This window comes from Bradyrhizobium sp. 40, from assembly GCF_023100925.1.
Lineage (GTDB): Bacteria > Pseudomonadota > Alphaproteobacteria > Rhizobiales > Xanthobacteraceae > Bradyrhizobium.
Window position 1 is genome coordinate 7,134,547 of sequence record NZ_CP064688.1, and the last position, 336,514, is coordinate 7,471,060.

311 protein-coding genes, 3 tRNA genes and 1 pseudogene (1 of these 315 cut by a window edge) are annotated in these 336,514 nt (G+C 64.2%); 178 read left to right on the forward strand and 137 right to left on the reverse strand.

Going from position 1 to position 336,514, the window contains the following annotated elements:
* From IVB40_RS34130 to IVB40_RS34150, 5 genes are all read left to right on the forward strand, one after another.
* Positions 1 to 159: the final stretch of an acyl-CoA acyltransferase gene (locus tag IVB40_RS34130; RefSeq protein WP_247817633.1), read on the forward strand. It extends 717 nt beyond the left edge of the window; the window shows 159 of its 876 coding nt (coding positions 718-876); its start codon lies off the left edge, out of view; the stop codon is at positions 157 to 159.
* A gap of 223 nt (positions 160 to 382) precedes the next feature.
* Positions 383 to 3,250, forward strand: coding sequence for a PAS-domain containing protein (locus IVB40_RS34135; RefSeq protein WP_247817634.1), 2,868 nt, complete (start codon positions 383 to 385; stop codon positions 3,248 to 3,250).
* Positions 3,251 to 3,443: 193 nt separating this feature from the next.
* The gene (locus IVB40_RS34140) at positions 3,444 to 4,421 is read left to right on the forward strand and encodes a tripartite tricarboxylate transporter substrate binding protein (protein ID WP_027566012.1); all 978 of its coding nucleotides are present in this window, start codon (positions 3,444 to 3,446) and stop codon (positions 4,419 to 4,421) included.
* Between the two features lie 82 nt (positions 4,422 to 4,503).
* A complete protein-coding gene (locus IVB40_RS34145) occupies positions 4,504 to 4,989 on the forward strand; it encodes a tripartite tricarboxylate transporter TctB family protein (RefSeq protein WP_247817635.1) in 486 nt (161 codons plus the stop codon).
* 4 nt (positions 4,990 to 4,993) lie between these two features.
* Positions 4,994 to 6,502, forward strand: coding sequence for a tripartite tricarboxylate transporter permease (locus IVB40_RS34150; protein WP_027566014.1), 1,509 nt, complete (start codon positions 4,994 to 4,996; stop codon positions 6,500 to 6,502).
* A gap of 17 nt (positions 6,503 to 6,519) precedes the next feature.
* Here the strand turns inward: IVB40_RS34150 and IVB40_RS34155 are convergent, their stop codons facing one another.
* Positions 6,520 to 8,214: a bifunctional diguanylate cyclase/phosphodiesterase gene (locus IVB40_RS34155; protein ID WP_247426578.1), complete on the reverse strand. Its 1,695-nt coding sequence runs from the start codon at positions 8,212 to 8,214 to the stop codon at positions 6,520 to 6,522.
* 221 nt (positions 8,215 to 8,435) lie between these two features.
* On the opposite strand from IVB40_RS34155, the gene IVB40_RS34160 reads away from it, so the two are divergent.
* Positions 8,436 to 8,696 (forward strand): hypothetical protein, encoded by a 261-nt coding sequence (locus IVB40_RS34160; protein ID WP_247285467.1) that lies wholly within the window; start codon positions 8,436 to 8,438, stop codon positions 8,694 to 8,696.
* Between the two features lies 1 nt (position 8,697).
* On the opposite strand, the gene IVB40_RS34165 is transcribed toward IVB40_RS34160, so the two are convergent.
* The 3 genes from IVB40_RS34165 to mtgA form a co-directional block, all read right to left on the reverse strand.
* Entirely contained in the window at positions 8,698 to 9,330 is a 633-nt protein-coding gene (locus IVB40_RS34165; RefSeq protein ID WP_247817636.1) for a hypothetical protein, read from the reverse strand.
* A gap of 142 nt (positions 9,331 to 9,472) precedes the next feature.
* A complete protein-coding gene (rpmF, locus tag IVB40_RS34170) occupies positions 9,473 to 9,655 on the reverse strand; it encodes a 50S ribosomal protein L32 (protein ID WP_007598106.1) in 183 nt (60 codons plus the stop codon).
* A 169-nt stretch (positions 9,656 to 9,824) separates the two neighbouring features.
* A complete protein-coding gene (gene mtgA / locus IVB40_RS34175; protein WP_247817637.1) occupies positions 9,825 to 10,499 on the reverse strand; it encodes a monofunctional biosynthetic peptidoglycan transglycosylase in 675 nt (224 codons plus the stop codon).
* Positions 10,500 to 10,659: 160 nt separating this feature from the next.
* Here mtgA and IVB40_RS34180 point away from each other — a divergent pair, with 160 nt between their 5' ends.
* Together IVB40_RS34180 and IVB40_RS34185 are read left to right on the forward strand one after the other, a co-directional pair.
* Entirely contained in the window at positions 10,660 to 11,583 is a 924-nt protein-coding gene (locus IVB40_RS34180; RefSeq protein ID WP_247817638.1) for a polyprenyl synthetase family protein, read from the forward strand.
* Between the two features lie 7 nt (positions 11,584 to 11,590).
* Positions 11,591 to 12,283, forward strand: coding sequence for a DUF1345 domain-containing protein (locus tag IVB40_RS34185; protein WP_027566020.1), 693 nt, complete (start codon positions 11,591 to 11,593; stop codon positions 12,281 to 12,283).
* Positions 12,284 to 12,299: 16 nt separating this feature from the next.
* Here IVB40_RS34185 and IVB40_RS34190 read toward each other — a convergent pair whose 3' ends face one another.
* Both IVB40_RS34190 and IVB40_RS34195 read right to left on the reverse strand, forming a co-directional pair.
* Complete coding sequence (locus IVB40_RS34190) at positions 12,300 to 14,126, reverse strand: caspase family protein (RefSeq protein ID WP_247817639.1); 1,827 nt, start codon at positions 14,124 to 14,126, stop codon at positions 12,300 to 12,302.
* A 180-nt stretch (positions 14,127 to 14,306) separates the two neighbouring features.
* The gene (locus IVB40_RS34195; RefSeq protein ID WP_247285209.1) at positions 14,307 to 14,735 is read right to left on the reverse strand and encodes a GFA family protein; all 429 of its coding nucleotides are present in this window, start codon (positions 14,733 to 14,735) and stop codon (positions 14,307 to 14,309) included.
* A gap of 92 nt (positions 14,736 to 14,827) precedes the next feature.
* Here IVB40_RS34195 and IVB40_RS34200 point away from each other — a divergent pair, with 92 nt between their 5' ends.
* From IVB40_RS34200 to IVB40_RS34210, 3 genes are all read left to right on the forward strand, one after another.
* Entirely contained in the window at positions 14,828 to 15,202 is a 375-nt protein-coding gene (locus IVB40_RS34200) for a nuclear transport factor 2 family protein (RefSeq protein ID WP_007598116.1), read from the forward strand.
* Positions 15,203 to 15,395: 193 nt separating this feature from the next.
* A complete protein-coding gene (bla, locus tag IVB40_RS34205) occupies positions 15,396 to 16,265 on the forward strand; it encodes a class A beta-lactamase (RefSeq protein WP_247817640.1) in 870 nt (289 codons plus the stop codon).
* Positions 16,266 to 16,313: 48 nt separating this feature from the next.
* Positions 16,314 to 17,921 (forward strand): Na+/H+ antiporter, encoded by a 1,608-nt coding sequence (locus IVB40_RS34210; protein ID WP_247817641.1) that lies wholly within the window; start codon positions 16,314 to 16,316, stop codon positions 17,919 to 17,921.
* A 107-nt stretch (positions 17,922 to 18,028) separates the two neighbouring features.
* Here IVB40_RS34210 and IVB40_RS34215 read toward each other — a convergent pair whose 3' ends face one another.
* The 7 genes from IVB40_RS34215 to IVB40_RS34245 all read right to left on the reverse strand — a co-directional run bounded on the left by IVB40_RS34215 (position 18,029) and on the right by IVB40_RS34245 (position 24,477).
* Entirely contained in the window at positions 18,029 to 18,850 is an 822-nt protein-coding gene (locus tag IVB40_RS34215; protein WP_247285206.1) for an N-acetylmuramoyl-L-alanine amidase, read from the reverse strand.
* A gap of 3 nt (positions 18,851 to 18,853) precedes the next feature.
* Positions 18,854 to 20,191 carry a Rieske 2Fe-2S domain-containing protein gene (locus tag IVB40_RS34220; protein WP_247285205.1) on the reverse strand — a complete coding sequence of 446 codons (1,338 nt, stop codon included), beginning with the start codon at positions 20,189 to 20,191 and terminating at the stop codon, positions 18,854 to 18,856.
* Between the two features lie 63 nt (positions 20,192 to 20,254).
* Positions 20,255 to 20,548, reverse strand: a complete 294-nt coding sequence (locus tag IVB40_RS34225; RefSeq protein WP_247285204.1) for an NTF2 fold immunity protein — start codon at positions 20,546 to 20,548, stop codon at positions 20,255 to 20,257.
* An 11-nt stretch (positions 20,549 to 20,559) separates the two neighbouring features.
* Positions 20,560 to 21,456, reverse strand: coding sequence for a TauD/TfdA family dioxygenase (locus IVB40_RS34230; protein WP_247285203.1), 897 nt, complete (start codon positions 21,454 to 21,456; stop codon positions 20,560 to 20,562).
* Between the two features lie 240 nt (positions 21,457 to 21,696).
* Positions 21,697 to 22,980 carry a flavodoxin-dependent (E)-4-hydroxy-3-methylbut-2-enyl-diphosphate synthase gene (gene ispG / locus IVB40_RS34235; RefSeq protein WP_027566030.1) on the reverse strand — a complete coding sequence of 428 codons (1,284 nt, stop codon included), beginning with the start codon at positions 22,978 to 22,980 and terminating at the stop codon, positions 21,697 to 21,699.
* 12 nt (positions 22,981 to 22,992) lie between these two features.
* Positions 22,993 to 23,946, reverse strand: coding sequence for a DMT family transporter (locus IVB40_RS34240; protein ID WP_247285202.1), 954 nt, complete (start codon positions 23,944 to 23,946; stop codon positions 22,993 to 22,995).
* A gap of 36 nt (positions 23,947 to 23,982) precedes the next feature.
* The gene (locus IVB40_RS34245; RefSeq protein ID WP_027566032.1) at positions 23,983 to 24,477 is read right to left on the reverse strand and encodes a transcriptional repressor; all 495 of its coding nucleotides are present in this window, start codon (positions 24,475 to 24,477) and stop codon (positions 23,983 to 23,985) included.
* Between the two features lie 157 nt (positions 24,478 to 24,634).
* Between IVB40_RS34245 and IVB40_RS34250 the strand changes: the two genes are divergently transcribed.
* From IVB40_RS34250 to IVB40_RS34260, 3 genes are read left to right on the forward strand one after another with little or no spacing between them, the layout of a single operon-like run.
* Positions 24,635 to 25,117 (forward strand): MarR family transcriptional regulator, encoded by a 483-nt coding sequence (locus tag IVB40_RS34250; RefSeq protein ID WP_007598134.1) that lies wholly within the window; start codon positions 24,635 to 24,637, stop codon positions 25,115 to 25,117.
* On the forward strand, positions 25,110 to 26,285 hold the full coding sequence (locus tag IVB40_RS34255) for an HlyD family secretion protein (RefSeq protein ID WP_247285201.1): 1,176 nt from the start codon (positions 25,110 to 25,112) through the stop codon (positions 26,283 to 26,285). Before IVB40_RS34250 ends, IVB40_RS34255 begins: the two co-directional genes overlap by 8 nt.
* A gap of 4 nt (positions 26,286 to 26,289) precedes the next feature.
* The gene (locus IVB40_RS34260) at positions 26,290 to 27,846 is read left to right on the forward strand and encodes an MDR family MFS transporter (RefSeq protein WP_247285200.1); all 1,557 of its coding nucleotides are present in this window, start codon (positions 26,290 to 26,292) and stop codon (positions 27,844 to 27,846) included.
* 11 nt (positions 27,847 to 27,857) lie between these two features.
* Here IVB40_RS34260 and IVB40_RS34265 read toward each other — a convergent pair whose 3' ends face one another.
* The 6 genes from IVB40_RS34265 to pcaF form a co-directional block, all read right to left on the reverse strand.
* A complete protein-coding gene (locus IVB40_RS34265; protein ID WP_247817642.1) occupies positions 27,858 to 28,922 on the reverse strand; it encodes an ecdysteroid 22-kinase family protein in 1,065 nt (354 codons plus the stop codon).
* Positions 28,923 to 28,998: 76 nt separating this feature from the next.
* Positions 28,999 to 30,690 (reverse strand): methyl-accepting chemotaxis protein, encoded by a 1,692-nt coding sequence (locus IVB40_RS34270; RefSeq protein WP_247817643.1) that lies wholly within the window; start codon positions 30,688 to 30,690, stop codon positions 28,999 to 29,001.
* 206 nt (positions 30,691 to 30,896) lie between these two features.
* Positions 30,897 to 31,487: a protocatechuate 3,4-dioxygenase subunit alpha gene (pcaG, locus tag IVB40_RS34275; RefSeq protein WP_247817644.1), complete on the reverse strand. Its 591-nt coding sequence runs from the start codon at positions 31,485 to 31,487 to the stop codon at positions 30,897 to 30,899.
* Positions 31,488 to 32,189: a protocatechuate 3,4-dioxygenase subunit beta gene (pcaH, locus tag IVB40_RS34280; protein WP_247817645.1), complete on the reverse strand. Its 702-nt coding sequence runs from the start codon at positions 32,187 to 32,189 to the stop codon at positions 31,488 to 31,490. It lies immediately after the preceding gene.
* A 92-nt stretch (positions 32,190 to 32,281) separates the two neighbouring features.
* Positions 32,282 to 33,175: a dioxygenase gene (locus IVB40_RS34285; RefSeq protein WP_247817646.1), complete on the reverse strand. Its 894-nt coding sequence runs from the start codon at positions 33,173 to 33,175 to the stop codon at positions 32,282 to 32,284.
* Between the two features lie 154 nt (positions 33,176 to 33,329).
* Positions 33,330 to 34,538, reverse strand: coding sequence for a 3-oxoadipyl-CoA thiolase (gene pcaF / locus IVB40_RS34290; protein ID WP_027566040.1), 1,209 nt, complete (start codon positions 34,536 to 34,538; stop codon positions 33,330 to 33,332).
* Positions 34,539 to 34,753: 215 nt separating this feature from the next.
* Here pcaF and mutS point away from each other — a divergent pair, with 215 nt between their 5' ends.
* Positions 34,754 to 37,489 (forward strand): DNA mismatch repair protein MutS, encoded by a 2,736-nt coding sequence (gene mutS / locus IVB40_RS34295; RefSeq protein WP_247817647.1) that lies wholly within the window; start codon positions 34,754 to 34,756, stop codon positions 37,487 to 37,489.
* A gap of 105 nt (positions 37,490 to 37,594) precedes the next feature.
* Here mutS and IVB40_RS34300 read toward each other — a convergent pair whose 3' ends face one another.
* From IVB40_RS34300 to IVB40_RS34320, 5 genes are all read right to left on the reverse strand, one after another.
* On the reverse strand, positions 37,595 to 38,392 hold the full coding sequence (locus tag IVB40_RS34300; protein WP_247285194.1) for a hypothetical protein: 798 nt from the start codon (positions 38,390 to 38,392) through the stop codon (positions 37,595 to 37,597).
* Between the two features lie 71 nt (positions 38,393 to 38,463).
* Positions 38,464 to 38,973, reverse strand: a complete 510-nt coding sequence (locus IVB40_RS34305; protein ID WP_247817648.1) for an OsmC family protein — start codon at positions 38,971 to 38,973, stop codon at positions 38,464 to 38,466.
* Between the two features lie 69 nt (positions 38,974 to 39,042).
* A complete protein-coding gene (locus IVB40_RS34310; protein WP_247817649.1) occupies positions 39,043 to 39,828 on the reverse strand; it encodes an ABC transporter ATP-binding protein in 786 nt (261 codons plus the stop codon).
* 4 nt (positions 39,829 to 39,832) lie between these two features.
* Entirely contained in the window at positions 39,833 to 40,678 is an 846-nt protein-coding gene (locus IVB40_RS34315; protein WP_247404779.1) for an ABC transporter permease, read from the reverse strand.
* A 264-nt stretch (positions 40,679 to 40,942) separates the two neighbouring features.
* Positions 40,943 to 41,914, reverse strand: a complete 972-nt coding sequence (locus IVB40_RS34320; RefSeq protein ID WP_247285191.1) for an aliphatic sulfonate ABC transporter substrate-binding protein — start codon at positions 41,912 to 41,914, stop codon at positions 40,943 to 40,945.
* Positions 41,915 to 42,100: 186 nt separating this feature from the next.
* Between IVB40_RS34320 and IVB40_RS34325 the strand changes: the two genes are divergently transcribed.
* On the forward strand, positions 42,101 to 44,890 hold the full coding sequence (locus IVB40_RS34325) for a [protein-PII] uridylyltransferase (RefSeq protein WP_247285190.1): 2,790 nt from the start codon (positions 42,101 to 42,103) through the stop codon (positions 44,888 to 44,890).
* 109 nt (positions 44,891 to 44,999) lie between these two features.
* On the opposite strand, the gene IVB40_RS34330 is transcribed toward IVB40_RS34325, so the two are convergent.
* Positions 45,000 to 45,548 carry a methylated-DNA--[protein]-cysteine S-methyltransferase gene (locus IVB40_RS34330; RefSeq protein ID WP_247285189.1) on the reverse strand — a complete coding sequence of 183 codons (549 nt, stop codon included), beginning with the start codon at positions 45,546 to 45,548 and terminating at the stop codon, positions 45,000 to 45,002.
* A 9-nt stretch (positions 45,549 to 45,557) separates the two neighbouring features.
* Between IVB40_RS34330 and IVB40_RS34335 the strand changes: the two genes are divergently transcribed.
* The 3 genes from IVB40_RS34335 (at position 45,558) to IVB40_RS34345 (ending at position 48,822) form a co-directional block, all read left to right on the forward strand.
* Positions 45,558 to 46,001 carry a DUF1304 domain-containing protein gene (locus IVB40_RS34335; protein ID WP_247817650.1) on the forward strand — a complete coding sequence of 148 codons (444 nt, stop codon included), beginning with the start codon at positions 45,558 to 45,560 and terminating at the stop codon, positions 45,999 to 46,001.
* A gap of 135 nt (positions 46,002 to 46,136) precedes the next feature.
* On the forward strand, positions 46,137 to 47,363 hold the full coding sequence (locus IVB40_RS34340) for an ABC transporter substrate-binding protein (RefSeq protein ID WP_247817651.1): 1,227 nt from the start codon (positions 46,137 to 46,139) through the stop codon (positions 47,361 to 47,363).
* 232 nt (positions 47,364 to 47,595) lie between these two features.
* Positions 47,596 to 48,822, forward strand: coding sequence for an ABC transporter substrate-binding protein (locus tag IVB40_RS34345; RefSeq protein ID WP_007615994.1), 1,227 nt, complete (start codon positions 47,596 to 47,598; stop codon positions 48,820 to 48,822).
* Positions 48,823 to 48,938: 116 nt separating this feature from the next.
* Here the strand turns inward: IVB40_RS34345 and IVB40_RS34350 are convergent, their stop codons facing one another.
* On the reverse strand, positions 48,939 to 49,364 hold the full coding sequence (locus IVB40_RS34350) for a DUF1330 domain-containing protein (RefSeq protein ID WP_219679800.1): 426 nt from the start codon (positions 49,362 to 49,364) through the stop codon (positions 48,939 to 48,941).
* A gap of 167 nt (positions 49,365 to 49,531) precedes the next feature.
* On the opposite strand from IVB40_RS34350, the gene IVB40_RS34355 reads away from it, so the two are divergent.
* On the forward strand, positions 49,532 to 51,745 hold the full coding sequence (locus IVB40_RS34355; protein WP_247817652.1) for a penicillin-binding protein 1A: 2,214 nt from the start codon (positions 49,532 to 49,534) through the stop codon (positions 51,743 to 51,745).
* A 254-nt stretch (positions 51,746 to 51,999) separates the two neighbouring features.
* On the opposite strand, the gene IVB40_RS34360 is transcribed toward IVB40_RS34355, so the two are convergent.
* The 4 genes from IVB40_RS34360 to IVB40_RS34375 form a co-directional block, all read right to left on the reverse strand.
* Positions 52,000 to 52,839, reverse strand: a complete 840-nt coding sequence (locus IVB40_RS34360; RefSeq protein ID WP_027514588.1) for a SprT family zinc-dependent metalloprotease — start codon at positions 52,837 to 52,839, stop codon at positions 52,000 to 52,002.
* A gap of 217 nt (positions 52,840 to 53,056) precedes the next feature.
* On the reverse strand, positions 53,057 to 54,385 hold the full coding sequence (gene phaZ, locus IVB40_RS34365; protein WP_247817653.1) for a polyhydroxyalkanoate depolymerase: 1,329 nt from the start codon (positions 54,383 to 54,385) through the stop codon (positions 53,057 to 53,059).
* A 121-nt stretch (positions 54,386 to 54,506) separates the two neighbouring features.
* Positions 54,507 to 55,325 carry an ABC transporter permease gene (locus tag IVB40_RS34370; protein ID WP_007616001.1) on the reverse strand — a complete coding sequence of 273 codons (819 nt, stop codon included), beginning with the start codon at positions 55,323 to 55,325 and terminating at the stop codon, positions 54,507 to 54,509.
* On the reverse strand, positions 55,322 to 56,125 hold the full coding sequence (locus IVB40_RS34375; RefSeq protein ID WP_007616003.1) for an ABC transporter ATP-binding protein: 804 nt from the start codon (positions 56,123 to 56,125) through the stop codon (positions 55,322 to 55,324). Before IVB40_RS34375 ends, IVB40_RS34370 begins: the two co-directional genes overlap by 4 nt.
* Positions 56,126 to 56,230: 105 nt before the next feature.
* Between IVB40_RS34375 and IVB40_RS34380 the strand changes: the two genes are divergently transcribed.
* Positions 56,231 to 57,541 carry an ActS/PrrB/RegB family redox-sensitive histidine kinase gene (locus IVB40_RS34380; protein WP_247285183.1) on the forward strand — a complete coding sequence of 437 codons (1,311 nt, stop codon included), beginning with the start codon at positions 56,231 to 56,233 and terminating at the stop codon, positions 57,539 to 57,541.
* A 103-nt stretch (positions 57,542 to 57,644) separates the two neighbouring features.
* Positions 57,645 to 58,199: an ActR/PrrA/RegA family redox response regulator transcription factor gene (locus IVB40_RS34385; RefSeq protein ID WP_007598178.1), complete on the forward strand. Its 555-nt coding sequence runs from the start codon at positions 57,645 to 57,647 to the stop codon at positions 58,197 to 58,199.
* A gap of 687 nt (positions 58,200 to 58,886) precedes the next feature.
* Here IVB40_RS34385 and IVB40_RS34390 read toward each other — a convergent pair.
* Positions 58,887 to 59,375, reverse strand: a complete 489-nt coding sequence (locus IVB40_RS34390) for an MmcB family DNA repair protein (RefSeq protein WP_247357492.1) — start codon at positions 59,373 to 59,375, stop codon at positions 58,887 to 58,889.
* 256 nt (positions 59,376 to 59,631) lie between these two features.
* On the opposite strand from IVB40_RS34390, the gene IVB40_RS34395 reads away from it, so the two are divergent.
* Positions 59,632 to 61,329 (forward strand): alpha-amylase family protein, encoded by a 1,698-nt coding sequence (locus IVB40_RS34395; RefSeq protein WP_247817654.1) that lies wholly within the window; start codon positions 59,632 to 59,634, stop codon positions 61,327 to 61,329.
* 26 nt (positions 61,330 to 61,355) lie between these two features.
* On the opposite strand, the gene IVB40_RS34400 is transcribed toward IVB40_RS34395, so the two are convergent.
* Entirely contained in the window at positions 61,356 to 62,957 is a 1,602-nt protein-coding gene (locus IVB40_RS34400) for an alpha-amylase family glycosyl hydrolase (RefSeq protein WP_247817655.1), read from the reverse strand.
* A gap of 171 nt (positions 62,958 to 63,128) precedes the next feature.
* Here IVB40_RS34400 and IVB40_RS34405 point away from each other — a divergent pair, with 171 nt between their 5' ends.
* On the forward strand, positions 63,129 to 63,809 hold the full coding sequence (locus IVB40_RS34405) for an MBL fold metallo-hydrolase (protein ID WP_247357489.1): 681 nt from the start codon (positions 63,129 to 63,131) through the stop codon (positions 63,807 to 63,809).
* A 4-nt stretch (positions 63,810 to 63,813) separates the two neighbouring features.
* On the opposite strand, the gene IVB40_RS34410 is transcribed toward IVB40_RS34405, so the two are convergent.
* Complete coding sequence (locus IVB40_RS34410) at positions 63,814 to 64,194, reverse strand: helix-turn-helix domain-containing protein (protein WP_247285180.1); 381 nt, start codon at positions 64,192 to 64,194, stop codon at positions 63,814 to 63,816.
* Positions 64,195 to 64,389: 195 nt separating this feature from the next.
* On the opposite strand from IVB40_RS34410, the gene IVB40_RS34415 reads away from it, so the two are divergent.
* Positions 64,390 to 64,692, forward strand: coding sequence for a hypothetical protein (locus tag IVB40_RS34415; RefSeq protein ID WP_245286135.1), 303 nt, complete (start codon positions 64,390 to 64,392; stop codon positions 64,690 to 64,692).
* A 1-nt stretch (position 64,693) separates the two neighbouring features.
* Here the strand turns inward: IVB40_RS34415 and IVB40_RS34420 are convergent, their stop codons facing one another.
* Both IVB40_RS34420 and IVB40_RS34425 read right to left on the reverse strand, forming a co-directional pair.
* Positions 64,694 to 65,854: a PHB depolymerase family esterase gene (locus tag IVB40_RS34420; RefSeq protein ID WP_247817656.1), complete on the reverse strand. Its 1,161-nt coding sequence runs from the start codon at positions 65,852 to 65,854 to the stop codon at positions 64,694 to 64,696.
* Positions 65,855 to 65,995: 141 nt separating this feature from the next.
* Positions 65,996 to 67,408, reverse strand: coding sequence for an MFS transporter (locus IVB40_RS34425; RefSeq protein ID WP_247817657.1), 1,413 nt, complete (start codon positions 67,406 to 67,408; stop codon positions 65,996 to 65,998).
* Between the two features lie 234 nt (positions 67,409 to 67,642).
* Between IVB40_RS34425 and IVB40_RS34430 the strand changes: the two genes are divergently transcribed.
* Positions 67,643 to 68,878 carry an LLM class flavin-dependent oxidoreductase gene (locus IVB40_RS34430; protein ID WP_027566064.1) on the forward strand — a complete coding sequence of 412 codons (1,236 nt, stop codon included), beginning with the start codon at positions 67,643 to 67,645 and terminating at the stop codon, positions 68,876 to 68,878.
* A gap of 62 nt (positions 68,879 to 68,940) precedes the next feature.
* Complete coding sequence (locus IVB40_RS34435; RefSeq protein WP_247817658.1) at positions 68,941 to 70,317, forward strand: cytochrome P450; 1,377 nt, start codon at positions 68,941 to 68,943, stop codon at positions 70,315 to 70,317.
* 99 nt (positions 70,318 to 70,416) lie between these two features.
* On the opposite strand, the gene IVB40_RS34440 is transcribed toward IVB40_RS34435, so the two are convergent.
* Positions 70,417 to 71,259: a glucose 1-dehydrogenase gene (locus tag IVB40_RS34440; RefSeq protein ID WP_247404828.1), complete on the reverse strand. Its 843-nt coding sequence runs from the start codon at positions 71,257 to 71,259 to the stop codon at positions 70,417 to 70,419.
* Positions 71,260 to 71,454: 195 nt separating this feature from the next.
* Between IVB40_RS34440 and IVB40_RS34445 the strand changes: the two genes are divergently transcribed.
* From IVB40_RS34445 to IVB40_RS34490, 10 genes are all read left to right on the forward strand, one after another.
* Positions 71,455 to 72,420, forward strand: a complete 966-nt coding sequence (locus IVB40_RS34445; protein ID WP_247817659.1) for a sensor histidine kinase — start codon at positions 71,455 to 71,457, stop codon at positions 72,418 to 72,420.
* 208 nt (positions 72,421 to 72,628) lie between these two features.
* Complete coding sequence (locus IVB40_RS34450) at positions 72,629 to 74,365, forward strand: EAL domain-containing protein (protein WP_247817660.1); 1,737 nt, start codon at positions 72,629 to 72,631, stop codon at positions 74,363 to 74,365.
* Positions 74,366 to 74,583: 218 nt separating this feature from the next.
* A complete protein-coding gene (locus IVB40_RS34455) occupies positions 74,584 to 75,768 on the forward strand; it encodes a substrate-binding domain-containing protein (RefSeq protein WP_247404831.1) in 1,185 nt (394 codons plus the stop codon).
* Between the two features lie 215 nt (positions 75,769 to 75,983).
* Complete coding sequence (locus IVB40_RS34460) at positions 75,984 to 76,775, forward strand: ABC transporter ATP-binding protein (RefSeq protein WP_247285173.1); 792 nt, start codon at positions 75,984 to 75,986, stop codon at positions 76,773 to 76,775.
* Entirely contained in the window at positions 76,772 to 77,494 is a 723-nt protein-coding gene (locus IVB40_RS34465) for an ABC transporter ATP-binding protein (protein WP_247817661.1), read from the forward strand. The genes IVB40_RS34460 and IVB40_RS34465 overlap by 4 nt, the downstream gene beginning before the upstream one ends.
* On the forward strand, positions 77,491 to 78,501 hold the full coding sequence (locus IVB40_RS34470) for a branched-chain amino acid ABC transporter permease (RefSeq protein ID WP_027566072.1): 1,011 nt from the start codon (positions 77,491 to 77,493) through the stop codon (positions 78,499 to 78,501). Before IVB40_RS34465 ends, IVB40_RS34470 begins: the two co-directional genes overlap by 4 nt.
* On the forward strand, positions 78,498 to 79,583 hold the full coding sequence (locus IVB40_RS34475) for a branched-chain amino acid ABC transporter permease (protein WP_027566073.1): 1,086 nt from the start codon (positions 78,498 to 78,500) through the stop codon (positions 79,581 to 79,583). The genes IVB40_RS34470 and IVB40_RS34475 overlap by 4 nt, the downstream gene beginning before the upstream one ends.
* 136 nt (positions 79,584 to 79,719) lie before the next feature.
* Positions 79,720 to 82,830 carry an EAL domain-containing protein gene (locus IVB40_RS34480; protein ID WP_247817662.1) on the forward strand — a complete coding sequence of 1,037 codons (3,111 nt, stop codon included), beginning with the start codon at positions 79,720 to 79,722 and terminating at the stop codon, positions 82,828 to 82,830.
* 1 nt (position 82,831) lies between these two features.
* Positions 82,832 to 83,887 carry a diguanylate cyclase gene (locus tag IVB40_RS34485; RefSeq protein WP_247817663.1) on the forward strand — a complete coding sequence of 352 codons (1,056 nt, stop codon included), beginning with the start codon at positions 82,832 to 82,834 and terminating at the stop codon, positions 83,885 to 83,887.
* A 74-nt stretch (positions 83,888 to 83,961) separates the two neighbouring features.
* Positions 83,962 to 84,038 (forward strand) — tRNA-Arg (locus IVB40_RS34490).
* 92 nt (positions 84,039 to 84,130) lie between these two features.
* On the opposite strand, the gene IVB40_RS34495 is transcribed toward IVB40_RS34490, so the two are convergent.
* Positions 84,131 to 84,340, reverse strand: coding sequence for a hypothetical protein (locus IVB40_RS34495; protein ID WP_007616043.1), 210 nt, complete (start codon positions 84,338 to 84,340; stop codon positions 84,131 to 84,133).
* 122 nt (positions 84,341 to 84,462) lie between these two features.
* On the opposite strand from IVB40_RS34495, the gene dinB reads away from it, so the two are divergent.
* Positions 84,463 to 85,566, forward strand: a complete 1,104-nt coding sequence (gene dinB / locus IVB40_RS34500) for a DNA polymerase IV (protein WP_247817664.1) — start codon at positions 84,463 to 84,465, stop codon at positions 85,564 to 85,566.
* A gap of 116 nt (positions 85,567 to 85,682) precedes the next feature.
* On the opposite strand, the gene IVB40_RS34505 is transcribed toward dinB, so the two are convergent.
* Together IVB40_RS34505 and IVB40_RS34510 are read right to left on the reverse strand one after the other, a co-directional pair.
* Positions 85,683 to 85,976 carry a hypothetical protein gene (locus IVB40_RS34505; RefSeq protein WP_007598221.1) on the reverse strand — a complete coding sequence of 98 codons (294 nt, stop codon included), beginning with the start codon at positions 85,974 to 85,976 and terminating at the stop codon, positions 85,683 to 85,685.
* A gap of 228 nt (positions 85,977 to 86,204) precedes the next feature.
* Positions 86,205 to 86,891: a DNA-3-methyladenine glycosylase I gene (locus tag IVB40_RS34510; RefSeq protein ID WP_027566079.1), complete on the reverse strand. Its 687-nt coding sequence runs from the start codon at positions 86,889 to 86,891 to the stop codon at positions 86,205 to 86,207.
* A gap of 219 nt (positions 86,892 to 87,110) precedes the next feature.
* On the opposite strand from IVB40_RS34510, the gene IVB40_RS34515 reads away from it, so the two are divergent.
* Entirely contained in the window at positions 87,111 to 87,938 is an 828-nt protein-coding gene (locus IVB40_RS34515; RefSeq protein WP_247817665.1) for a metallophosphoesterase family protein, read from the forward strand.
* Here IVB40_RS34515 and IVB40_RS34520 read toward each other — a convergent pair.
* The 5 genes from IVB40_RS34520 to IVB40_RS34540 form a co-directional block, all read right to left on the reverse strand.
* Positions 87,877 to 88,362 (reverse strand): cyclic nucleotide-binding domain-containing protein, encoded by a 486-nt coding sequence (locus IVB40_RS34520; RefSeq protein WP_027566081.1) that lies wholly within the window; start codon positions 88,360 to 88,362, stop codon positions 87,877 to 87,879. The genes IVB40_RS34515 and IVB40_RS34520 overlap by 62 nt on opposite strands.
* A gap of 57 nt (positions 88,363 to 88,419) precedes the next feature.
* Positions 88,420 to 88,968, reverse strand: a complete 549-nt coding sequence (locus tag IVB40_RS34525; protein WP_247817666.1) for a GNAT family N-acetyltransferase — start codon at positions 88,966 to 88,968, stop codon at positions 88,420 to 88,422.
* A gap of 122 nt (positions 88,969 to 89,090) precedes the next feature.
* Positions 89,091 to 89,834: a di-trans,poly-cis-decaprenylcistransferase gene (locus tag IVB40_RS34530; RefSeq protein WP_247817667.1), complete on the reverse strand. Its 744-nt coding sequence runs from the start codon at positions 89,832 to 89,834 to the stop codon at positions 89,091 to 89,093.
* A 30-nt stretch (positions 89,835 to 89,864) separates the two neighbouring features.
* On the reverse strand, positions 89,865 to 90,239 hold the full coding sequence (locus IVB40_RS34535) for a transcriptional regulator (RefSeq protein WP_007616058.1): 375 nt from the start codon (positions 90,237 to 90,239) through the stop codon (positions 89,865 to 89,867).
* Positions 90,226 to 90,843: a hypothetical protein gene (locus tag IVB40_RS34540; RefSeq protein WP_027566084.1), complete on the reverse strand. Its 618-nt coding sequence runs from the start codon at positions 90,841 to 90,843 to the stop codon at positions 90,226 to 90,228. Before IVB40_RS34540 ends, IVB40_RS34535 begins: the two co-directional genes overlap by 14 nt.
* A 202-nt stretch (positions 90,844 to 91,045) precedes the next feature.
* Between IVB40_RS34540 and IVB40_RS34545 the strand changes: the two genes are divergently transcribed.
* A complete protein-coding gene (locus IVB40_RS34545; protein WP_247817668.1) occupies positions 91,046 to 92,290 on the forward strand; it encodes a serine protease in 1,245 nt (414 codons plus the stop codon).
* 76 nt (positions 92,291 to 92,366) lie between these two features.
* On the opposite strand, the gene IVB40_RS34550 is transcribed toward IVB40_RS34545, so the two are convergent.
* Positions 92,367 to 92,645, reverse strand: coding sequence for a DUF3551 domain-containing protein (locus tag IVB40_RS34550; RefSeq protein ID WP_247817669.1), 279 nt, complete (start codon positions 92,643 to 92,645; stop codon positions 92,367 to 92,369).
* Positions 92,646 to 92,811: 166 nt separating this feature from the next.
* On the reverse strand, positions 92,812 to 93,786 hold the full coding sequence (locus IVB40_RS34555; protein WP_027566087.1) for a tripartite tricarboxylate transporter substrate binding protein: 975 nt from the start codon (positions 93,784 to 93,786) through the stop codon (positions 92,812 to 92,814).
* A gap of 125 nt (positions 93,787 to 93,911) precedes the next feature.
* Here IVB40_RS34555 and IVB40_RS34560 point away from each other — a divergent pair, with 125 nt between their 5' ends.
* Both IVB40_RS34560 and IVB40_RS34565 read left to right on the forward strand, forming a co-directional pair.
* Positions 93,912 to 94,331: a VOC family protein gene (locus IVB40_RS34560; protein WP_247817670.1), complete on the forward strand. Its 420-nt coding sequence runs from the start codon at positions 93,912 to 93,914 to the stop codon at positions 94,329 to 94,331.
* Between the two features lie 182 nt (positions 94,332 to 94,513).
* Entirely contained in the window at positions 94,514 to 96,094 is a 1,581-nt protein-coding gene (locus IVB40_RS34565; protein ID WP_247817671.1) for an AMP-binding protein, read from the forward strand.
* Positions 96,095 to 96,271: 177 nt separating this feature from the next.
* Here IVB40_RS34565 and IVB40_RS34570 read toward each other — a convergent pair whose 3' ends face one another.
* The 3 genes from IVB40_RS34570 to IVB40_RS34580 all read right to left on the reverse strand — a co-directional run bounded on the left by IVB40_RS34570 (position 96,272) and on the right by IVB40_RS34580 (position 100,400).
* Positions 96,272 to 97,366, reverse strand: coding sequence for an HD domain-containing phosphohydrolase (locus IVB40_RS34570; protein WP_027566090.1), 1,095 nt, complete (start codon positions 97,364 to 97,366; stop codon positions 96,272 to 96,274).
* 263 nt (positions 97,367 to 97,629) lie between these two features.
* Positions 97,630 to 99,912: a molybdopterin cofactor-binding domain-containing protein gene (locus IVB40_RS34575; RefSeq protein ID WP_247817672.1), complete on the reverse strand. Its 2,283-nt coding sequence runs from the start codon at positions 99,910 to 99,912 to the stop codon at positions 97,630 to 97,632.
* Complete coding sequence (locus IVB40_RS34580; protein WP_007616069.1) at positions 99,909 to 100,400, reverse strand: (2Fe-2S)-binding protein; 492 nt, start codon at positions 100,398 to 100,400, stop codon at positions 99,909 to 99,911. The genes IVB40_RS34575 and IVB40_RS34580 overlap by 4 nt, the downstream gene beginning before the upstream one ends.
* Before the next feature lie 306 nt (positions 100,401 to 100,706).
* Here IVB40_RS34580 and IVB40_RS34585 point away from each other — a divergent pair, with 306 nt between their 5' ends.
* The 4 genes from IVB40_RS34585 (at position 100,707) to IVB40_RS34600 (ending at position 103,287) form a co-directional block, all read left to right on the forward strand.
* Positions 100,707 to 101,471, forward strand: a complete 765-nt coding sequence (locus IVB40_RS34585; RefSeq protein ID WP_247817673.1) for an alpha/beta fold hydrolase — start codon at positions 100,707 to 100,709, stop codon at positions 101,469 to 101,471.
* 23 nt (positions 101,472 to 101,494) lie between these two features.
* The gene (locus IVB40_RS34590) at positions 101,495 to 101,830 is read left to right on the forward strand and encodes a hypothetical protein (protein WP_247817674.1); all 336 of its coding nucleotides are present in this window, start codon (positions 101,495 to 101,497) and stop codon (positions 101,828 to 101,830) included.
* 159 nt (positions 101,831 to 101,989) lie between these two features.
* Positions 101,990 to 102,664 (forward strand): dienelactone hydrolase family protein, encoded by a 675-nt coding sequence (locus IVB40_RS34595; RefSeq protein WP_247817675.1) that lies wholly within the window; start codon positions 101,990 to 101,992, stop codon positions 102,662 to 102,664.
* Positions 102,665 to 102,804: 140 nt separating this feature from the next.
* On the forward strand, positions 102,805 to 103,287 hold the full coding sequence (locus IVB40_RS34600) for a hypothetical protein (RefSeq protein ID WP_247817676.1): 483 nt from the start codon (positions 102,805 to 102,807) through the stop codon (positions 103,285 to 103,287).
* A 24-nt stretch (positions 103,288 to 103,311) separates the two neighbouring features.
* Here the strand turns inward: IVB40_RS34600 and IVB40_RS34605 are convergent, their stop codons facing one another.
* The 3 genes from IVB40_RS34605 to IVB40_RS34615 all read right to left on the reverse strand — a co-directional run bounded on the left by IVB40_RS34605 (position 103,312) and on the right by IVB40_RS34615 (position 105,469).
* Positions 103,312 to 104,055, reverse strand: a complete 744-nt coding sequence (locus IVB40_RS34605) for a polysaccharide biosynthesis/export family protein (RefSeq protein WP_027566096.1) — start codon at positions 104,053 to 104,055, stop codon at positions 103,312 to 103,314.
* 276 nt (positions 104,056 to 104,331) lie between these two features.
* A complete protein-coding gene (gene msrA / locus IVB40_RS34610) occupies positions 104,332 to 104,988 on the reverse strand; it encodes a peptide-methionine (S)-S-oxide reductase MsrA (protein ID WP_247285154.1) in 657 nt (218 codons plus the stop codon).
* A 163-nt stretch (positions 104,989 to 105,151) separates the two neighbouring features.
* Positions 105,152 to 105,469: a hypothetical protein gene (locus IVB40_RS34615; RefSeq protein ID WP_007616084.1), complete on the reverse strand. Its 318-nt coding sequence runs from the start codon at positions 105,467 to 105,469 to the stop codon at positions 105,152 to 105,154.
* Positions 105,470 to 105,908: 439 nt separating this feature from the next.
* On the opposite strand from IVB40_RS34615, the gene rpsT reads away from it, so the two are divergent.
* From rpsT to IVB40_RS34670, 11 genes are all read left to right on the forward strand, one after another.
* Positions 105,909 to 106,175: a 30S ribosomal protein S20 gene (rpsT, locus tag IVB40_RS34620; protein ID WP_007598259.1), complete on the forward strand. Its 267-nt coding sequence runs from the start codon at positions 105,909 to 105,911 to the stop codon at positions 106,173 to 106,175.
* A gap of 1,277 nt (positions 106,176 to 107,452) precedes the next feature.
* Entirely contained in the window at positions 107,453 to 108,865 is a 1,413-nt protein-coding gene (dnaA, locus tag IVB40_RS34625; RefSeq protein WP_026233035.1) for a chromosomal replication initiator protein DnaA, read from the forward strand.
* Between the two features lie 281 nt (positions 108,866 to 109,146).
* Positions 109,147 to 110,265, forward strand: a complete 1,119-nt coding sequence (dnaN, locus tag IVB40_RS34630) for a DNA polymerase III subunit beta (protein WP_007598262.1) — start codon at positions 109,147 to 109,149, stop codon at positions 110,263 to 110,265.
* A gap of 109 nt (positions 110,266 to 110,374) precedes the next feature.
* Positions 110,375 to 111,511, forward strand: a complete 1,137-nt coding sequence (gene recF, locus IVB40_RS34635; protein ID WP_247817677.1) for a DNA replication/repair protein RecF — start codon at positions 110,375 to 110,377, stop codon at positions 111,509 to 111,511.
* Between the two features lie 118 nt (positions 111,512 to 111,629).
* Positions 111,630 to 112,367: a hypothetical protein gene (locus IVB40_RS34640; protein WP_247817678.1), complete on the forward strand. Its 738-nt coding sequence runs from the start codon at positions 111,630 to 111,632 to the stop codon at positions 112,365 to 112,367.
* A 125-nt stretch (positions 112,368 to 112,492) separates the two neighbouring features.
* Complete coding sequence (locus IVB40_RS34645; protein ID WP_247817679.1) at positions 112,493 to 114,661, forward strand: hypothetical protein; 2,169 nt, start codon at positions 112,493 to 112,495, stop codon at positions 114,659 to 114,661.
* Positions 114,662 to 114,942: 281 nt separating this feature from the next.
* Complete coding sequence (gene gyrB, locus IVB40_RS34650) at positions 114,943 to 117,378, forward strand: DNA topoisomerase (ATP-hydrolyzing) subunit B (RefSeq protein WP_247817680.1); 2,436 nt, start codon at positions 114,943 to 114,945, stop codon at positions 117,376 to 117,378.
* A gap of 269 nt (positions 117,379 to 117,647) precedes the next feature.
* Positions 117,648 to 118,943 carry a UDP-N-acetylglucosamine 1-carboxyvinyltransferase gene (gene murA / locus IVB40_RS34655; protein ID WP_247285149.1) on the forward strand — a complete coding sequence of 432 codons (1,296 nt, stop codon included), beginning with the start codon at positions 117,648 to 117,650 and terminating at the stop codon, positions 118,941 to 118,943.
* Between the two features lie 258 nt (positions 118,944 to 119,201).
* A complete protein-coding gene (locus IVB40_RS34660) occupies positions 119,202 to 120,596 on the forward strand; it encodes an MATE family efflux transporter (protein WP_247285148.1) in 1,395 nt (464 codons plus the stop codon).
* On the forward strand, positions 120,593 to 121,081 hold the full coding sequence (locus tag IVB40_RS34665; RefSeq protein WP_247285147.1) for a DUF2867 domain-containing protein: 489 nt from the start codon (positions 120,593 to 120,595) through the stop codon (positions 121,079 to 121,081). The genes IVB40_RS34660 and IVB40_RS34665 overlap by 4 nt, the downstream gene beginning before the upstream one ends.
* Positions 121,078 to 121,728 (forward strand): 2-hydroxychromene-2-carboxylate isomerase, encoded by a 651-nt coding sequence (locus tag IVB40_RS34670; RefSeq protein ID WP_247285146.1) that lies wholly within the window; start codon positions 121,078 to 121,080, stop codon positions 121,726 to 121,728. The genes IVB40_RS34665 and IVB40_RS34670 overlap by 4 nt, the downstream gene beginning before the upstream one ends.
* A 1-nt stretch (position 121,729) precedes the next feature.
* Here the strand turns inward: IVB40_RS34670 and IVB40_RS34675 are convergent, their stop codons facing one another.
* Positions 121,730 to 122,845, reverse strand: a complete 1,116-nt coding sequence (locus IVB40_RS34675; protein ID WP_027566106.1) for an FUSC family protein — start codon at positions 122,843 to 122,845, stop codon at positions 121,730 to 121,732.
* 124 nt (positions 122,846 to 122,969) lie between these two features.
* On the opposite strand from IVB40_RS34675, the gene IVB40_RS34680 reads away from it, so the two are divergent.
* Positions 122,970 to 124,337 (forward strand): MmgE/PrpD family protein, encoded by a 1,368-nt coding sequence (locus tag IVB40_RS34680; RefSeq protein WP_247285145.1) that lies wholly within the window; start codon positions 122,970 to 122,972, stop codon positions 124,335 to 124,337.
* A gap of 5 nt (positions 124,338 to 124,342) precedes the next feature.
* Here IVB40_RS34680 and IVB40_RS34685 read toward each other — a convergent pair whose 3' ends face one another.
* Positions 124,343 to 125,770: a serine hydrolase gene (locus tag IVB40_RS34685; RefSeq protein WP_247817681.1), complete on the reverse strand. Its 1,428-nt coding sequence runs from the start codon at positions 125,768 to 125,770 to the stop codon at positions 124,343 to 124,345.
* Between the two features lie 144 nt (positions 125,771 to 125,914).
* Positions 125,915 to 126,976, reverse strand: a complete 1,062-nt coding sequence (locus IVB40_RS34690) for a helix-turn-helix domain-containing protein (RefSeq protein WP_247285143.1) — start codon at positions 126,974 to 126,976, stop codon at positions 125,915 to 125,917.
* Positions 126,977 to 127,251: 275 nt separating this feature from the next.
* Between IVB40_RS34690 and IVB40_RS34695 the strand changes: the two genes are divergently transcribed.
* The 3 genes from IVB40_RS34695 to IVB40_RS34705 all read left to right on the forward strand — a co-directional run bounded on the left by IVB40_RS34695 (position 127,252) and on the right by IVB40_RS34705 (position 131,714).
* Positions 127,252 to 128,169: a pirin family protein gene (locus IVB40_RS34695; RefSeq protein WP_247817682.1), complete on the forward strand. Its 918-nt coding sequence runs from the start codon at positions 127,252 to 127,254 to the stop codon at positions 128,167 to 128,169.
* 77 nt (positions 128,170 to 128,246) lie between these two features.
* Positions 128,247 to 129,161: a phosphoribosylaminoimidazolesuccinocarboxamide synthase gene (locus IVB40_RS34700; RefSeq protein WP_018455824.1), complete on the forward strand. Its 915-nt coding sequence runs from the start codon at positions 128,247 to 128,249 to the stop codon at positions 129,159 to 129,161.
* A gap of 336 nt (positions 129,162 to 129,497) precedes the next feature.
* Entirely contained in the window at positions 129,498 to 131,714 is a 2,217-nt protein-coding gene (locus IVB40_RS34705; RefSeq protein WP_247817683.1) for a SulP family inorganic anion transporter, read from the forward strand.
* A gap of 119 nt (positions 131,715 to 131,833) precedes the next feature.
* Here IVB40_RS34705 and IVB40_RS34710 read toward each other — a convergent pair whose 3' ends face one another.
* Positions 131,834 to 133,327, reverse strand: a complete 1,494-nt coding sequence (locus IVB40_RS34710) for an NAD-dependent succinate-semialdehyde dehydrogenase (RefSeq protein ID WP_247817684.1) — start codon at positions 133,325 to 133,327, stop codon at positions 131,834 to 131,836.
* A gap of 122 nt (positions 133,328 to 133,449) precedes the next feature.
* Positions 133,450 to 133,770 carry a hypothetical protein gene (locus IVB40_RS34715; protein WP_027566114.1) on the reverse strand — a complete coding sequence of 107 codons (321 nt, stop codon included), beginning with the start codon at positions 133,768 to 133,770 and terminating at the stop codon, positions 133,450 to 133,452.
* Positions 133,771 to 134,117: 347 nt separating this feature from the next.
* On the opposite strand from IVB40_RS34715, the gene IVB40_RS34720 reads away from it, so the two are divergent.
* Both IVB40_RS34720 and IVB40_RS34725 read left to right on the forward strand, forming a co-directional pair.
* Positions 134,118 to 135,311, forward strand: coding sequence for a serine hydrolase domain-containing protein (locus tag IVB40_RS34720; protein WP_247817685.1), 1,194 nt, complete (start codon positions 134,118 to 134,120; stop codon positions 135,309 to 135,311).
* A gap of 78 nt (positions 135,312 to 135,389) precedes the next feature.
* The gene (locus IVB40_RS34725; protein WP_247817686.1) at positions 135,390 to 137,084 is read left to right on the forward strand and encodes an AMP-binding protein; all 1,695 of its coding nucleotides are present in this window, start codon (positions 135,390 to 135,392) and stop codon (positions 137,082 to 137,084) included.
* A 148-nt stretch (positions 137,085 to 137,232) separates the two neighbouring features.
* Here the strand turns inward: IVB40_RS34725 and IVB40_RS34730 are convergent, their stop codons facing one another.
* A complete protein-coding gene (locus IVB40_RS34730) occupies positions 137,233 to 138,234 on the reverse strand; it encodes an adenosine kinase (protein ID WP_247817687.1) in 1,002 nt (333 codons plus the stop codon).
* Positions 138,235 to 138,359: 125 nt separating this feature from the next.
* Here IVB40_RS34730 and murJ point away from each other — a divergent pair, with 125 nt between their 5' ends.
* The 4 genes from murJ to IVB40_RS34750 all read left to right on the forward strand — a co-directional run bounded on the left by murJ (position 138,360) and on the right by IVB40_RS34750 (position 142,381).
* Positions 138,360 to 139,910 carry a murein biosynthesis integral membrane protein MurJ gene (gene murJ, locus IVB40_RS34735; protein WP_247817688.1) on the forward strand — a complete coding sequence of 517 codons (1,551 nt, stop codon included), beginning with the start codon at positions 138,360 to 138,362 and terminating at the stop codon, positions 139,908 to 139,910.
* 73 nt (positions 139,911 to 139,983) lie between these two features.
* Positions 139,984 to 141,036 (forward strand): tryptophan--tRNA ligase, encoded by a 1,053-nt coding sequence (gene trpS, locus IVB40_RS34740; protein ID WP_247285135.1) that lies wholly within the window; start codon positions 139,984 to 139,986, stop codon positions 141,034 to 141,036.
* Between the two features lie 107 nt (positions 141,037 to 141,143).
* Complete coding sequence (locus IVB40_RS34745; protein ID WP_247285134.1) at positions 141,144 to 141,638, forward strand: universal stress protein; 495 nt, start codon at positions 141,144 to 141,146, stop codon at positions 141,636 to 141,638.
* Between the two features lie 173 nt (positions 141,639 to 141,811).
* Complete coding sequence (locus IVB40_RS34750; RefSeq protein ID WP_247357442.1) at positions 141,812 to 142,381, forward strand: NifU family protein; 570 nt, start codon at positions 141,812 to 141,814, stop codon at positions 142,379 to 142,381.
* Positions 142,382 to 142,485: 104 nt separating this feature from the next.
* Here IVB40_RS34750 and IVB40_RS34755 read toward each other — a convergent pair whose 3' ends face one another.
* Complete coding sequence (locus IVB40_RS34755; RefSeq protein ID WP_247817689.1) at positions 142,486 to 144,171, reverse strand: PAS domain-containing protein; 1,686 nt, start codon at positions 144,169 to 144,171, stop codon at positions 142,486 to 142,488.
* A 307-nt stretch (positions 144,172 to 144,478) separates the two neighbouring features.
* Between IVB40_RS34755 and tsaB the strand changes: the two genes are divergently transcribed.
* From tsaB to IVB40_RS34815, 12 genes are all read left to right on the forward strand, one after another.
* Complete coding sequence (gene tsaB, locus IVB40_RS34760; RefSeq protein WP_247817690.1) at positions 144,479 to 145,174, forward strand: tRNA (adenosine(37)-N6)-threonylcarbamoyltransferase complex dimerization subunit type 1 TsaB; 696 nt, start codon at positions 144,479 to 144,481, stop codon at positions 145,172 to 145,174.
* Entirely contained in the window at positions 145,171 to 145,656 is a 486-nt protein-coding gene (gene rimI / locus IVB40_RS34765; RefSeq protein WP_247817691.1) for a ribosomal protein S18-alanine N-acetyltransferase, read from the forward strand. Before tsaB ends, rimI begins: the two co-directional genes overlap by 4 nt.
* Positions 145,657 to 145,694: 38 nt before the next feature.
* A complete protein-coding gene (locus tag IVB40_RS34770) occupies positions 145,695 to 146,150 on the forward strand; it encodes a Fur family transcriptional regulator (RefSeq protein WP_007598312.1) in 456 nt (151 codons plus the stop codon).
* Entirely contained in the window at positions 146,150 to 146,830 is a 681-nt protein-coding gene (locus IVB40_RS34775; protein WP_247817692.1) for an HAD family hydrolase, read from the forward strand. The genes IVB40_RS34770 and IVB40_RS34775 overlap by 1 nt, the downstream gene beginning before the upstream one ends.
* 190 nt (positions 146,831 to 147,020) lie before the next feature.
* On the forward strand, positions 147,021 to 148,409 hold the full coding sequence (gene miaB / locus IVB40_RS34780) for a tRNA (N6-isopentenyl adenosine(37)-C2)-methylthiotransferase MiaB (RefSeq protein ID WP_247817693.1): 1,389 nt from the start codon (positions 147,021 to 147,023) through the stop codon (positions 148,407 to 148,409).
* A gap of 4 nt (positions 148,410 to 148,413) precedes the next feature.
* Entirely contained in the window at positions 148,414 to 149,472 is a 1,059-nt protein-coding gene (locus tag IVB40_RS34785; protein ID WP_081747794.1) for a PhoH family protein, read from the forward strand.
* Between the two features lie 61 nt (positions 149,473 to 149,533).
* The gene (gene ybeY, locus IVB40_RS34790) at positions 149,534 to 150,043 is read left to right on the forward strand and encodes an rRNA maturation RNase YbeY (protein ID WP_018455806.1); all 510 of its coding nucleotides are present in this window, start codon (positions 149,534 to 149,536) and stop codon (positions 150,041 to 150,043) included.
* Between the two features lies 1 nt (position 150,044).
* Positions 150,045 to 151,163 carry a hemolysin family protein gene (locus IVB40_RS34795; RefSeq protein ID WP_027514682.1) on the forward strand — a complete coding sequence of 373 codons (1,119 nt, stop codon included), beginning with the start codon at positions 150,045 to 150,047 and terminating at the stop codon, positions 151,161 to 151,163.
* Entirely contained in the window at positions 151,160 to 152,773 is a 1,614-nt protein-coding gene (lnt, locus tag IVB40_RS34800) for an apolipoprotein N-acyltransferase (protein ID WP_247817694.1), read from the forward strand. Before IVB40_RS34795 ends, lnt begins: the two co-directional genes overlap by 4 nt.
* A gap of 213 nt (positions 152,774 to 152,986) precedes the next feature.
* Positions 152,987 to 153,400: a helix-turn-helix transcriptional regulator gene (locus IVB40_RS34805; RefSeq protein WP_007598327.1), complete on the forward strand. Its 414-nt coding sequence runs from the start codon at positions 152,987 to 152,989 to the stop codon at positions 153,398 to 153,400.
* Between the two features lie 85 nt (positions 153,401 to 153,485).
* On the forward strand, positions 153,486 to 154,643 hold the full coding sequence (locus IVB40_RS34810; RefSeq protein WP_247817695.1) for a M20 family metallopeptidase: 1,158 nt from the start codon (positions 153,486 to 153,488) through the stop codon (positions 154,641 to 154,643).
* Entirely contained in the window at positions 154,640 to 155,350 is a 711-nt protein-coding gene (locus IVB40_RS34815; RefSeq protein ID WP_027566127.1) for a tRNA (guanine(46)-N(7))-methyltransferase TrmB, read from the forward strand. The genes IVB40_RS34810 and IVB40_RS34815 overlap by 4 nt, the downstream gene beginning before the upstream one ends.
* Here the strand turns inward: IVB40_RS34815 and IVB40_RS34820 are convergent.
* Positions 155,347 to 156,429 (reverse strand): DUF2336 domain-containing protein, encoded by a 1,083-nt coding sequence (locus tag IVB40_RS34820; protein WP_247357434.1) that lies wholly within the window; start codon positions 156,427 to 156,429, stop codon positions 155,347 to 155,349. The two genes, IVB40_RS34815 and IVB40_RS34820, sit on opposite strands and share 4 nt — an antisense overlap.
* A 363-nt stretch (positions 156,430 to 156,792) precedes the next feature.
* Here IVB40_RS34820 and rimP point away from each other — a divergent pair, with 363 nt between their 5' ends.
* The 8 genes from rimP to pnp all read left to right on the forward strand — a co-directional run bounded on the left by rimP (position 156,793) and on the right by pnp (position 167,171).
* Complete coding sequence (gene rimP, locus IVB40_RS34825) at positions 156,793 to 157,572, forward strand: ribosome maturation factor RimP (protein ID WP_247819631.1); 780 nt, start codon at positions 156,793 to 156,795, stop codon at positions 157,570 to 157,572.
* A gap of 2 nt (positions 157,573 to 157,574) precedes the next feature.
* A complete protein-coding gene (gene nusA / locus IVB40_RS34830) occupies positions 157,575 to 159,185 on the forward strand; it encodes a transcription termination factor NusA (protein ID WP_007603900.1) in 1,611 nt (536 codons plus the stop codon).
* A gap of 22 nt (positions 159,186 to 159,207) precedes the next feature.
* Positions 159,208 to 159,891 (forward strand): RNA-binding protein, encoded by a 684-nt coding sequence (locus IVB40_RS34835; protein WP_247357433.1) that lies wholly within the window; start codon positions 159,208 to 159,210, stop codon positions 159,889 to 159,891.
* A gap of 70 nt (positions 159,892 to 159,961) precedes the next feature.
* Positions 159,962 to 162,664: a translation initiation factor IF-2 gene (infB, locus tag IVB40_RS34840; RefSeq protein ID WP_247285121.1), complete on the forward strand. Its 2,703-nt coding sequence runs from the start codon at positions 159,962 to 159,964 to the stop codon at positions 162,662 to 162,664.
* A 156-nt stretch (positions 162,665 to 162,820) separates the two neighbouring features.
* On the forward strand, positions 162,821 to 163,252 hold the full coding sequence (gene rbfA / locus IVB40_RS34845) for a 30S ribosome-binding factor RbfA (protein ID WP_247285120.1): 432 nt from the start codon (positions 162,821 to 162,823) through the stop codon (positions 163,250 to 163,252).
* On the forward strand, positions 163,249 to 164,367 hold the full coding sequence (gene truB / locus IVB40_RS34850; protein WP_247817696.1) for a tRNA pseudouridine(55) synthase TruB: 1,119 nt from the start codon (positions 163,249 to 163,251) through the stop codon (positions 164,365 to 164,367). The genes rbfA and truB overlap by 4 nt, the downstream gene beginning before the upstream one ends.
* A gap of 3 nt (positions 164,368 to 164,370) precedes the next feature.
* Positions 164,371 to 164,640: a 30S ribosomal protein S15 gene (gene rpsO / locus IVB40_RS34855; protein WP_007598346.1), complete on the forward strand. Its 270-nt coding sequence runs from the start codon at positions 164,371 to 164,373 to the stop codon at positions 164,638 to 164,640.
* 377 nt (positions 164,641 to 165,017) lie between these two features.
* Entirely contained in the window at positions 165,018 to 167,171 is a 2,154-nt protein-coding gene (gene pnp, locus IVB40_RS34860; protein WP_007598347.1) for a polyribonucleotide nucleotidyltransferase, read from the forward strand.
* A 76-nt stretch (positions 167,172 to 167,247) separates the two neighbouring features.
* Here pnp and katG read toward each other — a convergent pair whose 3' ends face one another.
* On the reverse strand, positions 167,248 to 169,416 hold the full coding sequence (katG, locus tag IVB40_RS34865; protein WP_247817697.1) for a catalase/peroxidase HPI: 2,169 nt from the start codon (positions 169,414 to 169,416) through the stop codon (positions 167,248 to 167,250).
* A 114-nt stretch (positions 169,417 to 169,530) separates the two neighbouring features.
* Between katG and IVB40_RS34870 the strand changes: the two genes are divergently transcribed.
* The 4 genes from IVB40_RS34870 (at position 169,531) to IVB40_RS34885 (ending at position 172,790) form a co-directional block, all read left to right on the forward strand.
* Entirely contained in the window at positions 169,531 to 170,457 is a 927-nt protein-coding gene (locus IVB40_RS34870) for a hydrogen peroxide-inducible genes activator (protein ID WP_018455793.1), read from the forward strand.
* A gap of 7 nt (positions 170,458 to 170,464) precedes the next feature.
* Positions 170,465 to 170,929, forward strand: a complete 465-nt coding sequence (locus IVB40_RS34875; RefSeq protein WP_247817698.1) for a GNAT family N-acetyltransferase — start codon at positions 170,465 to 170,467, stop codon at positions 170,927 to 170,929.
* Between the two features lie 322 nt (positions 170,930 to 171,251).
* Entirely contained in the window at positions 171,252 to 171,839 is a 588-nt protein-coding gene (locus IVB40_RS34880) for a hypothetical protein (RefSeq protein ID WP_247817699.1), read from the forward strand.
* Positions 171,840 to 171,911: 72 nt separating this feature from the next.
* Complete coding sequence (locus IVB40_RS34885; protein ID WP_247817700.1) at positions 171,912 to 172,790, forward strand: hypothetical protein; 879 nt, start codon at positions 171,912 to 171,914, stop codon at positions 172,788 to 172,790.
* An 87-nt stretch (positions 172,791 to 172,877) separates the two neighbouring features.
* Here the strand turns inward: IVB40_RS34885 and fabI are convergent, their stop codons facing one another.
* The 3 genes from fabI to fabA form a co-directional block, all read right to left on the reverse strand.
* Positions 172,878 to 173,678: an enoyl-ACP reductase FabI gene (gene fabI / locus IVB40_RS34890; protein ID WP_247817701.1), complete on the reverse strand. Its 801-nt coding sequence runs from the start codon at positions 173,676 to 173,678 to the stop codon at positions 172,878 to 172,880.
* A gap of 150 nt (positions 173,679 to 173,828) precedes the next feature.
* A complete protein-coding gene (gene fabB, locus IVB40_RS34895; protein ID WP_026233025.1) occupies positions 173,829 to 175,052 on the reverse strand; it encodes a beta-ketoacyl-ACP synthase I in 1,224 nt (407 codons plus the stop codon).
* A 39-nt stretch (positions 175,053 to 175,091) separates the two neighbouring features.
* Positions 175,092 to 175,613, reverse strand: a complete 522-nt coding sequence (gene fabA / locus IVB40_RS34900; protein WP_007603915.1) for a bifunctional 3-hydroxydecanoyl-ACP dehydratase/trans-2-decenoyl-ACP isomerase — start codon at positions 175,611 to 175,613, stop codon at positions 175,092 to 175,094.
* Between the two features lie 354 nt (positions 175,614 to 175,967).
* Here fabA and irrA point away from each other — a divergent pair, with 354 nt between their 5' ends.
* Complete coding sequence (gene irrA / locus IVB40_RS34905) at positions 175,968 to 176,459, forward strand: iron response transcriptional regulator IrrA (protein WP_007598357.1); 492 nt, start codon at positions 175,968 to 175,970, stop codon at positions 176,457 to 176,459.
* A gap of 173 nt (positions 176,460 to 176,632) precedes the next feature.
* Here irrA and IVB40_RS34910 read toward each other — a convergent pair whose 3' ends face one another.
* Positions 176,633 to 177,163, reverse strand: a complete 531-nt coding sequence (locus IVB40_RS34910) for an SH3 domain-containing protein (RefSeq protein ID WP_007603917.1) — start codon at positions 177,161 to 177,163, stop codon at positions 176,633 to 176,635.
* A 326-nt stretch (positions 177,164 to 177,489) separates the two neighbouring features.
* Between IVB40_RS34910 and IVB40_RS34915 the strand changes: the two genes are divergently transcribed.
* Positions 177,490 to 178,491 (forward strand): D-glycerate dehydrogenase, encoded by a 1,002-nt coding sequence (locus IVB40_RS34915; RefSeq protein ID WP_027514698.1) that lies wholly within the window; start codon positions 177,490 to 177,492, stop codon positions 178,489 to 178,491.
* A 140-nt stretch (positions 178,492 to 178,631) separates the two neighbouring features.
* On the opposite strand, the gene IVB40_RS34920 is transcribed toward IVB40_RS34915, so the two are convergent.
* Entirely contained in the window at positions 178,632 to 179,540 is a 909-nt protein-coding gene (locus tag IVB40_RS34920; RefSeq protein WP_247817702.1) for a LysR family transcriptional regulator, read from the reverse strand.
* A gap of 117 nt (positions 179,541 to 179,657) precedes the next feature.
* Between IVB40_RS34920 and IVB40_RS34925 the strand changes: the two genes are divergently transcribed.
* A complete protein-coding gene (locus tag IVB40_RS34925; RefSeq protein WP_247817703.1) occupies positions 179,658 to 180,677 on the forward strand; it encodes an aldo/keto reductase in 1,020 nt (339 codons plus the stop codon).
* A gap of 9 nt (positions 180,678 to 180,686) precedes the next feature.
* On the opposite strand, the gene moeB is transcribed toward IVB40_RS34925, so the two are convergent.
* A complete protein-coding gene (gene moeB, locus IVB40_RS34930) occupies positions 180,687 to 181,490 on the reverse strand; it encodes a molybdopterin-synthase adenylyltransferase MoeB (protein ID WP_247817704.1) in 804 nt (267 codons plus the stop codon).
* A gap of 233 nt (positions 181,491 to 181,723) precedes the next feature.
* On the opposite strand from moeB, the gene IVB40_RS34935 reads away from it, so the two are divergent.
* Positions 181,724 to 183,082 carry a serine protease gene (locus tag IVB40_RS34935; protein WP_247817705.1) on the forward strand — a complete coding sequence of 453 codons (1,359 nt, stop codon included), beginning with the start codon at positions 181,724 to 181,726 and terminating at the stop codon, positions 183,080 to 183,082.
* A gap of 67 nt (positions 183,083 to 183,149) precedes the next feature.
* Here IVB40_RS34935 and ggt read toward each other — a convergent pair whose 3' ends face one another.
* On the reverse strand, positions 183,150 to 184,829 hold the full coding sequence (gene ggt, locus IVB40_RS34940; RefSeq protein WP_247817706.1) for a gamma-glutamyltransferase: 1,680 nt from the start codon (positions 184,827 to 184,829) through the stop codon (positions 183,150 to 183,152).
* Positions 184,830 to 185,068: 239 nt separating this feature from the next.
* Between ggt and IVB40_RS34945 the strand changes: the two genes are divergently transcribed.
* Positions 185,069 to 185,812, forward strand: coding sequence for a ParA family protein (locus IVB40_RS34945; protein WP_247817707.1), 744 nt, complete (start codon positions 185,069 to 185,071; stop codon positions 185,810 to 185,812).
* Positions 185,813 to 186,085: 273 nt separating this feature from the next.
* Here IVB40_RS34945 and mutM read toward each other — a convergent pair whose 3' ends face one another.
* Entirely contained in the window at positions 186,086 to 186,967 is an 882-nt protein-coding gene (gene mutM / locus IVB40_RS34950) for a bifunctional DNA-formamidopyrimidine glycosylase/DNA-(apurinic or apyrimidinic site) lyase (protein ID WP_247817708.1), read from the reverse strand.
* 81 nt (positions 186,968 to 187,048) lie between these two features.
* On the opposite strand from mutM, the gene ubiE reads away from it, so the two are divergent.
* The 12 genes from ubiE (at position 187,049) to IVB40_RS35010 (ending at position 205,259) form a co-directional block, all read left to right on the forward strand.
* Positions 187,049 to 187,810 carry a bifunctional demethylmenaquinone methyltransferase/2-methoxy-6-polyprenyl-1,4-benzoquinol methylase UbiE gene (gene ubiE, locus IVB40_RS34955; protein WP_027566148.1) on the forward strand — a complete coding sequence of 254 codons (762 nt, stop codon included), beginning with the start codon at positions 187,049 to 187,051 and terminating at the stop codon, positions 187,808 to 187,810.
* Entirely contained in the window at positions 187,807 to 189,381 is a 1,575-nt protein-coding gene (ubiB, locus tag IVB40_RS34960) for a 2-polyprenylphenol 6-hydroxylase (protein WP_247817709.1), read from the forward strand. Before ubiE ends, ubiB begins: the two co-directional genes overlap by 4 nt.
* Before the next feature lie 56 nt (positions 189,382 to 189,437).
* Positions 189,438 to 190,901, forward strand: a complete 1,464-nt coding sequence (coaBC, locus tag IVB40_RS34965; protein ID WP_247817710.1) for a bifunctional phosphopantothenoylcysteine decarboxylase/phosphopantothenate--cysteine ligase CoaBC — start codon at positions 189,438 to 189,440, stop codon at positions 190,899 to 190,901.
* The gene (gene dut, locus IVB40_RS34970) at positions 190,898 to 191,356 is read left to right on the forward strand and encodes a dUTP diphosphatase (RefSeq protein ID WP_247817711.1); all 459 of its coding nucleotides are present in this window, start codon (positions 190,898 to 190,900) and stop codon (positions 191,354 to 191,356) included. Before coaBC ends, dut begins: the two co-directional genes overlap by 4 nt.
* A gap of 188 nt (positions 191,357 to 191,544) precedes the next feature.
* Positions 191,545 to 194,049 carry a PAS domain-containing sensor histidine kinase gene (locus IVB40_RS34975; protein WP_027566152.1) on the forward strand — a complete coding sequence of 835 codons (2,505 nt, stop codon included), beginning with the start codon at positions 191,545 to 191,547 and terminating at the stop codon, positions 194,047 to 194,049.
* Complete coding sequence (gene tsaE / locus IVB40_RS34980) at positions 194,046 to 195,578, forward strand: tRNA (adenosine(37)-N6)-threonylcarbamoyltransferase complex ATPase subunit type 1 TsaE (RefSeq protein ID WP_247817712.1); 1,533 nt, start codon at positions 194,046 to 194,048, stop codon at positions 195,576 to 195,578. Before IVB40_RS34975 ends, tsaE begins: the two co-directional genes overlap by 4 nt.
* 115 nt (positions 195,579 to 195,693) lie before the next feature.
* Positions 195,694 to 196,011 carry a PilZ domain-containing protein gene (locus tag IVB40_RS34985; protein ID WP_247285101.1) on the forward strand — a complete coding sequence of 106 codons (318 nt, stop codon included), beginning with the start codon at positions 195,694 to 195,696 and terminating at the stop codon, positions 196,009 to 196,011.
* A 124-nt stretch (positions 196,012 to 196,135) separates the two neighbouring features.
* Positions 196,136 to 196,858, forward strand: coding sequence for a nucleotidyltransferase family protein (locus IVB40_RS34990; RefSeq protein WP_027566154.1), 723 nt, complete (start codon positions 196,136 to 196,138; stop codon positions 196,856 to 196,858).
* A gap of 211 nt (positions 196,859 to 197,069) precedes the next feature.
* Positions 197,070 to 200,216, forward strand: coding sequence for a double-strand break repair protein AddB (gene addB / locus IVB40_RS34995; RefSeq protein WP_247817713.1), 3,147 nt, complete (start codon positions 197,070 to 197,072; stop codon positions 200,214 to 200,216).
* Positions 200,210 to 203,719 (forward strand): double-strand break repair helicase AddA, encoded by a 3,510-nt coding sequence (addA, locus tag IVB40_RS35000; RefSeq protein WP_247817714.1) that lies wholly within the window; start codon positions 200,210 to 200,212, stop codon positions 203,717 to 203,719. Before addB ends, addA begins: the two co-directional genes overlap by 7 nt.
* Positions 203,720 to 203,782: 63 nt before the next feature.
* Positions 203,783 to 204,103, forward strand: coding sequence for a thioredoxin (trxA, locus tag IVB40_RS35005; protein ID WP_007598398.1), 321 nt, complete (start codon positions 203,783 to 203,785; stop codon positions 204,101 to 204,103).
* Positions 204,104 to 204,245: 142 nt separating this feature from the next.
* Positions 204,246 to 205,259 (forward strand): ATP-dependent DNA ligase, encoded by a 1,014-nt coding sequence (locus tag IVB40_RS35010; protein WP_247819632.1) that lies wholly within the window; start codon positions 204,246 to 204,248, stop codon positions 205,257 to 205,259.
* A gap of 24 nt (positions 205,260 to 205,283) precedes the next feature.
* On the opposite strand, the gene IVB40_RS35015 is transcribed toward IVB40_RS35010, so the two are convergent.
* From IVB40_RS35015 to aroA, 12 genes are all read right to left on the reverse strand, one after another.
* Positions 205,284 to 206,024 carry a metallophosphoesterase family protein gene (locus tag IVB40_RS35015; RefSeq protein ID WP_247817715.1) on the reverse strand — a complete coding sequence of 247 codons (741 nt, stop codon included), beginning with the start codon at positions 206,022 to 206,024 and terminating at the stop codon, positions 205,284 to 205,286.
* Positions 206,025 to 206,055: 31 nt separating this feature from the next.
* The gene (locus tag IVB40_RS35020; RefSeq protein WP_247817716.1) at positions 206,056 to 207,399 is read right to left on the reverse strand and encodes a folylpolyglutamate synthase/dihydrofolate synthase family protein; all 1,344 of its coding nucleotides are present in this window, start codon (positions 207,397 to 207,399) and stop codon (positions 206,056 to 206,058) included.
* On the reverse strand, positions 207,396 to 208,337 hold the full coding sequence (gene accD / locus IVB40_RS35025; RefSeq protein WP_247817717.1) for an acetyl-CoA carboxylase, carboxyltransferase subunit beta: 942 nt from the start codon (positions 208,335 to 208,337) through the stop codon (positions 207,396 to 207,398). The genes IVB40_RS35020 and accD overlap by 4 nt, the downstream gene beginning before the upstream one ends.
* 137 nt (positions 208,338 to 208,474) lie before the next feature.
* Positions 208,475 to 209,311 (reverse strand): tryptophan synthase subunit alpha, encoded by an 837-nt coding sequence (gene trpA / locus IVB40_RS35030; protein WP_247817718.1) that lies wholly within the window; start codon positions 209,309 to 209,311, stop codon positions 208,475 to 208,477.
* Complete coding sequence (trpB, locus tag IVB40_RS35035) at positions 209,308 to 210,525, reverse strand: tryptophan synthase subunit beta (RefSeq protein ID WP_247817719.1); 1,218 nt, start codon at positions 210,523 to 210,525, stop codon at positions 209,308 to 209,310. The genes trpA and trpB overlap by 4 nt, the downstream gene beginning before the upstream one ends.
* Positions 210,522 to 211,193: a phosphoribosylanthranilate isomerase gene (locus IVB40_RS35040; protein ID WP_027566164.1), complete on the reverse strand. Its 672-nt coding sequence runs from the start codon at positions 211,191 to 211,193 to the stop codon at positions 210,522 to 210,524. The genes trpB and IVB40_RS35040 overlap by 4 nt, the downstream gene beginning before the upstream one ends.
* An 81-nt stretch (positions 211,194 to 211,274) precedes the next feature.
* Complete coding sequence (locus IVB40_RS35045; RefSeq protein ID WP_247285093.1) at positions 211,275 to 211,667, reverse strand: lipopolysaccharide assembly protein LapA domain-containing protein; 393 nt, start codon at positions 211,665 to 211,667, stop codon at positions 211,275 to 211,277.
* 71 nt (positions 211,668 to 211,738) lie between these two features.
* Positions 211,739 to 212,044, reverse strand: a complete 306-nt coding sequence (locus IVB40_RS35050) for an integration host factor subunit beta (RefSeq protein ID WP_007598410.1) — start codon at positions 212,042 to 212,044, stop codon at positions 211,739 to 211,741.
* Positions 212,045 to 212,216: 172 nt separating this feature from the next.
* On the reverse strand, positions 212,217 to 213,197 hold the full coding sequence (sppA, locus tag IVB40_RS35055; RefSeq protein WP_247405051.1) for a signal peptide peptidase SppA: 981 nt from the start codon (positions 213,195 to 213,197) through the stop codon (positions 212,217 to 212,219).
* A gap of 281 nt (positions 213,198 to 213,478) precedes the next feature.
* Positions 213,479 to 215,185: a 30S ribosomal protein S1 gene (rpsA, locus tag IVB40_RS35060; protein WP_027566167.1), complete on the reverse strand. Its 1,707-nt coding sequence runs from the start codon at positions 215,183 to 215,185 to the stop codon at positions 213,479 to 213,481.
* A gap of 267 nt (positions 215,186 to 215,452) precedes the next feature.
* A complete protein-coding gene (gene cmk / locus IVB40_RS35065; RefSeq protein ID WP_027514724.1) occupies positions 215,453 to 216,091 on the reverse strand; it encodes a (d)CMP kinase in 639 nt (212 codons plus the stop codon).
* On the reverse strand, positions 216,088 to 217,425 hold the full coding sequence (gene aroA / locus IVB40_RS35070) for a 3-phosphoshikimate 1-carboxyvinyltransferase (RefSeq protein WP_247817720.1): 1,338 nt from the start codon (positions 217,423 to 217,425) through the stop codon (positions 216,088 to 216,090). Before aroA ends, cmk begins: the two co-directional genes overlap by 4 nt.
* 172 nt (positions 217,426 to 217,597) lie before the next feature.
* Here aroA and IVB40_RS35075 point away from each other — a divergent pair, with 172 nt between their 5' ends.
* The 3 genes from IVB40_RS35075 (at position 217,598) to IVB40_RS35085 (ending at position 218,562) form a co-directional block, all read left to right on the forward strand.
* Complete coding sequence (locus tag IVB40_RS35075) at positions 217,598 to 218,008, forward strand: TIGR02300 family protein (RefSeq protein ID WP_007598417.1); 411 nt, start codon at positions 217,598 to 217,600, stop codon at positions 218,006 to 218,008.
* A 66-nt stretch (positions 218,009 to 218,074) separates the two neighbouring features.
* A tRNA-Ala gene (locus tag IVB40_RS35080) sits at positions 218,075 to 218,150 on the forward strand.
* 169 nt (positions 218,151 to 218,319) lie between these two features.
* Positions 218,320 to 218,562, forward strand: a complete 243-nt coding sequence (locus IVB40_RS35085) for a GIY-YIG nuclease family protein (protein ID WP_247817721.1) — start codon at positions 218,320 to 218,322, stop codon at positions 218,560 to 218,562.
* Positions 218,563 to 218,579: 17 nt separating this feature from the next.
* Here the strand turns inward: IVB40_RS35085 and IVB40_RS35090 are convergent, their stop codons facing one another.
* Positions 218,580 to 219,041, reverse strand: coding sequence for a MarR family transcriptional regulator (locus tag IVB40_RS35090; RefSeq protein WP_247817722.1), 462 nt, complete (start codon positions 219,039 to 219,041; stop codon positions 218,580 to 218,582).
* A gap of 154 nt (positions 219,042 to 219,195) precedes the next feature.
* On the opposite strand from IVB40_RS35090, the gene IVB40_RS35095 reads away from it, so the two are divergent.
* The 8 genes from IVB40_RS35095 (at position 219,196) to IVB40_RS35130 (ending at position 226,459) form a co-directional block, all read left to right on the forward strand.
* Complete coding sequence (locus IVB40_RS35095; RefSeq protein WP_007598424.1) at positions 219,196 to 219,621, forward strand: organic hydroperoxide resistance protein; 426 nt, start codon at positions 219,196 to 219,198, stop codon at positions 219,619 to 219,621.
* A gap of 175 nt (positions 219,622 to 219,796) precedes the next feature.
* Positions 219,797 to 221,014 (forward strand): CaiB/BaiF CoA-transferase family protein, encoded by a 1,218-nt coding sequence (locus IVB40_RS35100; protein WP_247817723.1) that lies wholly within the window; start codon positions 219,797 to 219,799, stop codon positions 221,012 to 221,014.
* 219 nt (positions 221,015 to 221,233) lie between these two features.
* A complete protein-coding gene (ugpB, locus tag IVB40_RS35105) occupies positions 221,234 to 222,550 on the forward strand; it encodes a sn-glycerol-3-phosphate ABC transporter substrate-binding protein UgpB (RefSeq protein ID WP_027566173.1) in 1,317 nt (438 codons plus the stop codon).
* A 47-nt stretch (positions 222,551 to 222,597) separates the two neighbouring features.
* The gene (gene ugpA / locus IVB40_RS35110; RefSeq protein ID WP_027566174.1) at positions 222,598 to 223,479 is read left to right on the forward strand and encodes a sn-glycerol-3-phosphate ABC transporter permease UgpA; all 882 of its coding nucleotides are present in this window, start codon (positions 222,598 to 222,600) and stop codon (positions 223,477 to 223,479) included.
* Positions 223,479 to 224,327: a sn-glycerol-3-phosphate ABC transporter permease UgpE gene (gene ugpE / locus IVB40_RS35115; protein ID WP_211395093.1), complete on the forward strand. Its 849-nt coding sequence runs from the start codon at positions 223,479 to 223,481 to the stop codon at positions 224,325 to 224,327. Before ugpA ends, ugpE begins: the two co-directional genes overlap by 1 nt.
* Positions 224,328 to 224,332: 5 nt before the next feature.
* Positions 224,333 to 225,412, forward strand: coding sequence for a sn-glycerol-3-phosphate import ATP-binding protein UgpC (locus IVB40_RS35120; RefSeq protein WP_247817724.1), 1,080 nt, complete (start codon positions 224,333 to 224,335; stop codon positions 225,410 to 225,412).
* Between the two features lie 297 nt (positions 225,413 to 225,709).
* On the forward strand, positions 225,710 to 226,135 hold the full coding sequence (locus tag IVB40_RS35125) for an Hsp20 family protein (protein WP_007598583.1): 426 nt from the start codon (positions 225,710 to 225,712) through the stop codon (positions 226,133 to 226,135).
* Between the two features lie 51 nt (positions 226,136 to 226,186).
* Positions 226,187 to 226,459 (forward strand): DUF1150 domain-containing protein, encoded by a 273-nt coding sequence (locus tag IVB40_RS35130; protein WP_007598581.1) that lies wholly within the window; start codon positions 226,187 to 226,189, stop codon positions 226,457 to 226,459.
* A 203-nt stretch (positions 226,460 to 226,662) separates the two neighbouring features.
* Here IVB40_RS35130 and IVB40_RS35135 read toward each other — a convergent pair whose 3' ends face one another.
* The 10 genes from IVB40_RS35135 to IVB40_RS35180 form a co-directional block, all read right to left on the reverse strand.
* Positions 226,663 to 227,775, reverse strand: a complete 1,113-nt coding sequence (locus tag IVB40_RS35135; protein ID WP_247817725.1) for a tetratricopeptide repeat protein — start codon at positions 227,773 to 227,775, stop codon at positions 226,663 to 226,665.
* Positions 227,776 to 227,877: 102 nt separating this feature from the next.
* On the reverse strand, positions 227,878 to 228,339 hold the full coding sequence (ptsN, locus tag IVB40_RS35140) for a PTS IIA-like nitrogen regulatory protein PtsN (protein ID WP_027514736.1): 462 nt from the start codon (positions 228,337 to 228,339) through the stop codon (positions 227,878 to 227,880).
* 237 nt (positions 228,340 to 228,576) lie between these two features.
* Positions 228,577 to 229,182, reverse strand: a complete 606-nt coding sequence (gene raiA, locus IVB40_RS35145; protein WP_027566178.1) for a ribosome-associated translation inhibitor RaiA — start codon at positions 229,180 to 229,182, stop codon at positions 228,577 to 228,579.
* 80 nt (positions 229,183 to 229,262) lie between these two features.
* On the reverse strand, positions 229,263 to 230,876 hold the full coding sequence (gene rpoN / locus IVB40_RS35150; RefSeq protein ID WP_247817726.1) for an RNA polymerase factor sigma-54: 1,614 nt from the start codon (positions 230,874 to 230,876) through the stop codon (positions 229,263 to 229,265).
* Positions 230,877 to 230,967: 91 nt separating this feature from the next.
* A complete protein-coding gene (lptB, locus tag IVB40_RS35155; protein WP_027514739.1) occupies positions 230,968 to 231,966 on the reverse strand; it encodes an LPS export ABC transporter ATP-binding protein in 999 nt (332 codons plus the stop codon).
* Between the two features lie 266 nt (positions 231,967 to 232,232).
* On the reverse strand, positions 232,233 to 232,940 hold the full coding sequence (locus IVB40_RS35160) for an LptA/OstA family protein (protein ID WP_027566181.1): 708 nt from the start codon (positions 232,938 to 232,940) through the stop codon (positions 232,233 to 232,235).
* 5 nt (positions 232,941 to 232,945) lie between these two features.
* A complete protein-coding gene (gene lptC / locus IVB40_RS35165) occupies positions 232,946 to 233,674 on the reverse strand; it encodes an LPS export ABC transporter periplasmic protein LptC (RefSeq protein WP_027566182.1) in 729 nt (242 codons plus the stop codon).
* A gap of 144 nt (positions 233,675 to 233,818) precedes the next feature.
* Complete coding sequence (locus tag IVB40_RS35170) at positions 233,819 to 234,433, reverse strand: ribonuclease D (protein ID WP_007598566.1); 615 nt, start codon at positions 234,431 to 234,433, stop codon at positions 233,819 to 233,821.
* Positions 234,434 to 234,552: 119 nt separating this feature from the next.
* Positions 234,553 to 236,067 (reverse strand): 4-amino-4-deoxy-L-arabinose transferase, encoded by a 1,515-nt coding sequence (locus IVB40_RS35175; RefSeq protein ID WP_247817727.1) that lies wholly within the window; start codon positions 236,065 to 236,067, stop codon positions 234,553 to 234,555.
* A complete protein-coding gene (locus tag IVB40_RS35180; protein WP_247817728.1) occupies positions 236,064 to 237,587 on the reverse strand; it encodes a hypothetical protein in 1,524 nt (507 codons plus the stop codon). The genes IVB40_RS35175 and IVB40_RS35180 overlap by 4 nt, the downstream gene beginning before the upstream one ends.
* A 539-nt stretch (positions 237,588 to 238,126) precedes the next feature.
* Here IVB40_RS35180 and IVB40_RS35185 point away from each other — a divergent pair.
* The 5 genes from IVB40_RS35185 (at position 238,127) to IVB40_RS35205 (ending at position 241,904) form a co-directional block, all read left to right on the forward strand.
* A complete protein-coding gene (locus IVB40_RS35185) occupies positions 238,127 to 238,612 on the forward strand; it encodes a lysozyme inhibitor LprI family protein (RefSeq protein ID WP_247817729.1) in 486 nt (161 codons plus the stop codon).
* 473 nt (positions 238,613 to 239,085) lie between these two features.
* Positions 239,086 to 239,712: a DUF5343 domain-containing protein gene (locus IVB40_RS35190; RefSeq protein WP_247817730.1), complete on the forward strand. Its 627-nt coding sequence runs from the start codon at positions 239,086 to 239,088 to the stop codon at positions 239,710 to 239,712.
* Entirely contained in the window at positions 239,709 to 240,284 is a 576-nt protein-coding gene (locus tag IVB40_RS35195) for a Swt1 family HEPN domain-containing protein (protein ID WP_247817731.1), read from the forward strand. The genes IVB40_RS35190 and IVB40_RS35195 overlap by 4 nt, the downstream gene beginning before the upstream one ends.
* Positions 240,285 to 240,362: 78 nt before the next feature.
* On the forward strand, positions 240,363 to 241,238 hold the full coding sequence (locus tag IVB40_RS35200) for a hypothetical protein (protein ID WP_247817732.1): 876 nt from the start codon (positions 240,363 to 240,365) through the stop codon (positions 241,236 to 241,238).
* Between the two features lie 78 nt (positions 241,239 to 241,316).
* Complete coding sequence (locus tag IVB40_RS35205; protein WP_247817733.1) at positions 241,317 to 241,904, forward strand: hypothetical protein; 588 nt, start codon at positions 241,317 to 241,319, stop codon at positions 241,902 to 241,904.
* A 113-nt stretch (positions 241,905 to 242,017) separates the two neighbouring features.
* Here IVB40_RS35205 and IVB40_RS35210 read toward each other — a convergent pair whose 3' ends face one another.
* Positions 242,018 to 242,245 (reverse strand): hypothetical protein, encoded by a 228-nt coding sequence (locus IVB40_RS35210; protein WP_247817734.1) that lies wholly within the window; start codon positions 242,243 to 242,245, stop codon positions 242,018 to 242,020.
* 610 nt (positions 242,246 to 242,855) lie between these two features.
* On the opposite strand from IVB40_RS35210, the gene IVB40_RS35215 reads away from it, so the two are divergent.
* The 5 genes from IVB40_RS35215 (at position 242,856) to IVB40_RS35235 (ending at position 248,964) form a co-directional block, all read left to right on the forward strand.
* On the forward strand, positions 242,856 to 244,940 hold the full coding sequence (locus IVB40_RS35215; protein WP_247817735.1) for a hypothetical protein: 2,085 nt from the start codon (positions 242,856 to 242,858) through the stop codon (positions 244,938 to 244,940).
* 601 nt (positions 244,941 to 245,541) lie between these two features.
* Entirely contained in the window at positions 245,542 to 246,252 is a 711-nt protein-coding gene (locus IVB40_RS35220; RefSeq protein ID WP_247817736.1) for a recombinase family protein, read from the forward strand.
* Positions 246,253 to 246,425: 173 nt separating this feature from the next.
* Positions 246,426 to 246,803, forward strand: a complete 378-nt coding sequence (locus IVB40_RS35225; RefSeq protein WP_247817737.1) for a hypothetical protein — start codon at positions 246,426 to 246,428, stop codon at positions 246,801 to 246,803.
* Positions 246,804 to 246,913: 110 nt separating this feature from the next.
* Complete coding sequence (locus IVB40_RS35230; RefSeq protein ID WP_247817738.1) at positions 246,914 to 247,552, forward strand: hypothetical protein; 639 nt, start codon at positions 246,914 to 246,916, stop codon at positions 247,550 to 247,552.
* Positions 247,553 to 247,692: 140 nt separating this feature from the next.
* The gene (locus tag IVB40_RS35235; protein ID WP_247817739.1) at positions 247,693 to 248,964 is read left to right on the forward strand and encodes a hypothetical protein; all 1,272 of its coding nucleotides are present in this window, start codon (positions 247,693 to 247,695) and stop codon (positions 248,962 to 248,964) included.
* A gap of 303 nt (positions 248,965 to 249,267) precedes the next feature.
* Here IVB40_RS35235 and IVB40_RS35240 read toward each other — a convergent pair whose 3' ends face one another.
* Positions 249,268 to 249,432: a hypothetical protein gene (locus tag IVB40_RS35240; protein WP_247817740.1), complete on the reverse strand. Its 165-nt coding sequence runs from the start codon at positions 249,430 to 249,432 to the stop codon at positions 249,268 to 249,270.
* A 78-nt stretch (positions 249,433 to 249,510) separates the two neighbouring features.
* Positions 249,511 to 249,753 (reverse strand): helix-turn-helix transcriptional regulator, encoded by a 243-nt coding sequence (locus IVB40_RS35245; protein ID WP_247817741.1) that lies wholly within the window; start codon positions 249,751 to 249,753, stop codon positions 249,511 to 249,513.
* A 117-nt stretch (positions 249,754 to 249,870) separates the two neighbouring features.
* Between IVB40_RS35245 and IVB40_RS35250 the strand changes: the two genes are divergently transcribed.
* Together IVB40_RS35250 and IVB40_RS35255 are read left to right on the forward strand one after the other, a co-directional pair.
* Positions 249,871 to 250,299 carry a hypothetical protein gene (locus IVB40_RS35250; RefSeq protein WP_247817742.1) on the forward strand — a complete coding sequence of 143 codons (429 nt, stop codon included), beginning with the start codon at positions 249,871 to 249,873 and terminating at the stop codon, positions 250,297 to 250,299.
* Positions 250,300 to 250,531: 232 nt separating this feature from the next.
* Positions 250,532 to 250,735, forward strand: a complete 204-nt coding sequence (locus IVB40_RS35255; RefSeq protein WP_247817743.1) for a hypothetical protein — start codon at positions 250,532 to 250,534, stop codon at positions 250,733 to 250,735.
* A gap of 638 nt (positions 250,736 to 251,373) precedes the next feature.
* On the opposite strand, the gene IVB40_RS35260 is transcribed toward IVB40_RS35255, so the two are convergent.
* Together IVB40_RS35260 and IVB40_RS35265 are read right to left on the reverse strand one after the other, a co-directional pair.
* Positions 251,374 to 252,945 (reverse strand): tyrosine-type recombinase/integrase, encoded by a 1,572-nt coding sequence (locus tag IVB40_RS35260; protein ID WP_247817744.1) that lies wholly within the window; start codon positions 252,943 to 252,945, stop codon positions 251,374 to 251,376.
* A gap of 175 nt (positions 252,946 to 253,120) precedes the next feature.
* Positions 253,121 to 253,207, reverse strand: a tRNA-Leu gene (locus tag IVB40_RS35265).
* A gap of 160 nt (positions 253,208 to 253,367) precedes the next feature.
* Between IVB40_RS35265 and IVB40_RS35270 the strand changes: the two genes are divergently transcribed.
* Positions 253,368 to 254,333 (forward strand): complex I NDUFA9 subunit family protein, encoded by a 966-nt coding sequence (locus tag IVB40_RS35270; RefSeq protein WP_247817745.1) that lies wholly within the window; start codon positions 253,368 to 253,370, stop codon positions 254,331 to 254,333.
* Positions 254,334 to 254,399: 66 nt separating this feature from the next.
* On the opposite strand, the gene IVB40_RS35275 is transcribed toward IVB40_RS35270, so the two are convergent.
* Entirely contained in the window at positions 254,400 to 255,206 is an 807-nt protein-coding gene (locus IVB40_RS35275) for an undecaprenyl-diphosphate phosphatase (protein ID WP_027566187.1), read from the reverse strand.
* Between the two features lie 169 nt (positions 255,207 to 255,375).
* On the opposite strand from IVB40_RS35275, the gene IVB40_RS35280 reads away from it, so the two are divergent.
* The 3 genes from IVB40_RS35280 to IVB40_RS35290 all read left to right on the forward strand — a co-directional run bounded on the left by IVB40_RS35280 (position 255,376) and on the right by IVB40_RS35290 (position 258,188).
* Complete coding sequence (locus IVB40_RS35280) at positions 255,376 to 256,068, forward strand: glutathione S-transferase family protein (protein ID WP_007598553.1); 693 nt, start codon at positions 255,376 to 255,378, stop codon at positions 256,066 to 256,068.
* Positions 256,017 to 257,207, forward strand: a complete 1,191-nt coding sequence (queG, locus tag IVB40_RS35285; RefSeq protein ID WP_247817746.1) for a tRNA epoxyqueuosine(34) reductase QueG — start codon at positions 256,017 to 256,019, stop codon at positions 257,205 to 257,207. The genes IVB40_RS35280 and queG overlap by 52 nt, the downstream gene beginning before the upstream one ends.
* A 183-nt stretch (positions 257,208 to 257,390) precedes the next feature.
* Positions 257,391 to 258,188 (forward strand): acyl-CoA thioesterase domain-containing protein, encoded by a 798-nt coding sequence (locus IVB40_RS35290; protein WP_247285078.1) that lies wholly within the window; start codon positions 257,391 to 257,393, stop codon positions 258,186 to 258,188.
* Positions 258,189 to 258,205: 17 nt separating this feature from the next.
* Here IVB40_RS35290 and IVB40_RS35295 read toward each other — a convergent pair whose 3' ends face one another.
* Both IVB40_RS35295 and IVB40_RS35300 read right to left on the reverse strand, forming a co-directional pair.
* Entirely contained in the window at positions 258,206 to 258,673 is a 468-nt protein-coding gene (locus IVB40_RS35295; RefSeq protein ID WP_247285077.1) for a nuclear transport factor 2 family protein, read from the reverse strand.
* A gap of 149 nt (positions 258,674 to 258,822) precedes the next feature.
* A complete protein-coding gene (locus IVB40_RS35300) occupies positions 258,823 to 259,671 on the reverse strand; it encodes an alpha/beta hydrolase (protein WP_247817747.1) in 849 nt (282 codons plus the stop codon).
* Between the two features lie 249 nt (positions 259,672 to 259,920).
* On the opposite strand from IVB40_RS35300, the gene infC reads away from it, so the two are divergent.
* On the forward strand, positions 259,921 to 260,460 hold the full coding sequence (infC, locus tag IVB40_RS35305) for a translation initiation factor IF-3 (RefSeq protein ID WP_155809540.1): 540 nt from the start codon (positions 259,921 to 259,923) through the stop codon (positions 260,458 to 260,460).
* 154 nt (positions 260,461 to 260,614) lie between these two features.
* On the opposite strand, the gene IVB40_RS35310 is transcribed toward infC, so the two are convergent.
* Positions 260,615 to 261,019, reverse strand: coding sequence for a hypothetical protein (locus IVB40_RS35310; RefSeq protein WP_027566193.1), 405 nt, complete (start codon positions 261,017 to 261,019; stop codon positions 260,615 to 260,617).
* A 270-nt stretch (positions 261,020 to 261,289) separates the two neighbouring features.
* Here IVB40_RS35310 and rpmI point away from each other — a divergent pair, with 270 nt between their 5' ends.
* Positions 261,290 to 261,490 (forward strand): 50S ribosomal protein L35, encoded by a 201-nt coding sequence (gene rpmI / locus IVB40_RS35315; RefSeq protein WP_007598540.1) that lies wholly within the window; start codon positions 261,290 to 261,292, stop codon positions 261,488 to 261,490.
* A gap of 80 nt (positions 261,491 to 261,570) precedes the next feature.
* Positions 261,571 to 261,930 (forward strand): 50S ribosomal protein L20, encoded by a 360-nt coding sequence (rplT, locus tag IVB40_RS35320; protein ID WP_007598538.1) that lies wholly within the window; start codon positions 261,571 to 261,573, stop codon positions 261,928 to 261,930.
* A gap of 11 nt (positions 261,931 to 261,941) precedes the next feature.
* Here rplT and IVB40_RS35325 read toward each other — a convergent pair whose 3' ends face one another.
* Positions 261,942 to 262,352: a hypothetical protein gene (locus IVB40_RS35325; protein WP_247817748.1), complete on the reverse strand. Its 411-nt coding sequence runs from the start codon at positions 262,350 to 262,352 to the stop codon at positions 261,942 to 261,944.
* Positions 262,353 to 262,502: 150 nt separating this feature from the next.
* Between IVB40_RS35325 and pheS the strand changes: the two genes are divergently transcribed.
* Genes pheS through IVB40_RS35340 form a run of 3 tightly spaced genes read left to right on the forward strand, consistent with a single transcriptional unit; the run spans position 262,503 to position 266,784 of the window.
* A complete protein-coding gene (gene pheS, locus IVB40_RS35330; protein ID WP_106944075.1) occupies positions 262,503 to 263,585 on the forward strand; it encodes a phenylalanine--tRNA ligase subunit alpha in 1,083 nt (360 codons plus the stop codon).
* A complete protein-coding gene (gene pheT, locus IVB40_RS35335) occupies positions 263,582 to 265,990 on the forward strand; it encodes a phenylalanine--tRNA ligase subunit beta (protein WP_247817749.1) in 2,409 nt (802 codons plus the stop codon). The genes pheS and pheT overlap by 4 nt, the downstream gene beginning before the upstream one ends.
* A 23-nt stretch (positions 265,991 to 266,013) precedes the next feature.
* Positions 266,014 to 266,784, forward strand: coding sequence for a sulfite exporter TauE/SafE family protein (locus tag IVB40_RS35340; protein ID WP_247817750.1), 771 nt, complete (start codon positions 266,014 to 266,016; stop codon positions 266,782 to 266,784).
* A 143-nt stretch (positions 266,785 to 266,927) separates the two neighbouring features.
* Here IVB40_RS35340 and IVB40_RS35345 read toward each other — a convergent pair whose 3' ends face one another.
* Positions 266,928 to 268,316, reverse strand: coding sequence for an FAD-dependent oxidoreductase (locus tag IVB40_RS35345; RefSeq protein WP_247817751.1), 1,389 nt, complete (start codon positions 268,314 to 268,316; stop codon positions 266,928 to 266,930).
* A 192-nt stretch (positions 268,317 to 268,508) separates the two neighbouring features.
* Between IVB40_RS35345 and IVB40_RS35350 the strand changes: the two genes are divergently transcribed.
* On the forward strand, positions 268,509 to 269,477 hold the full coding sequence (locus IVB40_RS35350; protein ID WP_247357389.1) for a YiiX/YebB-like N1pC/P60 family cysteine hydrolase: 969 nt from the start codon (positions 268,509 to 268,511) through the stop codon (positions 269,475 to 269,477).
* A 59-nt stretch (positions 269,478 to 269,536) separates the two neighbouring features.
* Here IVB40_RS35350 and IVB40_RS35355 read toward each other — a convergent pair whose 3' ends face one another.
* On the reverse strand, positions 269,537 to 269,812 hold the full coding sequence (locus tag IVB40_RS35355) for a metal-sensitive transcriptional regulator (protein ID WP_007598521.1): 276 nt from the start codon (positions 269,810 to 269,812) through the stop codon (positions 269,537 to 269,539).
* Between the two features lie 50 nt (positions 269,813 to 269,862).
* Here IVB40_RS35355 and IVB40_RS35360 point away from each other — a divergent pair, with 50 nt between their 5' ends.
* Positions 269,863 to 272,298: a heavy metal translocating P-type ATPase gene (locus IVB40_RS35360; RefSeq protein WP_247817752.1), complete on the forward strand. Its 2,436-nt coding sequence runs from the start codon at positions 269,863 to 269,865 to the stop codon at positions 272,296 to 272,298.
* A 52-nt stretch (positions 272,299 to 272,350) separates the two neighbouring features.
* The gene (nikR, locus tag IVB40_RS35365; RefSeq protein ID WP_247285069.1) at positions 272,351 to 272,797 is read left to right on the forward strand and encodes a nickel-responsive transcriptional regulator NikR; all 447 of its coding nucleotides are present in this window, start codon (positions 272,351 to 272,353) and stop codon (positions 272,795 to 272,797) included.
* 71 nt (positions 272,798 to 272,868) lie between these two features.
* On the opposite strand, the gene IVB40_RS35370 is transcribed toward nikR, so the two are convergent.
* Positions 272,869 to 273,813: a hydroxymethylglutaryl-CoA lyase gene (locus IVB40_RS35370; RefSeq protein ID WP_247817753.1), complete on the reverse strand. Its 945-nt coding sequence runs from the start codon at positions 273,811 to 273,813 to the stop codon at positions 272,869 to 272,871.
* Positions 273,810 to 275,003 (reverse strand): CoA transferase, encoded by a 1,194-nt coding sequence (locus IVB40_RS35375; RefSeq protein WP_247817754.1) that lies wholly within the window; start codon positions 275,001 to 275,003, stop codon positions 273,810 to 273,812. The genes IVB40_RS35370 and IVB40_RS35375 overlap by 4 nt, the downstream gene beginning before the upstream one ends.
* A 181-nt stretch (positions 275,004 to 275,184) precedes the next feature.
* Here IVB40_RS35375 and IVB40_RS35380 point away from each other — a divergent pair, with 181 nt between their 5' ends.
* Together IVB40_RS35380 and IVB40_RS35385 are read left to right on the forward strand one after the other, a co-directional pair.
* Positions 275,185 to 275,925 carry a sulfate transporter family protein gene (locus tag IVB40_RS35380; RefSeq protein WP_027566204.1) on the forward strand — a complete coding sequence of 247 codons (741 nt, stop codon included), beginning with the start codon at positions 275,185 to 275,187 and terminating at the stop codon, positions 275,923 to 275,925.
* Between the two features lie 229 nt (positions 275,926 to 276,154).
* Positions 276,155 to 276,949 (forward strand): phytanoyl-CoA dioxygenase family protein, encoded by a 795-nt coding sequence (locus tag IVB40_RS35385; RefSeq protein ID WP_247817755.1) that lies wholly within the window; start codon positions 276,155 to 276,157, stop codon positions 276,947 to 276,949.
* Between the two features lie 49 nt (positions 276,950 to 276,998).
* Here the strand turns inward: IVB40_RS35385 and IVB40_RS35390 are convergent, their stop codons facing one another.
* The 3 genes from IVB40_RS35390 to nth are packed head-to-tail and all read right to left on the reverse strand — an operon-like array spanning position 276,999 to position 280,535.
* On the reverse strand, positions 276,999 to 278,627 hold the full coding sequence (locus IVB40_RS35390; protein ID WP_247817756.1) for an MFS transporter: 1,629 nt from the start codon (positions 278,625 to 278,627) through the stop codon (positions 276,999 to 277,001).
* A complete protein-coding gene (locus tag IVB40_RS35395; protein WP_027566206.1) occupies positions 278,614 to 279,750 on the reverse strand; it encodes an HlyD family secretion protein in 1,137 nt (378 codons plus the stop codon). The genes IVB40_RS35390 and IVB40_RS35395 overlap by 14 nt, the downstream gene beginning before the upstream one ends.
* 32 nt (positions 279,751 to 279,782) lie before the next feature.
* Positions 279,783 to 280,535 carry an endonuclease III gene (gene nth, locus IVB40_RS35400; RefSeq protein WP_247357383.1) on the reverse strand — a complete coding sequence of 251 codons (753 nt, stop codon included), beginning with the start codon at positions 280,533 to 280,535 and terminating at the stop codon, positions 279,783 to 279,785.
* A gap of 22 nt (positions 280,536 to 280,557) precedes the next feature.
* On the opposite strand from nth, the gene IVB40_RS35405 reads away from it, so the two are divergent.
* Positions 280,558 to 281,091 carry a DUF2244 domain-containing protein gene (locus IVB40_RS35405; RefSeq protein ID WP_247429366.1) on the forward strand — a complete coding sequence of 178 codons (534 nt, stop codon included), beginning with the start codon at positions 280,558 to 280,560 and terminating at the stop codon, positions 281,089 to 281,091.
* Between the two features lie 56 nt (positions 281,092 to 281,147).
* A complete protein-coding gene (locus tag IVB40_RS35410) occupies positions 281,148 to 282,044 on the forward strand; it encodes a bifunctional helix-turn-helix domain-containing protein/methylated-DNA--[protein]-cysteine S-methyltransferase (protein ID WP_027566209.1) in 897 nt (298 codons plus the stop codon).
* A gap of 93 nt (positions 282,045 to 282,137) precedes the next feature.
* Here IVB40_RS35410 and IVB40_RS35415 read toward each other — a convergent pair whose 3' ends face one another.
* From IVB40_RS35415 to dnaK, 8 genes are all read right to left on the reverse strand, one after another.
* A complete protein-coding gene (locus IVB40_RS35415; protein ID WP_007598504.1) occupies positions 282,138 to 282,761 on the reverse strand; it encodes a 2,3-bisphosphoglycerate-dependent phosphoglycerate mutase in 624 nt (207 codons plus the stop codon).
* Between the two features lie 76 nt (positions 282,762 to 282,837).
* On the reverse strand, positions 282,838 to 283,653 hold the full coding sequence (gene dapB / locus IVB40_RS35420; protein WP_027566210.1) for a 4-hydroxy-tetrahydrodipicolinate reductase: 816 nt from the start codon (positions 283,651 to 283,653) through the stop codon (positions 282,838 to 282,840).
* Positions 283,654 to 283,824: 171 nt separating this feature from the next.
* A complete protein-coding gene (locus IVB40_RS35425; protein ID WP_247817757.1) occupies positions 283,825 to 284,136 on the reverse strand; it encodes a DUF1330 domain-containing protein in 312 nt (103 codons plus the stop codon).
* A gap of 23 nt (positions 284,137 to 284,159) precedes the next feature.
* Complete coding sequence (gene pyrF, locus IVB40_RS35430) at positions 284,160 to 284,870, reverse strand: orotidine-5'-phosphate decarboxylase (protein WP_247817758.1); 711 nt, start codon at positions 284,868 to 284,870, stop codon at positions 284,160 to 284,162.
* Between the two features lie 6 nt (positions 284,871 to 284,876).
* On the reverse strand, positions 284,877 to 285,455 hold the full coding sequence (locus IVB40_RS35435; RefSeq protein WP_007604013.1) for an NAD(P)H-dependent oxidoreductase: 579 nt from the start codon (positions 285,453 to 285,455) through the stop codon (positions 284,877 to 284,879).
* 57 nt (positions 285,456 to 285,512) lie between these two features.
* Complete coding sequence (locus IVB40_RS35440; RefSeq protein WP_007598495.1) at positions 285,513 to 286,112, reverse strand: rRNA adenine N-6-methyltransferase family protein; 600 nt, start codon at positions 286,110 to 286,112, stop codon at positions 285,513 to 285,515.
* A gap of 88 nt (positions 286,113 to 286,200) precedes the next feature.
* Positions 286,201 to 287,337: a molecular chaperone DnaJ gene (gene dnaJ / locus IVB40_RS35445; protein WP_027566214.1), complete on the reverse strand. Its 1,137-nt coding sequence runs from the start codon at positions 287,335 to 287,337 to the stop codon at positions 286,201 to 286,203.
* Positions 287,338 to 287,597: 260 nt separating this feature from the next.
* Positions 287,598 to 289,499 carry a molecular chaperone DnaK gene (gene dnaK, locus IVB40_RS35450; RefSeq protein ID WP_247285056.1) on the reverse strand — a complete coding sequence of 634 codons (1,902 nt, stop codon included), beginning with the start codon at positions 289,497 to 289,499 and terminating at the stop codon, positions 287,598 to 287,600.
* Positions 289,500 to 289,895: 396 nt separating this feature from the next.
* Here dnaK and IVB40_RS35455 point away from each other — a divergent pair, with 396 nt between their 5' ends.
* Together IVB40_RS35455 and pncA are read left to right on the forward strand one after the other, a co-directional pair.
* Positions 289,896 to 290,837: a hypothetical protein gene (locus IVB40_RS35455; protein WP_027566216.1), complete on the forward strand. Its 942-nt coding sequence runs from the start codon at positions 289,896 to 289,898 to the stop codon at positions 290,835 to 290,837.
* A gap of 144 nt (positions 290,838 to 290,981) precedes the next feature.
* Positions 290,982 to 291,704 carry a bifunctional nicotinamidase/pyrazinamidase gene (gene pncA, locus IVB40_RS35460; RefSeq protein WP_247819633.1) on the forward strand — a complete coding sequence of 241 codons (723 nt, stop codon included), beginning with the start codon at positions 290,982 to 290,984 and terminating at the stop codon, positions 291,702 to 291,704.
* Positions 291,705 to 291,779: 75 nt separating this feature from the next.
* Here pncA and grpE read toward each other — a convergent pair whose 3' ends face one another.
* Together grpE and hrcA are read right to left on the reverse strand one after the other, a co-directional pair.
* On the reverse strand, positions 291,780 to 292,394 hold the full coding sequence (gene grpE, locus IVB40_RS35465) for a nucleotide exchange factor GrpE (RefSeq protein WP_007598484.1): 615 nt from the start codon (positions 292,392 to 292,394) through the stop codon (positions 291,780 to 291,782).
* A 96-nt stretch (positions 292,395 to 292,490) separates the two neighbouring features.
* Entirely contained in the window at positions 292,491 to 293,579 is a 1,089-nt protein-coding gene (gene hrcA, locus IVB40_RS35470; protein WP_007598483.1) for a heat-inducible transcriptional repressor HrcA, read from the reverse strand.
* Between the two features lie 180 nt (positions 293,580 to 293,759).
* Here hrcA and rph point away from each other — a divergent pair, with 180 nt between their 5' ends.
* The 3 genes from rph to hemW are packed head-to-tail and all read left to right on the forward strand — an operon-like array spanning position 293,760 to position 296,321.
* Positions 293,760 to 294,473 (forward strand): ribonuclease PH, encoded by a 714-nt coding sequence (rph, locus tag IVB40_RS35475; protein WP_027514789.1) that lies wholly within the window; start codon positions 293,760 to 293,762, stop codon positions 294,471 to 294,473.
* 11 nt (positions 294,474 to 294,484) lie between these two features.
* Positions 294,485 to 295,120 (forward strand): RdgB/HAM1 family non-canonical purine NTP pyrophosphatase, encoded by a 636-nt coding sequence (gene rdgB, locus IVB40_RS35480; protein ID WP_247817759.1) that lies wholly within the window; start codon positions 294,485 to 294,487, stop codon positions 295,118 to 295,120.
* A gap of 16 nt (positions 295,121 to 295,136) precedes the next feature.
* Entirely contained in the window at positions 295,137 to 296,321 is a 1,185-nt protein-coding gene (hemW, locus tag IVB40_RS35485; protein WP_247819634.1) for a radical SAM family heme chaperone HemW, read from the forward strand.
* 51 nt (positions 296,322 to 296,372) lie between these two features.
* On the opposite strand, the gene IVB40_RS35490 is transcribed toward hemW, so the two are convergent.
* The gene (locus IVB40_RS35490; protein ID WP_247817760.1) at positions 296,373 to 297,626 is read right to left on the reverse strand and encodes a penicillin-binding protein activator; all 1,254 of its coding nucleotides are present in this window, start codon (positions 297,624 to 297,626) and stop codon (positions 296,373 to 296,375) included.
* 342 nt (positions 297,627 to 297,968) lie between these two features.
* On the opposite strand from IVB40_RS35490, the gene rsmI reads away from it, so the two are divergent.
* From rsmI to IVB40_RS35525, 7 genes are all read left to right on the forward strand, one after another.
* Complete coding sequence (gene rsmI / locus IVB40_RS35495; RefSeq protein WP_247817761.1) at positions 297,969 to 298,919, forward strand: 16S rRNA (cytidine(1402)-2'-O)-methyltransferase; 951 nt, start codon at positions 297,969 to 297,971, stop codon at positions 298,917 to 298,919.
* Complete coding sequence (locus IVB40_RS35500; RefSeq protein WP_247817762.1) at positions 298,906 to 299,307, forward strand: YraN family protein; 402 nt, start codon at positions 298,906 to 298,908, stop codon at positions 299,305 to 299,307. The genes rsmI and IVB40_RS35500 overlap by 14 nt, the downstream gene beginning before the upstream one ends.
* A gap of 10 nt (positions 299,308 to 299,317) precedes the next feature.
* Positions 299,318 to 300,262 carry a glutathione synthase gene (gene gshB / locus IVB40_RS35505; RefSeq protein WP_247817763.1) on the forward strand — a complete coding sequence of 315 codons (945 nt, stop codon included), beginning with the start codon at positions 299,318 to 299,320 and terminating at the stop codon, positions 300,260 to 300,262.
* A 448-nt stretch (positions 300,263 to 300,710) separates the two neighbouring features.
* The gene (cpaB, locus tag IVB40_RS35510) at positions 300,711 to 301,514 is read left to right on the forward strand and encodes a Flp pilus assembly protein CpaB (protein WP_247817764.1); all 804 of its coding nucleotides are present in this window, start codon (positions 300,711 to 300,713) and stop codon (positions 301,512 to 301,514) included.
* A 10-nt stretch (positions 301,515 to 301,524) separates the two neighbouring features.
* Positions 301,525 to 303,042 (forward strand): type II and III secretion system protein family protein, encoded by a 1,518-nt coding sequence (locus IVB40_RS35515; protein WP_247285462.1) that lies wholly within the window; start codon positions 301,525 to 301,527, stop codon positions 303,040 to 303,042.
* Between the two features lie 86 nt (positions 303,043 to 303,128).
* Entirely contained in the window at positions 303,129 to 303,863 is a 735-nt protein-coding gene (locus IVB40_RS35520) for a CpaD family pilus assembly protein (protein WP_027566224.1), read from the forward strand.
* Positions 303,860 to 305,149 carry an AAA family ATPase gene (locus tag IVB40_RS35525; protein ID WP_106943964.1) on the forward strand — a complete coding sequence of 430 codons (1,290 nt, stop codon included), beginning with the start codon at positions 303,860 to 303,862 and terminating at the stop codon, positions 305,147 to 305,149. The genes IVB40_RS35520 and IVB40_RS35525 overlap by 4 nt, the downstream gene beginning before the upstream one ends.
* A 28-nt stretch (positions 305,150 to 305,177) precedes the next feature.
* On the opposite strand, the gene IVB40_RS35530 is transcribed toward IVB40_RS35525, so the two are convergent.
* Positions 305,178 to 305,963, reverse strand: a complete 786-nt coding sequence (locus tag IVB40_RS35530) for a tetratricopeptide repeat protein (protein ID WP_247817765.1) — start codon at positions 305,961 to 305,963, stop codon at positions 305,178 to 305,180.
* A 79-nt stretch (positions 305,964 to 306,042) separates the two neighbouring features.
* Positions 306,043 to 306,288 (reverse strand): PilZ domain-containing protein, encoded by a 246-nt coding sequence (locus IVB40_RS35535; RefSeq protein ID WP_007598461.1) that lies wholly within the window; start codon positions 306,286 to 306,288, stop codon positions 306,043 to 306,045.
* 226 nt (positions 306,289 to 306,514) lie between these two features.
* Between IVB40_RS35535 and IVB40_RS35540 the strand changes: the two genes are divergently transcribed.
* The 6 genes from IVB40_RS35540 to IVB40_RS35565 all read left to right on the forward strand — a co-directional run bounded on the left by IVB40_RS35540 (position 306,515) and on the right by IVB40_RS35565 (position 313,243).
* A complete protein-coding gene (locus IVB40_RS35540) occupies positions 306,515 to 308,053 on the forward strand; it encodes a YifB family Mg chelatase-like AAA ATPase (RefSeq protein ID WP_247817766.1) in 1,539 nt (512 codons plus the stop codon).
* A 52-nt stretch (positions 308,054 to 308,105) separates the two neighbouring features.
* Positions 308,106 to 308,447 carry a hypothetical protein gene (locus IVB40_RS35545; RefSeq protein ID WP_027566228.1) on the forward strand — a complete coding sequence of 114 codons (342 nt, stop codon included), beginning with the start codon at positions 308,106 to 308,108 and terminating at the stop codon, positions 308,445 to 308,447.
* A 118-nt stretch (positions 308,448 to 308,565) separates the two neighbouring features.
* Positions 308,566 to 309,033, forward strand: a complete 468-nt coding sequence (locus tag IVB40_RS35550; RefSeq protein WP_247817767.1) for a hypothetical protein — start codon at positions 308,566 to 308,568, stop codon at positions 309,031 to 309,033.
* A gap of 140 nt (positions 309,034 to 309,173) precedes the next feature.
* Complete coding sequence (locus tag IVB40_RS35555; protein WP_247819635.1) at positions 309,174 to 311,399, forward strand: ATP-binding protein; 2,226 nt, start codon at positions 309,174 to 309,176, stop codon at positions 311,397 to 311,399.
* A 101-nt stretch (positions 311,400 to 311,500) separates the two neighbouring features.
* On the forward strand, positions 311,501 to 312,130 hold the full coding sequence (locus tag IVB40_RS35560) for a histidine phosphatase family protein (protein WP_247817768.1): 630 nt from the start codon (positions 311,501 to 311,503) through the stop codon (positions 312,128 to 312,130).
* 54 nt (positions 312,131 to 312,184) lie between these two features.
* A complete protein-coding gene (locus IVB40_RS35565; protein WP_247285045.1) occupies positions 312,185 to 313,243 on the forward strand; it encodes an AI-2E family transporter in 1,059 nt (352 codons plus the stop codon).
* A 61-nt stretch (positions 313,244 to 313,304) separates the two neighbouring features.
* On the opposite strand, the gene IVB40_RS35570 is transcribed toward IVB40_RS35565, so the two are convergent.
* The 8 genes from IVB40_RS35570 to hisB all read right to left on the reverse strand — a co-directional run bounded on the left by IVB40_RS35570 (position 313,305) and on the right by hisB (position 318,408).
* Positions 313,305 to 313,544, reverse strand: coding sequence for a hypothetical protein (locus IVB40_RS35570; protein ID WP_247405168.1), 240 nt, complete (start codon positions 313,542 to 313,544; stop codon positions 313,305 to 313,307).
* A 100-nt stretch (positions 313,545 to 313,644) separates the two neighbouring features.
* A complete protein-coding gene (gene coaA, locus IVB40_RS35575) occupies positions 313,645 to 314,601 on the reverse strand; it encodes a type I pantothenate kinase (RefSeq protein ID WP_007598451.1) in 957 nt (318 codons plus the stop codon).
* Between the two features lie 20 nt (positions 314,602 to 314,621).
* Positions 314,622 to 314,948 carry a phosphoribosyl-ATP diphosphatase gene (locus IVB40_RS35580; protein ID WP_007598445.1) on the reverse strand — a complete coding sequence of 109 codons (327 nt, stop codon included), beginning with the start codon at positions 314,946 to 314,948 and terminating at the stop codon, positions 314,622 to 314,624.
* A 101-nt stretch (positions 314,949 to 315,049) separates the two neighbouring features.
* Positions 315,050 to 315,826, reverse strand: coding sequence for an imidazole glycerol phosphate synthase subunit HisF (hisF, locus tag IVB40_RS35585; RefSeq protein WP_007604055.1), 777 nt, complete (start codon positions 315,824 to 315,826; stop codon positions 315,050 to 315,052).
* 10 nt (positions 315,827 to 315,836) lie between these two features.
* Positions 315,837 to 316,583 carry a 1-(5-phosphoribosyl)-5-[(5-phosphoribosylamino)methylideneamino]imidazole-4-carboxamide isomerase gene (gene hisA / locus IVB40_RS35590; RefSeq protein ID WP_027566235.1) on the reverse strand — a complete coding sequence of 249 codons (747 nt, stop codon included), beginning with the start codon at positions 316,581 to 316,583 and terminating at the stop codon, positions 315,837 to 315,839.
* Positions 316,571 to 317,221 carry an imidazole glycerol phosphate synthase subunit HisH gene (gene hisH / locus IVB40_RS35595; protein ID WP_027566236.1) on the reverse strand — a complete coding sequence of 217 codons (651 nt, stop codon included), beginning with the start codon at positions 317,219 to 317,221 and terminating at the stop codon, positions 316,571 to 316,573. Before hisH ends, hisA begins: the two co-directional genes overlap by 13 nt.
* On the reverse strand, positions 317,218 to 317,748 hold the full coding sequence (locus IVB40_RS35600) for a DUF2628 domain-containing protein (protein ID WP_027514810.1): 531 nt from the start codon (positions 317,746 to 317,748) through the stop codon (positions 317,218 to 317,220). Before IVB40_RS35600 ends, hisH begins: the two co-directional genes overlap by 4 nt.
* Before the next feature lie 66 nt (positions 317,749 to 317,814).
* On the reverse strand, positions 317,815 to 318,408 hold the full coding sequence (gene hisB / locus IVB40_RS35605; RefSeq protein WP_247817769.1) for an imidazoleglycerol-phosphate dehydratase HisB: 594 nt from the start codon (positions 318,406 to 318,408) through the stop codon (positions 317,815 to 317,817).
* A 202-nt stretch (positions 318,409 to 318,610) separates the two neighbouring features.
* On the opposite strand from hisB, the gene hslV reads away from it, so the two are divergent.
* The 5 genes and pseudogenes from hslV to IVB40_RS35630 all read left to right on the forward strand — a co-directional run bounded on the left by hslV (position 318,611) and on the right by IVB40_RS35630 (position 322,781).
* Positions 318,611 to 319,171 (forward strand): ATP-dependent protease subunit HslV, encoded by a 561-nt coding sequence (hslV, locus tag IVB40_RS35610; protein WP_027566238.1) that lies wholly within the window; start codon positions 318,611 to 318,613, stop codon positions 319,169 to 319,171.
* A gap of 3 nt (positions 319,172 to 319,174) precedes the next feature.
* Positions 319,175 to 319,659 (forward strand): annotated as a pseudogene (locus IVB40_RS35615) (GNAT family N-acetyltransferase).
* Positions 319,656 to 320,273 (forward strand): DUF2585 domain-containing protein, encoded by a 618-nt coding sequence (locus IVB40_RS35620; protein WP_247405171.1) that lies wholly within the window; start codon positions 319,656 to 319,658, stop codon positions 320,271 to 320,273. The pseudogene IVB40_RS35615 and the gene IVB40_RS35620 overlap by 4 nt, the downstream one beginning before the upstream one ends.
* Before the next feature lie 50 nt (positions 320,274 to 320,323).
* Positions 320,324 to 321,628 (forward strand): ATP-dependent protease ATPase subunit HslU, encoded by a 1,305-nt coding sequence (gene hslU / locus IVB40_RS35625; protein WP_027566241.1) that lies wholly within the window; start codon positions 320,324 to 320,326, stop codon positions 321,626 to 321,628.
* Between the two features lie 28 nt (positions 321,629 to 321,656).
* Entirely contained in the window at positions 321,657 to 322,781 is a 1,125-nt protein-coding gene (locus IVB40_RS35630; protein WP_247817770.1) for a hypothetical protein, read from the forward strand.
* Here IVB40_RS35630 and IVB40_RS35635 read toward each other — a convergent pair.
* From IVB40_RS35635 to IVB40_RS35645, 3 genes are read right to left on the reverse strand one after another with little or no spacing between them, the layout of a single operon-like run.
* The gene (locus tag IVB40_RS35635) at positions 322,778 to 323,377 is read right to left on the reverse strand and encodes a Smr/MutS family protein (protein ID WP_247817771.1); all 600 of its coding nucleotides are present in this window, start codon (positions 323,375 to 323,377) and stop codon (positions 322,778 to 322,780) included. The genes IVB40_RS35630 and IVB40_RS35635 overlap by 4 nt on opposite strands.
* A complete protein-coding gene (locus IVB40_RS35640; protein ID WP_247817772.1) occupies positions 323,374 to 324,900 on the reverse strand; it encodes an MltA domain-containing protein in 1,527 nt (508 codons plus the stop codon). Before IVB40_RS35640 ends, IVB40_RS35635 begins: the two co-directional genes overlap by 4 nt.
* Positions 324,878 to 325,573, reverse strand: coding sequence for a Tim44/TimA family putative adaptor protein (locus tag IVB40_RS35645; protein ID WP_247817773.1), 696 nt, complete (start codon positions 325,571 to 325,573; stop codon positions 324,878 to 324,880). The genes IVB40_RS35640 and IVB40_RS35645 overlap by 23 nt, the downstream gene beginning before the upstream one ends.
* Before the next feature lie 414 nt (positions 325,574 to 325,987).
* On the opposite strand from IVB40_RS35645, the gene secB reads away from it, so the two are divergent.
* A complete protein-coding gene (gene secB / locus IVB40_RS35650; RefSeq protein ID WP_007598595.1) occupies positions 325,988 to 326,470 on the forward strand; it encodes a protein-export chaperone SecB in 483 nt (160 codons plus the stop codon).
* Here the strand turns inward: secB and dnaQ are convergent.
* From dnaQ to IVB40_RS35670, 4 genes are read right to left on the reverse strand one after another with little or no spacing between them, the layout of a single operon-like run.
* Positions 326,467 to 327,183, reverse strand: a complete 717-nt coding sequence (gene dnaQ, locus IVB40_RS35655) for a DNA polymerase III subunit epsilon (protein WP_018459637.1) — start codon at positions 327,181 to 327,183, stop codon at positions 326,467 to 326,469. The genes secB and dnaQ overlap by 4 nt on opposite strands.
* A 28-nt stretch (positions 327,184 to 327,211) precedes the next feature.
* The gene (gene coaE, locus IVB40_RS35660) at positions 327,212 to 327,811 is read right to left on the reverse strand and encodes a dephospho-CoA kinase (protein WP_027566246.1); all 600 of its coding nucleotides are present in this window, start codon (positions 327,809 to 327,811) and stop codon (positions 327,212 to 327,214) included.
* A gap of 23 nt (positions 327,812 to 327,834) precedes the next feature.
* Positions 327,835 to 328,443, reverse strand: a complete 609-nt coding sequence (locus IVB40_RS35665) for a Maf family nucleotide pyrophosphatase (protein ID WP_027566247.1) — start codon at positions 328,441 to 328,443, stop codon at positions 327,835 to 327,837.
* Positions 328,444 to 328,461: 18 nt separating this feature from the next.
* Positions 328,462 to 329,301 carry a pyruvate, water dikinase regulatory protein gene (locus IVB40_RS35670; RefSeq protein WP_027514822.1) on the reverse strand — a complete coding sequence of 280 codons (840 nt, stop codon included), beginning with the start codon at positions 329,299 to 329,301 and terminating at the stop codon, positions 328,462 to 328,464.
* Between the two features lie 66 nt (positions 329,302 to 329,367).
* Between IVB40_RS35670 and IVB40_RS35675 the strand changes: the two genes are divergently transcribed.
* The 6 genes from IVB40_RS35675 to rsmG all read left to right on the forward strand — a co-directional run bounded on the left by IVB40_RS35675 (position 329,368) and on the right by rsmG (position 336,485).
* Positions 329,368 to 329,583, forward strand: coding sequence for a hypothetical protein (locus IVB40_RS35675; protein WP_247817774.1), 216 nt, complete (start codon positions 329,368 to 329,370; stop codon positions 329,581 to 329,583).
* Positions 329,584 to 329,759: 176 nt separating this feature from the next.
* Positions 329,760 to 330,194, forward strand: a complete 435-nt coding sequence (hemJ, locus tag IVB40_RS35680; protein ID WP_007604072.1) for a protoporphyrinogen oxidase HemJ — start codon at positions 329,760 to 329,762, stop codon at positions 330,192 to 330,194.
* Positions 330,195 to 330,441: 247 nt separating this feature from the next.
* Positions 330,442 to 331,707, forward strand: coding sequence for a transcription termination factor Rho (gene rho, locus IVB40_RS35685; RefSeq protein ID WP_007598612.1), 1,266 nt, complete (start codon positions 330,442 to 330,444; stop codon positions 331,705 to 331,707).
* Between the two features lie 310 nt (positions 331,708 to 332,017).
* Positions 332,018 to 333,376: a tRNA uridine-5-carboxymethylaminomethyl(34) synthesis GTPase MnmE gene (gene mnmE / locus IVB40_RS35690; protein ID WP_247817775.1), complete on the forward strand. Its 1,359-nt coding sequence runs from the start codon at positions 332,018 to 332,020 to the stop codon at positions 333,374 to 333,376.
* A 447-nt stretch (positions 333,377 to 333,823) separates the two neighbouring features.
* Positions 333,824 to 335,704 (forward strand): tRNA uridine-5-carboxymethylaminomethyl(34) synthesis enzyme MnmG, encoded by a 1,881-nt coding sequence (mnmG, locus tag IVB40_RS35695; RefSeq protein WP_247817776.1) that lies wholly within the window; start codon positions 333,824 to 333,826, stop codon positions 335,702 to 335,704.
* A 139-nt stretch (positions 335,705 to 335,843) separates the two neighbouring features.
* Positions 335,844 to 336,485, forward strand: coding sequence for a 16S rRNA (guanine(527)-N(7))-methyltransferase RsmG (gene rsmG, locus IVB40_RS35700; protein WP_247819636.1), 642 nt, complete (start codon positions 335,844 to 335,846; stop codon positions 336,483 to 336,485).
* Positions 336,486 to 336,514 lie beyond the last annotated feature (29 nt).

A 336,514-nucleotide genomic window follows, 5' to 3' on the forward strand; every position in this document is an offset into this window, starting at 1 on the left:
CGGCTCGGCAAGATCGCGGTCGCCGTCGATTCCAACGGCCCGGTTTCCGGCCTCGTCGGCATCTACACCGAGCGTCGCGGCCGCAAATATTTCAAGGGACCACACCGGCCGCAGCTCGCCGATCTCACGGATACGGAACTCGTGCTGTACGGGCCGTAGGCCCCATTTGGGCCGGACATTCGATGTCATCCGGGCCTAACGCGCCATTGCGCAGGTCGACCGGCGCGACGGTACCTTGCCCCCTTCACATTGGCAGCATCCCTGCATCGCCGGTCACCCTCCGTAAACTAAGGCGCTTAAGGGAATTTTCCCGCCTCTTCGCTAGCCTCGGCGGCTGAATTACATCGCGTTAAGTCTATTGCCCGCCGAGACCCGCCGCCCCATGACGTCGATCCGCGACAACGAGCTTGATGCACGCCGCGAGCAGGGCCCGAAGGCCTTGGTCGGGCTGAGCCAGCTTGCGCTCGACCACATGGAGCAAGGCGTCTGCGTCTACGATGCCGGCAACCGGATCGTGCTGGTCAATCAGCGCTACCTCAGCCTGTTCAACATGTCGGCCGAAATCGTGCGGGTCGGCACGAGCTACCGTGACGTGCTCGCCCACAGCGTGGCCCTCGGCAACATCCCTGCGGGGGAAGTCGACGCACTCTATGCCGCCCGCATGACGCGGATCGCAGCCGGCCAGCCGTTCCGGACTCAGCAGACGCTCGCGAGCGGCCTGGTCATGGCGCTCGAGCTAAAACCGCTTCCCGGCGGCGGCTGGATGACGATCTGCGACGACGTCAGCCGACTCGCCCGGGTCGAGGCGGAGCTGCGCGTGCAGACCGAGCGCAGCCAGCACGCGCTCGCCAACATGGCGCACGGATTGATCATGTACGACGCCGACAGCCGCGTCGTCGTCTGCAACGAACGTTTCCTGAAGCTCTACAACCTCGACCCGGAAATCGTGAAGCCGGGCGTCTCGCATTGTACGGTCATCGAGCATTGGATGTCGCGCGGCAACCTGCCGGGGATGTCGGCCGACGAATTCCACGACACCAGGCTGGAGGACGTGCGCACCGGGAAGGCGAAAAACCTGCTGGTGATGCGCTATGACGGACGGATGGTGCAGGTGGCTTCCCGTTTTCTGCCCGACGGCGGCTGGGTGACCGTGCACGAAGACGTCACCGAGCGGCTGCAATACGAGGAGATGCTGAGGCAGCAGAACTTCATGCTCGATGCGGCGCTGGAGAACATGGCGCACGGACTCGCCTTCTACGACAGCGAGATGCGCCTGCGCGTCTGCAACACCACCTACCGGAAGATCTATCGGCTCTCGCCGGAGGAAGCCAAGCCAGGGACGCATCTCGGCGAACTGATCGAACGCTCGATGGCAAACGGCGCGTTCTCTTCCGAGTATAGTCCGCAACAACTCCTGGAAGCCGCCAGCGCAAGGATCGCCGACCGCAACTCCTCGCCGATACGCCGGCGGATGTCGAACGACACTACGATCTCGGTGCGCTATTGCGCCTTGGCCGAGGGTGGTTTTGTGGCCACCTACGAGGACATCACCGAGCGCGAGCACGCAGTCGAGGAGCTGAGCGAGCAGTATCGGCGCTTCGACGCGGCCCTGAACAACATGAGCCAGGGCCTGTGTATGCTCGATTCGAGCTTGCGCGTCATTGTCTGCAATCGGCGCTACATCGAGATGTACGGATTGTCACCCGAATTGGTGAAGCCGGGTGTGTCGATGCGCGAGATCATGGAGCACAGCTGCGAGCTCGGCATCCATCCAAACACCACCGCCGCGCGGCTCTATGCCGACTATGTCGAGAGGCTGCGCGAGGGCGAGCACACACTGCACCGCTATTTGGGCGACGGCCGCATCATCAAGCTCAATCACAAGCGAATGGAGCATGGCGGTTGGGTCGTCACCTATGAGGATGTCACCGAACGCCACAAGGCCCAGGCCCGCGTGGCGCACATGGCGCGGCACGATTCACTCACCGACCTGCCCAACCGCACGCTGTTCCGCGAGAAGATGGGCGAGGGACTGAACCAGGTCGCGATCGCCGGCGGCGCGATGGCCGTGCTGTGCTTCGACCTCGACAATTTCAAGACCGTCAACGATCGCCTCGGCCACGCGGCCGGCGACCGGCTGTTGCGCTGGGTCGCGGCGCAACTGAAGGAGAATGTCGGCGAGCACGACACCGTCGCGCGGCTCGGTGGCGACGAGTTCGCGGTTCTCCAGCGCGGGCCGCAGCCGCAATCGGCGGAAAGGCTCGCGCGCCGCCTGGTCGAGATCATCGGTCACCCGCCGCCGCTGGAGCACCAGTCGATGCATGTTGGCGTCTCCGTCGGCATCGCAATCGCGCCCGATCATGGGCTCGACGCCGACGAGCTGATGAAATGCGCCGACCTCGCGCTGTACCAGGCCAAGGCCAAGGGGCGCGGCGCCTATCAGCTGTTCGAGCCCGAAATGGAGAAAGAGGCTCGCAGCCGGCACGCGCTCGAGCACGATCTGCGCGGCGCGCTGGAGGCCCGTGAATTCCACCTGGCATTCCAGCCGCAGGTGCGGCTCGACACCACCGAACTTACCGGCTTCGAGGCGCTGCTGCGCTGGAAACATCCCTCGCGCGGCCTCGTCTCACCGGCGGAATTCATTCCGATTGCGGAAGAGAACGGCCTGATCGTTCCGATCGGCGAGTGGGTGCTGCGCACGGCCTGCACGACCGCCGCGACATGGCCCGATCTCACCGTCGCCGTGAACCTGTCGCCGGTGCAATTCCGCTCGCGCGGGCTGGTGACGATGGTGACGAGCGCGCTTGCGGAGGCCGGCCTGCCACCGCATCGGCTCGAGCTCGAGCTCACCGAGACGGCGCTGCTCGACGACAGTGAATCGACGATCGAGATCCTGCACCAACTCCGCGCGTTGGGGGTGCGCGTCAGCCTCGACGATTTCGGCGTCGGCTATTCTTCGCTGAGCTATTTGCGCAGATTTCCGTTCGACCGCATCAAGATCGACCGCTCCTTCGTCGGCACGATCAGTGAAAGCCCGGAGAGTGTGGCGATCGTCCGCACCATCGCCAGCCTCGGCTCGGTGCTCGGCGTCGAGACCACGGCGGAGGGTGTGGAGACGATTGAACAACTCGACTTCGTCCGCGAATGCGGCTGCACCGCCGTGCAGGGATATTATTTCGGCAAGCCCTCCCCGGCCGCGGAGGTCGGACGCGTGATCGAGACGCTGAGCGCAGTACGCCGCGTGGCGTAAGGGCCCCACCGAAGGCAAATTCCGTATCTCGGCACGCCTTCAAACGACCAATTGTCGCACGTGCGCTTTTCGGCGGGATCACCGTATCGCGCCCGCGCAATGCGCTTTTCTTCTCCCATGAATTCGGGGACAATCCCGTCATAACAATGAGAAACGGCGGCCCGAACCAGGCCACCGCGAGGGAGGAGTTTCGATGTCGCGATACGGGCTGAAGACAATCGCCTTTGCCGCCATGCATGCCGCTGTGAGCGCGCTGCTCGCAACCGCCGCCGGTGCGCAGGATTATCCCACCAAACCGGTGACGCTGATCGTGCCATGGCCCGCCGGCGGATCGACCGACATCTCGATGCGCGCGATCGCCGACAGTGCGTCTAAGGTCCTGGGGCAGCCGATCGTGATCGACAACAAGGCCGGCGGCGGCGGCACTGTTGGACCTGCCACCATGGCCGCAGCTGCGAAGCCGGACGGCTACACCATCTCACAGCTTCCGATCACCGTCTTCCGCCTGCCCCTGATGCAGGAGGTGTCCTGGGATCCGGCGAAGGACTTCACCTATATCGTTCACCTCACCGGCTACACCTTCGGCGTAACCACCAGCGCCGAGTCGCAATTCAAGTCCTGGAAAGACGTGGTCGAGTTCGCGAAGGCAAATCCGGGCAAGGTGACCTACGCGACGCCGGGCACAGGCACCTCGCTTCATATTGGCATGGAGCAAATCGCCGCGATGTCCGGCATCAAGCTCACGCAGGTGCCGTTCAAGGGCGGGGCGGAGACCAACGCCGCGGTACTCGGCCAACACACCATGCTGCAGGCCGACTCCACCGGTTGGCGGCCCTTGGTTGACGCCGGTAAGCTGAAGCTTCTCATGGTGTGGACCGGCGCGCGATCGCCGAATTATCCTGACGTGCCAACGCTGAAGGAACTCGGCTATCCCATGGTCTATGATTCCCCGTTCGGCATCGCCGGCCCCAAGGGCATGGATCCCAAGATCGTCGCCAAGCTGCACGACGCCTTCAAGAAGGCGGTCGAGGACCCCGCGGTGATCGCCACGCTCGCCAAATACGACATGGTGCCGAGCTACAAGAATACCGAGGACTACAAAAAGTTCGTCGTCGAGGTCACGGAGTCAGAGCGCAAGGTGATCGACACGCTCGGGCTTGCGAAGAAGTAGGATTGAGCCACTTTCGTGTCCCGGATCTGCAGCACACCGCGTCGCGCTGCGTAGCGTCCGGGGCACGACCGAGAGGGTATCGATGAACGACCAAACCACCGTCAAACTCCGTTTCAACAACTCCGAACTCTGGGGCGGCTTGATCGGGCTCGCGCTGGGCGGCTTCGTGATCTGGCAGGGCGTTAGGCTCAAGCTCGGCACCATCAACGATCCCGGTTCCGGCTACGTACTGTTCTACACGGGCATCCTGATGTGCGTGTTCGCGGCCAGCATTATCATCTCGGCCATCACCGAGGGCGGGCCAACGCTGGCTTCGCGCTGGGACAATGTGGGCTGGAGCAAGCCGCTTCTCGTCATCGCCTGCCTCACTGCGTTCTCCTTTGCCCTCGAGCCGCTGGGATTCCTGCTGTCATCGATTCCGCTCATGTTGCTTTTGCTGCGCTTGATCGATCCCGTGCGTTGGACGCTGGCGATCCCGATCGCCGCGCTGGTGCCGCTCGGAATGTGGTGGGTACTCAAGCGGCTGCTGCTGATCCAGCTACCCTCGGGCCTGTTCGGGATCGGTTGATCGCATGGATACGCTCGTCAACGTCGCGCACGGGTTTGGCGTCGCGCTCCTGCCGATCAACCTGCTCTACTGTTTCATCGGCGTCTTCATCGGTACGCTGGTCGGTGTACTGCCAGGCATCGGGCCGATCTCGGCGATGTCTCTGTTGCTTCCGGTGACACTGTCAGGAACGCCGGAATCCGGCATCATCATGATGGCGGGGATCTATTACGGCTCGATGTATGGTGGCTCGACCACTTCGATCCTGGTCAATATCCCGGGCGAGGCGGCTTCAGTCGTGACCTGTATTGACGGCCACCAGATGGCGAAGCAGGGCCGTGCCGGCCCTGCGCTGGGCATCTCCGCCTTCGGCTCCTTCATCGCCGGCACATTTTCGCTCGTTGCGCTGATGCTGGTGGCACCTCGGCTCGCCAACATCGCCATCGCGTTTGGCCCTGCCGAATATTTTAGCCTGATGGTGCTCGGCCTCATCGTGCTCACGTTCCTCACTCAGGGATCAATGCCGAAGGCGCTCCTGATGGCATGTATCGGCGTCGTGCTCGGACTGATCGGCCTCGACAGCATCACGGCGCAGCCGCGGCTGACGTTCGGCCGCATGGAGCTGATCGACGGCATCGGACTCGTGCCCGTCGTGATGGGCCTGTTCGGCGTCGCCGAGGTGCTGCTCAATACCGAGCAGGCGATCAAGCGCGATATCATCAACGCCAGGATCACGCAGTTGCTGCCCAGCAAGGCCGATTGGCAGGCGAGCGCCGGCCCGGTGGCTCGCGGCACGTTCCTCGGCTTCCTGCTCGGCATTCTCCCGGGCGGCGGCGCCGTGGTCGCCTCGTTCGCGTCCTATGCCTTGGAGAAGCGGCTGTCGAAAACGCCGGAGCGTTTCGGCCATGGCGCGATCGAGGGCGTAGCGGGTCCCGAATCCGCCAACAACGCGGCGGCCGGAGGCGCTTTCATTCCGCTGATGACCTTGGGCATCCCCCCGAACGTGGTAATGGCGCTACTGCTCGGCGCCTTCGTCATCCATGGCCTGCAACCGGGGCCGCTGCTGATCACGCAGAACCCCGGCCTGTTCTGGGGCATCGTCGCCAGCATGTATATCGGCAACGTCATGCTGCTGATCCTCAATTTGCCGCTGATCGGCATGTGGGTGCAGCTGCTCAAGCTGCCCTACAATATCCTGTTCCCGCTGATCATCCTGTTCACTATCCTGGGCGTCTATTGCTCGAGCAACAACGTGTTCGACGTCTATGTGATGATCGCGTTCGGCATCATCGGTTATTTCATGCGCAAGCTCGGCTTCGAGCCCGCGCCGCTGGTGCTGGCGTTCGTGCTGGGACCGATGATGGAGAACAATCTGCGCAAGTCGCTGATCCTGTCGCAGGGCGACCTCTGGACCTTCGTGCAGCGCCCGATCTCGGCAGCGTGTCTGGCGCTCGCGCTGGTGCTGCTGATAGCGCCGTTATTGCCCGCGTTGCGCAAGAAGCGCGAGCTCGTGGCGCTGGATGAGGGCGCGTGAGGGTTTGGCAGGGTGTCTCAGCTTGCCGCGGGCAGCACGCTATCCGGCGGCGCGCCCCAGGGGCGGTCGGCTGAGGCGAGCCCGATCAGGCGGCCCTGGATGTAGTCGCAGCCCCAGTCGCGCAGCATGTTCGCAGCTTCTTCGTCCTGCACCCATTCGGCCACCGTCTTGATGTCGAGGCGGCGAGCGAGGTCGATCAAGGTCTGCACGAAGGCGCGGTCGTCGGCGGAGCGAGTGATGTTCTGCACGAACGCGCCGTCGATCTTCACGATGTCCACGCCGAGCTTGCGCAGATTACGGAACGAGGTGTAGCCGGCACCGAAATCGTCGATGGCGATGCGACTGCCGAAATTCTTCAGCCGGGTGACGAAGCCGCGCACGTCGTCGATGTCCTGGATCGCGACGGTTTCGGTGATCTCGACGATCAGCCGCTCGGCGACGCCGGGATGGGCGCGCATGAGCGATTCGATTCCGGCCCACCAATCCGGATCCATGGTGGTGTCCGGCGAGATGTTGAGGCTGAGGCAGATGTCGGGCGCGGCGGCGAGTTCGGCGACCACGAGCTCGAGCACGCGGTGATCGACCAGGCGGATCAGGCCGAGCCGTTCCGCGACCGGCACGATGTCGGGCGCGAGCAGCACCTGGCCGTCGCCCTGGTCCATCCGCACCAGGCATTCGTGAAAAGCGCACTCGCGCGAGAGGGCGGCAACCACCGGCTCATAGGCGAGCTTGATGCGGCGCTCATTCAATGCGGTGACGATCTCGTCGGTGACGCGGATGTTGACGCGGCGCTGGGCGTCGCGCGCGGCATCCGGGCGCCAGGCTGCGAACGAGCCGACTCGGCGTTGTTTCGCGGTGTCCAGGGTCTCGTGGGCGCGATTGACGGCTTCATCGGTGTTGCGGGCATAGCGCGGCACGCTGACCGCGCCGATCGAGGCGGTGACCGACACCGGGCCGGATTTGGTCGGCACCACCTCGTCGCGGATGCCGGCGAGGAAGCGCTCGGCGGCGACGTTCATGTCGTCGACGGTGCAGTTCTTCAGGATCAGGCCGAACTTGTTGCCGGAGAAGCGGCCGAGCACGTCGCCCCCGCGCAAGCGCGCGCGAATGCGCGTGGCGACGTCGAGGATCACGGCGTCGGCAACGTCGAAGCCGAAGGCTTCGTTGACACGCGCGAGATGATCGATGCCGACCAGCATGAAGGCCGCGGTCGAGCGGAAACGGGTCGTCTCCTCGATGGCCTCGGCCAGCGCGGCGATCAGATGCGAGCGATTGAGCTCGCCGGTCAGCGGATCAAGCCGGGCGAGCTTCGTCAGTTCCTCGTCGCGGGCATGACGTTCATTGTTGATGCGGACGGAGCCGATCGCACGCACGGGGCGGCCGTCGGGGCCGGCGAACCACCGGCCGGTCTCCTCGATCCAGACCATGGGATCGGCGGCGCTCATGCGCACGCCGTACTCGACCCGATAGGGCGTGCCGTCGGCGCCATGCACGGCTGAGGTCTGCGCCAGCGCGGCGGTCCGCAGCGATTGCGCGGGCTCGATCAGCTTTGCGAATTCGGCGCCGGTGGCCAGCCGTTCGGTGGGAATCCCGGGGAAGATGGCGCCGACCTGCTCACCCCAGACGATGGCATCGCTGGCGATGTCCCAGGCGAACACGGCTTGGCCGAGGGCAGCCAGGATGTCGGAGGCTTGCGGCAATGCGGGGGTCAAAATCGCCTCGTTTCGGGACAGCGGGGAGTCCTGAGTCGGCACAGGATAAAGCCAGATTCGCCATTGACCCTAGGCAAAGTTGATAAACAATTTGGAAACCACGTTTGTTCTCGTGCAGGAACCAAACCGGCCCGTCCGGCATAGGCCTTGCGAGTACATCACACGCACCGGCGCCAGCGTCTCGAAACGCGACAATCCAGGCCGGGTCAACGGTGATCGCGATGTTGAGTACTGATCAAGTGGACGTGGCGGACAACGGCACAGGCTCGGCTGTGGTGCCGCTGATGCCGGTTTTGCAGTGGGTCCACAAGGCACCGCTGCCGCGCCCCGATCCGAGCTTCGTCGCCCAGCTCATCGCCAATGCCGAGCACCTGCCCCAGGCGAGCCGACTTCGCCGCGTGTCTTCCGAGGATGCGCAGGTCGCCTATGGCAGCAAGCGCCCGCTTCCGAGCGTGACCGCGCGCACGCGCCAGGTGGCTTGAATCAGCGCGGCGCGTCGGGAGACGGCTGGGTGCCGTTGCCCGGCTGCAAATGCGGCGAGGGAATTTCCGGCGAGGGCGTACTCACAGGCTTCGGCGCGGGATGATCCATCAGTACGGATTCGGCGACCGATTGCGCGGAAGGCGCGGATGCGGGCGGCGCAACGACCGGCTCGAACTTGGGCTCGAACGTCCCTTCATCCGCCGGCGTCTCGGCCTGGCGCCTGGCCTTGCGAGGCGCCGGCACTGTCGTTTCGGCGACATAAGCGACGCGGCGGCGGGTGCGCTGGGCGATGCCGCCGAGGAAATCGGCCATCGCCAGCAGCACCAGAAGGAAATAGGTGGAGTTGCCGAATTTGGGCCACATCACGAATTCGGCCGCAGCCGCGCCGAACACAATCAGCGACAGCAAATGATCCATCAGGAATTTCGACCCGGGCCGCGCGCCCTTGACCACCTCGAGCAGCAGCAGCACGACACCTAGCGCGAGCATCACGTCGGCAAGCGTGACCGGCCAGGCTTCGCCCGTGATCATCGGCACCCTGAACAGCACGTCCGTAAAGGACACGCTGGGCATCAGGAAGGCGATGATGTTGTAGACCGCAAGCGGGATCAGGAGCAGCGGGAAACCGACCATCGGCGAAATGCCTTCTCGATCAAGAAATCCAGACAGGACAATGCGGCGGCGAAGCATTCGCTCCGCCGCCGTCACTGTCATATCTCATGGATTGGCCGAAATCAGGCAGGCGAAATCATCCTGCCTGGGAAAGGTCCTGAATTCAGGACTCTTTCTTCTTCAGGACCTGACGGCCCTTGTACATGCCGGTCTTGAGGTCGAGATGATGCGGACGACGGAGCTCGCCGGAGTCCTTGTCTTCCACATAGGTCGGCTTCTTGATGGCGTCAGCCGAGCGGCGCATGCCGCGGCGCGACGGCGAGGTTTTTCTTCTCGGAACGGCCATTTCAGTATCCTCTAGGGATTGGTGTCATCAGGGCATCGTCCGCGAGGGGACGGCTCAGCACCCGCAAACCGAGGCGAGCTGAATGCCGGTCAAGGCCGGGCTTATAGAGGAAGGCCTGCCTTAAATCTAGGGCTCTGGGCCGGAAAATGCGCCCGAAAAGGACCGGAAATCAGCGGTTCTCCCGCCAGCAGGTCGAAAGCGAGCTGGCCTGCGCCCTCGCCACATAGGTCCCGGCCAGCCGCCGGACGCCCGGTCCCGGCGTCCTGGCGCTGCGTTTGACCGGATTCGGCAGGATCGAGGCCAGAAGCGCCGCCTCCCGGGGGGAGAGGTTCGCCGCCGATTTGCCGAAGGCATAGGCGCTGCCCGCCTCGGCCCCAAACTGGCCCTGTGGTCCCAGCTCAGCGATGTTGAGGTAAATCTCCAGGATCCGTGCCTTGGGCAGCACGAGATCGATCCACAGCGCCAGCGGGAATTCCAGCGCCTTGCGGACGAAGTCCCGCCCCTGCCAGAGGAACAGGTTTTTCGCCACCTGCTGGGTGATGGTGGAAGCGCCCCGGAACGGGGTCCCGTCCTCCCGGGCATCGTCGACCGCCTCACGCAGCGCCCCCCAGTCGATACCGTGATGCTTGCAGAAATGGGCGTCCTCGGCCGCCACCGCCGAGCGTGGCAGCGAGGGCGACATCGCCGCCAGATCGATCCATTCCCGCTGCATCGGCGCACCCCGAAGCGAGCGCCACATCATCAGCGTCGAAACGGGATGGCCGGCGCGGTAGAACGGCGCGACGACATAGGGCGCGAGAACCGCGACCGCGAGCACCAGGAGAAGGATTTTGACGACGCGCAAATCAACCTTTCCGGCGCAGAACGAAACGCGGCCACGGGCCCGGCATTAAGTCTGTGATAATTCGGGCCTTTTCCAGCACTTTTTAGGCCTTCCAAACGATTGACTGAGGCGGGCGCATAAAGGATTGTCCCGCCGAATTTTAGTTCTGGAGCCCTTCTTGATGACCGGCACGTCCCCGTCCGATTTCGCCAAACGTCTGGACAAGACCGCTGATGACACCGAGGCGCTGCTCGGGCGCCTGCTGTCGGACGACATCCTGCCCGATGAGATCGCCCGGCCCAAGCGACTGATGGACGCAATGCGCTATTCGAGCCTCAACGGCGGCAAGCGCCTGCGGCCCTTCCTGGTGGTCGAGAGCGCGGCCGTGTTCGGCGTGCCGCGCGAAGCCGCGCTGCTCGTCGGTGCGGCGCTCGAATGCATCCACTGCTATTCCCTGATCCACGACGATCTGCCGGCGATGGACAATTCGGACCTGCGCCGCGGCCGCCCAACCCTGCACAAGAAGACCGACGACGCGACCGCGATCCTCGCCGGTGACGGCCTCCTGACGCTCGCCTTCGACATCATCACCCGCGACGAGATCCATCGCGACGCCAATGTGAGGCTTTTGCTGACCCGCGCACTGGCGCGCTGCGCCGGCATCGGCGGCATGGTCGGCGGCCAGATTCTCGACCTTGCCGGCGAAGGCCGCTTTGGCGGCAATGAGCCGATCGACGTCGCCCGCATTCAGCAGATGAAGACCGGCGCGCTGCTGCGCTACGGCTGCATCGCCGGCGCGATCCTCGGCCAGGCCTCGCAAAAGGAATATCAGGCGCTCGACGATTACGGCCGCGCGCTCGGTGAAGCCTTCCAGATCGCCGACGATCTGCTCGACGTCGAAGGCGATGCCGCCGCGCTCGGCAAGCCTGCCGGCGCCGATGCAGCTCTCGGCAAGACCACCTTTGTCACCCAGCTCGGCATCGAAGGCGCCAAGCAGCGCGTGCGCGACCTGCTCGCGCGCGCCGACAGCGCGGTCTCGATTTTCGGCGATCGCTCCGCCGTGTTGCAAGCGGCTGCGCGGTTCGTGGCCGAACGGAAGAGCTGATAGCGCGATGGCGGGCGGCAACAAGGAAGACCCCGCCCTCGCCCGCTTTCGCAAGATGTCGCGGCCGATGCGGCTGATTTATGCGCGTCCGCGGACGTTCATGTCGCTTGCCGTTGGTATTCTCGTCTGCCTGCTCATCCCGGGTTCGCACCGGCTGGTCACGCGGCTTCTGTTCGGCTGGGATGCGTTGATCGCCGTTTATCTGGTGCTGGTCTACGCGATGATGCTGTGCAACGACCACCAGCACATCCGCCGCGCCGCAGCGATGCAGGACGACGGTCGTTTCGTGATCCTGCTGGTGACGGCGATCGGCGCCTTCGCCAGCATCGCCGCGATCGTCTCCGAGCTTGGGACGCCGCATCGCGGCGTCCTGGAGCTGAGCATCGCAATCACCACCATCGTATTGTCATGGGCCGCCGTGCACACGATCTTCGCGCTGCATTACGCGCATGATTATTACCGGCACGCCACGCCGGGCGGCCTTCAGTTTCCCAGCGGCGACAAGGAAGACCACGCGGATTATTGGGACTTCGTCTACTTCTCGTTCGTGATCGGCATGACCGCGCAGGTCTCCGATGTCGGCATCTCCGACAAGACCATCCGCCGCACCGCCACCGCACACGGCATCGTCTCATTCATCTACAATACGGCCTTGCTGGCGCTGACCGTCAACATCGCGGCCAGCGCGATCTCGACCTGAACTCACTTCCGCAATCCTAATTACAGACCTCGGCATTCGCATCGTTGCCGGGGCCGCCGCCGCCGCGATATTCGAGATGGCAGCCGCGGTTGACCGGACGGCAGCCGCCGCTATTGCAGAAGAGCTGTCCGCCACTCGAGGGGCGGCTGGCGCCAGCAGCAGCAGCAATGCCGGCAGCGCCGCCAAAGCCGCCAGCTGCTCCGGCAGCTTCACCGCCGGCTTGACGACGCTGCCGTGCGGGACGCTCGTCGCCGTCGTCACGCTTTGCAGTCGCAGGCTTGGCGGGCCTGGCGGCACGCTGCTTCTCGCACTCGTTGTCGTCGTTGAGCGCATAGCCATCACGGCAAACGATCCTGGTGCACTTGTCGCCGTCGGCCTTGAAGCCGTGCTCGCAAACCAGCGGACAGACGCGCGACTGTTTCGACTTGACCGTGTCGAGTGCATCGGTGCTCGCCACCTTCACGTCGAGCTTGGTGCCGGCATAACGGTTGAACTGCGACAACGAGCGCTGTGCGGACGGGGTCCAGTTGCCGTCGGCGGCGCCGGAGAAGCAGCCGACGCGGCCGAGCTCGGTCTGCACCGAGCGGCTGAGATCGGCCGGCGCGATGGCCGGCGTCAGCGACGCGACGTTGGTGCCGGCTGGGCTCGCCGTGCTGGCGGGCGCTGCACTCGGCGCCGCGGCGGCGAGATTGACGCGCTGCTGCTCGGCGGCGGCCGCCTGCTGCTGCGCCTGCTCCTTGGCCTTTTGCGCGGCAAGCTGTACCTGCTCTGCGGCCTTCGCATCGGCGGCTGCCTTGGCCTGCGTATCCTTCTGCGCGCCAACCGCGGCGAGACGATCGCGCTCGGCCTCGGCCTGCTTGGCCTTCTCGGTGGCCGCCGCATGAGCCTGTTCGGCGCCGATTTTTTCGACCTGAAGCTTGGCGAGGCTCGCATAGAAGCCGTCGGGATGCTGGGCAAGGAAGGCATCCCACGCCGGCCTGTTGCCAACCTGGAGCGCGAGTTCGTAATCGCGGCGGATGTCAGCCTGAGGATTCGGCGCGGGCGCAGCGGCAGCCGCAGCGGTCACCTTGACCGGCACCAGCGGAACGTCTTCGCCGCCGAGCGAGCCATAGACGAACGGCTCCTGCTTGTTACCTGTCGACTTGAGCACGTCGTCGCGCACGAAGCCGAAGGCGCGGCGGACGTCGAGGCCGGGCGTCGTCAGATGCTTCGACAGCGCCACGGTGAAGGGGCTGTTCGCACCGTCGCCATCCTGCGCCGTGAAGCCGGCCTTGGCCGAGTAGGCGATCAGCGTGTTGGAGCTGGTCGGCTCGACCTGGGCGAGGCCGCGGCCGATGCCGCGCGAGGCGACCGTGCGCTTCATGGTCTTGCCGAACGGATTGTCACGGCAGGCATCCAGGATCACCAGGCGAAGCTGCTTGGCCGGTTCGACCGCGACCAGGACGCGGTCGAGGGAGAGCGCCTCGTCGAAGACATCGGTGTCACGCTCCAGCTTGGCGTCGACAGGGATCAGATAATTCGAGCCTTCGACCTCGATGCCGTGGCCGGCATAATAGACTACGGCGATATCGGCATCGCGGGTCCCGTCGGCGAATTCGCGCAGCACACGCCGGGTTTCCTGCGCCGTCAGATCGCGCCGGGAATCGACGATGTCGAACCCGGCCTCCTTCAGCGTCCTGGCCATCACCGAACCGTCATTGACGGGGTTCGTCAGCGACGGCGCATGCTGATAGGCGGAGTTGGCGATCACCAGCGCGACGCGCTTCCCGGCGAAAGCGGGCCCGGTGCCGAATAGCAGCGCGACGACGAGGAGAAGTGGGCAAAGTCTGAGCAATTGGCGCATGACACGACTTCCGAGTTCAGGGCAGTTCGAGCCCCTTTGGGACGGCTTTAGCAGAGTCCGTCGCGGACGCTTGTGACGGAGGTCACGAAGGTGGCGCCGGCGGCGGGCCGAAAGACCCCTTTTGTTTGTCGCGCCAGTCCGGCCGCGGTTCGCCGCGAAACAGGTGCGCAGCAGGTTCCCTCAGGCATCCCCGATGTGGCCCCGATATTGAGGCAGATTGTCCGTAATCTCGTGCCAAGGCGCCTTCGAGCCCACGAAAATGTGGGCGCTCGGTCGGATGGAGGGGACATCGACCAGGGTTCCCATGGCGACATGGACCCATTTTCCCTCGCGCACCCGGGAATAAAGCAGCGAGCCGCAGCGGGCGCAGTGGGCGTCGTGGGTGGTGTCGTCACCGTAGATGGTGCGCTGGTCCTCCCCTCTGATGATGCGGAGCTTGCTCTGCTCGATGCCGGCGAACGGCTTGAAGGCGGCGCCCGTGGTGCGGCGGCAATCCGAGCAGTGGCAGTTCATCGCATAGGAGAACGCGTCCGCCACCTCGTAGCGCACGGTGCGGCAGTAGCATTCGCCGATCAGGAAGGAAGCGTTCGAATTCTCTGATCCGGTCATCACAGCGTCCTTGCGCCAATGGTACGGACACCATAGCGCATTTTGACGTGTACGACTAAGTTCGCCCTGAGCCATCATTCAAAGGGATGACCATGAGCCAGAACCGTTCGAGCGTCGAAGCCGTCGTGCAATCTTACTTCGACGGACTTTACGAGGGCGATGCCGAAAAACTCGGCGCCATCTTCCACCCCTCCGCCGATTTGCGCTGGGTCGAGAAGGGCGAGCTGCAGGTGCTGACCGTGCCGGACTGGCTCGACCGCGTGCGCAAGCGTCCCTCGGGCAAGGCCGAAGGCAAGCCGCGCGAGGATTTCATTGTCACGATCGACCGTTCCGACGACAAGACCGCCTTCATCAAGGTCCGGTGCCAACTGCCGCCGCGTTTTTTCACCGACTATCTGGTGGCGATGAAGCTCGCCGATGGCTGGCAGATCGTGTCGAAGTCTTATCGGTATGACCTGCGGGAGTGAGGGGGGCCTAATCTTGCGCTGCCCGAAATCGGGCGCACTCGTCCCACATCCTCCGTCATTGCGAGCGAAGCGAAGCAATCCAGAGTCTTTCCGCGGAGGCAGACTGGATGGCTTCGCTGCGCTCGCAATGACGATGCGGATGGAGTGCATGCCGCATCTCCACCGCGCCGCCCGTCTCACTCAAAGGTCCCCCATGCTTCTCGACCGCCGTTCGCTGCTCGCCTCGCTGTGCTGGATTGCCGCCTCCCCTGCGCTCGCCGCGGACGCGCAGCCTGAGCTCGAAACCTATGAGCGCGAGAGCGGCGGCCGGATCGGGGTCTATGCCGAGAACCTCGCGACCGGCGCAAAGCTCGCATGGCGCGCCGACGAACGGTTCGTCATGTGCTCGACCTTCAAGGCTTCGCTGGCGGCTTGCGTCCTGGCGCGGGTCGATCGTGGCGAGGATCAGCTCGCGGCCATGATCCCGTACGGCAAGGCCGACCTGCTGGAGTACGCACCGGTCGCCAGGCAGAACATTGCCGCCGGCGCAATGTCGGTCACCGAGATGTGCAAGGCGATCGTCGAGCTCAGCGACAACACCTGCGCCAATTTGCTGTTGGCTCGGATCGGCGGCCCCGCCGCGCTCACGGCATTCTGGCGCTCACTCGGCGACACCACCTCGCGGCTCGACCACAATGAGCCGGAGCTCAACCGCTCACCGCCCGGCGATCCCCGCGACACCACGACGCCGGCGGCGATGGCGGGCAATCTGCGCCGGCTGGTGACGGACGAGGCGCTGTCGACCACCTCGCGCGCGCAGCTCACGGAGTGGCTGGTGGGTTGCAAGACCGGCGCGAACCGGCTGCGTGCCGGCCTCCCCGCAAGCTGGAAGATCGGCGACAAGACCGGCAACAACGGCAAGGACGCCTCCGGCGACATCGCAGTGGCCTGGCCCAAAATCGACACGAAGCCGGATGCGCCGATCCTGATCGCGGCCTATACCCAGGGCGGCACGCCGAGCGCGGCACAGATCGAAGCCGTGTTCGCACGCATCGGCCGCATCGTGGCCGAGCGGCTGGCGTGAGCCGCATGCATTGACCTTCCGGCCGCTTCCGGGTGAAGACAGATCATCATGGAAGCGAAATTTCAGACCTTTCTCATCTTGCTCGCCGTGCTGGCGGGCACCGCGCTTGTCGCCCGCCGCTTCAACATCGCGCCTGCCATTCTGCTCATGCTCTCCGGCGTCGGCCTCGCCTTCGTGCCGGGCATGCCGCCCGTCGAACTGCCGCCGGAACTGGTGCTGCTGATGGTGCTGCCGCCGCTGATCTACTCGGCGAGCGTCGCGATGAGCTGGCGCGAGTTCAAAAAGAATCTTCGTCCGATCGTGCTGCTCGCGGTCGGCGCAGTGATCTTCACCACAGCACTGGTCGCAACCGCCACCCACTATTTGATCGGCCTGCCCTGGACTATCGGCTTCCTGCTCGGCGCCATCGTGGCGCCGCCCGACGTGGTGGCGCCGCTCGCGATCGCGCGCCGGCTGCATTTGCCGCGCAGGCTCATGGTCATCCTCGAAGGCGAAGGGCTCGCGAATGACGCCACCGCGCTGATTCTCTACCGCTTCGCGCTCGCCGCAATCATGGTCGGGCATTTCTCGCTGCCTCTGGCAGGCGGCGAGTTCTTGCTCATCGTCGCCGGCGAGATCGCCTTCGGCATCGGTGTCGGCTGGCTCTCCCTACGGTTCCGCAAATGGTCGGGGGACCCGCAGGTCGAGCTGACACTCTCGCTGATCACGCCCTACGTCTCCTACTGGCTGCCCGAGCATCTCGGCGGCTCCGGCGTGATCGCCACCGTCGCCTGTGGCCTCTATGTGAGCTGGAACGGCCCGCTGCTGATCTCGGCATCGACGCGGCTGCAGGGCATCTTCTTCTGGGACCTCGTGATCTATCTGATCGAGGGCTTGTTGTTCCTGCTCACCGGGTTCCAGATGCGCGCGCTGTACGAGAAATCGAAGGCATTCCCGCTCGACGACATCGTGATCGCGACCGTCGTGGTGCTGGCGGTCGTTGTGATCGCGCGCTTCGCCTGGCTCTATCCCGCGACCTATCTGCCACGGATGCTCAGCAAGTCGCTGCGCGCGCGCGACCCCTCCCCGCCATGGCAATGGCCGTTCGTGCTTGCGTTCACCGGCGTGCGCGGCGCGGTGTCGCTGGCGGCGGCGCTGGCGCTGCCGTTCACGCTGCCGGGCGGCGAGGCCTTTCCGTTTCGCGACCTGGTCCTGTTCGTCGCCTTCGGTGTCATCTTCATCACGTTGATCGGCGTCGGCCTCACGCTGCCTCCGGTGGTGCGTTGGCTCGGTGTCGCGGAAGCCGGTCGCAACGAGCATGCCGCCGAGCACGAGTCCGAGATCGCAGCACGGCGCCAGGCCCTCGATGCCGCCCTGAAGTCACTCGACGCGCTGACCGAGGAGAAGGACGTGTCGGACGAGGTAATGCGGCTCCTGCGCGCGCGGCACGAGATCCGGGTCAACCAGCTGCCCGATTCGCTCGATCCCACCCACCACGACGTCTCCGCCGCCGGCACCGCCTTGACCCGGGACCTGATCGCCGCCGAGCGCAAATTCATCCACGAGCTGCTGCGCGACGGCCAGATCACCGACGAGACGCGCCGGAGGATCGAGCGGGATCTGGACCTGGAGGAGGCGAGTTTGGCGAACCGGGAGTATCGGGGCGGGCCACTGTAGCTCCTCGTCATTGCGAGCGTAGCGAAGCAATCCAGAATCTTTCCGCTGCGGCAGCCTGGATTGCTTCGCTACGCTCGCAATGACGGCTGTTGAAGCGGCGGAGCAAACTACCGCCTCTCGCAGAATTCCCTCATCGCCGCCGCCACGGCGCCCGCAATGATCTCCTGCCGCTCCGGCGAGTTCATCGTCATCTCCTCATCGCGGTTGATGATCGAGCCCGCCTCGAGCAGCACTGCGGCGCTGCGGGTTTGCGAGAGCACGACGAGCCCGTCATAGCGGTAGACGCCGACATCCTTGTCGAGCAATTGGCGCCGGTAGCGGCCCATCACCGGCAGGGCATATTGGCCGGCATAATGCAGGTCCTGATCCTTTAGCTGCCGGCCGATCATCCGGGCTAGCATCAGGCTCGCAGCGTAGTGCGGATTCCGCTGCGACACGAACAGAGAGTGGCCCGAAAAGCGGTCGCTGAAATAGCTGTTCGCGCCGTCGAACTCCCAGGTCTCGATCAGCTTGTCCGGCACCGAATCGTGATGGATCGACAGGAAGAGATCGGCCCGGGCGTCATTCGCGGTGCTGACGCGTTTGAGTAGGCTCGGCCGCGCCTTGCCGGCCGTGACGAGCAGGCGGGCCGCGGCAAAGCCTTCGGCTTTGAGCTTCGCCGTGATCAGACTTGCAAGCCGGAAGTTGAAGCCGAACTCCGTGTCGTTGCGTGCGCTCAACGCGCCGTAGGAGTCCGGGGTGTGCCCGACATCCACGACGATCCGGAATTTCGACATCTCACATTTGACCGGCGCATGCGGCGGCTTGGGCTTCACGATTTTTCGCGCGATAGCAGCATGACCGGTGCCTGCAGGCGCCAGCGACCATAGCAAGATCGACGCGACCAGCGTCGAGACGAGACTTGCGATGATGCTGCGCGGCTGCCCCAAGCGCTACTCCGCTGCCGCCGTCCGCGGCCGGCCGACAAAACCCGTGACGTCACCGAAACGCTCCAGCATCACCGCGGAAAGGTCCTTGGCCTTGCTGGTGACGCAGGCGCCCGAGCGCACGGCGTAGCGATCCTGATGCACGGCGTGCGGCGGCGGCTCGCCCTGCTGAAGCGCCCGCGCCAGCTCCATCACGACTTTCCGGAAATGCATGATACCGAGATCGGTCGGACCGAGATGCTCGCGGCTGCGGTCGGCGATCGGGCCCTGGCTGTCCTGCACGGCCGCGTCCTGTTCGGAGACGCCCTTGATGCCAGTGTAGCTCCTGGTCTTCTGCAGCTTGCGGTCGATCAGATAGTCGTTGCCCTTGTGGCGCAGCGGCACGTAATTGTCGCCGACCTCCGCGATCACGCCATTGCCGCGGTCAAAGGCGTCACGCTCGGCTTGCGTCAGCGGCCGCTCCGGATTCCAGGCATAGGTGTAGATCCAGCAATTGGTGTCGGTGACGGGCACGAAGGTCTGGCCAAAGATGTTCTCGCCCGGCATCGCGCTCGGGGCATAGGCGTGGAACGGCATCAGGAACTGCGCGATGCGCCAGTAGATGTTGTCGCCGCCGGTGAGCCGCCCGCCGGCGATGGTGAGGCCTGCTTCGTGCGGGGCGATCTTGATCACCGGGCGCGGATCCTCCGCGATCCAGCGCATGTGATCGCTCGACATCCGCGCGATCGGATTCACAAAATGCTTCTTGATGTCCAAAATCTCGTTCTCCTCCTTGTCGAAGGAGAGATGGGCGAAGGTGAAATGCGCTGTGTCGATCGAGCCTTCCAGCGCCTGCACCCAGTTGCAGTCCTGCCATTTCTTGCTGACGTAGCGGTGCGAAGCCGGCAGCAGCGCCATTTCGAGGTCCGGCAGCTCGGGCATCGCGTCAGCCGGGCCCATATAAGCCCAGATCATCTCGCCCCATTCGCGCACCGGATAGGATTTGATGCGGATGAGGTCTTTGGCGTTGAGGTCGGGATAGGACGTCGGCATGTCGACGCACCGGCCGTCGGTATTGAACTTCCAACCGTGATAGACACAGCGGATACTGCATTCCTCAACGCGCCCAAGCCAGAGATTGGCGCCGCGATGCGGGCAGTATTGGTCGATGACTCCGACAACGCCGCGCGTGTCGCGGAAGGCGAGCAGCTCCTCGCCGAGCACAGTGATCTTCTTCGGCTCGCCGTCGGGCTCAGGGAGTTCTTCGGACAGGAGCACCGGAATCCAGAAGCGGCGCAGCAGCTCGCCCATGCCGGTGCCTGCATCAGCCTCGGTCAGGAATTTGTTGTCCTCGGCGCGGAGCATGGCAGGCTCTCCCGACTATTTTCGCAGAGATTGGCGCGGGCGCGGGAGGACGTCAACGTTGAGCTATTGACCGTGAACCATCCGAAGAACTTTGCCGTCACGGCGGGCGACTTCAACTTCAACTACTCCGCCAACTGCGCCGTGCGGCAACATGCCTGTCACAATCCAATTGTTACGTTGGTTGAGCTCAGCGGTTAGAGGCTCCTCGCTTCGAATAACGACCTCACCGTAGCGGTTAACGGCCGCCGCACGTGCGATCTCGACGGCCGCATCAGCAGTCGCCACCGTGCCTTCAGCGCCGGTCGCCACCTTGTCCCCGGCAATCGCGCAGCTCGTGACAAAGACGAGTGCGACCACAAAAATGCCTCTCACACCGGCCTCTCTCCCTTCACCGTCACGCGCGTCCCCGAGCGTGTGTGCGGCCAGTAGTCCCACATGGCGCGGTGCTGGGTGCAGCGGTTGTCCCAGAAGGCGATGGCATTCTCGGTCCAGCGAAAGCGGCACTGGAACAGCGGATTCTCGGCGTGCTGGTAAAGATAGGCAAGCATCGCATCGCTCTCGTCGCGCGGGATTCCGTTGATGTGGCGGGTGAAGCCGCGGTTGACGTAGAGCGCCTTCCTGCCCGTGACCGGATGCGTGCGCACCACGGGATGCTCGGCACTCGGATAGGACGGGCGGTCGGCGACGCCGTAATTGGCGTAGAGCCCGCGATAGATCGGCTCGCCGTCATGCAGCGCGGTCAGCCCGTCGACATAGGCCTTCATCCGGTCCGACAGCGCCTCGTAGGCTGCGTACATGTTGGCAAACAACGTGTCGCCGCCGCGCGGCGGGCACCGCTTGATGTAGAGGATCGAGCCCATCGGCGGCTCGAGATCGCAGGACACGTCGGAATGCCAACCCTCACCGTTGGCGCGCGGCGAGTTCGCATCCGCATAGATCTTCATCAGCGCCGGGTCTTCATCCTCATGCGGCGCGGCAGGATGGAAATGCAGCTCACCGAACTTGCGGCCGAAGGCGAGATGCTGTTGTGGCGTGATGGTCTGGTCGCGGAAGAAGATGACGAGGTTTTCGGCGAGCGCGCGATGGACCTCGTCCATCTGGCGGTTGGAGCGGGCATCGTCGGAAACGAGCTTACCGATGTCGACGCCGGAGATTTCCGCGCCGATGATCGGGGTGAGCTTTTCGACCGCGATGGTCTCGTACGGCACGCCGTCGTCCGTCGCGTGGCGATAGCGCGGACCCTGCTTGCCGGCGAGTGAGCTCATGGCGTGTCTCCCGATCGTTTGATTGGGAGCATGGTAGCGCGCAGTTAAGGATGTGCAATCTGCATTGCAAACACCGCCCGTCGTCCCGGACAAGCGAAGCGCAGATCCGGGACCCATAACCACAGGATTTGGTTTGGCGAAAACTCGGAGCGACAGCTCGTTCTAACCACCAATCCTGTGGTTATGGGTCCCGGCCTCCGCCGGGACGACAGCTCAGTATGAGGCGCGAGCGGAGCAATACTACTCCGCCGCGGTTACCGGCACCTTGGCGCCCTGGCCGTAGCGCTGCTCGATGTAGTCGATCACGAGCGCCTTGAAGTCGGCGGAGATGGTCGGCCCGCGCAGGGTGCGGAACTTCTTGCCGTCGACGAACACCGGGGCAGCCGGCGCCTCGCCCGTGCCCGGCAGCGAGATGCCGATATTGGCGTGCTTGGATTCGCCGGGGCCGTTGACGATGCAGCCCATCACCGCGACGTTGAGCTCTTCCACGCCGGGATATTTCGTTTTCCAGGTCGGCATCTCGTCGCGGATGAAACCCTGGATCGATTGGGCCAGCTCCTGGAACGTGGTCGAGGTCGTGCGGCCGCAGCCGGGGCACGCCGCAACCAGGGGCACGAAGGTGCGGAAGCCCATGGTCTGCAAGAGCTCCTGGCCGACCTGCACCTCACGGGTGCGGTCGCCGCCGGGCTCCGGCGTCAGCGAGATGCGGATGGTGTCGCCGATGCCCTGCTGCAACAGGATGCCGAGCGCGGCCGAGGACGCCACGATGCCCTTGGTGCCCATGCCGGCTTCGGTGAGGCCGAGATGGATGGCGTAATCGGAACGGCTGGCGAGAACCTCGTAGACCGCGATCAGATCCTGCACCGCCGAGACCTTGGCCGACAGGATGATGCGGTCCTTGGGCATGCCGAGCTCTTCGGCGCGTGCCGCCGAGAGCAGCGCCGACTGCACCATGGCTTCGCGCATCACCGCGCGCGCATCGCGCGGATTGGCCGAGGCGGTGTTCTCATCCATCAGCCTAGTCAGCAGCTCCTGGTCGAGCGAGCCCCAATTGGCGCCGATGCGGACCGGCTTGCTGTTCTTGTTGGCGATCTCGATGATGTCGGCGAACTGGGTGTCGCGCTTGTCCTTGAAGCCGACATTGCCGGGATTGATGCGATATTTGGCGAGCGCCTCGGCGCAGGCCGGATAGGCCGCGAGCAGCTTGTGGCCGATATAGTGGAAGTCGCCGATCAGGGGCGTGGTGAGACCGAGCTTGAGCAGGCCGTCGCGGATATGCGGAACGGCAGCTGCCGCCTCCTCGCGGTCGACGGTGATGCGGACCAGCTCGGAACCGGCGCGGGCGAGCGCTGCGACCTGGGCAATGGTGCCGTCGATATCGGCTGTGTCGGTGTTGGTCATCGACTGCACGACGATCGGCGCACCGCCGCCGACGGTAACGTCGCCGACCTTGACCTTGGTGGTGTGATGACGCGGCGCAGGCCCCGCGATGTCGGAATCGATGGTGTTTTCGAGCTTGTTCATGGCGTCCAAATATCAGGTTTTGGTGACGTTCAGCAATGCATCGCGCGGTGCCGCAGCGGATTGGCTGGGACGGTTAACCAGAAAAAGCCCAGCAATGACAAGGACGGCGGCAGCCCCGAATGTCAGGTTCAGCGTGTCGTGCATGATGAAATAGCTACCCACCACGCCAAACAAAGGGGTGATGAAGGTAAAAGCCGACAATTTGCTGGCCGAATAGGTCTTCACCAGCGCGAACCAAAGCGTGAACGTGGTTCCCACCACCCAGATCGCCTGGAAGGCCATCAGGCCCAGCGACAGCGGCGACGGGGTGTGGGGGATGGTCTCCCCGAACAGCCAGGCGGCCGTGCCGAGGATCGGGATCGAGGTCGCGACCTGATAGCCGAGTGCCTTTTCAGGCGCCGCGAAGCGCAGCCGGGTGCCCTTGGCAACCAGCGTGGTCGCCGCCCACAGCGCGGCGCCGCCGACGATCATGAGGTCGCCGAGCAGAACATGCGAATCGACGTTGGGCTGCGGCACACCGATCGCGAGTGCGACACCGGCAAAGCTGATGGCCAGCCCCAGCCATTGCGTACCGCCCAGTCGCTCGCCGAGCACCTGGTAGGAGCCGAGCGCGACGAAGAACGGCGCTGTGTAGAGGAACACGACCGCCCGCGATGCCGGTGTGAAACGCAGGCCCTGAAAGATCAGCACGAACTCGATGCCGAACATCAGTCCGGCGATGACGCCCGGCTTCCAGGTGCCGTCGCGTTCGAAGAATTTAACGCCGCGCAAGGTGCCGATGATGAACAGCACCGGCAGCGCGCCCATGGAGCGGAACGTGGCCTGAAGCATCGGCGGGATGTCCGGCAGCACCAGTTTCACCGCGATCTGGTTGAATCCCCAGGTCAGGCACAGCATGAGCATCAGGGCGATGGCGCCGGCACTGAGGGGACGACCGGCGGACGGTATGATTTGAGGTGAGGACATTTCTTCCTGAAAAACCGGCTTTGCGCCGTTGTTGCTCTATGCAGCTTTCTGACAATGCGCACAGACGCCCGTGATTTCCACCACGGACAATTTGGGAGCGAAGCCTGAGTTGCGCGCGGCGGCGTTGAGGTCCCTAGCGAAGGAAGCCGACGGAATCTCACCGACCAGGCCACAGCGCTCGCAGATCAGGAACGTCACCGCCGAGGTCGCGTCGTGGTCGTGAGCGGCGCAGGCGAGATAGGCGTTGCGGCTTTCGATGCGGTGCACGAGGCCGTTGGCCATCAAGAAATCGAGAGCACGATAGACCGTGATCGGCGCCGGCCGCGGCATCGACTTTGCCAGTTCGTCGATCACCTCATAGGCGCCGAGCGGCCGGTGGCTCGAGAGCAGCGCCCCCAGCACATGGCGGCGTATCGGCGTGAATTTCTGCGCGCGCTCTCCGCAGACGGCCTCGGCATGCGCCAGCGCATCCGCGGTGCAGCGGCCGTGATCGTGGTCGGGCGCGGGAAATGCCGGTTTTGCGAGGGTCATGCGACCGGCGTTCTAGCATTTCGAAGGGGGAACCCAAAGCGGCACCGGCGATGCGGCCATCAGCCATGCTCGGCCTGCGGGACAGTGTCCCGCAAACCCGCCATGAAATAATCATAAGCTTGCTTATTATATTCCAAGCTTATTGGAGACCAAGCTCATGAGCCCAGGGCCCGTGGACCAGAACTTCCTGTTTACGCTCGCCGAGCTCTATCGCCTGCTCCGGGTCTATGCCGACAAGGAAGCCTCGCGCTTCGGCATCACCCGCGCGCAATGGGCGGTGCTGGCCAAGGTCGAGCGCAGCGAAGGCATGAAGCAGTCGGAGCTCGCCGAGCTTCTCGAGGTGCAGCCGATCACGCTGACACGCCTGATCGACAAGCTCTGTGACAGCGACTGGATTGAGCGACGCAACGATCCGTCGGACCGCCGCGTAAAGCGGCTGTACCTGAAGAAGGCCGGGCGGCAATTGCTCGGGCGGATGAGCGGGCTGAAATCCGAGCTCACGGCCAACGCGCTCGACGGCATCACTCCGGCGGACGCCCACCGCCTCCTCACCCAACTCGAAACAATCAAGGAAAACGTGCGGTCCGCGATCCAGACCAGCGGAGCGGAACAAGCGCGTAAGGAGCAGCGCTATGGCTGATCAGGTTCTCAAGTTCCAGCCCGAGCAGAAAATCGACGGCGGCAAGCCCACCAAGAAAGCCGGCACCAATCCGCGCCGCCGCCTGCTGGCGGGCCTGCGCCGCTACCGCCGCGTGCTGCTTCTGGTCGTGCTGCCGATCGTCGTCGCGGTGGCCGGCTTCACCTTCTATCTCAATGGCGGCCGCTATGTCGGCACCGACGATGCCTATGTCGGCGCGCAGAAAGTGCTGGTGACCCCCGATATCTCCGGCAAAATCCAGAAGGTCGTCGTCAAGGAGGGCCAGATCGTCAAGCACGGCGACGAGCTGTTCGAGATCGACCCCGCTCCGTTCCGTCACGCATTGGAAGAAGCCAAAGCGCAACTCGCCCAAGCCCGCATCACCTATGACAATCTCGTTGCCAACATCAAGATCTACGGCGACATGCTCAATCTCGCCCAGCAGGGCATGGAACTGAAGCAGCGCGACGTGGAACGCAAGCAGTCGCTGGTGAAGAACAATTACGGCTCGCAGCTCGATCTCGACAACGCGTCGAATGCATTGGTGACCGCCGGCGCGCAGGCGCAATACATCAAGCAGCAACTCTCCAATGCCAAGACGCAATTGCTCGGCAATCCCGAGTTGCCGCTGGAGCAATTCCCCGCCTACGCGCAAGCGAAAGCCAAGCTGGACGATGCCCAGCGCAACCTCGACCACACCGTGCTGCGCGCGCCGATGGATGGCGTGGCAACACAGGTCGAGCAGATCCAGCTCGGCCGCTACGTCGCCGCCGGCACGCCGGTGTTCTCCATCATCGACGTTGCCCATCCCTGGGTCGACGCCAATCCGAAGGAGAGCGACCTCACCTACGTCACCGAAGGACAGCCGGTCACGCTCGAGGTCGACGCGTTTCCGAACCATATCTTCAAGGGCAAGATCGGCTCGCTCTCGCCCGGTACCGGCGCGCAATTCGCGATCCTGCCGCCGCAGAACGCCAGCGGCAATTTCGTCAAGGTGGTGCAGCGCGTGCCGATCCGCATCTATTTCGACGAGACCGACAAATCCGTGCGCAAGCTGAAGGCCGGCATGAGCGTCTACGCCACCATCGACACCGGCCACCAGCGCACGCTCGCCGGCCTGCTCGGCCTGTCGGCGACCGCGAGCCAAGACAAAGATCAGGACAAGGACTAATCCTATGGCGGAGTCCAATCCCGCCCTTATGGTTCCCGGCCTGCGCCGGAACATGGTGACGATCTGCGCCATGACGGCAACGATCATGCAGGCGCTGGACACCACCATCGCCAACGTCGCCCTGCCCTACATGCAGGGCACGCTGTCGGCCTCGCAGGACCAGATCAACTGGGTGCTGACCTCCTACATCGTCGCCGCCGCGATCATGACGGCACCGGTGGGCTGGATCGCCAACCGCTTCGGCCGCAAGCGCATCTTCATCATCTGCTCGGCCGGCTTCACCATGGCATCGGTGCTGTGCGGGCTTGCGCAGGACATCAACCAGATGGTGCTGTTCCGCCTGTTGCAGGGCGTGTTCGGCGCGGCCCTGGTGCCGTTGTCGCAATCGGTGATGCTCGACTATTACACGCTCCAGGAACGCGCCAAGGCGATGTCGATCTGGGGCATGGGCGTGATGATGGGGCCGATCATGGGTCCCTCGCTCGGCGCCTGGCTGACCGAGACTTATTCCTGGCACTGGGTGTTCTTCGTCAATTTGCCGTTCGGCGCCATCACCGTGATCGGGCTGATCATCTTCATGGACGAGACCCGGAAGGATCTCAGTCTCAGGTTCGACTGGTTCGGCTTCGCGGCGCTGGCGGTCGCGATCGGCTCGCTTCAGCTCGCGCTCGACCGCGGCGAGCAATTGGGCTGGCTCGAATCGGGTGAGATCCTTGCCGAGTTCATCGTCTCAGCCGTCGCTTTCTACTTCTTCATCGCGCACTCCTTCACGACCTCGACGCCGTTCATCCGCTTCGCGCTCTTCAGGGATCGCAACTTCGTCACCGGCTGCATGTTCATGGTCGTGATGGGTCTCGTGCTGTTCTCGACCATGGCGCTGGCCTCGCCCTACATGCAGAACGTGATCGGCTATCCCATCATCACCGCGGGCCTGCTGCTGGCGAGCCGCGGCTTCGGCACCTTCTTCGCCATGATGCTGGTCGGCCGCATGATGCGTTATGTCGAGGCCCGCACGCTGATCATCACCGGCCTGACGCTGACCGCGGGCTCGCTGTTCCAGATGACCGGCTGGACCGATTTGACCCAGGTGCCGGAGATCGTGACCGTCAGCGTCATCCAGGGCTTCGGCTTCGGCCTCGTCTTCGTGCCGCTATCGACGGTGGCGTTCCTGACCTTGTCGAATGAGCTGCGCACCGACGGCACCGCGATGCTGACCCTGATGCGCAACGTCGCGAGCTCAGTGGGCATTTCCGTCGTCATCGCCCAGCTGACGCAGGGCACGCGGCGGACCTACGCGATCCTGTCCGAACACATCAACCCGTTCAACCACGCGCTCCAGATGCCGAGCGTCAGCGGCATGATCAATCTCTCCACCGACGCCGGCCGCGCCATGGCCGATCGCATGGTCAGCGTGCAGGCGCAGATCATCGCCTTCGCGCACGACTACGAGCTGGTGATGTTCTTCATCCTCTGCACCATCCCGCTCGCCCTGCTGATCGGCTCGACCAAGGCCACCCTGCGCAAGCAGGCAGCGGGGCCGGAACATGCGGTGATGGAGTGATGCCGTCGTCCCTACCCCAAAAGCTCCTCGCAGCCCAGATCCTCGACCGCCATCATCACCCGCTCCAGATTATTCCACCAAATCACCGGCGGGATGTTGATGCTCCACTGCCAGACTGGCTTGGCGATGTGCCACAGCACCGACCGCCGATAGTCCTGGTCGAGCGCGCCGCGCGTGTAGCCGCTGACACCGTGCGCCATCAGCATCTCGTGATAGCGATTGAGCAGCGGGCGTTCGAGCGCCTGCCGGCGCTCTGGATACCATTGCGTCGCTATCATATAGGCAAGGTCGTGGGTAGGAACGTTGATGCGCCAATGATCGAAATCGAAAATGCGCACAGCGTCAGCGATGCCCGCGCGTGGCAGCAGGAAATTCCAGGTATGGGCATCGCCGTGAGCGATGGTCACATGGCGATGTGAATGGTAGCGTTGCAACAGTTGCTCGGCCTTGTCGATGAAGCGCCGATACAGGGTTCGCCGCTCCTCACTGAGGCGATCACCAAGCAAATCGGCGAAGCGGTCGTAATGGCCGGCGAATGTCTCTATCAGACTCGCCGTATCATCAAGGCTCATCCAGGTGCCGATGGTGTCGCCGAGACCCGGATGGTCCCACCAAGACGCATGCCAGCGGGCGAGCGCCGTTACGATCGCCATCGCCTGATCGCGTGAGGGCGGCAATGGCCAGTCAGCTGCAACGTCATGGCTGTCGGTGAGATCTTCGAGCAGCAGATGCCAGTCCTGGCTCTCCTCGTCGAAATGACCATCGTAGCAGCGCGGCACGATCTGCGACGGCATATTCGGCGCAAGATGAGTGTAGAAGGCCACTTCCTGCCGACCGGAATTGGCCAACGCCTTGGCGTAGGTCGGATGCGGCATCTTGAGGATGACGGAGGGCGGTGCCCCGGCGGATTCCCCGACATAGCGCAGCCCAAGGCGGATGACCTGCGACACCATGGCCGGGTGCTGATGCAGCACCTTCACTTCGCGCACTGCGCCAGCGTCCAGTACGCCACTCCTGCGCAGCGCTGCCGTCAGCTGGGCGGGCTCAACGACCGCTGGCAATTGTGGAGGTGTCATAACCACGATGCCCCTGTCCCGCGTCACACTGCACGATCACGGCCGCAGGCGCCAGCGAACGACCCCGCGCCCCGACTCAAGCCGCCGCTGTCGAGTCGCGCACCGTCCGGACCACGACCGACCGGAGCTGTTCGAGATTGGCCGCCATGCCGGCGATCGCCTGTCTGACCTCCGCGGCGCGCTCGTTCACGGAGGCGGCGTCGCGGCTGACATCACCGATCTTGGCCGAGACCTCCTTGGCCGCGGAAGCCGATTCGGAGATCGACCGCGTGATCTCTCGCGTCGCCGCGTCCTGCTCTTCCATCGCGGCGGCAACCGAGGTGGCAACGCCGTCGATCTCGACGATGTGGCCTCCCATGGTTTCGACGGCATCGACTGCGGCCTGCGTCGAGGCCTGGATCTCGGCAATCAGCCGCGCGATCTCCTCGGTGGATTTGGCGGTCTGGTCGGAGAGGGATTTCACTTCGGCGGCGACCACCGCGAAGCCACGGCCGGCCTCCCCGGCGCGCGCCGCCTCGATGGTGGCGTTGAGTGCCAGCAGATTGGTCTGGCCGGCGATGCCGCCGATGAGGTCGGAGACCTCTGCGATCTTCTTCACCGATCCGGCCAGCGTCTGGATGGTCGAGCGCGCCTGTTCCCGACCGGCGACCGCCGATTTCGTCACCGTGCTGGTCCGCGCGACCTGGGTTGCGATCTCGCGGATCGAAGCACTGAGTTCTTCAGCTGCTGCCGAGACGGTCTGCGAGCTGCCGAGAGCCTGGTTGGAGGCGGCTGCGACCGCCTGCGATTGTGTCGAGAGCGACCTTGCGATCTCGGACAGACTGGAGGCGGCACGCTCCACACCTTGCGTCGCGGCGCTCGCGGTGTCGACCGAGCGGCCGGTCTCGCGCTCGACGGTTTCGGCCATCCGGTGCAGGGCGCCGCGCTTGGCGAGCGCCGCCTCCTGCGCCTTCTGCAACTGCTCCTCGCGCAGGCGGGAATTCTCGATCGCCGCCTGCTTGAACACCAGGAGTGCGCCCGCCATCGAGCCGACTTCGTCCTGCCGGTGCGCGAAAGGGATGTCGGCGGCGAGATCGCCGGTTGCGAGCTTTTGCATCGTGCTGGTCATGCGCACGATCGGGCGCATCACGCCGAGGGCGACGCCGAGCAGGCCCGCCGCAATGAAGGCGAGGACGGCGGTGGAGACGCCGAGGAGGATATAAAGCATGGAGCTGTCGCGGTCCGCGGCCAGCTTCTCCATGTCGGCATTCTGCTTGTTGGCGCTCTCGACGATGCTGTCGATGACGGCGCGGTGCGCGCTGTAGGCGTCCTTGAGCTGCGCGTAGGCGCGCTCGGAAGCGGCCGTGTCCTTGGCCTTGAGTGCGGGGAGGAGCTGGTCGGACAACAGCTTCCAGAACTTCTGCACCTTGGCGTCGGATTTCGACACCAGAGCCGTTTTCAGGTCGGCCGAGAGGCTGGAGGTGACCCAGAATGCCTTGCGCTCGTCGTAGTCCTTGCGGAGCTGGACCAGGCGTTCGCCATGGGCCGCCAGCTGGTCGGGCTCGCGCATGGCGAGCGTGGCCTCGAGATAGGCCTCGATCACATATTCCGGCGGCGGCAGGATGTCGGCGATGAGATCATTGCCGAGCTTGATGTCGGAATAGAGCGGGCCGCCGACCTTGAGCTCTTTCAAGGCGTAAAGGCTGGTGGAGACCACGGCGGTGAAACCGATCGCCAGAACGATGCCGAAAGCAATGATTGCGGAAGAAAGCGAAAGGCGAATTTTCATGGAACAATCCAATGGGCCGCGCTGAATCCCACGGACCCTAAAGGATTACGGTAAACACGGGATTGCATCGCGCGGAAATTGCATCGCACGAACTCCGGAAAAATACGGGAAACGGCGTCAGGTGAACGGTTTCGGGCAGCGAAATCAGGCCCGTCCTCCGCTGTCGTCCCGGATCGGCGCTCCGCCTGTCCGGGACGAGGCTGGGATCACACGTCGAAAAACACCGTCTCGTTGTCGCCCTGAAGCCGCAGGTCGAGCCGGTACACCGGCTTGCCGGCCTCGCGCACGGCCGTCAGCGTGGCGCGACGGTCGGCGGGCACCACCGCCAGCACGGGATCGGCGGCATTGCCGGCCTCGTCGCTGAAATAGATGCGGGTGTAGAGATGCCGCAGCATGCCGCGACCAAACACCGCAAGCAGGATATGCGGTGCCTGCGGCTTGCCGTCGGGATCGGGCACCGCACCCGGCTTGATGGTTTCAAAGGAATAATTGCCGTCCTTGTCCGTGCCGCAGCGGGCAAAGCCGCGGAAGCTCGCATTCGGCAGCGCGCGTTTGTCCTGCGGATCGGCAAAGCGCCCCTGCGCGTCGGCCTGCCAGATTTCCAGCATGACATCAGGCACAACGACGCCATCGCCGTCGAACACGCGGCCCTCGATCCGGACGCGATTGCCGGTGACGTCGGGCGTCAGGGTCGAGTTGGTGAACGCATCGTTCCAGGCATACTCGCCGGTCGGCGTCAGGCCGTATTTGAAGAACGGGCCGACGGTCTGCGACGGCGTGATCCCATTGTCCTGCACTTAATGGTTCTCCATAGGGGTGGCGTTCTTGCCGCGCAGCACAATGTCAAAGCGGTAGCACAGCGCCCATTCGGGCTGGGTGTTCTCGAGATCGAACGACGACACCATCCGCGCCCGCGCCCTTTCGTCCGGCACCGAATTGAAGATCGGATCGAACGGGAACAGCGGATCGGCCGGGAAGTACATCTGCGTCACGAGACGCGTGACGAAGGAATGGCCGAATACCGAGAGATGGATGTGTGCGGGACGCCAGGCGTTGTGATGGTTGCCCCAAGGATAGGCGCCAGGCTTGATCGTGACAAAGCGATAGTAACCGGCGGCGTCGCTCACGGTGCGGCCGGCGCCCGTAAAGTTCGGATCGAGCGGCGCCGGATGCTGGTCGCGGACGTGAACGTAACGGCCGCAGGAATTGGCCTGCCAGATCTCGACCAGCGAACTCGGCACGCCGCGGCCGTCCTCGTCGCGCACATGGCCGTGCACGATGATGCGTTCGCCGAGCGGCTCGCCGGTGTGTTGGGTGGTGAGGTCGTTGTCGCCCTTGCGCACGGTCTCGTGGCCGTAGACCGGGCCGGTCAGCTCCGACAGCGTATGGCGCATCGGGATCAAGGGCTTGTTCGGAGCGCGCTTGATCGAGCTCTTGTACTCGGGCGACAGCGGCAACGGATGCGCCGTGTTGCTGTCGACGGGATAGATGAATGTCATTGGCGAACTCCTCCCCCGGCCCTTTTCCGACCGGTCTACGCTTCCGCCAATCATTATAGGATATAACTAATTGGGGGAAGCGGCTTTGCGCCCTATTTGATCGGCGGACGCGGCAGGACGGCCTCGCCGGCTTCGAGCCGGTAGAGATGGTCGAGCGAATACCAGGGCGTCGCGACGTCGCGCTCGGTCGGATGTGGCGTGTCATGGCGCAGGAACTTGCCGACCAGTGCCTTCGTCACGCCGAACTGCACGTCGCTATCGATATGCGGATCGGCGGGGTCGTAGACCTGCGAGATCAGCACCTTGAATCCGGTCTTGAAGACCAACGCGTGCAGGTGCGCGGGACGATAGGGATGCCTGCTCTGCGCCTCCAGGAGGCGGCCGACCACGCCCTCGGTCGGAATGGGATAGCCGACCATCATCACGGAGCGGAAAGAGAAGGCTCCGTCCTGGTCGGTCGTAAACTTGCCGCGCAGGTTCATGTCGGCCTGCTCGGGGTCCTGATTTTCATACAGACCAACCGGCGACGCGTGCCAGACGTCGACCTCGGCGCCGGCGACGGGGCGACCGTCCCTGTCCACGACGCGGCCGTTGACGAACAGCGGCGCGCCCGGTGTCTCGGAGCGGACGATCGAACCGCCATTTTCCACCCGCGGCGAGTTCAACCGCCAGAACGGTCCGAGCAGCGACTGGTCGGTTTCCGTGTTGCCTTCATCGCCATTGTTCAGCAGGCACACCAGCGGCGAGACGCCGAGCGAGCCTGCCATCAGCACGACCTCATTATGCGTGTCGGTCGAGAGCTTGCCGAGTTCCGCGATCACAGCCGTGGCGTCGCGGAATTCCTTCTCTGTCAGGCGAACGTCGCGAACAAAACCGTGCAGATGCTTGACCAGGGAGACCATGATCTGGCGCAGCCGGGGATCGGACGTCTGCTCCATCACCGCCAATGCCGCGGCCGTGACGTCCTGCTCGCGCGCGATGATCATGGGATGCTCCCCTCACCTTGCGTCATGGCCGGGCTTGTCGCGGCCATCCACGACCTTCTTCTCGCGGCACCAAGAACGTGGATGCCCGGGACAAGCCCGGCCATGACGAGTCTGGGGCACCCGGCTCCGGGATGACGGAACGCTACCCGTCCCGTCAGTTCAGCTTCTCGATCGCGACGGCAACGCCCTGGCCGACGCCGACGCACATGGTGGCGAGCGCCAGCTTGCCGCCGCGCTTCTCCATGCCGTGCACGGCGGTGAGCGCAAGGCGCGCGCCGCTCATGCCGAGGGGATGACCGAGTGCGATCGCGCCGCCATGCGGATTGACGAAGTCGGCATCGTCGGCCACGCCGAGCTGGCGCATGCAGGCGATACCCTGCGAGGCAAAGGCTTCGTTGAGCTCGATCAGGTCGAAATCGCTGATCTTCTTCCCGAGACGCTCCATCAGCTTGCGGGTGGCCGGCACCGGGCCGATGCCCATGATGCGCGGCGGCACGCCGGCCGAGGCGAGGCCGAGGATGCGCGCGCGCGGCGTCAGGCCGTGCTTCTTCACGGCAGCCTCGGACGCCAGGATCATCGCGGCAGCGCCGTCATTGACGCCGGAGGCGTTGCCGGCGGTCACCGTGCCGGGATTGCGCACGATCGGCCTGAGCTTCGTCAGAGCTTCGAGCGTGGTCTCGGGGCGCGGGTGCTCGTCCTTGTCGACGGTCACAGGGCCGGCCTTGCCGCCGGGAATGGTGATCGGGGTGATTTCCTCCGCAAAATAGCCGGCCGCGATCGCGGCGCCCGCGCGCTGCTGCGAGCGGATCGCGAAGGCGTCCTGATCGGCGCGCGAGACCTGGAATTCCTCGGCGACGTTCTCGCCGGTCTCGGGCATCGCGTCGACGCCATACTGCGCCTTCAGCAGCGGATTGATAAAGCGCCAGCCGATCGTGGTGTCGAAGATCTCAGCCGAGCGCGAGAACGCTTCCTGCGCCTTGCCCATCACGAAGGGCGCGCGCGTCATGGATTCGACGCCGCCGGCAATCGCAAGCTCGATCTCGCCGGAACGGATGGCGCGGCCGGCGGCACCGACCGCATCGAGGCCGGAGGCACAGAGCCGGTTCAGGGTCTGGCCCGGAACCGAATCCGGCAGACCCGCAAGCAGCAGCGCCATGCGTGCCACGTTGCGGTTGTCCTCGCCGGCCTGGTTGGCGCAGCCGAAGAAGACCTCGTCAACCTGTGCCCAATCGAGATTGGGGTGCTTGGCCATCAGAGCCTTGATCGGGGCCGCCGCAAGGTCGTCGGCACGCACCTTGGCGAGCGAGCCGCCAAAACGGCCGATGGGGGTCCGCACGGCATCGCAGATAAAGACGTCACGCATCGTTGTTCTCCCTGAATGCCGCGATCCGGCCTAAATTCTTCAATGTCGACGGAGTTTTAGGAGGGCGCCCGCAGCAGGTCAATTGACCGATACGCCCGTGTTCCGAGGGGGCGCACGCGAGTTGCGCATGCCGCGGTGCGGACAACGTGGAAAACCTCCCCTCCGCGGGCAAAGCGATAGGAGCGCGGGGTGAAATTTTGTAGGTTGCGCCGCCCATGACGATGCAACAGCCGATCCCAGTGCCGCCCCCTGACGAAGCGGCCGCCCCGCAGGCGGAAGCCGCCGCGCGCGTCACGCCGATGATGGAACAGTACCTTGAAATCAAGGCGGCGCATCAGGGCCTCTTGCTGTTCTACCGGATGGGCGACTTTTACGAGCTGTTCTTCGAGGACGCAGAGATCGCCTCCAGGACACTCGGCATCGTGCTGACCAAGCGCGGCAAACATCAAGGCGCCGATATCCCGATGTGCGGCGTGCCGGTCGAGCGCTCCGAGGATTATCTGCACCGGCTGATCGCCGGCGGCCACCGGGTCGCAGTGTGCGAGCAGACCGAGGATCCCGCCGCCGCCAGGGCGCGCGGCAACAAGAGCGTCGTGCGCCGCGGCGTGGTGCGCCTGGTCACGCCGGGCACGCTGACCGAGGACACGCTGCTCGACGCGCGCGCCAACAATTACCTGCTGGCGCTCGCGCGCGCGCGCTCATCGGCGGGCGGTGACCGCTTTGGCCTCGCCTGGATCGACATCTCGACCGCCGAATTCATGGTGACGGAATGTTCGGGCGGCGAACTCGCCGCCACGCTCGCGCGCATCAATCCGAACGAGGTGATCGTCACCGACGCACTCTATAACGATAGCGAGCTCGGACAGACCCTGCGCGAGCTGCCGGCGGTGACGCCGCTGACCCGCGACGTCTTCGACGGCGCCACCGCCGAGAAGCGGCTGTGCGACTATTTTGCCGTCGCGACCATGGACGGACTGTCGCAGCTCACGCGGCTGGAAGCCACTGCTGCCGCCGCCGCCGTCACCTATGTTGACCGCACCCAGGTCGGCAAGCATCCGCCGCTTTCGCCGCCAGCGCGTGAAGCCTCGGGTGCGACCATGGCGATCGATCCCGCCACTCGCGCCAATCTCGAACTGACGCGGACGCTGGCCGGAGAACGCCGCGGCTCACTGCTCGATGCGATCGACTGCACGGTGACCTCGGCCGGTTCGCGCCTGCTGGCGCAGCGGCTTGCCGCGCCGCTGACCGATGCGGCGGCGATTGCGCGGCGGCTCGATGCCGTCGGCAGCTTCGTTGCCGACTCGGCCGCGCGTGAGGACATCCGCAGCATCCTGCGCGGCGCTCCGGACATGTCGCGGGCGCTGGCCCGTATATCCGTCGGCCGCGGCGGGCCGCGCGACCTCGCCGGCCTGCGCGACGGCATCATCGCCGCCGACCAGGTGCTGACGCGGCTTGACGAACTCGACCAGCCGCCGCAGGAGATCGCCGCGGTGACGGCGGCGCTGCAAAGACCGTCGCGCGAGCTCGCGGCGGAATTCGCCCGGGCGCTCGACGATCAACTGCCGCTGATCAAGCGCGACGGCGGGTTCGTTCGCCAGGGCTATGAGCCTGCGCTGGACGAAACGCGAAACCTGCGCGACGCCTCGCGCCTGGTGGTGGCCTCGATGCAGGCGCGCTACGCCGACGACACCGGTGTGAAGGGTCTCAAGATCCGGCACAACAACGTGCTCGGCTATTTCGTCGAAGTTACCGCGCAGCACGGCGACAAGCTGATGTCGGCGCTGAACGCGACTTTCATCCACCGCCAGACGCTGGCCGGCCAGGTCCGCTTCACCACCTCGGAACTGGGGCAGATCGAAGCCAAGATCGCCAATGCCGGCGACCGCGCACTCGGGCTCGAGCTCGAAATTTTCGAGCGGCTCTGCACCAAGGCGTTGGCAATCAGCGAGGAGCTGCGCGCCGCCGCCCACGCCTTTGCGCTGCTCGACGTCGCGACGTCGCTTGCCAAGCTGGCGATCGACGAGACCTATGTGCGGCCCGAGGTGGACTCGTCTCTCGGCTTTGCCATCGAGGCCGGCCGTCATCCGGTGGTCGAGCAGGCCTTGAAGCGCAATGGCGAGCCGTTCATCGCCAATGCCTGCGACCTCTCGCCGGGCCCTGCGCAAAAATCCGGCCAGCTCTGGCTGCTGACCGGTCCGAACATGGCCGGTAAGTCGACCTTCCTGCGCCAGAACGCGCTGATTGCGTTGCTTGCCCAGATCGGCAGCTTCGTGCCGGCGACACGCGCGCGGATCGGCATCATCGACCGCCTGTTCTCGCGTGTCGGCGCCGCCGACGATCTCGCCCGCGGCCGTTCCACCTTCATGGTCGAGATGGTCGAGACCGCCGCGATCCTCAACCAGGCCGGCGAGCGTGCGCTCGTGATCCTCGATGAAATCGGCCGCGGCACCGCGACTTTCGACGGCCTCTCGATCGCCTGGGCCGCGATCGAGCACCTGCACGAGAGCAATCGTTGCCGCACGCTGTTCGCGACGCATTACCACGAACTGACCGCCCTCTCCGCAAAACTGCCGCGGATGTTCAACGCGACCGTGCGGGTGAAGGAATGGCAGGGCAACGTCGTGTTCCTGCACGAGGTGTTGCCGGGTTCGGCCGATCGCTCTTACGGCATCCAGGTCGCCAAGCTCGCGGGCCTGCCGCCGGCCGTGATCACGCGCGCGAAATCGGTGCTGGCGAAGCTGGAAGCCCAGGATCGCGGTCAGACCGCGCGCGCGCTCGCCGACGATCTGCCGCTGTTCGCAGTGCCCTCGCGCGCCGCCGCAGAAGCCGCCCCACTGAGCGAGGCCGAACTGCTGATGGACGCGGTGAAGGCACTGCATCCGGACGAGATGTCGCCGCGCGAAGCGCTCGATGCGCTCTATGCGTTGAAGGCCAAGCTGCCGAAGCAGTGAGCGGTCCTTCCGCAATCGTGATTGCGAGCGGAGCGGAGCAATCCAGAATCTCTTCGCGGCGGCAGTCTGGATTGCTTCGTCGCTTCGCTCCTCGCAGTGACGAGCCTAGTGCGCCAATCGCTTCCTTCGCCCGTTCCACCACAGCGTCAGATTCCAAACGACGCAGGTCGCAAGCCCCATGCAGAGCCCGATCGCGGAGCCGAAATTGGCGGCGCCGACGTGCAACACCGCGATTGCCATGCCGAATCCGAGCAGACCCCAGGCGGAGTTGGCCAGCACCGCAGCAGTCGGAGGGCCGCCGATGCGCGGATGCAGGATCACCATGATGCTGGTGAACACGACCGGGTAGAGCGCGATGATGCCGCTGATGCGGGGGCCGACCGAACTCGATGTCGAGACGACGATGGCGACGAGCGTCGCCACCAGCAATGCCCGCATCGGCACGTCATACCAACGCCGCGTCACCAGCGGCATCTTCACGTGGCGATAGCCCGCGAGCAGCGGAATGCAGATGCCGAACGCGATCAGATTGGCGGCGAGCCCGGCGGTGAGCGACCAGTCGAACTGCTTGATGATCGATGCGAACACGATCCAGACCGCGACCGCGCTTCCGCAACTCACCAGAAGGCTGCGCCGCTGTGCCAGCACCACATAGGTAACGCACATGAAGATCGTCGCTGCATTGACCGGCAAGCTCGACAGTGCGCCCTGCGCGATGAAGGCGGCATCGTGGTCGAGCGCGAGGAAGACGTAGGATGGCCCGGCCGAAACCGGCAAGGTCGCGACCAGCGCGCCGATCACCGGCCCTGAGCGCTCGGTGATGATCGACGCCGTCACGACGAACGCCGCCGCGACCATCATGCGCAGAACGAGGATGAGGATGAAGTGGAGCTCGGGGGACATTTTTTTCTTTTGTCGTCCCGGGCTTCGCCGAGACGACACGAATTGTTGGGCGAGCGAGCGGCCTTCGCTCGCTACATCCGCTGCATCGACACCGAGACCTTCGGGCCGTTCTTGATGGTCTGATAGACCACGCAATAGCGCTCGGTGAGCTTGAGCAGCAGGTCGAGCTTGTCTTGCGGCGCATCAGTGTCGACGTCGAAGCGCAGGCGTATCTCGGCGAAGCCGACCGGCGTCTCCTTGTCGACGCCGAGCGTGCCGCGGAAATCGAGATCGCCCTCGGCGTAGACGTTGCCGGTCTTCAAGGGCACCTCGATGGCGGTCGCGACCGATTTCAGCGTGACGCCGGCGCAGGCGACCAGCGCCTCCAGCAGCATGTCGCCGGAGCAAAGCTCCAGGCCGGAGCCGCCGGTCGCGGGATGCAGGCCGGCCATTGCGATGGCGCGGCCGGTCTCGATCTTGCAGGCGATGCCCTCGCTGTCGGTCGAGCCCTTGGCCTTCAACGTGATCATCGCGGTCTTGGGGTCGGTCTTGTAGCGTTCCTTGATCGGGGCCTGCATCTGGCGCAGTGCTGCGGCGTCCATTTTGTCTCTCCCGGGAAAATCGTCTCTACGAAGTACCGGCTTGCGATGTACCGGCTCGGAGCGAAATTGTCACCACCACATGGCCTGACCGGGACCCTGGGTTGCGTCACGGTCGGGCACGCTGCGGTCGAGCGAACGGTCGAGTGACGTCAGCACACTCCGCTTGAAATTCTCGAACAGCGGCGAATTGCGGTCGCGCGGCCGGCCGAGATTGATCTCGATCTGGTCGAACAGCCGGCCCGGCCGCGGCCGCATCACCAGCACGCGGTCGGCCAGCACCACGGCCTCGTCGACGTCATGCGTGACGAGGATGAGCGTCGGCCGCGTGTCGGCCCAGAGATCGAGCAGATGATCCTGGAGGTCGCGGCGGGTGAAAGCGTCGAGCGCCGAGAACGGCTCGTCGAGCAAGAGCACCTCGGGCTGCGGCACCAGCGCGCGGGCGATCGCGACGCGCTGTGCCTGCCCGCCCGAGAGCTCGCGCGGCAACGCCTGCGCCTTTTCGGCCAGCCCGACACGCTCGAGCGCACGCGCCACCTTTTCACGCCGCTCGGTCGCGGGCCCATCGGCAAGACCGAAGCCGATATTATCGGCGACGCTGAGCCAGGGCAGCAGCCGCGGCTCCTGGAAGATGATGCCGATCTTGGCATGCGGCGCGGCGATCGCCTCGTTGTCGAGCGTCACCGCGCCCGAGCTTGCGCGGTCGAGGCCGGCGATGGCGCGCAGCAGCGTGGACTTGCCGCAGCCCGAGCCGCCGATGATGGCGACGATCTCGCCTTGCCTGATCTCGGCGGAAAAGCGCGCCAGCGCCTGCACGCCGTTGGGATAGGTCTTGCTGACCCGGTCGAGCGCCAGCATCGCCTTATGCTCCCACCGTACGCCCGAAGGCGTCCTGCCAGCGCAGGAAGGGCGCAGCCGCGATCTCGATCAGCCAATCCGTGAGCTTGCCGAGGATCGCAAAGATCACGATGGCGGCGAGGATCTGCGCGGGCTTGCCGAGCTGCTGGCCGTCGAGCAGGAGATAGCCGAGGCCTTCGGACGCGCCGATCAGCTCGGCCGCCACCACGAACATCCAGCCCAGACCAAGACCGACGCGCAAGGAAACGACATAGGCCGGCAGCACCGCAGGCAGCAGGATCCGCCGGATCATGGCAGGTCCAGAGAGACGGAAGGTGCGACCGACCTCGACGATCTTGCGATCGACGATGAGGATCGCGCCCATCACGCCGAGATAGACCGGGAAGAACACGCCGACCGCGATCAGCGCGATCTTCGAGGTCTCGAAGATGCCGAGCCAGAGAATGAACAGCGGCACCCAGGCCAGCGAGGGGATAGCGCGCAGCGCCTGCACGGTCGGATCGAGCAGCCTCCGCGCTAGCGACCAATAGCCGGATATGGCCCCGAGCAAGGTGCCCGCGACCACGCCGAACGCAAAGCCAAGACCAACGCGCCACAGTGTCGCGGCGATGTGACGGACCAACTCGCCGGAGCGGGCAAGATCAACGATGGTGGCGAACACGCGCGAGGGCGGCGGCACCAGCCGGCCATTGGACCAGCCGCGCCAGACCAGGAACTCCCAACCGAGCGCGAGGGTCAGCGGCAGCAACACACCCAGCAATGGACGCGCATAACGCGACAACCACGAAGGCGCGGCGGCGCTTTCGGCCGGTTCCGTGGTCTGTTGCAGGACTGGCGCCTCAGAGATCATGGCCGGTAGGAAGCGCGTCTCGTCAGGGAATGCAACACTACTCTTGCCGCGCCCTCCGCTGCTTTTCCCTTCTCCCCTTGTGGGAGAACGTGGCATAGGCGACCTTCAGCCGCCGTCCTTAAAAGAACGCCGACGCTTCGCGTCGGCTATGGCGCCGGATGAGGGGTTCTCTCGGCTCGCAATACCGATCGTGAGGAAAGATACCCCTCACCCGCCTCGCTTCGCGAGGCACCCTCCCCCACAAGGGGGGAGGGAAAGAGCACCTTAATTCGTCGGCAGCGGGACCTGGTCATCGATCAGAGCATCGAGCGTCGCCTTCACATCGACCTTGGCATCGACCACGCCGGCCTGTTGCAAGGCGAGGCCTGCGGCGAGGATCGACTCGCGCTGGGGCGCGCCGATGCGGCTGTGGGTCAGCTCGGTGCGCTCCTTGAGCTGCTTGTCGACGACAGGTTCCGGCAGCTTGGTCACGGCGATGAAGGTCTTCTTGAGCTCGTCGTAATTCGCCAGCGAGTATTTGCGCGCCTCTTCGTACACCGCGAGCACGCGGCGGGCGGCGTCCGGATAGTCTTTCAAAAACTGCTCGCGCACATTGAGGATGCCCCAAGTGTTGGCGTCGGCCTTGCGGTAGAACAGTTTCGCGCCCTCCTCGACCTCGGCCTGCGCCATCATCGGATCGAGCCCGGCCCACGCATCGACGTCGCCGCGGATCAGCGCGGTCTTGCCGTCGGCGTGCTGGAGCAGCACCGGCGTGATGTCCTTTTCGGTGAGACCTGCGCCAAGCAGCGCGCGCACCAGGAAGATGTGCGGATCGGTGCCGCGCGTTACCGCGACGCGCTTGCCCTTGAGGTCGACAACATTAGCGATCTTGGAATCCTTTGATGTCACCAACGCCGTCCATTCGGGCCGCGAATAGACGTAGATCGACTTGATCGGGTTGCCGTTGATACGGGCGACCAGCGCCGCCGAGCCCGCGGTCGAGCCGAAGTCGATCGAACCGGCGTTGAGGAATTCGAGCGCCTTGTTGGAGCCGGCCGACTGCACCCAGGTGACGGTGATGCCGTCCTTGGCGAACTCTTTTTCCAGGAGCGCCTTCTGCTTCAGGACCATCGACACCGGATTATAGGTCGCCCAGTCGATACGGATTTCCTTGAGCGGATCCGCCGCCCGCGCCACGGGGGACATTGCGAGAGCGACCGCTCCCGCCAACAGTATGCGTCGTGTAATCCTGATCATGCCCGGCCTCCTCAAAACTTCATTGTTTTTCAATGAGTTATGTCTAGAGGTCAACGAGAAAATCCATCCCTCGAAAGCGCGCCGGCTGAGAACAGCTTTGCCCAAAGCCGCACCTTTCCAGCATGGAACGACTATTGCGAGAAATGGCGGGTGACAGGGCCGGCCGCCTCTTATATCCGGTGAGACATGGACAGCGTTGCGACTGAGCAGAAGGCCGAGGTGGACGATCGCTTCGACACCGCGCGGATCACCGCCGCGGTCGATGCGCTTGCCGAGAAGCACCAGGGACGCGAGGACGCGTTCCGCACGGCCATGGCGCAACTGCTCAAGGCCGAGCTGATTGCGTCGCGCGCTGCGGCACAGACGATCCTGCTGAAGGACCGTCACGGCCGGCGCTGCGCCGAGCGGCTGTGCCACGTGCAGGACGAGATCATCCGCATCCTGTATTCGGCGGCAACTCGTCATCTCTACCGCTCGCCGATCCCGAGCGGTGCCGAGCGCATGGCAGTGGTGGCGACCGGCGGCTATGGCCGCGGCCTGATGGCTCCCGAGTCCGACATCGATCTGCTCTTCATCCTGCCCTACAAGCAGACCGCCTGGGGTGAGCAGGTCGCCGAGGCCATTCTCTATTGCCTCTGGGACATGGGGCTGAAGGTCGGTCACGCCACGCGCTCGGTCGACGAGTCGATCCGGCAGGCGCGCGGCGACATGACCATCCGCACCGCGATCCTGGAGACGCGCTTCCTTACCGGCGACCGGCCGCTTTATGACGAGCTGGTCGCCCGCTTCGACAAGGAAGTCGTGCAAGGCACCGCGTCCGAGTTCGTCACCGCAAAGCTCGCCGAGCGTGAGGAGCGGCATCGCCGCGGCGGCCAATCGCGATATCTGGTCGAACCCAACGTCAAGGACGGCAAGGGTGCCCTGCGCGACCTGCACACGCTGTTCTGGATCGCGAAATACGTCTACCGCGTGAGCGACACCGACGAGTTGGTCGACCGCGGCGTGTTCGACGCGCAGGAATACCGCACCTTCCGCCGCTGCGCCGACTTCCTCTGGTCGGTGCGCTGCAATCTTCACTTTTACTCCGGTCGCCCTGAAGAGCGCCTCTCCTTCGACCTCCAGCGCGAGATCGCGGTCCGGCTCGGCTACACCTCGCATCCCGGCATGCAGGACGTCGAACGCTTCATGAAGCACTACTTCCTGGTCGCCAAGGAAGTCGGCAATCTCACCGCCATCCTCTGCGCCAAGCTCGAGGACCAGCAGGCCAAGCCCGCGCCGGTGCTGAGCCGGATGATGGCGCGGCTTCGCCCCACCGCGGTGAAGCGGCGGGTGCCCGACAGCGACGACTTCATCGTCGACAACAACCGCATCAACGTCGCCGCGCCCGACGTGTTCAAGCACGATCCGGTCAATTTGATCCGCATCTTCCGCCTGGCGCAGAAGAACAATCTCGCCTTCCACCCGGACGCGATGCGCGACGTGACGCGCTCGCTCGGCCTGATCAACGCGCAGATGCGCGAGAATCCCGAAGCCAACCGGCTGTTCATGGAGATCCTGACATCCGACAACGCGGAAATCGTGCTGCGGCGGATGAACGAGACCGGCGTGCTCGGCCATTTCATCCGCGCCTTCGGCAAGATCGTCTCGATGATGCAGTTCAACATGTATCATCACTACACCGTCGACGAGCATTTGATCCGCTGCGTCGGCTTCCTCCAGGACATCGAACGCGGCGGCATCGAGGAATTCGCGGTGGCAAGCGACCTGATGCGCAAGATCCGGCCGGAGCATCGCTCCGTGATCTACATCGCGACGCTGCTGCACGACGTCGCCAAGGGTCGGCCCGAGGACCACTCGATCGCCGGCGCCAAGGTGGCGCGACGGCTTTGCCCACGGCTCGGCTTCAGTCCGGCCGACACCGAACTCGTGGCCTGGCTGATCGAGGAGCATCTGACGATGTCCACGGTCGCGCAGTCGCGCGATCTCTCCGACCGCAAGACCATCGAGAATTTCGCCGCCGTGGTGCAGTCGGTCGAGCAGATGAAGCTCTTGACGATCCTGACCACCGCCGACATCCGCGGCGTCGGTCCAGGCGTCTGGAATGGCTGGAAGGCGCAGCTTTTGCGCTCGCTGTACTACGAGACGGAGCCGGTTCTGACGGGCGGCTTCTCGGAGGTTGACCGCGGCAAGCGCCTCACGGCCGCATACGCCGAATTCCGTAACGCCTTCGCGGAATGGCCGGCGGAGGAGCTCGACGCCTATATCGGCCGGCACTATCCGGCCTATTGGCTCAAGGTCGAGCTGCCGCGCAAGATCCGGCACGCGCGCTTCGTCCGTGCCAGCGAGCAGGCCGGCCACAAGCTCGCGATCAATGTCGGCTTCGACGAGGTGCGCGGCGTCACCGAGCTGACCATCTTCGCCGCCGACCATCCCTGGCTGCTGTCGATCATCGCGGGTGCCTGCGCCTCGGCCGGCGCCAACATCGTCGACGCCCAGATCTACACCACGACCGATGGCCGCGCGCTCGACACGATCTCGATCTCCAGGGAATACGACCGTGACGAGGACGAGGGACGGCGCGCGACGCGCATCGGCGAGATGATCGAGGACGTGCTGGAAGGCAAGCTGCGTCTGCCCGAGGTGGTGGCGCGGCGCACCGTGCGCGGCAAGGCGCGGCCGTTCGTGATCGAGCCGGAAGTGACCATCAACAACCAATGGTCCGACCGCTACACAGTGATCGAAATGTCCGGCCTCGACCGGCCCGGCCTGCTCTACGAGCTGACCACCGCGATCTCGAAGCTCAACCTCAACATCGCCTCAGCCCATGTCGCGACCTTCGGCGAGCGCGCCCGCGACGTGTTCTACGTCACCGATCTCCTGGGCGCACAGATCAGCGCGCCGACACGCCAGGCCGCGATCAAGAGCGCGCTGACCCACGTGATGGCCGGCGACAAGGCGGTTCAGCCGGCGGCGTGACTTTCTGGTCATTTCGGGCTGAATCATCATCATCGCGCCGGACGTCGAAAGTCGGCCAGGGCTCGCCCGGGTCCACATCCGAAGCTTCAGGCACAGCGCCACCGATTGCTCAACACATTCTTAGGCGGGCGACCGCCACGCCTTCATGCCGCAGCAGCCAGCGCTTGCGCTCGAGGCCGCCGCCGTACTTCACCAGAGAACCATCGGCGCCGATCAGACGGTGGCACGGCAGCACCACGCTGATCGGATTGGAGCCGTTGGCATGGCCGACGGCGCGAATGGCCTTGGGCATGTCGATCCTGGCGGCGAGCGCGCCGTAACTCATCGTGGTGCCGGCAGGAATTTGCGCCAACGCATTCCAGACCTTCTGCTGGAACGGCGTGCCGGCGATGCGCCAGGCGATGCCTGAGAGCTGGCCGAGATCGCCGTCGAAATAATCCGACAGCGCAGTCCGCATGGCTGCGGGCGCGGGCTGGTCACGCAACTCCACCACACCGTAATGCAGGCGCAAGAGCTCGCGCATGCGGTGCTCGTAATCCGCCCAGTCGAGCGCGCGCAAGGTGCCCGCAGCGTCGGTGACCAGCAGCGCAATCCCGATCGGGGTCGCCAGCCGATCGAGGCCGAAGCTTGCAGGTGATTTGGTCGGTCGCGCGGGCATTGCGGCACCATGGCATCGAAACACGCCATCGCAATTGCCACGCCGGCCGTGCTAGCGTCCACCCGAAAGCTGACGCTGGGGGAGCTCAACTTGGTCTGGATCGCGAATATCCTGGTGGCGCTGGTCGCCGCACTGCACGCTTACTTTCTGATCCTGGAGATGTTTCTCTGGGACAAGCCGCAGGGCTTGAAGGTTTTCCGCAACACGCCGGAGAAGGCAGCGACCACAAAGGTGCTGGCGGCCAACCAGGGGCTCTATAACGGCTTTCTGTCCGCCGGCCTGGTCTGGGGGCTGGTGCACGGCAATCCGGCCTTCGCGTTCCAGATCAAGGCATTCTTCCTGCTCTGTGTGATCGTGGCCGGCGCTTATGGCGCAGCGACCGTCAGCACGCGCATCCTGATGGTGCAGGCGCTGCCGGCGGCGCTCGCGCTGTTAGCGCTGTTCCTGGCCTGAGACGCCATAGCGCGGCGCCGCGATCCTTGCGCGTCGCCTGCCGTTCCTCCACAATCTCCGACAGCGATGGCGACCGTTGGCAATCAACGGGACAAGACCGTCGGTCGGAAATTCCGTCAGGAGGAACAACCCCACATGAGCAATCGCAGAGCCTTCATCACTGCCACGGCGGCGCTCGCCTTCGCGTTCTCCGCCAACCAAGCTCTCGCCCAGAAGAAATACGACACCGGCGCGAGCGACACCGAGATCAAGATCGGCCAGACCGTGCCGTTCTCCGGCGCCTATTCCGTCTACGCCAATATCGGCAAGACCCAGGCCGCCTATTTCAAGATGATCAACGATCAGGGCGGCATCAACGGCCGCAAGATCAATCTGATCCAGTATGACGATGCCTATTCGCCGCCGAAGACGGTCGAGCAGGTGCGCAAGCTCGTCGAAGGCGACGAGGTGCTCTTCACCTTCCAGATCATCGGCACGGCCGCGAACGCCGCCGTGCAAAAGTATCTCAATGGCAAGAAGATCCCGCAACTGCTGGCCTCGACCGGCGCCGCGCGCTTCAACGATCCGCAGAACTATCCATGGACCATCGCCTACAATCCCAACTACGTGTCCGAGGGGCGCATCTACGCCAAGTACATCCTCAAAGAGCATCCGAACGCCAAGATCGGCGTGCTCTATCAGAACGACGACATGGGCCGAGACTATCTCGCCGGCCTCAAGAGCGGTCTCGGTGACAAGGCCGCCGGCATGATTGTCGGCGAAGTCTCCTACGAGGTCACCGATCCCACGGTGGACTCGCAGGTGGTCAAGCTGAAGTCGTTGGGCGCCGATCTTTTCTATGATGCCTCGACACCCAAGTTCGCGGCGCAGGCGATCAAGAAGGTCGCCGAGCTCGGCTGGACGCCGGTGCACATTCTCGACATCAACGCGAGCCCGATCTCGGCGACGCTGAAGCCGGCCGGCCTCGAGATCTCCAAGGGCATCATATCGACCCAATACGGCAAGGAGCCCGGCGATCCGCAGTGGAAGGACGATCCGGGCGTGAAAGCGTTCTTCGCCTTCATGGACAAGTATTTCCCCGAAGGCGACAAGCTCAACACCGTCAACACCTATGCTTATTCCGTCGCCGAATTGCTGACGCAAGTTCTGAAACAGTGCGGCGACGACCTGTCGCGTGAGAACGTGATGAAGCAGGTCGCCAATATCAAGGACTTCACCCCGAGCTTCGCGCTGCCCGGCATCAAGATCAACACCGGGCCGAACGACTACCGCGTCAACAAGCAGATGCAGATGATGAAGTTCAACGGCGAACGCTGGGAGCTGTTCGGCCCGATCATGGAGGATGCGGGTCCAGCGGGTTAGTCTCTCGGAGATTTCATAGGTGGGCTACGCCCGGCGGACTGCACTTCGCGCATCCGCCGGGGCTGGGCCCACCTTAACGAACTTGCTGAGACGTTGCGTATCCTACGAACTGCGGGTGCACGCCCACCTTGCGTTGCAGCAATGCCTCATTCACACTCGACCTCAGCGGTGACGCCCCGTGCGCATGAGCGCACCCGATTGATCACCGGCAATAAACAATGAGGAAATGCGAATGAGGAATGGAATTCTGCATCTGGCCACTGCAACGGCGCTGACCCTGGCGCTGTCGGTCTCGGCGGCCAATGCCCAGAAGAAATATGATCCGGGTGCCAGCGATACCGAGATCAAAGTCGGCCAGACGATGCCGTTTTCTGGACCGGCGTCGGCCTATTCGTCGATCGGCAAGACCCAGGCCGCCTATTTCAAGATGATCAACGACCAGGGCGGCGTCAACGGCCGCAAGATCAATCTGATCCAGTATGACGACGCCTACTCGCCGCCGAAAGCCGTGGAGCAGATTCGCAAGCTGGTCGAAAGCGACGAGGTTCTGCTGACCTTCCAGATCATTGGCACGCCGGTGAACGCAGCCGTGCAGAAATATCTCAATTCGAAGAAGGTGCCGCAACTGTTCGCGGCGACCGGAGCCTCGAGGTTCACGGATCCGAAGAACTTTCCGTGGACGATGGGCTTCAACCCCAACTACTTCGTCGAAGGCCGCATCTACGGACAGTACATCCTGAAGGAGCATCCGAACGCCAAGATCGGCGTGCTCTATCAGAACGACGACCTCGGCAAGGACTATCTGAACGGCATCAAGGCCGGCCTCGGCGACAAGGCTGCCAAGATGATCGTGACTGAAGCTTCCTACGAAGTCTCCGATCCGACTGTCGATTCGCAGATCCTCAAGATCAAGGACGCCGGCGCCGATTTGTTCTTCAGCGCCACCACGCCGAAGCAGGCGGCGCAGGCGATCAAGAAGATCGCCGAGATGGGTTGGCATCCGGTGCAGATCGTCGACATCAACGCCACCTCGGTCGGCGCGGTGCTGAAGCCGGCCGGCCTCGACGCCGCCAAGGGCCTGATTAGCGTCAATTACGGCAAGGAACCGCTCGATCCGACCTGGAAGGACGATGCCGGCCTTAAGAGGTATTTCGACTTCATGGCCAAGTATTATCCGGATGGCGACAAGGATTCGAACTTCAACACCTACGGCTACAGCACGGCGCAGCTGCTGGTCCATGTGCTGAAGCAGTGCGGCGACGACCTCACGCGCGAGAACGTGATGAAGCAGGCCGCGTCGCTGAAGGACGTGACCAGCGACACCGCGTTGCCCGGCATCAAGGCCAACACCTCACCGACCGACTACCGGGTCAACAAGCAGCTTCAGATGATGAAGTTCAACGGCGAACGCTGGGAGCTGTTCGGCCCGATCATTGAGGATGCGAGTCCGGCGGGTTAGTTCTCGTAAGCAACTGCCTCAACGTCGTCATGCCCGGGCTTGTCCCGGGCATCCACGTTCTTGCGGCAGCAAAGGAAGGCGTGCATGGCCGGGTCAAGCCCGGCCATGACGGCAAATCAATCCGGCACCTCGCCAAAGTTCTTTCCGACCGGCAGCACCGCGTGCCGAATGAGCCGTGAATCCTCCACCGCGGCCTGCCTGTGCTTCACCGCTTCGCGGTAGACGGGATCGCGGATCATCTCGACGAAGGCGGCGACGCTTGGGTATTCGGCGATGAAGCAATGGTCCCAGCGCTCGGTCTCCGGGCCGATCAGCATCAACTCGAATTTGCCTTGCCAGACGATGCGGCCGCCGAGGCGTTCGAACACCGGGCCGCTCTCGCGGCCATAGGCCGCATAGGCTTCCGCGCCGCTCGCCTTGCGGCCATCCGGATAGGCCGCTTCCTTGCGCAAGCGCACCAGGTTGAGCATGTGGATCGGGCCGGGACGGTCGTTGTCCCGGAACTGCGCGAAAATCTCCTTGGTCGGATCGATGTGGCCCATCTGAGTTTCCTCTTGTTTTATGCCGGCGATCCTAGCTCTGCCGACCTCCCAGCGGAACTGCGGCCATCGAATGCCGCACCTCCTAATCACGCGTTAAGCTCTGGGTAACCGGGCCTTAAACAGCGACCGCTAGCGTGCGGCGGGGCGGGCTGACCGGGCGTTTGCGTATGGGGTTGGGAAAGAAAAAGGGTGGGCGCAAGGAGCCGCTGTTCGGCTTGCCTGCAGCACTCGCCGATCTGCGCCTGACCGCCGCCGACCGGATTCCTGGCGGCGATGACAAGCCGAAGAAATCAACGAAATCATCCGCCAAGCGCAAGAGCGAGGATGCTGGCGACGAGACGCCGCGCGAGCGGAAGGCGCCGGCTGGCCGCGGCAGTGCCAAGCGCCGATCCAAGTCACGCATCGGCGCAAGCCTTGGCCGCATGGTCTATTGGGGCGCGGTGCTGGGCCTGTGGGGCGCGATCGCCGTGATCGGCGTCGTGATCTATGTCGGCGCTCATCTGCCGCCGATCCAGTCGCTGGAAATCCCCAAGCGGCCACCGACCATCCAGATCGTCGGCATCGACGGCAGCATGCTGGCACAGCGCGGCGAGATGGCCGGCGCCAACGTCTCGCTGAAGGATCTGCCGCAATATCTGCCCAAGGCGTTCATCGCCATCGAAGACCGCCGCTTCTATTCGCATTTCGGCATTGATCCCGTCGGCATCCTGCGCGCGCTCGTCACCAACGTGCTCCATCGCGGCGTGTCGCAGGGCGGCTCGACGCTGACGCAGCAATTGGCGAAAAACCTGTTCCTGACCCAGGAGCGCACCATGGCGCGCAAGCTGCAGGAAGCGGAGCTCGCGATCTGGCTGGAGCGCAAACATTCCAAGAACGAGATCTTGGAGCTCTATCTCAACCGCGTCTATTTCGGCTCCGGCGCCTATGGCGTCGAGGCCGCCGCGCAACGCTATTTCGGCAAGTCGGCCAAGAACGTCACCGTCGCGGAAGCAGCGATGCTGGCCGGCCTCGTCAAGTCGCCTTCGCGGCTGGCGCCGAACCGCAACCCCGAGGGCGCGGAAGCACGCGCGAAAATCGTGCTCACGGCGATGGCCGATGCCAAATTCATCAGCGAAGCGCAGGCGCAGGCCTCGATCGGCCAACCCTCCTACAATGTGAAGCCGGTCGGCGCCGGCACGATCAACTACGTCGCCGACTGGATCGGCGAGGTGCTGGACGATCTGGTCGGCCAGATCGACGAGAGCATCAAGGTCGAGACCACGATCGATCCGAAGCTCCAGAGCGTGGCGGAAGCCGCCATCATCGACGAGCTGGCAGCCAAGAGCGTGAAGTTCAACGTCAGCCAGGGCGCGCTGGTGGCGATGACGCCTGACGGCGCAGTGCGCGCCATGGTGGGCGGGCGGAACTATTCCGAGAGCCAGTACAACCGCGCGGTCACCGCCAGGCGCCAGCCCGGCTCCTCGTTCAAGCCGTTCGTGTACCTCACCGCGCTCGAGCAGGGACTGACGCCCGACACGATCCGCCAAGACGCGCCGATCGAGGTCAAGGGCTGGAGACCCGAGAACTACACGCACGAATATTTCGGCGCGGTGTCGCTGACCCAGGCGCTCGCGATGTCGCTCAACACGGTCGCCATCCGCCTCGGCCTCGAGGTCGGCCCGAAGAACGTGGTGCGCACCGCGCACCGGCTCGGCATCTCCTCGAAGCTCGAGCCCAACGCCTCGATCGCGCTCGGCACCTCCGAAGTCTCGATGGTCGAGCTGGTCGGCGCCTATGCACCCTTTGCCAATGGCGGCTTCACGGCGACGCCGCATGTCGTCACGCGGATCAGGACGCTCGGTGGCAAGCTGCTCTACATGCGCCAGGCGGACGAGCACAATCAGGTGGTTGACCCGCGCTATGTCGGCATGATGAACGCGATGATGCGGGAAACGCTGATCAGCGGCACCGCCAAGAAGGCGGAGATCCCGGGCTGGCCGGCGGCCGGCAAGACCGGCACCAGCCAGGACTACCGTGACGCCTGGTTCATCGGCTACACCGCCAACCTCGTCACCGGCGTGTGGCTCGGCAATGACGACAACTCGCCGACCAAGAAGGCAACCGGCGGCGGCCTGCCGGTCGAAGTCTGGTCGCGCTTCATGAAGACGTCGCACGAGGGCGTGCCGGTGGCAGCGCTGCCGAGCTCGCAAGGTGGCTGGGGCCTGTCGAACCTGGCGCAGGCGACGTCGCAAGTGTCGCCGCCAACAGCGACCGCGCCCGGACCCGCACCGGCCAGCAACGGCGGCTATCGCCCGCCCCCCACGCGCGCCAATGCGCGGCCGGAGGCAGCCGCAGGACTCGATGGCTGGTTGATGGACCGGCTGTTCGGCGGAAATCGCTAGCGCCGACCTGAGGTCTTGGTGACCTCAAAACAAAAAAGCGCGAAAACAACCCCATGCACAGTAGCCGAGGATAACGAAATCAACGGCTTGCGCGGGCAGCACAGACGCTTGAATCGCGCGCGCGGCTGTCATTCGCCGCGGGCGCGGGGAAGCCAATACGGCGCGGCTTCTCGATTCAACAACAGCCGCCTCTGGAATACGGGATCGCCCGCTTTCGCGGGCGATGACAGCGTCACATGAGGCATCAACGAGCCTTAATCCTCGACCCCGTACCGGTGCAAATCGTTGCCGTATGTATCGAGCCACTTCTTGGCGCGCTCCATCGACGGGCAGACCTTGCCGCAGACGCGCCAGAATCGCGCCGAGTGGTTCATCTCGACGAGATGGGCGACCTCGTGCGCGGCGAGATAGTCGAGCACATAGGGCGGCGCGAGGATCAGGCGCCAGGAGAACGACAACGAGCCGGCCGAGGTGCAGGAGCCCCAGCGGCTGGATTGATCGCGGATCGAGAGCCGCTTCACCTTGACGCCGAGCTCGGCGGCATAGGATTCCGCGGCACGCTGAAGATCGCGGCGCGCCTCGCGCTTGAGGAAGTCGCTGACGCGACGGTCCGCATGTTCGACGCCGCCGGCGACGCAGAGAATGCGTTCCCCGCTATCGCGCACTTCCGTCCACACCGTACCGCGGGTGCCGGCGCGATGAACGATGCGATGAGAAACACCGCGAAGCGGTATCACTGTGCCAGGCTGGAACGGTGCGGCCTTCGGCAAACGGCCGAGACGTGCCGCGATCCACGCGCCGTGGCGCTGCGCAAAGTCTTTTGCTTCGGCGAGCGTGCCGCGCGGCGGCATGGTGAGGATGGCTTCGCGATCGCTCGGATGAATTCTGAGCGTGTAACGGCGGGCGCGGCGATGCCGGCGCAGTCGAATCGCAAAATATTGCGATCCATGGGTGATCAGGAGGGTCTTCGGCTCGTGGGGCCGACGATAGAGGAGTGCGCGAGTGGCCATGTCTGTCAGTCCGGGGGGCAGGAGAGCGCCCGGATTCTGCCATAACCGCCGCCAGGGAAAGCGCTCGGCGCAAAAACAAATCATTTGCCCAATATACAGGGGTCTGGCGTCCGGGAGACCCTACAGACTGGGGTTGGAACCGGCTTTTTTCGTCCCCGCCAAGCGCATGCGGCACCCCCAAGGGGTGAGGTTGGACTCACTCCTACAAAGCTACCTAGATACCGCGAATCTGGCGGGAACTTGCCCCTGTCGGAGCCTCCGACAGGACATCGATTTTCAGCGGGAAAGCCGAAAAACGCGATTATTCGGCTGCGAGCGCCTGCAATGAGCTCGGATTCGCCGCCGAGACCATGAAGTCGTGGATGCGTGGCACGATTTCCGATTTGAAGCGCGAGCCATTGAACACGCCGTAATGTCCGACGCCCTTCTGGACGTAATGAACGCGGCGGTGATCGGGAATCGAGCTGCACAACGTGTGCGTTGCTTCGGTCTGACCGATGCCGGAGATGTCGTCGTTCTCGCCTTCGACCGTCATCAACGCGACGCGCGTGACCTTGGAGGGATCGACGCGTGTTCCGCGATGGGTCATCTCGCCCTTCGGCAGCGAATGCTTCACGAACACGGTGTCGACCGTCTGCAGGTAATACTCGGCCGAGAGATCCATCACCGCGAGATATTCGTCGTAGAAGTCGCGATGCTTGTCGACCAGGTCGCCGTCGCCCTTCACCAGATTGGCGAACAGCTGCTTGTGAGCATCCATATGCCGGTCGAGATTCATGCTGATGAAGCCGTTGAGCTGCAGGAAGCCCGGATAGACGTCGCGCATCATGCCCGGATGCGGAAACGGGACCTTGGTGATGACGTGGTTGCGGAACCAGTCGATGCCGCGCTCCTGGGCGAGGTTGTTCACCGCGGTCGGATTGCGCCGGGTGTCGATCGGGCCGCCCATCAGCGTCATCGAGGTCGGCACGAAGGGATCACGCACCGCTTCCATAATCGAAACGGCAGCGACGACGGGAACCGAGGGCTGGCACACCGCCAGCACATGCGTGTTGCCGCCGAGGACATGCAGCATCTCAATGACGTAGTCGATGTAGTCGTCGAGATCGAAGCGGCCGTCGCTGAGCGGCACCATGCGGGCATCGGCCCAATCGGTGATGTAGACCTCATGCGCAGGCAGGAAAGCCTCGACCGTACCGCGCAAGAGAGTCGCGTAATGGCCGGACATCGGCGCTACGATCAGCACGCGCGGCTGCGGGCTGCGCAGCGGACGGGTGAATTTGCGATCGAAGTAGAGCAGGCGGCAGAACGGCTTTTCCCAGACCGAGCGGACCTCGACGGGGACGCGGATGCCGTTGACTTCGGTGTCGTTGAGGCCCCATTCCGGTTTGCCGTAACGCCGCGTGGTGCGTTCGAACAACTCGCAGGCCGCGGCAACCGACTTGCCGACCTCGGTGCGTGCCCATGGATTGAGGGGATTTTGAAACAGCAGCTTGGTTGCGTCCGTGATCGCGCGCGCCGGATTGAGAGAGGCTTGCCCCATCTCGTACATCCAGTACATCGGCGTCGTCAGGACCGGACTGCCTTCGGCCACCAGGGGCGGCGCGCCGCCAAACTCACCAATCGGCATCGCTATATTCCTCTTCGCATCGCAGCATACTGCCGAATGCGTAATATTGCGTCAATGCATGGTTCCGTACATCTACGTGGCCCAGGTGCCCAAACCGGGCTGAATCCACGAGAAAGTGACGTTATTCGCCGCCTGACAGCAGCGAGCCCTGCATCCGGGCGCTGCGCAAAAGGGCAAGGAATGCCCCAAAAGATGCAACCAACAGCACCGCGTTGATGGCCAACGCGCTCAGCATCAGATCGGTCCTGAAGGTGTTTTCGATCAACAGCGCCCGCATCCCTTCGAACACATAGGTCGGCGGCAGCGTCCAGGCGATATATTGCAACCAGACTGGCAGCACGCTGACGGGATAGTAGACGCAGGCGAGCGGCATGATGCCGAACATCAAGGTCCAGACGATGCTCTCGGCGCCGAGGCCATTTCGCAGCACCAGGCCGGAGACGAAGATGCCGACCGACCAACTCGTGAAGATCAGGTTGCAGAAGAACGCGATCAGCGGGACGCCGAGCGCATAGACGTTGAAGTGAAACAGGAACAGCGCGAGCAGCGTCATCGGAATGACGCCGATCGCGAGCCTGATCAGGCTCATGATCATCAGCGACAGCAGGAATTCGATCGGCTTCAACGGGCTCATCATGAGATTGCCGAGGTTGCGCGCCCACATCTCTTCCAGAAACGAGATCGAAAAGCCGAGCTGCCCGCGAAACAGGATGTCCCAGAGGATGACGGCGCCGATCAGGGTGCCGCCGGCGCGCGCGAAGAAATTTGCATTCTGCGCGATATAGAGCTGAAGAAAGCCCCAGGTGATGACCTGCAGCGCCGGCCAGTAGAGCAGCTCGAGCAGCCGCGGCCAGGACGACAGCAAGAGGTACCAATAGCGCAGGATCATCGCGCCGATGCGATGGAGCGAGATGCCGCGATGGAGGGAGGCCTCACTCATCGCACCGCCTCCTGCGCACCGTTCACCCGGCCGCGCGCGACGTCCAGAAACACCTCTTCCAGCGTGGTGCGGTTGTAGCGCGCCATGATGGCTTCGGGCGTATCGTCGTCCTCGATCCGGCCGCGCTTCATGATGATGACGCGGTCGCAGAGCCGCTCGACCTCGAGCATGTTGTGCGAGGCCAGCAAAATGGTGGCGTTGTTCGCCTTGCGATAACGCTCCAGATGACCCCGGACCCAGTCGGCGGTGTCGGGATCGAGCGAGGCGGTCGGTTCGTCCAGCAACAGAAGCTCGGGCTGGTTGATCAGCGCCTTGGCAAGCGCAACGCGCGTCTTTTGTCCTGCGGAGAGCTTGCCGTTGGCGCGGTCGATGAACTCGGTGAGATCGAGGTCGCAGGCGAGCTCAGCGATGCGGTCGGAGAGGTTCTTCACCGCATAAAGCTTGCCGAACACGGTGAGGTTCTGACGCACCGTGAGCCGCATGGGCATGTCGACATAGGGGCTCTCGAAATTCATCCGCCCCAGCACGGAGGCGCTGTCCTCCGGCATTCGATGCCCGAGCACCTGCACGCGGCCGGAGGTCGGCAGCACCAGGCCCATGATCGTCGCGATTGTCGTGGTCTTGCCGGCGCCGTTGCCGCCGAGCAGCCCGGTGATGCTGCCACGCGGAAGCGAAAAGGAGATGTCGTCGACAGCGCGGGTCTGCTTGTACACCTTGACGAGGTGATCGACCGCGATTGCCGCGGAGAGGCTGCGATCCGCGACAGTCGGCCAGCTTGAAGCCTTGTCATTCTCAGTCATGGTGGGCGTTCTTCTGCTATTGCAGCGGAGAGCGCAAGGCTTGTAATCCGGTGGTTCCGTGAGCCGCGCGCTTGTTATCGAGAAGGCACCGCCCCATTGGCCGAAATGACCGAACTTGCCGCTTCCGACTTTCGCCCCGCGCAGCGGCATATCCGCCTGGATACCATCCTGCGCCTGCGCTGGCTCGCGGTGCTGGGCCAGCTCGCCGCGATCTTCATCGTGGCGCAGGGGCTGGAATTCAACGTCGAGATCGTCCCCTGCGTCAGCATCATCGCGCTGTCGGCAGCGCTCAATCTGGGGCTCCAGACCGTGTCCAATCCGTTGCAGCGGCTGGAGCCGATGCAGGCGGCCGGACTGCTCGCGCTCAATATCGTGGAGCTGGCGGGTCTCCTGTTCTTCACCGGTGGACTCCAGAACCCGTTCTCGTTCCTGTTCCTCGCGCCCGTGCTGATCTCGGCGACCGCGCTGCCGGCCCGCTTCACCTTCGGTCTCGGCGTGCTGGCTGTCGCCTGCGCCTCGGTGCTGTTCTTTTTCCATCTGCCGCTGCCCTGGGATTCCGACGATCCGCTGGTGCTGCCGCCGATCTATCTCGTCGGCGTCTGGCTTTCGATCGCGCTCGCGATCGGCGTCACCAGTCTCTACTCGTTCCAGGTCACCGAAGAGGCGCGTAAGCTCGCCGACGCGCTGGCCGCGACCGAGCTGGTGCTGACGCGCGAGCAGCATCTGACCCAGCTCGACGGCCTGGCCGCAGCCGCAGCGCACGAACTCGGCACGCCGCTCGCGACGATCTTCCTGATCTCGCGCGAGCTGGAGAAGACGGTGAAGGAGCCGAACTTTGCCGCTGACCTGAAGACCCTGCGCGAGCAGACGCAGCGTTGCCGCGACATATTGAGCAAGATCACCCAGCTCTCCTCCACCGGGGCGCCGTTCGATCGCATGAAGCTCTCGGAGCTGATCGAGGAGGTGGTGGCGCCGCACCGCGATTTCGGCGTGGATATCAAGGTGCGCATCGCCGTCGCCATCGTGGCCGAGCCGGTCGGCTCGCGCAATCCGGCGATCCTCTACGGGGTCGGCAACATCGTCGAGAACGCGGTCGATTTCGCCCGCACCACCGTCGAGGTGAATGCGTGGTGGAACAAGGACACGATCGAGCTCGTGATTTCCGACGATGGTCCCGGTATTCCGCCTGACATCCTGAACCGGATCGGCGAGCCCTATTTGTCGCGGCGGCGCAGCCAGGACGAAGGCGGCGGCCTCGGGCTCGGCGTGTTCATCGCGCGCACCTTGCTGGAGCGCACCGGCGCCAAGGTCTCGTTCACCAACCGCACCTTTCCGGACCATGGCGCAGTGGTCCAGATCACGTGGCCGAGAGAGCGTTTTGAGGCTATCGAGACCTTCGAAGAAACAATAGGATAGGCCGCGACCTTGCGTCGCACAACGGGGCCGATCGACTATTGGCGCCCTTGGCACCGCCTGATTGCGCCGCCATATGTAGAAGCGCTGGAGAGAGGACGAAACCTTGAACGCCATCGCCGAACTGAACGAACAGACCGACCGCTCGCTCCTGATCGTGGAGGACGACAAGCCGTTTTTGGAGCGGCTGTCGCGCGCCATGGAAACGCGGGGCTTTGCGGTGACGTCATGCGACACCGTCTCGGACGGTCTGGCGCAGATCGGCAAGGCGGCGCCGGCATTCGCCGTGGTCGATCTCCGGCTCGGTGACGGCAACGGTCTCGACGTGGTCTCGGCGCTGAAGAAGAAGCGCCCCGACGCCCGCGCGATCGTGCTGACCGGCTATGGCAACATCGCCACCGCCGTCACCGCGGTGAAGATGGGTGCGGTCGATTATCTCTCGAAGCCCGCGGACGCCGACGACGTCGTCGCGGCGCTGCTGTCGACCGGCTCGGACAAGTCCGAATTGCCGGCGAACCCGATGTCGGCGGACCGCGTGCGCTGGGAACACATCCAGCGCATCTACGAGATGTGCAACCGCAACGTCTCGGAGACGGCGCGCAGGCTCAACATGCACCGGCGTACGTTGCAGCGGATTCTGGCCAAGCGCGCGCCGCGGTAATCCTTGGCGTTTTACTCATGCCGCGCAGATGTCGGCCCCGAGGCTAAGACGGTGACCCGGGACAGCCATTTGCCGGAGCAGCCCGCAACGTCGCTTTTGCACGTTGTGACTGGACCGAGACTACGAGCTGAATCTGGCAGCATCGCAGTTCGGCGGAAGCGCGGGCGGTCTATTCATGACCATAGTAGCGCTGGTTGCATTGGTGGCGGCCCCGCTCGTAACTCGCCTCTCGGTCCGCGGGCCCTTTCAGAATGCTACCAACGTCGGCGAGCATTCGGACGTTCTTAAGACACTCTACGTAGGGCTTGTTGGAAAGCCAATCGAGGCCGAGTCCGCCAGCATAGGAAGACTGCGTCGAGGTCACGAACGAAGTCAGTCCGGCTAGTGCGGCAAAGGTTAAGAGAGCGGTGCGGAAGGTTTTCATGGCACATTCCTTGTGGCCGGTTAGTTGCGGAACAAGCGGTACCGTGCCGTAGGCCTGAAGTATGTGCGGCCCGTCACGTCCGCTGCCGCTCATGAAAGAACGAAGCGTCCACGTCGCTGCTTGATCTTCATGTTGCCGAGCAAGAGTTCGGTGTTAGCCACCGCTGATGTTGCCAGTCTGAGCGAAATCGTCCCGAAGCTTCTCAAATTTTACCGGGTACCTCTTCCAGGCATGTGGCCTGGGGAAAGACATCCGGACGGAGCCTACTCCCAAAACTCCGCATGCCCCTGCGGATCGACCAGCCGGTTGATCCGCAAGGCCGCCGCCATCGCGAACCGCACCGTCATCTGCTTGCGCGTGGCCGCAGCGAGCTTGTGCTCGGGCGCCTCGCACTGCAGATGCGCGCCATAGGCGTCCGCGATGATCAGGCCGGTATCTTGCGGAAAGATCTCGCAAGGCAGGTCCTGCGTGAAGGCGAAGAACAGCCGGTCGCAATGCGCCCGGTATTCGTGCCATTTCTGATCGGCGCGCAAATCCTCCACCGACGATTTGATCTCGACGATCCAGATCTCGCCACGCTCGTTCAGCGCGACGAGATCGGCGCGCCGCCCGGAGGGCAGCGGCAATTCGCTGATGCAGGTGAAGCCGAGCGAGCGCAACAACCGCGCCGTGCCGCGCGCGATCGCCAGCGCCGTCTCTGATTGACGGCGGTCCGGTGGCGGCACGATGGCAATGCGGGCGGTGTTGTCCATGGGGGGAAGATAGCCGATTCCGTCATCACTGTCGTCCCGGCGTAGGCCGGGACCCATAGCCACAGGGCGGCGTTTGGTTAAGATTCGTCCTTCGGTACTTCTGCCAACCCAATCGATAGATCACGCGGTATGGGTCCCGCCCCCGTGCGCAATTGCGCACTAGGCCGGGACGACCCTGTAGCGCGGAACCTCCCCTCCCCTACGCACTTATCACGCAGCCGCCGCACCTCGGCGGAACCACCGAGGCTGCGCGCGCATGATCGACGATCTCTGGTACAAGAACGCCATCATCTATTGCCTGTCCGTCGGCACCTATATGGACGCCAACGGCGACGGCATCGGCGATTTCAAGGGCCTGTTGCGCCGGCTCGATTATCTGCACGGCCTCGGCATCACCACGATCTGGCTGATGCCATTCCAGACCTCGCCCGGCCGCGACGACGGCTACGATGTCGCGGATTATTACAGTGTCGATGCCCGCTACGGCACGCTCGGCGATTTCGTCGAGTTCACCCATGGCTGCAAGCAGCGCGGCATTCGCGTCATCATCGATCTCGTCGTCAACCACACCTCCGACCAGCATCCCTGGTTCAAGGCGGCGCGGAGCGACAGGAATTCGCCCTACCGCGACTGGTATGTCTGGTCCGACAAGAAGCCGGCCAACGCCAATCAGGGCATGGTGTTTCCCGGCGTTCAGAAATCGACCTGGACGCGCGACAAGGAAGCCGGCGCCTGGTACTTCCACCGCTTCTACGATTTCCAGCCCGATCTCAACACCTCGAACCCGCGCGTGCAGGCCGAGATTTTGAAGATCATGGGCTTCTGGATCCAGCTCGGCGTCTCAGGCTTTCGCATGGATGCCGTGCCTTTCGTCATCTCGACCAAAGGCGCCAAGGTGAAAAAGCCGGCCGAGCAGTACGACATGCTGCGGACGTTTCGTGAATTCCTGCAATGGCGGCAGGGCGATGCCATCATCCTCGCCGAGGCCAACGTGCTGCCAAAGACGGACATGGAATATTTCGGCCGCGATGCCGACCGCATGCATATGATGTTCAATTTCCAGGTCAACCAGCATTTGTTCTATGCGCTGGCCTCGTCCGATTCCCGGCCGCTGGGGAAAGCGCTGAAGGCGACCAAGCCGCGGCCGGCCTCGGCGCAATGGGGCCTGTTTCTGCGCAATCACGACGAGCTCGATCTCGGGCGATTGACCAAGGCGCAGCGCGACACCGTGTTCAAAAGCTTCGGTCCTGACAAGGACATGCAGCTCTACGACCGCGGCATTCGCCGTCGGCTGGCACCGATGCTGGGCGGCGACCGCCGGCGGCTCGAGCTCGCCTACAGCCTGATGTGCACACTGCCGGGAACGCCGGTCATCCGCTATGGCGACGAGATCGCGATGGGCGATGATCTTTCGCTGCCGGAACGCAATTGCGCGCGCACGCCGATGCAATGGTCGACGGAGCCGCATGGCGGCTTCACCACCAGCGACAAGCCGGCCTTGCCCGTCATCGACGAAGGACCGTACGGCTATCCGCACGTCAACGTCGCCAAGCAGCGCCGCGATCCCAACTCGATGCTGAACTGGACCGAGCGCATCGTCCGCATGCGCAAGGAGGTGCCGGAGATCGGCTGGGGCGATTTTTCGATCATCGCGACGCGCGATCCCGCCGTGTTCATCATGCGCTACGACTGGCGCAACAATTCCGTGCTGTTCGTGCACAATCTCGACGAGAAGCCGCGCGAGATCGCGTTCTCGGCGGGGCTGCCGGGCGAGGCCGGCGAGCACCTGATCAATCTGCTCGCGGAGGACCACAGCCACGCCGACAAGCGCGGCCAGCATCGCGTCGTGCTGGAGCCCTACGGTTATCGCTGGTACCGCGTCGGCGGATTGGATTATCTGTTGAAGCGGAGCGATATCGACAAGCCGGTGCGGGGCAACAAGCATCCGGGGTAGGTGCCACACGGCCGTCCCGGCGAAGGCTAAGATGGCGGAGTAACGACCACCCCCTCGTTGCCACGCAAATCCAGCACGCCTTCGATCCGCTCCCCCTCGCGATCCAGAAATGTCGACAGCAGAATCTCGCTGCCAAATCTGATCGCGCTGGTGGTGACCACGATCGGCTCAGGGCCGAGATTGAGCACCACGATCACCGCCCTGCCCTCGGCCTCGCGGCGATAGACCAGGAGATCGCCTTGCGCCGCGATCGGATGATAGTCGCCCGCGACCAGCGGCGGACAGCCCTTGCGCAACGCGATCAGGCGCTTGTAGAGCGTCAGGATCGAACGTGAATCGGCTTCGACATCGACGACGTTGTTGAGGATGTGATCCTCCGGCAGCGGCAGCCATGGCCTGACGTCCGAGAAACCGGCGAAGTTGGACGAATCCCACTGCATCGGCGTGCGACAGCCGTCGCGGCCGACACCGATGCCGGGCACGTTCTTCTCGAAGGGGTCGCGCACATCCTCAGGCGCGATCGCGAGCTGATGCATGCCGATCTCGTCGCCGTAATAGAGCGTCGGCGTGCCGCGCAGCGTCAGCAGCAGCATGGCGGCGACGCGGGCCTGCTCCGGCCCGACCCGGCTTGCGACGCGCGGGCGATCGTGATTGCCGAGCACCCAATTCGGCCAGGCGCCCTTCGGCAGCGCCTTCTCGTAATCCTCGACGATCTTCTCGATCGAGCGCGCGCTCCAGAAGGTCTGGAGCAGCGCGAAATTGAACGGCATCTGCGCGCCGGTGAGATCGTTGCCGTAATAGGCCACCAGGCGATGCAGCGGCAGATAGATCTCGCCGATCAGGACGCGGGCATCATAAGCATCCGTGACGCGGCGCATCTCGGCGATAACGTCGTGCACCTCCGGCTGGTCGGTGGAATATTGCGTGAGGATCGTTTCGTTGGGCGGCCGGCCCTCGACATAATGCGGATTTTGCGGGTTGTCGCGGAACTCGGCGTCCTTGATCAGGTGCCAGATCACGTCGACGCGAAAGCCATCGACGCCCTTCTCCAGCCAGAACCGCATCACGTCATAGATCGCCGCGCGGACATCGGGATTGCGCCAGTTGAGGTCCGGCTGCTGGGCGAGGAAGGCGTGATAGTAGTATTGACCGGTCGTCTCGTCGAACTGCCACGCGCTGCCGCCGAACTCGGACAGCCAATTGTTCGGCACGCCGCCACCCTCGCCCGGATCGCGCCAGATGTACCAATCGCGTTTGGGATTGTCGCGCGAAGAGCGGCTCTCGACGAACCAGGGATGCTGGTCAGAGGTGTGGTTCGGCACGAGGTCGAGGATCAGCTTAAGGCCGTTGTCATGCGCGGCGGCAAGAAGCGCATCGAAATCCACCATCGTGCCGAACAGCGGCTCGATGCCGGTGTAGTCGGAGATGTCGTAGCCGAAATCGACCATTGGCGAGGGGAAGATCGGCGACAGCCAGATCGCGTCGACGCCGAGCGATTTCACATAAGGTAGCCGCTGCAAAATGCCGGCGAGATCGCCGACCCCGTCGCCGTTTGAATCCTGAAAGGAGCGCGGGTAGACCTGATAGAAGATGCCGTCGCGCCACCAATTGCTGCCGCCCTGAGCCATGCGGGAAATCCATCCAAAAACTGCTTCTCGCGCGGGAGAACGCGGAAGGAGCGCCCCGGTTCAAAACAGCAGGCGAATTGGGACGGCCGTGTGACGATGTCCGCGGCTGTTCCCGAACCCTGGGACAAATCTTTTGCTTGGCGGCATGGCAAAAATCGGCATTGTGGCGCCATGACCGAGCAAAACGAGACACAAGCCCAGGCAGGCGCGAAGGCGGGCGCGATCATCGTCCCCGTGACGCTGTTCGAGCAGAATTGCACCATCATCTGGGACGAGCCTTCCAAGAAGGCCGTGGTGATCGATCCCGGCGGCGACGTGCCGAAGATCCTGGACGCCATCAAGCAGACCGGCGTCACCGTGGAGAAGATCTGGCTCACTCACGGCCATATCGACCATGTCGGCGGCGCGGCTGAACTGCGCGACGCGCTGAAGGTGCCGATCGAGGGCCCGCACGTCGCGGACAAATTCCTGCTCGACAACGTGGTCGAGAGCGGCGCGCGCTTCGGCATGAGCGGGGTGCGCAATTTCGAGCCGGACCGCTGGCTCGACGAAGGCGACAGCGTGGCGATCGGCGATCTCCAGTTCGAGATCTATCATTGCCCCGGCCACTCGCCCGGCAGCGTGGTGTTCTTCAACAAGGACTTGCGCTTCGCCCATGTCGGCGACGTCCTGTTCGCGGGCTCGGTCGGCCGCACCGATCTGCCCGGCGGCAGTCATGCGACCTTGATCGAGTCGATCAAGACCAAGCTGCTGCCGCTCGGCGACGACGTCGGCTTCATCTGCGGCCACGGCGCCGGCTCGAGCATCGGCCAGGAGCGGATGACCAATCCGTTCATCACCGGCGAGATGTGAGCGTCTATTCCGCGGCGTCTGCGAACGCCGCGGGCTGGCTCAGGTTGCGGTCGCCCCAGTCGCGGATGGCGGCGACGACGGGCACAAAGCTCTTGCCTTTGCGGGTGAGGCGATACTCGACTTTCGGCGGCACCTCGCCAAAATCCTTGCGATCGATCAGGCCGCTCGCCGTCAGCGCCTTCAACTCGCGGCTCAGCACGCGCGGGGTGATCTCGGCGCTGCCTTCCGTGCCGCGCAGCAGGCCGCTGCGGATTTCACCATAGCGGCGTGGGCCGTCCTTGAGGTCCCAGACGATGCGCAGCTTGTACTTGCCGCTGATCATCTTCTGAAAGGCCGCGACCGGACAGTTGCGCGCGGGGACAGTCTTTGTCCTTTCCCTGGCCATGTCGTTTCCTCCATGTGCGAGCTTTTTTGTTTTGACGCGTTTTCTTCACGCGAATCGGTATCCACTTCGCTCGAAAACGCTTTGGCCGAGCATAGGAGCGACGCCGAAAAAGTCCATACTATCAATTTTGTCCATACTTGCAGGATCGCATCCAGCACGCAGATGATGACGCACAACGCCAACAGGGAGCGTCACATGAAGCACTTCATGATCCGATACGAATTCAAGAACGGCACGACGGAGGCCTGGCACCAAGAGGTCGGCCGCTTCATCAAGGCGATCGACGGCGATCCGGAGCTGAAAGGACGGATCGGCTATCGCGTCCTGAAGAACCGCGACAATGGCAGCTATTTCCATCTCGCCAGCGTCAGCGACGAAGCCGCGCAAAAGGCGCTGCAATCGCGCGACTTCTTCAAGGCCTATCAGGAGATGACGCGCAAGGTCGCCGGCGGCGAGGTGACGGCGACTCCGATCGAATGGATCGGCGCGACGGCCTGACTTATTTCATCAATCCCGCGGCGGTGAGCGCGCGCGTGATGATCTGGCCGAGATCGAAGCCGCGGGCGTCCTCGCGCTTCGGCTCGGCCGGCTCTTCGGCGACAGCGGCGCGGATCGAGCGGGCCAGATGCGGCGCGGACGAGCGGGCCGGCGTCGGCTCGGCCTTCTTCGCTGCGTCGGGGATCCAGCTGGTTAGGCCGAAGAATTTGGCGATGTGATAGGACGAGGAGATGCCGGCCTCGATCAGGAACGCGCCTTCCACGCCATAGCGCTGGTCGTTGTCGGCAAGGCCGAGCGGCGTGCCGTGGGCCATATCGGTGATGGCGTAGGACTCGACGAGAGTCTCGCCGTCCTTGTTCCACCAGGCTTGGCGCGGATAGCCGTCGATTTCAGTTTCCGCCATCGGCGCCTCAGGCAGATCGTGCAGGTCGAGCCATTGCTTGACTATCTCGTTGGCATTGCCGGGGTTGACGGTGCGATCGGCGCTGCCGTGCCACACCGAGATCCTGGGCCAGGGCCCGCGGTGATCCGAGGCCCGCCGCACCAGATCGCCAAGTTCGCGCGCCGGCCGCTCCGGGGAATGAAACATGCCGTCGAGCGCCTCGCGCAGATTGGTCGCGATGCCGTAGGGAAGTCCCGCGATGACCGCACCGGCCGCGAAGACTTCGGGATAGGTCGCGAGCATCACCGACGTCATGCCGCCGCCGGCCGACAGGCCCGTGATGAAGATGCGGCGGGGATCGATGCGATGCGTCTCGGTCATATGCGCGATCATCTCGCGAATCGAGCACGCCTCGCCGCTGTCCCGCGCCGTGTCTTCCGGATTGAACCAGTTGAAGCAGGTGTTGCTGTTGTTGACGCGCTGCTGCTCGGGCATCAACAGCGCGAAGCCGTAGTGCTCGGCGAGCGTCGACCATCCGGCACCGAGGTCGTAGCTTGCTGCCGTCTGGCCGCAGCCGTGCAGCACGACGACGAGCGCGCGCGGCTTCTGCAGTTGCGGCGGCACGAACGCGAACAGGCGCAGATTGCCGGGATTGTCGCCGAAGCCCGTAACCTCTTGCAACGGACTGGACGCATCGGCGCTCCTGCCAAACTCGGCGAAGCGCAATCCGTCCAGCTTTGGCAGACGTCTCAAGAGATCGACATTTCTGGTTAACGACACGGCAACTCCTGGCAGGCGACGTTCAACGTCCACCCAAACCAAATAGTTGCTGCAGCGCAAAATAAAAAGACCGTGTGCTGTCGATGACGCGCTAAATCGCAGGAAAACCTGCAGAAATCCGCACGTATTAACCGCAATGCCTCAACTTCGTGCAGATGCGCGGCGCATCCACGCCAGGAATGCGGCGCAGATCATGATTAATGTCACGAACAGCGCGAGCGAGACGAGAAATCCTGCGCGCGCTGATTGCACGGCTTCGGCGGCAAAAAACACGGCGCCGATTGCGGCCACTCCGGCCGCATTTCCGATCTGCGCTGTGGTGCCGTAAATGCCGGAGGCAGAACCTGCGGCCACAGGCTTCACCGTCGAGAGCACCGCGCCGGACAGCGGCGCCATTACCAGCCCCTGACCGTAGCCGAAGACGATCATGGTGAGCGCGAGCAGGAGCGCGGACGGCGCATCGACAGAGAACGCGACAAGCGCAAGCGCCGCGACGCCCGCGATCTGAAGCGCGCAGCCTTCGATCAAGGCCCTGGTGCCGCGATGGCGCGCCCGTGCACCACTATGGCGCGAGGCCACGACGAAAGCGAGCGCGAGCGGAATGAAGGCCATGCCGGCCGCGAGCGGCGGGATGTTCAGCCCTCGCTGCATGAACAGCGTCATGACCAGATAGAACGAGAGATTGGCACAGAAGAAAAAGAACGCCGCGCCGAGGCCGCGCAGGAAAGTGGCGTCCGCCAGCAGCGAGAGATCGATCAGCGGCATGCCGCCGGCTCGTGCGACCGCATGCTCCAGTTTTGGGAATGCCAGGAGAATTACGGCGCCGATCGCCATCACCAGCCACAGCCACGGCGCCCAGCCGACATCGTGACCGAGCAGCAGCGGACCGATCATGCAGAGCAATCCGGCGAACAGGACGACGCTGCCCGTGATATCGAGCCGCGTGCCGGCGCGATGCGGCACCGAGGGCATGATGCGCCAGGCCGCAGCCGCGATGACGAGACCGCACGGCACATTGACGAAGAATACCGAGCGCCAGCCGGTGCCGGCGAGATCGATCGTGACCAGAAGACCGCCGAGCAGAAAGCCCGCGGCACCCGCGAGCCCCAGCGCGATGCCGTAGATGGCGAAGGCACGGTTGCGCTGTTCGTCGGTGAACAGGAGATGTAGCGTCGCCAGTACCTGCGGCACCATCAGCGCGGCGGAAGCACCCTGTGTCAGCCGCGCGACGATCAATTCCGCACCGGATTGCGCCAGTCCGCACCACAGCGACGTCAGGGTGAAACCGAGCAGGCCAGCCAGGAACACGTTCCTGGTGCCGTGAATGTCGCCAAGCCGGCCGCCGGTGACGACCAGCGTAGCATAGGCGATCAGGTAGATCGCGATGACGGATCCGATCTGCGCAGGCGATGCCTTCAACTCGACCGCGATGGTCGGAATGGCGACGTTGACCACGAAGGCATCGACGCCGAACATGAACTGGGCGGCCACGACAATCGCCAGCACCCACCAGCGACGCGACCTATCGAGAGGCTTTGTGACGGTTTGATGCATCGGCGCGCGACCCTTCGGATGTCGTTGCCGATCATCGCAGGCCTAATGCGGCGCCGCGATTACCTCGAAGGTAGGATCCTCGCGCGTTCCGCCACTCTCTGCGTGCCACGGAGAGGGAGACGACACACGCATGGCTGCATTCCGCCGCGCGGGACATCGCGCGATTGCGTTCGCTGTCTCCAGCACGTAGCTTCGCGCCACAAACAAGCAAAAAATCAAGCCGGAGAGAACGCCATGGCGCGCCTGAAGTTCGGAGCCTTCCTTGCCCCGCATCATCCGATCGGGGAGCATCCGATGCTCCAGTTCCGGCGCGATCTCGACCTGGTCGAGCAGTTGGATAGCCTCGGCTATGACGAGTTCTGGTGCGGCGAGCATCATTCCTCCGGCTGGGAAATGATCGCCTCGCCGGAGATGTTCCTGGCGGCGGCCGGCGAGCGCACCAAGCGGATCAAGCTCGGCACCGGCGTGGTGTCGCTGCCCTATCACCATCCCTACAACGTCGCGCAGCGCATGGTGCAGCTCGACCACATGACCGGCGGCCGCGCCATCTTCGGCTCCGGCCCCGGCGCGCTCGCCTCCGACGCGCATACGCTCGGCATCGATCCGATGACGCAGCGCGACCGCCAGGACGAGGCGATCGGGGTGATCCGCCGTCTCTTCAATGGCGAGCGCGTCACCGCGAAGAGTGACTGGTTCACCATGAACGACGCCGCGCTGCAGCTGCTGCCGTTGCAGGAGGAAATGCCGTTCGTGGTGGCCTCGCAGATCTCGCCCTCCGGCATGACGCTCGCCGGCAAATACGGCATCGGTATCATCTCGCTGGGTTCGATGACGACGCAGGGGCTGATGTCGCTGCAGCAGCAATGGCAGTTCGCCGAGGACGCGGCGAAAAAGCACGGCACCAAAGTCGATCGCGCGAACTGGCGCGTGCTGCTGACCTGGCACATCGCCGAGACCCGCGAGCAGGCCCGCCGCGAGGCCGGCGCCGGGCTGATGCGCTGGCACAACGAATATAATGTCGGCACGCTACAGCGGCCGGGCCTGACCGCGTTCGCCTCACCCGACGAGGCCGTGGACAAGACCGCTTTCGTCGACGGCGCGGCCTCCGTCATCGGCACGCCCGACGACCTCGTCAAGATGATCAAGAACGTGATGCAGGTCTCCGGCGGCGTCGGTGCCGTCATCGGATTCGTGCACGACTGGGCCAACCCGGAGAACACGCGCCGGAGCTGGGACCTTGTCGCGCGTTACGTCGTGCCTGAGATCAACGGCTACATCGACGGCCTGCGCAAGTCGCAAAAATTCGTGATCGAGAACCGCGCGATCTTCGAGCGCGCGGGACAGGCCGTGATGGCCAAGATCATGGAAAACGAGAAGGCCGCCGAGGCGCTGAAGGTGACCGGCGCCGGCCGCGTCGCGATTCCGGCCGTCAATGCGCCGGATTTGCAGAAGGAAGCGGCGAAGCGGTAGCGCAGAGTCCTCGTCACGGATTGTGCTATGTTGGCCGGGTCTCGCCAACCGGAGCAATCGTCATGTCGATGCAGAATGTGGCCGCGCCTGCGCTCGGCTTCACTCCGCCCAAGCGCAACGAGCTGACCCACATCCCCGGCGACGAAGGCTGGCCGATCATCGGCAAGACCTTCCAGGTGCTCGCCGACCCCAAAGGGCATATCGAGGCGAACGGCGCCAAATACGGCCTGGTCTATCGCACGCATTTCTTCGGCGAGACCAATGTCGTGCTGCTTGGCCCCGAGGCCAACGAACTTGTGCTGTTCGACCAGCAAAAGCTGTTCTCCTCGACCCATGGCTGGAACAAGGTGCTCGGCCTGTTGTTTCCGCGCGGATTGATGCTGCTGGATTTCGAGGAGCACCGGCTGCACCGCAAGGCGCTGTCGGTGGCGTTCAAGTCCGGACCGATGAAATCGTATCTGAGCGATCTCGACCGCGGCATCGCCGCCCGCGTCGCGCAGTGGAAGGCCAAGCCCGGCGAGATGCAGCTCTATCCGGCGATGAAGCAGCTCACGCTCGATCTCGCCGCCGCGTCCTTTCTCGGCGCCGATATCGGCCCGGAAGTCGACGAGATCAACCGCGCCTTCGTCGACATGGTCGCCGCTGCCGTCGCCCCGATCCGCCGACCGCTGCCGGGCACGCAGATGGCGGCCGGCGTCAGGGGACGCAAGCGCATCGTGGCTTATTTCCGCGAGCAGATTCCGCTGCGACGCGGCAATCACGGCGGTGATGACCTGTTCTCGCAGCTCTGCCGCGCAACCCACGAGGACGGCGCGCTGCTGTCGGAACAGGACATCATCGACCACATGAGCTTTCTGATGATGGCGGCGCACGACACGCTGACCTCGTCACTGACCTCGTTCATCGGCGAGCTCGCGGCAAATCCCGACTGGCAGGACAAGCTTCGCGCGGAGGTCATGGAGCTGGGGCTCGCCCCCGATGCGCCGAGCAGCTTCGACGATCTCGAAAAGATGCCGCTGTCGGAGATGGCGTTCAAGGAAGCGCTGCGGATCAAGCCGCCGGTGCCCTCGATGCCGCGCCGCGCTATGCGCGATTTCACTTTCAAGGGTTTTTCGATTCCGGCCGGCACCGCGATCGGCGTCAATCCGCTCTACACCCACCACATGAAGGACATCTGGCCGGAGCCGGATCGCTTCGATCCGCTGCGTTTCACCGAGGAGGCCCAGCGCAACCGCCACCGCTTCGCCTGGGTCCCGTTCGGCGGCGGCGCGCATATGTGCCTCGGCCTGCACTTCGCCTACATGCAGGCCAAATGCTTCGCGCGGCACTTCTTGCAGAACATCGAGGTATCGCTCGAGCCCGGCTACAAGCCGGACTGGCAGATGTGGCCGATCCCGAAACCGCGCGACGGATTGCGGGTGCGGGTGAAGGCGGTGTGAGCATCGCAGTCGTCATTGTGAGCGAAGCGAAGCAATCCAGACTGCGTCCGCGGAAGCAGCCTGGATTGCTTCGTCGCTTCGCTCCTCGCAATGACGAAACTATCCGGCCCCCTGATCGAACGCCTTGCGCAGGGCCACGTAGCCCTGCTGCTGCTGGCTCCAGTTGCGACCGCCGGTCATCGCGCCGTCGATGACGAGGTCATGGCCGTTGATGAAGCTGGATTCGTCGCTGGCCAGGAACACCGCTGCGTGGGCGATGTCATCGGGAAGGCCGGCACGCGGGATCGGCTGCGCGGTCTTGTAGACCTCGCGCATCACCGCCGGCGTCTTCTCCGCCGCGTCGGTCGAAAGCCCGAGCGCCTTGCCGAAAATGCCGGTCGCGATCGCGCCGGGCGAGATCGAGTTGACGCGGACGTTGGATTCGCCGAGCTCCATCGCGACGCATTTGGTGAGGTGGATCACCGCCGCCTTGGCCGCACCATAGACCATCGACGACGAGAAGCCGGCCAGACGGCCGGCGATGCTGCCATTGTTGATGATGCTGCCAAAGCCCTGCTTCTTCATGTGGGGCGCGGCGTGCTTCATGCCGAGCATGACGCTGCGCAGCAGGGTCGCCATCGCCGCGTCGAAGCGCTCGACCTCGAGGCCTTCGATGCCGCCGGTCTGCGCCGGGCCGCCGGCATTGTTGAACAGGCAGTCGATGCGGCCGAATTTGTCCACCGCGAGCGCGATCAGCGCCTGCATCTGCGCTTCGACCGTCACATCCGTCTGGCGGAAGACGCAATTCGCCCCGAGCTGCTTCGCCAGCGCCTCGCCTTCCGGTATGCGCCGGCCCGCGATCACAATTTTGGCACCTTCGGCAACGAAGACTTCAGCAGTGCGCAACCCGATCCCGCTCGTCGCGCCCGTGATCACCGCGACCTTGCCATCCAACCTGCCCATGGAATGTCCCTGTTTTCGAACCCCTTGACGCCAAATGGCGGACACCGATCTACGACGGCGCCGCGACAGTTGGCGCCGCAGCAGGCACTATTCCTGCCGGCTTCCGACAAGGCAAGCTTTGCTTGGGGCCGGCGACATGCGTAACATTCCTGGCGACCGCTCGATTGTCGAACGCATATCGCCACCGGATCGCGCATGGGGAAGCTGATCGACGAATTCCGCAAGGGCTGGCAGGGCGTGGCACCGCCATCGCTCGGCCTGAGCCTCGCGTTTGCGGTCGCCTGCCTGCTGGTTGCGACGCTGGCGCGCTGGGCTCTCGCCCATGTGCGGCCCGACGTCTATTTCACGCCGTATTTCCCGGCCGTATTCTTTGCGGCCGCGTTCGGCGGCTTCCGCATCGGAATCATCACGGCGCTGGTCGGCGGCGTGCTCGGCGTCGTCGTGAATTTTGGCGATGCCCTTGCCGATAACGCGCGATTCGCCCTGCTGGCGCTCTATTGGGCGGTCAGCGCCCTCACCATCTGGGGCGTCGAGCATTATCGCTCGCTCCTTGTCGAGCAGCGCCGGATATCCAGACGCCTGATCGAGGAGGAAGACTATCGCAAGCTGCTGGTCGACGAGCTCCAGCACCGGCTGAAGAACAAGCTGTCGACGGTGCATGCGGTGCTGCATCAAGTGTTGCACGATCAGCCGCAAATCTGGGCCCGGATCGATCCGCGGCTGCGGTCGCTTGCCGCGACCGACGATTTGATCTCGCGGATCGACAAGGCCGGCTGCGACATTCGCGACCTCCTGATCTCCGAGCTCGGCCCTTATGGCCATGTCCGCTTCACGCTGAACGGCGACCGGCTGTTCCTGCCGCCGAAGCTTGCGGTCACACTGTCCCTGATGTTTCACGAACTCGCCACCAACGCGGGCAAATATGGCGCGTTCTCCGCGCCACGCGGGTTGTTGCAGGTGTCATGGACCGTCAGCGACGACCGTCTGATCGTGACCTGGGATGAAACCGAGGGCCCGAGCGTCGACAAGGTCTCCGAGCCGGGTTTCGGCACCAAGCTGTTGAAGTCCGCGCTGTCGGCCTTCGACGGCAAGACGGAGGTCTCCTATCTCAGGACCGGACTTCATTGCACCATGCAATGCCGCATCCCCAAGGACGGTTAGACACGGCGCAACCGAAAGCCGTTCGCGCGCTTCGTTCGCGGTTTCGCCGGACGCGTTGACGCCCCGTTAATGACGATGGGCTGCGCGCGTCGCATCGCCGCAAAACACCACCGTAATTCTCCGGACCCCTTAACCAAACTTAAGAGGGAACCGCGCAAGATCGCGGCCATTGCAAAGGCGTGCTGAAACAACAAGATTCATGACTTCTATGAACGACAACAAATATTCCGGCGCGGGCGAAGCCGAACTCGGATTTCTCAAGGAAATCGTTAGAATGCTGCCTGCCGGCCTGACCGTGCAGGACGCGCAAGGCGAACTTCTCCTGGTCAACGATGTCGCGGCCGCCCAGCTCGGCATGGACGGCAGCCGCCCCTCGCGCGATCTCGCGTCCCGCCAGGAAGCCTGCCGGCAGGCTCTGAGCTCCGGCCGTGCGGTCGTCGCCGAGGAAGCGCTCCACGACGGAGCCGCACGCCAAGTGCTGCTGACCACCCACCGTCCGGTCCGCTTCGACGGACGCGAGCTGCTGATCTCGGCCTCCTCCGACATCACCGAGCAGAAGAATTTCGAGGACCAGCTGTTCCGCTCGGCCTATTTCGACGAGCTGACCGGCCTGCCCTCGCGGCGCGTGATCGAACATCGCGCCACCAGCCTGCTCGCGCAGGGTCGCGCCGGCGAGCGCTTTGCGCTCGCCTTTCTTGACGTCGACAATTTCAAGCACATCAACGACTATTACGGCCACGCGGTGGGCGATGCCCTGCTGGTCGAGCTGTCGAAGCGGCTTGGACGCGGCTTGCGCGACTCGGACATGCTGTCGCGCATCTCCGGCGACGAGTTCCTGCTGCTGCTGTCACCGATCCAGAGCCAGGAGGAAGTCGCCGAGTTCATGCAGTCGACGCTGGAGCGGCTGACCGCGCCGTTCTTCATCGACAATTCGGAAGTGTTCGCCTCAACCTCCGTCGGCATCAGCCTCTACCCCGATCACGGAAGCAGCTTCGAGACACTGCGTCAGAACGCCGACATCGCGATGTACCGCATCAAGAATGACGGCAAGGGATCGGCGGCCTTCTTCGACTCCAGCATGGAGCGCGAGGCGCTGGCGCGCATGAAGATCGAGCAGTCGCTGCGGCAGGCCATCCTCGAGAAGCGCTTCTGCTGCGCCTTCCAGTCCAAGGTCGACATCCGTACGCAGGAGGTAAAGGGCATCGAGGCCCTGGTGCGGCTGCGTGATGACGAGGGCGTGATCCAGGCGCCGGGCTCGTTCATCAATCTTGCCACCGAACTCGGGCTGATCGACGAGCTGACCCATCTCGTGCTCGCCGAAATCGTCAAGTCGATCGACCTGATCAACGAGACGTTCGGTGCGGAAGCGACCATCAGCATCAACGTCGCGGCCAAGCAGGCCGGCAACCCCGAATTCATGCGCAGCTTTGCCCAGGCGCTCGACGACACCGGCTTTCCGCAGCGCTTCATGATCGAGGTGACGGAAGACGCCTTCGTCGCCAAGAATCATTTCCAGGCCGAGATCCTGCCGATGTTCCGCAAGCTCGGCGTCGCCATCTCGATCGACGATTTCGGCACCGGCTATTCCTCGCTCTCGGCGCTGGCCGACATCACCGCGGACGAGATCAAGATCGACCGCTCCTTCATCACCGATATCCATAAGCGTCCGCGCAACCAAGGCATCCTGCGCGCGATCGAATCCCTGAGCGAAGCGCTCGGCATGACCGTGATCGCCGAAGGCATCGAATCCTACGAGGAGCTCGCCTACCTCCAGGCTGCGACCAAGATCCGTTACGCGCAGGGCTATTATTTTTCCCGGCCGATCTTCCTGGAGGAGCTGAAGCTCGCAACGCCCATCTCCAGCGAAGCACGCGCCAGCGTCACAAACCGCTCGACGCAACAGAACCGGCAGGGCTATTCCCGCGCGAACGGATATCGGCGGTAACCCCGGGCCTGATCGTTACTTTGCAAAGCCTGAGCAACCCGTTCCACGGGTGAGGTCATAATTGCATCTGCCGATTTCCTCGGCAGAAGCGATCCGGCGCGGCCGGGCCGGGACAATGTCACACATGCCCGTCGCGTGGTCTGCCGGAAGGTGGAATTGCAATGTCCGCACGGTTGTGCAAATCGCTATGGCCAAAGAATTCATCAGGAGGGACCACCGTGCGTCGATCGCTCATCTTAGCAACAACCATCCTCGCCCTCGCCGCGGGCACCTCCGCACAGGCCGACGATCTCAAGGTCGCGCTGATCTACGGCAAGACCGGCCCGCTCGAGGCCTATGCCAAGCAGACCGAGACCGGCCTGCAGATGGGTTTTGAATACGCCACGAAGGGCACCATGACGCTCGACGGGCGCAAGATCGTTGTCATCACCAAGGACGACCAGGGCAAGCCGGATCTTTCCAAGGCCGCGCTCGCGGAAGCCTATCAGGACGACAAGGCCGACATCGCGATCGGCACGACCTCGTCGGCCGCGGCACTCGCGATCCTGCCCGTCGCCGAGGAAAACAAGAAGATCCTGATCGTCGAGCCCGCGGTCGCGGACCAGATTACCGGCGAGAAGTGGAATCGCTACATCTTCCGCACCGCGCGCAACTCGTCGCAGGACGCGATCTCGAACGCGGTCGCGATCGGCAAGCAGGGCGTCACCGTCGCGACGCTGGCGCAGGACTACGCCTTCGGCCGTGACGGCGTCGCTGCCTTCAAGGAGGCGCTCGGCAAGACCGGCGCGACGCTCGCCGCCGAAGAATATGCCCCGACCTCCACCACCGACTTCACCGCGGTCGGCCAGCGCCTGTTCGACGCGCTGAAGGACAAGCCGGGCCGCAAGGTGATCTGGGTGATCTGGGCCGGCGCCGGCAATCCACTGGCAAAACTCCAGGACATGGATCCGAAGCGCTACGGCATCGAACTGTCCACCGGCGGCAACATCCTGCCGGCGCTCGCCGCCTATAAGGGCCTGCCCGGCATGGAAGGCGCGACCTATTATTTCTACGCGATCCCGAAGAACCCTGTGAATGACTGGTTCGTCGCCGAGCACCAGAAGCGCTTCAACGCGCCGCCGGACTTCTTCACCGCGGGCGGTTTCGCCGCCGCGATGTCCGTCGTCGCCGCCGTCACCAAGGCGAAGTCGACCGACACCGAGAAGCTGATCACGGCAATGGAAGGCCTGGAGTTCGACACGCCGAAGGGCAAGATGATGTTCCGCAAGGAAGACCATCAGGCGCTCCAGAGCATGTATCACTTCAAGGTCAAGGTCGATCCGAACGTCGCCTGGGCCGTGCTCGAGCCGGTGCGCGAGCTGAAGATCGAGGACATGGACGTTCCGATCAAGAACAAGCGCTAGGTGCTTCTCCACCTCTCCCGCTTGCGGGAGAGGCCGGGAGACGGCTCTGTCCTCCTGGGGGTTCTGGATTGCGGAGACACCCTCTCAGTAGCCGATGCTCCGCATCGGCGTTCTTTCAAGAACGGCGACCGTAGGCCGCCTGTGCCTCTCCCGCAAGCGGGGGAGGCAGCGCAGCGTGATCGCGGACAAGTTCTCCTCTCATCATTGCCAGACCCATGACGCTGACCCTCGAAACCCGCGACCTCACCATCCGCTTCGGCGGCCATGTCGCGGTCAACAGCGTCACCTGCAGCTTCCGCCCGGGCGAGCTCACCGCGATCGTCGGCCCGAACGGCGCCGGCAAGACGACTTATTTCAACCTGATCTCCGGCCAGCTCCGCGCATCGAGCGGCAGCATTCTGTTCGATGGCACCGACATCACCCAGCATTCCGCGCCGATGCGGACGCGCGCGGGCCTCGGGCGCGCGTTCCAGCTCACAAACCTCTTTCCGAACCTCTCGGTGGAGGAGAACGTGCGCCTTGCCGTGCAGGCCGCCAACGGCACTCACTACGACATGCTGCGGCCCTGGATGGTCCGCCGCGATCTGATCGCCCGCGCCGATGCTATCCTGGATCAGGTCGCGCTCGGCGGCCGCCGTGGCGTCGCCGCGACCGCACTGTCGCATGGCGATCAGCGCAAGCTCGAGGTCGCGCTGATGATGGCGCTCGAACCGAAGGTTTTCATGTTCGACGAGCCGACCGCAGGCATGAGCATCGACGAGGTGCCGGTCGTGCTGAACCTGATCGCGCAGCTAAAGCAGGACAAGAGCAGGATCATTCTGCTCGTCGAGCACAAGATGGACGTGGTGCGATCGCTCGCCGACCGCATCATCGTGCTGCATAACGGGCAGCTCGTGGCCGACGGTCCGCCGGCCGAAGTGATCGCGTCACCAATCGTGCAGGAAGCCTATCTCGGCGTCGCGCCCAAGACATCTGAAGGGAATAAAGTTGCAGGGGGCGCAGCATGACCGATCTGTTGAGGCTCTCCGGCGTGCACACCCATATCGGCCGCTATCACATCCTCCAGGGCATCGACCTCGCTGTCGCGCAGGGGCAGACCACGATGCTGCTCGGCCGCAATGGCGCCGGCAAGACCACGATGTTGCGCACCATCATGGGCCTCTGGCAGGCCTCCTCCGGCGAGATCAGCCTCGCCGGCGAGCGCATCGAGAGCCGTGCGACGCCCGACATCGCGCGGCTCGGCGTCGGCTACGTGCCGGAGAGCATGGCAGTGTTTTCCGACCTCACGGTGAAGGAGAACCTGGTGTTGGCGGCGCGCGCCGGGCCGCTCGATGACGCCCAGCTCGACTGGATTTTTGGCTTCTTCCCGGCGCTGCGCCGGTTCTGGCTATCGCGCGCGGGAAGTCTCTCGGGCGGACAGAAGCAGATGTTGTCGATTGCCCGCGCCATCGTCGAACCGCGCAAGCTCCTGCTGATTGACGAGCCGACCAAGGGACTGGCTCCAGCGATCGTGATGGCGCTGATCGAGTGCCTGAAGGAGATCAAGCGCAAGGGCGCCACGATCCTGATGGTCGAGCAGAATTTCTTTGCCGCCCGCGAGCTCGGCGACGACGTGCTGGTGATGGACAACGGGACCATCGTTCATCGCGGCGAGATGGCGGCCTTGGCCTCCGACGTGCCGCTGCAGGAGCGGCTGCTCGGCCTGAGCCTGGAGGCGCATCAATGACCGAGCTCGCCGCAACCGATCCGCTGCCGAAGCCGAAGCGCGACATCGCGCCGATCCTGCTGCCGATCGCCGTCGCCCTCGTGATGATCCCGCTGATCGGCTCCCCCAGCACCTGGCTGACGCTGACGGCCGCGAGCCTCGCGATGGGCATGATGATCTTCATCATGGCCTCCGGGCTCACGCTCGTGTTCGGCCTGATGGACGTGCTCAATTTCGGCCATGGCGCCTTCATCGCGGTCGGGGCCTACGTCGCGACCCTGGTGCTGGCGCCGTTCGCCGCTTCCCTCCAGGCGGATTCGCTGTGGATCAACCTCGCGGTGCTGGCGCCGGCGGCATTGCTGTCGATGGCGGTCTCCGGCGCGCTCGGCCTGATTGTCGAGCGGGTGCTGATCCTGCCCGTCTACGGCCAGCATCTGAAGCAGATCCTGATGACGACGGGCGGCCTGATCGTCGCCGAGCAGACGCTGTATGCGGTGTGGGGGCCGCAGATCATCCCGACGCCCCTGCCGACGTCGTTGCGCGGCTCCTTCATCCTCGGGGACGTCGCGATCGCGAAATACCGCGTGCTGGCGACGCTGATCGGCCTTGCCGTCTTCATCGCGATCCAGCTCGTGCTCAACCGGACCAAGCTCGGGCTTCTGATCCGCGCCGGCGTCGAGAACCGCGAGATGGTCGAGGCGCTCGGCTATCGCATTCGCCGCCTGTTCCTCGGCGTGTTCATGACGGGGTCGGCGCTGGCCGGGCTCGGCGGCGTGATGTGGGCGCTGTATCGCGAGCAGGTTCACGCCTCCATGAGCGACGACCTCACCGTCCTGATCTTCATCGTCGTCATCATCGGCGGCCTCGGCTCGATCGGCGGCTGCTTCATCGGCGCGATCCTAGTGGCGATGATTGCCAATTACGGTGGCTTCCTGGTGCCGAAGCTCGCCCTCGTCTCCAATATCCTGCTGATGGTCGCCATTCTGATGTGGCGGCCGCGCGGCCTTTATGCGGTGACCAGCCGATGATGATCCTGTCAGGCGATCCGCCGCGCAGCCGCGTGCTCACGCTCGTTCTCGTCCTCATCATCCTGGCGCTGGTGGCGACGCCGTTCCTGTTCCCCGGGGCGAAGGCGCTGAACGTCGCGGCCAAGATCTGCGTCTTCGCCGCGCTGGTCGCCTCTTACGATTTGCTGCTCGGCTATACCGGCTCGGTGTCGTTCGCACACACCATGTTCTACGGGATCGGCAGCTACGCGATCGCGATCGCGCTGTACGGGATGGGCCCGAATTGGGGTGCGGTTGCAACCGGCATCGTGATCGGCCTGCCGCTTGCCGCACTGCTTGCGCTTGCGATCGGACTGTTCTCGCTGCGGGTCGCCGCGATCTTTTTCGCCATGATCACGCTCGCGGTTGCATCCGCCTTCCAGGTGCTGGCCTCGCAACTGTCCTGGCTGACCGGCGGCGAAGATGGCCGCAGCTTTCAGCTGCCCGAGCTGCTCAGGCCCGGCACGGTGCTGATCTCCAGGAACGTGCTGGGATTCGAAGTCAACGGCCGCATCCTGACCTACTATCTGGTGTTCGCCGTCTCGGCCCTGATGATCCTCGCTTTGCTGCGGGTGGTGAATTCGCCGTTCGGGCGCGTGCTGCAGGCTATCCGCGAGAACCGCTTCCGCGCCGAGGCGCTCGGCTTCCGCACCGTCTTCCACCTGAGCTACGCCAACTGCATCGCCGCACTGGTCGCCGCCGGCGCCGGCATTCTCAATGCACTGTGGCTGCGTTATGCCGGCCCCGATACCTCGCTCAGCTTCTCGATCATGCTGGACATTCTCCTGATGGTCGTGATCGGCGGCATGGGCACGATCTACGGCGCGATCATCGGCGCCACCATCTTCATCCTCGCCCAGAACTATCTGCAGGCGCTGATGGGCGTCGCCTCCAAGGCGGCGTCGGAAGCCGGTCTGCCGCTGCTGCCGGGGCTGTTGCATCCGGACCGCTGGCTGCTGTGGCTCGGGCTGCTCTTCATCGCCAGCGTCTACTTCTTTCCGACCGGCGTGGTCGGACGGCTGCGCAATCTCGGCGGTGACAAGAGCGCGGGCAGCTCGCATTAACGCACGATTCATGATGCAGCGCGGCAGCTCGCTGGACGCGACTGCGATCACGCAACGAGATTAACGCTCAGGTAACTGGCTTTCCTAAGCTTTACGCCATTTGTGTGGTGTATCCCTGTCCCTTCAGGGAGGGGGAATGCGCCAGGTCTTTGCAAGGATTGCAGCCGGAATGTTCCTAGCCGCGAAGCACGGCTGGGAGGCAGCGATTCGGCGCGGACCGGTGCTGTGGCTCACTTTGTGCGGCGTGTTGCTGGTCGCGGGGATCTTCGCGGTGACCGCCATGGCCGTCGGCGAATTTCGCGAACGTACCCTGGCCAACCGCGAACGCGAGCTGGAAAATACGGTACAGCTGATCGCGCGGCACTTCGATCAGCAATTCGAAGATTCCGACGTCGTCGCCGCCGATGTGATCGGGCAGATGAATTTGCCGGAGATCAGTTCGGCCGCGATGTTCCGCGAGCGCATGTCCGGACCCGCGATGAACCAGATGCTGCGGAGCAAGATCGGCCCGGTGTCCTACCTCGGCGACATCGCGATCTACGATGCCGACGGCGAACTGATCAACTGGTCGCGGGCCCAACCGCTGCCCAAGATCAACATCTCCTCGCGCGCCTACTTTCAGACCTTCAAATCGAATCCGATGGCCGAACCGGTGGCGCTGGAATCGGTCCGCAGCTTCATCATCGGAAAATGGACCACGATCGTCGCGCGTCGGCTGAGCGGCGCAGACGGCAGCTTCCTCGGCACGATGGTCCGCCGGATCGATCCGGACAGCTACCAGAACTATTTCGCGTCCGTTGCGCTTGCTGAGGGCACGGCGATCTCGCTGTTCGACCGCAATGGCAAGATGCTGTCGCGCTACCCGCATGTCGAAGAGCTGATCGGCAGGGACTTCAAGGAGGCGCCGCTGATGCGCAAGATGCTGGCCGAAGGTGGCCGGCACACCCTGCGCGTCAAAGGTCCGATCGACGGCGACGAGCGCCTCGGCTCCGGGGCCTCGCTTTCGCATTTCCCGCTGGTCATCGTCGCGACCAACACCACGAAAGCCGCGCTGGCGGACTGGCGGCAGCAGACCGGTTTCATGGTCACCACCGCCGCGCTTTCGGCCACCGTGATTGCGCTGATCCTGTTCCTGATCGTTCGTCAGATCAACCGGCAGAACCGCGAGGCGCAGCAGCGACTGGAAGCGGAGCGAGGCCGGCTCGACACCGCCTTGAACAACATGTCGCAAGGGCTGATCCTGTACGATGCCGCGGGCTACATCGTCACCTGCAACCGCCGCTACGCCGACATGTTCGGCCTCTCTCACGACGTCATCAAGCCCGGCTGTCACATCCGTGAGGCGATGTATCACCGCAAGGAGCGCGGCGCGTTCGACGGCGATGTCGAGGCATTTTGCGCCGAGGTCATGAGGGTCGTCGCGGAGGGCACGGTCTCCACCAGAAGCCATCACTTGCCGAGCGGCCGCGCTTTCCAGGTCATCAATACCCCGCTCGCGCAGGGCGGATGGGTGGCCACGATCGAAGACATCACCGAACGCCGCAAGCTGGAGCAGGAACGCGATCGCAACTACATGTTCCTGCGCGAGATCATCGACCACATCCCGTCGCAGATCACGGTGAAGGATGCTCAAACGCGGCGATATCTGCTGGTCAACCGGACCGCCGAAGAGCAATTCGGCCAATCAGGTGATCACATCGTCGGCAAGACTCCGTTCGACATGTACCCGGAAGCTACCGCCAGGGTCGTCACCGACGACGACAGCAAGGCGCTGAAGGCGGCCGAGGGATTGTTCAAGGACGAACATGCCTGGCAGAGCCAGGCCAAGGGGCTACGCTACATCACCTCGACCCGGATCCGAATCCGCGACGAATCCGGCGAGCCGCGTTACCTCATCAATGTCGTCGAGGATGTCACCGAACGGCGGCGCGCCGACGAGAAGATCGCGCATATGGCGCATTACGATGCGCTCACCGACCTGCCGAACCGGACGCTATTCCGCGAGCAGATCGAGCGCGAACTTGAGAAGGTCGGCGGCGGCAGCCAGTTCGCGCTACTCTATATCGACGTCGACGAATTCAAAGGCATCAACGATTCGCTCGGTCATCACGTCGGCGACGAACTGTTGAAGGGAATCGCGGCCCGCATCCGCGGCTGCCTCGGACAGGGCGACCTGATCGCGCGGCTCGGCGGCGACGAATTCGCGGTGATCCAGACCGGGATCGAGTCGTCCGCCGACGTGGTGTCATTCGTGACGCGGATCTTCGAGGCGATCCGCCGGCCCTATCATTGCTTCGGTCATCAGCTCTCCACCGACGCCAGCATCGGCATCGCGATGGCGCCGCAGGACGGCACCGATCTCGACCAGCTCATCAAGAATGCCGACCTCGCGATGTACGGCGCCAAGGCCGAGGGCCGCCGCACCCACCGCTTCTTCGAGCCAGAGATGGACGCGAGCGCCAAGGCGCGCCTGAGCCTGGAGCAGGATTTGCGCCAGGCCCTGGTGAACGGCGGCTTCGAGATCCACTATCAGCCGTTGGTCGACCTGCGCACCAACGAGGTCACGGGCTGCGAGGCGCTGCTGCGGTGGCGGCATCCCCAGCGCGGCATGGTGTCGCCGGCCGAATTCATCCCGATCGCCGAGGACACCGGCCTGATCAACGAGCTCGGCGACTGGGTGCTGCGCATGGCCTGCAACGAGGCGGCGACCTGGCCAGCGCATGTGCGCGTCGCGGTCAACGTCTCGCCGGTGCAGCTCAAATGCGAGACGCTGGCCCTGCGGATCGCCGGCGCGCTCGCGGATTCCGGACTTGCCCCGTGCCGGCTCGAGCTCGAGATCACCGAGGCCGTGCTGATCCGCGACGACGAGGCGGCGCTCTCGATCCTCCACCAGCTCCGCGCCATCGGCGTGCGCATCGCGCTCGACGATTTCGGCACCGGCTACTCCTCGCTCAGCTATCTGAAGCGCTTCCCGTTCGACAAGATCAAGATCGACCGCTGCTTCGTCGCTGATATCGCCGAGGCGAGCGGCGCGCCCGTGATCGTGCAGGCGGTGGTGAACATCGCCGCCGCCAGCAACATGACCACGGTCGCGGAGGGCGTCGAGACCGAGGCGCAGCGCGAGATGCTGCGCGCGCTCGGCTGCACGGAGATGCAGGGCTATCTTTTCAGCAGACCGAAGCCGGCCAGCGAAGTGCGACAGCTGTTCGGTCCGAGCCATGCTTTGCCGGTGGCGGCGGTGGCCTGACATGGCGAAGCCGGGGAAAACGTCAGCCAAGACAGTCGACGTTGCGGATTCCTATGCCGTGCGGCTGATGCAGCATCTGGTGGTGCCGACCTTCGTGATCGACCCCAGGCGCCGCGTCGTGATCTGGAACAGAGCCTGCGAGCGGCTGACCGGCGTCGCCGCCTCCGAGGTGATCGGTACCAATAAGCACTGGCAGGCTTTCTACGAGACCAAGCGCCCTTGCCTCGCCGACCTTGTCGCGCTCGACCGCCCTGAACAGCTGCCGGAGTTCTATTCGGAGTATGGCGCGCGCGGCCATAACGGGCTCGGCTTCAGTGCCGAGAATTGGTGCGTGATGCCGAAGCTCGGCAGCCAGCTCTATCTCGCCATCGACGCCGGCCCGATCCACGACGAAGCCGGCCATCTGATTGCGGTGGTGGAGACGCTGCGCGACCTCACCGACCAGAAGCGCGCCGAGATGGCCCTGAAGGAGCTTGCCACCAAGGACGGGCTGACCGGCTTGTCGAACCGTCGCGCGTTCGACCAGATGCTGATGAGCGAATGGGCCCGCGCCCAGCGGACGCAGAAGCCGATGGCGCTGCTGTTCGTCGACGTCGATCATTTCAAGCTGTTCAACGACCGCCACGGCCATCAGAGCGGCGACGAATGCCTGCGCGCGGTCGCGTCCGTCGTCAGCCGGCATGCCGTGCGCCCGCTCGATCTCGCCAGCCGCTATGGCGGCGAGGAATTCGCGCTGATCCTGCCGGACATGGATTGCGATGCCGCCTGCGTCATCGCCGACGAGATCCGCTGCGCCGTGATGGCCTTGCGGATCACCCATGGCGCCGTCGGGGCCGGTGACCGCGTCACCCTCAGTGTCGGCGTCGCCAGCCACATTCCCGGCGAAACCGACGACAGCCCCGACCGGCTGCTGGGCGCGGCGGACCAGGCGCTCTATGCGGCCAAACGGCTCGGCCGCAACCGCGTCTTGTGCTCCGAACGGCTGCTCGCCGAGTTCGCCAAGCTCGGGCGGGACGGCGTCCCGGTTCCTGGCAGCGCGGGCCGTAAATCAGCCTAGCCCAAATCAGCCTGGCAGGAGACGGTGGAAGCGGTTGCCCGCCCCCCGCCAATCGGCTAAATGAACCTCGACTAGCACCCGTAGCTCAGCTGGATAGAGCGTTGCCCTCCGAAGGCAAAGGTCACACGTTCGAATCGTGTCGGGTGCGCCAGTCTCTTCTAGTCCACGCTGGAAGCACCCTCACCCGAGTTGCCTTGTTACCGCCCGCGCTGGAGTCAAGGCCTGCTCAGCGCAAGCCCATGCTTATGTCAGCATCGAGATGATGGCCTGAACCTGGTCTGACGCCGACGTCACCAGTCCGTCGTAGGACGTCTGACCGTGTGCGGCCGCCTTCAGGATGCATTCGGCGACGGCCGCCTTCAGGCCGAAGACCGACTGATCGGGCGGCACGCTGGCCATCACGGCCTCCAGCGCCTGACGCATCGTTCGAATGAGTTCGGAGCTGTATTGCATGGGCTGTCCTCCGCGACCTCATATTAGATCGCATGCCCATGCTTGCCACTCACAAGCCTGAGATTGCTCGATGAATCACACATCACCTCGCGCTTCTAATCCCTCAATTGTATCATCTTTCCATGAGCGAATCCGACACGGTGGCCGGCGAGGCCTCGCCCGTCCGCAAGATCATCCATATCGACATGGATGCCTTCTACGCGTCCGTGGAACAGCGCGACAATCCGGACCTGCGCGGCAAGCCCGTCGCGGTCGGAGGCTCCGCGGAACGTGGCGTCGTCGCGGCCGCCAGCTATGAGGCCCGCGAGTTCGGCGTTCGCTCTGCCATGCCATCCGTGACGGCGAAGCGACAATGTCCCGATCTGATCTTCGTCAAGCCGCGCTTCGAGGTCTACAAGGCGATCTCTAGGCAGATCCGCGACATCTTCGCGGAGCATACCCCGATCATCGAGCCGTTGTCGCTCGACGAGGCCTATCTCGACGTGACCGAAAACCTGCAGGGCATCCCGCTGGCGCGCGACATTGCACTCAAGATCCGCGAGAGGATCAAGGCCGAGACGGGCCTCAACGCTTCGGCCGGCATTTCCTACAACAAGTTTCTGGCCAAGCTCGCCTCCGATCATCGCAAGCCCAACGGTCAGTTCGTGATCTCACCGGAGATGGGACCCGCCTTCGTCGAGACCCTGCCCGTCGGAAAATTCCATGGGATAGGCCCGGCCACGGGCGCGAAGATGAACGCGCTCGGCATGTTCACCGGTCTCGATATTCGTCGTCAGACGCTGGAGTTCATGAATGCCAATTTCGGCAAGTCGGGCGCCTATTACTACTGGATCTCGCGCGGTGTCGACCAACGGCCGGTCCGGGCCAACCGGGTCCGCAAGTCCATCGGCGCGGAGACGACGTTCTCAAGCGACCTCACCGAATTCGACGCGCTGGTCCTCGAGCTCAAGCCGCTGGTCGACAAGGTGTGGCGCCATTGCGAGGCGACGGGCAGCCGTGGCCGCACCGTCACCTTGAAGATCAAGTTTGCCGACTTCGAGATCATCACGCGCAGCAGGTCCGCTCTTTCGCCGATTGCAGGCCGGGACGATCTTGAGCGGCTGGCTTGCGGCCTGCTCGAAGTCGAGATGCCGCTGCCCAAGAGCGTCAGGCTGCTGGGGGTCTCGCTGTCGTCCCTCCAAGCCGGGAACGATGCGGAGCCGCCGCAGCTGACTCTCGGCATCTGAACCAAACTGACGGGCTTTCGGCGGACGCAGACACCCACGTAGAGCGGCGCTCGCCACGCGAATCTACGGTGGCGGGTTTTCAGACTCGCCACCGAAGGTCGATCCGCTGGGCCCGATCAATGCCTCACGTGCTCGAACACCACGATCACGCCGGTCGGCTCGGGCTCGTGCGCCATCAGGCGTGTCAGCTCGGAATCGCCCCAATCGGCGAGGCTGACGACCTCGCCGCTCTGGCGTTCGGTGCCGGGCGGCGCCGTGGGCTCGACGACCTTCAGCCCGGTCTCATCGACGAAGAAAGTGTGCTCGCCGAACATGCTGTTGAGCTGCGGCATGGCGGGATGCTCGTCGGGCAGCACCTGAGCGCCGAGCTGGTTGACGGTCTGCTTCACCTGTTCGGATGTGAGCTTCATGAGCTGCTCCGTTTTTTGTCACGTCGGTTTCATTGAGCTGAGCCAAAGCGAGCGTTCCCTGCGCCTATGTTCGCCTGGCCCATTCTCCCGAACAGGTGCTGCGCACAAATGTTCCGGAGAAATGCGTTTCGTGATCGCGTGTCGCGTCTGCCGCGCTTGTGGCACCAGATCGCCACACGATCCACATGATTCGACATCCCAAGAGCAGAATTCCAAGAGCCGAATTCGCTACTCGCTCCTGTTCTCGCCAACCGACAGCGCGCAGATGCGTGACAGATATGTGTAGGACAGTCCGGTCTCCTCGGCCCAGGCGTTGAACTGCGCCTGCACTTTTGCCAGATCTCCCTTCGACTTGACCTCTTCGGCGATGTCGAGACCGGCATCGCGCAGACAGGCCACAACGTCCCTGGACGTCACAAAGCCGTCCCAGCCGACGAACCGCAGCAGCATCTGGCCGGTATTGCCACCCAACCGGCTGCCGCGCTTGCTCAGGAGATCGAGCAGGCCGATCTGGTCCGACGGCGGCCACTTCGTCAGAAACCTGCCGAAGCTGCCGTGCTCTTTTGCGATCTCCTGGACGAAGGCCGCGTTGTCGCGCACCGACATGATCTTGGCACCGTTGCGCACGATGCGCGCGTCGCGCATCAGGCCCTCCCAATAATCCTCGGGCTGGAAGGTGAGCTTGGCCGGCTGGAAACGCAGGAAGGCGTCTTCGAACCCTTCCCATTTCGTCTCGATCACGCTCCAGGCAAAGCCGGCACAAAACACACGCTTCGTCATCTCCGCGAGGATACGGTCGTCGCCGCGTTTGGCGAGGCCCTTCAGGTCGGGCTTTCCGGGCATCAGCTTTTCGAGCGCCTTGGGCCCGCCTTTGCGTTTTTCGGCGCGCGCACGAATGGTCTTGAAGGAGGTCATGGGAAGACGAGCTGTTGGGGACAGGAGTTGTTGAGGATACGCCACGACATCAGAATTCGATGATCCGGTCCAGCCCGGCGACGCTTCGATACTTGCACCCGCGGATGCGCCGCAGCATACTGCCCGCATTGAATTGGCGAGAGATGCGGCTGGTCTGCTTCTTGCGTTCAGATATTTTGCAATCCCTGAGCATTTTGACGTCTCACCCCTGGATTTCCGATGCGCTGCCTGGTCGTGGCCGACCTGCACTATTCGCTGCCTCAGCTCGACTGGCTCGTCAGCGCCGCTCCGCAATTCGACCTCGTGATCTTCGCCGGCGATGCGCTCGACATCGGCTCGATGGTGGATTTTCGCGCGCAGATCGTGGTGGTGAAGAAGTACCTCGCCCTGCTCGCCGCGAAGACCCGCGTGATCCTCTGCTCCGGCAATCACGACCTCGACGAGCGCAATGCGGAAGGCGAAAAGATCTCGCGCTGGATCTCGGAAGTGCGCGAGTTGGGGATTGCCTGCGACGGTGACAGCCTCGTCGTCGGCGACACGCTGTTCACGGTGTGCCCATGGTGGGATGGGCCGCTGGTCAAGCAACGCCTCGTCGCGCAGCTCGCCGCCGCCGCGGCCGGCCGGCGGCAGCGCTGGATCTGGATCCATCACGCGCCGCCGGCGAATTCACCGACGAGCTGGGGCGGCAAGCGTTTCTTCGGCGACGTCGAGCTGGTGCAATGGATCATGCAGTATCAGCCCTCGATGGTGATCTCGGGCCATGTGCATCAATCGCCGTTCATTACCGATGGCTCGTGGTTCGACCGGCTCGGCCAGACATGGGTCTTCAACACCGGTTTGCAACCCGGCCGCCCGCCGACATACATCGTGCTGGACCTCGATGCCGACAGGGCGTTCTGGCTTGCGGCCGGCGAGGCGCAATGGATCGATCTTGGCGCGCCGCTTCAGCGGCCCGCCGCTCCGATCGAGGCGCCGCCCGACTGGCTCACATTCTTGGATCGGATTGCCGATCCGAACCTGGCGAGACCTCGAGCGGCGGCAGGTTGATCATGCTCTGGAGCACCTCGCCGACCATGGCCAGATGCGTGCCATGGCCGGCATATTGCTGCTTGAGATCGGCGAGATAGGTGTTGGCAACATTGAGCCGCTGCGCCAGCATCTTGGCGATCAGAAGTGCCACGCCCGCCTCCTGCCTGAGGAACGAGGCGGCGTCCTCGAATTCGTAGACGACGGAATCGGAGCAGGCCCGTACGGTCGCAGTGTGCGGCTGCCCCAGCAGCACAGACATTTCACCCAGCACCGCACCGGGCTCGGTTACCGTGGCGACCACCATCTCGCCCTTGAGCACTTCGAGCTTGCCCTGCATCAGCACATAGAGATGACCGGTGGTGCCGCCTTCGGCGACGATCAGCGTGCCGGCCGCAACCTGCCGCTCCGTCCCACCGGTGCAATAATCCAGAACCGCGCGCATCCGACCAAAGCTCCGTCGCAGGGAGATACTAGGGCACGATCGGCGTCGCGCGCTTGCTCAAATTTGTGGCAAGCCGCGCACCCGCGATAGACGCTTGGCGAGATGGACCGACTGCCAGTCTCCGAGACCGGTGTCCTCGAACCCCGCTTTCTTCGCAAGGCCGCGCATCTCGGCGTTCGCGCGCGCGGTCTCGGCTGCAATCATCTCGTGACCGAGATCGCTCGCGCGCCTCTCCATCGCCGTCATCATCTGGAGGCCGACGCCCTGGCGCTGAAAGCCATCGGCAACAGAGATGGCGAAATCACCATGCCGCGCAGCCGCATCGTAGGCGTATCTGGTTTCGCCGATGATCGTGCCTTGCCCCTCCTGCCTGATCTCGGCGAGCAGTGTGAAATGACCGGGATGGCTGGTCCTGGCGACGCACTCGGCCGCGACCACGGCAATGTCCGCCCGCGCGCCCATGAAGCGCTTGTTGCGCGATGTCGCGGAGAGGCTCGTGAAATAGATCGAGAGGCTCTCGACGTCGGACGCGCTGGCGGGCCTGATACGGACCGTGGCGTGGGCTTCGGCTGACTCGACAATGGCATCCAGCAATGACTGTGACATCCGCGAGGCTTTCGGCAGGTTGCATCGAATGCAGACCTAGCCGAGACCGCGCGCTTAACGCTTGGACGGTGCTGCCAATCTTGCGGCCGAAAACGAACAGTTTCGTTCCTCGGTGCCGTGCGTCACACGCGCGAGAGTGAAGGCACCTCCTCGGGCACGATCGCCTGGAGGCCGCCAAAGCGGCGCTCGCGGCCGTGGAAGGAGACCAGGGCCGCGGCGAGATCGCCCGCGTCGAATTCGGGCCACATCCGCTCGGTGAAGTGCAACTCGGCGTAGGCGCCTTCCCAGAGCAGGAAGTCCGACAGCCGCTTCTCACCCGAGGTGCGGATGATGAGGTCGACGTCGCGCAAACCAGCTTCCCCGGTGACGAGCTGCGAGAACGCCTCGCGGGTGAGACTCGTCAGCGCCGCTGCCTTTGCCGCCGCGTTGAGGATGGCGTCGCGCGCGGAATAGTCGACGGCAATGCGCAGATGAAGCGTGCTGCCGTGCGCGGTGGCGTCTTCCGCTCGCGCAATCGCATTGGCAATGCCGTCGGGCAGACGGTCGCGGCGGCCGATCACGGTGAGGCGCACGCCGTTCTTGACCAGGCTCTGCACCTCGTTGGCGAGGTAAAACCGCAGAAGCGTCATCAGCGCCGCGACCTCGGACTTCGGCCTTCGCCAATTGTCGGTCGAGAAGGCGTAGAGCGTCAGCGTGCCGATGCCCTGCTTGGGCGCGGCTTCGACGATGCGGCGGATCGTCTCGACGCCGGCCTCATGGCCGCGCATGCGCGACAGGCCGCGCCGCGTTGCCCATCTGCCGTTGCCGTCCATGATGATGCCGACGTGAAGCTTTTCGTTGCGCGAGGACACAAGTTCACTTTGCATTGCAAAGTCTCCGGTCAAAAAAGGGGAGGATCAGGTCGAGACGATACCGAGGCGGCCGAGCGGCGCCGCCTCGCGGCCGGCGGCCTTGGCGGCGTCGCGCACCAGGCGTTCGAGCACGGCGAGATAGTCGAGGAAGCGGCGGCGGCCGGCCTTGGTCAGGCGGCAGGTCGTGTGCGGGCGATTGCCCTCGTAGCCCTTGGTCACCTCGACGAGGCCGGCTTCCTGGAGCACGGCGAGATGCCGGCTGAGATTGCCGTCGGTGAGGCCGCAGAGCTGCTTGAGATCGGCGAACGCCAGACCCTTCGGATGCGCCATCAGCGAGGTCAGAAGTCCGAGCCTCGCCTTCTCGTGGATCACGCGGTCCAGTCCTTCGTAAGAGAAGGGTGCGCTGTCAATCTTCGACATCATGGTCTCCGGATGCGAAATACAGAATGCCCGCCATCACCGACTGCCCGATCACGAAGGGCAGGCCCATGGTCCAGGGCGACAGCGTGTGGGTTTGACTCGCGAGCACCACCACCGCAAAGCCGGACATGAAATACCAGGCGCCGGCGAGCGCCACGGTGCGCGGCAGCGAGCGGACGGAGGCGAAAATGCCGAGCGACACCAGGATCTGCCACAGACCGGGCAGCAACCACAGCGTTTCGCCCGCGAACTTCCACATCACTACCGCAAGCAGAACACCGGCAACGCCTGCGGGCAGGAACTGCTCGACGGCCTGGTGGATCATCGCATCGGCGAGGCCCGAATGATGGCGGCGCGAACGTGCGCGCATCTCGATACCGATCGTCAGGCCGGAGAGCGCGGCGGCAATGAACCAGCCGAAGAAGAAACCGAGCGGCTCGCCGGTGGGATCATCGAGCAACCAGAATTGCAGGATTGCGGTGAGAAGCGCGACCGCACCGGTCGCCGCCATCGTCGCCGGGCCGTAGCCGCGGAACGCCGTGCCGGCCGCAATCTGGCTGCGGATCGCCACGATGTCAGCCAGCGCCTTGTCGAGATCGCGCATTGGCAACGCCAAAACCTCGTTCCGCCCATGCTTGCCGGGACTATCGATCCCGCTACTTTGTATCGCAAAGTATATCGGATTGCAAAGTAAAGGCAAGTCCCGAACGTCGCCTCTTGACACCGGACCTCGCCGGACAACTGCCGGTTGCGCGACACCTGCTCCCACAGATAAGATGCGCGCGAATGCGCTCCGGGGGGAAAGTATGTGGCTTAAGTCATTCATCGTTGCGTCATTATTGCAGCTGAGCGTTGGCAGCGTTGCGCACGCGGCCGGGCCATTCGGCAGCGTCAAAATCGGCAACTGGGTTGGCGGCGCGTTCAGCAATGACGAAACGGGAGCCTTTTCGCATTGTGCCGCGACGGCGCCTTATGCCAACGGCGTCATTCTCGTCGTCGGCCAGAATACTGGGGGCTCGTGGATATTGAGCTTTGCGAGTCCCAGCTACCACTTCAAGCAGGGCGAGAACGCCGCGATCGACGTCATCTTTGACGGACAGGAGCAGGCCAGACTGTTCGCCACGGCCAACCAGACGAACATGCTCAGCTCCGTCATGCCTGCCAACGTGGTACGAGCGTTTCAGAAGGCAAGCCTGATGGTCGCGACGAGCGGCCGCACCGTGCTGAATTTCGACCTGACCTCGGCCGGGCCCGTGATTGCGGCATTGGCTAATTGCGTCACCAAGGTGAAGGCCGACGGCCTGAACAAGGCCGGAGACTTTACGAAGGTCGCGGCAAAGCCGCAGGCCGCGCCGGACAAGCAGACATCACCGCCGGCCAGCAAGTCCGCCAAAGCCAAAAGCGGTACGGGCTTTGTCGTGAGTGCCAGCGGACATGTCGTCACCAATAATCATGTGATCAATGGCTGCGTCGGCGACATCAGGGGCAATCTCACGGGTGAAGCCGGGATGGTTTTGCGCGTGGTGTCGAGCGACGCCAACAACGATCTCGCGTTGCTGCAGGCGCCGTCGACGACCACGTTCAAGGAGTTCGCCCGGATCCGCGACCGCTCGATTCGCTCCGGCGATTCCGTCGTCGCGATCGGCTTTCCTTTCCATGGATTGCTGACTTCGGATTTCACCGTGACGACTGGCATCGTCAGCTCGCTCAGCGGCATGCGCAACGATTCGCGTTTCCTGCAAATCAGTGCGCCGGTGCAGCCCGGCAATAGCGGCGGCCCGCTGTTCGACACCACCGGGCAGATCGTCGGCGTCGTTACGGGAAAGCTGGACGGATTACGGGTCGCCGCTGCGACCGGCAACATCCCCGAGAACATCAACTTCGCGATCAAGACCGGCGCGCTGCGCGACTTCCTCGACAACTCCGTGGTGCCCTACCAGACTGCCGAACCGAAGGGCGAGATCAAGACCACCGACATCGCCGGCAATGCGCGGCCCTATACGATGCTGATCTCGTGCAACGGCACGGAGCAGGCTGAGGCGAAGCGGTAGCGGCAACGCGAACGGCGTCTGCGCGGCCGCGGATGGCGCGAACGCGATCCGGGCTGCCAGTCAAACCGCGAGTTCCTCAATACGGCGCGACGGGACGCGCGCGCCGAGGCTGCCGCGGTTGCGGCAGGGACGATTGACCGTCGGCAACGAGCGGATTGGGCCCGCAGGCCATGAGCCGGCCGGACACACTGGCCTGACATTGTCCATAGGTGCTGTAGGTGCAATCGCCGGGATACTCGTACCCGCCGCCCTGGGCACACCAGGGATAGTCGTGCGCCGCGGCGGGGGTGACGGCGGAGAAGCCGGCAAGGAGTGTCGCGCCGAGGCCCAGCAGAGCCAATTGCGTCTTGCGCATAATCCCAACTCCTATCCTCATAGCGCGAGATACGCGCCATATAACATCAGGTTTCGCCACGCCGTTTTATTCCAGATCGACGGGCGCTGACACGCAAGAAACCTTGATACGCAAGAAAAAAGCCCTGCCGAACGGGCAGGGCTCCATCACGGACATCACGAGATCGCTACTCGACCTTCAGGCCGGCGAACTCGACGACCTTCTTCCATTTCTCGGTCTCGGCCTTGATCTCCTCGCCGAACGCCTCGGGCGTCTGCGCCCGCGGCTCGCCGCCGAGCTCGACCAGGCGCTTGGCCATGTCCGGCTCCTTTATCAGCGTGTTGATCTCGCTGTTGAGCTTGGCGATGATCTCCTTGGGCGTGTTCTTCGGCGCACCCATGCCGAACAGCGCGCTCGCCTCGTAGCCCTTCACGGTCTCGCCGATCGCCGGCACGTCGGGCAGCTGCGGCGAGCGCTCCGCCGTGGTGACGCCGATGGCGCGGAGCGAGCCGGACCGGATGTGCTGGATGATCGAGGGCATGTTGTCGAAGATCACCTGCACCTGGCCGCCGAGCATGTCGGTGATCGCGGGCGCGGCGCCGCGATAGGGCACGTGCTGCATCTTGCAGCCCGTCAGCGCCATGAACATCTCGCCGGACAGATGCACCGAGGTGCCGTTGCCGGAGGAGGCCATGTTGACCTTGCCGGGATTGGCCTTCACGTATTCGATGAACTCGGCGACGGTCTTGGCCGGCACGTCCTTGTTGACGGTCATCACGTTCGGTACACGCTGGAACGAGGCGACCGGCGCGATGTCGCGCACGAAGTTGAACTTCAGGTTGGTGTAGAGCGAGGCGTTGATGTAGTTGGCCGGATTGACCAGTTGCAGCGTGTAGCCGTCGGGTTCGGCGTTGACGACCGATTCGGTGGCGATATTGTTGCCGGCGCCCGGCTTGTTCTCGATCACGAATTGCTGGCCGAACTTCTCCGACAGCCGCTGACCGATCAGCCGCGCCAGGATGTCGGTGGCTCCGCCCGGCGGATAACCGACCACCCATTTCACCGGGTGGGTCGGGTAATCGGCGGCAAGGGCCTTCGACAGCGGGCTGGCTGCAAGCGGACTGGCGGCGAGCAGGCTCAGCGCGGTACGGCGAGTGATCATCTCAAGGGTTCTCCCAACGTGTTGTTCTTGAAGCCAGATCGCTTGAAAATGGCGTCGGCGCGGTTGTAACAAAGCTTGCCGCAGGCGGAAAGTGCACGGGGCGCATCACGACGAAAGGATAAGGCATGGCGGTCAAGGTCGAAGCCCTCGATCATCTCGTGATCAACGTCGCGGACGTCGCAGTGACCGCCGCGTGGTACGGCAAGATTCTCGGCATGGAAGTCAAGGTGTTCGACCCCGGCGGCGGCAAAGCGCCGCGGACTTCGTTGCAATTCGGTAACCAGAAGATCAACGTCCGGCCGCGCGATGCCGACAAGGTGGAGTGGTTCACCGCGGACCACCAGACCGCCGGCAGCGAGGATCTGTGCTTCCTCACCTCCGCGAGTCCCGACGAGGTGGTGGCGCATTTGAAGGCACATGGCGTCGCGATCGAAGAGGGCCCGGTTCCCAAGCAGGGCGCCCGCGGCACCCTGCGCTCGGTCTATTGCAGGGATCCGGATGGCAGCCTGATCGAGATTTCGTCGTATGAGGACGGTGGCCGGTAAGGCCAAGCCGCCTGCCCCACGCATCGTCATTGCGAGGAGCCCTTGCGACGAAGCAATCCAGACTGCCTCCGGGGAGGGATTCTGGATTGCTTCGCTCCACTCGCAATGACGGCGGAGAGAGCAGGAAGACGCAATAATCAAAACGCAGCCGCCAGCAAGATGCAGGCTGCACGGGAGGACATATGCCGAATTCGCAAGCCGCCGCAGGAATCGTGGGCCCGTTCGACGGGCTCGACGTGCCCTGGTTGCTGAAGATGCGGGCTGAGGTGCGCAGCTCACATCCGTTCCTGATCTGGGCGCCGTTCGACGCGCCCGCGCGGCGCTGGAGCTATGGCGAGTTTCACGAGCGGGTCGGCGCGCTCGCGGCGGGACTGGCGAAGCGCGGCGTCAAGCCGGGCGAGTATGTGCTCATTCACCTCGACAATTGCATCGAGGCGCTGCTGGCCTGGTTCGCCTGTGTCGAACTCGGCGCCATCGCGGTGACCACCAACACGCGCTCGGCACCGGCCGAGCTCGACTATTTTGCCGATCATTGCGGCGCGGTTGCCGCGATCACGCAGCCGGCCTATGCCGAGATCGTCGCGCAGAATTGCCGCAACATCCGATGGATGGCGGTGACCTCGCACGATTCGGGCGCGGCGCCCGCGAACCCGGTCTCACGCGGCGACAGCTTTGAGGAGCTGTTCGCCGACAGCGCCGACCGTCCCAGGCGCGCGATCGATCCGCGCGCGCCGTGCAGCGTGCAATACACCTCGGGCACGACATCGCGCCCCAAGGCGGTGCTGTGGACCCACGCCAACGCGCTGTGGGGCGCCAAGATCAACGCCGCGCACGAAGACCTGCACGCAAGCGACGTGCATCAGGCCTATCTGCCGCTGTTCCACACCAACGCGCTGGCCTATTCGATGCTGGCGACGCTATGGGTCGGCGCCACCTGCGTGATCCAGCCGCGCTTTTCCGCCAGCCGGTTCTGGCGCGCCGCGCGCGAGCACGGCTCGACCTGGACCTCGACGATCCCGTTCTGCATGAAGGCGCTGCTCGAGCAGGACATCCCGCGCGATCACAAATTCCGTCTGTGGGGCACCGCGATCAACGAGCCGCCGGCCTTCGCCGCCTTCGGAGTCAAGATCATCGGCTGGTGGGGCATGACCGAGACCATCACCCACGGCATCGTCGGCGAGATCGACCAGCCCAACATCCCGATGTCGATCGGCCGCGCCGCGCCGGAATATGAAATCCGCATCACCGACGACGACGGGCGGCCGACCGAAATCGACGGCACCGGAAATCTCTCGATCAAGGGCATTGTCGGCCTGTCGCTGTTCGCCGAATATCTGCACAACGAGAAGGCGACGCGCGAGAGCTTCGACGAGCACGGCTTCTTTCTCACCGGTGACCGAGTGGTGCGCCTGGAGAACGGCTACATTCGCTTCGCAGACCGCAGCAAGGACATGCTCAAGGTCGGCGGCGAGAACGTCGCCGCGTCCGAGATCGAGCAGGTGGTCGCACTGGTCCCCGGCGTGCGCGAGGCCGCCGTGGTGGCGAAGACGCATCCGATGCTGGACGAGGTGCCGGTCGTCTTCATCATCCCGCAGGGTGGCGTCGCCGGTGCGCGGCCTGATCTGCATGAGGCCGTGATGGCCGCCTGCCGCGCCGGCCTCGCCGACTTCAAGGTGCCGCGCGAGATCCGCTTCGTCGACGACATGCCGCGCTCGACGCTGGAGAAGGTCGCGAAGGCGGAGCTGAGGAAGATGATGGGGTGACAATGTCGTCCCGGCGAAGGCCGGGACCCATACCGCGTGATCTAACGACGGCGCGCAGTGCGTATACCAAACGACGAGTCGTCGCCAAACCACTCCCGGTGGTTATGGGTCCCGGCCTTCGCCGGGACGACACCGAGCGTGTAGTGCTAGCGCCGCAAGATTCGCAGCAACGGATCGTCAGAACGACCCCAGCGCCACCGGGCGGAAGGCCTGCAACAGCTGCTGGTCCAGCTTGCCGCCCATGCCTTCCATCATCGTAAACGCGCGCGAGTGGGTGAAGGGCATGCGATAGGCGCGCTTCTCCACGAGTGCCGCGTAGATGTCGACGATCGTCGTGACCCGCACGATATCGCTGATCTGGTTCGACGAGAGATTGTTGGGATAGCCGGAGCCGTCGAGGAATTCGTGGTGATGCAGCACGACGTCCAGCATCTCCGGCGGGAAGCCGCCTTGGGCTGCGAGCGCGTCATAGCCGCGGCGCGGATGCTGGCGGACTTCGGCCATTTCCTCGTCGGTGAGCTTGCCGGGCTTGTCGAGCAGTGCGGAGGGAACGAACGCCTTGCCGACGTCGTGCAGCAGCGCGGCACGGGTCAGCCGGCGCTGGTCGTCCTCGCGCATGCCGAGGTGCTGGGCGAAGGAGACCGCAAATCCGGTCACGAACAGGCAGTGGCGGTAGCTGCCGACATGGTGGCAGCCCACCGTGGTGAGCCACTCGCGCAGCGAGGAGTGCTTGATCGCCTTCAGGATCTTGCTCTCGGCGGCGATGACGTCGTCGAAGGTCAGGGGCACGCCAAGCGGCAGCTTCTCGAACATCTTCTTCAGCACCGCGTGCGCGGCCTCGACGCCGCGATTGAGCGTCTTGCCGCGATCGGTCGCGTCGTAGACGGCGGTGTCGGGGAACGCCGCACGGATGCGCTGCAGGATGTCCTCGGGCTGAAGCGGCCGCGAGATGGTATCGGTGGCGCCCAAGGCCCAGGCCTGCATGGTGCCGTGATGCAGGGCATCGGCAAGCACGAACAGACGAGGCATCGCGCGATAGGCATCGCCGCGCAGCTTGTTGCGCACCCGCTGCACGCTTTCGGGCGAGCGCAGATTGATGTCGACTACGAGGCCGGAGAGATCGCGCGAGGGCTGCTCGGGGATCTCCTGCGTCGTCACTGTCGCGACGTCGCCAACCGCCTTGAGGATGCTGGCGAGTTCGGTGCTCTCGTCGCTCCGGTCGGAGGCGAGCAGAAGCCGGCGTTTGGCGGCGGGTTTGGCTGAGGCGTTCATGGCTTCCCCAAGAGCACGGGCGTGTTTCGGGCCAAAGCCTAAGCCGGATCAGGTTCTCCGGCCCTTAAGAGGCGTGCTCAATGGAACCCTGCGAATCAGGGACAATTTTACGGAGTTCGCCTCTCCGAGCGGTTCCAATCAAAACCTCGAAAACAACCCCATGCACAGTAGGGATGTGCTTGCAAACGCAGAGCTTTTTTAACGACAAATCCGCCGGGGGCTGCCCCCCGGCGGATCATGTCAGGTCACAATCGCAACCAGCCTTACGCCTTCATCGCGCTCTTCACGGCTTCGGCGGTGATCGGCAGGGCCCGGACGCGAGCGCCCGAGGCGTTGAAGATGGCGTTGCCGATCGCGGGTGCGATCACTGTCACCGCGGGTTCGCCGACACCGGTGGCCTTTTCGCCATTGGCGATCACGGCGATCGCGACCTCGGGCACCTGGCTCATGCGCAAGGGCGTGTAGCTGTCGAAATTGGTCTGTTCGATGCCACCGTCCTTCAGCGTCGCCTTCTCGTACATCGCCAGCGACAGGCCCCACAGCGCCGCGCCCTCGACCTGGGCACGGATGTTGTCGGGATGCACCTGCGTGCCGACGTCGGTGGCGACCGTGAGCTTCTTCACGGTCACCTCTCCCGAGGGCGCAACGGCGACATGGGCGACGCAGGCCGTCCAGCTCGCGGTCGCGCGCTCCTGCGACGAGACGCAGGCCACGCCCATGCCCTCACCTTTCGGCAGCTTCCTGCTGCCGTAGCCGGCAAGGCCCATCGCGGCGAGCAACGTGTTGCGCAGCCGCTGCGCGCCGCCGTCGTTCTTGCCGGCGCCGTCGAGCAGCGAGATGCGGAACTGTGCGGGGTCCTTGCCCGCCGCCGCCGCGATCTCGTCGATCATACTCTCGACCGCCCAGAAGGTCCAACCCGGCGCGACCGAGCGGAGCTGGCCGGACGGCGTCGCGTTGTGCGCCATCTCGTTCTTGATCGCGCGCACATGATGGTTGGGCACGGTGTAGAAGAAGTCGGCCCCGTTCACCGTGAAGGAGTCGAGCGGACCCTTCTTGTCCACCGACGGCGTCAGGAAATCAGGGATTCCCCAGCGCGCGGTCGGCCAGGCCGAAACCACGTCGTGGCTGAGCGCGACGAGCTTGCCGTCGCCGTCCACGCCCGCCTTTACTTTTTGATAGGTGAGCGGACGCGAGAAATCCATCGTCATGTCGTTCTCGCGCGTGTAGATCACCTTCACCGGCTTGCCGACGGCCTTCGCTGCCTGCACCGCCGGAATCATCATGTCGGCATCGAGCCTGCGGCCAAAGCCGCCGCCGAGCCACATCTGGTGCATGACGACGAATTTTGGATCGATTCCGGCCGCACCCGCCGCGATCGCACCGGAGCGCGTCGCGAACTGGTTGCCGGAATAGATGTGCAGGATCTCACCCTTGAACTCCGCCGTAGCGTTCATTGGCTCCATCGGCGCATGGATATTGATGCTGGTGGTGTACTCCGCCTCCAGCACCTTGGCCGCCGTGCCGAACGCCGCCGCGGGATCGCCGTCCTTGACGAAGAACTGGCCGGAGTCCTCCTGCTTCTGAAGCCGCATGGCCTCGTCGAGCAGCGACTGGCTCGACACTTTCGCGTTCGGACCGCCGTCATAGGCGATCTTGAGCGCCTGCGCCGCCTTCTTGGCGTTGGCATAGGTGCTGGCGACCGCGACGACCCAGCCCGAGGTCGTTCCGGTCTTGTCGTCGAGGGTGACGGCCTTGATGAAGCCCGGCACTTTCTTGGCGGCACTGTCGTCGACCGACTTGACCGTGGCCCCAAAGCGCACCGGCGGCGTCACCACCGCGCCATAGGCCATGCCCGGAATCATCACGTCGATGCCGTATTTGGCCGTGCCATTGGTCTTGGCGGGGATGTCGAGCTGCGGCACCGACACGCCGATCATGGTGTATTGATCCGGCGTCTTCAGCTTGATCGCCTTTAGCTCGTCCGGCGTGAAGGACTTGGTCGCCTTGCCGCTCTTGACGACATCGGCGAACGACATCGCCTTCTTCGACTTCGGATGCGAGATCATGGAATCACGCACCACCAGTTCCGACGCAGGCACGCCCATCGCGGCGGCCGCGCCTTCCGTCAACGCCATCCGTCCGGCGGCTCCGGCGCGGCTCATGGCCTCGAAGTTCATCATGGTCGACCAGCTGCCGCCGGTGATCTGCGCGCCGAGCACGGGATCGTTGAACTTCGGATCATTGGAGGCGAGCTGAACCCGCATGTCGCTCCATTTGGCGCCCAGCTCTTCGGCCACGATCTGCGCCATGGTGGAGGCGATGTGCTGGCCCATGTCGGCCTTGCCGCAGGTGACGGTGACGAGACCATCGGGCGCGATCGCGTACCAGACACTGGGCTCGAAGTTCTGGGGCGCCGCGAGCGCCTCACCGATGCCGGGCACGCCGGCATAACCGAGCACGAGGCCGGTTGCCGCGGTGCCGACCAGGAAGGAGCGGCGGCTGAGATCTGTCGTTTCGGCTGTGACGCTCTTGATGTGCTTATTCATGTGGGCCTCCGCTCGTTGCCGGAGGCGGATGCGGTGCGCATCTCGGTTGCGGCGCGCATGATTGCCTTCTGGATCCGCGAATAGGTCATGCAACGGCAGAGATTGCCGTCCATATGTGCCACGACCTCTTCCTTGGTCGGGTTGGGATTTTTCGCCAGCAGCGAGGCCGCCTGCATGATCTGCCCAGACTGGCAGTAGCCGCATTGCGGCACCTGCTCGGCGATCCATGCCTTCTGCAAGGGATGGTCGCCCTTGGCGGCGAGGCCTTCGATGGTGGTGATCTTCTTGCCGGCGACATCGCCGACCATGGTCTGGCACGAACGCACGGCTTCGCCGTTGACGTGCACGGTGCAGGCCCCGCACAGGCCGGCACCGCAGCCGAACTTGGTGCCGGTCATCTGCAATTGCTCGCGGATCGCCCAGAGGAGCGGCGTGTCGTTCGCCGCATCCACGGACAGACTCCGCCCGTTGATGGTGAGAGTTGGCATAGGCGTCTTCCCCTGCCGGTGCATGAAGCCGCTTACGGCGGCAACTTGTCTTGGCGGACGCCCACCGGGCCGGCGCCAGCCTTGGCCGCAAGAATGATCGCGTTCAGGCGCGGAGGCAAATGCAATTTGGAATCGATCGAACAAACGCGGCGCGCGCATCTTGTGCGTTGCGAGAACAGCGATGATGCAGCGACTGGACGCAACAGAGTGCACGCCAAACATGCAGGCCATCGCGTTCAGGCGGTTTCCCCCGAGTAACCTGGCGCGTTAGGATGGGTGAAGAAACGAGATAACAAGAGGCATGCAATGGCTGGGATCGATCGGGACGGCGTCAAAATCTACTACGAGGTTCATGGCGAAGGCCCGCCGCTGCTGCTGACCCACGGCTACTCATCGACCTCGGCGATGTGGCATGGGCAGGTCGATGCGCTCGCGAAGGACCACAAGCTGATCCTGTGGGACATGCGCGGTCACGGCCAGTCCGACTATCCCGACGATCCCGCCGCCTACAGCGAAGCGCTCACGGTCGGCGACATCGCGGCGATTCTCGATGTGGTCGGCACTGAGCGCGCCATCATCGGCGGGCTGTCGCTCGGCGGCTACATGTCGCTTGCCTTCGCTCGCGCGCATCCAAAGCGCGTCCGCGCGCTGCTGATCATCGACACCGGCCCGGGCTTCAAGAAGGACGACGCACGCGAGGCCTGGAATGCACGGGCGCTCGCCACTGCCGACAAGTTGGACCGCGAAGGGCTCGACGTGCTGAAGGCGGCGACGCGCGAGCGCGCCACCGCGCGCCATCGCAATGCCACGGGATTGGCGCTCGCCGCACGCGGCATGCTGACCCAGCGCGATGCGAAGGTGATCGAGCTGCTGCCGGAGATCAAGGTGCCCAGCCTGATCGTGGTCGGTGCCGACGACACACCGTTCCTCGCCGCGTCGGACTACATGGCCGCGAAAATTCCCGGCGCGCAAAAGGTCGTGATTCCCGCCGCCGGACACGCCGTCAACATCGACCAGCCGCAGGCTTTTGTTGACGCGGTGCTGCCTTTCCTGAAGAACTTGCCGGAATAGACGATCGGACGGGAACATAGGCAATGAAGCGAGCGATGTTGGCTGCGGGCGCGGTGTTGCTGTCGGTATCCGCGCAAGCCGAGCAGTTCGGCGGGACACCACCCCGCCTGCCCTTCGTCGCGACCTTGTCGAACACCACGCCGCTCGCCTTCGGCATGGATGCCGGGCAGACCGCGCGGGCGCTGGGGCAACCGCTGCAATATGTGCGCGGGCGTCCCGGCAACGAGATCTATCTCGCGCTTCGCAACATCGGCGGCAGCGGACTGATCCCCTACCGTCACCGCCTGTTCCTGCAGTTCCGTCATGGCCGGTTGGCGGGATGGAAGGAGGACTATGGCGAGAACTGGATGTGGGAGTAGGTGGTTCTCCTCATGGTCAGGAGGCGCGAAGCGCCGTCTCGATCCATGCAGGCCCGCCTCTCGCAGCTCGGCCTTTCATCCTTCGAGACGCGCGCAAGAGCGCGCTCCTCAGGATGAGGAGAAAGAGTGAATTCATGACAACCAACAAGGACGACCCGCGTGGGACAAGACATCAAGCTGACGGCCTCCGACAATTTCCAGCTCAGTGCCTATCGCGCTGATCCCGCGGGCACGGCGAAGGGCGCGGTGGTGGTGATCCAGGAAATTTTCGGGGTCAACCATCACATCCGCTCGGTCTGCGATCGCCTCGCCGGGGAAGGCTATGTCGCGATCGCCCCGTCGATCTTCGACCGGACCTCGCCGGGCTTCCAGTCCGGCTACACGCCCGATGAGATCGCGGAGGCGCGCAAGTTCGTCGCCAGTCCGGATTGGGACGCGATGCTGCGCGACACCCAGGCGGCGATCGATGCGGTGAAGAGCGTCGGCCCGGTCGGCATCATCGGCTTTTGCCTGGGCGGCAGCGTCGCCTTCGTCGCGGCGACACGGCTGTCGGGCCTGAAGGCCGCGATCGGCTATTACGGCGGCGCCGTCGTGCGCTTTGCCGACGAGACACCCAAAGTGCCGACGCAGCTGCATTTTGGCGAGCAGGATGCCGGCATTCCCCTGACCGACGTCGAGACCATCAAGACGAAGCGGCCGGACGTCGAGGTCTTCGTCTATCCGGGCGCGCAGCACGGCTTTCACTGCGACGAGCGGGCGAGTTACGACAAGGCCAGCGCCGACATCGCCTGGCCGCGCAGCATGAAATTTTTCGCCAAGCATTTGAAATCGTAGCGCGCGCGGCTCTCTGTCATTCCGCGATGCGCCGACGGGCGCACGCCCGGAATGATGAAGAGAGCAGGAATCGGGTGGCTGCATCCTGCCGCACGGCGATAGAGCTGGCTGATCAAGCCAACCCACGCCGGGAGATCGTGATGCAGCAAGCCAATACGAACATCGTCATCCGCAATCCGTTCGGCACCATGGACGTGCCCGCGCCTGATGATCGCGACGTCATGGATTATGCCGCAATCGCAGGGCTTGCCGGCGATGCCGCCGACGTCAACGCGGCGGCGTGGGCAAAAATCGCGGCACAGTCAGACCCGCTCGACGGCATCTGGGCCAGCCGCTGGAATGGTGGCGCAGATCCGACCATTGCCGGCGATACGCCGCAAGCCTGGAAAGAAGGACGCGCTGAGGTGCGGGTCACAGGCGAGCGCATCTTCCTGCGCTTCGACTGGGACCATGGCCGCCGGCACGGGCTGATCGATGCGGCGCGCGACGGCGGGGATCGCCTGGTCGGGAAATATATCAACATAACCAATCCGGTGATTACACGGCCATGGGTTGGGCTGGTGGTCGACGCCACCAGGATCGACGGATGTTTTCCGAACGGGCGGCTGGATTTCAGGCGGTGAGCTAGAGCTTCGCTCGAAAGCGCTCTAGAACCAGCGCTCGCCGACGAACACGGTGTCGCCGGGGCTCAAGGGGGTGCCAAGCGGCACCACGGCGCGCATGGCGCCGCCGGCTTCAGTGTGTGTGACGGTAACCACGTCGCGCTTGGCGCGGGGCGAGAAGCCGCCGGCAATCGCGACGGCGCTTTCGACCGTCATGTTCGGCACATACGGATACTGGCCGGGCGCGGAGACTTCGCCGAGAATGAAGAACGGGCGATAGGCCTCGATCTCGACGGCAACCGAAGGTTCGCGGATGTAGCCGTTGCGCAGCCGCGCGGCGATCTCGCCGGCAAGGCCCGCCGGGGTACGGCCGCGTGCCGGCACGCCGCCGATCAGCGGCATCGTGATGGAGCCGCCGGCGTCGATCGCGTAGCTGTTGGTGAGACCTTCCTGGCCATAGACCACGACGCGCAGCCTGTCGCCAGCGTCGAGATGGTAGGAGGAATCGTACCGGACCGGCGCCGCCATCGGTGCGGCATAACCAACCGGCATGGGCGCAGGCGAGGCAAAGGAATTGCTGAGTGCTGCGATGGCTCCGCCGCCACTGCCGACGACGACCGGCTGCGGCGCGTTGTACGGCTGGCCATAGGCCATCGAATCGAGATCGGCGCGCGGCTGCACATAGGCGACGGGACCAGCGGTTTGCATGCAGCCGCCAAGGGTCAGCGCGGCGGACGCTGCCAGGGACGCTGCCGAGATCGACAATCGAAACGCGCGTGCAACCGGCACCGGACTTATCCCTCGAAACGAGACAGATCCAGTGATGCACCGGTTATGGTTAATAAAGCGTTGAGGGCCGCGTGGCGCGACAGCAGCGTGAGCAACGGGGCATGTGCGCTCCCTCTCCCGCTTGCGGGAGAGGGTTGGGGAGAGGGTGTCTCCACGATGGGACTGTCCCCCAGAGGATAGAACCCTCACCCGGCGGGCGGGACGATGCTTCGCATCGCCCGGGGACGCGCCGACCTCTCCCGCAAGCGGGAGAGGTGCACCACCTTCGCGGCTGGCTTACGCGCTCACGCCGACGCCGATCGGGCAGGACACGCCGGTGCCGCCCAGTCCGCAATAACCGGCGGGATTCTTGGCCAGATATTGCTGATGATAGTCCTCGGCAAAGTAGAATTCGCCGGCGGATGCGATCTCGGTGGTGATGGTGCCGAGACCTTTTGCAGCAAGCGCCTTCTGATAGAGCGCCTTCGATTGATCGGCCGCTTTCTTCTGCGCGTCTGAACAGGTGTAGATCGCGCTTCGATATTGCGTGCCGACGTCGTTGCCCTGACGCATGCCCTGCGTCGGGTTGTGGCTCTCCCAGAACGTCTTCAACAGCTTCTCGTACGACACCTTGTTCGGATCGAACACGACCAGCACCACTTCGGTGTGACCGGTGCGGCCCGAGCAGGTCTCTTCATAAGTCGGGTTCGGCGTGTGGCCGCCGGCATAGCCGACGGCAGTTGTGTAAACGCCCTCGCCTAGCTCCCAGAACTTGCGCTCGGCGCCCCAGAAGCAGCCGAGCCCGAACACCGCCTGCTCGAGGCCGGCGGGATAAGGCGGCTGCAACTTCGTGCCGTTGACGAAATGGGTGGTCGCGGTCGGAATGGCTTGCGCACGGCCGGGCAGCGCTTCCGTGGCGCTCGGCAATGCGGTGGTCTTGCGCATGAACAGCATGGACGGATCTCCGGGAACGAGCTGTGCCTCGCCTGAGCCAAGGCGATGAGCCAAGCGCTCAGGCGGCGTGCTCGCGATCAGTTGGGAATATAGGTCTTTACGCGCAAAGGGGCAGCCCCGTTACGCCGTCCGCGCGCCGGTTCGAGGCGCGCGAATTGAAAGCTCAATCCCGGGAATAGCCGATCAGCGGCTTGCGCGGGCGGAACAGGATCATCAGGAGGATGCCGAGAATGCCGAGGACGGCGAAAACCGGCTGATCCAGCACCAGGCGGATCACCGAGGTCCAGAGCCAGGGCGCCTTGGCCTCGACCCAGGTCCGGAATGCCGTCTGGCTGGCCTGATTGATGTCGTTCCAGAACTGGCCGAAGCGGGTGAACCTCAGGGTCTGGTCGGCCACCCAGCGGGCGCCGTCGTAGACCATGAAGATGAACCCGCCGGCGAGCAGCAGCAGCCCAATCAGTCGGAAAAAGCCGCGGATCATGCCTCACCCTCTATAGTCGTCCGATCGGACGACCCTCGGAACGCCGCCAGCCAATACAAGGGAGACGGCAGAAATTCAACCTCTTCAGGGCGTTACGGCATTCATCCCCACCCCAAGAGGCTGGTTGTCCAGCCCGGGAAAGCGTTGACGGTGCCAAAGACCCTCTCTATAAGGGCGCCAACTGGCGGCGGGCGCAATCCTGCCGCCGCTGTTCTTTGAGCAGTTGCAGGCTCTTTTGGGCTTACAGGCTCTTTGGGGCTTAGAGGCTCCTTGAGCTGAGAGGCTCTTTGGGCCTCAGAGACAGCCGCAAGGCCGTCGCTCTTGTTCCAGGAACAGCCTAGCAACCGAACACCCTAATTCCGAGCGTCGATTACGCGGTCAAGCAAGCCGGCGCTACCCGACCAAGACGCGACCGGTACCCGCAAAGGACATTGAGACCATGGCCAATACCACTTCCGCCAAGAAAGCGACGCGCAAGATCGCCCGCCGCACCGCAGTCAACAAGTCGCGCCGCACCCAGATGCGCGGTGCCGTGCGTAATGTCGAAGAAGCGATCAAGACCGGCGACCGCGCCGCAGCCGTGACGGCGCTGGCGAACGCCGAGCCCGCCTTGATGCGCGCCGCGCAGCGAAACATCATTCATAAGAACAATGCCAGCCGCAAAGTCTCGCGGCTCACCGCGCAGATCGCCAAGCTCGCCAAGTAAGCTGGCCAAGTAAGCTCGCGAGTGATCTAGCAGCATTCGTTCGATCGGACGATCCGGTCGCACATCGCATACGTCAAACAGCCCGGCATCACGCCGGGCTTTTTTGTTGCCTGCCATATCCACGCAAGCAGTCACGCGCCGAGCGACCTTCGATCGGAGGATTGCGGCGTTTGCACCATGATGTCCCGTAGTTCTACCTGCGAATGATTTTGCAACAGCGGAAACTTGCACCGCGGTGCAAAAGACCCTTGCGAGGCGGGCGCAAGTTGAATTCGCGCGTCTGCGAGTTCTGCACACCGTAGTTTCCCCGGATCGCGTCACGCGATGGAGTTACCCTGTGAAACGAGACTCAAAAAGCGATGGCTCGCTAACCACTTATCGGCATAGTGAGGCCAAGCATTTGGAAAAATCGCCAGCGCGTCGCGCGCGTGACGCTTTTGTAAAAAATTTTTGGCGGTGGCGGAGAATTGTCACATGAAACGTGGCGTCTTCGATTCTGTGCACGAATCCAAAAACTTGCTCTGAAGCCTGTGCACAAGTCCGCGTGGCGTTAACGCAGATCAAGATTTTTGATGCCTCAAGTGTGAATCAATTCCGTTGCGAGTCTTTCCGCATAGTGTATTCCTTAAGACGTCAGCGGCGCCCACGATCTTGAGACCAGCGCGGTATCGGAAACGGGGCGAGCGTGCAAATCGGCGGCGATGTGCACGTAGGCGGCGCTTCAACAAGCGATTGTCGGATCAAAACCCACAGCAATGTGGGAACGGTAGCTCTTTGTCTGAATGTCTCCAAGCGGGATCTTTCTCTCGCGCTTAAGAGGCATCTTGAAAGCTGCCCCGACAGGCATGATGGCGAGGCCGAGCGGACTAGTACACGGGCAGGCATCCGATGACGACGCGGGTGTCGTTTGGACACGCAGGACCTTGTCGCGAGCAATCACGGCAGGACGGGGAGGTATCATGTCTTACGAACTCAACGCGGTATTGAAACACATTTCGACTTCCAGCATTTCGACTTCCAGCGATGCCGTTTTAGATTCGTCGGACACCAAGCCTCCCGCGTGTCACGGAGCGCCGAGTACGCGCTGACCTCGCGACCCCTCCATCTCTAGACATTGCTGATCGGACGCGGCGTTTCCGCCGAACGGTCGAGCCATGCCTGCAGGTGAAATCGCTTGAGGTCCCGCCATTGCAAATAATCCTGGGCAGGTATTGCTGGCAGGAACTCTGCATGGCGCTCACCACGCAACCTTATCTCTCAAGAAAAGTTCTCAAATGATGACAACCCCGGAACAGGATCGCTGGTCACGCGTGAAGAGTCGGCTGCGCTCGAACGTCGGCGAAGACGTCTATACGAGCTGGTTTGCGCGCATGGATCTGGAAGGCGTCCAGGACGAGAGCGTGCGTCTGTCGGTGCCCACCCGCTTCCTGAAGAGCTGGATCCAGGCCCATTATGCCGAGCGCGTGCTGTCGTGCTGGCAGGCCGAGATGCCGGAAGTCCATCGCATCGATCTCACCGTGCGCTCGGCCGTGCGCCCCGTTGTGCAGCAGAAGGAAGCGCCAGCGCCGGTCGAAACGCGCCGCTCGCCTGCGCCGGAGCTGCGCTCGACCGCGACTGCGCCGGTGTCGGCCAATCATGATGCGCTCGGCGGTTCGCCGCTCGATCCGCGCCTGACCTTCGCAAGCTTCGTCGTCGGCCGTTCCAACACGCTGGCGCATGCGGCTGCGCGTCAGGTCGCCGAGGGTCGTCGCGGCGATCCCGTCATGTTCAATCCGCTCTACATCCATGCGGGCGTCGGCCTCGGCAAGACGCATCTCTTGCAGGCGGTGACCTGGGCCGGCAATTCCGGCAACGAGCGCAAGGTGCTTTATCTCACCGCCGAGAAATTCATGTACGGCTTCGTCGCCGCGCTGAAGACGCAGACGGCGCTCGCCTTCAAGGAAGCGTTGCGCGGCATCGACGTGCTCGTGATCGACGATCTCCAGTTCCTGCAGGGCAAGTCGACCCAGGCCGAGTTCTGTCACACACTGAACGCGCTGATCGATGCCGGCCGCCAGGTCGTGATCGCGGCCGACCGTCCGCCGTCCGATCTCGAAAGCCTCGACGACCGCGTGCGCTCGCGGCTGGCCGGCGGCCTCGTGGTCGAGATGGCCTCGCTCGGCGAGGAGCTGCGACACGGCATTCTCAAGTCGCGCGTCGCCGCGGCCCGCGCCCATCATGCGACCTTCGAGGTGCCGGAGGAGGTGCTGACCTATCTGGCCCGCGCCATCACCCATAACGGCCGGGATCTCGAAGGCGCGATCAACCGCCTGCTCGCGCATTCGAAACTCAACAACCGGCCGGTGACGCTGGAGATGGCGGAGCACGAGGTGCGCGACCTGATCCGGCCGCAGGAACCGAAGCGGATCAAGATCGAGGACATCCAGCGCGTGGTGGCGCGGCAGTATAATGTCAGCCGCTCCGACCTCCTGTCCTCGCGCCGGACCGCCAACGTGGTCCGTCCGCGCCAGGTGGCGATGTATCTCGCCAAGACGCTGACCCTGCGATCGCTGCCGGAGATCGGCCGCCGCTTCGGCGGGCGCGATCACACCACGGTGCTGCACGCCGTTCGCAAGATCGAGGCCCTGGTTTCCAAGGACACGGCGCTGTCGGACGAGGTCGAATCGCTCAAGCGCCAGCTTCAGGAATAAACGCCTGGGTCTTTCCCCTTCCCTCGCGCCGCCCCGGCCATGCCTGGGGCGGCGGTCTTGGTCCAGCTGGGCGCCGGCCCCGTCTTTGCCGGTAAATCGTGGGGAACTGTCGCGCAATCCCTTGAAACGGATGACTTTACGCGCCACCTTGCGCGACCCTGACGGCTTTGGTCATATCGGCTGGATGACCCGGCCTTCCGGGGATTTCGGTGCCGTGGCGCGCGTCCCGCCGCCCGGCTTTTCCAGATTTGTGTTTCCTTGGGGATCGGGCGAGTAGTGCAATGAAGGTTACGGTCGAACGCGCGCAACTCCTGAAGTCGCTGGGCCACGTCCATCGCGTGGTCGAGCGCCGCAACACGATTCCGATCCTCGGCAACGTGCTTGTTAGGGCCGAGAACGCGAAATTGTCGCTGAAGGCGACCGACCTCGACCTCGAGGTCACGGAAACGCTCGCGGCGGAAACCGCGACCGCGGGCTCCACCACCGTGCCGGCCCACATGTTCTACGACATCGTGCGCAAGCTGCCGGACGGTTCGCAGATCGTGCTCGAAGCCGACGGCGACCGCGCCGTGCTGGCGATCCGCGCCGGCCGCTCCCGCTTCACGCTGCAGACCTTGCCGGAGAATGATTTTCCGGATCTCGCGGCCGGCGACATGTCGCATTCGTTCAGCCTCGCCGCCAAGGACGTCAAGCGGCTGATCGACCGCACCCAGTTCGCGATCTCCACCGAGGAGACCCGCTATTATCTCAACGGCATCTATCTGCATGCCGCGGGCTCGGCCAAAGCCGCCACCCTGCGCGGCGTCGCCACCGACGGCCACCGCCTCGCCCAGCTCGACCTGGTCCAGCCCAAGGGCGCCGAGGGCATGCCCGGCGTGATCGTGCCGCGCAAGACCGTCGGCGAGGTGCAGCGCCTGATCGAGGACAACGAGGCCGAGGTCACGATCGAGCTGTCGCAGGCCAAGATCCGCTTCACCATCGGCAATGTGGTGCTGACCTCGAAGCTGATCGACGGCACCTTCCCCGATTACGGCCGCGTGATCCCGCAGGGCAACGACAAGGAGCTCGTCGTCGACAAGAAGGATTTCGAGAACGCGGTCGACCGCGTCTCGACGATTTCCAGCGAGCGCGGCCGAGCCGTGAAACTCTCGCTGTCGCCGGGCAAGCTGGTGCTGTCGGTGACCAATCCGGATTCCGGCAGCGCGACCGAAGAGCTCGAAGTCGAATACGCCTCCGACGCCCTCGATATCGGCTTCAACTCCCGCTATCTGCTCGACATCGCCGCCCAGATCGAAGGCGACGTCGCAACGCTCCGGCTCGCCGACCCGGGCTCACCGACCCTGGTGCAAGACCGCGACGACAAGAGCGCACTCTACGTGCTGATGCCGATGCGGGTGTGAGGGCTACCGGCGCCCCTTCGCATCGACTACATCCGTCATGGCCGGGCTTGTCCCGGCCATCCACGTCTTTGGAGACAAAACGTGGATGCCCGGCAATGACAAAGACAACATGACCCCCTCCCGCATTCATCGCCTGACGCTGACGCATTTTCGTAATTACCGGGCGGCGGGGCTCGAGGCGAAGGCTGACATGGTGGCGCTGGTCGGGCCGAACGGAGCGGGCAAGACCAATTGCATCGAGGCAATCTCGTTCCTGTCGCCGGGACGCGGCTTGCGGCGCGCGACGCTGGACGACGTCGCCGACAACCAGGGCGACGGCTCCTGGGCGGTGTCGGCACAGGTCGAAGGCGCACTGGGCCTTGCCACGCTCGGCACCGGCATCGATCCGCCGCGCGCAGATAGCCCGGTCAGCCGGCGCTGCCGCATCGACCGCGAACCGGTTAATTCGGCGGCGTCGTTCGGCGACCACATCCGCATGGTGTGGCTGACGCCGGCGATGGACGGGCTGTTCATGGGAGCGGCGTCCGAGCGCCGGCGCTTCTTCGACCGCCTGGTGCTTGCCATCGACAGCGACCATTCCAGCCGCATCTCCGCGCTCGAACGTTCCCTGCGCTCGCGCAACCGCCTGCTCGAGACCCGCAATTACGACGACCATTGGTGTGACGCGATCGAGCGCGAGACCGCAGAGCTTGCGGTCGCGGTCGCCGCAACCCGCGGCCAGACCGCGGCGCGCCTGACCGGCATGCTCAACGCGCGCGCGCAAGCCTCCGCCTTCCCCTCGGCGCAGATCGCGCTCGACGGCTGGATGGAGAACGCGCTGCTGACGGAGACCGCGACGTCGGTCGAGGATCGCTACCGCCAGATCCTGCGCGACAACCGTCCGCGTGACGCCATCGCCGGCCGCACCACGGATGGTCCGCATCTCACCGATCTGCAGGTGATCTACGCGCCGAAAAGTATGCCGGCGCGCGATGCCTCGACCGGCGAGCAGAAGGCGTTGCTGATCGGGCTGGTGCTGGCACATGCGAGCCTGGTCGCCGAGATGACCGGCATCGTGCCGCTGCTGCTGCTCGACGAGGTCGTCGCGCACCTCGATCCCGGCAGGCGCGCCGCGCTGTTCGACGAGCTGCGCAAGCTCGGCGCGCAGGTGTGGCTGACCGGCGCAGACCCCGCCGCCTTCACCGAGATCGGCGCCGGGGGCGAGATCTTTGACGTCGAAAGCGGACAGGTATCGGCCCGGCGGTAGTCGCAGCCGTTGAACCGGCCCCATTTCCGCCGCGACTAGTTGCCGGAGGCGGCGCCGACGGCGTCGCAGCCGTTTTGCAATCGCGCAATGACATCACGCGCGAACGCTGGAGAGTGAGATGCGGGCGGCAAGGTCCGGGGCGCGAGCCCCGGCACGATGGCGGGCGTTTGCGTGCGGCCTCGTCTTGCTCGCGACGTGCATGCTCGCGGCAAGCGCCGGCGCCTGGATGCCGCAGCCGCTGTTTTCGGCCGATCTCACGCCGGACCCCGATGCCAAGCTACCCGCACCGACCCGCTACAGCTTTAGGGGAATCCACACCACACTGATGCGGGGCGTCGAAGCGCCGCTTCGCGTCAAGCTCGAAGCCACCGTGCCCGCCGAGCTCAGCGACGTTCTCGCCTTCTACCGCAGGGAGTTCGGAAAACTCGGCTGGCAGGAGCAGCATGATGGCGCCGTCGTTTCCGCCGATCACGTCCAGCTCGCGTTCGTCTCTCCGCTCGGGCCGGCCATGCTGGAGCTCGGCCGCAAGGACAGCAGCACCTTGGTTCATCTCGTGCAGAAGAACTCGGATACTGCAACCCGGGCGAACGTCATGCCCGAACCGGGCCAGGCGAAGCTGGTGTTCAGCAACATCGGCGAAACGGAAGCCGTGCTCGGGATCGACGCGCGGATCATCAAGCGCGCCGCCGGCGCCAATGCCGTATCGCTGGATCTGGCGCCCGGCAAATATTCCTACGAACTGAGCGTACCCGGCCGTCCAGCCTACACCCACATCCTCACTGTCGCAGCCGGCGACGCCTGGGAGCTCACCGTCGGGCGCGACGGCGAGGCATGGTCGCCGCTCCAGCTGTATTGACCAGTTCGGGATCTTTGAACCTGCCCGGTTCCTGCCGCGACTTCTGGTCTGAGGCCCGCCGACGGCGTTGCGGCCGTTGCAATCGCGCGCGCCAAAGCGCCGCGCGGCATCCTGGAGACGTAACGATGGCGATGATCCCGCGCGGGATGCAAATCCCGGCACGATGGCGGCTGCTTGCATGCGGTCTCTTCCTGATGGCGAGCTGCTCGATCGCGGCCGGCGCCGATGAGGGTGTCGTCGACGTCCACGCGCTGCCGCAGCTCGAAGGTGCGGTGGAAGACATTTCGCGCCCCGATCCCTATCGCGTCGAATATCGCGTACCGACGCGGCAGGCGGTGACACTGCCCGCGGTCCAAAAGCTCCTGAGCGACAACGGCTGGGTGCCCTATGTGATGCCGCTTGAGGAGAAAAGCAGCCTGCTGAAGTTCAGGAAGGGGCGACAGGGCCTTTCCGTTCATTTCACGCAGGCGCCCGGCCGGCCCGACCAGTCCGTGGTTTACTACACGACCGACCGGATCTACGGCAACGTGCCGTTTCCGGAAGGTGCAAGCGACATCGTGTTTGACGGGACCCGGCCCTATCTCGGCTGCATCGCGCCGACGCCGCTCGATGCAACGTCGGATTTCTATGCCAGCCAGATGGCTGCGATCGGCTGGCAGAAGCTCACGCCGGAAACCGTTGCGCGCTGGACCACCAGCCTGGATGAAACCTTTCCCAACGGCCTGCGCGCGTTCTACGCGCACGCCGATAGCAAGGAGACCGGCTTCTATCAGCAGAAGCCGGTGATGCTGACGCTGACGCGCCGCGACGACGGCCGCACCCATGTCGATATCCGGGTCGCACCCTTTGCGCTGCCCAGCGAGCTCAAGGCCGATAGTGATCTGGCCGGCCTGCCGCGGCCAAGCCCGACCAAGACGGCCAGGGGCCTCGGCGGCGCGAGCGACAACAAGCGCGAAATGTCGGCCGCCGCGATGGCCGAGTTGCCGGCCGTGCTCGCCTTCTATCACCGCGAGCTCGCCGCGCGCGGCTGGCAGGAGGACGGCAGCGCGCCGCTCGCACCCGGTGACGAGGTCGCGATCAAGATCTCTTCGGCGGAGGAAACCGGCGTGCTGCGGCTTGGCCGCAAATATGATTTCACCATGGTCAGCCTGACCGCGCAGGTGAAGGACTCCGCGCTTGCCGCCCGTGCCAAGGCGAAGAAAGAGGCGGACGAGAAGTTCCTTGGGGATGCGTTAGGTGCGGCCAAGCAGCTCATCACTGCCGACGAAGCAAGGCGCAAGGTGCAGGCGGCCGCGTTGTCCGACGCGCCGCTGAATGCGCTGGCCGACAGCAAGACGCCGGTGCCGCTGCCCGAAAACGCCGAAGGCGTGAAATTCGAGGGCGACGACGGCAGGCTCGAATTCTCCTCGTCATCGACCGTGAAGGCGCTTGCCGCGTTCTATCGCGCATCGCTCAAGCCAGCGGGCTGGAAGGAGCAACCTTCCGTCATCAACCAGCCCAACATGGCGGTGATGGAATTCTCCAAGAGCGGCAAGTCGATCTCGATGACAGTGATGCAGATGGGGCCGAAGGTAAACGTTAGCGCCAACGGCTCCGGTCTTGTTATCGTCGCGGCGAAGCCCGTCGAGGCCAAATCGAACCAAGCCAAGGCGGTCCAGGCCAAATCGAAGGAGCCACTCACGCTCGATCCCGATGTCGCCCTGCCCGTGCCGACGCAGCACAGCTCGACCGGCATCAGCTCCACGAAATTTCCCGGCAGCGACCAGTCGTTCCGGACCGAGCTCGAAGCGAGCATCCCCGCCGAGCTTGGCGAGGTCCTCGCGTTCTATCGCGCGGAGCTGACCAAGCGGGGCTGGCAGGAGAAGGCCGACGGCGCGATCGTCACGGCCGAGCGCGCGGAGCTCGCGTTTACCTCGCCGGAGGGACCGGCCGTGCTGAAGCTTGGCCGCGCCAGGGACGAGACCACGGTCAGCCTGATGCAGCGGAATCCGCAGGCCGCGGCCAAGGCCGACATCATGCCGAAGGCGGGACAGGCGAGGCTGATGCTCGGCAATATGGGACCGAAGGAAGCATCGCTGACGATCAACAATCAAACCGTGAAGATCGCGGCCGGCGCCGGCGGTCCGCAATCGCCGAAAGGCCCGATGCTCGATCTGCCGCCCGGCAAGTACCAGTACGCGCTGCGTCTGCCGGGACGCCCAGCTCGCACCGAGACCCTCACCGTGGCCGCCGGCGATGCCTGGGGCCTCCTGGTGGGGCCAAGCGGAGACGTGCTGCCGCTTCAGATGTATTGAGCTGCAAGGCCGTTCCGGGGGCGTTCCACGCGCCTCGGAACGCCTCTCCTCCCCGAAAAATCCACGCCTTCCAGAGCCCGAAACCGCGTCTCGAATCGCGCTTTTTCCAAGCCGCCGAATCGGCCTTCGAAGGCCTTGAAAATCGGCCGAAAAATCCCACCTAATCAAAGACTTGCAAGGAGATACTTTGCGCTAGGCGCAATCCGTCTTTCGTGGCACAAATAGCCCGCATATCAGCGCCTTTTGCGCCGCTGATTCGGGCGACATCTCGAAGGCCTCTCATGACAGAACCTGCTCGGCAGACGTCTGCCGAAAACGAACCCTCAAATCCGAGCGATTACGGGGCGGAATCGATCCGCGTGCTCAAGGGTCTCGACGCCGTACGCAAGCGCCCGGGCATGTATATCGGCGACACCGATGACGGCTCAGGCCTGCATCATATGGTCTACGAGGTCGTCGACAATGCGATCGACGAAGCGCTCGCGGGCCATGCCACTCGCGTCGACGTGATCCTCAATTCCGACAATTCCGTCACCGTGCGCGACGACGGCCGCGGCATTCCCGTCGACATCCATAAGGGCGAAGGTATTTCGGCGGCCGAGGTCATCATGACCCAGCTCCATGCCGGCGGTAAGTTCGACCAGAATTCCTACAAGGTTTCCGGCGGCCTGCACGGCGTCGGCGTCTCCGTCGTCAACGCGCTGTCGAGCAAGCTCGGCTTGCGCATCTGGCGCGACAACAAGGAACACTACATCGAATTCGCCCATGGCGATGCGGTCGCGCCGCTCAAGGTGGTCGGCGATGCGCCCGGCAGGCGTGGCACCGAGGTGACGTTCCAGGCCTCGACGGAAACCTTCAAGAACATCGAGTATGATTTCGCCACGCTGGAGCACCGGCTGCGCGAGCTCGCCTTCCTCAACTCCGGCGTCAACATCGCTCTCTCCGACATGCGTCACGCCGTCGAGAAGCGCGAGGAGATGCACTATTCCGGCGGCGTCGAGGAATTCGTCAAATATCTCGACCGCAACAAGAAGGCGATCGTGCCGGCGCCGATCATGGTGCGCGCGGAAGCCAACGGCATCGGCGTCGAGGCCGCGCTGTGGTGGAACGACAGCTACCACGAGAACGTGCTGTGCTTCACCAACAACATCCCGCAGCGCGACGGCGGCACCCATCTCGCCGGTTTCCGCGGCGCGCTGACGCGCCAGGTCAACGGCTATGCCGAGGCCAACGCGAAAAAAGAGAAAATCGCGCTCACCGGCGATGATTGCCGCGAAGGCCTCACCGCTGTGCTGTCGGTGAAGGTGCCGGATCCAAAATTTTCGTCGCAGACCAAGGACAAGCTGGTGTCCTCGGAAGTGCGCCCCGTGGTCGAGAACGTGCTCAACGAGGCGCTGCAAGCCTGGTTCGAGGAGCATCCTTCCGAAGCCAAGATGATCGTCGGCAAGGTGATCCAGGCGGCAGCTGCCCGCGAAGCCGCGCGAAAGGCGCGCGAGCTGACGCGCAAGAGCCCGCTCTCGGTCTCCTCGCTGCCCGGCAAGCTCGCCGACTGCCAGGAAAAGGATCCGGCGAAATCCGAGCTCTTCATCGTCGAGGGTGACTCGGCAGGCGGCAGCGCCAAGCAGGGCCGCAACCGCGAATTCCAGGCCGTGCTGCCGCTGCGCGGTAAGATCCTCAATGTCGAACGCGTGCGTCCCGACAAGATGCTGCACAGCGAGCAGATCGGCACGCTGATCACCGCGCTCGGCACCGGCATCAGCGACGAATTCTCGATCGAGAAGCTGCGCTATCACAAGATCATCGTGATGACGGACGCCGACGTCGACGGCGCCCACATCCGCACGCTGCTGCTGACTTTCTTCTACCGGCAGATGCGCGAGATCATCGACGGCGGCTATCTCTACATCGCCCAGCCGCCGCTCTATAAGGTCAACCGCGGCAAGTCCGAGCAATATCTAAAGGACGAGCGGGCGCTGGAAGATTATCTGATCGATACCGGACTCGACGACTGCGTCTACATTCCCGGCACCGGCGGCGATCGCACCGGCCGCGACCTGCGCTCGCTGGTCGACGACGCCCGTGCCGTTCGCGGCGTCCTGCGCAGCCTGCACACCCGCTACAATCGCAAGGTGATCGAGCAGGCTGCCATCACCGGCGTGCTCAACAAGGCTATCTACGGCGATCGGGAGAAAGCCGCCGCGGCCGCGCAATACATCGCCGCCCGCCTCGACACGCTCGCCGACGAGGTCGAGCGCGGCTGGATCGGTCAATACGTCGAAGGCCATGGTTTCCAGTTCGAGCGCACGGTGCGCGGCGTCAAGGACGTCGCCCTCATCGACGACGCGTTCCTGGGCTCGGTCGAAGCCCGCAAGCTCGACGAGTACACGGTCAAGCTCCAGGACGTTTATGCCCGGCCCGGCAAGCTGCGGCGCAAGGATACCGAGCACATGGTCTACGGCCCGGTCGATCTGTTCGAAGCCGTCACAGACGCCGGCCGCAAGGGCGTCTCGCTGCAGCGCTACAAAGGGCTGGGCGAGATGAATCCGGAGCAGCTCTGGCAGACGACGCTGGACGTCAATGCGCGATCACTGCTCCAGGTGAAGGTCAAGGAGGTCGACGAGGCCGACGACATCTTCACCAAGCTGATGGGCGACGTGGTCGAGCCGCGCCGCGACTTCATCCAGGAACATTCGCTGAGCGCGACGATCGATATCTGAGATCGGATGGCTTTGGACGGTCGTCATGCCCCGGCTTGTCCCGCCTGCGCGGCCGAAGCCGCTTCGGCGAGGCGAACGCCCGGGCATCTACGTTCTCCGTGCATCTGGCGAAGACGTGGATGGCCGGGACAAGCCCGGCCATGACGTAGAGACACCTCGGCTGAACCTCCCCCCGCCCTCGCAACAAGTGCAGAATTGCTCCCGCGCTCAATTCTCGGTAGCTTCCGCCTCGAAACCCGCCCCCACTCAACACGACAGCGAGAGACCCCGTGGCGCCCATCCAGTACATCGTCGAGGGCGGTCACCGGCTCTCGGGCTCGATCGAGCCTTCCGGCAACAAGAATGCGGCCCTGCCGATCATCGCGGCAGCCCTGCTCACCGAGCATCCGGTGACCTTGGAAAACGTGCCGCGGATCCGCGACACCGAGACGCTGGTCGAGCTGATCCGCTCGGTCGGCGCGGCGGCGGAATGGACCGCCCGCAACACGCTTCATATTCACGCCAAGAGCATCCGCGCCGCGGATCTCGATCCTGAGCTATGCGTGCGCATCCGCGCCTCGATCCTGCTCGCGGGCCCCCTGCTCGCCCGCTGCGGCGAAGTGATGCTGCCGCCGCCCGGCGGCGACGTCATCGGCCGCCGAAGGCTCGACACGCATGTGCTCGCGCTCGAGCAATTGGGAGCCAAGGTCACCGCGACCGACCGGCTCGAATTCCGCGCTTCGAAACTGACCGGCGCCGACGTGTTCCTGGACGAGCCCAGCGTGACCGCGACCGAGAACGCGCTGGTCGCAGCCGTCGCCGCCGAAGGCACCACGTATTTGCGCAACGCCGCGTCCGAGCCGCATGTGCAGGACCTCGCCAACTTCCTGGTCGCGCTCGGCGCTGGGATCGAGGGCATCGGCACCAACACCATGATCGTGCACGGTCCGGCGACGCTGGGTGGCGCGACCTACCGGATCCAGCCCGACCACATCGAGGTCGGCTCGCTGATCGGGCTTGCCGCCGTGACGCGTTCGCCGCTTCGCATCGTGCGCGCGGGCGTCGAGCATCTGCGCTCGATCCGCATGGGATTCGAGCGGCTCGGCATCGTCTGCCGCATCGAGGGCGACGATCTCATCGTGCCCTCGAACCAGACGCTGAAGATCCAGGACGATTTTGGCGGCCACGTGCCGAAGCTGGAGGACCAGCCCTGGCCGGCCTTTCCCGCCGATCTGATGTCGATCGCGATCGTCACGGCCACGCAATGCGAGGGCGTGATCCTAATGTTCGAGAAGATGTTCGAATCGCGGATGTTCTTCGTCGACAAGCTGATCGCGATGGGTGCGCGCATCGTGCTGTGCGACCCGCATCGCGCCATCATCGCCGGTCCAAGCCGGCTGCACGGCGCGGCGATGACCTCACCCGACATTCGCGCCGGAATGGCCATGCTGCTCGCGGCCGTCTGCGCCGAGGGCACCTCCACGATCAACAACGCCGACCAGATCGAGCGCGGCTACGAGCGCATCGACGAACGGCTGAATGCGCTCGGCGCGAAGATCAGGCGCGTGCCGGAACGGAAGGGCTGAGAGTTTCTTCCCTTCTCCCCTTGTGGGAGAAGGTGGCATAAGCGGCCTTCGGCCGCCGTTTTTAAGAACGCCGAAGCTTCGCATCGGCTATGGCGCCGGATGAGGGGTTGCTTCAGCGAGTCCTGCTGCTTGAGGGCCGTACGCGGAGAGATACCCCTCACCCGTCTCGCCGCTACGCGGCGAGCCACCCTCTCCCGCAAGGGGAGAGGGAGAAGACCAAGCCATGTTTTCGTCGCCCGGCCGTGCTATTGACCCGCCATGCTCGACACCGTCCAGCCTCGTTCGCAGCCGCAAGCCGGCGCGCCGCTAAATCCTCTCGCCGACGAATTCGTCGAGACGCTGCGGCTGGCCGTGCCGATGACGCTGACGCAACTCGGACAGATCGCGATGATCACGACCGATCTTGCGCTGATCGGCCGGCTCGGCGAGAGCGCGGTGGCAGCAGCGGCACTGGCGCATACGGTCTATTTCGTCAGCTTCACGTTCGGGCTCGGATTGATGGCGGCGGTATCACCGCTGGTCGCGCAGGCGTTCGGCGCCGGCGATGTCAGGCGCATCCGCCGCTCCTTACGCGTCGGCCTGTGGGTCGCGCTGCTGATCTCGCTGCCGATGATGGCCTCGCCGCTCTATGGCGAGCACATCCTGGTTGCACTCGGTCAGGCGCCGCACTCGGCCGCGCTCGCCCAGCGCTATCTGAATGGGCTGGCCTGGGGCATCGCGCCGGCGCTCGGCTTCATCGCGCTGCGCAGCATGATGAGCGCGGTGAACCGGCCGCAGGCGCCGCTGTGGATCACGCTCGCGGCGATCCCCGTCAATGCCGCGCTGGTCTATGTCCTGATCCACGGCCTGTTCGGCCTGCCGGAGCTCGGCCTGTTCGGCGCGGGGCTTGCGACCACGCTGGTCAATCTCGGCTCGTTCGCCGCCACGCTCGCCATTGCGGGGCTGCGCAAGCCGTTCGCGGACTATCGTCCGCTTGCCCATCTCTGGCGGATCGACTGGCCCCTGATGCGCAAGCTCATCGCGATCGGCGCGCCGATCTCGTTCTCGCTGCTGCTGGAATATGGCCTGTTCTCTTCGGCCGCGCTGCTGATGGGATTGATCTCGACCACGGCGCTCGCGGCGCATCAGATCGCGCTCCAGGTCACCGCCGTGCTGTTCATGGTCCCGCTCGGCATCGGCATGGCGGCCACCGTGCGGGTAGGTCACGCCTTCGGCCGCGGCGAGCCGCTTGCGGTGAAGCGCGCAGGTCTCGTCGCAGCCGTGATCGGGATCGCGTTCGTCTCGGCCCTGACCGTCGCGATCATCTTCGGCCGCTATCAGCTCGGCCGACTGTTCTTCGGCAGCGACGTGGCGAGCATGGCGACCGTCGAGCTGACCGCGAAGCTGCTGCTGGTCGGCGCGACCTTCTTCATCGCCGATGCCATCCAGACCATCATGGGCGGCGCGCTGCGCGGCATCAATGACACCAGGATGACGTTGGTATTCGCCGCGATCGGCTATTGGTGCGTGGGCTTTCCCATCGCCTGGTGGCTCGCTTTTCACGCCGATCTCGGCGCGGTCGGTGTCTGGATCGGATTGTCGATCGGATCGTTCGTCTATGCCGGACTTCTGATCTTGCGCTTCCGGATGCTGACGCGCAGACTGACGGAATGAACGGGACCGTCCGCGAAGTCACCCCCGATGTCGACACCGGCGCGCTGCTGGCCGGTGCGCAATTCATCGACGCCTTTCGCGTGGAGATCGGCACGGCACCGGTGAATGCCCGCGAGGCCTGCACCAGGATGGTGTTGCACGGGCCGCGCTGGGTCGGTGCACTGACACGCCTGCGCAACGTGTTGGTGACGCCGTTCGGCCTGAAGACATCGGGCGAGGGTACGCCGGCGCCGGGCGGTTTGATCGGCCTGTTTCCGGTCCTGAGTGAAACGCCCGAGCAGCTGGTCGCCGGCTTCAATGATTATCATCTCGATTTCCGCATCGTGGTCGATGTGGTCGGCGAAGCGGTGCCGCGCCACGTCACCTTGACCACGCTGGTGCGGACCAACAATCGGCTGGGCCGCGCCTACCTCGCGCTCATCACGCCCTTCCACAAGCTTGTGGCCCGCAGCATGATGGGGCGGCTCGCGGAGCCGGCCCGATGACGCTCTCCGTCGACCTCTTCTACTCCTTTCGCAGTCCGTTCAGCTATCTGGCGCTGCCCAAGACGCTCAAGCTCGTCGAAACCTACGATCTGGCGGTCAATGTGCGGCCGGTCTATCCGCTCGCAGTCCGTGTGCCCGGGTTTTTCAAGAAGGCCAGCCCGAACTTCATTCGCTATGTGGTGCTCGACAGCACGCGCGTCGCGCAGCACGAGGGCATTCCGTTCCGCTTTCCCAGGCCCGATCCGATCGTGCAGGACAAGGTCACGTTCGACGTCGCGGCGGAGCAGCCCTACATCCACCGCCTGACCCGGCTTGGTGCCATGGCGCAGCTCGAAGGACGCTCGCTCGCATTCACCGATGCGATCGCCCGCGTGCTGTGGGACGGCTCGGTGGCGGGCTGGAACGAGAGCGATCATCTCGCGCGGGCAGCCGACAAGGCCGGCTTCGATCTCGTCGCGATGGATGCTGCGATCACCGCGGACCCGGATCGCTACGAGCAGGTGATCACAGAGAACGAGAAGGACCACGCCGCCTCCGGCCATTGGGGCGTGCCGACCTTCGTGTTCGACAACGAGCCGTTCTTCGGTCAGGACCGCATCGATTTGCTGGTCTGGCGCATGGAGAGCAAGGGCCTGATGCGGCGCTAGCTCACTCCGCCACGCGCGCGGGCTTGTCGGTCGCGGCCTCGGACCATTCGCCGACGACGCGATCGAGATCGCAGAGATTCTGGTGCATCTGCTCCAGCGAGAAGCCGAGCGCGAAGAAGCGCTCCGCGGTGTCGCTGGGCTGGCCCCGGATCAGGCCGTCCTGGCGCACGGCGGCGACCGCCTCGGCATAATGCTGGAGCGCGACATGCACGGGGTGGATCGGCGGGGCGCCGGCGCCTTCGCGCAACGCCGCGGCGGCCGAACGCAGGAAGCGTGCGATCACCGTCGAGACTTCCGTCAGCGGCGCGGCAAGCCGTGTCTGCACCTCGGCCGGCAACGGCACCACGGTCGAGCGGCCGATCATCACGACGTCATGGCGCAGCCGCAAGATCGTGCGCAACAACGGGCCGGTGTCCGGCCCGCTCGACAATCGCGCAGAGCGCTCGCGCTCGGCTTCGGCGCCAATGGTATTCATGCCGACCATTGCGGTGCCGATACCGTCCTGAATCCGGTGCAGCGCGTCGTTGTCCCGGCCGCGCGTCAGGCCCGCGAGCAATTCGGTGAAGGCCTCCGCGATCAATTCGAGCAGCTTCGCCGCGCTGGCGCGGATTTGCCGCACCGCGCGCGAGGGCAGCACCAGGAACGAGACGAGCAGCCCCGTCACCGCGCCGACCGTAACTTCGCTGACGCGATCGATCGCCGAGGCCATGGGATCGGCATGATGCATCGAGGGAAGCACGAGCACGATCACGGCCGTCACCGTTGCAGAGCTCAGATTCGGATAGATCGATGCGACAAAGGCAAGCGGCGCCACGGCCAGCACCAGCAGACCCAGCAGGCCCAGTTCACCGGAATAGGGGATCAGGATCGCGATGGCGCCGCCATAGATCGCGCCGCCGATGGTGCCGAGCATGTAGTCGCGCGTCGCCTTCAGCGAGCGCCCGACGCTCATCTGGGTGACGATGATGGAGGTGAGGACGGCCCAGAGCGGTAACAAGAGATGCAGCGCGGTGGCGAGCGCGTAGGCGCCGGTGGCCGCCACCGTGACCCGGATCGCCAATCCCAATTGGGTCTTTCGCGACCAGACCCGGTCGAACAGCTCTCCTGCGAATGCCATGGTCGCGTATCCCGGTCCAACTCTCGTAAAGCCAGCCAAAAGCATAGCTGATGCCCGCGGCCCCCAGGCCGCTTGAAAGGCCAAATCAGCCCGCCTAACTTGCGCGCCAAAACGAGGAAACACGATGGCTCACGAAACCGCAACGCTCGCCGCCTATGTCGCCAACCTGAAATTCCAGGATATTCCGGCGGAAGTGCTGGATCGGGCGAAAGTGCTGACGCTGGACTTCCTCGGCAGCGCGATCCGGGCCCGCAGCGAAGCGGAATCGACCCCCTCGATCCTGAAGATGCTGGAGGCGCTCGCGCTCGACACCAAGGGCGAATCCACCGTGTTCGGCGATAGCAAGACCTGGACGCCGGCGGTCGCGGCGCTGCTCAACGGCGCCCTCGGCCATTCCCTCGACTTCGATGACACCCATGCGGACTCCTCGCTGCATCCGAGCGCGCCGGTGGTTCCGGCCGCCTTCGCCATCGGCGAGATGGTCGGCGCCTCCGGGCGCGACGTGCTGACCGCGATCGTTGCGGGCTATGAGGTCTGCTGCCGGCTTGGCAACGCACTCGACCCGACCTCGCATTACGCCCGCGGCTTTCACCCCACCGCCACCGCCGGCACCTATGGCGCAGCCGCGGCCGCCGGCAAATTGTTCGGCCTCTCCGAGCAACAGCTCATCGCCGCCTTCGGCGTCGCCGGCAGCCAGGCCGCGGGCTCGCTGCAATTCCTGGTCAATGGCGCCTGGAACAAGCGTTACCAAGTCGGCGCCGCCGCGATGAACGGGGTGATCGCCGCGACGCTGGCGCGCAACGATTTCGTCGGCGCGACGGAATCGGTCGAGGGCAAGCACGGCCTGCTCGCCGGCTACACCGACGATGCGCATCCCGACAAAGCGGTCGCCGAGCTCGGCAAGACCTACGAGACTATGAAGATCGGCGTCAAACCGTATCCGAGCTGCCGCTATACCCACGCCGCGATCGACGCACTGATCGCGATGCGGCGCGAGCACAATCTGACACCCGACCAGATCAAGCGCGTCGAGATCGGCCTGCATCGCAACGGCATCACCCTCACCGGCGACGCCGCGACCAAGCGGCACCCGACCTCGATCGTCGGCGGCCAGTTTTCGATGTTCTTCACCGGCGCGCTCGCGCTCGACCAGGGCTCATTTGGCTGGGACGACTACAATCGCCTTGGGGACACAGCCATCGACGCGCTCGCCGACAAGTTCGACGTGGTGCAGGATGACCGCCTCGAAATCGGCCGCACCCACCCCTTTGGCGCCCGCGTGAGCATCACAACGGACGACGGCGTGCATGAGCGGCTCTATGCCGACCCTTCCGGCGAGCCGACCTCGTTCCCGGATGCACAAGCGATGCAGCAGAAGTTCTTGACGCTGGCCCGCCCGGTGCTGAATGCGCGCGCGGAGAAATTCGCGGACGCGATCATGACGCTGGAGCGGTTCGATCGCGTGGCGAAGGCGACCGAGCTGGGAAGGTAAAGCTCCTAATCCACCCCCGCGACTTTCCCTTTGTCGCGCGCTGCTGCCACGACATCCCGCACCAGACCGAACACGCCATCCGCTTCCGGCGGCCAGTTCGGCGAGCGGCCCATCCGCACGATCACCAGACGCTCCGACGGAATCACGATCGTGTATTGCCCGATCGCGCCCTTGGCGAAGAAGGCATCGCGCGGCCAGCCGTGATCGACGCGGAAGGTCGCGCCAAAGCTGTTACCCTGGTTGGTCCAGAAGCCGGCGCCGATGCCGACCCATGCATTGGACGTCGCCGACGCCGAGTAATTCACCCAGCCCTCGGGCAGGATGCGCCTGCCGCCGGCGACGCCGTCGTTGAGATAGAGCTGGCCGAAGCGTGCCCAGTCGCGCGCGGATGCGAGCATCTCGCTCGAACCCTTGATCGTCCCCGCGCCGTCGAGCTGGAGCGTGACATGGCGCATGCCGAGCGGCGCGAACAATTCGCGGCGCGCGAAGGCCAGCGCATCCGCCGGATTGCCGCCGGCAGCGTTGCGGATCAGATGCGCGAGCATGATGGTGTTGCCATCGTGATAGTTCCACACGGTGCCCGGCGCGGTCGCAAGCGGCATGCTCGCGGCATAGGCGGCCATGTCGTCTTCGGTGAATTTCATGCGATTGACCGGCTCGAACGCGGAGCCGAGCGAGGCCTGAAGCGAGTTGCCGAGCGCCAGGCCGGCGGTGTGGCGCAGCAATTGATCGACGGTGATCGCGTGACGCCGATCGTCCGGATTTGCCCAGGCGGCGACCGGTGCGGGCCCGTCGAGTTTCAGTCTGCCCTGACGCACGAGGATCCCGGTGAGAGCCGAGATCACGGACTTCGTCATGGAGAAGCCGAGCAGCGGCGTCTCCGGTCCGATGCCGTCCGCATAGCGCTCGGCGATGATGCGGCCCGACTTCATGACGACGATCGCGCGGGTGCGGCGGAATGGCGGCGATGGCGGCTCGGCAAAGGCGCGATCGAGCGCTACTGACAGCTCCGGGCTCTGCGGCGACACGACCGCGGAGCCAGCGATCTCGGGCAGCAACGCCGGCTGCCTGTCATCCGGCGGCAACGTGACGTCGGTGATCCCTCCGCCGTGCTCGAGCGTACAGCCGAGGCCCTCGCGATAGACGGCGTGGCTGCGGCCAATGCCGAACAGCGTCACCGTGACGTCCTTGCGCATGCGATCGACCTGATAGTCCATCGCCCAGGTGAGCAGACCGGCGCCCGGCATCGCATCGGCGGTCTCGGTCAAATTACGCCTGACATCGAGGCCCGAGACAAACGTCTCCGCGCAGAGCACGTCGGCGATGAAGCCGGTGGCGACCTTGGGCACGTCATGGGCGCGAACCGCGCCGAGCGCGAGGCCGGCAAAGGCGATGGCGGTGGCGAGAAGGACCATCTTGCGGCAGCGGGTCACGGGCTTGCTCCGGCTTGAGGCGTGTGCCGGAGACGAAGCGGCATTCACGCGATGCCTGCTCGCCGGATTTGGAAAGCGGCCTAGCCGAAACCGCGAGACGCTCGCCGATTCCAAAATAACCTAAATATTTCAGTACACTAAAGCTTAGACGGCATTGACCTTGAGCCGCCGGTACTCCGTCGGCGTCACGCCGGTCACGGCCTTGAAGGCGCGGTTGAACGGGCCGAGCGACTGGAAGCCGGAATCCATCGCGATGGTGATGACGGGGACCTCGGCCTGGGCGGGATCGGCGAGGGCTGCCTTGGCCTCCTCGATCCGGTGGTTGTTCAGGAACACATTGAAATTGCGGTAGCCGAGCCCCTGGTTGATCAGCCGGCGCAGCCGGTATTCGGGAATCTTCAGCCGGCCCGCCAGCACGCCGATGCTGATGTTCTCCTGGCGATAGATCCGTTCGTCCGCCATCAGCCGCATCAGGGCGTCGATCAGCTTTTGGTCGGCGGCATCCTCGCCGACAGGCTGGCTCGCCGCGATCGCGGGCGCAGCCTCCGCGGCGGCTGGAAACAGGTCGGCGCCATCGACCCGCATCATCGCATAGGCGATGGCCGCGACGATGCCGGCGAGCACGCCTGTATTGACGGTGTTGGCGACATCGCCGACGTCACTGCCGCCGACAAGGATCTGGAGCAGCGCGTTCAATCCGCCATAGAGCGCGGCGGCACAGACGATGAAGACGCGAACACGGCGGCGGCGCTCGACCAGATCGGCTGACCATGAGCCGATTGTCTGCACGATCGCGAGCGCAATGAAGCCGAGCACAATCAGGTTCACCGCGGTGACGGCGACCCGGACATGTCCGCCAGGTGCGAGCCAGAGACAGCTGACGAAGCTGAAGGCTGCCACCAACGCCCAGGTCAATCCGTGCCACCGGCGCAGGCGAAACTCGTCGTCGAACAGCGCGCGCGTGAACAGCCAGAACACCACGATATTGCCGGTCGACACCGCGATCAGCGGCGTATGCCAGGCCGGGACCAGCGATGATGTCCCGACAGAATAGCTCACAGCATGCGCGGCCGAGCCGAGCGCAAAGGCCGCACCGAGCCGCGCTGCCAGCACATTGGGGAAATCCGAGAGCAATGACGCTGCCAACACCAGCAGCAGCGCCACAGAAGCGGCGCGAAAGGCGAGTTCGGTTGCGGCAAGGGTCATCGGGTGATGCAATGGGTCGCGGTTGACATCAGCCGAACATCCTTCGTTGCGCCTGTTTTTTCAAGGACCATCGCTCGCCGCGCACACTGTCATCGTCCGGCTCGACCGGACGATCCAGTACTCCGAGACGGTCATGATTGAATCGATAGGCCGCGGCGTACTGGATCGCCCGCTTTCGCGGGCGATGACGGCGGAGTATGTGGTCCAGGCTTAGCCGCGACGGCCGCACAAAATCCTGCTACGATTTAGCTCGAAAAAACCAAAAGGAGTCCACCATGAGCTGGCAACCCTCGAACGATCCCGTGCTCGGCGATCCCATGTCCTGCGATGCGCTCGATCTCGTCATCGTGCCGCGCACGCGCGATCTCGGCGACGGCTTCGCCGTACGCCGCGCGTTGCCGCACGGCAAGCGGCAGATGGTCGGACCCTTCATCTTCTTCGACCATTTCGGGCCGGTGCAATTCGTCTCAGGCAAAGGCATGGACGTGCGGCCGCACCCGCATATCGGGCTTGCTACCGTCACCTATCTGTTCGACGGCGCGATCATGCATCGCGACAGCGAGGGCAACATCCAGGAGATCCAGCCCGGCGCGATGAATTTGATGACGGCCGGCCGCGGCATCGCGCATTCCGAGCGCACGCCGGATGTGCAGCGCGCCTCGGGGCAGAAGATGCTGGGCCTGCAAAGCTGGATCGCGCTGCCGGCAGGATCGGAAGAAATCGCCCCGTCGTTTCAGCACTACGGGGCGGGTGACCTGCCGATGGTCTCCGACCGCGACTTCACCGCGAAGGTGATCGCGGGCTCGGCCTTCGGCGTCACTTCCCCTGTTTCGATGGTGTCGCCCTGGTTCTACACTGAGGTCACGGCGGCCGCGGGCGCGACCGTACCGCTCGACCCCGATCACGAGGAGCGCGCCATCTACGTGGTCGACGGCGAGGTCGAGATCGCGAACGAGCGCTACGAGGGGCCGCGGCTCCTGATCTTCCGTCCGGGCGACCGCATCACGGTGAAGGCGCTCAAAGCCACGCGGATGATGTTTCTGGGCGGCGACGCGCTGGAGGGCCCGCGCCACATCTGGTGGAATTTCGTCTCCTCCAGCAAGGAGCGGATCGAGCAGGCCAAGCAGGACTGGAAAACCGGCCGCTTCGCTGCGGTTCCGCAGGAACATGAGTTCATTCCGCTGCCGGAATAGGCTATCCCGGTTTCCGGTCGCGCGATCAGGCGCGGCCGGATGTCCTGTCGCAAGGCCTTGCTCCGAAAGTTCTGCCGATGACCACCATGCTCTCCAGCGACCTGCCGCTGCCCAAGATCGGGCGCGGCAAGGTGCGCGATATCTACGCCGTCGACGACGACCGCCTGCTGCTCGTCACCACCGACCGCATCAGCGCCTTCGACGTCGTGATGGGCGAGACCATTCCGATGAAGGGCGCGGTGCTGACGCAAATCAGCGCGTTCTGGTTCAACGAGCTTGAAGGCGTGGTGCCGCATCACATGATCAGCGCCGACACCGACGAGATCATCGCCGCCGTGCCCGCCTTGAAGCCGCATCGCGCCGAAATTCTCGGCCGCGCCATGCTGTGCCGCCGCACCACGGTATTTCCCATCGAATGCGTGATCCGCGGCTACCTCTCGGGCTCGGCCTGGAAGGAATATGCAGCCAGCGGCACACTGGCCGGCGAGAAGCTGAAAGCAGGTCTGGTCGAGAGCGAGAAGCTGGAGCCTTCGATCTTCAGCCCCGCGACCAAGGCCGAGACCGGCCATGACGAGAACATCACCATCGCGAAGATGCGCGAGGTCGTCGGCGACGAGACGGCCTACACGCTCGAGAGCATGACCCGCGCGATCTACACGCTTGGCGAGGAGCTCGCCCGCGAGCAGGGCATCATCATCGCCGACACCAAGTTCGAATTCGGCCGCGACAAGGACGGCCGCATCATCCTGATCGACGAAGTCATGACGCCGGACTCCTCGCGTTTCTGGGCCGTCGACGCCTACAAGCCGGGCCAGCCGCAGGCGAGCTTCGACAAGCAGCCCTTGCGCGACTATCTCGACGTCGAGCGCCGCGCCGGCCGCTGGAATGGCGACGCCCCGCCGCCGCCTTTACCCGCAAGCGTAGTGGACGCGACCAGCAAGCGGTATCTGGAAGCGTATCGCCGCGTGACGGGAAGCGAGCTGAAGATCTAGTGCAGGCCTTATCCGTCGTCCCGGCGAAGGCCGGGACCCATACCGCGAGGTCTATCGATCGCTGACGGTTCCAATCCCGAACAACCAATCTTCGCCACACAACTCCCTGGGGGTATGGGTCCCGGCCTTCGCCGGGACGACAATGAGTATGTGTGCCTGCTCGGCTGCTCTCCATCCGCCTGCTGCGCATGATTGGCCGTTCGCACGCCGTGGACCGCATCCTCGCCGGATGCCCCCCGAAACTGTCGGGTACTTCACATTTGCAAGAATCCTGTTGCACTAGCCTCGCAGTCGTCTACCTCTCGGAGGGAAATATTCACGAGCGAGTGTTACGGCGTGACAGATCCAGCAATTGGCTTCACTCCGTCGGCAGGGCTCACTCCGGCCCTCAAGCGTGCGCTGACTGATATATTGGGCGGGAGCGCCGCCAGCGTCCTGACCGTCACGTTCGGACTGTCCTACTCGCTGCTGATCTTCGCGGGGCCGTTGTCGCCCTATCTGTCCTACGGCATCACGGCCACTTTCGTCAGCTCTGCGGTGCTTGCGGCCGTCGTCGGGCTCGGCAGCTCCCTGCCCTTCGCGATTGCAGCCCCTGACAGCTCGACCGCCGCGGTGACGGGTATCCTGGCAGCCTCGGTGGTCGAACGCATCGAGACGGCGCACCTGTCGGCGCCGTTGCTGTCACCAATCCTGATCACGCTCGGCCTGTCGACGATGCTGACGGGATTGGTGCTGTGTGGGCTGGGCCTGACGCGGCTTGGCCGCGCCATCCGCTACGTGCCTTATCCGGTGGTCGGCGGCTTCCTGGGCGCAACCGGACTTCTCATCGTCATGGGTGCGGTCCGGGTGATCACCGACCACCCGCTGCAACTGGCGACACTGTCGCACTTCGCCAACCGCACCATCCTGCTGGAGCTGGGTGCCGCCTGCGCGATGGCGCTGGTGCTGTATCTCACCTGGCACCGCTCGCGCAGCCCGTTCGGACTGCCGATCATCCTGGTCGGCGGCGTGCTCACCGCGCATCTGGCGTTCTGGATCACCGGCGTCTCCTCCGATGAGGCGCACACATTGGGCTGGACCTTTCAGTCCCCACCGCAAGCGGTCTTCGTGCTGCCCTGGCACACCGACGATCTCGCCCGCTATCCCTGGTTTGCCATACCGGACCTGCTCGGCAACGTCGTCGCGGTCATCTTCGTTACCGCCTCCAGCACGCTGTTCAACACCACCGGCATCGAGGTGGCCACGCATCGCGAAGCCAACCTGGAGTGTGAGCTGAACGTCACCGGCGCCGCCAATATCCTGACCGGCATGCTGGGCGGCTACCCCGGCTGCAGCTCGACCAGCCGCTCGATGCTTAATTTCTCCAGCGGCGGCCGCGGGCGCCTGTCCGGCCTCACGGCCGCAGCGCTGTCGCTGCTGGTGCTCGCCGTCGCACCCGAGCTGCTCGGCTTCATCCCCAAATTCGTGCTCGGCGGCCTGTTGCTCTATCTCGGCGCCGACCAGCTGCACAAATGGATCATCGAGTCGCGCAAGCGGCTGTCGAAGCTGGAATATCTGTCGCTGATCGCCATCATCGCGATCATCGTGGCCTGGGGTTTCGTGCCGGGCATCCTGATCGGCGTCATCATCGGCTGCGCGACGTTTGCGTTCAGCGCCGCGCGGGTCGAGTCGATCAAATACAGTTTCGACGGCTCGGAGTACCGCTCCTCGCTCGATCGCTCGCGCGACGACCAGGAGGTGCTGCTGGCCCATGGCGGCAAGATCCGCGGCCTCAATCTCCAGAGCTATCTGTTCTTCGGCTCCGCCAACCGGCTCTATCAGCACGTCAAGCAGCTGCTGCAGGAACGCCCCGAATGCCGCTATCTGCTGTTCGACTTCAAGCTCGTCACTGGCGTCGATTCATCGGCCGCCTATAGCTTTGCCCAGATCAAGCGCAGCGCCGGCGAACTCGGCGTCGAGCTGATCCTGGTGCATCTGTCGGCCACAGCCGAGAAGGTGCTGCGCTCCAGCGACTTCGTCGGCGAGGGCGTCACCATCGTCCCCGAGCTCGATCGCGCGCTGGAATGGTGCGAGAACGAGCTCATCTCGCAGCATCAGGAGCTGGCGCAGGAAGAAGCCAGCCTGCGCGACTGGTTCACGCGAATGCTCGGCAGTGAGGACGGCGCCGACGAGCTGATCCGCCGCTGCCAGCGCATCGAGGTCGAAGCCGGCGAGGTCATCGTGCAAGCCGGCGACCCCGCCGATTCCATGCATTTCATCCTCGACGGCCGCGTCGGCATCATGATCCCGGCCGACGACGACCGCAGCACGCGCGTGCGCAGCCTCGGCCGTTACACCACGATCGGCGAGATGGGGCTGGTATCACAGACACCGCGCAGCGCCACCATCCAGGCCGAGGTCGACAGCGTGCTCTACGTGCTGAACACGCACCAATTCGACGCCATCAAGACCGAGGATCCCGCACTCAGCCACAAGCTGCTGACCTATTTCGTGTCTGTGCTGGCGGAGCGGCTGACCTTTGCGAACCGCACGATCGCGGTGTTGCGACGTTGATTGGCGCGTAGCTTCGTCATTGCGAGGAGCTATTGCGACGAAGCAATCCAGACTGTCTCGGTGGAAAGATTCTGGATTGCTTCGCTTCGCTCGCAATGACGTGGAGGAATGACGGCGACCTAAACCCCCGCCATCATCACGTATTTGATCTCGACATATTCTTCCATGCCGTGATGCGAGCCTTCGCGGCCGAGGCCGCTTTCCTTGACGCCGCCGAAGGGTGCGACTTCGGTGGTGATCAGGCCGGTGTTGACGCCGACCATGCCCGACTCAAGCGCCTCGGCGACACGCCAGACGCGGCCGAGATCGCGGGAGTAGAAGTACGACGCCAAACCGAACGGCGAAGCGTTGCACATCGCGATGACGTCGGCCTCGTCCTTGAAGCGGATCACCGGTGCGAGCGGGCCGAAGGTTTCCTCCTGCGCCACCAGCGAGTCCGGCTTGACGTCGGCAAGCACCGTCGGCTCGAAGAACGAGCGCCCGAGCTCGCTGCGCTTGCCGCCGGTGACGACCTTGGCACCCCGCTTGACGGCGTCCGCAATGTGGCGCTCGACCTTGTCGACCGCTTTCAAATTGATCAACGGGCCCTGCGTGACGCCGGTTTCCGTGCCGTCGCCGATCTTCATCGCCGCGACCTTCTTCGACAGCTTCTGCACGAACTCGTCGTAGATCTTGTCCTGGGCATAGATGCGGTTGGCGCAGACGCAGGTCTGGCCCATGTTGCGGTATTTCGAGACGATCGCGCCTTCGACCGCCGCATCGATATCGGCATCGTCGAACACCACGAACGGCGCGTTGCCGCCGAGCTCGAGCCCGAGCCGCTTCACTCCGACGGAGGCCTGCCGGTAGAGAATCTTGCCGACCGCGGTCGAGCCGGTGAAGCCGACGAAACGCACGGCCGGATGCTCGCACAGCACCTTGCCGATCGGCGCTGCATCGCCGGTGATGATGTTGAACACGCCCTTGGGCACGCCGGCCTTCTCCGCGAGCGCGGCCAGCGCCAGCGCCGACAGCGGCGTTTCATTGGCGGGCTTCAGCACCACGGTGCACCCGGCCGCAAGCGCCGGCGAAACCTTTCGCGTGATCATCGAGTTCGGGAAATTCCACGGCGTGATCGCGCCGCAGACGCCGATCGGCTGCTTGATCGCGAGCAAGCGCGCATCCGGCCGCTGCGTCGGAATGGTCTCGCCGTAGACGCGGCGGGCCTCCTCGGCGAAAAATTCGACATAGGCGCCGCCGATGTCGACTTCGCCGAGGGCTTCGGCAAGCGGCTTGCCCTGCTCGGAGGTGAGGATCAGCGCGAGGTCCTCGCGGTTGGCGATGATCAGCTCGAACCATTTGCGCAAGATATTGGAGCGCTGCTTGGCGGTGTGCTTGGCCCAGCCCGGAAAGGCGCGCTCGGCGCCCTCGACCGCCCTGGTGGCGTCATCGGCCGAAAGCTGCGGAACCTTTGCGAGCTCGACGCCGGTCGCGGGATTGTTGACGGCGAAGACCGGCGCGCCGACCCAGGCGCCATCGATGTAGCAAGCCTCCTTCAGAAGCGACGGGTCCTTCAACCGGTCGCGCAGATTGGACGTGGCGTGCTGAGCACGTGCGGCGGCGGTCGGGGTCATGGCGTTGCTCCTGCGGGGCTTTTGCGGGCTGTTCCGGTTCGGCCGGAATATAGGGAGAAGCGGCGCGCAATGCACCGTCCCGCAACGCACATCTGCTGGGAGCCAGGCTCGGAGCGGCGGACTTACGCCGCGCCGCTCAGATAGGTCTCGCGCCGCCCGATCATGCGCTCGGCGGCGGCCTTGGCGTCGGCCTTCGAGGAGGTCGCGCAGGTCCGATATTCGAGATCAGGGACGTCGGACGCGTTGCGGCGGCCGAACCAGGACTTTGAACCGACCGGCAGTAGCGCCAGCGCCTGCGCCAGATTGTCGACCGCGCCAAATGAATAGAGCGCGCCGGTGCCGGCGATGCGAACCTCGTAGATGCCGGGCGAGATCGGCGCTTCGAGATTTTCGCCCCGTCCGGGACGGGGATAGCGCTTCCATTCGCTCCAGGTCGAAATCATCTGAGGTCCCCCTCGCGGCCGGTGGGCGGCCGCGAAATTTGCATCAAGTCTTAACGTTGGCCGTCGATCGGCCGAGAGCTGAACGCGGCAGCTCACAAAATGTTTCAAGTGCGTCAAAACAGTCGAAACATAGCGCCAGCAGCCATCCACGGTCACAGCTGGTTGCGGCCATCCACCGCAGATTGTGACGGGGTGTTGCAGTTCAGCGCCTTGTCGTCGTGCGCGGGGAGCCGACCGTCAAGTCACGACATCGCGACTGCGGCAGGTACGCGGATGCGCTTGCCGCGCGGCGCACGCGGGAGGACAATCGATCGCTTCCAACAATAATCAAACCGGAGGAAACGCGGATGCAAGGCAAAGCTGAGATCGACCAGATTCTGCGCCAGAAGAGCGAGGCCGGGGAGATTCCCGGCGTCGTCGCCATCGCCGCCAGCGGTACCGACGTGCTGTATCAGGGCGCGTTCGGCAAACGCGACCTGTCCAAGCCGGATGCGATGACCGCCGACAGCGTGTTCTGGATCGCATCGATGACGAAGGCGGTGACATCAGCGGGCGCGATGCAGCTCGTCGAGCAGGGCAAGCTGTCGCTGGATGCACCGATCGGCGAGGTGTTGCCCGATCTCGCCAAGCCGCAGGTGCTCGAAGGCTTTGACGCCAAGGGCGAAGCCAAGCTGCGGCCGGCCAAGGGGCCGATCACGCTGCGCCAGCTCATGACCCACACGGCAGGCTTCTGCTACAACATGTGGAACGGCGATCTCGCGGTCTATCTGGACAAGAACGGCATCCCCGCCATCACCACCTGCCAGAACGCGGCGTTGAAGACGCCCATCATGACCGAGCCCGGCACGCGCTGGGAATACGGCACCAATATCGATTTCGTCGGCAAGGCCGTGGAAGCCGCCAGCGGCAAGCGCCTCGATGCCTATCTGCGCGACAATTTGTTCGCACCGCTCGGCATGAGCGATACCGCTTTCAAGATCACCGCCGACATGCGCAAGCGCCTCGTCGGCATGCATGCGCGCGGCGAGGATGGCCAGCTCGCCGCGATCCCGTTCGAGCTCGAGCAGGAGCCGGAATTCCACATGGGTGGCGGCGGCCTTTATTCGACGGCGGCCGACTACATCAGGTTTACCCAGATGATCCTCAACAAGGGCTGCGGCAACGGCAATCAGGTGCTGAAGGCCGAGACCATCGCGACGATGGGGCAGAACCACATCGGCGATCTCGCCATGGGCAAGATGACCACGGCGGCGCCGATGTACACCAATGACGTCGATCTCTATCCCGAGCAGGTGAAGAAGTGGGGCCTCAGCTTCATGATCAACACCGCCAAGACCGCCGAGGGGCGCAGCGCGGGCAGCCTCGCCTGGGCGGGCCTCGCCAACACCTATTACTGGATCGACCCGGCGCGCGACGTCACCGGCGTGATCCTGATGCAGCTGCTGCCGTTCGCCGACGCAAAGTGTCTCGAGGCTTTTGCCGGCTTCGAGCGCGGCGTCTACGCCGGACTCGATGCCGGCAGCGGGCGGAAAGCGGCCTGAGGCGCGCCTAGCACTCACGACGCGTGACGGCCGGGCTTGTTGTCCGGCCGTCCACGCACCTGACTGGAGGACACGATCTTGGCAGACAAGGCCGACAGTTACGTTTGCGGCATCTCCGACACGCCGCTGCTCGGCGACACCATCGGGCGTAGCCTCGATCAGGGTGCGCGGCGCTGGAGCGGTCGCGAGGCGCTGGTCTCGCCCAGCCACGGCGTGCGGTGGACATGGAAAGAGCTCGCCGAGCGGGTCGATGCGCTCGCGGCCGGCTTTGTCGCGCTCGGCCTCGAACGCGGCGAACGGATCGGCATCTGGTCGCTGAACCGGCCGGAATGGACGCTGACCCAGTTTGCCGCAGCCAAGGCCGGCCTCATCCTGGTGACGATCAATCCCGCCTACCGGCTGAGCGAGCTGGAATTCGCGCTTCACAAGGTCGGATGCAGCGCCATCGTCACCGCGACGGCGTTCAAGAGCAGCAACTACATGGACATGCTCAACACGCTGTTGCCGGAGCTTGCGATCGCCAAGCCCGGGCAATTGCGCGCCGCGCGGCTACCGGCCTTGCGCATCGTGATCCAGATCGGCGGCCCCGCCTGTCCGGGCACGATTCCGTTCGAGGAGGCCGCCGTCATGGGCGGACCCTTGCACCGCGAGCAGCTCGCCGCGCTCGGTGCCTCCCTGCAATTCGACGATGCCGTCAACATCCAGTTCACCAGCGGAACGACGGGATCGCCCAAGGGCGTGACGCTGACCCATCACAACATTCTCAACAACGGCTATTTCGTCGGCCGCGCCATGCGCCTCACCGAACAGGACCGCATCTGCATTCCGGTGCCGCTCTATCATTGCTTCGGGATGGTGATGGGCAACCTCGCCTCCGTCACGCTCGGCACGACGATGGTCTATCCCGGCGAGGGGTTTGATCCGCTCGCGACGCTGCGAACGATCGAGCAGGAAAAATGCACCGCGCTATACGGTGTGCCGACGATGTTCATCGCCGAACTCGACCACGGTGAATTCTCAAATTTCAATCTGAAGTCGCTGCGCACCGGCATCATGGCCGGCGCACCCTGCCCGATCGAAGTGATGAAGCGCGTCAACAGCGAGATGAACATGGGCGAGGTCACGATCGCCTATGGCATGACCGAGACGAGCCCGGTCAGCTTCCAGAGCGCCGTCGACGATCCGCTCGATCGCCGCGTCTCGACGGTCGGACGAATCCATCCGCATGTCGAGGTCAAGGTCGTCGATCTCGACGGCAAGATCGTCAAGCGCGGCGAACGGGGCGAGCTCTGCACCCGCGGCTACAGCGTGATGCTGGGCTATTGGGAGGAGACGGAGAAGACGGCCGATGTGCTCGACGCCAACGGCTGGATGCATACCGGCGACATCGCCGTCATCGACGACCAGGGTTATTGCAACATCGTCGGCCGCATCAAGGACATGGTGATCCGCGGCGGCGAGAACCTCTATCCCCGCGAGATCGAGGAATTTCTGTACCGCCATCCCAAGATCCAGGATGTGCAGATCTTTGGCGTTGCCGATACCCGCTACGGCGAGGAACTCTGCGCCTGGATCCGCGTCAGGTCCGGCGAGACGCTGACGCTGGAAGAGGTGCGCGCCTTCTGCGACGGCCAGATCGCCCACAACAAGATTCCGCGTTACGTGGAATTCGTCGACGAGTTTCCGATGACCGTGACCGGAAAGATCCAGAAATTCCTGATGCGCGACCAGGTGGAGCAACGGCTTGGGCTGAAGGCCGCGAAGACTGCGTAGGTTGCCTGTCATTCCCCGCGAAGGCGGGAATCCAGTACGCCGCGGCTTCTCCGTAGCCCACTAACGGCTCTGGAATACTGGGTCACCCGGTCAAGCCGGGTGACGACAGCGGAGAGTGCCGCTCGCAATGACAGGGAGAGAGACCGCGTTACACGGTCAGGCCGCGCTGCCCTGCGAGTTCCTTCAGCGACACAAGCGGACGCGCACCGATGTGCTGGATCACTTCGGCGGCTGCGAGCGCGCCGAGCTCGCCGCACTGCTTGTGGGACAGGTTGCGCGCCAGGCCATACAGGAAGCCGGCAGCGAAGAGGTCGCCGGCGCCGGTGGTGTCCACGAGTTTCGCGATCGGAGACGCCGGCGCTGCGACTGCATCAGTTGGCGTCACCACCACGCAGCCCTTTTCGCTGCGAGTCACCACGCCGAGATTGACGTCGTTGCGCAACTGCTTGAGTGCGGTGTCGAAATCGGAGGTCTGGTAGAGCGAATGCAACTCGGACTCGTTGGCGAACACGATATCGACGGTGCCGTTGCGCATCAGCCCCAGGAACTCGTCGCGATAACGATCGACGCAGAAGGAATCCGACATCGTCAGCGCCACCTTGCGCTTGGCATCATGGGCGATCTTGGCCGCCTTGACGAAGGCGTCCTTGGCGTTCTTGGGGTCCCAGAGATAGCCCTCGAGGTAGACGATGCCGGCCGCTGCGATCTCAGCCGGGTCGATGTCGGCGGGCGACAAATCCTGCGCGGCACCGAGATAGGTGTTCATGGTGCGCTCGCCGTCATCGGTCACCAGGATGTAGGAGCAGCCGGTCGCAGGGCCGTCCTTCGCTGCGGGCGTGTTGAAGGCGACGCCGGCCGCGCGGATGTCGTGGACGTAGAGCTTCCCGATCTGGTCGTCCTTGACCTTGCCGACATAGGCGGCGCGCGCCCCGAGGCTGCCGATGCCGACGATGGTGTTGGCAGCCGAACCGCCGGAAACTTCCGTCGCCGGGCCCATGTCCTTGTAGATGGCGGCGGCCCGCGCCTCGTCGATCAGGGACATGCTGCCCTTGGTCATGCCGTGCTTGCCCAGAAAGGCTTCGTCGGTCTTGACCAGCACGTCGAACAGCGCGTTGCCGATGCCGAGAACGTCATATTTCACGTCAGCCATTCACCTTGATCCTGTTTGGCGGATTGCGATACCCGCGGAAATCCGCTTCCTGTCGGTCTGAAATCTGGCTCGCGGCCTATCACGACCGGCCCTTCGCGGGCAAGCAACGGTATTATGCAGTTCCGATGATCCGCTCCTTCCTGACCGTCTCGACGGGGACACTGGCTTCACGGCTGCTGGGCTTTGCACGCGATTCCCTGATCGCGGCGCTGCTCGGCACCGGCGCCGTGGCGGACGCGTTTCTGGCGGCATTTCAGCTCGTCAATGTGGTGCGGCGGCTGCTCAGCGAGGGCGCCCTGAATGCGGCGTTGATCCCGGCCTGGCTGCGCGTTCGTGACAGCAAAGGCGAGGCGGCTGCGGCGGCGTTCGCGGGACGCGTGCTGGGTACGGTCAGCGCGGGCCTGATCGCAATCTCGATCGCGATTGCACTTTTGATGCCGCTGACCATCATGATCATCGCGCCGGGCTTCGTCGGCGGCGCATCGCTCGATCTCGCTGTCCAGAATGCGCGGCTGATGCTGCCTTATCTCGCCTTCGCGGGACCCGTCACGGTGCTGATGGGCCTGCTCAACGCGCAGGGGCGCTTTGCACTCACCGCCTTCTCGCCGCTGCTGTTCAACATCGCCCTGATCGCCGCGATCGCGGCACTCCTGCTGGGGCATGCCGATGCAACCTTCGCCGCGTGGATGCTGGCGGCCACCGTCGGCATCGCCGGCCTGTTGCAGCTCCTGATGCTGCTGTCGCAGCGAAGCGCGCGTCTGGCGACCCCGCTGCGCGTGAGCTTCGACAAGGACATGCGCGGCTTCTTCGCCAAGGCGATCCCGGGCATGATCGCGAGCTCCGGCCCGCAATGGCTGATGGTTGCCGGCGCGATCATCGCCTCCGCCACGCCTGCCGCGGTCTCCTGGCTCTATTTCGCCAACCGCCTGATCGAGCTGCCGCTTGGTATTGTCGGCGTCGCCATTGGTACGGTGCTGGTGCCGGAGCTGACGCGCGCGGTGAGGAGCGGTGACCGCGACGCGGTTGCCTATGCGGAATCGCGCGCGCTGGAACTCGCCACCGGGCTGGCGCTGCCGGCGACGCTCGGCCTGATCGTGCTGGCCGAGCCGATCGTGCGGCTGCTGTTTGAACACGGCGCCTTTGGCGCGGAGGACAGCGCGGCCACGGCGCATGCACTGGTGTGGCTGGTGCTGGGACTGCCGGCGCATGTGCTGATCAAGGCGCTGTCCCCGGCCTATTTTGCCCGCAGCGACACGATGACGCCGCTGCTGGCGACCGCGAAAGGGTTCGTGGTCGCGGTCGCGCTCGCGATCCTGCTCGGTCACTTCTTCGGCGCGAGCGGGATCGCCGCCAGCATTGCCGCCGGCGCCTGGAGCAGTGCGATTTCGTTGCTCCGGAAAGGCACGCGTGAATTCGGCTTCTCGGTCGATGCCAGCGCCCGCAACCGGCTGCCGCGCATCGTGCTCGCCGCGCTCGCCATGGGCGGCCTGCTGTGGCTGACCGCGGGTCTCTTGCCTGCACAGGCCCATGGGTTCATCCGCTTCATTGCGCTGGGCTCACAGATCGCCGCCGGAATCATCGTCTATGGCTTGCTCCTGCAAATCCTCGGCGTCGCGTCCTGGCGCGAGGCCGCCGGTGCCTTGAAGCGCCCCGCCCAGCCCGATCCTGACGCCTGAGGTCAGCGAAATTCCCTTGACGGGGCAGCGCCGCTGTTGGAAACGACGCCCCGTATCTTGCAGGGAAGCTGCCATGCCATTCGTTGAACGGGTTTTTTCGGGCGTCCAGCCGACGGGCAATCTGCACCTCGGCAATTATCTCGGCGCGATCGTCAACTTCGTGAAGATGCAGGAAACCCACAACTGCATCTATTGCGTCGTCGACATGCACGCGATTACGCAGGGCGTGGACGTCTGGGGTGGACCGGTCGAGCTCGCGCGCAATACCCGCGAGGTGACCGCGGCGTTCATCGCCAGCGGCATCGATCCGAGCAAGCACATCGTGTTCAACCAGAGCCAGGTCTCGGGCCACGCCGAGCTCGCCTGGATCTTCAACTGCGTCGCGCGCATGGGCTGGCTTGGTCGCATGACCCAGTTCAAGGAGAAGGCCGGCAAGGACCGCGAGAACGCGTCCGTCGGTCTGTTCGACTATCCCGTGCTGATGGCGGCCGACATTCTGCTCTACCGCGCCACCCACGTGCCGGTCGGCGAGGACCAGAAGCAGCATCTCGAGCTGTCGCGCGACATTGCGCAGAAGTTCAACAATGACTTCGGCGACTCGATCCGCAACCTCGGCGCCAATGACGGCCTGTTCTTCCCGCTCCCGGAACCCTTGATCACGGGCCCGGCGACGCGCGTGATGAGCTTGCGCGACGGCACCAAGAAGATGTCGAAGTCGGACGCGTCGGATAATTCGCGCATCAATCTGACCGACGACGCCGACACCATCGCGCAGAAGGTGCGCAAGGCCAAGACCGACCCGGAGCCGCTGCCGACCGAAGAGAAGGGTCTGGAAGCGCGCCCCGAGGCCGACAATCTCGTCGGCATCTTCGCCGCGCTCTCCGGCCGCTCCAAGGCTGACGTGCTCAGGGATTTCGGCGGCGGCCAGTTCTCCAGCTTCAAGAACGCGCTGGTGGATTTGTGCGTCACCAAACTCGCGCCGATCGCCGGCGAGATGAAGCGCCTCGTCGCCGACCCCGGCCATATCGACACGATCCTGAACGACGGCGCCGACCGCGCGCGTGCGATCGCCGACGAGACCATGAAGCTCTCGAAGGACATCGTCGGCTTCATTCGCCGGCGCTGAGGCGCGTTCGCGAAACCGCGGCCGACGCCACGGCGCCGGCCGCTTCTGCTCTCCCCAAGCGAGACGGAGTGTGGCAGCATGTCAGCCGTGCACATTCCGGGACATGCATGACCAGCAAGCGACTTTGCTTCGAGCCGGGTCACAAGCCCAAATGCCTCGTCATCGTCGACGACACCGCCGAATGGGATCGCGCGGTCTATTACGCCAGCCGCTGGGCGATCCGGGCCGGCGGCGGCGTGGTGATGCTCCGCATCATCGAGCCCGAACAGCAGAGCCAGGAATGGCTGGGGGTCGCCGACATCATGCGCGCCGAGGCGCAGGAGGCGGCAGAAGCCGCGCTCGACCGTGCCGCCGGCCGCGCCAACGGCATCGCCGCGATCACGCCGGAACGGGTGATCCGCGAGGGCACCGCAATGGAACAGCTGCTGGCGGTGATCGACGAGGACCCCGACATCGCCATGCTGGTGCTCGCCGCGAATCCGGGCGCGGAAGGCCCGGGGCCATTGGTCTCGCTGCTCGCGCACGCGCTGGGCACGTTCCCGGTGCCGGTGACGGTCATTTCCGGCGCGCTGAGCGACCAGAGCGTGGATTCGCTGTCCTAGACTGCTGCTCTTTCGCCTCGCCTCGTTGGCCGGGAGAGGGATAAGCGGGCACCCTAACCCGCTGATTTAACAGGTGAACGGCCAGCTTACCCCTTGACCGTGCGTTCGCCGTCGCCATCTGCTAGTGGATAGAGCACGCGCCGGCCTTGAACCGGCGACGTCTGGAGAAAACCATGTTCATTCAAACCGAAGCCACCCCCAATCCCGCCACGCTGAAGTTCATTCCCGGCCGCGTCGTGGTCGACGGCGGTCCGATGGAATTTGCGAGCCGCGAATCGGCCGCACGCTCGCCGCTTGCCGAAAAGCTGTTCGAGGTCCCCGGCGTCACCGGCGTGTTCTACGGATCGGACTTCATCACCGTGACCAAGGCGAACGGTGAATGGCAGCAGCTCAAGCCCGCGATCCTCGGCGCCATCATGGAGCACTACATGTCCGGCGCGCCGCTGCTCGCCGACGGTGCCGCCGCGAGCGATTCCGATCTCGACGACGAGGACGAATTCTTCGACGAAGCCGATGCCGAGACGGTCGACATGATCAAGGATCTGATCGAGACCCGCGTGCGCCCGGCGGTCGCCAATGACGGCGGCGACATCACCTTCCGCGGCTTCAAGGACGGTATCGTCTATCTCAACATGAAGGGCTCCTGCGCCGGCTGCCCGTCGTCGACCGCGACGCTCCAGCACGGCATCCAGAACCTGCTCAAGCACTTCGTCCCCGACGTGGTCGAAGTCCGGCCGATGTGACGCTGTCGCAAGGTGGGCAAAGGCGCATTTGCGCCGTGCCCACCACCGCGAACCGCAGCATAAGTGGTGAGCACGCTACGCTTCGCCCGCCTTACGAAATTTCTCTACGCAGCCTGACCGATGCTCGCGGCCTCTTCCGCCGCCTTGCGCATGCTTGCCGACATTTCTTCGGTGACCGTGCTCTGCTCCTCGACCGCCGCAGCCGTTGACGACACATACTCGCTGACGCCCTGGATCGCACTCTTGATCGAGTCCAACGCGGCGACGACATCGACCGAGATGCCGTTGAGATTGCCGATCTCCTGTTCGATCCGATCCGCCGCTTGCTTGGCCTGATTGGCGAGATTTTTCACCTCGGATGCAACCACCGCAAAGCCGCGACCGGCTTCGCCGGCGCGCGCGGATTCGATGGTGGCGTTGAGCGCAAGCAGATTGATCTGGCCGGTGATGTTGCCGATGAGTTGTACGATCGTACTCATCGATTCCGCCGCCCGGGTCAGCCGTTGCGCCTGCTGGTCCGCGGCCTCGACCCGGTCGACCGCGGTCGATGCGGTCTCGCGGGAGCGGGTCATGGCTTCCGCGATCTCGCGCACCGATGCATTCAGTTCCTCGGCTCCGGCGGCGACCGATTCCATCATGCTGCGCACCTTTTCGCTGCGCTTGCGCGCGATCACCTGCGCGGTGGTATCGGAGGCGTATTTCACGACCTTGAACGGGTTGCCATTGAGATCGCGGATCGGATTGTAGGAGGCCTGGATCCAGACCTGCCGCCCGCCCTTGCCGACACGCTGGTATTCACCCGTCTGGAATTCGCCGGCGTTCAACCTGGTCCAGAAGGCGCGATAGGCTTCGCTGTCATGTTCATCCTGCGGCATGAACAGGCTGTGGTGCCGGCCAACGATCTCAGGGAGCGTATAGCCGAGCGCACCGAGGAAATTCTCGTTGGCGGTCAGCACCTTTCCGTCCATGTCGAACTCGATCACCGCCTGCGACTTGCCGATCGCCTCGATCTGTCCGGCGAAGTTCGCGTTCGTGAGCTTCTGCGCACTGATGTCGCTGGCGAACTTCACCACCTTGAACGGCTTGCCGGCCTCATCGAGGATCGGATTGTAGGAGGCGAGAATCCAGACTTCCTTAGCTCCCTTGCCGAACCGCTTGTATTCGGCGGATTGATACTCGCCGCGCGCCAGCTTCGCCCAGAACTCGCGATAGGCTGGGCTGTCGCTCTCGCCGGCGCCCACGAACGTGCTGTGATGGCGGCCCTGGATCTCATCGAGCCGATAGCCCATGACGCTCAGGAAGTTCTCATTGGCGGTGATGATCGTGCCGTCGAGATTGAATTCGATTACGGCTTGCGCACGGCCGATCGCGGAAATCTTGCCGGCATCCTCGAGGCTGCGAATCTTGCGCGCGGTGATGTCGGTGGCGAACTTGACGACCTTCACGGGCTTGCCGGCCTCGTCGACGATCGGATTGTAGGATGCCTGAATCCAGATCTCCCGGCCGCCCTTGCCGAGCCGCTTGTATTCGGCGGATTGGTACTCGCCGCGGCCAAGACGCGCCCAGAATTCGCGATAGGCAACGCTGCCTCGCTCTTCCGGCGTGACGAACAGGCTGTGGTGCTTGCCCTGGATCTCGTCGAGCCGATAGCCCATAGCACCCAGAAAATTTTCGTTCGCTGTAAGGATTGTGCCGTCGAGCTTGAACTCGATCACCGCCTGTGACTTGCCGAGCGCGATGACCTGAGCCAAAGCCTCCCTTGCCGAAGAACCGCTTCGCCAAAAAGACATTAATAGACCTTTCCAAATGACCGGAACGAGCGTGGCTTGATCTGCCAAAAATGCATCGTCCGAGTCGTCGTTGACTCGCTTTTCCGTCCTCGGAAAATGTCAGCCGATCGCTAACGCTTCCTTAAAGTCAAAATATTTCAATGGCTTAGACAGCCTAGAGGTTGCAAATAGATGCATTCGCTTCCAAAATCGGGAACGAAAGATCGACTGCATTCGCGCTTACGTAGAATTACGGGCCGATGGTGCGCTGATCGAGACATGAAACTTGCTCTGGTTCGATCGGGGTCCAACCGACTAAGCTGATTCGATGCTGATCCTTGCCATCGATACCGCGCTGGAAGCGTGCGCGGTCGCCGTTCTCGACACCGATTCCGGCCAGCTCCTCGCACAGGAGCAGCTTCTGATGAAGCGCGGCCACGCCGAAGCGCTGATGCCGATGATCGCGCGCGTGATGCACTCAGCCAATCTCGCCTTCACCGCGCTCGATCGCATCGCGGTCACCATGGGCCCCGGAAGTTTCACCGGCCTGCGTGTCGGCATTTCGGCGGCTCGCGGCCTTGCGCTTGCTGCGAAGCGGCCCGCCGTCGGCCTGACCACCTTATCGGCCTACGCCGCCGCCGTCGTCGGCCAAAGCGGAGCGGCGCCGGTGATCTCGGCGATCGACGCGCGGCATGATCACGTCTACTTCCAGATCGTGGCTGGTGACGGCAGCCAGCTGGTACGGCCAGCCGTCGCTCCCATCGACGAAGCGATCGCGGCGTCGCAATTCGGCGCGCCGCATCTGGTCGGCAATGCCGCGAAGATCCTCGCCGAGCGCTGGCCGAAAGATGTGCCGCAGCCGGTCGCGGTCGACGCGCAGCCCGCGCCCGACATCGGCTGGGTCGCATGGCTTGGCGCCGCGGCCGATCCCGCGACAAATCCGGCGCGGCCGTTCTACCTGCGAGCGCCCGACGCAAAGCCGTCCACACAACTGCCGCTTGCAGCACAAGCCGCAAGCTCATGATGAGATGGTTCTCGGAATGGTGGCGCGGCGATACGGCCGTCGTCGAGCCGGCTGTCGCGCGCGACGTCGCACGGCTCGCGCAACTCCACGGCGCCTCGTTCGCGCGCGGTTGGGGCGAAGGCGAGTTCGAGAGCATGCTCAGCGAGCGCAACACGCTGGTGCATCGGTTGCGCCTCGGCCGCAACACCGTGGGCTTCGCGGTGTCGCGGATCGGCGCGGACGAAGCGGAGATCCTCTCGATCGCGGTCGACCACGCCTATCGCGGCCGCGGCCTCTCTCGCACGCTGCTGATGACCCATCTCGGCCACCTGGCAGGCCGCGGCGTGCGCACAATATTTCTCGAGGTCGAGGAAAATAACCAGCCGGCGCGGCGGCTCTACGACCGAACCGGATTCATGGTGGTCGGACGCCGCGAACGCTACTATAAGCAGCCGAACGGGGAACAATTGAACGCACTTCTGATGCGACGTGACTTGTCGTAACATTGATGGCAGAAAGCGCCCCGTCAGGCGGACATCACATGACTGGTCTTAAACCTTCCCCCGCTTCCAAGGCATCCGGCATCGAGGCGCGCTGTGCCGCCACCGGCATGCGCATGACCGAGCAGCGCCGTGTCATCGCCCGCGTGCTCGCGGAGGCGGTCGATCATCCCGATGTCGAGGAACTGTATCGCCGCTGTGTCGCCGTCGACGACAAGATCTCGATCTCGACCGTGTATCGCACCGTCAAACTGTTCGAGGATGCGGGCATCATCGAGCGCCATGACTTCCGCGAAGGCCGCGCGCGCTACGAGCAGATGCGCGACAGCCATCACGACCACCTCATCAACCTGCGCGACGGCAAGGTGATCGAGTTCACCTCCGAGGAGATCGAGAAGCTCCAGGCGGAGATCGCCCGCAAGCTCGGTTACAAGCTGGTCGATCATCGGCTCGAACTCTATTGCGTCCCGCTCGACGACGACAAACCCACAAGTTAGTGGCCATCGATCTCGTCATCTTCGATTGCGATGGCGTGCTCGTGGACAGCGAGGTGATCTCCTGTCGCGCGCATGCGGATGTGCTGTCGAGGCACGGCTATCCGATCACATCGGAGCAGGTGCTGGTCCGCTTTCTCGGCGTATCCGAGAAAGACGCACGGCGAATGGTCGAACAGGAGATCGGCCGCAATCTTCCCGACGATCTCGAAAGCCAAGTGAATGCGGCGACGCTGCAATTCTATGCCAGCGATTTGCAGCCGATCACCCATGTGGCCGCAGCGATTGGCGCAATCGATTTGCCCAAATGCGTTGCGTCGAGCGGCACGCCGGAGAAGATCCACCACGGCCTGACCTGCGCCGGTCTCTACGATCTGCTCGCTCCGAACATCTTTTCCGCGAGCCAGGTCGCGCGCGGCAAGCCCGCGCCCGATCTCTTTCTTTTCGCCGCCGCGCAGATGAAGGTCGCGCCGGAGCGGTGCCTCGTGATCGAGGACAGCGTCCCCGGGGTGACTGGCGCGCATGCCGCCGGGATGACCGTGCTGGGCTTTCACGGTGGCAGCCATTGCCCGCCGGGCCACGCGGAAAGACTACGGGCCGCCGGGGCCGGATTGACGTTCGACGATATGCGGCAATTGCCGGAGCTGGTCCGGCGGGTCGCGGCGAACACTGTGGCGGGCTGAATCCCTCCTCTCGGCGTCATTCCGGGGCGATGCGCCAGCATCGACCCGGAATCTCGTGCCAAACCTCTGGATTCCGGGTTCGCGACTGCGTCGCGCCCCGGAATGACGACCGAAAAGACCCCCAATCGCTGGATTTCCGCGGCCCCAGCCTATATCTGAGGGCGGTTCTCCCACCTCAATTCCGGGTTCCATGACGCCGCCGCGCAAGCTGCACATCAAATCATATGGCTGCCAGATGAACGTCTACGATGCCCAGCGCATGGTGGACACGCTGGCCCCGGAAGGATTCGTGGAGACGGCCAGCGCTGATGACGCCGATCTCGTCATCCTCAACACCTGTCATATCCGCGAGAAGGCCTCGGAAAAGGTCTATTCGGAGCTCGGCCGCCTGCGCGTCGCCAAGGACGCCGCCGCGCGCGATGGGCGCACCATGCAGATCGCGGTCGCGGGCTGCGTGGCACAGGCCGAGGGCAAGGAGATCGTGCGCCGTGCACCCGCGGTCGATGTCGTCGTCGGTCCGCAGAGCTATCATCATTTGCCGCAGCTGTTGAAGCGCGCCGGCAATGAGGGCCGCGCCATCGAGACCGAATTCCCGGCTCAAGACAAGTTCGGCTTCCTCGCCCCGCCCAAGCCCGGCGCGATCCGCGCCCGCGGCATTTCCGCTTTTGTCACGGTGCAGGAAGGCTGCGACAAGTTCTGCACCTTCTGCGTCGTGCCTTACACGCGTGGCTCGGAAGTCTCGCGGCCGGTGACAAAGATCGTCGACGACGTGAAGCGGCTCACCGAGAACGGCGTGCGCGAGCTCACGCTGATCGGACAGAACGTCAACGCCTATCACGGCGAGGGACCGGACGGAAAAAGCTGGCCGCTCGGCAGGCTGCTGGAGCACCTCGCGGCGCTCCCGGGCGTCGCGCGGCTGCGTTATTCGACCAGCCATCCGCGCGATGTCGATGACAGCTTGATTGCAGCCCATCGCGATCTCGGCGCGCTGATGCCCTTCGTGCACCTGCCGGTGCAGTCGGGCTCGGACCGGATTCTGGCCGCCATGAACCGGAAACATACCGCCGATGATTATCGGCGTGTCGTCGACCGTTTCCGGTCCGCACGCCAAGACATTGCTTTTTCATCAGATTTTATCGTCGGCTTCCCGGGCGAGAGCGAGCAAGATTTTCTCGCCACCCTCGCGCTCGTCACGCAAATCGGCTACGCTGCGGCATATTCGTTCAAATACTCCGCCCGGCCGGGAACGCCGGCCGCGGACATGCAGGAGACGGTGTCCCCTTCCGAGATGGACCAGCGATTGGAGCGGCTCCAGGAACTGATCGACAGCCAGCAATCGGCCTTCAACAAGGCTGCGATTGGCTCAACGGTCGATGTGCTGTTCGAGCGTCCGGCCCGCAAGGACGGCCAGATCGTCGGCCGCACCGCATTCCTCCAGCCCGCGCATGTGATGGCCTCGCCCGACATCATCGGACAAATCCTGCCGGTCCGGATCGACAGCCTTGAACGTTACAGCTTCCTCGGTGAGCTCGCCATGGCGCACGAGCCCGCTTTATCACCCATCGCCACTGGAGCCTGAACCCTTGCCCAAAAGCGCATCGGATTCGTCTTCTTCCATCGCTCCCAGCCGCAAATTTGACCGCGACATGCAGGTTCCGCCCGAGACCCAGGTCGTCATCGATTTCGACGACAACCGCGCCGCGTCCGCGCTGGTTGGCCCTTATGGCCAGCATCTGGCACAGATCGAACGGCGGCTCGGCGTCGTCGTCGATTCCAAGGGCAACCACATCACGATTGGCGGCTCGCGCGACGGCTGCGATGCCGCGCGCCGGGTGCTGGAGACGCTCTACGCCCAGGCCGTGAAGGGACAGGATCTCGACCAGGGCGAGGTCGAGGGCGCGATCCGTGCCGTGATCGCGCAGGGCTCGCTGTTCGAGTTCGACGCCAAGTCGGCCAAATCCACCTTCGACAGCATCAATCTGCGCAAGCGCCCGGTGCGTGCGCGCACGGCGGCGCAGGATTCCTACATCCGCGCGCTGAAGCGCCACGAGCTGGTGTTCGGCATCGGCCCCGCCGGCACCGGCAAGACCTGGCTCGCGGTCGCGCATGCCGCGCAGCTGTTCGAGCGCAAGGAAGTCGACAAGATCATCCTGTCGCGCCCGGCGGTGGAAGCCGGCGAGCGGCTCGGCTTTTTGCCCGGCGATCTCCGCGAGAAGGTCGATCCTTATCTTCGCCCGATCTACGACGCGCTCTATGACCTGATGGACGCGCGCATTGTCGAGCGCGCGCTGCAGACCGGCGAGATCGAGATCGCGCCACTCGCCTTCATGCGCGGTCGCACGCTCACCAACGCGGCCATCATCCTGGACGAGGCGCAGAACACCACGTCGATGCAGATGAAGATGTTTTTGACCCGCCTTGGCGAAAACAGCCGCATGATAGTCACCGGCGATCCCTCGCAGATCGACTTGCCGAACGGCCAGACCTCGGGCCTCGCCGAGGCGACGCGCCTTCTGAGCGGCGTCGAAGGCATTGCGCAAGTTCATTTCAAGGCCGAAGACGTGATCCGCCACGAACTCGTGGCGCGGATCGTCTCCGCCTACGAAGGGTCGCCGCAGCGGCCGGCCGCCGGTAAATCCTGACGAGGCAGCAACCGGACCATATGGGCGCGGACACGGCGCCCCTTCGTTCGGAACAAGGACAATGTCACACCCCAACCTTCCCATCACCGAGGTCCTCGTCGTCGCCGATTGCTGGCAGCGGGAGCCCGAATCCGAAGCCGTGATCCAGCGCGCCGTGGCGGCCGCCGCCGAGAATGTCGACGAAGACGTTGCGGAGGCGGAAGTGGCGGTAATGCTGACCGATGATGCCGGCATCCGCACGCTGAACAGCAACTGGCGCGGCATCGACAAGCCGACCAACGTGCTGTCGTTTCCCGCGCTGCAGCCGGAAGGCGACTGGAAGCCAGGCGATGCGCCGCGCATGCTGGGCGACATTGCGATCGCCTACGAGACCATGCGGCGTGAGGCGGACGAGGAACAAAAACCGTTCGATCATCATTTGAGCCATCTCGCCGTGCACGGTTTCCTGCATCTGGTCGGCTACGACCACGAAAACGAAGACGACGCCGAGGAAATGGAAGCGCTCGAACGAGAGATCCTGGCTCATCTCGGCATTCCCGACCCCTATGCCGACCGCCCAGGGACGCATTGAGATGCCGGATTCCGACCCGATTCAGGACAATCCGCGCAACACGGCCAATTTACCGGTCGTGGTGACCTCAGGCGAGGTGATGCGCCCGACCGCCGATGGCTGGCTGCTGCGCGCCATCCGGACGTTGTTCGGCTGGAAGGCGGGTTCGGTGCGCGACGACCTCCAGGTCGTGCTCGACGCCACGACGCCCGACGACACCGGCTTCTCGACGGTCGAGCGCACCATGCTGCGCAACATCCTCGGCCTGCACGAGCGTCGCATCGCCGACGTCATGGTGCATCGCGCCGACATCGTCGCGGTGAAGCGCGACATCCCGCTCGGCGAGTTGATGGACCGTTTCGAGAGCGCCGGCCATTCGCGCCTTGTGGTCTACAACGAGACGCTCGACGATCCCGTCGGCATCGTCCATATCCGCGATCTGCTCGCCTTCATGACCGCGCGTGCGCGCGTGTCGGGGGTCACGAAAACCAAGCGCAAGAAACCGCTGCCGGCCGGGCTCGATCTGCGTACGGTCGATCTCGCGCTGCCGCTCGAAGAAGCGCGCATCATCCGCAAGCTGCTCTACGTGCCGCCGTCGATGCGGGCGATCGACCTGCTCGCGCAGATGCAGGCCACCCGCATCCATCTGGCGCTGGTGGTCGACGAATATGGCGGCAGCGACGGCCTGGTCTCGCTTGAGGACATCGTCGAGCAGATCGTCGGCGAGATCGACGACGAGCATGACAGCGACGAGCCGCCCTCGATCGTGCGGCTGCCCGACAACGCCTTCATCGCGGACGCCCGCGCCAGCCTCGACGACGTCCGCACCGTGATCGGCGAGGACTTCGTCACCGGGGAGGCCGGCGAGGAAGTGGAGACGCTGGGCGGCTATCTCGTCAGCTTCGTCGGGCGCCTGCCGGTGCGCGGCGAGGTGATCTCGGGCCCCGGCCATTACGAGATCGAGGTGCTCGATGCCGATCCGCGCCGGGTCAAGCGGCTGCGGATCTCGACACGGAAGGAGCGTCCCGCGCCGCGCACCCAGCGCGAGAGCCGGCGCCGCGAGGCTGCGCCGGATGGCAGCCAGCCGACGGCCAGCGACACGCCCACCCCGCCGCCAAGCGACGGGACCGGTCCGCAGTGAGCCCTTTCCAGCGATTTCGCCAGATCGCGCTTGCCATCATCCTGACCTGGGGATGGAAGCGCGCGCTCGTCGCGATGGCTGCCGGTGCGCTCTCGGTGCTGGCGCTGGCGCCGTTCAACGCCTTCCCGGTGCTGTTCATCACTTTCCCGGTGCTGGTCTGGCTGATCGACGGCGCCGGCGCCGGACGATATCGCGGCGTCCCCGCCGCGGCGCTGACCGGTTACTGGTTTGGGCTCGGCTATTTCGTGCCCGGCCTCTACTGGATAGGCTACGCCTTCTTCGTCGATGCCGATGTGTTCGCCTGGCTGACGCCGTTCGCCGTGCTGGGCCTGCCGGCCTATCTGTCCATCTTCACGGCAATGGGCTTTGCGCTCGCCCGCCTGCTCTGGACCAAGAACGCCACGCGCGTGCTTGCGCTCGCGGCAAGTCTCACCATCACCGAATGGCTGCGCGGCCATGCGCTGACCGGCTTCCCCTGGAACGCGTTCGGCTATGCGTTGTCCGAGCCGCTGCCGCTGGCACAAACGGCGTCGCTGATCGGCCTGTGGGGCATGACGTTCCTGACGGTTGCGATCTTCGCAAGCCCCGCGGCGCTGATCGACCGCACGCCCGATCGCCGCCTGGCGTGGCGCGCACCGGCCGCAGCCCTGGCGCTCCTGCTGGTCATGGGTATCTTCGGCGCGATCCGCCTGTCGCTCCATCCGACCACGACGGTCGCCGGCACCAAATTGCGCCTGATGCAGCCGAATCTCCAGCAGGACGCGAAATTCAACTACGCCGCCAAGGCGGAGGTGATGAAGAAATATCTGGCCTTGTCGGACCGCGCCTCCGGGCCACAATTGACCGGCGTGCGCGATGCCACCATCCTGATCTGGCCGGAATCCGCCTTTCCGTTCTTCCTCACTCGCGAAGCCGACGCGATGGCGCAAATCGCGGAGCTTCTGCCCAAGGGCACGGTGCTGATCACGGGCTCGGTCCGCGCGCCCGACCTGCCGCGGGGCACGCCGATCACCCGCGCCTATAATTCGATCTACGTGATCGACCACGACGGCAGCGTGCTCTCTGTGTACGACAAGCTGCATTTGGTGCCGTTCGGCGAATTTCTTCCCTACCAGGGCCTGATGGAGAAGCTCGGTTTCGAGCAACTCACGCGTGTGCGCGGTGGCTTCATTCCCGGCACCGTGCGGCATGCGCTGGCGGTCCCCGGCGCGCCCTCCGCGCTGCCGCTGATCTGCTACGAGGCAATCTTTCCCGGCGAGGTGGCTGGACGCAATGAACGTCCGGGCTGGATCGTGAATCTCACCAATGACGGCTGGTTCGGAATCTCGACCGGCCCCTACCAACACCTCGAACAGGCGCGGATGCGCGCGATCGAGCTCGGATTGCCGCTGGTTCGCTCCGCCAATACCGGCGTTTCCGCAGTGATCGATCCGGTGGGACGCATCGTCGCCAGCCTCGGTCTCGGGATCGAAGGCATTTTGGATGCAAATCTGCCCGCCGCGATCCCGCCGACCATCTATGCGCGCGTGGGCGATGTACCCGCGGCCATGCTTGTCGCGCTTGCCGTGTTTTGGGCGGTCCGCCGACGTGTTGCCAAACGGCATCCCTGATCACGCCGCAGCCGAGGCCGATAACTTTTGACAACCGTAGTCCCACGGTTGACAGACTGCACGCGGCCTCCTCATTCTGCACCGGCTGCCAAAGACAGTGGGCATTGCTAAATTTCTCCGCAATGTTTTCCAATAACAGGGTCTGATTTTGACGTTGCTCACACCTGAGGCATTCCTGATTGCGCCGAAGGTGATGTTTGGAGGGCTGAGGAAATGTCGAAAGCGCCCAACCCTGTTGACAAATATGTCGGCAGTCGCGTGCGGATGCGCCGCATCATGTTGGGCATGAGCCAGGAAAAGCTCGGTGAAGCTTTGGGCCTGACTTTCCAACAAGTTCAGAAATACGAGAAGGGCACAAATCGGGTCGGCGCGAGCCGCATCCAGCAAATTGCCGAAATTCTCCAGGTGCCTGTGTCGTTCCTGTTCGAGGGCGGTCCGAGCGGCGTGGCGGGGCCGGACGGCTTCGCAGAAGGCGCGTCGCCGTCTTACGTCTCGGATTTCCTCGCGACTTCCGAAGGACTCGCCCTGACAAAGGCGTTCACCCGAATCACCGATTCGAAGATGCGCCGCTCGATCGTCGATCTCGTCGAGCAGATCGCGGCCCGCGAAGGCCCCGACAAGCGCTGACGCGCCATCTCAATCCGATTTGAGGCTGCGTCAAATCTGGCCTATGTCGTCATTTGCGGCCGCGCTTTGATGCGCGTCTTCCTCGATGATGCGATTCAAAGGCACAGATGCGCTCATGACCGGCTCCAATTGGTTCGATTCTCACACTATTCTCGATGGCATCCGCCGCTGGGTGGAGGTCGAGACTCCAACGGACGCGCCTGAACAGGTCAACAAGCTGGTCTCGATGGTCGCGGAGCAATACCGCGATCTCCCTGTCACGCTTGAGCGCATCGCCGGCGTCGATGGTTGCGGCGATCATCTCGTGGCGCGCTCGACGTGGGGCCAGGACCGGCCGGGCATCCTGGTGCTGAGCCACCTCGATACCGTTCACCCCATGGGATTTATCGAGCGCCTGCCGTTCAAGGTCGAAGGCGACAGCGCGTTCGGTCCCGGCATCTACGACATGAAGGGCGGCGCCTACATCGCCCACCACGCCTTTCGCGCACTTTGTGCCACGGCCGCTCGCTCGCCGCTCGGCATCACCCACCTATTCACCTCCGACGAGGAGATCGGCAGCCCCACCTCTCGCGCACTCATCGAGACCGAAGGGCGCAAGGCGAAGTACGTCCTGGTGACGGAGCCGGCCCGCGATGGCGGCAAGATCGTCACCGGCCGCAAGGGCGTCGGGCGATTCGAAGTGTTCATCAAGGGCGTGCCCGCGCATGCCGGCACGCGGCCCCAGGATGGCCGCAGCGCGATCCGCGAGCTCGCCAATGTCATCCTGGCGCTGGAAGCGATGAACGATCTCGCGCGCAGCGTCACCGTCAATGTCGGCGTGGTGCGCGGCGGCACGAGGCCCAACGTGACGCCGGAAGAAGCCCACGCCGAAGTCGATCTGCGCGTGCTGAGCTTCAAGGACGCGGATGAATTCGTCGGCAAGATCCTCGCCCTGACATCGAGGACGGATGGCGTCACAGTCAAGGTCACCGGCGGACTCAATCGTCCGCCTTACGAGAAGAGCAATGCCGGCGCCTCGCTGTACGAGCATGCAAAGACGGTTGCCACGGAGATCGGCTTCGAGCTGCTCGACGTTCACACCGGCGGCGGCTCGGACGGTAATTTCACCGCCGCCCACACCGCGACGCTCGACGGGCTCGGCGTTGACGGCAAGGGCGCACACACTCATTATGAGCAGCTCTATGTCTCGTCGCTCGAACCGCGCGCGCGGCTGCTCCATCGCCTGTACCAGACGCTACGATGAGTGAGCGCAAATCAGATCCCGATCGCGAGGACAGCGAGCGCGCCTTCTTCGGACGCCGCAAGGGCCACAAGCTCAGGCAGCACCAGGCCGAGCTGATCGATCATCTGCTGCCGCGTCTTGCGCTCGCGATCGACCGCGAAGCACCGGCGGATGCCCGCGAGATCTTCGCCCCCGCAGTCGACGATTTGCGGCTCGAGATCGGCTTCGGCGGCGGCGAGCATCTTGCGGCGGAAGCGCAAAGCTTCGCCACAACCGGCTTCATCGGCTGTGAGCCTTACGTCAACGGCATGGCGAAGATCCTCGCGCAGATCGAGGCCGCCGACATCGGCAACGTCCGCCTGTTCGCAGGCGATGCCGCCGAGCTCCTGGCCTGGCTGCCGAAGGCTTCGCTGTCGCGGATCGACCTGATCCATCCCGACCCCTGGCCGAAACGGCGGCACTGGAAGCGGCGCTTCGTCCAGGATCGGACCATCGCCGCGATGGCGCACGTGTTGAAAGCCGGCGGCGAATTTCGTTTCGTCTGCGACATCGACGATTACTGCGCCTGGACGCTGTCGCATCTGTCATGCTCGCAGGACTTTGTCTGGCTCGCGGAGCGCGCCGATGATTTTCGCCTGCCGTGGGACGGATACACAATGACGCGCTACGGCCGAAAGGCCACGCGCGAAGGCCGCAAGGCGGCGTATCTGCGGTTTCGACGGGTTTAGATCGTCTGCCGATTGCGCCAGAAATTCACGACGCGCTCAGCGGTCGTCGGCATCAAGCGCGTGAAGTTCGCGCGCGCCTGCTCGAGATCGGCATCGGCTGGCGTGCGATTCGGGCCGTACCACATCAAGATCAGTGCACGCACTGTCGGCCAGCCGAGATTCAGCACCCGTCCCAGAACCAGAATTGGATCGTAGCGGTCACCTGTGATCAGGCGATCGAGGACCGAGAGGCGGACGCCGGACATCGCCGAGAGCGAAGCGATCGCCTCCTCGTATTTGTGGGCCTTGGCAAAGCCAAGCAGCGCGCTCTCGCCAAGATGGCCTCCGCGATGCAAGGCCAGAACCGTACGTTGCGCTCCCGAGAAATCGCGACGCGGGCCCGGCGGCAGCGTGGCTTCCTCGATGGCCGCCATGGCGCGCTTGATCTCGACCTGGCGCACGGGATTGACCACGCTCGAGAGGCGACGGCGGATGACGTCGAGCGTGCCGTCGAGAAGCTGTTTCAGGTTCTCACCCGAAAGATCGCTACGCTGGCCGATCCTGAGCGTCAGCACGCCATCCTGCGCGGCACGCTTGATCAGCTCCGAATAGCTGCCAGGCGAGAACACCGCGCCAGAATTGCCCGCGGCGCGGCGCACCACGTCACGATCGCCGCGCTCGACCAGCACGTCGGTGACGACAGCCGACAGCGTGGGGCGCTCGCTCATCGCCAGCAGATGGCCCTGGCCTTTCAGTCGCGCGATCTCGACGAGGGCGGCGTCGTCGAGCACGGGCGAATGGCGCAGCACGGGGCCCGCCACCGCGATTTCGTTTTCGCGCGCGAGCTGACTCACGAGATGCCGGGGCGCGTTGTTCAGGCGCGAGAAGCGTTCGGCGAGATCGACGCGCGAGGCGAGCTCGGCATGCGGGACGAGATCGATCAGCAAATTATCGAAGAGATCGATGACATCGGGACGGAGGTTCTCGGCGTCCTGAAAGAACAATTGGGAGATGGCGTGCGCGATCTCGCCGCGACGCCGCGGGTCGCCGCGTTTGACGATATCGTCCAGTCCGGGAATGAGCGACGTGGCAACGGTCATGAAAACGCAAACTCGTACGGGGCACGCCGCGGGTGCGCCCTTGGTCCAAGCCGCCCCACAAGCAGGGAATTTAGGCCTCGGAGGTGAAGGAAGCGTTGCGTGGGGCCGCAGGCCGGGCGCAAAAAGCCCGGCCTGCCCTGCATGGGCCTTGTCCGGGAAGACGGAAAGGGCTATATCAGCGCCAATTCATCTTCTCATACGATCCGCGTAGTGAGAGTGGGCCCGAAAGGACCCGCTCTTTTTTATTACCTGAACGCGGCTTGGTGGAAGATGTGCGGCCCGGCGATCTGTCGGGAGAGTTCCGAAGCGAGCTTTGAGATCTTAAACCAAGCCTTAACCATATCGAGCGCCTTGACCTCTGACATGACCGAACCGAACCCTGGTTCCACGGATGCCGAACTGCTGGCCGAGCCGAGGCTCGTAGTCGAGCCGGGCGTGGCGGCACGGGTGTCCGCGGTCGCCGGGCCGGTGCTCGAAGGCATGGGCTACCGCCTGGTGCGGATCCGCATTTCCGGCGAATCCGGCTGCACCGTTCAAGTTATGGCCGAGCGGCCGGACGGCTCGATGCAGATCGAGGATTGCGAGGCGATCTCGCGGGCGCTGTCGCCCGTGCTCGACGTCGCCGATCCCGTCGATCGCGCCTATCGCCTGGAAATCTCCTCACCGGGGATCGACCGCCCGCTGGTGCGCCGCTCCGATTTCGAGCGTTATGCCGGGCATCTGGTGAAGATCGAGATGGCGGTCGCCCATGAAGGGCGGAAGCGGTTCCGCGGCACGATCGGCCCCGTCGAAGGCGACCGCGTGCATCTGCACCGCGACGACATCAAGGCGGGCGACACTGCCGACGTTCTCCTGACGATGGAAGATATCGCCGAGGCACGGCTGGTGCTGACCGACGAGCTGATCGCGGAATCCATGCGCCGCGGCAAGGCCCAGGCACGCGAGATGCGCCGCAATCTCGGCCTAGAGCCGCCGGCGGCACCGCACGCCAGCATCAGCGAAAAAACGACCAAGAACACCAAGCCGGCTAAGAAGCCGGCGCCGGCCCCTACGAAAAAGCCGGCTCCGACCAACACCAAGAAACATCGCCTGGCCGCCGAACGCGAGCGACGGGGCGAGATCGATCCTGACGAAGGAGACTAGCCATGGCAGTCAGCGCCAATCGACTTGAATTGCTTCAGATCGCCGACGCCGTTGCGCGCGAGAAATCGATCGACCGCGGCATCGTCATCGCGGCGATGGAGGATGCCATCGCCAAGGCGGCGCGGGCCCGTTACGGCAGCGAGACCGACGTTCACGCCGAGATCGACCCGAAGAAGGGCGAGCTGCGGTTGTCGCGCCACATGCTGGTGGTCGAGACGGTCGAAAACCATTCCAACCAGATCTCGCTGGTGGATGCGCAGCGCGCCAATCCCGGTGCCCAGGTCGGCGACACCATCGCCGACACCCTGCCGCCGCTGGAATATGGCCGCATCGCCGCGCAATCCGCCAAGCAGGTGATCGTGCAGAAGGTGCGCGAGGCCGAGCGCGACCGGCAATATATGGAATTCAAGGACCGCATCGGCGACATCGTCAACGGCGTCGTCAAGCGCGTCGAATATGGCAGCGTGATCGTCGATCTCGGCCGCGGCGAGGCCATCATCCGTCGCGACGAGATGCTACCGCGCGAAGTGTTCCGCAACGGCGACCGCGTCCGGGCCTACATCTTCGACGTCCGCCGCGAGACCCGCGGCCCGCAGATCTTCCTCTCCCGCACCCATCCGCAGTTCATGGCAAAGCTGTTCGCGCAGGAAGTGCCCGAGATCTATGACGGCATCGTCGAGATCAAGGCGGTCGCCCGCGATCCCGGCTCGCGCGCAAAAATCGGCGTGATTTCCCGTGATTCCTCGGTCGATCCGGTCGGCGCCTGCGTCGGTATGCGCGGCTCGCGCGTGCAGGCGGTGGTGAACGAATTGCAGGGCGAGAAGATCGACATCATCCCCTGGTCGCCCGACATCGCGACCTTCGTGGTCAACGCGCTGGCGCCGGCCGAAGTCTCCAAGGTCGTCATCGACGAAGACCGCGAACGCATCGAGGTCGTCGTGCCCGACACCAACAACCAGCTCTCGCTGGCGATCGGCCGCCGCGGCCAGAATGTGCGTCTGGCCTCGCAGCTCACCGGCTGGGACATCGACATCCTGACCGAGCAGGAGGAATCGGAGCGCCGCCAGGCCGATTTCGAGAACTCCACCCGCGTCTTCATGGAATCGCTCAATGTCGACGAAGTGGTCGGCCAATTGCTGGCGTCCGAAGGCTTCACCTCGGTCGAGGAACTCGCGATGGTGGACGTCAAGGAACTCGCCGGCATCGAAGGTTTCGACGAGGAGACCGCGCAGGAACTCCAGAACCGCGCCCGTGAATATCTCGAACAGCTGGAAGCCGAACTCGAGGCCAGGCGCAAGGAGCTCGGCGTCGAGGACGCCGTGAAGGACGTGCCCGGCGTCACCTCGAAGATGCTGGTGAAGTTCGGCGAGAACGACATCAAGACGGTCGACGACCTCGCCGGTTGCGCCACGGACGATCTGGTCGGCTGGACCGAGCGCAAGGAGGGCGGCGAGCAGACCAAATATCCGGGCGCGCTCGATGGCCTCGAAATTTCCCGTGACGATGCTGAAGCGATGATCATGCAGGCCCGTGTCAAGGCCGGCTGGATCACCGAGGCCGATCTCGCCAAGCCCGCCGAAGAGGCCGAGGCGACCGAAGATCAGCCGGCTTAAGGCGAAGGAGGATGTCACCCGGATGCTCGCCGATACTGACCCCGAACTTGACCATGGACCGCGGACCGAAAGGTCCGCGACCATGCGGATGTGTGCGGTCAGCCGCGAGGTCCGGCCGATCGACGAGCTGATCCGCTTCGTCGTCTCGCCGCAAGGGCACATAGTTCCCGATCTCAAGCGCAAGCTGCCCGGACGCGGCATGTGGGTCACCGCCTCGCGCGAGGTGGTTGCGGAAGCCGTCCGGCGTCACCATTTTACCAAAGCCTTCAAGCGCGAGCTGCGCATCCCTCCGACGCTTCCCGCCGACATCGAGGCGCTCCTGGTCCGGAGCGTGGTCGAAGCCCTTGGGATTGCCGCCAAGGCGCGCCAGATCGTGGCCGGTTTCGGCAAGGTCGAAAGCGCGCTTCGGGAAGGTACGGTCGAGGTCCTGATCCATGCCAGCGACGGGGCCGCGGACGGAATCCGCAAATTGGACATGCTGGCGCGTCAAAATGAGGGAAATCGCGGCGCCAAGCCGCAGATTCCCGTCGTCACCGCACTAAAATCATCAGAATTGGATTTGGCACTTACCCGGTCAAATGTGATACATGCTGCCCTGCTCGCGGGCCCGGCGAGCAAGTCATTCCTGTCACGTAGCCAGATGCTGGTCCGATACCGGATGGCGGACGCTGACAGGACTGCCGAAAAGCCCGGCCAGGATTTCTGAGAGACAACGACCACCCGATAGCACGGTGCGGCAACGCACAAGACAACAAGATCAGGATTAGGACTGCTTAATGGTTGATACCAAGACCCCTGGCGACAAGAAGCTGAGCGTTCCGAGCAAGACGCTATCGCTCAAGCCGCGCGTCGAAACGGGCACCGTGCGCCAGAGCTTCAGTCATGGCCGTAGCAAGCAGGTCGTGGTCGAGAAGCGTGGCAAGCGCCGTGTCGACGGCAGCCCCGAGCCGCAGGTCGCCGAGGTGGCGAAACCCGCGCCGGCCGCCGCGCCCAAGCCTGCTCCGGCCCGCCCCGCGCCGCCGCGCAACGCCGGCTCCGGCGTGGTGCTGCGTACGCTGACCGAGGACGAACGTTCCGCCCGCGCCAGCGCGCTGGCCGATGCCAAGGTGCGCGAAGTCGAAGAGCGCCGCCATGCCGAGGAAGAGGCCCAGCGCCGCGCGGTCCGCGAAAGCGCCGAGCGTGCCGATCGCGAGGCCGCCGAAGCCCGCCGCAAGGCCGAGGAGGAGCGTCACCGTCACGAAGAGGAAGCCAAGCGGAAGGCCGAAACCGAGGCCAAGAAGCGTTTTGGCGAAGGCGAGCAACCGCAATCCGCCGCGCGCCCCGCAACGGCGACCTCGGCCGCTCCTGCAGCGCGCCCCGGTGCGCCCATGGCGCGCCCCGGCACAACCACCACGGCACGCCCGGGAACAACGACCGCGCGGCCCGGAACGACCACACAGCGGCCGGGAGGCCCGGTGGGCCGCGCCCCCGCTGTCGCAGCCGGACCCGACGAGGACGAGGGTCCGCGCCAGATCCGTCGCGGCCCCGGCGGCGCTGCGCGGCCTGTGGTCGCTCCCAAGCCCACCCACAAGCCCGGCCCGCAGAAGGAGCGCGGCCGCCTGACGGTCGTCACCGCCTTCAATGCCGACGACGTCCGCGAGCGCTCGATCGCCTCGTTCCGCCGCCGCACCCAGCGTCTGAAGGGCCATGCCGCGAACGAGCCGAAGGAAAAGCTCATTCGCGAGGTGGTCATCCCGGAGGCGATCACCATCCAGGAGCTCGCCAACCGCATGTCGGAGCGCGCGGTGGAAATCATCCGCATGCTGATGAAGCAGGGCGCGATCCACAAGATCACCGACGTGATCGATGCCGACACTGCGCAGCTGATCGCCGAGGAGCTTGGTCACACCGTCAAGCGCGTTGCCGCGTCCGACGTTGAAGAAGGCCTGTTCGACGCCATCGACGATTCCACCGACACCGAGCCGCGCTCGCCGGTGGTGACCGTGATGGGTCACGTCGACCACGGCAAGACCTCGCTGCTCGACGCGCTCCGTCATGCCAACGTGGTCTCCGGCGAAGCCGGCGGCATCACCCAGCATATCGGCGCCTATCAGGTGCTGTCGCCCGAAAGCGGCAAGAAGATCACCTTCATCGACACGCCCGGCCACGCCGCGTTCACCGCGATGCGCGCCCGCGGCGCCAAGGTGACCGACATCGTCGTGCTGGTGGTTGCGGCTGACGACGGCGTGATGCCGCAGACGATCGAAGCCATCAACCACGCCAAGGCGGCGCGGGTGCCGATCATTGTTGCCATCAACAAGATCGACAAGCCCGACGCCAAGCCCGAGCGCGTGCGCACCGAGCTGCTCCAGCACGAGGTGCAGGTCGAATCCTTCGGCGGCGAAGTCGTCGATGTCGAAGTGTCGGCGAAGAACAAGACCAATCTCGACAAGCTGCTCGAGATGATCGCGCTTCAGGCCGACATCCTCGACCTCAAGACCAATTCGGATCGTCCGGCCGAAGGCACCGTGATCGAAGCCAAGCTCGATCGTGGCCGCGGTCCGGTCGCGACCGTTCTGGTCCAGCGCGGCACGCTCCGTGTCGGTGACATCATCGTCGCCGGCGCCGAAATGGGCCGCGTCCGCGCGCTGATCTCGGATCAGGGCGAGACGGTGCAGGAGGCAGGTCCGTCGGTGCCGGTCGAGGTGCTCGGCTTCAACGGTCCGCCGGAAGCCGGCGATCGTCTCGCCGTGGTCGAGAACGAAGCCCGCGCCCGCCAGGTCACCAGCTACCGCGCGCACCAGAAGCGCGAGAACGCGGCGGCCTCGATCTCCGGCATGCGCGGCTCGCTCGAGCAGATGATGTCGCAGTTGAAGACGGCGGGCCGCAAGGAATTCCCGTTGATCATCAAGGCCGACGTGCAGGGCTCGCTGGAAGCGATCCTCGGCTCGCTGGAGAAGCTCGGCACCGACGAAGTCGCCGCGCGCATCCTGCATGCGGGTGTCGGCGGCATCTCGGAATCGGACGTGACGCTCGCGGAAGGCTTCAACGCCGCGATCATCGGCTTCTCGGTTCGTGCGAACAAGGAGGCCGCTGCGGCCGCCAAGCGCAACGGCATCGAGATCCGTTACTACAACATCATCTACGACCTCGTGGACGACGTGAAGAAGGCCATGAGCGGCCTGCTCGCGCCGACCCTGCGGGAAACCATGCTCGGCAATGCCGCGATCCTGGAAATCTTCAACATCTCCAAGGTCGGCAAGGTCGCCGGCTGCCGCGTCACCGACGGCACCGTGGAACGCGGCGCCAACGTGCGCCTGATCCGCGACAACGTCGTCGTGCACGAAGGCAAGCTGTCGACGCTGAAGCGCTTCAAGGACGAAGTGAAGGAAGTCCAGTCCGGTCAGGAATGCGGCATGGCCTTCGAGAACTATCACGACATGCGCGCCGGTGACGTCATCGAGTGTTACCGCGTGGAGACGATCCAGCGCTCCCTGTAAGTCCAAATCTTACCGAAGCGCCTGGATCTTTTTTGAACTGAATTGCGGGAGTGCGATGGCCGGATTTTTTCCGGCCATCCACCCCTCTTCGTTTCAACAAGACAAATGACAGTGCCAGTGCCCCAAACGCGGGCATGACGAGGTGATTTTCAGACCATGCCCCGCCATCATCAGAAAAAGAGTTCCGCGTCCGGCGGCTCGCAACGCCAGTTGCGGGTCGGCGAGCAGGTTCGCCATGCGATAGCCGAGATTCTGGCGCAAGGCAGCGTGCATGATGCAGACCTCGAAGGTCACATCATCACCGTGCCGGAGGTGCGGATGTCGCCCGACCTGAAGCTCGCGACAGTCTATGTGATGCCGCTCGGTGGCCGCGACACCGAGGTCGTCCTCGCTGCGCTCGAGCGCAACAAGAAATTCCTGCGCGGCGAGGTCGCGCGGCGCGTTAACCTGAAATTTGCACCTGACCTTCGCTTCCGCGTCGACGAACGATTCGACGAAGCGGAACGGATCGAGAAGCTTTTGCGAACACCCGCGGTGCAGAAGGACCTGGAACAGGATCCGGATTCGGATCGGGAAGAAGAACGATGACGATGGACCCGGCTCACGGCACGATCGGCGGCGAAGAGGCCGATCAGCTCGACGTGCAGAAAAATAGTTTTGCGGACATGAGCGGCAATTCTCAGCCGCCTCAGGAGCCGCGCCGCGTCAACAACGATCCGCGCGCCAACAAGCAGAAGGGCAACCAGCCGCGCCGCGACCGCCGCGACGTCCACGGCTGGGTGGTGCTCGACAAGCCGATCGGCATGACCTCGACGCAGGCCGTTGCCGTGCTCAAGCGCCTGTTCAACGCCAAGCGCGCCGGCCATGCCGGCACGCTGGATCCGCTGGCCTCCGGCGGCCTGCCGATCGCGCTGGGTGAGGCCACCAAGACCGTTCCCTTCGTCATGGATGGCCGCAAGCGCTACCGATTCACGGTATGCTGGGGCGAGGAGCGAGACACCGACGACATCGAGGGCCGGGCGACCGCAACCTCGGACCAGCGCCCGACCCGGGAGGCCATCGAGGCCCTGCTGCCCCGTTTCACCGGGGTGATCCAGCAAATCCCGCCGCGCTATTCCGCGATCAAGGTCCAGGGCGAGCGCGCCTACGACCTCGCCCGCGACGGCGAGATCGTGGAACTGGCCCCCCGTCCGGTCGAGATTCACCGTTTAAGCCTTGTAGATCAACCGGATAGCGACCATGCCGTGTTCGAGGCCGAGTGCGGCAAGGGCACCTATGTTCGCGCGCTGGCCCGCGATATGGGCCGGATTCTCGGCAGTTACGGCCATATCTGCGCGCTGCGGCGGACCCTGGTCGGCCCATTTGGCGAGAACGACATGATTCCGCTGGATCAGTTGGAGGCTTTGTGCGATAGAGCCGCGTCCGGCGAGGGTAGCCTCGCCGACGCGCTTATGCCCGTTGAGACCGCGCTGGACGACATCCCGGCACTGGCCGTCACTCGGGCTGATGCGGCAAGGCTCCATCGGGGCCAAGCCGTTTTGTTGCGCGGACGGGATGCGCCCACTTGTAGCGGCACAGTCTATGTCACGGTGGCAGGCCGGCTTCTCGCGCTTGCCGAAGTCGGCAATGGCGAAATCATCCCCAAGCGTGTGTTCAACCTGACCGGCCTGACTGCCAGCGCCGATCGCAACGAGAGAAATTGACCGATGTCGATTGCCGCAGAACGCAAAGCGGAAGTCATCAAGACGAATGCCAACAAGGCCGGCGATACCGGCTCGCCAGAGGTTCAGGTCGCGATCCTGTCGGAACGCATCGCCAACCTCACGAACCATTTCAAGACCCACGTGAAGGACAACCATTCGCGTCGCGGTCTCTTGAAGCTGGTCTCGACCCGCCGCTCGCTCCTCGACTATGTGAAGAAGAAGGACGAGGCGCGCTACAAGGCGCTGCTCGAGAAGCACAACATTCGTCGTTAAGAGTTCTTACGCGCGCCAAACGGCGCGCGTTTTCGCGCGTGATTTCGAACGAAAGCGTTTGTTTAAAGGTTTTTCGTCGAGGCTGCGTGCGCGTCGGATGCGAGCCGTTGACGGCGAGCATCCGGGGCATGATGGGCGAACACCGCGCTTCGGTGTTCGCGTTCGTGCCGACTGACAGTCCAGCAGCAATCCGGCGGCTGGGCACAACGGGCAAGGCGCCCGTATGACCCGAAGGGATGGACGCCATCCGAAATCCAGAAACCATGGCAGGATCGCAGGACGCTGATCGCCCGCTTCGATCAACGTCCCGCAATCTTGCGCATGGTTTTTGTTTTTCGACCCGTCCTTCTTTCGAGAACCCATGAAAGAAGACCTCTATGTTCAATAAGCATTCAGTCGAGATCGACTGGGGTGGACGCCCTCTCAAGCTCGAAACCGGCAAGATCGCCCGCCAGGCCGACGGCGCAGTCGTCGCGACCTACGGCGAGACCGTGGTGCTCGCCACCGTCGTTGCGGCGAAGTCGCCGCGCGAAGGCGTCGACTTCCTGCCGCTGACCGTCGACTACCAGGAGAAGACCTATGCAGCCGGCCGCATTCCCGGCGGCTATTTCAAGCGTGAAGGTCGTCCGACCGAGAAGGAAACACTGGTTTCCCGCCTGATCGACCGTCCGATCCGTCCGCTGTTCGTCGACGGCTGGCGCAACGAGACCCAGGTGATCGTCACCGTGCTCTCGCACGACATGGAGAACGATCCCGATATCGTCGCGCTGGTGGCCTCATCGGCTGCGCTGACCCTATCGGGCGCTCCCTTCAAGGGCCCGATCGGCGCCGCGCGCGTCGGCTTCGCCAATGACGAGTTCATCCTCAACCCGACTCTCGACGAGATGGTCGACACCCAGCTCGACCTCGTCGTCGCCGGCACCGCAGACGCGGTGCTGATGGTGGAATCGGAAGCGAAGGAGCTGAACGAAGAGATCATGCTCGGCGCCGTGATGTTCGGTCACCGCCACTTCCAGCCCGTGATCAACGCGATCATCGAGCTCGCCGAAAAGGCCGCGAAGGAGCCGCGCGAGGTCACCACGATCGACAATTCGGCGCTCGAAAAGGAAATGCTCGGCATGGTCGAGCAGGAACTGCGCGCCGCCTACGCCATTCCGGTCAAGCAGGATCGCTACGCCGCGGTCGGCAAGGTCAAGGAAAAGGTGATCGCTCACTACTTCCCGGAAGGCCAGGAGCCCAAATACGACAAGCTGCGCATCGGCGGCGTGTTCAAGGAGCTCGAAGCCAAGATCGTTCGCTGGAACATCCTCGACACCGGCAAGCGCATCGACGGCCGCGATTCCAAGACCGTGCGCAACATCGTCGCCGAAGTCGGCGTGCTGCCCCGCGCCCACGGCTCGGCGCTGTTCACCCGCGGCGAGACCCAGGCGCTGGTCGTGACCACGCTCGGCACCGGCGAGGACGAGCAGTACATCGACGCGCTGTCGGGAACGTACAAAGAGACGTTCCTGCTGCACTACAACTTCCCTCCCTACTCGGTCGGTGAGACCGGCCGCCTCGGCGGCACCAAGCGCCGCGAGATCGGCCACGGCAAGCTCGCCTGGCGCGCGATCCACCCGGTGCTGCCGCCGCACCACGAATTCCCCTACACCACGCGCGTGGTGTCGGAGATCACCGAATCCAACGGCTCCTCGTCGATGGCATCGGTCTGCGGCGCCTCGCTCGCGCTGATGGACGCCGGCGTGCCGTTGAAGCGGCCGACCGCGGGCATCGCGATGGGCCTGATCCTCGAAGACAAGCGGTTCGCGGTTCTCTCGGACATCCTCGGTGACGAGGACCATCTCGGCGACATGGACTTCAAGGTCGCCGGTACCGAGCAGGGCATCACCTCGCTCCAGATGGACATCAAGATCGAGGGCATCACCGAGGAGATCATGAAGGTCGCGCTCGGCCAGGCCAAGGATGGGCGTATCTACATCCTCGGCGAGATGTCGAAGGCGCTCACCAACGCCCGTGCCGAGCTCGGCGAATACGCGCCGCGCATCGAGACCTTCAAGATCGCCACCGACAAGATCCGCGAAGTGATCGGCACCGGCGGCAAGGTGATCCGTGAGATCGTCGAGAAGACCGGGGCCAAGGTCAACATCGAGGACGACGGCACCGTGAAGGTCGCTTCCAACGACGGCGAGGCCATGAAGGCCGCGATCAAGTGGATCAAGTCGATCGCCTCCGATCCGGAAGTCGGCCAGATCTATGACGGCACCGTCGTCAAGGTGATGGAGTTCGGAGCTTTCGTGAACTTCTTCGGCTCCAAGGACGGTCTCGTCCACATCAGCCAGCTCGCCTCGGCGCGCGTGCAGAAGACCTCCGACGTCGTCAAGGAAGGCGACAAGGTCAAGGTCAAGCTGCTCGGCTTCGACGACCGCGGCAAGACCCGCCTGTCGATGAAAGTGGTCGACCAGGAGACCGGCGAAGACCTCGAGGGCAAGGGCGAGAGCCAGCAGCCCGCGCGCGAAGCGGCCGGCGAGTAAATCTCGCCACCTGCCAGAAACACGAAGGGCGGCCTCTCGGCCGCCCTTTTTGTTTGTCGCTTGCCGAGCTTTGGAATCAGGCCGCGATGTCGAACCGGTCAAGGTTCATCACCTTGGTCCAGGCCTTGGCGAAGTCCTTGACGAACTGCTCCTTGGAATCCGACGTGGCATAGACCTCGGCGTAGGCGCGAAGCTGCGAGTGCGCGCCGAAGATCAGGTCGACGCGCGTGCCGGTCCACTTGACCGCGTTGGTCTTGCGGTCGCGGGCCTCATAGGTGCCGTCGGTGCCGGCCGGCGTCCACTGCGTGCTCATGTCGAGCAGGTTGACGAAGAAGTCGTTGCTCAGCGTTCCCACCTTCGAGGTGAGGACGCCGTTCTTCGAACCATTCGCATTGGCACCGAGCACGCGCAGACCGCCGAGGAGCACCGTCATCTCCGGCCCGGTAAGCCGGAGCAGCTGCGCACGATCGACCAGAGCCTCCTCGGGCATCATGAACTGCTGCCGCTTGCCGATGAAGTTGCGGAAGCCATCGGCCCGCGGCTCCAGCGGAGCAAACGAAGCGGCGTCGGTCTGCTCCTGCGAGGCATCCATGCGGCCCGGCGTGAAGCCGACCTTGACGTCAACGCCGGCATCATTCGCCGCCTTCTCGACCGCGGCGGTGCCGCCGAGCACGATGAGGTCCGCCAGCGAGACCTTCTTCGCACCGGATGACGCGTTGAAGTCCTTCTGGATCGCTTCGAGCTTGCCCAGAACCTTCGAGAGCTGAGCCGGCTCGTTCACCTCCCAGTCCTTCTGCGGGGCGAGGCGAATGCGTGCGCCGTTGGCGCCGCCACGCTTGTCCGAGCCGCGGAACGTCGAGGCCGACGCCCATGCGGTCGAGACCAGCTCCGAGACCGACAGACCCGAGGCCAGGATCTTGGTCTTCAGCGAGGCGATATCCTGCTCGCTGGCCAGCTCGTGATTCACGGCGGGGATCGGGTCTTGCCAGATCAGCGTTTCCTTCGGCACCAGCGGGCCGAGATAGCGCACGACCGGACCCATGTCGCGATGGGTGAGTTTGAACCAGGCACGGGCGAAGGCGTCCGCGAACTGATCGGGATTCTCCAGGAAGCGGCGCGAGATCTTCTCATAGGCAGGATCCATACGCAGCGAGAGATCGGTCGTCAGCATCGTCGGCCGGTGCTTCTTCGACTTGTCGAAGGCGTCGGGAATGATGGCATCGGCGTTCTTGGCCGTCCACTGCTGCGCACCGGCCGGGCTCTTCGTCAGCTCCCATTCGAAATTGAACAGGTTCTCGAAAAAGTTGTTGCTCCACTTGGTCGGTGTCGTCGTCCATGTCACCTCGAGTCCGCTGGTGATGGAATCGCCCGAGTGACCCGACGCGTGCTTGCTCTTCCAGCCGAGGCCCTGATCCTCGAGCGCGCCCGCTTCCGGCTCCGGTCCGACCAGCGACGGATCGCCGGCACCATGGGTCTTGCCGAAGCTGTGGCCGCCGGCGATCAGCGCGACGGTCTCTTCGTCGTTCATCGCCATGCGGGCGAAGGTCTCGCGAATGTCCTTGGCCGCGGCGACCGGATCCGGCTTGCCGTTCGGGCCTTCCGGATTGACGTAGATGAGGCCCATCTGCACCGCGCCCAGCGGCTCGGCGAGCTGGCGTTCGCCGCTGTAGCGCTCATCGCCCAGCCACGTCCCTTCGGGACCCCAATACAGTTCTTCCGGCTCCCAGACGTCGACGCGGCCGCCGGCAAAGCCGAAGGTCTTGAAGCCCATCGACTCCAGCGCGACGTTGCCGGCCAGCACCATCAGATCGGCCCAGGAGATCTTGCGGCCGTATTTCTGCTTGATCGGCCAGAGCAGACGGCGGGCCTTGTCGAGATTGGCGTTATCGGGCCAGCTGTTGAGCGGCGCGAAACGCTGCTGTCCGGCGCCGGCGCCACCGCGACCGTCGGTGGTGCGATAGGTGCCCGCGCTATGCCAGGCCATGCGGATCATGAGGCCGCCGTAGTGACCGAAGTCGGCGGGCCACCATTCCTGCGAGTCTGTCATCAAAGCCGTCAGGTCCTTGATGACCGCGTTCAGGTCGAGCGACTTGAATTCCTTGGCGTAGTCGAAGTCCTTGTCCATCGGGTCGGACTTGGGGGAATTCTTGTGCAGCATCTCGATGCTGAGCTGGGTCGGCCACCAATCGCGGTTCGCCGGCACACGTTTTCCACCCGAAAACGGGCACTTTGAAGTGTCGTCCATGAATACCTCCTCTGGTGGCGTCGAACTCGCGCCTTTGACCAGGTAGAAGCACTCTAAGCTTCACGTTCGATCAGGGGAAGTTGACTTTAATGATCGCAGCGATAAGATTTTCTGATGCTAAACCTCACCCTGCGCCAGCTTCGGTATTTCGACGCCCTGGCGCGTCACAGTCATTTCGGCCGCGCGGCTGAGTCTTGCTCGATCTCGCAGCCCGCCCTGTCGATGCAAATCAAGGAGCTGGAGGAGGCGCTCGGCGGCCTGTTGCTGGAGCGCAGCGCCCGGCAGGTGGCGTTGACCCGGTTTGGCGAGGAGCTCGCGCAGCGCGTCCGCGACATCTTGCGCTCGGTCGACGAACTCGGCGATTTCGCCCGCGCCTCGCAGGACCGGTTCTCTGGACGGCTGCGCATCGGCATGATCCCGACGATCGCGCCCTATCTGCTGCCGACAATCACCAAGAATTTGACGCGCATGCATCCGGAGCTCGACATCCGCGTGCGCGAGACGATGACGCCGCGGCTGATCCAGGAACTGGTGGAAGGCCGGCTCGATACCGCCATCGTGGCGTTGCCGGTGTCCGAGCCTTCGCTCACCGAGGTCGCCCTGTTCGAGGAAAAATTCCTGCTGGTGCGCCCGAGCGCGGATGAGGGAACGCCGGCACCATCGCGGGAGATGATGCGCGAGATGCGGCTGCTGCTGCTCGAAGAGGGGCACTGCTTCCGCGATCAGGCGCTGTCATTCTGCAACATGCAATCGGCACCGCCGCGCGAGATGCTGGATGCCAATTCGCTGTCGACACTGGTCCAGATGGTCAGCGCCGGCATCGGCGTCACGTTGATCCCGGAGATGGCCGTGTCGGTGGAAACACGATCGGCCTCGGTCTCGCTGGCACGCTTCCGCGACCCGCAGCCGTCGCGCACCATCGGCATGGTCTGGCGCAAGACCAGCCCGCTGGCGCGGCAACTGCTGCAGATCTCCGAGGTGGTGTGCCTGTCGGCGGGCAAGGTTCGCGCGCGTCCATCCGTGCGCAGCAAGCCGACCTGAGGCCTCGATGTCGCATCTCCTCATCCGCTCGGCCCGCGCGGACGAATACGACGAGATCGGCCGTGTCTGGATGGAGAGCTGGGTCTCGACCGGGCTCGGCGAGGCGAGCGAATTCCTGCTCGCAAACCTGCGCGCACGCATCCGGCGCGAGATCGACGACGGCTGGAGCCTGTTCGTCGCCGACGACAACGGCACGATCGCCGCAATGCTGGCGCTGCATTTGCCAAAACTCTATCTCGACATGCTGTTCGTCGCGCCCGCCTATCAGGGCCAATCGCTTGGCCGCCAATTGCTCGCCTTCACGCGCACGCAAATGCCGGACGAGATGTATCTGCGCTGCGTCCGCGAGAACGACAAAGCCTGGCGCTGGTACGAGCGCGAAGGCTTTGTGTTCGAGAAGCAAGAGGTCGAGCCGTCGAACGGGTTCATGATGAAGTATTACCGGTGGCGGCGGCAGCGGCCCGCCGGATAGGCAGTGGTCGCCTGGTGCAGCTTGCGGTTGTCATGGTTCCAATTTAGTGTGGCGTATCCGCCGTCCTCTTGCCCTTTCCCGGAATCGATGTTTCGAATTGCCGTCTCGCTGATCGCGTTGCTGTCCCTGCTCACTACGGCAGCCGCGCAAACCCCTCCCTCCCGCTCAGACGGCGGCGCCAGCCACGAAGGCAGTCAAGAAGGCGGCGCCGAAGGCCAAACCGGCTGCAGAACAGCCAGCCGCGGCGGAGAGGGGCCACTGTCAGATCGGCGTCATTTCCGCGATCGGAGACCAGTTCTCGGTGCAACATGTCGGCCTCACGATGCTCGGCAACGAGTATATGGAGGCGCCGATCGAGACGTGGGGTATCGATGATCTGTTCGTCGCGAGGGTTCGCGCCGCGGCTCCAGGCGCGGCTGTCCGAAAGATCGCTTACGCAAGCGGAGCCTTCAAGCCGTACTATCATCCGGAAGCGAAACTGTTCCGCAATGACCGCGACGACCTGACGGCGCTGGTGCGGCAGATCGCCGGAACGTCAAATTGCGAACGTTACGTCGTAGCCACGAAAGCCCGCGTTTCGGTTGATGGCACCAATCAATCAATCGAGGGCCTCGGGGTCTACAAGAATTGGGCGAGCCCTTCCGGGCGCGGCGTCGTGGTTTCCTATTTCCGCATCAACGTTTTTGACGGACGGACTTTCGACATCCATCGGGCGCCTACCCGCGGCTTCGGCGATGTGATTGCTTCGAGTTTCTCCAACAAGAACGACAATATGCAAATCCTCAACAATCTCGAATTTCCCAAGACTCCGGAACAGGTGACCAGCAGTGCATTGTTGCGTGACAGCACACGCAGCCTGCTCACGGCCCAGCTGGACAAGTATCTACCTGCGTATATCAAGGGCGAGTAAGCGCCTTTGCCGAGGGGACGCGACAAAGGCTATCGCTCGTCCGCTTCCTGCGGCTGGGCTGCATTTGACGTTATGGCCCGGCTCGTCGTCCTTGCGGCTGTCGTGTGGTGCTTTTCGACATCTGCTTGGGGGCAGACCAAATCGGGACCACCAGGGACGGAAACGGCAGGATCAGCCGTCAAGCAAGCCAACGGCAAGACAACCACGCGGACGGCCAAACCTGCTTCCGTGGTCGGCGGCCCCTGCGACTTCGGGGTCGTCGTCACCACCGGCGATGAGTTCACCGTGTTGACGACCGGCCTGACCGTATTTCAGAACAAGAAGACGGTCGTCCCGATCCCGGGCTGGGGACTCAATGATCTGATCTTCGCGCGGACTCGCGCCGCGATCCCTGCCGGCGTATCCGTTCTGAGAATCCCCTACAACCCGGCGAAATTTCCTCGCCGCGATGAGTCCAAGGACACATTGAAGGACAGGTTGTTCCGCGATCTCAATGCGGAGCTGGCCCAATACATGCGCGAGGTCGTGAAAGGAACGAATTGCCGGCACTACATCCAGATCCTCAATTCAATCAGCCCTTTCGGGTCATCCAACTATACGGTCCGCGGCTTCGGCATCCTCAACCATGATGTGGTGCTCGGGCGACGCATCTATCTCTACGCCCTGGCGTTTGTCCGCATCTTCGATGGGCGCGACTTTTCTGTTGTCAGACAGAGTTCTGCGCTGATCAACACGCATCATTCCCTTACGGTGCAGAGGCTTCTGGGCGTGCAAATCGGCGGCCCCTATCGCGAACTACCCGCAGAATCGTTTCCGACCCGTCCTGAAGATGCCGCCGACAATCCCGCACTGCGCGACGGCGTGCGCGCCATGCTGACGGAAAGCCTCGACAAGACGCTGCCGCTCTTGCTCGGGTTTCAACGAGCGACACGCAACAGCGACGCGCGCTGATCGACACATTCCGCAGCGGGAACGGGTCTCAAATCATTGAGAAATCGTGGGCACGTCGCTTGCGCGCCTTTGCCCACTCTACGAGAGCTAATCCTGCGCCTTCAAATCGTCCGGGCGCGGCATCAGGACGGTGTTATAGCCGCTATCGACATAATGGATCTCGCCGGTCACGCCGCCGGAGAGATCCGACAGCAGATACAGCGCCGAGCCACCGAGCTCATCGAGCGTGACGCCGCGGCGGAGCGGGGAATGCTTCTGCATGTAGGCGAACATCGCGCGCGCCTCGCCGATGCCGGAGCCGGCGAGCGTGCGGATGGGGCCGGCGGAGATCGCGTTGACGCGGATGCCGCGCGGTCCGAAGTCCGAGGCGAGATAGCGCACCGAGGCTTCCAGTGCCGCCTTGGCCACGCCCATCACGTTGTAGTTCGGCATCGCGCGTTCCGAGGCGCCGAAGGTCAGCGTGATCATGCTGCCGCCCTGCGTCATCAGCTCGGCGGCGCGTTTTGCCACTTCCGTGAAGGAGAAGCAGGAGATCACCATGGTGCGCGAAAAATTCTCGCGGCTGGTGTCGGCGTAACGGCCCTTGAGCTCGTTCTTGTCGGCGAAGCCGATCGCGTGGATCACGAAATCCAGCCGGCCCCACTTTTCGCGCAAGGCCGTGAATGTAGCGTCGACGCTCGCGATGTCCTCGACGTCGCAGGGCAGCACCATGTCGATGCCAAGCTGCTCCGCCAGCGGCTTGACGCGCTTGCCCAGTGCTTCGCCCTGGAAGGTGAAGGCGAGCTCGGCGCCATGGGCATGCAGCGTCTTCGCCATGCCCCAGGCGATCGAATGATCATTGGCGATGCCCATGATCAGACCGCGCTTGCCTTTCATCAATTCCTGCATCGTTTCGATCGCTTTCCGCTTTCGTCATGCCCGGGCTTGTCCCGGGCATCCACGCCCTTCGAAGCCGGTGGCCAAGACGTGAGCCAAGACGTGGATGGCCGGGACAAGCCCGGCCATGACGAGAAAATTACCAGCGCGTCCGCAAGGACCTCACGCATCCAGCCGGCTGAACACCAGCGTGGCGTTGGTGCCGCCGAAGCCGAAGGAGTTCGACAGCACGGTGCCGATCTTGACGTTGTCGATGCGCTTGCGCACGATCGGCATGTCGGCGAACACGGGGTCGAGCTCCTGGATGTGGGCGCTCTCGCAGATGAAACCATTGTTCATCATCAGCAGCGAATAGATCGCTTCCTGCACGCCGGTTGCGCCCAGGGAATGACCGGTCAGCGCCTTGGTCGCCGAGATCGGCGGGCACTTCTCGCCACTTCCGAACACCCTGCGGAGCGCGTCGATCTCCGGCGGATCGCCGGCCGGGGTCGATGTCGCGTGCGGATTGATGTAGTCGACCTTGGTCTTCACGGTCGACATCGCCATGCGCATGCAGCGCTCGGCGCCCTCGCCTGATGGTGCGACCATGTCGTAGCCGTCGGACGTCGCGCCATAGCCGACGATCTCGCCGTAAATGCGCGCGCCGCGCGCCTTGGCGTGCTCGAGCTCTTCCAGCACCAGCACGCCGGCGCCGCCGGCAATCACGAAGCCGTCGCGGTTGACGTCGTAGGGACGCGAGGCCGTGGCAGGCGTGTCGTTGTACTTCGAGGACATCGCGCCCATGGCGTCGAACAGCACCGACAGCGACCAGTCCAGCTCCTCGCAGCCGCCGGCGAAGATGACGTCCTGCTTGCCGATCTGGATCGTCTCATAGGCGTTGCCGACGCAATGGTTCGACGTGGCGCAGGCCGACGAGATCGAATAGTTCACGCCCTTGATCTTGAACCAGGTCGCAAGCGTCGCGGAGGCCGTGGAGGACATCGCCTTCGGCACTGCAAACGGCCCGACGCGCTTCGGTCCCTTGGTGCGGGTGATGTCGGCGGCCTCGACGATGGTGCGCGCCGACGGGCCGCCGGAGCCCATGATGATGCCGGTGCGAATGTTGGAAATTTCGTCAGGCGAGAGGCCGGAATCCTGGATCGCCTGTTCCATCGCGACGTGATTCCACGCCGCACCCTGACCGAGGAAACGCATGGCACGGCGGTCGACCACCGTCGAAGGATCGAGCGTCGGCGCACCCTGCACCTGCGAACGGAAGCCGAGCTCGGCATATTTCTCAGCCCGCGAAATGCCCGACTTCGCCTCGTGAAGGCTCGCAAGCACTTCCTGGGTGTTGTTTCCGATGGAGGAGACAATGCCCATCCCGGTGACCACAACCCGCCTCATGACAGCCTCGCCTCAATCGTTGTCTTCGTGGTGATGCGCTCAGCCCAGGCTCGTGCCCTGCTTGAACAGGCCGACCTTCAAATCCTTCGCGCGATAGATAATCTGGTCATCGACCGAAAGCCATCCGTCGGCGATACCGAGCACCAGCTTTGAGCGCATCACGCGCTTGATGTCGATGTTGTACACAACCTTGCGGGCCTCCGGCAGCACCTGGCCGCTGAACTTCAGCTCGTTCAGGCCAAGCGCGCGACCGCGACCTTCACCGCCGCTCCAGCCCAGATAAAAGCCGACCATTTGCCACAGCGCATCGAGCCCGAGGCAGCCGGGCATCACCGGATCGTTCTTGAAGTGGCAGCCGAAGAACCAGAGGTCGGGCTTCACATCGAGCTCGGCGCGCACCACCCCCTTGCCGAATTCGCCGCCGGTCTCGCTGATGTCCGTAATGCGGTCGAACATGAGCATCGGCGGCAGCGGCAATTGCGCATTGCCAGGGCCGAACATCTCGCCGCGGGCACACGCCAGCAGATCTTCATATTCGTAACCGTTGCGCCTGTTCAGCATGCGGAAGCCTTTGTGTTCTAACCCCGACTGAGCGGCGTTTCCGGCGAAAATGGGCCCCATCCTGTTCGAAAAGCAACATCTGTTGCCATTGTCAGACGAGAATACCGAAGGACCCCGGATGGATAGCGAGCGGCTTCAATGCCGGGTCGCGCCAAAATCGGTTAAGCGGAACCGCGGGCTCTCTAACACAGGCCATTTCGGGTAGCAAAGCGCTCTCATGAAGGTAAAATGACGGGCCGCCACGCCGGTTCCCTGCCTGATTAGAACCACTCTAGTTGCGAGAAACTTGCATCTGCATCTATCTCTCCATATATGTTGGAGAACGACAGTGTTCACGCGTGCCCGAAGCTGGAAATGAACGAAAATAACGCGCCCCATCGCGACGACGAGGCCCATGCGGCGGCTCTTATGTCCGGCCGCCAGCCGGCTTTGACCGGTTGCCCGTGGCACGACGTCAACGAAATGCTCCAGTCCGCGGGGCTTCGCCCGACCCGCCAGCGCATGGCGCTCGGCTGGCTCCTGTTCGGCAAGGGTGCACGTCACCTCACGGCTGAAATGCTCTACGAAGAAGCGACGCTGGCCAAGGTGCCGGTCTCGCTGGCGACCGTCTACAACACGCTGAACCAGCTCACCGACGCCGGTCTGCTGCGTCAGGTCAGCGTCGACGGCACCAAGACCTATTTCGACACCAACGTCACGACCCACCATCACTACTATCTCGAGAACAGCCACGAGCTGGTCGACATCGAGGATCCGCATCTGGCGCTGTCCAAGATGCCGGAGGTGCCCGCGGGTTACGAGATCGCCCGCATCGACATGGTCGTACGGCTGCGCAAGAAGCGCTGAGATCTATCCTGAATTGCTGATTTGATCGTCATGGCCGGGCTTGTCCCGGCCATCCACGTTACTTGGTCAGGCGTCAAAATACGTGGATGCCCGGGACGAGCCCGGGCATGACGGTCATGCCCGGGACGAGCCCGGGCATGACGGTGGAGCAACAGCTCCGCTCCCGCCCAACGTCAGTTCACCTGCTCGTCCGAATAAACGCCCCAGAGGCGTTCCTGCTGGATCCAGCCGTCAAAGCCGTTACCGCTGACGCGGCACCAGTTTGCGCTGCACTTTTTCACCTGGGTGACGACACCGGCCTGGAGCCTGGCCGCAACCGCGCTGTCGGGATCGGCGCGATCGTAGATCGGCGCGAGCTCGTCCTTGTGTTTCATCGTGACGACCGCGGTGCGGCGGCCCGAGAGCAGCGAGTGATAGACCCAGCCCTCGGCGCCCTCGGAATCGCGCACCCGGCGCCAGTTCTCGAACTCCGCGGTGATTTCGACCGGCAGGCCGGAGCGGGTGTAGACCCACGCGACGTCATTGTCCTTGGTCGGTCCGGCGCGGACGTTGACGTGATCCGATTTCAGGCTGACGTAGCGCGGCACCGGGAGGCCCGAGGCCGTCTGGGGTGTGCTGTCCTTTGCCGAATGCCCGGGACTGACCGAAGCGCTCAACCAGGTGCAAACGAGCGCCATCACCGAACAAAAACGCCCCAACGCCATCAACCCGTCTCCTGTCGAAGGTCCGGCCGAGCCGGGCCCTCACCCCAAAATTCCAAAACCAGGCCGCTGTCGCCCCTGACCCGCCCCACGCGGGTGTTCCCGAGCCCTTTGCCCGTGGTTCTTGTCTTGGCCCGGCCTTCTGCTAGAGAGGACGGACGTCTGAACAACCGGTTTGTCCCGATTTTCCGGCCGGAAATGTCGGGAGAGCTTGAAGGAAACGCCGGGGACGACACGGCAAAGGCAGTGTCGAACAACCGGGTTAATGAGGCCTCAACGGCCGGCCTTTGGCGACAGAGGCGGCTCGCAACGCCTCATGAGGGCAGGACATGTCGGTGAAGAAAAAGCCCCTCGTCGTCGTGACGCGCAAGCTTCCGGACTCGATCGAGACCCGGATGCGCGAGCTGTTCGACGCGCGGATCAACCTCGACGACGCGCCGATGTCGGCCGAGCAGATCGCGGAAGCCGCCCGTACCGCCGACGTACTGGTTCCGACCGTGACCGATCACATCTCCGCCGATATCGTCAACCAGCCCGACTGCAGGCTGAAACTGATCGCGAATTTCGGCAACGGCGTCGACAACATCGATGTCGAGGCCGCGCATGCCCGCGGCATCACCGTCACCAACACGCCGAAAGTCCTTACAGAAGACACCGCCGACATGACCATGGCACTGATCCTCGCCGTGCCCAGGCGGATGATCGAAGGCGCCTCGATCCTGACGGAAGGAAAACCCTGGCCCGGCTGGTCGCCGACCTGGATGCTTGGCCATCGCATCGGCGGAAAGCGCCTCGGCATCATCGGCATGGGCCGCATCGGCCAAGCGGTCGCACGCCGCGCCCGCGCCTTCGGCTTGCAGATCCACTACCACAACCGCCGGCCGGTGGCGCCGAAGATCGCCGAAGAGCTGGGCGCGACCTATTGGGAAAGCCTCGACCAGATGCTGGCGCGGATGGACATCATCTCCGTGAACTGTCCGCACACGCCGGCGACCTACCATCTGCTGTCGGCGCGCCGGCTGAAGCTGATCCGCAAGGACGCCTACATCGTCAACACCGCGCGCGGCGGGGTCACCGACGAGGACACGCTGATCAAGCTGATCGAAGGCGGCGAGATCGGCGGCGCCGGCCTCGATGTCTATGAGCACGAGCCCGCGGTGAACCCGAAGCTGGTGCGGCTCGCCAAGGCCGGCAAGGTGACGTTGCTGCCGCATATGGGCTCGGCCACGATCGAGGGCCGCGTCGAGATGGGCGAGAAGGTGATCATCAACATCCGCACCTTCCTGGATGCGCACAAGCCGCCGGATCGCGTGCTGCCGAGCATGCTCTGAGTTCAACTGACTGCGCGATAAGCTCTCCTGCCTCCTCCTGAGGAGACCGCGTAGCGATCGTCTCGAAGGATGGCCGCAGGCGAGATCCGGGCCTTCATGGTTCGAGACGCGCGTTCCGCGCTCCTCACCATAAGGGTCTGCTACCCCCGGGCGTTGCGCTTGCGCCAGTCGGCAACGAAATCGATGAAGGCCCGCAGTGCCGGCGGCGTCTGGCGCCGGCTTGGATAATACAGGAACGGGCCCGGAAACGGCTCGCACCAGTCTTCAAGCAGCCTGACCAGCGCGCCCGACTTCAGGGCTTCGCCGACATATCCATCGAGCGTCGCCCAGACACCGGCGCCGTCGAGCGCAGCGCGCATGGAAATGCCCATGTTGGTCGAGATCAGCTTTGCCGGCGGATCGACTTTCACCAGCTGTCCGGCCTTCTCGAACTCCAGATCATGCATGACACCGCTGGAGTAGCGGGCGCAGATGCAATCGTGGTCGAGCAGATCCTTCGGATGCTCAGGCTTGCCGCGGCGCGCGAGGTAATCGGGCGAAGCGACCACGACATAGCTCTGCGGGCCGCTGAGCGAGATCGCCACCATGTCCTGCGCGAGATGCTCGCCATAGCGCACGCCGGCATCGAAGCCCGCGCTGACGATGTCGACGAACCCGCTCTCGGAGACGACGTCGAGGTCGACCTGGGGATAGGCCTTGAGGAACGGCCCGATCATCGGCGCCAGCACGAGATCGACCGCGGGCGGCGGTGCGTTGATGCGTAGCCGGCCCGAGGCCACCTCGCGCAGGCCGCGGACTTGATCGAGGGCGTCGCCGACATCGCGCAGCGCCGGCGCCACGCGCGACAGCAGCAGCTCGCCCGCCTCGGTCAGGGCGACGCTGCGGGTGGTGCGGTTCATCAGGCGCACGCCGAGGCGCTCTTCGAGGTCCCGCAATCGTTGGCTAAGGCTCGACACCGACACGCGAATTTCGACCGCCGCGCGCCGGAAATTGCGGGTGCGGGCGACCGCCACGAAGACGTCGAGATCACGCAGGTCGGGCTCAGCCATTGTTCGCTAATGTGAACAAGCCATTCTCGATTGTCCAGCTTTTATCGGCGCAATCGATCAGGCGCATATCAGCGCTCGTCACGCGGCGCAGTCAGCGCCTTTTCGAGGAGAGCCATCATGGAACAGCGCAAACTCGGTTCAACCGGCCCCACCGTCTCCGCTCTCGGTCTCGGCTGCATGGGCATGTCCGAGGTCTACGGCCCCGCCGATCGCGGCGAGAGCATCGCCACGATCCACGCGGCGCTGGATGCCGGCATCACCCTGGTCGACACCGGCGATTTCTACGCCATGGGCCACAATGAAATGCTGGTGCGCGAAGCGCTCAAGGATGTACCGCGCGAGAAGGTGCAGATCAGCGTCAAATTCGGTGCGCTGCGCGGTCCTGCCGGCGAATTCACCGGCATGGACACGAGGCCGGCCGCAACGAGGAACTTCCTGGCCTATTCGCTGCAGCGGCTCGGCACCGACTACATCGACATCTACCGTCCGGCACGGCTCGATCCCAACATTCCGATCGAGGAAACCATCGGCGGCATCGCCGATCTCGTGAAGGCCGGCTACATCAAACATATCGGCCTGTCCGAGGTCGGCTCCGACACCATCCGCCGCGCGCATGCCGTGCACCCGATCGCCGATCTCCAGATCGAATATTCGCTGATCCAGCGCGGCATCGAGCGCGACATCCTGACGACCTGCCGCGAGCTCGGCATCGGCATCACGGCTTACGGCGTGTTGGCACGCGGCCTGATCAGCGGCCATTGGTCGAAGGACTCCGGCAAGACAGGCAAGGACTACCGGCTGATGACGCCGCGCTTCCAGGGATCGAATCTCGACGTCAATCTGGCGCTGGTGGAGCAGCTGCGCGCCATCGCCGCCGAGATTGGCGCGACGCCGGCACAGGTCGCGATCGCCTGGGTGGCGGCGCAAGGCCAAGAGCACGGTCAAGAGATCGTGCCGCTGGTCGGCGCCCGCACCCGCAACCGCCTCAGCGAGGCACTTGGTGCGGCCAAGGTCACGCTGACGCCGGCTCATCTCGCGCTGTTGGCAAAGGCCTTCCCGCCCGATGTCGCCGCCGGTACGCGCTACGCGGCCGAGCAGATGGCGCATCTCGACAGCGAGAAGCCGGCCACGGCGTAGCGGCTGCGATCAGGTGCGATGGGCGCTGAGGTCAGTGATCACAGGCCCATCGCCATTGAGCGGATTGGCCGGATCGCGCGCGTAACGCAGCGTCTCGAAGCGCATCGCGCGCGCATCGATCATCAGCAGGCGGCCGACCAGGCCGTCGCCAAAGCCGACGATCTCGCGGATCGCCTCCAGCGCCATCATCGAGCCCATCACGCCCGCGAGCGCGCCCATGACGCCGGCTTCCGCGCAGGCCGGCACGGTCCCGGGCGGCGGCGCCTCCGGGAACAAGCAGCGATAGGTCGGATTGAATTCGCCCTGCTCGTTCTTCTCATGCGCGCGGATGGTGGTGAGCGAGCCATCGAAGGTGCCGAGCGCCGCCGTGATCAGCGGCCTCTTGGCGAAGAAGCAGGCGTCCGAGGCCAGATAGCGGGTCGAGAAATTGTCGGAGCCGTCGAGCACCAGGTCATAGTCGCCGATCAGCGCCAGCGCATTGTCGGCATTGAGCCAGGTGGCGTGACCGACGAAGCTGACATGCGGATTAAGCGCCGAAATCCGTTCGGCCGCGCTCTCGACCTTGTGCCGGCCGATATCGGGCGTGGTGTGAATCACCTGGCGCTGGAGGTTCGACAGGGATACCACATCGTCATCGACCACGCCGAGCGTACCGACGCCGGCGGCCGCAAGGTACATCAAGGCGGGCGCACCGAGCCCGCCAGCGCCGATCACCAGCACGGAGGCCCGCTTCAGCGCAGCCTGGCCGGGACCACCGACATCGCGCAGCACGATATGGCGGGCATAACGTTCGAGTTCGTCCGGGCTCAGCATCGTTATCCTTCGTTCTCTCAACACTCATGGTGAGGAGCGCGGAACGCGCGTCTCGAACCATGCAGGCCCATATCGCCCGGAGCCATCCTTCGAGATGCGGCCTTGAGGCCGCTCCTCAGGATGAGGGCCTGAGTCCGTGGCCTCTATCGCCCGGCTGAACCACCCCGAGATTGTTCGCGACCAACGAGATGTGCTTCAATGGCATTGCGTTCAATGGGCTGGCTGGATTTGTCATGAGATCGATGCTTGCGGCAACACTGATGTTTGCGGCTGCGACAGGCGCACACGCCCAGATGACGACACCGCAGATCCCTGGCCCCAAGCCGAAGCCGGTCCAGACCGTTCCGATCCGGCCTCCTGCTTTGCAGACGCCGGCTGCGACGGCCGATGCCATGGCGCAGGCGGAGCGGTTGTCGCTGCAGTCCGACCTCGCCTGGGTCGGCCAATATAACGGCGCCATCACCGGCGACGTCAGCGCGCGCCTGATCGAGGCGATCAAGGAGTATCAGAAGGCCAAGGGCGGCAAGCCGACCGGCGTGCTCAATCCGCAGGAACGCGCCGCGCTCGCCGAGACCGCGCGCCGCAAACAGGAGAGCGTCGGCTGGAAGATTGTGACGGAGATGACCAGCGGCGCGCGGCTTGGCATTCCCTCAAAACTGGTGCCGCAGCAGGCGACCGACGCCAACGGCTCGAAATGGACCTCTCCCACCGGAACGGTGCAGGTGCTGCTCAGCCGCCGCAAGGAGGCGAACCCGACCACAGCCAAGCTTGCCGAAGCGGAGAAGAAAGAGCCGGGTCGCAAGGTCGACTACACCGTGGTGAAGCCCGACTTCTTCGTGCTGTCGGGTCTGCAGGGTCTGAAGAAATTTTACATGCGCGGCACCTCCAGGGGTGATGAAGTTCGCATCATGACGATCCTCTACGACCAGGCGACCGAGAACACCGTCGAGCCGGTCGTGATCGCGATGTCGAGCGCGTTCACTGCATTCCCGTCGGGGCCACAGGCCGGGCCGCCGCCACGCAAGACCGTCGAATATGGCACCGGGCTCGTCGTCAGCGACGATGGCGCGATCGTCACCGACCGCCTCGTCACCGATTCCTGTCTCGCGATCACGGTCGCCGGCTATGGCAGCGCCGACCGTCTCGCCGAGGACAAGGAGCACGATCTGGCGCTGCTCCACATCTACGGCGCCCGCGGCCTGAAGCCGTTCAGCCTCGGCAGCGGCGCGGCGAAGACGAGCGTCGATATCATCGGTATCGCGGATCCGCAGAGCCAGGGCGGAGCCGCCGTTGCGTCGAGCCTCAAGGCTGCGCTGGCATCTGTCGGTGGCGGCGATTCCCCGCTCTCACCGCCGCCGGCTGTTGGCTTCTCCGGCAGCCCCGCCATCGACGGCGACGGCAAGTTCTCCGGCATCGCACTGTTGAAGCCGGCGATGGTTGCGGGCGCCGCGACGTCAGTACCGGCGTCGCAGGCGGTGATGGTCTCCGCGGAGACGGTGCGCGATTTCCTGAAGACAAACGGTGTCACCGCGAGCGGCACCTCGACGGATGCGAAAGCCGCCGTCGTGCGCGTGATCTGCGTGCGGAAGTAAGCTCGCCGAAGGCGCGCAACCTCTCCACGAGCGGAAGAGCTGACCGAGCTCGCGACCCAGCGCGCCATTAGCTCAGCCTGAACCTGATCCCGGCCTTCGCGAGGCCACCGGAAATCCCGACCGGCGTGCCGTCCGCACGCCAGCAGGCGGCGCCGATCATGGTGCCGTCGTCGTGGAAGGCGATACCGTTCATGCCGCCGGCGACTGTCGCGACAGGCTGCACCTTGTGGCCGAGGCGGTCGAGCTTCGCGCGCACGCTCTCCGGTACGTTCTGTTCGACTTCGAGCGCATTGCCTTCGGTCCAGACCCGCGGCGCCTCGACCGCTTCCTGCAAGCTCATGCCGTGGTCGATCAAATTGACCAGTGCCTGCATCGCGCTCGGGAAGATTCGTTTTCCCCCGGGCAGGCCCAGCGCGTAGCGCAGCTTTCCGTCACGGAGCGCCATCATCGGCGACATCGAGGTCGTCACCCGCTTGCCCGGCGCCAGCGACAGGGCGTGGCCTGGACGCGGATCAAACAGGTTCATGTAGTTGTTGGCGATGGCGCCGAGGCCCGGGATCATGATCTTGGCGCCGAACAGATTGTTGATGGTCTGCGTGGTCGCAACCACGTTGCCGAACGCATCAGCCGCCGTCATGTGCGTGGTGTGAGCGCCTTCAAGCTGCGACACGCCGGCGCCCCAGCTCTGCGCCCGTGCCGGATCGATCGCAGCGCGGCGCTCCTCGGCATACGCCTTCGAAGTCAGCCGCTCCACGGGGACGCCGACATAATCAGGATCGCCGCTGGCAGCGGCGCGATCGGCGAATGCGATCTTCAGGACCTCGGCAAGATAGTGGATGGTCTCGGGCGTACCGAAGCCGAGGCTGCCGATGTCGTAACCCTCCAGGATGTTCAGCATCTGCGCGATATGCACGCCCGAGGCCGCGGGCGGCGGCGGGCCAAAGATGGTCCAGCCTCGGTAATCGGCGCGGATCGGCTGCCGTTCGACGGTCTTGTAGCTGGTGAGGTCGTTGCGCCGGATGAAGCCGCCGGCCTTTTCCATGTAATCGACCAGGATGTCGCCAAGCGGTCCCGCATAGAGCGCCTTTTCACCGTGGTCGGCGATATGCCGCAACGTCTCGGCATATTCGGCCTGTACCACGCGCTCGCCGACCTTCAACGGCTCTCCATCAGGCAAGTAAATCGCCGCGATCGGCTTGTCCTTGCGCATCTCGGCGGCGCTCTCGCTGATGCATTCGTGCAGATAGGGTGTCGCCGCATAGCCCCGCGCGGCGTGCTTGATCGCGGGCTGCATGACGTCGGCGAGGCTCATGGTGCCGAAGCGGCGCAGCGTCTCGCACCAGGCTTTCAGCGAACCCGGTGTGGCGACCGCCTTTGGGCCGTTGAGATTTTCATTGCCGACGGTGTCGAACACGTCATGCGCGGAACCCGGCGTCGGGGTGTAGCTGGTGTCAAGCACCGCCGCGGGCACGGTGCTCTGCCCGTCGATGAAACGGTGGCTGCCGTCGGCGAGCCGGATGTGCGCCATGCCACCGCCGATGATGCCCACCATCATCGGCTCGACCACGGTCAGCGTGAACAGGGTCGCTATCGCGGCGTCGACGGCGTTGCCGCCGGCGGCCAGCATTTCCGCGCCGGCGCTCGAGGCCAGTGGATGGTTGCTGACCACCATGCCGCGGCTCGATACCGCAGGCATCTTCTGGCATTCGAAATTCGTCGCCGTCCGGTCGCGCCAGTTTCCGCCCATGCCTCTTGTCCTTCTTACTCACGGTATCAAGCACAGCACACGTACGAGTACGGGTCCAGTAATGGTACGGATTCGCTGGCATTCCCGCTTCCGCCATCATCGTTCCTGCTGATTCGGACCTCCGCGATCCCCTTTGGATCGGGCCGGCACGTCCTGAGCGAGAAGAGCTCAGCATCGAGATCGATGCACGTTCGCGTGGCGTTTCCCGAGACCCAAGCACTCCAAAGGATTGATCTTCAATGCACACGATCGCACTGGCCACCCAAAAGGGTGGCAGCGGCAAGAGCACGCTCGCCATCGGCCTCGCGCTGGCAGCCAAGCAGGCCGGCTTCACCGTTCGCCTGATCGAAACCGACCCGCAGGGCACACTGTCCAACTGGCAGCGCCGCCGCACCACCGATGATCTCGTCGTCGAGCCGATCTATCACGCCGCCGACATCGAGCCGCGCCTGAGGATGCTGGCCGACAGCGGCCTCCAGATCGCGATCGTCGATACCGCCGCCGGCCTCAGCGCCGCGACCACCGCCGCGATCCGCCATTCCGACCTCTGCCTGATCCCGGCCCGCCCGAGCGTCGCCGACATCGAAGCCACCGTCTCCACGCTCAGCGTCGCGCGCGCCTGGAAGCGTCCCTACAGCTTCGTGCTGAACCAAACGCCGATCCGCGGCCAGCGTATCGATAATGCCGCCAACACCCTCGCCGAGGAAGCCGCGCTCGATCTCGCTGAGGTGCTCGCGCGGCCCCTGATCGTGATGCGCAACGACCACCAGGACTCGCTCGCAAGCGGCCTCGCGGTGAACGAATTCGCCCCGAACGGCAAGTCGACCGAGGAGATCCGCGGCCTCTGGCATTGGATCGAGACCCGGCTCGAGCTCGCCGCCACCACCAATGTCTTGATCGACCAGGTCATCGCGGCCGCGGACGGAATGTTGCACGTCGCCGCCGAGCTTGCAGCCGACGAGACCACGATACTGGCGTCCTGAGCGGGGCAATCGCTCAGACGGCAGCCGGCCCTTCACCATCCGGAAGGGGCCTTAGCGACGAAGCAATCCGGCCACCAGCCCGGCCGGATTGCTTCGCTTCGCGTTTTTGGGAAACTCTATCGCCGCCATCATTGCGAGGAGCCCTTGCGACGAAGCAATCCAGGCTGTTTCGTCGGCAAGATTCTGGATTGCTTCGCTGCGCTCGCAATGACGGTCGTGGTGGGCTCGTCACTCTCGCAGAAGCTTACGGCCTCTCGGTTACGAGCCTGATTTTCACTTCTGACATTTCGGACACCAGAAGGTCGACCGGCCGTTCTGCGTAAAACGCTTCACGGTGCCGCCGCATCGCGGCGTCGTGCATTTCTCGTCCTCGCGGTCATAGACCTTGAACGAGTGCTGGAAATAGCCGAGCTCGCCCGAGGTCTGGCGATGATCGCGCAAGCTGGAGCCGCCGGCCTTGATGGCGTCGTTCAGCACGGTATGGATCGCGCCGACCAGTCGCTTCGCATGGTCGGTGGTCTCGCCCTTCTTGGTCGACAGCGTCGCGGCGATCCGGCGCGGCGACAGATGCGAGCGATGCAGGGCTTCGCAGACATAGATATTGCCGAGCCCGGCGACCACGCGCTGATCGAGCAGCGCGGCTTTCAGGCTCGTGGTCTTGCCAGCGCAGGACCGCGCCAGCATCGCGGCGTCGAATTCGTTGCCGAGCGGCTCGGGGCCAAGCCCGCGCAACAGCGGCTCCTCGTCGAGGGCACTGCGCGCGATCACTTTCATGTAACCGAAGCGGCGCGGATCGTTGAAGATGATGTCGGCCCCGGAGGACATCCGAAACAGCACGTGATCGTGCGTGGAGTCCTTGGCTCGCGGATAGTGAAACTCGCCGGGCGCTACCTCGTTGTCCGGCTTGATGACGCGAAACGAGCCCGACATGCCCAGATGCATCAACAGCACGTCGCCGGAGGCGAGATCGGCCAGGAGATATTTTGCACGGCGGCCGAGCCCAGTGACGACCTGCCCCTTCAGTCGGGCCACGAAGTCGGGCTGGAAGGGAAAGCGCAAATCGGGCCTGCGGGCCTCCGCGACCAGGATTTTCGCACCCTCCATGACAGGCTGAAGGCCGCGGCGGACGGTCTCGACTTCGGGCAATTCGGGCATGGTCAGGCATTCACCTTATGAGGGCGGTGTGATAGCGCCATTGCGGCGGGCGCGCTATGGTCCGCCTCGTGGAGTAGAGTAATGGATCGGCCGGGCGAAACCACGCATTTTGGCTTCAGGGACGTTCCCCTGGGCGACAAGCAGACGCTGGTGAACGATGTGTTTCACAGTGTGGCGTCGCGCTATGATTTGATGAACGATTTGATGTCCGGTGGCCTGCACCGGGTCTGGAAGGACATCATGATCACCGCGCTCGACCCGCCCAGAGGCGACCGGCCGTTCGCGCTGCTCGACGTTGCCGGCGGCACAGGCGACATCTCGTTCCGCGCCGCCAAGGCCGCAGGCGCGGGCTTCCATGCCACCGTCTGCGACATCAATTCCGGGATGCTGGAGGTCGGCCGCGAGCGCGCCGCGAAGCGGCATCTCGAGACCCAGGTCGATTTCGTCGAGGGCAATGCCGAAGCGCTCGCCTTCGCCGACCGCAGCTTCGACGCATACACGATCGCTTTCGGCATTCGCAACGTGCCGCGGATCGACCTTGCGCTGGCCGAAGCCTATCGCGTGCTCAAGCCAGGCAGCCGCTTCCTCTGTCTGGAATTCTCCACCGTCGAGATGCCCGGGCTCGATCGCCTTTATGACCTGTTCTCGTTCAAGGTGATCCCGCCGCTCGGCCGCATGATCACGGGTGACGCCGAGTCCTACCAATATCTGGTCGAGTCGATCCGCAAGTTTCCAAGACCCAACGCCTTCGCCGACATGATCCGCAACGCCGGCTTCGCCCGCGTGAACTGGCAGATGTTGTCCGGCGGCATCGTCGCACTGCATTCGGGCTGGCGTTTGTGATCTCTGCCATAACCCATAGTGCGCGCCTGATGCGCGCCGCGTTCGTATTCGCGCGCGAGGGCGTGTTCGGCGCCGTCGATCCGAGTCTGGTACCGCCGCACGGACAGCTCGCGCTGAAACTTGCGCGCATCATCGAGCGGCGCGGTCCGAAGCAGGGCCCGCGGCTGTCGCGCGCGTTGACCCGGATGGGCCCGGCCTATCTCAAGCTCGGTCAATTTCTGGCGACCCGTCCCGACGTCGTCGGCGTCATCATGGCGCGCGACCTCGAAAGCCTCCAGGACCGCTTGCCGCCGTTTTCGCAAGCCGAAGCGGAGGCTGCGATCGCGACTTCGCTGGAACGGCCGCTGACCGATGTGTTCGTGAGCCTCAGCGCGCCGGTCGCAGCGGCCTCGATCGCACAGGTGCATCGCGGCGAAGTCCTGCGCGACGGCATCCGCAAGGCGGTCGCCGTGAAAGTGCTGCGCCCCAACGTGGCCGCTCGCTTCCGCCGCGACCTCTCCGACTTCTTCTTCGTCGCTTACAAGGCCGAATCCTATTCGTCCGAGGCGCGGCGCCTGCGCCTCATCGAAGTCATCAACACCATGTCGCGCTCGGTCGCGATGGAGATGGACCTGCGCCTCGAGGCCGCGGCGCTGTCGGAGATGGCGGAGAACACGCGCGACGATCCTGATTTCCGGGTGCCGACCGTGGACTGGGACCGTACCACGCACAACGTGCTGACGATGGAGTGGATCGACGGCATCGCGCTGAACGATCACAAGCGCCTGGCCGAGTCGCAGGTCGACCTGCCCGATCTCGGCCGCAAGGTGATTCAGAGCTTCCTGCGCCACGCGTTGCGCGACGGCTTCTTCCACGCCGACATGCATCCGGGCAATCTGTTCCTGGATGACGCGGGCCGCCTCGTCGCGGTTGATTTCGGCATCATGGGCCGGCTCGGCATGAAGGAGCGGCGCTTCCTCGCCGAAATCCTGCTCGGCTTCATCACCCGCGACTATCGTCGTGTCGCGGAAGTGCATTTCGAGGCAGGCTATGTGCCCGCGCATCACTCGGTCGAGAACTTCGCGCAAGCGATCCGCGCCATCGGCGAGCCCATTCACAACCGCACGGCGGAAGAGATCTCGATGGCGCGGCTGCTGACGCTGCTGCTCGAGGTCACCGGCCTGTTCGACATGACCACGCGGCCCGAGTTGATCCTGCTCCAGAAGACCATGGTGGTGGTCGAGGGCGTGGCACGCGGCTTCGATCCCAAGCTCGACATCTGGAAGGTCGCCGACCCCGTGGTGCGGGAATGGATCGAGCGCAATCTCGGTCCGATCGGCCGGGTCCAGGGCGCGATCTCCGGCACCGGCGATCTCGCGCGCATCCTGATGCGTCTGCCTGATATCGCCGCGCGCTCGGTTGCGGTGCTCGAACAGCTGGAGACCATGACACGGGAGGGCATCCGGCTGTCGCCGGAGAGCATCGCGGCGATGGGCCGCAGCGAGGGCCGCAAGAACCGTTGGCGCACCGTGGCGCTCTGGATCATCGCCGCGACCTTCATCGGCATCCTGATCGCCGTCCGGAATCTTTGATTGCAGTGCAATCATGCGAATGATAGCATCGCAATCATTTCGCGCCGGAGAGTGCCATGGCAAGTCTGACCATCCGCAAGCTCGACGAGAACGTCAAAACCTTCCTCCGCCTGCGCTCGGCCAAGAACCGCAGGTCGGTCGAGGAAGAGGTCCGGGTCATCCTCGGGGAGCTGATCGAAGGCCGCGAGGAGCCCCTGACGCCATTCACGGCGCCGCCCGCGGCTTCGGCCACACCGCTGCCCCAACGCACCGGCGCCGCTCCAGAAGCCAGCGTCACCCTGATCATCGGCGGCGGGATCGCGGCCTACAAATCGCTCGACCTGATCCGAAGGCTCAAGGAGCGGCGGATCGAGGTGCGTTGCGTGCTGACCAAGGCGGCGCAGCAATTCATCACGCCGTTGGCCGTGAGCGCGCTCTCGCATGAGCGCGTCTACACCGACCTGTTCGATCCCCAGAGCGAGTTCGACGCTGGTCATATCCGCCTCGCGCGCGAGTGCGACCTGATCGTGGTGGCGCCCGCGACCGCGGATTTGATGGCCAAGATCGCCAACGGTCATGCCGACGATCTCGCCAGCGCCATCCTGCTCGCGACCAACCGCAAGGTCCTGCTCGCGCCGGCGATGAACCCGCTGATGTGGAACAACGCGGCGACGCGGCGCAACGTCGCGCAGCTTCAACGCGACGGCGTGATGCTGATCGGGCCGAATTCCGGCGAGATGGCGGAAGCAGGTGAAGCCGGTATTGGCCGCATGTCCGAGGCGCTCGAAATTGCGGCCGCCGCCGAGCGCCTGCTGCGGCCGCCAGTGCCGCGCCCCCTCGCCGGCAAGCGCGTGCTGATCACGGCTGGTCCGACCCACGAGCCGATCGATCCGGTGCGCTACATCGCCAACCGGTCCTCCGGCAAACAGGGCTTTGCGATCGCTGCCGCCGCACAGGCCGCAGGCGCCGAGGTGATCCTGGTCAGCGGCCCGGTCGATCTCAGCGATCCCCAAGGCGTGACGGTCAAGCATGTGGAATCGGCACGGCAGATGCTGGAACAGGTGCAGGCCGCGCTTCCCGCTGACATCGCGATCTTCGCCGCCGCCGTCGCCGACTGGCGGGTCGTCAACGAAGGCGAGCAGAAGCTGAAGAAGACTTCGGCCGGCATGCCGCCGCTCCAGCTGGTCGAGAACCCCGATATCCTCGCGACGATCTCGAAACTGACCGACACGCGTCCGCCGCTGGTGATCGGCTTTGCCGCCGAGACCGAGCACCTCATCGACAACGCCAAGTCGAAGCTTGCCCGCAAGGGCTGCGACTGGATTGTCGCCAACGACGTCTCCCCCGCAACCGGGGTGATGGGCGGGGACCGCAACACCGTGCACCTCATCAGTCGCAGGAACAGTGAGAAGAACGATGAGAAGGATGGCGAGATTGCAGTTGATTCCTGGCCGGTGATGACCAAGGAACAGGTCGCCATTGAACTGGTCGCGCATATCGCAAAAAGCGTGACCGGCAAATCCCGGGAGCCCGCATCTTGAGCACCAAAGTCACCGTCGAACTGCAACGTTTGCCCCATGCGGAGGGGCTGCCGCTGCCGGCCTATCAGACCAATGATGCCGCCGGTCTCGACCTGATGGCGGCGGTAGCCGAGAACGAGCCCCTGACGCTCGCGCCCGGCCAATACACGCTGGTGCCGACGGGACTCGCGATCGCGTTGCCGCCCGGGTACGAGGCGCAGGTGCGGCCGCGTTCGGGCCTTGCCGCCAAGCACGGCGTCACCGTGCTGAACTCGCCGGGAACGATCGACGCGGACTATCGCGGCGAGATCAAGGTGATCCTGATCAATCACGGCCAGACCGCCTTCATGGTCAAGCGCGGCGAGCGCATCGCGCAGATGGTGATCGCGCCAATGGCGCAGGCCGCGCTGGTTCCCGTGGCGACATTGTCCGCGACCGACCGTGGCGCCGGCGGATTCGGCTCGACCGGTCGCTAGGCGCGGCAATTTCCGCCGAATCACCCGAGGAACTACGTGAATTGGAACACCGCGCCCCGCATTTTTTTGGGACCGCCTTTGCGTTCACGATCTGGACTCTTACCGGTCGAGTCACGGTGAGGGTATTGTCGTTTGATTCGCGCGCGACGGGGGTCGCCGCGCGCAAATCGTGCGATCTTGGGGCAACTATGTCAGGCGTGATCGTGTCGATGCGTCGGACGCTGCTGTCGTGCACATCACTCGTGCGCAACGGCTTGTTGGGAAGCGCTCTCGCAGCGCTGCTGCCGGCTGCGCCGGCTGAGGCCGCCGACCTCGTCGACACACTCTCAACGCTGCTGGATTTCAACCGGCAGGAGCTCGCGGTGCTGGCTACCGCGCTGGCCTTGCTCGGCTTCTCGGTGGTGGCCGCGATCCTCCTGATGCGCACGCGCGTTCGCACGGCGAAGAACGAGGCGCGGCTGCGCGCACGGATCGGGGAACTCCAGCTCCAGGCCGACCGATTCGGCGCACTGCTGTTTGCCGAGCCGCAGATCCTGATCTCCTGGCCGGCCGGCGACAATCGCGCGCAGATCTCCGGTGACACCTCCATGGTGCTGCCGCGCGACTCCTCTCCACAGCGCGTGCTGGCGTTTGGAACCTGGTTGCCGCCGGAACCGGCGCTCCGGATGGACCACGCCGTCGACGCGCTGCGCGACCGCGGCGACGGGTTCCAGCTGACGCTCACCACCGCGCATGGCCACACGCTGGAGGCCATCGGCCGCGCCATCGGCGGCCAGGCCATCGTCAGGATTCGCGAACTCTCAGGGCTCCGCCGCGATCTGGCCGAGACCAATCTGCGTTACAAGGCCCTCTCCGACGAGACGGAGATGCTGCGCGGCTTCGCGACCGCCGCACCCTGGCCGATCTGGGCCAAGGGCGAGAACGGCGCGCTGGCTTACGCCAACCCCGCCTATGTCCGTGCGACCGAGGCGGCCAGCATCACCGACGCCCAGGAGCGCAAGCTCGAGCTGCTCGACAGCGCCGACCGGAGCGCGATGGAGCGGGGGCTGAAGGAAGCGGCCAATTTCACCTCGCGCCTGCCGATCGTGATCGGCGGCGAGCGGCGCATCTATGACGTGCGCGCCGTCAATGTCGGCGGCGGCAATGTCGGCGTTGCCATCGATGCCAGCGAGGCGGATGCGTTGAGCTCAGCGCTGGTGCGGATGGCGGAAGCGCATCGCCGCACGCTCGACCAGCTCTCCTCCGGCGTCGCCGTGTTCGACGGCCAGCGCCGGCTCGCCTTCTACAATGATTCCTATCGCCAGCTGTGGGACCTCGACCGTACCTTTCTCGACGCCAACCCCGATGATTCCAGCGTGCTCGACAAGCTCCGCGCCGCGCGCAAATTGCCGGAACAGCCGGACTTCCGCGCCTGGAAAGCCAAGCTGCACGAGGCCTATCGCGCGGTCGAGGCTGCCAAGGACACCTGGTACCTGCCCGACGGCCGCGCGCTCTCCGTCGTCACCACGCCGAACCCCGAAGGCGGCGTCACCTATCTGTTCGACGACGTCACCGAGAGCCTCGAGCTCGCCCGACGCTTCGACGGAATGATCCGGGTCCAGCGCGAAACGCTGGACAGCCTGGCCGAGGGCGTCGCGGTGTTCGGCAGCAACGGCAAGGCGCAGCTGTTCAACCCGGCCTTCGTCCGGATGTGGAAGCTGTCCGTTGACGCCATGCGCGACGAGCCGCACATCCAGACGGTCGAGGGCTGGTGCCATCAGCTGTTCGACGACGCGGTCGTCTGGCGACAGATCCGCGAGGCCGTCACCTCGATCGAGAGCCGCGCCGACATTCCGCTGAAGCTGGAGCGCAAGGACGGCAGCGTGCTCGACGGCATGATCCGGCCCCTGCACGACGGCGCCACGATGCTGACCTTCCAGGACATCACCGACACCGAGAACGTCGAGCGCGCGCTGCGCGAGCGCAACGAGGCGCTGGAGGCGGCCGACCAGATGAAGGTGGATTTCGTCCACCACGTCTCCTACGAGCTGCGCTCGCCGCTCACCACCATCATCGGCTTCGCGCATTTCCTCAGCGATCCCTCGACCGGGCCGCTGACGCCGAAACAGGCCGAATATCTCGACTACGTCACCAAATCGACCAATGCGCTGCTGGCGCTGACCAACAACATCCTGGATCTCGCCACCATCGACGCCGGTGCCATGAAGCTGGAACTCGGCCCGGTCGACGTCAGCAAGACCATCGAGCTCGCCGCCGAAGGTCTCCAGGACCGGCTCGCCACCGACCGCATCCGCCTCAAGGTCGAGATCGCGCCCGATGTCGGCAACTTCACCGGCGACGAGAAGCGCGTGGTGCAGGTGCTCTATAACCTCCTCGCCAACGCCGTCGGGTTTTCTCCACCGGATTCCACCGTCGGCATCAGCGCCCGCCGCACCGAACGCAGTGTGGTCTTCACCGTGACAGATTCCGGGCCTGGAATACCTGCCGACATGAAGGACAAGGTGTTCAACTGGTTCGAAAGCCGCTCACAAGGCTCGCGTCACCGCGGCGCCGGGCTCGGCCTGTCGCTGGTGCGCTCCTTCGTCGAGCTGCATGGCGGCAATATCCGGGTCGATTCGATCGTGGGCAGGGGCACGGTCGTGATCTGTGACTTCCCGACCGACCAGGCGGCGCATCGCGACGCCGCCGAATGACTGCGCCAACCACATTCTCCGTCGCGCTCCACACCGAGACGGCCACCGCGCAACTGATGGCCGACCTCGCGCTGCTGGTCGGCCCCGGCGATGTCATCACGCTCACCGGCGATCTCGGGGCCGGCAAGACCGCGGCGGCGCGTGCCATGATCCGCTACCTCGCCGGCGACGATGCACTGGAAGTGCCGAGCCCGACCTTCACGCTGGTGCAGGGCTACGAGCTGCCGCCATTCCCGGTGATGCATGCCGACCTCTACCGCGTCGAGGACGAGAGCGAGCTCGAAGAGATAGGGCTGGCGCCGCTGCCGGAAGCAACCCTCGTCCTGATCGAATGGCCGGAGCGCGCACCGTCGGCGATGCCTCAAGACCGCATCGACATCGCGCTGACGCACCGGCCGGCATTGGGCTCGAATGCACGCGCCGCCGACATCACCGGCCATGGCAATGCTGCCGCCACCGTCGCGCGGCTGCAGGCGCTGCGCGAATTCCTCGATGCATCCGGCTACATGGAGGCAACGCGCAAGCGCATGGCGGGCGACGCCTCGACCCGCTCCTATGCGCGGCTGCTCCGCGACAACGAAATCGTCATCCTCATGAATTCTCCGCAGCGCCCGGATGGTGCTGCCATGTACAACGGAAAATCCTACAGCGCCGCGGTGCATCTCGCCGAAAATATCAAACCCTTCGTCGCCATCGACGAGGGCCTGCGCGCGCAGGGAATCTCCGCGCCCGCGATCCATCATTCCGACCTCGACCATGGATTCCTGATCAGCGAGGACTTCGGCAGCGAAGGCGTGATCGAGGGCGACCCGCCGCGCCCGATCGTCGAGCGCTACGAAGCCGCGGCCGATTTACTAGCCGTGCTGCACGGCAAGACGCTGCCGGAAACACTGCCGCTCGGCGGGCAGAGCTACGCCATGCCCGTCTTCGATACCGAAGCGCTGCTGATTGAAATCGGCTTGATGCCGGAATGGTACCTGCCCGATCGCAATGCCCCGCTGGACGACGAGAAGCGCGCCGCATTTTTCGCGATGTGGCGCGAGCTGCTGAAGAAACCGCAGGCCTCGCCGAAGACCTGGATCATCCGCGACTATCACTCGCCGAACCTGATCTGGCTCGGGAATCGCACCGGCATCGAACGCGTCGGCGTGATCGATTTCCAGGACACCGTGCTGGGGCCGCAATCCTACGACGTGGTGTCGCTGCTCCAGGACGCCCGCATCGACGTGCCCGAGGCGATCGAACTGACGCTGCTGTCGCGCTACATCAAGGCACGCCGCGCGAGCGACGCGAGCTTCGACGCGGCCGGCTTCGCCGAGCTCTACGCCATCATGTCGGCGCAGCGGAACACGCGTCTGCTCGGCACCTTCGCCCGCCTCAACCGCCGCGACGGCAAGCCGCATTATCTGCGTCACCAGCCGCGGATCTGGACCTATCTCCAGCGCTCCCTGGCGCATCCCGCGCTCGCCCCTCTGCGCGACTGGTATGTCGCCAACGTCCCGCCGCCCCAATGCGCGGCCCAAGACTGAAAGGCCAGCAGGGGCTGAAACGACTGATTCGGGGCCCGATTTACCGGCTGTTAGCCAAGACGCCGGTAATCTGGCGGCGGAGCAGCCGGATGATTACGGGGCTGGAGCAGGGCAGATGGCGGTGAAGACGGACGAGCGCGGCAACAGCCGGGTTGTTTTCGAGCGCGGGATCGCGGCCCAGATGATGGGTATCGACGGCACCTGGCGGCGCGACTGCACCATGGAGGACGTCTCCGACAGCGGCGCCAAATTGACCATCGACGGCTCGGTCGAAGGCTTGCATCTGAAGGAGTTTTTTCTGCTGCTGTCGTCCACCGGACTTGCGTATCGGCGCTGCGAGCTCGCCTGGGTCAATGGCGACCAGATCGGCGTCAACTTTCTCAAGCTCGGCGACAAGAAGAAAAAGGCGCGTTCCACATCCATCGGGGCGTAACGGCAACACCCGTCGTACAAGCGTCATGGCAGGTGGTTAAGGCGGTTAAGACGCGGTGCGGTCAGTCGAACCTCGTGTTAGGATTGCTGCGAACGCGAAATCAGTAGGTCTGAGAAAGCGAAGGATGTCCGTCAAACCGACCAAAGCCATGGTGCTCGCCGCAGGGTTCGGCCTGCGCATGCGTCCGTTGACGGACAAGATGCCGAAGCCGATGGTTCCGGTGGCCGGCCAGCCGCTGCTCGACCACGTGCTCGACAAGCTCGGCCAGGCCGGCGTGAGCGAGGCGGTGGTCAACGTGCACTACCTGCCGGACCAGATCATCGATCACACCGCATCCCGCCAGCATCCGCGCGTGACCATCTCGGACGAGCGCGACCAGGTGCTCGGCACCGGCGGCGGCGTGGTCAAGGCACTGCCGCTGCTCGGGGACGCACCGTTCTTTCACGTCAATTCCGACACGCTATGGATCGACGGCGTGCGCTCCAACCTGACGCGGCTCGCCGAAAACTTCGATCCCGCGCGGATGGACATTTTGCTGCTGATGGCGCCGACGGCGACCAGCATCGGCTATAGCGGCCGCGGCGATTACGGCATGCTGGCCGACGGCGCCCTGCGCAAGCGCAAGGAAAAAGAAGTCGTTCCGTTCGTCTATGCCGGCGCAGCGATCCTGTCGCCGTCGATCTTCGCCGATGCCCCCACGGGCGAGTTCTCGCTGACCAAGATGTTCGACCGTGCCAACGAGCAGGAGCGGCTGTTCGGCCTTCGCCTCGACGGCGTCTGGATGCATGTCGGCACGCCCGATGCCGTGCACGCGGCGGAAGAGGCGTTTCTGGAGAGCGTGGCGTAAGCCGGGCTGTCATGCACCGCGAAGGCGGGGCATCCAGTACGCCGCGCCTTCTCGGCTGAATCTGCCCGTCTCTGGAATACTGGATCATCCGCCTTCGCGGATGATGACACCAGTCCAGGTGGCGCGAACAGCGGGGACTATCTCCCTTCCGCCCATATCCATTTGAGTCCGCCTCCCTATATTGGCGCCTGATTCCCGAATCAGGCAGCTCATGCGCGTTTTCAGCGTTCCAGTCTCAGTTCCGTTTCTGCGCACCGTCGTCGCAAGCTTGCTCGACGGTCGGCTGGTCGACGGCTTTGAGGCGCGCAAGGAGCCGGCACGGCTGGCGGATGCCACGCTGTACCTGCCGACACGACGCGCCATGCGCGTCGTCCGCGAGATCTTCCTCGACGAGATGAAGGCGGACGCGGTCGTGCTGCCGCGCATCGTCGCGCTCGGCGACATCGACGAGGATGAGCTCGCATTCGCCGATGAGGGCGAACAGTTTTCCGGCGCAAGGCCGCTCGATATTCCGCCGCGGCTCGGCGAGCTCGAACGGCGGCTGACACTGGCGCAGCTCGTCGCGGCCTGGGCCAAGGGCCCGGTGCTGTCTCCGCTGGTCGTCGGCGGCCCCGCCTCGACGCTGGCACTGGCGTCCGATCTCGCGCGGCTGATCGACGACATGGTCACGCGCGGCGTCGACTGGAGCGCGCTCGACGGCCTCGTGCCCGATATGCTCGATCGGTATTGGCAGCACTCGCTTGAATTCTTGCGCATCGCGCGCATCGCCTGGCCCGGTCATCTCGCCGAAATCAAACGCATCGAGCCCGCTGCCCGCCGCGACCTCCTGATCGATGCCGAAGCCAAGCGGCTGACCGCGCATCCCCATGGCCCCGTGATCGCGGCCGGTTCGACCGGCTCGATGCCGGCCACGGCAAGATTTCTCCACGCAGTCGCTTCGCTGCCGCATGGTGCCGTGGTGCTGCCCGGCCTCGACACCGATCTCGACGGCGATGCCTGGCGCAGCATCGGCGGCGTACGCGACTCGCTCGGCAAGTTCGCGGAGCATCCGGTCTCGAACCATCCGCAATACGCCATGCACGCGCTGCTGGATCGTTTTGGCATCAAGCGCAGCGACGTCGATATCCTCAAGCCTCCGGCGGAAGGCGGCCGCGATCTGCTGGCGTCGGAATCGATGCGGCCGTCGGCCAAGACCGAGATCTGGCACGACCGGCTGAAGCAGCCGGATGTGGCCTTAAAGATCACCGGGGGCATGAAGAACCTCGCGGTTGTCGAAGCTCCCAATCCTGAAATGGAAGCGCTCGCGATCGCCATTGCGATGCGCGAGGCGAGGCATCTCGACAAGTCCGCAGCGTTGGTTACGCCCGATCGCGCGCTGGCGCGGCGCGTGATGGCCGCGCTGAGCCGATGGGATCTCGCATTCGATGATTCCGGCGGCGACGTCCTGATGGAAACCTCCGCCGGCGTCTTTGCGCGACTGACAGCGGAGGCGGCGACCAAGGGATTGGAGCCGCCGACGCTGCTGGCGATGCTGAAGCATCCGCTGTGCCGGGTCGGCCGGGCGCCCGGCGCATGGAAGACGGCGATCGAAGGCCTGGAGCTCGCTTTGTTGCGCGGAACGCGGCCGCCCGCGGGCACCGCCGGCCTGCTGCGCGAGCTCAATCGATTCCGCGAGGAGCTGGCCAAGCTGTGGCGCAGCGAAGTCTCCGCGCTGCACAAGGCCGAGCCGCGCGCACGTCTCAAGGCGGAAGACCTCGATCGCATTCAGGCGCTGATCGATGGCTTGCGACAAGCCTTGGCGCCAATGGAGAGTCTTGCGTCATCAAAGCCGTACGACTTCGCCGAACTCGCGCATCGGCATCGCGAGATCATGATCGAGCTGTCGCGCGACGAGCAGGGCATCTCGCTGGCGTTCGAGGAGCGCGAAGGCCTGGCGCTCGCGAGCGCCTTCGACGATCTCCTGCGCGGCGGCACCACCAGCGGATTGATGGTCACGCTGCCCGACTACGCAGACGTGTTCCAGACCGCATTCAGCGATCGCGCGGTGCGGCGGCGGGACAGGCCGGGCGCGCGGCTTCAGATCTACGGCCCGCTGGAATCGCGCCTGATGCAGGCCGACCGAATCATCGTTGGCGGGCTGATCGAGGGGGTCTGGCCACCGGCTCCGCGCGTCGATCCCTGGCTGAGCCGGCCGATGCGGCACCAGCTCGGCCTTGATCTGCCGGAACGCCGGATCGGCCTCTCCGCGCACGATTTTGCGCAACTGCTCGGCGGCGACGAGGTCATCCTCACCCACTCCGCGAAGGCTGGCGGTGCTCCGGCGGTCGCCTCGCGCTTCCTGCACCGGCTAGAGGCCGTCGCGGGCGATGCGCACTGGAAGGCCGCGATTCGCGCGGGCGAGAAATACGTGCAGTTCGCAGCCGCGCTGGACCAGCCCGACGAGGTGAGGCCGATCAAGCAGCCCGAGCCGCGACCGCCACGCGCGACCCGCCCGCTCAGGATGTCTGTGACGGGGATCGAGGACTGGCTGCGCGATCCCTATACGATCTACGCAAAACACATTTTGCGGCTCGACGCGCTCGATCCCGTCGACATGCCGCTGTCGGCCGCCGACCGCGGCTCGGCGATCCACGATGCGCTCGGGGAGTTCACGGAACGCTACGCCACGAATCTGCCCGACGATCCCGCGCGGGTGCTGCGCGCGATCGGCGAAAAATACTTCGCGCCGCTGATGGAGCGACCCGAGGCGCGGGCGCTGTGGTGGCCGCGCTTCCAGCGCATCGCGCGCTGGTTCGGCGAATGGGAAACGGCGCGGCGCGACGCGATCGAGGCGATCGCCGCGGAAACTCGCGGCGAGATTTCGATCCCGCTCGACCATGGGCGCAGCTTCCGTCTCTCCGCCCGCGCCGACCGCATCGAACGGCGCCAGGGCGGCGGATACGTCATCCTCGACTATAAGACCGGCCAGCCACCGACCGGCAAGCAGGTCCGCATGGGCCTGTCGCCGCAGCTCACGCTGGAAGCCGCAATCCTGCGCGAGGGCGGTTTTCCCGACATCGACGCCGGCGCGTCCGTGAGCCAGCTCGTCTATGTTCGCCTGAGCGGGAACAATCCGCCGGGCGAAGAACGCATTCTCGAACTCAAGTTCAAGCAGGGCGACGAGCCGCAGCCGCCTGATACGGCCGCCGCCGAAGCACGGGCCAAGCTCGAGGCGCTGATCCGCGCCTTCGAGGACGAGAGCCAGCCCTACACCTCGTTGAACCTGCCGATGTGGACCAACCGCTACGGCGCCTATGACGATCTTGCCCGTATCAAGGAATGGTCCGCGGCCGGCGGATTGGGGATCGAGGAATGGTGAAGGCACCGCGCCCCATCCCGGATGAAGTGCGCGCGCGACAGGCGCGCGCATCGGATCCGACCGCGTCGGCCTTCGTCTCGGCCAATGCCGGCTCGGGCAAGACCCATGTGCTGGTGCAGCGGGTGATCCGCCTGCTGCTCGCGGGCGTGCCGCCGGAAAAGATCCTCTGCATCACCTTCACCAAGGCGGCCGCCGCCAACATGGCCGAGCGCGTGTTCACCACGCTCGGGCATTGGGTGACACTCGACGACACCGCACTCGATGCAGCGATTCGCGCGGTCGGCATCCCGCACCCCACTGCAAAATTGCGGCGCGACGCACGAAAGCTGTTCGCCTGTGCGTTGGAGACGCCGGGCGGGCTGAAGGTGCAGACCATCCACGCGCTGTGCACCCGCCTGCTCCAGCAGTTTCCGTTCGAGGCCAATGTCCCCGCGCGCTTCGCCGTGATCGACGAGCGCGACCAGACTGACATGATGGAACGCGCCAATCTGAAGGTGCTGCTGGAGGCCGCGCGCGACCCTGACAGCGTCACCGGCCGCGCGCTGCTGACCGCGATGGCGAGCGCCGCCGATGTCACCTTCAAGGAAGTGGTGCGCGAGGCTTGCCTGAGCCGCGATCACTTCATGGCCTGGACCGATGAAGCCGGCAGCGCGGAGCTGGCTGCTGCGCAGATGGCGGCCGCGCTGGGCGTGGACGCGAGCGATCGGATCGAGGACGTCGAGACCGAGATTGTCGACGGTCCATTCCTGCCGCGATCGAGCTGGGATGACATCGCTTTTGCACTGGAGGACGGCAGCAAGTCCGACAACGACCAGGCCTGCCGGCTTCGCGAGGCAAAGGTGTTTTCGGGCGGCGCGCAGGTCGATGCCTATCTCAGCGTTTTCCTGACCGACGAAAAGCTGCCGCGCAAGGCGGTGCTGACCAAGAAGTTCTGCGATCACAACCCGTCCGTCGCCCGCCTGTTCGAGAACGAGGCGCAGCGCGTCGGCGGATTGGTCGAGAAGCGCCGTGCGGTGACCATGCGGGACCGCACCGCCGCCCTGCTGCATATCGCGACGGCGGCTGCCGCAAACTACCGCCGCGAGAAGCAGGAGCGCGGTCTGCTTGACTATGACGATCTCATCGACAAGACGCTGGCGATGCTCGACCGCGTTTCCTCCGGCTGGGTGCACTACAAGCTCGACCGCGGCGTCGATCACGTGCTGATCGACGAAGCCCAGGACACCAGTCCGCGGCAATGGGACATCGTCGCGCACATCATCTCGGAGTTCACTGCCGGCGAAGGTGCGCGCGAGGGCCTGAACCGCACCGTCTTCGCTGTCGGCGACGAGAAGCAGTCGATCTTCTCGTTTCAGGGTGCTCAGCCCCGAGAATTCGACGCGCGCCGGCGCGAGCTGCACCGCAAGTTCACGGCGGCCGGACTGAAGTTCGATCCGGTCGCCTTCACCTATTCGTTCCGCTCCGGCGCCGCGATCCTGCATTCGGTCGACCACGTCTTCCGCGAGCCCGCGATCTACAAGAGCATCCATTCGGTCGAGACCGGTCATCCCCTGCACAATGCACTCGGCGATGCCGGCCCCAGCGTAATCGAGCTGTGGGACCTTGCGGAGGCCGACAACAGGCAGGAGATCGAGGGCTGGCGCGCGCCGTTCGACGGCGTCGCCGCCACCAGCCCCGAGGTGAAGCTCGCGCGCCGCATCCAGACCGAGATCAAGCGGCTGGTCGAGATCGGCACGCTGACCGGGCATGAGGGCGAACGGCGTCCGCTGCGCTATGGCGACATGCTGATCCTGGTGCGCCGGCGCGGCAATGCGTTCGACGCGGTGATCCAGGCCCTGAAGCACGCCAATGTTCCGGTCGCCGGCGCCGATCGGCTCAAGCTCACCGAGCACATCGGAATCATCGACCTGATGAATCTCGCGGACGCGCTGTTGCTGCCGCAGGACGATCTCGCGCTCGCGGTGGCGCTGAAGAGCCCGCTGTTCGGGCTCGATGACGACGATCTGTTCCAGCTGGCCTGGGATCGCAAGGGATCGCTGCGCCGCGCGCTTGGCGAGCATGCCGCGACAAGCGAAAAATTTACCGCGGCGTTGCGACGCCTCGAAGCCTGCGAAACCCGAGCCCGCGAGGAGACGCCGTTCGCCTTTTACGCCTGGCTGCTCGGGGGCGACGGCGGACGCGCGCGCATGCTGCGCCGGCTCGGCCATGAGGCCAATGACGCGCTCGACGAATTCCTGGAACTGGCGCTGAATTACGAGCGCAAGGCGCCGGCCTCGCTGCAGGGTTTCATGGCCTGGCTGCGCTCGGCCGATACCGAGGTGAAGCGCGACATGGAGATCTCGCGCGACGAGGTGCGGGTGATGACCGTGCACGGCGCCAAGGGCCTGGAGGCCTCGGTCGTGTTCATGGTCGACACCACATCGTCGCCTGCGGATTCGCAGCGGCTGCGGCTGATCCAGGTCCCGCGCGGCAATGGCGGCGAGGTGGTGGTCTGGGCCGGACGCAAGGCGGACGATCCCAAGCCCGTCGCCGACGCCCGCAAGGCGATGCTCGAGGAGACCGAGGACGAATATCGCCGCCTGCTCTACGTTGCGATGACGCGCGCCGCCGACCGGCTCATCGTCGGCGGCTGCATGCCCGGCAACATGAAGACGGTCCGCAAGCTGAGCTGGTACGATCTGGTCGACACCGGGCTCGCCGGCTCGGGCCTGGCGAAAGAGACGATCGAGACGCCGCTGGGAAAGGTGACGCGCTTCTCCCGACCGGAGGATGTCGTGGCGCTGGGCATGCCCGCGGTCTCGTTGGACCAGGCGACCGCGCTCCCGGGCTGGCTGCGGACACGGGCACCACGCGAGACCATCGACGACGATCCGGTGCGCCCCTCCGGCCAGCCGTCCGGGGACGGCCGCGCGGTGCTGTCGGGCGAATCACTGCAGTCCCGCGCGCTCGCGCTGCAACGCGGCACGCTGGTGCATCGGCTGCTGCAATCGCTCCCCAACATCCCCACTGAGCGCCGGCGCGAGGCCGCGCTCGGCTTCCTGGCGCGCAATGCCGCAGACTGGGCGGAGGCCGACCGGACCGCGCTGGCCGACAAGGTGCTCGCCTTGATCGCCGAGCCGCGGTTTGCGCCGGTGTTTGCCGCCGGCAGCCGGGCGGAGGTCGCGATCGTCGGCAGACTGGAGCGGCAGGGCCGCTCCCCAGCGCTGGTGTCCGGCCAGATCGACCGGCTGGTCGTTCGGCCGGATGAGGTCCTGATCGTCGATTTCAAGACCAATCAGGCGGCTCCCAAGAGCGCCGCCGCGGCGCCCGCCGCCTATGTCCGGCAGCTTGCGCTGTACCGGGCGGTGCTTTCGAAGCTTTATCCCCAAAAGCCGGTCCGCGCCGTCCTGCTCTGGACCGAGTCCCTTGAATATATGGAGATTTCGGCTCCCGCGCTGGACGCGGCGCTGGCATCTCTTCATCTCGGTGTGAGCGTCCTTGACCCGGCAAGGAGCCATTCATAGGTTGACGCCATGATCTCGGGCGCGATTCCCGTCGCGCCCTTCTCTCAGGTACGAGGTACTCCCATGGCCGTTGGTAAGGTTTCTGACACCGATTTCGAAGCCGAAGTGCTCAAGGCAAACGGCCCCGTTGTCGTCGATTTCTGGGCCGAATGGTGCGGCCCCTGCCGCATGATCGCACCCGCGCTCGACGAGATCGCCGGCGCGATGGGCGACAAGGTCAAGATCGTGAAGCTCAACGTCGACGAGAGCCCGAAGACGGCGTCGAAATACGGCGTGATGTCGATTCCGACCCTGATGATCTTCAAGGGCGGCGAGATGGCCTCCCGCCAGGTCGGCGCGGCGCCGAAGGCAAAGCTGCAGCAGTGGATCACCTCCGCGGTCTGATCCGCGCCTGCACGAAATTATTTTTGGAAACGGCCGGCGAAAGCCGGCCGTTTTGCGTTGATGGGACAGTTCCAGCGTAAGACGAGTCCTGCCTGTGCCTTCCCCTGCAAGACGCGCGCGAAAATCGACATCTCTCGTGGCGATGGAGGCGCGCTCGGTCGATGCGATCCCGCGCGGCAAGGAGTGGCAATACGAGCCGAAATGGGATGGCTTCCGCTGCCTGCTGTCGCGCAACGGCGGCAGCATTGACCTGCGCTCGAAATCCGGCGAAGACCTCGCGCGCTATTTCCCCGAGATCGTCGCCGCAGCGCTGAAGCTGAAGGCGGATCGCTTCACGCTCGACGGCGAGATCGTCGTGCCGCATGGCAAGGGGTTTTCCTTCGACGCGCTGCTGCAACGCATTCACCCTGCGGCGAGCCGTGTGAAGAAGCTCTCGGAGGAAACGCCAGCGCTGTATCTCGGCTTCGATCTGCTTGCGACGACCAGGGAGAAACAGCTTGCCGAGCAGCCGCTGAGCGAACGACGGCCGGCGCTGGAAGCGTTTGCCAAAGCCAATCTGAAAGGCAGCATCTTCCGCCTCTCACCGGCGACGACGAGCTACGCCATTGCGAAAAAGTGGCTGGCGCAATCCGGTGGCGGCTCGGACGGCGTCATCGCCAAGCGCGTCGACCTGCCCTACCAGGCGGGAAATCGCGACGGCATGCAGAAGATCAAGAAATTCCGCAGCGCCGATTGCGTGGTCGGCGGCTTCCGCTATGCCACCAACAAGATCGCCGGCCGCAAGGTGGTCGGGTCGCTGCTGCTCGGACTCTATGACGACGGAGGTCTCCTGCACCAGGTCGGTTTCACCTCGGCAATCAAGGCGACGGAAAAGCCTGACCTGACCGATCGGTTAGAGGCGCTGATCGGCGAGCCGGGCTTCACCGGCAACGCGCCGGGCGGGCCGAGCCGCTGGTCCACCGAGCGGTCTGCGAAGTGGTGTCCGCTCAAGCCGAAGCTCGTGATCGAGGTCTGCTACGACCATTTCAGCGGCGACCGCTTTCGCCACGGTACCTCGATCCTGCGCTGGCGCCCCGACAAGGCCCCGCGGCAATGCAGCTTCGAGCAGCTGAAGCAGAAGGTGGTGGACCCGATAAAGCTGTTGAAACAGCTGTAGCCGGTAGCCCAGATGGAGCGACAACTATCCGAGCCATCCCGTCGCCAACGCGTTCGCCAACTCCGGCTGGCCGTTGCGGCGAGCGAGCGCGGCCATCATCTCGTGATCGTAGACGACATAGCGGAACGTGACCTGCCAGGCGCCATCGGTTAGCTCGAGAATCGCATAGCGCGCGTGGGGTGTGCCGGCCTCGACGACATGCGGGAAAGGATGCTTGTCACGAAAACCTGGGCCGCCGACGCTGCCAGGATTGACGATCAGCCTTCCGTCCCGAAGTCGTACGGCACGGGCGAGATGGGTGTGGGCGCACAGGATCAGCGATTGCGCGATACTTTGCGCAAACTCTTCGATGCGATCGAGCGGCGACAGCGCCACCGCGCCGTCGGGATGCACGGTATCGAGCCAATAGACTTCGTCATTGTCGGGCGTCGCATGACACATGAAAACTTGCTCGCGAAACACGCGCGTCATCGGCTGCGCGCGCAGCCAGTCGAGTTGCGCGGCATTGACCGCTGCATGGGCCGGACGATCCCACGAGCCCATCTTCTCCGGAGGACGGTCGAGCAGATAGCGGTCATGATTGCCGAGCACGTGCACGGCGTCGAGCTTCATCAGAATCTCGATCGTGCGGCGCGCATCGAGCGGGCCGCTCAGCATGTCGCCGAGATTGACGATGTCGGAGACGCCTTGCGCGCGGATGTCGGCGAGCACAGCTTCCAGCGCGAGGTAGTTTCCGTGGACGTCGGCAATCGCGGCAAAACGCATGGGTCTTCCTGTAGCCCGGATGGAACGAAGACTATACAGGAGGTGTGCCGTTGATGGCGAGCACGTGGCCGGCGAGATAGAGCGAGCCGGTGATCAGGATGCGCGGCGGCACTTCGTAGGCGAGCTTCGCCAAGGCGCGCAGTGCGGCCTCGACGCCGGGCGCGGGCTCGACGCGCATGCCGAGGCTGCGGGCGGCATCCGTGAGGCGGTCGACCGGCATGGCGTTGTCGGTGTCGGGAATCGGCACCGCGATGATGTGGCGGGTCAGACCGGCGAAATTGGCGAGAAAACTCTGCGCGTCCTTGTTGGCCATCATGCCGGCGATCACGACCAGCGGCCGCGACACCCGCTCTTCGAGATCGCCGAGTGCGGCCGCCGCGACGCGGCCGCCTTCCGCATTGTGGCCGCCGTCGAGCCAGATCTCCGATCCCTGCGGCCCCCAAGCGAGCAGCTCTCCAGACGCAATGCGCTGCATCCGCGCCGGCCATTCCGCACCGACAATCCCGGCCTCGAACGCCGCCTGGTTGACCTTGAAGGCGTTGGTGGCCCGCAACGTCGCGATGGCGAGGCCGGCATTGTCGAACTGGTGGCGCCCGAACAGGCGCGGCGCGGTGAGATCCATCAAGCCGCGCTCATCGGAATAAACCAGCCGCCCGTTTTCGACGTTGACGTGCCAGCTCTCGCCCGCGGCAAACAATGGGGCGCGCATGCGCTTGGCCTGCGCCTCGATCACGGCCATCGCCTCAGCCGACTGCTCCGCGCAAACCACAGGCACGCCGCGCTTGATGATCGCGGCCTTTTCGCCCGCGATCGACGTCAAGGTGTCGCCCAGAAAATCCATGTGGTCCATGCTGACAGGCGTGATCACGCAGGCTGCCGGCGCGTCGACGACGTTGGTGGAATCGAGCCGGCCACCAAGGCCGACCTCCAGCAGAACCACATCGGCGGGGTTCTGCGCGAACAGGTGAAACGCCGCCGCCGTCTTGAGCTCGAACACGGTGGCCGGCTCGCCGGCATTGACACGCTCGACCTGTTCCAGCGCCGCGCGCAATTCGTCGTCGCTGACCAGCACACCGCCACCGACGCGGCCGAGCCGGAAACATTCGTTGATGCGAACGAGATAGGGCGACGTGTAGGCGTGGACGCGCAGGCCGGCGGCCTCCAGCGTCGCGCGCAGATAAGCGAGCGTCGAGCCCTTGCCGTTGGTACCGGCGATGTGGATCACCGGCGGCAGCTTGCGCTCGGGATGACCGAGCCGGTCGAGCAGGCGGTGCATCCGCTCCAGCCCGAGATCGATGCGTTTCTGGTGCAGGGCCGACAGCCGCCCGATCAATGCGTCGAGCGGCGGCTTTGCGCGGTCGGAGGAAGCGTTCACGCGTGCGGCGCGGCCGGCGCCGTTTCGGGAGCCGATACGATCTGCGCCGGACTGACGACCGGCTGCACCGGCGTTGACGCGGTCTCAAGCGCCGGCGCCCTGGTCAACAGTCGGCAGAGCCGCGCCAGGGTCGGACGCAATTCGTGGCGGTGCACGACCATGTCGATCATGCCGTGCTCCTTGAGGTATTCGGCGCGCTGAAAACCCTCGGGGAGCTTTTCGCGAATGGTCTGCTCGATCACGCGCGCGCCGGCAAAACCGATCAGCGCGCCCGGTTCGGCGATCTGCACGTCGCCGAGCATCGCATAGGATGCGGTGACCCCGCCGGTGGTCGGATTGGTCAGCACGACGATGTAGGGCTGTTTTGCTTCACGCAGCATCTGCACCGCGACCGTGGTGCGCGGCATCTGCATCAGCGACAGGATGCCTTCCTGCATGCGCGCGCCACCACTGGCGGCGAACACGATGAAGGGCGACTTCTTCTCGACCGCGAGCTCGAGCCCGCGCACGATGGCTTCGCCCGCGGCCATGCCGAGCGAGCCGCCCATGAAGTCGAAATCCTGCACGGCGACGACGACGGCGGCACCTTCGAGCTTGCCGTAGCCGACCTTGATCGCGTCGTTCAGATTGGTCCGCGCGCGGGCATCCTTGATGCGATCGACGTACTTCTTCTCGTCACGGAACTTGAGCGGATCGGGCGTGACGTCAGGCAGCGCGACGTCGTACCAGGTCTCATTGTCGAAAACCGACTTCAGACGCGCCACCGCGTTCATGCGCATATGGTAGTTCGAGCCGGGAATGACGAACTGGTTGGCTTCGACGTCCTTGTAGAACACGAGCTGTCCGGAATCCGGGCACTTGATCCACAGATTCTCCGGCGTCTCCCGCCGCAGCATGTTGCGGATCTTCGGCCGGACCACATTGGTAAGCCAGTTCATGGTTTGCTCCGATGTGCGATCCCGCCTGGGGACCGCCTGAAGGGATATATGGCGGCCGGGACCCGGCCCGGCAAGCCGCCGTATCGTCCGCCTTGCTCGTCGGACTTGCTCGTCGGACTTGGCAGCGGAATTATGGCCTATTCCGCCGCCTGTTGCGCGCCTTTGACGCCCTGAGCCAGTGCCGCAGTCAGCTCGGCGACGGCGTTGACGGTTTTGCCAGTGGCGCGCCCGTCCGCACCGAGGCTGTTCTTGAGGGCATCGACCAGCGCGGTGCCGACCACGGCGCCATTCGCATGCGAGGCAATCGCGCGGGCGGTCTCCGGTGTACGGATGCCAAAGCCGACGCAGACCGGCAGTTTTGTGTGCCGCTTGATGCGGGCAACTGCCTCGCCGACGGCCGTGGAGTCCGCGGCCGCAGCGCCGGTGATGCCGGTGATCGAAACGTAGTAGACAAAGCCCGAGGTGTTGGCGAGCACCGCCGGCAGACGCTTGTCGTCGGTCGTCGGCGTTGCAAGCCGAATGAAATTGAGGCCGGCCTTCATCGCGGGCAGGCAGAGCTCGTCGTCCTCTTCCGGCGGCAGGTCGACGATGATGAGGCCGTCGATGCCGGCGCTCTTCGCATCACCTAAGAATTTGTCGACGCCATAGATGTAGATCGGGTTGTAGTAGCCCATCAGCACGATCGGCGTGGTGTTGTCGTCCTTGCGGAAGCCGCGCACGAGATCGAGCGTCTTCTTCAGCGTCATGCCGGCCTTGAGCGCGCGCAGGCCTGCCGCCTGGATCGACGGACCGTCGGCCATCGGGTCGGTGAAGGGCATGCCGAGCTCGATCACATCGGCGCCCGCTTTCGGCAGCGCCTTGATGATCTCGAGCGAGGTGGCCGGATCGGGATCGCCGGCCATCACGAAGGTGACGAAGGCCGCGCGGCCGGCTTTCTTCAGCTCGGCGAAACGGGTGTCGATACGCGTGGTCACTTGCTCTTGCCCCTCAGGATGTCGCCGACCTGCGGGACGTCCTTGTCGCCGCGGCCGGAGAGGTTGACGACCATCAGGTGATCTTTGGTCCGCTTCGGCGCGAGCTCCATCACCTTGGCGATGGCATGTGCCGGCTCGAGCGCGGGGATGATGCCTTCCAGCTTTGACAGCAACTGGAACGCTGCGAGGGCCTCGTCGTCGGTCGCGGACAGATAGTTCACGCGGCCGATCTCGTGCAGCCAGGAGTGCTCGGGGCCGATGCCGGGATAGTCGAGGCCGGCGGAGATCGAATGCGCGTCCTGGATCTGGCCGTCCGCATCCATCAGCAGATAAGTGCGGTTGCCGTGCAGCACGCCGGGACGGCCGCCCGCGATCGATGCCGCATGCAGTTGCGTCAGCCCGTGGCCCGCAGCTTCGACGCCGAAGATCTCGACGGTGGAATCGTCGAGGAACGGATGGAACAGGCCCATGGCGTTGGAGCCGCCGCCGATGCAGGCGACCAGCGAATCCGGCAGCCGGCCTTCAATCTCCTGCATCTGCAGTTTGGTCTCGTTGCCGATGATCGACTGGAAGTCGCGCACCAGCGTCGGATAGGGATGCGGACCCGCGACCGTCCCGATGCAGTAGAAGGTGTTGTGCACGTTGGTGACCCAGTCGCGCAGCGCCTCGTTCATGGCGTCCTTCAGCGTGCGCGTGCCCGACTGCACTGGAATGACCGTTGCGCCCAGCATCTCCATGCGGATGACGTTGGGCTGCTGCCGCTCGACGTCGACGGCGCCCATGTACACGATACATTCGAGGCCGAAGCGCGCGCACAGCGTCGCGGTGGCGACACCGTGCTGGCCGGCGCCGGTCTCGGCGATGATGCGCTTCTTGCCCATGCGTCGCGCCAGCATGATCTGGCCGAGCACGTTGTTCACCTTGTGCGAGCCGGTGTGGTTGAGTTCTTCGCGCTTGAGGTAGATTTTCGCGCCGCCGAGATGCTCGGTCAGACGCTCGGCGAAATAGAGCGGCGAGGGCCGGCCGACATAATTCTTGAGATAGCCGTTCATCTCGGTCTGGAAGGCCGGGTCGGCCTTGGCCTCGGTGTAGGCTTTCTCCAGATCGAGGATCAGCGGCATCAGGGTTTCGGCAACGAAGCGTCCGCCGAAAATGCCGAAATGGCCGCGCTCGTCGGGGCCGCTGCGATAGGAATTGGGTTTTACAACATTCATCGGACGCTCAACTCTTGACTTGCATCTTGGCTTGCGCGCGCGGCGCGAATGAAGGCCTTGATCATCTCGGGGTCTTTCACGCCCGGGGCGCTCTCGACACCGGAGGAGACGTCGACGCCACCGGCCCGGGTGACGCGAACGGCTTCGGCGACGTTGTCGGCGCTGAGGCCGCCCGAGACCATATACGGCACCGCGAGCTCCAGGTTTCCGAGCAGATGCCAATCAAACGGTGCACCGAGGCCGCCCGGCCGCGTTGCGTCCTTCGGTGCGCGCGCATCGAACAGGATGCGTTCGGCAACCTCTGCGTAACCGGGCAGCACGGCGAGATCGGCTGATGTTGCGACCGGCACGACCTTCATCACCGGACGACCGAACCGTTGCCTGATGTCGCGCAGCCGGGCAACGCTCTCCGTGCCATGAAGCTGGAACATGTCCGGCGACAGCGCGTCCATGATGTTGTCGAGCGTGGCATCGTCGGCATCGACGGTGAGCGCCACCTTGAGCGCGCGCCGCTTCACCTGCCGGCCGAGCTCCCGGCCGGCTTCCAGCGACAAATGTCGCGGCGACGGCGGGAAGAACACGAAACCCACCATGTCGGCACCCGCCTCGAGCGCCGTTTCGAGCGTCTCGGGCGTGGACAGGCCGCAGATTTTGACGAGCAAGGACATGTTCTCGACGGATATGGGCTCAAAGCAAATGGAGGCCGCAGGTCCGCGGCCGGAAAACGGGCTTTTCGGTTGCGGCCGCTTCTACAACGTCGCGCGCTGCTTGTCTCGCCCGACGGACCCGTAAAGCCCCACCCCGGAGGGAACGGGGAGGCGCTGGGACTCAGGCCTTGCTGCGGCAGACTGGGCCCGCAGATCGGCCAGCTCGCCTCGCGCGGCCCGCGCATCCGCGTCATGCCGGCGCGCAGCACGCCGCCAGTGCCGCTGGCCCAACCAGACGGCACAACCACCCGCGACCACCCCGAGCGCAGCCACCACGATCAGGAGCAGGAACAGCGGCAGCGTGACCGAGAATGACGGGTCGTTGGACACGAAGGGATCGAACGAGACCGTGACGAAATGCCGGTTGGCGACGGCAAAGACCATCAGGATCAGGCCCAGCGGAATCACGACCAGCGCGGTCAGGAATTTTCGCATCTCGGCTCGCTCGCCTTGAATCAAGGTTGCGGCCGCATCGCTGGCGACCGCGGGAAACCCTGAGGTGGACCTCAGTCTGGCGCGCCTGGATCCGGATGGTCGCGATTCAGCCGTTCGCGCATTTCCTTGCCGGTCTTGAAGAACGGAACGCTCTTCTGATCGACAGGCACATGGGCGCCGGTGCGCGGATTGCGCCCTGCGCGTGCAGGGCGATGCTTGACCGAGAAGGCACCGAAGCCGCGCAACTCGACGCGGTCACCGCGCGCGAGAGCCGCTACGATCTCTTCGAGAATCGCATTCACAATGTTCTCGACATCCCGCTGGTACAGATGCGGGTTGTGCTCGGCGATACGCTGAACAAGTTCGGATTTGATCATCGAGAGATAGGACCCGGGAGCGTGCGGACGACCATTTCCGTGAAAATACCGTGATCTGTCAAGACGCTAAATGAAGGTTGAGCGTCGTGAAAATACGTGACAAATGCCGAAAAAGCAGGCTGGCCCTGCACGCGCCGAACGGGAAAAACCTCTGGGGCTCGCCCGGTTCCGGTCAGTTCGACGCCGCCGGCTGCCACAAGGCGAGCATTCCATCCATTCCGAGCCGATCAACCGCCTGCACGACGCCGGTTTGCGCGATTTGATGCGCAATCGAGCCTAAACCCAGTGCTTCCAGCGTCACTGCGGCCGCCGTCTTGAGGAACGGCAGATCGCTGAAGCGCGGCTGCAGCTTGTAATCGCGCACGGAGAGCCCCTTCTTGACGCCCTTCTGCTCGACCAGCCAGGTCACCGCGGTCTTCTCGTCGCCGATCTGATCGATCAGCTTGAGATCGATGGCCTGGCGTCCGGTGAAGACACGGCCATCAACCACTTTCTCGAGCTGCGTGTCATCCATGCCACGCCGCTCCTTCACCAATCCCTTGAACCAGGCATAGGAATCCTTCACCAGCGCATCGAGCGCCGCCCGTGCCTCGGGGCTGGTCGGCTCGAAACCGTTGGGCGCGGCCTTCAGCGGCGTGGATTTTACCTCCTCCACCTTGACGCCGACGGTCTTCAACAGCTCCGAGACGTTGGGGAATTGGAACAGCACGCCGATCGAGCCGACCAGCGAGCTCTGCTGGGCGATGATGTGATCGCTCGCGATCGCGGTGATGTAGCCGCCGGAGGCGGCGAGGCCTTCGACGACCACGACGAGCGGCTTCTTTGCCTTCAGCCGTACCAGCGAATCATAGAGCTGCTCGGAGCCGGCGGTGGTGCCGCCCGGCGAATTGACGTGAACGATGACGGCGGCAGCCTGCGAATTCTCCAGCCGTTCTAGCGCCTGCGTGCGATCGGAATCACTGCGGATCAGGCCGTCGATCTGGACCCGCGCGATCGAGCCGGCGGACGCGAACGTGCCGCGCGCACCCGGCGTCGCGACCAGCGCGAAACCTGCGATCGCCGCGACCGCGATCAGCGCGGCCAATACGCGCCAGAACGTCAGCTTGCGGCGGATCCTGCGGCGATCGACGATGATGTCCGAATCGAGCGACATCTCAATATCTCCAAATGAAAGGCAAGGCGCGTTGTGCCGTCGCAGCGTCACCATTGGCTTATCTGGATACATCAATTGCGGCGCAATTAGAAGAAAACAAGGCCGGCTGCCGCGTAGCCCGATTGGAGGCGGTAGCCCGGAGGAGCGAATCGCAATGTAGGCGAATCCCGCCGGCCGCACGAATCCCGGATTTCGCTTCGCTCCATCCAGGCTACGGCCTCAACAACAAAAAAAGCCCCGGCTTGCGCCGGGGCTTTGATGCAGCGAAACCTGCGTTTCGCTTACTTGGTGTCGCGGTTCTTGAGCGCGGTGCCGAGGATGTCGCCGAGCGTCGCCCCCGAATCGGAGGAGCCGTACTGCGCGATGGCTTCCTTCTCTTCGGCGACTTCGAGCGCCTTGATCGACACCTGGACCTTGCGGGCCTTCTTGTCGAACTGGATCACGCGGGCATCGACCTTCTCGCCGACGGCGAAGCGTTCGGCGCGCTGATCGTTGCGGTCACGGGCGAGCTCCGAGCGCTTCACGAAAGTGGTGAAGTCGGTACCGGTGATCTTCACCTCGATGCCGCTCTCCTTCACTTCGATCACTTCGCAGGTCACGACGGCGCCCTTCTTGACATCGCCCGGCTCGGCGAAGGGGTCGCCTTCGAGCTGCTTGATGCCGAGCGAAATACGCTCCTTCTCGACGTCCACATCGAGCACCACGGCCTTCACCATGTCGCCCTTCTTGTAGTTGTCGATCACCTGCTCGCCCGGCTGTTTCCAGTCGAGGTCGGAGAGATGGACCATGCCGTCGACGTCGCCCTCGAGGCCCAGGAACAGACCGAACTCGGTCTTGTTCTTGACTTCGCCCTCGACCGTCGAACCGGTCGGGTGACCTTCGACGAAGACCTCCCACGGGTTGCGCATGGTCTGCTTGAGGCCGAGCGAGATGCGGCGCTTGACGGAATCCACTTCCAGCACCTGCACTTCGACTTCCTGCGAGGTCGAAACGATCTTGCCGGGGTGCATGTTCTTCTTGGTCCACGACATCTCGGAGACGTGGATCAGGCCTTCGATGCCCGGCTCGAGCTCGACGAACGCGCCGTAGTCGGTGATGTTGGTGACGCGACCGGTGAAGCGGGCACCCAGCGGGTACTTGGCTTCGATGCCCTGCCACGGATCGTCCAACAGCTGCTTCATGCCCAGCGAGATGCGGTGCGTCTCGTGGTTGATCTTGATGATCTTGACCTTCACGGTCTGGCCGATCGAGAGCACTTCGGTCGGATGGTTGACGCGGCGCCACGCGATATCGGTGACGTGCAGCAGACCGTCGATGCCGCCGAGATCAACGAACGCACCGTAATCGGTGATGTTCTTGACCACGCCGTCGATGACCTGACCCTCTTCGAGGTTCTGCACCAGCTCCTGACGCTGCTCGGCGCGAGTCTCTTCGAGAACCGTGCGGCGCGACACGACGATGTTGCCGCGGCGACGGTCCATCTTGAGGATCTGGAACGGCTGCGAGTTGTTCATCAGCGGCGCAACGTCGCGGATCGGACGGATGTCGACCTGCGAACGCGGCAGGAAGGCCACGGCACCGTCGAGGTCGACGGTGAAGCCGCCCTTGACCTGGTTGAAGATGACGCCGTTGACCTTCTCGTTGTTCTGGAAGGCCTTCTCGAGCTTGCCCCAGCTCTCTTCGCGGCGCGCCTTGTCGCGCGACAGCACGGCTTCGCCGAGGGCGTTCTCGATCCGATCGAGGAACACTTCAACCTCGTCGCCGACCTTGAGCTCGCTGTCGCGGCCGGGGCCGGAAAATTCGCGCAGGGCAACGCGGCCCTCGGTCTTCAGGCCGACGTCGATGACGGCCATGTCCTTTTCGATTGCAACAACCTTGCCCTTGATGACTGAGCTTTCCTGCAGGTTGCCGCCTGCGAAGGACTCGTCGAGCATCGCGGCGAAATCGTCGCGCGACGGGCTATAGGTATCAGCAGAAGTCGAAGCCATTTGTTCTCCAGTTGCGGATGTCATGCCGGCCGTTGGGTCCTTGGGCGCACCGTACGCGCAGTGTCGGAAGGTCCGCAGAACCTTCGAGCGACCGCTCGCTGCTCCGACCTGGAGGGCGGAACAGCGGAAGCGGGCCGGCTGAGGCCCGCGCATTCGATACGTGGAAATCTTTTGTCCGGAACCTGGATCGCGTCGGCCCCAAGCAGGGACCGAGAGTATCGACCTCAAAGAGCGGGAGCGGGCGCTTCCTCCAATGACGGCAGCGGCTTAACCCCGCGACCGGCCCGCTCGGACGGCCTCGATAATGTCGATGGCGGCCCGGACGCCGCCTTCTATATCCAGTTGGGAGTTATCTAGCAAGTAAGCATCCGCGGCCGGCTTCAGGGGCGCGATCGCCCGGTTCTTGTCGCGTTCGTCACGCTGGATGATGTCGGCGAGCACGGCCGCCTCGTCAGCCTCCTCGCCCCGCGCCTTGGCCTCCATGGTCCGGCGGCGGGCACGGACCTTGGGGTCGGCCACGACGAAGATCTTCACGTCGGCATGGGGGCAGATCACGGTTCCAATATCCCGACCGTCGAGCACGGCGCCGGGCGGATCGGCGGCGAATTGCCGCTGAAAGCTGACCAGCGCCTCGCGCACCCTTGGGATCGCCGAGACGATGGAGGCGCCCTCGCCGGCCTTCTGGGTCTTAAGGGCGGGATTGCCGAACTTTTCAGGATCGAGTTCCAGCGCCGCAGCGACCGCCGCCGCCTCGTCCCGGAGATCATGACCGGACTGCATCAGGGAATAGGCCACCGCGCGATAGATCACGCCGGTATCAAGATGACGGTAGCCGTAATGGTGGGCGAGGCGCTTGCCGAGCGTGCCCTTGCCCGACGCCGCGGGCCCGTCGATGGCGATGATCATGAAAACTCGGCCCCAAGCGAACGCATCATCGGGATGAAATCCGGAAAACTGGTGGCGATGAAGGCGGTGTCATCGACGGTCACCGGCTGGTCCGACGCGCAGCCCATCACCAGCGCGGACATCGCGATGCGATGGTCCATGTGGGTGGCCACAACGCCGCCGCCGGGAACGTGGCCGCGGCCTTCGACGATCAAATCGTCGCCGGAGACCTCGACCTTGACGCCGTTGACGCGGAGCATGGCGGCGGTGGCTTCGAGACGGTCGGATTCCTTGACGCGGAGCTCCTGGAGGCCGCGCATGATGGTCGTGCCCTCGGCGAAGGCGGCCGCCACCGCCAGCACCAGATATTCGTCGATCATCGACGGTGCGCGCTCCGGCGGCACTTCGACACCGCGCAATTTCGAGGCGCGTACGCGCAGCTTTGCCATCGGCTCGCCGGCGTCGCCGCGAACTTCACTTTCCTCGATCGAGGCACCCATTTCGCGCAGCGTGGTGAAAAGACCGGTGCGCAGCGGATTGGTCATGACATCGGACAGGACGAGGTCGGAACCTTCGACGATCAGCGCAGCAACGATGGGGAACGCCGCCGATGAGGGATCGGCGGGCACGACGACATTGGCGCCATGCAGCTCAGGCTGTCCCACGAGCGTGATACGGCGGCCGTGCTGACCTTCCTGCACCGAGGTGATCTCGGCGCCGAAATGCTTGAGCATCAGTTCGGTGTGGTCGCGACTGGCCTCGGTCTCGATGACGGTCGTGGTGCCCGGCGCGGCCAGACCCGCGAGCAGGACCGCAGATTTGATCTGGGCCGAAGCCACCGGCGTCTTGTAGGTGATCGGCAGCGGGTCGCGCGCACCCTGGACGGTCAGCGGCAGGCGGCCGCCCTCGCCGCCGGCGACGACCTTCGCACCCATCTTTTCCAGCGGGTCCAGGATCCGGCGCATGGGCCGGGTGCGCAGCGAGGCATCGCCGTCGAAAATCGCAGAGATCGGGCAGCCTGCGACGGCGCCCATGACGAGCCGGCAGCCGGTGCCGGAGTTGCCGAAATCCAGCGGCGCTTTGGGCTCCGCGAAGCCCGCGACACCCACGCCGTTCACCTTCCAGGCGAAATCGGCTGTGCGCTCGACCCTGGCGCCAAGCGCCTGCATGGATTTGGCGGTGTTAAGGACGTCCTCGCCCTCCAGGAGGCCCGAAATCCGCGTCTCTCCGACCGCGAGCGCGCCGAGGATGAGGGCACGGTGGGAGATCGACTTGTCTCCGGGCACCCGTACTTTCCCGGTCAGGGGGCCGCTGGCGCGCGACTGGAGCGGCGTCGGCTTGTCGGAATCGGTCAACTTTGTGTCCTTGGATAGGCCCGAAACGTCCCTGCGGGACTCGCGGGGCAGGTACCACATGGCCTCCCCGCCGTCACGGGCATGTCGTTCTCCCGCAATGCGCTATTGACAGCGGGCCGCCAACTAGCCAAGTGAAGCACCGCTTTTCAGACATTTCCAGGATTCCTCTGCCGTGGCCAAGTCCGAACTCGGAACTAAACGTATTTGCCCGACCACGGGCAAAAAGTTCTATGACCTCAACAAGAATCCGGTGATCTCGCCCTATACCGGGGAAGTCGTGCCGATCGCGCCCATCGCGCCGGCGCGCGCGCCCCGCGGTGCCGAAGCCCGCCACGCAGCCGCTGCCGCAGACGCCACGCCGGAGCCGGCGGAGGTCGAGGAGGTCTCGCTCGAGGAGGCCGATGCCGAGGAGAACACCGGCAAGGTCAAGGCCGTCGTGCCCGAATCCGAGGACGACATCGAAGTCGATGAGACCATCGAGGACGATGACGACGACGATTCGACCTTTATCGCCGACGACGAAGAAGGCGATGAGGACGTGACCGACATCATTGGTGATGTCGGCGGTGACGAAGAGACTTGAGATAATTCCAGAACTGTGGTTCTGGGTCTTTCCCGACGCGTCGCCCAAGGCGCGTCGGACGGTTAAGGGGCCATAGCTCAGCTGGGAGAGCGCTTGCATGGCATGCAAGAGGTCGGCGGTTCGATCCCGCCTGGCTCCACCACGCTTCGCCCTTCAGGCTACGCCTGGCTCCACCACGCTTCGCCCTTCAGGCTACGCGTGGCGCAGCCGCGCACAGCCTGAAGGGCGAAGCGTGGTGTCCGGCGAAGCCCGAAGGGCGAAGACGGACTGGTGAGATTCCGACACAGCGGCTGCCCAGGCGATAATCGTCAATGTGGTACGTCTACATCCTCCACAGCATCAAATTTCCTGAGCAGGAATACGTTGGGGCTACGGAAGATCTGAAGCGCCGGATTCCAGAGCACAATGCTGGCAAATCCACCCACACCGCCAAGTTCAAGCCTTGGAAGCTGATCTGGTACTGCGCTTTCCCTGACAAGTACAAAGCGCTCGCTTTTGAAGCGTACCTGAAGTCTCACTCCGGCCGGGCCTTCACAAAGAAGCGGCTGTCCTAAGCACGCACTTCTAACCCCTACTCCCCAATCACCGCATTCAACCGATCGCGCAGCGCCACGATCTCGTCCTTCATCGCGACCAGTTCCGAGACTGAGCAGTCCGTCGCCGCCAGGATCGAATGCGGCACGGAGCGCGCCTTGTCCTTCAAGGCGTGGCCCTGCGGCGTCAACGCGATCAGCACCTGACGTTCGTCTTCGCTCGAGCGCGTGCGCTTGACGAGGTGGGCCGCCTCGAGCCGCTTGAGCAGCGGCGTCAGCGTGCCCGAATCCAGGTGCAGCTTTTCGCCGATGCTCTTCACCGGCACGTCGTCGCGCTCCCACAGCACCAGCATCACCAGGTATTGCGGATAGGTCAGGCCGAGCCGGTCCAGCAGCGGCTTGTAGACGCGGTTGAAGGCATGCGCGGCCGAATAGACCGCGAAGCAGATCTGGTTATCGAGGCGAAGCGGCGCGTCCGCTGCCGAATGTTTCCGGGGCATCGAGAATCTCACGGGACTTGCTCCATTCTGGGGCCGGCCGGCGGCATATTCAATTGCGAACAATTAAATGTGAGGCACCGTAATTTAAATTGCGCACAATCTAATTGCTTGCGATAAGGATCGCACCCCACCCGAGAAACACAGGGAGACGAAAATGTCAGTGAACGTCCTCTACAAGACCAGCGCAAAGGCCACCGGCGGCCGCGACGGCCATGCCGCGACCCTCGATGGCGCGCTCGACGTCAAGCTCACCACGCCGAAGGAACTCGGCGGCGGCGGCGGTGCCGGCAACAATCCCGAGCAGCTGTTTGCGGCGGGCTATGCCGCCTGCTTCATCGGCGCGATGAAGTTCGTGTCCTCGCAGGGCGGCCCCAAGGTTCCGGCCGACGCCTCCGTGACCTCGACCGTCGGCATCGGCCCGCGCGCGGCCGGCGGCTTCGGTCTCGACATCGACCTCGCGGTCTCGCTGCCGGGCCTCGCCCGCGCGGAAGCCGAGGCGCTGGTCGAGAAGGCGCACCAGGTGTGCCCGTATTCCAACGCGACGCGCGGCAATGTCGACGTTCGCCTGACGGTCGTCTGATCGGGTAGCTGAAGCGGCTGGCCCGGGATCCCCCTCGGGCCGGCCGCTTCCCATGATTTGCCATCCCACGGGATTGCGGCGAGCGGCCTGCATGACGCCCTACGCGGGAAGCCATTGCCGGCCCGGACGAACCTCGTTAGGCCTGTGATCACATCGACACATGGGACGCGAAGGCATGACTGAAGCCGCCAGTTCTGGAGCTGCCACGGGCGCAATGAGCGGCCTGCGCGTCATCGATCTCACGCGCGTGCTCGGCGGTCCCTATTGCACCCAGATCCTCGCCGACCATGGCGCCGACGTGATCAAGGTCGAGCCGCCCGCCGGCGACGAGGTGCGCGACTGGGGCCCTCCTTTCCACGAAGAAGACGCGGCCTATTTCATCGGCATCAACCGCAACAAGCGCTCGATCGGCCTCGACCTCGCCTCCGAGGGCGGCCGGGCCGTGCTGCTCAAGATGCTGGAGAGCGCCGACGTCCTGATCGAGAACTTCAAGCCGGGCACGCTGGAGAAATGGGGCATCGGCAACGAGGTGTTGCGGGAAAAATTTCCGCGGCTCGTGCATTGCCGGATCTGCGGCTTCGGCGCCGACGGCCCGCGCGGCGGCAATCCCGGCTATGACGCCATCATCCAGGCCATGACCGGCATGATCGCGGCGACCGGCTCGCCCGAGAGCGGACCGATGCGCATCGGCGTGCCGCTGGTCGACATCGGCACCGGCCTCTACGCGGCGATCGGCATCCTGATGGCGCTGTCGGAGCGGCAGCGCTCGGGCCAGGGCCAGTTCCTCGAGACCACGCTGTACGAGACCGGTCTCGCCATCATGCATCCGCACACCGCGAATTATTTCATGCATGGCAAGCCGCCGGCGCTCACCGGCAACGAGCATCCCAACCTCGTGCCCTATGCGATCTTCCCGACCAAGACCGACAACATCTTCATCGGCGTCGGCAATGACGGCACCTTCCGCAAGCTCGCCAAGGAGATCGGCAAGCCCGAGCTCGGCACCGATCCGCGCTTTGCGCGCAACAAGGACCGCATCGCCAATCGCGAGGCACTGCGGGCCGAGCTCGCCGCCGTGTTCAGCCAGCACGAGGCCGAGCCGCTGTGCAATCGCCTGCTCGCCGCGGGCCTGCCCGCAGGGCCCGTGCAGAAGATCGACCAGGCGTTGACCAACCCGCACACGATCGCGCGCGGCGATATCATCGAGAAGGATTGGTACAAGGGCGTGGCATCCCCGATCCGGCTCGATCGCAGCAAGCCGAGCCTGCGGCGCCTGCCGCCGAAATTCAGCCAGCACGCGGCCGAGGTGCTGGGCGAATTCGGCTACTCCAGGTCCGAGATCGACGCGATGGTCGAGCAGGGCACGGTCTGCGGACCCGAGCGCAAGCGCTAGCGCCTCGCCTTCCACATCCGACGGCAATGCCGCACTGCGGTGCGGGCGCTCTGTGCATCGCGAACGGAGGACGCTGCGCGCGCGGCATTCGCCTATTTGACAGCTTCCCTTTTCCAGCGCTTGCCGCTTTCGTTTCGGCCGCTTACACAGTCATGTGAACGTCATATGGCGCTGCTAGCGCAAGCGATCATTTTTGACGGCCCAAGGGAGGTTTACTTGATGGCTCTTCGACACTTTGGAGCGGCTGCCGCTATTGCACTCACGGTTGGACTATCGGCCTCACCGGCCTTGGCCGTGACCGAAATCCAGTGGTGGCACGCGATGACCGGCGCCAACAACGACGTCATCGTCAAGCTCGCCACCGACTTCAACGCGTCGCAGAGCGACTACAAGGTGATCCCGACCTACAAGGGCAACTATCCCGATACGATGAACGCCGGCATCGCGGCGTTCCGCGCCGGCAACGCCCCGCATATCATGCAGGTGTTCGAAGTCGGCACCGCGACCATGATGGCCGCGACCGGCGCCGTGAAGCCCGTCTACAAGCTGATGGCCGACGCCGGCGAGAAGTTCGACCCCAAGATCTACCTGCCCGCCATCACCGGCTATTATTCGACGTCGAAGGGCGAGATGCTGTCCTTCCCCTTCAACTCGTCCTCGACCGTGATGTGGGTCAACCTCGACGAGCTGAAGAAGGCGAACGTCGAGATTCCGAAGACCTGGCCCGAAACGTTCGAGGCCGCCAAGAAGCTGAAGGCTGCCGGTCACGACACCTGCGGCTTCTCGGGCTCCTGGATCACCTGGGTCAATCTCGAGCAGCTCTCGGCGTGGCACAACGTGCCGCTCGCCAGCAAGGCCAACGGCCTCGACGGCTTCGACACCGTGCTCGAGTTCAACGGACCGCTTCAGGTCAAGCATCTCGAAACCCTGGTCGAGCTGCAGAAGACCAAGACCTATGACTACGCCGGCCGCACTAACACCGGCGAGGGTCGCTTCACTTCCGGCGAGTGCCCGATCTACCTGACCTCGTCGGCCTTCTTCGGCAACGTCAAGGCGCAGGCCAAGTTCGCCTTCACCGCCGTGCCGATGCCGTATTATCCCGACGTCAAGGGCGCGCCGCAGAACTCGATCATCGGCGGCGCTTCGCTGTGGGTGATGGGCGGCAAGTCGGCCGAGGAATACAAGGGCGTCGCAAAGTTCCTGACCTTCCTCTCGGACACCGACCGCCAGGTCTATATCCACAAGGCCTCGGGCTACCTGCCGATCACCAAGGCGGCCTATGCCAAGGCAAAGGAAGAGGGCTTCTACAAGGATCAGCCCTATCTCGAGACCCCGCTGCTCGAGCTGACCAACAAGGAGCCGACCGAGAATTCGCGCGGTCTGCGCCTCGGCAACATGGTGCAGCTGCGTGACGTCTGGTCGGAAGAGATCGAGCAGGCGCTGGCCGGCAAGAAGACCGCCAAGCAGGCGCTGGATGCCGCCGTCGAGCGCGGCAACACGATGCTGCGGCAGTTCGAAAAGACCGCCGTCAAGTGAGGCAATGAGCGGCAGGCCGCGACCCGGTCTGCCGCTCTGCTGGCATCATGCAAAAGCAAGCCATTTTCCAGTCAAGGCTGTTACCGTACGCGCTGGTTGCGCCGCAGCTCGCGATCGTCCTGATTTTCTTCTATTGGCCGGCCCTGCAGGCGGTGATCCAGTCCTTCCTGCTCCAGGATGCGTTCGGGCTGTCGACCACCTTTGTCTGGTTCGAGAATTACGTCGAGCTGTTCAAGGACGCGGCCTATTTCGAGGCGATCGTCCGAACCTTCTTGTTCTCGTTCGCCATCGCCGTCTCGTCGCTGTCCTTCGCGCTGCTGCTCGCCGTGATGGCGGACAAGCCGCTGCGTGGCTCGATGCTCTACCGCACGCTCCTGATCTGGCCCTATGCGGTGGCGCCGCCCGTGGTCGGCGTGCTCTGGATCTTCATGCTGCATCCCTCGCTCGGCGTGCTCTCGCGCTATCTGCGCAACATGGGCATCGACTGGAATCCGCTGCTCGACGGCGACCAGGCCGCGGCGCTGATCATCCTCGCCGCCGCGTGGAAGCAGATCTCCTATAATTTCCTGTTCTTCCTCGCCGGCCTGCAGGCGATCCCGAAGAGCGTGTTCGAGGCCGCCGCGATCGACGGCGCCCGTCCGATGCGGCGGTTCTGGACCGTGACCTTCCCGCTGCTGTCGCCGACCATCTTCTTCCTGCTGGTGGTCAACATCGTCTACGCCTTCTTCGACACGTTCGGCATCATCGACACGATGACCCGCGGCGGTCCCGGAACGTCGACGGTCACGCTGGTCTACAAGGTCTATTCCGACGGCTTGCTCGGCGGCAATCTCGGCAGCTCGGCCGCGCAATCGGTGATCCTGATGGTCATGGTCATCGTGCTGACCGGAATCCAGTTCCGCTTCGTCGAACGCAAGGTGACCTACTGATGGTCGAGGAAGAGGGCTTCCGGCGCTACGTCGCCCACATCATCCTCTGGATCGGGATCGCGATCGTCGCCTTCCCGGTCTACATCGCGTTCGTCGCCTCGACCCAGGACAACGCGCTGATCGCCAACGGGCAGATGTCGCTGCTGCCGGGCGGTCATTTCTTCGAGGTCTACTACCAGACCATTTTCGTCGGCACGAGCGGATCGACCCGCGAGCCCGTCGGCAACATGATGCTGAACTCGCTGGTGATGGCGCTGCTGATCGCGGTCGGAAAGATCGCGATCTCGATCATCTCGGCCTACGCGATCGTCTATTTCCGGTTTCCGTTCCGGATGCCTATCTTCTGGATCATCTTCATCACGCTGATGCTGCCGGTCGAGGTGCGCATCTATCCGACCTACAAGATCGTCGCAGATCTGCACATGCTCGACAGCTATGCGGGCCTCTCACTGCCGCTGATCGCCTCGGCCACCGCGACGCTGCTGTTCCGCCAGTTCTTCATGACCGTGCCGGACGAGCTGCTGGAGGCCTCCCGCATCGACGGCGCCGGCCCCTTGCGCTTCTTCTGGGACACGTTGCTGCCGCTGTCGCGCACCAACATGGCGGCGCTGTTCGTGATCCTCTTCATCCTCGGCTGGAATCAATATCTCTGGCCGCTGCTGATCACCACCCGCGACGACATGCAGACCATCCAGGTCGGCATCCGCAAGATGATCACCACCACCGACGCGCTGACCGAATGGCCGATCGTGATGGCGACCGCCGTGCTCGCGATGCTGCCGCCGGTGTTCGTCGTCGTCGTGATGCAGAAATTGTTCGTGCGCGGACTCGTGGAGACGGAAAAGTAGATCCCATGGCTAACGTCACCCTGCGCAACGTCCGCAAGACCTATCCCGGCGGCTTCGAGGCCATCAAGGGCGTCAACGTCGACGTCGGCGACGGCCAGTTCTGCGTGCTGGTCGGTCCCTCCGGCTGCGGCAAGTCGACATTGCTGCGCATGGTCGCAGGACTCGAAACCGTCACCGGCGGCGAGATCGACATCGGCGGCCGCATCGTCAACCAGATCGAGCCTGCCGATCGCGACATCGCGATGGTGTTCCAGAACTACGCGCTCTATCCGCATATGAGCGTCTTCAACAACATGGCTTACGGCCTGCGCAACCGCGGCATGAAGGAGGCCGAGGTCAAGACCCGCGTCGACGAAGCCGCGCGCGTGCTCGAGCTCACGTCCATGCTGGAGCGCAAGCCGCGCCAGCTCTCCGGCGGCCAGCGCCAGCGCGTCGCCATGGGCCGCGCCATCGTGCGCCAGCCGAAAGTGTTTCTGTTCGACGAGCCGCTGTCCAACCTCGACGCAAAACTCCGCATCGCGATGCGGGTCGAGATCCGCAAATTGCAGCGCCGGCTCAACACCACGTCGATCTACGTCACCCACGACCAGCTCGAGGCGATGACGCTCGCCGACGTTCTCGTGGTGATGAATGGCGGCCAGGTCGAGCAGGTCGGCAATCCCTTGGCGATCTACGAGAAGCCGGCGACGACTTTCGTCGCCTCCTTCATCGGGGCACCGCCGATGAATCTGATGTCGATCCGCGCCGACGAGATCAAGTCGCAGCTCGGCAGCACCGACGCCGGCATCCTCGGCATTCGCCCGGAAGATTTCGTCATCACCGACCAGACCCCGGCCGGCGGCGTCGCGCTCCCGCTCACCGTGGAAGCGATCGAGCGCGTCGGCGCCGAAACCTTCGTCTACGGCACGCGAGCTCAGGACGAGCAGCGCATCGCCGCCAATCCCGGCGAGCTGCCGCCCGGCGAGGTCATCGTCCGCATCCCCGGCTCAGAGGCGCCGCCGATGGGCGCGAAGATCCGCGTCGCGGCGATGCGCCAAAAGCTGCATCTGTTCAGCGGCGACGGCCGGACGCGGATCGAGGCCTGACCGGGCTCCGCGGAGCCGTCGATTAAAAAAACGCGAAAACAACCCCATGCACAGTAGAAGGGGGTTTGTTTTCGTTGAGAAAAATCGCGCCGCAATTTCGTCGTGCCGGGCTTGTCGCAGGCGTTTCGCGCCATGACGGCAAGTCAGCCTTTCTGCATGGCAGAGCGGGTCAGCTGCCAATCCACAGCCCCCGGCTACGTCCTTGAACCCACACGCGGATATGCCCATATTGCTGATCAAGGGGTGCCTGTACGGGCCCTGATGCACCAAAGTCGCTTCGAGAGGACTTTGTAAACTATGTCTCGTGTTCCCACGCTTTCCAGTCCGTTCCTTCTGGGCTTCGACGAGATCGAGCGCGTGCTCGATCGGGTCGTCAAAGGTGCCGACGGTTACCCTCCCTATAATATCGAGAGGTGCGACCGGTCGGAGGGCCAGCCCGAGCGGTTGCGAATCACGCTGGCGGTCGCCGGATTCACCCGCGACCAACTCGATGTAACCATTGAGGAAAACCAGCTCGTCATTCGCGGGCGGCAGCAGGACGACAAGACCCGGCAATACATCCATCGCGGCATCGCCGCGCGCCACTTCCAGCGCACTTTCGTGCTGGCGGAGGGGATGCTGGTGCTGGGTGCGGATCTGAAGAACGGATTACTGGCGATCGATCTTGCCCGGCCGGAACCGGAGAGGATCGTTAAGACAATCGCTATCAATGAGCACGAATAATGGAACGAGTAGCGGACTCGACCGCTTAGTTTCTGTGAAGGAGTCGAGACCATGAGTGAAGGTCACGTTGCGTTCGAATACGAAGCCAAGAACGTCTCGCCGGAGACGCTGGCAACCCTCGGCGAAGGCCATATCGCCTATGTGAAGCAGATCCGCTCCGAGGATGTGCCGGGCCTGTTTCCCGAAGCGCCGAAGATCGCGCCGGGCCTCAAGCTCTTCGCGCTCCACGCCGCCGACGGCACGCCGATCATGCTGACCGACAGCCGCGAAGCCGCGATCGCAAATGCCTGGAGCAACGAGCTGCAAGCGGTGAGCGTGCACTGAGCACGCGCACGTCGCACGAATAGAGTTTCAAGCGGGCATGCCTTCGCAGGAAGGCGTGCCCGTTTTATTTCGGCTGCTGAAGTTTCCACGTCGTCATTGCGAGCGCAGCGAAGCAATCCAGAATATTTCCGTGGAGGCAGTCTGGATTGCTTCGTCGCAAGAGCTCCTCGCAATGACGGAGTCGAGAGCGCGCGGCTCCGCCGTCACTTCACAAAACCAAGTCCTTCGCGCGCTGTGTCCACGGCCCATTTGTCGCTCAGTGGCAGCGCGAGCACGCTGTTGAAATCCGCGCGCGCATGTTTGGCGTCGGACATCATCATGTAGAGGAGAGCGCGGTTGACCAGGGCGAGCTGGCTTTTCGGATCGAGCCTGATCGCCTCGTTGTAGTCGGCGAGCGCGCGATCGTGCTGTCCCATGTCCCGAAACAGACCGGCGCGACTGCTGTAGGCCTCCGAATTCCCCGGCCGTAATCGGATCAGTTCGTCGAAATCGGCAAGGGCGCGTTTGTCGTCGCCCTTCCCGTGCAGGACGACGCCGCGAACCAGATAGGCCTTTTCGAAAGACGGCCTAATCCTGGTAACGTCATCCAGCTCCCGGATGGTGCTGTCGGCGTCGTCCTTCTTCAGGAACACCATGGCCCGGCAATAGTGGCCGCCGGCACTTCCGGGCTCCAGGCGGACGGCGCTGTCGCAGTCGTCCAGAGCTGCATCGATCTCACCCTTGTTGAGGCGAACGGTGCTTCGCAACTCGTAGGGCCAGGCGGCGGCCGGATTGCGCTGCATCGCCTCGCTGTAGTCGGCGACGGCGTGATCGGTGTCACCCTTGGCCGCATACACCTCCCCTCGCATGACGAGCGCACGGTAAGCCTGCTTGGGGCTGCGTTCGATGGCCTCGGTGAAGCCGGCGATCGCGCGATCGAAATCGCCCCTGCTGAAATACGCCTCGGCGCGCGAGGTGTAGGACGCCCCATAATTTGGGTCGAGGCGAATGGCCTCGTTGTAATCGATCATGGCGTGCTCGCGATCGCCTTTGGCAGAATAGGCGCGACCGCGGCAGTGATAGGCTCGCCCGAAATTCGGATCGATCCGGATCGCGGCGCTGCAATCCTCGAAGGCGCGATTCCAGTCGTGCTTGATGTAGTAGGCTTCGCCGCGCAGCTCGTAAGCGACCGCATTGGTTGCGTCGGCTGCGATGATCTCGGTCTTCTCCGCGATGACGCGGTCGTTGGACGCCTCATCGGCGCGGGCCACGGCGGTGGCGACAATGGTGATGGAGCAAAGCAGACCAAAAACCCGCCCGATCGAACCGCAAATCATCTTGCAAAATCCCCGCGCCGAAACGTGCCGGAGACGACATATCGCAACGCCCGGCTGCCCAATAAGTCGCGGACGGCGCTGCGTCGGTTCGAGGGAGAAGGGTTACGCCGCAGTTGCCGGCGGCAGCGCCAGCACGGAATAGATCGCCTGGGCGTCGCGCGAGGCGCGGAGCTTTTTGGCGATGTCCTGGTCGCGCAAAAGGCGGGCGATGCGGGCAAGCGCCTTGAGGTGATCGGCGCCGGCGCCTTCGGGGGCGAGCAGCAGGAAGACGAGGTCGACCGGCTGGCCGTCCATCGATTCGAAATCGATCGGACGATCGAGGCGCGCGAACAGGCCGAAGATCTTTTCCAGCTTGGGCAGCTTGCCATGGGGAATGGCAACGCCGTAGCCGACCGCGGTGGTGCCGAGCTTCTCGCGCTGCAGGAGCACCTCGAACACGGAACGCTCGTTCTGCCCAGTCAGCTCGGCGGCCTTGGCCGCCAGTTCCTGAAGCGCCTGCTTCTTGCTGTTGACCTTCAATGCCGGGAGAATCGCCTCGGGCGCGACCAGATCGGTAATCGGCATGGAAGTCTTCCGAGGTGAATGAAAACGTCAGGTTCCGAATTGGCCAGCCTGGACAAAGAACCGGGCGGGCCGACGTCAAGAAGTTGAAGCAGGAGGCGGACTTAGCTCGCCCCTGATGTGGGGGGCTTCTACTCCAACGCAATCCCGGTGCCAACTCCCGCGTGCAGCTTTGCCCCGGTCATTGTTAAGGCGGAAAGGGGCCCCCGGCGCGGGGGCCCCAGGGCGTCGCCCGCGGCCTCAGGCCTTGCCATCCGCCTTGGCCCCCGGGGGATCGATCCAGCCGACATTGCCGTCGGCCCGGCGGTAAATGATGTTCACCCGGCCCGAGGAGCCGTGCTGAAACACCAGGCAGGGCGCCCCGCTGAGGTCGAGTTCCATGACCGCTTCGCTGACGGACAGCGGCTTCAGCGAGGTGGTGGCCTCGGCAATGATGACGGGGCTGTAGCCGGTGATCTCGTCCTCGTCCTCACCCTCGCCCGGGGCTTCCAGCACGTAGCTGGTGGCATCCATCGCGGCCAGCGCCGCGGAGGCGACATGGGCCTTGCGGGCGGAGCGATCCTTGAGCCGGCTCTTGTAGCGCTTGAGCCGCTTCTCGATCATCACCAGCGCCTGGTCGGCACTGGCATAGGCATCCGGTGCGTTCGAATCGGCCTCGAGCGTGATTCCCGAATCAAGATGCAGCGCACAGTCGGTGCGGAAGCCGAAGCCGTCCTTGCTCAGCGTGATGTGGCCGGAATAATTGCCGTCGAAATATTTGCGCAGGACCTCTTCAGTCCGGTCGGTGACACGGCCGCGCAGGGCCTCGCCGACGTTGACGCTCTTTCCCGAGATGCGGAGAGTCATGTGAACCTCGCTTGGTTCGTGCCTGGCCAGGATCGGGCCCGATAGCAGATCGAGAGTAGCGCGATTTGGCGCCGGCGCAATCAGGCCGGTTCGGGATTGCGGGAGCGATCGGCCATGGCGGTGGAGAGGACGTTACCAAGAGCGCTCTGCTTGTCGCGACGGCGTTGCACCGAGGAAGGAATGCGCATGGCTTCGCGGTACTTCGCGACCGTGCGGCGGGCAATATCAATGCCCGAGCCGCGCAAGCGTTCCACGATGGTGTCGTCGGACAGGATCGCGGACGGCGCCTCAGCATCGATCAGCAGCTTGATGTGGTGACGCACGGCTTCGGCCGAATGTGCCTCGCCGCCATCGGCCGAGGCGATCGAGGCCGTGAAGAAATATTTCAGCTCGAACGTGCCGCGATTGGTCGCCATGTATTTGTTGGCGGTGACGCGCGACACCGTGGATTCATGCATCTGGATGGCGTCGGCGACGGCCTTCAGATTCAGCGGTCGCAGATGCGCCACGCCATGGGTGAAGAAGCCGTCCTGCTGGCGCACGATCTCGGTTGCGACTTTCAGGATGGTGCGGGCGCGCTGGTCGAGCGCGCGCACCAGCCACGTCGCGTTCTGAAGCGCGTCGGTGAAATACGATTTGTCGCCGTCCTTGCCGATCTTCTTCGAGAGCTGCGAATAGTAGGTCTGGTTGACCAGCACGCGCGGCAAGGTGTCGCTGTTGAGCTCGACATGCCAGCCGCCGTCGGGACCCGGACGGACATAGACATCGGGCACCATGGTCTGGAGCCGGGCCGTGCCGAACTTCATGCCGGGCTTGGGATTGAGCCGGCGGATCTCGCCGATCATGTCGGCGATGTCCTCATCGTCGACGCCGCAGAGCTTGCGCAAGGCCGCGACGTCGCGCTTGGCGAGGAGATCGAGATGCTCGACCAAGGCCTGCATCGCGGGATCGTAGCGGTCGAGCTCGCGGAGCTGGATCGCCAGGCATTCGCTCAAACTGCGCGCGCAGACGCCGGGCGGATCGAATTTTTGCAGGACGGCAAGAACGTTCTCGACGTCCTGTTGCGATGCGCCGAGCCGTTCGGCGGCCTGGCCGAGATCCGGGGGCAAATAGCCGGCCTCGTCGACGAGGTCGATCAGATACTGGCCGATCATGCGCTGCGCGGCCCCGGTGAAGGCAACCGAGAGCTGCTCGGCGAGATGGTCGCCGAGCGTCAACTCCGCAGCGACGAAGGCTTCGAGATTGTAGTCCTCGTCACCGGAGGCGCCGCCGCCCCATTCGGTATAGGTGGTCGGCGCGGCATCCTGGGCGGTGCGGGCGGCCGCCTCGGCCGGTTCCTCGGAGAAGACGTTGTCCAGCCCGGTGTCCATGGTCTGCTCGATCTCGGCGCGGGTGCCGAGATCCTTGCTCATCCACTCTTCCTGGCCGGGCTCGAACGCTTCGCCCGGGCCGCCGCCGGGCTCGTCGTTATGGCCGCCGTCGCTGTCGTTGAACTGGCCGGTCTCGGCCGGGCCCTCGCCCGCGGGCGGCTCGTCATTGGCCCGCTCCAGCAGCGGGTTACGCTCGAGTTCCTCTTCGACGAAGGTCGTGAGATCGAGATTGGACAATTGCAGCAGCTTGATCGCCTGCATCAACTGCGGCGTCATGACCAGCGACTGCGATTGCCGGAACTCTAATCTCTGCGAAAGCGCCATGAAGCAAGAACCGATCCCAAAAAGTTGGTCCGATTTTTGCTTATCCTAGTCCAAGCCCGATGTACACGTCTTGACGAATTGGAAAAACGGGCTAGAGGCGGAATTCCTCGCCAAGGTAAAGGCGGCGCACGTCCGGATCGGCCACGATCTCATCCGGGCTGCCCTCGGTCAGGATCTCACCGGCATAGACGATGTAGGCGCGATCGGTGAGGCCTAGTGTCTCACGCACATTGTGGTCGGTGATCAGCACGCCGATGCCGCGGTTGGTGAGGTGGCGGACGAGGTCCTGGATGTCGCCGACCGCGATCGGATCGATGCCGGCAAAGGGCTCGTCGAGCAGCATGTAGTTCGGACGCGTCGCCAGCGCACGCGCGATCTCGACGCGGCGCCGCTCACCGCCGGACAGCGCGATCGACGGCGATTTCCTCAAGCGCGTGATGTTGAATTCGTCGAGCAGCGAGTCGAGCTGCTGCTCGCGCTTCTTGCGCGAGGGCTCGACCACTTCGAGCACGGCACGGATGTTCTGCTCGACGGTGAGACCGCGGAAAATCGAGGCTTCCTGCGGCAGATAGCCGATGCCGAGCCGCGCACGCTGATACATCGGCAGCTTGGTGACGTCGTGGCCGTCGAGCTCGATCGCACCGCGATCGGCCTTGATCAGGCCGGTGATCATGTAGAACACGGTGGTCTTGCCGGCGCCGTTGGGGCCGAGCAGGCCGACCGCTTCGCCGCGGCGCACATAGATGCTGACGCCGCGCACGACCTGGCGGCTGCCAAAACTCTTTTCCACGCTATGCACAGCCAGAAAGCCCGGGCGCTTCAAGAGCTGAGGCCCGCCGGAACCGTTAGGTCTGCCGGCAGCCCTCACGGGGTGAACCGCCTGGGCCCGAGGCGGCTCGGCCTGATAGTCGCCCTGGAATTGATCGGGCGCATGCATCGGTTGGTTACGGGCGATCGGCGGCGCGTCCCTGACCGGGCTGGCCACGAGACCGCCGACGCTGTCACCGAGCGCGGTGATGTCCTGGCGCGCAAATCCTGGCCGGCCGCGTTTGGCGGGGCGCCGACGGAACATGCTGAAGAGATCGACCATCCCCGCCTTCTAGCCTTTCGCGACGATCCTGCGCGATATTCGCGCGATCTGCCGCGCCGGCCTCAGGATTCGCCGACGCAGCATGAATGAAGGGATGTCTCATGCCCAGTGAAACACGCCCGAAAAGCGGCGAACCCCGCTTCGAAAGCCCTTTGCGCTAGATACAGTCTCGACGGGCAAGCTTCAACCTCGGATCGGGAGTGATCGAGCCAAGCAACTGAAATCATTCTTCAAATTTACTTTGCCTGGCTTGGACTTAACTGGGCTTATTTGGGCTTATTTGCACCAGGCAATTGCAGAGGTCCCGCGCCGGGCTTGCCCGCGCCTCCGGATCCGCAATCATTGCCGCCTTGCGGCAGCAGCGCCTGCACCCGGCCGCTGTCGGATTCCACACGCGACACGCCCGTGGTCATGTCGACCGCCAGCCGGTCGCCGCGCAGCACGTTCTTGCACTGCGTCAAGACGACGCCGCCAAGCATGGTGATGAGGTTGGTGCGGGTGTCGAACACGGCGGTCTCGCCCGTCACCACCTGGTCCTTCTGGGTGACCACGACATTGCCGCGCGCCTCCAGCCGCTTGATCGAGGAGTTCCCGCCCGGCCCCGGCGTCGCCGACTGCATCGGCGCCCCCTTTGCCGCCTTTGCCGCAGGCTGTGGCGTGGCGGGCTTGTCGCCGCCCGAATCGTAAAACACCACCAGCGTCTTCGAGGTCATGGTGGTGTCGCCCTGGATGACCTTCACATTGCCGGAGAAGGTCGCTTCCTTTTTCTTGTCGCGCATCTCGAGCGAGGCGGCTTCGATCTGGATCGGCTGATCGCGGTTCTGCGAGAAGCCCTGCATCGCGTTGGGCACGCCTTGCATCGTGCTCTGCGCGCTTGCCACACCCGTTGCAATCAGTGCGATGCCGACGGCGAGCGCGGCCGCACCGGGGATGACGCGCCGCTTGTCGTCGTTGCGCGGGAAAAACCTGATCATGAAAATCACTTTGAATTGGCGGACTTGTTCTGGGGCGTACGTGTCTTCGCCGCCGGCGCGGGTTCGGCCGGCGCAGGCTGAGCGGCGGCGGGATCGTCCAGCTTGTCGAGGTGCATCACCACATTGCCTTCGAAGCGGATGACGTCGCCGCCCTCCGTGATCCGCAGCCGATCGGCGGTCAGCGTTCCGTTGGTCAGCTTGACGTCGACATGCTCATCCGAGGAAACCGTACCCTTGCCCATGTCGACGAAGGCCGAGTTCAGCCGCGCCTCGTAGCCGGTCGAGGTGCGCAGGAAGATGTCCTTGTGCAGGTCGAGCTGTTGCTGCTTGTTGTCGAACCGTCCGGTGCGGGCATCGAGGAACAGGGTCGATTGGTCTTCCATCAGCACCTTCGCGCGCAGATCATGGAGATCGACATGATCGGGATCGGTGATGTCCTGGGTCGCGGTCTTGGCCCAGAGCTCATAGGGCCGCTGGTCCGGCGTGAAGCCGGACATATGCGGCGATTCCATCGTGATCTTGGTGCCTGTCACCACGAGATTTCCGGAGTCGAGCTTCACGGGGATCTGGAACGGGTTGAAGATGGTCGAGATAAGGACGAGCAGACCCATCGCCGCAGCCACCGTCGCCGGCACCGCGACGCGCAGAATCCGCACCAGGCGGCTGTGGCGCGCCGCGCTGGCGAACTTCGCCGCAAGCGCGGCATCGTAGGTGACATTATGGGCCGAATTCACCTGGGCTCCTGAGGTGTCGCCCGCCTTGTCCGGCCGGCGGGCGCCCCATTGTAGCCGGCAACGCCAAAATATGCAGCCAGCGACAGGCTGTTACGAAAGTGTCTGAAACGGGGCGACCGCCCCACCCGGCTGCTACGCGAAACGCTAGGAATGCGCGAAAATGTCCTCTTCGGCCCAGCCCTGGAGATCGAGCAAGGCGCGGGTCGGCAGGAAGTCGAAACAGGCTTTGGCCAGCGCCGTGCGGCCTTCCCGCGCCAGCATGGCATCGAGCCGCTCGCGCAAGCCGTGCAGATGCAGCACGTCGGAGGCGGCGTAGGCGAGCTGCGGCTCGGTCAGGCTGTCGGAACCCCAATCACTCGATTGCTGCTGCTTGGAGAGATCGACATTGAGCACCTCGCGCACGAGGTCCTTGAGACCATGGCGGTCGGTATAGGTGCGGATCAGGCGGGAGGCGATCTTGGTGCAGTAGATCGGCCCGGTCATGACACCAAACGTCTGATACAGCACCGCGACGTCGAACCGCGCAAAGTGGAAGATTTTCGTGTTCGCGGGATTGGCCAGCAGCGCCTTCAGGTTCGGTGCGTCGGTATGACCTTTGGGGATCTGCACCACGTCCGCGCTGCCGTCGCCGGGCGAGAGCTGCACCACGCAGAGCCGGTCGCGATGCGGGTTCAGGCCCATGGTTTCGGTGTCGATCGCGACCGCTCCGGTGTAGCGGGACAGATCGGGCAGGTCGCCGCGGTGCAGGCGTACGGTCATGGCGTTTCAAACCTCAATCGAATCGGTGCGCCTAGGCAGGCTAATCCCCAGGACAGATGCTGGCGAGGGCTGGCCGCGATGTATCCGCTGCCAGCCGCTGGCGCAAGCATTTGGCGCGGCTAGTAGTTCAGGCGCACGAGCACGTCGTTGACGCCGAACGGGCTGGCGGGCGCATCGCAAGCCCCGCGTCGCGCGAAGACGCAGGCAAGCTTGTCATCGCTCATCATTGCGCAACTTCGTGGCGAGAAATCCGCCGGCAATTCGCTGGCCAGGCTCGCCGGGCCGATGATGCGGTTGAACCCGGCCTGGTGCGTCCTCACCACAGCCGGAAGTCGCCCCTTGGCCAGGGGGTCGTCCCTATAAAAGGAATAGATCGGCCGGCGGGCCGCGAGCTGCCCGCGTCCGGGCACAAAGGGATAGTTGATCGCGTACAGGGCCAGACCGCAAAATTCAGGATCGGCCTCGAGCTCCGCCATCAGCTGGGCCACGCCGATGCCGCGCATCCAGTTGTCACGCATGATCAGCGTTGCGCCCGACAGACCGAGCGAGAGCAGCAGCCAGCCGCCGCATACGACGGCAAGTGAGCGCCACGGGTTCTGCCGGCGCATCATCTGGACCCAATCGGCGGAGCCAAGCCCCGCCGCGATGATCAGCAGGGCGATCGACAGGAAAATGAATCGGTATTCCTTGTGCACGATCATGCTGTGAAACGCGACGTTGCCGACGGCCGCGACGATCAAAAGGGGGGCATGTCGCCAACCGCGCCAGAGCGCCAGCAGCATCAGCAGTGTCGCTCCCGACCACAGAATTGAAGCCTGCAGAACGTAGGCGGCCGCCGGCGCGTCACCGAATTCCGATGCGCGGTCATGCAGGAGGTTTTGCTGAATATTCTGAACGAGCCACGCAAACGGCGCTGAGCCGTGGGCCAGGTCGATGGCGCCGGACAGCACCAGGACGACGCATCCGCCCGCGACCAGCCCGATCGTGTTTCGCAGGTCGCGCCAGCACGCCGCCAACGCAAACACCGCGCAAGCCGGCACATATTGAAAGCGCCAGACGCAGGCGAGAGCGAGCAATGCGCCCGCGGTGAAGAGCCGGTTGCGCGCGAGCTCGCCCGTCAGCAGATAGGCCGCCGGCAGGATCACGGCCGTCGCCAGCGGTTCGCTCAGCGTGTGGGGCGCGTAATAGACCAACTCGAACCAGACCGCGGCGGCAAACGCCGCAACGATAGCATGCGACCTGGAGATGCGTTCGCCGAAATGCCAGGCCGTGACGACGATCGACAGCGAGGCGAGCCCGACCACCAGGCGAGGCACGACGAAGGCCCCCCACCCGCCCGGCGCAAGCCAGTCGCCGAGAGCGACCGGCCCTGCGAACAAGGTCGGCAGAAACCAGCTCCGGATGCCGTCGCGCCATTCCCAGGTGACGACACCTTGGTGGCCAAGCAGGCGCCAGGCCGGCTCCAGATATTGATACAGCTCGTCGACGTGAACGATGTTCGGCCAAAAGGCGAGCGGCAGCCGGACTGCCGCAGCCAGTAGCAGCAATGCGCACAAGGCGCCGTACCGCGTCGCGAAGCTTTCGGCTTTGGCGGCGGGCGCGATCGCGGGCAGAGCTGCGGCGCTGGTCGTCATTGTGTTTTGGCTTCGCCAGCCAAACTGGATTGGGGCCTGACGTAAACGGTCACGTAAGCGCCCGTGTATTGCTCGCGCCAGCCTCGCCGCTCCACCAGGAACTGTCGCAGCTGTTCGTGCGCCTTGACCCACAGCACGGCGTCGATCCGGTATTTATCGAGCACCATGTCCCACGCCGCTTCGTCGATCTCCCAGCTCACCAGCTTGAAATAGTCACGCAGCAAATCGTCCGGATAGGCGGTCGCGGCGCGGCCATCGACGAACGGGCGAACGATGCCGTGCGTCCCGAAAATCAGGTAGCCGCCGACGTTCCAATGGTTCAGGACCCGCGCGTCGGCGAGATGCTTTTGCAGATAGCCGGCATCTTCGCTCGACAGCATCGTCGGAAGTGCGAGCGCGGGCGCAACGCGCAAGTAAGCCAGCGGCAGGGTGCCGAGACCGGCGATGCCGGCGGCCAGCAACGCTCCACGCACGTCAACGGCGGTGAGACGCCGAGGCAGCAAGCGGCTGAGGTGAAGCGCCATCGGCACAGTCGAGAAGATGAAGAAGAACGCGATGTACCTGAACTGACACAGTCCCAGAATCAGGAACAGCCAGGACATCAATCTCGGTTCGAGCGGGACTGGCCTGGAGTTTCTGTAGCGAAGCTCGAGCGCGACGAAGGCCAGCATGTACAGGATGCCCGGAATGCTGCCGGGTATTTCAATGTTGTCGTAGTAGGACCGCCATTCGGTAATATTACCCTGGACGAAGTGCCCCATCGTCGCGGCGGCACCGGCATAGATATTCCAGCCGAGCGGATTGACGAATGTCGCAGCGAGGCACCCGATCGCCGCGAGAGCAAGGCCCCTGAGATCGGCCCAGACGCCTCTGAGGAAGGCGGCGCCGCAGAAGACGCCAATCACGAAAAACCCGAGCAGGAAACCGCCGTGCAGATTGGCCCAAAACGCCATCAACACGGGAAGCACGAACCATCGCGTACGTCGCAGGCATTCGCGATAGAAGACGACGCAGAACAGCATCGTGCATGTATTCGGCGCGACCGCGAGATACATGTTCGGCGCAACTTCGTAGGCGGGATAGAGCAGGCAGGCCAGGAAGACTGCCACGCAAACCGCAATCGCCGACGCACCGTAGCCGAGAGAGATCGCAGTCAGGATGCCGGCAATCGCTGCACCACAGGCCACCGTCGACAGGACGAGGCCGCCGAAGCCCGCGTATTGAAGCGTCGCACTGGCAAGCGCGTCCCAGAGCCAGGACAGATTGAGCCACGACTTGTCGCCGTGGGTGAACGACCAGGTGTCGTGGAGCGGGATGGCGTTGCGTTCCCGGATGAGATCTCCGGCCGCGAGATGCCAGCCCAGATCGTAATGACCGAGCAGAAGCGGCGCGTTCAAGACGTAGAACAGGCAAATGAACGAGATCAGGAACAGATAAATTCCCGATCTCAGGAAGAACGGGCTGATCGCGTTCGCAACCTTGTCGAATGCCGGCTCGTGCCAGACCTGGTGCTGATCCACCGTTTCCCTCACGACAAAGCGAGCCCGATGGCTCCGTGCTCGCCGACGGCCGGATGCGAGCCTGCCCGCTGACTTAGGGCCAGTTTGTCTAAAGTCGGGTAAATTCGGACGGTGCAATCGATGGGGTTTTGCGGAATGAAAATCGGCCCGACCGCCGGCTTCGAAAGCCTCCAAGCGGCTGTTCCGACTTGAAAATTTTAACGCCCAAGAGGCAGAGCCCGTGCGTGCCTTAACCGGTCCCGCCGTCATTATTCGTCAGCGTAGCTCCTGTTCCACATTCAAGTGAACCAACGCTGGGCCTTCGATGACCAAAGTTGCATGTATCACCTATTGGTCGAAAATCTCGTAAGTCAGGTCAAGGCGCATTCAAAGGCATTGATTGGAGAGGGCATAGCCGAAGCCGCATACCCCCTCGTTTTCCCTTCGCCCTCGCCGTCCGGCCCTTCCACCACAGCCGCCGGTCTACCGTCTCGCTGAGCTTCATGTGCTCGCAGTGGTATTGTGTTCCATATTTTCGATGCGCCGAACGGAGATCTCCAATGAAGCTCAAACTTGCCGCCGCGATGCTCGCCGCAAGCCTCCCGCTCGCATCGATGGCTTTCGCCCAAGGCATCGCGCCAGCCGAACTTGCGGTGATCGATGGCTGCCTGAAGACCGCGGAGAAAACCGGCGGTTTCGGCGGCGCGTGCGTCGGGCTCGTCGCCGACCCCTGCATCAAAGCGGCAGAGGGCGCGAATGACGATGTCGCCAAATGGAAAGCCTGCGCGGCGCGCGAACTCGCCATTTGGACGCAGAAAACAAGTGAGGCGCTAAAGAAGGTTCAGGCCGGCGGGTTCGCCGACGTAATCAAGGCGGTCAATGAGTCGCAGAAAACTTTCGCCGCGTCGCGTGATGGCTTCTGCGCGGTCTTCGACAAAGTCGATCCCGGCATGTACCGGGGCAGCGCGAGCTACTGCCGCCTGCGCGAGACCGCGAACCGCTCGCTGAGCCTGATCAAGCTCGGCGCCGCGGTCAACGAGCACTGAGACCTCTTAGACGCTTGGGGTCATCAGCTTTGCCGACCTTATTCCCACATAGCGACGACGGCTTCGGCCGCGAGCGCGGTGGACGTCGTTCATAGCTCACCTAGCATCCGGGCAATGGCTTTCGGCGCGGAGCGCTTGCCTGAACGACTGAAGCCAGCCGCCTCCAGATCGCCTGCGATCCGAGCCGACCCGACAAGCGATGTAGGCCATTCGGTAAGCCATGAGCGCCGTGCCTCGGTTTTGTGTACCGGTCAGCAGCTCAAATTCCCTGCAAAAGCGATTTCAATCGCCTGAGTAGGAGGTGGTGCCCAGGAAAGGATTGGCTGAACCGACCCGCTAGACATTGAAATCATTGCATTTATTCTTCAAAGGATCAAGAATGTTACACAGTTCTGTTTAGCGGCATCGTAAAAGTTGACCGCCCTCCCCGACTCGCCGGATGATTGCGTAAGGGAACTAGAGGGGGAGCAGGCGTGCCTGATCAATATCCGTTTGTAGTCAGCAACAACAGAATTGGCCCCTTTCTAGATGCCCTTGGCACGGCCGCTAGACCCCCGAAGCTCACGCAAGACTTTTTGCGGTCGCTGGGGTTTACCAGCACGAACGATAGAGCGCTGATTCCGCTATTTCGAAAACTAGGTTTCCTTAACGGCGACGGGGCACCGACTGAGGCCTTTGACGTGTTGCGTGTAAAGGAAACGCGTGGGGCCATCCTCGCGGAAAAACTTCGCGAGCTGTATGCGGACCTCTTCGCGATTAACACGAGCATGCAGGACGCTTCCGACAATGACCTTCGCGGCGCCATCAGCAGAATCACCGGAAAGGACGCGGCAACGGTTGCGCGATACGCCTCGACATTCAGGGCCCTAGCTAATCTGGCGGACTTCCGAGCGCAAACGGCTCCGAAAGCTGAACCTATAAAGGTTGTTGAAGCAAGCGCTCCGCAGCCGCCATCGCCCTCTACAACGCACAATATGGCGTCGGTCGGACAAAGACCGACGGAGTTTCACTACAACATCCAGATACACCTGCCCGCAACCAACGACGTTGCAATTTACAACGCCATCTTCCGATCTCTGAAAGAGAACCTCGGAATATGAGTGGCGAAGCACTGAAGAGATTCGTCTTTAATGGGCTGTTGCTGGAGCAATCCTTCAAGGAGCTTGAGGCCGCGGGGATCGCTGTTCACCCTGTAACAGATAAGAAGATTGCGGAGCGAGCAGAGAAGCTAGACTTTAGCCCCCGCATGACGGCGGAAGCAGCAAAGATGGCCTCCGTCTTCGCCCTGTTCTTTTGTGTAGAGAACTCGTGCCGTGAGCTGGTTACAGAGCGGCTGTTGGAGCGCCATGGAATTGACTGGTGGGAAACATGCGTGCCCACGAAGATCAAAACAGCCGTGCAATCGCTGAAGGAGGCGGAAGAACACCACCGATACCATACGACCCGCTCTTCGGAATCGATTGGCTACACAACGTTCGGCAACCTAGCTCAGGTTGTGATCGCGCGTTGGCAAGATTTCGAGGATCTGTTTCCGGATCAGGCGTGGATCGTTTCGCGGTTCAAAGATATGGAGATGTCGCGTAATATCATCATGCACACGGGCATCCTCGCGCCAATCGAAATTGATCGCGTTGAGAGCATTGCCCGCGACTGGGTGAGGCAGGTCGGTTAGGCCTGTGTCACGCTCCCGCGAGCTATGTTTGATAGTATTGCGAAAGCAAGTCGCGTCGGCTGAAAAGTTGAGGAAAACATGTCCACCGCGCGCGTTTTGATCAAGCAGGGCGATACAACCTATCGATTCCTGCGTGTTGAAACTTCAAATGACGGGTCGTTAATCTGCTTTCTTGATAAAGATCCTCAGCCTTTGAAAGGCGCGATGCCAATCGAAGCGGGCAAGCTTCTCGCTGAATCCGACCATGAGAAACCAGTCCCGTACGCCCGGTTCACTATTCACACGACTGGTCAGGTGCATCGTTACTCGGGAGGAGATCGAAAAGGAACGAGCTACATTGAGCCGTTGCATCAACTAACGCAGCCTAATGCAATTGGATACTTATCCATTCCGGAGGCAAGCCGATTGGATTTGTACGACCCGATCAAACATCAGGCTGATGTTTCCCATTTGTTGGAAATACCCGCAGAAATCTCCGAGCGCCTTACCTTTTTACTCGAAATTGGTCCGGTGCCCATGCCGGTGTTGAGCTATGGAATCGGCCTAAACTATGAAGTCTATTCATTGGTCACGCGAATGGCGGCAGCGAACCTGCGTCGGGAATTGGCGAACCACTTTGTTGAAGCACTGGCGCCAAGTCTCTTCAATTCCAGGCAGGTGCGAAAAGATGAGGCGGAGCTGGGATTCTATCAACGCATCTACGGATCAGGCAGTTTTGTTTTTAGGGAGGATAGCGGCGCTTACGTCGCTCTAACGTCTGTTCCTATGGCTCGTGCACCAAACATGACGATTGAGTTTAGTAGTCCTCAACTAAATATCGAGATGATTCCCTACGCGATCAAACCTCAACCCACTCACAAAGTTCGCTTCTTTATCTGCGATAAGGGTGGCCGCAATAAAGCCGACGATCTGCGCCATCATATCCGGTCGGTTGTATTCAATGCGCGACTTTGAGGGCGTGCTCCTAACTCAAAGGGCGTTGGTTAGACCCGAGCTTGTCGGAGAGAGGAAGCGAGCAGTATGACATCTAGCGTGGCGGATGATCTGTATGCGCGGACCAGCCCTGCTCTTTTGGCGGTGCATGCCTGCGAGAGAGCCGCTTCCGAATATGAAGCAGCGATCTCGGGTGACACGGCACGGTGGTTCTTCGCGATCACCGACATGCATCAGGCACTAACCGCAGCCCTGGTTGAAACATTGAGTGGCACAGCAGGAATTGGAGCCCTACCGAAGAAACTACAGCAGCAGTGGCTGATTTATTACGAAAACCGAGGTGCCGACGTTCAACCGCCTGCCGACGACCGGGTGATTACGTTTGGAGAACTCCTAGCGCGAGCCTGCGACACGGCGAACTGTCATGACATGCAAGGAACCCTCGTATTAACCGACGGCGAGAAGAAGGACCTTCTCAGGTTGAATGATTTCCGGAACGACTTGGCACACGTGAAGCCGCGCGGCTGGTCACTGGAGATCGCCGGCTTGCCGCGCATCTTCGGGGCGGCAGCCAAAGCTATACGGCAACTGTTTGAAATGGCCCCCCTCCGGCTCCACCTCGAAGAAGATGAGGTCGAGCGGGCGGAAAAGTCGATTGATGCATTTGCAGTTCGGCCAGAACAATGAGGCTCGGAGGTTCATCTACTCCTTGGCACGTCCTCGACCTCGCCAGTCGCGATCCTGCCAATCAGCATGGGTTCTGTACGGTGCCGGCGTGGCTCTTCTCGCCCTTGGAGCCTTTAGGCATTATCGTCGCCCTTCTTCTGGAGCTGTTCTTTTTCCGCCGCGTCGCGAGCAAATTTCAGGCTCGCCTCTACGAGAGCAGTTCTTGCGGCCCGCTCGTCGTCATAAGGGGTCGCAGATTCGACCTTGGCTCCTCTTAGGACGACAACGAGCCATGGCCACCCATTGGAAGGGGGAGGATAGAGGGCAACGCCTCCTTGGGGAACGATGATCATTTCAGCCATGCCGTGAATCCTTGCCAGTTCCGATCGTAACACGGTTATGGGCTGCGTGCTGACAACGGCTAGGGTGCCTAGATTTCGAGCTGAGGCACGACCCTCTGCTTCAGCCATAGCCCGATCCTCTCTTTAGGCGGAGGGTTGATGAGTTGTCGAATCGCTCTGTAGCCATTCCCCGCAATAACTGGCGGTGAACAGACCTTGCCCAAGCCATTCCCTTTGAGGCCCAAGCCGGACAGCCGCTTGGACATCTGCAAAGCCGGATCAACGAGCCGTCCATGGTTTCGAGCCCGGCAACAATGGAATTGAGGGTCAAAAATTCGAGACGTGACCTCGTCGCGAAAGCCGCAAGGTTTCCCCCCCTGCCCCCCTCAACTTCTGACCCACCATTCGGGGCCGGGAGCTCGGCCCTTCTGAGCTAGCGCGGCAATTGGCACCTTTCCCCTTTAAGAGCGCCTGCTGCCGCCGCTGGGTGAGTCGTTTTGACTCGGACGTCCTCGCTTGCCGCGCGATTCCGTAAGAAAATATGGTGACAACACTCGTTGACTGGATTTTGCTAAGGGCCCCAAGCTGACGTTGCAAGTCCCTCCGCTCCTCGTGCACACGACGTATCCCGATGGATCTGACAGCATTCAAAGCCGTCGTTGACGCCTACCCCGACGGGGTTTCCAAACACTTCGGCGATCTGGCATCGCTTTACGCCTTCGTCGGCTTGCCAGAATCTACGAGCTACAGCCGGGACGATGCCCGCGATGCACTTTATGAGAAAATTCGAGTTTCGTTTGCGGCAGGGCAAAAGGAAGTAGTAAATCGCTGTCAGTCGCTGATCACAGAGCTCATCCAAAACCAGATCATCGACGGCGAAAGGGTAGATTTCTACTTCGCAATTCTCGACCACCTTAAAGACGCGGTAAGATCAACCAAAGGGTGGGTCGATGGTTCGGTTCAGGGCGATTGGACCGCCGCCATTCAGCATGCCATTGACCACGTTCGCATGGGAGACTTTGGGACGCCGGAGAGCCGCGAAAGAGGCTATGCTCGGGAATATATCGTGGCACGGGCAGCAAAGCGGCTCAAAGATGCCGGTTTTGTTCTTCAGCGCGATGCGGAAAAGCTAGCACTTACACAAAGCGCAGAAACGCAGTTAGTAGCTCGCCTTGAGCAAATGATAGCCGCCATGGGAGGCATAAACCTCGCACGCCGCGTCTTTAGAGAGATTGCCCATCTCTACGACAATCGGCAGGAGCGGTATCATGTCGTACCGCATCCGAGCGCAACGAATGCGGGCACACCCCAAATCCCGTGGAACTATTTGCTCCTGCTTGCGGCAAAGCATTTTTCAGGACCACGTCCCACAGAGAACACTGAGGAAGCTTGGAATATTATCCGCGGAACGGCAGCGAACTACGCGGCTGTGCTCGACGTTCAGGTTTATAATCCATTCTTCTTTTGGCAGCAAATCGATGCGCATCGCTTACTGGAATGGCTCCAGCAGTTTGCGGTTCACGACACGCTTTTCAGAATACCTCAGGTTCGGGGGAGTGACGTCGCAAAGTTGGCGACAAGCATCTTCGCGGGATTTGAACCGTCCGAGCGCCATCAGAATGGCTGGACGATCAACGACGTCATCGCCGTTTGCCAAGCGGTCATGGAGTTGTCCCGTACCGTGCGAGGGCCGATCGCATTCACTGCGAGAGAGATCAGCGGCAACTGCAACGGTATGAATGCTGGTCATATCAAAGCTATTCTGGATGACGTGCTGACTCACCCGTCTGGAGCCCCGAACCAGCTATTCTCAAAGCCGACCGATGCGCCGCCGGTAGGGGGCAGCAACGACATTGGTCATAATTTTTATCAGCGCCCATTAGTTTCGTTCGATCGAAAGAGCTACTGGCTCTTCGACCACGCCTTGGGAGCGATGCCCAGCCTTGAAGCTATGATGACAATTCTCCGTGGTCGCTTCAAAGGGTTGGATGGACTTCTCGGCGTCCCGATCGAAACCTTTCTGCGAAACGAATTCGCGAGGCGCGGCGTCCCGACCCTAGCGGGTAAGTACGGGGCGAAAAAGGACGACGGCGAGTGCGATGTGGTGGTCGAGACCCCCGATACGATAATCTTTTTTGAAATGAAGAAGAAGGCGCTCACCCGTCGCGCCCAAGCAGGCTCCAGCGCCCATGCATTGCTGGACTTGGCAAAGAGCGCTTTGGCCGCGCAGGTGCAAGCCGGCTGGCACGAAGTGCGATTGAGGCGGGACGGCTACATCGATCTTGATGAGAATGGGAACATAATCCGCCTTCATCACAACGGGCGCCATATCGAGCGTGTTGCGGTTTCACTCACGCAATTCGGCGGCTTTCAGGATCGTGTATTTCTTCATCGGTTACTTGAAGCGATCTATAACTCGAACTTCTCAGTCACCGAACCGACCATGAAAAAGGATTTCGCAGAGTTGAACGATCTATTGCAAGAGCTTCGCGATCAGTTGACGCAGCTTTTTCCAGGGACAACTTCGTTAGATCGACCGTTTTTTCACTGCTGGTTTCTAAGCGTCCCCCAGATAATTTTATTGCTCGACGACACCCATGATCCTGCGTCGTTCAGGGCTGCGCTATGGAAAACCCGTCACATTGCAACCGGAAGCTCAGACTTCTACCACGACTACGCCTATCTGAGCGGGTGGAAGCCGGCCCAGCGGAGCTAGATCTATCCCGCTACTGTTCGTCGCCAGGTCAGCTTCGGGTCTTGGCCGTGGAAAAACGAGTACGGCCCCGCGTCCGGTCTGCTGCCAATAGCAGACATCCAAATTGACCAGCTTTATTCAGCTAAGGGCCAATACCGGAAAATGCAGCCCATCCCACGCCTTTAGGCTTGCTTCCGCAGCGTGGGAGCTGTTGTGCCCGAGAGAAGCCGGATGATCCAAGAGCGACTGCCGAGAGGTCGGCTCATCAGCCGACGGTGGGTGAGCTTCTAGTCGGTTGGTCTGCCATGGCATCGGTTGTGGTGGGCATCTCTTGTCGCGTCGCTTGAGACCCCGGCCCCGAAATGCACGAGGGACACAAACGCGCGACGTGACTTCGTGGCGCCAGCTTGCTGCTTTCCCCCCGTGCCCCCCAGCCAAATTCTGAAGCCTCTTCATGGAATGACATAACCGACCGCCTCCGGCCGCCGCATCGGCAGTGTTTGTCCTCTCCCCTGAGTCGATTTGACTCATCTTCTGCGTGTTGGCGAGCGATTCCAGCACCACTAACAATGGTGTCAACGGACGTTGGCTAAGTTGTTTTTAGGCAGGCGGGAGTGGCAACATGAAAACGAAGGGACGGTTTGTCGCTTACTACCGAGTATCTACGCGCAAGCAGGGGGCGTCGGGCCTAGGGCTCGAAGCACAAAGGACTGCCGTAGCGAACTATCTCGGTGATTGCACTGCGAGGGTGGTAGCGGAGTTCACGGAGGTGGAGAGCGGGACGCGAAGCGACAGGCCGGCCCTAGACCAAGCTCTGACTGCAGCACGGGTACATCAGGCCGCGTTGGTGGTGGCCAAGGTGGATCGGCTTACCCGCTCAGTAGGCTTCCTTTCGCGGCTCTTGGAGGCTGGGGTCGATGTTAGGTTCGCTGACCTGCCTGCCATCGAGGGGCCCACTGGGCGGTTCATGCTTCAGCAGATGGCAGCAGTGGCAGAGCTAGAAGCAGGACTGATCTCGTCACGTACTAAGGCGGCCCTCCTAGCAGCGAAGGCACGAGGGCAGCGACTAGGGGGCAATCGAGGCATCCACCTATCTGCCACGGCTAAGGCAAGAGGGCGACAGGCCCAAGCGATGCAAGCTCAACGAAGAGCCAACGACCTAGCTCAGGTGATCCAAGAGGTACGTGCTCGTGGTGCATGCTCTGCTACGGAGATCGCACGAGCGCTTACAGCAAGGGGTATACCCACGGCACGTGGGGGAAGCACATGGTCAGCATCACAGGTGACACGCATACAAGCACGACTGCTGAGCGGCACTAGTACGCACGCTTGAAAATGTTGGCACGATTTTGGAATCGGAGAGTCGAGAATTGAGTCATCGAAACGCAATTCAAACTCTTGGAACTGCGGGCTTGAATCTCCATATTTCCGATGCAGCACTGTCGCTGCTCTCGCGATAGGAGGTCACGGCTCTCCGCTAAGTCGCGCCACAAAAGGAAAACGAAAATGAATGCGCCCTCACTTGAAGCGGATGCGCTATGGCTCGCTGGAACGATGGATCACTTCGGGCAGGTAGGTATAAAGAACAACACGATCTTCGTGCGCCTTAAATCCACTCTTCTGAATCGCCTCGAAGTTATCAGCTCCATTCTGGGTATCGATCGGAAACCCCACGGCCCCTTCGACAATGGCGCCTTTTCCAAGAAACTCCAGTACGAGTTGGTTTTGGTGGGTAAGGAGTTAGCTCTTCTAGAGAACTTGGTGACAAGCCGCATGAAGGTTAGACCGCAGATGTTTCAAGAGAAGAGAGATCAACTCCGTGACCAGAGACGGAAGCACGGCCTTTCAGGCAAGCACATCGTCGCTCGCCTCGAAGTCCTGTGATGCGGCGACCTGCTTCTCGGATGAAGCGGCGGTTGGGTGAAGGCTCTGCCTTCGCCCTTCGCTGCTCGATACCTGATCCGGTCACCGGACGGGCTTGCGGACGGGTGACAATGCGGGCTGCCGGCACCGGGCTTGCACCACACTTCTGCAAGGGACATGTCGAGCACCGCGCACGCCATGGAAGCCACTGGCACGGCACGTACACCGCCTCTCAGCTGAAGCCGTATCTTTCAGATGCCACCTCGTACATCCGGCTGGGGGCAACCCATGACAGGTTTATCGCCGCTGCCATTGATGCGATACGAGCGAAGTTAAAAGAAGCAGGGCCGGTGGAGTTGGCCACCCGCCTTAGAGGTCTGTCAGCAGAAAAAAGAGCGAAAATTGCCCTGGCCCGGCTGCGAATTGCTGGCGTTCCTCCCGAGCGCATCGTCTCAATTGTCCTGGCCGTGTCTGCACTGATCGAAGACGATCCCGCGTCACACCGGACCAAAGAGTTTCGCACGGTGCAAATTTGCAAGGCTGTGCACCGACTTGCAAGCGGCACCCATAAGGTTTGGGAGATCGAGGACCATCAGGGCCGCAAGCGGCGGACCGAACTCCACGCCTATCCTAGATCGTCTGGCCGCGTTCTGAGAGTGATGGGGCGAATGTTCGAAGAGCCTTGCGAGTGGGTGGTCGAGAAACATCTTGCGGGGGTGATTGCCCACAAGGCTCGGCGCGAGCGACGCTCAGTCCGAGCTTCTAGCTGACTGGCGAGGGACATAAATCGCGGTGAGACACCATTAACGTGACATCTGGTCGTGCATCTCCGGTACGCGCATGTTGAGGGTTTAAGCCGATCACTTTGAGCACCTAACTTCGCGCAGCTATGACGAATTCACCCAGTGTAATGTGGTTCGATCCCCTCCTCCGGGCGAAGACGGCCGAGCTTGGCTGCGCGGTCCAACGTTTGCGCGATGCGCTGCTGCTCCATGAGTCCGCGAGCGGCGCGAGGAAGCGAGCGCGGAAGGAAGCGGACAAGGAGAAGTTCGGCCTTGCCGTTGAAGCGCTGGCCTGCAACCTGATTCTGCTCAGCGCAATCCAATCGGGCAGCCCAAAACTTGCGGTGCCCCGGTCGCATGGCGTTCTTTGGCGTGGCAATGGCAGCGTCAACCCCGTGTATGGCCAGCACTTCCTATCCGCGATTGGTTTGCTTTCATCGCTTGGCCTCATCGAAGAGGAGAAGAGGGGATACAGGGTGTCCGCTCGAATGCGGGTGCCGTCGCTTATTCAACCTAGCGAGGCTCTGAGTCAGCATCTTCCGTTGACCCCGCCCGATTGGCGCAGCGTCCATCAGATCGATGACCAAGCACTCATTATCTTGAAGGAAAGCAAAGATGAAGACGGGCGTGCAGCCGCAATCGCCTTCAAGGAGACCGCTCGCACCCGCCAGCTTGCAGGACAAATTCAGCACATCAATGAGTTCTTACGCCGCGCGGATATCGAGGTCACCGGTCAAGACACCGGCCTTTCCTTGGGGAAGGATGGGCAGCCGATCGTCCCCTATCGCCGTTCTCTTCGGCGCATCTTCAACAACGCCAACTGGCAGCACGGTGGACGACTCGCCGGAGGCTGGTGGATGGGCATGGAACGCACCGAGCGGTTTGAGCGCATCCGGATTGATGGCGAGCGAATTGCAGATGTCGATTACAGGCAACTCTTCCCGCGCCTCGCATACGTAAGGGCAGGCAAGCCGCAGCCAAAGGATGACATCTACCACGTGGCGGGAGATGGCTCCGGGCGAGATGGCTGGAAGACTCTGATGAACGCGATGTTGTTTTCGGACGGTCCGTTGCGGAACTGGCCGGAGGACACGCTTCAGCACTTTCCCTCGGGCACGAAGCTCCGGGACGCAATCAAGATGTTAGCCGCGCGCCATGCGCCTATCGCTGATTTGTTCGGCACCGGGCTGGGCTTTCAGTTGATGCGTATCGAAAGTGATATGCTGATCGGGATCATCACGCATCTCGCGAGCATTGGGGTCACCGCTCTGCCGCTCCATGACGCGGTACTGGTCGCGGAATCGAAGGCCTATGTTGCGGCGGACGCGATGCAGGCTGCTTTCACCGCGGCTACGGGATCTTCCTGCGCGATTGTCTCCATAGAATTTTGCCCGCGATAACATATACTTAGAGCAAAATTGGCCCTTATGCCTCCGCTAATGGAGGAGGAAGCTAGGGGGAAACTCGGAGGGTTAGAACTTAGAGGTCCGTCTCAGGGGGGATTGTAAGGGAGTGACCACCCCTCCCCCATTGTCACCCTAGTGCGGCCTCTAAGGGTCACCGTTCACCAACCCTCAAGGGTCACCCCCAAGCTCGGGTGAGTGACCACCACCCCTCCTACATGGCCCCCTCAAAGGACAGCCCCTAAGACTAACCCTTCGGTCTCCTCCACAGGGCCGAACCATGCGCGGACCAAGGCGGTCTCAATTCATCCTCTGACGCAGCTTCCTGATGATCTCGCGAAGGTCATCGGCATACTCCTCGATGATGCGTCGAGCCTCCTCCGTGCGCGTCGGCTTGGGCGTCGGACGTTTCTCGGGCTTCGGCTCATTCATGCCTAAAGCTTGGCAAAGGACGACAGTGATCATTGAGCTAAATCAACGGTCCTGTGCGGGCCTAACCTGAGGTCCGGTGCTAAAAGTGACGTGCCTGTCACCGGACGAAATTCAGGCCTGACCCCGGGCCCTCTTCTGGGGGACAAGCAATCGGTCAGGGGTCGTCTTTAGGGCACGGGCCAAGCGGGCTAGGACGATGATGGTGCAGTTGCGGGTGCCCCTCTCGACTTGGCTGACGTAGGTCCGATCTAGCCCCGCCTCTAGGGCCAAATCCTCTTGGGACAGGCCGAGACCCTTCCGGGCCCGCCGCACGGCCGCCGCCACCACGTTAACGATGCCTGTCTCGTCATCCATCCACGGGAGCAGGCCGGGATGATGACTTTAGGTCTACGGACTATGAGTCCCATTTTCCCGTTGAGCCATGATGACTATCGTCTACATTGCGTCAGCCACCTGTTGAGGAACGCGCAAATGTCCAGCACCGAGAGCAACGCCCCGAAGTTAGGCGAAAACGATCCCATCAAGGTTCTCTTCGATATGGCTAGCTACTGGGCCACCATCTGGAGCTTCATCGCGCTCTGCCTTTGGCTCGAACATCAGGTTCTCAAGCGCCTGGATATCGAGTCGGACGGCCTCCAAGTTGCCATCCTACTTATGAGCACACCGGCCATATTCTTGGCGACGGTTACTCGCATTCAGAAGAACCCTAAAGCGCGGCTAATTTTGGAGCGGGGCCGTTACGTCGTGGTCTTGGTCGCTGCGGCCTTGCTCGGGGCCTATCTTCACGCAACCCACAAAGACGAGTCCTATGAGAGTGCCCTGCGTGATGGTGCCGTGCTTGCTTGCTCAAGGATGGTGGCCTGCAAAGCGGCAGCAACCGAATATGCCAACACGCGCTAGCGAGTCATTCAATCCGTCCCTCGCCAATCAGATCGAGGGAAAATCCCACGCTCGACAAGACGGCCGCGCGGAGTGGGCGGAGGTGGAACCGGAACTTTAAGTTCATTTGAACCAAACGGAATGGTGGTAGTTAGATAGTCATCGCCGGCCAAAGACACTTGTCTGCGGGCGCTGGCGACCGAGAGGCTGAGAGGACTCCCGCCTGCGCCCGACTTGAAGAGGGAGCAGCAAGATGAAACAGCACGGCCTTGAGCAATCTTTTTTGTTCGATGATCAGTCTAATTTAGTGGAAGTGGCGATAAATCTCCGCAAACAGGCGGAGGGGATGCCCTTGGGCATTCGTCGCGAGGAGCTGTTGCGAAAAGCTCAGCAGGCAGAGACCGCAGCGCGTATAGCCAATTGGTTGGCCTCGCCTGGATTGCAACCCCCCGAATGACATCATGACCGACTACCGACTCCATGTGATTGGCCCAAATGGCCAGTCAGTAAGTGCGCGTTCGATCGTATGTGACAGCGACGAAAGTGCCGTCGTATGGGGCACGCAACTCCTACAGGATCGGCCTATCGAGGTTTGGAGCGGTGACCGAATGGTCAAGCGCTTATTACCCGACAGCTCCGAAGGCTCCGGCGAAGCGATCTCTCATGTCGTACGGGAGGGACGAATGTTGCCCAAAAAGGAAAAATGATGAGGCATTCATCCACGAAACACGATCGCCCCACGATCATAGTTCTCAGTCGCGATACCGAAGCGCAAGCCCGAAAACTCGCCAAGCTATTAGCCAATAAGACTGGACGAACAATAATCTTGCGGGATTCGGACGGCCTTGAGATCGAGACCTTCTCACCGACCAGACACTAAGTCGCCGCCAAATCAGGAGATCGCGATGCCGGACACAAGCCGCGCAACGTGGCCAGTTGGCCAGCGAGTAGCCCGCAAGAGCACGAAGGAGCTTGGCCTTGTGGTCGACAACGATGGGTCAATCAAGGTGAGATGGGACAGCGGAGGGACGAGCTATTTTCGCCACAGCGCCGCTGCTGACGTGGAGCTGGAGATCGGCGAAGGGTAAGGGTGCCCTATGCGACCTCGACGGTGGGAAACTTCGCGATGGCGTTCGCCTTCGCCTTGATGGTCACGTCTCCGTAACCCTCCGACACATTGCGCGGCGCGTGCCCCTGAATGGCATCCAGCACGCGCATCTCGACGCCCTGATCAATGCCGACAGTCTTGAAGCGATGGCGCCAGCCGTGGCTCGGATCAACGTTCTTATCCTTCGCCACTTCGCGCACGAATTCATTGACCTTGTTCCGTGCAGTCTTCACCGCATTGCGAACGCCCAACTCACCGACCTTGGGGTCGATGAATAGATAGCCGCCCTTCGATTTCTCAAAGAACCCCAAGAAGCCGTCATCGATGATTTGCCGATGGAGCACGACATCGCGAGCTTCATCCGTCTTCACCGGCCCCGCCTCAGGCGTCACATGCAGCACCCAGAGCTTGCCCTCGCGGCGAATGTCCTCCTTGCGAATCTGGATCATCTCGCCCACGCGGGCGCCAGTGAAGGCACACAGCCACGGCACCCACCGCTTGGCCGCCGCTAGCTTCTGGGCTTCCCGGCCGGGAACGAAGTCGCGGGCGTGCTTCAGGATGGCGATAGCCTCCGAATCATAGAACCCCTTGGACCGGAGCTTGCGCGACTTCCCGACCTTGATGGTGATCCCTTCGGCCGGGTTGCTGGGCAGCCGACGATTGATCACCGCCCAGCCAAACACCGTCTTCATTCCCGCGAGGTCGCTATCCTTTACGGTCTTCGGGCTCACTCCGCTCTGCAGGCGATAATCCTTGAAGCGAACGATGTCCTCTGGCGTCACCCGGCTGGCGGTGTCGTGCTTCAGGAATGTCACGAGACGCGCCATCGAGTTGCGATAGCTCTCATAGGTGCTCTGCTTGCGACCGGCCCGCTTGGCTTCCTTCCACCAATCCTCGACTAACCCGGTGAGGGAATTTTTGGAGACGCCCCGCTTTGGCTTTTCCTTCGGCGCATCTGCCGGAGCCTGCCACTCGGGAAAGCGAGCGGCCTTGGGGTCGAGCGAATAATCTCCTCCAGCGTTCCGGTGGCGATTCGCAAAGGCATCACGCAGCGCCATCCAAAAGGCCGTGAGCAAGAGGGCGCGTGATTCGCTGTCCACGCGGCGGATGCCCTTGGTCAGCAAGAGGCGGTCCACGATGGGCCCAAGCGCCTTCTCTAAGTTCTTGGCCTCACCGTCGCGGCCGACCCTCCCCCACATCTCCGTTACGGCTACCCAGTGAGCTTCCTGCTCCTCGTGGCTCTCAGTGTCCGGCGCCCAGCCCACACCGGGCGTGTGGACCATGGCGACACTCCGGGCGCGGCTCTCGCTGTCCGCCCAGACGCGATAGAGTTCGCCTGCCAAGGCCGTCGCCTGCCGATGGGTCAGATGGACGGGAGCGTCGTTTCGGAGGGCTTGCCAGACGCCGGTCAGATAAGCCGCAGCGACTCCGTGGCGCGCCTTTGCTTCGCTGGGCTCTGCGGTGCGGAGGGAGAACCGAATGGCCTGAGCGCTCTCGCTGGGCGTCACAAATACGAACTCATCACCGAGCGGAATAGCTAGCTCGATGCCCGCCGCCATGACGCGAACGTCCGCAGGAATCCGCTGCACGAATGATGGAATGCGAGACCCGTCCCGGCGCATCGGCCGAACAACCCTAAACAGCAATGTTACACCCCATTGTTACACAGTCGGGGCCAACGCAACACTCTGATCGGGCTTATCTATCTGGATTTGTTCGATATCCAGAAACGTATGGTGCCCAGGAAAGGACTCGAACCTTCACGGCCGTTAAGCCACTGGCACCTGAAGCCAGCGCGTCTACCAATTCCACCACCTGGGCATGCCGGTTAGGCACGGAGGCGGTTACTACGGTTCGGTGACGCGGTTGTCAATTCATGCTTGAACCCCGCTTCGGGATGCGGATTGCGCATCGCAAACCGGCCCGATACAAGCCTGACGAGACGCACTCTTCCCGCAGGAATGACCCAGGAATGGATCCCATGGCATCGAATCTGGACACGCTCGTCACGGTTTTCGGCGGATCGGGGTTTTTGGGCCGGAATGTGGTCCGTGCACTGTGCCGGCGCGACTACCGGGTCCGGGTCGCGGTGCGGCGGCCGGAGCTGGCCGGGTACCTCCAGCCCTCCGGCAAGGTCGGGCAGGTCCACACCGTGCAGGCCAACGTGCGCTATCCGGCCTCGATCGAGGCGGCACTGCGTGATTCGCATGTCGTGATCAATCTGGTCGGCATCCTCGCCGAGGGCGGCGCGCAGAGTTTTGACGCCGTTCAGGCCAAGGGCGCCGAGACCATTGCCAAGGCGGCGGCCGCCGCCGGGGCACAGCTGATCCATGTCTCGGCGATCGGCGCCGACGCGGAATCGCCCTCGCGTTATGCCAGAGCCAAGGCGGCCGGCGAAGCCGCGGTCCTGGCCGCGGTGCCATCGGCGACGATCTTCCGCCCCTCCGTGATGTTCGGCCCCGAGGACCAGTTCACCAATCGCTTCGCCGCACTGGCGCGGATGTCGCCGGTGCTGCCGCTGATCGGCGCCGACACCAAGATGCAGCCGGTCTATGTCGGCGACGTCGCCACCGCGGTCGCGGATGCCGTCGACGGCAAGGCCAAGGCGGGCGCAACCTACGAGCTCGGCGGCCCGGAAGTGCTGACCATGCGCGAGATCATCGAGGCCATTCTCGAGATTGCCGATCGCAAGCCGATGCTGATGCCGCTGCCGTTTGGCCTCGCCCGCTTCAAGGCCAACTTCCTGCAATTCGCGCCGGGCCCGCTGAAGCTGACGCCGGACCAGGTCACGCTGCTCGCGCGCGACAATGTGGTTTCGGACGCGGCGAAGGCCGCAGGGCTAACGCTGGAAGGCCTGGGCATCACGCCCGACTCGCTTGAGGCGATCGCCCCGCAATATCTCTGGCGCTTCCGCGCCGCCGGGCAGTTCCAGCGCAAGAGCGCGTAACCATCCCCGCCGTCATCCGGGCATGACGAGCTCAGCGTCCGGACTGCAGTTGTTTGACGTTCGGGTCTACCGCCCCAGCGCCAGCGCGATCAGGCCGAGCGTGCCGACGATCACGCGCCACCAGGCGAACACCACGAAGCCGTGGCGGGTGACGTATTCCAGGAACGTCTTCACCACGATGATCGCGGTGACGAACGACACCACGAAGCCAATGGCGACGATGCCCATGTGGTCCATCGTCATCTCGGAGCGGTTCTTGTAGAAATCGTAGGCGAACGCGCCGATCATGGTGGGAATGGCGAGGAAGAACGAGAACTCCGCCGCCGCGCGCTTGTCAGCCCCCAGGAACATCGCCGCGACGATGCTGGCACCGGAGCGCGACACGCCCGGGATCATCGCGATGCACTGTGCGATGCCGATATAGAGATACATCAGCAGCGGAAACCGGGTGGCGTCGTGCTCGCGCGCCTTGAGATCGAGCTTGTCGACCCAGAGCAGGATGGCGCCGCCGACGATCAGCGAAAAGCACACCACCCACGGATTGAACAGCATGCTCTTGATGTACTTGCCGGCGACGAGACCGACGACGACAGCGGGCAGGAACGCGACCAGCACGCCGATCACGAAGCGGCGTGCATAGGCGTCGCCCGTGAACATGCCGATCGCGACGTCCCACAATTTCTTGAAGTACAACACGACGATCGCGAGGATCGCGCCGAGCTGGATCAGGACCGTAAACGAGTCCCAGAACGCGCCCTCGCCGAGATGGAAGAAGCGCTCCGCGAGCAGCAAATGGCCGGTCGAGGACACGGGAAGGAACTCGGTCACACCCTCGATGATGCCGAGGATCACTGCCCGTATTGCATCTGACATATTTACGGTCCATTTCGGCTGGAAAAGCGGGGCTCTTCTCGCCCATCCGCTCCCTTGCTGCAATCGCAAAATGCGGCGGCGCGCCCTTGCTTCGCGGTTTTGAATGACTAGTGTGGCGCCGCACAAACATTGATGGATTCTTAAGCACCATCACATAGTCAAAGGCTTCATGTTTACGCTGTTTCATCATCCGTTCTGCCCGCATTCGCGATTCATCCGCCTGATCGCGGGAGAATACGGGCTTGAGCTGAAGCTGATCGAAGAGCGCAGCTGGGAGCGGCGCGAAGCGTTTCTGCTGCTCAATGCGGCGGGCACGACGCCCGTTCTGGTGGACGACGAGCAGCCGCCGATCCCGGGCGCGGCGATCGTCGCCGAATATGTCGACGAGGCCTATGGCTCCGAGATGGGACTGAAGCGCCTGATGCCGGACACGATCGGCGAGCGCGTCGAGGTCCGCCGGCTGATGGCCTGGTTCAACGAAAAGTTCTTCGAGGAAGTCTCCCACCCGCTCGTCACGGAGCGCATCTACAAGCGCTTCATGAGCGAGGACAACGGTGGCGGCCCGCCCTCGGCCGACGTGATGCGCGCCGCCAAGGCCAACGTGCGCTATCATCTGGCTTATATCGGCTGGCTGGCGCAGACGCGTAATTTCCTCGCCGGCGACCGGCTCAGCTACGCGGATCTCGCCGCCGCGGCGCACCTCTCGGCGATCGACTATCTGGGCGACGTGCCATGGAGCGAGGACGACGCGGCAAAGGCCTGGTACGCGCGGGTGAAATCCCGCCCGTCGTTCCGTCCGCTCTTGAGCGAATGGCTGGCCGGCGTGCCGGCGTCGCGGACCTACGTGGACCTCGACTTCTGAACTCCGATCCGACCGAACTGAAGACGGCGCTGGCAAACGAGGCCCGCGCGCTCGGCTTCGACTGCATCGGCATCACAGAGCCCGGCACGATCGAGAGCGCCGGACAACATTTTCTCGAATTCATCGCATCCGGCGGCCATGGCGACATGGACTGGCTCGCCGCGCAGCCGGAGCGCCGGGTCGATCCGCGCGGGCTGTGGCAGGACGTGCGTAGCGTCATCATGCTGGGCGTCAATTACGGCCCCGATCAGGATCCGCTCGCGATCCTGCAACAGCGCACGCGCGCGGCGATCTCGGTCTATGCGCAGGGCGACGACTATCACGACCTCATCAAGAAGCGCCTGAAGGAACTGGCGCGATGGCTGGTCGCGACCGCAACTTGTGAGGCGAAGCCTTGCGAAGTGAAAGTGTTCGTCGACACCGCGGCCGTGATGGAGAAACCGCTGGCGCAAGCCGCGCATCTGGGCTGGCAGGGCAAGCATACCAATCTGGTCTCGCGCGAATTCGGCTCGTGGCTGTTTCTCGGCGCGATCTACACCACGCTGGAGCTGCCGCGCGACGACGCCGAGATCGATCATTGCGGCTCGTGCCGGGCGTGCCTCGACATCTGCCCGACCGCGGCCTTCCCCGCGCCCTACAAGCTCGATGCGCGGCGCTGCATCTCGTATCTCACCATCGAGAACAAGGGACCGATCCCGCGCGAATTTCGCAAAAGCATCAGCAACCGCATCTATGGCTGCGACGATTGCCTCGCCGCCTGTCCCTGGAACAAGTTCGCGCAGGAAGGCCGTGAGGCCAAGCTCGCCGCACGTGACGCTTTGCGCGCGCCAGGTCTTGCCGAGCTCGCGCGGCTCGACGACGCGTCGTTCCGTGCGCTGTTCACGAAGTCTCCGGTGAAGCGCATCGGCCGCGACCGCTTTTTGCGCAACGTGCTGATTGCGATCGGCAACTCCGGCGATGCGGCACTGGCGGACGAGGCGCGGCGGTTGCTGGAGGATGAGAGCGCGCTGGTGCGCGGGGCTGCGGTGTGGGCGCTGGGGCAGCTGGTGCCGCGAGACGAGTTCGAGGCGATGAGGACGAATGCGATTGCTGGCGAGAGCGACGAAAGCGTGCGTGAGGAGTGGCGCACCGCCCCCTAATCCTCCGCTGTCATGCTCCGCGAAAGCGGGCATCCAGTACGCCGCGGCCCATCGATTCAATCACTGCCAGCTCGGAGTACTGGATCGCCCGGTCAAGCCGGGCGATGACACCTGTTGTTGTGGCGAGCAGGCACGCTCTCGCCACCCTTGATTTCCCCACACGTTCCTTCAAGCTCGCGCATCATGACAAACATGCCTTTCTTCACCCGCGACGGCGACACTTTCCACCCGACGGAAGTCGCCAACGGCCCGTGGGATCCGAAATCGCTGCACGGACGCGTCATCGTCGGCCTTCTCGGCTTCGCCATCGAGGAGCGCCATTCCGGCCCCGAATTCGTGCCGGCGCGGCTGACCGTGGATATGTTTCGGCTGCCGACCATCGACAAGCCGATCGAGGTGACGACACGGCTGGTGCGCGACGGGATGCGCATCCGCGTCGTGGAAGCGGAGTTCTTTTCCGGCGGCGTCGGCATGGCGCGCGCCTCGTGCCAGCTGTTGCGTCGAACGCAGAATCCGGACGGCAATGTCTGGTCGCCGCCGAACTGGGACGCGCCGAAGCCGGCCGACATTCCCAAGCCCACCGATCCCAGGCTCGGCATGAACGGCAAATGGACCACGCGACCGATCGTCGGCCAGATGGGCTCGCTCGGGCCACGAAAGCTCTGGATGAGCGAGGTGCGCGAGCTGGTCGCGGGCGTGCCGATGACGCCGTTCGTCCATGTCGCCACCGGCGCCGACTTCGCCAGTCCGTTCGCGAACGCCGGCGACAAGGGGCTCGGCTACATCAACAGCGACGTTACGATCTATCTGCACCGGCTGCCGGTGACGAGCTGGATCGGCTTCGAGGTGGTGAACCACCAGGCCACCGACGGTGTCGCGATCGGCGAATGCTGGCTCTACGACGAAGCGGGCCCGATCGGCACAGCCACGGTCGCCGCGCTGGCGCAGCGCAAGCCGATGGTAAATCCGTCGAAGCGGTAGGTGCGCAAGAACGACGGCTAGCCAAAATGCCGCTGCATCTCCGGCCGTGCCTTGAGCTCCGCGCCCTGCCTGGCGACGATCTTCGCGATCCGTTCCGGCGCAAACTTCAGATCGACAAACGCCGGCGCGGTGTTGGCGACCTCGTGATAGCTGACGATCCTGCCGTCGCGGAGCGTCATGATCGCCACGCCCTCGAACATCGCCCGCGCGCCATCGGCCTCCGGCAAGGTCGAGCGATAGCTGAACGTGTAGCGCGCATAGAGCGTGGTGCCGTTCGACACGGGATCGTGCATGTCCCAGCGGAAGTCGGTTGCCGTGCGATAGAACCAGTCGTCGATCATCGCGGCGATCTTCTCGCGGCCGGCGAAGGCGCCATAGAACACGTCGTGATAGACGCCGTCCTCGGTGAAGAGATCCGCGAAGGCTTTTCCGTTGCGTTGTTCGACGGCGTCGCAGAACGCGCGCAGCATGGCGGTGGTGGTCATCGGCGATTCTCCCCTCCCATTCTCAGTCATGCCCCGGCTTGACCGGGGCATCCAGTACGCCGCGGCTTCTCGGCTTGAGCACGAGCGCCTCTGGAATACTGGATCGCCCGATCGAGTCGGGCGATGACACCGAGTGCTAGGTGGCGATTTCACCCGATCTCGGCCACGGCGGCAAGAATGCGGGCGATGTCCTGCGGGCGCGAGAGGCGGTGATCGCCGTCCTGGATCATGGTCAGCACGACGTCGTCGGCCGGCAGGCGATGGGTCAGCGCGAACGCGTGCTGCCAGGGCACGTCAGGATCCTGCGCACCTTGCAGGATGCGGACGGGACAGCCGAGATCGATGGCGCTGCCGAGCACGAGGTGGTTGCGCCCCTCCTCGATCAGATTTCGCGTGATCGGATAGGGCGAGCCGTCGCCATAATCCGATGGTCTCAGCCAGACGCCTTTGGTCTCGATTTCTTTCTTCACCGCGGCCGGAAAATTCTTCCACATCAGCTCCTCGGTGAAGTCCGGCGCCGGCGCGATCAGCACCAGGCCCGCCAGCGAGGCCTTGGCTTGCTGTTTCTCTTGCCGCTTTTTGACCTCGCGCGCGAGCAGCAGCGCCATCCAGCCGCCCATCGACGAGCCGATCAGGACTTGCGGGCCGTCGCAGAATCGCTCGAATACCGCGACGCTTTCCTCGAGCCAGCGCCCGATGGTTCCGTCGGCGAAATCGCCGCCGGATTCGCCGTGGCCGGAATAATCGAAACGGACCACGGCGCGGCCGTGGTCCCGGGCCCATTCGTCCAGCGCCACGGCCTTGCTGCCCCGCATGTCCGATTTGAACCCGCCGAGCCAGACCAGTCCCGGTCCTTGACCAGGTTCTGGACCAGATTCTTGATCAGATTCTTGACCAGATTTTTGGGCCGCGCGGCGGCGCACCGCGATCCGGCGTGCGGAGGGGCCTTCGCCCACATCGATGAAGTCGAGCACGGCATCGGGAATTGGGTGATTCATGGAACGTTTACTCTGGCTGTGCGGTTTGAGCTGTCCGGACGTGCTCCGCAGCGCAGCTGGACGTCGTCATTGGCCCTTTGGGACGCTTGCGGAACAGAAGCAAGGTGTCTATGTCCCTCTGCGTGCCCCGCCGTGGCCAAAATGCCTCGCATTTGAGGCTTTTTCGACCGCCGCACGAGCGATTGCTTGCCGGCAACCGTATCTTCCTGCAAAATAGCCGCCTCTTTTCATAACTTTGGAGAACCACCCATTCGCCGTCCAAATAAAGCCCCGCCCACTGCCGCCAAAGACGGGCCGCGCATCAATGACGATATTCGCAATGCGCAGATCCAGCTGATCGATCAGACCGGTGACAACAAGGGCACCATCGAGACCGTCGCGGCTATCCGCTTGGCCCAGGAAGCCGGCATGGATCTGGTCGAGATCTCGCCGAACGTCAGCCCTCCCGTCTGCAAGATCATGGACTACGGGAAGTATAAGTACGCCGCGCAGAAAAAAGCCACTGAAGCCCGCAAGCGGCAGAAGATCGTCGAGATCAAGGAGATCAAGCTCCGCCCGATGATCGACGACCACGATTACGAAGTGAAGATGCGCGCCATGCAGCGGTTCTTCGAAGAAGGCGACAAGGTCAAGATCACCCTGCGCTATCGCGGCCGCGAAATGGCGCACCAGGAGATCGGCACCAAGCTGCTCGACAAGATCAAGACCGACGTCGCCGAGCTCGCCAAGGTGGAGCAGGACGCGCGGTTCGAGGGCCGTCAGGTCGTCATGGTTCTGGCGCCGCGCTGACGCCGGTTCTTTAGGCTGAAGAATTCAACGGCCCGTCCGGATCTCCGGCGGGCCGTTTTGTTTTTGTCGGATATTCGAGCCGCGAGCACCGCTGCGACCTCTCCGGCTTGCGGGAGAGGGAGCGCACCTCCATCGCGGAGATGGCTCGCTCGAATTACGTCCTTGTCGCTTGCCAGATGCCGCTGCAGCGGTCGCCGGAGATGATGCCGTGCCAGGAGCCGGTCCCGGCCGCACCGGCGAGCCGGCCGCCGCCGCTGGCATGGGACGCCCCGACCGAAACCTCGACCGCGACGCCACCGCTGCGATTGACCTTGCCGGAGACCCGGCCACCGCCGGCGGACGACACCCGACTGCCGGCGACGGTGAAGGGAACGCTGTAGCCGGAGCTGCAATTGCCACGGGTGGTGGCGAAGGTGACGTTCCAGACGCCGTCATAGCCGCGGATGCGAGCATCGGCAGTCGACGGAAACGCAGCCATGGCGAGCACAGCCAACAGCGCCAGGCGGCGCGGACGAGCGACATCCGTCAAAGACGGAAGCGATTGGGAAAAATAGGGCATTTTAATCCTGCTCCGGGCGGCACGGCTCGGACATGAGGTTAGCAATTCCGGATAGTCGGCGGCTAGGTTCCACCGGTTCATCGTTGCCAATTCGCCCGTCCTCTGTCATAAGCCCAGCCTTCATTGCCCGGCTGATTAAGGGCTGCCGTGGCGGTGTCCGTGCGGGTTTCGCGCTTGTTCGTAAAACCTGAGCACAATCAACGCTCTAACGAGCATTTTGACGGCCAGCCGCCTTCGCGGGCGGATTTCTATGGCCATTAGGAGAGCCAAATGCCCAAGCTGAAGACCAAATCGGGCGCTAAAAAGCGCTTCAAGGTGACTGCCACCGGCAAAGTGATGTTCGCTCATCGCAGCAAGCGTCACGGCATGATCAAGCGGACGAAGAAGCAGATCCGGCAGCTGCGCGGCACCGCCGTGCTGTTCAAGACCGACGGCGACAACGTCAAGAAGTACTTCTTGCCGAACGCCTGATCGCGTCCACGATCATTGCCCCCCGCGCCGCAGCTTTCGCGGCGATCCGAACATCAAGTCACTTCTGAAGGATTTTTGTCATGGCTCGCGTCAAACGCGGTGTGACCGCCCACGCCAAGCACAAGAAAGTCTACAAGGCCGCCAAGGGTTTCCGTGGCCGCCGCAAGAACACGATCCGCACCGCCAAGCCGGCGGTCGAGAAGGCTCTCGTGTATGCCTTCCGTGATCGCAAGCGCAAGAAGCGGACGTTCCGCGCGCTCTGGATCCAGCGCATCAACGCTGCCGTGCGTCCGTTCGGCCTGACCTACAGCCGCTTTATCGACGGCATGGCCAAGTCCGGGATCACCGTGGATCGCAAGGTGCTGTCGGATCTCGCAATCAACGAGCCGGCGTCGTTCCAGGCGATCGCCGAGAAGGCCAAGGCCGCTCTGGCGGCCTGAGCACGCCCGCGCTAACGGCCGGCTCCGCCGGCTTTCAGCGCGCGTTGCGAGTAGCGCTGGGCGATCTCCGCCCGGCAGAATGCTGTGAACGACAGATACATGGTGCCGGATTTATTCCGGTACTTCCGGTCGCACACGCGCAGCTCGCGTTGGTAAGCCCGTTTCCGCGCAATGTTGAGGCCGGGCATGAAGTCCGCCTCGCATTTCTTCTCGACGGCGGCGCCGAGCTGGACATCGCCGCTCGCGGTCAATTGGCAATCCTGAAACACCTTCATCGCACTTTCGCAGCCCTTCTGGGCACCGATGGTGTCGACGACCTCGTCCAGCGTCATGGATTTCTCCATGCAGACCATGGCGCGCGCCGGGGTGCTCGCGACCAAGAGAACGACGGCGAGAGCAGCCAGACCGGATCTTGAGAGCATCGCGAAAGCCTCCTCGTATCCTCCTTGGTGCCAGCCTCCCGCGCGAGGTTCAACCCAGCCGCTCGTCAGCCCGAATGACCGGCTTTTCGCTTGACGTTACGGCCTTCGGGCGGCGACAACCCAGCCGAATTTGGCAGCAGGGATTTGACCGTGTCCGACCTCGCAACGCTCGAAACATCCATCCTCGACCAGATCGCCGCCGCCGGCGACGAGGCCGCCCTCGAAGCGGTACGCGTCGCAGCCCTCGGCAAGAAGGGCTCGATCTCGGCGCTGCTTGCCACGCTCGGAAAAATGTCGCCGGACGAGCGCAAGACGCAAGGCGCTGCGATCAACCAGGCCAAGGACAAGGTCACCGAAGCGCTGGCCGCGCGGCGCGACGTCTTGAAGTCGGCGGCACTCGACGCGCGGCTTGCGTCGGAAACCATCGACGTCACCCTGCCGCTGCGCGATGCGCCGGCTGAGGCCGGCCGCATCCATCCGCTGAGCCAGGTCTGGGACGAGCTGACCACGATCTTTGCCGACATGGGCTTCTCGGTCGCCGAAGGCCCCGATATCGAGACCGACGACTACAACTTCACAAAGCTGAATTTTCCGGAAGGCCATCCCGCGCGCGAGATGCACGACACCTTCTTCTTCCATCCGAAGGAGGACGGCTCCCGCATGCTGTTGCGCACCCACACCTCGCCGGTGCAGGTGCGCACCATGCTGAGCCAGAAGCCGCCGATCCGCGTGATCTGCCCGGGCCGCACCTATCGCATCGATTCGGATGCGACCCACACGCCGCAATTCCACCAGGTCGAAGGCCTCGTCATCGACAAGCACTCCCATCTCGGCCACCTCAAATGGATCCTGCACGAGTTCTGCAAGGCGTTCTTCGAGGTCGATCACATCAACATGCGCTTCCGGCCCTCGTTCTTCCCGTTCACCGAACCGTCGCTGGAAGTCGACATCCAGTGCCGCCGCGACAAAGGCGAGATCCGCTTCGGCGAGGGCGAGGACTGGCTCGAGATTCTCGGCTGCGGCATGGTGCATCCGAACGTGCTGCGCGCCTGCGGCATCGATCCCGACGAGTACCAAGGCTTCGCCTGGGGCATGGGCATCGACCGCATCGCCATGCTGAAATACGGCATCGCCGATTTGCGCCAGCTGTTCGACAGCGACGTCCGCTGGCTGTCCCATTACGGCTTCAAGCCGCTGGAAGTGCCGACGCTCGCGGGAGGGCTGAGCTCGTGAAATTCACCCTCTCCTGGCTGAAGGAACATCTCGACACCGACGAGCCCTTGGACAAGCTCGCCGAGAAGCTCACCATGATCGGACTCGAGGTCGAGAACATCGAGGACAAGGCGAAGGCGCTGAAGCCCTTCACCATCGCGAAGGTGATATCCGCCGAGCAGCATCCGAATGCGGATCGGCTGCGCGTCTGCATGGTCGACACCGGCGACGGTGGCGCGCCGGTGCAGGTGGTGTGCGGCGCGCCGAATGCGCGTGCGGGGCTCGTCAGCGTGTTTTCGCCGCCCGGCACCTACATTCCCGGCAAGGACATCACGCTCGGTGTCGGCACCATCCGCGGCGTCGAGAGCCGCGGCATGCTGTGCTCGGCGGCCGAACTGCAGATTTCCAACGACCATGACGGCATCATGGAATTGCCCGCGGATGCGCCGATCGGCGCTGCTTACGCCGCATGGGCGGGCCTCGGCGATCCCGTAGTCGAGATCAATCTGACGCCGAACCGGCAGGACTGCACCGGCGTGCACGGCATCGCGCGCGATCTTGCCGCCGCCGACATGGGCAAGTTCAAGGACCCCACCATCAAGCCGATCAAGGGCGAATTCTCGTGCCCGGTGAAGGTCACGGTTGAGGACGCCGCGCTGTGCCCGGGTTTTGCGCTTCGTCTCGTGCGTGGCGTGAAGAACGGACCGTCGCCGGAATGGCTGCAGAAGCGGCTGACCGCGATCGGCCTGCGCCCGATCAACGCGCTGGTCGATATCACCAACTTCATGACCTATGATCGCGCACGGCCGCTCCACGTGTTCGACGCAAAGAAAGTGAAGGGCAATCTCGTGGTGCGCCGCGCCCGTGACGGCGAGACGCTGCTCGCGCTCGACGGCCGCAGCTACAATCTCGATCCCGCTATTTGCGTGATCGCGGACGAGCACGGCGTCGAATCGCTCGCCGGCATCATGGGCGGCGAGGCCTCGGGCTGCGACGAGACCACCACCGACGTGCTGATCGAATCGGCGCTGTGGAACGAGATCAACATCGCCCAGACCGGCCGCAAGCTCGGCATCAATTCGGATGCGCGCTATCGTTTCGAGCGCGGTGTCGATCCGGCCTTCATGGTGCCGGGGCTGGAGCTCGCGACGAAACTGGTGATGGAGATGTGCGGCGGCACGCCGTCCGAGAACGTCGTGGTCGGCAAGACCTTCGGCGACGACCGCGTGATCGATTTTCCGGTCACCGAGGTCAAGCGGCTCTCGGGCATCGAAGTGCCGATGCCGGAGATGAAGCGCATCCTGACCCATCTCGGCTTCATGATGGCGGGCCCAGGGCCTGTCGTGAAGGTCGCGGTGCCGTCGTGGCGGACCGACGTGCACGGCAAGGCCGACATCGTCGAGGAAGTCGTCCGCATCCACGGCGTCGACAAGGTGCCGATGACGCCGTTCGAGCGCGGCGAGGACGCACGCAAACCCGTGCTGACCCCGCTCCAGCTCCGCACCCGCCGCGCCAGGCGCGCGCTGGCGAGCCGCGGCATCATCGAAGCGGTGACCTGGTCCTTCATCACCAAGTCCGCCGCAAAGCTGTTCGGCGGCGGCCAGCGCGAGCTCGAGGTCGCCAACCCGATCGCGTCGGATTTGTCCGACATGCGCCCGACCCTGTTGGCGGGCCTGATCGCGGCGGCGCAGGCCAATGCCGATCACGGCTTTGGCGATGTCGCGCTGTTCGAGGTCGGGCAGGTGTTCAAGGGCGATCGGCCGCAGGATCAGTTCATGGCGGCAAGCGGCGCCCGCCGCGGCTTTGCGTCGTCGCAAGGTCTGGGACGGCACTGGTCGGGTTCGGCGCAGGCTGATCTGTTCGACGGCAAGGCGGATGCGCTCGCGGTGCTCGCCGCCGCCGGCGCACCGATGCAGGCCCTTCAGATCGTCGCGGGCGGCCCGTCCTGGCTGCATCCCGGGCGATCCGGTACGATCCAGATCGGGCCGCAGAACGTGCTGGGTTATTTCGGAGAGATGCATCCGCGCGCACTCGAGGCGCTCGGTGCCGGCGGCCCGCTGATGGTATTCGAGGTGATCCTCGACCGCATCCCCGAGGCGAAGAAGAAGCCGACCCGTGCCAAGCCCGTGATCGAGCTGTCGGCATTCCAGCCGGTCTCACGCGATTTCGCCTTCATCGTCGATCGTACCGTGAAGAGCGGCGATATCGTGCGCGCGGCTCAGGGCGTCGACAAGAAGCTGATCACCGCCGTGAACGTGTTCGACGTCTACGAAGGCAAGGGCATCGACGATGGCAAAAAGTCGATCGCCATCGCGGTAACGATCCAGCCGCGCGAAAAGACCCTGACCGACCAGGAGATCGAGGCCGTCGCCGCGAAGATCGTGGCGGAGGTGACGAAGAAGACCGGCGGCACTTTGAGAGCATGATCATGCTCGAGAAATCATAGAGTATGAGTCTCACTGACATTCTTCCAAAGGACGTCAGCCTCACTGTTGCGATGGCACTCTGCGCCGTCGCTTTCGTTTCGGGCACCGCGCGCGGCTTCTCCGGCTTCGGCTCGGCCCTGATCTTCATGCCGCTGGCGAGCAGCATCGCGGCGCCGCGTCTGGTTGCCGCGCTGCTCCTCGTGATCGACTTCGTCGCGGCCGCGCCGCTGCTGCCCGACGCCTGGCGCAAGGCCGACCGCAAGGCCACCGCCGTGATCGTGCTGGGCGCGCTGGTCGGCGTCCCCGTCGGCACCTATTTCCTCAGCGTGCTCGAACCCGTCACGACGAGATGGATCATCTCCTGCTTCGTCGCCGCGCTGCTGCTTCTGTTGCTGTCGGGCTGGCGCTATCGCGGCAAGGACCACGCTTGGCTTTCGGTCGGCATCGGCAGCCTCTCCGGCTTCTGCAGCGGCCTCGCCCAGACCGGCGGCCCGCCGATCGTCGGCTATTGGCTCGGCCGCCCCATCGCCCCGATCGTCGCGCGCGCCAACATCCTGCTGTTTTTCGGCGCGTCGGACTTCTTCTCGATGATCAGTTACGCGACCACCGGCCTGATCAGCCGAGAATCGCTGGTGCTTTCGCTCATCGTCGGTCCGGTCTATGCGATCGGCGTCGCCTTTGGCGCGTCGCTGTTCGGCCGCGCCAGCGAGAAAGTGTTTCGCGCCATTTGCTACGCGTTGATCGCGGTGGCCGTGATTGCAGGACTGCCGGTGCTGGATGGGGTGTTGCGGTAGCCATCAATTGTCGTCCTGGCGAAAGCCAGGACCCATCACCCCGGTCAGCGTTTATAACCCCAGGCTTTCGCCAAACCACTTCCTGGGGTCATGGGTCCTGGATCTGCGCTGCGCTTGTCCAGGACGACGATGACTCAATTGCCCTATTGCCGCGGCGCTCTGCGCTTCTTCGTCGACTGCGTCGGGACATCGGCCGGCTCGTCCTTGAGCGCGCCGATCTTGCGCAAGGCCGCGTCCGCGGCCCGCTCGCCGCTTTCCCAGGCGCCGTCGACGGTGCCCCACAGCGTCTCGTGCGTGGCTTCGCCGGCGAGGAACATGTTGCCGATCGGCTCGGCAAGGATTCTTCGCGAGAGCTGACCGCCGGGCGAGGCCGCCGACATCGCACCCATCACGAACGGCGAGGCGTTCCAGCGCGTCACGCTGGCTTTCTGCACGGCGGCGGCTACCTCGCTGCCGAACAGCTTCGTGATCCATTCTCTGGCGAAGGCCGTCATCGCCTTCTCGCCTTGCTGGGTGAGATCGCGGCCGAACGAGCCGCCGACATCGATCGAGCATAGCGAGGAACCGCCGATATTGGCGAACATCAGCGCCGTGCGCGTCGAATTGCTCTGCTCGATCAGGATGTCGTCGCGCGACAGGCCGAGCGGATTGCCCGGCAGTTGCAGCACGATGTGATCATAACTTCCGAGCGTAAGCTTTGACGCGGCATCGAGCGTACGCTTGGGAATGTCAGGCCCAAACTTGATCGCGCCCGAAATCAGCACATTGGTCGAGACCGTGATGATGGCGGCGCGGGCGGCGATCCTGCCGGCCTGTGTCTCCACGCTGACGTCGCGATTGCTCCAGACGATCCGGCTCGCCGGCGTCGACAGCGCGACCGGCGCCTGCTCACCGAGTTTGGTGATCAGGGTCCCCAGGCCCTGGCGGCAGGCGATCGCGGCGTTGCGATCCTGTGCCCGCGCCTTGTCGATCGCAGACAACTCCTTCAGGTCCTTGCCGGCGAAGCTCGCGCCCAGCATGAACTCGGCCGCGCCGGCCCAGTCGCCGAGGTCCTTCGGCAGCACCGAGGCGCAGGCTGTATCAAGCTTGCCGCGCGCGGCCTCATCGATGGCGCGGTTGGCGCGCACCAGCGCCGCCAGGAACTCCTCGGTCTCGCCGGCGCGTGCGTTGCGGCGACCGATGCGCATCTTCTGGCCTGACGGCGCCGGCAGAACGTCGAGCCCGGCGCTGCGCGCCAGCCGGATCATCGGATTGGTGTCGGGATTGTGCATCCAGCGCGCGCCGCGATCGAACGGCGTGTCGAAGGTGGTCGTATCCGTGATGCAGCGGCCGCCGATCTGCGACGCAGCTTCCACCACCACGACCTTGCGATTGGCCGCCATGATGCGCCGCGCCGCGGCAATTCCGGCCGCGCCCGCACCGATCACGACGATGTCAGCCTCCCGCGGCAGGGTCGCGGCGGTTGCGCTCAGGACCGGCATCGCGGCAAGGCCCGCCGATGCCGATAGGAACCTGCGGCGCGTGATTGTCATGGCATGGTTTCCGGAGACTTGCAGCAAACGGGAACAGCTAGCGAACCTTGCCGTATCTGATGTTGCGCGGCAACCATCATGGTGAATCAATCGTGCTTGATGTCACAGAGCGATGAACCGAATTGCAACACGTTCAGACCATGGTAGAGAAGAGAAAAAGACGGCCGGAAAAGGCCGTGGGGGAGTTTTGAAATGGGGACGGTCCTTGATTCAGTCGGCAAGCTGATTGCCGCGTACCTCTCGAAGGAGGTGCCGGGCTATGAGCCGTTCACGCCGAGCGACCCCGAGCATCTGCGCGGCGTCATCGAGCCGGGCGACGTGCTGCTGGTCGAGGGCAACAACCGCATCTCGGGCATCATCAAATATCTGACGCAGTCGACCTGGTCCCACGGCGCACTCTATGTCGGCCCGATCGAGGGCGCGGAAGAGCCCGACGGCGAGCCGCACGTGCTGATCGAGGCCAATATCGGCGAAGGCGTCACCTCCGCGCCGCTGTCGAAATATTTCCCCTATCACACCCGCGTCTGCCGCCCGGTCGGGCTGTCCTATGAGGACCGCACCACGGTCTGCCGCTATGCGATCAACCGCATCGGCTTCGGCTACGACACCAAGAACATCGTCGACCTGATGCGCTTTCTGTTTCCGCTGCCGATCCCGCAGCGCTGGCGGCGCCGCATGATCTCGATCGGCTCGGGCGATCCCACCAAGATCATCTGCTCGGCCCTGATCGCGCAGGCGTTCGACGCCGTGCGTTACCCGATCCTGCCGAAGATCACCAAGGCCGGCAGCCGTGCTGCCCGCCGCGAGATCCTGCACATCCGCGATTCCTCGCTCTACATGCCCCGCGACTTCGACATCTCGCCCTATTTCGAAGTCGTCAAACCCACCATCGTGCACGGCTTCGACTACACCGCCTTGCACTGGGCCGACAAGCAGAAGCCGCTCGAGGAGGTAGCCGGCACCTTCGGTGTGTTTCCAGAAACGTTCAGTGCGCCGCCGCTCGTTCCTGAAGCGTTTGACGAAGAGGCGCCGGTTTCGGCTGAAGAAGTGATGCGTGAGGCGGCTGCGGAGATGAGCGTTGCCTTCTCCGAGCATTTTGTGCTGCTGAACGATCTCGCAAAGTACCGCGCGCAGGGACACGCGTTGGAGATGGCGGCTTAGCCGTCCCTCCAACATCGTCATTGCGAGCGCAGCGAAGCGCTCCTCGCAATGACGGCGACCTACCGCTCCGCCCGCCCAATCACCGCCATCAGTTCCGCGATCTTCTCGCGCTGGTCGGCCTTGTCGCCGCTCGCGATCGCATGCTCGACGCAATGGGCGACGTGATCCTTCAAAACCTCTTCCTCTACCCGGCGCAGCGCGGCGCGCACCGCCGAGATCTGCGTGACGATGTCGATGCAATAGCGGTCTTCCTCGACCATTTTCGAGAGGCCGCGAACCTGCCCCTCGATCCGGCCGAGACGTTTTCCGACAGATGCCTTGATGTCCTTGCGCATGCGGACTATATACCCCCCCAGGGTATAACTTGCAAGGCCGGAGCGTGGCAATGAACGACGCCGAACACGAGCACCATCACAAGCCGGAAACACATTCCGGATGCGGCTGTTCCAGTAAAGTTGCCCCGGTCGACAAGCCCGCCGCTGCCTCCTGCTGCGGCGCGCACGGCGATCACGCGCATGACCACGGCGCCGCGGCAAAAGTCCGCGATCCCGTCTGCGGCATGACCGTCGATCCTGCGACGTCCAAGCACCGCTTCGACCATGACGGCGAGACCTTCCATTTCTGCTCGGCCGGCTGCCGCGCCAAATTCGCCGAGGATCCCGCAAAGTACCTCGCAAAGGACAAAACGCCCGAGCCCGAGATGCCGGCGGGCACGATCTACACCTGCCCGATGCATCCGCAGATTCGCCAGGCCGGACCCGGAAGCTGCCCGATCTGCGGCATGGCGCTGGAGCCGGAAGTGGCGAGCCTGGAGACGGGCCCCAATCCCGAGCTTGCCGACATGACGCGGCGGTTCTGGATCGGCGGCGCGCTGGCTTTGCCGGCAGTGGTGCTGGAGATGGGCGGCCATCTCGCGGGCCCGCACAACTGGATCGATGCGACGCTGTCGAACTGGATCCAGCTCGTCTTCGCCACGCCTGTGGTGCTGTGGGCCGGTTGGCCGTTCTTCGTCCGCGGCTGGCAGTCGCTGCTGACGCGCAACCTCAACATGTTCACGCTGATCGCGATGGGCACGGGCGTTGCCTATGTCTACAGCCTGATCGGCACCATCGCGCCGCAGATTTTTCCGGCCACCTTCCGCGGCCATGAAGGCGCGGTCGCGGTTTATTTTGAGGCCGCGGCGGTCATCACCGTGCTGGTGCTGCTCGGGCAGGTGCTGGAGCTGCGCGCACGCGACGCGACCTCGGGTGCGATCAAGGCGCTGCTGCAGCTCGCCCCTAAGACCGCGCGCCGCGTCGATGCTGACGGCAGCGAGCACGAGGTCGAGATCGACGCACTTCATGCCGGTGACCGCCTGCGCGTGCGTCCGGGCGAGAAAGTGCCGGTCGACGGCGTCATTCTGGAAGGCCGTTCCTCGCTCGACGAGTCGCTCGTCACAGGCGAATCCATGCCGGTCACCAAGGAGACCGGCGCGAAGGTGATCGCCGGCACGCTCAACCAGTCCGGCAGCTTCATCATGCGCGCCGACAAGGTAGGCCGTGAGACGCTGCTGTCGCAGATCGTGCAGATGGTCGCGGACGCGCAGCGCTCGCGCGCGCCGATCCAGCGTCTCGCCGACCAGGTCGCGGGCTGGTTCGTGCCGATGGTGATTGCGTTCGCGGTCGCTGCCTTTGCGGCCTGGACCTGGTTCGGGCCGGAGCCGCGGCTGGCCTTTGGCCTCGTCGCCGCCGTCAGCGTGCTGATCATCGCCTGCCCCTGTGCGCTCGGCCTGGCGACCCCGATGTCGATCATGGTCGGCGTCGGCCGCGGCGCGCAAGCAGGCGTCCTGATCAAGAACGCCGAGGCGCTGGAGCGGATGGAGAAGATTGATACCCTGGTGGTCGACAAGACCGGCACGCTGACCGAGGGCAAGCCGAAGGTGGTCGCGATCGTGCCGGCCGCCGGTTTTGCGGAAGACGACATCCTCCGCATGGCCGCCAGCGTCGAGCGCGCCAGCGAGCATCCTCTGGCCGACGCGATCATGCGCGCGGCGAAGGAGAAGCAGCTCGCGCTGGGCCAGGTCGAGCAATTCGATTCGCCGACCGGCAAGGGCGCGACCGGCAAGGTCGATGGCAAAACCATTGTGCTCGGCAATGCCCGATATCTGACGTCGATCGGCGTCGACACCAAAACCCTCGATGGCGAGGCCGAACGGCTGCGCGGCGATGGCGCGACCGTGATCAACATGGCCGTCGACGGCCGGCTTGCCGGCCTGTTCGCGATCGCCGATCCGGTCAAGGCTTCGACCCCGGAGGCGCTGAAGGCACTGGCGGCCGAGGGCATCAAGGTCATCATGCTGACCGGCGACAACCGCACCACGGCGGAAGCCGTGGCGCGCAGGCTCGGCATCGCCGATGTCGAGGCCGAGGTGCTGCCGGACCAGAAGAGCGCGGTGGTGACGAAGCTGCAGAAGGCCGGCCGCAGCGTCGCGATGGCCGGTGACGGCGTCAACGACGCGCCGGCGCTGGCCGCTGCCGAAGTCGGCATCGCCATGGGCACCGGCACTGATGTGGCGATGGAGAGCGCCGGCGTCACGCTGCTGAAGGGCGATCTCACCGGCATCGTGCGGGCGCGAAAACTGTCGCAGGCGACGATGAGCAACATCCGGCAAAACCTGTTCTTCGCCTTCATCTACAACGCCGCAGGCATTCCGATCGCGGCCGGCATCCTCTATCCAACTTTCGGCGTGCTACTGTCGCCGATCATCGCCGCGGCCGCGATGGCGCTGTCCTCGGTCAGCGTGGTCGGGAACGCGCTGCGGCTGCGGGCAACGCGGCTGTGAGCGTCGCGGAATCCGTGTAAAATGGCATCGAGCGCGGGGGGGGAGCATCTTGATGCAGCGAATTACGATCACGATCGAAGACGATCTGCTGGCAGAGATCGACGCTGCGGCGGAAGCGCGCGGCTACCAGAACCGATCCGAGATCATCCGCGATCTCGCGCGCGCCGGCTTGCAACAGAGCAGCGAGGACACCGCACAGGCCGGGCCCTGCGTCGCCGGTCTCGTCTATGTCTACGACCACGCCGCCCGCGATCTCTCAAAACGCCTGGTGCAGGAATTCCATGGTCACCACGACCTCGCGCTGGCGACGCTGCACGTCCATCTCGACGACAACAATTGCATGGAGATGACGGCACTGCGCGGCGACGCCTCCGAGGTCAGACATTTCGCCGACCACATCATCGCCGAACGCGGCGTGCGTTATGGCCGTGTGGTGATGATTCCGACGGGGGACGGTAAGCAGGCGAAGGCGCGGAAGCAGGCGCACCGGCATGAGTAGATTTGCCGAATAGACGGTGCGTTCCCCTCTCCCCTTGTGGGAGAGAAGGGAAGAGCATTCCGCTTGCGGATTTAAGCTGCCTTCGCATTCCCACCCGGCAACCCGGCCCGCGCGATGCCGCCATACAGCGTTTCGTTCGGCATCTCCTCGCGCAGGATCCTGCGCACCGTGATCAGTTTCTCCAAATCGATGCCGGTCGGAAAACCCTTGCTCTCGCACAGGAACACGAGATCCTCGAACACGACATTGCCGGTCGCACCGGGCGCGAAGGGGCAGCCGCCGAGGCCGCCGAGCGAGCCGTCGAGGATTCGCGCGCCTTCGTCGAGCGCGGCGGCCGCGTTCGCGATGCCCATGCCGCGGGTGTCGTGGAGATGGATGCAGATCGGCTTTGACCCTGCAAGCTTCACGGCGGCGCGCGTCAGCTCCGCCACCTGCTTCGGCCCGGCATAACCGACGGTGTCGGCGATGCCGACGAAATCGACACCAGCCTCCAGGCATTTGTCGACCAGCCGCAGCACCTCCGCAGGGTCAACCGCCCCGGTGATCGAGCAGCCCAGCGCCATCGAGATCGCCGCGTTGACGAGCGGCTTGTGGCTGGTGGCATCGCGCAGCTCGCACAGGCGTTTCAGATTGGCGATCGCGGACTCGCGCGAGCGGTGCGCATTGGCCTGGCTGTGCTCTTCCGTTGCCGAGACCACCGAGGCGATCTCGCCGACGCCGGATTCCAGCGCCTCGTTGACGCCGCGCTCGTTGAGCGCAAGCGCGATGCCATGCGCGCCGGGCAATGAAGCGACGGTCGCGACGACATTACGAACATCGACGAATTGCGGAAACGTCTTTGCCGGCAGGAACGAGCCGACCTCGAAATGCCGCACGCCGGCGGCATATTCCTCGCGCACCCAGCGCTGCTTGGCGTCGGTCGACGGAATTTTCTTCACGAGCTGGAGCCCGTCGCGCAGGCCGACTTCGCGCAGGCTGACGCGCTCTGCGGGGTAAATCCCCTGAATCCGGCTCATCCGCGCCTCCCTGTTGTTTTTGACGTGACGTCTTCGCTTTCGGTGTCGATCTCGGCGCGAACGGCCGCAGTGTCGGCGCCGAGCGGCGCGACCTTCAGGCCTTCGCCGATATGGCTGCCGTTCCATTCGATCGGCAGCGCCGGCACCCGGAACGGCTTGCCGTCGGCGGTGACATTGTTGACGAGCCCACCCGGCCGCAGCACATGTGGGTCGGTGAAGAGATCCTCGGGACGGTTGATCGGCGAGAAGCAGATGTTGAGCGCATCGAGCCTCTGCGACAGTTTTGTCACGTCCCATTGCCTGATGATCCCGGCGGCGCGCGGAATGATCCGCCCGCGCGCCAGGATGCGATCGGTCGTGCTGCGCAAGGCGGGATCATCGAGGAATTCAGTCAGGCCGAACTCGCGGCAAAAGCTCTGCCAATGGCCTTCAGTGACGACGCCGATGAAGATGCGCTCGCCGCCGGCGGTCTCGAAGATGTCGTAGATCGGCCAGGCATGCTCGCGCTCCGGCATCGAGCGCGGCTTGTTGCCGGTCATCTCGTATTCGACCATGTGCTGGGCAACCAGGAACAGGCAGTTCTCGAACAGGCCGATGCGAATGTCGGCGCCATCGCGTTTTCCACCGCGCTTCTGATAGAGCGCCGCGAGGATCGCGATCACGCCGAACATGCCGCCCATGATGTCGTTGGCGGACGAGCCGACGCGCTGCGGCTTTTCGCTGGTGCCGGTCATGGCGGCAAGGCCCGCCATCATCTGCACGACCTCGTCGAGCGCGGGGCGGTGCTCGTAGGGACCCGAGAGAAAACCCTTGTGGCCGGCGATGATCAGCTCTGGATGCCGGCGGCGCAGTTCGTCGGCGCCAAGCCCCTGCTTCTCAAGCTGGCCGTCGCGAAAATTCTCAAGGAACACGTCGGCCGTCGCCAGCAGCCGGTGCATGGTGTCGCGATCCTCAGGCTTCTCGAAATCCAGCACCACGCTGCGCTTGCCGCGGTTGAACAACGGGAAGAAGGCGGTGCCCATGCCCCCCAGGCTTCGGGTCTTGTCGCCCGCGGGCGGCTCGACCTTGATCACGTCGGCTCCGAGTTGTGCCAGGATCATGCCGCAGGTCGGGCCCATGACCATGTGGGTCATCTCGACGACGCGGACGCCTGCAAGCGGCAATCCGGCCGCCGATTCTTCCATCGCCATATAAGCCTGTTCCTTTGCGCGGCTGGTTCCGCGTGCTGTCTGAAGCAACCGTCTTGCCGAATTCATCGTGGCTTCGTTGATGCGAGCGGTCAATCCGGCCATAAGCGGCGCCGCCGATCTCCCTTGCCGAAGTGGCCCGGGGTGTCTACCTCTCGCGGGTGATGTCGTGAGAGGAACTCCCATGCTGGATGCCGCCGTCAAGGCGCTGTCGCAAATGATTTCGCCGCCGATGCGCTCGATCCTGTGGCGGTCGATCGGCGTCGCACTGGTGCTGATCATCGTGCTGGCGATCGGCTTGCAGCGGCTCCTGAGCTGGTTTGCGACCTATGGCGAGGCCTGGCTGGAAGGCCTGCTCGGTCCGGGCTGGCACTCATCGCTCGAGGTGTTGTCCTGGATCATTTCGATCGCCGCGGGCCTCGGCGTCGTGTTCGGGGCTGTGTTCCTGATGCCCGCGATTACCTCGGTGGTGGCGAGCCTGTTCGTGGACGACGTCGCCGACATCGTCGAGCGCGAGCACTATCCGGCCGAGCGGCCGGGCGTCGCGCTGCCGTTCAGCCAAGCGATCTACGAGGGCGTCAAGACCGCGCTGCTGACGATCCTGGTCTACCTGATCGCCTTGCCGCTGGTGCTTTTCGCGGGCGCCGGTTTCCTGGTCTTCTTCCTCGCCACCGCCTGGCTGCTCGGCCGCGAATATTTCGAGCTCGCGGCGATGCGGTTTCGCTCGCCGGAAGAAGCCAAGGCGATGCGGCGCGACAATGCCGCAACCATCTTCACCGCGGGCCTGTTCATCGCAGCCTTCGTCTCAATCCCGATCGTGAACCTGGCGACGCCGATCTTCGCCATGGCCTTCATGGTCCACATGCACAAGCGGCTCTCAGGCCCGCGGCCAGAGCTGATCGAGCCGGCGCGACAGATGCGGTAGAGCACAGGTCGGACGAGCAAACCTGGCGGCGCGATCATACGACGCGCCCTGGTCGGAACGTTCCGGTCCGCCGCATCTTGATTTTGCCCTTTGCCTCCGTATAGGTTCGCGGCATGATTTTCACGTCCACATTCCTCCCGCTGATCTGAGCGACCAAGTCGTTTCGGCGCACCGCGCCAATCAGATCACAACGGCTGCGCTGACGCGATGGCCGAACGGAGAATGTGCAATGCCCAAAACCGAGCGCGTCGGCGTGACCTCTTGTCAGGTCCGGGACTTCATCGACGACGGTTTCATCAAGATCGAGAACGCCTTCAGCACGCAGCTTGCGGAGCAATGCAGGGACGAATTGTGGGCGGATATTGGTCTGTCGCCACATGAGCCCGAAAGCTGGACCCGGCCGGTCATTCGGGTGGGATCGAAGTCTTCGCCACCATTCATCGAAGCCGCCAACACGCCGATCCTGCACGAAGCCTATGACCAACTCGCGGGTGACCGTCGCTGGATCGTGCCCAAAGCGCTCGGGACTTTTCCGATCCGCTTTCCCTCACCGGAATCCCCGGGTGATGATGGCTGGCATGTGGACATGAGTTTTGGCTTCGGCAATCCAGACTTCATGCAGTGGCGCGTTAATGTTAGGAGCAGCGGACGCGCATTGCTGATGCTCTTCCTGTTCTCGGACGTAGGCCCTGATGATGCGCCAACCAAGATACGGAAAGGTTCGCACGCCACCATCGCCCGGGAGCTACTGCCCTATGGCGATGCAGGCGCAACGCTGGAGCAGATCTCTGCCAACGGTTACGCTTCTACGGAAGATTGCGAGGTTGAGCTGGCAATTGGTGCGGCAGGTACCGCTTATCTGTGCCATCCATTCCTGGTTCACGCCGCGCAACCTCACCGGGGGAAGCGCCCGCGTTTCATGGCACAGCCACCGCTGCTGCCAACAGGCGAGTTCGACCCGGCGTTGCCACCCTCGCCGGTTCAGATCGCCATCCGTCAGGCTTGTGGGCTAACGACGCCATGATCAGACTGCATCGAGGACCACCGACCTCGGATACGTCTGGATCCTGAACCTACGACAGCGACAGCCCGCATCTGCGCAACAGCATCCTGGCGAAGCCGAACGGCGCTGGCGTGAACGGGCCGGGCGGCGCACGGGTGACCAGGGCGACGACGCCGAGCGCGGCCATCGCCACCCAGAAGCACAGCCAGAAGCCGTCGATATAGGCGAGCACATTGGCCTCGCGCTGAACCAAGCCCGCGAGCGTACCGACCGCGCGGGCCTGGGCCGAACCCGCACCATGGGCCGCAAAATGGTCGGCGAGCTGTTTCAGCATGCGGACCACATCGACGTCACCGACGCCGAGATTCTGGCCGAGATAGAAGGAATGGATCTGCTCGCGGACGCGCAGCCACGTCCCCATCAACGCCACGCCAATCTCGGCGCCGCCGAGCCGCATGATCTGGATATAGGCAGCAAACGAGGTGGCACGGCTCGGATCGGAGTTGGACAGCAGCGTGATGATCAGCGGCAGCAAGGTCAGCGACTGCCCGATGGCCTGAAGCAGCACGATGCCGGCGAAATCCTCGTGCGCCCATTCATGGCTGAGCTGCGTGCCCCAGAGATTGGCGGCGGCGAAGCAGGCAAATCCCACGACCACCACCGTCCGCGTATCGAAATGCCGCAGCAGCCAGATCGAAAGCGGCACCAGCACGAACATCGGCAACGCGCCGTAGGTAAGCAGCAGCAAGCCACTCTGCTCCGGCCTGAGCAGGGCGATGGTGGCGAGGAAATTCGGCACCAGCGACGCGTTGGAGAGGCTGGTCAGCGTGTAGAGCAGAATCAGGACCAGCCCCAGGCCGATATTGCGCGAGAACAGCACGTTGATATGCGCCCATGGCTGTCGCACCAGGGCCTCGTTGACGAGGAAGCCCGCGACCAGCACCGCGCCGGCAATGATCAACGCCATCACCGTTCCCGACCCCAACCAGTCCAGCCGGTTGCCCTGGTCGAGCCCGGCGTAGATCATCGAGACGCCGGCGCCGAGCAGCAGCATGCCGCCCCAATCGGCCTCGCGCAGCAAAGCGCGATTCACCGGCTCGTTCGGCGTGCCCCAATAAACCATCAGGCCCATCAGGGGCGCGATCACGACGCTCTGCCAGTACAGCCATTGCCAGCCGAGATGGTCGACATAGAAGCCGACCAGCGAGCTCGAGGTGTCCAGCGCGAAGCCGACGCGGATCGAATAGATCGAGATCGCCGGGAGCCACCAGCGGATCGGCAAATTGCGGAACACGATCATCAGCGTCGCAGGCACGAAGGTGCCCAGCAAGAGGCCATGCACGACGCTGAGCGCGAGCAATGTCGGATAATCGTGCACGAACGGGATGATCAGCGAGACCGCGGCATAGACGAGGCTGGGGATGCCCAGCACGCGGCGCAGACCGAATACTGTGGCAAGCCAGGCCACCGCGGGCGCGATGAAGATCTGCGAGCCGATGCCCGCCGTGGAGAGCCATGCGCCTTCGTCGAACGAAAGCGAGAACGCGCCGCGCAGGTCCGGCAAGCCAATCGTGGTCAGGCGGCTGTCGAAATTGGCGAGGAACGAGCCGAGCAGCACTGCCGCCACCGCAAACAGCGGCTGCGGGGCGACGCCGCCGCGCGAGAGCGGTCCGCGGCTGGAATCGTCATTTTCCGCCATTACCGGCCTTGGTGTCGATGCTGGTGACGACCGACATGCCTGGCACCAGCCGCGCCAGCAGCGGCTGGTTGTCGTCGAACTGGATGCGCACGGGAATGCGCTGCACGACCTTGGTGAAGTTGCCTGTTGCGTTGTCCGGCGGCAGCAGCGCGACCTGCGCGCCGGTTGCGGGCGCAATGCGCTCCACCCGGCCGCGCAGCTTCTCACGCGGGAAACTGTCGACGGTGATCTCGACCGGCTGGCCCGGTGCGACGTGGGTAAGCTGGGTCTCCTTGTAGTTCGCGATCACGTAGACCTTCGGCAACGGCACGACGTTGATAAGGTTGGTGCCGATGTTGACGTAGTCGCCGGGTTGGACCTGCCGCTCGCCGACGACGCCGTCGAACGGCGCCGATATCTTGGTGTAGCCGAGCTTGAGCTTCGCACTTGCCAGTGTTGCCTTGGTCGCTTCGAGATCGGCGGCACGCTGTTTCCTGGTGCCTTGCAGGACTTCGAGCTGGTGCTGCTGGGCCGCGATCACCGCGCGGCTCGCGCGCACGTCGGCCTGCGCCTTGGCGTAGCCTGCGACCGCCTGCTCGAACCGCTGCCGCGTACCGGATTCGGTCTGCGATAGGGACTGCTGACGCTCCTGCTCCTGCCGCGCCTCGACCTCCACGGCTTCGGCCGAGAGCCGCGCGGCTTGCGCCTGCGCGATCGTCGCATATTGCAGCTCGATCTGGTTGGCCAGATTGTCGAGCACGGCTTGCGCGGCGGCGACCGCCGCTTCGGACTGCGCGACTTGCGTCTGATAGTCGGCAGGATCGATCTGGATCAGGAGATCGCCGGCCTTGACGCGCTGGAAGTCGGTGACCCCGACGCTCAGCACTTCGCCGGAGACGCGACTGGCGAGCCGCGTCAGCTCGGCGCGCACATAGGCGTCGTTGGTGGTCTGGACCACCGAATTGCCGACCCATTCGTCGAAGCGCTGCGTTGCCAGCGCGACGAAGCCGAGCGCGACGATCACTGCGAACAGCGGAATCGCGAGCCGGCTCCACAGCGAACTCGCCGGTCGCTGCGTTGGCTTCGGTGGCGGCGCCGGTGTGGCAGCAGGTGGCGACGACGGGATTTGTTCCTGCTGACTCACGATAGACTCCAAACCACTTTTCCGAACGCCAGTCAGACCGTCTTTTCCGGCCACCTACAGAGATCGTTGATCAGGCATACCTCGCAGCGCGGCTTGCGCGCGAGGCAAGTATAGCGGCCATGCAGGATCAGCCAATGATGGGCATGCAGCATGAACTCGGCGGGGATTACCTTTTCGAGACCGAGCTCGACCTCCAGTGGCGTCTTGCCAGGCGCGAGGCCGGTCCGGTTGCCGACGCGGAAGACATGCGTGTCGACCGCCATGGTGTGCTCGCCGAAGGCCATGTTGAGCACGACATTGGCGGTCTTGCGCCCGGCACCCGGCAACGACTCGATGCCGGCGCGCGTACGCGGCACCTCGCCGCCGAACTCGCTGAGCAGCTTCGCCGACAGCCCGATCACGTTCTTCGCCTTGGTGCGGTAGAGGCCGATGGTCTTGATGTACTCGCGCAGGCGTTCCTCGCCGAGGTCGAGCATCTTCTGCGGCGTGTCGGCGATCGCAAACAACGCACGCGTCGCCTTGTTGACCCCAGCATCGGTCGCCTGCGCCGACAGCACCACGGCGACCAGCAGCGTGAACGGATTGACGTGCTCGAGCTCGCCTTTCGGCTCCGGGTTGGCCTTGCGGAAACGGCTGAAGGCCTCGTGGACCTCGGGCGGCGTCCAGGGCTTCAGGGCCTTAAGCGATTTCTTCGCGGGTCCGTTCGGTTTGGCCGCGACCGGCTTTGCCTTTTTCTTCGGCACGGACGTTTTACGCGGGACCGGCTTGCGGGTGATTTTCGCCATGATCGGGATATACTGAGGGACGATGACCACAGGCAACGAAATTGAGCGCGAACGATCCGGAAGCGAGGCCGAACCTCAGATCTTTTCCGCGCGCCTGACGCCGCACCGCTCGCTGAACCGCACCGGCTTCCTCGCCGTGATGCTGTTCCTGAGCGCCGTCAGCTTCGTCACCGGCCTCGTCTTCCTGATGATGGGCGCGTGGCCGGTGTTCGGCTTCTTCGGCCTCGATGTGCTGGTGATCTGGTGGGCCTTCAAAGCCAATTTCCGCGCGGCGCGGGCCAGCGAGGAGATCGTGGTCACACCATCTGAATTGCGCGTGCGGCGCGTCAGCCAGCACGGCCAGGTGGTCGAGTGGACCTTCAACCCGCTCTGGGTCCGTCTCGACATGGAAATCGACGAGGATTTTGGCATCGAGCACCTCTATCTGATCTCGCGAGGTCACCAGATCCAGATCGCCCGCTTCCTGGGACCGGACGAAAAGGCAAGTTTTTACAAAGGTTTGGTTGAGGCGTTAAATGCCGCCCGGCGCGGCCCGACCTACAATCCGGTCACCTGATTTGCGGATCGGAAATCGGGTGGTTTCGCACCCCGCCCTCTCCTACATTTCCAATCATGATGACACTCGCGATACATGACCAGCGCCTGGCCGGGCCGGGCACCCAGAACGCCGCGATGCGCGACTATGATTCCGTGCGCCGGGCGATCGCCTTCATCTCCGAAAACTGGCGCGCACAGCCGACCATCGAGGCGATGGCGGATGCGGCCGGCGTCACGCCGGACGAGCTGCACCATCTGTTCCGCCGCTGGGCCTCGATCACGCCGAAGGCTTTTATGCAGGCGCTCACGCTCGATCACGCCAAGGGCTTGCTCAGGGACTCCGCGAGCATCCTCGACGCCGCGCTTGATTCCGGTCTGTCGGGTCCGGGCCGGCTGCACGATCTCTTCGTCACCCATGAGGCGATGTCGCCGGGCGAATGGAAGAACGGCGGCGCGGGGCTCATCCTGCGCTACGGCTTCCATCACTCGCCGTTCGGCACCGCGATCGTGATCGCGACCGATCGCGGATTGTCGGGACTCGCCTTCGCCGATCCCGGTGAGGAACAGGTGGCGCTCGCCGACATGACGCGGCGATGGCGGAACGCAACTTACGTCGAGGATCACGAAGGCACCGCGCCATTGGCGCAGCGCATCTTCGACACGAAACTGTGGCGGCCGGATCAGCCGCTGCGCGTGGTGATGATCGGCACCGATTTCGAGGTGCGAGTGTGGGAGACGTTGCTGAAGATCCCGATGGGCCGCGCGGTGTCCTATTCGGACATCGCCTGCAACATCAACAGTCCGAAAGCCTCACGCGCCGTCGGCGCTGCCGTCGGCAAGAACCCGGTGTCCTTCGTCGTGCCCTGCCACCGCGCGCTCGGCAAGAGCGGCACGCTCACCGGCTATCACTGGGGCATCACCCGCAAGCAAGCGATGCTGGGCTGGGAGGCCGGGCAGCTGGGGATGCAGTAATAGTTGCTACGCGTAAACTGCCCCACATCGTCGTCCTGGCGAAGGCCAGGACGACGCCCAGTGTTTGGCCGGCTCCGCCGCGCGCGAACGTCTTTAACCCGCCAGATCCAACTTCGACGCCACCGTCGAATCCGCATTGAGGCGGTAGATGATCGGCACGCCGGTGGCGAGCTCGCGCTTCAAAATGCCTTCGGGCGAGAGCTTTTCCAGCACCATGATCAGCGCGCGCAGGGAGTTGCCGTGGGCAGCGACCAGCGTGCGCTTGCCGTTGAGCACGCCGGGCAGGATCTCCTGCACGTAATACGGCAGTGCGCGCGCGAGAGTATCCTTCAGGCTTTCGCCGCCGGGCGGCGGCACGTCGTAGGAGCGGCGCCAGATCAACACCTGGTCCTCGCCCCATTTCTTGCGGGCGTCGTCCTTGTTGAGGCCCGAGAGATCGCCATAGTCGCGCTCGTTCAGCGCGAGGTTCTTCGTCGTCGGCAGGCCCTTCTGATCAAGCTCGCCGAGGATGAGATCGAGCGTGTGCTGTGCGCGCGTCAACACCGAGGTGTAGGCAACGTCGAACACGAGGCCCTGCGCCTTCAGCTTGCGGCCGGCTTCCGAGGCTTCCTTCACGCCGAGTTCGGTGAGGTCAGGATCCTTCCAGCCCGTGAACAGGTTCTTCAGATTCCATTCGCTCTGGCCGTGCCGCACCAGCACGAGAAGACGTTCGCTCATTGACTGCTTTCCGTTTCGTTCGTTGGCTAAGCATGATCGTGTCGGAAAACCGCTTCACACTTTTCCGGATCATGCTTCAGATGTCAGACAGGCCGAGCACGTCGGCCATGGAGTAGTGCCCCGGCTTCTTGCCATGCGCCCAGAGCGCGGCCTTCAGCGCGCCATGGGCGAACAGCATGCGATCCTCCGCGTGATGCGACAGCGTCAGCCGCTCGAACGCGCCGAGGAAGCTCACGCTGTGATCGCCGGCCGCGGTGCCGCCGCGCAGCGACGCAAAGCCGATGTCGCCGGGCTTGCGCGCGCCAGTGATACCGTCGCGACCGCGATCTGCATGCTCGTCGAGCGCGATGCCACGGCCGCTAGCGGCCGCCTGGCCCAGCATCAGCGCCGTGCCCGAGGGCGCGTCGATCTTCATGCGGTGATGGGTCTCGACGATCTCGATGTCGAAGCTCTCGTCGAGCGCCTTGGCGACGCGCTTGACCACGGCGGCGAGCAGATTGACACCCAGGCTCATATTGCCGGACTGCACCACGACGGCGCGGTTGGTGACGCTCTTGATCACGGCGTTGTCGGAGCCCGACAGCCCGGTCGTTCCGACCACGTGCACGAGGCCGCGCTCGGCGGCGATCGCGACATTGGCCAAGGTCGCCGCGGGCACGGTGAAATCCAGAATGCCGTCGGCGTCCTTTGACAACGCCCAGAGATCGCCCGAGAGTTTGATGCCGTTGGCCGGCAGGCCTGCGAGCACGCCGGCATCCTTGCCGAGCAGCTCCGAGCCCGGTGCCTCCAGCGCGCCGGCCAGCACCGCGCCTTTGCTTTCGGCAATCGCCCGCGTCAGCGCCCGGCCCATCCGGCCGCCGGCTCCAGCAACAATCAAGCGCATGTCGGACATGGTGCGATCCTCTCACGGTCGTTGTAGCGGGGGGAGGCAGTTCCGGCAACCGAGGGGCAAACGCCACCGTCATGCCCGGGCTTGTCCCGGGCATCCACGAACGGCCACGTATATGAGACCGAAGACGTGGATGGCCGGGTCAGGCCCGGCCATGACGGAGCTGAGCGCGCCTCAGCCGTCTGACGGCTGCGGGCCGTCATAGCCCTCGATGATGATGAGGTCGGCGACGGAGTGCGGCTGGCGCACCTTGATGTTGGCTTGGTATTCCGGCGAGTTGTAGCAGGCGATCGCGGTTTCGTAGTCCGGGAATTCGATCAAGACGTTGCGGGTGCGGCTGGCGCCTTCGACGGTGGTGAACTTGCCGGCGCGAACGACGAAGCGGCCACCCCATTTCTTGAAGATCGGACCATTGGCGACGGCATAGGGCTTGTAGCCCTCGTCGCTGCTCACATCGACGCGTCCGATCCAGTAGCCTTTTGCCATTGTTCTTCTCCCTGTGTTGTTGATTAGCCGAGCGCTTGCGCGATCTCGGCCTGGATGGCCTCGGCAATCGCCTTGGGGTCCGTGGCTTCCACCACCGGCCGACCGACGACGAGGTGGTCCGCGCCGGCCGCAATCGCGCGGCCCGGCGTCATGATGCGTTTCTGGTCGCCGCTCGCCGCGCCGGCCGGCCGGATGCCGGGGGTGACGAGGCGCATCTGGTGGCCGACGATCTTGCGCAAGGCTCCGACTTCCTCGGGCGACGATACCAGCCCGTCGATGCCGAGCACCTGCGCCTGCTGCGCGCGCGCTTCGACGAGCTCAGAGACGCCGAGCCGGAAGCCTGCCGCGTGCAGGTCGTCCTCGTTGTAGGACGTCAGAACAGTGACGGCGAGGATCTTCAGGTTCGAGTTGCCGCGGCCTTCGACGGCACCCTTCATGGTCTGCGGATAAGCGTGGACCGTGAGGAAGGTCGCGCCGAGCCTTGTGATGCTGTAGACGCCCTGCGCCACGGTGTTGCCGATGTCGTGCAGCTTGAGATCGAGAAAGACCTTCTTGCCCTTGTCGGCGAGCTTGCCGACCAGCGGCAAGCCGCCGGCATAAGCCAGCCGATAGCCGATCTTGTAGAAGGTGACGCTGTCGCCGAGCCGGTTGACCATCGCTTCCGCGGCATCAACGCCGGGCAGATCGAGCGCGACGATCAGGCGGTCTTTCGGGGCAATCTCGGCTGGCGTCATGTCACCTCACATCATGCGTTGGGAAATGTCGATCAACTGCCGCACCAGTTCCTTCAACGCGGCGATATCGCCCTCGTGCTTCAGCCTGTCCATATCGTCATAGGCCTGGTCGGCAAAGGCGAGCGTGAGCTGGCTGGCAATCACATTGGCGTGGCAGGAGGTCAGGATCAGCCGCAGCGCCTGCAGCGCGCGAGCCGCGCCAAGCCGGCTCTGCGAGGCGCCGGCGAGTGCGAAGACACGGTTGCGGAACACCTCGCCACGCGGCTCGTGCAGCTCATGCACGCGGCTGACCCAGTCGATCGCGTTCTTCAGCAGCGGCGGCACCGAGGCATTGTATTCGGGCGAGACGATCAGCACGCCATGATGCGCGCCGATCATGCGCTTGAGATTGATCGCGTGCTTGGGCACACCCGACTTGGCCTGCAGATCGCCGTCATAGATCGGCAGCGGAAAATCGGCGAGCGAGATGCGGGTGACGTCAACGCCGGCTTGGTCAAATGCATAGGCGGCGACCGCTGCCAGCTTCGCATTATGCGAGCCGGTCCGCAGTGAGCCGGGAATGATCAGGATTTTCGGTGCGGACATCCGCTTCCATGCGTTCGGCGAAACGAGCCCGCCACGCAAACAGGAATGCCGGCGGAATTAGTCCTTGCGATACACCCAGACGCGGGCCGGCGGAAGGTTCATCCAGATCCGTTCCGAGGCCTCTGTGGACACGCCGGGCAGCGATTTCGGAATCGGCGGCACCACCGCATAGGTGAACTGGACGAAGGGCGCACCGGGCGCCAGCGCCGTGAAGGCGTCGCGAATGAGCCGCAGCCGCGTCAGCATCGGTTTTGTGACCAGCGGCAGGCCAGAGACGACCGCGGAGGCCGGCGCGCTCAGCACGTTCCAGAGCGTGTCGCGCAGGCGATAGGCATCACCCTGCACCACTTTGGCCTGCGGATAGCGGTCGCGCAGCAGGGCGCAGAAGCCTGGATTGTATTCGACGAGGACGAGGCGCTTCTGGTCGACGCCGCGCTCGACCAGGGCCGAGGTGATGGCGCCGGTGCCGGGCCCGAGCTCGACCACCGGTGCGTCCGAATTGACGTCGACGTAGTGGGCCATGGTCCGGGCCAGCAGCTTGCCCGACGGCATCACCGCGCCCATGTGGAGGGGCTTTTCAATCCATGACCGGAGAAAACGCACCTCGTCATCGAGACGGGGCTTCTTCAACGCACGCGCGGACGATGGCAATGGCATGTCGGGACCGGCCGGGACCGCGTGACCGCGGCGTGTCAGAAAATGGTCATAAAGACGTATAGGCCGAAGGCGGCACGGTCAAGACGCGTCAACTCGCGCGATTACCGAAGAAATCCTTGACCTTGGTGAAGAAACCCTCGGATTCCGGCTGGGTGTTGCCGGAGGAGAGTTTTTCGAACTCGGCCAGCAATTCCTGCTGCTTCTTGGTGAGATTTTGCGGCGTCTCGACCACGACCTGAACATACATGTCGCCCATCTGGCGCGAGCGCAGCACCGGCATGCCTTTTGATGCGATGCGGAATCGGCGGCTGGACTGGGTCCCCGCGGGGACCTTCACCTTGGTCTTGCCCTTCTCGATGGTCGGCACCTCGAATTCGCCGCCAAGCGCCGCCGTCACCATCGAGATCGGCACACGACAGTGCAGATCGGCGCCGTCGCGCTGGAAGAACTGGTGCTGGGCCAGCGACAGGAAGATGTAGAGGTCGCCGGGCGGGCCGCCGCGGACCCCGGCCTCGCCCTCTCCGGCGAGCCTGATCCTGGTGCCATCCTCGACTCCAGGGGGAATGTTGACCGACAGATTCCGCTCGCGGGTGACACGCCCCTGACCCGAGCAGGACGGGCAGGCGTCTTCGATCATCTGGCCGCGCCCCTGGCAGCCCGGGCAGGTGCGCTCCAGCGTGAAGAAGCCCTGCGACTGCCGTACGCGTCCGGCGCCGCCGCAGGTCGAGCAGGTCTTCGGCTTGGTGCCGGCCTTGGCCCCGATACCCGAGCAGGCTTCGCAGGTGACCGAGACCGGGATCTCGATCTGCGCGGTCTTGCCGCCAAAAGCTTCCTCGAGCGTGATTTCCATGTTGTAGCGCAGGTCGGCGCCGCGCTCGCGGCCGCCACGGCCGCCGCGCTGTCCGGCCATGCCGAACAAATCTTCGAAAATATCGGAAAAGGAGGAGGCGAAGCCCGCGCCGAAACCGGGGCCGCCACCGCCGCCGCCCTGCTCGAAGGCGGCATGACCGAAACGGTCATAGGCGGCGCGCTTGTCCTTGTCTTTCAGGACCTCGTAGGCCTCGTTGATTTCCTTGAACTTGACTTCGCTGGTGTCGTCCCCGGGATTGCGGTCGGGGTGAAACTTCATCGCCAGCTTGCGGAACGACGATTTCAGGACGGAATCGTCGGCATCGCGTTCGACTTCGAGGGTTTCGTAATAGCAGCGCTTGGTGGACGTGGACATGATGAGCTCAGTCTATCCGATCGCGAATCAAGTCGGAGCGAAGCAACGTCGCCATGCAACGATATAGGCAGCCTTCCGCTTCGCGGCAGAGGATTGCACGGCAGTGTTCAGAATAACGGCTGGGAATTGATCGATCGTAACGGGGCCGATTTTAGCAAGGCCTTGCCCCGTCGAGCCCGACACGATGGCCTCCCCCGCGAGGGAGGAGGCCGTTGGCGCGTGTGGGGTCCAAGCCGTCCGCATCATCACCCTCGCGGGGTTCAGGCGGACTTCTTGTTGTTCTTGTCGTCGTCGACTTCGGTGAACTCCGCGTCGACGACGTCGTCCTTGGCCGCATCCTTCTTGGCGTCGGCCTCGGCCTGCTGCTTGTACATGGCCTCGCCGAGCTTCATCGACGCCTGGGCCAGCGTTTGGGTCTTGGCCTTGATGGATTCGGCATCGTCGCCCTTCAGCGCTTCCTTGAGGTCGCTGACCGCATCCTCAATCGCGCGGCGCTCGGTCTCTGCGACCTTCGAACCGTGCTCGGCCAGTGCCTTCTCGGTCGAATGCACCAGTCCATCCGCGTCGTTCTTGGCAGTCACGGCCTCGCGGCGCTTCTTGTCCGCCTCGGCATTGGCCTCGGCGTCCTTGACCATCTTCTCGATGTCGGCTTCCGACAGGCCGCCGGAGGCCTGGATGCGGATCTGCTGCTCCTTGGACGTGGCCTTGTCCTTGGCCGAGACGTTGACGATGCCGTTGGCGTCGATGTCGAAGGTCACCTCAATCTGCGGCATGCCGCGCGGAGCCGGCGGAATGCCCATCAGGTCGAACTGGCCGAGCATCTTGTTGTCGGCCGCCATTTCACGCTCGCCCTGGAAGACGCGGATGGTGACCGCGTTCTGGCTGTCCTCGGCGGTCGAGAACACCTGGCTCTTCTTGGTCGGGATCGTGGTGTTGCGGTCGATGATGCGGGTGAACACGCCGCCCAGCGTCTCGATGCCCAGCGACAGCGGGGTCACGTCGAGCAGCAGCACGTCCTTGACGTCGCCCTGAAGCACGCCGGCCTGGATCGCGGCGCCGATCGCCACGACTTCGTCCGGGTTGACGCCCTTGTGCGGCTCCTTGCCGAACAGCTGCTTCACGACTTCCTGGACCTTCGGCATGCGCGACATGCCGCCGACCAGCACCACTTCGCCGATCTCGGCGGCAGTGAGGCCGGCATCCTTCAGCGCCTTGCGGCAGGGCTCGACGGTCTTCTGGACGAGGTCATCGACCAGCGCTTCGAACTTGGCGCGGGTGAGTTTCATCGTCAGATGCTTCGGGCCGGTCTGGTCCGCGGTGATGAAGGGCAGGTTGATCTCGGTCTGCGTCGTCGACGACAGCTCGATCTTGGCCTTTTCAGCAGCTTCCTTCAGGCGCTGCAACGCGAGCTTGTCGTTGCGCAGGTTGATGCCCTGCTCCTTCTGGAATTCGTCGGCCAGATAGCCGACCAGGCGCATGTCGAAGTCTTCGCCGCCGAGGAAGGTGTCGCCGTTGGTCGACTTCACCTCGAACACGCCGTCGCCGATTTCGAGAATCGAGATATCGAACGTGCCGCCGCCGAGATCGTACACGGCGATCGTGCCGGTCTTGGTCTTGTCGAGGCCATAGGCGAGCGCGGCCGCGGTCGGCTCGTTGATGATGCGCAGCACTTCAAGGCCCGCGATCTTGCCGGCGTCCTTGGTCGCCTGGCGCTGGGCGTCGTTGAAGTAGGCGGGCACGGTGATGACGGCCTGGTCGACCTTCTGGCCCAGATGGGCTTCCGCGGTCTCCTTCATCTTCTGCAAGATGAACGCCGATACCTGCGAGGGCGAGTAGGTCTGGCCGTCGGCCTCGACCCAGGCGTCGCCGTTGGAAGCCTTCACGATCTTGTACGGAACGAGCTTCTTGTCCTTCTCGACCATCGGGTCGTCGTAGCGGCGGCCGATCAGGCGCTTCACTGCGAAGAACGTACGCTCTGGATTGGTGACGGCCTGGCGCTTGGCAGGCTGGCCGACGAGGCGCTCACCGTCGTCCGTCACGGCGACGATCGAAGGCGTCGTGCGCATGCCTTCGGAATTCTCGATGACTTTGGCGTTCTTGCCATCCATTACGGCGACGCACGAATTCGTGGTGCCGAGGTCGATCCCGATGACCTTTCCCATGGTCCTGTATCCTTGTTTTTGCGGCAGGTTGGCTGGGCCCAGAAGGCACCCGAACCGAAACCCCCTAAGATCAAACATTCGCGATATTGCGATGGTTGACGCTCATATAGGAGGGGGGGAGGGGCCCGCAAGGACCGAACGCAAGTTTCGGCCGTGAAAACATTGGGTTTTGGAAGATCATATCCGGGCTGAACCCGCCTTGCGGGTGAGGAATTATTAACAGGTCCCGCGATCGGCCGGCATCCGTTACCGCGTTCCGCCCTGCCCTGTTGCGGCAAGACCAAACCCGCTAAAAGGCGGGCGGCCGAGCGGGCTCGTCATCTGGCTGCGTCGCGCGACAAAGCGGCCCGGTGACCGACCATCGAACGGCCTCAATGTGAACCAATCAGAGTGCCCATGAAGCTGATCCGCCCCCTTGCTGCGCTCGCCCTCCTCGTTGCCTCTGCGCTTCCGGCTCTGGCTGCCGACGCCGTTTTCCCACCCGGCTTGCGCCTCGGCATGGTGCCATTGGTCGGTCTCAACACGGCCAAGACCTTTCCCGGCTTCGAGAGCGAGGACGGCAACGTCAAGGTGCTGATCACAGAACTGCCGCCGGCGGCCTATGGCGAGGTCGTGAGCGCCTTCAACTCCAATCCAGCCGGAGCCAACGGCGTCAAGCAGGACAAGATCGAGACGCCCGCGGGTCTTGCCTATTTCACGACCGAGAGCGGCAAGGCCGGCGAGACCCCGGTGCGGCGCTATTCGATGATCGTGCCGGGGGCCGGCTTCTCCGGCTATGTCGCGGTGCAGATTCCGGAGAATGCGATCAAAATCTACACCGACGAGGCGGTGCGGCAGATGTTTGCGAGCGTCGTCACCCGCAAGCAGGTCTCGGCCGAAGAGCAGATCGCGCTGATGCCGTTCAAGATCACCGATCTCGCCGACTTCAAGGACGTTCGCACGCTGGCGCCGGGCTCGAGCATCATCCTGGCCGACGGCGACGAGAGCTCCGGCTATGAATCGAAGCCGTTCATCATCCTCGGCGTGATTGGCGCCACCCCGCAAGCCGCCGACGACCGCGCCCGCTTCGCCCAGGAGGCGGCGCTCCAGATTCCCGGCGTGCGCGAGTCGCGCGTCACCATGTCCGAGCCGATCCGCATCAGCGGCCAGCAGGGTTTCGAGACCCGGATCGACGGCGTCAGCGGCAAGGACAAGACGCCGGTGACCGTGGTGCAGTGGATCCGCTTCAGCAGCGGCGGCGCCTCGCTGCGCATCATCGCCAGCGCCCCGCGCGAGCAATGGCCGGCCGCCTTCACCCGCTTCCGCGCGGTCCGCGACGGCATCCAGCCGAAGGGCTAGCCCGACACTCATCGTCGTCCCGGCGAAGATATCCGGTCAGCAGCCCAACGACTCACCAAAGCCGGCTGCATTTTCGGGCTTCTGTTCGTATACGAACGGAACTAGGCTCCCCTTCCGTTGAGTTCATCCTTGAGGAGGCGAATGATGCTGGATCGGCGACAAGTCTTGGCGGCGCTCGGGACGAGCGCGCTCGTGGCGCTCGCGCCAACCGCGATTCTGGCGGCCACATCGATCAAGCCGGACGATGCATCCGCGCTGCTCGTGATCGACGTGCAGAATTGCTTCCTGCCCGGCGGCAGCCTTGCCGTGAAGGAAGGCGAGCAGGTGGCGCCGGTCATCAACAAGATCTCGAAAGCGTTTTCGAACGTGGTGATGACGCAAGACTGGCACACGCAAGGCCATGTTTCCTTCGCATCAGTCCACGCCGGCAAGAAGCCGTTCGAGACCGTCGATCTTCCCTACGGCAAGCAGGTGCTGTGGCCCGACCATTGCGTGCAGGGCACCGACGGCGCCGCGCTGTCGAAAGACCTTGCGATCCCGCACGCCGAGCTCATCATCCGCAAGGGTTTTCACAAGGACGTGGACAGCTATTCGGCCTTCCTCGAAGCCGATGGCAAGACCTCGACCGGCCTTGCCGGCTATCTGAAGGGGCGCAAGATCAAGCGCGTCTTCGTCGCGGGGCTGGCGACGGATTTCTGCGTGGCCTGGACCGCGCTCGACGCGCGCAAGGCGGGCTTCGAGGTCTATGTGGTGGAAGACGCCTGCCGCGGCATCGACAATCAGGGTTCGCTCGCAAAAGCCTGGGCCGATATGGCCAAGGCCGGCGTGAAGCGGATTCAGTCCGCGGATATCGCGGCGAGCGCGTAAGAGGCGCGACCGAACTGCAAGACCCTCATCCTGAGGAGCGCGCTTCTTAGCGCGCCTCCTCAGCATGAGGATCGATCAGTTCGCCGCGCCGTTCGGCTCGTTGCTGTTGGCGGGCGCGGCCTTGGCGCCGCCCTTGGCGACACCGACCAAGGCAGGACGCAGCACGCGCTCGCCGATGGTGTAGCCGGCCTGCATGACCTGCACGACGGTGCCCGCGGGCACCGATGCATCGGGCACCTCGAACATCGCCTGCTGGAAGTTCGGGTCGAACTTCTGGCCCAGGGGGTCGAACTTCTTCACGCCGTGTTTTTCCAGCGCGCTGAGCAGCGAGCGCTCGGTCAGTTCGACGCCCTCGATCAGCGAGGCGAGGCCTGCATCGGCCGCCGCACGGGCCTCGGCCGGAACGGCATCGAGCGCGCGCTGGAGGTTGTCGGCGATGTCGAGCACGTCGCGGGCAAAGCCCGTGACGCCGTAGAGCTTGGAGTCAGCGACCTCCTTGGCAGTGCGTTTGCGCAGATTCTCCATCTCGGCCAGCGTCCGCAGCATGCGGTCGCGCGCCTCGGCGACTTCCTTCTGCAGAAGCTCGACCGAGCCCGGCTCGGGATCGTCGGGCATGATGTAGGGTTTTGACACCACGGGCTCGCCGGCCGCAGCACTCGTGTCTTCGGGTTGCCGGTCTCGATCGGTCATCGGCTCTCTTTTCGCATTCATCTCAGGGGGTTTCTGGCCCGGATATCGTGCTTCGGGCGCCGAAAATCAAGCGCCCGTGATCGGGGGAGACGCCGGTCAGCCCCCCAGGAGCCGGCTGACGATGCGGGCAGCGTAGTCCACGGTCGGGATCACGCGGGCATAATTCAGCCGCGTCGGCCCGATCACGCCCAAAACACCGACGATATGGCCGGCAGCGTCCCGATAGGGCGAGATGATGGTGGACGAGCCCGACAGCGAGAACAGCTTGTTCTCACTGCCGATGAAGATCCGCACGCCTTCCGCGGTCTCGGCCCGCCCGAGCAGATCGATGACCCCGCGCTTGGTCTCGAGATCGTCGAACAGCAGGCGAACGCGCTCGAGATCCTCCAGCGCATGCAAATCTTCGAGCAGATTGGCGTGGCCGCGGACGATGAGCTGCCGATCCTCGTTCTCGCCGCCCGACCAGCTGGCAATCCCGGCCGAGATCACCTTATGCGTCAGCTGATCGAGCTCGGTGCGCGCCTCTCCGAGCGCGGTCTCGAGCTCCAGCCGCGCCTCGGCCAGGGTCCGGCCCCGGATCCGCGCATTGAGGAAGTTGCCGGCTTCGGTCAACGCCGAGGATGGAACTCCCGGCGGCAGCGTCAAGACGCGGTTTTCGACCTGCCCGTCCTCGCCGACCAGGATCACCAATGCCTTTTCCGGTTCCAAGCGGACGAATTCGATATGTTTCAGCCGCGCATTGGATTTCGGCGTCAGCACGACCGCGGCAGCGCGGGTCAGGCCGGAGAGCCGCGTCAATGCCTCCTCGAGCGCAGCCTCCACCGATTGCGCGTGGCCGACGGAGGTCAACTGGCTCTGGATCGCCTGCCGTTCACTGTCATTGAGGTCGCCGACCTGCATCAGGGCATCGACGAAGAAGCGCAGGCCGAGTTCCGTCGGCAGCCGGCCGGCGGAGGTGTGCGGGGCGTAGATCAGGCCGAGCTGTTCCAGGTCGGCCATGACGTTGCGGACTGAAGCGGGCGACAGCGGCATGGCGATCAGGCGAGAAATATTGCGCGAGCCCACCGGCTCCCCAGTCGCGAGGTAGCTTTCGACGATTTGACGAAAGATGTCGCGGGAACGCTCGTTGAGCTGGGCGAGGCCCGCGCGCGGCGCGATCAGATGGATCGGATCGTGATGGGCCACAGACGGTAACTCCTCTCGGCTGCATGTAATTTGTCTATCCGGGAGGCTTCTGACAAGCGTCGCGCTCGCGGATTGAAAATCGGGGATCAATAAGGCCTCGATCTTCCCCCTTGCCGCCCACCCTCACCCCACCTACAAGCACCGCCAACAGCCCTTTTCCGAGAGTTTTGGAGGATTCCCATGCGGCCAAGCCGCCGTGCGCCCGACGAATTGCGCCCCGTGACGCTGGAGCGCGGCGTGGTCAAATATGCGGAAGGCTCGTGCCTGGTGAAATTCGGCGACACCCACGTGCTGGTCACCGCCACGCTGGAAGACCGCCTGCCGCCATGGCTGAAGGGCCAGGGCCGCGGCTGGGTCACCGCCGAATACGGCATGTTGCCGCGCGCGACCTCGGAACGCACCCGCCGCGAGGCCTCCGCAGGAAAGCAGAGCGGCCGCACCGTCGAAATTCAGCGCCTGATCGGCCGCTCGCTTCGCACCATCATCAATCTCGAAGCGCTCGGTGAGCGCCAGATTACGGTCGATTGCGACGTGCTCCAGGCCGACGGCGGCACCCGCACGGCCTCGATCACCGGCGCCTGGGTCGCCCTCGCCGATTGCATCACCTGGATGAAGGCGCGCAACATGGTCAAAGCCAATGTGTTGCGCGACAACGTCGCCGCGATCTCCTGCGGCATCTACAAGGGCACGCCCGTGCTCGACCTCGACTATGCCGAGGACTCCGAAGCCGACACCGACGCCAACTTCGTCATGACGGGGGATGGCCGCATCATCGAAGTTCAGGGCACCGCGGAACGCGAGCCGTTCACGGAAGCCGAGTTCCTGGCGTTGATGGCGCTGGCGCGCAAGGGCGTCGCGCGTCTCGTGGACTTGCAGAAACTGGCGGTAGCGTAGTCAATAGGCCGATGCATCGCCGAATCACCGGAAAGCTCGTCATCGCGACCCATAATCCCGGCAAGCTCGCCGAGATGAAGGAGCTGCTCGCGCCTTACGGCATCGATGCGGTCTCGGCCGGCGAATTAGGTCTTCCGGAGCCGGAAGAGACCGGAAACGATTTCCGCAGCAACGCCGCGATCAAGGCGATCGCGGCAGCGCAGGCGACCAAGCTGCCGTCCTTCGCCGATGATTCCGGCATCGTGGTCGACGCGCTCGACGGCGTGCCCGGCATCTACTCGGCGCGCTGGGCCGGTCCGAACAAGGATTTTGCCGCGGCAATGGCACAGATCGAACGGCTGTTGCAGGAGCGCGGCGCGACCACGCCCGCCAAGCGCAAGGCGCATTTCGTTTCCGCGCTTTGCGTTGCATGGCCCGACGATCATCTCGAAGAGGTCGAGGCGCGCGTCGACGGCACGCTGGTGTGGCCGCCGCGCGGCACCGCCGGCTTCGGCTACGACCCGATGTTTTTGCCCGACGGCCACAGCCGCACCTTCGGCGAGATGGAGAGCATCGAGAAGCACGGCCTGCCGCCGCTCGGTCTTGGCCTGTCGCATCGCGCCCGCGCCTTCGTGAAACTGGCGGAGATCTGCCTTGAGCCGCGCTAGAGCGTTTTCGAGCGAAGTGGATACCGGTTCGCGCCAGGAAAACGCGTCAAAACAAGAATCCGAAGCCTTCGGCGTCTACGTGCACTGGCCGTTCTGCCTGTCGAAGTGCCCCTATTGCGACTTCAACAGCCATGTCCGCCACGCCGCGATCGACGAGGCGCGCTTTGCGTCGGCTTTCGCGCGCGAGATCGCTGCGACCGCCGAGCGCGCGCCCGGCCGCGAAGTCACCTCGATCTTTCTCGGCGGCGGCACACCCTCGCTCATGCAGCCTGCAACCGTCGGCGCTGTGCTCGATGCCATCGGCAAGCACTGGACCGTGGCGAAAGACGTCGAAGTCACGCTGGAGGCAAACCCGACCAGTGTCGAGGCTACGCGCTTCGCGGGCTATCGCGCCGCCGGCGTCAATCGCGTCTCGCTCGGCGTGCAGGCGCTCGACGATGCCTCGCTGAAGGCGCTGGGTCGCATGCACAGCGCGCGCGAGGCACTCGACGCGGTCGCCATCGCGCGCCGCTCGTTCGATCGTTATTCGTTCGACCTGATCTATGCCCGTCCCGACCAGACGCCGGCGATGTGGGCCGATGAATTGCGTCTCGCGATCGGCGAGGCGGCCGAACATCTGTCGCTCTATCAATTGACGATCGAAGAAGGCACGCCGTTCTTCGGCCTGCATCAGGCCGGCAAGCTGAAGACGCCGGATGAGGCGGTCGCACGCGCGCTCTACGACGTTACCCAGGAGACCTGCGACAGACTCGGCCTGCCCGCCTACGAGATTTCCAATCACGCGCGGCGCGGCGCCGAGTGCCGGCACAATCTGGTCTACTGGCGCGGCGAGGAATATGCCGGCATCGGCCCCGGTGCCCATGGCCGGCTCGACATCGACGGTATCAGGCACGCCACCGCCACCGAGAAGCGTCCCGAAGCCTGGCTGATGCGGGTCGAGACCAACGGCCACGGCGTCGTCACCGACGATCTCCTCAACAGCGAAGAACGCGCCGACGAATTTTTGCTGATGGGGTTGCGCCTCGTCGAGGGCATCGACCCCGAGCGCTACCGCGCGCTGTCAGGCCGCTCGCTCGATCCCAAGCGCATCACGCTGCTGCGCGAAGAAGGCGCGATCACGGTGGATGCAACCGGCCGCCTGCGCGTGACCAGCAGCGGTTTTCCGGTGCTGGACGCGGTGGTCGCCGATCTCGCGGCGTAAGGTCTCTCCATCGTCGTTCTGGCGAAAGCCAGGACGACGTCGAGGAAACAGCTACGCTCCAAAACTCTTCGGCGAGCCCGCCACCGCAACGCCGCCGCCGGTCGTGACCTTCATCACCGCAAGGCCCCGCTCGTTGGTGCCGTCGGCGCGGAAGCGAAACAGGCCGTCGATCCCGGCGAATCCGGAAGGATTGGTGAGCACGTCGGACGAGAAGCGCGTGGTGCCCTGCGTGCGCGCGAGCGCGGCGACCAGGGCGACGGCATCATAGGCGAGCGTGGCCGTGCGGATCGGCTCGGCGCCGTATTTGGTGCGATAGCGGCCGGAGAAGGCGCGGAAGCCGGCCGGATCGGGCGCGGCGTAGAGGCCGCCCTGCAAGCTTGAGCTGGCATAGACGCGCGGACTGTCCCACAGGCCGGTGCCGAGCAGCTGGATATTGCGCAGATTCGCACCCGCCGCGCTCATTGCATCGGCGACCGAGACGACGGCGTCGCCATCATCGGCGATGAACAGCGCATCGGCGCTGCCGAGCTGCTGCGCCACGGTCCGGGCCGGCGTGGCGCGATCGGCGCCGTATTTCTCGAACGCGACGATGCGCCCGCCGCGACGCGGCACCGCCGCCTTCACCGCGGCCTCGACCACGTTGCCATAGGCATTGTCGGGCACGAGCACGGCGACGGAGCGCTTCCCGATGCTGGCGGAATATTCGACGATGCGGTTGACGTCGGACTCCGGCAGGAAGCTCAGGAGATAGACACCGCGGCCGGCGATGCTGGAATCGGTCGAGAACGCCATCACCGGAATGCCGCGCGTGCGCGCGATCTGCGCCACCGCAGGCACCGATTGCGCGAACAGCGGACCCAGGATGATCTCGGCGCCTTCGTCGACCGCCTGCTGCGCACTGGCCTGCGCGCCCTGCGGGCTGCCATTGTCGTCCTTGATCAGGAGCTGGATGTTGGGATTCTGGAACTCGGCCAGCGCCATCTCGGCGGCATTACGCATCGACTGCGCGGCGAGGCCGGCATTGCCCGATGCCGAGAGCGGCAGGATCACGGCAACCTTCACTCCGCCGGTGCCGGCGGTCGTCGCCTGCTGTGGCGGGCCGGCCGGCTGGGCCGGAGGCGGTGAGGAGCTGCTGAACGGATTGGAGAACTGGCTCAGGCTCTGCTGCACGCCGGCGCAGGCCGACAGCAGCGGCGCGCCGAGCAACAGGCCGAGCGCGCTTCGCCGGGTCGCCCCTGATATCAGGGGCCCCTGAACGGGAGACTCCTCCGGAAAGGAAGATCTGGGATCACGCGGGCCCGTCATGACAGTTTCTCTTCTGACCGACCGTCGCCAGCCGCTCACGATATTCTCCACGACACCAGTCGTGGATTCAGGCATATTGTCGGCAAATAGTTAACTCAAACAAAAGGATAATGCCCGCTTAACGCGGCTTCCTCTCAAGTTCTGGCTAGCTGTCCGCCGTCCATCACCAAGCATCAAGGCGGCGTTTCCGCCGCGAATATGGCGCTGACGCTTCATTCCCTTGGGAATGTGATGCCGAATGGATCACATTCCAGTCCTTCCTCGCCCCTTGCCTTGCCAGGCACGATCTTTTTCCGGGGACCGGTTCCCAGTCCCGGGGATCATGCCTAAGTTCGTCTGATTATGCGCGCAAAGCCGTCCCCGATAAATACACCTGAGACGACGGAGCCCGCCTCGCGCGGTTTCTCCATCGACGCCCATCGGCTTGTCGCGCCGAAGGCCGCGCCTGGCCTGCACCTGGTCGCGACCCCCATCGGCAATCTCGGTGACATCACGCTGCGGGCGCTGCAGACCCTCGCCGGGGTCGATGTCATCGCCTGCGAGGACACCCGCATCACGCGGCGTCTGACCGAGCGCTACGACATCTCCGCGCAGCTCAAGCAGTATCACGAGCACAACGCGGAAGCGGCCCGTCCAAAAATCCTGGAGCGGCTCTCGCAGGGCGGCTCGATCGCACTGGTGTCGGACGCCGGAACGCCGCTGATCTCGGACCCCGGCTACAAGCTGGTGCGCGAGGTCTGCGCCGCCGGCCACGCCGTCTACGCGCTGCCCGGCCCGTCCTCGGTGCTGGCGGCACTGTCGGTCGCAGCGCTGCCGACCGACCGCTTCTTCTTCGAAGGCTTTCTGCCTTCCAAATCAGCCGCGCGGAAGTCGCGCCTGGCCGAGCTTGCGCGCATCGATGCAACGCTGGTGATGTTCGATTCCGGCAATCGCGTGCAGGACACGCTCGCCGAGCTCGCCGAGATCATGGGGACCCGTGAAGCCGCGATCTGCCGCGAGCTGACGAAACTGCACGAGCAGATTTCGCGCGCGACGCTGCGTGAGCTCGCGCGCAATGCCGACACGCTGGAGACGCGCGGCGAATTCGTGCTGGTGATCGCTCCGCCTGCGGCCGATGCCGAGATGCTGACATCGGACGCGCTCGACGACCTCCTGCGCGAGCAGCTCGCCGCGAACAGCGTCAAGGATGCGGTGGCGCATGCGGTCGCGCTCTCGGGCCGGCCGCGCCGCGAGGTCTATGCCCGCGCGCTCGAGCTTGCCAAAGATCTGCGGGGCGGCGATGGCGAAGACTGAGAACCCGGCAGAACCGAAAATCGCCTCACCCGAGCGCCTCGCCGCGTTCCGCACCGGCATTTCCGCGGAAAGCCGCGCCGCGGCCTATCTCATGGCCAAGGGCTACCGCATCCTCGCCAAACGCTTCCGCACGCCGCATGGCGAGATCGACATCGTGGCGCGCCGCCGCAATTTGATCGCCTTCGTCGAGGTCAAGGCGCGCGCGACGCTGGACGACGCCGCCTTCGCGGTGACGCCGCGCCAGCAGCAGCGCATCATCGACGCCGCGCAAGGCTGGCTCGTCGCGCATCCCGAGCATGCGGAATTCGAAATGCGATTCGACGCCATGCTGATTGCGCCGCGGTCACTTCCACGCCATGTGTTGGCGGCATTCGACGCCTCGACCTGAAAGGCAGACCATGAAACTGAACGTCGCCGTCCAGATGGACCCCATCGCCCGCATCAACATCAAGGGCGATTCCACCTTTGCGCTGCTCCTGGAGGCGCAGAAGCGCGGCCATGGTCTGTCCTATTACACGCCCGACAAGCTCTCGATGGTCGGCGAGGAGATCGTCGCTCCGGTTCAGCTGCTCACCGTGCGCGACGAGCCCGGCAATCATTTCACCCTGGGTGAGCCCAGGCGCGAGGCGCTCAACGGCTTCGACGTGGTGCTGCTGCGCCAGGATCCGCCGTTCGACCTCGCCTACATCACCTCGACGCACCTTCTCGAATGCATCCATCCGAAGACGCTCGTCGTCAACGATCCAGCCTCGGTGCGCAACGCGCCGGAAAAGCTGTTCGTGATGAACTTTCCGCAGCTGATGCCGCCGACGCTGATCTCGCGCGACCTCGACGAGATCAACGCGTTTCGCGACAGGCATGGCGCCGTCGTGATGAAGCCCTTGCACGGCCATGGCGGCGCGGCGGTGTTCCGCGTGATGCCGCAGGACATGAATTTCGGCTCGCTGTTCGACATGTTCTCGGTGACATTCAAGGAAGCCTGGGTGATCCAGCAGTTCATCCCCGAGGTCAAGCACGGCGACAAGCGCATCATCCTGATCAACGGCGAGTTCGCCGGCGCGGTGAATCGCGTGCCGGCCGCCGACGACCTCCGCTCCAACATGGTGCGCGGCGGAGCAGCGCAGGAGACCGAGCTCACGCCGCGCGAGCGCGAGATCTGCGCCACCGTCGGCCCGGCGCTGCGCGAGCGCGGGCTGTTGTTCGTCGGCATCGACGTCATCAACGGCAACCTCACCGAGATCAACGTAACCTCGCCAACCGGCATCCGCGCCATCGCGCGGCTCGGCGGACCGGACGTTGCCGCAAAGCTCTGGGACGTGATCGAGCAGAAGCGGGCGAAGTAGGCATCGGCCCGTAGCCTCCTCAATGTCGTCCTGGCGAAAGCCAGGACCCATTACCCCGGCTGCCGGTTTGACGAACATCGAAGCGATCACCTCCTTAACAATTGATCGCGGTGGTAATGGGTCCTGGCTTTCGTCAGGACGACAGCGGTGATGTGGCGCGTTGTTTCCATCTCACTGCATGCCGGCATCAAGCATCACCCCACACATCACTAACCACGCATTCACCATGACGCGGCGCGCATCGTTCGAACACACGGGCCGCGACTGCGTGAAACTACGGGGCCAGTGGCCGACCGGCTAACGCGACGTTCACCATCTGCCGAAAGACCACAGCGCGGCCGTCGATCGCATTCGGCCTCGCAACACCGCTTATACTTTTACTGCCTACTCATCGACACGGGGAACCCGCCAGGTGCGGTTCGAGTGCCCCGCGTAAGAGTAGAAGCGTATGAACACCGCACGCATTGTCGTTCTCGTCATCGCACTGGGCGCCGGCGGCGTCGCTGCGTATCTGGCGAGCGGCTATGACAACAAGCCCGCGCCCGTTCTCCCCGTCGCCGAGAAGCTGCCGACGGTCGAGGTCCTGGTCGCCAAGAACGACATCCAGCTCGGTCAAGCCGTGAAGCCCGAGGACCTGCAATGGCAGGTCTGGCCGGCGGCGACCGCGAGCAGCGCCTTCATCCGCCGCGACAACAGGCCCGAGGCGCAGATCCAGATCGCAGGCTCGATCGCACGCGTGCCGTTGATGCAGGGCGAGCCGATCCGCGAGCAGAAGCTGGTCAAGGCCGACGGCTCCGGCTTCATGGCCGCGATCCTGCCGTCTGGCATGCGCGCCGTCTCCACCGAGATTTCAGCCGAGACTGCCGCCGGCGGCTTCATCCTGCCGAATGACCGCGTCGACATCGTGCTGACCCGCCGCCTGAAGAATCCCGACGGGACCGCCGGTAACGACCTCATCCTGTCCGAGGCGATCCTGACCAATATCCGCGTGCTCGCGATCGACCAGGCGCCGAAGGAAAAGGACGGCCAGAACGCCGTCGTCGGCAGGACCGTCACGCTCGAGCTCAAGCCCGACCAGGTCGCCACGCTATCGGCAGCGCGCCAGGGCGGCACGCTGACACTCGCGCTGCGCAGCATCGTCGATGCCAACTCGGTCGACAGCGCGCCCGAGGACCAGGCGAGCAAGCGGACCGGCGGGGTCAACGTGATCCGCTACGGCGTACAGGCGCGGCAACTGACGTCACAGAAGTGATGGGGATATGATGAACTTTGGGGATGATCGGACGGGCATGCGCATTCGGGGGAATCGCGCGCGCTCGGTCTGGACGGGGACGATGCTGATCCTGGGGCTGCTCGCAGCCCCCGATGTCGTCAGCGCCGCGGATGCGCCGGTCGGCGACCAGGCGCCCATGCAAGCAGCGGATCTCGATGTGTCCCCGGTCGGGACGATTGCACCGGCGAAGACGCGCTTCCTGTCGCTCGGCGTCGGCAAGTCCGCCGTCATCGACCTGCCGCGCGACGTCAAGGACGTGCTGGTCGCCGATCCCAAGATCGCCAATGCCGTGATCCGCTCGGCCCAACGCGCCTATATCATCGGCGGACAGGTCGGCCAGACCAACGTCGTGTTCTTCGCCGCCGACGGCCAGCAGGTGGCCGCCTACGACATCGCGGTGAAGCGCGATCTCAACGGCATGCGCACGGCGCTGCGTCAGTCGCTGCCGGGCGTGCAGATCGAGGGTGTCGGCGACAGCGTGATGCTCACCGGCTCGGTGTCGAGCCCGGTCGAGGCCCAGCAGGCCGGCGACGTCGCCGCCAAACTGGTCGGCGGCTCCGAGAAGGTGGTCAACAACATCGTCGTGCGCGGCCGCGACCAGGTGATGCTCAAGGTCGTCGTCGGCGAAGTGCGCCGCGATATCGTCAAGCAGTTGGGCGTCGATCTCAGCGCCAGCCTGAATGCCGGCACCGCGGTGGTGAACTTCAACAATTCGAACCCGTTCTCGGTCAGCGGCGGACCGATCGTCAGCAACAACGGATTAGGTGTCGCCGGGCTCACCAAGGGCTTCGCGACCGTCAGCGCCACGATGCGCGCGATGGAAAGTGCCGGTGTCATGCGCACGCTCGCCGAGCCGAGCCTGACCGCGATCTCCGGCGAATCCGCCACCTTCATCGCCGGCGGCGAATTCCCCATTCCGTCCGGCTATGCCTGCGATCCCGTCACCCACGTTTGCACCACCCAGATCACCTACAAGAAGTTCGGCATCTCCCTGAACTTTACCCCGGTGGTATTGAGCGAGGGCCGGATCAGCCTGCGCGTCATGACCGAGGTGTCCGAGCTGTCGAACCAGAGCGCCATCACGGTCACCCAGGCGCTGTCCTCGAACTCGACCAACTCAATCACCATCCCGTCGATCCAGACCCGCCGCGCCGAAACGACGCTGGAAATTCCCTCGGGCGGCTCGATGGCGATGGCCGGCCTGATCCAGCAGCAGACCAAACAGGCGATCAACGGCCTGCCCGGCGTCGACCAGGTGCCGATCATCGGCGCGCTGTTCCGCAGCCAGGACTTCGTCAACAACGAGACCGAGCTGATGGTGATCGTAACGCCTTATGTGGTGCGCGCGGTGGCTCAGAAGGAGCTGTCTCGACCCGACGACGGCTTCGCGCCGGCGTCCGATGCCCAGACCGCGCTGCTCGGCCGCATGAACCGCCTCTATGGCATCGCGCGCCGCGTCGATCCGATCGCGGGCTCGCCCGGTGATTTCGGCTTCATCATCGACTGATGACGAACGGACGGCTCGGGAACGGGGCAAGAGACGGCGAGAGACGGCGAGAGACGGCGAGAGACGGGGCACGAGGGGATGAAGCGATGACGAAGACCATGGCCGATCGACGTCGCAAGTTGAGCGTCGCGCTGGCACTGACGGGGCTCTCCGTCATGCTGGGCGCCTGCAACACCACCGGCGAGGTCGTCACCCAGACGGTGCCGACCGACTATCGCCAGCGTCACCCGATCGCGGTCGAGGAAGCCAAGAAGTCGATCGTGATCTTCGTCGGCAAGGCTCGCGGCGGCCTCTCGGCCGCGCAGCACGCGGACGTCGCCGGCATTGCCCGGGACTGGGTGCGCGAAGGTACCGGCTCGGTCGTCGTTGACGTCCCCGTCAACGCTGCGAATTCGCGCGCGGCGGCAGCGACCTATCACGAGATCCGTTCCGTGCTCGCATCCGGCGGCGTACCCGCGCGTGCCATCGTCCAGCATCCCTATCGGCCCGAGGATCCCGGACTGCTGCCCACCATCCGTCTGAGCTATTCCCGGATCGCCGCGGTCGCGGGCCCCTGCGGGCTATGGCCGGAAGATCTCGGCCCCTCCATCCTCGACCCCGGCTACAACGAGAACCGGCCCTATTTCAATCTGGGTTGCGCCAGCCAGCGCAACCTCGCGGCCATGATCGACAATCCGGCCGACCTCGAGCAGCCGCGGTCCGAGACGCCGGCCTATAACGCACGGCGTGACGTGGCCTTCGAGCGCTATCGCAAGGGCACGCCGATCGCGACCATGAATCCAGACGCCGACAAGGCCAAACTCAGCGATACAGGCAGATGACACGCGTCCACGACGAAGAAGCGGACGATCCGCAGCACCCCGAGGAACACATTGCGCCGGTTCCTCGCATCTCCGTGCAGGCCTTTTGCGAGACCGAGCAGACGCTCGCCGCGGTGACCGCGGCCGGGCAGGATCGCCGCCTCGCCAAGGCGCATCTCACCGCCAAAGACGGTGGCCTAGCTGCGGCAATCGAAGTCTATGAAACGATGCCGACGCCGAACGTCATCGTGATCGAATCCGACGGCACGCGCGACATTCTCGAGGGCCTCGACGACCTCGCCGGCGTCTGCGACCCCGGCACCCGCGTGGTCGTGATCGGCAATCCCAACGACACCGCGCCCTATCGCGAGCTGGTCCGCCGCGGCGTCAACGACTATGTGGTGGGACCGGTCGAGACGCTCGACGTCGTCCGCTCGATCTGCAGCCTGTTCTCGGCGTCCGAAACCATCATCACCGGCCGCGTCATCGCGGTGGTCGGCGCCAAGGGCGGTGTCGGTGCCTCCACCGTCGCGCACAATGTGGCCTGGACCATCGCCCGCGACCTCGCACTCGATTCCGTCGTGATCGATCTCGACCTCGCCTTCGGCACCGCGGGTCTCGACTACAACCAGGACCCGGTGCAGGGCATCGCCAATGCGGTGCTGTCGCAGGATCGGCCGGACACGGCCCTGATGGAGCGTCTGCTCTCCAAATGCACCGAGCGTCTCAGCCTCCTTGCCGCGCCTGCCACCCTTGACCGCGTCTACGATTTCGGCGCGGAGGCCTTCGACGCGGTGTTCGACACGCTGCGGATGACCACGCCCTGCATCGTGCTCGACGTTCCCCATCAATGGTCGGGCTGGACGCGACGCGCGCTGGTCAACGCGGACGACATCGTGATCGTGGCCGAGCCCGATCTTGCGAACCTGCGCAACACCAAGAACATGCTGAACGTGTTGAAGGCGGCGCGGCCGAACGACCGGCCACCGCTCTACTGCATCAACCAGGTCGGCATGCCCAAGCGTGCGGAGATCGAGGTCAAGGCATTCGCCAAGACCATGGAGAGCCAGCCGATCGCAGTGATCCCGTTCGATTCGAAGCTGTTCTCGACCGCGGCCAACAACGGCCAGATGATCGCGGAGGTCTCCAAGAGCCACCGCACCACCGAGCTGTTCCAGAACATGGCGAACCGCCTTGCCGGGCGCGGCGAGGTGAAGAAGCCAAAGCGCTCGCTGCTCGGGCCGCTGCTGAAGAAGCTGAAGGGTAGGTCGGGGCGCGGGTCAGCCCCGCATCGCAAGGCATCCTGAGCAAGGCATCCTGACGCGCGAGGGCGGGTTACTTCTCCGCCCGCTGCTGCTTCTTCACCAGCAACTGCCGCAGCGCCGTGACCTTTGCCGCCGCTTGATCCGGCGGCAGGTCGGCCTTCACGATGGTTTCGGCCTCGGCCTGCTTTCCTTCCAGTCCCAGTACGAGCGCGAGATTGGCGCGCACGCGCGAATCGGCGGGATTGCGCGCGTGCGCCCGGCGCATCGTTTCCTCTGCCCGCGGCAGATTGTTCTGCAGCATGTAGGACAGTCCGAGATTGGACAGCACCGACGGCTCGTCCGGCACGATCTTGAGCGCGGCGGCGTAATATTGCTGCGCTTCCTCGTTGCGGCCGAGTTGATCGAGCGCGGCGCCCTGCGCCGACAGGATATGCCAGTCGGGATCCTCGGGCGAATGCGCGCGGCCGAGGACGTCGAACGCCTGCTGGAAACTGCCGCTGTCGGCGAGCGCGCGGCCGTAGCCTGCGAGCAGCGCCTTGTTGCTGGAATGGGCGAGCACGGCCTGCTCCAGCACCGCGAGCGCCTGCGCGCGCTGGCCGGTCTGGCGCAACGCCTTGCCGTATTCGAGCGCGACGTTGGGATCGCCAGGCTTGGCGCGATAGCGCTCGCGCAGCGCGTCCATGTCCGGCCTCACGTCCGGCTTGGTGTCGGCCCTGCCAGCCGTTTCCGACTTTCCGCCGAGCGCGCCGGTGATGTCCTCGATGCCAGTGGTCTGACAGCCGCCAAGAGCCAGGATCAGAAGCGCGGAAAACAGATATCTCGCCGGAGGAGAGGCGACGGACAAACGCTTGGACATACTCTGATCACTCGGCGACTGATCAGAGATGCTTACCGATTAACGCTAAAGTCCCGTTAAGGCGGGGCGCTTGCGCGGCTCAGTCGGTGAATTCAGCGCCAAACTCGCAGCCGATGCGCCAGCGCAGGCGGCACTGCCGGGAATAGTCGGGCGCGAAAATGATGGTGAATTGCGGCGGCACTTCCAGGAACTCCGCCACCACTTTCACGCCGCCATCCGAAATATCCGTGATCGTGCAGTCCCGCGGCAGCGAACCCGCGCCAAAGTGAATCTTGGCGAGCCGCGTGCACATCCGTCGTTCGCTTCTCCGGCGATTTGCAAGCATTTGAATTGTTCACCCGTTAGACCACGGCCCATCCCGCACCCCTAGGAGTAGCGGACATTCGTTGGGATGTGCTGAGCAGAGCAGCTTGCATTCGAGGCGTAGTGTCTTCGTCGTGTTTACGATCAGTTAGGGCCTCCCGGCTCCTAGGCATGTTCCTGTATTGTTCTTGCAAGAACCGGCCCGCTCTGCTACCCCTAATTGTGCAAAAGGGCAGGCTGGTTCGGGCATGGTTCAGCGGGTTTCTACCGTCGCCTTTGAGGGGATCGAGGCCCGCGCGGTCGACGTGCAGGTGCAGGTCGCGCCGGGTCTTCCGGCCTTCGCGATCGTCGGTCTCCCGGACAAGGCGGTGTCGGAGGCACGTGAGCGGGTCCGCTCGGCGCTGATCGCCTCGGGGCTGGCGCTGCCGGCGCGGCGGATCACCGTCAATCTCGCGCCCGCCGATCTGCCCAAGGAGGGCAGCCATTATGACCTGCCGATCGCGCTTGGGCTGATGGGGGCGATCGGCGCGATCCCGCCGGATGCGCTGACCGGCTTCACTGTTCTGGGCGAGCTTGGCCTCGACGGATCGATCGCGCCGGTGGCCGGTGTTCTTCCCGCCGCGATCGGCGCCAATGTGCGCGAGGAGGGGCTGATCTGTCCGGCGGCTTGCGGCTCGGAAGCGGCGTGGGCGAGTCCGGACATCCAGATCATCGCCGCGAGTTCGCTGATCCAGATCGCCAACCACTTCAAGGGAGCGCAGGTGCTGTCGCGGCCTGTGCCGAAGGTGCATGAAGCCGCTGCCTCGCCGCTCGACCTGCGCGACATCAAGGGACAGGAGAGCGCCAAGCGGGCGCTGGAGATCGCGGCCGCCGGCGGCCATCACCTGCTCATGATCGGCGCGCCGGGCGCCGGCAAATCGATGCTGGCGGCACGCCTGCCCTCGATCCTGCCACCGCTGTCACCGGGCGAGTTGCTCGAGGTCTCGATGATCGCCTCTGTTGCCGGCGAGATCGAGGGCGGCGCGCTGACGGCGCGGCGGCCGTTCCGATCGCCGCATCATTCCGCCAGCATGGCCGCACTCACCGGCGGCGGCATGCGCGCCCGGCCCGGCGAGATCTCGCTCGCGCATCAGGGCGTGCTGTTCCTCGACGAGCTCCCCGAATTCGATCCGCGCGTGCTGGATTCGTTGCGCCAGCCGCTGGAGAACGGCGAGGTCTCGGTGTCCCGCGCCAATCACCGCGTCACCTATCCCGCGCGCTTCATGCTGGTCGCCGCGATGAATCCCTGCCGCTGCGGCAATGCGTTCGAGCCCGGCTATGCCTGCAAGCGCGGCCGCATCGATCGCTGCACCGGCGACTACCAGGCCCGCATCTCGGGACCACTGATGGACCGCATCGATTTGCGCATCGAGGTTCCCGCGGTGACCGCCGCCGACCTGATCCTGCCGCCGCCGGCAGAGGGCTCAGCCGAAGTCGCCGCGCGCGTGGCGGCGGCGCGCGACATCCAGCTCGCACGCTACGCGAATGCCGGCCTGCCGAAGGTTCGCACCAATGCCGAAGCGCCGGCCTCGGTGCTGGAGGAGATCGCCAAGCCGGATGCGCAAGGCCAGAAGCTCCTGCGCGACGCCGCCGAGACCATGCGGCTGTCGGCGCGTGGCTATCACCGCGTGCTCCGGGTGGCGCGCACGCTCGCCGATCTCGACGGCGCCGACAAAATCGGCCGTCTGCACCTCGCCGAGGCGCTGTCCTACCGCGCGCTCGCGGAAGATGTGCGGCAGCTGGCGTGAGCGATGCGCCGCCGCAGCTTTCTCGACAACATCACCATGCCCGAGATTGATCATGACCGATGCGAATGCCTGCACCATCAGATTTGTTCGTGCGTCCCAATATGCCGATTGGCTGAGGTCGTACGAGCTGTGGGTCAACGGGACCAGCGTTGGGAAGCTTGCACGCAACGACGTGTTGGAGATCACGCTGCCGGCCGGCACCTGCACGATCGATGCGAGCATTGATTGGGGCAGGAGCCAGCCGCTCGTCGTTCGCAGCAGTCCCGGCCAAACCGTCGAGATCGAGGTCAGGAACCGGTGGGGTGCCTGGGCGGCGCTTTGGGCGATCAGCTTTGGCAAGAACAGCTATTTGGTTCTCACTGAAGTCGAGCGAAAAACCAACAAAAGCGCCTAACCGACCGAGACTCTCATCCCCCGATACCGGCATCAACCCGGCGGTAACGAGTTTCCTTTACGCTCTGCAAACCATAAGGCCCATCAGTTCCCGTACAGGGCCTGGCGAGTAGCGTGTCATGTTGCGTTTCAAGATCCTGGCCTCGGTTGTTCCCCTGTTGGCGGCCGCGGTGTTTGCCCGCAGTGAGATCGGATCGGTCTCGCATCCCTGCATCGCCCTCGGCGACACCTTGGTCGAGCTGACGTCGCTGTTCTGGACCGCCGGCGTGCATGTCGCCTTCACCGATGATCCCGCGCGTGCCACGGTGCGGGTTCAGATTACCGAGGATGCGGACGCTGCCGACTTCGCCGTCGTCGACGACGGCCCCGGTTCGGAATTGGAGTCCTGCCAGGCCAACCCCTCGACGCGCCTGATCTCGATTGCGGCGCAGCCCGTCGACGGCGGTCAGGTGATCTATCTCTCCAGCGAGGGGCCGGCGGATTACCGCGTCTATGTGCGCTCGAAGACCTTCTCCCAGCGCGAGGCGGCGGCGCTGATCGTCGGCGCCCGCGGCGGCCACCGCCATCTCCAGGCCGCTTCGCTTTGAACCGCCTCGCTCTGCGCCGTTAACACCTCGTCAACCCTGTTTGGAGGCGGTTGCAGGGCCTCAAACTGTTCGCAAGGTCGACGGCACATCGTCGTTGACAGCGAGGACAGCGTTTTAAGAAAAGAGTCGGGTCGGTGGCGATGGATCGGACGTTCCGGATCAAGGTGCGCATGCGCCGCTTCAGGCGACAGTACCCAAAAATCGCCTTCGCGATCCGCTCCATCATGATCTTCTCGGCGACCTTCGGCGGCGCCTATGGATTTGTCTCCGGCAGCCGGTCCGAGACGTCCGGCTACGATCCCAATGCGTTTGCGATCGGCGTCAGCTTCCTGTTCGCGCTCGCATGCCTCGGTCTCGCCACGCTGAGCATGCGCCTGCGCTTCGTCAACAAGCGGATGCGTGCGCTGGCTGCCCACAACGAAACGCTGATCGACCGCAATTGGGAGCTGAAGGAAGCGGAAGAACGCGCTCGCAGCCTGTTCGAACAGCAGGGCGACCTGATCGTGCTGCGCGACACAAGCGGCCGCATCACCTTCGCCAACGACGCCTATTGCGCGCTTGCCGGGCAGACGCGCGGCGCGCTGGTCGGCACGCGCTTTGATTTCGACGTGCTGGAGCAGGGCGACAGCGCCCGCGAGAGCAACGGCACGCGCATTCACGACCAGAAGATCGCAACTCCGCTCGGCGCGCGCTGGATCGCCTGGCGCGAAGGCTATGTCCGCCTCGACGCCGGCCAGCCCGCCGAATTGCAGAGCGTCGGACGCGACGTCACCGACCGCACCGAGACCGAGCGTGCGCTGTCCGACGCCCGCGACCAGGCCGACGCCGCCAACCGGGCGAAATCGCGCTTCCTGGCCATGGCCTCGCACGAGATCCGCACGCCGCTCAACGGCATCATCGGCATGGGCGGGCTGCTGCTCGACACCACGCTGACGCCGGAGCAGTCGACCTACGCCAGGGCCGTGAAGACCTCCGGCGAAGCGCTGATGGCGCTGATCGAGGAGTTACTCGACTATTCCAAGATCGAAGCCGGCAAGCTCGATCTCGAGCAGCGTCCCTTCGCGCTCTCGGCCCTGATCGAGGACATCACCGAGCTGCTCGCGCCGCGCGCGCAGGCAAAGCAGCTCGAGATCGCCGCCTATGTCGACGAGCGGCTGCCGCTTGAAGTGGTCGGCGACGCCGCGCGGCTGCGCCAGGTGCTGCTCAACCTCGCCGGCAACGCCATCAAGTTCACCGCGAGCGGCGGCGTCGCGCTGATCGTCGAGCCCGGCATCTGGCCGAACGAGATCAGTTTTCTGGTGCGCGACACCGGCATCGGCATCGCAGCCGACGCGCAACAGCGCATCTTCCGCGAATTCGAGCAGGCCGACGAACGCGTCGCCCGCACCCATGGCGGCACCGGCCTCGGTCTCGCCATCAGCGAGCGCATCGTCAAGCGCATGGGCGGCCGCATCACACTTAGGAGCGAGCCGGGCAAGGGCGCGACCTTCGAGGTCGCGGTACCGCTGGCGTCATCCCTCGCCGGCGTCGAACAGACGACATTCCCGAGCCCCGATCTCGCCGGCAAGTCGATCCTGCTGATCGCCGACGGCATCGAGGCCTCCCTGATCGCGCGGCGGCTGGAGCGCTGGGGCGGCCAGACCTGCATGGTGACTGACGCCGCGGTGGCGGAAGCGCTGCTTCCGGAACGCTCATGGCATTCGGTGCTGATCGATCGCGCGCTCGGCGCTGCCATCGCCGACCGCCTCGGCGAAGCCGCACGCAGCCATGCGACGCAACGCCTCGTGCTGCTGACGTCGGGCTCGCGCCACGAGAAACTCTCGCCGGCCTTCACCGGCTTCCTGGTGAAGCCGCTGCGCGCGGCCTCACTCGCCGCACGCCTCGCGCTGCCCCCGGAGGTCGCCTCGCCCGATCTCGCGCCGGAGCCATCGGCTCAACCCGCCGGCGCGGTACCGGCGAAAGGCCTGTCGATTCTCGTCGCCGAGGACAACGAGATCAACGCGCTGTTGATGCGCTCGCTGCTGACGAAACTCGGCCACCGCGTCGTCATCGCTGTCCATGGCGAGGCCGCGCTGGAATCCTGGCTCGGCGCGTCATCGGCCGGCACGCCCTATGATCTCGTGCTGATGGACATCCAGATGCCGCAGCTTGATGGCATCGAAACGACAAAACGAATCCGCGCGCATGAAGCAGCCAAAGGCGGCCACCACACGCCGATTCTCGCGCTCACCGCCAATACGCTGGTGGAGGATCGCTACGCCTGCTTTGAAGCAGGGATGAACGGGTTCCTGATCAAGCCGCTCGATCGCGAGAAGCTGGAAGAGGCGCTGGCCGGACTGGCGGCGGCGCGGCAGCTGGCGGTTTGATCCGGATTCCATAGGAACCCGATCTCGGACGGCAATCGACAATTGAAATCGACCGCGTCGCGCGTCACCATCCTCTGGGGCATTTTAACAGAGGATTTCGCATGAACTTGCTTTGCCGCCTCGCCTTCGTGATCCTTCTCTGGGGTTCCACTCAAGCCACCGCGGCCGATAGCTCGCAACTGATCGCCTCGCTCAAGCAAGGCGGCTACGTGCTGGTGTTTCGCCACACCGCCACCGACGACAGTCAAAAAGATGTCTACCCTTTCAAATTCGACGACATGAGCGCCCAGCGTCAGCTCAGTGAAAAGGGCCGCGACATGGCGCGTCAGATCGGGACGGCCATCAAGGAGCTCGCGATCCCAATCGGCGATATCTACACCAGCAGGCTGAACCGCGCGATCGAGGCGGGCAAGCTCATCTCCGGCCGCGAGGTCAAGCCGGTCGATGCCTTGACGGACAGCGGCAACGCGAGCGCGTCTGGCATGGCAAATCCGACCGGTGCCAATGCAAAGGCGGGCCAGGCCGTGCGGCAGCTCGTCGACGCGCCGCCCAAGGCCGGCACCAACACCGTCCTGGTCACCCACAAGACCAACATCGCCGATGCCTTCGGCAAGGATGCCGGGGACGTGCAGGAGGGCGAAGCTTTCATCTACAAGGCCGGCAGCTCGGGTCCCGCAACCCTTGCAGGACGCATCAAGTTCGCCGACTGGACCGCGAAAGCAGACAAGTGACGGCCGGACATCGGGTCCGGATCATGCTCTGGCAACAGAAGGGCTAGGGAACACGTGAGAACGTCGGAAGACCGCTCATTCCTCGTCTTGCTTGCCGCGATCTCGCTGGCATTCGGGTGGGTACTTTGGCCGTTCTCCGGCGCGTTGTTGTGGGCCACGCTTCTGGCGATCATCTTCGCGCCACTCTATCGCCGCGCCCTCGAAACGCTTCCGGGACGGCGCAACCTCGCCGCATCGTTCACTGTCGTCGTCGTGATCGTCATGGTCCTCATCCCCGTGGCGGTCGTCATCGCCTCGCTCATCGACCAGGGTGGGGAGCTGTATCAGCGCGCTCAGAGTGGGGAGATCAGTTTCGCTCATCCCCTGCAGCAGCTGAAATCCGCGTTGCCCGCCTGGGCTACTTCCCTGTCGGATCGCCTGGCTGGCATCGATTTTTCGGCCCTGAAGGAACGTCTGTCGAGTCTGGTCGTCCCTGCCGGCCAACAGCTGGCGGGACACGCCATTAACATCGGTCAGTTGACGCTGGAGTTCGTCGCAAGCTTGCTCGTGATGTTGTACCTGCTGTTCTTCCTGCTCCGTGATGGTGACGAGCTCAACGTACGGATCCGCGACGCGCTCCCGCTGCGGCCGAGCCACACCAGCGAGATTCTGAATGCGTTCACCCTGGCGGTTCGCGGGACGATCAAGGGGATCGTTCTCGTTGCGCTAATTCAGGGAGCGCTTGGCGGGCTGATTTTCTGGGTGCTCGGCTTGACTGTCCCACTGCTGGCGGGCGCCCTGATGGCGCTGCTCTCGCTTCTGCCCGTGCTCGGCTCTGCGCTAGTTTGGGTTCCGGTCGCGCTCTACCTGCTTGTGGCAGGCTCAGTCACGAAAGGGATCATCCTGCTCGCCTTCGGGATCTTCGTGATCGGTCTTGCGGACAATTTTCTCCGTCCGATCCTGGTCGGCCAGTCGATCCAAATGCCGAGCTATGTCGTGCTGCTCGCTACCGTAGGCGGCCTTGCGGCGTTCGGAGCGAACGGGTTCGTCATCGGCCCACTCGTCGCCGCGATGTTTCTCACGGCGTGGCACATCTTCATCGCTTCGAAAGCGCGACAGGAGGTCCGGAAATGATCGTCATGTCGAGTTACTATCCGGCGGTCAGCCGAGCGCCGAATCCGTTCCCCCCCGAATGCTATGAGGCGTGAGCAGCAAACCGCGGCGCGGACAGCTTGGCCGGCGGCGTCGCGGTGCCCTTGAATTTAGTATCTGCCTGGGCCGCGCGCTTGCAATGCGGACACACGAAGAGATGCGCGATGACCGGGGTTGGCTCGTCCGCCAGCAGCTCGGAACGGAACCACCTCATCTCGATATGGCAGTCCGGGCAGGTCGGTGCTTCGAGATGCTCGGCGGCGTTTCTGAGACGATCAACCATGGGTCCCTCGCGTTTACGGAGGTCATAGCCGAATACCCTTTGTCGGTCTGCAACAAAAGACACTCTGCGCGCGACGGGCTAGAGCCGTCGACCGCAGCGGTTACAGCCGCCTGAGCGCCACGCTTGCCACCGTGTGGTCGGCGCCCTTCTTCAGGATCAGGGTCGCGCGGGGGCGGGTCGGCAGGATGTTATCCTCGAGATTGGCGAGGTTGGTGCGTTCCCAGATCGCGATCGCGGTGGCGGTGGCTTCCTCGTCCGACAACAGCGCGTAGCGGTTGAAGTAGGATTTCGGATTGGTGAACGCAGTGTCGCGCAGCGACAGGAAGCGCCTGATGTACCACTGCCGCAGCGCGGCCTCATCGGCGTCGATATAGACCGAGAAATCGAAGAAGTCGGACACGACGGGCACGGCCTTGCCGTCACGCGGCAGCTTGCCGGTCTGCAGCACGTTGACGCCCTCGACGATCAGGATGTCGGGCTGGTCGATCTCGGCCCACTGGTTCGGCACGATGTCGTAGGTCAAATGCGAATAGACCGGCGCGCGCACATGGCGGCGGCCGGCCTTGATGTCGGAGAGGAAGCTGAGCAGCAGCGGCAGGTCGTAGCTCTCCGGAAAACCCTTCTTCTGCATGATGCCCTGCCGCTCCAGCACGGCGTTGGGATACAGAAATCCGTCGGTGGTGATCAGCTCGACCTTGGGACGCGGCGACCAGCGCGCCAGCAGCGCCTGAAGCACGCGGGCCGTGGTGGACTTTCCAACCGCGACCGAACCGGCGACGCCGATGATGTAGGGCATCTTGCGGTCGCGGATATTGAGAAACTGGCGCTCCGCGTAATAGAGCCGCTGCATCGCATCGACATAGATCGACAGCAGGCGCGACAGTGGCAGGTAGATGTCCTCGACCTCCTGCAAGTCGAGGCGGTCGTGCAGCGAGCGCAGCCGGTCGAACTCGCCCGGCTCCAGCGTCATCGGCGTGTCGTCGCGTAGTCGCGACCACTCCTCGCGCGTATAGACGCGGTACGGGTTATACTGCTGCTCGGGTGCGCGGATATCCATGACGCGACTCTCCACCTCGGCTAGCTGCCGCCCTTGCGCGACGCCTTTTCTTCCAACCCTGACATATTGGTCCGCTTGTCCAATGCGGCCTCGACCTCTTCCAGCTTTACGCCGCGGGCCTTGAGCAGCACAAGGAAATGATAGAGCAGGTCGGCGCCTTCCGCGATCAGATGCGCGCGATCGTTTTCGACTGCTGCGATTACGGTTTCGACTGCTTCCTCTCCGAACTTCTTGGCGCAATGTTCGGCGCCCTTGTCGAGGAGCTTGCGGGTATAGGACGCCTCGCCACCCGCTGCCGCGCGGGCGTCGATGGTCTCGGCCAGGTCGTGGATCGTGAAACGCGGCATACAAATACTCGGAAAACGCGCCTTGGCCGATGATTGGCCGGTTACCTGGCGGGATAAGCCGGATCCCGCCGATGATGTAGCATTTTTAGGGACGGGAGTCGTCAGGCATCGAGGCGCATGGGCAGCCCGCGCCGGGACATGTGCTCCTTGGCTTCGCGGATGGTGAATTCCCCGAAATGGAAGATCGAGGCGGCCAGCACGGCGGTGGCGTGGCCATCGCGAATACCGTCGACGAGGTGGTCGAGATTGCCGACGCCGCCCGAAGCGATCACGGGAACGGGAATGCTGTCGGCGATCGCCCGGGTCAGCGGGATGTCAAAACCCTGCCGCGTGCCGTCGCGGTCCATTGACGTGAGCAGGATTTCACCGGCGCCGAGCGAGACCACCTCCTGGGCATATTCGATGGCGTCGATGCCGGTCGAGTTGCGGCCGCCATGGGTGAAGATCTCCCAGCGCTCTCCGCCACCGGCGCGCTTGACCCGCTTGGCGTCGATCGCGACCACCACGCACTGCCCGCCGAATTTCTCGGCGGCTTCCTTGACGAACTCGCGTCGCGACACCGCGGCGCTGTTGATCGAGACCTTGTCAGCGCCGGCGCGCAGGAGGGTCTTGATGTCGTTGACCTCACGCACGCCGCCGCCGACGGTCACAGGCATGAAGCAGGCTTCAGCGGTGCGCCGGACCACGTCCAGCATGATGCCGCGATTCTCATGGGTCGCGGTGATGTCGAGGAAAGTGAGCTCGTCGGCGCCGGCTGCGTCATAGGCGATCGCCGCTTCGACGGGATCGCCGGCATCGCGCAGGTCAACGAAGTTGACACCCTTGACAACTCGGCCGTCCTTGACGTCGAGGCAGGGGATCACGCGCACCTTGAACATGTGTCAGCTCCTAGGCGGCGCGCGCGTTGCGGATCAAGGTTAGGGCGGCGGCCGGCTCGAGCCGACCGTCATAGAGCGCGCGGCCAGCGATCGCGCCGGCGAGCTTTTTCGCACGCGGCGTCAGCATCGCCTTGACGTCCTCGATCGAGGCGAGGCCACCGGAGGCGATCACGGGAATCGAGATCGCATCCGCCAGCGCAATGGTCGCATCGAGATTCAGGCCCTTGAGCAGGCCGTCGCGCGCGATGTCGGTGAAGATGATGGCGGCGACGCCGGCATCCTCGAAACGCCGTGCAATCTCCAGCACCGTCACCTGCGAGGTCTCGGCCCAGCCTTCGACCGCGACCTTGCCGTCACGTGCATCGAGCCCGACCGCGACGCGGCCGGGGAATTTTCTGGCAGCCGCCTTCACCAATTCAGGGTCGCGCACCGCGGCGGTGCCGATGATGACACGGGTGATGCCTTTTTCGAGCCAGGCCTCGACAGTCGCGAGATCGCGAATGCCGCCACCGAGCTGCACCGGAATCGTGATCGTCTTCAACATCGCGTCGACGGCCTGCGCATTCACCGGCTTGCCGGCAAACGCGCCGTCGAGATCGACGACATGGAGATACTCAAAGCCCTGCGCGACGAAACTCTCGGCCTGCGCGGCGGGATTGAGGTTGAACACGGTCGCGCGCGCCATGTCGCCCTGTTCGAGGCGCACGCATTGGCCGTTCTTGAGGTCGATCGCGGGAAAGAGAATCACGGTTTCCATCGCAAAAAGTTCGAGATCAGGGCCAAACCAAAGCGCTGGCTCTTCTCGGGGTGAAACTGCGTCCCGATGGCCGTGTCCTTGCCGACGATCGCGGTAACGGGCCCGCCGTAATCGGCGCGCGCGAGCACGTCCGCCTCGTTGGCGGCGTTGAGGTGGTAGGAGTGCACGAAGTAAGCGTGCTGGCCCTTGGGGCCGAGCGGCAGCTTGTCCAGCACCGGGTGCTCGCGCAGCACATCGAGCGTATTCCAGCCCATGTGCGGGATCTTCAGGCTCTCGTCGCGCGGCGTGATCTTCTCGACGTCGCCGCCGATCCAGTTCAGGCCTTGCGTGATGACATGCTCCTTGCCGCGGGTGGCGAACAGCTGCATGCCGACGCAGATGCCGAACATCGGCCGCGCCTTGACCCGCACCGCTTCGGTGATCGCCTCGACCATGCCGTTGACCGCATCGAGCCCACGTCGGCAATCGGCGAAGGCGCCGACGCCCGGCAGCACCAGACGGTCGGCGCTGTAGGCCTGGTCCGGATCGCTGGTGACGAAGACCTTTTGCGGGTTCTCCATGCTGCGCGCGGCGCGCTCGAACGCCTTGGCGGCCGAATGCAGATTGCCGGAACCGTAATCGATGATGGCGACGCTCACCTTGACCCTCCCGGTTCCGGAAACAAACCAATGATGCCACCCGCCGGCATTGGCGGCGGGTTGGAGAATTGCTGACCCGGCACGTTGCGGGTCGGCGGCGGGCCGCCGCGATCGACGGCCCATTGATCGTTGACGATGCCGCGCTGCTTCTGGCTCCAGCGCTCGAAGAAGCGGCGCTCGGCGGTGTCCTCGTCGTCGGAAATCACCACGTCGAGCTGTCGCCATTTTCCGCGCGACAGCGTCCAGCGGCGCAGGCTGGAGGCTTCGAATCCCATCAGGAGCGCGACGATGATGTCGGCGAAGAAGATCGACGACCGGCCGACGCCGAGGCTGGACAGCCCGACATTGAAGGCGGCAACGAAGATCAGCCAGCCGACCAGCGCCAGCCACAGCCGATTCCACAGCAGCCAGAACGGTCCGAAGATCATCGCCCAGAAATGGAAGCCGTCGCGCACGAAGACGAACTTGTCGGTCGCGCGCAGATCGGCTCCGGCAGGTGAGGGAGCATGAACTGTGTAGACGGACATGGCGATGCTCCGTTCCCTAGGAATTCAGTGATACCGCAAACGGCGCGGGCCGCGGGCCGAAAGATGTCAGCCGCCGAGCGAGCCCTTGGTGGACGGGATTTCGCCCACAGCCTTCGGATCGATCGCGACGGCGGTGCGCAGCGCCCGTGCCAGACCCTTGAAGCAGGACTCGGCGATATGGTGGCTGTTATCGCCATATAGGGTCTCGACGTGAAGAGTCACGCCCGCGTTCATGGCGAAGGCCTGGAACCACTCGCGCACCAGCTCGGTGTCGAACTCGCCGATCTTATCGCGTGGGAAGTCGACCTTGAACACCAGGACCGGGCGGCCCGAGATGTCGATGACCACGCGCGACAGCGTCTCGTCCATGGGCATGTGCACGCCGGCATAGCGGGTGATGCCCGCCATGTTGCCGAGCGCCTGCTTGACGGCCTGGCCGAGCGCGATGCCGGTGTCTTCGGTGGTATGGTGATGATCAATGTGCAGATCGCCGACCGCCTTGACCGTGAGGTCGATGCGGGAATGGCGGGCGAGGAGATCGAGCATATGGTCGAAAAAGCCGATGCCGGTCGCGATAGTGGACACGCCGGTGCCATCGAGGTTCACGGTGACCTCGATGTCGGTTTCCTTGGTCTTGCGCTTGATCGTCGCGGTGCGCATCAAAACTAGCTTTCATCCTCGTTCGGGGCCGAAAACGCCGGTCTTTTAACAGCCAAATGACGCCTTCGCTACTGCGGGAACGGCTGGCCGGGCCTCTACTTCTGCCTATGGTGAGCGAAATTGGGCCCGGAGCGGCCCGTTGTGGGCCAGTTGTCCCCTTGGCCCCGACCGCCTAAATCAGCCCAGACAACGAGGATCATTCATGCAGGACTCCCCAAACAGCTCGCCGGTCTGGCACGGCACCACGATTTTGACGGTCCGCAAGGGCGGCACGGTAGTGGTCGGCGGCGACGGCCAGGTCTCGATCGGCCAGACCGTGATCAAGCACAACGCCAGGAAGGTCCGGAAACTCGGCAAGGGCGACGTCATCGGCGGCTTTGCCGGCGCCACGGCCGACGCCTTCACGCTGTTCGAGCGTTTGGAAGCCAAACTCGAGCAATATCCGGGGCAATTGACCCGGGCCGCCGTCGAGCTCGCCAAGGATTGGCGCACCGACCGTTATTTGCGACGGCTGGAGGCCATGATGATCGTCGCCGACAAGGACGTTTCCCTGGTGCTGACAGGTACCGGCGACGTGCTGGAGCCCGAAGCCGGCGTCATGGCGATCGGTTCGGGCGGGAATTACGCGCTGGCGGCCGCACGCGCCTTGCTCGACACCGACAAGGACGCCGAGACCATCGTCCGCCGCTCCCTCGACATCGCTGCCGACATTTGCGTCTACACCAACCGTAATGTCACTGTCGAAGCGCTGTCCGCGGGGTAGGCCATGGCCCCCGCCTACAACTTCCGCCCGATGACCGCGGCCGATCTGCCGCTAATCCGGCGATGGCTCGGCGAAGCGCATGTGCGGGACTGGTGGGGCGATCCGGACGAGCAGTTCGCGCTCGTGAGCGGCGATCTGGATGAGCCGGACATGGACCAGTTCATCGTGTTGGCCGACGGCAAGCCGTTCGGCTATCTTCAATGCTACCGCCTGACCGCCTGGAATACGGGTCTTGGGCCGCAACCGGAGGCCACCCGTGGCATCGATCAGTTCATCGGCGAAAGCGACATGATCGCGCGCGGGCACGGTTCGGCATTCATCCGCCAATTCGCCGACGCGCAGTTACGAGACGGTCTGCCGCGCATCGTCACTGATCCTGATCCGCTCAACGCGCGCGCCGTGCGTGCCTATGAGAAGGCCGGCTTTATCCGCGACCGCTGGTCGAGACGCCCGACGGAGCAGCGCTGCTGATGGTGCGCGAGGCATGACGCTGACAAGCACATACGAAAGCAAGGCCGCGTTTCCACCGCTCGCCTGGGTCGGCATCGCGCTGCTGCTGCTGGCGATGCAGGCCTCGATCCTCCTTGCGATGGGCCGGGTGCCGATCTGCACCTGCGGCTATGTCAAGCTGTGGCATGGCGTGGTGAACAGCTCGGAGAATTCGCAGCACATCGCCGACTGGTACAGCTTCTCGCACATCCTGCACGGCTTCCTGTTCTACGGGCTGACCTGGCTGCTGTTCGCGCGGCTGCCGTTCGTGTCTCTGTCCTGGCCCGCGCGCCTGATCGTCGCGATGCTGATCGAAGGTGCCTGGGAGATCGTCGAGAACTCGCCTTTCATCATCGAACGCTACCGCGCCGGAACGATCTCGCTGGATTATTTCGGCGACAGCATCGTCAATTCGGTTTCTGACAATCTGTCCATGATGCTGGGCTTCCTCGCGGCGCGCCTGCTGCCTGTATCGGTGACCGTCCTGCTCGGGCTCGCCTTCGAAATCATGCTGGCGCTCCATATTCGCGACAATCTGACGCTCAATATCCTGATGCTGATCCATCCGATCGAGGCCGTGAAACAATGGCAATCGGGTCCCCCGATCATCTGACGGCAAAAAGCGGCTTGTCCCGCCCCGCATCTGATCCTAGCTAAGGTCCCATGACAGACTTTTCTCCCCGCGAAATCGTTTCCGAACTCGACCGTTTCATCGTCGGCCAGGCCGATGCCAAGCGCGCCGTCTCGATCGCGCTGCGCAACCGCTGGCGGCGGCAGCAGCTCGAAGGCTCCTTGCGCGAAGAAGTGCTGCCGAAGAACATCCTGATGATCGGCCCCACCGGCGTCGGCAAGACCGAGATCGCGCGGCGGCTCGCCAAGCTTGCCAACGCGCCGTTCCTGAAGGTCGAGGCGACGAAATTCACCGAGGTCGGCTATGTCGGCCGCGACGTCGAGCAGATCGTGCGCGATCTCGTCGAGGTCGCGATTGCCCAGGTCCGCGAGCGCAAGCGCAAGGACGTGCAGGCACGCGCGCAGCTCGCTGCCGAGGAGCGCGTGCTCGATGCCTTGGTCGGTGCCAATTCCAGCGCCGCAACGAGGGACTCCTTCCGCAAGAAGCTGCGCGCGGGCGAGCTCAACGACAAGGAAATCGAGATCGAAACCCAAGGCGGCGGCAGCGGCTTTCCGATGTTCGAGATCCCGGGCATGCCAGGCGCGCAGATGGGCGCGGTTTCGATCGGCGACATCTTCGGCAAGCTCGGCGGCCGCAGCAAGACGCGGCGGCTGACGGTGGAGAGCTCGCACGAGATCCTCATCAACGAGGAATCCGACAAGCTGCTCGACAGCGATCAGTTGACGCTGGAGGCGATCAGCGCGGTCGAGAACAACGGCATCGTGTTCCTGGACGAGATCGACAAGATCTGCGCCCGCGAAGGCCGCGCCGGCGGCGACGTCTCGCGCGAGGGCGTGCAGCGCGACCTGCTGCCGCTGATCGAGGGCACCACGGTCTCGACCAAGCACGGCGCGGTGAAGACCGACCACATCCTGTTCATTGCCTCAGGCGCCTTCCACGTCGCCAAGCCGTCCGATTTGTTGCCGGAATTGCAGGGCCGCCTGCCGATCCGCGTCGAGCTGCAGGCGCTGACCCGCGACGACATGCGCCGCATCCTGACCGAGCCCGAGGCCTCGCTGATCAAGCAATATGTCGCGCTGATGCAGACAGAGGGCGTCACGCTCGACATCACCGACAACGCGATCGACGCGCTTGCGGACGTCGCGGTGGCCGTGAATTCCACCGTCGAGAACATCGGCGCGCGGCGTCTGCAGACCGTGATGGAGCGGGTGCTGGACGAGATCTCCTTCACCGCCCCCGACCGCAGCGGCGAGACCGTCAGGGTCGACGCCGATTTCGTGCAAAAGCACGTTGGCGACCTCGCCAAGAACGCGGATTTGAGCCGGTTCATTTTGTAAATCCGGGCGGCCGCGTTATGGATGCGGCGTGACCGCACGCATCCTGCAAAACCCCTGGCGTCTCCTGCTCGCGATCAACGCGGCGGCCATCGTCGGCGTCTTCGTTCACAAGATCCAGCTGCCGCCTTACGTCCCCTACATCCACCTCCTCGTCGACTATCATTTCGGCTTCATCAAGCGCGCGCTGATCGGGGCCATCGTCGCGCTGTTCACCGACAAGGTGCCGCTATGGCTGGTGTTCGCGCTCGGCGGCGCGACATGGCTGGTGACGCTCTGTCTTTATGTAAGACTATTCGAGAAGACATTCGGCTTCACCGCGAAGACGTTGCCGCTGTTCGTCTTCATCGCGGGCTCGCCATTCTTCCTCAAGAATTTCATGCACACGCTCGGCCATTTCGACATCTATGGCTGCGCGCTGGCGATCATCCTGCTGCTGGTGCCGGCCGGCTCGCTGCTGTTCGTGGCGCTGGCTGCGCTGTTCTCGATCATTCTCGTCCTGATCCACCACATCCATCTCCTGATGTATGTGCCGACCATCATCACCATCGTCGTGATCAGGCACTATCTGACGCACGGCTGCGGTCGCACCAATGTCGCGTTCGGCATCATCGCCTTGCTTGCCGTCTCCGCGCTGTTCTTCGCCGCGCAATTTTGGGGAACGATGCCGATACCGGAGGCGGATTTCGTTGCCTACCTGAAGAGCCGGATGGCCGATCCGTCGCGGGCCGACCTGCTGCAGTTCGCCTACATCTGGTATCAGCCGCTGGCGAGGGAGATTTCCGACACCTGGGGCCGCCTGCCGCACAACATCCTCGGCGTGCCCGTGTTCGTGTTGCTGATCTGGCTGCACACACCGCTGTGGCGCTATTTTGCGAATTTGATCGGCGCACTCGCAAACGACACGCATCGCCGTCTCGTGGTTGCGGCGCTCGCCGGCGTCAGCCTCGCCTGTCTCGTGATGTTCGCGATGGTGTTCGACTATTCGCGCTGGATCTCGAACTGGGCCGTCTGCATGTTCCTGATCCTGCACGCCGTGAAGATGCTGCCCGCCGCGCGCGAGACGCCGCTGATTCCGGCGGAAGATCGGAAGACAAATATCTTTGGCCTGATCCTCACGCTGATCCCGCGCGTCGGAATCGTGCGGCCGTTCTAGAATCTCGCCCGCCTGATCCGCACGTAGAGCGCGCCCTCGCCGCCGTGGCCGATGCCGGCTTCCTCGAACCCCACGACGAAGGCGCGGAATTCCGGCAGGCTCAGCCATTCCGGCACCTGACGGCGCAGCACGCCGCTTTCGCCGCCGCTTCGGCCCTTGCCGGTGATGACGAGCACGAAGGTCAGGCCGTCATGGTGGGCGCGGTGCAGGAAGCCGGTCAGTGCGCGATGGGCGCGCATCTGGGTCATGCCGTGCAGATCGAGCCGCGCCTCGATCTCGCTGCGCCCGCGCGACAGTTTTGTGCGCTCGCGTTTGCCGAGCGGCGCCAGCGGCGCCAGCGGCGGCACCGCCGGCTTCGCTGCACGCGGTGCCGGAGCAGCGGCAATCGGACGTGGCGATGACGCAGGCCGCGTGGCGGGCGCTGCGGGGGAAGGCTCGGTGCGCGGTGCAGCCTGCACCTTGGCGGCACGATGCTTCCTCAGCGGCTTGACCTGCTTGGCGATCGCATCCCACAGCGCGCGCTCTTCCTCGCTCAGCGCGCGACGGCGCGGCGAGGGACGAGGCTCCAGCACGGGCGGACGGGACGATCGCTTCATTGCTGCCGATGGGAACGATTCTTGACCGGCCGCCGCGGCTCCTGAACTGGCTCGATCACGGGACGCGGCACCGGAAGCGGGACTGGACCGGCGACAGCGACGGTCTCGCTCGTGCTTTGCGCCACGGCTGCCGCCGGCTTGTCCTTCGCAGGCTCCGTTTGCGGAAATAGCTTTGCGATCTTCTCTGAAGGCCGCGGGTCCGGCACGGGGAGCCGCGCGGCGCGCGCCGTAGGATCTACGCCCTTCGGCACCAGCATCACGAAATGCATGGCATGGCGCAGCCGCCCGGAGACGCGGCCGGCCTCCTGACCCGCGCCGAAATAGAGATCCGCGCGCGCGGGCCCGATGATGGCCGAGCCGGTGTCCTGCGCGATCATCAGCCGATGGAACGGCGTCTTCGCGCGTTCGGACTCGATCGGCAGCTCGCCTTCGATGAAGAACGGCGTGCCGTAGACGTGGAGCGATTTGTCCACCGCGATCGAGCGGCCGGCCGTCAGAGGGATACCTTGCGCACCGACCGCCTCCTCCTTGTCGGACAGATTGACCTCGCGGAAGAAGATGTAGGAGCGGTTCTGGCGCCGCAGCTCCCTGGCGCCGTCAGGGGTCTGGGCCATCCACTCCCTGATCTTCTGCATCGACATCTCTTCCTTTGGAATGATGCCGCGCTCGATCAGGATGCGACCGACCGCCGCATAGGGATAGCCGTTATAGGCATCGTAATTGAGCCGGACCGTGCCGCCGTCGTCGAACTTGATCCGCGCCGAGCCCTGGATCTGGGCGAACAGCAGATCGGTCGGGTCCTTCAGCCAGGCAATCTCGAGTCCGCGGCCGGCGATCTTGCCGTCCTCGATCTCGGCGCGATCGTAATAGGGCACGAGCTTGCGGCGGCCGATCTTGCGATAGACCGGGCCCTTGTTGGGCAGGCTGACCGAATCCTGCTTGTAGCCGCGCACGAACAGGTTCGACGGGCGGCGATAGACCGGGACGTTGTAGACGTCGGTCTGCGTGCGCGATCCCTCCAGCACCGGCTCGTAATAGCCGGTGACGAAACCATCGGGCTCGCCGAGGCGAGAGATCCGCAGCGGCGCGAAATTCTCCTCGAAGAAGGTTTTGGCGCTGGCGTCGTCGGTAGGCTCGAGCGATTTGGCGACCCGGCAGGGTTCGGCCAGCGAGGCGCCCAAAGCCTTGGGTTCGGGGGCGCCGGTCTGTGCGCTGATCGGACGGCAGCTGGCGCGAAAGGTCTTGTAGGCGGCGAGATGATTGTCGTCGCCCCAGCCCTTCACGTCGGCCCAGGCCAGCGGCAGATATTGCGCCCCGGGAATCTCGAACGGCAGCGGAAGCTGCGGATATGGCAAGGCGCGCGGCGGCGCGGCAGGCAATTCCGGAAGATGATGGTGATGGCTGCGATAGTGGCGCCGCGCCGCCTCGGCGCCGAGTGAAAACGACGACAGCGCGACGGCACCTGCGCAAAGCGCCGTCGCGCTGGTCTTCAGGAAAGCCTTAATTCGCGCTTCCGGTGCCAACCAGCTTCCAGTTCGGATCGCGAGAGGTGATGTCGCGGGCGAAAGTCCAGATGTCGGTGATGTCGGCGACCGTGTCGGCGCTGCCGTCGACGATGTTGCCGGCCTTGTCCCGGGTGGCGGAGATCATCTGCGAGACGAAGCGGATCGTGAGCTGGGCGGTGCGGTCGCGCAGCTCGGCGCCTACGAGCTCGGCCTTGTCGATCGAGACAAAGCGCGTTTCGGTCTTCTGCTCGTTCTTCTCGCGCTCCTTGATCGCGGCATCGAAGCTTTCATAGACCTCCGACGACAACAGGTCGCGCAGCGCGCGGCGGTCGCCATTGGCAAAGGCCAGCACGATCATCTCATAGGCGCCGCGGGCGCCGGAGATGAAATGGCGCGGATCGAAGGTGGAATCCTTTTCGACAATGGAGTCGAGACCCTGGGCGAGCACGGTGCCCGGCTCGGTCAGGCCCTTCCAGCGGTCGGAGGGCGGGGTCGGCTCGGCCGTCGGCGCCACGGGGGCCTGGTCGATGACCTTGCCCGGCATGGTGACGACGTTCTTGTCCTGGGCACCCTGGAGCGCGTTGCGGTCGAACGGCGGCCGCTCGTTGCCCGTGCGCTGCCCCAGCACGCTGCGCAGCCTCAGAAAGATGAAGACCGCCAGCGCCAGGAAGATGATGGTGTAGATGTCCACGTCGTATTCGCTTTCTGGTCGTCTGTAGAAGGGGCCGTTCGAAAGGGTCGTGCCGGGAAAATCGATCCGGCCAGTAGACCGTTCCATACCGGAACGGCAAGTCTACATCACCATTTCGGGTCCGCGCGTCAGGTCCGTGGGATGTAGGCACGAAATCTTGCCCGGCCAATGGCGCCTTTTGGCACAGCACCGAGTGTAGCGCGTTTTATGCTTAAGGGGAAACCCGATCCTGCCCGGAAATCGCGCATCTTCAATCGTTTAAGCCGCAGTTGCGCGGGATCGACGGGGTGAACGCCATAGTTGTGGGCGTGGCCGGAATTCCCCATCCGGGACCGTTCGTCCTTGTGGAACGAGGTAGCCCTATGTTAGCCAACCGCCGCGAAATTCAGCCCAATCGGGTAAGGAGACACTCTTATGACCAACGGTAACGGCACCCCTCCCGAGGCGGCCCAGGCTCCCCAGCTCAACGTCCTGGCGCAATATACCAAGGACCTCTCGTTCGAAAATCCGAACGCGCCCAGCTCGCTCCAGCAGCAGAGCCAGCCGCCCCAGATCAACATCCAGATCAATGTCAGCGCCAACAACCTCAGCGAACAGGAGTTCGAGGTGACGTTGTCGGTCGAGGGCAAGGCCGAGACCGCCGGCAAGATCATGTTCTCGTTCGAGCTCGCTTATGCCGGCGTGTTCCGCATCTCCAACGTGCCGAAGGACAATTTGCATCCGCTGGTCATGATCGAATGCCCGCGCCTGCTGTTCCCGTTCGCCCGTGAGATCATCGCCACTGCCGTGCGCGACGGCGGGTTCCCGCCTTTGATGCTGGATCCGGTCGATTTCGTCGGCCTCTATCGCCAGAACATGGAGCGGCAAATGGCCGCTCAGCCCAGCGGCCAGGCTTAACCAGCCAAAGGGGCAGCTGGAGCGGGCAGAAACTCGTTCCAGATCGCCTTGTCGCCGAGCGTTGCGATGAAGGCCCGGTGGGCCTCGCGCTCGGCGTCTGAAATCCGCGGGGTGAGCGGCGCCGGCCGTTGCCGCCGAGGCGCATCGGCAGCCCCATTGGCGCGAGTCTCCTCGGATTCCGAGGCCAGCAGCAGCTGCGATTGCCGCGCCCCGACCAGATCCACATAGACTTCCGCAAGCAACTCGGCGTCGAGCAACGCGCCGTGCTTGGTGCGGCGTGAATTGTCGATCGCATAGCGCGAGCAGAGATCGTCGAGCCGGTTCGACACGCCGGGATGCTTGCGCCGTGCCAGCAGCAGCGTATCGACCAGCCGCTCGCGCGGGATCGCCGGGCGCTTGATCCGGTCGAGCTCGGCATTGATGAAGCTGATGTCGAACGAGGCATTGTGGATCACCAGCGGCGCGTCGCCGATGAACTCCAGAAAATCGTCGACGACCTCATGGAACAGCTGCTTGGTCGCCAGAAACTCGGCCGACAGCCCGTGCACGGCAAAGGCTTCTGCCGGCATGTCCCTTTCAGGATTGATGTAGACGTGGAAGCTCTGCCCCGTCGGCATGCGATTGAGCATCTCGACGCAGCCGATTTCGACCAGGCGATCTCCCCGCAGCGGGTCGAGGCCGGTGGTTTCGGTGTCGAGAACGATTTCGCGCATGATCAAGTAAGCCGTGTCAGGCGGCGAATCAGGCGCGCCGCTGCGGCATCTTAACGACCTCGGCGAGGATGTGCGCGATTTGGGCGCGCACTGGATCGAGTCCATGCGACGTATCCACCACGAAATCGGCACGCCGGCGCTTTTCCGCATCGGGTGTCTGCTTGGCGATGATGGCGTCGAGCTTGGCCTCGTCCATCGTGCCGCGCGCCAGCACCCGCTCGCGCTGCAGTTCCGGAGACGTCGTCACCACGACCACGGCATCGACCCGCGTCTCGCCACCCGTCTCGAACAACAGCGGAATGTCCAGCACCACAACCGGCGCGTCGGCGGCTTCGGCGTCGGCGAAGAATTTTTTCCGGGAAGCGCCGAGCATCGGATGAACGATCTGCTCGAGCTGCTTGATGGCGGCAGCGTCATGCACCACACGCGCCGACAGTTTTGGCCGATCGACCTTGCCGTTCGCGGTGGTGCCGGGAAAGGCGGCCTCGATCGCGGGCGCAGCCTCGCCCTCATAGAGCTGATGGACGGCCGCATCGGCATCGTAGACGGGGACGCCAGCCTCCGCGAATAATTTCGCGGTGGTGGATTTGCCCATCCCGATCGAGCCGGTTAGTCCCAGGATCCGCATCAACGCCCAGCCATCTCTGCTATTCACACCGCAACTAGCCGCTCGCGCCGCAGGAACGCAAGCAGCGGCAGCAGTGGCAGACCGAGAATGGTGAAGTGGTCGCCCTCGATCCGCTCGAACAAGTGGATGCCCAGGCTTTCGAGCTGATAGCCGCCGACGCTGGTGGTGACGGCATCGCCGGCGATGTCGAGATAGGCCGAAAGCTCGGCCTCGGTCATCTGCCGCATGGCGAGGCGCGCGACCGAGACGTCCTCGAAGATGATCTCGCCATCGCGTGCGATCGCCACGGCGGAATTCAGCTCATGGCTATGGCCGGAGAGATCGCGCAGTTGCGCCAACGCTTGGGCGCGGCCCGCAGGCTTGTTGAAGAGGCGATCACCAAGCGCCAGCGTTTGATCCGCACCGATCACGGTGCTTCCAGCGTGATGGGCCGAGACTGCCTTGGCTTTTTCGCGCGCCAGCAGCAACGCAATCTCGCGCGGACCAGAAAGCCCGGAGGCGGCCTGGATACCGCGCTCGTCGATATCGGCCGTGATCGCCTTGAACTCGAGCCCGGCATTGGCCAGCAGCATCTTTCGCGCGCTGCTCTGCGAGGCCAGGATCAACGAAGATTTGCCGAGCCACAGACTCATCGCGAACTATTCCCAAAACTATTCAGAAGGCCGGTTACGCTGGCGATCGCTGTAGAGTTTCATGATCGCCGCGGCGGTTTCCTCGATCGAGCGCCGCGTGACGTCGAGCAGCGGCCAATCGTGCTTGGCGCTCAGCTTGCGGGCAAATGCGACCTCTTCGGCGACCGACTGCTTGTCAGTATAGGTGTCGCTGCTGGAATCGGCGCCCATGGAGAGCAGACGGTTCGTGCGCACCTGAATCAAGCGTTCGGGCGTCGCATGCAAGCTTACCACCAGCGGTCGCGTCAACGTTTCCAGTTGCGAGGGCACCGGAATGCCTGGAACCAGCGGCACGTTGGCAGTGCGGATGCCGCGGTTGGCGAGGTAGATCGAGGTCGGGGTCTTGGAGGTGCGGGAAACGCCGACGAGCACCACGTCCGCATCATCGAGCCCTTCGACATGCTGGCCGTCATCGTGGATCATCGTGTAGTTCAAAGCGTCGATGCGCTTGAAGTATTCGGCATTGAGCACGTGCTGGGCGCCGACCCGGCCGGTCGTGGCAGCTCCGAGATACGCCTCGAACAACTGCATCACCGGGCCGATGATCGACAGGCTCGGAACATTGATCCCCTTGCACTTGTCCTCGAGCCTGGCGACCAGATCCTTCTCGAGCAGCGTGAACAGCACGATTCCCGGTGCTTCCTCGATCTCGTCGAGCACGCGATCAAGCTGTTTCTGACTGCGCACCAACGGATAGACGTGCTCGACCGGGGTCACGTTGGCGTACTGAGCGGCAACGGCGCGCGCCACCGTGATCAGCGTCTCACCGGTGGAGTCGGAGACGAGGTGCAGATGGAAATAATTGCTCGAGGTCGGCACAAAAGCCCTTTGTATGAAACCGGTGTGGTTTGTGGATTTCTGTGGAGCTTAACCCCTTGGAAAGGGATGTGCGACACCGGGGGCGGGACAAGTGCCAATTTTCTTCACACCACTGCCCCTGAGAACAACTTCGACGCCCCGCCGAAAGGGAAACGGGATTGCGTCGATAACCCTCTTGATAAGCTGCCGACAGAAACGCGCAAGCCTTTGAAGCTGACCGACTTATCGAAAGCCGCCAAAGCGATCAGGGATATGTTGATGAATGTGAACAAGCGCGTGTGAACGGGCGGACGGAAATGTGTGAGTCCAATTCACCGTCACATAGACTCAAACCTTAAGAATCTAAGATTCTTATTGGAGAAGAGCGCTACGGACGGATATGTGTGCAGGCAAGACCTTAACGACTCCTTACTATCCCCAGCGTTCCCCTCGGCTGGGCAGGAATCCGGACCCCAGACATGTTTGAAGACGTCTACCTCTGGATCAAGGCGCTGCATGTGATCGCCGTCATCTCCTGGATGGCGGGCATGCTCTATTTGCCGCGGCTGTTCGTTTATCATTGCGAGGCCGAAATCGGCTCGAAGCAGTCGGAAACGTTCAAGATCATGGAACGGCGGCTGTTCAAGGCGATCATCAACCCCGCCATGATCGTGACCTGGCTCGCCGGGCTTTATCTCGCCTGGGCCGGGCACTGGTTCACTTTCGGCTGGCTGCACGTAAAACTGGCACTGGTCCTGGCGATGTCCGCGGTCCACGGCTTTTTTTCGCGCTGGTTGAAGGATTTCGCGGCGGACCGGCGCCCCCGGAGCCAGAAATTCTATCGGATTATCAACGAGGTACCGACTGCCTTGATGATTCTGATCGTCATCATGGTGATCGTGAAGCCGTTCTAGGCAGCGGCCGCGAACAATCGCTCAGTGCTTCTGCTTGCGGAGTGTGAGGCGATTTTCTATATTAGCGATATCCCACCCAACGCAGGCGGATGTGGTCGTGTCTGAGCTTTCCAGAGGCCGGACACCCCATCAGGTTTGAAGCCTCACCGGCGCTCTCCTTGCCAGACCTGCGGACCTTACCTTTTCGCGTCCGCATTTCAGAGCCTCCTCGCACCCCCCTCCCAGGTTACCCCACAGGACCACCCCAATGCGGGAAATCAAACTCCAGGACCTCAAGTCGAAGACGCCGGCCGAGCTCGTCTCGTTCGCGGAAGAGAATGGGGTCGAGAATGCCAGCACCATGCGCAAGCAGGAGCTGCTGTTCGCCATCCTCAAGCAGCTTGCGCTCGCCGAGACCGACATCGTCGGCGAAGGCGTCGTCGAGGTTCTCTCCGACGGCTTCGGCTTCCTCCGCTCGCCCGATGCGAATTATCTGCCGGGCCCGGATGACATCTACGTTTCGCCCTCGCAGATCCGCCGTTTTGGCCTGCGCACCGGCGACACCATCGAAGGCCACATCCGCAGCCCGAAAGAGGGCGAGCGCTATTTCGCGCTGCTGAAGGTCAACACGCTCAATTTCGAGGACCCGGAAAAGGCCAAGCACAAGGTCAATTTCGACAATCTCACGCCGCTGTTTCCGAATCAGCGCTTCCGCATGGAAATCGACGACCCGACGCGGAAAGATCTGTCTGCAAGGGTGATCGACATCGTTGCGCCGATCGGCAAGGGCCAGCGCGCTCTGATCGTCGCGCCGCCGCGCACGGGCAAGACCGTGCTGATGCAGAACATAGCGCACTCGATCGCGCATAATCATCCCGAGTGCTACCTGATCGTGCTTCTGATCGACGAACGTCCGGAAGAAGTCACGGACATGCAGCGCTCGGTGAAGGGCGAGGTCGTCTCCTCGACCTTCGACGAACCGGCGGTGCGCCACGTCCAGGTCGCCGAGATGGTGATCGAGAAAGCCAAGCGTCTGGTCGAGCATGGCCGCGACGTCGTGATCCTGCTGGACTCCATCACGCGTCTCGGCCGCGCCTACAACACCGTGGTGCCGTCATCGGGCAAGGTGCTGACCGGCGGTGTCGATGCCAACGCGCTGCAGCGGCCGAAGCGCTTCTTCGGCGCCGCCCGCAACATCGAAGAAGGCGGCTCGCTGACGATCATCGCGACCGCGCTGGTCGATACCGGCAGCCGCATGGACGAAGTCATCTTCGAAGAGTTCAAGGGCACCGGTAACTCCGAGCTGATCCTCGACCGCAAGGTTTCGGACAAACGGACCTTCCCGGCGATCGACATTTCGCGCTCCGGCACCCGCAAGGAAGAGCTGATCACCGATCCGGTGGTCCTGAAGAAGATGTACGTGCTCCGCCGCATCCTGAATCCGATGGGGACGATGGATGGTATCGACTTCCTGCTCGACAAGCTGCGTTCGACCAAGAGCAATTCCGAGTTCTTCGACTCGATGAACACCTGATTGCAGTGCAGCATGATCAAAGGGCGCCTTCGGGCGCCCTTTTTCGTTGTGCGGCTTTGCTGCAGCGAAGATGCAGCATTGTGGGGCATCTGTCGCTTGGAGCGGATGTCGCATAACATGTTGATATAATTTACGAATATGGTGATCGACGGACGTCGCTTATTCCGTTGGAAGCGGTTCTTGCAGCAGATGTTCGCGAATTTATTGCATGGCAACATCGGATTTGCTGCGGGAATGGATGCAGCAAATCGCGCGATTTGTCTGCCGAAACGGATGTTTGCCTTTTCGCTTTCAGCCGGACAAATAGGCCATGCATCCGCGAGACCAGACCATCTTTGCGCTGTCGTCCGGCCGTCCGCCGAGCGCGCTCGCGGTGGTGCGCGTCTCCGGGCCAGGCGCCAGCCTGGTGCTGACGACGCTGGCGGGCAAGCTGCCGGCGCCGAGGCAGGCCAGCCGCCGACTCATTCATGACGGTGTCGGCCAGCCGATCGACGATTCCGTGGTGCTGTGGTTTCCCGGGCCCGCCAGCGCGACCGGCGAGGATGTCGCCGAATTTCACGTCCATGGCGGCCGCGCGGTGCTGGCCGCACTGTTTACCGCAATTTCCGTAATCCCGAATATGCGAGCTGCCGAGCCCGGCGAATTCACCCGGCGCGCCTTCGAGAACGGCAAGCTCGACCTGACTGAGGCGGAGGGCCTCGACGATCTCATTCATGCCGACACCGACCGCCAGCGCCGCCAGGCGTTACGGCAGTTGCAGGGTCTCCTCGGCAATCGCGCGCGCGACTGGCGCGAGCGCATCATCGAGGCTTCGGCCTTGATCGAGGCCAGCATCGATTTCTCCGACGAGGGCGATGTGCCGGCCGAGTTGATGGCGCCTGCGGTCAAGGCGATCAGTGCGCTGCACGACGAAATCGCAGAAGTCCTTGCGGCACAGGGACAAGCTGAACGTTTGCGCGACGGCCTGGTGGTTGCGATCGCAGGCGAGCCGAACGTCGGCAAGTCGACGCTGATCAACCAGCTCGCGCGCCGCGACGTCGCGATCGTCTCGCCGCATGCCGGCACGACACGCGATGTGATCGAGGTGCAGCTCGATCTTGATGGTTATCCCGTCACGGTGATCGACACGGCCGGCATTCGCGAGACCGACGATCCGGTGGAGCAGGAGGGTGTTCGCCGGGCGCGAGCGCGAGCCGAAGACGCCGACCTCGTGTTGTGGCTGGTGGAGGCGGGGCGCGCTGTCGATCCGGCCGCGATGCCGTTGCTGGGGAAGTCCGGCAACGCAGGCAGTCGCTCCGGCGGCTCGGTCTGGATCGTGCGCAACAAGATCGATCTCGGCGGGGTCGAGGGTATCGGACCGGGTGGTGAGTTCGGAATCGCGGCCAGCCGGGGTGACGGCATTCCCGAGCTGGTCGATGCCCTGGTGAAATTCGCCGCCGAGTTTTTCGGAACGACCGAGGGCGCGTTGGTGACCCGGGCCCGGCAGCGGGATCTGCTGCGCCGCGCAGCGGACAGCTTGCGCCGGAGTCTTGAGCTAGTAGAAGAGGGCGAGGAGCTTGCCGCCGAAGAGCTGCGCGCGGCCGCCTATGCCTTGGGCCGGCTGCTGGGTCGGGTAGATGTCGAAGACGTCCTGGGGGCGATTTTCCAGAAATTCTGTGTTGGAAAGTAGCCCTAGTTCTTCATTGTAGAACTAGCCTTTGTTCCACTTCTTGGCGTTTCACGTGAAACAGGGCCGGTTCAGTTCCGAGATGTTTCACGTGAAACACTTATCGATTAAGTCGCTGGTTTGCGCGCGGGGACCCGCTGCTAGCGGTAATACCTTAGGAGTGGGTGCGCAGAAAGGGCTTGGATTGCGTCTGTCCGCTCGCAAGGCCTCGGGCTGCGGGCCTGCCGTCGCGGTCCGATCGCGCCCCGTCTTGGCCTTCGGACCACCCTTTTACCCTGGTGACCCCTTTTCCTCTCACAAAAAACGACAACGTTTCCAAGGGCCACTCTACTGTGCATGGGGTTGTTTTCGCGAAAAGACCTTGGGTCCGCTTTGCACCATTTCACGTGAAACAACTGCCTCTCCAGTTTCTGCTTCCGGCTTCCCTGCCTGTGAGTTAGAAGTCCGCCCATGCGAACAGAGCGAGAGAGCTTCGACGTCATCGTGATTGGCGGCGGCCACGCCGGCTGTGAGGCCGCTTCTGCCTCTGCCCGGATGGGCGCGGCGACCGCTCTTGTCACGCACCGTTTCTCCACGGTCGGTGCCATGTCCTGCAATCCCGCCATTGGCGGTCTGGGCAAGGGTCATCTGGTTCGGGAGGTCGACGCGCTCGATGGCCTGATGGGCCGGGTCGGCGATGCCGGCGGCATCCAGTTTCGCGTCCTCAATCGCCGTAAGGGCCCGGCGGTGCGTGGTCCGCGCGCGCAGGCGGACCGGAAGCTCTATGCCGCTGCGATGCAGGTGGCAATCCTGGAGACCGGGGGTCTTTCCGTGGTCGAAGGCGAGGCGGACGAGCTGATCGTGGTCGAGGGACGGGTGATCGGCCTGCGCCTGGCGGATGGCCGCGAACTTCGGGCAGGGGCTGTCGTCGTCACCACCGGCACCTTCCTCCGCGGACTGATCCATCTTGGCGAGAAGAACTGGCCGGCCGGCAGGGTTGGCGAGGCGCCTGCGATGGGCCTTTCGACCTCGTTCGAGCGCGCCGGGTTTACCCTTGGGCGGCTCAAGACAGGGACCCCGCCGCGTCTGGATGGCTCGACGATCGACTGGTCGGCGGTCGAAATGCAGCCGGGGGACGAGCCTCCGGAGCCGTTTTCGGTGATGACCGAGCGCATCACGACGCCACAGATCCAGTGCGGGATCACCCGGACCACGCCTGCGACCCACGACGTGATCCGGGCCAATGTCCATCGCTCTCCGATGTACTCGGGCCAGATCAAGAGCTCCGGACCGCGCTATTGCCCCTCGATCGAGGACAAGATCGTTCGCTTCGGCGATCGCGACGGTCACCAGATCTTCCTGGAGCCGGAAGGGCTCGACGACAGCACCGTCTATCCCAACGGCATCTCGACCTCGCTGCCGGAGGACGTCCAGCTCGCCATCCTCGCAACCATTCCCGGCCTGGAGCCGGTGAAGATGGTCCGGCCGGGCTATGCCATCGAATACGACCACGTCGATCCGCGGGAGCTTGATCCAACCCTCCAGACCAAGCGTCTGCGCGGCTTGTTCCTGGCCGGGCAGATCAACGGCACGACCGGATACGAGGAAGCCGCCGGCCAAGGCATCGTGGCCGGGCTGAACGCGGCATTGACGGCGAGCGGCGCCGCGCTGACGGTGTTCGACCGCGCCGATGGCTATCTTGGCGTCATGATCGACGACCTCGTCACCCGCGGCATCAGCGAACCCTATCGGATGTTCACCTCGCGGGCCGAGTATCGTCTGACACTGCGGGCGGACAATGCCGATCAGCGTCTGACCGAGAAGGGCATCGCACTGGGATGCGTGGGCAGCGCCCGGACCGCGCATCATCGCGCCAAGATGGACGCGCTGAATGCGGCTCGAGCGCTCTCGAAATCGCTCACGATCACCCCGAACGAGGCCATCAAGCAGGGTCTCACCCTGAACCGGGACGGTCAGCGGCGGTCGGCCTTCGAGCTGATGGCCTATCCCGACATCGGCTGGAGCCAGGTCCGTGCAATCTGGCCGGAGCTCGCTGCCATTGGTCCCGTCATTGCCACCCATCTCGAGATCGACGCGAAGTACGATGTCTATCTGGAGCGCCAGAGCGCCGATGTTGAAGCCTTCAGGCGGGACGAGGGGATGGTGCTGTCGGACGTCGATTACCAGCAGGTCCCCGGTCTCTCCAACGAGGTGCGGGCCAAGTTGGAGAGGGCGCGGCCGTTCACCGTTGGCCAGGCCGGCCGAATCGACGGCATGACGCCGGCCGCGCTCGGCATCCTTGCGGCCTATCTCCGCCGCGAAGCGCGGAAGACTTCCAAAGCAATCGCATAGGTTTCACGTGAAACAGCGCGAGCCGGGCGGCGGCAGATCGTCATCAGGAAAACCTCCGGCGGGCGAGGGCGCGGGTCGTCGCTCCGAACCGGCGCCGACCAGACCGAAGATCGACAAGGCCAGCGCCAACGATCGATCGTTGGACGCCGTCATCGCGGCCGACAAGGTTGCGGCACTCAAGCTCGCACCCGTTTCACATGAAACGGAGCTCCGGCTCGATCGCTACATCGCGCTGCTGCGGGAGTGGCAGGCCAAGACCAACCTCGTCGCGCCCTCGACATTGCCGCATCTCTGGACCCGGCACATCGCCGATTCGCTTCAGCTCGTCGCTCTCGCCCCCTCGGCCAAACGCTGGGCTGACCTCGGCAGCGGCGGCGGCTTTCCGGGCGTCGTTCTGGCCTGCGCCATGGCGGGGGCGGCCGGGACGAGCGTCCATCTGGTCGAGCGAATCGCCAAGAAGGCAGCCTTCCTGCGCGAAGCCATCCGCGTCACTACATCTCCGGGAGTCGTACATCTCGCTGAGATCGGGGATAATGTGGATAGAATCACCGGCCCGGTCGATTGCGTCACCGCGCGTGCACTGGCTCCGCTACATCAACTCATCGGCTTTGCGGAGCCGCTGATGCGCCAAGGCGCAAAAGCGTTGTTTCTCAAGGGTCAAGATGTAGAGTCTGAATTGACCGAAGCTACTAAATATTGGAATATTCAGCCGGAGCTCCACCAAAGCCGTACAGGCGACGGTTGGGTCGTCGAGCTGGCTTCCGTCGAACGGCGCGGGTGAGGCGTCAGGGGCCGAGTGGGGAATTTGCG

Bases quoted from the DNA above. Each gene is read 5' to 3' on its own strand.
- IVB40_RS35600 (WP_027514810.1), bottom strand. From the start codon at position 317,748: ATGTCCGTCTACACAGTTCATGCTCCCTCACCTGCCGGAGCCGATCTG.
- addB (WP_247817713.1), top strand. From the start codon at position 197,070: ATGCGCGTTTTCAGCGTTCCAGTCTCAGTTCCGTTTCTGCGCACCGTC.
- ugpB (WP_027566173.1), top strand. From the start codon at position 221,234: ATGGCTCTTCGACACTTTGGAGCGGCTGCCGCTATTGCACTCACGGTT.
- IVB40_RS35120 (WP_247817724.1), top strand. From the start codon at position 224,333: ATGGCTAACGTCACCCTGCGCAACGTCCGCAAGACCTATCCCGGCGGC.
- IVB40_RS34770 (WP_007598312.1), top strand. From the start codon at position 145,695: ATGACTGGTCTTAAACCTTCCCCCGCTTCCAAGGCATCCGGCATCGAG.
- coaE (WP_027566246.1), bottom strand. From the start codon at position 327,811: ATGCGGATCCTGGGACTAACCGGCTCGATCGGGATGGGCAAATCCACC.
- IVB40_RS34935 (WP_247817705.1), top strand. From the start codon at position 181,724: ATGAGATCGATGCTTGCGGCAACACTGATGTTTGCGGCTGCGACAGGC.
- IVB40_RS34310 (WP_247817649.1), bottom strand. From the start codon at position 39,828: ATGCTGGCGCTCGACCGGGTCAGCAAGACCTATCCCAACGGCGTGCAG.
- IVB40_RS34485 (WP_247817663.1), top strand. From the start codon at position 82,832: ATGGCGAAGCCGGGGAAAACGTCAGCCAAGACAGTCGACGTTGCGGAT.
- dnaK (WP_247285056.1), bottom strand. From the start codon at position 289,499: ATGGGAAAGGTCATCGGGATCGACCTCGGCACCACGAATTCGTGCGTC.
- dnaA (WP_026233035.1), top strand. From the start codon at position 107,453: ATGACAACCCCGGAACAGGATCGCTGGTCACGCGTGAAGAGTCGGCTG.
- trpS (WP_247285135.1), top strand. From the start codon at position 139,984: ATGCCATTCGTTGAACGGGTTTTTTCGGGCGTCCAGCCGACGGGCAAT.
- IVB40_RS34835 (WP_247357433.1), top strand. From the start codon at position 159,208: ATGCTCGCCGATACTGACCCCGAACTTGACCATGGACCGCGGACCGAA.
- IVB40_RS34990 (WP_027566154.1), top strand. From the start codon at position 196,136: ATGTCCGTCAAACCGACCAAAGCCATGGTGCTCGCCGCAGGGTTCGGC.
- IVB40_RS34150 (WP_027566014.1), top strand. From the start codon at position 4,994: ATGGATACGCTCGTCAACGTCGCGCACGGGTTTGGCGTCGCGCTCCTG.
- ugpE (WP_211395093.1), top strand. From the start codon at position 223,479: ATGGTCGAGGAAGAGGGCTTCCGGCGCTACGTCGCCCACATCATCCTC.
- IVB40_RS35185 (WP_247817729.1), top strand. From the start codon at position 238,127: ATGAAGCTCAAACTTGCCGCCGCGATGCTCGCCGCAAGCCTCCCGCTC.
- IVB40_RS35560 (WP_247817768.1), top strand. From the start codon at position 311,501: ATGAACTTGCTTTGCCGCCTCGCCTTCGTGATCCTTCTCTGGGGTTCC.
- dnaQ (WP_018459637.1), bottom strand. From the start codon at position 327,183: ATGCGCGAAATCGTTCTCGACACCGAAACCACCGGCCTCGACCCGCTG.
- IVB40_RS34285 (WP_247817646.1), bottom strand. From the start codon at position 33,175: ATGATCATCGCGCGCGAGCAGGACGTCACGGCCGCGGCATTGGCGGTG.
- IVB40_RS34305 (WP_247817648.1), bottom strand. From the start codon at position 38,973: ATGGACGCCGCAGCACTGCGCCAGATGCAGGCCCCGATCAAGGAACGC.
- IVB40_RS34475 (WP_027566073.1), top strand. From the start codon at position 78,498: ATGATGATCCTGTCAGGCGATCCGCCGCGCAGCCGCGTGCTCACGCTC.
- pcaH (WP_247817645.1), bottom strand. From the start codon at position 32,189: ATGACATTCATCTATCCCGTCGACAGCAACACGGCGCATCCGTTGCCG.
- IVB40_RS35665 (WP_027566247.1), bottom strand. From the start codon at position 328,443: ATGAGTCTGTGGCTCGGCAAATCTTCGTTGATCCTGGCCTCGCAGAGC.
- IVB40_RS35425 (WP_247817757.1), bottom strand. From the start codon at position 284,136: ATGGCAAAAGGCTACTGGATCGGACGCGTCGATGTGAGCAGCGACGAG.
- rpsA (WP_027566167.1), bottom strand. From the start codon at position 215,185: ATGGCTTCGACTTCTGCTGATACCTATAGCCCGTCGCGCGACGATTTC.
- IVB40_RS35050 (WP_007598410.1), bottom strand. From the start codon at position 212,044: ATGATCAAATCCGAACTTGTTCAGCGTATCGCCGAGCACAACCCGCAT.
- IVB40_RS35390 (WP_247817756.1), bottom strand. From the start codon at position 278,627: ATGGCGGAAAATGACGATTCCAGCCGCGGACCGCTCTCGCGCGGCGGC.
- IVB40_RS35090 (WP_247817722.1), bottom strand. From the start codon at position 219,041: ATGCCCCGGAAACATTCGGCAGCGGACGCGCCGCTTCGCCTCGATAAC.
- IVB40_RS34920 (WP_247817702.1), bottom strand. From the start codon at position 179,540: ATGGCTGAGCCCGACCTGCGTGATCTCGACGTCTTCGTGGCGGTCGCC.
- rdgB (WP_247817759.1), top strand. From the start codon at position 294,485: ATGCATCGCCGAATCACCGGAAAGCTCGTCATCGCGACCCATAATCCC.
- IVB40_RS35045 (WP_247285093.1), bottom strand. From the start codon at position 211,667: ATGCGAAAATTCCTGACCGCGCTGGTCGTGATTCCGCTGGGCCTGATC.
- trpB (WP_247817719.1), bottom strand. From the start codon at position 210,525: ATGAATGTTGTAAAACCCAATTCCTATCGCAGCGGCCCCGACGAGCGC.
- rpoN (WP_247817726.1), bottom strand. From the start codon at position 230,876: ATGGCGCTTTCGCAGAGATTAGAGTTCCGGCAATCGCAGTCGCTGGTC.
- rpmI (WP_007598540.1), top strand. From the start codon at position 261,290: ATGCCCAAGCTGAAGACCAAATCGGGCGCTAAAAAGCGCTTCAAGGTG.
- IVB40_RS35130 (WP_007598581.1), top strand. From the start codon at position 226,187: ATGAGTGAAGGTCACGTTGCGTTCGAATACGAAGCCAAGAACGTCTCG.
- IVB40_RS34700 (WP_018455824.1), top strand. From the start codon at position 128,247: ATGACCACCATGCTCTCCAGCGACCTGCCGCTGCCCAAGATCGGGCGC.
- phaZ (WP_247817653.1), bottom strand. From the start codon at position 54,385: ATGCCGATTGGTGAGTTTGGCGGCGCGCCGCCCCTGGTGGCCGAAGGC.
- IVB40_RS34325 (WP_247285190.1), top strand. From the start codon at position 42,101: ATGGACAGCGTTGCGACTGAGCAGAAGGCCGAGGTGGACGATCGCTTC.
- IVB40_RS34395 (WP_247817654.1), top strand. From the start codon at position 59,632: ATGATCGACGATCTCTGGTACAAGAACGCCATCATCTATTGCCTGTCC.
- IVB40_RS35100 (WP_247817723.1), top strand. From the start codon at position 219,797: ATGACTGAAGCCGCCAGTTCTGGAGCTGCCACGGGCGCAATGAGCGGC.
- IVB40_RS34135 (WP_247817634.1), top strand. From the start codon at position 383: ATGACGTCGATCCGCGACAACGAGCTTGATGCACGCCGCGAGCAGGGC.
- IVB40_RS34640 (WP_247817678.1), top strand. From the start codon at position 111,630: ATGCGGGCGGCAAGGTCCGGGGCGCGAGCCCCGGCACGATGGCGGGCG.
- tsaE (WP_247817712.1), top strand. From the start codon at position 194,046: ATGACTGCGCCAACCACATTCTCCGTCGCGCTCCACACCGAGACGGCC.
- IVB40_RS34540 (WP_027566084.1), bottom strand. From the start codon at position 90,843: ATGCGCGATCTCGACAAGGCGCTGGCTGACATCGTGGCGATCCGCAGC.
- IVB40_RS35215 (WP_247817735.1), top strand. From the start codon at position 242,856: ATGGATCTGACAGCATTCAAAGCCGTCGTTGACGCCTACCCCGACGGG.
- IVB40_RS35545 (WP_027566228.1), top strand. From the start codon at position 308,106: ATGACCGATGCGAATGCCTGCACCATCAGATTTGTTCGTGCGTCCCAA.
- nikR (WP_247285069.1), top strand. From the start codon at position 272,351: ATGCAGCGAATTACGATCACGATCGAAGACGATCTGCTGGCAGAGATC.
- dapB (WP_027566210.1), bottom strand. From the start codon at position 283,653: ATGTCCGACATGCGCTTGATTGTTGCTGGAGCCGGCGGCCGGATGGGC.
- IVB40_RS35435 (WP_007604013.1), bottom strand. From the start codon at position 285,455: ATGTCCGCACCGAAAATCCTGATCATTCCCGGCTCACTGCGGACCGGC.
- IVB40_RS34195 (WP_247285209.1), bottom strand. From the start codon at position 14,735: ATGACCGGATCAGAGAATTCGAACGCTTCCTTCCTGATCGGCGAATGC.
- IVB40_RS34250 (WP_007598134.1), top strand. From the start codon at position 24,635: ATGAGCCCAGGGCCCGTGGACCAGAACTTCCTGTTTACGCTCGCCGAG.
- IVB40_RS35175 (WP_247817727.1), bottom strand. From the start codon at position 236,067: ATGACGACCAGCGCCGCAGCTCTGCCCGCGATCGCGCCCGCCGCCAAA.
- IVB40_RS35135 (WP_247817725.1), bottom strand. From the start codon at position 227,775: ATGATTTGCGGTTCGATCGGGCGGGTTTTTGGTCTGCTTTGCTCCATC.
- IVB40_RS34470 (WP_027566072.1), top strand. From the start codon at position 77,491: ATGACCGAGCTCGCCGCAACCGATCCGCTGCCGAAGCCGAAGCGCGAC.
- IVB40_RS34220 (WP_247285205.1), bottom strand. From the start codon at position 20,191: ATGCTCCGCGCCGAGGACAACAAATTCCTGACCGAGGCTGATGCAGGC.
- IVB40_RS35200 (WP_247817732.1), top strand. From the start codon at position 240,363: ATGTCCACCGCGCGCGTTTTGATCAAGCAGGGCGATACAACCTATCGA.
- IVB40_RS34400 (WP_247817655.1), bottom strand. From the start codon at position 62,957: ATGGCTCAGGGCGGCAGCAATTGGTGGCGCGACGGCATCTTCTATCAG.
- raiA (WP_027566178.1), bottom strand. From the start codon at position 229,182: ATGACTCTCCGCATCTCGGGAAAGAGCGTCAACGTCGGCGAGGCCCTG.
- IVB40_RS34885 (WP_247817700.1), top strand. From the start codon at position 171,912: ATGGCCCGGCTCGTCGTCCTTGCGGCTGTCGTGTGGTGCTTTTCGACA.
- infB (WP_247285121.1), top strand. From the start codon at position 159,962: ATGGTTGATACCAAGACCCCTGGCGACAAGAAGCTGAGCGTTCCGAGC.
- IVB40_RS35580 (WP_007598445.1), bottom strand. From the start codon at position 314,948: ATGCCGCGTTTCACGATCCACGACCTGGCCGAGACCATCGACGCCCGC.
- rph (WP_027514789.1), top strand. From the start codon at position 293,760: ATGCGGCCAAGCCGCCGTGCGCCCGACGAATTGCGCCCCGTGACGCTG.
- pnp (WP_007598347.1), top strand. From the start codon at position 165,018: ATGTTCAATAAGCATTCAGTCGAGATCGACTGGGGTGGACGCCCTCTC.
- rbfA (WP_247285120.1), top strand. From the start codon at position 162,821: ATGCCCCGCCATCATCAGAAAAAGAGTTCCGCGTCCGGCGGCTCGCAA.
- IVB40_RS35310 (WP_027566193.1), bottom strand. From the start codon at position 261,019: ATGCCCTATTTTTCCCAATCGCTTCCGTCTTTGACGGATGTCGCTCGT.
- IVB40_RS35490 (WP_247817760.1), bottom strand. From the start codon at position 297,626: ATGACGGGCCCGCGTGATCCCAGATCTTCCTTTCCGGAGGAGTCTCCC.
- nth (WP_247357383.1), bottom strand. From the start codon at position 280,535: ATGGCGAAAATCACCCGCAAGCCGGTCCCGCGTAAAACGTCCGTGCCG.
- IVB40_RS34695 (WP_247817682.1), top strand. From the start codon at position 127,252: ATGAGCTGGCAACCCTCGAACGATCCCGTGCTCGGCGATCCCATGTCC.
- IVB40_RS34360 (WP_027514588.1), bottom strand. From the start codon at position 52,839: ATGATTTGTTTTTGCGCCGAGCGCTTTCCCTGGCGGCGGTTATGGCAG.
- IVB40_RS34575 (WP_247817672.1), bottom strand. From the start codon at position 99,912: ATGAATAAGCACATCAAGAGCGTCACAGCCGAAACGACAGATCTCAGC.
- IVB40_RS34260 (WP_247285200.1), top strand. From the start codon at position 26,290: ATGGCGGAGTCCAATCCCGCCCTTATGGTTCCCGGCCTGCGCCGGAAC.
- IVB40_RS34690 (WP_247285143.1), bottom strand. From the start codon at position 126,976: ATGACCCTTGCCGCAACCGAACTCGCCTTTCGCGCCGCTTCTGTGGCG.
- IVB40_RS34945 (WP_247817707.1), top strand. From the start codon at position 185,069: ATGCACACGATCGCACTGGCCACCCAAAAGGGTGGCAGCGGCAAGAGC.
- IVB40_RS34565 (WP_247817671.1), top strand. From the start codon at position 94,514: ATGCCGAATTCGCAAGCCGCCGCAGGAATCGTGGGCCCGTTCGACGGG.
- IVB40_RS34675 (WP_027566106.1), bottom strand. From the start codon at position 122,845: ATGGCATTCGCAGGAGAGCTGTTCGACCGGGTCTGGTCGCGAAAGACC.
- IVB40_RS34440 (WP_247404828.1), bottom strand. From the start codon at position 71,259: ATGGGCAGGTTGGATGGCAAGGTCGCGGTGATCACGGGCGCGACGAGC.
- IVB40_RS34180 (WP_247817638.1), top strand. From the start codon at position 10,660: ATGACCGGCACGTCCCCGTCCGATTTCGCCAAACGTCTGGACAAGACC.
- IVB40_RS35515 (WP_247285462.1), top strand. From the start codon at position 301,525: ATGAACTTTGGGGATGATCGGACGGGCATGCGCATTCGGGGGAATCGC.
- IVB40_RS34245 (WP_027566032.1), bottom strand. From the start codon at position 24,477: ATGACCCTCGCAAAACCGGCATTTCCCGCGCCCGACCACGATCACGGC.
- IVB40_RS34210 (WP_247817641.1), top strand. From the start codon at position 16,314: ATGGAAGCGAAATTTCAGACCTTTCTCATCTTGCTCGCCGTGCTGGCG.
- IVB40_RS34300 (WP_247285194.1), bottom strand. From the start codon at position 38,392: ATGTCCCCCGAGCTCCACTTCATCCTCATCCTCGTTCTGCGCATGATG.
- IVB40_RS34330 (WP_247285189.1), bottom strand. From the start codon at position 45,548: ATGCCCGCGCGACCGACCAAATCACCTGCAAGCTTCGGCCTCGATCGG.
- secB (WP_007598595.1), top strand. From the start codon at position 325,988: ATGACCAACGGTAACGGCACCCCTCCCGAGGCGGCCCAGGCTCCCCAG.
- mnmE (WP_247817775.1), top strand. From the start codon at position 332,018: ATGCATCCGCGAGACCAGACCATCTTTGCGCTGTCGTCCGGCCGTCCG.
- IVB40_RS34755 (WP_247817689.1), bottom strand. From the start codon at position 144,171: ATGTCTTTTTGGCGAAGCGGTTCTTCGGCAAGGGAGGCTTTGGCTCAG.
- IVB40_RS35455 (WP_027566216.1), top strand. From the start codon at position 289,896: ATGAAGCTGATCCGCCCCCTTGCTGCGCTCGCCCTCCTCGTTGCCTCT.
- IVB40_RS34795 (WP_027514682.1), top strand. From the start codon at position 150,045: ATGCCGGATTCCGACCCGATTCAGGACAATCCGCGCAACACGGCCAAT.
- IVB40_RS34350 (WP_219679800.1), bottom strand. From the start codon at position 49,364: ATGGGCCACATCGATCCGACCAAGGAGATTTTCGCGCAGTTCCGGGAC.
- IVB40_RS35380 (WP_027566204.1), top strand. From the start codon at position 275,185: ATGCTGGATGCCGCCGTCAAGGCGCTGTCGCAAATGATTTCGCCGCCG.
- murJ (WP_247817688.1), top strand. From the start codon at position 138,360: ATGATCCGCTCCTTCCTGACCGTCTCGACGGGGACACTGGCTTCACGG.
- ggt (WP_247817706.1), bottom strand. From the start codon at position 184,829: ATGGGCGGAAACTGGCGCGACCGGACGGCGACGAATTTCGAATGCCAG.
- IVB40_RS35525 (WP_106943964.1), top strand. From the start codon at position 303,860: ATGACACGCGTCCACGACGAAGAAGCGGACGATCCGCAGCACCCCGAG.
- gshB (WP_247817763.1), top strand. From the start codon at position 299,318: ATGAAACTGAACGTCGCCGTCCAGATGGACCCCATCGCCCGCATCAAC.
- IVB40_RS34670 (WP_247285146.1), top strand. From the start codon at position 121,078: ATGACGCTCTCCGTCGACCTCTTCTACTCCTTTCGCAGTCCGTTCAGC.
- IVB40_RS35360 (WP_247817752.1), top strand. From the start codon at position 269,863: ATGAACGACGCCGAACACGAGCACCATCACAAGCCGGAAACACATTCC.
- IVB40_RS34345 (WP_007615994.1), top strand. From the start codon at position 47,596: ATGAGGAATGGAATTCTGCATCTGGCCACTGCAACGGCGCTGACCCTG.
- IVB40_RS34910 (WP_007603917.1), bottom strand. From the start codon at position 177,163: ATGGCGTTGGGGCGTTTTTGTTCGGTGATGGCGCTCGTTTGCACCTGG.
- IVB40_RS34435 (WP_247817658.1), top strand. From the start codon at position 68,941: ATGTCGATGCAGAATGTGGCCGCGCCTGCGCTCGGCTTCACTCCGCCC.
- IVB40_RS35230 (WP_247817738.1), top strand. From the start codon at position 246,914: ATGCGGGCTGCCGGCACCGGGCTTGCACCACACTTCTGCAAGGGACAT.
- miaB (WP_247817693.1), top strand. From the start codon at position 147,021: ATGACGCCGCCGCGCAAGCTGCACATCAAATCATATGGCTGCCAGATG.
- IVB40_RS34550 (WP_247817669.1), bottom strand. From the start codon at position 92,645: ATGCGCAAGACGCAATTGGCTCTGCTGGGCCTCGGCGCGACACTCCTT.
- lptB (WP_027514739.1), bottom strand. From the start codon at position 231,966: ATGGTCGATCTCTTCAGCATGTTCCGTCGGCGCCCCGCCAAACGCGGC.
- rpsT (WP_007598259.1), top strand. From the start codon at position 105,909: ATGGCCAATACCACTTCCGCCAAGAAAGCGACGCGCAAGATCGCCCGC.
- IVB40_RS35300 (WP_247817747.1), bottom strand. From the start codon at position 259,671: ATGAATCACCCAATTCCCGATGCCGTGCTCGACTTCATCGATGTGGGC.
- IVB40_RS34520 (WP_027566081.1), bottom strand. From the start codon at position 88,362: ATGCGCGCGGTTCTGGATTATTGCACCGGTGGGACGGAGCGGCAGGTT.
- IVB40_RS35250 (WP_247817742.1), top strand. From the start codon at position 249,871: ATGTCCAGCACCGAGAGCAACGCCCCGAAGTTAGGCGAAAACGATCCC.
- pyrF (WP_247817758.1), bottom strand. From the start codon at position 284,870: ATGACGCCAGCCGAGATTGCCCCGAAAGACCGCCTGATCGTCGCGCTC.
- IVB40_RS34745 (WP_247285134.1), top strand. From the start codon at position 141,144: ATGACCAGCAAGCGACTTTGCTTCGAGCCGGGTCACAAGCCCAAATGC.
- IVB40_RS35370 (WP_247817753.1), bottom strand. From the start codon at position 273,813: ATGAGCCGGATTCAGGGGATTTACCCCGCAGAGCGCGTCAGCCTGCGC.
- IVB40_RS34805 (WP_007598327.1), top strand. From the start codon at position 152,987: ATGTCGAAAGCGCCCAACCCTGTTGACAAATATGTCGGCAGTCGCGTG.
- queG (WP_247817746.1), top strand. From the start codon at position 256,017: ATGGCTGGCCGGCGTGCCGGCGTCGCGGACCTACGTGGACCTCGACTT.
- bla (WP_247817640.1), top strand. From the start codon at position 15,396: ATGCTTCTCGACCGCCGTTCGCTGCTCGCCTCGCTGTGCTGGATTGCC.
- recF (WP_247817677.1), top strand. From the start codon at position 110,375: ATGACCCCCTCCCGCATTCATCGCCTGACGCTGACGCATTTTCGTAAT.
- IVB40_RS34615 (WP_007616084.1), bottom strand. From the start codon at position 105,469: ATGATCCGCGGCTTTTTCCGACTGATTGGGCTGCTGCTGCTCGCCGGC.
- dnaJ (WP_027566214.1), bottom strand. From the start codon at position 287,337: ATGTCCACGTCCACCAAGCGCTGCTATTACGAAACCCTCGAAGTCGAA.
- IVB40_RS34815 (WP_027566127.1), top strand. From the start codon at position 154,640: ATGAGTGAGCGCAAATCAGATCCCGATCGCGAGGACAGCGAGCGCGCC.
- accD (WP_247817717.1), bottom strand. From the start codon at position 208,337: ATGAACTGGCTTACCAATGTGGTCCGGCCGAAGATCCGCAACATGCTG.
- IVB40_RS35350 (WP_247357389.1), top strand. From the start codon at position 268,509: ATGGGGACGGTCCTTGATTCAGTCGGCAAGCTGATTGCCGCGTACCTC.
- IVB40_RS34255 (WP_247285201.1), top strand. From the start codon at position 25,110: ATGGCTGATCAGGTTCTCAAGTTCCAGCCCGAGCAGAAAATCGACGGC.
- IVB40_RS35415 (WP_007598504.1), bottom strand. From the start codon at position 282,761: ATGAGCGAACGTCTTCTCGTGCTGGTGCGGCACGGCCAGAGCGAATGG.
- sppA (WP_247405051.1), bottom strand. From the start codon at position 213,197: ATGTCGCTCGATTCGGACATCATCGTCGATCGCCGCAGGATCCGCCGC.
- hemJ (WP_007604072.1), top strand. From the start codon at position 329,760: ATGTTTGAAGACGTCTACCTCTGGATCAAGGCGCTGCATGTGATCGCC.
- rpmF (WP_007598106.1), bottom strand. From the start codon at position 9,655: ATGGCCGTTCCGAGAAGAAAAACCTCGCCGTCGCGCCGCGGCATGCGC.
- IVB40_RS35375 (WP_247817754.1), bottom strand. From the start codon at position 275,003: ATGGCGATGGAAGAATCGGCGGCCGGATTGCCGCTTGCAGGCGTCCGC.
- IVB40_RS34465 (WP_247817661.1), top strand. From the start codon at position 76,772: ATGACCGATCTGTTGAGGCTCTCCGGCGTGCACACCCATATCGGCCGC.
- IVB40_RS34870 (WP_018455793.1), top strand. From the start codon at position 169,531: ATGCTAAACCTCACCCTGCGCCAGCTTCGGTATTTCGACGCCCTGGCG.
- IVB40_RS35410 (WP_027566209.1), top strand. From the start codon at position 281,148: ATGATGACACTCGCGATACATGACCAGCGCCTGGCCGGGCCGGGCACC.
- fabI (WP_247817701.1), bottom strand. From the start codon at position 173,678: ATGCAGGAATTGATGAAAGGCAAGCGCGGTCTGATCATGGGCATCGCC.
- IVB40_RS34335 (WP_247817650.1), top strand. From the start codon at position 45,558: ATGGCATCGAAACACGCCATCGCAATTGCCACGCCGGCCGTGCTAGCG.
- tsaB (WP_247817690.1), top strand. From the start codon at position 144,479: ATGCTGATCCTTGCCATCGATACCGCGCTGGAAGCGTGCGCGGTCGCC.
- IVB40_RS34460 (WP_247285173.1), top strand. From the start codon at position 75,984: ATGACGCTGACCCTCGAAACCCGCGACCTCACCATCCGCTTCGGCGGC.
- IVB40_RS35325 (WP_247817748.1), bottom strand. From the start codon at position 262,352: ATGCTCTCAAGATCCGGTCTGGCTGCTCTCGCCGTCGTTCTCTTGGTC.
- rho (WP_007598612.1), top strand. From the start codon at position 330,442: ATGCGGGAAATCAAACTCCAGGACCTCAAGTCGAAGACGCCGGCCGAG.
- IVB40_RS34145 (WP_247817635.1), top strand. From the start codon at position 4,504: ATGAACGACCAAACCACCGTCAAACTCCGTTTCAACAACTCCGAACTC.
- IVB40_RS34315 (WP_247404779.1), bottom strand. From the start codon at position 40,678: ATGATCTCTGAGGCGCCAGTCCTGCAACAGACCACGGAACCGGCCGAA.
- IVB40_RS34715 (WP_027566114.1), bottom strand. From the start codon at position 133,770: ATGATTTCGACCTGGAGCGAATGGAAGCGCTATCCCCGTCCCGGACGG.
- ptsN (WP_027514736.1), bottom strand. From the start codon at position 228,339: ATGCCGATTACCGATCTGGTCGCGCCCGAGGCGATTCTCCCGGCATTG.
- ispG (WP_027566030.1), bottom strand. From the start codon at position 22,980: ATGAACAAGCTCGAAAACACCATCGATTCCGACATCGCGGGGCCTGCG.
- IVB40_RS34515 (WP_247817665.1), top strand. From the start codon at position 87,111: ATGCGCTGCCTGGTCGTGGCCGACCTGCACTATTCGCTGCCTCAGCTC.
- IVB40_RS34190 (WP_247817639.1), bottom strand. From the start codon at position 14,126: ATGCGCCAATTGCTCAGACTTTGCCCACTTCTCCTCGTCGTCGCGCTG.
- IVB40_RS35295 (WP_247285077.1), bottom strand. From the start codon at position 258,673: ATGACCACCACCGCCATGCTGCGCGCGTTCTGCGACGCCGTCGAACAA.
- IVB40_RS34535 (WP_007616058.1), bottom strand. From the start codon at position 90,239: ATGTCGAAGATTGACAGCGCACCCTTCTCTTACGAAGGACTGGACCGC.
- IVB40_RS34340 (WP_247817651.1), top strand. From the start codon at position 46,137: ATGAGCAATCGCAGAGCCTTCATCACTGCCACGGCGGCGCTCGCCTTC.
- IVB40_RS34480 (WP_247817662.1), top strand. From the start codon at position 79,720: ATGCGCCAGGTCTTTGCAAGGATTGCAGCCGGAATGTTCCTAGCCGCG.
- ybeY (WP_018455806.1), top strand. From the start codon at position 149,534: ATGTCACACCCCAACCTTCCCATCACCGAGGTCCTCGTCGTCGCCGAT.
- IVB40_RS34590 (WP_247817674.1), top strand. From the start codon at position 101,495: ATGAAGCGAGCGATGTTGGCTGCGGGCGCGGTGTTGCTGTCGGTATCC.
- IVB40_RS34985 (WP_247285101.1), top strand. From the start codon at position 195,694: ATGGCGGTGAAGACGGACGAGCGCGGCAACAGCCGGGTTGTTTTCGAG.
- IVB40_RS35095 (WP_007598424.1), top strand. From the start codon at position 219,196: ATGTCAGTGAACGTCCTCTACAAGACCAGCGCAAAGGCCACCGGCGGC.
- IVB40_RS34140 (WP_027566012.1), top strand. From the start codon at position 3,444: ATGTCGCGATACGGGCTGAAGACAATCGCCTTTGCCGCCATGCATGCC.
- grpE (WP_007598484.1), bottom strand. From the start codon at position 292,394: ATGACCGATCGAGACCGGCAACCCGAAGACACGAGTGCTGCGGCCGGC.
- pcaF (WP_027566040.1), bottom strand. From the start codon at position 34,538: ATGCGTGACGTCTTTATCTGCGATGCCGTGCGGACCCCCATCGGCCGT.
- IVB40_RS34660 (WP_247285148.1), top strand. From the start codon at position 119,202: ATGCTCGACACCGTCCAGCCTCGTTCGCAGCCGCAAGCCGGCGCGCCG.
- IVB40_RS35235 (WP_247817739.1), top strand. From the start codon at position 247,693: ATGTGGTTCGATCCCCTCCTCCGGGCGAAGACGGCCGAGCTTGGCTGC.
- IVB40_RS34165 (WP_247817636.1), bottom strand. From the start codon at position 9,330: ATGGTCGGTTTCCCGCTGCTCCTGATCCCGCTTGCGGTCTACAACATC.
- coaA (WP_007598451.1), bottom strand. From the start codon at position 314,601: ATGGATATCCGCGCACCCGAGCAGCAGTATAACCCGTACCGCGTCTAT.
- IVB40_RS34200 (WP_007598116.1), top strand. From the start codon at position 14,828: ATGAGCCAGAACCGTTCGAGCGTCGAAGCCGTCGTGCAATCTTACTTC.
- IVB40_RS34425 (WP_247817657.1), bottom strand. From the start codon at position 67,408: ATGCATCAAACCGTCACAAAGCCTCTCGATAGGTCGCGTCGCTGGTGG.
- hslU (WP_027566241.1), top strand. From the start codon at position 320,324: ATGACAGACTTTTCTCCCCGCGAAATCGTTTCCGAACTCGACCGTTTC.
- IVB40_RS35340 (WP_247817750.1), top strand. From the start codon at position 266,014: ATGAGTCTCACTGACATTCTTCCAAAGGACGTCAGCCTCACTGTTGCG.
- dinB (WP_247817664.1), top strand. From the start codon at position 84,463: ATGAGCGAATCCGACACGGTGGCCGGCGAGGCCTCGCCCGTCCGCAAG.
- msrA (WP_247285154.1), bottom strand. From the start codon at position 104,988: ATGCTGTTCATGCGCAAGACCACCGCATTGCCGAGCGCCACGGAAGCG.
- IVB40_RS34925 (WP_247817703.1), top strand. From the start codon at position 179,658: ATGGAACAGCGCAAACTCGGTTCAACCGGCCCCACCGTCTCCGCTCTC.
- gyrB (WP_247817680.1), top strand. From the start codon at position 114,943: ATGACAGAACCTGCTCGGCAGACGTCTGCCGAAAACGAACCCTCAAAT.
- rsmI (WP_247817761.1), top strand. From the start codon at position 297,969: ATGCGCGCAAAGCCGTCCCCGATAAATACACCTGAGACGACGGAGCCC.
- mutS (WP_247817647.1), top strand. From the start codon at position 34,754: ATGACGATGCAACAGCCGATCCCAGTGCCGCCCCCTGACGAAGCGGCC.
- IVB40_RS35225 (WP_247817737.1), top strand. From the start codon at position 246,426: ATGAATGCGCCCTCACTTGAAGCGGATGCGCTATGGCTCGCTGGAACG.
- IVB40_RS34370 (WP_007616001.1), bottom strand. From the start codon at position 55,325: ATGAGTGAGGCCTCCCTCCATCGCGGCATCTCGCTCCATCGCATCGGC.
- IVB40_RS34570 (WP_027566090.1), bottom strand. From the start codon at position 97,366: ATGAACGCCTCAGCCAAACCCGCCGCCAAACGCCGGCTTCTGCTCGCC.
- IVB40_RS35540 (WP_247817766.1), top strand. From the start codon at position 306,515: ATGGTTCAGCGGGTTTCTACCGTCGCCTTTGAGGGGATCGAGGCCCGC.
- IVB40_RS34880 (WP_247817699.1), top strand. From the start codon at position 171,252: ATGCTCGGCAACGAGTATATGGAGGCGCCGATCGAGACGTGGGGTATC.
- IVB40_RS34600 (WP_247817676.1), top strand. From the start codon at position 102,805: ATGCAGCAAGCCAATACGAACATCGTCATCCGCAATCCGTTCGGCACC.
- IVB40_RS35620 (WP_247405171.1), top strand. From the start codon at position 319,656: ATGACGCTGACAAGCACATACGAAAGCAAGGCCGCGTTTCCACCGCTC.
- IVB40_RS34645 (WP_247817679.1), top strand. From the start codon at position 112,493: ATGGCGATGATCCCGCGCGGGATGCAAATCCCGGCACGATGGCGGCTG.
- cpaB (WP_247817764.1), top strand. From the start codon at position 300,711: ATGAACACCGCACGCATTGTCGTTCTCGTCATCGCACTGGGCGCCGGC.
- IVB40_RS34915 (WP_027514698.1), top strand. From the start codon at position 177,490: ATGTCGGTGAAGAAAAAGCCCCTCGTCGTCGTGACGCGCAAGCTTCCG.
- IVB40_RS34185 (WP_027566020.1), top strand. From the start codon at position 11,591: ATGGCGGGCGGCAACAAGGAAGACCCCGCCCTCGCCCGCTTTCGCAAG.
- rpsO (WP_007598346.1), top strand. From the start codon at position 164,371: ATGTCGATTGCCGCAGAACGCAAAGCGGAAGTCATCAAGACGAATGCC.
- irrA (WP_007598357.1), top strand. From the start codon at position 175,968: ATGAACGAAAATAACGCGCCCCATCGCGACGACGAGGCCCATGCGGCG.
- rplT (WP_007598538.1), top strand. From the start codon at position 261,571: ATGGCTCGCGTCAAACGCGGTGTGACCGCCCACGCCAAGCACAAGAAA.
- IVB40_RS34355 (WP_247817652.1), top strand. From the start codon at position 49,532: ATGGGGTTGGGAAAGAAAAAGGGTGGGCGCAAGGAGCCGCTGTTCGGC.
- IVB40_RS34320 (WP_247285191.1), bottom strand. From the start codon at position 41,914: ATGATCAGGATTACACGACGCATACTGTTGGCGGGAGCGGTCGCTCTC.
- hslV (WP_027566238.1), top strand. From the start codon at position 318,611: ATGCAGGACTCCCCAAACAGCTCGCCGGTCTGGCACGGCACCACGATT.
- cmk (WP_027514724.1), bottom strand. From the start codon at position 216,091: ATGATCATCGCCATCGACGGGCCCGCGGCGTCGGGCAAGGGCACGCTC.
- IVB40_RS34665 (WP_247285147.1), top strand. From the start codon at position 120,593: ATGAACGGGACCGTCCGCGAAGTCACCCCCGATGTCGACACCGGCGCG.
- IVB40_RS34820 (WP_247357434.1), bottom strand. From the start codon at position 156,429: ATGACCGTTGCCACGTCGCTCATTCCCGGACTGGACGATATCGTCAAA.
- IVB40_RS35570 (WP_247405168.1), bottom strand. From the start codon at position 313,544: ATGGTTGATCGTCTCAGAAACGCCGCCGAGCATCTCGAAGCACCGACC.
- fabA (WP_007603915.1), bottom strand. From the start codon at position 175,613: ATGCTGAACAGGCGCAACGGTTACGAATATGAAGATCTGCTGGCGTGT.
- IVB40_RS35385 (WP_247817755.1), top strand. From the start codon at position 276,155: ATGCCCAAAACCGAGCGCGTCGGCGTGACCTCTTGTCAGGTCCGGGAC.
- IVB40_RS35405 (WP_247429366.1), top strand. From the start codon at position 280,558: ATGACCACAGGCAACGAAATTGAGCGCGAACGATCCGGAAGCGAGGCC.
- IVB40_RS34415 (WP_245286135.1), top strand. From the start codon at position 64,390: ATGAAGCACTTCATGATCCGATACGAATTCAAGAACGGCACGACGGAG.
- IVB40_RS34580 (WP_007616069.1), bottom strand. From the start codon at position 100,400: ATGCCAACTCTCACCATCAACGGGCGGAGTCTGTCCGTGGATGCGGCG.
- IVB40_RS35355 (WP_007598521.1), bottom strand. From the start codon at position 269,812: ATGCGCAAGGACATCAAGGCATCTGTCGGAAAACGTCTCGGCCGGATC.
- trxA (WP_007598398.1), top strand. From the start codon at position 203,783: ATGGCCGTTGGTAAGGTTTCTGACACCGATTTCGAAGCCGAAGTGCTC.
- dnaN (WP_007598262.1), top strand. From the start codon at position 109,147: ATGAAGGTTACGGTCGAACGCGCGCAACTCCTGAAGTCGCTGGGCCAC.
- IVB40_RS34240 (WP_247285202.1), bottom strand. From the start codon at position 23,946: ATGTCCTCACCTCAAATCATACCGTCCGCCGGTCGTCCCCTCAGTGCC.
- IVB40_RS35240 (WP_247817740.1), bottom strand. From the start codon at position 249,432: ATGATCACTGTCGTCCTTTGCCAAGCTTTAGGCATGAATGAGCCGAAG.
- IVB40_RS34555 (WP_027566087.1), bottom strand. From the start codon at position 93,786: ATGATCACTCGCCGTACCGCGCTGAGCCTGCTCGCCGCCAGTCCGCTT.
- IVB40_RS34270 (WP_247817643.1), bottom strand. From the start codon at position 30,690: ATGAAAATTCGCCTTTCGCTTTCTTCCGCAATCATTGCTTTCGGCATC.
- hisF (WP_007604055.1), bottom strand. From the start codon at position 315,826: ATGTTCAAGGTGCGCGTGATCCCCTGCCTCGACGTCAAGGACGGCCGA.
- IVB40_RS34810 (WP_247817695.1), top strand. From the start codon at position 153,486: ATGATGCGATTCAAAGGCACAGATGCGCTCATGACCGGCTCCAATTGG.
- IVB40_RS35255 (WP_247817743.1), top strand. From the start codon at position 250,532: ATGAAACAGCACGGCCTTGAGCAATCTTTTTTGTTCGATGATCAGTCT.
- IVB40_RS34230 (WP_247285203.1), bottom strand. From the start codon at position 21,456: ATGAGCTCACTCGCCGGCAAGCAGGGTCCGCGCTATCGCCACGCGACG.
- IVB40_RS34505 (WP_007598221.1), bottom strand. From the start codon at position 85,976: ATGAAGCTCACATCCGAACAGGTGAAGCAGACCGTCAACCAGCTCGGC.
- IVB40_RS34545 (WP_247817668.1), top strand. From the start codon at position 91,046: ATGTGGCTTAAGTCATTCATCGTTGCGTCATTATTGCAGCTGAGCGTT.
- IVB40_RS35500 (WP_247817762.1), top strand. From the start codon at position 298,906: ATGGCGAAGACTGAGAACCCGGCAGAACCGAAAATCGCCTCACCCGAG.
- IVB40_RS34560 (WP_247817670.1), top strand. From the start codon at position 93,912: ATGGCGGTCAAGGTCGAAGCCCTCGATCATCTCGTGATCAACGTCGCG.
- IVB40_RS34510 (WP_027566079.1), bottom strand. From the start codon at position 86,891: ATGACCTCCTTCAAGACCATTCGTGCGCGCGCCGAAAAACGCAAAGGC.
- IVB40_RS35160 (WP_027566181.1), bottom strand. From the start codon at position 232,940: ATGATCAGGTTTTTCCCGCGCAACGACGACAAGCGGCGCGTCATCCCC.
- ubiE (WP_027566148.1), top strand. From the start codon at position 187,049: ATGGATCGGCCGGGCGAAACCACGCATTTTGGCTTCAGGGACGTTCCC.
- hisA (WP_027566235.1), bottom strand. From the start codon at position 316,583: ATGGAAACCGTGATTCTCTTTCCCGCGATCGACCTCAAGAACGGCCAA.
- IVB40_RS34445 (WP_247817659.1), top strand. From the start codon at position 71,455: ATGGGGAAGCTGATCGACGAATTCCGCAAGGGCTGGCAGGGCGTGGCA.
- IVB40_RS34380 (WP_247285183.1), top strand. From the start codon at position 56,231: ATGACCGAACTTGCCGCTTCCGACTTTCGCCCCGCGCAGCGGCATATC.
- IVB40_RS34265 (WP_247817642.1), bottom strand. From the start codon at position 28,922: ATGACACCTCCACAATTGCCAGCGGTCGTTGAGCCCGCCCAGCTGACG.
- truB (WP_247817696.1), top strand. From the start codon at position 163,249: ATGACGATGGACCCGGCTCACGGCACGATCGGCGGCGAAGAGGCCGAT.
- IVB40_RS34750 (WP_247357442.1), top strand. From the start codon at position 141,812: ATGTTCATTCAAACCGAAGCCACCCCCAATCCCGCCACGCTGAAGTTC.
- IVB40_RS35010 (WP_247819632.1), top strand. From the start codon at position 204,246: ATGGAGGCGCGCTCGGTCGATGCGATCCCGCGCGGCAAGGAGTGGCAA.
- IVB40_RS34390 (WP_247357492.1), bottom strand. From the start codon at position 59,375: ATGGACAACACCGCCCGCATTGCCATCGTGCCGCCACCGGACCGCCGT.
- IVB40_RS35675 (WP_247817774.1), top strand. From the start codon at position 329,368: ATGTGCGACACCGGGGGCGGGACAAGTGCCAATTTTCTTCACACCACT.
- rimP (WP_247819631.1), top strand. From the start codon at position 156,793: ATGACCGAACCGAACCCTGGTTCCACGGATGCCGAACTGCTGGCCGAG.
- IVB40_RS35555 (WP_247819635.1), top strand. From the start codon at position 309,174: ATGGATCGGACGTTCCGGATCAAGGTGCGCATGCGCCGCTTCAGGCGA.
- IVB40_RS34710 (WP_247817684.1), bottom strand. From the start codon at position 133,327: ATGACCCCGACCGCCGCCGCACGTGCTCAGCACGCCACGTCCAATCTG.
- IVB40_RS35195 (WP_247817731.1), top strand. From the start codon at position 239,709: ATGAGTGGCGAAGCACTGAAGAGATTCGTCTTTAATGGGCTGTTGCTG.
- fabB (WP_026233025.1), bottom strand. From the start codon at position 175,052: ATGAGGCGGGTTGTGGTCACCGGGATGGGCATTGTCTCCTCCATCGGA.
- IVB40_RS35275 (WP_027566187.1), bottom strand. From the start codon at position 255,206: ATGTCAGATGCAATACGGGCAGTGATCCTCGGCATCATCGAGGGTGTG.
- IVB40_RS35635 (WP_247817771.1), bottom strand. From the start codon at position 323,377: ATGAAGCGATCGTCCCGTCCGCCCGTGCTGGAGCCTCGTCCCTCGCCG.
- IVB40_RS34450 (WP_247817660.1), top strand. From the start codon at position 72,629: ATGAACGACAACAAATATTCCGGCGCGGGCGAAGCCGAACTCGGATTT.
- IVB40_RS34875 (WP_247817698.1), top strand. From the start codon at position 170,465: ATGTCGCATCTCCTCATCCGCTCGGCCCGCGCGGACGAATACGACGAG.
- IVB40_RS34525 (WP_247817666.1), bottom strand. From the start codon at position 88,968: ATGTCACAGTCATTGCTGGATGCCATTGTCGAGTCAGCCGAAGCCCAC.
- IVB40_RS35085 (WP_247817721.1), top strand. From the start codon at position 218,320: ATGTGGTACGTCTACATCCTCCACAGCATCAAATTTCCTGAGCAGGAA.
- coaBC (WP_247817710.1), top strand. From the start codon at position 189,438: ATGGCAAGTCTGACCATCCGCAAGCTCGACGAGAACGTCAAAACCTTC.
- pncA (WP_247819633.1), top strand. From the start codon at position 290,982: ATGCTGGATCGGCGACAAGTCTTGGCGGCGCTCGGGACGAGCGCGCTC.
- IVB40_RS35125 (WP_007598583.1), top strand. From the start codon at position 225,710: ATGTCTCGTGTTCCCACGCTTTCCAGTCCGTTCCTTCTGGGCTTCGAC.
- IVB40_RS35535 (WP_007598461.1), bottom strand. From the start codon at position 306,288: ATGCTTGCAAATCGCCGGAGAAGCGAACGACGGATGTGCACGCGGCTC.
- moeB (WP_247817704.1), bottom strand. From the start codon at position 181,490: ATGCTGAGCCCGGACGAACTCGAACGTTATGCCCGCCATATCGTGCTG.
- IVB40_RS34405 (WP_247357489.1), top strand. From the start codon at position 63,129: ATGACCGAGCAAAACGAGACACAAGCCCAGGCAGGCGCGAAGGCGGGC.
- hisB (WP_247817769.1), bottom strand. From the start codon at position 318,408: ATGCGCACCGCGACGATCAAGCGCAAGACCAAGGAAACCGACATCGAG.
- mnmG (WP_247817776.1), top strand. From the start codon at position 333,824: ATGCGAACAGAGCGAGAGAGCTTCGACGTCATCGTGATTGGCGGCGGC.
- ugpA (WP_027566174.1), top strand. From the start codon at position 222,598: ATGCAAAAGCAAGCCATTTTCCAGTCAAGGCTGTTACCGTACGCGCTG.
- IVB40_RS34410 (WP_247285180.1), bottom strand. From the start codon at position 64,194: ATGGCCAGGGAAAGGACAAAGACTGTCCCCGCGCGCAACTGTCCGGTC.
- nusA (WP_007603900.1), top strand. From the start codon at position 157,575: ATGGCAGTCAGCGCCAATCGACTTGAATTGCTTCAGATCGCCGACGCC.
- IVB40_RS35015 (WP_247817715.1), bottom strand. From the start codon at position 206,024: ATGCGTTTTGCCGCGATTGCCGACGTCCACGGAAACTACCTCGCGCTG.
- IVB40_RS34375 (WP_007616003.1), bottom strand. From the start codon at position 56,125: ATGACTGAGAATGACAAGGCTTCAAGCTGGCCGACTGTCGCGGATCGC.
- IVB40_RS35345 (WP_247817751.1), bottom strand. From the start codon at position 268,316: ATGACAATCACGCGCCGCAGGTTCCTATCGGCATCGGCGGGCCTTGCC.
- IVB40_RS35260 (WP_247817744.1), bottom strand. From the start codon at position 252,945: ATGGCGGCGGGCATCGAGCTAGCTATTCCGCTCGGTGATGAGTTCGTA.
- addA (WP_247817714.1), top strand. From the start codon at position 200,210: ATGGTGAAGGCACCGCGCCCCATCCCGGATGAAGTGCGCGCGCGACAG.
- IVB40_RS35280 (WP_007598553.1), top strand. From the start codon at position 255,376: ATGTTTACGCTGTTTCATCATCCGTTCTGCCCGCATTCGCGATTCATC.
- IVB40_RS35210 (WP_247817734.1), bottom strand. From the start codon at position 242,245: ATGGCTGAAATGATCATCGTTCCCCAAGGAGGCGTTGCCCTCTATCCT.
- IVB40_RS35520 (WP_027566224.1), top strand. From the start codon at position 303,129: ATGACGAAGACCATGGCCGATCGACGTCGCAAGTTGAGCGTCGCGCTG.
- IVB40_RS35290 (WP_247285078.1), top strand. From the start codon at position 257,391: ATGACAAACATGCCTTTCTTCACCCGCGACGGCGACACTTTCCACCCG.
- katG (WP_247817697.1), bottom strand. From the start codon at position 169,416: ATGGACGACACTTCAAAGTGCCCGTTTTCGGGTGGAAAACGTGTGCCG.
- IVB40_RS35550 (WP_247817767.1), top strand. From the start codon at position 308,566: ATGTTGCGTTTCAAGATCCTGGCCTCGGTTGTTCCCCTGTTGGCGGCC.
- IVB40_RS34430 (WP_027566064.1), top strand. From the start codon at position 67,643: ATGGCGCGCCTGAAGTTCGGAGCCTTCCTTGCCCCGCATCATCCGATC.
- IVB40_RS34680 (WP_247285145.1), top strand. From the start codon at position 122,970: ATGGCTCACGAAACCGCAACGCTCGCCGCCTATGTCGCCAACCTGAAA.
- IVB40_RS35270 (WP_247817745.1), top strand. From the start codon at position 253,368: ATGGCATCGAATCTGGACACGCTCGTCACGGTTTTCGGCGGATCGGGG.
- IVB40_RS35170 (WP_007598566.1), bottom strand. From the start codon at position 234,433: ATGACCGTACGCCTGCACCGCGGCGACCTGCCCGATCTGTCCCGCTAC.
- IVB40_RS35530 (WP_247817765.1), bottom strand. From the start codon at position 305,963: ATGTCCAAGCGTTTGTCCGTCGCCTCTCCTCCGGCGAGATATCTGTTT.
- IVB40_RS35245 (WP_247817741.1), bottom strand. From the start codon at position 249,753: ATGGATGACGAGACAGGCATCGTTAACGTGGTGGCGGCGGCCGTGCGG.
- IVB40_RS34730 (WP_247817687.1), bottom strand. From the start codon at position 138,234: ATGGCTGACGTGAAATATGACGTTCTCGGCATCGGCAACGCGCTGTTC.
- mutM (WP_247817708.1), bottom strand. From the start codon at position 186,967: ATGCCCGAATTGCCCGAAGTCGAGACCGTCCGCCGCGGCCTTCAGCCT.
- rimI (WP_247817691.1), top strand. From the start codon at position 145,171: ATGATGAGATGGTTCTCGGAATGGTGGCGCGGCGATACGGCCGTCGTC.
- IVB40_RS34720 (WP_247817685.1), top strand. From the start codon at position 134,118: ATGCAAGGCAAAGCTGAGATCGACCAGATTCTGCGCCAGAAGAGCGAG.
- IVB40_RS34160 (WP_247285467.1), top strand. From the start codon at position 8,436: ATGTTGAGTACTGATCAAGTGGACGTGGCGGACAACGGCACAGGCTCG.
- IVB40_RS35220 (WP_247817736.1), top strand. From the start codon at position 245,542: ATGAAAACGAAGGGACGGTTTGTCGCTTACTACCGAGTATCTACGCGC.
- IVB40_RS35440 (WP_007598495.1), bottom strand. From the start codon at position 286,112: ATGCCATTGCCATCGTCCGCGCGTGCGTTGAAGAAGCCCCGTCTCGAT.
- IVB40_RS34530 (WP_247817667.1), bottom strand. From the start codon at position 89,834: ATGCAAAGTGAACTTGTGTCCTCGCGCAACGAAAAGCTTCACGTCGGC.
- IVB40_RS34495 (WP_007616043.1), bottom strand. From the start codon at position 84,340: ATGCAATACAGCTCCGAACTCATTCGAACGATGCGTCAGGCGCTGGAG.
- IVB40_RS35040 (WP_027566164.1), bottom strand. From the start codon at position 211,193: ATGTCCTTGCTCGTCAAAATCTGCGGCCTGTCCACGCCCGAGACGCTC.
- IVB40_RS34585 (WP_247817673.1), top strand. From the start codon at position 100,707: ATGGCTGGGATCGATCGGGACGGCGTCAAAATCTACTACGAGGTTCAT.
- IVB40_RS34975 (WP_027566152.1), top strand. From the start codon at position 191,545: ATGTCAGGCGTGATCGTGTCGATGCGTCGGACGCTGCTGTCGTGCACA.